General features: G+C 63.3%; 401 protein-coding genes, 11 tRNA genes, 5 rRNA genes, 1 other RNA gene, 4 pseudogenes and 2 riboswitches (1 of these 424 running past the window's edge). Of the genes and pseudogenes, 283 read left to right on the top strand and 139 right to left on the bottom strand.

The window, feature by feature from the left end; genetic code table 11:
- The 52 genes from PSEEN_RS02160 to bfr all read left to right on the top strand — a co-directional run.
- A 23S ribosomal RNA gene (locus tag PSEEN_RS02160) occupies positions 1-2,443 on the top strand (it extends 450 nt beyond the left edge of the window).
- A gap of 133 nt (positions 2,444-2,576) precedes the next feature.
- Positions 2,577-2,692, top strand: a 5S ribosomal RNA gene (gene rrf / locus PSEEN_RS02165).
- A gap of 241 nt (positions 2,693-2,933) precedes the next feature.
- Positions 2,934-3,893 carry a bifunctional biotin--[acetyl-CoA-carboxylase] ligase/biotin operon repressor BirA gene (gene birA, locus PSEEN_RS02170; protein ID WP_011531876.1) on the top strand — a complete coding sequence of 320 codons (960 nt, stop codon included), beginning with the start codon at positions 2,934-2,936 and terminating at the stop codon, positions 3,891-3,893.
- Complete coding sequence (locus PSEEN_RS02175) at positions 3,883-4,632, top strand: pantothenate kinase (protein WP_011531877.1); 750 nt, start codon at positions 3,883-3,885, stop codon at positions 4,630-4,632. The genes birA and PSEEN_RS02175 overlap by 11 nt, the downstream gene beginning before the upstream one ends.
- A gap of 7 nt (positions 4,633-4,639) precedes the next feature.
- Complete coding sequence (locus PSEEN_RS02180; protein WP_011531878.1) at positions 4,640-5,065, top strand: hypothetical protein; 426 nt, start codon at positions 4,640-4,642, stop codon at positions 5,063-5,065.
- 152 nt (positions 5,066-5,217) lie between these two features.
- Positions 5,218-5,301, top strand: a tRNA-Tyr gene (locus PSEEN_RS02185).
- A 24-nt stretch (positions 5,302-5,325) separates the two neighbouring features.
- Positions 5,326-5,399, top strand: a tRNA-Gly gene (locus PSEEN_RS02190).
- 28 nt (positions 5,400-5,427) lie between these two features.
- Positions 5,428-5,503 (top strand) — tRNA-Thr (locus PSEEN_RS02195).
- A gap of 79 nt (positions 5,504-5,582) precedes the next feature.
- Positions 5,583-6,776 carry an elongation factor Tu gene (gene tuf / locus PSEEN_RS02200; RefSeq protein WP_010951775.1) on the top strand — a complete coding sequence of 398 codons (1,194 nt, stop codon included), beginning with the start codon at positions 5,583-5,585 and terminating at the stop codon, positions 6,774-6,776.
- 54 nt (positions 6,777-6,830) lie between these two features.
- Positions 6,831-6,906: transfer RNA gene (locus PSEEN_RS02205), tRNA-Trp, on the top strand.
- 44 nt (positions 6,907-6,950) lie between these two features.
- Complete coding sequence (secE, locus tag PSEEN_RS02210; protein WP_011531879.1) at positions 6,951-7,319, top strand: preprotein translocase subunit SecE; 369 nt, start codon at positions 6,951-6,953, stop codon at positions 7,317-7,319.
- Positions 7,320-7,328: 9 nt separating this feature from the next.
- On the top strand, positions 7,329-7,862 hold the full coding sequence (gene nusG / locus PSEEN_RS02215) for a transcription termination/antitermination protein NusG (RefSeq protein ID WP_011531880.1): 534 nt from the start codon (positions 7,329-7,331) through the stop codon (positions 7,860-7,862).
- A 119-nt stretch (positions 7,863-7,981) separates the two neighbouring features.
- Positions 7,982-8,413 (top strand): 50S ribosomal protein L11, encoded by a 432-nt coding sequence (rplK, locus tag PSEEN_RS02220; protein WP_011531881.1) that lies wholly within the window; start codon positions 7,982-7,984, stop codon positions 8,411-8,413.
- Positions 8,413-9,108, top strand: a complete 696-nt coding sequence (rplA, locus tag PSEEN_RS02225; protein WP_011531882.1) for a 50S ribosomal protein L1 — start codon at positions 8,413-8,415, stop codon at positions 9,106-9,108. The genes rplK and rplA overlap by 1 nt, the downstream gene beginning before the upstream one ends.
- 199 nt (positions 9,109-9,307) lie before the next feature.
- Positions 9,308-9,808, top strand: coding sequence for a 50S ribosomal protein L10 (gene rplJ, locus PSEEN_RS02230; protein ID WP_003257082.1), 501 nt, complete (start codon positions 9,308-9,310; stop codon positions 9,806-9,808).
- Between the two features lie 78 nt (positions 9,809-9,886).
- Complete coding sequence (rplL, locus tag PSEEN_RS02235; protein ID WP_011531883.1) at positions 9,887-10,255, top strand: 50S ribosomal protein L7/L12; 369 nt, start codon at positions 9,887-9,889, stop codon at positions 10,253-10,255.
- A gap of 218 nt (positions 10,256-10,473) precedes the next feature.
- The gene (gene rpoB / locus PSEEN_RS02240) at positions 10,474-14,547 is read left to right on the top strand and encodes a DNA-directed RNA polymerase subunit beta (protein ID WP_011531884.1); all 4,074 of its coding nucleotides are present in this window, start codon (positions 10,474-10,476) and stop codon (positions 14,545-14,547) included.
- Positions 14,548-14,611: 64 nt separating this feature from the next.
- Complete coding sequence (gene rpoC / locus PSEEN_RS02245; RefSeq protein ID WP_011531885.1) at positions 14,612-18,811, top strand: DNA-directed RNA polymerase subunit beta'; 4,200 nt, start codon at positions 14,612-14,614, stop codon at positions 18,809-18,811.
- A gap of 211 nt (positions 18,812-19,022) precedes the next feature.
- Positions 19,023-19,394: a 30S ribosomal protein S12 gene (gene rpsL / locus PSEEN_RS02250; protein WP_003255492.1), complete on the top strand. Its 372-nt coding sequence runs from the start codon at positions 19,023-19,025 to the stop codon at positions 19,392-19,394.
- A gap of 106 nt (positions 19,395-19,500) precedes the next feature.
- On the top strand, positions 19,501-19,971 hold the full coding sequence (gene rpsG, locus PSEEN_RS02255; RefSeq protein WP_003246741.1) for a 30S ribosomal protein S7: 471 nt from the start codon (positions 19,501-19,503) through the stop codon (positions 19,969-19,971).
- 30 nt (positions 19,972-20,001) lie between these two features.
- Complete coding sequence (gene fusA, locus PSEEN_RS02260) at positions 20,002-22,149, top strand: elongation factor G (protein WP_011531886.1); 2,148 nt, start codon at positions 20,002-20,004, stop codon at positions 22,147-22,149.
- 27 nt (positions 22,150-22,176) lie between these two features.
- Positions 22,177-23,370 carry an elongation factor Tu gene (tuf, locus tag PSEEN_RS02265; RefSeq protein WP_010951775.1) on the top strand — a complete coding sequence of 398 codons (1,194 nt, stop codon included), beginning with the start codon at positions 22,177-22,179 and terminating at the stop codon, positions 23,368-23,370.
- A 141-nt stretch (positions 23,371-23,511) separates the two neighbouring features.
- Positions 23,512-23,823 (top strand): 30S ribosomal protein S10, encoded by a 312-nt coding sequence (rpsJ, locus tag PSEEN_RS25910; RefSeq protein WP_003103876.1) that lies wholly within the window; start codon positions 23,512-23,514, stop codon positions 23,821-23,823.
- A gap of 80 nt (positions 23,824-23,903) precedes the next feature.
- Positions 23,904-24,539 carry a 50S ribosomal protein L3 gene (rplC, locus tag PSEEN_RS02275; protein ID WP_011531887.1) on the top strand — a complete coding sequence of 212 codons (636 nt, stop codon included), beginning with the start codon at positions 23,904-23,906 and terminating at the stop codon, positions 24,537-24,539.
- A 12-nt stretch (positions 24,540-24,551) separates the two neighbouring features.
- The gene (gene rplD / locus PSEEN_RS02280; protein WP_008089819.1) at positions 24,552-25,154 is read left to right on the top strand and encodes a 50S ribosomal protein L4; all 603 of its coding nucleotides are present in this window, start codon (positions 24,552-24,554) and stop codon (positions 25,152-25,154) included.
- Positions 25,151-25,450, top strand: a complete 300-nt coding sequence (rplW, locus tag PSEEN_RS02285; RefSeq protein WP_003255484.1) for a 50S ribosomal protein L23 — start codon at positions 25,151-25,153, stop codon at positions 25,448-25,450. The genes rplD and rplW overlap by 4 nt, the downstream gene beginning before the upstream one ends.
- 14 nt (positions 25,451-25,464) lie before the next feature.
- The gene (rplB, locus tag PSEEN_RS02290; protein ID WP_011531888.1) at positions 25,465-26,289 is read left to right on the top strand and encodes a 50S ribosomal protein L2; all 825 of its coding nucleotides are present in this window, start codon (positions 25,465-25,467) and stop codon (positions 26,287-26,289) included.
- Between the two features lie 16 nt (positions 26,290-26,305).
- Positions 26,306-26,581 carry a 30S ribosomal protein S19 gene (gene rpsS, locus PSEEN_RS02295; protein ID WP_003255482.1) on the top strand — a complete coding sequence of 92 codons (276 nt, stop codon included), beginning with the start codon at positions 26,306-26,308 and terminating at the stop codon, positions 26,579-26,581.
- Positions 26,582-26,592: 11 nt separating this feature from the next.
- The gene (gene rplV / locus PSEEN_RS02300; protein WP_003103908.1) at positions 26,593-26,925 is read left to right on the top strand and encodes a 50S ribosomal protein L22; all 333 of its coding nucleotides are present in this window, start codon (positions 26,593-26,595) and stop codon (positions 26,923-26,925) included.
- Positions 26,926-26,938: 13 nt separating this feature from the next.
- On the top strand, positions 26,939-27,625 hold the full coding sequence (gene rpsC, locus PSEEN_RS02305; protein WP_011531889.1) for a 30S ribosomal protein S3: 687 nt from the start codon (positions 26,939-26,941) through the stop codon (positions 27,623-27,625).
- A gap of 12 nt (positions 27,626-27,637) precedes the next feature.
- A complete protein-coding gene (gene rplP, locus PSEEN_RS02310) occupies positions 27,638-28,051 on the top strand; it encodes a 50S ribosomal protein L16 (RefSeq protein ID WP_009397508.1) in 414 nt (137 codons plus the stop codon).
- Positions 28,051-28,242, top strand: a complete 192-nt coding sequence (rpmC, locus tag PSEEN_RS02315; protein ID WP_002555481.1) for a 50S ribosomal protein L29 — start codon at positions 28,051-28,053, stop codon at positions 28,240-28,242. The genes rplP and rpmC overlap by 1 nt, the downstream gene beginning before the upstream one ends.
- Positions 28,243-28,244: 2 nt before the next feature.
- Positions 28,245-28,511: a 30S ribosomal protein S17 gene (gene rpsQ, locus PSEEN_RS02320; protein ID WP_008089812.1), complete on the top strand. Its 267-nt coding sequence runs from the start codon at positions 28,245-28,247 to the stop codon at positions 28,509-28,511.
- Positions 28,512-28,534: 23 nt separating this feature from the next.
- Complete coding sequence (gene rplN / locus PSEEN_RS02325) at positions 28,535-28,903, top strand: 50S ribosomal protein L14 (protein WP_008089810.1); 369 nt, start codon at positions 28,535-28,537, stop codon at positions 28,901-28,903.
- A gap of 11 nt (positions 28,904-28,914) precedes the next feature.
- Entirely contained in the window at positions 28,915-29,229 is a 315-nt protein-coding gene (rplX, locus tag PSEEN_RS02330) for a 50S ribosomal protein L24 (protein WP_003255476.1), read from the top strand.
- 20 nt (positions 29,230-29,249) lie between these two features.
- Positions 29,250-29,789: a 50S ribosomal protein L5 gene (gene rplE, locus PSEEN_RS02335; protein WP_003257095.1), complete on the top strand. Its 540-nt coding sequence runs from the start codon at positions 29,250-29,252 to the stop codon at positions 29,787-29,789.
- A gap of 13 nt (positions 29,790-29,802) precedes the next feature.
- Entirely contained in the window at positions 29,803-30,108 is a 306-nt protein-coding gene (gene rpsN, locus PSEEN_RS02340) for a 30S ribosomal protein S14 (RefSeq protein WP_011531890.1), read from the top strand.
- A 209-nt stretch (positions 30,109-30,317) separates the two neighbouring features.
- A complete protein-coding gene (rpsH, locus tag PSEEN_RS02345) occupies positions 30,318-30,710 on the top strand; it encodes a 30S ribosomal protein S8 (RefSeq protein ID WP_011531891.1) in 393 nt (130 codons plus the stop codon).
- A gap of 12 nt (positions 30,711-30,722) precedes the next feature.
- Entirely contained in the window at positions 30,723-31,256 is a 534-nt protein-coding gene (gene rplF, locus PSEEN_RS02350; RefSeq protein ID WP_011531892.1) for a 50S ribosomal protein L6, read from the top strand.
- 10 nt (positions 31,257-31,266) lie between these two features.
- The gene (gene rplR / locus PSEEN_RS02355) at positions 31,267-31,617 is read left to right on the top strand and encodes a 50S ribosomal protein L18 (protein ID WP_011531893.1); all 351 of its coding nucleotides are present in this window, start codon (positions 31,267-31,269) and stop codon (positions 31,615-31,617) included.
- A 3-nt stretch (positions 31,618-31,620) separates the two neighbouring features.
- A complete protein-coding gene (gene rpsE, locus PSEEN_RS02360) occupies positions 31,621-32,121 on the top strand; it encodes a 30S ribosomal protein S5 (protein WP_011531894.1) in 501 nt (166 codons plus the stop codon).
- Positions 32,122-32,123: 2 nt separating this feature from the next.
- Positions 32,124-32,300, top strand: a complete 177-nt coding sequence (rpmD, locus tag PSEEN_RS02365) for a 50S ribosomal protein L30 (RefSeq protein WP_011531895.1) — start codon at positions 32,124-32,126, stop codon at positions 32,298-32,300.
- A gap of 3 nt (positions 32,301-32,303) precedes the next feature.
- The gene (gene rplO / locus PSEEN_RS02370) at positions 32,304-32,738 is read left to right on the top strand and encodes a 50S ribosomal protein L15 (protein ID WP_011531896.1); all 435 of its coding nucleotides are present in this window, start codon (positions 32,304-32,306) and stop codon (positions 32,736-32,738) included.
- Positions 32,739-34,070 carry a preprotein translocase subunit SecY gene (gene secY, locus PSEEN_RS02375; RefSeq protein WP_003255459.1) on the top strand — a complete coding sequence of 444 codons (1,332 nt, stop codon included), beginning with the start codon at positions 32,739-32,741 and terminating at the stop codon, positions 34,068-34,070.
- Between the two features lie 30 nt (positions 34,071-34,100).
- Positions 34,101-34,217 carry a 50S ribosomal protein L36 gene (rpmJ, locus tag PSEEN_RS02380; RefSeq protein WP_011531897.1) on the top strand — a complete coding sequence of 39 codons (117 nt, stop codon included), beginning with the start codon at positions 34,101-34,103 and terminating at the stop codon, positions 34,215-34,217.
- 131 nt (positions 34,218-34,348) lie between these two features.
- The gene (rpsM, locus tag PSEEN_RS02385; RefSeq protein WP_003255457.1) at positions 34,349-34,705 is read left to right on the top strand and encodes a 30S ribosomal protein S13; all 357 of its coding nucleotides are present in this window, start codon (positions 34,349-34,351) and stop codon (positions 34,703-34,705) included.
- Between the two features lie 18 nt (positions 34,706-34,723).
- A complete protein-coding gene (rpsK, locus tag PSEEN_RS02390; RefSeq protein ID WP_003255454.1) occupies positions 34,724-35,113 on the top strand; it encodes a 30S ribosomal protein S11 in 390 nt (129 codons plus the stop codon).
- A gap of 15 nt (positions 35,114-35,128) precedes the next feature.
- A complete protein-coding gene (gene rpsD, locus PSEEN_RS02395) occupies positions 35,129-35,749 on the top strand; it encodes a 30S ribosomal protein S4 (RefSeq protein ID WP_011531898.1) in 621 nt (206 codons plus the stop codon).
- Between the two features lie 22 nt (positions 35,750-35,771).
- Positions 35,772-36,773: a DNA-directed RNA polymerase subunit alpha gene (locus PSEEN_RS02400; RefSeq protein WP_003255452.1), complete on the top strand. Its 1,002-nt coding sequence runs from the start codon at positions 35,772-35,774 to the stop codon at positions 36,771-36,773.
- Positions 36,774-36,815: 42 nt separating this feature from the next.
- A complete protein-coding gene (rplQ, locus tag PSEEN_RS02405; RefSeq protein ID WP_003255451.1) occupies positions 36,816-37,202 on the top strand; it encodes a 50S ribosomal protein L17 in 387 nt (128 codons plus the stop codon).
- Between the two features lie 172 nt (positions 37,203-37,374).
- The gene (locus tag PSEEN_RS02410) at positions 37,375-38,814 is read left to right on the top strand and encodes a catalase (RefSeq protein WP_011531899.1); all 1,440 of its coding nucleotides are present in this window, start codon (positions 37,375-37,377) and stop codon (positions 38,812-38,814) included.
- A gap of 162 nt (positions 38,815-38,976) precedes the next feature.
- Positions 38,977-39,441: a bacterioferritin gene (gene bfr / locus PSEEN_RS02415; RefSeq protein WP_011531900.1), complete on the top strand. Its 465-nt coding sequence runs from the start codon at positions 38,977-38,979 to the stop codon at positions 39,439-39,441.
- A gap of 153 nt (positions 39,442-39,594) precedes the next feature.
- Here bfr and uvrA read toward each other — a convergent pair whose 3' ends face one another.
- Positions 39,595-42,429, bottom strand: coding sequence for an excinuclease ABC subunit UvrA (gene uvrA / locus PSEEN_RS02420; protein WP_011531901.1), 2,835 nt, complete (start codon positions 42,427-42,429; stop codon positions 39,595-39,597).
- 129 nt (positions 42,430-42,558) lie between these two features.
- Between uvrA and PSEEN_RS02425 the strand changes: the two genes are divergently transcribed.
- The 37 genes from PSEEN_RS02425 to PSEEN_RS02610 all read left to right on the top strand — a co-directional run bounded on the left by PSEEN_RS02425 (position 42,559) and on the right by PSEEN_RS02610 (position 83,628).
- Complete coding sequence (locus tag PSEEN_RS02425) at positions 42,559-43,953, top strand: MFS transporter (protein ID WP_011531902.1); 1,395 nt, start codon at positions 42,559-42,561, stop codon at positions 43,951-43,953.
- Positions 43,954-43,962: 9 nt separating this feature from the next.
- The gene (locus tag PSEEN_RS02430; protein WP_011531903.1) at positions 43,963-44,505 is read left to right on the top strand and encodes a single-stranded DNA-binding protein; all 543 of its coding nucleotides are present in this window, start codon (positions 43,963-43,965) and stop codon (positions 44,503-44,505) included.
- Between the two features lie 539 nt (positions 44,506-45,044).
- A complete protein-coding gene (gene tssA, locus PSEEN_RS02435; protein ID WP_011531904.1) occupies positions 45,045-46,601 on the top strand; it encodes a type VI secretion system protein TssA in 1,557 nt (518 codons plus the stop codon).
- A 33-nt stretch (positions 46,602-46,634) separates the two neighbouring features.
- On the top strand, positions 46,635-47,135 hold the full coding sequence (gene tssB / locus PSEEN_RS02440) for a type VI secretion system contractile sheath small subunit (protein WP_011531905.1): 501 nt from the start codon (positions 46,635-46,637) through the stop codon (positions 47,133-47,135).
- A gap of 27 nt (positions 47,136-47,162) precedes the next feature.
- Positions 47,163-48,635 carry a type VI secretion system contractile sheath large subunit gene (gene tssC / locus PSEEN_RS02445; RefSeq protein WP_011531906.1) on the top strand — a complete coding sequence of 491 codons (1,473 nt, stop codon included), beginning with the start codon at positions 47,163-47,165 and terminating at the stop codon, positions 48,633-48,635.
- A 9-nt stretch (positions 48,636-48,644) separates the two neighbouring features.
- On the top strand, positions 48,645-49,061 hold the full coding sequence (gene tssE / locus PSEEN_RS02450; protein WP_011531907.1) for a type VI secretion system baseplate subunit TssE: 417 nt from the start codon (positions 48,645-48,647) through the stop codon (positions 49,059-49,061).
- 85 nt (positions 49,062-49,146) lie between these two features.
- Positions 49,147-50,934, top strand: coding sequence for a type VI secretion system baseplate subunit TssF (tssF, locus tag PSEEN_RS02455; protein ID WP_011531908.1), 1,788 nt, complete (start codon positions 49,147-49,149; stop codon positions 50,932-50,934).
- Positions 50,898-51,905 carry a type VI secretion system baseplate subunit TssG gene (gene tssG, locus PSEEN_RS02460; protein WP_011531909.1) on the top strand — a complete coding sequence of 336 codons (1,008 nt, stop codon included), beginning with the start codon at positions 50,898-50,900 and terminating at the stop codon, positions 51,903-51,905. Before tssF ends, tssG begins: the two co-directional genes overlap by 37 nt.
- Positions 51,906-51,911: 6 nt before the next feature.
- Positions 51,912-54,536: a type VI secretion system ATPase TssH gene (gene tssH, locus PSEEN_RS02465; RefSeq protein WP_162042907.1), complete on the top strand. Its 2,625-nt coding sequence runs from the start codon at positions 51,912-51,914 to the stop codon at positions 54,534-54,536.
- A gap of 10 nt (positions 54,537-54,546) precedes the next feature.
- On the top strand, positions 54,547-56,067 hold the full coding sequence (locus tag PSEEN_RS02470) for a sigma-54-dependent Fis family transcriptional regulator (protein WP_011531911.1): 1,521 nt from the start codon (positions 54,547-54,549) through the stop codon (positions 56,065-56,067).
- A gap of 83 nt (positions 56,068-56,150) precedes the next feature.
- Positions 56,151-56,291 carry a hypothetical protein gene (locus PSEEN_RS02475; protein WP_011531912.1) on the top strand — a complete coding sequence of 47 codons (141 nt, stop codon included), beginning with the start codon at positions 56,151-56,153 and terminating at the stop codon, positions 56,289-56,291.
- A gap of 18 nt (positions 56,292-56,309) precedes the next feature.
- Complete coding sequence (gene tagH / locus PSEEN_RS02480; RefSeq protein ID WP_011531913.1) at positions 56,310-57,491, top strand: type VI secretion system-associated FHA domain protein TagH; 1,182 nt, start codon at positions 56,310-56,312, stop codon at positions 57,489-57,491.
- A gap of 5 nt (positions 57,492-57,496) precedes the next feature.
- Positions 57,497-58,003 (top strand): type VI secretion system lipoprotein TssJ, encoded by a 507-nt coding sequence (tssJ, locus tag PSEEN_RS02485; protein ID WP_011531914.1) that lies wholly within the window; start codon positions 57,497-57,499, stop codon positions 58,001-58,003.
- Positions 58,000-59,331, top strand: a complete 1,332-nt coding sequence (tssK, locus tag PSEEN_RS02490; RefSeq protein ID WP_011531915.1) for a type VI secretion system baseplate subunit TssK — start codon at positions 58,000-58,002, stop codon at positions 59,329-59,331. Before tssJ ends, tssK begins: the two co-directional genes overlap by 4 nt.
- Before the next feature lie 2 nt (positions 59,332-59,333).
- Positions 59,334-60,203 carry a type IVB secretion system protein IcmH/DotU gene (gene icmH / locus PSEEN_RS02495; protein ID WP_011531916.1) on the top strand — a complete coding sequence of 290 codons (870 nt, stop codon included), beginning with the start codon at positions 59,334-59,336 and terminating at the stop codon, positions 60,201-60,203.
- A 14-nt stretch (positions 60,204-60,217) separates the two neighbouring features.
- Positions 60,218-63,745: a type VI secretion system membrane subunit TssM gene (gene tssM, locus PSEEN_RS02500; protein ID WP_011531917.1), complete on the top strand. Its 3,528-nt coding sequence runs from the start codon at positions 60,218-60,220 to the stop codon at positions 63,743-63,745.
- Positions 63,745-64,473: a PP2C family protein-serine/threonine phosphatase gene (locus PSEEN_RS02505; protein WP_011531918.1), complete on the top strand. Its 729-nt coding sequence runs from the start codon at positions 63,745-63,747 to the stop codon at positions 64,471-64,473. Before tssM ends, PSEEN_RS02505 begins: the two co-directional genes overlap by 1 nt.
- Positions 64,470-65,528 (top strand): serine/threonine-protein kinase, encoded by a 1,059-nt coding sequence (locus PSEEN_RS02510; protein WP_011531919.1) that lies wholly within the window; start codon positions 64,470-64,472, stop codon positions 65,526-65,528. The genes PSEEN_RS02505 and PSEEN_RS02510 overlap by 4 nt, the downstream gene beginning before the upstream one ends.
- Positions 65,529-66,006: 478 nt before the next feature.
- A complete protein-coding gene (locus tag PSEEN_RS02515) occupies positions 66,007-66,525 on the top strand; it encodes an Hcp family type VI secretion system effector (RefSeq protein WP_011531920.1) in 519 nt (172 codons plus the stop codon).
- Positions 66,526-66,632: 107 nt separating this feature from the next.
- Entirely contained in the window at positions 66,633-69,653 is a 3,021-nt protein-coding gene (locus PSEEN_RS02520) for a type VI secretion system Vgr family protein (protein ID WP_011531921.1), read from the top strand.
- Positions 69,650-74,332, top strand: a complete 4,683-nt coding sequence (locus tag PSEEN_RS02525; protein ID WP_011531922.1) for an RHS repeat-associated core domain-containing protein — start codon at positions 69,650-69,652, stop codon at positions 74,330-74,332. Before PSEEN_RS02520 ends, PSEEN_RS02525 begins: the two co-directional genes overlap by 4 nt.
- A gap of 2 nt (positions 74,333-74,334) precedes the next feature.
- On the top strand, positions 74,335-74,718 hold the full coding sequence (locus PSEEN_RS02530; protein ID WP_011531923.1) for an Imm10 family immunity protein: 384 nt from the start codon (positions 74,335-74,337) through the stop codon (positions 74,716-74,718).
- A 152-nt stretch (positions 74,719-74,870) separates the two neighbouring features.
- Positions 74,871-75,452: a hypothetical protein gene (locus PSEEN_RS26900; protein WP_011531924.1), complete on the top strand. Its 582-nt coding sequence runs from the start codon at positions 74,871-74,873 to the stop codon at positions 75,450-75,452.
- Positions 75,453-75,578: 126 nt separating this feature from the next.
- Positions 75,579-76,094 carry a hypothetical protein gene (locus PSEEN_RS02540; RefSeq protein WP_044487594.1) on the top strand — a complete coding sequence of 172 codons (516 nt, stop codon included), beginning with the start codon at positions 75,579-75,581 and terminating at the stop codon, positions 76,092-76,094.
- A 461-nt stretch (positions 76,095-76,555) separates the two neighbouring features.
- Positions 76,556-77,038 carry a DUF4265 domain-containing protein gene (locus PSEEN_RS02545; protein ID WP_011531926.1) on the top strand — a complete coding sequence of 161 codons (483 nt, stop codon included), beginning with the start codon at positions 76,556-76,558 and terminating at the stop codon, positions 77,036-77,038.
- Between the two features lie 118 nt (positions 77,039-77,156).
- Entirely contained in the window at positions 77,157-77,501 is a 345-nt protein-coding gene (locus tag PSEEN_RS02550) for an immunity protein Imm33 domain-containing protein (RefSeq protein ID WP_011531927.1), read from the top strand.
- Positions 77,502-77,804: 303 nt separating this feature from the next.
- Positions 77,805-78,014, top strand: coding sequence for a hypothetical protein (locus PSEEN_RS02555; protein WP_044487596.1), 210 nt, complete (start codon positions 77,805-77,807; stop codon positions 78,012-78,014).
- A 12-nt stretch (positions 78,015-78,026) separates the two neighbouring features.
- On the top strand, positions 78,027-78,455 hold the full coding sequence (locus PSEEN_RS02560; RefSeq protein WP_011531928.1) for an NTF2 fold immunity protein: 429 nt from the start codon (positions 78,027-78,029) through the stop codon (positions 78,453-78,455).
- A 250-nt stretch (positions 78,456-78,705) separates the two neighbouring features.
- A complete protein-coding gene (locus PSEEN_RS02565) occupies positions 78,706-79,080 on the top strand; it encodes a hypothetical protein (protein WP_011531929.1) in 375 nt (124 codons plus the stop codon).
- Positions 79,081-79,473: 393 nt separating this feature from the next.
- Positions 79,474-80,247 (top strand): hypothetical protein, encoded by a 774-nt coding sequence (locus PSEEN_RS25760; RefSeq protein WP_011531931.1) that lies wholly within the window; start codon positions 79,474-79,476, stop codon positions 80,245-80,247.
- A 5-nt stretch (positions 80,248-80,252) separates the two neighbouring features.
- Positions 80,253-80,774: a DUF4265 domain-containing protein gene (locus PSEEN_RS02580; RefSeq protein ID WP_011531932.1), complete on the top strand. Its 522-nt coding sequence runs from the start codon at positions 80,253-80,255 to the stop codon at positions 80,772-80,774.
- Entirely contained in the window at positions 80,771-81,163 is a 393-nt protein-coding gene (locus PSEEN_RS02585; RefSeq protein WP_044487600.1) for a DUF2750 domain-containing protein, read from the top strand. Before PSEEN_RS02580 ends, PSEEN_RS02585 begins: the two co-directional genes overlap by 4 nt.
- A gap of 74 nt (positions 81,164-81,237) precedes the next feature.
- Positions 81,238-81,603: a hypothetical protein gene (locus PSEEN_RS02590; protein ID WP_044487602.1), complete on the top strand. Its 366-nt coding sequence runs from the start codon at positions 81,238-81,240 to the stop codon at positions 81,601-81,603.
- 5 nt (positions 81,604-81,608) lie between these two features.
- A complete protein-coding gene (locus tag PSEEN_RS02595) occupies positions 81,609-82,040 on the top strand; it encodes a DUF4265 domain-containing protein (RefSeq protein WP_011531935.1) in 432 nt (143 codons plus the stop codon).
- A 32-nt stretch (positions 82,041-82,072) separates the two neighbouring features.
- A complete protein-coding gene (locus PSEEN_RS02600) occupies positions 82,073-82,525 on the top strand; it encodes a hypothetical protein (RefSeq protein WP_011531936.1) in 453 nt (150 codons plus the stop codon).
- 73 nt (positions 82,526-82,598) lie between these two features.
- Positions 82,599-83,252, top strand: coding sequence for a DUF2625 family protein (locus tag PSEEN_RS02605; protein ID WP_231845290.1), 654 nt, complete (start codon positions 82,599-82,601; stop codon positions 83,250-83,252).
- Positions 83,253-83,364: 112 nt separating this feature from the next.
- Complete coding sequence (locus PSEEN_RS02610) at positions 83,365-83,628, top strand: PAAR domain-containing protein (protein WP_011531938.1); 264 nt, start codon at positions 83,365-83,367, stop codon at positions 83,626-83,628.
- 119 nt (positions 83,629-83,747) lie between these two features.
- On the opposite strand, the gene PSEEN_RS02615 is transcribed toward PSEEN_RS02610, so the two are convergent.
- Positions 83,748-83,960 carry a hypothetical protein gene (locus tag PSEEN_RS02615; RefSeq protein ID WP_011531939.1) on the bottom strand — a complete coding sequence of 71 codons (213 nt, stop codon included), beginning with the start codon at positions 83,958-83,960 and terminating at the stop codon, positions 83,748-83,750.
- Between the two features lie 287 nt (positions 83,961-84,247).
- Between PSEEN_RS02615 and fdnG the strand changes: the two genes are divergently transcribed.
- The 7 genes from fdnG (at position 84,248) to PSEEN_RS02655 (ending at position 93,444) form a co-directional block, all read left to right on the top strand.
- Positions 84,248-87,316 carry a formate dehydrogenase-N subunit alpha gene (gene fdnG, locus PSEEN_RS02625; RefSeq protein WP_158020226.1) on the top strand — a complete coding sequence of 1,023 codons (3,069 nt, stop codon included), beginning with the start codon at positions 84,248-84,250 and terminating at the stop codon, positions 87,314-87,316.
- Entirely contained in the window at positions 87,316-88,266 is a 951-nt protein-coding gene (gene fdxH, locus PSEEN_RS02630) for a formate dehydrogenase subunit beta (RefSeq protein ID WP_011531942.1), read from the top strand. Before fdnG ends, fdxH begins: the two co-directional genes overlap by 1 nt.
- Positions 88,263-88,919 carry a formate dehydrogenase subunit gamma gene (locus PSEEN_RS02635; RefSeq protein ID WP_011531943.1) on the top strand — a complete coding sequence of 219 codons (657 nt, stop codon included), beginning with the start codon at positions 88,263-88,265 and terminating at the stop codon, positions 88,917-88,919. The genes fdxH and PSEEN_RS02635 overlap by 4 nt, the downstream gene beginning before the upstream one ends.
- A 4-nt stretch (positions 88,920-88,923) precedes the next feature.
- Complete coding sequence (fdhE, locus tag PSEEN_RS02640) at positions 88,924-89,850, top strand: formate dehydrogenase accessory protein FdhE (protein WP_011531944.1); 927 nt, start codon at positions 88,924-88,926, stop codon at positions 89,848-89,850.
- Positions 89,851-89,995: 145 nt separating this feature from the next.
- Complete coding sequence (gene selA, locus PSEEN_RS02645) at positions 89,996-91,423, top strand: L-seryl-tRNA(Sec) selenium transferase (RefSeq protein ID WP_011531945.1); 1,428 nt, start codon at positions 89,996-89,998, stop codon at positions 91,421-91,423.
- Positions 91,420-93,342: a selenocysteine-specific translation elongation factor gene (gene selB / locus PSEEN_RS02650; protein ID WP_011531946.1), complete on the top strand. Its 1,923-nt coding sequence runs from the start codon at positions 91,420-91,422 to the stop codon at positions 93,340-93,342. Before selA ends, selB begins: the two co-directional genes overlap by 4 nt.
- 6 nt (positions 93,343-93,348) lie before the next feature.
- Positions 93,349-93,444: transfer RNA gene (locus PSEEN_RS02655), tRNA-Sec, on the top strand.
- Between the two features lie 118 nt (positions 93,445-93,562).
- On the opposite strand, the gene PSEEN_RS02660 is transcribed toward PSEEN_RS02655, so the two are convergent.
- Together PSEEN_RS02660 and PSEEN_RS02665 are read right to left on the bottom strand one after the other, a co-directional pair.
- Complete coding sequence (locus PSEEN_RS02660; RefSeq protein WP_011531947.1) at positions 93,563-94,552, bottom strand: asparaginase; 990 nt, start codon at positions 94,550-94,552, stop codon at positions 93,563-93,565.
- 160 nt (positions 94,553-94,712) lie between these two features.
- Positions 94,713-96,155 (bottom strand): alanine/glycine:cation symporter family protein, encoded by a 1,443-nt coding sequence (locus tag PSEEN_RS02665; protein WP_011531948.1) that lies wholly within the window; start codon positions 96,153-96,155, stop codon positions 94,713-94,715.
- A 180-nt stretch (positions 96,156-96,335) separates the two neighbouring features.
- Between PSEEN_RS02665 and PSEEN_RS02670 the strand changes: the two genes are divergently transcribed.
- Positions 96,336-97,148 carry a helix-turn-helix domain-containing protein gene (locus tag PSEEN_RS02670; RefSeq protein WP_011531949.1) on the top strand — a complete coding sequence of 271 codons (813 nt, stop codon included), beginning with the start codon at positions 96,336-96,338 and terminating at the stop codon, positions 97,146-97,148.
- A gap of 102 nt (positions 97,149-97,250) precedes the next feature.
- Here PSEEN_RS02670 and PSEEN_RS02675 read toward each other — a convergent pair whose 3' ends face one another.
- Positions 97,251-98,087, bottom strand: a complete 837-nt coding sequence (locus PSEEN_RS02675; RefSeq protein WP_011531950.1) for an alpha/beta hydrolase — start codon at positions 98,085-98,087, stop codon at positions 97,251-97,253.
- A 170-nt stretch (positions 98,088-98,257) separates the two neighbouring features.
- Between PSEEN_RS02675 and PSEEN_RS02680 the strand changes: the two genes are divergently transcribed.
- Both PSEEN_RS02680 and PSEEN_RS02685 read left to right on the top strand, forming a co-directional pair.
- A complete protein-coding gene (locus PSEEN_RS02680) occupies positions 98,258-99,142 on the top strand; it encodes a sugar nucleotide-binding protein (protein WP_011531951.1) in 885 nt (294 codons plus the stop codon).
- On the top strand, positions 99,135-100,067 hold the full coding sequence (locus PSEEN_RS02685; protein ID WP_011531952.1) for an NAD-dependent epimerase/dehydratase family protein: 933 nt from the start codon (positions 99,135-99,137) through the stop codon (positions 100,065-100,067). Before PSEEN_RS02680 ends, PSEEN_RS02685 begins: the two co-directional genes overlap by 8 nt.
- Before the next feature lie 93 nt (positions 100,068-100,160).
- Here the strand turns inward: PSEEN_RS02685 and PSEEN_RS02690 are convergent, their stop codons facing one another.
- A complete protein-coding gene (locus tag PSEEN_RS02690; protein ID WP_011531953.1) occupies positions 100,161-100,601 on the bottom strand; it encodes a winged helix-turn-helix transcriptional regulator in 441 nt (146 codons plus the stop codon).
- A 101-nt stretch (positions 100,602-100,702) separates the two neighbouring features.
- On the opposite strand from PSEEN_RS02690, the gene PSEEN_RS02695 reads away from it, so the two are divergent.
- Positions 100,703-101,911 (top strand): MFS transporter, encoded by a 1,209-nt coding sequence (locus tag PSEEN_RS02695; RefSeq protein WP_011531954.1) that lies wholly within the window; start codon positions 100,703-100,705, stop codon positions 101,909-101,911.
- Positions 101,912-101,960: 49 nt separating this feature from the next.
- Here the strand turns inward: PSEEN_RS02695 and PSEEN_RS02700 are convergent, their stop codons facing one another.
- The 5 genes from PSEEN_RS02700 to PSEEN_RS02720 form a co-directional block, all read right to left on the bottom strand.
- Positions 101,961-102,644 carry an OmpW/AlkL family protein gene (locus PSEEN_RS02700; RefSeq protein WP_011531955.1) on the bottom strand — a complete coding sequence of 228 codons (684 nt, stop codon included), beginning with the start codon at positions 102,642-102,644 and terminating at the stop codon, positions 101,961-101,963.
- A gap of 109 nt (positions 102,645-102,753) precedes the next feature.
- Positions 102,754-103,233: a DUF3299 domain-containing protein gene (locus PSEEN_RS02705; protein WP_044488640.1), complete on the bottom strand. Its 480-nt coding sequence runs from the start codon at positions 103,231-103,233 to the stop codon at positions 102,754-102,756.
- A gap of 107 nt (positions 103,234-103,340) precedes the next feature.
- Positions 103,341-104,606 carry an ABC transporter permease gene (locus tag PSEEN_RS02710; RefSeq protein ID WP_011531957.1) on the bottom strand — a complete coding sequence of 422 codons (1,266 nt, stop codon included), beginning with the start codon at positions 104,604-104,606 and terminating at the stop codon, positions 103,341-103,343.
- Positions 104,606-105,316: an ABC transporter ATP-binding protein gene (locus PSEEN_RS02715; RefSeq protein WP_011531958.1), complete on the bottom strand. Its 711-nt coding sequence runs from the start codon at positions 105,314-105,316 to the stop codon at positions 104,606-104,608. The genes PSEEN_RS02710 and PSEEN_RS02715 overlap by 1 nt, the downstream gene beginning before the upstream one ends.
- Positions 105,317-105,859 carry a DUF2796 domain-containing protein gene (locus PSEEN_RS02720; RefSeq protein ID WP_011531959.1) on the bottom strand — a complete coding sequence of 181 codons (543 nt, stop codon included), beginning with the start codon at positions 105,857-105,859 and terminating at the stop codon, positions 105,317-105,319.
- A 135-nt stretch (positions 105,860-105,994) separates the two neighbouring features.
- On the opposite strand from PSEEN_RS02720, the gene PSEEN_RS02725 reads away from it, so the two are divergent.
- The gene (locus tag PSEEN_RS02725; protein WP_011531960.1) at positions 105,995-106,339 is read left to right on the top strand and encodes a hypothetical protein; all 345 of its coding nucleotides are present in this window, start codon (positions 105,995-105,997) and stop codon (positions 106,337-106,339) included.
- Positions 106,340-106,438: 99 nt separating this feature from the next.
- Here PSEEN_RS02725 and trxA read toward each other — a convergent pair whose 3' ends face one another.
- The 3 genes from trxA to PSEEN_RS02740 are packed head-to-tail and all read right to left on the bottom strand — an operon-like array spanning position 106,439 to position 108,453.
- Positions 106,439-107,311: a thioredoxin gene (gene trxA, locus PSEEN_RS02730; protein WP_011531961.1), complete on the bottom strand. Its 873-nt coding sequence runs from the start codon at positions 107,309-107,311 to the stop codon at positions 106,439-106,441.
- A 28-nt stretch (positions 107,312-107,339) separates the two neighbouring features.
- A complete protein-coding gene (locus PSEEN_RS02735; protein ID WP_011531962.1) occupies positions 107,340-107,999 on the bottom strand; it encodes a class I SAM-dependent methyltransferase in 660 nt (219 codons plus the stop codon).
- 1 nt (position 108,000) lies between these two features.
- Positions 108,001-108,453, bottom strand: coding sequence for a YbaY family lipoprotein (locus PSEEN_RS02740; protein ID WP_011531963.1), 453 nt, complete (start codon positions 108,451-108,453; stop codon positions 108,001-108,003).
- A gap of 105 nt (positions 108,454-108,558) precedes the next feature.
- Between PSEEN_RS02740 and nrdR the strand changes: the two genes are divergently transcribed.
- The 12 genes from nrdR to PSEEN_RS02800 all read left to right on the top strand — a co-directional run bounded on the left by nrdR (position 108,559) and on the right by PSEEN_RS02800 (position 117,384).
- Positions 108,559-109,023, top strand: a complete 465-nt coding sequence (nrdR, locus tag PSEEN_RS02745; protein ID WP_011531964.1) for a transcriptional regulator NrdR — start codon at positions 108,559-108,561, stop codon at positions 109,021-109,023.
- Positions 109,024-109,025: 2 nt separating this feature from the next.
- Complete coding sequence (gene ribD, locus PSEEN_RS02750; RefSeq protein WP_011531965.1) at positions 109,026-110,153, top strand: bifunctional diaminohydroxyphosphoribosylaminopyrimidine deaminase/5-amino-6-(5-phosphoribosylamino)uracil reductase RibD; 1,128 nt, start codon at positions 109,026-109,028, stop codon at positions 110,151-110,153.
- Positions 110,154-110,194: 41 nt separating this feature from the next.
- On the top strand, positions 110,195-110,860 hold the full coding sequence (locus PSEEN_RS02755; RefSeq protein ID WP_011531966.1) for a riboflavin synthase: 666 nt from the start codon (positions 110,195-110,197) through the stop codon (positions 110,858-110,860).
- 18 nt (positions 110,861-110,878) lie between these two features.
- Positions 110,879-111,970 carry a bifunctional 3,4-dihydroxy-2-butanone-4-phosphate synthase/GTP cyclohydrolase II gene (gene ribBA / locus PSEEN_RS02760; protein WP_011531967.1) on the top strand — a complete coding sequence of 364 codons (1,092 nt, stop codon included), beginning with the start codon at positions 110,879-110,881 and terminating at the stop codon, positions 111,968-111,970.
- A gap of 91 nt (positions 111,971-112,061) precedes the next feature.
- Positions 112,062-112,538, top strand: coding sequence for a 6,7-dimethyl-8-ribityllumazine synthase (gene ribH, locus PSEEN_RS02765; RefSeq protein ID WP_003255395.1), 477 nt, complete (start codon positions 112,062-112,064; stop codon positions 112,536-112,538).
- Positions 112,535-113,035, top strand: a complete 501-nt coding sequence (gene nusB / locus PSEEN_RS02770; RefSeq protein WP_011531968.1) for a transcription antitermination factor NusB — start codon at positions 112,535-112,537, stop codon at positions 113,033-113,035. The genes ribH and nusB overlap by 4 nt, the downstream gene beginning before the upstream one ends.
- An 18-nt stretch (positions 113,036-113,053) precedes the next feature.
- Positions 113,054-114,010, top strand: coding sequence for a thiamine-phosphate kinase (thiL, locus tag PSEEN_RS02775; RefSeq protein ID WP_011531969.1), 957 nt, complete (start codon positions 113,054-113,056; stop codon positions 114,008-114,010).
- Entirely contained in the window at positions 114,007-114,510 is a 504-nt protein-coding gene (locus tag PSEEN_RS02780; RefSeq protein WP_011531970.1) for a phosphatidylglycerophosphatase A family protein, read from the top strand. Before thiL ends, PSEEN_RS02780 begins: the two co-directional genes overlap by 4 nt.
- 16 nt (positions 114,511-114,526) lie before the next feature.
- Complete coding sequence (locus PSEEN_RS02785; RefSeq protein ID WP_011531971.1) at positions 114,527-115,270, top strand: substrate-binding periplasmic protein; 744 nt, start codon at positions 114,527-114,529, stop codon at positions 115,268-115,270.
- A 268-nt stretch (positions 115,271-115,538) separates the two neighbouring features.
- Positions 115,539-116,156, top strand: a complete 618-nt coding sequence (gene ribA / locus PSEEN_RS02790; RefSeq protein ID WP_011531972.1) for a GTP cyclohydrolase II — start codon at positions 115,539-115,541, stop codon at positions 116,154-116,156.
- Positions 116,153-116,572: a hypothetical protein gene (locus tag PSEEN_RS02795; protein ID WP_011531973.1), complete on the top strand. Its 420-nt coding sequence runs from the start codon at positions 116,153-116,155 to the stop codon at positions 116,570-116,572. Before ribA ends, PSEEN_RS02795 begins: the two co-directional genes overlap by 4 nt.
- Positions 116,572-117,384 (top strand): cobalamin-binding protein, encoded by an 813-nt coding sequence (locus tag PSEEN_RS02800; RefSeq protein ID WP_011531974.1) that lies wholly within the window; start codon positions 116,572-116,574, stop codon positions 117,382-117,384. Before PSEEN_RS02795 ends, PSEEN_RS02800 begins: the two co-directional genes overlap by 1 nt.
- Here PSEEN_RS02800 and PSEEN_RS02805 read toward each other — a convergent pair.
- The 4 genes from PSEEN_RS02805 to PSEEN_RS02820 all read right to left on the bottom strand — a co-directional run bounded on the left by PSEEN_RS02805 (position 117,362) and on the right by PSEEN_RS02820 (position 122,579).
- Positions 117,362-119,239, bottom strand: a complete 1,878-nt coding sequence (locus PSEEN_RS02805) for a TonB-dependent receptor domain-containing protein (protein WP_011531975.1) — start codon at positions 119,237-119,239, stop codon at positions 117,362-117,364. The genes PSEEN_RS02800 and PSEEN_RS02805 overlap by 23 nt on opposite strands.
- Before the next feature lie 79 nt (positions 119,240-119,318).
- A complete protein-coding gene (dxs, locus tag PSEEN_RS02810) occupies positions 119,319-121,214 on the bottom strand; it encodes a 1-deoxy-D-xylulose-5-phosphate synthase (protein WP_011531976.1) in 1,896 nt (631 codons plus the stop codon).
- A gap of 238 nt (positions 121,215-121,452) precedes the next feature.
- Positions 121,453-122,340 carry a (2E,6E)-farnesyl diphosphate synthase gene (gene ispA, locus PSEEN_RS02815; protein WP_011531977.1) on the bottom strand — a complete coding sequence of 296 codons (888 nt, stop codon included), beginning with the start codon at positions 122,338-122,340 and terminating at the stop codon, positions 121,453-121,455.
- Positions 122,337-122,579: an exodeoxyribonuclease VII small subunit gene (locus PSEEN_RS02820; protein ID WP_011531978.1), complete on the bottom strand. Its 243-nt coding sequence runs from the start codon at positions 122,577-122,579 to the stop codon at positions 122,337-122,339. Before PSEEN_RS02820 ends, ispA begins: the two co-directional genes overlap by 4 nt.
- Before the next feature lie 233 nt (positions 122,580-122,812).
- On the opposite strand from PSEEN_RS02820, the gene PSEEN_RS02825 reads away from it, so the two are divergent.
- From PSEEN_RS02825 to PSEEN_RS02845, 5 genes are all read left to right on the top strand, one after another.
- Positions 122,813-124,216 (top strand): MBOAT family O-acyltransferase, encoded by a 1,404-nt coding sequence (locus PSEEN_RS02825; protein ID WP_011531979.1) that lies wholly within the window; start codon positions 122,813-122,815, stop codon positions 124,214-124,216.
- The gene (locus tag PSEEN_RS02830) at positions 124,203-125,345 is read left to right on the top strand and encodes an SGNH/GDSL hydrolase family protein (RefSeq protein ID WP_044487614.1); all 1,143 of its coding nucleotides are present in this window, start codon (positions 124,203-124,205) and stop codon (positions 125,343-125,345) included. Before PSEEN_RS02825 ends, PSEEN_RS02830 begins: the two co-directional genes overlap by 14 nt.
- Before the next feature lies 1 nt (position 125,346).
- Entirely contained in the window at positions 125,347-126,537 is a 1,191-nt protein-coding gene (locus tag PSEEN_RS02835) for an SGNH/GDSL hydrolase family protein (protein ID WP_011531981.1), read from the top strand.
- A 624-nt stretch (positions 126,538-127,161) separates the two neighbouring features.
- Entirely contained in the window at positions 127,162-127,329 is a 168-nt protein-coding gene (locus PSEEN_RS02840; protein ID WP_158020227.1) for a hypothetical protein, read from the top strand.
- Positions 127,326-127,571, top strand: coding sequence for a DUF3077 domain-containing protein (locus tag PSEEN_RS02845; RefSeq protein WP_011531983.1), 246 nt, complete (start codon positions 127,326-127,328; stop codon positions 127,569-127,571). The genes PSEEN_RS02840 and PSEEN_RS02845 overlap by 4 nt, the downstream gene beginning before the upstream one ends.
- Positions 127,572-127,693: 122 nt before the next feature.
- Here the strand turns inward: PSEEN_RS02845 and ribB are convergent, their stop codons facing one another.
- Complete coding sequence (ribB, locus tag PSEEN_RS02850) at positions 127,694-128,344, bottom strand: 3,4-dihydroxy-2-butanone-4-phosphate synthase (RefSeq protein WP_011531984.1); 651 nt, start codon at positions 128,342-128,344, stop codon at positions 127,694-127,696.
- An 80-nt stretch (positions 128,345-128,424) separates the two neighbouring features.
- Positions 128,425-128,566: riboswitch (FMN riboswitch) on the bottom strand.
- Between the two features lie 273 nt (positions 128,567-128,839).
- Here ribB and PSEEN_RS02855 point away from each other — a divergent pair.
- Together PSEEN_RS02855 and PSEEN_RS02860 are read left to right on the top strand one after the other, a co-directional pair.
- Positions 128,840-130,030, top strand: a complete 1,191-nt coding sequence (locus tag PSEEN_RS02855; protein ID WP_044487616.1) for an AAA family ATPase — start codon at positions 128,840-128,842, stop codon at positions 130,028-130,030.
- On the top strand, positions 130,030-130,743 hold the full coding sequence (locus PSEEN_RS02860; RefSeq protein WP_011531986.1) for a hypothetical protein: 714 nt from the start codon (positions 130,030-130,032) through the stop codon (positions 130,741-130,743). The genes PSEEN_RS02855 and PSEEN_RS02860 overlap by 1 nt, the downstream gene beginning before the upstream one ends.
- Before the next feature lie 23 nt (positions 130,744-130,766).
- Here the strand turns inward: PSEEN_RS02860 and rtcR are convergent, their stop codons facing one another.
- Positions 130,767-132,350: an RNA repair transcriptional activator RtcR gene (gene rtcR, locus PSEEN_RS02865; protein WP_011531987.1), complete on the bottom strand. Its 1,584-nt coding sequence runs from the start codon at positions 132,348-132,350 to the stop codon at positions 130,767-130,769.
- A 603-nt stretch (positions 132,351-132,953) separates the two neighbouring features.
- Between rtcR and PSEEN_RS02870 the strand changes: the two genes are divergently transcribed.
- The 3 genes from PSEEN_RS02870 to PSEEN_RS02880 are packed head-to-tail and all read left to right on the top strand — an operon-like array spanning position 132,954 to position 136,165.
- Complete coding sequence (locus tag PSEEN_RS02870; protein ID WP_011531988.1) at positions 132,954-134,084, top strand: slipin family protein; 1,131 nt, start codon at positions 132,954-132,956, stop codon at positions 134,082-134,084.
- A gap of 39 nt (positions 134,085-134,123) precedes the next feature.
- Positions 134,124-135,329, top strand: coding sequence for an RtcB family protein (locus PSEEN_RS02875; RefSeq protein ID WP_011531989.1), 1,206 nt, complete (start codon positions 134,124-134,126; stop codon positions 135,327-135,329).
- 23 nt (positions 135,330-135,352) lie between these two features.
- Positions 135,353-136,165, top strand: coding sequence for a nucleotidyltransferase domain-containing protein (locus PSEEN_RS02880; protein ID WP_011531990.1), 813 nt, complete (start codon positions 135,353-135,355; stop codon positions 136,163-136,165).
- Positions 136,166-136,259: 94 nt separating this feature from the next.
- On the opposite strand, the gene PSEEN_RS02885 is transcribed toward PSEEN_RS02880, so the two are convergent.
- The 3 genes from PSEEN_RS02885 to PSEEN_RS02895 are packed head-to-tail and all read right to left on the bottom strand — an operon-like array spanning position 136,260 to position 138,647.
- Complete coding sequence (locus tag PSEEN_RS02885; protein ID WP_011531991.1) at positions 136,260-137,138, bottom strand: alpha/beta hydrolase; 879 nt, start codon at positions 137,136-137,138, stop codon at positions 136,260-136,262.
- Positions 137,139-137,182: 44 nt separating this feature from the next.
- On the bottom strand, positions 137,183-138,115 hold the full coding sequence (locus tag PSEEN_RS02890; protein WP_044487617.1) for a FecR domain-containing protein: 933 nt from the start codon (positions 138,113-138,115) through the stop codon (positions 137,183-137,185).
- The gene (locus tag PSEEN_RS02895; RefSeq protein ID WP_011531993.1) at positions 138,108-138,647 is read right to left on the bottom strand and encodes a sigma-70 family RNA polymerase sigma factor; all 540 of its coding nucleotides are present in this window, start codon (positions 138,645-138,647) and stop codon (positions 138,108-138,110) included. The genes PSEEN_RS02890 and PSEEN_RS02895 overlap by 8 nt, the downstream gene beginning before the upstream one ends.
- A gap of 179 nt (positions 138,648-138,826) precedes the next feature.
- Between PSEEN_RS02895 and PSEEN_RS02900 the strand changes: the two genes are divergently transcribed.
- The 5 genes from PSEEN_RS02900 (at position 138,827) to PSEEN_RS02920 (ending at position 147,904) form a co-directional block, all read left to right on the top strand.
- A complete protein-coding gene (locus tag PSEEN_RS02900; protein ID WP_086009435.1) occupies positions 138,827-141,757 on the top strand; it encodes a TonB-dependent receptor in 2,931 nt (976 codons plus the stop codon).
- Between the two features lie 379 nt (positions 141,758-142,136).
- Positions 142,137-143,261, top strand: a complete 1,125-nt coding sequence (locus PSEEN_RS02905) for a LuxE/PaaK family acyltransferase (protein WP_011531995.1) — start codon at positions 142,137-142,139, stop codon at positions 143,259-143,261.
- A 1-nt stretch (position 143,262) separates the two neighbouring features.
- On the top strand, positions 143,263-145,671 hold the full coding sequence (locus PSEEN_RS02910; RefSeq protein WP_011531996.1) for an acyl-CoA reductase: 2,409 nt from the start codon (positions 143,263-143,265) through the stop codon (positions 145,669-145,671).
- Between the two features lie 29 nt (positions 145,672-145,700).
- Entirely contained in the window at positions 145,701-146,993 is a 1,293-nt protein-coding gene (locus PSEEN_RS02915) for a phenylacetate--CoA ligase family protein (RefSeq protein ID WP_011531997.1), read from the top strand.
- Positions 146,990-147,904 (top strand): GNAT family N-acetyltransferase, encoded by a 915-nt coding sequence (locus PSEEN_RS02920; RefSeq protein WP_011531998.1) that lies wholly within the window; start codon positions 146,990-146,992, stop codon positions 147,902-147,904. Before PSEEN_RS02915 ends, PSEEN_RS02920 begins: the two co-directional genes overlap by 4 nt.
- A gap of 247 nt (positions 147,905-148,151) precedes the next feature.
- On the opposite strand, the gene PSEEN_RS02925 is transcribed toward PSEEN_RS02920, so the two are convergent.
- The 9 genes from PSEEN_RS02925 to exaC form a co-directional block, all read right to left on the bottom strand.
- Complete coding sequence (locus PSEEN_RS02925; protein WP_011531999.1) at positions 148,152-148,850, bottom strand: LexA family transcriptional regulator; 699 nt, start codon at positions 148,848-148,850, stop codon at positions 148,152-148,154.
- A 160-nt stretch (positions 148,851-149,010) separates the two neighbouring features.
- The gene (gene ppa / locus PSEEN_RS02930; protein ID WP_003255365.1) at positions 149,011-149,538 is read right to left on the bottom strand and encodes an inorganic diphosphatase; all 528 of its coding nucleotides are present in this window, start codon (positions 149,536-149,538) and stop codon (positions 149,011-149,013) included.
- A gap of 93 nt (positions 149,539-149,631) precedes the next feature.
- Positions 149,632-150,447: a M90 family metallopeptidase gene (locus tag PSEEN_RS02935; RefSeq protein ID WP_011532000.1), complete on the bottom strand. Its 816-nt coding sequence runs from the start codon at positions 150,445-150,447 to the stop codon at positions 149,632-149,634.
- 7 nt (positions 150,448-150,454) lie between these two features.
- The gene (locus PSEEN_RS02940; RefSeq protein ID WP_011532001.1) at positions 150,455-151,102 is read right to left on the bottom strand and encodes a DedA family protein; all 648 of its coding nucleotides are present in this window, start codon (positions 151,100-151,102) and stop codon (positions 150,455-150,457) included.
- Positions 151,103-151,374: 272 nt separating this feature from the next.
- On the bottom strand, positions 151,375-151,833 hold the full coding sequence (locus PSEEN_RS02945) for a GNAT family N-acetyltransferase (protein ID WP_011532002.1): 459 nt from the start codon (positions 151,831-151,833) through the stop codon (positions 151,375-151,377).
- A gap of 108 nt (positions 151,834-151,941) precedes the next feature.
- On the bottom strand, positions 151,942-152,760 hold the full coding sequence (eutC, locus tag PSEEN_RS02950; RefSeq protein WP_011532003.1) for an ethanolamine ammonia-lyase subunit EutC: 819 nt from the start codon (positions 152,758-152,760) through the stop codon (positions 151,942-151,944).
- A gap of 8 nt (positions 152,761-152,768) precedes the next feature.
- Entirely contained in the window at positions 152,769-154,163 is a 1,395-nt protein-coding gene (locus PSEEN_RS02955) for an ethanolamine ammonia-lyase subunit EutB (RefSeq protein ID WP_011532004.1), read from the bottom strand.
- A 49-nt stretch (positions 154,164-154,212) separates the two neighbouring features.
- On the bottom strand, positions 154,213-155,661 hold the full coding sequence (gene eat / locus PSEEN_RS02960) for an ethanolamine permease (RefSeq protein ID WP_011532005.1): 1,449 nt from the start codon (positions 155,659-155,661) through the stop codon (positions 154,213-154,215).
- Between the two features lie 124 nt (positions 155,662-155,785).
- Positions 155,786-157,306 (bottom strand): acetaldehyde dehydrogenase ExaC, encoded by a 1,521-nt coding sequence (gene exaC / locus PSEEN_RS02965; protein ID WP_011532006.1) that lies wholly within the window; start codon positions 157,304-157,306, stop codon positions 155,786-155,788.
- A gap of 266 nt (positions 157,307-157,572) precedes the next feature.
- On the opposite strand from exaC, the gene PSEEN_RS02970 reads away from it, so the two are divergent.
- From PSEEN_RS02970 to PSEEN_RS02990, 5 genes are all read left to right on the top strand, one after another.
- A complete protein-coding gene (locus PSEEN_RS02970; protein WP_011532007.1) occupies positions 157,573-159,549 on the top strand; it encodes a sigma-54-dependent Fis family transcriptional regulator in 1,977 nt (658 codons plus the stop codon).
- A 66-nt stretch (positions 159,550-159,615) separates the two neighbouring features.
- Positions 159,616-160,965 carry a UDP-N-acetylmuramate:L-alanyl-gamma-D-glutamyl-meso-diaminopimelate ligase gene (gene mpl / locus PSEEN_RS02975; RefSeq protein WP_011532008.1) on the top strand — a complete coding sequence of 450 codons (1,350 nt, stop codon included), beginning with the start codon at positions 159,616-159,618 and terminating at the stop codon, positions 160,963-160,965.
- Positions 160,962-161,591: a flavin prenyltransferase UbiX gene (gene ubiX, locus PSEEN_RS02980; protein WP_011532009.1), complete on the top strand. Its 630-nt coding sequence runs from the start codon at positions 160,962-160,964 to the stop codon at positions 161,589-161,591. The genes mpl and ubiX overlap by 4 nt, the downstream gene beginning before the upstream one ends.
- Positions 161,588-161,875: a YceK/YidQ family lipoprotein gene (locus PSEEN_RS02985; RefSeq protein WP_011532010.1), complete on the top strand. Its 288-nt coding sequence runs from the start codon at positions 161,588-161,590 to the stop codon at positions 161,873-161,875. The genes ubiX and PSEEN_RS02985 overlap by 4 nt, the downstream gene beginning before the upstream one ends.
- Before the next feature lie 87 nt (positions 161,876-161,962).
- Positions 161,963-163,627: a ShlB/FhaC/HecB family hemolysin secretion/activation protein gene (locus PSEEN_RS02990; protein ID WP_011532011.1), complete on the top strand. Its 1,665-nt coding sequence runs from the start codon at positions 161,963-161,965 to the stop codon at positions 163,625-163,627.
- A 141-nt stretch (positions 163,628-163,768) separates the two neighbouring features.
- On the opposite strand, the gene PSEEN_RS02995 is transcribed toward PSEEN_RS02990, so the two are convergent.
- Both PSEEN_RS02995 and PSEEN_RS03000 read right to left on the bottom strand, forming a co-directional pair.
- The gene (locus tag PSEEN_RS02995) at positions 163,769-164,176 is read right to left on the bottom strand and encodes a response regulator (RefSeq protein ID WP_011532012.1); all 408 of its coding nucleotides are present in this window, start codon (positions 164,174-164,176) and stop codon (positions 163,769-163,771) included.
- Positions 164,177-164,217: 41 nt separating this feature from the next.
- Complete coding sequence (locus tag PSEEN_RS03000) at positions 164,218-164,400, bottom strand: Flp family type IVb pilin (protein ID WP_011532013.1); 183 nt, start codon at positions 164,398-164,400, stop codon at positions 164,218-164,220.
- Between the two features lie 286 nt (positions 164,401-164,686).
- Between PSEEN_RS03000 and cpaB the strand changes: the two genes are divergently transcribed.
- The 8 genes from cpaB to PSEEN_RS03040 are packed head-to-tail and all read left to right on the top strand — an operon-like array spanning position 164,687 to position 172,130.
- Positions 164,687-165,637: a Flp pilus assembly protein CpaB gene (gene cpaB / locus PSEEN_RS03005; RefSeq protein ID WP_011532014.1), complete on the top strand. Its 951-nt coding sequence runs from the start codon at positions 164,687-164,689 to the stop codon at positions 165,635-165,637.
- Positions 165,638-165,655: 18 nt separating this feature from the next.
- Positions 165,656-166,936: a type II and III secretion system protein family protein gene (locus tag PSEEN_RS03010; protein WP_011532015.1), complete on the top strand. Its 1,281-nt coding sequence runs from the start codon at positions 165,656-165,658 to the stop codon at positions 166,934-166,936.
- Positions 166,933-168,123: a CpaE/TadZ family protein gene (locus tag PSEEN_RS03015; RefSeq protein WP_011532016.1), complete on the top strand. Its 1,191-nt coding sequence runs from the start codon at positions 166,933-166,935 to the stop codon at positions 168,121-168,123. Before PSEEN_RS03010 ends, PSEEN_RS03015 begins: the two co-directional genes overlap by 4 nt.
- On the top strand, positions 168,120-169,376 hold the full coding sequence (locus PSEEN_RS03020; RefSeq protein ID WP_011532017.1) for a TadA family conjugal transfer-associated ATPase: 1,257 nt from the start codon (positions 168,120-168,122) through the stop codon (positions 169,374-169,376). The genes PSEEN_RS03015 and PSEEN_RS03020 overlap by 4 nt, the downstream gene beginning before the upstream one ends.
- On the top strand, positions 169,376-170,254 hold the full coding sequence (locus PSEEN_RS03025) for a type II secretion system F family protein (protein ID WP_011532018.1): 879 nt from the start codon (positions 169,376-169,378) through the stop codon (positions 170,252-170,254). Before PSEEN_RS03020 ends, PSEEN_RS03025 begins: the two co-directional genes overlap by 1 nt.
- A 2-nt stretch (positions 170,255-170,256) precedes the next feature.
- Entirely contained in the window at positions 170,257-171,144 is an 888-nt protein-coding gene (locus PSEEN_RS03030) for a type II secretion system F family protein (protein ID WP_011532019.1), read from the top strand.
- An 11-nt stretch (positions 171,145-171,155) separates the two neighbouring features.
- Complete coding sequence (locus tag PSEEN_RS03035) at positions 171,156-171,857, top strand: tetratricopeptide repeat protein (protein ID WP_011532020.1); 702 nt, start codon at positions 171,156-171,158, stop codon at positions 171,855-171,857.
- Between the two features lie 12 nt (positions 171,858-171,869).
- A complete protein-coding gene (locus PSEEN_RS03040) occupies positions 171,870-172,130 on the top strand; it encodes a DUF3613 domain-containing protein (protein WP_011532021.1) in 261 nt (86 codons plus the stop codon).
- 194 nt (positions 172,131-172,324) lie between these two features.
- Here the strand turns inward: PSEEN_RS03040 and PSEEN_RS03045 are convergent, their stop codons facing one another.
- Both PSEEN_RS03045 and PSEEN_RS03050 read right to left on the bottom strand, forming a co-directional pair.
- A complete protein-coding gene (locus PSEEN_RS03045; RefSeq protein ID WP_011532022.1) occupies positions 172,325-173,074 on the bottom strand; it encodes a response regulator transcription factor in 750 nt (249 codons plus the stop codon).
- 145 nt (positions 173,075-173,219) lie between these two features.
- Entirely contained in the window at positions 173,220-173,690 is a 471-nt protein-coding gene (locus tag PSEEN_RS03050; protein WP_011532023.1) for an A24 family peptidase, read from the bottom strand.
- A gap of 75 nt (positions 173,691-173,765) precedes the next feature.
- On the opposite strand from PSEEN_RS03050, the gene PSEEN_RS03055 reads away from it, so the two are divergent.
- Positions 173,766-174,209, top strand: coding sequence for a TadE/TadG family type IV pilus assembly protein (locus tag PSEEN_RS03055; RefSeq protein ID WP_011532024.1), 444 nt, complete (start codon positions 173,766-173,768; stop codon positions 174,207-174,209).
- Positions 174,206-176,842 (top strand): PAS domain-containing sensor histidine kinase, encoded by a 2,637-nt coding sequence (locus PSEEN_RS03060; RefSeq protein ID WP_044487625.1) that lies wholly within the window; start codon positions 174,206-174,208, stop codon positions 176,840-176,842. The genes PSEEN_RS03055 and PSEEN_RS03060 overlap by 4 nt, the downstream gene beginning before the upstream one ends.
- Here the strand turns inward: PSEEN_RS03060 and PSEEN_RS03065 are convergent.
- The 7 genes from PSEEN_RS03065 to PSEEN_RS03095 all read right to left on the bottom strand — a co-directional run bounded on the left by PSEEN_RS03065 (position 176,827) and on the right by PSEEN_RS03095 (position 183,597).
- A complete protein-coding gene (locus tag PSEEN_RS03065; protein ID WP_231845291.1) occupies positions 176,827-178,779 on the bottom strand; it encodes a pilus assembly protein TadG-related protein in 1,953 nt (650 codons plus the stop codon). The genes PSEEN_RS03060 and PSEEN_RS03065 overlap by 16 nt on opposite strands.
- A gap of 225 nt (positions 178,780-179,004) precedes the next feature.
- Complete coding sequence (locus PSEEN_RS03070; protein ID WP_011532027.1) at positions 179,005-179,565, bottom strand: DUF4136 domain-containing protein; 561 nt, start codon at positions 179,563-179,565, stop codon at positions 179,005-179,007.
- 20 nt (positions 179,566-179,585) lie between these two features.
- Positions 179,586-180,221, bottom strand: coding sequence for a DUF4136 domain-containing protein (locus tag PSEEN_RS03075; protein ID WP_011532028.1), 636 nt, complete (start codon positions 180,219-180,221; stop codon positions 179,586-179,588).
- A gap of 20 nt (positions 180,222-180,241) precedes the next feature.
- Positions 180,242-180,991, bottom strand: coding sequence for a methyltransferase domain-containing protein (locus tag PSEEN_RS03080; protein ID WP_011532029.1), 750 nt, complete (start codon positions 180,989-180,991; stop codon positions 180,242-180,244).
- Positions 180,988-181,293: a MazG-like family protein gene (locus PSEEN_RS03085; protein WP_011532030.1), complete on the bottom strand. Its 306-nt coding sequence runs from the start codon at positions 181,291-181,293 to the stop codon at positions 180,988-180,990. The genes PSEEN_RS03080 and PSEEN_RS03085 overlap by 4 nt, the downstream gene beginning before the upstream one ends.
- 97 nt (positions 181,294-181,390) lie before the next feature.
- Positions 181,391-182,242: a MaoC family dehydratase gene (locus tag PSEEN_RS03090; protein ID WP_011532031.1), complete on the bottom strand. Its 852-nt coding sequence runs from the start codon at positions 182,240-182,242 to the stop codon at positions 181,391-181,393.
- A gap of 2 nt (positions 182,243-182,244) precedes the next feature.
- Entirely contained in the window at positions 182,245-183,597 is a 1,353-nt protein-coding gene (locus PSEEN_RS03095) for a 3-oxoacyl-ACP reductase (protein WP_011532032.1), read from the bottom strand.
- A gap of 114 nt (positions 183,598-183,711) precedes the next feature.
- On the opposite strand from PSEEN_RS03095, the gene PSEEN_RS03100 reads away from it, so the two are divergent.
- Together PSEEN_RS03100 and PSEEN_RS03105 are read left to right on the top strand one after the other, a co-directional pair.
- Positions 183,712-184,989 carry an acetyl-CoA C-acetyltransferase gene (locus PSEEN_RS03100; RefSeq protein WP_011532033.1) on the top strand — a complete coding sequence of 426 codons (1,278 nt, stop codon included), beginning with the start codon at positions 183,712-183,714 and terminating at the stop codon, positions 184,987-184,989.
- A 118-nt stretch (positions 184,990-185,107) separates the two neighbouring features.
- Positions 185,108-185,887 (top strand): AraC family transcriptional regulator, encoded by a 780-nt coding sequence (locus PSEEN_RS03105; protein ID WP_011532034.1) that lies wholly within the window; start codon positions 185,108-185,110, stop codon positions 185,885-185,887.
- Between the two features lie 112 nt (positions 185,888-185,999).
- Here the strand turns inward: PSEEN_RS03105 and PSEEN_RS27190 are convergent, their stop codons facing one another.
- From PSEEN_RS27190 to PSEEN_RS03125, 5 genes and pseudogenes are all read right to left on the bottom strand, one after another.
- Positions 186,000-186,767, bottom strand: coding sequence for a methyl-accepting chemotaxis protein (locus PSEEN_RS27190; RefSeq protein ID WP_420806620.1), 768 nt, complete (start codon positions 186,765-186,767; stop codon positions 186,000-186,002).
- 90 nt (positions 186,768-186,857) lie between these two features.
- Positions 186,858-187,946: pseudogene (locus PSEEN_RS27195) on the bottom strand (HAMP domain-containing protein); the annotation flags it as partial.
- A 245-nt stretch (positions 187,947-188,191) separates the two neighbouring features.
- Entirely contained in the window at positions 188,192-188,596 is a 405-nt protein-coding gene (cueR, locus tag PSEEN_RS03115) for a Cu(I)-responsive transcriptional regulator (RefSeq protein ID WP_011532036.1), read from the bottom strand.
- Positions 188,593-190,992, bottom strand: coding sequence for a heavy metal translocating P-type ATPase (locus tag PSEEN_RS03120; RefSeq protein WP_011532037.1), 2,400 nt, complete (start codon positions 190,990-190,992; stop codon positions 188,593-188,595). The genes cueR and PSEEN_RS03120 overlap by 4 nt, the downstream gene beginning before the upstream one ends.
- A gap of 54 nt (positions 190,993-191,046) precedes the next feature.
- Positions 191,047-191,433, bottom strand: a complete 387-nt coding sequence (locus PSEEN_RS03125; protein WP_011532038.1) for a hypothetical protein — start codon at positions 191,431-191,433, stop codon at positions 191,047-191,049.
- A gap of 146 nt (positions 191,434-191,579) precedes the next feature.
- Here PSEEN_RS03125 and PSEEN_RS03130 point away from each other — a divergent pair, with 146 nt between their 5' ends.
- A complete protein-coding gene (locus tag PSEEN_RS03130; RefSeq protein ID WP_011532039.1) occupies positions 191,580-191,777 on the top strand; it encodes a heavy-metal-associated domain-containing protein in 198 nt (65 codons plus the stop codon).
- A gap of 193 nt (positions 191,778-191,970) precedes the next feature.
- On the top strand, positions 191,971-193,152 hold the full coding sequence (locus PSEEN_RS03135; RefSeq protein WP_011532040.1) for a multidrug effflux MFS transporter: 1,182 nt from the start codon (positions 191,971-191,973) through the stop codon (positions 193,150-193,152).
- On the opposite strand, the gene PSEEN_RS25920 is transcribed toward PSEEN_RS03135, so the two are convergent.
- The gene (locus PSEEN_RS25920) at positions 193,103-193,300 is read right to left on the bottom strand and encodes a hypothetical protein (protein ID WP_083789144.1); all 198 of its coding nucleotides are present in this window, start codon (positions 193,298-193,300) and stop codon (positions 193,103-193,105) included. The genes PSEEN_RS03135 and PSEEN_RS25920 overlap by 50 nt on opposite strands.
- 398 nt (positions 193,301-193,698) lie before the next feature.
- Between PSEEN_RS25920 and PSEEN_RS03140 the strand changes: the two genes are divergently transcribed.
- On the top strand, positions 193,699-194,409 hold the full coding sequence (locus PSEEN_RS03140; RefSeq protein WP_011532041.1) for an ArsR/SmtB family transcription factor: 711 nt from the start codon (positions 193,699-193,701) through the stop codon (positions 194,407-194,409).
- Here the strand turns inward: PSEEN_RS03140 and PSEEN_RS03145 are convergent.
- From PSEEN_RS03145 to PSEEN_RS03170, 6 genes are all read right to left on the bottom strand, one after another.
- Positions 194,406-195,356: an adenosine deaminase gene (locus tag PSEEN_RS03145; protein WP_011532042.1), complete on the bottom strand. Its 951-nt coding sequence runs from the start codon at positions 195,354-195,356 to the stop codon at positions 194,406-194,408. The genes PSEEN_RS03140 and PSEEN_RS03145 overlap by 4 nt on opposite strands.
- 82 nt (positions 195,357-195,438) lie before the next feature.
- Positions 195,439-196,794, bottom strand: a complete 1,356-nt coding sequence (locus PSEEN_RS03150; RefSeq protein ID WP_011532043.1) for an 8-oxoguanine deaminase — start codon at positions 196,792-196,794, stop codon at positions 195,439-195,441.
- Positions 196,795-196,914: 120 nt separating this feature from the next.
- A complete protein-coding gene (locus PSEEN_RS03155) occupies positions 196,915-197,601 on the bottom strand; it encodes an SDR family oxidoreductase (protein WP_011532044.1) in 687 nt (228 codons plus the stop codon).
- 403 nt (positions 197,602-198,004) lie between these two features.
- Positions 198,005-198,589, bottom strand: a complete 585-nt coding sequence (locus PSEEN_RS03160; RefSeq protein WP_011532045.1) for an IMPACT family protein — start codon at positions 198,587-198,589, stop codon at positions 198,005-198,007.
- Between the two features lie 9 nt (positions 198,590-198,598).
- Positions 198,599-199,261 (bottom strand): TetR/AcrR family transcriptional regulator, encoded by a 663-nt coding sequence (locus tag PSEEN_RS03165; protein WP_011532046.1) that lies wholly within the window; start codon positions 199,259-199,261, stop codon positions 198,599-198,601.
- A gap of 89 nt (positions 199,262-199,350) precedes the next feature.
- The gene (locus PSEEN_RS03170) at positions 199,351-200,268 is read right to left on the bottom strand and encodes a LysR family transcriptional regulator (protein ID WP_011532047.1); all 918 of its coding nucleotides are present in this window, start codon (positions 200,266-200,268) and stop codon (positions 199,351-199,353) included.
- A 119-nt stretch (positions 200,269-200,387) separates the two neighbouring features.
- Here PSEEN_RS03170 and aptA point away from each other — a divergent pair, with 119 nt between their 5' ends.
- The 13 genes from aptA to yfiB all read left to right on the top strand — a co-directional run bounded on the left by aptA (position 200,388) and on the right by yfiB (position 220,974).
- The gene (aptA, locus tag PSEEN_RS03175) at positions 200,388-201,734 is read left to right on the top strand and encodes an omega-aminotransferase AptA (RefSeq protein WP_011532048.1); all 1,347 of its coding nucleotides are present in this window, start codon (positions 200,388-200,390) and stop codon (positions 201,732-201,734) included.
- Between the two features lie 71 nt (positions 201,735-201,805).
- Entirely contained in the window at positions 201,806-203,299 is a 1,494-nt protein-coding gene (locus tag PSEEN_RS03180; RefSeq protein ID WP_011532049.1) for a CoA-acylating methylmalonate-semialdehyde dehydrogenase, read from the top strand.
- A gap of 701 nt (positions 203,300-204,000) precedes the next feature.
- Positions 204,001-205,537, top strand: a 16S ribosomal RNA gene (locus tag PSEEN_RS03185).
- A gap of 77 nt (positions 205,538-205,614) precedes the next feature.
- A tRNA-Ile gene (locus PSEEN_RS03190) sits at positions 205,615-205,691 on the top strand.
- Between the two features lie 6 nt (positions 205,692-205,697).
- Positions 205,698-205,773 (top strand) — tRNA-Ala (locus tag PSEEN_RS03195).
- A 245-nt stretch (positions 205,774-206,018) separates the two neighbouring features.
- Positions 206,019-208,912 (top strand): 23S ribosomal RNA (locus tag PSEEN_RS03200).
- Positions 208,913-209,045: 133 nt separating this feature from the next.
- Positions 209,046-209,161 (top strand): 5S ribosomal RNA (gene rrf, locus PSEEN_RS03205).
- The 16S, 23S and 5S rRNA genes sit together here with 2 tRNA genes alongside, the layout of an rRNA operon.
- A 182-nt stretch (positions 209,162-209,343) precedes the next feature.
- Positions 209,344-212,826, top strand: coding sequence for an exodeoxyribonuclease V subunit gamma (recC, locus tag PSEEN_RS03210; protein ID WP_011532050.1), 3,483 nt, complete (start codon positions 209,344-209,346; stop codon positions 212,824-212,826).
- Positions 212,823-216,494, top strand: a complete 3,672-nt coding sequence (recB, locus tag PSEEN_RS03215; protein WP_011532051.1) for an exodeoxyribonuclease V subunit beta — start codon at positions 212,823-212,825, stop codon at positions 216,492-216,494. The genes recC and recB overlap by 4 nt, the downstream gene beginning before the upstream one ends.
- Positions 216,491-218,566 carry an exodeoxyribonuclease V subunit alpha gene (gene recD / locus PSEEN_RS03220; protein ID WP_011532052.1) on the top strand — a complete coding sequence of 692 codons (2,076 nt, stop codon included), beginning with the start codon at positions 216,491-216,493 and terminating at the stop codon, positions 218,564-218,566. Before recB ends, recD begins: the two co-directional genes overlap by 4 nt.
- Before the next feature lie 69 nt (positions 218,567-218,635).
- Positions 218,636-219,211: a regulatory sequestration protein YfiR gene (yfiR, locus tag PSEEN_RS03225; protein ID WP_011532053.1), complete on the top strand. Its 576-nt coding sequence runs from the start codon at positions 218,636-218,638 to the stop codon at positions 219,209-219,211.
- Entirely contained in the window at positions 219,208-220,470 is a 1,263-nt protein-coding gene (gene dgcN / locus PSEEN_RS03230; protein ID WP_011532054.1) for a diguanylate cyclase DgcN/YfiN, read from the top strand. Before yfiR ends, dgcN begins: the two co-directional genes overlap by 4 nt.
- A gap of 15 nt (positions 220,471-220,485) precedes the next feature.
- Positions 220,486-220,974: an outer membrane lipoprotein YfiB gene (gene yfiB / locus PSEEN_RS03235; RefSeq protein WP_044488645.1), complete on the top strand. Its 489-nt coding sequence runs from the start codon at positions 220,486-220,488 to the stop codon at positions 220,972-220,974.
- 107 nt (positions 220,975-221,081) lie between these two features.
- Here the strand turns inward: yfiB and PSEEN_RS03240 are convergent, their stop codons facing one another.
- Positions 221,082-222,032: a LysR family transcriptional regulator gene (locus PSEEN_RS03240; RefSeq protein ID WP_011532056.1), complete on the bottom strand. Its 951-nt coding sequence runs from the start codon at positions 222,030-222,032 to the stop codon at positions 221,082-221,084.
- Between the two features lie 133 nt (positions 222,033-222,165).
- On the opposite strand from PSEEN_RS03240, the gene PSEEN_RS03245 reads away from it, so the two are divergent.
- From PSEEN_RS03245 to PSEEN_RS26540, 5 genes are all read left to right on the top strand, one after another.
- Positions 222,166-223,692, top strand: a complete 1,527-nt coding sequence (locus tag PSEEN_RS03245; RefSeq protein ID WP_011532057.1) for a CoA-acylating methylmalonate-semialdehyde dehydrogenase — start codon at positions 222,166-222,168, stop codon at positions 223,690-223,692.
- Positions 223,693-223,702: 10 nt separating this feature from the next.
- The gene (gene mmsB / locus PSEEN_RS03250) at positions 223,703-224,593 is read left to right on the top strand and encodes a 3-hydroxyisobutyrate dehydrogenase (RefSeq protein ID WP_011532058.1); all 891 of its coding nucleotides are present in this window, start codon (positions 223,703-223,705) and stop codon (positions 224,591-224,593) included.
- Positions 224,594-225,002: 409 nt separating this feature from the next.
- Positions 225,003-229,715: a Tc toxin subunit A gene (locus tag PSEEN_RS03255; protein ID WP_044487629.1), complete on the top strand. Its 4,713-nt coding sequence runs from the start codon at positions 225,003-225,005 to the stop codon at positions 229,713-229,715.
- 41 nt (positions 229,716-229,756) lie between these two features.
- Complete coding sequence (locus PSEEN_RS26535; RefSeq protein WP_011532060.1) at positions 229,757-234,319, top strand: Tc toxin subunit A-related protein; 4,563 nt, start codon at positions 229,757-229,759, stop codon at positions 234,317-234,319.
- A gap of 124 nt (positions 234,320-234,443) precedes the next feature.
- Positions 234,444-234,995, top strand: coding sequence for a hypothetical protein (locus PSEEN_RS26540; protein ID WP_011532061.1), 552 nt, complete (start codon positions 234,444-234,446; stop codon positions 234,993-234,995).
- Positions 234,996-235,225: 230 nt separating this feature from the next.
- Here the strand turns inward: PSEEN_RS26540 and PSEEN_RS03270 are convergent, their stop codons facing one another.
- From PSEEN_RS03270 to PSEEN_RS03300, 7 genes are all read right to left on the bottom strand, one after another.
- A complete protein-coding gene (locus PSEEN_RS03270) occupies positions 235,226-235,570 on the bottom strand; it encodes a cupin domain-containing protein (protein ID WP_011532062.1) in 345 nt (114 codons plus the stop codon).
- A gap of 229 nt (positions 235,571-235,799) precedes the next feature.
- Positions 235,800-236,732 (bottom strand): phosphatidate cytidylyltransferase, encoded by a 933-nt coding sequence (locus PSEEN_RS03275; protein WP_011532063.1) that lies wholly within the window; start codon positions 236,730-236,732, stop codon positions 235,800-235,802.
- A gap of 1 nt (position 236,733) precedes the next feature.
- Positions 236,734-237,357, bottom strand: coding sequence for a lysophospholipid acyltransferase family protein (locus PSEEN_RS03280; protein ID WP_011532064.1), 624 nt, complete (start codon positions 237,355-237,357; stop codon positions 236,734-236,736).
- A gap of 10 nt (positions 237,358-237,367) precedes the next feature.
- Positions 237,368-237,787, bottom strand: a complete 420-nt coding sequence (locus PSEEN_RS03285; RefSeq protein WP_011532065.1) for a hypothetical protein — start codon at positions 237,785-237,787, stop codon at positions 237,368-237,370.
- On the bottom strand, positions 237,784-239,118 hold the full coding sequence (locus tag PSEEN_RS03290) for a phosphatase PAP2/dual specificity phosphatase family protein (protein WP_011532066.1): 1,335 nt from the start codon (positions 239,116-239,118) through the stop codon (positions 237,784-237,786). Before PSEEN_RS03290 ends, PSEEN_RS03285 begins: the two co-directional genes overlap by 4 nt.
- Positions 239,118-240,872 (bottom strand): bifunctional alpha/beta hydrolase/class I SAM-dependent methyltransferase, encoded by a 1,755-nt coding sequence (locus tag PSEEN_RS03295; RefSeq protein ID WP_011532067.1) that lies wholly within the window; start codon positions 240,870-240,872, stop codon positions 239,118-239,120. Before PSEEN_RS03295 ends, PSEEN_RS03290 begins: the two co-directional genes overlap by 1 nt.
- 31 nt (positions 240,873-240,903) lie before the next feature.
- Entirely contained in the window at positions 240,904-241,509 is a 606-nt protein-coding gene (locus PSEEN_RS03300) for a CDP-alcohol phosphatidyltransferase family protein (protein WP_011532068.1), read from the bottom strand.
- Positions 241,510-241,723: 214 nt separating this feature from the next.
- Here PSEEN_RS03300 and PSEEN_RS03305 point away from each other — a divergent pair, with 214 nt between their 5' ends.
- Together PSEEN_RS03305 and PSEEN_RS03310 are read left to right on the top strand one after the other, a co-directional pair.
- The gene (locus tag PSEEN_RS03305) at positions 241,724-241,906 is read left to right on the top strand and encodes a type II toxin-antitoxin system HicA family toxin (protein ID WP_044487636.1); all 183 of its coding nucleotides are present in this window, start codon (positions 241,724-241,726) and stop codon (positions 241,904-241,906) included.
- 56 nt (positions 241,907-241,962) lie between these two features.
- Positions 241,963-242,370, top strand: coding sequence for a type II toxin-antitoxin system HicB family antitoxin (locus PSEEN_RS03310; RefSeq protein ID WP_011532070.1), 408 nt, complete (start codon positions 241,963-241,965; stop codon positions 242,368-242,370).
- A 40-nt stretch (positions 242,371-242,410) separates the two neighbouring features.
- On the opposite strand, the gene PSEEN_RS03315 is transcribed toward PSEEN_RS03310, so the two are convergent.
- A complete protein-coding gene (locus tag PSEEN_RS03315) occupies positions 242,411-242,725 on the bottom strand; it encodes a putative quinol monooxygenase (RefSeq protein ID WP_011532071.1) in 315 nt (104 codons plus the stop codon).
- 201 nt (positions 242,726-242,926) lie between these two features.
- On the opposite strand from PSEEN_RS03315, the gene mdaB reads away from it, so the two are divergent.
- The 3 genes from mdaB (at position 242,927) to ggt (ending at position 246,386) form a co-directional block, all read left to right on the top strand.
- Positions 242,927-243,514 carry an NADPH:quinone oxidoreductase MdaB gene (gene mdaB, locus PSEEN_RS03320; protein ID WP_011532072.1) on the top strand — a complete coding sequence of 196 codons (588 nt, stop codon included), beginning with the start codon at positions 242,927-242,929 and terminating at the stop codon, positions 243,512-243,514.
- Between the two features lie 188 nt (positions 243,515-243,702).
- Positions 243,703-244,599: a LysR family transcriptional regulator gene (locus tag PSEEN_RS03325; protein WP_011532073.1), complete on the top strand. Its 897-nt coding sequence runs from the start codon at positions 243,703-243,705 to the stop codon at positions 244,597-244,599.
- 119 nt (positions 244,600-244,718) lie between these two features.
- Entirely contained in the window at positions 244,719-246,386 is a 1,668-nt protein-coding gene (gene ggt / locus PSEEN_RS03330) for a gamma-glutamyltransferase (RefSeq protein WP_011532074.1), read from the top strand.
- A 90-nt stretch (positions 246,387-246,476) separates the two neighbouring features.
- On the opposite strand, the gene PSEEN_RS27200 is transcribed toward ggt, so the two are convergent.
- Positions 246,477-247,340: a methyl-accepting chemotaxis protein gene (locus PSEEN_RS27200; protein WP_420806621.1), complete on the bottom strand. Its 864-nt coding sequence runs from the start codon at positions 247,338-247,340 to the stop codon at positions 246,477-246,479.
- A gap of 39 nt (positions 247,341-247,379) precedes the next feature.
- Positions 247,380-248,261: pseudogene (locus tag PSEEN_RS27205) on the bottom strand (methyl-accepting chemotaxis protein); the annotation flags it as partial.
- Between the two features lie 417 nt (positions 248,262-248,678).
- On the opposite strand from PSEEN_RS27205, the gene PSEEN_RS03340 reads away from it, so the two are divergent.
- Complete coding sequence (locus tag PSEEN_RS03340) at positions 248,679-250,010, top strand: RNA helicase RhlE1 (protein WP_011532076.1); 1,332 nt, start codon at positions 248,679-248,681, stop codon at positions 250,008-250,010.
- Between the two features lie 69 nt (positions 250,011-250,079).
- Here PSEEN_RS03340 and PSEEN_RS03345 read toward each other — a convergent pair whose 3' ends face one another.
- Together PSEEN_RS03345 and PSEEN_RS03350 are read right to left on the bottom strand one after the other, a co-directional pair.
- A complete protein-coding gene (locus PSEEN_RS03345) occupies positions 250,080-251,321 on the bottom strand; it encodes a TIGR03862 family flavoprotein (RefSeq protein WP_044488647.1) in 1,242 nt (413 codons plus the stop codon).
- Between the two features lie 149 nt (positions 251,322-251,470).
- A complete protein-coding gene (locus PSEEN_RS03350) occupies positions 251,471-252,385 on the bottom strand; it encodes a histone deacetylase family protein (RefSeq protein WP_011532078.1) in 915 nt (304 codons plus the stop codon).
- A 94-nt stretch (positions 252,386-252,479) separates the two neighbouring features.
- Between PSEEN_RS03350 and PSEEN_RS03355 the strand changes: the two genes are divergently transcribed.
- Positions 252,480-252,917 (top strand): EamA family transporter, encoded by a 438-nt coding sequence (locus PSEEN_RS03355; protein WP_011532079.1) that lies wholly within the window; start codon positions 252,480-252,482, stop codon positions 252,915-252,917.
- 6 nt (positions 252,918-252,923) lie between these two features.
- Here PSEEN_RS03355 and pmrG read toward each other — a convergent pair whose 3' ends face one another.
- Positions 252,924-253,610, bottom strand: coding sequence for a lipopolysaccharide core heptose(II)-phosphate phosphatase PmrG (gene pmrG / locus PSEEN_RS03360; protein ID WP_011532080.1), 687 nt, complete (start codon positions 253,608-253,610; stop codon positions 252,924-252,926).
- A gap of 183 nt (positions 253,611-253,793) precedes the next feature.
- Between pmrG and PSEEN_RS03365 the strand changes: the two genes are divergently transcribed.
- Positions 253,794-254,363, top strand: a complete 570-nt coding sequence (locus PSEEN_RS03365) for a GNAT family N-acetyltransferase (protein ID WP_011532081.1) — start codon at positions 253,794-253,796, stop codon at positions 254,361-254,363.
- Between the two features lie 38 nt (positions 254,364-254,401).
- Here the strand turns inward: PSEEN_RS03365 and PSEEN_RS26545 are convergent, their stop codons facing one another.
- Complete coding sequence (locus PSEEN_RS26545; protein ID WP_158020228.1) at positions 254,402-254,635, bottom strand: hypothetical protein; 234 nt, start codon at positions 254,633-254,635, stop codon at positions 254,402-254,404.
- A gap of 35 nt (positions 254,636-254,670) precedes the next feature.
- On the opposite strand from PSEEN_RS26545, the gene tesB reads away from it, so the two are divergent.
- From tesB to PSEEN_RS03380, 3 genes are all read left to right on the top strand, one after another.
- On the top strand, positions 254,671-255,540 hold the full coding sequence (tesB, locus tag PSEEN_RS03370; protein WP_011532082.1) for an acyl-CoA thioesterase II: 870 nt from the start codon (positions 254,671-254,673) through the stop codon (positions 255,538-255,540).
- Positions 255,537-256,127 (top strand): HAD family hydrolase, encoded by a 591-nt coding sequence (locus PSEEN_RS03375; RefSeq protein ID WP_011532083.1) that lies wholly within the window; start codon positions 255,537-255,539, stop codon positions 256,125-256,127. Before tesB ends, PSEEN_RS03375 begins: the two co-directional genes overlap by 4 nt.
- Positions 256,128-256,292: 165 nt before the next feature.
- Positions 256,293-257,303 (top strand): zinc-dependent alcohol dehydrogenase family protein, encoded by a 1,011-nt coding sequence (locus PSEEN_RS03380; RefSeq protein WP_011532084.1) that lies wholly within the window; start codon positions 256,293-256,295, stop codon positions 257,301-257,303.
- A gap of 172 nt (positions 257,304-257,475) precedes the next feature.
- Here the strand turns inward: PSEEN_RS03380 and PSEEN_RS03385 are convergent, their stop codons facing one another.
- Both PSEEN_RS03385 and PSEEN_RS03390 read right to left on the bottom strand, forming a co-directional pair.
- The gene (locus PSEEN_RS03385; protein WP_011532085.1) at positions 257,476-258,369 is read right to left on the bottom strand and encodes a GNAT family N-acetyltransferase; all 894 of its coding nucleotides are present in this window, start codon (positions 258,367-258,369) and stop codon (positions 257,476-257,478) included.
- An 84-nt stretch (positions 258,370-258,453) separates the two neighbouring features.
- A complete protein-coding gene (locus tag PSEEN_RS03390) occupies positions 258,454-259,125 on the bottom strand; it encodes a FadR/GntR family transcriptional regulator (protein ID WP_011532086.1) in 672 nt (223 codons plus the stop codon).
- A 289-nt stretch (positions 259,126-259,414) separates the two neighbouring features.
- On the opposite strand from PSEEN_RS03390, the gene PSEEN_RS03395 reads away from it, so the two are divergent.
- The gene (locus tag PSEEN_RS03395; protein WP_011532087.1) at positions 259,415-260,743 is read left to right on the top strand and encodes an MFS transporter; all 1,329 of its coding nucleotides are present in this window, start codon (positions 259,415-259,417) and stop codon (positions 260,741-260,743) included.
- 14 nt (positions 260,744-260,757) lie between these two features.
- A complete protein-coding gene (gene gudD / locus PSEEN_RS03400) occupies positions 260,758-262,113 on the top strand; it encodes a glucarate dehydratase (RefSeq protein ID WP_011532088.1) in 1,356 nt (451 codons plus the stop codon).
- Positions 262,114-262,292: 179 nt separating this feature from the next.
- Here the strand turns inward: gudD and PSEEN_RS03405 are convergent, their stop codons facing one another.
- Complete coding sequence (locus PSEEN_RS03405; protein WP_011532089.1) at positions 262,293-263,390, bottom strand: peptidase C39 family protein; 1,098 nt, start codon at positions 263,388-263,390, stop codon at positions 262,293-262,295.
- 92 nt (positions 263,391-263,482) lie between these two features.
- Here PSEEN_RS03405 and PSEEN_RS03410 point away from each other — a divergent pair, with 92 nt between their 5' ends.
- The 13 genes from PSEEN_RS03410 (at position 263,483) to PSEEN_RS03470 (ending at position 284,892) form a co-directional block, all read left to right on the top strand.
- Positions 263,483-265,069, top strand: coding sequence for a RimK family alpha-L-glutamate ligase (locus tag PSEEN_RS03410; protein ID WP_011532090.1), 1,587 nt, complete (start codon positions 263,483-263,485; stop codon positions 265,067-265,069).
- Positions 265,070-265,081: 12 nt separating this feature from the next.
- Entirely contained in the window at positions 265,082-266,098 is a 1,017-nt protein-coding gene (locus PSEEN_RS03415) for a magnesium transporter CorA family protein (protein ID WP_011532091.1), read from the top strand.
- A 352-nt stretch (positions 266,099-266,450) separates the two neighbouring features.
- Positions 266,451-267,845 carry an amino acid permease gene (locus PSEEN_RS03420; protein ID WP_011532092.1) on the top strand — a complete coding sequence of 465 codons (1,395 nt, stop codon included), beginning with the start codon at positions 266,451-266,453 and terminating at the stop codon, positions 267,843-267,845.
- Positions 267,846-268,101: 256 nt separating this feature from the next.
- The gene (locus PSEEN_RS03425; protein WP_044487639.1) at positions 268,102-268,884 is read left to right on the top strand and encodes an efflux RND transporter periplasmic adaptor subunit; all 783 of its coding nucleotides are present in this window, start codon (positions 268,102-268,104) and stop codon (positions 268,882-268,884) included.
- Positions 268,881-270,197 carry an efflux RND transporter periplasmic adaptor subunit gene (locus PSEEN_RS03430; protein ID WP_011532094.1) on the top strand — a complete coding sequence of 439 codons (1,317 nt, stop codon included), beginning with the start codon at positions 268,881-268,883 and terminating at the stop codon, positions 270,195-270,197. The genes PSEEN_RS03425 and PSEEN_RS03430 overlap by 4 nt, the downstream gene beginning before the upstream one ends.
- Positions 270,194-272,290: a site-2 protease family protein gene (locus PSEEN_RS03435; protein ID WP_011532095.1), complete on the top strand. Its 2,097-nt coding sequence runs from the start codon at positions 270,194-270,196 to the stop codon at positions 272,288-272,290. The genes PSEEN_RS03430 and PSEEN_RS03435 overlap by 4 nt, the downstream gene beginning before the upstream one ends.
- Positions 272,291-272,380: 90 nt before the next feature.
- Positions 272,381-273,181 carry an aspartyl/asparaginyl beta-hydroxylase domain-containing protein gene (locus tag PSEEN_RS03440; protein ID WP_011532096.1) on the top strand — a complete coding sequence of 267 codons (801 nt, stop codon included), beginning with the start codon at positions 272,381-272,383 and terminating at the stop codon, positions 273,179-273,181.
- The gene (locus tag PSEEN_RS03445; protein ID WP_044487641.1) at positions 273,169-274,218 is read left to right on the top strand and encodes a sulfotransferase family protein; all 1,050 of its coding nucleotides are present in this window, start codon (positions 273,169-273,171) and stop codon (positions 274,216-274,218) included. The genes PSEEN_RS03440 and PSEEN_RS03445 overlap by 13 nt, the downstream gene beginning before the upstream one ends.
- 109 nt (positions 274,219-274,327) lie before the next feature.
- On the top strand, positions 274,328-274,822 hold the full coding sequence (locus PSEEN_RS03450) for a GNAT family N-acetyltransferase (RefSeq protein ID WP_011532098.1): 495 nt from the start codon (positions 274,328-274,330) through the stop codon (positions 274,820-274,822).
- Between the two features lie 12 nt (positions 274,823-274,834).
- A complete protein-coding gene (locus PSEEN_RS03455; RefSeq protein ID WP_044487643.1) occupies positions 274,835-275,143 on the top strand; it encodes a DUF6916 family protein in 309 nt (102 codons plus the stop codon).
- 75 nt (positions 275,144-275,218) lie between these two features.
- Complete coding sequence (locus tag PSEEN_RS03460; protein ID WP_011532100.1) at positions 275,219-275,809, top strand: phage tail protein; 591 nt, start codon at positions 275,219-275,221, stop codon at positions 275,807-275,809.
- Positions 275,810-275,947: 138 nt separating this feature from the next.
- Positions 275,948-283,333 carry an Ig-like domain-containing protein gene (locus tag PSEEN_RS03465; RefSeq protein WP_048815098.1) on the top strand — a complete coding sequence of 2,462 codons (7,386 nt, stop codon included), beginning with the start codon at positions 275,948-275,950 and terminating at the stop codon, positions 283,331-283,333.
- 62 nt (positions 283,334-283,395) lie between these two features.
- The gene (locus PSEEN_RS03470) at positions 283,396-284,892 is read left to right on the top strand and encodes a TolC family protein (protein ID WP_011532102.1); all 1,497 of its coding nucleotides are present in this window, start codon (positions 283,396-283,398) and stop codon (positions 284,890-284,892) included.
- A 148-nt stretch (positions 284,893-285,040) separates the two neighbouring features.
- On the opposite strand, the gene cysC is transcribed toward PSEEN_RS03470, so the two are convergent.
- The 3 genes from cysC to PSEEN_RS03485 are packed head-to-tail and all read right to left on the bottom strand — an operon-like array spanning position 285,041 to position 287,489.
- Positions 285,041-285,583: an adenylyl-sulfate kinase gene (gene cysC, locus PSEEN_RS03475; RefSeq protein ID WP_044488653.1), complete on the bottom strand. Its 543-nt coding sequence runs from the start codon at positions 285,581-285,583 to the stop codon at positions 285,041-285,043.
- A 42-nt stretch (positions 285,584-285,625) separates the two neighbouring features.
- Complete coding sequence (locus PSEEN_RS03480; RefSeq protein ID WP_044487644.1) at positions 285,626-286,627, bottom strand: hypothetical protein; 1,002 nt, start codon at positions 286,625-286,627, stop codon at positions 285,626-285,628.
- A complete protein-coding gene (locus tag PSEEN_RS03485) occupies positions 286,617-287,489 on the bottom strand; it encodes a LysR family transcriptional regulator (RefSeq protein ID WP_011532105.1) in 873 nt (290 codons plus the stop codon). Before PSEEN_RS03485 ends, PSEEN_RS03480 begins: the two co-directional genes overlap by 11 nt.
- Positions 287,490-287,690: 201 nt before the next feature.
- Between PSEEN_RS03485 and PSEEN_RS03490 the strand changes: the two genes are divergently transcribed.
- From PSEEN_RS03490 to PSEEN_RS25930, 5 genes are all read left to right on the top strand, one after another.
- Positions 287,691-289,232 carry an MFS transporter gene (locus PSEEN_RS03490; protein ID WP_011532106.1) on the top strand — a complete coding sequence of 514 codons (1,542 nt, stop codon included), beginning with the start codon at positions 287,691-287,693 and terminating at the stop codon, positions 289,230-289,232.
- A 548-nt stretch (positions 289,233-289,780) separates the two neighbouring features.
- The gene (locus tag PSEEN_RS03495) at positions 289,781-291,298 is read left to right on the top strand and encodes a site-specific DNA-methyltransferase (protein WP_011532107.1); all 1,518 of its coding nucleotides are present in this window, start codon (positions 289,781-289,783) and stop codon (positions 291,296-291,298) included.
- 2 nt (positions 291,299-291,300) lie between these two features.
- On the top strand, positions 291,301-293,940 hold the full coding sequence (locus PSEEN_RS03500; RefSeq protein ID WP_011532108.1) for a DEAD/DEAH box helicase: 2,640 nt from the start codon (positions 291,301-291,303) through the stop codon (positions 293,938-293,940).
- Positions 293,941-294,103: 163 nt separating this feature from the next.
- Positions 294,104-295,105, top strand: a complete 1,002-nt coding sequence (locus PSEEN_RS03505) for a restriction endonuclease (protein WP_011532109.1) — start codon at positions 294,104-294,106, stop codon at positions 295,103-295,105.
- A 528-nt stretch (positions 295,106-295,633) separates the two neighbouring features.
- The gene (locus PSEEN_RS25930) at positions 295,634-296,932 is read left to right on the top strand and encodes a hypothetical protein (RefSeq protein WP_083789146.1); all 1,299 of its coding nucleotides are present in this window, start codon (positions 295,634-295,636) and stop codon (positions 296,930-296,932) included.
- Between the two features lie 140 nt (positions 296,933-297,072).
- Here the strand turns inward: PSEEN_RS25930 and PSEEN_RS03510 are convergent, their stop codons facing one another.
- The 9 genes from PSEEN_RS03510 to PSEEN_RS03545 form a co-directional block, all read right to left on the bottom strand.
- On the bottom strand, positions 297,073-297,831 hold the full coding sequence (locus PSEEN_RS03510; RefSeq protein ID WP_011532111.1) for a hypothetical protein: 759 nt from the start codon (positions 297,829-297,831) through the stop codon (positions 297,073-297,075).
- A 274-nt stretch (positions 297,832-298,105) separates the two neighbouring features.
- On the bottom strand, positions 298,106-298,270 hold the full coding sequence (locus PSEEN_RS03515) for a hypothetical protein (RefSeq protein ID WP_231845292.1): 165 nt from the start codon (positions 298,268-298,270) through the stop codon (positions 298,106-298,108).
- Positions 298,271-298,874: 604 nt separating this feature from the next.
- Positions 298,875-299,266: a transfer-messenger RNA gene (gene ssrA, locus PSEEN_RS25940) on the bottom strand.
- 85 nt (positions 299,267-299,351) lie between these two features.
- Positions 299,352-299,630, bottom strand: coding sequence for a hypothetical protein (locus tag PSEEN_RS03520; RefSeq protein WP_011532112.1), 279 nt, complete (start codon positions 299,628-299,630; stop codon positions 299,352-299,354).
- A 380-nt stretch (positions 299,631-300,010) separates the two neighbouring features.
- On the bottom strand, positions 300,011-300,247 hold the full coding sequence (locus PSEEN_RS03525) for a DUF3077 domain-containing protein (RefSeq protein WP_231845293.1): 237 nt from the start codon (positions 300,245-300,247) through the stop codon (positions 300,011-300,013).
- Positions 300,244-300,483 carry a hypothetical protein gene (locus PSEEN_RS03530; RefSeq protein WP_011532114.1) on the bottom strand — a complete coding sequence of 80 codons (240 nt, stop codon included), beginning with the start codon at positions 300,481-300,483 and terminating at the stop codon, positions 300,244-300,246. The genes PSEEN_RS03525 and PSEEN_RS03530 overlap by 4 nt, the downstream gene beginning before the upstream one ends.
- A gap of 577 nt (positions 300,484-301,060) precedes the next feature.
- Complete coding sequence (locus PSEEN_RS03535; RefSeq protein WP_011532116.1) at positions 301,061-303,871, bottom strand: FAD-binding and (Fe-S)-binding domain-containing protein; 2,811 nt, start codon at positions 303,869-303,871, stop codon at positions 301,061-301,063.
- A 71-nt stretch (positions 303,872-303,942) separates the two neighbouring features.
- Entirely contained in the window at positions 303,943-305,088 is a 1,146-nt protein-coding gene (gene lldD / locus PSEEN_RS03540; protein ID WP_011532117.1) for an FMN-dependent L-lactate dehydrogenase LldD, read from the bottom strand.
- 63 nt (positions 305,089-305,151) lie between these two features.
- The gene (locus PSEEN_RS03545; protein ID WP_011532118.1) at positions 305,152-306,822 is read right to left on the bottom strand and encodes a lactate permease LctP family transporter; all 1,671 of its coding nucleotides are present in this window, start codon (positions 306,820-306,822) and stop codon (positions 305,152-305,154) included.
- A gap of 337 nt (positions 306,823-307,159) precedes the next feature.
- On the opposite strand from PSEEN_RS03545, the gene PSEEN_RS03550 reads away from it, so the two are divergent.
- Positions 307,160-307,927 carry an FCD domain-containing protein gene (locus PSEEN_RS03550; protein WP_011532119.1) on the top strand — a complete coding sequence of 256 codons (768 nt, stop codon included), beginning with the start codon at positions 307,160-307,162 and terminating at the stop codon, positions 307,925-307,927.
- A gap of 164 nt (positions 307,928-308,091) precedes the next feature.
- Here PSEEN_RS03550 and smpB read toward each other — a convergent pair whose 3' ends face one another.
- The gene (smpB, locus tag PSEEN_RS03555) at positions 308,092-308,574 is read right to left on the bottom strand and encodes an SsrA-binding protein SmpB (protein WP_011532120.1); all 483 of its coding nucleotides are present in this window, start codon (positions 308,572-308,574) and stop codon (positions 308,092-308,094) included.
- A 161-nt stretch (positions 308,575-308,735) separates the two neighbouring features.
- Here smpB and PSEEN_RS03560 point away from each other — a divergent pair, with 161 nt between their 5' ends.
- On the top strand, positions 308,736-309,170 hold the full coding sequence (locus PSEEN_RS03560) for a type II toxin-antitoxin system RatA family toxin (protein ID WP_011532121.1): 435 nt from the start codon (positions 308,736-308,738) through the stop codon (positions 309,168-309,170).
- Positions 309,163-309,471: an RnfH family protein gene (locus tag PSEEN_RS03565; protein ID WP_011532122.1), complete on the top strand. Its 309-nt coding sequence runs from the start codon at positions 309,163-309,165 to the stop codon at positions 309,469-309,471. Before PSEEN_RS03560 ends, PSEEN_RS03565 begins: the two co-directional genes overlap by 8 nt.
- 69 nt (positions 309,472-309,540) lie before the next feature.
- Here the strand turns inward: PSEEN_RS03565 and PSEEN_RS03570 are convergent, their stop codons facing one another.
- Positions 309,541-310,065, bottom strand: a complete 525-nt coding sequence (locus PSEEN_RS03570) for an outer membrane protein assembly factor BamE (protein ID WP_011532123.1) — start codon at positions 310,063-310,065, stop codon at positions 309,541-309,543.
- A 97-nt stretch (positions 310,066-310,162) separates the two neighbouring features.
- Between PSEEN_RS03570 and fur the strand changes: the two genes are divergently transcribed.
- Positions 310,163-310,567 (top strand): ferric iron uptake transcriptional regulator, encoded by a 405-nt coding sequence (gene fur, locus PSEEN_RS03575; RefSeq protein WP_008096237.1) that lies wholly within the window; start codon positions 310,163-310,165, stop codon positions 310,565-310,567.
- A 172-nt stretch (positions 310,568-310,739) separates the two neighbouring features.
- Here fur and recN read toward each other — a convergent pair whose 3' ends face one another.
- A complete protein-coding gene (gene recN / locus PSEEN_RS03580) occupies positions 310,740-312,413 on the bottom strand; it encodes a DNA repair protein RecN (RefSeq protein ID WP_011532124.1) in 1,674 nt (557 codons plus the stop codon).
- Positions 312,414-312,594: 181 nt separating this feature from the next.
- On the opposite strand from recN, the gene grpE reads away from it, so the two are divergent.
- The 8 genes from grpE to PSEEN_RS03620 all read left to right on the top strand — a co-directional run bounded on the left by grpE (position 312,595) and on the right by PSEEN_RS03620 (position 323,044).
- Positions 312,595-313,149, top strand: coding sequence for a nucleotide exchange factor GrpE (gene grpE, locus PSEEN_RS03585; RefSeq protein ID WP_011532125.1), 555 nt, complete (start codon positions 312,595-312,597; stop codon positions 313,147-313,149).
- Between the two features lie 101 nt (positions 313,150-313,250).
- Positions 313,251-315,176, top strand: coding sequence for a molecular chaperone DnaK (gene dnaK / locus PSEEN_RS03590; protein ID WP_011532126.1), 1,926 nt, complete (start codon positions 313,251-313,253; stop codon positions 315,174-315,176).
- 212 nt (positions 315,177-315,388) lie between these two features.
- Positions 315,389-316,516: a molecular chaperone DnaJ gene (dnaJ, locus tag PSEEN_RS03595; RefSeq protein ID WP_011532127.1), complete on the top strand. Its 1,128-nt coding sequence runs from the start codon at positions 315,389-315,391 to the stop codon at positions 316,514-316,516.
- 13 nt (positions 316,517-316,529) lie between these two features.
- A complete protein-coding gene (gene dapB, locus PSEEN_RS03600) occupies positions 316,530-317,333 on the top strand; it encodes a 4-hydroxy-tetrahydrodipicolinate reductase (protein WP_011532128.1) in 804 nt (267 codons plus the stop codon).
- 349 nt (positions 317,334-317,682) lie between these two features.
- The gene (gene carA / locus PSEEN_RS03605; protein ID WP_011532129.1) at positions 317,683-318,819 is read left to right on the top strand and encodes a glutamine-hydrolyzing carbamoyl-phosphate synthase small subunit; all 1,137 of its coding nucleotides are present in this window, start codon (positions 317,683-317,685) and stop codon (positions 318,817-318,819) included.
- 106 nt (positions 318,820-318,925) lie between these two features.
- Complete coding sequence (gene carB, locus PSEEN_RS03610) at positions 318,926-322,147, top strand: carbamoyl-phosphate synthase large subunit (RefSeq protein WP_011532130.1); 3,222 nt, start codon at positions 318,926-318,928, stop codon at positions 322,145-322,147.
- On the top strand, positions 322,144-322,626 hold the full coding sequence (gene greA, locus PSEEN_RS03615; RefSeq protein ID WP_011532131.1) for a transcription elongation factor GreA: 483 nt from the start codon (positions 322,144-322,146) through the stop codon (positions 322,624-322,626). The genes carB and greA overlap by 4 nt, the downstream gene beginning before the upstream one ends.
- Positions 322,604-323,044, top strand: coding sequence for a hypothetical protein (locus tag PSEEN_RS03620; RefSeq protein ID WP_011532132.1), 441 nt, complete (start codon positions 322,604-322,606; stop codon positions 323,042-323,044). Before greA ends, PSEEN_RS03620 begins: the two co-directional genes overlap by 23 nt.
- Before the next feature lie 139 nt (positions 323,045-323,183).
- Here PSEEN_RS03620 and yhbY read toward each other — a convergent pair whose 3' ends face one another.
- Positions 323,184-323,492, bottom strand: a complete 309-nt coding sequence (yhbY, locus tag PSEEN_RS03625; RefSeq protein ID WP_003249945.1) for a ribosome assembly RNA-binding protein YhbY — start codon at positions 323,490-323,492, stop codon at positions 323,184-323,186.
- Between the two features lie 102 nt (positions 323,493-323,594).
- Between yhbY and rlmE the strand changes: the two genes are divergently transcribed.
- The 16 genes from rlmE (at position 323,595) to PSEEN_RS03705 (ending at position 339,697) form a co-directional block, all read left to right on the top strand.
- Positions 323,595-324,221, top strand: a complete 627-nt coding sequence (gene rlmE / locus PSEEN_RS03630; protein ID WP_011532133.1) for a 23S rRNA (uridine(2552)-2'-O)-methyltransferase RlmE — start codon at positions 323,595-323,597, stop codon at positions 324,219-324,221.
- Between the two features lie 203 nt (positions 324,222-324,424).
- Positions 324,425-326,332, top strand: a complete 1,908-nt coding sequence (gene ftsH / locus PSEEN_RS03635) for an ATP-dependent zinc metalloprotease FtsH (protein WP_011532134.1) — start codon at positions 324,425-324,427, stop codon at positions 326,330-326,332.
- 8 nt (positions 326,333-326,340) lie between these two features.
- Positions 326,341-327,192 (top strand): dihydropteroate synthase, encoded by an 852-nt coding sequence (gene folP, locus PSEEN_RS03640; protein ID WP_011532135.1) that lies wholly within the window; start codon positions 326,341-326,343, stop codon positions 327,190-327,192.
- Positions 327,193-327,208: 16 nt separating this feature from the next.
- Positions 327,209-328,549, top strand: a complete 1,341-nt coding sequence (gene glmM, locus PSEEN_RS03645; RefSeq protein ID WP_011532136.1) for a phosphoglucosamine mutase — start codon at positions 327,209-327,211, stop codon at positions 328,547-328,549.
- 66 nt (positions 328,550-328,615) lie between these two features.
- A complete protein-coding gene (gene tpiA, locus PSEEN_RS03650; protein WP_011532137.1) occupies positions 328,616-329,371 on the top strand; it encodes a triose-phosphate isomerase in 756 nt (251 codons plus the stop codon).
- Between the two features lie 4 nt (positions 329,372-329,375).
- The gene (secG, locus tag PSEEN_RS03655; RefSeq protein WP_011532138.1) at positions 329,376-329,768 is read left to right on the top strand and encodes a preprotein translocase subunit SecG; all 393 of its coding nucleotides are present in this window, start codon (positions 329,376-329,378) and stop codon (positions 329,766-329,768) included.
- A gap of 21 nt (positions 329,769-329,789) precedes the next feature.
- Positions 329,790-329,875, top strand: a tRNA-Leu gene (locus PSEEN_RS03660).
- A gap of 99 nt (positions 329,876-329,974) precedes the next feature.
- A tRNA-Met gene (locus tag PSEEN_RS03665) sits at positions 329,975-330,051 on the top strand.
- A 130-nt stretch (positions 330,052-330,181) separates the two neighbouring features.
- Positions 330,182-330,640, top strand: a complete 459-nt coding sequence (gene rimP / locus PSEEN_RS03670; protein ID WP_044488659.1) for a ribosome maturation factor RimP — start codon at positions 330,182-330,184, stop codon at positions 330,638-330,640.
- Between the two features lie 60 nt (positions 330,641-330,700).
- Positions 330,701-332,182: a transcription termination factor NusA gene (gene nusA / locus PSEEN_RS03675; protein ID WP_011532140.1), complete on the top strand. Its 1,482-nt coding sequence runs from the start codon at positions 330,701-330,703 to the stop codon at positions 332,180-332,182.
- Between the two features lie 27 nt (positions 332,183-332,209).
- Positions 332,210-334,762, top strand: coding sequence for a translation initiation factor IF-2 (infB, locus tag PSEEN_RS03680; RefSeq protein WP_011532141.1), 2,553 nt, complete (start codon positions 332,210-332,212; stop codon positions 334,760-334,762).
- A gap of 116 nt (positions 334,763-334,878) precedes the next feature.
- Complete coding sequence (gene rbfA, locus PSEEN_RS03685) at positions 334,879-335,277, top strand: 30S ribosome-binding factor RbfA (RefSeq protein WP_011532142.1); 399 nt, start codon at positions 334,879-334,881, stop codon at positions 335,275-335,277.
- A 3-nt stretch (positions 335,278-335,280) separates the two neighbouring features.
- Complete coding sequence (gene truB / locus PSEEN_RS03690) at positions 335,281-336,198, top strand: tRNA pseudouridine(55) synthase TruB (RefSeq protein ID WP_011532143.1); 918 nt, start codon at positions 335,281-335,283, stop codon at positions 336,196-336,198.
- Between the two features lie 148 nt (positions 336,199-336,346).
- On the top strand, positions 336,347-336,616 hold the full coding sequence (gene rpsO / locus PSEEN_RS03695) for a 30S ribosomal protein S15 (RefSeq protein WP_011532144.1): 270 nt from the start codon (positions 336,347-336,349) through the stop codon (positions 336,614-336,616).
- A 248-nt stretch (positions 336,617-336,864) separates the two neighbouring features.
- Complete coding sequence (gene pnp / locus PSEEN_RS03700) at positions 336,865-338,970, top strand: polyribonucleotide nucleotidyltransferase (protein WP_011532145.1); 2,106 nt, start codon at positions 336,865-336,867, stop codon at positions 338,968-338,970.
- 376 nt (positions 338,971-339,346) lie between these two features.
- Complete coding sequence (locus PSEEN_RS03705; protein WP_011532146.1) at positions 339,347-339,697, top strand: BON domain-containing protein; 351 nt, start codon at positions 339,347-339,349, stop codon at positions 339,695-339,697.
- An 84-nt stretch (positions 339,698-339,781) separates the two neighbouring features.
- On the opposite strand, the gene PSEEN_RS03710 is transcribed toward PSEEN_RS03705, so the two are convergent.
- Both PSEEN_RS03710 and PSEEN_RS03715 read right to left on the bottom strand, forming a co-directional pair.
- Positions 339,782-341,299 carry a nucleobase:cation symporter-2 family protein gene (locus PSEEN_RS03710; protein ID WP_011532147.1) on the bottom strand — a complete coding sequence of 506 codons (1,518 nt, stop codon included), beginning with the start codon at positions 341,297-341,299 and terminating at the stop codon, positions 339,782-339,784.
- Between the two features lie 261 nt (positions 341,300-341,560).
- Entirely contained in the window at positions 341,561-341,929 is a 369-nt protein-coding gene (locus tag PSEEN_RS03715) for a PilZ domain-containing protein (protein WP_011532148.1), read from the bottom strand.
- A 168-nt stretch (positions 341,930-342,097) separates the two neighbouring features.
- Between PSEEN_RS03715 and PSEEN_RS03720 the strand changes: the two genes are divergently transcribed.
- The 3 genes from PSEEN_RS03720 to yjiA all read left to right on the top strand — a co-directional run bounded on the left by PSEEN_RS03720 (position 342,098) and on the right by yjiA (position 345,432).
- Positions 342,098-344,164 carry a carbon starvation CstA family protein gene (locus PSEEN_RS03720; protein ID WP_011532149.1) on the top strand — a complete coding sequence of 689 codons (2,067 nt, stop codon included), beginning with the start codon at positions 342,098-342,100 and terminating at the stop codon, positions 344,162-344,164.
- Positions 344,165-344,177: 13 nt separating this feature from the next.
- On the top strand, positions 344,178-344,375 hold the full coding sequence (locus tag PSEEN_RS03725) for a YbdD/YjiX family protein (protein WP_011532150.1): 198 nt from the start codon (positions 344,178-344,180) through the stop codon (positions 344,373-344,375).
- A gap of 79 nt (positions 344,376-344,454) precedes the next feature.
- Positions 344,455-345,432: a GTPase gene (yjiA, locus tag PSEEN_RS03730; protein ID WP_011532151.1), complete on the top strand. Its 978-nt coding sequence runs from the start codon at positions 344,455-344,457 to the stop codon at positions 345,430-345,432.
- 271 nt (positions 345,433-345,703) lie between these two features.
- On the opposite strand, the gene glyA is transcribed toward yjiA, so the two are convergent.
- The gene (gene glyA, locus PSEEN_RS03735) at positions 345,704-346,957 is read right to left on the bottom strand and encodes a serine hydroxymethyltransferase (RefSeq protein WP_011532152.1); all 1,254 of its coding nucleotides are present in this window, start codon (positions 346,955-346,957) and stop codon (positions 345,704-345,706) included.
- A gap of 310 nt (positions 346,958-347,267) precedes the next feature.
- On the bottom strand, positions 347,268-351,098 hold the full coding sequence (locus PSEEN_RS03740) for a sensor domain-containing protein (protein ID WP_011532153.1): 3,831 nt from the start codon (positions 351,096-351,098) through the stop codon (positions 347,268-347,270).
- Positions 351,099-351,351: 253 nt separating this feature from the next.
- Between PSEEN_RS03740 and PSEEN_RS03745 the strand changes: the two genes are divergently transcribed.
- The 3 genes from PSEEN_RS03745 to gdhA all read left to right on the top strand — a co-directional run bounded on the left by PSEEN_RS03745 (position 351,352) and on the right by gdhA (position 355,302).
- Positions 351,352-351,747: a hypothetical protein gene (locus PSEEN_RS03745; protein ID WP_011532154.1), complete on the top strand. Its 396-nt coding sequence runs from the start codon at positions 351,352-351,354 to the stop codon at positions 351,745-351,747.
- A 257-nt stretch (positions 351,748-352,004) separates the two neighbouring features.
- Positions 352,005-353,672, top strand: a complete 1,668-nt coding sequence (gene ettA, locus PSEEN_RS03750) for an energy-dependent translational throttle protein EttA (RefSeq protein ID WP_011532155.1) — start codon at positions 352,005-352,007, stop codon at positions 353,670-353,672.
- A gap of 289 nt (positions 353,673-353,961) precedes the next feature.
- Positions 353,962-355,302 (top strand): NADP-specific glutamate dehydrogenase, encoded by a 1,341-nt coding sequence (gene gdhA, locus PSEEN_RS03755; RefSeq protein WP_044487662.1) that lies wholly within the window; start codon positions 353,962-353,964, stop codon positions 355,300-355,302.
- Positions 355,303-355,437: 135 nt separating this feature from the next.
- On the opposite strand, the gene PSEEN_RS03760 is transcribed toward gdhA, so the two are convergent.
- From PSEEN_RS03760 to PSEEN_RS03775, 4 genes are all read right to left on the bottom strand, one after another.
- A complete protein-coding gene (locus PSEEN_RS03760; protein ID WP_011532157.1) occupies positions 355,438-355,935 on the bottom strand; it encodes a GreA/GreB family elongation factor in 498 nt (165 codons plus the stop codon).
- A 69-nt stretch (positions 355,936-356,004) separates the two neighbouring features.
- Positions 356,005-356,361 carry a hypothetical protein gene (locus tag PSEEN_RS03765; protein WP_011532158.1) on the bottom strand — a complete coding sequence of 119 codons (357 nt, stop codon included), beginning with the start codon at positions 356,359-356,361 and terminating at the stop codon, positions 356,005-356,007.
- Between the two features lie 138 nt (positions 356,362-356,499).
- Entirely contained in the window at positions 356,500-358,353 is a 1,854-nt protein-coding gene (locus tag PSEEN_RS03770) for an Lnb N-terminal periplasmic domain-containing protein (RefSeq protein ID WP_011532159.1), read from the bottom strand.
- A gap of 78 nt (positions 358,354-358,431) precedes the next feature.
- Entirely contained in the window at positions 358,432-358,920 is a 489-nt protein-coding gene (locus PSEEN_RS03775) for a DUF3015 domain-containing protein (protein ID WP_011532160.1), read from the bottom strand.
- A gap of 255 nt (positions 358,921-359,175) precedes the next feature.
- On the opposite strand from PSEEN_RS03775, the gene PSEEN_RS03780 reads away from it, so the two are divergent.
- The 5 genes from PSEEN_RS03780 (at position 359,176) to PSEEN_RS03800 (ending at position 363,944) form a co-directional block, all read left to right on the top strand.
- On the top strand, positions 359,176-361,614 hold the full coding sequence (locus tag PSEEN_RS03780) for a Lon protease family protein (protein WP_011532161.1): 2,439 nt from the start codon (positions 359,176-359,178) through the stop codon (positions 361,612-361,614).
- Positions 361,615-361,776: 162 nt separating this feature from the next.
- Positions 361,777-362,115, top strand: a complete 339-nt coding sequence (locus PSEEN_RS03785; RefSeq protein WP_011532162.1) for a PA4575 family protein — start codon at positions 361,777-361,779, stop codon at positions 362,113-362,115.
- A gap of 172 nt (positions 362,116-362,287) precedes the next feature.
- Positions 362,288-362,776, top strand: coding sequence for a TIGR00645 family protein (locus tag PSEEN_RS03790; protein ID WP_011532163.1), 489 nt, complete (start codon positions 362,288-362,290; stop codon positions 362,774-362,776).
- Positions 362,777-362,934: 158 nt separating this feature from the next.
- A complete protein-coding gene (locus tag PSEEN_RS03795; RefSeq protein ID WP_011532164.1) occupies positions 362,935-363,240 on the top strand; it encodes a DUF6482 family protein in 306 nt (101 codons plus the stop codon).
- Between the two features lie 86 nt (positions 363,241-363,326).
- Positions 363,327-363,944 (top strand): BamJ family beta-barrel-assembly machinery protein, encoded by a 618-nt coding sequence (locus PSEEN_RS03800; RefSeq protein ID WP_011532165.1) that lies wholly within the window; start codon positions 363,327-363,329, stop codon positions 363,942-363,944.
- Between the two features lie 75 nt (positions 363,945-364,019).
- Here the strand turns inward: PSEEN_RS03800 and PSEEN_RS03805 are convergent, their stop codons facing one another.
- The 3 genes from PSEEN_RS03805 to PSEEN_RS03815 form a co-directional block, all read right to left on the bottom strand.
- Positions 364,020-364,265 carry a PA4570 family protein gene (locus PSEEN_RS03805; protein WP_011532166.1) on the bottom strand — a complete coding sequence of 82 codons (246 nt, stop codon included), beginning with the start codon at positions 364,263-364,265 and terminating at the stop codon, positions 364,020-364,022.
- A 148-nt stretch (positions 364,266-364,413) separates the two neighbouring features.
- Entirely contained in the window at positions 364,414-364,755 is a 342-nt protein-coding gene (locus PSEEN_RS03810; RefSeq protein ID WP_011532167.1) for a zinc ribbon domain-containing protein YjdM, read from the bottom strand.
- A gap of 166 nt (positions 364,756-364,921) precedes the next feature.
- Positions 364,922-365,890, bottom strand: coding sequence for a polyprenyl synthetase family protein (locus tag PSEEN_RS03815; protein WP_011532168.1), 969 nt, complete (start codon positions 365,888-365,890; stop codon positions 364,922-364,924).
- 245 nt (positions 365,891-366,135) lie between these two features.
- On the opposite strand from PSEEN_RS03815, the gene rplU reads away from it, so the two are divergent.
- The 5 genes from rplU to PSEEN_RS03840 all read left to right on the top strand — a co-directional run bounded on the left by rplU (position 366,136) and on the right by PSEEN_RS03840 (position 369,829).
- Complete coding sequence (gene rplU, locus PSEEN_RS03820) at positions 366,136-366,450, top strand: 50S ribosomal protein L21 (RefSeq protein ID WP_011532169.1); 315 nt, start codon at positions 366,136-366,138, stop codon at positions 366,448-366,450.
- 37 nt (positions 366,451-366,487) lie between these two features.
- Positions 366,488-366,745 carry a 50S ribosomal protein L27 gene (rpmA, locus tag PSEEN_RS03825; RefSeq protein ID WP_003247464.1) on the top strand — a complete coding sequence of 86 codons (258 nt, stop codon included), beginning with the start codon at positions 366,488-366,490 and terminating at the stop codon, positions 366,743-366,745.
- Between the two features lie 184 nt (positions 366,746-366,929).
- On the top strand, positions 366,930-368,153 hold the full coding sequence (gene cgtA, locus PSEEN_RS03830) for an Obg family GTPase CgtA (RefSeq protein ID WP_011532170.1): 1,224 nt from the start codon (positions 366,930-366,932) through the stop codon (positions 368,151-368,153).
- Positions 368,154-368,240: 87 nt separating this feature from the next.
- Positions 368,241-369,359, top strand: a complete 1,119-nt coding sequence (proB, locus tag PSEEN_RS03835; protein ID WP_011532171.1) for a glutamate 5-kinase — start codon at positions 368,241-368,243, stop codon at positions 369,357-369,359.
- A 23-nt stretch (positions 369,360-369,382) separates the two neighbouring features.
- Positions 369,383-369,829, top strand: a complete 447-nt coding sequence (locus tag PSEEN_RS03840; protein WP_162042940.1) for a CreA family protein — start codon at positions 369,383-369,385, stop codon at positions 369,827-369,829.
- A gap of 114 nt (positions 369,830-369,943) precedes the next feature.
- Here PSEEN_RS03840 and mksF read toward each other — a convergent pair whose 3' ends face one another.
- Genes mksF through mksB form a run of 3 tightly spaced genes read right to left on the bottom strand, consistent with a single transcriptional unit; the run spans position 369,944 to position 374,758 of the window.
- Positions 369,944-372,775: an Mks condensin complex protein MksF gene (gene mksF / locus PSEEN_RS03845; RefSeq protein ID WP_011532173.1), complete on the bottom strand. Its 2,832-nt coding sequence runs from the start codon at positions 372,773-372,775 to the stop codon at positions 369,944-369,946.
- Positions 372,772-373,479, bottom strand: a complete 708-nt coding sequence (gene mksE, locus PSEEN_RS03850) for an Mks condensin complex protein MksE (protein ID WP_011532174.1) — start codon at positions 373,477-373,479, stop codon at positions 372,772-372,774. The genes mksF and mksE overlap by 4 nt, the downstream gene beginning before the upstream one ends.
- Entirely contained in the window at positions 373,469-374,758 is a 1,290-nt protein-coding gene (gene mksB, locus PSEEN_RS03855) for an Mks condensin complex protein MksB (protein WP_011532175.1), read from the bottom strand. The genes mksE and mksB overlap by 11 nt, the downstream gene beginning before the upstream one ends.
- 283 nt (positions 374,759-375,041) lie before the next feature.
- Between mksB and PSEEN_RS03860 the strand changes: the two genes are divergently transcribed.
- Together PSEEN_RS03860 and rimI are read left to right on the top strand one after the other, a co-directional pair.
- The gene (locus tag PSEEN_RS03860) at positions 375,042-375,836 is read left to right on the top strand and encodes a hypothetical protein (RefSeq protein WP_011532176.1); all 795 of its coding nucleotides are present in this window, start codon (positions 375,042-375,044) and stop codon (positions 375,834-375,836) included.
- Positions 375,833-376,288 (top strand): ribosomal protein S18-alanine N-acetyltransferase, encoded by a 456-nt coding sequence (gene rimI, locus PSEEN_RS03865; RefSeq protein ID WP_011532177.1) that lies wholly within the window; start codon positions 375,833-375,835, stop codon positions 376,286-376,288. Before PSEEN_RS03860 ends, rimI begins: the two co-directional genes overlap by 4 nt.
- Before the next feature lie 87 nt (positions 376,289-376,375).
- On the opposite strand, the gene PSEEN_RS03870 is transcribed toward rimI, so the two are convergent.
- Entirely contained in the window at positions 376,376-377,539 is a 1,164-nt protein-coding gene (locus PSEEN_RS03870) for a hypothetical protein (protein WP_011532178.1), read from the bottom strand.
- Between the two features lie 67 nt (positions 377,540-377,606).
- On the opposite strand from PSEEN_RS03870, the gene PSEEN_RS03875 reads away from it, so the two are divergent.
- Complete coding sequence (locus tag PSEEN_RS03875; RefSeq protein WP_193383911.1) at positions 377,607-378,191, top strand: D-Ala-D-Ala carboxypeptidase family metallohydrolase; 585 nt, start codon at positions 377,607-377,609, stop codon at positions 378,189-378,191.
- On the opposite strand, the gene PSEEN_RS03880 is transcribed toward PSEEN_RS03875, so the two are convergent.
- Positions 378,131-379,036, bottom strand: coding sequence for a LysR substrate-binding domain-containing protein (locus PSEEN_RS03880; RefSeq protein WP_011532179.1), 906 nt, complete (start codon positions 379,034-379,036; stop codon positions 378,131-378,133). The genes PSEEN_RS03875 and PSEEN_RS03880 overlap by 61 nt on opposite strands.
- A 182-nt stretch (positions 379,037-379,218) precedes the next feature.
- Between PSEEN_RS03880 and PSEEN_RS03885 the strand changes: the two genes are divergently transcribed.
- Positions 379,219-379,836, top strand: a complete 618-nt coding sequence (locus PSEEN_RS03885) for a LysE family translocator (protein ID WP_011532180.1) — start codon at positions 379,219-379,221, stop codon at positions 379,834-379,836.
- 67 nt (positions 379,837-379,903) lie between these two features.
- Here PSEEN_RS03885 and PSEEN_RS03890 read toward each other — a convergent pair.
- Together PSEEN_RS03890 and PSEEN_RS03895 are read right to left on the bottom strand one after the other, a co-directional pair.
- A tRNA-Met gene (locus tag PSEEN_RS03890) sits at positions 379,904-379,980 on the bottom strand.
- A 95-nt stretch (positions 379,981-380,075) separates the two neighbouring features.
- Positions 380,076-381,008, bottom strand: a complete 933-nt coding sequence (locus tag PSEEN_RS03895) for a FecR family protein (protein WP_011532181.1) — start codon at positions 381,006-381,008, stop codon at positions 380,076-380,078.
- Between the two features lie 191 nt (positions 381,009-381,199).
- On the opposite strand from PSEEN_RS03895, the gene PSEEN_RS03900 reads away from it, so the two are divergent.
- The 5 genes from PSEEN_RS03900 (at position 381,200) to PSEEN_RS03920 (ending at position 388,583) form a co-directional block, all read left to right on the top strand.
- Positions 381,200-382,414, top strand: a complete 1,215-nt coding sequence (locus PSEEN_RS03900; RefSeq protein WP_011532182.1) for an MFS transporter — start codon at positions 381,200-381,202, stop codon at positions 382,412-382,414.
- 481 nt (positions 382,415-382,895) lie between these two features.
- A complete protein-coding gene (locus tag PSEEN_RS03905) occupies positions 382,896-384,056 on the top strand; it encodes an MFS transporter (RefSeq protein ID WP_011532183.1) in 1,161 nt (386 codons plus the stop codon).
- Between the two features lie 137 nt (positions 384,057-384,193).
- Positions 384,194-384,820: a DNA-3-methyladenine glycosylase family protein gene (locus PSEEN_RS03910; protein WP_011532184.1), complete on the top strand. Its 627-nt coding sequence runs from the start codon at positions 384,194-384,196 to the stop codon at positions 384,818-384,820.
- Between the two features lie 247 nt (positions 384,821-385,067).
- Positions 385,068-386,126: a bifunctional DNA-binding transcriptional regulator/O6-methylguanine-DNA methyltransferase Ada gene (gene ada / locus PSEEN_RS03915; protein ID WP_011532185.1), complete on the top strand. Its 1,059-nt coding sequence runs from the start codon at positions 385,068-385,070 to the stop codon at positions 386,124-386,126.
- A 54-nt stretch (positions 386,127-386,180) separates the two neighbouring features.
- A complete protein-coding gene (locus tag PSEEN_RS03920) occupies positions 386,181-388,583 on the top strand; it encodes a DUF3772 domain-containing protein (RefSeq protein WP_011532186.1) in 2,403 nt (800 codons plus the stop codon).
- A gap of 57 nt (positions 388,584-388,640) precedes the next feature.
- Here PSEEN_RS03920 and PSEEN_RS03925 read toward each other — a convergent pair whose 3' ends face one another.
- From PSEEN_RS03925 to PSEEN_RS03940, 4 genes are all read right to left on the bottom strand, one after another.
- On the bottom strand, positions 388,641-389,858 hold the full coding sequence (locus PSEEN_RS03925; RefSeq protein ID WP_011532187.1) for a DUF3422 domain-containing protein: 1,218 nt from the start codon (positions 389,856-389,858) through the stop codon (positions 388,641-388,643).
- 173 nt (positions 389,859-390,031) lie between these two features.
- Positions 390,032-391,462, bottom strand: coding sequence for an aldehyde dehydrogenase family protein (locus PSEEN_RS03930; protein WP_011532188.1), 1,431 nt, complete (start codon positions 391,460-391,462; stop codon positions 390,032-390,034).
- A 13-nt stretch (positions 391,463-391,475) separates the two neighbouring features.
- The gene (locus PSEEN_RS03935; RefSeq protein WP_011532189.1) at positions 391,476-392,975 is read right to left on the bottom strand and encodes a purine-cytosine permease family protein; all 1,500 of its coding nucleotides are present in this window, start codon (positions 392,973-392,975) and stop codon (positions 391,476-391,478) included.
- Between the two features lie 87 nt (positions 392,976-393,062).
- Positions 393,063-393,452 carry a YybH family protein gene (locus PSEEN_RS03940; RefSeq protein WP_011532190.1) on the bottom strand — a complete coding sequence of 130 codons (390 nt, stop codon included), beginning with the start codon at positions 393,450-393,452 and terminating at the stop codon, positions 393,063-393,065.
- 335 nt (positions 393,453-393,787) lie between these two features.
- Here PSEEN_RS03940 and ycaC point away from each other — a divergent pair, with 335 nt between their 5' ends.
- On the top strand, positions 393,788-394,408 hold the full coding sequence (ycaC, locus tag PSEEN_RS03945; protein ID WP_011532191.1) for an isochorismate family cysteine hydrolase YcaC: 621 nt from the start codon (positions 393,788-393,790) through the stop codon (positions 394,406-394,408).
- A gap of 24 nt (positions 394,409-394,432) precedes the next feature.
- Here the strand turns inward: ycaC and PSEEN_RS03950 are convergent, their stop codons facing one another.
- The 10 genes from PSEEN_RS03950 to PSEEN_RS03995 all read right to left on the bottom strand — a co-directional run bounded on the left by PSEEN_RS03950 (position 394,433) and on the right by PSEEN_RS03995 (position 403,058).
- Entirely contained in the window at positions 394,433-395,593 is a 1,161-nt protein-coding gene (locus PSEEN_RS03950; RefSeq protein ID WP_011532192.1) for an MFS transporter, read from the bottom strand.
- Between the two features lie 206 nt (positions 395,594-395,799).
- The gene (locus PSEEN_RS03955) at positions 395,800-396,090 is read right to left on the bottom strand and encodes a cupin domain-containing protein (protein ID WP_011532193.1); all 291 of its coding nucleotides are present in this window, start codon (positions 396,088-396,090) and stop codon (positions 395,800-395,802) included.
- A gap of 168 nt (positions 396,091-396,258) precedes the next feature.
- On the bottom strand, positions 396,259-397,359 hold the full coding sequence (gene ychF, locus PSEEN_RS03960) for a redox-regulated ATPase YchF (RefSeq protein ID WP_011532194.1): 1,101 nt from the start codon (positions 397,357-397,359) through the stop codon (positions 396,259-396,261).
- 22 nt (positions 397,360-397,381) lie between these two features.
- On the bottom strand, positions 397,382-397,966 hold the full coding sequence (gene pth / locus PSEEN_RS03965) for an aminoacyl-tRNA hydrolase (protein WP_011532195.1): 585 nt from the start codon (positions 397,964-397,966) through the stop codon (positions 397,382-397,384).
- A gap of 79 nt (positions 397,967-398,045) precedes the next feature.
- Complete coding sequence (locus PSEEN_RS03970) at positions 398,046-398,642, bottom strand: 50S ribosomal protein L25/general stress protein Ctc (RefSeq protein WP_011532196.1); 597 nt, start codon at positions 398,640-398,642, stop codon at positions 398,046-398,048.
- Positions 398,643-398,765: 123 nt separating this feature from the next.
- Entirely contained in the window at positions 398,766-399,707 is a 942-nt protein-coding gene (locus PSEEN_RS03975) for a ribose-phosphate pyrophosphokinase (RefSeq protein ID WP_016391678.1), read from the bottom strand.
- A gap of 45 nt (positions 399,708-399,752) precedes the next feature.
- A tRNA-Gln gene (locus PSEEN_RS03980) sits at positions 399,753-399,827 on the bottom strand.
- Between the two features lie 20 nt (positions 399,828-399,847).
- The gene (ispE, locus tag PSEEN_RS03985) at positions 399,848-400,708 is read right to left on the bottom strand and encodes a 4-(cytidine 5'-diphospho)-2-C-methyl-D-erythritol kinase (protein ID WP_011532198.1); all 861 of its coding nucleotides are present in this window, start codon (positions 400,706-400,708) and stop codon (positions 399,848-399,850) included.
- A gap of 4 nt (positions 400,709-400,712) precedes the next feature.
- Positions 400,713-401,330 carry a lipoprotein insertase outer membrane protein LolB gene (gene lolB, locus PSEEN_RS03990; protein WP_011532199.1) on the bottom strand — a complete coding sequence of 206 codons (618 nt, stop codon included), beginning with the start codon at positions 401,328-401,330 and terminating at the stop codon, positions 400,713-400,715.
- Positions 401,331-401,333: 3 nt separating this feature from the next.
- Positions 401,334-403,058, bottom strand: a complete 1,725-nt coding sequence (locus tag PSEEN_RS03995) for a tetratricopeptide repeat protein (RefSeq protein WP_011532200.1) — start codon at positions 403,056-403,058, stop codon at positions 401,334-401,336.
- Positions 403,059-403,681: 623 nt separating this feature from the next.
- On the opposite strand from PSEEN_RS03995, the gene PSEEN_RS04000 reads away from it, so the two are divergent.
- From PSEEN_RS04000 to PSEEN_RS04035, 9 genes and pseudogenes are all read left to right on the top strand, one after another.
- Positions 403,682-404,200 carry an Hcp family type VI secretion system effector gene (locus tag PSEEN_RS04000; RefSeq protein WP_011531920.1) on the top strand — a complete coding sequence of 173 codons (519 nt, stop codon included), beginning with the start codon at positions 403,682-403,684 and terminating at the stop codon, positions 404,198-404,200.
- Between the two features lie 211 nt (positions 404,201-404,411).
- Positions 404,412-407,432 carry a type VI secretion system Vgr family protein gene (locus tag PSEEN_RS25850; RefSeq protein WP_011532201.1) on the top strand — a complete coding sequence of 1,007 codons (3,021 nt, stop codon included), beginning with the start codon at positions 404,412-404,414 and terminating at the stop codon, positions 407,430-407,432.
- On the top strand, positions 407,429-412,168 hold the full coding sequence (locus tag PSEEN_RS04010) for an RHS repeat-associated core domain-containing protein (RefSeq protein ID WP_011532202.1): 4,740 nt from the start codon (positions 407,429-407,431) through the stop codon (positions 412,166-412,168). The genes PSEEN_RS25850 and PSEEN_RS04010 overlap by 4 nt, the downstream gene beginning before the upstream one ends.
- A 1-nt stretch (position 412,169) precedes the next feature.
- Positions 412,170-412,652 carry a hypothetical protein gene (locus PSEEN_RS26905; RefSeq protein ID WP_011532203.1) on the top strand — a complete coding sequence of 161 codons (483 nt, stop codon included), beginning with the start codon at positions 412,170-412,172 and terminating at the stop codon, positions 412,650-412,652.
- Positions 412,653-413,044: 392 nt separating this feature from the next.
- The gene (locus PSEEN_RS04020) at positions 413,045-413,266 is read left to right on the top strand and encodes a hypothetical protein (protein WP_197533004.1); all 222 of its coding nucleotides are present in this window, start codon (positions 413,045-413,047) and stop codon (positions 413,264-413,266) included.
- Between the two features lie 179 nt (positions 413,267-413,445).
- Positions 413,446-413,796, top strand: coding sequence for a hypothetical protein (locus tag PSEEN_RS04025; RefSeq protein ID WP_044487680.1), 351 nt, complete (start codon positions 413,446-413,448; stop codon positions 413,794-413,796).
- 98 nt (positions 413,797-413,894) lie between these two features.
- Positions 413,895-414,074 (top strand): annotated as a pseudogene (locus tag PSEEN_RS27210) (hypothetical protein); the annotation flags it as partial.
- 10 nt (positions 414,075-414,084) lie between these two features.
- Complete coding sequence (locus PSEEN_RS04030) at positions 414,085-414,660, top strand: hypothetical protein (RefSeq protein WP_011532206.1); 576 nt, start codon at positions 414,085-414,087, stop codon at positions 414,658-414,660.
- Positions 414,661-415,510: 850 nt separating this feature from the next.
- A complete protein-coding gene (locus PSEEN_RS04035) occupies positions 415,511-416,419 on the top strand; it encodes a DUF2167 domain-containing protein (RefSeq protein ID WP_011532207.1) in 909 nt (302 codons plus the stop codon).
- A 704-nt stretch (positions 416,420-417,123) separates the two neighbouring features.
- Here PSEEN_RS04035 and PSEEN_RS04040 read toward each other — a convergent pair.
- Both PSEEN_RS04040 and PSEEN_RS04045 read right to left on the bottom strand, forming a co-directional pair.
- Positions 417,124-417,393 carry a DUF3077 domain-containing protein gene (locus PSEEN_RS04040; RefSeq protein ID WP_011532208.1) on the bottom strand — a complete coding sequence of 90 codons (270 nt, stop codon included), beginning with the start codon at positions 417,391-417,393 and terminating at the stop codon, positions 417,124-417,126.
- Positions 417,394-417,515: 122 nt separating this feature from the next.
- Positions 417,516-417,758, bottom strand: coding sequence for a hypothetical protein (locus tag PSEEN_RS04045; protein ID WP_011532209.1), 243 nt, complete (start codon positions 417,756-417,758; stop codon positions 417,516-417,518).
- A 542-nt stretch (positions 417,759-418,300) separates the two neighbouring features.
- Here PSEEN_RS04045 and hemA point away from each other — a divergent pair.
- The 5 genes from hemA to murI are packed head-to-tail and all read left to right on the top strand — an operon-like array spanning position 418,301 to position 423,027.
- On the top strand, positions 418,301-419,578 hold the full coding sequence (gene hemA / locus PSEEN_RS04050; RefSeq protein WP_011532210.1) for a glutamyl-tRNA reductase: 1,278 nt from the start codon (positions 418,301-418,303) through the stop codon (positions 419,576-419,578).
- A complete protein-coding gene (prfA, locus tag PSEEN_RS04055; RefSeq protein WP_011532211.1) occupies positions 419,575-420,657 on the top strand; it encodes a peptide chain release factor 1 in 1,083 nt (360 codons plus the stop codon). The genes hemA and prfA overlap by 4 nt, the downstream gene beginning before the upstream one ends.
- On the top strand, positions 420,658-421,488 hold the full coding sequence (prmC, locus tag PSEEN_RS04060; protein WP_011532212.1) for a peptide chain release factor N(5)-glutamine methyltransferase: 831 nt from the start codon (positions 420,658-420,660) through the stop codon (positions 421,486-421,488).
- On the top strand, positions 421,482-422,237 hold the full coding sequence (locus PSEEN_RS04065) for a molybdopterin-synthase adenylyltransferase MoeB (protein ID WP_011532213.1): 756 nt from the start codon (positions 421,482-421,484) through the stop codon (positions 422,235-422,237). The genes prmC and PSEEN_RS04065 overlap by 7 nt, the downstream gene beginning before the upstream one ends.
- A complete protein-coding gene (gene murI / locus PSEEN_RS04070) occupies positions 422,230-423,027 on the top strand; it encodes a glutamate racemase (RefSeq protein WP_011532214.1) in 798 nt (265 codons plus the stop codon). Before PSEEN_RS04065 ends, murI begins: the two co-directional genes overlap by 8 nt.
- 132 nt (positions 423,028-423,159) lie before the next feature.
- On the opposite strand, the gene PSEEN_RS04075 is transcribed toward murI, so the two are convergent.
- The 5 genes from PSEEN_RS04075 to PSEEN_RS04095 all read right to left on the bottom strand — a co-directional run bounded on the left by PSEEN_RS04075 (position 423,160) and on the right by PSEEN_RS04095 (position 428,244).
- On the bottom strand, positions 423,160-423,846 hold the full coding sequence (locus PSEEN_RS04075) for an SDR family oxidoreductase (RefSeq protein WP_044487683.1): 687 nt from the start codon (positions 423,844-423,846) through the stop codon (positions 423,160-423,162).
- Positions 423,843-425,297 (bottom strand): deoxyribodipyrimidine photo-lyase, encoded by a 1,455-nt coding sequence (phrB, locus tag PSEEN_RS04080; protein WP_011532216.1) that lies wholly within the window; start codon positions 425,295-425,297, stop codon positions 423,843-423,845. The genes PSEEN_RS04075 and phrB overlap by 4 nt, the downstream gene beginning before the upstream one ends.
- 24 nt (positions 425,298-425,321) lie before the next feature.
- Positions 425,322-426,191 carry a MerR family transcriptional regulator gene (locus PSEEN_RS04085; RefSeq protein ID WP_011532217.1) on the bottom strand — a complete coding sequence of 290 codons (870 nt, stop codon included), beginning with the start codon at positions 426,189-426,191 and terminating at the stop codon, positions 425,322-425,324.
- Positions 426,181-427,149 (bottom strand): YbgA family protein, encoded by a 969-nt coding sequence (locus PSEEN_RS04090; RefSeq protein WP_011532218.1) that lies wholly within the window; start codon positions 427,147-427,149, stop codon positions 426,181-426,183. The genes PSEEN_RS04085 and PSEEN_RS04090 overlap by 11 nt, the downstream gene beginning before the upstream one ends.
- 108 nt (positions 427,150-427,257) lie before the next feature.
- Positions 427,258-428,244 (bottom strand): NAD(P)/FAD-dependent oxidoreductase, encoded by a 987-nt coding sequence (locus PSEEN_RS04095; protein ID WP_011532219.1) that lies wholly within the window; start codon positions 428,242-428,244, stop codon positions 427,258-427,260.
- A gap of 187 nt (positions 428,245-428,431) precedes the next feature.
- Between PSEEN_RS04095 and PSEEN_RS04100 the strand changes: the two genes are divergently transcribed.
- Together PSEEN_RS04100 and hemH are read left to right on the top strand one after the other, a co-directional pair.
- Positions 428,432-429,337 (top strand): TIGR01777 family oxidoreductase, encoded by a 906-nt coding sequence (locus PSEEN_RS04100; protein WP_011532220.1) that lies wholly within the window; start codon positions 428,432-428,434, stop codon positions 429,335-429,337.
- A 13-nt stretch (positions 429,338-429,350) separates the two neighbouring features.
- Positions 429,351-430,364: a ferrochelatase gene (hemH, locus tag PSEEN_RS04105; protein WP_011532221.1), complete on the top strand. Its 1,014-nt coding sequence runs from the start codon at positions 429,351-429,353 to the stop codon at positions 430,362-430,364.
- 60 nt (positions 430,365-430,424) lie between these two features.
- On the opposite strand, the gene PSEEN_RS04110 is transcribed toward hemH, so the two are convergent.
- Positions 430,425-431,699 (bottom strand): uracil-xanthine permease family protein, encoded by a 1,275-nt coding sequence (locus tag PSEEN_RS04110; RefSeq protein WP_011532222.1) that lies wholly within the window; start codon positions 431,697-431,699, stop codon positions 430,425-430,427.
- Between the two features lie 2 nt (positions 431,700-431,701).
- On the bottom strand, positions 431,702-432,340 hold the full coding sequence (gene upp / locus PSEEN_RS04115; protein WP_011532223.1) for a uracil phosphoribosyltransferase: 639 nt from the start codon (positions 432,338-432,340) through the stop codon (positions 431,702-431,704).
- Positions 432,341-432,505: 165 nt separating this feature from the next.
- On the opposite strand from upp, the gene PSEEN_RS04120 reads away from it, so the two are divergent.
- From PSEEN_RS04120 to PSEEN_RS04135, 4 genes are all read left to right on the top strand, one after another.
- Positions 432,506-433,063, top strand: a complete 558-nt coding sequence (locus PSEEN_RS04120; protein ID WP_011532224.1) for a hypoxanthine-guanine phosphoribosyltransferase — start codon at positions 432,506-432,508, stop codon at positions 433,061-433,063.
- 2 nt (positions 433,064-433,065) lie between these two features.
- Positions 433,066-433,539, top strand: coding sequence for a WbuC family cupin fold metalloprotein (locus tag PSEEN_RS04125; protein ID WP_011532225.1), 474 nt, complete (start codon positions 433,066-433,068; stop codon positions 433,537-433,539).
- Between the two features lie 105 nt (positions 433,540-433,644).
- Positions 433,645-434,115 (top strand): hypothetical protein, encoded by a 471-nt coding sequence (locus PSEEN_RS04130; RefSeq protein ID WP_011532226.1) that lies wholly within the window; start codon positions 433,645-433,647, stop codon positions 434,113-434,115.
- Between the two features lie 68 nt (positions 434,116-434,183).
- Positions 434,184-434,474, top strand: coding sequence for a PA4642 family protein (locus tag PSEEN_RS04135; protein WP_011532227.1), 291 nt, complete (start codon positions 434,184-434,186; stop codon positions 434,472-434,474).
- Positions 434,475-434,681: 207 nt separating this feature from the next.
- Here PSEEN_RS04135 and mqo read toward each other — a convergent pair whose 3' ends face one another.
- Positions 434,682-436,190, bottom strand: a complete 1,509-nt coding sequence (gene mqo, locus PSEEN_RS04140) for a malate dehydrogenase (quinone) (RefSeq protein WP_011532228.1) — start codon at positions 436,188-436,190, stop codon at positions 434,682-434,684.
- Between the two features lie 604 nt (positions 436,191-436,794).
- Complete coding sequence (locus PSEEN_RS04145) at positions 436,795-437,028, bottom strand: hypothetical protein (RefSeq protein ID WP_011532229.1); 234 nt, start codon at positions 437,026-437,028, stop codon at positions 436,795-436,797.
- 144 nt (positions 437,029-437,172) lie between these two features.
- Between PSEEN_RS04145 and PSEEN_RS04150 the strand changes: the two genes are divergently transcribed.
- Positions 437,173-437,757: a YajG family lipoprotein gene (locus tag PSEEN_RS04150; RefSeq protein WP_011532230.1), complete on the top strand. Its 585-nt coding sequence runs from the start codon at positions 437,173-437,175 to the stop codon at positions 437,755-437,757.
- Positions 437,758-437,923: 166 nt separating this feature from the next.
- Here PSEEN_RS04150 and PSEEN_RS04155 read toward each other — a convergent pair whose 3' ends face one another.
- Positions 437,924-438,130: a hypothetical protein gene (locus tag PSEEN_RS04155; protein WP_011532231.1), complete on the bottom strand. Its 207-nt coding sequence runs from the start codon at positions 438,128-438,130 to the stop codon at positions 437,924-437,926.
- A 157-nt stretch (positions 438,131-438,287) separates the two neighbouring features.
- Here PSEEN_RS04155 and PSEEN_RS04160 point away from each other — a divergent pair, with 157 nt between their 5' ends.
- Positions 438,288-438,548: a hypothetical protein gene (locus PSEEN_RS04160; protein WP_011532232.1), complete on the top strand. Its 261-nt coding sequence runs from the start codon at positions 438,288-438,290 to the stop codon at positions 438,546-438,548.
- Between the two features lie 89 nt (positions 438,549-438,637).
- Here the strand turns inward: PSEEN_RS04160 and PSEEN_RS04165 are convergent, their stop codons facing one another.
- Positions 438,638-439,804, bottom strand: coding sequence for a 1-acyl-sn-glycerol-3-phosphate acyltransferase (locus PSEEN_RS04165; RefSeq protein WP_011532233.1), 1,167 nt, complete (start codon positions 439,802-439,804; stop codon positions 438,638-438,640).
- Positions 439,805-439,929: 125 nt separating this feature from the next.
- Between PSEEN_RS04165 and PSEEN_RS04170 the strand changes: the two genes are divergently transcribed.
- From PSEEN_RS04170 to PSEEN_RS04180, 3 genes are read left to right on the top strand one after another with little or no spacing between them, the layout of a single operon-like run.
- Positions 439,930-440,112 carry a CPXCG motif-containing cysteine-rich protein gene (locus PSEEN_RS04170; RefSeq protein WP_010225771.1) on the top strand — a complete coding sequence of 61 codons (183 nt, stop codon included), beginning with the start codon at positions 439,930-439,932 and terminating at the stop codon, positions 440,110-440,112.
- Positions 440,112-440,372: a putative signal transducing protein gene (locus PSEEN_RS04175; RefSeq protein ID WP_011532234.1), complete on the top strand. Its 261-nt coding sequence runs from the start codon at positions 440,112-440,114 to the stop codon at positions 440,370-440,372. The genes PSEEN_RS04170 and PSEEN_RS04175 overlap by 1 nt, the downstream gene beginning before the upstream one ends.
- A 15-nt stretch (positions 440,373-440,387) precedes the next feature.
- The gene (locus tag PSEEN_RS04180; protein WP_011532235.1) at positions 440,388-441,008 is read left to right on the top strand and encodes an SOS response-associated peptidase; all 621 of its coding nucleotides are present in this window, start codon (positions 440,388-440,390) and stop codon (positions 441,006-441,008) included.
- 93 nt (positions 441,009-441,101) lie between these two features.
- Here the strand turns inward: PSEEN_RS04180 and PSEEN_RS27215 are convergent, their stop codons facing one another.
- Both PSEEN_RS27215 and PSEEN_RS27220 read right to left on the bottom strand, forming a co-directional pair.
- On the bottom strand, positions 441,102-441,944 hold the full coding sequence (locus PSEEN_RS27215) for a methyl-accepting chemotaxis protein (RefSeq protein ID WP_420806622.1): 843 nt from the start codon (positions 441,942-441,944) through the stop codon (positions 441,102-441,104).
- A gap of 15 nt (positions 441,945-441,959) precedes the next feature.
- A pseudogene (locus PSEEN_RS27220) lies at positions 441,960-443,243 on the bottom strand (methyl-accepting chemotaxis protein); the annotation flags it as partial.
- Between the two features lie 151 nt (positions 443,244-443,394).
- Here PSEEN_RS27220 and PSEEN_RS04190 point away from each other — a divergent pair.
- Positions 443,395-444,210, top strand: a complete 816-nt coding sequence (locus tag PSEEN_RS04190; protein ID WP_011532237.1) for a M48 family metallopeptidase — start codon at positions 443,395-443,397, stop codon at positions 444,208-444,210.
- A gap of 107 nt (positions 444,211-444,317) precedes the next feature.
- Here PSEEN_RS04190 and PSEEN_RS04195 read toward each other — a convergent pair whose 3' ends face one another.
- From PSEEN_RS04195 to PSEEN_RS04205, 3 genes are all read right to left on the bottom strand, one after another.
- Positions 444,318-444,902, bottom strand: coding sequence for a TMEM165/GDT1 family protein (locus PSEEN_RS04195; RefSeq protein ID WP_193383920.1), 585 nt, complete (start codon positions 444,900-444,902; stop codon positions 444,318-444,320).
- A 90-nt stretch (positions 444,903-444,992) separates the two neighbouring features.
- Positions 444,993-445,113, bottom strand: a riboswitch (yybP-ykoY riboswitch).
- A gap of 38 nt (positions 445,114-445,151) precedes the next feature.
- On the bottom strand, positions 445,152-446,150 hold the full coding sequence (locus tag PSEEN_RS04200) for a class I SAM-dependent methyltransferase (protein ID WP_011532239.1): 999 nt from the start codon (positions 446,148-446,150) through the stop codon (positions 445,152-445,154).
- 51 nt (positions 446,151-446,201) lie between these two features.
- Positions 446,202-447,167 carry a 2-hydroxyacid dehydrogenase gene (locus PSEEN_RS04205; RefSeq protein WP_011532240.1) on the bottom strand — a complete coding sequence of 322 codons (966 nt, stop codon included), beginning with the start codon at positions 447,165-447,167 and terminating at the stop codon, positions 446,202-446,204.
- Positions 447,168-447,485: 318 nt separating this feature from the next.
- Between PSEEN_RS04205 and PSEEN_RS04210 the strand changes: the two genes are divergently transcribed.
- From PSEEN_RS04210 to PSEEN_RS04235, 6 genes are all read left to right on the top strand, one after another.
- Positions 447,486-449,168, top strand: a complete 1,683-nt coding sequence (locus PSEEN_RS04210; RefSeq protein ID WP_011532241.1) for a fatty acid--CoA ligase — start codon at positions 447,486-447,488, stop codon at positions 449,166-449,168.
- Positions 449,169-449,496: 328 nt separating this feature from the next.
- Complete coding sequence (locus PSEEN_RS04215) at positions 449,497-451,383, top strand: DUF1302 domain-containing protein (protein ID WP_011532242.1); 1,887 nt, start codon at positions 449,497-449,499, stop codon at positions 451,381-451,383.
- A 26-nt stretch (positions 451,384-451,409) separates the two neighbouring features.
- Positions 451,410-452,774, top strand: coding sequence for a DUF1329 domain-containing protein (locus PSEEN_RS04220; protein ID WP_011532243.1), 1,365 nt, complete (start codon positions 451,410-451,412; stop codon positions 452,772-452,774).
- Between the two features lie 266 nt (positions 452,775-453,040).
- On the top strand, positions 453,041-455,758 hold the full coding sequence (locus PSEEN_RS04225; RefSeq protein WP_011532244.1) for a winged helix-turn-helix domain-containing protein: 2,718 nt from the start codon (positions 453,041-453,043) through the stop codon (positions 455,756-455,758).
- Between the two features lie 112 nt (positions 455,759-455,870).
- Positions 455,871-457,478 carry a tetratricopeptide repeat-containing response regulator gene (locus PSEEN_RS04230; protein ID WP_011532245.1) on the top strand — a complete coding sequence of 536 codons (1,608 nt, stop codon included), beginning with the start codon at positions 455,871-455,873 and terminating at the stop codon, positions 457,476-457,478.
- Positions 457,475-458,167, top strand: a complete 693-nt coding sequence (locus tag PSEEN_RS04235) for a sensor histidine kinase (RefSeq protein ID WP_011532246.1) — start codon at positions 457,475-457,477, stop codon at positions 458,165-458,167. Before PSEEN_RS04230 ends, PSEEN_RS04235 begins: the two co-directional genes overlap by 4 nt.
- Positions 458,168-458,332: the final 165 nt, after the last annotated feature.

A 458,332-nucleotide genomic window follows, 5' to 3' on the forward strand; every position in this document is an offset into this window, starting at 1 on the left:
ACCGTGAGGGAAAGGCGAAAAGAACCCCGGAGAGGGGAGTGAAATAGAACCTGAAACCGTATGCGTACAAGCAGTGGGAGCCTACTTTGTTAGGTGACTGCGTACCTTTTGTATAATGGGTCAGCGACTTATATTCAGTGGCGAGCTTAACCGAATAGGGGAGGCGTAGCGAAAGCGAGTCTTAATAGGGCGCTTTAGTCGCTGGGTATAGACCCGAAACCGGGCGATCTATCCATGGGCAGGTTGAAGGTTAGGTAACACTGACTGGAGGACCGAACCGACTACCGTTGAAAAGTTAGCGGATGACCTGTGGATCGGAGTGAAAGGCTAATCAAGCTCGGAGATAGCTGGTTCTCCTCGAAAGCTATTTAGGTAGCGCCTCATGTATCACTGTAGGGGGTAGAGCACTGTTTCGGCTAGGGGGTCATCCCGACTTACCAAACCGATGCAAACTCCGAATACCTACAAGTGCCGAGCATGGGAGACACACGGCGGGTGCTAACGTCCGTCGTGAAAAGGGAAACAACCCAGACCGTCAGCTAAGGTCCCAAAGTCATGGTTAAGTGGGAAACGATGTGGGAAGGCTTAGACAGCTAGGAGGTTGGCTTAGAAGCAGCCACCCTTTAAAGAAAGCGTAATAGCTCACTAGTCGAGTCGGCCTGCGCGGAAGATGTAACGGGGCTCAAACCATGCACCGAAGCTACGGGTATCACCTCTGGTGATGCGGTAGAGGAGCGTTCTGTAAGCCTGTGAAGGTGAGTTGAGAAGCTTGCTGGAGGTATCAGAAGTGCGAATGCTGACATGAGTAACGACAATGCGAGTGAAAAACTCGCACGCCGAAAGACCAAGGTTTCCTGCGCAACGTTAATCGACGCAGGGTTAGTCGGTCCCTAAGGCGAGGCTGAAAAGCGTAGTCGATGGAAAACAGGTTAATATTCCTGTACTTCCAGTTATTGCGATGGAGGGACGGAGAAGGCTAGGCCAGCTTGGCGTTGGTTGTCCAAGTTTAAGGTGGTAGGCTGAGATCTTAGGCAAATCCGGGATCTCAAGGCCGAGAGCTGATGACGAGTGCTCATTAGAGCGCGAAGTGGTTGATGCCATGCTTCCAAGAAAAGCTCCTAAGCTTCAGATAACTGGGAACCGTACCCCAAACCGACACAGGTGGTTAGGTAGAGAATACCAAGGCGCTTGAGAGAACTCGGGTGAAGGAACTAGGCAAAATGGCACCGTAACTTCGGGAGAAGGTGCGCCGGTGAGGGTGAAGCACTTGCTGCGTAAGCCCACGCCGGTCGAAGATACCAGGCCGCTGCGACTGTTTATTAAAAACACAGCACTCTGCAAACACGAAAGTGGACGTATAGGGTGTGACGCCTGCCCGGTGCCGGAAGGTTAATTGATGGGGTTAGCGCAAGCGAAGCTCTTGATCGAAGCCCCGGTAAACGGCGGCCGTAACTATAACGGTCCTAAGGTAGCGAAATTCCTTGTCGGGTAAGTTCCGACCTGCACGAATGGCGTAACGATGGCGGCGCTGTCTCCACCCGAGACTCAGTGAAATTGAAATCGCTGTGAAGATGCAGTGTATCCGCGGCTAGACGGAAAGACCCCGTGAACCTTTACTATAGCTTTGCACTGGACTTTGAGCTTGCTTGTGTAGGATAGGTGGGAGGCTTTGAAGTGGGGACGCCAGTTCTCATGGAGCCATCCTTGAAATACCACCCTGGCAACCTTGAGGTTCTAACTCAGGTCCGTTATCCGGATCGAGGACAGTGTATGGTGGGTAGTTTGACTGGGGCGGTCTCCTCCCAAAGAGTAACGGAGGAGTACGAAGGTGCGCTCAGACCGGTCGGAAATCGGTCGTAGAGTATAAAGGCAAAAGCGCGCTTGACTGCGAGACAAACACGTCGAGCAGGTACGAAAGTAGGTCTTAGTGATCCGGTGGTTCTGTATGGAAGGGCCATCGCTCAACGGATAAAAGGTACTCCGGGGATAACAGGCTGATACCGCCCAAGAGTTCATATCGACGGCGGTGTTTGGCACCTCGATGTCGGCTCATCACATCCTGGGGCTGAAGCCGGTCCCAAGGGTATGGCTGTTCGCCATTTAAAGTGGTACGCGAGCTGGGTTTAGAACGTCGTGAGACAGTTCGGTCCCTATCTGCCGTGGACGTTTGAGATTTGAGAGGGGCTGCTCCTAGTACGAGAGGACCGGAGTGGACGAACCTCTGGTGTTCCGGTTGTCACGCCAGTGGCATTGCCGGGTAGCTATGTTCGGAAGAGATAACCGCTGAAAGCATCTAAGCGGGAAACTTGCCTCAAGATGAGATCTCACTGGAGCCTTGAGCTCCCTGAAGGGCCGTCGAAGACTACGACGTTGATAGGTTGGGTGTGTAAGCGCTGTGAGGCGTTGAGCTAACCAATACTAATTGCCCGTGAGGCTTGACCATATAACACCCAAGCAATCTGCACATGAACGCAGATTGTGGTGGTGAAGACGAAAGAACCGAAAGTTCGCAACATCACAAATCACATATCCGAATTCGCTGGAGTATCCATCTGGATCTTCTGGCAACAGAATTTCTTGACGACCATAGAGCATTGGAACCACCTGATCCCATCCCGAACTCAGCAGTGAAACGATGCATCGCCGATGGTAGTGTGGGGTTTCCCCATGTGAGAGTAGGTCATCGTCAAGATTCATTTCGCAAAACCCCTATCTGCGCATGCAGGTAGGGGTTTTGTCTTTGCGCCCAAGAAACACGCTCTCCTCGTAGGAGCCGGCCTTGCCGGCGAACACCGGCACCGCCGGTGCCAGCCACCGTGTCGCGCCCTGCGCGGGCAAACCGGCACCAACGGGGTAGTCCGATAGGCCCCTTTTCCTATGCAAGCCTACTACCCATGGCTATCATGCCAGCCTTATTCAAAATCGAGACTGGCATGCTGAAGTTGTTGAATCTCCTCAAGGATGGCCGGTTCCATTCTGGCGAGGCTCTGGGGGCTGCCCTCGGAGTGAGTCGCAGTGCCGTATGGAAGCAGCTACAGCACCTCGAGAGCGATCTGAACCTGACCGTTCACAAGGTTCGTGGGCGTGGCTATCAACTGGCTTCTCCGTTGAACTTGCTGGAAGAGCAGGCAATCGTCGGCTTTTCGCAAGGGGAGCAGTGGCCACTGTTCATACACCAGGATATCGACTCGACCAATGCAGAAGGGCTGCGGCTTGCCGCTGCCGAGCAAAGCGCACCGTTCGTGGTGCTGGCCGAGCGTCAGTCTGCCGGGCGTGGGCGCCGTGGTCGGCAGTGGGTCAGCCCCTTCGCGGAAAACCTCTATTACAGTGTGGTGCTGCGCGTCGAAGGTGGCATGCGTCAGCTGGAAGGGCTGAGTCTGGTCGTCGGCTTGGCTGTCATGCGTACGCTGCAGGCCTTTGGGCTTCAGGACGTGGGGCTCAAGTGGCCCAATGATGTGCTGGCTGGCGGAAAGAAGATCACTGGGATACTGCTCGAACTGGTCGGCGATCCTGCAGATGTCTGTCACGTGGTGCTGGGAATCGGTATCAATGTGAACATGCAGCACAATGACCAGGTCGATCAGGCCTGGTCATCGATGCGGACGCAGACTGGCAAGGTAATCGATCGTAATCATCTGGTCGCTTTGCTTACTAAGCAGCTGCAACATGAGCTGGCTCGTCATCGTCGGTATGGTTTTGCGGCATTCCAGGAGGAGTGGGAGCAGGCGCACCTTTGGCAGGGGCGGAAAGTCTCGCTCGTGGCGGGAAATACCCGGATCGACGGTGTGGTGCTCGGAGTGGACGGTCAGGGCGGACTGCGCCTTGATGTCGATGGTGTGGAAAAGAGCTACAGCGGTGGTGAGCTCAGTCTGAGGTTGCGTGATGATTCTTGAGCTCGACTGTGGAAACAGCTTTATAAAGTGGCGTGTCATCCATGTCGCAGATGCCGCTATTGCCGGAGGGGGCGTTGTCGACTCCGACCAGGCGCTGCTGGCTGCGGTCGCCTCGTTAACGGCATTGCGTCTCACCGGTTGCCGAATGGTCAGTGTGCGCAGCGAGGAAGAGACATCATCCTTGTGCGCATTGCTCCAGGGCGCTTTCGCGATAGAGGTGTGCGTGGCGCAGCCGGTAAGGGAAATGGCCGGCGTCCGTAACGGCTATGAGGATTACCAGCGCCTGGGCATGGATCGTTGGCTTGGCGCTCTGGGTGCCTATCACCTGGCGAAAGGGGCCTGCCTGGTCATCGATTTTGGCACTGCGGCCAAGGCCGACTTCGTTGCCGCAGATGGTGAGCACCTGGGAGGGTATATCTGCCCTGGCATGCCATTGATGCGCAGCCAGTTGCGTACTCATACCCGCCGTATTCGCTATGACGATGCTTCCGCCGAGCGAGCGCTGAACAGCCTCGAGCCAGGGCGCTCGACGGTCGAGGCGGTAGAGCGTGGTTGTGTATTGATGCTCCAGGGCTTTGCTCGCACTCAGATGGAGCAAGCAGGTTTGCTTCTGGGGGAGGATTTTACAGTTTTCCTTACTGGGGGTGATGCGCCCCTGGTGCGCGAGGCTGTGCCCCAGGCGCGAATTGTCCCGGACCTGGTATTTGTCGGCTTGGCCATCGCCTGCCCGTTGAATTGAGGTGACTATGCGCTGGTTGTTTCTGCTGTTGGTCGTGCTGAACGTCTTTTATTACGTCTGGCATCAGCAGGAAGCTCCTTTGAAGGCCAAGGAGGTCGCCCCGCTGTCGTTGTACAAGGGCTCTCAGCAGGAGATACGCCTGCTGCGTGAGACTGGTGCTGCGGCGCCGGCCCGGCGTCGCGATGAATGTCTAGTTGTGGGTGGTGTGCCTGCCCGTGAGCAACTGGATATGCTGCGCCAGCGCTTGCTGAGCCTGGATATTTCCGCGCAACCGCTTGCGGGCCAGTTGCCTGGAGCCGAAGGTTTCTGGCTCAAGGTCGCGCCGGAAAGCGAGCGTTTGCTGGACCAGGATGTACTGGCGACTCTTTCCAAGGATTTCAAAGACTTAAAACACAAAATTATTTTGTGCGAGGGTATTGCAACTGCTGAATAGCTTGATAGAATGGCGCCCGCTTCACAGGGAACACCACTGAGGTGGTAGAGCTGGAAGCAGTGTCAAAGTAGCTAAGCTTCAGATTTGATTGAAAAAATTTGAAAAAAAGCTTGACACTAGGACGGTAGACAAATAGAATGCCGGCCACATCTGGAGGGATTCCCGAGCGGTCAAAGGGGACGGACTGTAAATCCGTTGCGAGAGCTTCGAAGGTTCGAATCCTTCTCCCTCCACCAGTTTCAGCGAGAGCCGCAAGCTCCGCGGGTATAGTTTAGTGGTAGAACCTCAGCCTTCCAAGCTGATGATGCGGGTTCGATTCCCGCTACCCGCTCCAAGTTTGCAGTTGTTGCGCAAAGTGTTTCGCTCTTGTAGCTCAGTTGGTAGAGCACACCCTTGGTAAGGGTGAGGTCAGCGGTTCAAATCCGCTCAAGAGCTCCATATAAACAAGGCAGATATGAAAATATCTGCCTTTGTTTTATCAGCGGTATACCTATTTCTTCTGCGGAGGATTGTATCGATGGCTAAGGAAAAGTTTGATCGTTCCCTACCTCACGTCAACGTCGGCACCATCGGCCACGTAGACCACGGTAAGACCACTCTGACTGCAGCGCTGACTCGCGTCTGCTCCGAAGTTTTCGGTTCGGCCGTCGTTGAGTTCGACAAGATCGACTCGGCTCCAGAAGAAAAAGCGCGCGGTATCACCATCAACACCGCTCACGTCGAGTACAACTCGAACATTCGTCACTACGCTCACGTTGACTGCCCAGGTCACGCTGACTACGTGAAGAACATGATCACCGGTGCTGCCCAGATGGACGGCGCGATCCTGGTTTGCTCGGCCGCCGATGGTCCGATGCCACAAACCCGTGAGCACATCCTGCTGTCTCGTCAGGTTGGCGTTCCGTACATCGTGGTCTTCCTGAACAAGGCTGACCTGGTAGATGACGCTGAGCTGCTGGAACTGGTCGAGATGGAGGTTCGCGACCTGCTGTCCACCTACGACTTCCCAGGCGACGACACCCCGATCATCATCGGTTCGGCTCGTATGGCGCTGGAAGGCAAAGACGACAACGAAATGGGCACTACCGCTGTCAAGAAGCTGGTAGAAACTCTGGATGCCTACATTCCTGAGCCAGTTCGTGCCATCGACCAGCCGTTCCTGATGCCGATCGAAGACGTATTCTCGATCTCGGGTCGTGGTACCGTTGTTACCGGCCGTATCGAGCGTGGTATCGTCCGCGTTCAAGACCCGCTGGAAATCGTTGGTCTGCGTGACACCACCACCACCACCTGCACCGGCGTTGAGATGTTCCGCAAGCTGCTGGACGAAGGTCGTGCTGGCGAGAACTGCGGCGTCCTGCTGCGTGGTACCAAGCGTGACGACGTTGAGCGTGGCCAGGTTCTGGTCAAGCCAGGTTCGGTCAAGCCGCACACCAAGTTCACCGCAGAAGTCTACGTCCTGTCGAAGGAAGAAGGCGGCCGTCACACTCCGTTCTTCAAAGGCTACCGTCCTCAGTTCTACTTCCGTACCACTGACGTGACCGGTAACTGCGAACTGCCGGAAGGCGTTGAAATGGTAATGCCAGGTGACAACATTCAGATGACTGTCACCCTGATCAAGACCATCGCAATGGAAGACGGTCTGCGCTTCGCCATCCGTGAAGGCGGTCGTACCGTCGGCGCCGGCGTCGTAGCAAAAATTATTGAATAAGTAGTTGATTTAAATGATCGGGCCGGTATAATGGCCGGCCTGATACAGCGTTATAGGTCAGTAGCTCAATTGGCAGAGCGACGGTCTCCAAAACCGTAGGTTGGGGGTTCGATTCCCTCCTGACCTGCCATTCACCTCGGTGTGATTGGCTTTCTTCTCACAGGATCCTCCTCGATGACTCCCAAAACTGAAGCCCAAGAATCGCGTTTTGATCTGTTCAAGTGGCTCGCTGTTGTTGCATTGGTAGTCGTAGGCGTTGTGGGTAATCAGTATTACTCCGCCTCTCCGATCCTGTATCGCGTACTCGTCCTGCTCGCCCTGGCTGCAGTCGCTGGCTTCGTTGCCCTGCAGACCGCCAAAGGCAAGTCGTTCTTTGCGCTGGCGAAGGAAGCTCGCACCGAGATCCGTAAAGTCGTGTGGCCAACTCGCCAAGAGACCACTCAGACCACGCTGATTGTCGTGGCTGTAGTTCTGGTTATGGCGCTGCTGTTGTGGGGGCTCGACTCCCTGCTCGGCTGGTTGGTCTCCTTGATCGTTGGCTAAGGGTGTCTCGTGGCTAAGCGTTGGTATGTTGTTCATGCTTACTCGGGTTACGAGAAGCATGTCATGCGCTCCCTGATCGAGCGTGTCAAGCTGGCTGGCATGGAAGACGAGTTCGGCGAGATTCTGGTCCCGACCGAAGAAGTCGTCGAAATGCGCAACGGCCAGAAGCGCAAGAGCGAGCGTAAATTCTTCCCTGGCTATGTATTGGTCCAGATGGAAATGAACGAAGGGACTTGGCACCTTGTCAAGGATACCCCTCGGGTCATGGGTTTCATTGGTGGTACCGCGGACAAGCCTGCGCCTATCACTGATAAAGAAGCTGAGGCCATCCTGCGTCGCGTAGCCGACGGCAGTGACAAGCCGAAGCCGAAGACGCTGTTCGAGCCGGGTGAAGTGGTTCGCGTCATTGACGGTCCCTTCGCTGACTTCAACGGTAGCGTCGAAGAAGTTAACTACGAGAAGAGCCGCCTGCAGGTCGCAGTGCTCATTTTCGGTCGCTCTACTCCGGTGGAGCTCGAGTTCAGCCAGGTCGAGAAGGTCTAGCGGAACGCAGCATCCCATACCCCGCAGCCCTATGTGCTGCGGGGTTTTGTCGTCACTGGGATAAAACGCAAGTCATCCGGGGAGCCATCTGGCGTTCGTACCCGATTTTGGAGTAGCTCATGGCTAAGAAGATTCAGGCTTACATCAAGCTGCAAGTAAAGGCCGGCCAGGCCAACCCAAGCCCACCCGTTGGTCCAGCACTGGGTCAACACGGTGTGAACATCATGGAATTCTGCAAGGCCTTCAACGCCCGTACTCAGGGTCAAGAGCCAGGTCTGCCGACTCCAGTGATCATCACTGTCTACAGTGACCGTAGCTTCACCTTCGAAACCAAGAGCACCCCTGCCTCGGTTCTGCTGAAGAAAGCTGCTGGTCTGACCAGCGGTTCGGCTCGCCCGAACACCGTCAAGGTCGGTACCGTTACCCGTGCTCAGCTGGAAGATATCGCCAAGGCTAAGCAGGCTGACCTGACCGCCGCTGACCTGGACGCAGCTGTACGCACCATCGCTGGCTCTGCCCGCAGCATGGGCCTGAACGTGGAGGGTGTGTAATGGCTAAGCTGACCAAGCGTCAAAAGGCAATCGCCGAGAAAATCGAAGCAGGCAAGGCCTACAACTTCGAAGAAGCTGCAACCCTGCTGGCTTCGCTGCCAACTGCCAAGTTCGTAGAGTCCTACGACATCGCCGTTAACCTCGGTGTTGACCCGCGTAAATCCGACCAGGTCGTTCGTAGCGCTACCGTGCTGCCACACGGCACTGGCAAGACCGTACGTGTTGCTGTCTTCACCCAGGGTCCAGCTGCTGAAGCCGCTCTGGCTGCCGGCGCTGACCGTGTAGGTATGGACGATCTGGCTGCCGAAATGAAAGGCGGCGACCTGAACTATGACGTCGTCATCGCATCGCCTGATGCCATGCGCGTTGTCGGTCAGCTGGGTCAGGTTCTGGGTCCTCGCGGCCTGATGCCTAACCCGAAAGTCGGTACCGTTACTCCAGACGTAGCCACTGCCGTGAAAAACGCCAAGGCTGGTCAGGTTCGCTACCGTACCGACAAGAACGGTATCATCCACACCTCCGTTGGCAAGGTTGGCTTCGAAGCCGGCAAGCTGAAGGAAAACGTTGAAGCCCTGATCGCTGATCTGAAGCGTATCAAGCCAGCTTCCTCGAAAGGTATCTACGTCAAGCGCGTTACCCTGAGCACCACCATGGGCCCAGGTCTGATCATCGATCAGAGCTCGCTGAACGTGTAATGCTCGGTCGGTGCGACCTGGTCGCACCGGCTGCTGAAAATTGGGGTCCCTGCCTGGCGGGGGCTATCCAAGACCGTAGGCGGCGCAAGCCTTAAACCTCAAGCCTACGCAGATGGTGCTCCCGATTCGTTCGCGAATCAGACACCAAAACGACATCCGGCTCCGGCCAGATGAAACGGTAGAAACCAGGAGTAAACCCGTGGCAATTAAACTCGAAGACAAGAAGGCCATCGTCGCTGAAGTCAACGAGGCTGCCAAAGTCGCTCTGTCCGCTGTCGTGGCTGATGCCCGTGGTGTGACTGTAGGCGCAATGACCGGACTCCGTAAAGAGGCCCGCGAAGCTGGCGTTTACGTACGTGTCGTACGTAACACCCTGCTCAAGCGCGCTGTTGAAGGCACCGAATTCTCGATCCTCAACGACGCGTTCAAAGGCCCGACCCTGATTGCTTTCTCCAACGAACACCCGGGCGCTGCTGCTCGTCTGTTCAAAGAGTTCGCCAAGGGTCAGGACAAGTTCGAGATCAAGGCAGCTGCGTTTGACGGCAAGTTCCTTGCCGCTAACCAGATCGACGTGCTGGCAACCCTGCCAACTCGCGACGAGGCTATCGCACAGCTGATGAGCGTAATCCAAGGTGCAACCAGCAAGCTGGCTCGCACTCTGGCAGCTCTGCGCGACCAGAAAGAAGCTGCTGCTGCCTAAGGCACGCGCAACCCTTTCAAAATCATATGTTTAATTTGATGGCTGCGTAGGCTGTCACCCCAATACAGGATTTAAGTCATGTCTCTGACTAACGAGCAAATCATCGAAGCAATCGGCCAGAAAACCGTTCTGGAAATTGTTGAGCTGATCAAAGCGATGGAAGAAACCTTCGGCGTTACCGCTGCTGCCGCTGTTGCCGCTGGCCCAGCTGTTGCCGCTGCTGCTGCTGAAGAGCAAACCGAGTTCAACGTCGTTCTGACCGAAGCTGGCGACAAGAAGGTCAACGTGATCAAGGCAGTTCGTGAACTGACCGGTCTGGGTCTGAAAGAAGCCAAAGAGAAAGTCGACGGCGCTCCTCAGGTTATCGCTGAAGGCGTTTCGAAAGAAGCCGCTGAAGACGCGAAGAAGAAGCTGGAAGAAGCAGGCGCTAAAGTCGAGCTGAAGTAATTTCGACTTTGCGACTCCAGTCCGAGCGTTAAGCGAAGGGCTGATGGCTGGTGGCTTATGCCACCGGCCTTTTTCCGTTATTGGTGGCCGATCAGGTCGGCCCCGATAACGAGCGGCAACCACCAAGACGGTGGCGCAAACCAAGGGGTTTGCACGATTTTCTGGCTGCTCCCGCCGGGAGATGCCAAACAAGCAGGTGACCAAGCTGGGGAATGCTGATGGCTTACTCATACACTGAGAAAAAACGTATCCGCAAGGACTTTAGCAAGTTGCCGGACGTCATGGATGTGCCTTACCTCCTGGCCATCCAGCTGGATTCGTATCGCGAATTCCTGCAGGCGGGAGCATCCAAGGATCAGTTCCGCGACGTCGGTCTGCATGCGGCCTTCAAATCGGTATTCCCGATCATCAGCTACTCCGGCAATGCTGCCCTGGAGTACGTCGGCTATCGCCTGGGCGAGCCGGCCTTCGATGTGAAGGAATGTGTCCTGCGCGGTGTGACCTTTGCGGTCCCGCTGCGGGTGAAGGTGCGCCTGATCATCTTCGACAAGGAATCGTCGAACAAAGCGATCAAGGACATCAAAGAGCAAGAAGTCTACATGGGTGAAATTCCCCTGATGACTGAAAACGGTACCTTCGTTATCAACGGTACCGAGCGTGTAATCGTATCTCAGCTGCACCGTTCGCCGGGTGTGTTCTTCGACCACGACCGTGGCAAGACCCACAGCTCCGGCAAGCTGCTGTACTCCGCGCGCATCATCCCTTACCGCGGTTCCTGGCTGGACTTCGAGTTCGACCCGAAGGACTGCGTGTTCGTGCGTATCGACCGTCGCCGCAAGCTGCCGGCCTCGGTACTGCTGCGCGCGCTGGGCTACAGCACCGAAGAAGTACTCAACACCTTCTACACCACCAACGTGTTCCACCTGTCCGGCGAGAAACTCAGCCTGGAACTGGTGCCACAGCGCCTGCGTGGTGAAGTCGCGGTCATGGACATCCATGACGGCAGCGGCAAGGTCATCGTCGAGCAGGGCCGCCGTATCACCGCGCGCCACATCAACCAGCTGGAAAAGGCTGGCGTGAAAGAGCTGGACGTTCCGCTGGAGTACGTACTGGGCCGCACCACCGCCAAGGCGATCGTGCACCCGGCTACCGGCGAGATCCTGGCCGAATGCAACACCGAGCTGACCACCGATCTGCTGGTCAAGATCGCCAAGGCCCAGGTCGTTCGCATCGAGACGCTGTACACCAACGACATCGACTGCGGTCCGTTCATTTCGGACACCCTGAAGATCGACACCACCAGCAACCAACTGGAAGCGCTGGTCGAGATCTATCGCATGATGCGTCCTGGCGAGCCGCCAACCAAAGACGCCGCCGAAACCCTGTTCAACAACCTGTTCTTCAGCGCCGAGCGTTACGACCTGTCTGCCGTCGGCCGCATGAAGTTCAACCGTCGTATCGGTCGTACCGAGATCGAAGGTTCGGGCGTGCTGAGCAAGGAAGACATCGTCGAGGTCCTGAAGACCCTGGTCGATATCCGTAACGGCAAAGGCATCGTCGACGACATCGACCACCTGGGTAACCGTCGCGTCCGTTGTGTCGGCGAGATGGCCGAAAACCAGTTCCGCGTTGGCCTGGTGCGTGTAGAGCGCGCGGTCAAAGAGCGTCTGTCGATGGCCGAAAGCGAAGGCCTGATGCCTCAGGACCTGATCAACGCCAAGCCGGTAGCGGCGGCGGTGAAAGAGTTCTTCGGTTCCAGCCAGCTCTCGCAGTTCATGGGCCAGAACAACCCGCTCTCCGAGATCACCCACAAGCGCCGTGTCTCTGCACTCGGCCCTGGCGGTCTGACCCGTGAGCGTGCAGGCTTCGAAGTCCGTGACGTACACCCGACCCACTATGGCCGTGTGTGCCCGATCGAAACGCCGGAAGGTCCGAACATCGGTCTGATCAACTCCCTGGCCGCTTATGCCCGCACCAACCAGTACGGCTTCCTGGAAAGCCCGTACCGCGTGGTGAAAGAGGGTGTGGTCAGCGACGACATCGTGTTCCTGTCGGCGATCGAAGAAGCGGATCACGTCATTGCACAGGCTTCGGCCGCAATGAACGAGAAGAAGCAGCTGATCGATGAGCTGGTGGCCGTTCGTCACCTGAACGAATTCACCGTCAAGGCGCCGGAAGACGTCACCTTGATGGACGTTTCGCCGAAGCAGGTAGTTTCGGTCGCAGCGTCGCTGATTCCGTTCCTCGAGCACGACGACGCCAACCGTGCGTTGATGGGTTCGAACATGCAGCGTCAGGCTGTACCAACCCTGCGCGCCGACAAGCCGCTGGTCGGTACCGGCATGGAGCGCAACGTTGCCCGTGACTCCGGTGTCTGCGTGGTTGCTCGCCGCGGTGGTGTGATCGACTCGGTCGACGCCAGCCGTATCGTTGTTCGCGTGGCTGACGACGAAGTCGAGACTGGTGAAGCCGGTGTGGATATCTACAACCTCACCAAGTACACCCGTTCGAACCAGAACACCTGCATCAACCAGCGTCCGCTGGTGAGCAAGGGTGATGTGGTCGCGCGTGGCGACATCATGGCTGACGGTCCGTCCACCGACATGGGTGAACTGGCACTGGGCCAGAACATGCGCATTGCGTTCATGGCGTGGAACGGCTTCAACTTCGAAGACTCCATCTGCCTGTCCGAGCGTGTGGTCCAGGAAGACCGCTTCACCACGATCCACATCCAGGAACTGACCTGTGTGGCCCGTGACACCAAGCTTGGCCCAGAGGAAATCACCGCGGACATCCCGAACGTGGGTGAAGCTGCGCTGAACAAGCTGGACGAAGCCGGTATCGTCTACGTGGGTGCCGAAGTCGGCGCTGGCGACATCCTGGTCGGCAAGGTCACTCCGAAAGGCGAAACCCAGCTGACTCCGGAAGAAAAACTGCTGCGTGCGATCTTCGGTGAGAAGGCCAGCGACGTCAAAGACACCTCCCTGCGCGTACCGACCGGTACCAAGGGCACCGTCATCGACGTACAGGTCTTCACCCGTGATGGCGTTGAGCGCGACAGCCGCGCCCTGGCCATCGAGAAGATGCAACTGGACGAGATCCGCAAGGACCTCAACGAAGAGTTCCGCATCGTCGAAGGCGCAACCTTCGAGCGTCTGCGTGCAGCCCTGAACGGCCAGGTGGTCGACGGTGGCGCGGGCCTGAAGAAAGGCACCGTGATCACTGACGACGTGCTGAACGGTCTGGAGCACGGCCAGTGGTTCAAACTGCGCATGGCAGAAGATGCACTGAACGAGCAGCTGGAAAAGGCTCAGCAGTACATCGTCGATCGCCGTCGCCTGCTGGACGACAAGTTCGAAGACAAGAAGCGCAAGCTGCAGCAGGGCGATGACCTGGCACCGGGCGTACTGAAGATCGTCAAGGTCTACCTGGCCATCCGCCGTCGCATCCAGCCGGGTGACAAGATGGCCGGTCGTCACGGTAACAAGGGTGTCGTCTCGGTGATCATGCCGGTCGAAGACATGCCGCACGACGCCAACGGTACTCCGGTCGACGTCGTACTGAACCCGCTGGGCGTACCTTCGCGTATGAACGTCGGTCAGATCCTCGAAACCCACCTGGGCCTCGCGGCCAAGGGCCTGGGCGAGAAGATCGACCGCATGATCGAAGAGCAGCGCAAGGCCGCTGAACTGCGTACCTTCCTCACCGAGATCTACAACGAGATCGGTGGTCGTCAGGAGAACCTGGAAGAGTTCACCGACGAAGAGATCATGGCTCTGGCAAACAACCTGAAGAAAGGCGTGCCTATGGCCACTCCAGTCTTCGACGGTGCCAAGGAGCGTGAGATCAAGGCCATGCTGAAGCTGGCAGACCTGCCGGAAAGCGGCCAGATGCAGCTGTTCGACGGCCGCACCGGCAACAAGTTCGAGCGTTCTGTGACCGTTGGTTACATGTACATGCTCAAGCTGAACCACTTGGTGGACGACAAGATGCACGCGCGTTCCACTGGTTCCTACAGCCTGGTTACCCAGCAGCCGCTGGGTGGTAAGGCGCAGTTCGGTGGTCAGCGTTTCGGGGAGATGGAAGTGTGGGCGCTGGAAGCATACGGCGCGGCATACACCCTGCAAGAAATGCTCACAGTGAAGTCGGACGACGTGAACGGCCGTACCAAGATGTACAAGAACATCGTGGATGGCGATCACCGTATGGAGCCGGGCATGCCCGAGTCCTTCAACGTGTTGATCAAAGAGATCCGTTCGCTCGGTATCGATATCGATCTGGAAACCGAATAACACGTGACGCGAAGGGGAGTGGGGCAGGTAATGCCCGCTCCCTGCTCCGCCAGGAGGAAAGGCCTTGAAAGACCTACTGAATTTGCTGAAAAACCAGGGTCAAGTCGAAGAGTTCGACGCCATCCGCATCGGTCTGGCGTCGCCTGAAATGATCCGTTCGTGGTCGTTCGGTGAAGTCAAAAAGCCGGAAACCATCAACTACCGTACGTTCAAGCCTGAGCGTGACGGCCTGTTCTGCGCCAAGATCTTTGGCCCAGTCAAGGACTACGAGTGCCTGTGCGGCAAGTACAAGCGCCTGAAGCACCGTGGCGTGATCTGCGAGAAGTGCGGCGTTGAAGTCGCCCTGGCCAAGGTTCGTCGTGAGCGCATGGCGCACATCGAGCTGGCCTCGCCGGTTGCCCACATCTGGTTCCTGAAGTCGCTGCCGTCCCGTATCGGCCTGCTGATGGACATGACCCTGCGTGACATCGAGCGCGTGCTCTACTTCGAGAGCTACGTCGTTATCGACCCGGGCATGACCACCCTGGAAAAGGGCCAGCTGCTGAACGACGAACAGTACTTCGAAGCGCTGGAAGAGTTCGGTGACGACTTCGACGCCCGCATGGGTGCCGAGGCTGTCCGCGAGCTGCTGCACGCTATCGACCTGGAGCACGAGATCGGCCGGCTGCGCGAAGAGATTCCGCAGACCAACTCGGAAACCAAGATCAAGAAGCTGTCCAAGCGCTTGAAGCTGATGGAAGCGTTCCAGGGCTCGGGCAACCTGCCTGAGTGGATGGTCCTGACCGTCCTGCCAGTACTGCCGCCGGACCTGCGTCCGCTGGTACCGCTGGATGGTGGCCGCTTCGCGACCTCCGACCTGAACGACCTGTATCGTCGGGTGATCAACCGTAACAACCGTCTGAAGCGCCTGCTCGATCTGTCGGCGCCGGACATCATCGTGCGCAACGAAAAGCGCATGCTGCAGGAAGCGGTCGACGCCCTGCTGGACAACGGCCGTCGCGGTCGCGCCATCACTGGCTCGAACAAGCGTCCGCTGAAGTCCCTGGCCGACATGATCAAAGGTAAGCAAGGTCGCTTCCGTCAGAACTTGCTCGGTAAGCGCGTGGACTACTCCGGCCGTTCGGTAATTACCGTAGGCCCGACCCTGCGTCTGCACCAGTGCGGTCTGCCGAAGAAGATGGCCCTCGAGCTGTTCAAGCCGTTCATTTTCGGCAAGCTGGAAATGCGTGGTCTGGCGACCACCATCAAGGCTGCCAAGAAGATGGTCGAGCGCGAGCTGCCAGAGGTGTGGGACGTTCTCGCCGAAGTGATTCGCGAACACCCCGTACTGCTCAACCGTGCACCAACCCTGCACCGTCTGGGTATCCAGGCGTTCGAGCCGGTTCTGATCGAAGGTAAAGCTATCCAGCTGCACCCGCTGGTCTGCGCCGCGTACAACGCCGACTTCGACGGTGACCAGATGGCCGTTCACGTGCCGCTGACGCTGGAAGCCCAGCTGGAAGCGCGCGCGCTGATGATGTCGACCAACAACATCCTGTCGCCAGCCAACGGTGAGCCAATCATCGTTCCGTCGCAGGACGTTGTACTGGGTCTGTACTACATGACCCGTGAAGCCATCAATGCCAAGGGCGAAGGTCGCGTGTTCGCCGACCTGCAGGAAGTCGACCGCGTATTCCGCGCCGGCGAAGCCGCCCTGCACGCGAAAATCAAGGTCCGTATCAACGAGACCGTGAAAGACCGTGACGGCAGCATCACCAAGAACACCCGCATCGTCGACACCACTGTCGGCCGCGCGCTGCTGTTCCAGGTTGTACCGGCAGGCCTGCCGTACGATGTGGTCAACCAGCCGATGAAGAAAAAGGCGATCTCCAAGCTGATCAACCAGTGCTACCGCGTGGTTGGTCTGAAAGAGACCGTGATCTTCGCCGACCAGTTGATGTACACCGGTTTCGCCTACTCGACCATTTCCGGTGTTTCGATCGGTGTTAACGACTTCGTTATCCCGGACGAGAAAGCTCGCATCATCGGTACCGCTACCGACGAAGTGAAGGAAATCGAGAGCCAGTACGCCTCCGGCCTGGTAACCCAGGGCGAGAAGTACAACAAGGTCATCGACTTGTGGTCCAAGGCGAACGATGAAGTTTCCAAGGCGATGATGGCCAACCTCTCGAAAGAGAAGGTCATCGACCGCAATGGCGACGAAGTCGAGCAAGAGTCCTTCAACTCGATGTACATGATGGCCGACTCGGGTGCTCGTGGTTCCGCGGCCCAGATTCGTCAGCTGGCCGGTATGCGTGGCCTGATGGCCAAGCCGGACGGCTCGATCATCGAGACGCCGATCACTGCGAACTTCCGTGAAGGTCTGAGCGTACTGCAGTACTTCATCTCGACCCACGGTGCTCGTAAAGGTCTGGCGGATACCGCGTTGAAGACCGCGAACTCCGGTTACCTGACTCGCCGTCTGGTGGACGTTGCCCAGGATCTGGTCGTGACCGAGATCGACTGCGGCACCGAACAGGGCCTGCTGATGACCCCGCACATCGAAGGTGGCGACGTTGTAGAGCCGCTGGGTGAGCGCGTACTGGGCCGTGTCATTGCCCGTGACGTGTTCAAGCCAGGCACCGAGGACGTCATCGTTCCGGCCGGTACCCTGGTCGACGAGCAGTGGGTCGAGTTCATCGAGCTGAACAGCATCGACGAAGTGATCGTGCGTTCGCCGATCAACTGCGAAACCCGCTACGGCATCTGCGCCAAGTGCTACGGTCGCGACCTGGCTCGCGGTCACCAGGTGAACATCGGTGAAGCTGTCGGCGTTATCGCTGCACAGTCGATCGGTGAGCCGGGTACCCAGCTGACCATGCGTACGTTCCACATCGGTGGTGCTGCAAGCCGTACCTCGGCTGCCGACAGCGTCCAGGTGAAGAACGGCGGTATGGTGCGCCTGCACAACCTGAAGCAGGTCGTGCGCGCCGATGGCAACCTGGTTGCCGTATCGCGTTCCGGCGAGCTGGCCATTGCCGACGAATTCGGCCGTGAGCGTGAGCGCTACAAGCTGCCTTACGGTGCGGTGATTTCGGTCAAGGAAGGTGAGAAGGTCGAAGCTGGCGCCATCGTCGCCAAGTGGGACCCGCACACCCACCCGATCGTTACCGAACTGAAAGGTACCGTGACCTTCGTGGGCATGGAAGAAAACATCACCATCAAGCGCCAGACCGACGAACTGACCGGCCTGACCAACATTGAGGTGATGGACGTCAAGGATCGCCCTGCCGCAGGCAAGGAAATCCGTCCGGCGATCAAGATGGTCGACGCCAATGGCAAGGACCTGTACCTGCCTGGTACCGACGTACCGGCCCAGTACTTCCTGCCGGCCAACGCCCTCGTCGGTGTGGCTGACGGTGCCCAGATCGGCGTCGGTGACGTTATCGCGCGTATCCCGCAAGAAACGTCGAAGACCCGTGACATCACCGGTGGTCTGCCACGCGTTGCCGACCTGTTCGAAGCGCGTCGTCCGAAAGAAGCCTCGATCCTGGCTGAAGTCAGCGGCACCATCGCATTCGGTAAGGAGACCAAGGGCAAGCGTCGTCTGGTCATTACTCCGACCGACGGTAGCGATCCGTACGAAGAGCTGATTCCGAAGTGGCGCCACCTGAACGTCTTCGAAGGCGAACAGGTAAACCGCGGCGAAGTTATCTCCGACGGCCCGAGCGATCCGCACGACATCCTGCGTCTGCTGGGTGTGAGCGCGCTGGCGAAGTACATCGTCAACGAGATCCAGGACGTTTACCGCCTGCAAGGCGTTAAGATCAACGACAAGCACATCGAGACCATCCTGCGTCAGATGCTGCGCAAGGTCGAGATCGCCGAGTCGGGTGACTCCAGCTTCATCAAGGGCGACCAGATGGAACTGACTCAGGTGCTGGTCGAGAACGAGCGTCTCGCCGCCGAAGACAAGTTCATCTCCAAGTACACCCGTGTGCTGCTGGGTATCACCAAGGCCTCGCTGTCCACCGAATCGTTCATCTCGGCGGCTTCCTTCCAGGAAACCACCCGCGTACTGACCGAAGCGGCGGTAACCGGCAAGCGCGATTACCTGCGCGGCCTGAAAGAGAACGTGGTTGTGGGTCGTCTGATCCCGGCCGGTACTGGTCTGGCCTACCACAGCGAGCGCAAGCGTCGCCGTGATGCCGACAAGCCGCTGCGTGTGAGCGCCAGTGAGGTGGAAGCCGCACTGACCGAAGCGCTGAACTCCAGCGGTAACTAAGTGCAGGGCAGGGCCCCGGCACCCCTCGCAAGACCCTCGGCGACATGAATTGTTGCCGATGATCGGGCGGGGAGGGCCGGGGCCTCGTCTTGACTGGGTGCAAGATCCTCTTTAGACTTTTGTACCCTTAAATTTGGTGAGGCTCCGTCTCGCCAATTTTTGGCTTTCTTGCAAGACAATAGAGTCGCAAGACAATCAGTGGAGCTAGTAGATGGCAACTATCAACCAGCTGGTACGTCAGCCGCGTAAGCGTTCGGTCGAGAAGTCCGACGTTCCTGCGCTGCAGAACTGCCCGCAGCGTCGTGGCGTGTGCACCCGCGTGTACACCACCACGCCGAAAAAACCTAACTCGGCACTGCGTAAAGTATGCCGTGTGCGTCTGACCAACGGTTTCGAGGTTTCCTCGTACATCGGTGGTGAAGGCCACAACCTGCAAGAGCACAGCGTCGTCCTGATCCGTGGCGGCCGTGTAAAAGACTTGCCAGGTGTTCGTTACCACACCGTTCGCGGCTCTCTGGATACTTCGGGCGTCAAAGGCCGTAACCAGGGTCGTTCGAAGTACGGTACCAAGCGTCCGAAGTAATCGGTCGTTTGCAGACATCCATTTTTTTGAGTCGATAAGAGTAAGGTCGGGCGTAGGTCGAGAGACCTGGTCCCGGGCTAACCTGAAGACCGTTTGAGGGCTTATCATGCCAAGACGTCGTGTAGCAGCAAAACGTGAGATCCTTGACGATCCGAAGTACGGATCCCAGATCCTCGCCAAGTTCATGAACCACGTGATGGAAAGCGGCAAGAAGGCCGTAGCCGAGCGCATCGTTTACGGTGCCCTGGATACCGTCAAAGCACGCAAGAACAGCGACCCCCTGGAAATCTTCGAGAAAGCTCTCGACGCCATCGCTCCGCTGGTCGAAGTAAAGTCCCGCCGTGTCGGCGGTGCCACTTACCAGGTCCCTGTTGAAGTTCGCCCATCCCGTCGTAACGCTCTGGCAATGCGCTGGCTCGTAGACTACGCCCGCAAGCGCGGCGAGAAGTCGATGGCTCTGCGCCTGGCTGGCGAGCTGCTGGATGCTGCTGAAGGCAAGGGTGCTGCAGTCAAGAAGCGTGAAGACGTTCACCGTATGGCTGAAGCCAACAAAGCGTTCTCGCACTACCGCTTCTAATTCAAGCATCAATCATTTTGCGAGGGCTTTATGGCTCGTACTACAGCAATTAACCGCTACCGTAACATCGGTATCTGCGCGCACGTTGACGCGGGCAAGACTACCACTACCGAGCGGATCCTGTTCTACACAGGTCTGAGCCACAAGATGGGCGAGGTGCACGACGGCGCCGCGACCACCGACTGGATGGTGCAGGAGCAGGAGCGCGGTATCACCATTACCTCCGCTGCCGTTACCACCTTCTGGAAAGGTTCCCGTGGTCAGTACGACAACTACCGCGTAAACGTCATCGATACCCCCGGCCACGTTGACTTCACCATTGAAGTAGAGCGTTCGCTGCGCGTACTCGACGGCGCGGTCGTTGTGTTCTGCGGTACCTCCGGCGTTGAGCCGCAGTCCGAAACCGTATGGCGTCAGGCCAACAAATACGGTGTTCCACGTGTTGTTTACGTGAACAAGATGGACCGTGCCGGTGCCAACTTCCTGCGCGTTATCGGCCAGATCAAGAACCGCCTGGGTCACACCCCGGTTCCGGTCCAGCTGGCTATCGGTGCAGAAGATGACTTCCAGGGTCAGGTTGACCTGATCAAGATGAAAGCCATCTACTGGAACGATGACGACAAGGGCACCACCTACCGCGAGGAAGAGATTCCTGCTGAGCTGGTGGACCTGGCCAACGAATGGCGCAGCAACATGGTCGAAGCTGCTGCCGAGGCCAACGAAGAGCTGATGAACAAGTACCTTGAAGAAGGTGACCTGTCCGTCGAAGACATCAAGGCTGGTCTGCGCGCCCGTACCCTGGCGAGCGAGATCGTTCCTGCTGTCTGCGGTTCCTCGTTCAAGAACAAGGGTGTTCCCCTGGTTCTCGACGCCGTTATCGACTTCCTGCCTGCCCCGACCGAAATCCCGGCGATCAAGGGTATCCACCCTGACCTGATCGACGTGCCGAAGGACGAAGTCACCCCAGAGCAGTACGACGAGCGTCCTGCTGACGACAACGAGCCGTTCTCGGCCCTGGCGTTCAAGATTGCCACCGACCCGTTCGTGGGTACTCTGACCTTCGTTCGCGTCTACTCGGGCTTCCTGACCTCCGGTGACTCTGTCATCAACTCGGTCAAGGGCAAGAAAGAGCGCGTTGGTCGTATGGTGCAGATGCACGCCAACCAGCGTGAAGAGATCAAAGAAGTACGCGCTGGCGACATCGCTGCTCTGATCGGCATGAAGGACGTCACCACCGGTGACACCCTGTGCAACGCCGACAAGCCGATCATCCTCGAGCGTATGGACTTCCCTGAGCCGGTGATTTCGCTCTCCGTAGAGCCGAAGACCAAGGCTGACCAGGAGAAGATGGGTATCGCACTGGGCAAGCTGGCCCAGGAAGACCCGTCGTTCCGCGTCAAGACCGACGAAGAAACCGGCCAGACCATCATCTCCGGTATGGGTGAGCTGCACCTGGACATCCTCGTTGACCGCATGAAGCGCGAGTTCAACGTCGAGTGCAACGTCGGCAAGCCGCAGGTTTCGTACCGCGAGAAGATCACCAAGTCCGGCGTCGAGATCGAAGGCAAATTCGTTCGTCAGTCGGGTGGTCGTGGTCAGTTCGGTCACTGCTGGATCCGCTTCTCGGAACCAGAGCAGGACGACAAAGGCAACATCACCGAAGGTCTGGTGTTCACCAACGAAGTCGTTGGTGGCGTGATTCCTAAGGAGTTCATCGCCCCGATCCAGAAAGGTATCGAAGAGCAGATGAAGAACGGCGTTGTCGCCGGCTATCCGCTGATCGGCCTGAAGGCTACGGTATTCGACGGTTCGTACCACGACGTCGACTCCAACGAAATGGCGTTCAAAATCGCTGCTTCGATGGCAACCAAGCAGCTGGCCACCAAGGGCGGCGGCGTGGTTCTCGAGCCGATCATGAAGGTCGAAGTTGTAACCCCGGAAGACTACCTGGGTGACGTGATGGGTGACCTGAGCCGTCGTCGCGGGATGATCCAGGGTAATGAAGACTCGGTGTCCGGCAAGGTAATCACTGCTGAGGTGCCGCTCGGAGAAATGTTCGGTTACGCAACCGACGTTCGTTCCATGTCTCAGGGTCGCGCAAGCTACTCCATGGAATTCTCCAAATACGCCGAAGCTCCGTCGAACATCGTCGAAGCACTCGTTAAAAAACAAGGCTAATCCCCTTTAGGCAAGAGGTTCACTGTCGTGGCTAAAGAAAAATTTGATCGTTCCCTTCCCCACGTTAACGTCGGCACTATCGGCCACGTTGACCACGGTAAGACCACTCTGACCGCAGCTCTGACTCGCGTCTGCTCCGAAGTTTTCGGTTCGGCCGTCGTTGAGTTCGACAAGATCGACTCGGCTCCAGAAGAAAAAGCGCGCGGTATCACCATCAACACCGCTCACGTCGAGTACAACTCGAACATTCGTCACTACGCTCACGTTGACTGCCCAGGTCACGCTGACTACGTGAAGAACATGATCACCGGTGCTGCCCAGATGGACGGCGCGATCCTGGTTTGCTCGGCCGCCGATGGTCCGATGCCACAAACCCGTGAGCACATCCTGCTGTCCCGTCAGGTTGGCGTTCCGTACATCGTGGTCTTCCTGAACAAGGCTGACCTGGTAGATGACGCTGAGCTGCTGGAACTGGTCGAGATGGAAGTTCGCGACCTGCTGTCCACCTACGACTTCCCAGGCGACGACACCCCGATCATCATCGGTTCGGCTCGTATGGCGCTGGAAGGCAAAGACGACAACGAAATGGGCACTACCGCTGTCAAGAAGCTGGTAGAAACTCTGGATGCCTACATCCCTGAGCCAGTTCGTGCCATCGACCAGCCGTTCCTGATGCCGATCGAAGACGTATTCTCGATCTCGGGTCGTGGTACCGTTGTTACCGGCCGTATCGAGCGTGGTATCGTCCGCGTTCAAGACCCGCTGGAAATCGTTGGTCTGCGTGACACCACCACCACCACCTGCACCGGCGTTGAGATGTTCCGCAAGCTGCTGGACGAAGGTCGTGCTGGCGAGAACTGCGGCGTCCTGCTGCGTGGTACCAAGCGTGACGACGTTGAGCGTGGCCAGGTTCTGGTCAAGCCAGGTTCGGTCAAGCCGCACACCAAGTTCACCGCAGAAGTCTACGTCCTGTCGAAGGAAGAAGGCGGTCGTCACACTCCGTTCTTCAAAGGCTACCGTCCTCAGTTCTACTTCCGTACCACTGACGTGACCGGTAACTGCGAGCTGCCGGAAGGCGTTGAAATGGTAATGCCAGGTGACAACATTCAGATGACTGTCACCCTGATCAAGACCATCGCAATGGAAGACGGTCTGCGCTTCGCCATCCGTGAAGGCGGTCGTACCGTCGGCGCCGGCGTCGTAGCCAAAATCATCGAGTAATCACTCGATCGGTTGAAAAAACCCCCGCTCAGCGGGGGTTTTTTTTATTGGGTTGACACTAAATTGGGGCGTCTATAGAATCACGCCTCCTTTTAACGGGCGTAGTGCGCCCGATGGGAACAGCCTGGAGTCTGAAATCCAATGCAAAATCAGCAAATCCGTATCAGGTTGAAGGCTTTCGACCATCGCCTGATCGACCAATCCACCCAGGAAATCGTGGAAACCGCGAAACGTACTGGTGCACAAGTGCGTGGTCCAATTCCACTGCCAACCCGCAAAGAGCGTTTCACCGTTCTGATCTCCCCGCACGTCAACAAAGACGCGCGTGATCAGTACGAGATTCGCACTCATAAGCGTGTTCTGGACATCGTCCAGCCAACGGATAAAACCGTTGATGCGCTGATGAAGCTTGATCTCGCGGCAGGCGTGGAAGTGCAGATCAGCCTCGGCTAAGACTTCGGTCTGGTCGTGTAACGCTCTGAAATGGGCGGCCATAGCGGGTGAAAGCCCCGTACACTCATGAGGTTTACAACATGACTATTGGTGTAGTCGGTCGAAAAGCGGGCATGACCCGTATTTTCACCGAAGAAGGTGTCTCCATTCCGGTCACGGTCATCGAGATCGAGCCGAATCGCGTCACCCAGTTCAAAACTGAAGAAACCGATGGCTACCGTGCAGTGCAAGTCACTGTCGGCGAGCGTCGTGCTTCGCGTGTGACTGCCGCTCAGGCAGGTCACTTCGCCAAGGCTAACGTTGCCGCTGGTCGCGGTGTCTGGGAGTTCCGTCTTGAAGAAGGCGATTTCCAGGCTGGCGATCTGATCAAAGCTGAACTCTTCACTGCAGGCCAGCTGGTAGACGTAACCGGTCAGTCCAAAGGTAAAGGCTTCGCCGGTACCATCAAGCGTTGGAACTTCCGTGGTCAGGACAACACCCACGGTAACTCCGTATCGCACCGTGTCCCTGGCTCCATCGGCCAGTGCCAGACTCCTGGTCGTGTATTCAAGGGCAAGAAAATGTCCGGTCACATGGGCGCCGAGCGCGTGACTGTTCAGTCCCTGGAAGTAGTACGCGTAGACGCTGAACGCAACCTGCTGCTGATCAAGGGTGCCGTCCCAGGCGCTACTGGCGGCGACGTGGTCGTGCGTCCGGCTGTCAAGGCTCGCGGTTAAGGGGAAACTGACATGCAACTTAATGTAAATGACGCTCAGGCGATCGAAGTTTCCGAACTGACCTTCGGTGGCGAATTCAACGAGACGCTGGTACACCAAGCAGTCGTGGCCTACATGGCCGGCGGCCGTCAGGGCACCAAGCAGCAGAAGACCCGTTCTGACGTGGCCGGTGGCGGTAAGCGCCCATGGCGTCAGAAAGGTACTGGCCGCGCTCGTGCCGGTACTACCCGTGGTCCGATCTGGCGTGGCGGTGGTGTAACCTTCGCAGCTCGCCCTCAAGATCACTCGCAAAAGCTCAACAAGAAGATGTACCGCGCAGCCCTGCGCTCCATCCTCGCCGAGCTGGTGCGTAGCGACCGTCTGGTCGTGGTTCAGGACTTCGCTGTTGAAGCACCGAAAACCAAGGATCTGCTGAACAAGCTGAACGGCATGGGTCTGAACGACGTTCTGATCGTTTCCGACGCTGTTGATCAGAACCTGTACCTGGCTGCTCGCAACCTGCCGCACGTCGACGTACGTGACGTTCAAGGTTCCGACCCGGTCAGTCTGATCGCATACGAGAAAGTGTTGATCACTGTCTCGGCCGTGAAGAAATTCGAGGAGCTGCTGGGATGAACCAGGAACGCGTATTCAAAGTCCTCCTTGGCCCGCACGTTTCCGAGAAGGCTACCGTTCTGGCTGAGAAAAAAGGCCAGTTCGTATTCAAGGTTGCTACCGATGCAACCAAGCTGGAAATCAAGAAAGCTGTCGAAGGCCTGTTCAACGTAAAAGTTGAAAACGTGTCGACTGTTAACGTTCTGGGTAAAACCAAGCGTACCGCACGTGGTCTGGGCAAGCGTAATGACTGGAAGAAGGCGATCGTCTCCCTTCAGCCAGGCCAAGATCTCGATTTCAGCAGCAGTGCTGAGTAAGGAAGGGGTGCATCATGGCAATCGTTAAATGCAAACCGACTTCCCCTGGCCGCCGTTTTGTGGTCAAGGTGGTCAACAAGGAGCTGCACAAAGGCGCTCCTCACGCACCGCTGATCGAGAAAAAATCGAAGTCTGGTGGTCGTAACAACAATGGCCGCATCACCACTCGTCACGTTGGTGGTGGTCATAAGCAGCATTACCGTCTGGTCGACTTCCGTCGCAACGACAAAGATGGCATTCCAGCCACTGTCGAGCGTATCGAATACGACCCGAACCGTACTGCTCACATCGCCCTGCTGTGCTACGCAGACGGTGAGCGTCGCTACATCATCGCCCCTAAAGGCGTGAGCGCTGGCGACCAGCTGATCGCAGGTGCCCTGGCCCCAATCAAGGCCGGTAACTCCCTGCAGCTGCGCAACATCCCAGTAGGTAGCACCGTTCACGGCATCGAACTGAAGCCGGGTAAAGGTGCTCAGATCGCTCGTTCCGCTGGTGCTTCCGCTCAGCTGATCGCGCGTGAAGGCGTCTACGTGACTCTGCGTCTTCGCTCTGGCGAAATGCGTAAAGTACTGGCTGAGTGCCGTGCGACCCTGGGCGAAGTCTCGAACTCCGAGCACAGCCTGCGTTCGCTGGGTAAAGCGGGTGCCAAACGCTGGCGCGGCGTTCGCCCAACCGTTCGTGGCGTTGCCATGAACCCGGTTGACCACCCGCATGGTGGTGGTGAAGGTCGTACCTCCGGTGGTCGTCATCCGGTATCGCCATGGGGCTTCCCAACCAAGGGTGCTAAAACCCGCGGTAATAAGCGTACCGACAACATGATCGTCCGTCGTCGCAAGTAACTAGAGGGATACGACAGTGCCACGTTCTCTGAAAAAAGGTCCTTTTATCGATCTTCACCTGCTGAAGAAGGTCGAAGTGGCGGTGGAGAAGAACGATCGCAAGCCAGTTAAAACCTGGTCGCGCCGTTCGATGATCCTGCCACAAATGGTCGGTCTGACCATCGCGGTACACAACGGTCGCCAACACGTCCCCGTTCTCGTGAACGAAGACATGGTCGGCCACAAACTGGGCGAGTTCGCCGGTACCCGCACCTACCGCGGGCACGTGGCTGACAAGAAAGCCAAGCGTTAAGGGGTAAGGAAATGGAAGTAGCCGCTAAGTTGTCGGGCGCTCGCATCTCCGCCCAGAAAGCCCGCTTGGTCGCCGACCAGATCCGCGGGAAGAAGGTGGGCGAAGCGCTCAACCTGTTGGCCTTCAGCAGCAAAAAAGCCGCTGAAATCATGAAGAAAGTCCTCGAGTCGGCCGTTGCCAACGCCGAACACAACGAAGGCGCTGACGTTGATGACCTGAAGGTCTCCACCGTCTTCGTCAACGAAGGGCGTTCGCTGAAGCGCATCATGCCACGTGCCAAAGGCCGTGCTGATCGCATCGTCAAGCGGTCTTGCCATATCACTGTCAAGGTTGCGGACAAGTAACGGAGTCGATCAGATGGGTCAGAAAGTACATCCCACTGGCATTCGCCTGGGAATCGTCAAGGAGCACACCTCCGTCTGGTACGCAGACGGCGCGACTTACGCAGATTACCTGCTGAAGGATCTGCAAACTCGCGAGTACCTCCAGGACAAACTAAAAAGCGCGTCCGTTAGCCGTATCGATATTCATCGTCCGGCTCAAACTGCACGCATCACCATCCACACCGCTCGTCCCGGTATCGTTATCGGCAAGAAAGGTGAAGATGTTGAGAAGCTGCGTCAGGACCTGACCAAGCAGATGGGTGTGCCTGTGCACATCAACATCGAAGAGATCCGCAAGCCGGAACTCGACGCCATGCTGGTTGCTCAGAGCGTAGCCCAGCAGCTGGAACGCCGCGTAATGTTCCGTCGCGCCATGAAGCGCGCCGTACAGAACGCCATGCGTATTGGTGCCAAGGGCATCAAGATCCAGGTGAGCGGTCGTCTCGGCGGTGCCGAGATCGCACGTACCGAGTGGTATCGCGAAGGTCGTGTGCCTCTGCACACCCTGCGTGCCGATATCGACTACAACACCTACGAAGCTCACACCACCTACGGTGTGATCGGTGTGAAGGTTTGGATCTTCAAAGGCGAAGTGATTGGTGGTCGCCAGGAAGAGCTGAAGCCTCAAGCACCAGCGCCTCGTAAAAAAGCTGCTAAGTAAGGGGTACGCCAAATGTTGCAACCAAAGCGTACAAAATTCCGCAAGCAGATGACTGGCCACAACCGTGGTCTGGCACTGCGCGGTAGCAAGGTCAGCTTCGGCGAATTCGCTCTGAAAGCTGTCGCTCGCGGTCGTCTCACCGCTCGCCAGATCGAGTCGGCACGTCGTGCCCTGACCCGTCACGTAAAACGTGGCGGCAAGATCTGGATCCGTGTGTTCCCGGACAAGCCGGTTACCAAGAAGCCTCTCGAAGTGCGGATGGGTAAAGGTAAGGGTTCCGTGGAATACTGGGTTGCCCAGATCCAGCCAGGCAAAGTCCTGTACGAGATCGAGGGTGTTTCTGAAGAGCTGGCGCGCGAAGCTTTCGCCCTGGCTGCTGCAAAGCTGCCTCTCGCCACCTCCTTTGTTAAGCGGACGGTGATGTGATGAAAGCGAATGAACTTCGTGAAAAATCGGCACAGCAACTGAATGAGCAACTGCTCGGCTTGCTGCGCGACCAGTTCAATCTGCGCATGCAGAAAGCAACTGGCCAGTTGGGGCAGTCGCACCTGCTCTCGCAAGTTAAGCGTGACATCGCTCGCGTGAAAACTGTGCTCAACCAGCAGGCAGGTAAGTGATCATGGCTGAAGCTGAAAAAACCGTCCGTACGCTGACTGGCCGTGTCGTCAGCGACAAAATGGACAAGACCATCACCGTTCTGATCGAGCGTCGCGTCAAGCACCCGATCTACGGTAAATACGTTAAGCGTTCGACTAAGCTGCACGCGCACGACGAATCCAACCAGTGCAAGATCGGCGACAAGGTTTCCATCCGTGAAACCCGTCCGCTGGCCAAGACCAAGTCCTGGGCACTGGTTGAAGTCCTCGAACGCGCTGTTGAAGTCTAAGGGCTAGGGGTCGGAGAAATTTTATGATTCAGACTCAATCCATGCTCGATGTGGCCGATAACAGCGGCGCTCGTCGCGTCATGTGCATCAAGGTGCTCGGCGGTTCCCACCGCCGTTACGCCGGCATCGGTGACATCATCAAGGTTACCGTCAAGGAAGCAATTCCGCGCGGTAAGGTCAAAAAAGGCCAAGTGATGACCGCTGTTGTCGTCCGTACCCGTCACGGTGTACGTCGCGCTGACGGTTCCATCATTCGTTTCGACGGCAACGCTGCTGTTCTGCTGAACACCAAGCAAGAGCCGATCGGCACTCGCATCTTCGGGCCAGTGACCCGTGAACTTCGTACCGAGAAGTTCATGAAGATCGTCTCGCTCGCCCCTGAAGTGCTCTAAGGAGATCCGACATGCAAAAGATTCGTCGTGACGACGAGATCATCGTGATCGCCGGCAAAGACAAAGGTAAGCGCGGTAAGGTGCTGAAGGTTCTGGCTGATGACCGTCTGGTCATCGGTGGTGTGAACCTGGTCAAGCGTCATACCAAGCCTAACCCGATGGCGGGCGTCCAGGGCGGTATCGTCGAGAAAGAAGCGCCTCTGCACGCTTCCAACGTTGCCATCTTCAATGGCGAAACCAACAAGGCTGACCGCGTTGGTTTCAAAGTAGAAGACGGTAAGAAAATTCGTGTCTTCAAGTCGACCCAAAAAGCGGTTGATGCTTGAACACTGCTAGGTAGAAGACCATGGCACGACTGAAAGAGATTTACCGGAACGAAATCGCTCCTAAGCTTAAGGAAGAACTTAAGCTGTCGAACGTGATGGAAGTTCCGCGCGTTACCAAGATCACCCTGAACATGGGTCTGGGCGAAGCGATCGGCGACAAGAAAGTCATCGAGCACGCTGTTGCCGACCTGGAAAAGATCACCGGTCAAAAGCCGGTCGTGACTTTCGCTCGTAAATCCATCGCGGGCTTCAAAGTCCGTGAGGGCTGGCCGATCGGCGTCAAGGTGACCCTGCGTCGCGACAAGATGTACGAATTCCTGGACCGCCTGCTGGCGATCTCCCTGCCTCGGGTTCGCGACTTCCGCGGCCTGAATGCCAAGTCCTTCGATGGTCGTGGCAACTACAGCATGGGCGTGAAAGAGCAGATCATCTTCCCGGAAATCGACTACGACAAGATCGATGCTCTGCGCGGTTTGGACATCACCCTGACCACCACTGCTCGTTCGGACGACGAAGGCCGCGCTCTGCTGCGTGCTTTCAAGTTCCCGTTCCGCAACTGATTGGAGTAGGAAAATGGCCAAGAAGAGCATGAAAAACCGCGAGCTGAAGCGTCAGCTCACGGTAGCCAAGTTCGCTAAAAAGCGTGCTGAGCTGAAAGCGACCATCGTCAACCTGAACGCCTCTCCAGAAGAGCGTTTCGCTGCCGTTGTCGCCCTGCAGAAGCAACCACGTGACGCCAGCGCCTCGCGCCTGCGTAACCGTTGCCGCCTGACCGGTCGTCCGCACGGCGTGTACCGCAAGTTCGGCCTCGGTCGTAACAAGCTGCGCGAAGCCGCCATGCGTGGTGACGTGCCAGGTCTGGTCAAGGCCAGCTGGTAATTCAGCTGGCGTGATCGCCGGCGGGAGGGGAGTGATCTTCCGACCGCCGGTGACCTCGCAACGAAACAAGCCCCTATATGGGGCTTGTTTCGTTTCTGCCTTGTGTCTAGAATGACCGGCTCACCCGAGCCTGGGTTTTTTGCCCTGCGCGCTCGGGTGGTTGTGATAGCCGCAAGGCTAATAATTCTTGTATCAGGAGCATCTAGCCCATGAGTATGCAGGACCCGTTAGCGGACATGCTAACTCGCATCCGTAATGCCCAGATGGCTGAAAAGTCTGTCGTAAGCATGCCTTCCTCCACCCTGAAGGTCGCGGTTGCCAAAGTACTGAAAGACGAAGGTTACATCGCTGGCTACGAAGTCACTGGTGAAGCCAAGCCTTCCCTGTCGATCGAACTGAAGTACTTCGAAGGCCGTCCGGTCATCGAGGAACTGAAGCGTTCCAGCCGTCCTGGCCTGCGCCAGTACAAGGCCGTCTCTGAGCTGCCGAAAGTACGTGGCGGCCTGGGCGTGTCTATCGTCTCCACCAACAAAGGTGTGATGACTGACCGCGCTGCGCGCGCTGCCGGTGTCGGCGGCGAAGTTCTGTGCACAGTGTTCTAAGGGGAGATAGGCATGTCTCGCGTCGCTAAGAACCCCGTTAAGCTGCCAGCAGGCGTCGAAGTCAAATTCGCCGGTCAGCAGCTTTCGGTGAAGGGTGCCAAGGGCACTCTCGAACTGAACGTTCACTCGTCTGTTGAAGTTACCGAAGAAGCTGGTGAGCTGCGTTTCTCCGCTCGCAACGGTGACCAGCAAGCTCGCGCCATGGCCGGTACCACCCGCGCCCTGGTGAACAACATGGTCCAGGGCGTAAGCCAAGGCTTCGAGCGCAAGCTCCAGCTGGTCGGTGTTGGTTACAAGGCACAGGCCAAAGGCACCGTCCTGAACCTGGCTCTGGGCTTCTCGCACCCAGTGGATTACGAACTGCCAGCCGGTATCACCGCTGAAACCCCAAGCCAGACCGACATCCTGATCAAGGGTATCGACAAGCAGCTGGTAGGTCAGGTGGCCGCTGAAGTCCGCGGTTTCCGTCCGCCAGAGCCTTACAAGGGCAAGGGTGTGCGTTACGCGGACGAAGTAGTCCGTCGTAAAGAAGCCAAGAAGAAGTAGGGCCTAGCAAATGACCGACAAAAAAGTTACTCGACTGCGTCGCGCTCGCAAAGCACGCCTGAAAATGCACGAGCTCGAAGCCGTGCGTCTGTGCGTGTTCCGCTCCTCGCAGCACATCTACGCCCAGGTCATTTCGGCCGACGGCAGCAAGGTTCTGGCAAGCGCCTCGACCTTGGACAAAGAACTGCGTGATGGCGCCACCGGCAACATCGACGCGGCCACTAAGGTTGGCAAGCTGGTAGCTGAGCGTGCGAAAGCCGCCGGTGTATCTCAAGTTGCCTTTGACCGTTCCGGCTTCAAGTACCATGGCCGCGTCAAAGCGCTGGCTGATGCTGCTCGTGAAGGCGGGCTGGAGTTCTAAGTTATGGCAAATAACGATCAAAAGCGCGACGAAGGCTACATCGAGAAGCTGGTTCAAGTTAACCGCGTAGCCAAAACCGTAAAAGGCGGCCGTATCTTCACCTTCACCGCGCTGACCGTGGTAGGTGATGGCAAGGGCCGTGTTGGCTTCGGCCGTGGCAAATCGCGCGAAGTACCTGCCGCGATCCAGAAAGCCATGGAAGCTGCCCGTCGCAACATGATTCAGGTTGACCTGAAAGGCACCACCCTGCAGTACGCCACCAAGGCCGCCCACGGCGCCTCGAAGGTCTACATGCAGCCTGCCTCGGAAGGTACCGGTATCATCGCCGGTGGCGCAATGCGTGCCGTCCTGGAAGTTGCTGGTGTTCAGAACGTCCTGGCCAAGTGCTACGGTTCGACCAACCCGGTGAACGTGGTTCATGCCACCTTCAAGGGTCTGAAAGCCATGCAATCCCCTGAGTCCATTGCTGCCAAGCGCGGCAAGACTGTCGAGGAGATCTTCTGATCATGGCAACCGTAAAAGTAACGCTGATCAAGAGCGTCTCGGGCCGTATCCCTAACCACAAGCTGTGCGTTAAGGGTCTGGGTCTGCGTCGCATCGGTCACACTGTAGAAGTCCAGGATACTCCCGAGAACCGCGGGATGATCAACAAGGCCTACTACATGCTGAAGGTCGAGGGCTAATCAATGAAACTCAATGATCTGAGTCCAGCGCCGGGTTCCCGTCGCGAGAAGCACCGTCCGGGCCGTGGTATCGGTAGCGGTCTGGGTAAAACCGGTGGCCGTGGCCACAAAGGTCAGACCTCCCGTTCCGGTGGTTCCATTGCTCCAGGCTTCGAAGGCGGTCAACAGCCGCTGCACCGTCGCCTGCCGAAGTTCGGCTTCGTTTCCCTGAAAGCCATGGACCGCGCTGAAGTGCGTCTGTCCGAGCTGGCCAAGGTGGAAGGCGATCTGATCACCGTTCAGTCCCTCAAGGACGCCAACGTGATCGGCCAGCACGTACAGCGCGTGAAAATCATGCTGTCGGGCGAAGTCACTCGCGCAGTCACCCTCAAGGGTATCGCCGTCACCAAAGGTGCACGTGCGGCTATCGAAGCAGCTGGCGGCAAGTTCGAGGAATAAATGGCTAAGCAAGGTGCTCTCTCTTCGCTCGGTAAGGGCGGGATGTCGGAACTCTGGGCTCGTCTGCGTTTTCTGTTCATGGCGATCATCGTCTATCGAATCGGCGCGCACATCCCGGTACCAGGCATTAACCCGGACCGTCTCGCGGATCTGTTCCGGCAGAATGAGGGGACCATTCTTAGCTTGTTCAACATGTTTTCCGGCGGCGCGCTGGAGCGCATGAGCATTTTTGCACTGGGGATCATGCCGTACATCTCGGCGTCGATCATCATGCAGCTCATGACCGCTGTCAGCCCGCAGCTGGAGCAGTTGAAGAAGGAAGGTGAAGCTGGCCGTCGCAAGATCAGCCAGTACACCCGCTACGGCACCGTTATCCTGGCGCTGGTTCAAGCCATTGGCATGTCCATTGGCCTGGCCAACCAGGGCGTGGCGTTTTCTGCAGGCCTCGGCTTCCATGTCGTCGCCGTCTCCACTTTCGTGGCGGGCGCGATGTTCATGATGTGGCTGGGCGAGCAGATCACCGAGCGCGGTGTGGGCAACGGTATCTCGATGTTGATCTTCGCAGGTATCGTTGCCGGTCTTCCGAGAGCAATCGGGCAGTCTTTCGAGTCTGCGCGTACAGGCGATATCAACATCTTCGCCCTGGTCGCAATCGGTTTGCTGGCAGTAGCGATTATCGGCTTCGTGGTGTTCATCGAGCGTGGTCAGCGTCGTATCGCCGTTCACTACGCCAAGCGTCAGCAGGGCCGCAAGGTCTTCGCTGCGCAGACCAGCCACCTGCCGTTGAAGGTGAACATGGCGGGCGTAATCCCGGCCATTTTCGCGAGCAGCATTCTGCTGTTCCCGGCTTCGCTGGGTGCCTGGTTCGGTCAGTCCGAGGGTATGGGCTGGCTGCAGGACATCTCGCAGTCGATCGCTCCTGGTCAGCCGTTGAACATTCTGCTGTTTAGTGCAGGGATCATTTTCTTCTGCTTCTTCTACACAGCGTTGATGTTCAACCCGAAAGACGTAGCGGAAAACCTGAAGAAGTCCGGTGCCTTTATTCCGGGTATCCGTCCTGGTGAGCAGTCGGCACGCTACATTGATGGCGTCCTGACCCGTTTGACCATGTTCGGTGCTCTTTACATGATGGCCGTCTGCCTTCTGCCCCAGTTCCTGGTGGTGGCAGCAAACGTGCCGTTCTACCTTGGCGGGACCTCGTTGCTGATTGTGGTAGTGGTTGTGATGGACTTCATGTCCCAAGTACAATCGCACCTCGTTTCGCACCAGTACGAATCCCTGATGAAGAAAGCCAACCTGAAAGGCTACGGCGGCAGCGGTCTGCTGCGCTGATTTAGCCCCTTAAGGTTCGAGGAGTCGGTAATGAAAGTTCGTGCATCGGTGAAAAAGCTGTGCCGTAACTGCAAGATCATTCGTCGCGAAGGTATCGTGCGCGTGATCTGCAGCGCGGAACCGCGTCACAAGCAGCGCCAAGGCTGAGTGTGATCTGCGCTTCAAACCCAGCAGCTAGTGTGCTGCTGGGTTGATTATTCGTTTCTACAGCGATATTATCTCGCGCCCTATTTCTTGGCTTCCGGGGCGTAGGTAGCTGTCAATTGGAGTCCCACTGAATGGCCCGTATTGCAGGCGTCAACATTCCAGATAACAAGCATACTGTTATCTCGCTGACCTACATCTATGGTGTCGGTCGCACAACTGCACAGAAGATCTGTGCAGACGCTGGTGTCAACCCAGCCGCTAAGATCAAGGATCTGAGCGACGAGCAAATCGAAACCCTGCGTGGCGAAGTCGCGAAGTTCACCACCGAAGGTGACCTGCGTCGTGACATCAACATGAAGATCAAACGCTTGATGGACCTGGGTTGCTACCGCGGCCTGCGTCATCGTAAAGGTCTGCCGGTTCGCGGTCAGCGCACCAAGACCAACGCACGCACCCGTAAGGGCCCGCGTAAGCCGATCCGCAAGTAATCGCCCAGGAATATAGACATGGCAAAACCTGCTGCTCGTCCTCGTAAGAAAGTCAAAAAGACAGTGGTTGATGGCATCGCCCACATCCATGCGTCTTTCAACAACACCATCGTGACCATCACCGACCGTCAGGGCAACGCACTGTCCTGGGCTACTTCCGGTGGTTCGGGTTTCCGTGGTTCGCGCAAATCCACCCCGTTCGCAGCCCAGATCGCTGCTGAGCGTGCTGGTCAAGCTGCGCTGGAATATGGTCTGAAGAACCTCGACGTCAACGTCAAGGGTCCAGGTCCAGGTCGTGAATCCGCCGTTCGTGCACTGAACAGCTGCGGCTACAAGATCGCCAGCATCACCGACGTGACGCCAATCCCGCATAACGGGTGCCGTCCGCCGAAGAAGCGTCGCGTGTAATCAGGAGACAGATAAATGGCACGTTACATTGGTCCAAAATGCAAACTGTCTCGCCGTGAAGGCACTGACCTGTTCCTGAAGAGCGGCGTTCGCGCTCTGGAATCGAAGTGCAACATCGAAGCAGCCCCAGGTATCCACGGCCAGCGCCGTGGCCGTCAGTCCGACTACGGTACCCAGCTGCGCGAGAAACAAAAAGTTCGTCGTATCTACGGCGTACTGGAGCGTCAATTCCGCGGTTACTACCAAGCGGCTGCCTCGAAGAAAGGCGCCACCGGTGAGAACCTGCTGCAGATGCTCGAGTGCCGTCTGGATAACGTCGTCTACCGTATGGGCTTCGGCTCGACTCGTTCCGAGTCCCGTCAGCTGGTTTCGCACAAAGCGATCAGCGTCAACGGTAAGACTGTAAACATTCCATCCTACCAAGTTCGTCCGGGTGACGTGGTCTCGGTTCGCGAGAAGTCGCTGAACCAGCTGCGCATTGTTCAAGCCCTTGAACTGTGCGCCCAGCGTGGCCGCGTTGAGTGGGTAGACGTGGATGCTGCTAAAAAGTCGGGCGTTTTCAAGAACGTTCCTGCTCGCAGCGACCTGTCCGCCGACATCAACGAAAACCTGATTGTCGAGCTCTACTCCAAGTAAGGGCTAGAAAATAGGTGCATCCATGCAGATTTCGGTAAATGAGTTTCTGACACCCCGCCACATCGATGTGCAGGTTGTCAGTCCAACCCGCGCCAAGATCACGCTCGAGCCTCTCGAGCGTGGCTTCGGCCATACCCTGGGCAACGCGCTGCGCCGCATCCTGTTGTCCTCCATGCCTGGCTGTGCAGTAGTCGAGGCCGAGATCGACGGCGTACTCCATGAGTACTCCGCGATCGAAGGTGTACAGGAAGACGTCATTGAAATCCTGTTGAACCTGAAAGGCCTGGCTATCAAACTGCACGGTCGTGACGAAGTTACGCTGACCTTGTCGAAAAAGGGTTCGGGGGTGGTTACCGCTGCCGATATTCAGCTGGATCACGATGTCGAGATCGTCAACCCCGATCACGTAATCGCGAACCTGGCGTCCAACGGCGCCCTGAACATGAAGCTCACCGTAGCTCGTGGTCGCGGTTACGAGCCGGCCGACTCCCGTCAGACTGACGAAGACGAAAGCCGCAGCATTGGTCGCCTTCAGCTGGACGCTTCGTTCAGCCCGGTGCGTCGTATCGCCTATGTGGTCGAGAACGCCCGTGTTGAACAGCGTACCAACCTGGACAAGCTGGTCATCGATCTGGAAACCAACGGTACCCTGGATCCTGAAGAGGCTATCCGTCGTGCCGCGACCATCCTGCAACAGCAGCTGGCCGCGTTCGTCGACCTCAAAGGTGACAGCGAGCCGGTTGTGGTCGAGCAGGAAGACGAGATCGATCCGATCCTGCTGCGCCCGGTTGACGACCTGGAACTGACCGTACGTTCGGCCAACTGCCTCAAGGCGGAGAACATCTACTACATCGGCGACCTGATTCAGCGTACCGAAGTAGAGCTGTTGAAGACTCCTAACCTGGGCAAGAAGTCCCTGACTGAAATCAAGGACGTCCTGGCCTCCCGTGGTCTGTCTCTCGGCATGCGCCTCGACAACTGGCCGCCTGCAAGTCTTAAGAAGGACGACAAGGCGACTGCCTGATCGTCGTAATCACCGAACGTAGTGTTTGGTAAGGAATGAATCATGCGTCATCGTAAAAGTGGACGTCACCTGAGCCGTACCAGCTCTCACCGCAAGGCTATGTTCCAGAACATGGCAGTGTCGCTGATCGAGCACGAGCTGATCAAAACCACCCTGCCGAAAGCCAAGGAACTGCGCCGCGTTGCCGAGCCGCTGATCACCCTGGCCAAGGAAGACAGCGTAGCCAACCGTCGTCTGGCCTTCGACCGTACCCGTTCGAAGTCCGCCGTTGGCAAACTGTTCAACGATCTGGGCAAGCGCTACGCCACCCGTCAAGGCGGCTACCTGCGCATCCTGAAGTGCGGTTTCCGCGCTGGCGACAACGCGCCTATGGCGTACGTCGAGCTGGTTGATCGTCCAGTCGGTGGTGCTGTAGAAGCTGCCGAGTAAGACGTTCTGTCTGCTACAAGAAACCGGGCCTAGTGCCCGGTTTTTTGTGTCTATATCAATTGAAAATATCTATCGAAACTAGAATTTCAATGAATTAGTTAATGGAATCATGCTCGCGGATACTCCTCTACATACCGCCTAGCCGGCGATTAGAGACCGATAAGGAGAGCCCATGAGCAAGATTCTGACCACCGCCAGCGGTGCACCTGTAGCCGACAACCAGAATTCCCGTTCCGCAGGCCCTCGCGGCCCGTTGCTGCTCGACGATTTCCACCTGATCGAGAAGCTCGCCCACTTCAACCGCGAGAACATTCCCGAGCGGCGCGTGCACGCCAAGGGCTCGGGCGCCTATGGTACCTTCACTGTCACCCGCGATATCACTGACCTGTCCTGCGCCAAGCTGTTCAGCACCGTGGGCAAGCAGACCGAGACATTCCTGCGGTTCTCCACAGTGGGCGGTGAGCGTGGCTCGGCCGACACCGAGCGCGATCCTCGGGGCTTTGCGGTCAAGTTCTACACCGAGGAAGGTAACTGGGATATCGTCGGCAACAACACGCCGGTGTTCTTCATCCGTGACCCGTTGAAGTTCCCTGACTTCATCCACACCCAGAAGCGCCACCCGCAGAGCAACCTGAAGAATGCCCAGATGATGTGGGACTTCTGGTCGCATTCGCCCGAAGCGCTGCACCAGGTCACCATCCTGTTCTCCGACCGTGGAATTCCGGATGGCTACCGCCACATGCACGGCTTTGGCAGCCACACCTACAGCTTGATCAACGACAAGGGCGAGCGTACGTGGGTGAAGTGGCACTTCAAGACCCAGCAAGGCATCAAGAACCTGGCCCCGGCGGATGCTGCGCGCCTGGCGGGTACTGATCCTGACTACGCCCAACGAGACCTGTTCGAGGCCATCGAGCGTGGCGACTTCCCACGTTGGACAGTCTGCATTCAGGTCATGAGCGAGGCCGAGGCCGCGAATCGCCAGGAGAACCCGTTCGACGTGACCAAGACCTGGTCGCAGAAGGACTACCCGCTGATCGAAGTGGGCGTGTTGGAGCTGAATCGCAACCCGCTCAATTACTTCGCCGAGGTGGAGCAGGCGGCCTTCGGTCCGAGCAATATGGTCCCAGGTGTCGGCCTGTCGCCCGACCGCATGCTACAAGGCCGCGTGTTCGCCTACGCCGATGCCCATCGCTACCGCGTGGGTACCAACCACCAGCAGTTGCCGGTCAATGCACCGCGCAGCCCAGTGCACAGCTACCAGCGTGACGGTGCCATGGCCACGGGCAGCTACGGTGGCGCACCGAACTATGAGCCGAACAGCTATGGCGATGCGCCGAAGCAGTCGCCACGTCACGCGGAGCCAGCACTGGCATTGAACGGCGCGGCTGATCGCTACGATCACCGCGAGGACAACGACTATTACAGCCATGCTGGTGCGCTGTTCCGCCTGATGAGCGATGAGCAGCGAGCGCTGTTGATCAGCAACATTGCCGGGACCCTCGCCGGGGTCAGTGAGGATGTGGTGCAGCGTCAGCTGCAACACTTCTTCAAGGCCGACCCAGCGTATGGTGAAGGTATCGCCAAGGCCTTGGGCATGAATCTCGCCTAAGTCGAAGTGATAAGAAGAACCGCCCTCATTTGGGCGGTTTTTCAATGAAAATCACTACCGTTCAACCATTTTTTTGCATCTTATTGCGCATTTCTCAGTGACCGCGAGCAGAAGCTGGTTCAAACTATGTTCATTGACGCATTCACAGGGAGAAGCAGGGCGATGCAAGGTCACCCGGACGTAATCAACTACCTCGTCACGTTGCTCAAAGGCGAGCTGGCCGCGCGCGACCAGTACTTCATTCACTCGCGGATGTACGAAGACTGGGGGCTGGGCAAGCTCTACGAGCGTATCAACCACGAGATGGAAGAAGAGACCCAGCACGCCGATGCGCTAATGCGCCGTATCCTGATGCTCGAAGGTACGCCCGACATGCGCGCCGACGACCTGGAAGTGGGCACCACCGTGCCGGAGATGATCGAGGCCGACTTGAAGCTCGAGTACAAGGTCCGCGCCGCGTTGTGCAAGGGCATCGAGCTGTGCGAACTGCACAAGGACTACATCAGCCGCGACATTCTGCGCGCGCAACTGGCGGATACCGAAGAAGATCACACCTACTGGCTGGAGAAGCAGCAAGGGTTGATCAAGGCCATTGGCCTGGAGAACTACCTGCAATCGCAGATGTGATCGGGCGGCCCTGTTCGCCGGCAAGCCGGCTCCTACGGGGGCCCAGGTGCGCCGCTCTTCTGTAGGAGCCAGCTTGCTGGCGAACAGGTCGGTGCAGGCCACACAAAAAAAGCCCCTGGCATTCAACGATGCCAGGGGCTTTTTCATATCAGGTCAGGCCCGATCTCGCTCAAGCAGTGGCTTGAGGTAATGCCCGGTGTAAGACTGCTTCTGCTCGGCCAGTTCCTCAGGCGTACCACAGGCGATGATCTGGCCACCCTTGGAGCCACCCTCCGGCCCCAGGTCCACCAACCAGTCGGCGGTCTTGATCACATCCAGGTTGTGCTCGATCACCACCACGGTGTTGCCGTGGTCGCGCAGGCGGTGCAGTACGTCGAGCAATTGCTGGATGTCGGCGAAGTGCAGGCCGGTAGTGGGCTCGTCAAGGATGTACAGGGTCTTGCCGGTATCGCGCTTGGACAGCTCGCGCGACAGCTTGACCCGTTGCGCCTCGCCACCGGACAGCGTGGTCGCCGACTGCCCCAGCTTGATGTAGGAAAGCCCCACGTCCATCAGCGTCTGCAGCTTGCGCGCCAGGGCAGGGACCGCGTCGAAGAACTCGCGGGCATCCTCGATGGTCATTTCCAGCACCTCGTGGATGTTCTTGCCCTTGTACTTGATCTCCAGGGTTTCGCGGTTGTAGCGCTTGCTCTTGCACACGTCGCAGGGCACGTAGATGTCCGGCAGGAAGTGCATCTCCACCTTGATCAGGCCATCGCCCTGGCAGGCCTCGCAGCGGCCTCCCTTGACGTTGAACGAGAAGCGCCCAGGCCCGTAGCCGCGTGAGCGGGCCTCCGGCACGCCGGAGAACAGCTCGCGGATTGGCGTGAAGATGCCGGTGTAGGTGGCTGGATTGGAGCGCGGGGTGCGGCCGATTGGGCTCTGGTCGATATCGACCACCTTGTCCAGGTGCTGCAGGCCGTCGACGCTGGCGTGCGGCGCCGCCTCCAGGCTGCTCGCGCCATTGAGGGCAGTGGCGGCGAGAGGGAACAGGGTGTTGTTGATCAGTGTCGACTTGCCCGAGCCGGACACGCCGGTCACGCAGGTCAGCAGGCCGATCGGCACGTCCAGGTCGACGTTCTGCAAGTTGTTGCCGCGCGCGCCCTTGAGCTTGAGCGACAGCTTCTTGTTGCGCGGGGTGCGCTTGGCAGGCACGACGATCTTCTTGCGCCCGGACAGGTATTTGCCGGTCAGCGAATCAGGGTGCGCCATGACCTCTTCCGGCGAGCCCTCGGCGACGATCTGCCCGCCGTGCACGCCAGCACCTGGGCCGATGTCCACTACATAGTCGGCCAGGCGGATGGCGTCCTCGTCGTGCTCCACCACGATCACGGTGTTGCCTAGGTCGCGCAGGTGGTTGAGGGTGGCCAGCAGGCGGTCGTTGTCGCGCTGGTGCAAGCCGATGGACGGCTCGTCGAGGATATACATCACGCCCACCAGGCCGGCGCCGATCTGGCTGGCCAGGCGGATGCGCTGGGCTTCGCCGCCGGACAGGGTGTCGGCGCTGCGATCGAGCGTCAGGTAGTCGAGGCCGACGTTGACCAGGAACTGCAGACGCTCGCAGATCTCCTTGAGGATCTTCGCGGCAATTTCACCGCGGCGGCCGGTCAGGGTCAGGTCGCCGAAATACGTGCTCGCTTCGCCGATTGGCAGGTTGGTGACTGCCGGCAGGGTTTTCTCGCCCACCCACACATGCCGCGCCTCACGGCGCAGGCGCGTGCCACGGCAGTCGGGGCAGGGCTGGGTGCCGAGGAACTTGGCCAGCTCCTCGCGCACGGTGGCCGACTCGGTCTCGCGGTAGCGGCGCTCGAGGTTGGGCACGATACCCTCGAACGGGTGCGAGCGCTTGACGATGTCGCCACGGTCGTTGAGGTACTTGAAGTCGACGCTCTGCTTGCCGCTGCCGTGCAGGATCACTTTCTGATGATCGGCAGAGAGCTCGCCGAAGGGTTCTTCAAGGCTGAAGCCGTAGTGCGCGGCCAGTGAGCCGAGCATCTGGAAGTAATAGACGTTGCGCCGGTCCCAACCGCGTATCGCGCCCTCGGCGAGGGTGAGTTCGGCGTTGACCAGGCGCTTGGTGTCGAAGAACTGCTTCACCCCCAGGCCATCGCAGGTCGGGCAGGCGCCGGCCGGGTTGTTGAAGGAGAACAGCTTGGGTTCCAGCTCGCTGATGGCATGGCCGCAGATCGGACAGGCGAAGCGCGCGGAGAAGATCACTTCCTCGCCTTCCTCGTCATCCATCGGCGCCACGAGGGCGATACCGTCGGCCAGCTTGAGCGCCGTCTCGAACGATTCGGCCAGGCGCTGCTGCAGGTCGGCACGGACCTTGAAACGGTCCACCACCACATCGATGCTGTGCTTCTTCTGCTTATCCAGCTTGGGCAGTTCATCGAGCTCGTAGAGCTTGCCGTTGACCCGCGCGCGCACGAAACCCTGGGCGCGCAGCTCGTCGAACACCGCCAGGTGCTCGCCCTTGCGCTCGCGGATCACCGGGGCCAGCAGCATCAGCTTGCTGCCTTCGGGTTTTTCCAGCACCAGGTCGACCATCTGGCTGATCGTTTGCGCTTCCAGCGGGATGTCGTGGTCCGGGCAGCGTGGCGTGCCGACCCGTGCATAGAGCAGGCGCAGGTAGTCGTAGATCTCGGTGATGGTACCGACAGTCGAGCGCGGGTTGTGCGACGTCGACTTCTGCTCGATGGAGATGGCCGGTGACAGGCCTTCGATGGTATCGACGTCGGGCTTTTCCATCATCGACAGGAACTGCCGGGCATAGGCCGACAGCGATTCCACGTAGCGGCGCTGGCCTTCGGCGTACAGGGTGTCGAATGCCAGGGACGACTTGCCGGAACCGGACAGGCCGGTGATCACGATCAGCTTGTCCCGCGGTAGCGTGAGGTCGATGTTCTTCAGGTTGTGGGTGCGTGCCCCACGGATCAGGATCTTGTCCACTGCGGCCTCGCTCGGCGGGCATAAACACAGGAGTATACGGCGCGCTGCCAGTACGCGGCAAAGCGTCACGTATATGCCGTCAACGCGTCGGACTGATAGAATCGCCGCCGGTTCACACGAGGTTATTCCATGCACGACACCCACAACGAGCGCATGAGTGGCAGCGAAACCCGCGCCGCTAGCGGCCTGGCCCTGGTCTTTGCCTTTCGTATGCTGGGCATGTTCATGGTACTGCCGGTGCTGGCCACCTACGGCATGGACCTGGCCGGCGCCACCCCCGCGCTGATCGGCCTGGCCATCGGCGCCTATGGCCTGACCCAAGCCGTGTTGCAGATTCCGTTCGGGGTGATTTCCGACCGCATCGGCCGTCGCCCGGTGATCTACCTGGGGCTGGTGATCTTCGCTCTGGGCAGCGTGCTGGCGGCTCAGGCCGATTCGATCTGGGGCGTGATCGCCGGGCGTATCCTGCAAGGCGCGGGCGCTATTTCCGCGGCGGTGATGGCGCTGCTTTCCGACCTCACCCGCGAACAGCACCGGACCAAGGCCATGGCGATGATCGGCATGAGCATCGGCTTGTCGTTCGCCGTGGCGATGGTGATCGGGCCGCTGTTGACCCGCGCCTTTGGCTTGTCAGGATTGTTCCTCGCTACCGCAGGACTTGCCCTGGTTGGTATCGCCCTGATCGCCTTCGTTGTGCCCAACACCCACAGCACCTTGCAGCATCGCGAATCCGGCGTGGCCCGCCAGGCCCTCGGCCCGACCCTGCGTCATCCGGACCTCCTGCGCCTGGATGTGGGCATCTTCATCCTCCATGCCATTCTCATGGCCAGCTTCGTGGCGCTGCCGCTGGCGTTCGTCGAGCGCGGCGGGTTGCCGAAAGAGCAGCACTGGTGGGTGTACCTGACCGCGCTGCTCGTCTCATTTTTTGCAATGGTCCCGTTCATCATCTACGGCGAGAAGAAGCGCAAGATGAAACGCGTGCTGCTCGGGGCGGTCAGTGTGTTGCTGCTGGTGGAGGTGTTCTTCTGGCAGTGGGCTGACAACTTGCGCGGACTGGTGATCGGCACCGTGGTATTCTTTACTGCCTTCAACCTGCTGGAGGCATCCTTGCCTTCGCTGGTCAGCAAGGTGTCGCCCGCCGGCGGCAAAGGGACTGCGATGGGGGTGTACTCCACCAGCCAGTTCCTGGGTGCCGCGCTGGGAGGAATCATCGGTGGCTGGTTGTTCCAGCACGGTGGCCTGAGCATGGTGTTCCTCGGTTGCGCGGGCCTGTGTGCGGTGTGGCTGTTCACTGCATTGCGCATGAACGAGCCGCCCTACGTGACCAGCCTGCGCATGCCGCTGACGCCGGAGGCGGTCCGGGAAGCCGGGCTGACCGAGCGCTTGATGGCCGTGCCGGGTGTGACCGACGCCGTGGTGGTGGCAGAAGAAGCCGCCATCTATATCAAACTGGATACGAAAATTTTGGACCGTACGACCCTCGAGCGTCTGGTGAACCCAGCCTCTTCGGCGTGCGAAGCCTAGGAGAACGTTATGGCCCGTGGGGTTAACAAAGTCATTCTGGTCGGTACCTGCGGTCAGGATCCCGAAGTCCGCTACCTGCCCAACGGTAACGCCGTGACCAACCTGAGCCTGGCCACCAGCGAGCAGTGGACCGACAAGCAGTCCGGGCAGAAGGTCGAGCGTACTGAATGGCACCGCGTGTCGCTGTTCGGCAAGGTTGCCGAGATCGCCGGCGAGTACCTGCGCAAAGGTTCGCAGGTGTACATCGAAGGCAAGCTGCAGACCCGCGAGTGGGAAAAAGACGGTATCAAGCGCTACACCACCGAGATCATCGTCGACATGCAGGGCACCATGCAGCTGCTCGGTGGCCGTCCGCAGAACCAGCAGCAGGGCGGCGATCCGTACAACCAGGGTGGCGGCAACTACAACCAGGGTGGCCAGCAGCAGTACAACCAGGCGCCGCGCCAGCAGGCGCCGCGCCCGCAGCAGGCTCCTCAGCGTCCGGCACCGCAGCAGCCTGCCCCACAGCCGGCCGCTGACTTCGACAGCTTCGACGACGATATTCCGTTCTAAGCCTGAAGTGTGACCGCTGGTTGCGAGCCCCCGGGACGAAAGTTTCGGGGGTTTTTTGTTGCCGAGTACACCGGCGTGGTACTCAGTTCGAAACTGCAGCGCATGTGAAAACAACTTGATGGCACTATGCCATAGTTGAGGCATTTCGTCGGTTTAACAGTGCGCCTTCGTTCTGATCGTAACTTTTCCGACAGGTATTCCAGAAAAAAACGCAGCACGAAAACGCTGCGATTTTTTTTAATGGCTGTTAAATTTTTCAAAGAGTTATCCACGATACCTGATTGAGTTTCGTCAATAACTTTTGCAGTTGCCTCAGGGATAATATTAGTCGGCATCAGGGAAACCCTGAGATGGTGTTTTCATTCCGCTTTTGCCTATCCTTTTGAGTGGTTGCAATGTGGCATTGATGGCATTAGGCTATTCATCCGCTTGACCACCTGTTCACTGGATTGTGAACTGAATCGATAGAACTTCCCGACAGCAAAGTTTTGGAACTCCGGTTCCGGAACCAATGTGCGAGTTCTAAATGCGAGAAATGGATGTCTTATTCTTCTAAACTGGCTGCGCGCTATCTCGAACTCGGCAAGAATGCCGTCTCGCCGGGCTCCTTCGGTGGTGACGACGTGCGCTTCTCCACCGAGTTCGAAGCCCTCGAAGGTGAGCTGACCCGGGCCCAGTCGATCCATGCCAGCGGCCAGGTGGACTGGCTGAAGATCCTCGAGAACAGTGAAGCGCTGCTACGCGACCAGTCCAAGGATCTGCGCGTGGCCTCCTGGCTGACCTGGGCCCTGTTCCAGCGCGAATCCTACGCCGGCCTGCTGGCGGGTATCAGCCTGCTGCGCGAGCTGTGCGAGCACCATTGGGACGACGTCCACCCCGCCAAACCCCGTACCCGTTCCGCCGCCATCGGTTGGCTGGTGCCGCGCCTCGAGCAGGCGCTGGGCGCCGACATCGCGATCAAGGAGCAGTTGCCGCTGTTCCAGCAGATGGTCGAGCAACTGGCTGGCCTGGAGGCGGCGTTGTCTGCCCGGCTGGGCGACGATGCGCCGCTGCTGCTGCCCATCTGCCGCGCCCTCAAGGGCCAGGTCCAGCGTTCGGCCGACAACGAGCCGCAGCCCGGCGCGGTCGGCGCCATCGTCGCCCAGGTCAAGCAGGCGGCCACCCAGCTGTTCACCCCGGGCGAGCCGGTAGAGAACGAGAAGGATGCGAATAAAGCCCTGCGCGCCCAGCAAGAGCAGGGCCGGCAGCTGTGCGTGTGGTGGCAGCGACAGAAAGCCACCGACCTGCGCGCCCTGCGCCTGAACCGCACGCTGCTGTGGCTGCCCATCGAGGCGATGCCCGAGCGTAACGCCGAAAACGTCACCGCCTTGCGCGGCCTGCCCGCCGACAAGCTCAAGAGCTACCGCGAGCGTTTCGAACAGGGCAACTACGCCGACCTGCTGGTGGAACTGGAGAACAGCGTGGCCAAGGCGCCGTTCTGGTTCGATGGCCAGCGCCTGGTGTGGGAATGCTGCCAGGCCCTGAACGTCGAGGCCGGCATGCGCGAGGTGGAGATGAACTTCGCCTCGCTGCTGCAGCGCCTGCCCAGCGTGATCGAGCTGAAGTTCCATGACGGCACCCCCTTCGCCGACCCCGAGACCCGCGCCTGGGTCGCCGCCCAGGTCACCCCTCACTTGCAGGCCGAGGTGGCTCAGCCGGTGGCCGAGCCCGGCATGCGCCAGATGCCCTGGGAGGAAGCCCTGGAGGCGGTGCAGCCGATCCTGCGCAAGGATGGCCTCAAGAGCGCGGTGCAACACCTCAAACAGCAGATGCAGGGCGCCCACGGCGGGCGCGAGCGCTTTTTCTGGCAACTCAGCCAGGCGCGCCTCTGCTACACGGCCAAGAAATACGAACTGGCCAAGACCCAGCTGGAAGCCCTCGACGAGCAACTGCGCCAATCCGGCGTGGATGCCTGGGAACCCGACCTGTCGCTGCAGGTGCTGCACCTGCTGCATACCTGTTGCGAGCTGCTGCCGCAGAACCATGTGGTGCGCGAACGCAAGGACGAGATCTACCGCCGACTGTGCCATCTCGATCTCGAAGTCGTACTCGAATAGGCCCAAGGGCCATAACCCTCAAGGAGAAAACCAATGGCCAAAGAAGGCTCGGTAGCCCCCAAGGAACGCATCAACGTCACGTTCAAACCCGCCACCGGTGGGGCTCAGGAAGAGATCGAACTGCCGTTGAAACTACTGGCGATCGGTGACTACACCCTGCGTGCCGACGATCGCAAGATCGAAGACCGCAAGCCGATCAGCATCGACAAGATGAACTTCGACGAGGTGCTGGCCAAGCAGGAACTGAGCATGACCCTGGCCGTGCCCAACCGCCTGCAGGAAGGTGCCGAAGGCGACGAGCTGGCGGTCAGCCTGCGCGTCAACACCATGAAGGACTTCAACCCGGCCAGCCTGGTCGAGCAAGTGCCGGAGCTGAAGAAGCTGATGGAACTGCGTGAAGCCCTGGTTGCCCTGAAAGGCCCGCTGGGCAACGCCCCGGCGTTCCGCAAGGCCATCGAAGGCGTGCTGGCCGACGGCGAGTCCCGCGAGCGCGTGCTCGGTGAGCTGGGCCTGAACGCCGCGCCTGACGCCTGATCCCCCTAGTCAAGGAAGCTAATTGCCATGAGCACCGCCGCACAACAACAGAGCGCCGAGAACAGCGAATTCAGCATTCTCGACAGCATCATCGCCGAAACCCGCCTGACCCCGGACGACGAAGCCTACGACATCGCCAAGCGTGGCGTGTCGGCCTTCATCGAAGAGCTGCTCAAGCCGCAGAACGACGGTGAGCCGGTCAAGAAGGCGCTGGTCGACCGCATGATCGCCGAGATCGATGCCAAGCTCAGCCGCCAGATGGACGAGATCCTCCACCACCCGGACTTCCAGGCCATGGAATCGGCCTGGCGCGGGCTGCAGCTGCTGGTCGATCGCACCAACTTCCGTGAAAACATCAAGATCGAGATCCTCAACGTCTCCAAGCAGGACCTGCTGGACGACTTCGAAGACTCGCCGGAAGTGATGCAGGCTGGCCTGTACAAGCATATCTACACCGCCGAATACGGCCAGTTCGGTGGCCAGCCGGTCGGCGCGGTCATCGCCAACTACTACCTGTCGCCGAGCTCGCCTGACGTCAAGCTGATGCAGTACGTCTCCAGCGTCTCCTGCATGTCCCACGCGCCGTTCATCGCCGCTGCCGGCCCGAAATTCTTCGGCCTGGAAAGCTTCACCGGTCTGCCGGACCTGAAGGACCTGAAGGATCACTTCGAAGGCCCGCAGTTCACCAAGTGGCAGAGCTTCCGCGAGTCCGAGGACGCGCGCTACATCGGCCTGACCGTGCCGCGCTTCCTGCTGCGCAACCCGTACGACCCGGAGGAGAACCCGGTCAAGTCGTTCGTCTACAAGGAAACCGTGGCCAACAGCCACGAGCACTACCTGTGGGGCAACACTGCGTACGCCTTCGGTACCAAGCTCACCGACAGCTTCGCCAAGTTCCGCTGGTGCCCGAACATCATCGGCCCGCAGAGCGGTGGCGCGGTGGAAGACCTGCCGCTGCACCACTTCGAGAGTATGGGCGAGATCGAGACCAAGATCCCGACCGAAGTGCTGGTGTCCGACCGTCGCGAGTACGAGCTGGCCGAAGAGGGCTTCATTGCCCTGACCATGCGCAAGGGCAGCGACAACGCGGCGTTCTTCTCGGCCAACTCGGCGCAGAAACCGAAGTTCTTCGGTATCAGCGCAGAAGGCAAGACCGCCGAGCTGAACTACAAGCTGGGCACCCAGCTGCCGTACATGATGATCGTCAACCGCCTGGCCCACTACATCAAGGTCCTGCAGCGCGAGCAGCTGGGCTCCTGGAAGGAACGCACCGACCTGGAGCTGGAACTGAACAAGTGGATCCGCCAGTACGTGGCCGACCAGGAGAACCCGAGCGCCGAAGTACGTGGCCGTCGTCCGCTGCGCGCCGCCCAGGTGATCGTCAGCGACGTGGAAGGTGAGCCGGGTTGGTACCGCGTCAGCTTGAACGTGCGTCCGCACTTCAAGTACATGGGTGCCGACTTCACCCTGTCGCTGGTCGGCAAGCTGGACAAGGAGTAAGCGTCGATGATGAATGGTTACGGAAGCCTGTTCGAACGCCTGAGCGGCGAGTCCGACCAGCGTGCCAACTGGCGGCGTGAAGACGCCGCCATGGCTTCCGTGGCCGCTCATCTGGCGAAGATGCTCAGCACCCGGGCCGGCAGCGTGCAGACGCTTGCCGACTACGGGTTGCCGGACCTCAACGACATGCGCCTTAGCCTTCACGATGCGCTCAGCCAGGCCCGTCGGGCCATCGAGCATTTCATCGAGGCCTACGAGCCGCGCCTGTCCGATGTCCGGGTGATTTCCCGACCGCGTGATCACGATCAGCTCAAGCTGGCTTTCAGTATCGAAGGCCAGCTTGAGGTGGACGGCATCAAGCGCTCTGTCAGTTTTGCCGCGCGCCTGGATGGCAGCGGGCAAGTCAGTGTCAGTCAAGGAGACTAACGATGTCGCGCCTCCCATAGCCCTGGATTTCACGAACCCTGCGCCACTGGCGGTACTCGAGATCTGAATTCAGGCGGAACGACGGATGTCCTTCAATTACTACTACCAAAGCGAGCTGACGGCACTGCGCCAGCTGGGGCGGCGCTTTGCCGAACGCAGCCCGGCGCTGGCGCCGTTCCTCGGCCAGGCCGGGCGCGACCCGGACGTCGAGCGCCTGCTCGAGGGCTTCGCCTTCCTCACCGGCCGCTTGCGGCAGAAGCTCGACGACGAGCTGCCTGAACTCACCCACTCGCTGATGCACCTGCTGTGGCCGAACTACATGCGCCCGCTGCCGGCGTTCAGCATCCTGCAGTTCGACCCCCTGCGCCAGGCCGGCCCGGCCCTGCGGGTCGAGCGCGACACGCCGGTTGAAGGCAAGCCGATCGACGGTGTCAGCTGCCGCTTTCGCACCTGCTACCCGACCGAGGTGCTGCCGCTGCGCCTGAGCGCGCTGAACTACTCGCTCAATGGCCAGGGCGCGCTGCTGAGCCTGCGCCTGGACATGAACTGCGACGGCAACCTGGGCGATGTGAAGCTCAGCAAGCTGCGCCTGCACCTGGCCGGCGAGCGCTACATCAGCCAGATGCTCTACCTGAGCCTGCTGCGCAGCCTGGCCGGTATCGAGCTGATGCCGCTGGACAGCCACGGCAAGCCGATGCTCAACGCCAAGGGCGAGCCGCTGCTGCTGCGCGCGCCGGCGGCCAAGGTGCACCCGGTGGGCTTCGCCGAGGAAGAGGCGCTGATCCCTTACCCGCTGAACACCTTCCGTGGCTACCGTTTCCTGCAGGAGTACTTCGCCTTCCAGGACAAGTTCCTGTTCGTCGACGTGACCGGCCTGGAGGTGCTGCAGAGCCTGCCGGAGGAAACCCTCAAGCAGGTGCATGGCGTCGAGCTGCGCTTCGACATCCGCCGTGGCGAGGCCCAGCGCCTGCGCCCGACCCTGGACAACGTCAAGCTGTACTGCACGCCCATCGCCAACCTGTTCAAGCACGATGCGCTGCCCATCCGCCTGGATGGCAAGCAGGACGAATACCTGCTGCTGCCGGCCGAGCTCGACCTGGAGCATTGCGGGGTGTTCTCGGTCGATAGCGTGACCGGCTGGAGCCCGGGTGGCCTGGGCTACCAGAACTACGTGCCGTTCGAATCGTTCGAGCACGACGCCAGCTTCGACGTGCCGCAGAACCGCCCGCACTACAGCATCCGCCAGCGCTCCTCGCTGCTGCACGACGGCCTGGACACCTACCTGAGCTTCGGCGTGCACCAGGCCGAGTCCCACGAGACGCTGTCGATCGAGCTGACCTGCACCAACCAGAACCTGCCGCGCCGGCTCAAGCTGGGCGACATCTGCATGCTCAGCGAGGAGACCCCCGAGTTCCTCACCTTCCGCAACATCACGCCGGTCACCGCCAGCTACGCGCCGCCGCTGAACCGCGACTTCCTGTGGAAGCTGATCAGCAACATGTCGCTGAACTACCTGTCGCTGGCCGACGTCGACGCGCTCAAGGTGATCCTCGAGACCTACGACCTGCCGCGCTACTACGACCAGCACGCCGAGAAAGTCAGCCGGCGCCTGCTCGGCGGGCTCAAGTCGATCCGCCACCAGCACGTCGACCGCCTGCACCGTGGCCTGCCGCTGCGCGGCCTGCGCACCGAGCTGACCATCGACCCGGAAGGCTACATCGGCGAGGGCGACCTGTTCGTCTTCGCCTCGGTGCTCAATGAATTCTTCGCGCTCTATGCCAGCCTCAACTCGTACCACGAGTTGCGGGTGAAAAGCACACAAGGGGAGGTGTACCAATGGACACCACGCATGGGCCTGCAACCGCTGCTGTAAGCCGGCTGAGCCGGAGCATCCGCGAGTACTCGCTGTTCCAGGCGGTGCTGCTGGTGATGGAGCAGTTGCGCGAGGCCTACCCGTACCTGGAGGACGAGGAGCTCTACGACCTGGTGGAGTTCCAGGCCAATCCCAGCCTGGGTTTCCCCGGCAGCGACGTCGACCGCATCGAGTTCTTCCACGAGCACGGCCAGCTGCGCGCGCGCATGCGCTTCAACCTGATCGGCCTGGTCGGCTCCAGCTCGCCGCTGCCGGCGTTCTATGGCGAGCAGGCGCTGGGCGACAACGAGGACGGCAACCCGACGCGCACGTTCCTCGACCTGTTCCACCACCGCCTGCAGCGCCTGCTGCTGCCGATCTGGCGCAAATACCGCTACCGCGCCAGCTTCGAGAGCGGCGCCCTGGACGGGTTCTCGTCGCACCTGTTCGCCCTGATCGGCCTGGGCGGTGAAGAGATCCGCCGGGCCAAGGAGCTGAACTGGAAGCGCCTGCTGCCGTACCTTGGTGTGCTCAGCCTGCGCGCCCACTCGGCGGCGCTGATCGAGGCGGTGCTGCGTTACTACTTCAAGCACGCCGACCTGGTGATCGAGCAGTGCCTGGAGCGGCGCGTGGACATCCTCGAAGAGCAGTGCAACCGCCTGGGCCTGGCCAACAGCCTGCTGGGCGAAGACGCCGTGCTGGGCGAGCGCGTGCGCGACCGCAGCGGCAAGTTCCGCATCCACATCACCCAGCTGGATTGGCAGCGCTTTCACGAGTTCCTGCCGATCGGTTTCGGTTACCAGCCGCTGTGCGCGCTGACGCGCTTCACCCTGCGCGACCCGCTGGACTACGACATCCGCCTGGAGCTGCGCCGCGAAGAGATTCGCGAGCTGCGCATCGGCGAACAGAACGTCTGCCACCTGGGCTGGACCAGTTGGCTGGGTCGCGAGCGCGCCGATGGCGTGGTGACCCTGGGAAGCAAAATTCATTAAGGACCAATGGCCATGATCAACGTAGACCTGCAACAACTCGTCCAGGCCCTGGACGCCGACAGCCGCCGCGACCTGGAGCGCTCCGCCGAGCGCTGCGTGGCCCGTGGCGGCAGCAAGATCCTGGTGGAGGACCTGCTGCTGGGGCTGCTCGAACGCAGCGACAGCCTGCTGCAGCGTGCCCTGCAGGACGCGGCAGTCGACGTCGGCGAGTTCAGCGCCGCACTGCAGCCGAATGTCGAGCACAGCGCCACCCGCAACCCGGTGTTCGCGCCGGAGCTGGTGCAGTGGCTGCAGGATGCGTTGTTGGTTTCCAACCTCGAGCTGGGCCAGAGCCAGGTCGACCAGGCCGCGTTGATCCTTGGTCTGCTGCGCAACCCGCTGCGCTATGCCGGCAGCCGCTACCACAAGCTGCTGTCGGGCCTGGATATCGAGCGTCTCAAGGGCTATGCCCTGTCGCAACAGCCTGCCGCACCGAAGGCTGCTGGCGCGCCCCAGGGCGAGTCGATGCTGCAGCGCTTCACCCACAACCTCACCCAGCAGGCCCGTGACGGCAAGCTCGACCCGGTGCTGTGCCGCGATGCGTCGATCCGCCAGATGATCGATATCCTCGCCCGCCGCCGCAAGAACAACCCGATCGTGGTCGGCGAGGCCGGCGTGGGCAAGACCGCCGTGGTCGAGGGCCTGGCCGCGCGGATCGTCGCTGGTGAAGTGCCGCCGGCGCTGCAAGGTGTCGACCTGCTGGCGCTGGACATGGGCCTGCTGCAGGCCGGGGCCAGCGTCAAGGGCGAGTTCGAGCGCCGCCTGAAAGGCGTGATCGATGAGGTCAAGGCCGCGCCGCGCCCGGTGATCCTGTTCATCGACGAAGCCCATACGCTGATCGGCGCGGGCGGCAATGCCGGTGGTTCCGACGCCGCCAACCTGCTCAAGCCGGCGCTGGCGCGTGGCGAGTTGCGCACCATCGCCGCCACCACCTGGGCCGAGTACAAGAAGTACTTCGAGAAGGATCCGGCCCTGGCCCGTCGCTTCCAGCCGGTGCAACTGCACGAGCCGACCGTGGGCGAGGCGGTGACCATCCTGCGCGGCCTGGCCCAGCTGTACGAGAAGAGCCACGGCATCTACCTGCGTGATGACGCCGTGGTCGCCGCGGCCGAGCTGTCGGCGCGCTACCTGACCGGCCGCCAGTTGCCCGACAAGGCCGTCGACGTGCTCGACACTGCCTGTGCCCGTGTACGCATCAGCCTGGCCGCGGCACCGGACAGCCTTGAGCGCCTGCGTGCCGAACTGGCCGAGGGCGAGCGCCAGCGCAACGCCTTGCGCCGCGATGCCGAGGCGGGGCTTGAGATCGACCAAGAGGCCTTCGAGCGCCTGGAGCAGCGCCTGGCCGAAGCCCATGACCAGGAAATCGAGCTGGACGCCCGCTGGGCCCGTCAGCGTGAGCTGGCCGAGCAGGTGCTGGAGCTGCGCCAGCAGGTCGCCAACGCCCCCGTCGAAGCGCCAGCGCCAACTGAAGGCGAGGAGGGCGAGGACGCCATTGTCGGCGAAAGCCGCGAACAGCTCCAGCAGCGCCTGGCCGAGACCCACCAGGCCCTGCTCGACGCCCAGGCCGAGGAACGCCTGGTCAGCGCCGAAGTGTGCCCGCGCCTGGTGGCCGAAGTGATCAGCGCCTGGACCGGCGTGCCCCTGAGCCAGCTGGCCCGCGAGCACAACGCCAAGGTGATCAGCTTCGCCGACGACCTGCGCGCGCGCATCCGTGGCCAGGAGCAGGCCGTGCACGCGCTCAACCGCGCCATGCGCGCCACCGCCGCCGGCCTGAACAAGCCCGATGCGCCGGTGGGTGTGTTCCTGCTGGTCGGCCCCAGCGGCGTCGGCAAGACCGAGACCGCGCTGGCGCTGGCCGACCTGCTGTACGGCGGCGACCGCTTCATCACCACCATCAACATGTCCGAGTTCCAGGAGAAGCACACCGTCTCGCGCCTGATCGGCGCGCCGCCCGGCTACGTCGGTTACGGCGAGGGCGGCATGCTCACCGAGGCGGTGCGCCAGAAGCCGTATTCGGTGGTGCTGCTGGACGAGGTGGAGAAGGCCGACCCGGACGTGCTCAACCTGTTCTACCAGATCTTCGACAAGGGCGTGGCCAACGACGGTGAAGGGCGCCAGATCGATTTCCGCAACACGCTGATCCTGATGACCTCGAACCTGGCCAGCGACCAGATCAGCGCCCTGTGCGAAAACGGTGAGCGCCCGGACGCCGAGCTGCTCGAACAGCATATCCGCCCGGTGCTCAGCCGCCACTTCAAGCCGGCCCTGCTGGCGCGCATGCGCGTGGTGCCGTACTACCCGGTGGGCGGCCCGGTGCTGCGCGAGCTGATCGAGATCAAGCTGGGCCGCCTGGGCGAGCGCCTGCAGCGCAGGCAACTGGCGTTCAGCCACTGCCAGGCGCTGGTCGACCACCTGGCCGAGCGTTGCAGCCAGAGCGAAAGCGGCGCGCGCCTGATCGACCACCTGATCGACACCCACGTGCTGCCCAAGGTGGCCGACCGCCTGCTCGACGCCATGGCCAGCGGCGAGGCGATCAGCCGCGTGCACGCCACCCTCGACGCGGATGCCGGCGTGATCTGCGAGTTTGCCTGAGGTGGGTGTGATGTTCGCGCACGTGCCGCACCCGCTGGCCTATGCCGAGACGCTGCTGGGCACCTTCACCGACCTGGCCCGGGCGGCGGACGACCAGTGCCTGTTGCAGGCGCTGGTGCAGGCCGTGGCCGGGCTCAGCGGTTGCCCGCTGGTGCAGGTGTACCTGCTCGACCCGACCCATACCCGGCTCGGGCTCGAAGCCGCCTGGCTCGACGGCAAGCTGCTGGCGCGCGACTGCTCCAGCCTGCCGGCCGACTACAACGGCGAGCAGCTGTTGCAGTTCGCCCTGTGCCAGAACCGTGTGGTGAACATCGCCGAACTGTCCGCCAGCCTGTTTGACACCAGCTTCCTGCCTTGCCAGAACACGCCCTGGCAGGCGCTGCTGGCGGTGCCATTGGTGACCGCGCAGCAGCGTGTCGCCGGGGTGTTGCTGTGCGTGAACCGCGAGCGCGGCGCGCTGGACGGTTTCGCCGACTCACTCGGCCGCCTGGGTGGTTTCGCCATGGGCCAGTTGCAGCTGTTGCGCCGCCTGCGCCAGCCCGGGCCACAACCCCAGGCAACCAGCCCGGCGCCGATCGCCGCCAGCAGCTATGGCCTGATCGGCCAGAGCCAGGCCATGCGCCAGACCTGCCAGATGATCAGCAAGGTCCTGCACAGCCCCTACACTGTGTTGCTGCGCGGCGAGACTGGCACCGGCAAGGAGCTGGTGGCCCGCGCCATCCACGACTACGGCCCGCGTCGCTCGGGCGCGTTCGTGGTGCAGAACTGTGCGGCGTTTCCCGAGAGCCTGCTGGAGAGCGAACTGTTCGGTTATCGCAAGGGTGCCTTCACCGGTGCCGATCGCGACCGCCCCGGGCTGTTCGATGCCGCCGACGGCGGCACCCTGCTGCTCGACGAGATCGGCGACATGCCCCTGGCCCTGCAGGCCAAGCTGTTGCGCGTGCTGCAGGAAGGCGAGATCCGCCCGCTGGGCTCCAATGTCACCCACAAGATCGACGTGCGCATCATCGCCGCGACTCACCGTGACCTGGCGCAGATGGTCAGCGACGGCCTGTTCCGCGAAGACCTGTACTACCGCCTGGCGCAGTTCCCCATCGAGCTGCCACCGCTGCGCCAACGCAACGGCGATGTCATCACCCTGGCCCGGCACTTCTGCGACAAGGCCTGCGACTTCCTCCAACGCAGCCCGGTGGGCTGGTCCCAGGCTGCCCTGGATCACCTCGACGGCTATGCCTTCCCCGGCAACGTGCGCGAGCTCAAGGGCCTGGTGGAGCGCGCGGTGCTGCTGTGCGAGGGCGATGAGCTGGAAGTCGGTCACTTCGCCTTGAACCTGGCCGAGCCACCGCTGGAGGACAGCGAGCTGAACCTGCGCGAGCGCCTGGAAAAGGTCGAGCGCCGCCTGCTGCTCGACTGCCTGCGCAAGCACGACGGCAACCAGACCCTGGCAGCCCGCGAGCTCGGCCTGCCGCGGCGCACCCTGCTGTACCGGCTGGGGCGCCTGAACATCCAGATCGGCGATTGCGAGGGCTGACCGGCATGACCCCGACACCTACCTATTCCAACCCAGGCGCGCCCGTGGCGGCGCATGCCTCATCCGTACATGGAGTCGTTCCGATGTTTCACCGTCACTGGCGGGTCACGTTGCTGGCCCTGGTTACCGCGTTCGCCCTGGCTGGTTGCGGTGGCAACTACAAGTTCGACGACGACAGCTACCGTCCCCTGGGAGACCCCCAGGCCCTCAACCGTGGCAACTGAGCACAAGGAGCCCTGACCATGGAACTGGTTTTCGAACTGCTCGACAAACGCCAGCACGGCCGCACCGACTCGCCGACCAAGACCTTCGGCCGCGCCGGTGGCGAGATCGGCCGGGCCAAGGATTGCCACTGGAGCATCGAGGATGACAAGCGTCACCTGTCCAGCCATCACGCCCAGGTCACCTACGAGAACGGCGGGTTCTACCTGACCGACATCAGCAGCAACGGCGTGCGCCTGGCCAGCAGCGGTGCCCAGCTGCGCAAGGGCGAGCCGTACCGCATCGAGCAGGGCGCGGTGTACCGCCTGGGCGACATCGAAGTGCGCGCGCGGCTGATCGACAGCGAGCCGGGCATGGATGTCAGCCTGGGCATGCCGGGCGGCAACATCATCCCCGACGACGCCTTCCTCGAACTCGACCCGATCAGCGCCCTGGACCAGGAAGAGTCCCGCCTGCATCCGATGGACGAGCTGGCGGCCATGGCCATGCCCGAGCCACCGGCCCGCCAGCGCGCCGACTACGCGCAGATCGACCGCGAAAGCCTGATCGTGCCGACCCTGGTGCCAGCCGTAGCACCGGAGCCCGCGCCTGCGCCGGCCCCGCGCGAGCGTCGCGACGACGCCTTCTGGAAGCGCTTCGGTGCCGCCCTCGGGGTGGACATGGACAACCTCGACGAGCAGGCCCGCGAAGACCTGGCGGTGCAGGCCGCCGGGCTGCTGCGCCACAGCATCGGCGGTTTGCAGCAGAGCCTGCGTACCCGCAGCGAGCTGAAGAACGAACTGCGCCTGTCGCTGACCACTCCGCAAGGTGCCAGCCGCAACCCGATCAAGGCGCCGCTGGAGGCCGACCAGGTACTCGGCGAGCTGCTCAAGCCACGCCGTGGCGGGCAGATGTCCGCCGAGCAGGCGGTGTCCCAGGCCTTCCGCGACCTGCAGGCGCACCAGGTGGCCATGCTCGGCGCCAGCCGCCACGCGCTGCGCAGCACCCTGGAGCACTTCGCCCCGGAACAGCTGGTATTGCAGTTCGAGCGCCAGGGCCGCCGGGGCCTGTTCGGTAGCCGCTGGAAATCCTACGTGCGCTACCACCAGGCCCTGATGGGCAACGAAGACTGGAGCGAGCGACTGCTGGCCAAGGACTTCGCCCGAACCTACGAAGAGCAGGTGCGCCTGATCGCTTCCCTTCATCACGACCCGCAAGGATGATTTCCATGACTCGCATCACCCGCACGATGCTCAGGGCGACGTGGGCCCTGGCCACCTTGTCCTGGCTGGCCGGCTGCAGCGCCCTGTCGCCGTATTCGCACATGACCAAGCTCGACCTCACGCTGACCGCCACCGACCAGCTCAACCTGGACATCAATGGCCGGCCGTCGCCGGTGGTGGTGCGCCTGTTCGAGCTCAAGCACCCGGTGGCGTTCGAGACCACCGATTTCTTCAGCCTCTACCAGCGCCCGAAAGAAGCCCTGTCGCCGGACATGGTGGCCAGCGAGGAGCATGAGCTGCGTCCGGGCGAGACCCTGACCCTCAAGCTCAGCATCGACCCCGACAGCCGCTTCGTCGGCATCATGGCCGCCTACCGCGACCTCGACCAGGCGCAGTGGCGCCGGGTGCAGGCGATCCGCGCCGGCGAGCGCGTGACCGCCAACTTCTACCTGGACCAGGCCGGTATCCACAATGGCGTGCCGGCAGTGGCACAAGCGGGTGAGCGCCCATGAATGTGCACAAGGTAGTCTGGCAGGAGGGGATGCTGCTGCGTCCCCAGCATTTCCAGCACAACGACCGTTACTACGACAGCCAGATGAAGACCCGCACCCAGTTGCTGGGTACCTACACCTGGGGCTTCATCAACCTGGAAATCGACCTGCAGTTCCTCAACATGGGCAAGCTGGTGATCAGCCGCGCCGCCGGCATCCTGCCCGACGGCAGCCTGTTCGAGCTCGACGGCAGCAGCGAGCCGCTGGCCCTGGACGTGCCGCCGAACACCGGCGCTACGCCGATCTTCATGGCCCTGCCGCTGGTCACCGGCAACCACATCGAGGCACGCCGCCCCGAGCAGTCCGATGTGCTGACCCGCTACACCACCTACGAGGTGGAGGTGTCCGACTCCAACGCCGGCGACGACAACAGCAGCCAGATCAACTGCGCGCGCCCCGACTTCCGCCTGCTGCTGGGCGAGCAGCAGACCGACCAGGCCTACGTGAAGCTCAAGGTCTGCGAGATCCTCGACACCTCGCCCGACGGCGTGATCAGCCTCGACCCGGACTTCGTGCCGACCTTCATCCGCACCCACTCCTCGGTGTACCTGCTGTCGTGCCTGAAGGAAGTCATCAGTATGCTGGCGCTGCGCGGCGACACCCTGGCCGAGCGTATCCGCTCCAACGGCAAGGTCGGTGGCGCCGAGGTCGGCGACTTCATGATGCTGCAGCTGATCAACCGTACCGAACTGCTGCTGCGCCACTACCTGAGCCTGGAGCAGGTGCACCCCGAAGAGCTGTACCGCACCTTCCTGATCATGCTGGGTGACCTGTCGACTTTCTCCAGCGACACCAAGCGCCCGCGCCTGGATGCCCGCTACCAGCACAGCGACCAGGGCGCGAGCTTCCGCAAACTGATGGAGTCGATCCGCCAGGTGCTGTCGATGGTGCTCGAGCAGCACGCCATCGAGCTGGAACTGCAGCAGCGCCAGTACGGCATCCTGGTCTCGCCGCTGCACGACCCGGGCCTGCTCACCACCGCCTCGTTCGTGCTGGCGGCCAGCGCCAACTGCGAGTCCGAGGAGCTGCGCCAGCGCCTGCCGTCGCACCTGAAGGTCGGCCCGGTGGAGCGCATCCGCCAGCTGGTCAACCTGCACCTGCCGGGGCTCAAGGTCAAACCGTTGCCGGTGGCGCCGCGGCAGATCCCGTTCCACGCCAACAAGACCTACTTCATCGTCGAACTCGACGCCGCCGACCGCGCCAAGATGGACGGCTCCGGTGGCTTCGCCTTCCACGTCACCAGTGAGTTCTCCGATCTCGAACTGAAATTCTGGGCCATCAGGAACTGAGCATGAGCATGGACATGGATACCCCCCAGGACGACAAGACCGTCCTGTTCAACCAGGATGGCTCGGCTCCGGAAGGGCAGGCGCTCACCGCCCTGGGCGGTTCGGCGCGGGCCGAGCCGCTGGAGCAGCGCGTGGTCTATTCGGCGCGCCTGCCCTCCAGCGGCAGCTTCAGTGTCGGCCTCAACCCACTGGTGGCCGCCGCCAGCGAGCTGCTCTCGGAAGTGGTGCGGCTCAAGCACAGTGACACCGCCGAAGACCTGAACAACCTCAAGGAGCGCCTGAGCGCTTGCGTGCGCGCCTTCGAGGCGCGCATTCACTACGAGGGCGTGGAGAACGGCCAGGTCACCGTGGCCCGCTACCTGCTGTGCACCGTGGTCGACGAGGCGGTGGTCACCACCCCCTGGGGCAACGAGAGCCAGTGGTCGCAGATGAGCCTGCTCAGCGCCTTCCACAACGAGACCTTCGGCGGCGAAAAGTTCTTCTCGCTGCTCGACCGCATGTCGAAGAACCCGGTCAAGCACCTGGCGATGCTCGAACTGATGTACCTGTGCCTGTCGCTGGGCTTCGAGGGCAAGTACCGGGTCATCGACCGCGGCATGTCCGAGCTGGAAGGCATTCGCGACGCGCTGTTCCGGCAGATCCGCCAGCTGCGTGGCGACGTGCCGCGCGAGCTGTCGCCGCGCTGGGAAGGCCTGGACCAGTTGCGCAACAGCCCGGTGCGCATCGTACCGTGGTGGAGCGTGGCGCTGTTCACCCTGGTGTGCCTGGTGGTGATGTATTCCGGTTTCGCCTGGGTGCTGGGGGAACAGCGCGCGACCGTCCTGCAACCCTTCCAGACGCTTGAGCAGCCTGCGGCCCAAACGCGGCCGTGACACAAGGACCTGTGATGAAGAATTTTTTCAAGAAAGTCGGCGCCTTCCTCGCCAAGACCTGGGTCTGGAGCCTGCTGCTGGTGCTGGCCCTGGCCTTGCTGGTGTGGTTCGCCGGGCCGCTGCTGGCGGTGGCCGACAACAAGTTCTGGGAAGACGCCGCAGCGCGCCTGCTGACCATCAGCGTGCTGTTCCTGCTGTGGGGCTTGTGGATGGTGTTCGCCAGCTGGCGCGCCAACAACCGCAAGCAAGCCGAGCTTGAGAGCGAGGATGGTCGCGAGCGCCTGGAGCGTGAAGAGCGCAAGGAAGAGGAGGGCAAGGAGATCAAGGCCCGCTTCAAGCATGCCTTGTCCACCCTCAAGCATTCGAGCCTCTACGGTGGCCGCAGTGAACGCTGGCGCCGTGACTTGCCCTGGTACCTGGTGCTCGGCCCACAGGGCGCGGGCAAGACCAGCCTGATCGACCATTCGGGCCTGGAGTTCCCGATCAACGCGCTGGAGCGCAAGCTCGCCCGTGATCCGTCCAATGGCGATTTCTGCGACTTCTACTTCGCCGAGCAAGCGGTGCTGGTGGATACCGCCGGGCGTTTCCTCAACCAGTCCGATAGCGAGATCGACGGCAGCGCCTGGCGGGTGATGCTCGACCAATTGCGCCTGCGCCGGCGCAACCGCCCGCTCAATGGCGTGGTGGTCACCGTGCCGCTGGACACGCTGCTCGGCGGCGAGGCCGCGGTCAACGATCTGGCGCAGAAAGTCCGTTCGCGCCTGCAGGAGCTGCGCCAGCGCTTGCACGTCGAGGTGCCGGTGTACCTGGTGCTGAGCAAGACCGACCGCCTGCAAGGCTTCGACGCCTTCTTCGACCAGCAGTCGCGCGAAGAGAACGAACAGGTGTTCGGCATCACCTTCGGCAAGGGCCAGAACGGCGCCGACACCGAGCTGCTGGCCAAGGAATTCCAAGGCCTGCTGCAACGCCTGGGTGACCAGGTCACCCAGCGCATGCACCACGAGCGCAACACCCTGCGCCGTGCGCGGATCCTCGACTTCCCGCACCAGCTGGGGCGCATCGGCGACCAACTGTGCCTGTTCGTCGACGCCGCCTTCACCGGCAACCGTTACCAGCGCGCCAGCCAGCTGCGCGGCTTCTACCTGACCAGCGCGCCGCACCAGGCGCCGCAGGTGGACAGCGACAATGGTTACCATCCCGGCCAGCCCGGGCGAGCGGCGCCACAGGGGCGCTCGCGTTTCATCCTGCAGTTGTTCAGCCGGGTGATCTTCCCCGAGTACGACCTGGCTGGCCTCGACCAGCGCGAACGTCGACGCATCCATTGGGGCCAGCGTGCTGTCTATCTTGGTGCCCTCGCGGCGCTGGCGCTGTTCGGCGTGCTGTGGGCCGGCAGTTTCTCCGGCAACCATGAACGCTTGGAACAGGTGCGCGAACTGGGCCAGCAATGGCACCGCCAGCATGTCGGCCTGGGCGCCCGTGACGACGCCCTGGCCGCGCTCAAGCCGCTGGACACCGCCTGGCAGGCCTCGCGCGTGTTCCCTGAGCGCAGCGACGCTTCGTGGCTGCACCGCGGTGGCCTGTACCAGGGCGTGCCGGCCAACGAAGTGCTGCAGCCGGCCTATCAGCGCGAGCTGGAAACCCTCCTGCTGCCACGGGTGGCGCAGATGGTCGAAGGGCAGATCCGCGGCAACCTGAAAAGCCGTGAGCGCCTGCTCAACAGCCTGCGCGCCTATCTGATGCTCGGCATGCCCGACCGCCGTGACCAGGGCTGGCTCAAGGACTGGGTGGCGGCCGGCTGGTCGCAGCAATACCCTGGCAACACCGCCGTGCAGGAAGGCCTGAACGCTCACTTCGGGCGTCTGCTCGAGCAGCCGTTCGCCTACCCGCTCAACGACGCCTTGGTGGTCCAGGCGCGCCAAGTGCTGCGCGCCGAGTCCCTGGCCAGCGTGGTCTACCGGGTATTGCGCGAACAGGCCCGCAGCCTGCCGGAGTACCGCCTGAGCCAGCAGCTCGGGCCGCAGGCCAGCCAGTTCGTTGGTATCGACTACCCGATCCCCGGCTTCTACACCTCCCAGGGTTACCAGCAGTACTTCTCGGTGCAGGGCGCCAACCTGGTCAACGACATCCTGCGCGACAACTGGGTGCTGGGCGAGGGCAGCGGCATCAGCGACATGGACATGCGCCGGTTGATGGTCGAGTTGGAGCAGCTGTACTTCCGCGACTACGCCAACTACTGGGGCGAGGCGATCAACCAGGTCGGCCTGATCCCGTTCAACGACGCGGGCGAAAGCGCCGACCAGCTGTCGGCGCTGACCGCCGCCAACTCGCCGTTGCTGCTGCTGCTCACCGAGGTGCGCGAGAACACCCGCTTCCCGGTGCTGGCGGAAACCCCGGACGAAGGCAACCAGGCGGCCGAGGCCGCGGCTGGCAAAGCCGCTGCCAAGAAGCTCGGCAAGGGCGGCGCGGCAGTGGCCGGCGCCGTGGCCGACAAGGCCCGCGATGCCCTGGCCAAGAAACCACTGCCGGACACCGCGCGCATGGCCCTGCAACGGCGCTTCGAGCCGCTGCACCGGTTGCTCGACGACAACAACGGCCCGGGCCCCGACCTGGCGCCGACCATGCAGGCGCTGAACGACCTGCAGCAGCAGATGGCCGGCCTGGCTCGTTCCAACCAGGCCGAGGAAGCCTCGTACCAGATGGCCAAGGCGCGCATGTCGGGCCAGCGCGATGCCCTGAGCAGCCTGCGCAACGGCACTGCGCGCCTGCCACGGCCAGTGGCCGGCTGGTTCAACCTGCTGTCCGACGACATCTGGCGCATGGTGCTCAACGACACCTACAGCTACCTCAACCAGCGCTACCAGAGCGAGCTGTACAGCTTCTATGGCCGCGCCATCGAGTCGCGCTACCCGTTCAACGCCCATGGCACCAGCGACGTGGCGATCAGCGACTTCCGCGACTTCTTCAAGGCCCAGGGCGTGGCGGACCGCTTCTTCGACACCTACATGCGCCCGTTCGTCAGCGGTGAAGCCGGCACCTTCCGCCTGCGCAGCCTCGATGGCCAGAGCCTGCCGATGGCCAGGGCGTACCTGGAGCAGATGGGCGCGGCCCAGACCATCCGCCAGAGCTTCTTCGCGCAGAACCCGGAAGAGCCGCAGGTGCAGTTCAAGCTCGAACCGTACACCCTCGACCCGTCGGTGAGCCGCGCCGAGTTCCGCTTCGGCGACACGGTGATCGACTACCGCCATGGCCCGATCGTCTCCACCAGCCTGAAGTGGCCGACCGAGGCCCAGGACGGCAACAGCAGCCTGACCCTGGAGCAGCTCAACGGCCGCCCCATGGCGCTGGAGAAGAACGGCGGCCCGTGGTCGCTGTTCCGCCTGCTCGACCTGATGCAGACCGAGTACCTCAAGGGCCGCGACACCATGGTGCTCAAGGCCAATGTCGGCGGCATGCGCGCCAACTACCTGCTGACCAGCCAGCGCGCGCCGAACCCGTTCGACATGAACGTGCTGCGCGGCTTCCGCCTGCCAGGGGAGCTGTGATGCAGCCTGCCACCCCCTGGCGCAGCGCGGCGCGCACCGACCCGGGCAAGGTCCGTGCGCGCAACGAGGACGCCTTTCTCGACTGCCCGCAGCAGGGGCTGTGGGCAGTCGCCGATGGCATGGGCGGCCACGAGGCTGGCGATGTCGCCAGCCAGATGATCGTCGAGAGCCTGGCCGAACTGCCGGCCAGCAGCACGTTCGACGAGCGCGTGGTCGCCGTGCGCCAGTGCCTGCACTGGATCAACCGCCGGCTTGGTCAGGAGCTCACCGTGAGTGTCGAAGGCCAGGCGCGGATCATCGGCAGCACCGTGGTCACCCTGCTGCTCGAAGGCCGCCGTGGCGCTTGCGTGTGGGCCGGCGACAGCCGCTGCTACCTGTGGCGTGGCCAGCGCCTGTACCAGCTGACCCGTGACCACTCGCTGCAGCAGCAACTGATCGACAAGGAGCGCATGAGCGCCGAGCAGGCCCGTGAGCACCCTTCGGCGCGGGCCTTGACCCGTGCCGTCGGCGCCAGCGCCAGCCTGACCCTGGAAGTGCTGGAGTTCGAGGCGTGCCCAGGTGATGTGTTCCTGCTGTGCAGCGACGGCCTGTACGACGGCGTGGAGAGCGGTGGCCTGGGCCATGCGCTGGACCTGGCCTCGCCCGGCGAAGCCCTGCAACGCCTGTTCGAAACCGCCCTGGGCGGTTCGGCGAAAGACAACCTGACCGCAGTGGTGATCCACCGATGAACCTTGGCAGCGGCGACGCGCTGGATGTGCTCGACGCACTCGAGCAGGACAGCGAGTCGACCTATTTCGCATTCAACCAGGCCACCGCGCCCGAGCCCGCCCGCACCGGCAAGGGCCGGCGCAAACGGCGGGGCAAGGGGCGGGCGCCTGCTACCACGCAGGCACCGGCCGCCACCCCGGTGCGCGCGCTGCCACCGTTGCCCGACGTGCTCGCCGGGCGCTACCGCCTGGAGCGCCTGCTCGGCGCGGGCGGCATGGGCCGGGTGTACCGCGCTCGCGACCTGTTGCAGGAGCGCTTCGGCGACCCGCAGCCGCTGCTGGCGCTGAAGCTGATGAGCGACCAGTTGGCCACCGCTCCGGACGCCAACGCCCTGCTGTTCAACGAGTACGCCCTGACCAGCCGTCTGCGCCACCCCAACCTGGTACGCCTGCAAGGCTTCGCCGTCGACCCGGAGAGCGACCGTGGCTTCATCACCATGGAACTGATGCGCGGCACCTCCCTCGACCGCCTGCTCTGCGACCAGCCGATGGGCCTGGCCTGGGCGCAGGTGCGCGAGATCGCCGTGCCGTTGCTCGATGTGCTCGCCTGCGTGCACGCCCAAGGCGTGGTGCACGGCGACCTCAAGCCCAGCAACGTGATGCTTACCGACGACGGCCTGCGCCTGTTCGACTTCGGCCTGGGCATGGCCCTGGAAGGCCCGCTGGCCGGCCTGCCGCACCTGAGCCATGGCCGCTTCGAGGCCTGGACCCCAGCGTATGCCGCGCCGGAGCTGTTCGAAGGCGGCACCCCAAGCACCGCCAGCGACCTGTATGCGGTGGCCTGCGTGTTGTACGAACTGGTCACTGGTCGCCACCCGTTCGACCGCGTGCTGTCGCTCAAGGCCCGAGAGCAGGGCCTGCAGCATGCGTTGCGGGTGCCGGAGAACATGCCGGCCAAGGCCTGGACGGCGTTGCGCACGGCCCTGGTCTTCGACCCCGGGCAGCGCAGCATCGGCGCCGCGCAGCTACGCGATGCTTTTGCTGCGCGTGGCTTTTGGTCAAGGTTCGGCAAGTGAATAACCCTCGGTGGGCATACGGAGCATGGCACCGGCTTCGCCGGTGTTCGCCGGCAAGCCGGCTCCTACTAGGTACCCAGCACCAGCACCGTACCTGTAGGAGCCAGCTTGCTGGCGAAGAGGCCGGCCCAACCAATACAACGCTATTGCTTCCACCGTTTTTGGTTTCTGACTTACAGGTCAACTGCGCAAGAAGTTGCGCACTCAAATGTGGATAAGTGTGTGGATAGTTTGATGCAGGCCTTGTTACTCGTCATGTACAGCCAACTGCGCAACTTTTTGCCACCACTGCGCAAGAAGTTGCGCAACTTTTGAATGGTTCAACTTGAAAAGAACACCCAAATGGGTGTGCATGCTTTCTAACTATCTGATTTAAATAGATAAATAAAAACTGGCACGCCCTTTGTATTACCTAGTCGCCCCGAGGTGGCAAATTCCTGCCACCCGGCGACTATTTTCCAAGCAAGGAGAGCGACACATGGCAACTCCCGCCTACATGGCCGTCACCGGCGAAAAACAAGGTCTGATCACTGCCGGCGCCTTCACCGCCGACTCGGTGGGCAACACCTACCAGGAAGGCCACGAAGACCAGGTCATGGTCCAGGGCTTCGAACACGAAGTGATCATCCCGCGTGACCCGCAGTCCGGCCAGCCGACCGGCCAGCGCGTGCATAAACCAGTGAAGATCACCAAGGTCTTCGACAAGGCCTCGCCACTGCTGCTGGCCGCCCTGACCTCGGGCGAGCGCATGACCAAGGTCGAGATCAAGTGGTACCGCACCTCGGCCCAGGGCACTCAAGAGCACTACTACACCACCGTCCTGGAAGACGCGATCATCGTCGACATCAAGGACTACATGCACAACTGCCAGGACCCGGCCAACGCCCACTTCACCCACCTGGAAGACGTGTACTTCACCTACCGCAAGATCACCTGGACCCACGAAGTGTCCGGTACTTCCGGTTCCGACGACTGGCGCGCGCCGGTCGCAGGCTAAGCCTGGACCCCGCCATGGCCCGCACCGCGGGCCATGGCCGCTTTACCCCTATTTGCGCCGCCGCGGTGAGCCGGGGCGGCCTGGATTGATGCAGGAGAGGGACAAGGATGTTTGCCGCCGCCGACCAGACCCATTTCAGCTTGCACATCGACGGCCTGGAGCACGACTTCCAGGTACTCGCCTTCGACGGCAGCGAAGCCATCAGCCAGGTGTACGCCATCGACCTGGAACTGGTCAGCGAGCACCCCTCGCGGGACCTGGAGAGCCTGCTGCACAAGCCCGCGTTCCTCCAGCTCGGCGACGACGGCCGCGGCCTGCACGGCCTGATCTACCGCGCCGCGCAAGGCGAGGCGGGCAAGCGCCTGACCCGCTACCAGGTTACGCTACGCCCGCAGCTGGCCTACCTGGCCCACCGCATCAACCAACGCATGTTCCAGCAACTGAGCGTGCCGAAGATCATCGCCCAGGTACTGGAAGAGCACGGCATCCTCGCCAACGCCTACCAGTTCCAGCTGGGCGCCGTGTACCCGGAGCGTGAGTACTGCGTGCAGTACGACGAGTCCAACCTGCAATTCGTCCAGCGCCTGTGCGAAGAAGAGGGCATCCACTACCACTTCCGCCATAGCGCCGAGGGCCACCAGCTGGTGTTCGGCGACGACCAGACCGTGTTCCGCAAGCTGGCCCCGGTGGCCTACCAGCAGGACGCCGGGCTGGTGGCCGACACGCCGATGATCAAGCGCTTCGGCCTGCGCGTGGAAACCCGCACCAGCAGCGTCACCCGCCGCGACTACGACTTCAAGAAACCGCTGATCCAGCTCGAAGGCGAGTCGGTCAGCCACGCCGAGCCCGAGCTCGAAGACTATGACTACCCCGGGCGCTTCCTCGACCGCGCCCGCGGCAAGCACCTGGCCACCCGCGCCCTGGAGCGCCACCGCAGCGACTTCCGCCTGGCCGAAGGGCGCAGCGACCAGCCGTTGCTGGCCAGCGGGCATTTCCTGACCCTGAGCGCGCACCCCAACGCCGCCTGGAACGACCTCTGGCTGCTCACCGACGTGCACCACCAGGGCCGCCAGCCCCAGGTGCTGGAAGAAGCCATCACCAGCGACGTCGACGCCAAGTACGACGGCTTCCAGCAGGGCTACCGCAATTTCTTCAGCGCCACCCCGTGGGACGCCACCTACCGCCCGCCGCTCGAACACCCCAAGCCGCGCATCCTCGGCACCCAGCGCGCCGTGGTCAGCGGCCCGGCCGGTGAAGAGATCTACTGCGACGAGTACGGCCGCATCAAGGTGCAGTTCTTCTGGGACCGCGAAGGCCGCTCCGATGACAAGTCCAGCGTGTGGATGCGCGTGGCCTCCGGCTGGGCCGGGCAGGGCATCGCCAGCCTGCAGCTGCCCCGGGTCGGCATGGAGGTGCTGGTCAGCTTCCTCGAAGGTGACCCCGACCAGCCCCTGGTGACCGGTTGCCTGTACCACGGCGTGAACATGCCGCACTACAAGCTGCCCGACCTGAAGACCCTGGCCACCATCAAGAGCAAGGAATACAAGGGCAGCCGCAACAACGAACTGCGCATCGACGACACCACCAGCGAAATCAGCATCGCCCTGCGTAGCGACCACGGCGCCAGTGCGCTGAACCTGGGCTACCTCACGCACCCCAGACCGTCGGGCGGCGCCCCCCGTGGCGAAGGCTTTGAGCTGCGCACCGACCGCCACGGCGCCGTGCGCGCGGCCGGCGGCCTGCTGATCACCACCGAGCCCCGCGCCAACGAAGCCAAGCACCACAAGGACCTGCCGGAAACCGCCGAACGCCTGGCCACCGCCAGCGAACAGCAGGACAGCCTGGCGGAACTGGCCAAGCAGATGCAGGCCCAGGAACCCGGCGACCAGGATGCCGTGGCCAAGCGCCTGCACGAGCAGCACCAGGGTATCCTCGGCAGCGGCCCGGTCAACCAGAGCGCCAACGAGTTCCCCGAATTCGCCCAGCCGCACCTGGTGCTGTCGAGCCCGGCCGGCATCGCCCTGACCACCCCCGGCCCCAACCACATCACCACCGGCGAGCATCTGGCCCTGAGCAGCACCGGCCACACCAGCATGTCCGTCGGCAAGCGCCTGCTGGCCAGCGCCAGCCAGGGCATGCGCCTGTTCGTGCAGAGCCTGGGCTGGAAACTGGTGTCGGCCTCCGGCGACATCGACATCCGCGCCCTCAAGGACAACATCAACCTGCTGGCCAAGCTGGACATCACCGCCAACGCCGACCGCATCGTGCTCACCGCCAAGACCGAGCTGGTGATCCAGGGCGGCGGCAGCGCCACCACCTACAACGCCGGCGGCATCACCCATGTCACCAGCGCCAACTACACCGCCCACGCCGCGCAGTTCGCCCATATCGGCGCCGCCAGCAAGGCCGGCACCTTCCCCGAACCACCGAAACCCGGCAAGGGCGACCTGGAGCTGCTGTACCAGTACGCCAACAGCAAAGGCGTGAAGACCGGTGACTACGACGTGATCGACGCCCTGGGCAAATCGATCAAGGGCAAGCTCGACGGCAACGGTTTCAACCAGGCCAGCGGCGCCGCCGCCGGCCCGCTGTGGGTCGACTTCGGCCTGGACCCGGCCGACACCTGGGCCGAGGGCAGCCACTTCGGCGCCGGCGACTGGCCACCCAAGCCCAGCTTCGCCGACATCGCCCCCGGCCAGCAGGCCGTGGTTGGCGAGGTACTCAGCGGCGGCAAGGGCGCAGAGGGGTTGCTGGGCAAGGGCCTGGCACTGGCACAGCAAGGCATGGACAAGGGCAAGGGACTGATGCAGAACGCGATGGCACAAGGAAAATCGATGGCCCAGGGCCTGATGGGCCCCGGCGGCAACGGCCTGCTGGAACAGGGCAAGGCCCTGGCCGGCACGGGGATGCAACTGGCGAAAAGCGGCCAGGCCGCGCTGCAGAAGGCGCAACAGGTCAAGGCCGCCGTCGGCGGCGACACCGGCGCCATGGCCCAGCTGGCCAGCAACGTGGTGCCCGGTGCAGCGCCCACGCTCAAGGCCGCCAGCGCCCTCAAGCAACTGCCGAGCCTGCCCAAGCTCAGCGCTCCGGTGAACCCGGCCAAGCTGAACCATGAGGTGCTGGCATGACCGACGCCAAGAAACGCGAAGCCCAGGTTGCCGTCGCCCCGCTCAACACCATCGACGCTAAGGACGTCGGCCGTGGCGCCGCCGCCTTCGACGCCTGGTTGCAGTCGGTCAGCGGCGGCTACGTCACCCTCGAACGGATCAAGACCGTGGCCGGCGCACTGCCGGTAGTGGGCAACATCATGGCCCTGGTCGATGCCCTGGGCGACGTGGTGACCCTGGTCAAGAGCAAGAACCGCCAGTTGCTCGACTGGGTGAGCCTGGGCATCAACCTGATCGGCGTGCTGCCGGCGCCGCCGACCATGGCCGCGGCGCGCATGAGCCTGCGCCCGACCCTGTTCCTGGTGCGCCAGGAGCTGCGCAACAGCGCCAAGATGCTGCTGGGTGATTCGCTGATCCAGGTGCTGATCGGCCACCTCAACGCGACCATCGCCGGGACCATCGACGACTTCGTCAAACAGGCCCAGCCGAAGATCGCCGGCATTCTCGCCGACGCCGGTGCGTTGGGCACCAAGATGACCAGCGAGATCGCCACCGGGCTGGAGAAGGTCGCCCTGAGCCAGCTAGACGCCAAGGGCGACATGTCGAAGGCGGGCAAACAGGCGTCTGCCGCCGCCGACAAGCTGCTCAACGACCCCAAGGCGGCGTTCAGCAACTTCTTAGGTGCCGTGCATAGCGCTTACAAGGCTGCTGGTAAAGGGCTGGCCAACAGCGCCACCAGCAAGCTGCTGCCGGATCAGATCAAGACCAAAGTCTTGGCCAACACCGGCCAGTTGCGCGCACTAGGGCCGGAGATGGCCCGGCAGTTGAACAAGCTGGCGGACCCCGGCACGCAGATGAGCATCGGCTGGATGCTGACGGTGCTGGGCGGGGCGGTGAAGGGCTTTCGCAAGCGCAACAAGAACGGGCAGCCGGGGGTGAGCAAGCCGGGGACCACCACGCAGGTGGAGCGGGAGAAGGGCAAAGGGGAGTTGGCTGTCAGTGGTTCGCAGGCCAAGGCGCAAGGAACAGCCAGCCCCAAGCGTAAGCCTTGCCCTCCCGAACCCAAGGCACGCACAGGCCATAGCATCAGTTTCTCGCTGGGCTCCGAATTCATCCTGCATACCGATTTCAGTCTGCCCGGACCATTCCCCATCGAATGGGAGCGGACCTACCACTCGCGCCTGGCCGAATACGATCAAGGCACCCTCGGTGCGCGCTGGATCACCGAGTTCACCACCCGTATCGACGTGGTGGGCAAGGGCCTGCTGTTCCATGACCACGACGGTCGTAGCCATGCGTTCGAACTGCCTAAAGTAGAGCAGTCACTGTTCAATGCTATCGAGGACCTGCTGCTGGTTCGCAGCCGCGAAAACGAACTGGTGATCTGCCGCGGCTTTGAGCGCAAGGAATACTACCTGCGGGTTGAGGAACGCTATTACCTGCAGAAGATCACTCTCGCCAGTGGCGCCGGCTGCATGCTGCATTACGAGCACCGCCACAATGGCCGGCCGGTGCTCTCGGACGTCATTACCTATCAGGATGACCCGCGCCAGATCCACCGCCACCTTGGCACCTTGATCGATGAGCACGGCTATGTAACCGGCCTGTGGGAAATGCGTGACGGTCAACCACTGCGCCAGCTGTGTGCCTACCACTACGACGATCAGGGTGACCTGGTCGCCGCTCAGGATGAGCACGGCGCGGCCTGGCATTATCAGTACCAGAACCACCTGGTGACCCGTTACACCGACCGCACCGGCAGGGGCATGAACCTGCAGTGGGACGGCAGCGCCTTCGACGCCAAGGCCATTCGCGAATGGGCCGATGACGGGAGTTACGACACCCGCCTGGAGTGGGACGAGAACATTCGTCTCACCTACGTCACCGACGCCCACGGCCAGGAGACCTGGTACTACTACGACATCCAGGGCCACCTCTATCGCGTCCGTTACCCCGACGAACGCTCGGAATGGTTGTTCCGCGATGAGCGCAAGAAGTTGCTGCGCCACGTTCACCCGGATGGCAGCGAAGACCGCTATGACTACGACGAGCAAGGCAGCATCATCCGCCATATCCGCGCGGACCATACCCAGACGCACTTTGCCTACGATGACCGCCGTCACCTGATCAAGATCCGCGACGCCGAAGGCGGCCTGTGGCTGCGGGACTACGACCAGAAGGGCAACCTGGTCGAGACCGTCGACCCACTGGGCAATAAAACCGAGTTCGCTTACACGCCTTCCGGGCTGGTGAAGGCGATCAAGGACGCCAACGGCAACGAGAAAAAGCTGGCGTACAACGCGGCGGATCAGCTGATCGAGTACACCGACTGTTCGGGCAAGACCAGCCAGTGGGAATACGACGACTTCGGCTATCTGACCCAGTTCATCGATGCGGCGGGCAGCAAGACGGTTTATGAATACAAGACTGGCCAGCTCGCAAAAGTCATTCACCCGGACAATACCGAAGAGCGTTTCGAACGCGATGCTGAAGGCCGTCTGCTGGCGCATGCCGACGCACTGGACCGTTGCACCACCTGGACCTACAACGCCGTGGGCCTACTCGCCGAACGCGTGGATGCGGCCGAACACACCTTGCGTTACCGCTGGGACAAGCTCGGTCGCCTGATTGGGCTGGAGAACGAGAACGAGAGCAAGGCCAATTTCCTCTACGATCCAATCGGGCGCTTGCTGCAAGAGCAAGGTTTCGATGGGTTGGTAACCCGTTATCAGTACGATCCTGATACGGGCCGGCTGGCGAGCACCCAAGTCGGCCAGCGCCGTATCGATATCACCTTCGATCCGGTGGGCCGGCTCGCTTCTCGTGTGGCCAGCCTGGGGGACCAGCGCCAGGAAGAAACCTTCGCCTACGACGGCAACGGCAACCTGATCCAGGCGATCAACGCGGCCAGCAAGCTGCAATGGTTCCATGATGAAGCCGGTAATCTGACCCGCGAGCACCAGTACTACCTCGGTACCGAGGTGCCGATGGTTGCGGTGTGGCAGCACGAGTACGACGTGCTCAACAACCGTGTCGCGACCGTTCGCCCGGATGGGCACAAGGTCAGCGTGCTCACCTACGGCAGCGGCCACGTGCTGGGCATGACCCTCGACCAGCATGAATTGCTGGCCTACGAGCGCGATGACCTGCACCGTGAAGTGGTGCGTCATCAGGGCAACCAGTTGATGCAAACCCAGGCGTGGGATCTGGCGGGGCGGCTTCAGGAGCAACTGTTGGGCAGCCACGATGGCCAGTCGACCCTGCTCAAACGCCAGTATCAATACGATGCCGTCGGCCAGCTGACCGATATCCACGACACCCGCCGTGGCCACCTGGCCTATCAGTACGATCCCGTTGGCCGCTTGCTGCAAGCCACCAGCCGCCTTGGCGTGGAGACCTTTGCTTTCGACCCGGCCGGCAACCTGCTGGATGACAAGACCCAGGAACTCAATCGTCCACTGGAAAGCGACCCGCGCCGTAACAAGCTGATGGACAACCTGCTGCGTGAATACGCCGGGACCCACTACCAATACGACGAACGCGGCAACCTGATCCATCGCCTGCACAATGGCGAGCAGGCTCGCCTGAGCTGGGACCTGTTCGACCGCCTGACGCGTTTTGACGATGACAAGCTCACGGTAGTGTACAGCTACGATGCCTTGGGCCGCCGTCTGCACAAGCACTCCACCGCGCACCATCAGGATGATCCGCGGGCCGGCAGTGGCTGGAACCAGATGCAGCGGGCCAAGCGCCAGCGCGAACTGGGCTGTGGCTACACCTTGTACGGTTGGGATGGCGATAACCTGGCTTGGGAAAGCTCGCCACCGCAGGACGAGGGTGAAACCGGGCGCACCGTGCATTACCTGTACGAGCCGGGCAGTTTCGTGCCGGTTGCCCAGGCGCTGCGCAAGCAGCCGATCCGCTTGCTACGCCAACCGGACTGGAGCGACCGGGAATACGATTTCGATCAGGACCCGCTGTGGCAGCACGAGGTCAAACCGCAGCCAGTTGACGCGATTGCCTGGTACCAGTGCGACCACCTTGGTACGCCGATGGAGCTGACCGACCACCATGGTGAAGTGGCGTGGACGGCGCAGTACAAGGCATGGGGTGAGATCAAGGAAACCCGTTCCGAATGGGCCAAGCAGGTCGGCCTGAACAACCCGATCCGCTTCCAGGGTCAGTACCACGATCACGAGACTGCGCTGCATTACAACCGCTATCGGTACTATGATTCGAGGGCAGGGCGGTTCATCAGTCAGGATCCGATCAGCTACGCTGGTGGGACGAACTTGTTTGCCTATGCGCCAAATCCTATCTGGTGGATTGACCCGCTCGGGTTGAACAAATTTGGAAGTGGCAAAGGTGTTCATACTGCGGTTGTGAATGTGCATGATTCGGACGGTGAACACACTGTTGTGTCATGTATTTTGCACAGTGGGAACATGACAGAGGAAGAGCGTGCTTTAGGCTTCCCACGAAGCTCCTTAGCCACTCACACCGAAGCTAGAGCGGTAAAACAGATCCCGCTTCAGCAGGGGGACGTAATGGTTATTGATGGTCAGTACCCTCCCTGCCCTTCTTGCAAAGGCAAAATGAATAGGGCGTCAACTGAAACTGGGGCGAAAATTCAATATACTTGGCCTGAGAATGGCGAAACCAAGACTTGGACCGCTGGGCAGAAGCGGAGACGGAGATAAGTATGAATAAAAGATTTACGGCGACCTATTTTGATGCGTCCAGCGAGGATGACGTTCTAACAGTCGGATTTGCGGATAGTCATGATGAACCTTCGGAGTTCATTATTCTTCAACGAGCCGATGAGGTTGATGAGCAGGACGAAGATCTCGAACAAGATACTTACTATGTCGAGATGGGTGAACCCGGTGTCGCTGGTTATGGTGGTATAGAGAAAGTCGAAGTTTTTTCAGATAAAATTGTTTTGAGTTTCTTGAAGGCCTGTGATTGGGTAAAGCCGCTGAATGCCGTGCAGATAGATATTTCAAACTCTGTAGTAGGGAGGGATGATATTTATGCGGCATTAGATGGAATATTCATGGGGGAGGTGGCTCTCGTTCGACGTTGAAATTAATCGGCAAAAGAGTCAGCTGGTGCTGGCTCTTTGTCAAGCGCTTGTTTAGTCACTTCAAGCCTACCTGCTTCACGGGGTCGGTAGTCAAGGCGGGATGTGGACTATTTTTTGTCCGACTTTCCCGAGGTATAAAATTGAGGTGGTGAATGTTTGATGAGTTGATTTTTGAGGATGGCGGTATTGATCCGAGCAACCCCTATCTTGGGGGCGGTGCATACCTGCCGGAGTCCATTTGTTGGCCGTTGGATCGTCAAGGAAACCCCAAGCTACATTTGGCTTGTTTTCCGCTTTCCTTCATCGAAAAGCATAGCGATGCCAAGGTGGCCGGATCGAATCTGGTTTCTATATTTGTGCCTTATTCGAAGTCAAGTGATGATTATATTGATGAGGTCATGGAGGATGGTGGCGAAGTTTTGATTTATGCCCCAGGGGATCATGCTGTAAGTGGCGGGGGGGAGGAAATATCGCCTGCTAAGCTGATTATGGTGGTCGAGAATGCCGGTGAAGACAGTGATGGAAACGGGGTTGCAAAAATTGGAGGAGTTCCGTGCTGGCTTCAAGATGAAGAGGATACTGAGGGGTTGAGCTTTGCTCTGCAAATCAATAGCTCTCGCTTGAACAAGGCGGCTCCTTCTCATAAGGGAATATTGGTGGGTGGCCTTGGAGTTTTAATGATTGGGGAGCGTGAAGGGAGAGTAGAGGGACGATTTATAGTTCAAACAACTTGATTATTCTTTCGGCTGGTAGTTTTGGTTGGGACCAGATGCACCGAGCCAAATGCCTGCGTGAACTGGCTGCGGTTCCACCTTGTATGGCTGGGATGGCGACACTCGAGCTTGGGAAAGGTTGAGCACATGAATAATGGCGAGCGAGTTGGACTTTATGTTGTTCTGAAGTCGTTTGATCGCCTTGCGGTGCTCCTTGAGGGTAAAGGTGTCGTAGTCCCTGCAGTCTTTATTGGTTTGCTTGATCAGGCATGGCGGTGGCTTGCGGGAGGGGAAAAAGTCACGCTCAAAGGTGTTGAGAAAATAATGAGAAACACGGTTGTGGATGAGCAGGGTGCTACGACCGAGAATATCTTGCTAAATATGTATTTGTACGCCCTGTCAGATCTCGTTGAGTATTTCAAAGAGGGCGATTCTGAAAGCTTGGGTTGTGTGGAGGAGGCAATTATTGATTTTTATGATTTCTACGTAGTCCAAGTTCACTTGGTAAGGCTTGGAGGGATGCAGGCGATTGTGTTGGACTCAGCTCAAGAAAATACGTTGAAGCAAGACCCGGTTTTCGCTGGCGAACTATCAATGTTAAGTGCTGATCGTGCAATGGTCGAGAATCAGCTTGACTGGTCAAATATTGAGTCGAAGCGTTGAGGTGCTAGTCGGTTGTAGGGTGGCTAAACTATGGGGTGTTTTAAGTGATATAGTTCCTATTGTTTAGTTCCGGCTCAGTGTAGTAGTTGAGTGTTCGAACAAATGCTTTCAGTGGATGATTGGTGGCATTGTCTCTGCCAAGACCAGAGAAAATAAATCTGTTCCATTTTTCCTAGAATATGAAAGCGAGCAAGAAGAGTGGTGGCACGCCACAAGGTCAAGCGGCTTAGAAGGCTAAGGCCAACTCGGGTGGGGTCTACACTTGCTGGCGTTGTGGACACATCTCCACCAACCCGGACGATATGCACCTTGGCCATAAGAACGTACCGACCTCCAAAGGGGCAACCTGGCGCCGGTCAACACCGATCTGGAAGGGGCTTCATGTAACTTGAGTGCAGGCAACAGTGGTTACGTTAAAGAAGGAATGTCATGTGTTGAACGAGGAAGCTGTGGAGCACCTTATGGGCGATAGCGAACAGACCGTACTAATCAAGGTGTTCGTGGCGGACGACGATGGTCCTGTCTACGAGGAACTCCCTGCTCTCCAGAAAGGGCCGAGTACCTATGAGCTGTTGTCCTCCCCAGGCCTGGCACTGAACCTGGCCAAGGGAGACCTGGTCTCGATCATCGATCCCAATACGCCTGCCCAGGTGTTGAAGCGGGGTGGTAATTTTTGCATCCAGATCTATGCAGACCACATTCCCGATAAAGACATCACTTCCCTCGAGCGTGAGGTAAATGCTTTGTTGGGGGGGACACTTGATGGTGTTCACGAAGGGAACTTGGCGTTGAGTGTGCCCGCGCGAAACGGTATGGACAGACTTGAGGAAGTCTTCGACGGATTCACCGAAAGGACGGGTATTCAGTGGTATTACGCTAATATCTACAAGAATTTCGAGGACGAAGATGACGAGACGTTGTTGAACTGGTGGTTGGATAGTTAATTTATACTTTTTGGGTGAGCTCACCATTATTGGTTTCACGCTGTGGGCGTGCTGCAGGGCGGTTTGACAGTGACCGCCCTTGCGGTGTTACTCGCAGGTATAGGAAGCCCGCAGCACCATGATATACAACTACCACGAAGCCCCGCCAAGCCGCGAGCAGGCTGAAGTATGCAAACGCTACGAGGTATCGCCGAAGGCACCGGAAGATCGTGTGGCGATTGCTTTGGGCACGCTCAAGGACAACCCTATTTATGGTGTGCGTATCGAGTGTCCGGAAGATGGCACGGTAAGTTGGTTCTTCTATTGCGGTGAGTACTCTGAGGAGGATGACTTCTACCAGGTCATCCACACGCGGCACTTACGCGAAGAACTGCCCGAGGTGGTGAACTATCTGTACCTGCCTGAGGGAAGCAAATTCATCATCGACCGGGAAGGCTACGAAGATGTCTGGTTCGAGGAGTGAGCCCGCAGATAGCTGATGTGCTACCTGTCGTGGGCAGTGAATAGCGGCCCACGATCGATTTCTACCTTGTATGCAAGACTTCAACGCTGAGTGGTCAACCATTGGTTGGCGTTGGATTTGAGCAGAGCAAGCACCGGTTGCAGGAGCGGCCAGTTATGTTCATGAGGACAGGATGTCATGGCACAACGTCTAGCAAGGCGTCATTCACGTCTTTTTTGAGTTTCGTATCTCTTCGTCTGAGCACTCGGCAGGATTGTCGTGTTATCGGGAATGCCATCAACGCTTGAACGTCGAGATGCTGGCATGACCGATGCCAAACAACGCAAGCCCCAGGTTGCCGTCGCCCCGCTCAACACCATCGACGCCAAGGATGTCGGCCGTGGCGCCGCCGTCTTCGACGCCTGGCTGCAATCGCTCAGCGCTGGCTACGTCACCCTCGAACGGATCGAGACCGTGGCCGGCGCGCTGCTGGTGGTGGGCAACATCATGGCTTTGGCCGATTGTCCATGTTAGTGAGGAATTTACATGTCGGCAGTAGACACGTTGAAGGGCTTTCTTGAGGCCATGCTGGCTTGGGAGGTTTCACTGAACTCCAAAAAGCGAAGCTCGGATTACAAGGAAAACTCAGATAGTCGTGATCAGATCAACAAGGGGGCGAGAAAAGAACTGGCCGCGATCTTCGATAAATTTCTTACTGAACGTGCGGTTGCAGGTTTGGGTAAAGCAAAGATGGATGCCCTTGGGACCGGTCGGCCGCCCGAGTATGAGCAAGAAATTCTTGCGGATACATTGACCCCTGAGGGCAAGGGGATGAGTGTTGAAACTCTTCGTGATAAAGGGTTGAAACAACGGTTAAAATATGTGTTTGTTGAATCTCCAGAAGGGCCCAGGTTGAATGAGCTATATATATTCCGCGGTGAACAAGTGGGGTGGGCGCGTAGATCTTCAGTCTAGGTGTACGGTCCCGGAATGAGGGGGAGCGGATTGATAGTGAATCGCTCTGGGTTTTTCGAAAATAATGTGTCCTCCGAAGCTATTGGTCGCGCCGTTGGGATACCGAGGCGGCTCAGTGAACGCCACGCCGTTGTCAGTGCGGGTTGTGTGGATCTTGTATGGAAACACCTGCACTACCTAACGGGTATTTATTGTGATGCCGGTAGTAAGTGAACCCCAGCCAGATCAATGAATGAGGTGTTGGAGTAGAATGAGAGAACTTCAACTTAGATGGGCTTCTGGCCAGCTGATAGGTTTGGATGTTGTCTATTGCGGTGCGGCCGCTGTGAGGTTTATAGATATTGACTCTGTCGAGAACGATAAGCTCACGGGTACTTTTGGCAGAGAGTTTGGAATTCTATTTGAAGGCAAGGCTACGCTTGTCGAGTTGCTTGGCGGTGACGATGTCTGGTCGAACGTGCAGGTGAACAACAAGTTATCGCTGGAGAGCGGGCAGGTCATGCTTTGCGGTGAAGGGGATTTTGTCTATGTTCAGTCTACGCATAATTTTTGCGTTGTCTTGAACGTATTGGATGATGAAGTCTTTATTGTCAATGAAGGGATTTCCACGCTTTGCGCAGTCTGAGTAATTTTCAATGTTTTCGTTGAAGTTGAAGTTGAAGTTGAAGTTGAAGTTGAAGTTGAAGGTGTAAAGGCTTGCATTTGCCGGCCTGGTGAGTAGTGTAGCGGTGAGCGTGGAGACAGTCTGGAGAGCATTCATGGAAGGAGAGTTGGCCAGTGCACTATCGAACCAATTGGAAGCTAGTTTCGAGCTCTGGCGTTTGAGGTTGATACTTGTTGACTTCAAGACGCGAGGCATGACGAAAGACGAAATGCTTTCGTGTCTTGAATCACTCAGGGTGACTTGCGATGAAGATTCAATTTTGGAGTTGATGGATATCGTTGAGGGGTACTGCAACTCTAATTTATTGATTTTTAAGTAAAATAATGAAATTTCTCGTTGTGCAAGGAGTGTCAAGTGAGAAGCGAGAACGAAGCGTTCGTTCTAAGACGGAAGGATGCAGTCAGCCTCTTGCAGGAAGCGGAGTTCATCGTGGTATCGCTCGATAATCTGAGCCAGCACTACATGGCCAGTGGTGAAAAAAGCTATGCCACCTGCAATGAGTACTGTACGGAGCTGACGGGTTTCATCGACGCAGAGAATGTCACCGCGCGTCTGGCCAGTATGCGTTCGCTCATCAGCAGGTTGTTCGACCACACGCTCGACGACGATGACATGAGCGACCTGGAGCGAGCGTTGGAACCCGTGATCGTCTGGGAACGTCCAGGGTTCTGCGAGACGGAGATGCCGTCTTCATTCGAGCGCTGGCAGAGCCGACAATTCGCTCTCGGGTTTGCTGAAATGGCGCCGGCCACTCCGAAGCGCCAACGCAAGACCGGCCTGGTACTTGAGTATCATGAAGCGTTGGCTGTGCATGAAGTGCTGGAATTCTTGCTGATCTCTCTGAGAAACATCGGGTTGTACTACTACGTCCGGGATGAAGTGACCCCAGAAGACGAACACGCCTATCGTGTGGAGACGGCGAAATTCGTCGAGACCAGCCAGATGGTGTGCCGGTTGAGTGAAATCAGGCGGATGCTGTGTGACCGGTTCGCGCTTGTGTTCGGTGGTGGTGAACTTGAGAAGGCCAGGCGCAAACTGGCGGCACAGCGATTCTGGAGCGAGGCGGATATCGGCACCTGGGATGAGCGGATCAAGGCCAAGTTTGCATCGCAACCGTGTGAGGATTGACGGCCATGGCTCCACATTCTCCCAGCGAACTGCGCAAGCTGGTTTTCGAACTGGTCCCTGATGAAGATGACTATCCGCCAGTCGCCAGTGAGGCCATCTGGGGTATTCGGCTGGGGCCGAGCGAGTACCGCTTGGATAACACGCCCTGGTATGTCTATGGCGCCAGCAAGGGTGACGTCGTCACGGCCGTGGCGCGCGACGGCGAACTTATCGCCAAGTGTGTCGTGCGCCAAGGTGGGCACTCGACCCTGCGTGTCTATGCCGAAGGCGATGCCAGAAAGGCCAAGGTGGTGCGGGAGATTACGCGAAGAGGGGGTGTTTGCTCGGTCAGCTCGAAGTGCTCGTTGTTTGCCGTCGATATCCCGCCTGACGTGGCGTTCGCGGCAATCGATGACTATCTCAGCGGCGCTGTGGAGGATGGCGAAGTCGAGTACGAGGATGCCTGCCTGCAACATCCGGGCATAGACCGGGAGCGTGTGCTGGAATGCCTGAGCCTTCCCACGTTGGCGGACATTGTCGCCAAATGAACCTGAAGAGACCCATTGCCTTGCATCCCAACAAACTTCAAAACCTCCAGGCTATGAGCCGTGACGACAGGCTCGACTACTTCCTGCATAAGGTTTCGGACTTTGAAGAAGTCTGGGGGCTGCATGACAACGGTTGGGCAACCTCGGGATTCGCCGATGGCGAGGCTGTTCCCTTCTGGCCGGAAGCGGCACTGGCGATGAGCTGTGCAACGGCGGAGTGGTCCGGTTACGAGGCGCGAAGCATCCCGCTGGGTGATTTCCTGGTGAAGTGGCTCCCCGGGATGCAGGCCGACCGACGCGTGTGCCAGGTCTTTCCAGTGCCACAGTGCCAAGGGTTGGTCATGACGGCGGATGACCTGGCAAGGGCACTCTGGCAGGTGATGGATTGAGACACGACGATTGAAGCGTGGACAGTGCGTGACGACCCGTCACGAAGTCCTGATACGAACAAGGAGTTCTACGTTTGAGCAGCAGGGAACAAGCGGCTTACCCCTACTTGAAGCATTTTGTGCAGTTGCTCTCCAAACGGGATGGTGCTGCGCTTGCCGATGAATTCGGGCTTGGCTTCGCGGTGGTCGAGGAGTTGCTCGAGTGCGTGCAAGCGTATTACGCCCCCTCTCAAGTTCTTTCCATTGCGTCCCTGGAAAACCACCGGCAGTGTTTACCGGGCCGTCGGCCTTTGATCGACTTCTTCGACATGGATGACGGTATGTTGGGCGCCGAATGCGTTTTGCTGGTGAACGATGAGCCGGGGGAAGCGGTTCTGCATCTGGGCTTTTCGTTCCAAGGCGATCACTGCGAACTGCACTTCAAGTACATCGGGGCTTAGGGTCTATGCAGAAAATTCATTTCCCATTGGTCATCGTCGACGACTATCCGCCTGTCTCCAGCGAAGGGGTATGGGCACAGCCGTTGGATGACGGCACGTTCCGGGTCGACAACATTCCCTTCTACAGCCGGGACGCCTGCCTTGAGGATCGGGTCAGTGCAATAAGGGGAATGGATGGCGAATGGCTATTCCAACGAGTAGAACAGGACTCCGGCAACAGCACGCTACGCATCATCTTCTTCGATCAAGGGGTGCCTGCCATCGAGACGGTGCTGAAGGGGTTGGAGAACATGGGCTGTGGCTGGGAGGGGCTGAACAAACGGTTCTTCTCGATCAACGTGCCCGCGACGGTAAGCTTCGATGCTGTGGTCGAGCGGCTTGACCCGTTGGCCGAACGTGAATGGCTGGACTACGAGTACGGACTGATCCGGCAATGAACGGCTGACGGCAATGAGGAGGGAAAGAGCGGTTGGACCAGGCAATCTTCGAGCAATGGAAAATACAACTTGAGTTACTCGACCGTTACGAAAACCAGGCAGACTGCCAGATGTTTCTCGCGATGGTGGAGGCGGTAACGCACTGCCTAAGCGATGACGTCATCGATGTGCTGCTGGGGACCTTTGGCAATGCGCACGACCATGGTGTGCAGGAATCAGTGATGCGCGTGCTCGACCAGGCACCACCCCAGCGATATGCAGCGCGGCTTGCCGCCGGTTTCGAAGCGCTGATGGAGGCTTCCAGCGAGCGCGAATGGCCGCTGATTCTGTTAGGGCGGCTTTTCAACAGCAATGATGATAGCGGCGCGGCTGCACTGCTGGAGCAGGTGGCAAAAGGTGATGTACTGCATGCCTTCCTGCGCAGCGATGGCTTTCTCGAGGAATATCCACAAGCCGAAGTGCTTCTGCCCAGATATGGCTTGTGAGGGGGCATTGTTTAATGAATGACAGGTTTACAAGGATGCAGACGCTGAGGCTGCACAACAAAGGAGCGTTGAATTGACGGATACGCAGATGTCCCGCCTGGAAAAACTGTTGTCGATCTCAGGCGAGCCCCTGGCCTTGCCCGACACGCTCGATGCACGGAGCCGGGACTTGGCGGGCACGAGGGCCGATGAGTTGGAAAGCCTGCTGTTGCGGCGCAATGGTTTCTACGCGTTTGAAAGCGCGTTGCATGTGTTTGCCACAGGAGCGACCGCGCCGGGTAGCGAATCCAGCCTGCAGCAGTGGAATGCCCCGGAACTGTGGCGCTTCGAATTTCCCGAGCTGGAAGAAGCGCCAGTGCTGTTCTTCGCCGAAGACGTGTTCGGCGTGCAGTTCTGCCTGCGCCAGGGCCAGGTGCACACGTTCGAGCCGGAGACCGGTAAGTTCGAATACCTGGCCGATGACCTGGAGGGCTGGGCCGCGGAAATCCTCGCCGACTACAAGTTCCTGACTGGATGGCCCCTGGCGAATGCCTGGCAAGCGCTGCACGGTCCCTTGGCCCAGGGCCAGCGGTTGCTGCCCATCACGGGGTTTGCCTTCGGCGGTGCATTCGCGGTGGAGAACCTGCGCACGGGCGATGCCATCGAGGGTATGCGTTACCGGGGCTACATCGCACAACAGATGAAGGGGATGGCCGCTGGCACCGTGGTGAAACTCACGGTCTCCTGATGGCCCCTCGGGATGCCAAACGGATTGATGGCCTATGGCCTGCGATCCACCGCGCTATGTTAGGCTTTCACCATCGGCAGCGACGCCTCCCCTCTGACACGGAGTTCACCCCATGAAAGACATCATCCGCCTTGGCGATTCCACCACCCATGGTGGCAAGGTGCTTGGCTCCTTCGGCAATACCAACGTCAACGGCAAGCCCATCGCCGGTGTCGGGCACATGGTCAGTTGCCCGCTGTGCAAGGGCGTGTTCCCGATTGTCGAGGGCAGCGCCACCTATAACGTCGACGGCACGCCGGTGGCCCTCGATGGGCACAAGACCGCTTGCGGCGCGGCGTTGATTGCCAGTGGGCCGAAGAGTGGTGTGGCCAGCTGAGGTTGGCCCGTGCCCTGTGGCTGCGGGTTTACCCCAGAGTGCGCCGCAGGACTCACCCTCACATTCGCGTGCAAGCGGCTCCCATGCGGAGCCTCCTGCACCGCTTGATGCTCGTGCGGTTAGTCGACCCATCCTGAAAGAGCAGCAGCGGCGTACGACCAACGGTCGGAGGTATACGCTGCAACAAGGGTGGGTAGCGTGATTGTCAGTTGCATTTCCATGAACTTTGATAGCTGCACTTTGAGTAAGTGCAACGTGCACTTTGTCAAGGTGAAGCCGAGTAGCATCACGCTCAAGATGATGACGACTCTCATTGCCTCGGTGGCATCCATGCTTCGTGCTCATTGATGGATCAAGTGATGGGTACGCCGCTTTCACGGCGCCACGATTCTAAGCGCAATCGGTTGCCGTTCGTTCCTGTGATTTTGTAACCCCGCCACCTGGCAAGCCGCTGTATGGCGCTGGCCAGCACTGAACGTTCTCGTTCCTTGATCCAGGTCATCCCACTTCCCGATTTCTTGACTAGTCTTAACCGTTGGCGGCGTCTGCCTGCCGCCACCGTGAAGTCCCTGAGGCGCCGGCCATGTCCCGCGCGCCCGAACCTGATCAGGAGTGCACGATGGACCTCAACCGTCGGCAATTCTTCAAGGTCGCCGCCGTCGGCCTTGGAGGCTCGAGCCTCGCGGCGTTGGGCATGGCCCCGACACCCGCGTTCGCCGAGCAGGTGCGCCACTTCAAGCTGGCGCACACCAAAGAAACCCGTAACACCTGCCCCTACTGCTCGGTCGGCTGCGGCCTGATCATGTACAGCCAGGGTGACGCGGGTAAAAACGTCAAACAGAACATCATCCATATCGAGGGCGACGCGGACCATCCGGTCAACCGCGGCACCCTGTGCCCGAAAGGCGCCGGCCTGCTGGACTTCATCCACAGCCCCAGCCGCCTCAAGTACCCCGAGGTGCGCAAGCCGGGCAGCAACGAGTGGACCCGCATCGACTGGGACGAAGCCCTCGACCGTGTCGCCGACCTGATGAAACAGGACCGCGACGCCAACTTCATCGAGAAGAACGCCCAGGGCCAGACGGTCAACCGCTGGCTCACCACCGGCTTCCTCGCCGCGTCCGCCGCTTCCAGCGAAGCGGGCTACATGACGCACAAGGTGATCCGCTCGCTGGGCATGCTGGGGTTCGATAACCAGGCGCGTGTCTGACACGGCCCGACGGTGGCAAGTCTTGCCCCGACGTATGGCCGTGGCGCGATGACCAATCACTGGTCTGACATCGCCAACGCAAACCTGGTCCTGGTGATGGGCGGCAACGCCGCTGAAGCGCACCCGTGCGGCTTCAAGTGGGTGACCGAAGCCAAGGCGCACAACAAGGCGCGGCTGATCGTGGTCGACCCGCGGTTCACCCGTACCGCTTCCGTGGCTGATTATTACGCGCCGATTCGCACCGGCAGCGATATCGCCTTCATGGGCGGGCTGATCAACTACCTGCTGAGCAACGACAAGATCCAGCACGAGTACGTGCGCAACTACACCGACGTGTCGTTCATCGTCAAAGCGAACTATGGCTTCGAGGACGGGCTGTTCAGCGGCTACGACGCGGCCAAGCGCACCTACGCCGACAAGTCCGGCTGGGGCTACGAGCTGGGCGAGGACGGCTTCGCCAAGGTCGACCCGACGCTGCAGCACCCGCGGTGCGTCTACCAGCTGATGAAGCAGCACTACAGCCGCTACACGCCTGAGCTGGCGAGCATGACCTGCGGCATGCCGCAGGATCAGATGATGAAGATCTGGGAAGAGATCGCCACTTGCTCGGTGCCGGGCAAGACCATGACGATCCTCTACGCCCTGGGCTGGACCCAGCACTCCATTGGCGCGCAGATCATCCGCAGCGCGGCCATGGTGCAGTTGCTGCTGGGCAACGTCGGCATGCCGGGCGGTGGGGTCAACGCCCTGCGCGGGCACTCCAACATCCAGGGCCTGACCGACCTGGGGCTGCTGTCGAACTCGCTGCCGGGCTACCTCACCCTGGCCGGCGACGCCGAGCAGGACTACGCCGCCTACATCGACAAGCGCGCCTCCAAGCCACTGCGGCCGGGGCAGCTTTCGTACTGGCAGAACTACGGCAAGTTCCACGTCAGCCTGATGAAGGCCTGGTACGGCGCCAATGCCACCGCCGCCAACAACTGGGGCTACGACTGGCTGCCCAAGCTCGACGTGCCGGCCTACGACGTGCTGCGCATGTTCGAGATGATGGGCCAGGGCAAGGTCAACGGCTACATGTGCCAGGGCTTCAACCCGATCGCCGCGCTGCCGGACAAGAACCGCGTCACCGCGGCCCTGGCCAAGCTCAAGTGGCTGGTGATCATGGACCCGCTGGCCACCGAAACGTCCGAGTTCTGGCGCAACGCCGGGGCGTTCAACGACGTCGACACGGCCAACATCCAGACCGAGGTGATCCGCCTGCCCACCACCTGCTTCGCCGAGGAGGATGGCTCGCTGGTCAACAGCAGCCGCTGGCTGCAGTGGCACTGGAAGGGCGCCGACGGCCCGGGTGAAACCCGCACCGACGTGCACATCATGAGCGAGCTGTTCCTGCGCCTGCGCAAGCGCTACCAGGCCGAAGGTGGTGCCTACCCCGACCCGATGCTCAACCTCAGCTGGCCGTACAAGGTCCCGGAAGAGCCGTCGCCCGAGGAGCTGGCCAAGGAGATGAACGGCTGGGCGGTCAGCGACCTCACCGATGCCACCGGTGCCACGCTCAAGGCCGGCCAGCAGTTGGCCGGCTTCGCCCAGATGAAGGACGACGGCAGCACCGCGTCCGGCTGCTGGATCTTCGCCGGCTGCTGGACCGAGCAGGGCAACCAGATGGCCCGGCGCGACAACAGCGACCCTTACGGCATGCACCAGGTGCAGAACTGGGCCTGGGCCTGGCCGGCCAACCGGAGGATTCTCTACAACCGCGCTTCCAGCGACCCGCAAGGCAAGCCGTGGGACCCGGAGAAGAAGCGCCTGGTGTGGTGGAACGGCAAGGCCTGGACCGGCACTGACGTGCCGGACTTCAAGGTCGACTCGCCGCCAGAAGCGGGGATGAACCCGTTCATCATGAACCCCGAGGGCGTGGCGCGGTTCTTCGCCATCGACAAGATGGCCGAAGGGCCGTTCCCCGAGCACTACGAGCCGTTCGAGACCCCCATCGGCATCAACCCGCTGCATCCGCAGAACAAGAAGGCCACCAGCAACCCGGCCGGGCGGATCTTCGATTCGGTGTGGGACACCCTGGGCACGCACGACGAGTTTCCCCATGCAGCGACCACCTACCGGCTGACCGAGCACTTCCACTTCTGGAGCAAGCATTGCCGGCTCAACGCCATTGCCCAGCCCGAGCAGTTCGTCGAGATCGGCGAGGTGCTGGCCAACGAGAAAGGCATCAAGGCCGGCGACCGGGTGCGGGTGTCGAGCAAGCGCGGGCATATCGACGCGGTGGCGGTGGTGACCAAGCGGATCCGTCCGCTACAGGTCAACAACCAGACCGTGCACCAGATCGGCATCCCGTTGCACTGGGGCTTCACCGGCAGCACACGGCACGGCTACCTCACCAACACCCTGGTGCCGTTCCTTGGTGATGGCAACACCCAGACGCCGGAGTCCAAGTCGTTCCTCGTCAAAGTGGAGAAACTCTGATGGCCAGCCAAGACATCATCGCCCGCTCGGCCACCACCACCGTGCCGCCCTCGGTACGCCAGCAGCAGGAAGTCGCCAAGCTGATCGACACCACCAAGTGCATCGGCTGCAAGGCCTGCCAGGTGGCGTGCTCGGAGTGGAACGAACTGCGTGACGAGGTCGGCCACAACCACGGCACCTACGACAACCCCCAGGACCTCAGCGCCGAGACCTGGACCCTGATGCGCTTCACCGAGCACGAGCGTGACGATGGCAACCTGGAGTGGCTGATCCGCAAGGACGGCTGTATGCACTGCGCCGACCCAGGTTGCCTGAAGGCCTGCCCGAGCCCGGGGGCGATCATCAAGCACGCCAACGGCATCGTCGACTTCAACCAGGACCACTGCATCGGTTGCGGCTACTGCATCACCGGCTGCCCGTTCAACATCCCGCGCATCTCGCAGAAGGACCACAAGGCGTACAAGTGCACCCTGTGTTCCGACCGTGTGAGCGTGGGCCTGGAGCCGGCCTGCGTGAAGACCTGCCCGACCGGGGCGATCGTCTTCGGCAGCAAGGAGGAGATGAAGGTGCATGCCGACGAGCGCATCGTCGACCTGAAGTCGCGGGGCTACGACAAGGCCGGGTTGTACGACCCAGACGGCGTTGGCGGCACCCACGTGATGTATGTGCTGCACCACGCCGACACGCCACGGATCTACGCCGGCCTGCCGGACCAACCGGTGATCAGCCCGCTGGTTGGGCTGTGGAAGGGCTTCACCAAGCCATTGGCGCTGCTGGCCATGGGCGCGGCGGTGCTGGCCGGGTTCTTCCACTACGTGCGCGTGGGCCCGCAGCGGGTCGAGGAGGATGAACACCCGGCGCCTGTGGACAGCAGCGTGCATCAGGTCGACCCGGCAGTACATGTCTATGATCCGAACCGCCCGGGCGGGCAGGGGGAGCAGCGGCCATGAACGACAACAAACCCATCCTGCGCTACAACGCCAACGAGCGGAGCAACCACTGGATCGTCGCGATCCTGTTCGTGTTGGCGGGGCTGTCGGGGCTGGCGCTGTTCCACCCGGCGCTGTTCTGGCTCAGCCACCTGTTCGGTGGCGGGCCATGGACGCGGATCCTGCACCCGTTCATCGGCGTCGGCATGTTCGTGTTCTTCCTCGGGCTGGTGCTGCGCTTCTGGCGCGCCAACTTCATCACTGCCAACGATCGCCTGTGGCTGCGCCGCATCGACCGGGTGATGCTCAACAAGGAAGAGGGCGTGCCGCCGATCGGCAAGTACAACGCTGGGCAGAAGCTACTGTTCTGGACCTTGCTGGCGTGCATGCTGGTGCTGCTGGTCAGCGGCGTGGTGATCTGGCGCGCGTATTTCAGCCATTGGTTCGGCATCGAGGTCATTCGCCTGTCCGCGCTGCTGCATGCGCTGGCGGCGTTCGTGCTGATTCTCAGCATCATCGTGCACATCTACGCCGGGATCTGGATCAAGGGCTCGATCGGCGCGATGCTGCATGGTTGGGTGACCCGCGCCTGGGCGCGCAAACACCATGAACTGTGGTACCGCGAAGTGACCGGCGACAAGACGCCACACAACCACGGTGGAAAAGAAGGATGACCGTTTGAGCACGATTCTCGAACCCGGGCAGATCGAAGCGTCGGCGGTGATGCCGCCGTTCCTGCACCTGCCCCCCGCCAACCTCTTCGAGGTGCGCGCCGCGCGGCTGGAGCACCTGGCCGAGGGCAACGCCCTGGGTGACTACCTGCGACTGATGGCCCGACTGTGCCGGGTTCAGCAGCAGCTTGTGGATAACCCGCCTGCTGGCTTGCCAGTGGCCGAAGAGCGCCAGCGTCTGTGTATAAGTCATGGTTTGCCGCCCCTGGCGGCCGATAGCCTGGTGCGTGAAGGGCCTTGGCTGGTTTGGTTGCAGGCGTTGCTCGAGCGCTTCGAGGCCGAGCCTGGCGGGCCACTGGCCGAGGCGCAGGATGCGTTGCGTGGCAGCGACGATGCCCAGCGCAAGGGCTGGGCGATTGCCCTGCTCGGTGGCCAGTACGACGCGGTGCCGGCGGCGCTGGTGCCCTTTATCGGTGCCGCGTTGCAGGCAGCGTGGTCCAGCTGGCTGCTGGCCTTGCCGGCGCCCGAGCTCAAGCCTGCGGGCAGCCTGGCCCAGTGCCCGGCCTGTGGTTCGCCAGCGATGGCCGGGGTGGTGCGCAACCGGGGCAAGCACAATGGCCTGCGTTACCTGGCCTGCTCGCTGTGTGCCTGTGAGTGGCATGTGGTGCGGGTCAAGTGCGTGTATTGCGAGTCGAGCAAGGATTTGCGCTACACCAATCTCGACGATGACCGACATGCACCGGGCAAGGCGCCGTTGCGCGCCGAATGCTGCCCGGGGTGCGAGAGCTACCTGAAGCAGTGCTACCTGGAGAACGACGCCGCGGCCGAACCGCTGGCCGATGACCTGGCGAGCCTGGCGTTGGATATGCGGCTGGACGAGGAGGGCTTCCATCGGCTGGCACCCAACCTGCTGCTGGCGCCTGGGGGAGAGTAACGGGTCTACACTGCAATACCGAGTTGCCCCCGTTCGCCGGCAAAGCCGGCTCCTACAGGTGTACCGGCGACACCTCACCTGTAGGAGCCGGCTTTGCTGGCGAACGGGCCAGAACAGACAACGGATCAGTCATAGGTAGTACCGCATGTCTTCAAGCCTCGCCAGCGACACCCCACGCTTGCCCTCCATTGATACCCTGCTGCGCCACACGGTCTGCGCGCCCCTGCTCGATCGCCATGGCCGCGATGCCGTGCTGGCTACTTTGCGCCAGTTGCTCGACGACCTGCGCGAACCGGCCCGCCTGGGCCAGCTGAGCGCCGCCGAACTGGCCGCCGAAGTGCTCCTGGGCCGCGCCGGCGAACGCCTGGCCATCCAGCAACGCAGCCAGGTACGCCGCGTCTTCAACCTCACCGGTACGGTACTGCACACCAACCTCGGCCGAGCACTGCTGCCCGAAGAGGCGATCGACGCCATGCAGACCGCCGCCCGCTACCCGCTGAACCTGGAGTTCGACCTCGACACCGGCAAGCGCGGCGACCGCGACGACCTGATCGAAGGCCTGATCCGCGAACTGACCGGCGCCGAAGCCGTCACCGTGGTCAACAACAACGCCGCCGCCGTGCTGCTGGCGCTCAACAGCCTGGGCGCGCGCAAGGAGGGGGTCATCTCCCGCGGCGAGCTGATCGAGATCGGCGGCGCCTTCCGCATCCCCGACATCATGGCCCGCGCGGGTGTGAAGCTGCACGAGATCGGCACCACCAACCGCACCCACGCCCGCGACTACGAAGGCGCGATCAATCCGCGCACTGGCCTGCTGATGCGCGTGCACTGCAGCAACTACAGCATCCAGGGCTTCACCACCCAGGTGCCCACCGCCGAGCTGGCGCGTATCGCCCACGAACATGGCCTGCCGCTGCTCGAGGACCTGGGCAGCGGCAGCCTCCTCGACCTGACCCGATGGGGCCTGCCGGCCGAGCCGACCGTGCGCCAGGCGCTGGCCGACGGCGCCGACATCGTCACCTTCAGCGGCGACAAACTGCTCGGCGGGCCACAGGCAGGGATCATCGTCGGGCGCAAGGACCTGATTGCGAAGATCAAGAAGAACCCTCTCAAGCGTGCCTTGCGGGTGGACAAGATCACCCTCGCGGCACTCGAAGCCGTGCTGGCGCTGTACCGCAACCCCGATCGCTTGGCCGAGCGCCTGCCAAGCCTGCGCTTGCTTACCCGGCCCCAGGCTGAAATCGCCGCCCAGGCCGAGCGCCTGGCGCCTGAGCTGGCCGCACGGCTGGGTGCACAGTGGGAGGTTCGCGTCGAATCGGCCCTGGGCATGATCGGCAGCGGCAGCCAGCCCGTGGCGCGCTTGCCAAGCGCGGCCTTGTGCCTGCGTCCGCAGGTGTCGAAGAAGTTGCGCGGGCGCAGCCTGCATGTGCTGGAGCGGGCGTTGCGCGACCTGCCGGTGCCGGTGCTCGGCCGTATTTATGACGACGCCCTGTGGCTCGACCTGCGCCAGCTGGATGACGAGGCGCAATGGTTGGCGCAACTGCCGGCGTTGCAGCTGGGGCCGGTGCAGTGATCGTCGGTACCGCCGGCCATATCGACCATGGCAAGACCGCGCTGCTCCAGGCCCTGACCGGCCAGGCCGGCGATACGCGCCAGGAAGAGCGTGCCCGCGGCATGACCATCGACCTGGGCTACCGCTACGCGGCGCTGGCCGAAGGCGCGCCGCTGACCGGGTTCATCGATGTGCCCGGCCATGAGCGTTTTATCCACAACATGCTTGCCGGCGCCCATGGCATCGACCTGGTGCTGCTGGTGGTGGCCGCCGACGACGGGGTGATGCCGCAAACCCGCGAGCACCTGTCGATCATCGAACTGTTGGGCATTCCCCAGGCGCTGGTGGTCATCAGCAAATGCGACCGGGTCGAGCCGGCGCGGTTGAGCGAAGTCCAGGCACAGGTCACCGAACTGCTTGCGCCAGGGCCCTATGCCGGGGCCAGGCAATTTCCGGTTTCGAGCCTGTCCGGCGAGGGGATCGGCGCCCTGCGCGAGGCCTTGCTGGCGGCCGAGGCGCATGTTCGCCAGCGCAGCGTGCGCGGCGGTTTCCGCCTGGCCGTGGACCGGGCCTTCGCGGTTTCCGGGGCAGGGGTGGTGGTCACCGGCACGGCGCTGGCCGGGCAGGTCAGCGTCGGCGACACCTTGCTGTTGGGCAAGGCTGGCAAACCGGTGCGGGTGCGTGGCCTGCATGCGCAGAACCAGGCGGCATTGGTGGCCGAGGCCGGGCAGCGGGTGGCCTTGAATATCAGCGCGGAAAAGCTCTCGGCCGAGCAGGTGCATCGCGGCGATTGGCTGCTGCCTGAGTGGTTGCATGCACCCAGCGTGCGGGTCGATATCGACCTCACCTTGCTGGCGGGAGAAACCCGCGTGTTCGAGCATTTCAGCGCGGTGCATGTGCACCTGGGGACCCAGGATGTCACTGCCCGGGTCGCGTTGCTCGAAGGAGAACGGCTCGAGGCTGGCCAGCGCATGTTCGCCCAACTGCTGCTCAATGCACCGTTGCAGGCGGTGCATGGGGATCGCCTGGTGCTGCGCGACCAGCGCGCCCAGCGCACGTTGGGAGGTGGCCGCGTGCTCGATCCGTTCGCGCCAAGCCGGCAACGACGCAGCGAGGCGCGCTTGACCCAGTTGCAGGTGCTGCGCAATGCCGACAGCCTCGAACGGGCGTTGCCGGCATTGCTGGAGGCAGCCCCCGGCGGGCTCCAGCCCCAGCGTCTGGAGCGCCAGTTCAATCGCCTGCGTGAGACCTGGCAGTTGCCGGAAACGGTGCTGGTGATTGCCACGCGTCAAGGTCAGCTGCTGTTCGATCGCCTACAGTGGCAGGCGCTCAAGCGACAAGTGCTGGAGCGCCTGGCGCAGTTCCATGAACAGGAGCCTGATCAGCTCGGCCCGGACCGTGATCGACTGCGCCGCTTTACCGCACTGCCGTTGGAGCGCCCCGCATTTGTCAGCCTGCTGGATGAGTTGCTGGGCGAAGGCGCGATCAGCAGCAGTGGCCCATGGCTGCACCTGCCGGATCACCAGGTCCAGTTGAGCGACGCGGATACTGCGTTGTGGGAACGACTGTTGCCGCGCCTGCTGGCAGGTGAGTTCGACCCACCCTGGGTACGGACCCTGGCCGGCGAGGAGGGCTGCGACGAGGCTGACGTGCGCCTGTTGTTGCGCAAGCTGGCCCGGTTGGGCCTGGTGCACCAGGTGGTGCGCGACCTGTTCTACCCGGAGACGACGCTGAGGCGTATGGCAGAGCTGCTGTTGCGCCAGGCCGAGACATCGCCGATAGTGCAGGTCGCGGCGTTTCGCGATGGTTTGGTCATCGGTCGCAAGCGCACTGTGCAGATTCTCGAGTACTTCGACCGCGTTGGCTTGACCCGACGAGTTGGCGACCTGCGTCATATCCGCGTCGACAGCGCCCTGGCCCAGCCGCAACGCGGGCCCTGATTTCAAGGAAGGCAATCGCGCCCGGTGGCGCGGCCGGGCTTCAAACCCGGTTGGGGACGGCAGCCGTTCCCGGGCAGGTTCGACTCCCGCTGCCTTCCGCCAATTTTTTCTGAGGGCGATCAGGTGCTGGGCGACAGCCTTGCAGCGCTTTCAAGATCGAGCGCCGCACGGGCGGCGCTCGGTCAGATAGACGACACAACGCCTTTGGCGAACGCCCTCCCTAAGCCCGCTCGCCGCACAGGTCCAGGGCGAACCAATGCTCCGCCGCCTGCACGTCCAACCCTGCGCCCAGCAGCGCAAACAGCTTGCCCAGCGCCGCCTCGCGGGTCATGCCGCCGCCACTGACCAGCCCGGTATCACGCAGGCGACTACCGGCCGCATAGGTGTCAAACACCACCGACCCTTCCGGGCACTGGCTGATGGCGACGATCATCACGCCACCCTGGCGGGCATCGTGCAACACGTCGAGCAGTGCCTGGTCGTCGGACGGCCCGGTGCCACTGCCGTAGCACTCCAGCACCAGCCCCTGGATACCGCTATCGAACAGGCCACGCAGGTGTTCGGCGGCAAGGCCCGGGAACACCGGCATGACCGCCAGCTTGACCGGCAGGCGTGGCTGGCGGTAGTCCAGGCGGGTCGGCAGCTCAGGCGCGCGTTCGCCCTCACGATGGCGGGGCAGCACGGTGAAGGCGTCGAACGCCTCGCTGCGCAGCTTGGAGGCGCGGCAGCCATGCAGCAGCTGGCCGTGGAAGTAAAGCTGCACGCCGTCTTCCAGGCCGCTTTCGAACAGGTTCAGGGCGCCGACCAGGTTGGCCCAGGCATCGCTGTCCGGCGCACCAGCTGGCAGCATGGAACCGGTCAGCAGCACCGGCACCGGCAGGCCCAGCAGCAGGAACGACAACGCTGCGGCGCTGTAGGCCAGGGTGTCGGTGCCGTGCAGCACCAGCACGCCATCATGGCCGTCGCGCTCGACCGCCTCGACGATGGCGTCGCGCATCGCCAGCCAGTTGGCCTGTTGCATGTTGGCGCTGTCGATCAGCGGGTTCAGTTCACGCAGCGACCATTGCAGCGTCGGCGCATCGCCGCAGGCGGCGAAGTGCTCGCGCATGCGCGCTTCGAAGCCACCGGCCGGTGCGAGGCCTTCGGCGGTCTGCAGCATGCCGATGGTGCCACCGGTGTAAAGGACGAGAAGATTCTTGACTACACGCATGGAAACATTCCGTAGCGATGTCAGGCCTTATCGCCGGCAAGCCGGCTCCTACAGGTGCAAAGCATGCCTGGGGTTAGGCGACCCCTGTAGGGTGATGGGGCCCGAAGACAAAGAAAAGGTCAGCCGCCCACGGACGGGGCGGCTGGGGCAGGGGAGAATATCAGCGCTGAGCCTGTGCCTGTACGGCAGCTTTGTCAGTGGCTGTTTCGGCCTGCGGATTGGCCGGCCAGGCGGCACGGTCCAGGTCCAGGTCGGTGAACTTGCTGGAGTCGAACACCGGCTGCTTGACGCCCGCCTTGCGCTGCTCGTCGTAGTCGCGCATCACGCGCAGGCCGACCTTGAACAGCATGGCCAGGGCGATCAGGTTGACGAACGCCAGGCAGGTCATGGTGATGTCGGCGAAGGCGAACACGGTCGACAGGTCCTGCGTCGAACCCCACACCACCAGCGCCAGCACCAGGCCGCGGAAGATCATCAGCACGACGCGGTTGCGGCTGAGGAACTGCAGGCTGTTCTCGCCCAGGTAGTAGTTGTAGAGGATGCAGGTGAAGACGAACAGCGACAGCGCGACGCTGACGAACAGGCGGCCCCAGTCACCGACCACGGCGGCCAGCGAGTTCTGGGTCAGGACGATGCCGTCACCTTCGAAGCCCGGGGTGTAGAAGCCCGACAGCAGGATCAGCAGCGCGGTGCAGGTGCAGATCACGAAGGTGTCGAGGAACACGCTGAACGCCTGGACCACGCCCTGGGCGCCCGGGTGTTTCACCGCGGCCACGGCGGCGACGTTCGGCGCACTGCCCAGGCCTGCTTCGTTGGCGAACACGCCACGCTTCACGCCCATGACGATGGCGCTGCCGAGCAGGCCGCCGAACGCAGGGTCGAGGCCGAAGGCGCTCTTGAAGATGGTCTCCAGCATGGCAGGCACGTGTTCGATCTGGGTGCCGATCACGTACAGGGTCACGCCGATGTAGGCCAGGGTCTTGACCGGTACCAGCAGGTCGGACACCGCGGCGATGCGCTTGATACCACCGATGAAGGTCAGGGCCAGCAGGGCCGCCAGGACGATACCGGTGTGTTTCGGATCGAAGGCAAAGGCGTTCTGCAGCGAGTGGGTCACGGTGTACGACTGCAGGCCGATGAAGGCGAAGCCGTAGGTGACCAGCAGCAGGATCGAGAACACGATGGCCATGCTTTTCAGCTTCAGGCCGTGCTGGATGTAGTACGCCGGGCCGCCGCGGTACAGGCCGTCGCCATCGGCGCGCTTGTAGACCTGGGCCAGGGTGCACTCGAAGAAGCTGCTGGACATGCCCACCAGCGCGGTGACCCACATCCAGAACACGGCGCCCGGGCCGCCGAGGGTCACGGCGATACCGACACCGGCGATGTTACCGGCGCCGACACGGCCGGCGAGGCTCAGCATCAGGGCCTGGAACGAGCTCAGTTGGCCTGCCTGGCCGCGAAGGGATTCCTTGAAGACACCGAACATGTGGCCGAAATGGCGGAACTGGACGAACCGCGAACGGATGGTGAAATAACCGCCGAGTCCGACGATCAGCACAATGAGCAGTTTCCCCGAGAGGAAATCGTTGAGTGCTTCGAGCATTGAAAAATGACCTCGATTCTTATTCTTCGTGTGGAAAGACCAGCGGACGGCAGGCGCACCGCTATTCGTTGGGGCGCATGGTTGGTCATGACAACAGCGGTTACAATTTCGCGGGTTGCTCCATTTTGGTGCGACTTGATGCTAGAATTGCATCACTCGCATCATCTGGACCCCCGCATCATGGGCGATCACTTCGCTGTCAACCTCAAATTCGCCTGTAGTCACTACCGCTCTATCTCCGAGGTTTGCCGGCAGCTGTCGATCAACCGGGCACAATTCAACAAGTACCTGAGCGGGCAAAGCCGCCCGACGGCGTACAACCTCAAGCGCATCGGTGACTTCTTCGGCGTGGAGGACTACGAGCTGAGTTTGCCCCACGAGCAGTTCGCCCGCCTGATCGGTGCGCGCAACCCGCTGGCGCAGGCTGCCCAGCAGAGCAATCCGATCAGCGAGCTGTTCAAGCCGCTGAACGACCATGTCGGCAACCTGTCGCGCTATTGCGGCTACTACTTCGAATATTCCAACTGCATGTCGGTGCCGGGTTCGATCCTGGTGTCGCTGGTGCACCTGCGCGAAGAGCGCGAGCGCTACCTGTTCGAGCGTCAGGAGCGCCAGGAGCGCAGCAGTGCCAGCGACCCGCACGCCGAAGTGCGTTGCCGGTATCTGGGGGCGGCGTTTCAACTGCAGGACCGCTTGTTCCTGGTCGACTACGAGTCGTTGACCTTGAACGAGATGAGCCAGACCATCCTTATTCCCAGCTTCAAAAGCCGCATTAGCCGCCTCAATGGATTGAAGATCGGTGTTTCCAGCGGCGACCGGCGTAACCCGGCCTGCACGCGGGTGGTCTGGGAGTACCTGGGGGAGGAGATCAACCGGATCAACGCGTTCCGTCAGGTCAGGCTGTACCGCCCGGACGATCCGCGCATCGATGACGACATCCGTGATCGCCTGAGTGCCGGGATGATCAGCAATGGGCTGTTCGAGATCGAATGATCCATCGCTGTCGCAGGCCTTCTGTAGGAGCGGCTTCAGCCGCGATGCGGACACCGCGGTGTCTGGCACCCACTACGCGGGTGATCGCGGCTGAAGCCGCTCCTACAGAATGAATGCACTCACCGCATCGGCCACCTGGTCCGCCACCTCCGGCCGGTCGCGCAGGTGCGCGGCAATGCCATGGTCGCAATCGGTGAGCATCAGGCATTCCACATGCGGCGCCGGTACCGAGCGCAGCAAGGCGTGGGTGACTTCCTCGGGGATCGGGCTGTAGCGCTCGACGCCCGCCAGCCGACGGGTGCCGGCCGACGTGCCCGCGCCTTGGCCGTGGACCTTCGAGTTGAGCCCGTCGTACTCACCAATAACCAGCAGTACCCGGCCCTGGAACTGGCGCAGGAAGGCGTAGCTGTCGCAGTCGAGGAAGGCGAATGGCTTGCGGATCGCTTCAGTGAACGCGGGGCCAAAGGGCGCGTCATGGGCCGCATCGGGGTACACCGCCGGGCAGATCAGCACCAGCTTGCGCACGCTTGGGCGCTGGGCCGCCAGCTTGAGGGCGATGGCGCCACCCAGGCTGTGGCCGATCAAGGTGTCGCTGCGGGCGTCGAGGTGCTGGTGGAAACGCAGGGCCTCCTGCAGGTTGCTGGCCAGCGAGGCGTCCTTCGCCCCGGGCTCGCTGGCCAGGCTGTGGCCGGACAGGTTGCCGGTCAGCGAGCCGATGCCTTGTTGTTGCAGGCGATACAGCAGCGGGTTGAGCCGGGTGAAGTCCGAGCGGGCGCCGCCCACCACGAGTACCGGCGCCGCGCGCTCGCTGTCCGGGACCAGCAGGCGGGCCTGCTGCCGATAGCCGTCGAATGCCTCGTCGATGAAATGCTCCGCACCAGGGGCGGGTTCGTCGAATTGCCAGCGGCTGCGCTGCGGGATGGTCGATGCGGCGTCCATGGAAGTCTCCTTGAGCATGCCTGGCGCAGTATAAGTGGCTGTTCAGCAATGGGGGAACCCGATGGGGGGAGCGGCAAATCGGCGCGTGGCGGGCCTGTGTTGGACTTCCCCTGCCGGAAACCGCAAAATGGCCCCTTTCCTCCTTCGACCTGAGCGGACCTGTTGACTCTATGCGTATGCGCCTGATGCTGTTGGGTGGTGGCAATGCCCTCGGGCAAGCGCTGATTCGCCTCGGGGCCGAGGAAGACATCGCGTTCCTGGCACCGCGCCCGCCGGAAGGCGGCTGGGACCCGGCCAGCCTGACGCTGTTGCTCGACGAGCACCGCCCCGACGCGCTGGTCAACCTGGCGTACTACTTCGACTGGTTCCAGGCAGAATCTGTCAGCGAGCAGCGCCTGGCCCAGCAGGAGCGCGCCGTGGAGCGGCTCGCCGAATTGTGCCAGCACCACGAGATCGTGCTGGTGCAGCCGTCCAGCTACCGCGTGTTCGATGGCTCGCGCGCCACCGCCTACAGCGAGAAGGACGAACCGGTACCGCTCGGCGTGCGTGGCCAGGCCCTTTGGCGCATCGAGCAGAGCGTACGCGCCACCTGCCCGCAGCATGTGCTGGTGCGTTTCGGTTGGCTGCTTGATGAAAGCCTGGATGGCGCGCTCGGGCGTTTCCTGACCCGTGCCGAACAGCCCCAGGAGCTGTTGCTGGCCGACGATCGCCGTGGCAACCCGACCCCGGTGGACGACGCTGCCCGGGTAATCCTCTCGGTGCTCAAGCAGCTCGACTGCAAGGCGCCGCTGTGGGGCACCTACCATTACGCCGGCAACGAAGCCACCACGCCACTGGCGCTGGGCCAGGCGATCCTCGCCGAGGCCGTGCAGTGGCGCCAGCTGGCCGTGCAGCAGCCCACCGCGCAGGCCCATGCCGCGCGCCCGGATGCCAGCGAAGAGCCGCAGCATGCGGTGCTGGCCTGCAAGAAGATCCTTCACACCTTTGGTATCAAGCCACGCGCCTGGCGCTCTGGCTTGCCGCCGCTACTGGACCGTTTCTACCGACATGGCTGATGCCCCCATCCTGATCACCGGCGGTGCCGGCTTCATTGGTTCCCACCTGTGCGATGCGTTGCTGGACAAAGGCTACGCGGTGCGCATCCTCGACGACCTGTCCACCGGCAAGCGTGACAATCTCCAGCTGGGGCATCCACGGCTCGAGCTGCTTGAAGGCGATGTTGCCGACGCGGCCCTGGTGGCTCGCGCCGCCTCCGGTTGCCGGGCGGTGGTGCACCTGGCGGCGGTGGCCTCGGTGCAGGCCTCGGTGGAAGACCCGGTCAAGACCCACCAGAGCAACTTCATCGGTACCCTCAACGTGTGCGAGGCCATGCGCCTGAATGGCGTGCGCCGCGTGCTGTTCGCCTCCAGCGCGGCGGTGTATGGCAACAACGGCGAAGGCCAGTCCATCGTCGAGGACACCCCCAAGGCGCCGCTGACCCCCTATGCGGTGGACAAGCTGGCCAGTGAACAGTACCTGGACTTCTACCGCCGCCAGCATGGGCTGGAGCCGGTGGTGTTCCGCTTCTTCAATATCTTCGGGCCGCGCCAGGACCCGTCCTCGCCGTATTCCGGGGTGATCAGCATCTTCTGCGAGCGGGCCCTGGCCGGTCAGCCGATCACCGTGTTCGGCGATGGCGAGCAGACCCGTGACTTCCTGTATGTCGGGGATCTGGTCCAGGTGATGGTGCAGGCCCTGGAGCAGGACGCGGTCGAAGAGGGCGCGGTGAATATCGGGTTGAACCAGGCGACTTCGCTGAACCAGTTGCTGGCGGCGCTGGAGCAGGTGGTCGGCACGCTGCCTGCGGTCAGCCATGGGCCGGCGCGTTCCGGAGACATCCGCCATTCCCGGGCGGATAACGCGCGGTTGCTGGCGCGCTTCGACTTCCCCGCACCGACGCCGTTCACCGAGGGGCTGGCGAGGTTGCTTGGCAAGGCCTGATATCGGGTATCGCCTCACGTGAGGTTCGCCGGCAAGCCGGCTCCTACAGGATGGATCTTGGCCCTTGTAGGAGCCGGCTTGCCGGCGAACCGCTCATGAATGCCGAATCACCCGCCGATGGCAATCATCCGGCCCTACCGCCCGACCATCCTTGGCCCGAACCTGAAGCGTTTCCAGCGGCTGATCGCGGTCATCCAGCAACTGCGAGCGTGACTCGCCTTCCACGAACAGAAACCGCTCCCCCCACTGGCGCAAGCCGACCACGATCGGAAACACCGAGTGGCCTTTCTCCGTCAGCACATATTCCTTGTAGGCGCTGCCATCGGACGCCGGTTGCTGCGCGAGCAGGCCTGCCTCGACCAGCAGTTTCAGGCGCGCGGCAAGGATGTTCTTCGCCAGCCCCAGGTTGCGCTGCAACTCGCTGAAGCGCCGCAGGCCGTCGAAGGTGTCGCGCAGGATCATCAGTGCCCAACGATCGCCGATGACTTCAAGTGCGCGAGCCACGGGGCATTGTTGGTTGTTCTCGTCGAGCATCAGTTGTTCCTTTGGGTTGTTCTGGTTGCAGATTAAAACCACCTTTGCTAGAAATCCAGCAGGTGGTTTTAATTTAAAACTAGATCAACAAGGGCCGTGCCATGACATCCCAGACCACTGTTCCACCACCTATCACCCGGAGCCTGACCCTGCTGCTCGCCGCCGCCTGCGCGCTGGCGGTGGCGACGGTGTATTGCGCCCAGCCGCTGCTGGAATCGATGGCGGCCAGCCTGGGCGTGCCCGTTGGGCAGGTTGGCCTGGTGGTCGGCGCGACCCAGGCGGGCTATGCCGCGGGCCTATTGCTGCTGGTGCCGCTGGGTGACCTGCTCGACCGCAAACGGCTGATCCTTGGGCAGTTGCTGTGCTCGGCGGTGGCCCTGCTGGGCGTGGCGTTTTCCCAGCATTGGGTGCTGTTGCTGGCGGCCATGGCCATGGTCGGGTTGATGGCCGTGGTGGTGCAGGTGATGGTGGCGCATGCCGCCACCTTGGCCACGCCCGCCCAGCAAGGGCAGGTGGTGGGCTCGGTGACCAGTGGCGTGGTGCTGGGCATTTTGCTGGCTCGGCTGGTGGCCGGGGTCACGGCCGACCTGCTGGGGTGGCGTGGGGTGTATTTCGCGGCGGCTGGGTTGGCGCTGCTGATGGTGCTGCTGCTCGCCTGGCGTTTGCCCGCCGCTCGGCCGTTCGCACCAAGGCAGCGTTACTGGGCGTTGCTGGGTTCGACGCTGCGCTTGTACCGGGATGATTCGCTGCTGCGTCGGCGGGGCATGCTCGCACTGCTGGTCTTCGCCGCCTTCAGTATTTTATGGAGCGCGATGGTGCTGCCCTTGAGCACCGCGCCGCTGGCGCTCGACCACACCCGGATCGGCCTGTTCGGCCTGGCTGGGCTTGCCGGTGCCTTGGCCGCATCACGGGCCGGCCGCCTGGCTGACCGGGGCCTTGGCCAGCGCACCACTGGCCTTGCGCTCGGGCTGCTGACGTTGTCCTGGCTGCCGAGCGCCTTCCTGGAGCAGTCGCTGCTGGCGCTGGTGGTGGGTGTGCTGATGCTGGACTTGGCCGTGCAGGCGGTGCATGTGACCAACCAGAGCTTGTTGTTGAAGGGGCGCGGCGAGATGGCGAGCCGTTTGATCGGCGCGTACATGTGCTGCTATTCAATCGGTAGCGGGGTGGGGGCGGTCGTGGCGACCTGGGTGTATGGGCGGTGGGGATGGGGAGCCGTGTGCGGGCTGGGGGCGGGGGTCAGTGCAATGGCCTGGTGTTGCTGGTTGGTGCAAGTACGCCCTTGTAGGAGCCAGCTTGCTGGCGAATGCTAGAAGCTTCGCCAGCAAGCTGGCTCCTACAAGGGGAGTGGGTGGCGGTGAGTTAGAACTTGTAGCCGATGCCGACCATGTAGACCCACGGGTCGACATCCACGTCGACCTTGGTCTTGCCGACGCCCAGGGCGCTCGGGCCGTCGATGGTGGCCTTGGTGTCGATGTCGACGTACCAGACCGCGGCGTTGAACAGCAGGTTGTCGGTGATCATGTAGTCCATGCCCAGCTGGCCGGCGATACCGATCGAGTCCTGCAGCTTCATGTTGCTGAAACCCTGGGCCTTGCGGTTGCTGCTCAGGTCTTCATCGAAGAACAGGGTGTAGTTGATGCCCACGCCCGCGTAAGGCTGGAACTTCGAAGTGGGTTCCATCGGGTAGTACTGCAGCGACAGGGTCGGTGGCAGTTGCTTGATGTCGGCCAGCTTGCCGTCCAGGCCGGCACCCAGGCCCTTCACGCCGACGGTGTGCTTGAACGGGGTGGCGGCCAGCAGTTCCAGGCCGATGTGGTCGGTGAGCATGTAGGCGAAGGCCAGGCCCAGTTGGGTGTCGCTGTCCAGGGTCGCCTTGGTGCCCGAAACCTTTGCGCCATCAAGCTTGAGGTCGCCGCTGTTTTCGTTCGGCGCGGTGGTGATGGCGCCGGAACGGAGGATGAAATCCCCCGCCTGGTGGGCGTGGGCAACGGGCGCTGCGAGCGCCAGCGCGACGAGCGAGGCACTGAGCAAGGACTTGTTCATGGAAGCTCCCAAAGGACGTGAGTAATCGAGTAGTCCAATGGTACGAAGCTGACTAAACAGAAAGTTTGACCCAGCTCAACGAAGCGGTTTCACGGGGCGGAACCCGTTCTCATTTCAGCTCGTAAGCGTAGATTTTCTCGGCTTCCATCTGATAACCCGCGTCGGCCAGCTCGCTGCTGGAGGCCTTGACCTGCATCGTGCCTTCGATCCAGTAGGGCTGGTAGAGGTCTTCGACGCGCACGCCCATCTCGCTGAAGATATGCACGATCTGGTTCGACGGCGGCGGTGGCACGTGGATGCAGGCGCCGTAGTAGGGCACCAGGAGGAACTCGGTGGTACGGCCCTCGTCGCTGACTTCCAGGGGCACGATGTAGCCGGGGATCTTCACCGGTTGGCCGTCCAGCGCCTTGACCACCGGCGCGTTGGGCGCTTGCTGGCGGGCGGCGGGGGCAGCTTCGGCCGAGAGTGCGTTGCTGATCTGCGACAGGTCATGCAGCGGTGTCAGTTGCGGCGGGATGACCGGTGCGCCCTCGGGAATCAAGGCCGGCCAGTCCAGCTCACGGGGCTCGGCAGCCCAACCGGCAGGCATGACGAACGCCAGCGCAAACAGGAGCACCGCAAGCGCGCCCCATCTGTAGGAGCCGGCTTGCCGGCGAACCCAGGCAACGAAGAAACGATAAAAGTGCATGGGTACTCTCACAGGTGAATCGACAGGCCATCGGCCAGCGACTGCCGGTAGGCGCGCCAGGCCGGCACGCTGCCCATCAGCAGCGCCGCGCCCAGGATGATACCCAGTAGTGTCCACTCATGGGCGCTTGGCCAGGCCAGTGGTAAGTAGAGCCCATAGTTGGCCTGCACATAGCCCTGGGCCAGGGCGATCCCGGCATACAGCAACCCCAGCCCGGCCACGATGCCGGCCAGCACCAGGGCCAGCGCTTCCAGTACCAGCAGCCCGGCGATATGCCACGGGCGCGCGCCCACCGAGCGCAGGATGGCCATCTCCCGACGTCGCTCGTTGAGGCTGGTGAGGATCGCCGTGAGCATGCCGATCAACCCGGTCAGCACCACGAACAGCGACACCACGAACAGCGCCTGCTCGGCGGTGCCCATCAGGCTCCACAGCTCTTGCAGGGCCACGCCGGGGAGGATCGCCAGCAGCGGCTCGCCGCGGTACTCGTTGATCTCGCGCTGCAGGCTGAAGGTGGCGATCTTGTTGTTCAGGCCGAGCATGAAGGCGGTGATGGCCGTGGGCTGCAGGTCCATGGTACGTGCCTGCTCGGCGCTGATGCGCCCGGCACCGCGGGCCGGAACGCCGTTGTGCCAGTCGATGTGGATCGCCTCCATGCCGGCCAGGCTGATGTGCAAGGTGCGGTCCACCGGCGTGCCGGTGCGCTGGAGCACCCCGACCACGGTGAACGGCTTGTCATCGTGCTTGACCAGGCTCACGGCCGCCACGCCATGGGCCAGCACCAGCTTGTCGCCGAGCTTGTAGTGCAGCGCTTCGGCGACTTCGGCCCCCAGTACCACCTCGAACGGGTCGTCGGCGAACGGGCGGCCCTGGCCCAGTGCCAGGTGTTGGCGCCGGCCGTACTGGTAATGGCTGAAGTAGTCGCCGGTGGTGCCCATCACCCGGTAGCCGCGGTGCGAGTCGCCCAGGGAGATGGGGATCGCCCATTTCACCCGGGGATCCTTGGCGTAGTGCTCGTAGCTGTCCCAACGGATGTTGTTGGTGGCGTTGCCGATGCGGAATACCGAATACAGCAGCAGGTTCACCGAGCCCGAGCGGGCGCCGACGATCAGGTCGGTGCCGCTGATGGTGCTGGCGAAGCTGGCGCGGGCCTCGGTGCGCACGCGCTCGACGGCCAGCAGCAGGCACACCGACAGGGCGATGGCGAAGGCGGTGAGCAGGGCGGTGAAGCGGCGGTTGGCCAGGCTGGCCAGGGCAAGGCGGAGCAGGTACATCAGGCCTCCCGGGGCTTGGCGGCGCGATTGAGCTCGGCCAGGGACAGGTGTCGGTCGAACAGCGGCGCCAGGCTCTGGTCATGGCTGACGAACAACAGGCTGGAACCGGCCGCGCGGCATTCGGCGAACAGCAGGCGGATGAAGGCCTCGCGGGTGTCGGCGTCGAGCGCCGAGGTGGGTTCGTCGGCGATCACCAGCTCTGGCTGGCCGATCAGCGCACGGGCCGCGGCTACCCGCTGCTGTTGGCCGATCGACAGGCTGTCGGCGCGGCGGGCGAGCAGGGCCGGATCGTCCAGGCCCAGGTGCGCGAGCAGTTGCGCGGCGGCCTGGTCGACGCTGCCATGGCGCTGCCTGGCGCGTTCGGCGCGACTTTTCGAGAAGCGGCAAGGCAGCTCGACGTTCTCGCGTACAGAGAGAAACGGCAACAGGTTGAACTGCTGGAAGATGTAGCCGGTGTGGTCGACCCGGAAGCGGTCGCGGGCACCCTGGCCCAGCGCCGCGAGGTCCTGGCCGAGCAGCTGGATACTGCCCTGGCCCGGGCGGTTCACGCCGCCCAGCAGGCCGAGCAGGGTGGTCTTGCCGCTGCCGCTGGGGCCCTTGAGGAACAGCGCCTCGCCCGGCTCCAGGCGAAACGAGGGAATATCCAGCAGCGGCGCCTGGCCGGGCCAGGCGAACACCAGGTCATGCAGGTCGATCAACGGCTGGCGCATTCAGAATACGACCACGGCCTTGGCGGGCGTCGCTTCCGCGCCTTTCTGGCCGTTCGGGCCGATCAGTTGCACGTTGACCTTCTGGGTTTGCGGGAAGGTCTTGAACAGCGGCGCGAGGTCGATGCGGGTGAGTTTGTCGGGGTTGGCGCACGTCAGTTGGTAATGGGCCTCGATGTCGGCGTGCTGGTGACCTTGGGCCTGTTTGTCGGTGGCCTCGAACAGCGGGCTCTCCAGCTCTTGGTTCTCTTCCGTGCAGCCGGCGGCCTGGGCCAGGCCGAACAGCTTCAGCGGTTGTTCCAGCTGCTGGCGGGCAACGGCGACCTTGGCCTTGTCGGCATCGGTGCTGGCGACGTGCTCGAAGCCCACCAGGTTCATCGCCGGGCTGTCCAGCCCCAGTTCGAGGGTGTTGCCGTCGAGCACCACGTTGAGCTTGGCCACGCCGTGCTCGTGGGCGCCAAGGGTATCGTGGTCATGGTCGTCGTGGGCATGGGCCACGGCCAGGGGAAGCAGGGCGAAGGGCAGGGCGAGCAGCAGACGACGCATGGACGGCTCCAGGGGCGGCTAGGAAAGATTTGGTAATGTTATAACAACTTCTATTTGCCTCGCCAGCCTGCCTGGCACAGGTTTCATGTTCGTGGGAGCATGGCTGCATTCAAGCCCAGGATCGAGGAAGGCAGCGTGAGAATTCGTGGACAGATCGGTGACTGGCCGGTGGACTTGACCATCGAGCTGGCGCCTGAGGAGTGGGCGCAGCTTGGGCATCGGCTGGAGGCGCCTGCCGTGGTCGAGGCGATTCAGGCCAGCGCCGCCCCGGCGCCGCGCCAGGATGACGGGCAATGGCTCGCCGCGCGCGAGGTGCTGCGCCAGGCGGGGCAGATGAGTGGGCCAGAGTTGCTGGAACGCCTGGAAGGGCTGGCCGGCAGTGTGGCGGCGGGCAAGCGGCTGCTGGTGCGGTTGCGCCACAGCAGTGAGGTGAAGGTGGAAAGTGGCGCGGATGCGCCGGTGTATCACTGGGTGGGGTGACCGCTCAAAAGCGTTCGCCGGCAAGCCGGCTCCTACAGGGTACGCACGGGTGGCGCGATACCTGTAGGAGCCAGCCTTGCTGGCGAACAGCGGTGGGTCTTAGAACATCGCTGCTGAGAGCTTGCGACGGTACACGCCGACCAGCGGATGCTCGTTGCCCAGCAGCTCGAACACCTGCAGCAACGCTTTCTGCGGCAGCCCATTCTCGTAAGCGCGATTGCGCTGGAACAGCTTCAGCAGCCCGTCCAGCGCCGCTTCATACTGCTGGCGCGCCAACTGTTGGATGCACAGCTGGTAGGTCGCCTCGTCGTCCTGCGGGTTCTGCGCCAGGCGGGTCTTGAGCTCGGCGGCCTCCGGCAGGCTGGCGGCCTGGCGCAGGAAAGTCAGCTGGGCCTTGGCGCCGGCCAGGGCGGCCTTGTGCTCGTCGGTCTTGACCGCGTCGAGCACCACTTGCGCCTCGCCCAGTTCGCCACGCTCGGCCAGGCAGCGGGCATAGAGAATCAACGCCTCGGCGTTGCTGTTGTCTTCACCCAGCAGCACCTGCAGCAGGGCTTCGGCCTCGCTGAAACGGCTTTCGGCGAACAGTGCCTTGGCTTGCTCCAGCGGCGCGGCGGTGGGCGGCGCGGGCATCTGTACATGGGGTTCGAGCATGGTGCGGATGGCCGATTCGGGCTGGGCGCCGGCAAAACCGTCGACCGGCTGGCCGTCCTTGAACAGCACCACGGTCGGCAGGCTGCGGATGCCGAACTGGGCCACCACCTGCTGCTCGACGTCGCAGTTGATCTTGGCCAGCAGCAGCTCGCCCTGGTAGCCCTCGGTGATCTTCGCCAGCAGCGGCATCAACGCCTTGCACGGCGCGCACCACTCGGCCCAGAAGTCCACCAGCACAGGCTTGTGGAAGGAGTTCTCGATGACCAGCTGCTGGAAGGTGGCATCGGTGGCATCGAAGATGTACTGCGTTTCCTGGCTCATCGTGACTCTCGCAAACGTTGATGCCCCACTATAAAGGCTCGCGGCTGGCATGGTACAGGCTGACCCGGCGGAATTCGTGCGGCTCGGCCAGGTCCGGCAGGGTCAGCGCCTCGAGCACGCCTATTGGGCGGTAGAGCGGGTGGCTGAAGTCACGAACCCGCGAGTCGGCCACCAACGCCTGGCGGCCGCGGCTGAGGAAGGCGTCCAGCAGCGGCAGGTTGGCACGGTCGTAGAGCACGTCGGCGACCAGAATCAGGTCGAAGCGGTCGGTCTCGGCGAAGAAGTCGCTGCTGTAGCCCAGCTCGACCTGGTTCAGCGCGGCGTTGGCGCGGCAGGCGTCGAGGGCCAGCGGGTCGAGGTCGCAGGCCACCACTTCCAGGGCGCCGGCCCGGGCGGCGGCGATGCCGGCGATGCCGGAGCCCGCGCCGAAGTCCAGCACGCGCTTGCCCCGCACCCACTCCGGGCGTTCGGCCAGGTAGCGGGCCATGGCCAGGCCGCTGGCCCAGCAGAAGCTCCAGTAAGGCGGCTCTTCCAGGATGCGCCGGGTTTCCTCGCTGCTGAAGGCGCGGTCCATGTTCTGGTCGTCGATCAGCCAGAGTTTCAGGGCGCACTCGGGCAGTTCGCTGACCACCAGGCGCGCTTCGCCGATCAGGCCGCTCAGGGCCTGTTGCAGGGCTTGCGGAGCCATCCTACGGAGCCTTTTCGAAACGCAGCGGGCCGGTGGCCTGGGTTTCGGCCTGGGCAATGCGCACGGGCGGCAGGTGCAGGATCAACTGGCCCGATTGGCTGGCGCGGCCGCGCAGTTCGACCCGGCCACCGGCGGGGAACACTTCGGGGTTGAAACGCAAATGATAGGGCAGGGCCTGGCCGGTGCCGGTCAGGGTGCTGCTGGCGAGCAGTTGCTGCGGGCGGCCACGTTCGTCGATGACCAGCAGGGCCAGCTCCACGTCGGCGCCGGCCGGGATTTCCAGCAGGGTGCCGCTCAGTTCGCGCTGGTAGGCCGGCAGCGGGCCCAGCGGCTGGGCTTTCTTGGCCACCTTGGCCGGCACGGGCGCGGGGGCTTGCTCGGACTTGGGCCGGTCACTGCCGCAGGCGGCGAGCAGAACGGCGCAACACAGCACGATGAGTGCGCGAGGGTGCATGGGGGAGTCCTTCACGGGCAGATTTGCATGGATGGTAAACCCTTTGGCTTGTCTTGCCAGTGCAATGCGCTACCATGGCCCTCCCTTTTTTTGTTGCCTGCCACCATGCACTGTCCGTTTTGCGGTGCCAACGACACCAAGGTCATCGACTCGCGTCTTGTCGCCGAGGGCGAGCAAGTGCGCCGCCGCCGCGAGTGCGTCGCCTGCGGCGAGCGCTTCACCACCTTCGAGACCGCCGAACTGGTCCTGCCCCGGCTGATCAAGCAGGACGGCACGCGCCAGCCCTTCGACGAAGACAAGCTGCGCGCCGGCATGCAGCGGGCGCTGGAGAAGCGCCCGGTGAGCATCGAGCGCCTGGAAGCGGCGCTGGCGCATATCAAGAGCCGGTTGCGCGCCACCGGCGAGCGCGAGGTGAAGTCGCTGGTGGTGGGCGAAATGGTGATGGCCGAGCTGCGCAAGCTCGACGAAGTCGCCTACATCCGCTTCGCCTCGGTCTACCGGCGCTTCCAGGACCTCGACGAATTCCGCGAAGAAATCGACCGCCTGGCCCGCGAGCCGGCTAAAGAGTAAGCATGTCCAGCCAAGCCATCCTCGACGCCCACTACATGGCCCGGGCCGTGGAACTGGCCCGCAAGGGCCTCTACACGACCCACCCCAACCCACGCGTCGGTTGCGTGATCGTGCGCGATGGCGAGGTGGTCGGCGAAGGCTGGCATGTGCGCGCCGGCGAGCCCCACGCCGAGGTGCATGCGCTGCGCCAGGCCGGCGAGCTTGCCCGTGGCGCCTGTGCCTATGTCACCTTAGAGCCGTGCAGCCACCATGGCCGCACCCCGCCGTGCGCCGAGGCGCTGGTCAAGGCCGGTGTGGCACGGGTGGTGGCGGCCATGCAGGACCCCAACCCGCAAGTGGCCGGCAATGGCCTGCGGCGCCTGCGCGAGGCCGGCATCGAGGTCGCCAGCGGCGTGCTCGAAGCCGAGGCGCGGGCGCTGAACCCCGGCTTTCTCAAGCGCATGGAGCATGGCCTGCCGTTCGTCCGCGCCAAGTTGGCCATGAGCCTGGACGGCCGCACCGCCATGGCCAGCGGCGAGAGCCAGTGGATCACCGGCCCTGCCGCCCGCGCCGCTGTGCAGCGCCTGCGCGCCCGCTCCAGCGTGGTGCTGACCAGCGCCCAGAGCGTGTTGCAGGACAACGCCCGGATGACCGTGCGTGGCGAAGAACTCGGGCTGGACAGCGCGCTCACTACCCTGGCCCTGTCGCGCCCGCCGCTGCGGGTGCTGGTCGACGGGCGCCTGCGTCTGCCGCTGGACGCGCCGTTCTTCCAGGCCGGCCCGGCGCTGGTGGTCACTGCCGCGGGCGACGACCCGCGCTACGCCGCCGCCGGCCATGAACTGCTCAACCTGCCGGGCGACGATGACCAGGTCGACCTGCCCGCGCTGTTGCGTTGCCTGGCCGAACGCGGCGTCAACGAGATCCTGCTGGAGGCCGGTGCCGGCCTGGTCGGCGCCTTCGCCCGCCAGGGCCTGGTCGACGAGTTCCAGCTGTTCGTCGCCGGCACCTTCCTCGGCTCCGAGGCCCGCCCGCTGCTGGACTGGCCCTTGTCGAAAATGAGCGAGGCGCCACGGCTGAAAATCACCGAAATGCGCGCGGTCGGCGATGACTGGCGAGTCACTGCCATCCTCTTGCCGGCCCCCGGCGTATAATGCCTGGCCTGCCCCGCGCAGCCCGTATCTAGGAGAACACCATGTTCACCGGCATCATCGAATCCATCGGCACCATCCGCAGCATGACCCCCAAGGGCGGTGACGTGCGCGTCTACGTGGAAACCGGCAAGCTCGACTTGGGCGACGTCAAGCTGGGCGACAGCATCGCCGTCAACGGCGTGTGCCTGACCGCCGTCGAACTGCCCGGCGACGGCTTCTGGGCCGACGTCAGCGTCGAAACGCTGAAGCGCACCGCCATGGTCGACCTCAAGAGTGGCAGCCGGGTCAACCTGGAAAAGGCCCTGACGCCCACCACCCGCCTGGGCGGCCACCTGGTCAGCGGCCACGTCGACGGTGTCGGCGAGATCGTCTCGCGTGCCGATAACGCCCGCGCCATCCAGTTCCGCGTGCGCGCCCCGAAAGAGCTGGCCAAGTACATCGCCCACAAGGGCTCGATCACCGTCGACGGCACCAGCCTGACGGTCAACGAAGTCGATGGCGCCGAGTTCGAGCTGACCATCGTCCCGCACACCCTGTCCGAAACCATCATGGCCGACTACCGCGCAGGGCGTCGGGTGAACCTTGAGGTCGACCTGCTGGCCCGTTACCTGGAGCGTCTGCTGCTGGGCGACAAGGCTGCCGAACCGAGCAAGGGCAGTGGCATCACCGAAAGCTTCCTGGCCGCCAACGGCTTCTTGAAATCCTGATTGAGAAGGGGGTGCCGCGTGGCGCTCAACAGCATCGAAGAACTGGTCGAAGACATCCGCCAGGGCAAAATGGTCATCCTCATGGATGACGAAGACCGCGAGAACGAAGGCGACATCATCATGGCGGCCGAGTGCTGCCTGCCCGAGCACATCAACTTCATGGCCAAGCACGCCCGTGGCCTGATCTGCATGCCGATGACCCGCGAGCGCTGCGAAACGCTCAAGCTGCCGCTGATGGCGCCGCGCAACGGTTCCGGCTTCGGCACCAAGTTCACCGTGTCGATCGAGGCCGCCGAAGGCGTCACCACCGGCATCTCCGCCGCCGACCGCGCCCGCACCGTGCAGGCCGCCGCCGCCAAGGACGCCAAGGCCGAGGACATCGTCAGCCCCGGCCACATCTTCCCGCTGATGGCCCAGCCGGGCGGCACCCTGGCCCGCGCCGGCCACACCGAGGCCGCCTGCGACCTGGCGCGCATGGCCGGTTTCGAGCCCAGCGGCGTGATCTGCGAAGTGATGAACGACGACGGCACCATGTCGCGCCGCGCCGAGCTGGAAGTGTTCGCCGCCGAGCACAACCTCAAGATCGGTACCATCGCCGACCTGATCCACTACCGCATGATCCACGAGCGCACCGTGCAGCGCGTCTCCGAGCAGCCGCTGGACAGCGAGCTGGGCCAGTTCAACCTGGTCACCTACCGTGACGCGGTGGAAGGCGACGTGCACATGGCCCTGACGCTGGGCAAGATCTGCGCCGACGAACCGACGCTGGTGCGCGTGCACAACATGGACCCGCTGCGCGACCTGCTGATGGTCAAGCAGCCGGGCCGCTGGAGCCTGCGCGCCGCCATGGCCGCCGTGGCCGAGGCCGGCAGCGGCGTGGTGCTGTTGCTGGGCCACCCGCTGGACGGCGACGTGCTGCTGGCGCACATCCGCGAGAGCGCGGGCGATGCGCAGCCCAAGGCACCGACCACTTACAGCACCGTCGGTGCCGGTTCGCAGATCCTGCGCGATCTCGGTGTGCGCAAGATGCGCCTGATGAGTTCGCCAATGAAGTTCAATGCGATATCCGGATTCGATCTGGAAGTTGTAGAATACGTGCCCTCCGAGTGACTTGAGGCGGCCTGATCGCCCCTAGACTCGAGTCAAAACCCTCCCGAGGCCGCCACTGCGCGGCCTCGCTCTTGAAGATGAGAACTCCGGAATGACCCTGAAGACCATCGAAGGTACCTTCATCGCCCCCAAAGGTCGCTATGCTTTGGTGGTTGGCCGCTTCAACAGCTTCGTCGTCGAAAGCCTGGTTAGCGGCGCAGTCGATGCCCTGGTACGCCATGGCGTCAGCGAAAGCGACATCACCATCATCCGTGCCCCGGGCGCGTTCGAAATCCCGCTGGTGGCACAGAAAGTCGCCCAGCAAGGCGCTTACGACGCGATCATCGCCCTGGGCGCAGTGATCCGTGGCGGTACCCCGCACTTCGAATACGTGGCGGGCGAGTGCACCAAGGGCCTGGCCCAGGTGTCCATGGAGTTCGGTGTTCCGGTGGCCTTCGGCGTACTGACCGTCGACTCCATCGAGCAAGCCATCGAGCGTTCCGGCACCAAGGCTGGCAACAAAGGTGCCGAAGCGGCCCTGTCCGCCCTGGAAATGGTCAGCCTGCTGGCGCAGTTGGAGGCCAAGTGATTAGCGACGAAAGCGATCGTTTCAACCCGCGCGATCCAAAACCTGCGGATGCCGGCAAGCCCTCGAAGAGCGCCAAGCGTCGCGAAGCCCGTAAGCTCGCCACGCAAGCCCTCTACCAGTGGCACATGGCCAAGCACTCGCTGAACGAAGTGGAAGCGCAGTTCCGGGTCGATAACGATTTCTCCGATGTCGACGGCGCCTACTTCCGCGAGATCCTGCACGGGGTCCCGGCGAAGAAGGTCGAGATCGACGAGGCACTGAAGCCCTGCCTGGACACGCCACTGGAAGAACTCGACCCGGTCGAGCTGTCCGTGCTGCGCCTGTCGGCCTGGGAATTCATGATGCGCGCCGACGTGCCATACCGCGTGGTGATCAACGAGGGTGTGGAACTGGCGAAAGTCTTTGGCGCCACCGACGGGCACAAGTTCGTCAACGGCGTGCTGGACAAGCTGGCTCCGCGTCTGCGTGAAGCGGAAGTCCGGGCGAACAAGCGCTGATCGCGGCGCTGACGAGCCATGGGTGAGTTCGAGCTGATCAGCCACTACTTCGCCGCCGCGCCCTGTGCGCAGGGCGGCGAGGGCGTGGCCCTGGGGATCGGCGACGACTGCGCCCTGCTGGACCTTCCCGCCGGCGAGCAGCTGGCGGTTTCCACCGACACGCTGGTGGCCGGTGTGCATTTCCCCGCACTCTGCGACCCCCTGCTGCTCGGCCAGCGCTCGCTTGCCGTGGCGGCCAGCGACCTGGCGGCCATGGGCGCCACGCCCATCGGCTTCACCCTCGCCCTCACGCTGCCCGAAGTCGGCCCCGACTGGCTCGCGGCTTATACCGACGGCCTTGGCCGCATGGCCCAGCGTTGCAGCATGGCGCTGATCGGTGGCGATACCACCCGTGGCCCGTTGAGCATCACCGTGACCGTGTTCGGCCGCGTGCCGGCAGGGCAAGCGCTGCGGCGCAGTGGCGCACGGCCGGGTGAGCTGTTGTGCGTCGGTGGTTTTCTGGGGAACGCGGCGGGTGCCTTGCCGCTGGTGCTGGGCGAGCGCGAGGCGCCAGCCGATGTGGCTGCGCCGCTGCTGGCGCACTACTGGTCGCCGCTACCGCAACTGCAGCTAGGCGAGCGCCTGCGTGGCCTGGCCACGTCGGCACTGGACATCTCCGACGGGCTGCTGGCCGACTGCGGGCACATCGCCAAGGCGTCCGGCGTGGCGCTGCAGGTGAACCTGGCGCAGGTTCCCGTGTCTGCTCCTTTGCAGGCGTTCCTCGGCCGTGAGGCGGCACTGCAGGCGGCGCTCACCGGTGGCGACGACTACGTGCTGGCGTTCACCTTGCCGGAATACGCACTTTCATCCCTGGCCGGCCAGGTGCACGTCATCGGGCGTGTGCTGGAGGGCCAGGGCGTGACCCTGCGCGACCCGCAGGGCCAGGACATCACCCCCGCGCAGCGGGGCTATCAACATTTCAGGGAGACACCGTGACCGACCACCCCAACCAGGTGCCTGCGGAGTTCGTTCCGCCTTCGGTCTGGCGCAACCCGTGGCACTTCATCGCGTTCGGCTTCGGCTCCGGCACTTTGCCAAAGGCCCCCGGTACCTGGGGCTCGCTGGTGGCGCTGCCGTTCATCCCGCTGTGGCAGATGCTGCCCGACTGGGGCTACTGGCTGCTGCTGGGTATCAGCATGCTGTTCGGCGTGTGGCTGTGCGGCAAGGTGGCCAACGACTTGCGCGTCCACGACCACGAAGGCATTGTCTGGGACGAGATCGTCGGTATGTGGATCACCCTGTGGCTGGTGCCGGAGGGCTGGCAGTGGCTGTTGGCGGGGTTCCTGATGTTCCGCTTCTTCGACATCCTCAAGCCGTGGCCGATCCGCTGGATCGACCGCCATGTGCATGGCGGCTTCGGGATCATGCTCGACGACATCCTGGCCGGCGTGTTCGCCTGGCTGGGCATGCAGGTGCTGGTGTGGGCGGTAGCCTGAAACAGGGAGCGTTGTGATGGGGTTCAGGACTGTATTGCTGGCAGTGATGCTGCTTGTCGCGGGTTCCGGCGCCATGGCCCGGGAGGCGCCGACGCAGGTGCGCCTGGTCAGCGAGGAATGGCTCGACTACACCAACAAGGACGGCACCGGGCTGGCCTGGGACGTGATGCGCAAGGTGTTCGAGCCGGCTGGCGTCAAGCTCAAGCCGCAGAGCGCGCCGTACAGCCGTGCGGTGGGCTTGGTCAAGCGTGGCGAGGCGGATGCCTGGGTGGGCTCCTACAAGGAGGAAAACCCCAACAACCTCTACCCGCGCTGGCACTTCGACATGGACCACATCTACGCCCTGGGCCTGGCCAGCAAGCCGGCGCCCACCCTCGACAACATCGGCCAGTTCCGCCTGGCCTGGGTGCGGGGCTACGACTACGGCAGCTATTTGCCCAATGCCAGGAATTTCCGCGAGATCCAACGCCGCGAGGGCATCCTGCCGATGCTCGAGCATGACCGGGTGGATTTCTACATCGATGCCGAGACCGAAGTGAACTACGTGCTCGGCCAGGCGCCCGACCCCAAGCAATTCAAGCTCACTCATGTAGCCGAGTTGCCGTTGTACCTGGCATTCGCCGACAGCGAACAGGGCAAGGCCTTGCGTGACCTGTTCGACCGGCGCATGGAGGTGCTGGTGCGCAGTGGCGAGCTGAAACCGATCTTCGAGCGCTGGAAGCAGCCGTATCCGTTCACCAGCGACAGCCAGCCTCACTGACTTCACAAGATTGGACGCCGACCCTGTAGGAGCCGGCTTGCCGGCGAACACCGGCGTAGCCGGTGCCCTTCACCGCGTTGCCTGGTTCGCCGGCAAAGCCGGCTCCTACAGGTTGCGCTGAGCCCTGAAAGCAGCGGTACGAGGGTTGGTGCCGACCCTATAAGCATCGAACTTTTCGATCTTAAGCCGCGATATTCAGCCTGCGCACCGGCGCCGGGCTGCTGATACAATCGGCCGATCTGAAATTGCCACTTTCCAGGAGCACAACGTGCCCGTCGTCTTTGTCGCCGCCTCCAAACTCCCGACCCCCTTTGCGATCTTCACCATGCATGGCTTCCTCGACGAAGCCACTGGCCGTGAGCACGTGGTGCTCAGCCTGGGTGACATCGCCGATGGTGAGCCGGTGCTGGGGCGCCTGCACTCCGAGTGCCTGACTGGCGATGCCCTGTTCAGCCAGCGTTGCGACTGCGGCTCGCAACTGGAAGCCGCGCTGCAGGCCATCGCCCGTGAAGGCCGTGGCGTGTTGCTGTACTTGCGCCAAGAGGGCCGTGGCATCGGCCTGTTGAACAAGATCCGCGCCTATGAGCTGCAGGACGGCGGTGCCGACACCGTCGAGGCCAACGAGCGCCTGGGCTTTGCCGCCGACCAGCGCGACTACGCCATGTGCCTGCCGATGCTCGAGCACCTGGGCGTGAAATCGCTGCGCCTGATGACCAACAACCCGCGCAAGGTCAAGGCGCTGACCGACATGAGCATCAAGGTCGCCGAGCGCGTGCCGCTGCACACTGGCCACAACCCGCACAACCGCCTGTACCTGGCCACCAAGGCCGACAAGCTTGGCCACATGATGGGCAACAAGCACCAGGGCGAGGTGCCCCAGGCGTGACCCGCAACGAGGTGAAGCGCCGGCTGGCCCTGGCCTGGTGGCAGTACCTGGCCGTGGGCCTGGTGCCGTTGCCGGTGATGGCCTGGGCGTTCGGCGGTGGCGAGCCGCTGATCCCGGTGCTGGCCATGCCGTTGTTCATCGCCGGGGCCGCGACCATGTTTCTCAGCCTGCCGCGTTTCGGCGCCTACAAGCGGGTATTGATCGCCACCGACAAGCAACTGGGCACGCCGGAAGAACCCGGCGCCTGGATCGAGCTGGCCCGGGTGCGGCGCCTGGCCATGCTGTTCGCCTGCTTCCCGGCCTGGGTCGCGGCGTTGTCGGTGCTGGTGGGGCTGGAGGCGGTGCCGCAGATCTTGCTGGCGCTGTCCACCGTGGTGATCCTGTACCTCTACCGCATTCCACGTCAGTTGGGCTGATGCGGGCACTGCTCGCCGGTATTGCGCTGCTGTGCTCCGGCACTTTGGCCGAGGCTGCGCCACGCGTGGTCAGCCTGGCGCCGTCGATGACCGAGATCGTGCTGGAGCTTGAGGCCGGCGACCTGCTGGTCGGCGTGCTCGATGGCGGCGAGCGTCCACAGGCGCTGGCCAGCCTTCCCTCCGTCGGTCGTCATGGCCAGCTGGATATGGAGCGCCTGCTCAGCCTAAAGCCCGACCTGCTGCTGCTCTGGCCCGGGAGCGTGGCACCTGCCCAGCGTGATCAGCTCAGGCGCCTGGGCATCGCCACGTTCAGCGGCGAACCCGGCGACCTCGACCAGTTGATCGAACAGATCGAAACCATTGCCCAGCGCCTCGGGCGTGACGAGCAGGGCCGCGCCTATGCCGCCCGCTTGCGCGAGCGGCTGCATGGGCTGCGGGAGCATTACCGGCGTGAAGTACCCCTGCGGGTGTTCTACCAGGTCTGGGACAAGCCGCTGTACACCCTGGGTGGGCGCCAGGTGGTCAGTGACGCCTTGCGTGTCTGCGGGGCGCGCAATGTGTTCGACGACCTGACCCAGCCTGCGCCGCAAGTCAGCGTGGAGTCGGTGCTGCTGCGTGACCCTGAGGTGATCCTGGCGGGTGATCCGGCGCAGCTGGCCAGTTGGCGCAACTGGCCGCAACTGAGCGCCGTGAAAGGTAAGCGCTTGCTGGTGGTGCCGGACAAGGGGCTTGAGCGGCCCAGCGGGCAGATGATCGAGGCCACCGCCCGCTTGTGCGCATTGCTCGAGGCTAGAGCGCCGGCGTCCAGGTGACGCTCAGCAGCCAGGTGCGGCCTTCTTCGCGATAGCCGTACTGGCTGCCATCGAAGCTGTACAGGGCGCGGCTGTAAGCCTTGTCCAGCAGGTTGTCGAGCTTCAGTTCCAGCCGAACCTCGTCAGTTGCCGCCCAGCCTCCGCGCAAGCCAAGCAGGCCATAGCCGCCCAGCGCATTGCGATTGGCCTCGTCATCGTAACTACCGCTCACCGCCTGCCAACTGCCCCCCACGCTGAAGCGTTCGAACTGTCGATCCAGGTCCAGGCTCAAGGTGCGTCGGGCACGGCGGGCGAGGGTGTGCCCGGTGTCTCGGTCGCGTGGGTCGATCAGGGCCAGGCCCAGTTGGCTGCGCCATTCGCCCCACTGCTGCTCAAGGCCCAGTTCGAAGCCGTTGATCCGGGCCGATGCCACGTTGCGGGGGATGGAGCCTGCGCCGAAGATGATCGCATCACGCAGGTCGGTGCGGTACAGCGAGGCCTCCAGGCGGCTCTCTTTGCTAAGTTGGCTGCGCCATTGCAGCTCGTAGCTCTTCGAGTGCTCGGGGTCGAGGTCCGGGTTGCTGTACTGCGGGTAGTACAGGTCGTTGAACGTCGGTGCACGGAAGCCTTCGCTGTAGGACAGCAGCACATCGTTGTCGGTATCGACCGGTACCGTGAGGCTGCCGCTCCAGGTGGTCTGGCCGCCGAACTGCTGGTTCTGGTCGTGACGCACGCCCAGCTCGGTGGAGAAGTGTTCACCGGCAAATCGATGCTGGATGAACGCGGCGCGGTTGAAGCGGCTGTCCTCGGTGAAGTCGGTGCTGGCATGGACGCGATCCTGGTACCAGTCGGCACCCACCAGCAGGTTGTTGCGCTCATCCACGACAAAATCGTTCTGCCAGGTCACCTGGTCGCGATAGGTGTTGAACACGAAGCGTTCGTCACTGAGTTTGTCGCGTTTGTCGTCGCGGTTCTCGCTGTGGCCCAGCTCCAGGCGCGAGTGCCAGGCGTCGGTGAGCTGGGCATCGAGGTAGGTGCCCAGGCTACTGACCGCGAAATCGGTGTAGGGCTTCTGGCCGACGCTCTGGAAGCTAGCCATGTCGAAGCGGCCGAATGGGTTGTCGTACTCGCTGCGCCCGTGACTGTCGAGCAGGTTCAGGCCTGCCTCGAAACGCTCATTGAAGGTGTGGCTCAGGCTGAGGTTGAAGGCGCGATTGCGATAGGCGTCATGGTCGTTATCGCTGGCGAACGAGGGCCCGGTCGAGTCGATGCCGGCCGTTTCGTCGAGACTGGCGCCGAGGTTGAAGCGCGTTGCGCCATTCCCCCCGGACAGGCCGAGGCTGCGCTGCCAGGTCTGGTTGCTGCCGGCCGCCAGGCGCAGGCGAGGTTGAAGACCCTGGCCATCGCCACGGCGGGTGAAGATCTGGATCACCCCGCCGATGGCATCGCTGCCGTATACCGCCGAACGCGAGCCGCGCAGCACTTCCACCCGCTCGATCTGGTCGATGTCGAGGAATTGCAGGCCGCTGTCGCCGGACGTGGCGTTGGCGATGCGCACACCGTCGACCAGCACCAGGGTCTGGGCGGCCTTGGTGCCGCGCACGAAGATGCCCGGCAGGCTGCCGCGACCACCGGTCGGCGCGACCTGCACGCCGGGCACCCGGGTGAGCAGGTCGGTGACGCTGGACGGTTGCAGGCGGTCGATGTCGCTGCGGGTGAAGACCGTGTTGGCGGCGCTGGTGGCGGTGCGCGACTCGACCTGGCGGCTGGCGCTGATCAGCACGTCGGGAAGCTTGAGGGCTTCGTCACGGGAGGGTTCGGCGGCCAGGGCGGCGGCGGGGAGGCAGAGCAGGGTGGTGAGGGTTGGAATCTTCATGGGCGATGTAAAGTTGTTCGCCGGCAAGCCGGCTCCTACGGGAGATCGCCTGTAGGAGCCGGCTTGCCGGCGAAGGGGCCTAGAGACCGAGCTTGGCCATGCGGGCCTTGACCGAGGCTTCGATCCCAGCCGCATCCAGCCCGCACTCGGCCAGCATCTGCGCAGGCTTGGCATGCTCGACATAGATATCCGGCAGGCCCAGGTGCAGCAGCGGCTTGACCACGCCCTCGCGGGCCAGGAACTCGCCCACGGCAGCGCCTGCGCCGCCCATGATGGCGTTCTCCTCGATGGTCACCAGCAGCTCGTGGCCGGCGGCCATCTCCAGCACCAGCGCCTCGTCCAGCGGCTTGACGAAACGCATGTCGACCACGGTGGCATCGATCTGCTCGGCCACTTGCAGGGCCTCGGTCAGCTGCACGCCGAACACCAGCAAGGCGACCTTGCCGCCCTGGCGACGGACCACGCCCTTGCCGATTTCCAGCGGCTCCAGGTCGCCACTGATCGGCGCATTCGGGCCGGTGCCGCGCGGGTAGCGCACGGCGGCCGGGCCCTTGTAGTGGTGGCCGGTGCTGAGCATCTTGCGCAGCTCGTTCTCGTCGCTTGGGGTCATCACCAGCATGCCGGGGATGCAGCGCAGGTACGACAGGTCGTAGGCGCCGGCATGGGTCGGGCCGTCCTCGCCGACCAGGCCGGCGCGGTCGATGGCGAACAGCACGTCAAGGTCCTGCACCGCCACGTCGTGGATCAGCTGGTCATAGGCGCGTTGCAGGAAGGTGGAGTAGATCGCCACCACCGGCTTGGCGCCCTCGCAGGCCATGCCCGCGGCAAAGGTGACCGCGTGCTGCTCGGCGATGGCGACGTCGAAGTAGCGCTCGGGGTAGCGTTCGCTGAAGTCGACCAGGTCCGAGCCTTCCTTCATCGCCGGGGTGATGCCCACCAGGCGGTTGTCGGCGGCGGCCATGTCACACAGCCATTGGCCGAACACGGCGGAGTATTTCGGCCCGCTCGGTTTTTTCGGCGCGACCGGCTTGTCGGCCGGCTCCAGCTTGGTGATGGCGTGGTAGCCGATCGGGTCGACCTCGGCCGGGGCGAAGCCCTTGCCTTTTTTCGTGACCACATGCAGGAACTGCGGGCCCTTGAGATCACGCATGTTGCGCAGGGTGGCGATCAGCGTGGGCAGGTCGTGGCCGTCGATCGGGCCGATGTAGTTCCAGCCCAGCTCTTCGAACAGGGTGCCGGGCACCAGCATGCCCTTGGCGTACTCTTCGGTGCGGCGGGCGATCTCCCAGGCGCCGGGCAGGCGCGACAGCACTTTCTTGCTGCCTTCGCGCATGCTCGCGTAGGTGCGGCTGGAGAGGATCTTGGCCAGGTAGTTCGACAGGCCGCCGACGTTGCGCGAGATCGACATGTCGTTGTCGTTGAGGATGACCAGCATGTTGGCATCCACTTCCTGCGCATGGTTCAGCGCCTCGAAGGCCATGCCGGCGGTCAGCGCGCCGTCGCCGATCACCGCGATCGACTTGCGCGGGTCGTTCTGCAGACGGGCGGCGATGGCCATCCCCAGGGCGGCGCTGATCGAGGTGCTGGAGTGGCCGACGCCGAAGGTGTCGTACTCGCTCTCGCTGCGCCGCGGGAAGGCGGCGATGCCGTCCTTCTGGCGCAGGCTGAGCATGCGGTCGCGGCGGCCTGTCAGGATTTTATGCGGGTAGGCCTGGTGGCCGACGTCCCACACCAGCCGGTCATCCGGGGTGTCGAAGACGTAGTGCAGGGCGATCGTCAGCTCGATGACGCCCAGGCCCGCACCGAAATGCCCACCGGTCTGCCCCACGGTATAGAGCAGGTCCTGGCGCAGCTCGTCGGCCAGGGTCTCCAGGTCGGCTTCGGCCAGGCGGCGCAGGCCGGCGGGCGTGTCGGCGCGGTCCAGCAACGGCGTGACCGGGCGTTCGCGGGGGATCTCTTGAAACGTCGTGGGCATCAGGCGTGTCGTTATAGGTGTGAAGACGCGGCAGTTTACCCCATTGTGGGAAAAGCTGCCCATTCGGACGGGTGTGGCGAGGGCCGTAGGTGCGACACCAATCCTGTGGGAGCGACCTTGTGTCGCGAAAGGGCTGCGTAGCAGCCCTAGAATCTCAGTGTTGGCGCAAAAACGGCGGGGCCGCTTTGCGGCCCTGTCGCGACACAAGGCCGCTCCCACAGGGGGAGGTTGTCAGGCCTTAATGGCGGCGTTCGACGATGTAGCGGGCCAGGGCCCGCAGCGGCTCGGCATTCTCGCCAAAGCCTTGCAGCGCCGCCAGCGCCTGGTCGCGCAGCTCCAGGGCGTAGGCCTTGGCCGCTTCCAGCCCCAGCAGCGCCGGGTAGGTTGGTTTGTCGCGGGCGATGTCGGCGCCCTGGCGCTTGCCCAGGGTGGCGGTGTCGCTCTCCACGTCGAGGATGTCGTCCTGTACCTGGAAGGCCAGGCCGATGGCCTGGGCATAAACCTGCAGGGCATCGAGCTGGGCCTGCTCGGCGCGGGCGCTGGCCAGGGCGCCAAGGCGCACACTGGCTTCGATCAGCGCGCCGGTCTTGTGCCGGTGCATGTATTCCAGGGCCTGCTGGTCGAGCTTGACGCCCACCGAACCCAGGTCGATGGCCTGGCCGCCGACCATGCCGGCAGGGCCGGCGGCCTTGGCCAGGGCCTGGACCATCTGCAGGCGGATGCCGTCGGCCTGCGGGCTCAGGCGCGGGTCGAGCAGGGCGCTGAAAGCCAGGCTCTGCAGGCCGTCGCCGGCGAGGATGGCGCAGGCTTCGTCGAAGGCTTTGTGGGTGGTGGGTTGGCCGCGGCGCAGGTCATCGTCGTCCATGGCCGGCAGGTCGTCGTGAACCAGCGAGTAGGCGTGGATCAGCTCCACCGCGCAGGCGGCGCCGTTGGCCTGCTCGGCCGGGGCGCCCAGCGCCTCGCAGGCGGCGTAGGCCAGCAGCGGGCGCACGCGCTTGCCACCGTTCATCACGCTGTAGCGCATGGCGGCGTAAAGGCGTTCGAGTTCTTTCGACGGGGCCTGGAACAACGGTTCCAGGGCGGCATCCACCCGCGCCTGGGCGCTTTGCTGGTACTGGGCGATCATGCCTCGGGCTCCGCGTCGAACGGCTGCGCGGCCAGTTCGCCGTCGCGCTCCAGCAGGATCTGCACCTTCTGTTCGGCCTGGGCCAACGCGCCCTGGCAGTCGCGGGTCAGGGCGATGCCTTGCTCGAAGGCGGCCAGCGACTCTTCCAGCGACAGCTCGCCGTTCTCCAGGCGCTCGACCAGGGCTTGCAGGTCGGCGAGGGACTGTTCGAAATCGATGGAGGCTTTTTTGCGGGCCATGGCGACGGTCTCGGTGGTATTCAGAACGGCGCGACACTAGCAGAGCGGGGCAGGGGGAGCAAATTGCCCGGGCCTCTCGTTCGTCGCATTTTGTTGCACTTACCTGCGGCGAACCCTCTTGCATTCTGTGCGATAGCCGCATTGTGAGGGGGCAGGCCCTCTGCCATAATCCGCGCGCTCTGGCCTGCGGGTCAGCGGCCCTCCCTCCTTGATGTCACGTAACGGACTACGTTGTGAGTTTCCTTTCGATCGAATTCGGCCTCTGTTTCACGCTGTTCTTTCTTCTTTACTGGTGCCTGTGCTGGAGCGTGCGGTTGCAGAACCTGCTGCTGCTGGCGGCCAGTTATGGCCTGGTGGCGAGTTTCAGCCTGCAATCGCTGTACATCCTGCTGGGTTACAGCACGCTGGTGTACCTGCTTGGATTGATGGCGGGGCGCCACCCCGGGCGCTGGTTCAACGGCGCCTTGCTGCTGACCCTGGTGCTGGGCTGCTTCTACCTGTTCAAGTATCAAGAGTTCTTCGTCGGCGGTATCCAGGGTGCGCTGGCCAGTGCCGGGCTCGAGGTGTCGCTGCCGCTGCTGGAAGTGCTGGTGCCGATCGGCCTGTCGTTCTACGCCTTCCATTCGGTCAGCTACCTGGTGTCGATCAGCCGGCGTGAGCTGGCGCCCGCCGCGCCGCTGGACCTGGCCCTGTACCTGGCGTTCTTCCCAAGCCTGGTGGCCGGCCCGGTCAACCGCGCCCTGCACATGCTGCCGCAGATCCGCCCGCAGGCCATGCGCCAGGTGCTGGAGCCGCACCGCGCCCTGGGCCTGATCGCCATGGCGGTGGTGAAGCTGTTCTTCCTCAGTGCCTGGCTGGGCAGCGAGTGGGTCGACCCGGTGTTCGACACGCCCGGCAGCGCCGCGCCCGAGCAGGTGCTGCTGAGCGTCTATGGCTACAGCTTCCTGATCTACTTCAACTTCAGCGGCTACACCAACCTGGTGACTGGTATCGCCCTGTTGCTGGGCTTCCGTTTGCCGGACAACTTCGACGCGCCCTATGCCGCGCACAACCTCAAGGAATTCTGGGGGCGCTGGCACATCAGCCTGTCGCGCTTCATCCGCGACTACGTCTACATCCCGCTGGGCGGCAACCGCAAGGGCGTGTGGCGCGGCAACCTGAACATGCTGCTGGCGATGCTGGTGTCCGGCCTGTGGCATGGGGCGAGCGTGAATTTCATCATCTGGGGCGCGCTGCATGGCGTGGGACTGGCCATTTCCAAACTGTTCAGCCAACTGGTGCCGGGCTTCGAGCGGGTGCCAGGTGCCGGTCTGCTGGCGCGCTTGATGACCTTCCATTACGTGGCGTTCGCTTGGATCTTCTTCCGCAGCCCGACGTTGGACGGCGCGGTCGAGATGCTCGGTGACATTACCCAGCTCAGCCTGGCAGGCCTGAACAGCGCCGCCGGCGCGATGCTGTTGGCCTGTGTGCTGTTCGTGGCCATTTACCCGTTGTTGCTGGCGGTGTTGCGCCAGAGTGGCGCGCTGTTCCAGCGCTTGCCATGGCAGCTGTACCCGATCCCGCTCGGGGTCGGCGTGTCGCTGGTGATTTTTGCTTCGCAGTCGGGCGTGCCGGGGTTCATCTATGCAAGCTTCTGATAGCCGTCAGTTGTTCCAGGTGCAGATGGGCGCTGCCCGCGCGTTGTACGCGATTGTGGTCACCACCGCGCTGCTGTTCTGGTTGAACCAGGATTCGATCAAGCTTTATTGCCAGCAGAAGTACCACGAGAGTTGCGAGATCCCGTTGCTGGGGCAGATGCCGGCCTGGCGCTTCGGGGCTCAGCTGACCTTGGCGCTGGAAGAGCAACGTGACCGCCTGCTCGAGCAGTGGCAGCCGGCCGAGCAGGTGGTCGAGGCGCCCGCTGCCGAGGTATTGCCTGAATCGGTGCCGGTGGTGACGGTCAATCTAGAGACCCCGGCGGCCTTGGCCAAGCCGTTGCCGCCTGCGGTCGCCCACTCGCCCGTGCACAACGCCCCCGCGCCTGTGCATGCCCCGGCACCGGTCCCGGTCGCGCAGCCGGTGGTTGCCGCGGTCGCGCCTGTGCCAACCGTACTGCAACCGGGCAAGGTCGCGGCCCTGGCCGCCGGTGACGACGTGTTCCTGGTGGGCGACTCGCTGATGCAAGGCGTGGCGCCGCACCTGGCCAACACCCTGCGCAAGCGCTACCAGATCCGCACCGTCAACCTCAGCAAGCAGAGCACTGGGCTGGCCTATCCGGGCTTCTTCAACTGGCCCAAGACCGTGGCCGAAACCCTCGACCACGAGCCGAACATCCGCCTGATGGTGGTGTTCCTCGGCCCCAACGACCCTTGGGACATGCCCCAGGGCAAGGGCAAGCCGTTCCTGCGCTTCAAGTCGCCGGAGTGGGAGGTCGCCTACCGTGCCCGTATCGACGCGATCCTCGAACAGGCCCGCGCGCACAATGTGCAGGTGCTCTGGGTCGGCCCGCCCAATATGGAGAAGGCGCGGCTGTCCACGGCCATGAATTACCTCAGCGGGCTGTACCAGGAACAGACCGCGCTGTTCGGCCAGCACTATGTCTCGGCCAACCCGATCCTTGGCTATACCGACGAGAGCTTCTCGTACACGGTGCGCACGCCGGAGGGCAAGCGGGTCAAGGTGCGGGTCGACGACGGCATTCATTTCACCATCACAGGCCAGAAGCTGATCGCCGAACAGGTGTTGTCGCTGATCAGCTTCCCGGGCCTGACCGTTACAGGACATTGAGATGCGCCAATGGCATCACCTGCTGGGCCTGGCCCTGCTGATCAGCGCCGTGCCGGGTTGCAGCACCGGCGCCAACAGCGTGGCCGCCCAGCCCGCGGCACGGCCTGCTGCCGCGCCGGTCGCGCGCCAGGAGGGCAATGTCGCCTTGCTCGCCGGCAAGTTGCGCAATGCCGGCCGGGCGCCGGTTTCCATCGTCCAGCTGGGCGACTCGCATACCGCCGCCGACTTGTTCAGCGGTGAGCTGCGTCGCCTGTTGCAGGCGCGTTATGGCGATGGCGGCATCGGCTTGGTGCCGGCTTCGCCGGTGCCGGGGATCCGCAACGACCGGGTGATCATCAAGAGCGAGAAGCGCCAGTGGGCGTTGGTGTCGGCGCGCAACCAGCAGAGCAGCCAGTTCCCGCTTGGTGGGTACCTGTCGCTGCCCCAGGCCAAGCGCGCCAGCGTGGTGATTCAGGCGCGTGACCAGGACAGCCACCGTTACAAGATTTCGGCGCTGTACCAGTCCAGTGGCACGGCGTCGCTGCTGGCCAACGGCGGCCAGCGCCGGGTGCTGCCGGCGAGCAATGGGCAGTGGCGGTTCAGCCCGGCGTTCAGCAATGTCGGGCTGCCGGTGCAGTTGGCGGTGGAGGGCGGCAACGTCGCGCTGGGGGGCTGGTATATCCAGGGGCAGAAGAATGCTGGCGTGACCTATTCGACGCTGGGCATCAACGGCGCGCGCCTTGAGGTGGTGGACAAGTGGCAGACCGGGTGGCGCGACAGCCTCAAGGCGGTGGCGCCGGACCTGGTGATCCTCGCCTATGGCACCAACGAGGCGTTCGACGACACGCTTGACCTGGGGCTTTACCAGGCGCAGTTGGATGCGACGCTGAGCAACCTGCGCAAGGACCTGCCACGGGCGGTGATCCTGCTGGTCGGGCCGCCGGATTCGATCAAGCAGCGCAAGGCGGGCAGTTGCGCGGCGCGCCAGCCGCGGCCGTTGGCGTCGGTGATTCGCATCCAGAAGCAGATGGCGCAGCGGCACAAGGCGCTGTTCTGGGATTGGCAGGGGTTCATGGGTGGGCCGTGCTCGATTGCCGGGTGGCAGACGGGCGGGTTGGCACGGCCGGATCTGGTGCATCTGACGGCGGATGGTTACCGCAAGAGTGCGGCGGGGTTGTATGAGTTTTTGAAGGGGCCGTTGGGCCTGCGTTGACGATCAAATAGATCGGCGTTGGGTTTGAGTCTGTTGGGGCTGCTTTGCAGCCCTTTCGCGACACAAGGCCGCTCCCACAGGAGATCGCAATTCGCTGTGGGAGCAACTGTCTTCTTTGTGGGAGCTGGCCCCTACAGGTTTGCAGTGAAGCTCAGGCTTGGCGCGGTCCATGTGGGAGCGGCCTTGTGTCGCGAAAGGGGTGCGAAGCGCCCCCAGCATTGGTAGCCGTCAGACATTTCCGAATCTGAAACAAAATCCTTCAGCCGGCTAGCGCTTGGGATCTATCCTACGCGCCTGCCGGAAGGCTCTGAATTGGCTGGGAAATGCCCCGGGGGTAACGTCGCTGGGTCGTCAAATTTGGCGACCGGGTGTGAGAAGCCCGTTGTGTTTCGAACAGGCTGGCCAGTCATGGCAGCTGTGCGCGTGCAGGCTTCGGCCTGGCCGTGGTGTTCGGGACACGGTCTTCTCACCTCGCGCACGGCTGCCACCCACATCTGTGAGAAGGATTCGGGCGGTGTTTTCTTGGTTTTGACACAGAGAACACAGATGAAAAAGCATGTACCTGACCCACCTTACCCAATCCCCTTTGTCACCATCATTAGCGACCTCCCTCCCGAGGAAGCCGTGGCCCACGCCAACAAGCTGATGCACACCCTCAGCGACACCATCCACGCCTACACCCACTGCCCACGCGATGAACGCCTGGACGTGCTGATGGACAGCGCCGAAATCCTCGCTCAACTGGTCATCGCGTTGGTCCGCCACGCCCGGGCCAAGGGGGCGCCGGTATGAGCGACGACTTCAAGCCCGGCTCGACCCAGGGCACGACCACCTGCCTCGAGATCTTCCGTATCCAGCCGGGCATTCCTTTCGATCACGCCTTCAGCGACCTGTCGGTGCTGCTCGGGTGCGTGGCGCATTTCACCACCGAGGCCGAGATGGAGGGTGACCTCATGGCCGCCAGCGCCGCGCGGATTCTCAGCGGGCTGGCCAAGGGGCTGATCGATGACATGGAGTTGGGGTTGAATCGGTAGTGGTGACCGGGGGCTGCTTTGCAGCCCTTTCGCGACACAAGGCCGCTCCCACAGGAGAGCGCAATTTCCCGTGGGAGCGGCCTTGTGTCGCGAAAGGGGCGCGCAGCGGCCCCGGCAATGGTTCAGGCGATCTCAGCTTCCAACTCAACCATCGCCTCGCGATACCGCGCCAGCTCTTCAATGGTCAGCACCGGCAGGTTGTACTGCCGCGCATACACCGCCACCTCTTCGCCCCGGGCCATGCTGCCATCGGGGTTCATCAGCTCGCACAGCACCGCCGCCGGGCGCAGGCCGGCCAAACGCGCCAGGTCCACCGAGCCTTCGGTGTGGCCACGGCGGGTCAGCACGCCACCGTCACGGGCGCGCAGCGGGAACACATGGCCCGGGCTGACGATATGGCGCTCCTGCGCGGTGGAGCGCAGTGCGGCTTCGATGGTGGTGATGCGGTCCTGCGCCGACACGCCGGTGCTGACCCCTTCGGCCGCCTCGATGGTGACGGTGAAACCGGTGCCATGGCGGGCCTGGTTGTTCTGCACCATCGGCGCCAGCTGCAGGGCATCGACGGTGGCTTCGTCCAGGCACAGGCAGACGATGCCGCTGCAGTCGCGGATCATCATGGCCATGGTCTGCAACGACAGGTTCTCGGCGGCGGCGACGATATCGGCTTCGTCCTCGCGGTCGTCGTCGTCGAGCAGCAGCACGGGGCGCCCGGCCTGGAAGGCGGCGATGGCGGCGGTGACGTTGGGGAATTGCTGGTTGAGCAAGGTGGACATGAAACGCTCCTCGTGAATGATCGATGAACGTCTCGGGGCGAACAAAATGCGCGCGCAAGGGCGCCTCGGCGGCCCCTGCCAAACGCCTTCTTTCATCCGGACTATGACCGTCGGCCCTGGAATCTCACCAGATCTGCTGACCCCCGGCATGGCCGGGGCGCTCGCGGGCTCATCTTTCGATTTACCGCCGGTGGGGACTTTCACCCCGCCCTGAAGACCCTTGGAGCATACAGTAAAGCGGCCCCCCACAGGCAACTGTTGAAAGCACTCGATCTTGACGGCGCGAGTCCTGGGAGGTGCTTCTGATAACAGGTCAACTCGGTAAAGCATGTGGGATTTCTCCCGCATTTTCCGGTCTGTAGTGATCGGACTTACTTGGGAAATGTCTCCTGCGCGATCAGCCCTTTGGGGGCGCGAGAGTCAACCGGGCGGGACGTGTGGGCTAAAAAGGTTTATCGTTCAGCGTGCAAATTTGCAGGGCTGGGAAGAAAAGACATGAGCGAACGTGACCCGTTGAAATCGACAGATGCAGGGACGGTCCAACTCAATCGCATGGCCATCGATAATTTCAAGTCGCTGGTTGGATTCACCATGAGCTTGACCAAGTTTACCTGCCTGATTGGTTTAAATGGTGCGGGCAAGTCGACCATTCTTCAGGCCATGGATTTCTTGTCTCAGCAGATGCGTGGGGACCTGGCCGGTTGGCTGAAGAGTCGAGAGTGGAAGGCCATTGATCTCAAGTCCAAGCTCAGCAAGAGCAGCAACATTACATTCGAACTGGAATGTGATCTGCAGGGTGAATCGTTGGTGTGGAGAGGCAGTTTCAATCGAACGCTGCTGCGTTGTACTCAGGAAAGCATAGAGATTGACGGCGTCCTAGTGATGAAGGTTGACGATGGTCGATTTCTAGTCGAGCGCGATGAGGAGGGTGACCCGCTGACCGGTGATATCGCCTTCGAATATCAAGGATCAGTGCTTTCCCGGCTCAGAGAAGAAAGTGTCAGTGGACGGTTGCTCGTGTTCAAACACTTTATTGCAACGATCACTTCGCTCGATGCGCTATCGCCTCAACATCTGCGTCGTAAGTCTCGTGAGACGGACGGTGGTTTGGGCTTTGCGGGAGAGAAATTTTCTTCATTTCTCCATGCACTGCCTGATGCCCATAAGCTCAAATTGCGTGAGCTCTTGAGCGGCCCCTATCCCCAGGTGCAAGGGATCGACCTCTCGGCGCTGCGGGCGGGTTGGAAGTCTTTGAGTATTCTTGAACGCTATGCCGATCATCGTTTCAGTACAGAAGCCAGGCATATGAATGACGGCATGTTGAGGCTGATGGCAATCATCGCGGAGACGCTGTCCGATCATCAGTTCATGCTATTTGACGAAGTTGAAAATGGTATCCATCCCGAGGTGATTGAATTTTTATTGGATCATCTGGTGAGTACGCCTCAGCAGGTCATGGTGACTACGCACAGTCCGATGGTGTTGAACTACCTCGAAGATGATATCGCTCGCGGAGGGGTCCAGCTGATCTACAAGACCCATGAGGGGAAAACCCGCGCAGTTTCGTTTTTCAACATTCCCGCAATGGCTGAAAAATTGACGGTGATGGGGCCGGGAGAGGTGTTCGTCGATACAAACCTTGTTGCACTAAACCAAGATCTGGTACGCACTAACGGAGGGGCCTGATGCTATTGCTTGTCAGTGGGGAGGGGGTATCTGATATCGGTGGCCATGAGCACGGCCAGCAGGGCCTGATCTTCACTGCAGGTCCCATGACTCATGTGATCGATCGTCTAGTTGAACATCGATTTGATTACTCATTACTGCAGGCCGATTCGGTGGAGTTCGTTCATAAATCCGAACTTGTTGCGGCAAAGGCCAAGAACACGGGGCGCATGCTTCGTGCTCCAGGTAAGCGCCGAGAACAAGAGACTCGGTACTACTACGAAAACGCTCAGCGCTTGGCATTGAAGGCAGTCGAGCTGGGCGCGCGCTATGGAGGCCCAGTCATTCCGGTGCTGTTCCGGGATGCAGATACTTTGAGTTCGTCGTCTCGCAATGAGTGGCAGGCCAAGTGGCAATCCATGCTGGATGGATTCGAGTCGGGTGGATCTGTTCTTGGTATTCCCATGTTGCCTAAGCCTAAATCCGAGGCTTGGCTCCTCTGTGCTTGTCGACAACCGCCCTATCAGCATTGTGCCGGTCTGGAAGATGAGTCTGGCAACGACGACGCCCCCGAGCCATTGAAGAGGATGCTATCCGATGCCTGTGATGGGCAGAGTAGTGCTGCAGCGCTCGTTGGATTCATTGTGGAGGGTGCGATTGATCCTTTGCGTATTCAGATGCCCAGCTTCGATGCTTTTCGTGAGCGTTTGAGTCAGGTGCTTGATCAGATTTAGTGAGAAGCATCTGATCGCGCCACTCATCCTCTAATCTGCTGCCAGTCCAGCCCGAAGCGCGCCAGATACTTGCGCAGGCGGTCGGCGTCGTTGGGGTTGGCCTTTTCCTGGCGCGACACCGCGAACAGCTGGCGCCCGGCCTCGGACAGGCTCGGGGCGCGGCGGCACACCTCAAGCACCGCCTGCAGCTGCACCTGGTCGAACAGGTCCAGCTCGCGGCCGGCCAGTAGCGGCTCGGCCGCCAGTTCCAGGCCCCAGGCATAGCGCAGCCGACCAATTTCTTCCTCGACCAGCACTTCGTCGATGCGCCCGCTGTCGGCCAAGGTCGCCATGCGCGTGATCGATGCCGACAGCTCGCGGAAGTTGCCGGCCCAGCGCGCTTCGCTGGCATGGGCGAAGGCCAGGTAGCGGCGCTTGGCTTCGAGGTTGAAGCGCACCTGGCGCCCTTGTTCGCGGGCGTGGCGCTGCAACTCGAAATCGAGGTTCGGCTCGATGTCCTCGCGGCGCTCGGCCAGGCCCGGCAGGGCGAAGGTCCACAGGTTGATGCGGGCGAACAGGTCCTCGCGGAACGAGCCGTCGGCGACCTTGGCGCGCAGGTCGCGGTGGGTGCCGGCGATCAGCTGGAAGTCGCTTTCAACCTCGCGGTCGGCGCCCAGCGGGAAAAAGCGCTTTTCTTCGATGGCCTTGAGCAGCATGGCCTGTTCGTCGGCCCCTAGTTCACCGATTTCATCGAGGAACAGCATGCCGCCGTCGGCGGCGCGCAGCAGGCCGTCGCGGGCGTTCTGCGCGCCGGTGAATGCGCCTTTGGCATGGCCGAACAGGGTCGACATGGCGCCGTCGCCGCGCAGGGTGGCGCAGTTCACTTCGATGAAGCGCCCGCCCAGCTGATGGCGACCGCGCTTGAGCTCATGGACGCGGCGGGCCAGGAACGACTTGCCGGCGCCGGTCGGGCCGACCAGCAGCATGGGGGCCTTCGAGCGCAGGGCGACCCGCTCGATCTGTTCGATGGTGCGGTTGAAATCCGGGTTGCGCGTGGCGATGCCGGACTTGAGCAGCGACTGCCCCTCGACCTGCTCGCGGCGAAAGCGCGAGGCGATCGGGTCGTAGCGCGACAGGTCGAGGTCGATCAGGGTGGCGATGCCGGCCGGGTCGCTGTTTTCGTCCTGCTTGCGCGAGGGCGAGGTCTGCACCAGGCGTGCCGGCAGGTAGCGCGCCTCGGTGAGCAGGAACCAGCAGATCTGCGCAACGTGGGTACCGGTGGTGATGTGCACGAGGTAGTCCTCGTGCTCGGTATCGAAGCTGTAGCCGCTGGCGAAGTCGTGCAGGGCGCCGTAGACCTCTTCGAAGTCCCACGGGTTGCGCAGCGCCAGCGGGTGCAGGCGCACCTCGGTGCCGGGCGAGACCTGCTGGATGTCGCCGCGGATGCGGTCGGCCAGGCTCTGGTCGCGGGCGCTGGGGCCGTGGATCAGCTCCAGGCGGTCGATGGGCAGGTCGGGTTGCTGGCACAGGCCGATGGTCGGCCGCCACTTGTTCCAGCGCGCCGCACCCTTGCCGTTGCGGTCGAGGGTGGTGCCGAGAAAGCCGATGGCGACGAGGGGCTTGGTCATCCGTGATTATCCAAAAAGATAAATGTGTATCGCAGGATATACGAAAAATCTAATCGGCATGACCGTTGCAGTGCACTCGACAATTCGTCAGATAAAAATAAATCCTTATAAATCAATTAGTTAAAAAATATTTTAAGACTCGAATGAAAACCTGGCACGCCGCTCGCTATATCCCTCTCGACCGCATCGCCAGGCAGGCCCTCGGGTCAGGGGATTTCAGTCCCCGCCGGTGCACGTACCCACCCTCAGGTGTCGGTGTCGTGCATGCCGCCGCCGCAACGACCGGTCTTTGCGGCGCAAGCCTTTGAACAGGCTTGCGAGGCGCTCGTCGGGCCCTGTCCCGACACTACCCTTCCACGGTAGCTACAAACGCAACACCCGCAGGTGGGGCACAGGCAACGCAACCAGGGCCAGGACGGTCCGCATTTGCGAAGGACGCCTGGGCCACCGCTGGCCCACCCGGCCCGCCGGCCGGGCCTGGCGCAACGATGGAGGCCGCCGGAGCAAACGCTCCCGGCCCCGGACTCCGCCAGGCTTCGCCCACGGCGCTCGGTGAGTCGGCGACCACCCGCACACAAGGACATTGATAAAAGGATGAGCAAGATGAAACTGTTGAAACGCTTTGTGGTGAAGAAGAATGAACGCGGCCTGTTGATGAGCGAAGGCGACTTCGTCTCGATCCTCGAGCCTGGCCAATACCAGCGTTTCGACTGGCAAGACCGGCTGACGGTAACCACCTTCAGCCTCCAATCCCCGCTGTTCGACCACCCGCTGGCGCAGTACCTGCGTGGGCATGAGCCAGCGTTGGTCGAGCAGTATTTCGAAACCATGGACCTGGCGCAGCACGAGGTCGGCCTGCGTTACGAGGACGGCCGCCTGGTCGAGCTGCTGGCCCCCGATAGCCGCCGCCTGTACTGGAAAGGCCAGGTCGAGCATGGCTTGCAGCGCATCGACCTGAATCAGGGCCGGCGCCTGGACGATGAGCTGGTGGTTCGCCTGAACCGCCCCGGCGTGGCTGGCACGGACCTGGTCCTGCTGGCGCTGGTGCCGGCCTTCCATGTCGGTGTGCTGAAGATCGACGGCGTGGTGGCCGGGTTGCTCGAGCCGGGCCGGCATGGTTACTGGCGCTGCGGCAGCCAGGTAGCGGTGGAAATGGTCGACACCCGCCTGCAGGCGCTGGAGGTGAACGGCCAGGAGATCCTCACCCGCGACAAGGTCAGCCTGCGCCTGAGCCTGGTGGCCAACTGGCGCTACACCGATGTGCTCGGTGCCCACGGGCAGATGAGCAAGCCGGTGGAGCACCTGTACCGCGAGCTGCAGTTTGGCTTGCGAGCGGCGGTGGGCACCCGCACCCTCGACGAGCTGCTGGAAGACAAGCAGTCCATCGACGGTAGCGTCACCGAGCACTTGCTGGCGCACCTGCAAGGCAGTGGCTTGGAAGTGAGCAGCCTGGGGGTGCGCGACATCATCCTGCCGGGCGAGATGAAGACCCTGCTGGCGCAGGTGGTGGAGGCGGAGAAGGCCGCCCAGGCCAACGTGATCCGGCGCCGTGAGGAAACCCAGGCGACCCGCTCGCTGCTCAACACCGCCAAGGTGATGGAAGGCAACCCGACGGCCCTGCGCCTGAAGGAGCTGGAAACCCTGGAGCGGGTGGCCGAGCGCATCGACCGGATTTCGGTGTTCGGTGGCCTGGATCAGGTATTGAATGGAATGGTCAGCCTCAAGGCGGGTTGACCCTTTGCGACATGACGTAGCGCAACAAGGAACAAGGCAATGAACATACTCGAAGTGGCGGGCGGCAAGCCGATCAAACTGTGGACCGACGGTGTGCCGGTCGAGGACGACGCCCGCAAGCAACTGATGAACACGGCGAAGATGCCGTTCATCTTCAAGCACCTGGCGGTGATGCCGGACGTGCACCTGGGCAAGGGCTCGACCATCGGCAGCGTGATCCCCACCGTGGGCGCGATCATTCCGGCGGCGGTGGGCGTGGACATCGGTTGCGGCATGATCGCCGCGCGCACCTCGCTGCACGCCCGCGACCTGCCGGACAACCTGCACGGCCTGCGCACCGCCATCGAGAAGGCCGTGCCCCACGGCAAGACCTTCGGCCAGCGCGACCAGGGCGCCTGGGACGACGTACCGAACCAGGCCGACCAGGTGTGGAGCGGACTCGCTGGGCGCTTCAAGGCGATCACCGACAAGTACCCGCGGCTGGAGAAGACCAACAACCGCCAGCACCTGGGAACGTTGGGGGGCGGCAACCATTTCATCGAAGTCTGCCTGGACGAGGCCGACCGCGTCTGGTTCATGTTGCACAGCGGGTCGCGCGGTGTGGGTAATGCCATCGGCAACCTGTTCATCGAACTGGCCCAGGCCGACATGCGCCAGCACATGGCCAACCTGCCGAACCGGGACCTGGCGTACTTCGAGGAAGGCAGCCGCCACTTCGCCGACTATGTCGAGGCGGTGGAATGGGCGCAGGATTTCGCCCGGCATAACCGCGAGCTGATGATGCTGGCGGTGGTCGCCGCGACCCGCAGGGTCTTGGGAAGGCCGTTCGAAGCCAGCCTCGAGGCGGTGAACTGCCACCACAACTACGTGCAGAAGGAGCAGCACTTCGGTCGTGAGGTGCTGGTGACCCGCAAGGGCGCGGTGTCGGCGCAGAAGGGCCAGCTGGGCATCATCCCGGGCTCGATGGGCGCCAAGAGCTTCATCGTTCGCGGCCTGGGCAACGAGGAATCGTTCTGCTCGTGCAGCCACGGCGCGGGCCGGGTGATGAGCCGCACCAAGGCCAAGAGCCGCTTCACCGTCGAGGACCAGCAGCGCGCCACCGCCCATGTGGAGTGCCGCAAGGACAAGGACGTGATCGACGAGATCCCGATGGCCTACAAGGACATCGATGCCGTCATGCATGCCCAGCGCGAGCTGGTCGAAGTTGTGCACACCCTGCGTCAGGTGGTGTGCGTGAAAGGTTGAACCCCTGCACAAGGATCGGGGCCATGTATCAGGAAGAATTGCATCCACTGTCCACCGCCATGCGTGAGCGGGTGCTGGACGAACTGCAACGTATCGAGCGCGAGCACCAGGTGACGGTGCTCTACGCTTGCGAGTCCGGCAGCCGGGCCTGGGGCTTCGCCTCGCCGGACAGCGACTATGATGTGCGTTTCATCTACGTACCGCGTGCCGATTGGTACCTGCGCGTGGACGAGCCGCGCGACGTGATCGAGCGACCCTTGAGCGACGAGCTGGACGTCAGCGGCTGGGAGTTGCGCAAGGCCCTGCGCTTGATGCGCGGTGCCAACCCCAGCCTGCTCGAGTGGCTGGGCTCGCCGCTGGTGTACCGCGCCGACGTCGAGGCTGCGCGAGGATTGCAGGCGCTGGGTGACGAATGCTACTCGCCGCGCGCCGTGCGCCACCATTACCTGTCGATGGCGCGCAAGAACTTGCGTGGCTATCTGCTGGGCGACACGGTGCGCTACAAGAAGTACCTCTATGTGATCCGGCCGTTGCTGGCGGTTCGCTGGATCGACCGGGGGTTGGGCATGCCGCCGACGGCGTTCCCGGCATTGATGGCGCGTACCGTCGACGAGCCGGGGTTGCAGGCGGCGATCGATGCGTTGCTGGCGGTGAAGCGGCGTTCGGGGGAGGCTGAGCAGGGGCCGCGTGATGACGTGCTGCATGCGTTCATCGAGGCAGAGCTCGAACGGGCCGAAGGGGCGCAGGAGGTGCCGGTGGCGCGGGGGGACACTGGCAGGTTGGATGCGTTCCTGCGGGAGACCGTTTGGCGGTTTTCGCAACCCGTACCCCTTTGATTTGGCGCGAGCCCTGTAGGAGCGGCTTCAGCCGCGATCACCCGCAAGGCGGGTGCCAGACGCCGCGTTGCCTGGATCGCGGCTGAAGCCGCTCCTACAAACCCTGGGTCAGCACATATCGCAACGATGCCGGCAGCATCGGGCCGTGCCCCAGGCCTTCGAAGCGCTGGAAGGTCACCTGCAAGCCTTCCACCTTTTTCAGGTCGCTGACCAACCCACGCATCGGCCGTTCGGCGTCGCCCTCCACAGGTTCCCGTGGATTCGCCGGCTCGTCCGTGCCGCGCATCAACAGCAGGCGCGGGTGGCTTTCGCCCAGGCGCTGCTGCAACCCCGATGCCTCGCGCAGGATGGCGCCATCGTTCCACCACAGCGATGGGCTGGCCGCCGCGTAGGCGCTGAACATACCGGGACGGGTGAACAGTGCGTGCAGCACCGCCAAGCCACCATAGGAGTGCCCCCACAGCGTCTGCCGGTGCGGATCGATGGCGGCGATGCCGGCGACCATCGGGCGCATGCGTTGCTCCAGCAGGTCGAGGAACGCATCGACGCCACCACTGGGTTGGCCGGTCAGGGGATCGCGCTGTTCGGCCAGGCCAGGCACGACAGGCGTGTAGTCATAGGTGCGAGCGTTGCGCTCGATGCGCTGGTCGGTCTGGTAGCCGATGGCGACCAGCACCGGAGCCTGCCCGGCGGCGAGTTGCTCCAGCTGCTGCGGCTGGAGGGCGCCGATGGCGGCATTGCCGTCGAGCATCCACAGGACTGGGTGACCGGTTGCAGGCGCGGGGCGCTTGGGTTCGCCGATCCACAGGCGGTAGTGGCGCTGGCCGTCCGGCGAGTCCAGGTCGAGGTGGCTGAAGCGGTAGGCGAGGTCCTGGCGTTGCAGCAGGGTGCTGTCCATCAGTTGCTCGGGCTGCACCTGGGCGAAGGCCATGGTGCTCATCGCCAGGGCCAGGAAAAGGGGAAGAAGCTTCATGTCGGTGTTCCTGATCTTTGCCAAACCCATGCAGGCTGCCTGGTTCAGCGGCTGATGACCACCTGTGTCTTGTTGTCGTTCACCTGTAGCCCGTAGGTTTGGGTGAGCATGGCCAGGGCCAGGGGCAAGTCATCGACGGGGAAGGTACCGGAGACGCGCAATGTCCCCACCCCCGTATCACAAGCCAATGGCCTTGTCGTGTAACGCATCATCTCCTGCGCCCACTGCGCCAGCGGCATGTCGTCCGCCAGCAACAGCCCGTTGCGCCACGCGATCAAGGCTTCGCTGGTCGCCTCGATGGGCTCCTGGCGGTCGTGGCTGAAACGTAGCTGCTGCCCGGCGCGGACGATGGTCTCGTGGGGCGCGACGTGAACGGCGCCCTCAAAGACCGCGAGCAGGGTTTCACCGGGCAACTGGCGCACGCTGAAGCGGGTGCCCAGTGCGTGCAGGGTGCCTTGTTCGGTCTGCACCTTGAAGGGCCGCGCGGGTATCTGCGGGTCGCTGGCGGTGACGATGTACAGCTCGCCGCGTTGCAACTGCAACAGGCGCAGGTCCCTCGTGAAACGCACATCCATGGCCGTGTCGCTGTTGAGCGAGACGCTGCCGCCATCTGCCAGGCGCACTTCCCGGCGCTCGCCCACGGCGGTCTGGTAGTGGCTGTCGGGTGTGCTGCGCCGCCAGGCCCACCAGCCCAGGGGGGCGGCACCGAGCAACACCAGCAGCCCGCGCAACACGGTGCGCCGGTCGTGGCCTGATGGCCGTTGGAGGCTTTGCCTGGCCAACGTCGGCGGCAAGGTGCCGAGGCGATCGAGCAGGCGCTGGGCGCGACTCCACGCCCGTTCGTGTTCCGGATCGGATTGCCGCCACTGCGTCAGCCGGGCCTGCTGTTCGCTGGTCAGCGGCCCTTCCTGCATCAGCAGCAGCCACGAGGCGGCCTGGGCGAGCACGGGCCGGGCAATCGGGGAGGTGTCAGTCATCAGGCATCTGGCTCAGACAGGTCAGGTAGCCTTCGTGGATGTACTTCTTGACCGTCGGCAGGGCGATGTTCAGGGCCTGGGCGATGTCCTTCTGTTTCATGCCATCGAGGGTCGCCATCAGGAATGCCTGGCGCACACGTGGGCGCAGGGTATCGAGCACGGCGTCGATCTCGTGCAGGGTCTCGAGGATCACGCTTTGCTGCTCCGGGGAGGGGTGCTCAGGCTCCGGGACCTGCGCCAATGCTTCGAGCCAGGCCTGTTCGAGGGAATGACGACGGCGCCAGCTGACCAGCACGCAGTTGGCGATGCGGGCCAGGTAGGCGCGGGGTTGGCGCAGGGTGTCCGGCTGCGTGGCGTCGCGGTTGCTGAGCACGCGCAGGAAGATGTCCTGGGCCAGGTCGTCGGCTACGCCATGCCCCCACGAGCGCAGTCGATACGCCAGCCAGCCGCGTAACCAGGCGTGGTTCTCGAGGTACAGCGTCGTGACCGCACAGGGGGTGGTACGCAGGGGAGGGGTTTCGAAGGTGGTCATGGTGGGCTGAATCGGGGTTGTGATTGCGCAAATGAAAACCATTATCACTGGTTTCTTTTTAATCACAAGCCTTCGATGAAAATACGAATCGAGTGCATATACCTTTTTCGATCTCGTGCGACAGAAAGGGTAGAAGCCCGCATCGAGTGCCGGGCGCAAACCCTACGAGCGAGAAAAGCATGCCCGCAGCACGTCGGCTTCCCCCTGTTTCGCGCCCTTTGCAGCGCCCATCCCCGATCAGTTTCGCCGTGCGCTGCGCGATGCTTGGCTGCCTGATGACAGGCGGCGTGTCCCTGGCCCAGGCCGCTGGCGCGGTGACCAGCGTGGCCACACGGCTTGACGACGCCACGCCGCGCGACTACGACATCGGGCAAGGCCCATTGGGGACTTCGCTGGGTGTGTTCGCCAACCAGTCCGGCCTGCTGCTGTCCTATGACCCCGACCTGACCCGGGGCCGCGCGGCACCGGCGCTCAAGGGGCGCTACACGGTGCTGGAAGGTGCGCGGCGCCTGCTGGCGAACACCGGTTTGCAACTGCTGCCGAGCGCATCGGGCACCTACATCCTGGCGCCCCAGGCGCGGACGTCGTCCACCGCCACCGAGTTGAGCGCGACCGTGGTCGACTCCACCGAACTGCTCGATCCGCAGCGGGACACCTACCGCGCGCCTCGTTCAACGGTGCATCTGTCGCGGGAGGACCTCGACCGCTTCGGCACGGTGTCGGTGGGCGACATGCTCAAGGGCGTGGCGGGCGTGCAGGTGGGCGACAGCCGCAATGGTGGCGCGCTGGACGTCAATATCCGGGGTATCCAGGGGCAGAGCCGGGTGGCCGTACGGGTCGATGGCTCGGAGCAGGCGCTGGATGTCTATCGAGGCTACGGCGGCACCCAGCAGCGCAGCTACATCGACCCGGACCTGCTCAGCAGCGTCACCGTGAACAAAGGTCCCAGCACCCGCTCGGGCGCAATCGGCGGCTCGGTGGAAATGAAGACCCTGGGTGTCGACGACATCCTGGTGGACGGCAAGGACGTGGGGTTACGCCTGACCGGCAATCTCTGGAACAACGGTGTCGACCCCGACCATCGCAACAGCCACTCCCGGGACGAGGACCTGAGCGCGGTGCCACGCGACAAGCGCAACGGCCTGTTCGGCTCCAAGGCCGAGTCCGGCAGCGCGGCCTTCGCCTACAGCAACGAGCGCGTAGACCTGGTGGCGGCCTACGCGCACCGCAACCAGGGCAACTATTTTTCGGGCAAGCATGGCCAGGACCGCTACCGCCTCTACGACCGTGATGGCGACGAGCAGTCCAGCGTGGCCAGCACCTACAACGCCGGCGAGGAAGTGCTCAACTCGTCGTCGCAGACCGACTCCTACCTGCTCAAGACCACCTGGCGTTTGGCGGACGACCACACCCTGGAGTTGGGCTACCGCCGCTTCGAAGGGCGCATGGGCGAGATCATGCCGTCGGACATCTTCCGCTTTGGCACGGCCGGCATCTATCAATACCCCCAGTCCGAAATCGATATCGACACCTACACCGCGCGCTACCACTATTTGCCCGAAGGCAACCCATGGGTGGACCTGACCAGCAACCTGTGGATGACCGATTCGAAGACCAGCACCCTGAGCGCGGCCTGGATGGCGCCCAAGTCGCAGCTGTTTCGCACCGACCGCAGCTGGTCGCGCCAGGACGACCGGCGCATCGGTGGCGACTTGAACAACGTGTCGCGCTTCACCACAGGCTACGGCGACTTCAAGCTCGACCTGGGCGGCGCCTTCCAGCTCGAAGACTTGCAACCGCAGAAAAGCGTGGTCGCCACCCAGCACGACATCAACGCCAACCGCATGCTGCGTGATGCATCACGCCAGGAGTTCAGCTTCAACGGCAAGCTGGAGTACCAGCCCATCGAGCAGGTGACGCTGTGGGGCGGGGGCCGCTACGCCCACTACCGGACCAAGGACAACACCGTGCTGGCCGAAGCCCGCCGCGAGGAGCGCGAGGTGCGCTGGATCACCGCGAGCAGCCCGGAACACTGGGGCAGCATGATGTGGTTCCCCGACCAGAACGGCCAGTACACCGACGCCACCGACCCCCGCCTGAACAACGGCATTGTCTTCGAGAACAGCAACGAGCCTTTCAATGGTGTGCCGTTCAACGAGTCCGGCGCGGTTGACGTGACGGTGTATCCGGAAGACATCAGCAGCGTGGTCACTGGCTACAACTACACCCCACAGGGCAAGAGCAGTGGCGGTGGTTTCTCGCCGGCCTTCGGCATCAATGTCGAGTTCCTGCCCGACACGTTCGTCTATGCCTCGTACACCCAGGGCCTACGCCTGCCTTCGTTGTTCGAGACCAGCCAGGGCACCCAGCAGGTCACCCCGGGCAAGCACCTCGAGCCCGAGCGTTCGCGCAGCTGGGAGGTGGGCGTCAGTGCCCTGCGCAGCAGCCTGCTGGCGGCGGGCGACGAGGCGTCGGCGAAGCTGGCGTTCTTCGACAACGACATCAAGAACTACATCACCCGCTACTACGACCCGAGCCCGGGCAAGTGGGGGCAGATGACCTTCAGCAACACCGACCGCTTCCGTACCCGTGGCCTGGAGCTGCAGTCGCACTATGACGCCGGGCGTGTGTTCGCCGACCTGTCGGCCACCTATTACCTGAAGACCGAAACCTGCGACGCGGCCTTCGCCGCCAAGCTGCGCGCCAGTGCCAACCGCTACCAGCCCACCCAGAACACCCCGGACTGCACGCCGGGCAGCTACATGGGGTCGTACACCAACACCCAGAACCCGCCGAAGTTCTCGGCCAACCTCACCACCGGCCTGCGCTTCTTCGATGAGGCGCTGACCGTGGGCGGGCGCATGACCTACACCTCCGGCCCCACCGCGCAGATGGACAAGCCGTGGCAGACCGGCGCCACCACGCCGCAGATCGACTACCGTTCGGTGGCGTTGTTCGACCTGTTCCTCAAGTACAAGGTGTTGGAGCACACCGAACTGAACCTGTCGGTGCAGAACCTGACGGACCGCTACTACCTGGACCCGCTGGCGCAGAGCTTCATGCCCGCACCGGGGCGGACAGTGCGAATGGGGGTGCAAACGCGGTTCTAGGCCAACCCAGTCCCCTCTTTTAGCCGAAAAGCCTCCAGCAGGCCCGATGCTGCGCAAGCACCCGGGCCTGCGACCCCTCCTTTGATATCCCACGTGCCTTGAAGGTCGCGCTGACACCAATCTGCGCATCTGTCCCATATCGCATGTCGAAAACACCCATATTCCGTGAGGACTTTCCCTACTAATTTTCCGTACGCATCCGCATAGAGTTTTCCGCAGCAACGCTCGGATCGCCTGGATGAACCGCTGGCAGTCAACGGAGCTTCAGGCGCATCCCGATGTTTCAACCGTGTCGCAGTCCAGAGGTGCCGGGCATTCCCTGTACCTGCTTGCGGGCTGGCCACGGTTGTTTCTCAGTTCATGGCTCGGAGCTCGATCGATGAATCTTGTACACGTTGAAGCACTCTGCGCGCTTGAGGATCCCTACCAAGTCGGCGAGCACGCAGATCAGTTGTTTGATGCCGCGATGCGTGAAGTCACGGCTTACCACCAGCAACATTCGCCAGGCTATGCCGAATGGTTGTGCCAGCAGCAGTTCGACCCTTCTACTCTGTGTTCCCAGGCATGGGGCCAACTGCCACCGATTTTCGCCAACTATCTGAAGAAGCACCTGCTGCTCAGCGAAAGCGGCCTGGATGCGCTGGAACTGACTTCGTCAGGCACCACCGGCCAGAAAAGCCGGATGCGTTATGACACGCGTAGTCTCGGTGCCGCGCAAGGCATGGTCGACCGGATCTATCGGCGGTACGGCTGGGATACGCCGCAGGTGCCGTGCAACTACCTGATGCTGGGCTACGAGCCCGTCGGCCACAGCGCACTCGGCACGGCTTTTACCGACAACTTCCTCTGCAAGTACGCGCCGGTCAAACAGGCGTTCTACGCCCTGCGTCACAACGGCAGGCAGACAGAGTTCGACCCCTTCGGCGTCATCGAGGCATTGCAACGGTTCGCGCGGGATGAGGCGCCACTGCGCATCCTGGGCTTCCCGGCGTTCATGTGGTTCGTTCTCGAGCGGATGCGGGAAATGAAGGTCCCGCCCCTGGCATTCGCTGCCGATTCGCTGGCCATGTTCGGTGGTGGCTGGAAAACCCATGCCGACCAGCAGATCCCCAAGGCCCAGTTGTATGCGCGGATGAACGAACAGTTGGGCATACCGACCTCGCGCTGCCGTGACGGTTACGGCTCCGTCGAGCACTGCGTGCCCTATGTCGAGTGCGAAAACCACCGCCACCACGTGCCCACCTACTCCCGAGCCTTCACCCGCCACACCGGGACGTTCGCCTTGCAGGGTTACGGGCAGCCGGGGCTGATCCAGTTCGTGTCGCCGTACATCACCTCCAGCCCCGCCCACAGCATCGTGATGAGTGACCTGGCGGTGCTGCATCGCGGTGACGAGTGTGGCTGCGGCATTGCCACCGACTGGTTCGAGATTCTTGGGCGGGCAGGTACCGGCAAGAGCCGCAGCTGCGCATTGGCCGCCTCTGAACTGATAAGGGAGAACTGATATGTACCTCATTCAAGGGCAGTACCATGCGGACCTGACGCTGGACCAGGCATTGGTACGGTTGACGGGCGAACTGGCGCACACGCTGAGCCATCCCTGCGGTATCGAGACCGTGCTGGCCTGCGCCGGTCGGTTTGCCGAGAAACTGCTGGACGGTGAGTTCCTGGCTGAACTCGATGCCGCTCTAAGGGAGCAGCTCCGAGCGTTCTGCCAGCCTGACGTTCTGCGCGCCAAGCTGGAGAACGAACTGGGTGTCAATCCATTCTCCTTGCGTCGTCGCGATTATCGGGTCCCCCGCTTCGAGAGCTGGCGGCCGCTGGGTCTCATCCTGCATATCACCCCAGGCAATGCGCCGCTGCTGCCATTCTTTGCCGTGCTGGAAAGCTTGCTGGTGGGCAATGTCAACTGGCTGCGCCCCAGCGGGCGCGATCAGGGCTTGAACACTCGGTTGCTGCAGGCCTTCCTGCAATGCGATCGATCCGGCGAGCTGGCCAACCATGTGGCGGTATTGCCGGTGGCCAAGGCCGAGCTTTCGAAGTTGATGCCCTATGCCGACGGTGTTTCGGCCTGGGGGGGAAACGAGGCATTGAAGACCATTCGCGACCAGTTGCCTGACGGCTGTCGATGGATTCCCTGGGGGCACAAGGTCAGTTTTGCCTGGCTGGTGCCGGAGGCGGTCGATGAGTGTGCGCTCGATGCGCTGGCCGACGAGGTCTGCCGCCTCGACCAGCAGGCCTGCTCCAGCCCGCAGGTGGTGTTCATCGACAGCGACGATGCGGACACGTTGCGAGCGTTGGGTGGGCAGTTGGCCGCGGCGATGCAGCGCCGCCATGCCCACTGGCCTGCACTGTCGCCCAGTGTGCAGGAGGCCGCGCAGGTCACCACCAAGCTGGCATTGGCCGAGCTGGATCACGCATTCGTCGATGGCAGAGGCCAGGTCTGGAGGGGGCAAGGTTGGCAGATTGTCCTTGAGCATGTGATGGCACTAGAGCCTTCGCCGCTGTTTCGCACGATCCTGCTTCGGCCATTGCCGCGCCGGGCGGTGATGCATGCCCTGCGACCTTGGCGTACCCGGTTGCAGACTTGCGGCTTGGTCAGCTCAGCCCACGAGTTCGCCCACCTCAGCCAGATGCTCCTGGCCGCTGGGGTCGACCGGGTCACGTCGGTGCAGACGATGCACGACGGCTACAGCGGTGAGCCTCACGATGGCGTGTATGCCCTGAGCATGTTCGCGCGCCGGGTCTCCGTGAGCCTGACGGAGGGCAGCCTGCCTGGGCAGGCGACCCTGGATGCCCGTGGCCAGGCACCCGCCGGCATGGAAGGGCAACCGATCATGAGCCGCAGTGCATTTCTGGACGGCTCGATGAGTGCGCACGCGCAGTTGTTCTTCCGCACTGGCGGTACCACGGGAACGCCAAGCCTTGCCGGTTATACCTACCGCGATTATCACCGGCAGATGCAGGCTGCGGCCGACGGACTGTTTGCCGCCGGCCTGGAGCCTGGCAAGGACCGGGTCATCAACCTGCTGTACGGGGGAAATCTATACGGCGGCCTGCTCAGTTTCTTCACGGTCCTGGACAAGCTGGGCGTCAGGCACTATCCGATGGCGGGGCCCCAGGGTGATGATTATCGCGGGATCGCCCAACTGATCGTCTCCGAAGGAATCGACACCGTGATCGGCATGCCAACCACGGTGCACCAGTTGTTTTCCCGCGAGGCTGCAACACTGCGTGCCTATGGCGGGATCCGCAAGGTACTGCTGGGCGGTGAACATCTTGCACCGGCGCAGCGCACGTTCATCCAGGGCTTTGGCGTCGAGACCATCCGCTCCGCGCTCTATGGCTCTGTCGATGCCGGCCCCTTGGGTTACACCTGCGCGTCCAGCCCGGACGGGGTCTTTCACCTGATGGGTGATACCCAGTGGCTGGAGATCGTCGACCCCGAACGCGATGAGCCTGTCGCCCCAGGTGAGGCGGGGCGCTTGCTGTTCACCTCGAAGGCTCGGGAAGGGCATGACGTCACCCGTTACGACATCGGCGACATGGGGCGTTGGGTGAATGGCCAGTGCCCATGCGGCGTGCCGGAGCCACGTTTCGAGCTGCTGGGGCGTCACGGTGCGCGGGTGCGCGTTGGTTCGCTGTTCATCCAGCCACAGCGGCTAGCCGCGCTGGCCGAAGCGCCGGTGCAACTGCACCTTGAAGTCAATCCTGACCATGGCCTGGAGCGTATTCGCCTGCTGGCGGAGGCAGAACCCGGCCTGGTAAGGGCCAGGGTGTGTGCCGACGCGGAGTTGAGCAAGGCATTGTCGCTTGGGTTGCTGGAACTGGAAGTGTGCCAACGGGCACAACAGCACTTCGAAAGTCACCCGCAGACTGGGAAGACACCGCTGGTCATCGACAAACGTCGCTGACCCACCGTGCATGAAGAGGACGCAGAAACATGGATTACTCCAGCAAATGCCCGCTTGCACTGGCATGGCTCGTCGATCATGTCCGAGCCCATTCCCCTTACTATGCCCGGCTGTATCGGGACCTCCCGAAAGCGGGCTGGACACTGGCCGACCTGCCGATGGTCGATGCCCAGCAGTATTGGGCGCGCGGGGCGGTGCTCGAAGACTGGCCCGTGCTGACGGGGCCGGTAACCGACGCGATCGTCTACAAGACCGGTGGCACGACCGGCGCGGCCAAGCACTCGGTCTACACCCAGGCAGAGTGGGATCAATTCATCACGACGTTCGGGCGCAGCCTGTGTGCCTGGCTCGAGCCCGGTGACCGTGTAGCCAACTTGTTCTTCGCGGGCGACCTGTATGCCAGCTTCCTGTTCATTCAAGGGGCGTTGGCCAAGACCCAGCTGCCGATCTGCGTGTTCCCCTTCACCGGCGCGGTCGATCCACAGGCGCTGGCGACGCAGGTCACGCAGCACGGGATCAACGTTCTGGCGGGCGTGCCGGGGAAACTCCTGCACGCCATCGCCAGTCTCGAACAGGACGGTATCCAGCTGCCAGGGGTGAGGACGGTCCTGTATGGCGGGGAAAGCGTGTTTGCCGAGCAACGCGCGTTGTTCAAGGCGGTGCTGCCCAACGCCAAGGTGGTATCGATCGGCTGTGCCAGCGTGGACGCGGGCCTGATTGGCGCCAGCACGGTCGATTGTGCACCGGGTGAGCATCGTGTCTTCGAGCCCGACACCCTCGTCGAAATCGTTGATGAAGCCTCGGGCGAGCCAATTCACGAGGCCAACCGTACCGGCCTGTTGCTGGTGACCAACCTGACGCGTGCCTTGATGCCCGTTATTCGCTACCCCGTCGGTGACCTAGCGCAATGGACCGAAGCACCAGGGAGCGCCAGCCGCAAGTTCAAGCTCGCAGGGCGCAGCAGCCTCGGTCACCGGGTGAGGATCGGTTATGCAACGCTCTTCCCGGACGAACTGGCGGTGGCTATCGAGGAGCGCTTGGGGCAATGCCAGTGGCAACTGGTGATCGACAGGAAGAACGGCACCGACTTCATCGTGCTTCGTATTGCTCATCCTGGTGACGGCGGATGCGCCGAGGCATTGCTGCAGTCTCTGAAAGCAGGCGACGCTGCTGTGGTCGAGCTCATGGAGAAGGGGGCGCTGGTAGTGTCGGTCAGTTGGTGCCAACCCTTGGATCTGGTGACGAATCAGCGAACGGGCAAGTTGTTGCGTGTTGTCGACAGACGAGACTATCAGCCCCTGCTCGAGGAGGCTGCTCGATGATATTTGTCCGTGGATTCGAGGAGCATGATGCGGCGCAGGTCAGTGCGTTGTTCAACAGGGTCTATGGCGAAGACTATTTCTACCCGGAGATCTATCTGCCCTCCGTCATCTGCCAGCACAACCGGACGCGGCGCTGGCAATCCGTGGTCGCGCTGCAGGGAGGCCATATTGTCGGTCATGCCCTGCTGTGGCGCTCATCGGAGGATGAACGCCGTGCCGAGCTGGCCATGATCGTCGTCGATCCCCAGGCGAGGGGACAGGGCATCGCGACCCGCTTGGGCCGGCACTTGTGTGACTTGGCTCGTCGGCAACACATGGCGGTGTTGACGATCAAGATGGTCGCCAGCCACGTGTGGACACAGCGACTGGGGGCTGCACTGGGGTTCCAGGCCACGGGGCTGCTGCTCGATTACGTCGATTCGCCGATCTGCCATCCCGCGCGGGAAACCGCCATCCTGGGTGTGCTGCCCTTGCAGGCGCTACCTCTGCCTCTGATGGACATGCCAGGTGACCAACCGCCGTGGATAGCCCCGTTGATCGAGCAATTCGGAGCGGTTTCGGCCGGTTTTGTCGGGGATCGTGCGGCACTGACGAAAATTGCGGTCCAGGATGATCGCCTGGACCTGATCATCGAGTGCGCAAACCACCTCTCGATCATCGAAGCCTCACGATTGTCGTCTACCCGGATGACCCACGTCTGGGTAAGGATGGATGCCAATCTGCCAATGGCGTTGTCGGTGCTCCATCAGGCAGGTTATGCCGACATGGGGCTTGCCCTGGGGCCTGGGCGGCATTGGTACTGGTTGCTGCAGCGCGGCTTTTCCGGCCGCCCGTTGCAGCTTCACAGCCCGACGGCGCGTGCGTTGCTTGCCAGCGTGAAGCAACAGGCGCTCCACGCCGAAGCGTGCTGAGTATCGGGAATGGCGGGCATTAAAAAGCCGGCTTGTGGCCGGCTTCTCGGGGACGGTCTTGGCTCATTTTTGATAAGCCGCAACCGCCTTAAACGGTTGGCAACATGGCCTGAAAAAGATGGCGGACGGCTGTGTGAGGCGTCGCCAGGCCCTCTGGAATGCGGCTTGCACCATCAGGGGGCGTGATGTGCGGCGTAGCATACTAGGGCTCGGGGCCTGTGCCCAGCAAAAAATGGTGCGAGGTGTTTCAGGCTGGGCGCGTCGGGCGCAGACACGACCACCAGAACACCCAGCCGAGGATCTCCAGGTGTTGGGCCCGGCGCTGGTACGCGGTATAGCGTTCGGTCGGGTGGTTGAGGCGGTCATGGCTGTGCAGGCACAGGGTGCCGTGGCGGCCAAGGGTGAGCTGGTGCACGCGCAGCTTGCCATTGTGCAGCAGTGCGTAGCACTCACCCTCGACGACCCGGGTGAAGCTGCGGTCGACTGCCAACAGTGTGCCTTGTGGCAGGTAGGGCGCCATGTTATTTGCCGGCATGCCAATGCAGAACGCGTGTTGCGTGGCCACGCGGACGCGGTCGAGAGCCTCCCTGGGGATTGGCTGATGAAGGCCCGGCACGGCCTCGAGGCCACTTTCGTGGGGGTGAAAGAGGGGTAGGGGGACGCGTTCCGCGCCCAGGGCCAGCAATGGCGCGGGTGGTTCCTCGCGCGGTCTGGCCGGACGGGGTGGCGTAAAAGGCCCCGGGTGCTTTGGGCCCTCGCCACTGCGCAGCCAGCGCGGGTGCACACAGAACAATCCGGCGATTTCCTCCACGCGCGCCTGGGGCACGCCGCGCTTGAGCCAGTTGTTGACGTGCTGGGGGGTGACCTTGCGTTGGGCGGCAAAGTCCGAAGGGGTCAGGTTGCACTCCTGCAGGAGAGCTTTGAGGCGGTCGCCAGAAGTGTTCATGCGGGCGAGTCTATCGCCCTGATAAACGTGTGGAAATGAACCTGATGTCGAAGGGGGCTGTAGGGTAAATCGCGATTTGCAGGAGATTGCCTAGGATGCTGTAGGGCAATTCCTGCGCCCACAAAAAAGCCCTGCCGAAGCAGGGCTTTCTCTGTCAGCTTCAGCCTTTGTAGGCAGCGACCGACTTGGTGATCGCGGCGCGGGCGGCGTCGGCGCCTTCCCAGCCTTCGATCTTGACCCACTTGCCCTTCTCGAGATCCTTGTAGTTCGCGAAGAAGTGCTCGATCTGCTGGATCAGCAGGGCCGGCAGGTCGGTGTATTCCTTCACGTCGACGTACAGCTGGCTCAGCTTGTCGTGAGGCACGGCGATGACCTTGGCGTCGCCGCCGCCGTCGTCGGTCATGTTCAGCACGCCGACCGGACGGGCGCGGATCACCGAGCCTGGGGCGACTGGGTAAGGGGTCACGACCAGTACGTCCAGCGGATCACCGTCGTCGGCCAGGGTGTTGGGGATGAAGCCGTAGTTGGCCGGGTAGAACATCGGGGTGGCCATGAAACGGTCGACGAACAGGGTGTCGCTGTCCTTGTCGATTTCGTACTTGATCGGCGCGTGGTTGGCCGGGATCTCGATAGCGACGTAGATGTCGTTCGGCAGGTCTTTGCCGGCTGGAATCTTGCTGTAGCTCATTGGGCAATGCCCCCGTGTTTGATCAAAAAAGTGGCGGCGATTATAGGCACATTCCCACAGTGGGTGCCACGCCCGGCCGGATGTGCGGGGCGATCAGCCGTGGTGCTCACGGTAATCCGGGTGTTCGGTTTGCAGCCGGGCCAGGCGCGTCAGTGGGTCCTGGCGGTAGAACAGCGCCAACTGCTGGTAGACCGCCGGAAAAGCCTGGTGCAGCAGGTCGGGGGCGCTGAAGAAGTACTCGCTGGTGACGGCGAAGAACTCCGCCGGGTTTTCCGCGGCGTAGGGGTCGATGGCGGTCTCTGCGTCGGGGTTCTGGTCGAGCTGGCGGTTCATGGCGTCGTAAGCCTGCTGCATGGCCTGGGCCCAGTCTTCCACGCGCATGCCGTTGTGCAGCGGTGGCAGGCCATTGGCGTCGCCATTGAGCATGTCGAGCTTGTGCGCCAGCTCGTGGATGACCAGGTTGTAGGCCTCCCAGCCCCCGCTGGCCAGCACCCCGGGCCAGGCCAGGATCACCGGCCCCTGTTGCCAGGCTTCGCCGCTGTGCTCGGCGTCCCACACGTGTTCCACGCCGCTGGCGTCGCGGTGGCGCTGGGGGCTGAGGAAGTCGTCGGGGTAGAGGATGATCTCGTGGAAACCCTGGTACCAGTTCAGTTCGCCCAGGTGCAACAGGGGCAGTTGCGCCTGGGCGGCGAGGAACAGGCGCTGCTCGTCGTCCAGTTCGACGCCGGGCAGGGCGGTCAGGTGCTTGTCATGCAGGAACAGCACGCAGGCCTCACGCAGCCAGCGGTCTTCCTCGTCGCTGATGCCATCGAGCAGCGGCAGGCGATCGCGGATCACCAGCCACTGCTGATTGTCGACCGGGTAGCGGGCCAGGGTGCGCCGCCGGCGCCAGGCGCTGAACGACCACATGCCGCGGTCAGTGGGCCTTGGCCGCGCGGCTGAAGCGGCCGCGCAGCAGGCCGAGGATCATCGGCACCAGCGACAGGACGATGATGCCGACCACCATCAGCGACAGGTGCTGCTTGATGAATGGCACGTTGCCGAAGAAGTAGCCCAGCGTGACCAGGCCGCCGACCCACAGCAGCGAGCCGGCCACGCTGAAGGCCAGGAAGCGCGGGTAGTGCATGTGGGCGATGCCGGCGACGAACGGCGCGAAGGTGCGCAGGATCGGCAGGAAGCGCGCCAGGGTGACGGTCTTGCCGCCGTGGCGTGCATAGAACTCGTGGGTGCGTTGCAGGTAGTCCTGGCGGAAGATCTTCGACCTGGGGTTGCGGAACAGGCGTTCGCCCGCGGTGCGCCCGATCACGTAGTTGGTGCTGTCGCCCAATATGGCCGCCGCCATCAGCAAGCCGGCCAGCAGCACCGGGTCCATGCCGCCGCCCGCGGCCACGGCGCCGGCGATGAACAGCAGCGAGTCGCCAGGCAGGAAGGGCATCACCACCAGGCCGGTTTCGCAGAAGATCACGGTGAAGAGGATGGCGTAGATCCATGGACCGTAATTGGTGACCAGCAGGTCGAGGTAGGCATCGAGATGCAGGATGAGGTCCAGCGGGTTGAAGTCCATGTACAGCACCTGTGTTCTTGACCCGCTTCTACGGGCGCGCGATGACGGAGAGCGTCGTTGACGTGGGGGATTTACCTGTGGAAGGTAACTTTTCACACATGACAGGAAGGGGATTATACGGCGAAGTCGAGGATATGCCCGGAGAGTTTGTAGCGGGGGGTTACCGTGTAGGAGCGGCTTCAGCCGCGATGCAGGCAGCGCCGTGCCTGGCACCCGCGTTGCGGGTGATCGCGGCTGAAGCCGCTCCTACAGGTCCGAGGTGAGGCAGGCGTTCAGTCCTGGCTGATTGGCAGGATGTAGTTGTCGAACTCGGTGTCCTTGCGAAAGCCCATGGACTCGTAGGTCTTCCTCGCCACCTCGTTGTCGCTGCTGGTGGCCACGCGCATGCGCACGGCGTTGGTCTCTTTGGCCATCTTCTTGGCTTCGCGCATCAGGTGGTCGGCCACCAGCATGCGCCGCGAGTCTTCGGCCACGTAGATGTCGTTGAGGATCCACACGCGCTTGAGTGACAGCGACGAATAGCTTGGGTAGAGCTGGCAGAAGCCCAGCAGACGGTCGTCGGCGTCATCCGGCAGGGCCAGGTAGATGATCGATTCGCTGCGCATGAGGCGTTTTTGCAGGAATTTGCGCGAGCTGTCCGGGTAAGGCAGCTGCCCATAGAACTCACGGTACTTCACGAACAGCGGAGTGAGCAGGTCGAGGTGCTCGAGGGTTGCCTTGATGATGCGCATGTGCGGGCCTCTGAGTCCATGTGGGGGTACGGCGGATTGCCAGCTGCGTCAGTACGCATGCTGCCTAATGCAGGGTAGAAGCGCAATCCGCCTTCCATGACATGTTTCTTACCCTTCTCCGAGTAGGAAATTTCCGCTTTTGGTGCCGGTGTTATTGCTGTCGATGCTATGGACCTCCGCTTCGTCCTTGAGGTTCACCCCCGAAAGCTGTCGCCGGCAGGCTTCACGCATCAAGTACAGCAGGCGATGGGCGGCCATGCCATAGCTCAGGCCTTCCAGGCGCACGTTGGAGATGCAGTTGCGGTAGGCGTCGGTGAGGCCGACCTTGGGCGCGTAGGTGAAGTACAGCCCGAGGCTGTCGGGCGAGCTCAGGCCCGGGCGTTCGCCGATCAGCATCACGGTCATGCGCGCGCCCAGCAGTTCGCCCACTTCGTCGGCCACCGCCACGCGGCCCTGTTCCACCAGCACCACCGGGGCGCTGGTCCAGCCTTCGGCGGCGGCCTGCTCCTCGAAGCGGCTCAGGAAGGGTAGCGTGTGGCGGTGCACGGCCAGGGCGGAGAGCCCGTCGGCAACGACGATGGCCAGGTCCACCCCGCCAGGGTTGGCCTGGGCATGCTCGCGCAAGCGCTGGGCCGAGTCCTCGTGCAGGCGCCGGCCCAGGTCGGGCCGTTGCAGGTATTGGTGGCGGTCGCTGGCGGCGCTGTGCAGCAGCAAGCTGTCGCGGCCCCGGTCACTGAGCTGCTGGCGCAGGCCGGCGTGGTCGAAGGGCAGGTGCACGGCGTCGCGGGCCTGGGCGTGGGCATACTGGAAGTCCAGCTGGGCGCCGGTGGGCAGGCTGATGCCGGTGCGCCCCAGGGCGATGCGCGCGGGGGTAAGGTTGCGCAGCGCCAGCCAGGGGTTGTCCGGGGTGGGGGTATGTCGATCCATGGTCACCTCTAGGCCAGGTGCGCCAGTGCGTGGCGGAAGGCCGGTGGCAGGTTGTCGCCGAAGCGCACGCGGCCATCGGCCTGGGTGAAGATACCCGTGCGCTCCAGCCAGGCCTCGAATTCCGGCCCGGGCTTCAGGCCCAGGGTCTGGCGGGCGTAGAGCGCGTCGTGGAACGAGGTGGTCTGGTAGTTGAGCATGATGTCGTCGGAACCGGGGATGCCCATGATGAAGTTGATCCCGGCCACGCCCAGCAGGGTCAGCAGGGTATCCATGTCGTCCTGGTCGGCTTCGGCGTGGTTGGTGTAGCAGATGTCGCAGCCCATCGGCACGCCCAGCAGTTTGCCGCAGAAGTGGTCCTCGAGGCCGGCGCGGATGATCTGCTTGCCGTTGTACAGGTATTCCGGGCCAATGAAGCCGACCACGGTGTTGACCAGGAATGGCTTGAAGTGGCGGGCCACGGCGTAGGCGCGGGTTTCGCAGGTTTGCTGGTCGACGCCATGGTGGGCGTTGGCCGACAGCGCGCTGCCCTGGCCGGTCTCGAAGTACATCAGGTTCTGCCCGACCGTGCCGCGCTTGAGCGACAGACCGGCCTCGTAGCCTTCCTGCAGCACGTTGAGGTTGATGCCGAAGCTGGCGTTGGCCGCTTCGGTGCCGGCGATGGACTGGAACACCAGGTCCAGCGGCACACCACGGTTGATCGCCTCGATCGAGGTGGTGACGTGGGTGAGCACGCAGGCTTGGGTGGGGATCTGGTAGCGCTGGATGATGGCGTCGAGCATCTCCAGCAGGGCGCAGATCGAGGCAATGCTGTCGGTGGCCGGGTTGATGCCGATCATGGCGTCGCCGTTGCCGTAGAGCAGGCCGTCGAGGATGCTGGCGGCGATGCCGGCCGGCTCGTCGGTGGGGTGGTTGGGCTGCAGGCGGGTCGACAGCCGGCCGCGCAGGCCCATGGTGCCGCGGAACTGGGTGACCACGCGGATCTTTTGCGCCACCAGCACCAGGTCCTGTACACGCATGATCTTCGACACCGCGGCGGCCATTTCCGGCGTCAGGCCCGGCGCCAGGGCGCGCAGGCTGTGTTCGTCGGCCTGCTCGCCCAGCAGCCAGTCGCGCAGGCCGCCGACGGTCAGGTGGCTGACCGGGGCGAAGGCCTGTTTGTCATGGGTGTCGATGATCAGCCGGGTGACTTCGTCCTGCTCGTAGGGGATCAGCGCCTCGTTGAGGAAGTGCGTCAGCGGGATGTCGGCCAGGGCCATCTGCGCCGCGACCCGCTCACCATCGTTGCTGGCGGCGACGCCCGCCAGGTAATCGCCCGAGCGCGCCGGGCTGGCCTTGGCCATCACTTCTTTGAGGCTGTCGAAACGGTAGATCTGGTGACCGACCGTGTGCACGAAACTTGCCATACAGAATCTCCAGGGCGCCGCAGGGCTGGCCTGCGGCGTGGGTCGGCGCTCAGTGCAGGGCCTCTTCGGCCTGCTGGATCGCGGCGAATTCCTCTTCGGGCGTGCCGGCCACCAGGTGATGGCGGCTGTAGAAAGCAAAGTAGGCAATCAATACGGCATAGATCAAGGCGGCGCCGATCACCACCCGCGGATCGACCAGGAAGCCGGCGACCACGGCGATGCAGGCCAGCACCAGGGCCACGCCCGAGGTGAAGATGCCACCTGGGGTGCGGTACGGGCGCTCCATTTTCGGCCGGCGGATGCGCAGGGTGATGTGCGCGGCCATCATCAGCACGTAGGACAGCGTCGCGCCGAACACCGCCACCAGGATCAGCAGGTCGCCCTGGCCGGTCAGCGACAGGGCGAAACCGATGATCCCGGGGATCACCAGGGCCAGCACCGGCGCCTTGCTCTTGTTGGTTTCCGACAGCTTGCGCGGCAGGTAGCCGGCACGGGACAGGGCGAAGATCTGCCGCGAATAGGCGTAGATGATCGAGAAGAAGCTGGCGATCAGGCCGGCCAGGCCGACCAGGTTGACGAAGCCGCCCATCCAGGTGGAGCCGCCATAGGCTTTGGCCAGCGCCTCGACCAGTGGGTTGCCCGAGGCCTTCAGTGCGTCGGCACCGGCGCCGCCAGGGCCGACCACCAGGATCAGCAGGGCGAAGGCGAGCAGTACCAGCATGGCGCCGATCAGACCGCGGGGCAGGTCGCGCTTGGGGTTCTTGGTTTCCTCGGCGGCCAGGGGTACACCCTCGACCGCAAGGAAGAACCAGATCGCGTAGGGGATCGCCGCCCACACGCCGACGTAACCGAACGGCAGGAAGCTGCTTGCACCAACCGCGTCGGTCTTGGCGATGTCGAACAGGTTGGCTGCATCGAAATGGGGCACCATGCCGATCAGGAACACGGCCAGGGCAATGGCGGCGATGGCCGTGATGATGAACATCAGCTTCAGCGCCTCGCCGACCCCGAAGATGTGGATGCCGATGAACACGATGTAGAAGGCGAGATAAATCATCCAGCCGCCGATGCCGAACAGCGACTGGCAGTAGGCGCCGATGAACACGGCGATGGCCGCGGGGGCGATGGCGTACTCGATGAGGATCGCCGTGCCGGTGAGGAAGCCGCCCCAGGGGCCGAAGGCGCTGCGGGCGAAGCCGTAGCCGCCGCCGGCGGTGGGGATCATCGACGACAACTCCGCCAGGGAGAAGCACATGCACAGGTACATGGTGGCCATCAGCAGGGTGGCGAGGAACATGCCGCCCCAGCCGCCCTGGGCCAGGCCGAAGTTCCAGCCGGCGTAGTCGCCGGAGATCACGTAGGCCACGCCCAGGCCCACCAGCAGGACCCAGCCGGCGGCGCCTTTCTTCAGTTCACGTTGCTGGAAATAGTCCGAGCCGACTTTTTCGAAGTCGACGGAGGAGCTCGCCGGCGCGCCGGCGGAGTGATCGCTTGGCATGGTGTTCACCTGTTTTTTTCGTTTTTGAGTGGTGAAGGTGTTGCAGGATGTGGGCCAGGGGACGGTTCGCCAGCAAGCTGGCTCCTACGGGGACAGGTAGGAGCCAGCTTGCTGGCGAAGGGGCTTAGAAGAAGCCCAGCGGGTTGATGTCGTAGCTCACCAGCAGGTTCTTGGTCTGCTGGTAATGGTCGAGCATCATCTTGTGGGTTTCACGGCCGACGCCGGACTTCTTGTAGCCACCGAACGCGGCATGCGCCGGGTACAGGTGGTAGCAGTTGGTCCACACGCGGCCGGCCTTGATACCGCGGCCCATGCGGTAGGCGCGGTTGATGTCGCGGGTCCACACACCGGCGCCGAGGCCGAACTCGGTGTCGTTGGCGATGGCCAGGGCCTCGGCTTCGTCCTTGAAGGTGGTGACGCTGACCACCGGGCCGAAGATTTCTTCCTGGAACACGCGCATCTTGTTGTTGCCCTTGAGCAGGGTCGGCTGGATGTAATAGCCGCTGGCCAGCGAGCCCTCGAGTTGCTCCACCTTGCCGCCGGTGAGCAGCTCGGCGCCTTCTTCCTGGGCAATCTTCAGGTACGACTGGATCTTCTCGAACTGCTGCTGCGAGGCCTGGGCACCAACCATGGTGTCGGTGTCCAGTGGGTCGCCGCGCTTGATCTGCAGCACCTTCTTCATCACCACTTCCATGAACTGCGGGTAGATCGACTCCTGCACCAGCGCCCGCGACGGGCAGGTGCACACCTCGCCCTGGTTGAAGAACGCCAGCACCATGCCTTCGGCGGCCTTGTCGATGAAGGCAGGCTCGGCCTGCATGATGTCCTCGAAGTAGACGTTGGGCGACTTGCCGCCCAGCTCGACGGTGGACGGGATGATGTTCTCGGCGGCGCACTTCATGATGTGCGCGCCGACCGGGGTGGAGCCGGTGAAGGCGATCTTGGCGATGCGCTTGCTGGTGGCCAGGGCTTCGCCGGCCTCGCGACCATAGCCTTGCACCACGTTGAGCACGCCCTTGGGCAGCAGGTCGCCGATCAGCTCCAGCAGCACGGTGATGCCCAGCGGGGTCTGCTCGGCGGGCTTGAGCACCACGCAGTTGCCGGCGGCCAGGGCTGGGGCGAGCTTCCAGGCGGCCATCAGCAGCGGGAAGTTCCACGGGATGATCTGGCCGACCACGCCCAGCGGTTCGTGGATGTGGTAGGCCACGGTGTTTTCGTTGATCTCGGCGGCGCCGCCTTCCTGGGCGCGGATGCAGCCAGCGAAGTAGCGGAAGTGATCGACCGCCAGGGGGATGTCGGCGTTGAGGGTTTCGCGGATCGGCTTGCCGTTGTCCCAGGTTTCGGTGATGGCCAGCACTTCGAGGTTCTGCTCGATGCGGTCGGCGATGCGCAGCAGGACGTTGGAGCGGTCCTGCACCGAGGTGCGGCCCCAGGCATCGGCGGCGGCATGGGCGGCGTCGAGGGCCTTGTCGATGTCTTCTGCGGTGGAGCGGGGGAACTCGGCGATCGGCTGGCCGTTCACCGGCGAGGTGTTGGTGAAGTACTCACCCTTTACCGGAGGAACGAACTCACCACCGATGTAGTTGCCATAGCGGCTCTTGAAGGAAACCTTCGCGCCCTCGGTACCGGGATGTGCGTAACGCATGGTGTGTCTCCTGGTCGTTGTGATTGTTGCGGAGTTACCAAGCGTAGAGCAAAGGTTGGGCCAGTGCCGTGGGGCCCTTGCAAATCAGTGACTTGGGTCAGTGTCCGGGGCGCTGCGGCGATGCCTTGTGCCAGGCGTGGCACGGGGTGGGTGACACTTTGTACCGTTTCCGGCGCGCCCATGACTCGGTGGTCAGCGCGGCATTGCAAAGCGTTCGCGCCTGGAGGATGCTGGCGGGACGATCGATCTGCGGAGAACAACAACACATGCAGAGCAATTCGTTCAGCCGCCATGCCCAGCAGGTGCTCACCATCGCCCGCGGGCAGGCCAGCGGGCCGGGCAGCGACCCGTCCATCGCCCGTTCCTGGCTGCGTTGCCTGGAGGATTACCACCTCGACCCCGCACGCGCCCAAGCGCCCGTCGTGCTGGAGCACGGCCGCCTGCTGGAGAGCCGCGAGCGCCTGCACCAGGTGCTGCAGATCGCCGATAACGAGATGAACAGCCTGCACCAGCAACTGTCCGGCGCCGGCCATGCGGTGCTGCTCACCGATGCCCGGGGCGTCATCCTCAATTGCGTCACCACGCCCAGCGAGCGGCGCATCTTCGAGCGCGCCGGGCTGTGGCTGGGCGCCGACTGGAGCGAAGCCCGCGAAGGTACCAACGGCATCGGCACGTGCCTGGTCGAACGCCAGGCATTGACCATTCACCAGGACGAGCACTTTCGCGGCCGCCACACGGGCCTGACCTGTTCGGCCAGCCCGGTGTTCGACCCCCATGGTGAATTGCTGGCGGTGCTCGACGTCTCGTCGGCGCGGCCGGATGTGTCACGGCAGAGCCAGTTCCACACCATGGCCCTGGTCAACCTCTCGGCGAAGATGATCGAGAGCTGCTATTTCCTACGCCACTTCGAACAGCAATGGCTGCTGCGCTTCCACTTGCAGGCCGAGTCGGTCGGGCTGTTCAGCGAAGGCCTGCTGGCGTTCGATGGCGACGGGCGGATCTGCGCGGCCAACCAGAGCGCGTTGAATCTGCTGGGTACCATTCGCGGCGGTGTGCTGGGCAAGCCGGTGGACAGCTTCTTTGCGTGCAGCCACGACGAACTGTTCAGTCGCGCTACGCCACAAGGCAGTACTGCCTGGCCGTTGCATACTCGTGATGGCCGGCAGGTATTCGCCAGCCTGCGTGGCCAGGCGCGCACGCCGGTCTGGTCGGTGCCGGTGGCGTTGCCCCAGGCCAGCGAGCCGGGCATCTGCCTGCTCGACCCAGCCCTGCAGAACGATTTCCGCCGCGCCGTGCGTGTCTTCGAGCGTGACGTGCCGTTGCTGCTGCGTGGCGAGACCGGTTGCGGCAAGGAGGCCTTCGCCCAGGCCGTGCACCAGGTCAGCGCCCGTCGGCACAAGCCGTTCGTGGCGATCAACTGCGCCTCGATTCCGGAAAGTCTCATAGAGAGCGAGCTGTTCGGCTATCGCGGTGGCAGTTTCACCGGTGCGCGCAAGGAGGGCATGCGCGGCAAACTGTTGCAGGCCGACGGCGGCACCCTGTTGCTTGATGAGATCGGCGATATGCCGCTGGCCTTGCAGACCCGCCTGCTGCGGGTGCTTGAAGAGCGCCAGGTGGTGCCCATCGGCGGCGAGCCGCAGGCGGTGGATGTCCGGATCATCAGCGCCACTCACCGCGATCTGCTGGAACGGGTGGAGCAGGGCGGTTTCCGTGAAGACCTTTATTACCGCCTCAATGGCCTGGAGGTGGCGTTGCCGGCGCTGCGCGAGCGCAGCGACAAGGGGCAGTTGCTGGACTTCCTCCTGGCGCAAGAGGCCGAGGGCCAGGCCATTGGCCTCGAGCCCGCCGCCCGCCAGGCGCTGCTGGACTTCACCTGGCCGGGTAATGTGCGGCAGATGCGCAATGTGCTGCGGACCCTGGTCGCGTTGTGCGAAGGCCCACATATCGATTTTTCGGATCTCCCCCCAATCGTCCAGAAGGGCGCGCCCTCTGTAGGAGCGGCCTTGAGCCGCGAAAGGGCCGCGCAGCGGCCCCAGGATTCCAGCAGCGCTACTGATCCAACCGGGGCTGCGTTGCAGCCCATTCGCGACACAAGGCCGCTCCTGCATGCCGAGCGCGATGCACTGCTCGCGGTACTGGAGGCAAACCGCTGGCACCTGACCCACGTCGCCGAGCACCTGGGCATCAGCCGCAACACCCTCTATCGAAAACTGCGCAAACACGGCATCGCCCGGGCCGGCTGAGCGAAACAGCGGGTGCGATTTCCCTCGCCGTGGGCTACCCTGCCTCGACGTTTTGCGAGGTCGATCATGCACATTCACATTCTCGGTATTTGCGGCACTTTCATGGGTTCGCTGGCCGTGCTGGCCAAGGAACTGGGCCACCGCGTCACCGGCTCCGACGCCAATGTCTATCCCCCGATGAGCACCCAGCTCGAAGCCCAGGGCATCGAGCTCACCCAAGGCTATGACCCGGCCCAGCTGGAGCCGGCACCGGACCTGGTGGTGATCGGCAACGCCATGTCGCGGGGCAACCCGGCGGTGGAGTACGTGCTGAACAAGGGCCTGCCCTACGTTTCCGGCCCGCAGTGGCTGGCCGACCATGTGCTGCAGGGGCGCTGGGTGCTGGCGGTGGCCGGCACCCACGGCAAGACCACCACCAGCAGCATGCTGGCCTGGGTCCTGGAACATGCCGGCATGAGCCCGGGCTTTTTGATCGGCGGCGTACCGCAGAACTTCTCGGTGTCGGCGCGCCTGGGCGGCACGCCGTTCTTCGTGGTCGAGGCCGACGAATACGACAGTGCGTTCTTCGACAAGCGCTCGAAGTTCGTGCACTACCACCCGCGCACCGCGATTCTCAACAACCTCGAGTTCGATCACGCGGACATCTTCCCGGACCTGGCGTCCATCGAGCGGCAGTTCCACCACTTGGTGCGGACCATCCCGAGCGAAGGCCTGGTGATCCACCCGACCACCGAGCAGGCGCTGGAGCGGGTGATCGGCATGGGCTGCTGGACTCCGGTGCAGACCACCGGAGAGGGTGGCCAGTGGCAGGCGCGCCTGCTCAGCCCGGATGGTTCGCGTTTCGAGGTGTTGTTCGAGGGCGAGGCGCAAGGCGTGGTGGATTGGGCCCTGACTGGCCAGCACAACGTCGCCAACGCCCTGGCCACACTGGCTGCCGCCCGCCACGTGGGCGTGGCCCCGGCCATGGGCATCGAGGGCCTGAGCGCGTTCAAGAGCGTCAAGCGGCGCATGGAGAAGGTCGCCGAGGTTCAAGGCGTGACCATCTACGATGACTTCGCCCACCACCCGACCGCCATTGCAACCACCCTCGATGGCCTGCGCAAGCGCGTCGGCGAGGCGCCGGTGATCGCGGTGATCGAGCCGCGCTCCAACTCCATGAAGCTCGGCGCCCACCGCGACGGCCTGCCGGAAAGCGTCAACGATGCCGACCAGGTGATCTGGTACGCGCCGCCCAACCTGGGCTGGGACCTGGCCGGCACCGCTGCCCAGTGCAAGGTCCCAAGTGTGGTCGCCGACAGCCTCGAGGCGATCATCGACCGGGTCAAGGGCCAGGCTCGCCCGGGCACCCACGTGGTGATCATGAGCAACGGCGGCTTCGGCGGCCTGCACGGCAAGCTGGCCGAGGCCCTAAAGTGAGCGGGCCGGAGCGCATCACCCTGGCCATGACCGGGGCATCGGGGGCGCAGTATGGCCTGCGCCTGCTCGACTGCCTGGTGCGCGAGGACCGTGAGGTGCACTTCCTGATCTCCAAGGCCGCGCAACTGGTGATGGCCACCGAGACGGACGTGGTGCTGCCGGCCAAGCCCCAGGCGATGCAGGCCTTCCTCACTGAATACACCGGGGCCGCCGACGGGCAGATCCGTGTGTACGGCAAGGAGGACTGGATGTCGCCGGTGGCCTCGGGTTCCGGCGCGCCAGCGGCGATGGTGGTGGTGCCGTGCTCCACCGGCACCCTGTCGGCGATCGCCACCGGAGCTTGCAACAATTTGATCGAGCGGGCTGCCGACGTGACACTGAAGGAGCGTCGTCAGTTGATCCTGGTGCCGCGTGAAGCGCCGTTTTCAACCATTCACCTGGAAAACATGCTCAAGCTGTCGCAGATGGGCGCAGTGATCCTGCCGGCGGCGCCAGGCTTCTACCACCAGCCGCAAACCATCGACGACCTGGTCGACTTCGTCGTTGCGCGCATCCTCAACCTGCTGAACATTCCCCAGGACATGCTGCCGCGCTGGGGCGAGCACCACCACGGGGTCGACGATTGAGGCGGGCGTTGCTGGGGTTGCTGGTATTGATGCAAGTGGGCGGCTGCGCCACGGTGCGTACCCTGGACGCCAACAAGCCCGGCGCGCCGGTGGTGTACGCCGGCACGCGGCTGGACCTGTACGTGATGAACGGCGGCTGTTGCCCCGAAGACCGCTTCGGGGCAACGGCGCCGGCCTATCCGGGGCTGGACCTGCCGGGCAGCGCGTTGCTGGACACCTTGTTGCTGCCCCTGTCCTTGCTGACGGCGGCGGGGGTGGGCTTCAACGCCACGGGCGGGCTTTGACCCATCGGGGGGCTGCACCTACGCTGATCCTCAAGCGCGCCGCTTGCCTGTACGGGGCGGTGGCCTTCTGGATCACGGAGTGTCCGCATGCGCCTGATGCTGTTGACGATGCTGGCGTTGTCCTGGGGGGCCAGCGTTCGCGCCGAGCCCCTGCCCAGTTACCTCGATGGCAATGAAAGCGAAAGCCGCCTGCCCACGGCGAACTTGCCGGTAGAGGCCTACCGTCCGGGGGAGCCCTTCGTGCAGGTGGCGGCGCCTTACACCCTTCGCCAGCAATCCTTGGCGATGGACACCCGAGTGCAGGTGCGCAAGGTGCGTTTCGAGGGCGGTACCGTCTATGCGTTGAGCGAATTGCGCGATCACTACCAGCCCATCATCGGCCAGACGCTCAGCCTGGCCGAGCTGAGCGAACTCACCCAACGCCTCACTCGGCGTTATCAGCAGGATGGCTACCTGCTTTCCTACGCCTATCTACCCCCGCAGGACTTCAGTGACGGCCGGGTGCAGGTGGCGTTGGTGGAGGGTCATGTCCACGATTATCAGATTGAAGGTGATATCGGGCCAGCACGCGCCTACCTGGTCAGGTTGCTTGAGCGCCTCAAGGCCGAACGCCCGCTGACCCGGCAGACCCTGGACCGCTATGTCAGCCTGATGGGGCGTATCCCTGGCGTGACCTTGCAGGCCAGGGTCGAGGCACCTGTTGCCGACGATGGCGCCGCCCGGCTGGTCGTCCAGGTGTCGCGCAGGCCCTTTGCTGGCAACGTGATCGCGAACGATGGCAGCCGCGCTGATCCGCAGGCCTTGGTTAGTGTCGCCAGCAACGCCCAGACCCGCCGTGCCGAGCAGGTGCTCGCCACTGTGCTGGCACCTCCCGGCGACGACGAGGCGCATTACGCCCGCCTCGATTACAGCCAGTTCATCGATGACCAAGGGTTGCAACTGCAACTCTCGGCTTCGCGTTACCGCAGCGAGCCACGTACCCGCGTGCGACTGGACGATGGCACCGACCTGCGTCAGCACCGTGACAGTGACCGTTATGCGATCGGTCTCGGCCAGCCGTTGATCGCTGCGCCCGACGAGTGGCTGGAGGTGGTGGGGCGTTTCTACGTGGTCAAGGACCGGGTCGACTATCAGGGGGCGGCGCAGCAAGCGGATACCGCGACCGATGTTCGTGCGTTGTCCTTCGAAGGCGACTGGCGCAAGGTCGAGGCCGGGCGCCTGCGGATGCTCAGTGCCGGGGTCTATCAGGGCATGGACTACCTCGGGGCGCGCAGCAATGCTGGCTACGATTTGGACTTCCTGCGCCTGCGGGCATCCGGGCTGCAGAGTGACGATTTCACCGATCACTGGCAGGGCGTGGCATCGGCCGCCATGTACTGGAGCGGCGACAGCCTGCCCGACAGCGAGCGGGTGCTGTTCGGTGGCCAGGGCTTCGGTCGCGGTTATCCCCAAGACCAGGCGAGTGGCGACAAGGGCTGGGGGCTGGCCTACGAGGTCAACTACAGCTTCAGGCGCGGCGGCGAGTGGTTGAAGGTGGTGCAGCCTTACGTCGTGGTCGATGCCGCCAGGACCTGGTTCAACGAGGTGGATGTACGCGAGGCGAAGTTGTCGTCCGCCGCGCTGGGGGTGCGCTTGGGGGATAGGCGTTACTTCAACGTCGCCGTGGAACTGGCCAAGCCGCTGGCGGACGTTGCCCTGGACAACCTCGACCGTCGGCCCAGGTTTACGCTGAGCTTCAGTTGCCAGCTCTGAGAGTGTGCCGACTGTACTGGCCCTTTCGCCGGCAAAGCCGGCTCCTACAGGTGCGGCGTTGGCCTTGAGGCTGGCGCCGTACCTGTAGGAGCCGGCCTTGCCGGCGAATGCTTTGCAGGGTTCACGGGGCTTTGCGCTTTGCTAGTTCACGGCTTGCAACAGCGGCTTGGGAAACAGGTTCTCCAGGGTTTCCAGCAAGCGTGCGTGATAGATGGGCTTGCGGAACAGATCGAGCACCTGCAGGCGCAACAGGTCGCTGACGTCGTCCATGTCGGCGTGCCCGGACATCACGATCACCGGCAGGTGCTGGCGGGCGGTGTGGTCGCGCAGGCGCTGGATCAGGCCGATGCCGCTTTCCTCCGGCATGCGCAGGTCGGTGATGACCAGCGCCACGTCCGGGTGCCGGGTCAACTGTTGCAGGGCTGCCCGCACGGAGCTGGCGGTGTGGCAGGCAAAGCCTTCGTTTTCCAGCAGCTCGGCCAGCTCCAGCAGGGCGTGCTCGTCGTCGTCCACCAAGAGAATCTGCTGACGCAATGCAGAGGTCGGCATGCTCGGCTCCCGGGCTGTCGGTCAGACGTCCTGGCCTGCGATCACTGGGTGATGGCGGTCTTGATGCTGGTCATGATGGCACTGACTTCGGTGCCGATGGGGGTGACGAAGCCCGCCAGTACCACCGCGACCATGGCGGCGATCACCGCGTACTCGATACCGGAGGCGCCATCCTTGCGCTGGAGGAAGTGCTTGCAGTGAAGGAGGATCAGTTGCAGCAGCATGGCATGTCTCCTTGCGCTCATGTGGCGCGGGTCGCGGGGCTTGAAAGTGACACCCCTTTGCCATCACAGGATCGTCAAGCCATGGCCGGCTGCAAATGTAACAAGGCATTAATCCAAAAGTATTGGTCACAATCGGCGAGGCTAAGTTACTGTTTTGCCTGTGCGTCAATTTCATGGCTCGAAAAACGCTAACCAGTTAATGGCGAATCGGCAGGGCTCGGCTACCGTGCAATAGCGAAATAGTTACTTTTTGCCAGCATCGATCACGGGCACAGGGAGGGCGGGAATGAGCAGTCGCTTGACCATGATCCTGGCTGGCCTGTTTCTCCTCGCGGCGTTGCTGGCGGGCTACTGGGGGCTGCGCCTGAGCCGTCCGCCCGAGCCGCCGGCACCGCTGGTGCCTGCCGCCGACGCCTTGCCGGCGCCAACTCCCGTCGCCGTACCCGCGCAACCGCCTGAGCCGCCACGCTCACCCATCGTGGTGCTGCGCAAGGCAGTGCCGGCCAACGTGCCGCTGACCGAGGACGACGTGCTGGTCGAACGCTTGCAGGTCGTGCCTGCAGGCGCGTTCCAGCAGCTCGACCAAGTGCTCGGGCGCAGCAGTTCGCGGCCGTTGGCGGCCGGCAGTTGGCTCGATGATTCGAGCTTCCAGGCCGGTGGCCCGTTGGCGCGGATGATCCGCGCCAACGAACGTGCCGTCGCCGTGGCGGTGGACGATGTGATTGGCGCCGCCGGGCAGTTGCGGCCTGGGGATTTCGTCGATGTGCTGTTGTTCCTGCGCGAGGAGAACAACAACCCGCAGTCTTCGGCCCAGGTGGTGCTGCCGGCCCTGCGCGTGCTCAGTGTCGACCATCAGACGGGCCTGGCCAACGATGGCCGCCCGGCACAGACCGCCGAAGAACAAAAGGCCCGCCGCGACCAGCAGGCCCTGAACAGCAACGCTACCCGCACCGTCGGGCTGGCCGTGCCCGAGGCCCTGGCCAGCCGGTTGATGCTGGCCGCCCAGGCCGGCACCTTGCGCCTGGCCGTGCGCAGCGCCGACGAGCAGTTGCTTGCGCGCTATTGGTCCGGCGAAGACGCCAGCCCGCAACTGGCCGCCGCCAACCGCGACCTCTACCGCTTCAGCCAGCTGTCCCAGGTGCCGCTGGCCAACCCGGCCGCCGCCGCGGGTGGCGCGCCAGGCATGCAGATCATTCGTGGCGCCCAGGCGGCCAACGACCTGAACAAGACCCCCTGACCAGGCAAGGATGCAGCTATGCGTAGTTCCGTGCAGGTTTCCAAATGGCTGTGCCTGGTGGTGCCACTGATGCTGCTGATGCCGCAGGCGCTGGCGACGGGCAAGGGTTGTGCGGCGTTCGACCAGATGCCCACGGTGATCGAGATGGACCAGGGCCTGCAGCAGGAGTTGCGCCTGCCCGTGGCCATCACCCGGGTGGCGGTGGGCGAGCCGAAGGTGGCCGATGTCCAGGCCAGCGGCGAACGCGCGGTGCTGCTGACCGGGGTGGGGCAGGGCAACACCAGCCTGATGCTGTGGACCGACTGCGCGCCGAAGCCGCACCGGGCCATGGTGTTCATCAAGGGCCGGGCCAGCGCCGACATGGCCGAGGTGGCGCTGCAGGCCACCGAGCAGGCGCCGCTGCCGACCCAGGTGCAGGCCGACATCCGCTTTGTCGAGGTGCGTCGGCTCAAGTACAAGGAGGCCGGTGCCAAGCTGTTCTTCAAGGGCTCCAACAACAGCCTATTCGGTTCGCCTGGCACCGTGCCCAACACCGTGGTCCGGCCTGGTTATGTGCCGGGCATCCAGACCGGCACCAACCCGGTGACCTACGCCGACGTGCGCCCCGGCATCCCGCTCGACAACGATGTCTTCAACATCGTCTGGGGCGGCGGCAGCAGCCGCTTCCTGGCGATGATCAACGCCCTGGAGAACAGCGGCTTCGCCTACACCCTGGCACGCCCCAGCCTGACCGTGCTCAGCGGCCTGACCGCCAGCTTCCTGGCCGGCGGCGAGATCCCCATCCCGGTGCCCAGCAGCGGCAGCGACAACGTTTCGATCGAGTACAAGGAGTTCGGCGTGCGCCTGGCCCTGACCCCCACCGTGGTCAGCGGCAACCGCATCAACTTGAAGGTGGCGCCGGAGGTCAGCGAGCTGGACTACAACAATGCGGTGGTGATCGCCGGCACCCGGGTACCTGGCCTGAGCGTGCGCCGCACCGACACCAGCATCACCCTCGCCGATGGCGAGAGTTTCATCATCAGCGGCCTGATCACCAGCAACGTGCGTTCGGGCGTGGACAAGATGCCCGGGCTGGGCAACCTGCCGATCATCGGCGCGTTCTTTCGCCAGACGGCGCTCAACCGTGAAGAGACCGAACTGCTGATGATCGTCACCCCACACCTGGTCCAGCCGCTGGCCGTCAATGCCAAGCTGCCGGAGCTGCCAGGCGAAGGGTTGCGCACCTACGACCCCAGCTGGGGCCACCTGTTCTTCATGGAAAACGGCAGCTTCGATGGCCGTGGCGGGTTGTCGCGATGAACGAGAGCCTGAACCAGACCTACCTGGCGCTGACCCGCAACGAGGACGACCTGCACTGGCTGCAAGGCGCATTGGCGCCCCTGGGGCAGGTGATCGGCGCCAGCAACGGCAGTCTCGACGAGTTGCTGGCGCTGGTCGACATGACCTTCAGCAACCTGGTGTTCATCGGCCTGGACCGCGAGCAACTGGTCAGCCAGTGCGCGTTGATCGAGGGCATGCTCGAGGCCAAGCCGATGCTGGCCATCGTCGCCCTGGGCGATGGCATGGACAACCAGTTGGTGCTGCACGCCATGCGCGCCGGTGCCCGCGACTTCGTCGCCTACGGCTCGCGGGCCAGTGAGGTGGCCGGGTTGGTGCGACGCCTGGGCAAGCGCCTGCCTGCGGTGGCCAGCAACCCCAGCCTGGGCGGCCTGACCGTGCTCTACGGGGCTCAGCGCAGCGCCGATGGCGCGCTGCTGACCACCCACCTGGCGCGGGTGGTGCAGGACAGCGGCCAGCAGACCTTGCTGCTCGACCTCGGGCTGCCCCGCGCGGACAGCCTGGCGCTGTTGGGGCTGGAGGCGTCGTTTCACTTCGGCGATTCGCTGCGCCACCTGCGTCGGCTCGACGCGACCCTGATCGACAGTGCCTTCACCCGTGACAAGGGCGGGCTGCGCATCCTCGCCTACGCCGACAACGACGACGCCCTCGAGCAGACCAGCGCCGCCGAGCTGTACATGCTGCTCAGCGCCTTGCGCCAGCATTTCCAGCACATCGTGGTGAACCTCACCGGGCAGGCCGACAGCGAAGCCTTGCGCACCATTGTCAGCCACTGCGACAAGCTGATTTTCTACACCGACCAGAACATCCTCGACTGCCGGCGCAACCTGGAGGTGCTCGAGCAATGGCGCGACCGCGGCATCAAGCTGGAGCACGCCAGCCTGCTGGTCGACCGCTTTCTGCGGCATGTGGCGCCGGATGCGGAAACCCTGGCCAAGCGCTATGGGTTGCCGTTGCTCAAGGTCATGCCCTACAGCCCGGAGGTACGCCTAAACGCCAAGAACCAGGGGCTGAGCCTGTTCGAACTGGCCCCGCGCGAGGCCTTGACCCAGGCCCTGCGTGGGCTTGGCGAACGCCTGGCGCAACGATCCGAGAGCCTGGCCGCGCCAGCTCATGTCTGGCTGCGGCGCCTGTGGGGTAACCGATGAGCAGCGAAGAACCCTTTGGCGGGCCGCGCCACGCGGCCAGCGACCCCCAGGTGCTCAAGCGTGCGCTTCATCGCCACGTGATCGACGCCATCGAGGACAGCGGCCGCAACCTGCTGGAGGGGGCGCGCCCGGTGCTTTCGCAGTTCGTCCTCGAACAGGTCGGCGACTATGTCGCGCGCCTGCGCCTGGCCCTGTCGCGCTATGAAATGGAACGCCTGGGCGAAGAGATCGTCGACGAGCTGACCGGCTACGGCCCGTTGGAAGTGTTGCTGCGCGACCCGAGCGTCACCGAGATCCTGGTCAACGGGCCGTACCGGGTGTTCGTCGAGCGCGCTGGCCTGTTGCAGCAGACCGACCTGCGCTTCATCGATGCCCACCATGTGGAGCGGGTGATGCAGCGCATCCTTGCGCCGCTGGGCCGGCGCCTGGACGAGTCCTCGCCGATGGTCGACGCACGCATGCCCGACGGCAGCCGGGTCAATGCGATCATCCCGCCGGTGGCGCTGGACGGTCCGTGCCTGTCGATCCGCAAGTTCCGCCAGGACATGCTCAAGAGCGCCGACCTGCTGGCCACCCGGGCCATCGACCAGGCCATCTTCGACTTCCTCGAACGCGCCGTGGGTCGGCGCTGCAACATCCTCGTCAGCGGTGGCACCGGCACCGGCAAGACCACGATGCTCAACATCCTCAGCCAGATGATCGCGCCCCAGGAACGCCTGGTGACCATCGAGGACGTGGCCGAGCTGCAGATGCACCACCCCCATGTGGTGCGCTTGGAGACCCGCCCGCCGAACGCCGAGGGCCACGGCGAGATCAAGGCCAGCGAGCTGATCCGCAACGCTCTGCGCATGCGCCCCGACCGGATCGTGCTCGGCGAGATCCGCGGCGCCGAGGTGGTCGATGTGCTCACCGCGATGAACACCGGCCACGACGGCTCGATGAGCACCGTGCATGCCAACAGCGCGCAGGACGCCCTGCTGCGTCTTGAGACTCTGGTCGGCCTGACCGGCCGCCAGGTGGCCGAGAAGACCTTGCGGCAGATGATCTGCGCGGCGCTGGACGTGGTGATCCAGCTGACCCGCCTGGCCGATGGCCGGCGTTGCGTGAGCGAGGTGCTGGAAGTGGTCGGGGTGCGTGACGATGTCTACGTCACCAGTACGCTGTTCCGCCTCGACCGGCGCAGTGGCGATGGCTTCCTGCGCGACGCGCCGCACCCCTCAGGGGCCAAGTTGCGCCATGAGGGAATACTGTAATGGGCCCGCTGCTGCTGGCCCTCTCGCCGCTGTGCCTGGGCATGGCGCTGCTGATGTTCCGCCTGGGCCTGCACAAGCGGGGCGAGGAGCGCATCCTCCTGCGCCTGGGGCGGGCCTACCGCGCAGTGCGCCTGGGCAATGCCCGGCGCGACTGGCTCGACCCGCTGCTGCAACGGGCGGGCCTGGCCCATGGCGAGGTTTCCCCACGCAACTGGCTGCTGGCCTGGTTGGGGCTGACGTTGCTGGCGGGGCTCGCCGCGGGCTGGGTGGCAGCGCTGATGGCACTGCTTGGCTTGCCCCTGCTGGGCTACTTCTACCTGAGCTGGCGTTGCCGGCGGCAACTGCGCCAGATCATCGAACAACTGCCGGGCCTGCTCGACTACAGCGTGCGTAGCCTCAAGGCCGGGCGCACCCTCAGCGACGCGGTGCTGGGTGGCGTCGAAGCCACCCGCGAGCCGCTGCGCTCGGCGATGCTGCGGGTGCGCCGCAACGTGCAGCTGGGCGTGCCGCTGGACGATGCGGTCAGCGAACTGGCCGAGCTCTACGGCCAGGACGAATTGCGCATGTTCGCCCTGGGCCTGCGTATCAACCAGCGCCATGGCGGTAATGCCAGCGAGCTGATGGAGAACCTGATCAAGCTGATCCGCGAGCACGAGCAGGGCGACCGTCAACTGCGGGCGATGACCGGCGAGACGCGCATCACGGCATGGATCCTCGGCGCCTTGCCCTTGGGCATGGTCGGCTACTTCCTGTTCGCCAACCCCGGTTACCTGATGGCCATGTGGCGCGACAGCCACGGGCAGATGATGCTGCTGTTCGCCTTTGCCCTGCAGGCCGTCGGTTGCCTGGTGCTGTGGCGCATGATGAGGAGTCTCTGACCATGGCCTTGATGCTCAGCGCGCTGTGCCTGTTTGCCGGTTTCGTGCTGCTGGCGCTGCAACTGGCCTGGCAGTGGCGGGCGCGGCAGCGGGTCGCGCGGCGCCTGCAAGGGCGCATGGCCCGTGACGAGCGGCTGGGGGACTGGTTGCAGTGGCTGGGCAGCAGCCCGCTAGGGCGGCGCCTGCAGCGGCTGGATGGCGAAACCCAGGCGCTGCTCGACCGCCTCGGCTGGCGGCGCAGCCGGCAGCGTGCACTGTTCGCGGCCGTGCAGCTGGGATTGCCGTTGCTGGCGATGATTGTGGTGTTGGTCATGGTGCATGGCTTGCCGGGGGAGCGGCGCGGGCATTGGGTCGTGCTGGTGCTGTGCGCGCTGGGCGCCGGCTACCTGCTGCCCAAGCGCCTGCTGGCGGCAGCGGCGGCGCGGCGGCAGCGGCGGATCGCCCGGGAGGTGAGTGTGCTGATCCCGCTGTTGCGCATCCTTTTCGAAACCGGGTTGGCAGTGGAGCAGGCCCTGCGGGTACTGGCCCAGGAAGGGCGCAGCCTGGTACCGAACATCAGCGACGAGTTGCGCCTGGTGCTGCAGCGGGTCGACTCGGGCCTGGCTTTGGGCCCGGAGCTGGAGAAAAGCGCGCGCCTGCTGGCGGTGGATGAGCTGATCGACACCTGCGTGATCCTTCAGCAATTGCTGGTGCAGGGCAGTGGCTCGATGAAGTCGCTGCTGGCGCTCAAGGAACTGCTCGACGACCGGCGCCTGACCGGACTACAGGAGCGGGTATCGAAGATGTCGGCGAAGATGTCGGCGGTGATGATGGTGTTCCTGTTCCCGGCCTTGCTGATTGTCCTGGCCGGGCCGGGTTTTTCCGCCTTGGCGCGGGCATTGGGGTCCTGAGGGGGAAACGGATGAGAGCGATCATGGTGTTCACCGGCCTGTTGCTGCTGACCGGGTGTGCCGGGCAGCAGCCCGACAGCCTGGCCCGGCTGTTCAATGGCGGCGCCTGCGGCAAGCCTGACGCCGACCAGCAACTGAGCCTGGACATGGCCGACCAGATGATCGACGAGGGTCGCCCCCATGCCGGCCTGGCGCATCTGGAACAGTTGCCCGACACGCTGGAAGCGGTGCGCTTGCGCAAGGCCAAGGTGCTGCGCCAGCTCGGGCGCAGCGACGCCGAGCCGCTGTACCGCAGCCTGCTGGGTGGCTGCCTGGCGGCTGAGGGCGAGCATGGCCTGGGCCAGCTGGCCTCGGCCCGCGGCGACGATGTGCAGGCCCTGCGCCACCTGCAGCGCGCGGCGCGCCTGGCGCCCACCGACGAAAAGGTGCGCAACGACCTGGGGGTGGTGCAGATGAACCTGGGGCATCACGAGGAGGCGCGTTTCGAGCTGCTCACCGCCATCGAACTGAAGGATGACAATCCGCTGCCGGCGCTCAACCTGGTGACCTTGGCGCTGGTGCAGGACAACTGGCGCCAGGCCGAGGACCTGGTGAACCGGCTGCGTCTGGGGCCCGCGCAGTTCGCCGAGGCCCAGGCGCGGGCACAGCAGATCAGGTCCACCGGGCGCGGTCCGCTGGCCAGCACGGCGCCGTCCACTTCGTTGCTCAATTGATCGGAGGTGACCATGTGCAAACCCTGGATCGTCCTGGCCTGTCTTGCCCTGTCGCCGGTCAGTTGGGCGCAGGAGCCGCCCCGGCAGCCACGCCCGCAGACCGCCACCGAAGCGCTGTTGCAGGTCCAGGCCAGCAACCGTCAGGGGTCACGGATACCCCAGGTGCAGACCGACAAGGAGCGCGACCAGGCGATGCAGCGCTGGCTGGACAGCTACAAGTACGCGATCCCGGACTTCTACCGCTGGACCAAGGTCAATTCCTCCAACAACTGACGTGTAGGCGCCAGCCTTGCTGGCGAACCGCGGCTCACATCGAACTACCGTGTGGAACCGTTCGCCAGCAAGGCTGGCTCCTACAGGTCTGCAGCGGCTATTCACCCTGTAGGAGCCGGCTTGCCGGCGAACCATTCGCGCCTTGGAATACGCTGGGGTGCCGTTCGCCAGCAAGCTGGCGCCTACGATACGGCTCAGTGGGTGGTGAACCGCTGGTGCACCGGCGACGACCGCGGCGTCAAGGCCAGGGCCAGTTGCGTGCGGTTGTGCATGTGGGTCAGGCGCAGCACCTGCGACACATAGAGCTTCACGGTGTTCTCGGTGATGCCCAGCTCGCAGGCGATCTGGTAGTTGGTCTTGCCCTTGCTCACCAGCTTGGCCACCTCCAGCTGGCGCGGCGACAGCTTCTCGAACGCCGGTGGCAGTTCGGCCTCGCCTTCGTCGGTGTCGGTGGCACGGCGGTGAGCGCCCTGCCCACGGGCCTTCTCCAGGTCCTGATAAAGATCGTCGATGGACTCGGCCAGCTCCTGCAGGCGCTGGTTCAGGCTGCCCAGCTCGCGGAAGTTGCGCCGCCGCTCCAGCAACGCCTGCTCCTGGCGGCGCACGCCCTCGAGCAACTCGTCCAGGTCCATGGGCTTTTGGTAATAATCTGCAAAACCTTCGCGCAGGGCGCGGATCACATCCTGCTTGTCGGCCCGGCCGGTCAGCATGATCGCCTCGAACATGCGCTGCGGCCCGGTCATCTGTTTCAGCGCACGGACCAGCTCGATGCCATCACGGTCAGGCATGTGCAGGTCGCAAAGAATCAGGCCGATGGCTTCGTCGGCCTTGTAGCATTCGATGGCCTCGGCCGTGGAATGGGCCGCTACGCAGCGATATCCCTCGCTTTCGAGGAACTCGCATAACTCTTCGACGATCATCGGCTGGTCATCGACAACCAGCATCTTCACCTCACTGATGGTTTTGCTCACGTTCAACTCCCTGTGAATGCGGCCCTGCTCCCGGGCCAGACGCTCTGGCAGGAAGAAAAGTAGTCGCACTTTGCAATTATGTATATGGACTGTAGACCGGTTCCGACCGCTGGGCCGATTATTGGATCCACACGGCGGTCAGCAGGAAGCCCGCCAGCACATAAGGCGCAAAGGGCTGCTTGTCACCCACTTCTTCGGCGAGTTTTTGCAGGCGTTTCTTCACTTTCGGGTTGAGCAGGGTCCACAGCCGGCGCCTGCCGAACATCCAGGCCAGCACGGTGATCCCGGCGCCGATGAAGGTGCCGAGCACGTATTGCGGGCTGGTGGCCAGGGCCAGGGCGCCCATCAGCTTGACGTCGCCAGCACCGAAGCGGCCGAGCATGTAGCCGGGCAGGGTGAGCAGCATGACGATGGCCAGGGCCCAGCCGGCCTCGCTGGCGTCGGCGCCGATCCAGCTGTGGCCGGTGGCGAACAGCCAGGCCAGGGCGCAGCCCGCGACACCCAGGGTGAGGGTGTTGGAAATCTGCCGTTCACGGACATCTTGTTCAGTACACAAGGCAAGCCACATCAGGAGAACAATGCTTTGCATTGGCAGAATGCCATCCCTATTCGTTGAACGGTTCTATGCTGTCAAACAGGTCTCACAGTCAGGGTAGACGCGATCATGAAAGCAAGCCCGGCGGGACGGCAAAAAGGCGCGGCAGCCATCGAGTTTGTCGCGGTATTCATGGTGTTTTTCGCGGTGTTCTACGGTTTGGTGAGCTACACCCTGCCGATGCTGATGCTGCAGTCGTTCAACCAGGCCAGCAGCGAGGCGGTGCGCCGCTGCGTGGCGGTGGACCCGAGCAGCCAGACCTACGAGCTGGACGTGCAGGGCCTGGCCCGCCAGGTGATCGGCCAGCAGCTGTCGTGGATGCCCAATGCGCTCGGTTTCAACCTGCTCACCGACACCCGGATCAGCGTGGGCACCGACAAGGTGCTGACCGTGGTCATCGACTATCCGCGCACGCGCCTTACCCGTGTGCTGCCCACCTTGGTACTGCCGGTGGTCGGCGAGGTGCCCAAGCTGCCCGACCGGTTGCAGGCCCAGGCGAGCCTCCAGCTATGAGTGGCGGGCTGTTCGACCGTTGGCGCGCAGCGCCTCCATCCGCCGTTGAACCACAAGCCTTGCCCGCCGTGGGCCTGCAACTGCTGCTTGACGATCACGCGCAGGTTCTGCGCCTGTCCGGGCCGTTGCGCACCTTGCTGGCCTTGCCAGGGCGGCCGGGCGCGCGCCTGCATGACTACCTGCAACGACACAGCTGGCTGGTGATCGAAGGCGAGCCCGGCGATTGGCAGGGGCAGCCCCTGGACCTTGATTTCAACACTGTGGTGGGCCATGCATTGCACACCCGCGGTTGGCTGCAGCGTCATGGGCCGGCCTGGTTGCTGCAACTGTTCGATATCGGTGATTTGTTGCGCGAGCAGCGTTGGGACCGCCAGCGGCCGTTGCTTGGCGAGATCGGACACGCCCTGCGTGAATGTGGTTCACAGCGTCTGGCGCAGACCGCCAGCGCTCAATTGCAGGTACTGGCCGAGCACTGGCAGGCGGCGTCGCTGCGCCTGATGCTGCGCGAGCCTGATGGCTGGCGCCATTACGCCAGCAGTGACAGTACGTGGCCTTGGCCGCAGGACAGCCGCCTGCAGACCCGATTGGACCGCTTGCCGGCAGCCACCCCGCTGGATGTGAGGGACGATCCGGAATTCCAGGCGTTGTGTGGTGGCGCTACATTGCTTCTGCTGCCCTACCGCCAAGGGCAGGATGCCGAAGCCTGGTTGCTGTGCGCCGGCGCCACGCAGGTGCCGGAGGCCGATATGGCACTGGCGTTGGTGCGAACCCTGGTCGAGCCGTTGCTGGCCCGCTTGTGGCGCCAGCAGTGGCAGCAGCAGTCCACGCATCTGGACGAGCTGCAGCGGCATTTGGGGGCAGGCTGGTGGGAATGGCCGGCGCAGGGGGATCTGCAACTGGATTCGGCGCTGGCTCAGGCGCTCGGCCTGCCACCCAAGGTCAGCCTTGGTCAATGGCTGGCCGGCCTGCATCCAGCCGACCGCGAGCCCGCGCAACTGGCACTGGCGCAGGCACGCGAAGGGCGCGCGTTGAACCTGAGCCTGCGATTGCTGGACGACGGTGCCCTGGAGGCCCCGCGCTGGTGGCAGTGGGTGGGCCAGCTGCAAGGGCAGCGGCTGCATGGCTTCCTGCTCGATATAAGCGTGCTCAAAGCTCAGGAGCAGCAGGCCGGAATGGCCCGCGCACGCCTGGAAAACCTGATCGCCAGCTCTCCCGCGGTGATCTATGTGCAGCGCTACGCCGACGGCGCGCTGCACAGCGACTTCTTCAGCGCCAGCCTGGCACCGCTTCTGGGCTGGGACGTCGATGGCGAGCTGGCGCGCCAGCCCGGCCTGGCCGTGCACCCGGACGACCGCCCGCTGTGGCTGGCCCGCACCCGCAGCCTGCTGCACGAAGGCCAGGTGCGCTGCCGCTATCGGTTGCGCGACCAGCTCGGTGGCTATCACTGGATGCTCGACGAGGCCCGCCTGCTGCGCAACGAGCTCGGCCAGCCAGTAGAGGTGGTGGGGTTGTGGCTGGATGTCAGCGAGGCGACCGAGGCCGCCGAGCGCATGCGCCAGAGCGAGGAGCGCTACCGTGCGCTGGTGGAGGACTCGCCGGCGATGATCTGCCGCTATCGTCCGGACCTGACCCTGGTGTTCGGCAACCGGCCGCTGGCCGACTACCTGCAATGCGCACCGGAACAGCTGTTGGGCGCCAACCTGGGCCAGTGGTTGTCCGACGCCCAGCGTGAAGCCTTCCTTGAACGCCTGCGGGCATTGACCCCGGAGCAGCCCTTGAGCAGCGCGGAAATTTGCCTGCAACTGCCGGGCCGCGAGCATGCGTGGTGGGTGTGGGCCGACCGTGGCTTGTTCGACGCGCAGGGCCAGTTGTTGGAGATCCAGGCCGTGGGCCGCGACAACACCGAACTGCGCCGTAGCCAGCAACAGCTGTTACAGGGGGCCAAGATGGCCACCCTCGGCGAGTTGGCCACCGGCTTGGTGCACGAGATCAACCAGCCGCTCAATGTGATGCGCATGGCCGTGGCGAACGCCCTCAAGCGCCTGGAGATGGGCACGGCGGAGCCGGCCTACCTGGAAGACAAGCTGCGCCGCGTCGAGGCCCAGGTCGACCGCGCCTCGCGCCTGGTCGAGCACATGCGGGTGTATGGCCGGCGTTCGGCGCTTGAACCTGTGCCGTTCACCGCCTGGAGCGCGGTGGAGGGGGCCCGTGCGCTGCTGGACGAGAGCCTGCGTGGCAAGGGCGTGGACTTGAGCCTCGAGCCGCCGGCACAACAGCCGCTGGTACTCGGGCAGCAGGATCAGCTTGAGCAGGTGCTGATCAACCTGCTGGTCAATGCCCGCGACGCCTTGCTCGAACAGGGGCGTACGGGGGCGTGGATCCGGGTACGCCAGCAGCAGGCGGGCGAGCACCTGTGTCTGCTGGTCGAAGACAACGGCGGTGGCATCGACCCGCAGTTGCACGAACGTATCTTCGAGCCGTTCTTCACCACCAAGCCGGCGGGCGTCGGCACCGGCCTGGGGCTGTCGGTGAGCCATGGCATCGTCAGCCAGATGGGTGGCCGCCTGAGCGTGGCCAACAGTACCGAGGGCGCCTGCTTCCGTATCGAGCTGCCGCTCTACAGCACCAACTGAGCGTGGCCGCTGGAGCAGCTCAGGTTGGCGCCGACCTGCGCGTTGGCCAGGTCGACGCCCAGGGTCTTGAGCAGGCCGTTGACCAGTGGGTCGAGCACCGGGCTGAGCAGGTTGCGGATCAGCGGTTCGAGGATGTTCTTCACACCGTCCAGCAGGCCAGCGGTCAGCACCAGCACCTGGCCCAACCCGCTGTTGGCAGTCGGCCGGTAGGCCTCCAGACGGATGCCAGTGAGGGTGTCGGACAGGCTGGAGACGACCTGGGCCTGGCCGCTGTCCATTGGCTGGTAGGTGGGCGGCTGGCCGATGTCGGTGGGGGCGAAGGCGCCGGCGAACACCAGGGGTTCCTCCGTGGGGTTGTTGCCCAGCACTTTGCTGTCCACCCGCAGGCCGATACCGCCCCCCGCGAAGGGCACCCGGGTGCCGCACGATGGCGGCAGGATCAGCAGGCGGCTGCAGACGTTGGTGCCGATGTCGATCAGCGGCAGTGCCTTGACCACGGTGGTGCCCTGGCTGAGGAAGTCGGCCGGGGTGTCGAACTTGCCCACCGCGATCCTCGCCGCCGAGCGCTGGGTGAGGGTGGTCAGGCTCTTGGGCGAGCAGGTGTAGTTGTCTGGTGGCGCCGGGCGCAGGCGGCTGGTGGCCTCGGCCACCTCCACGCCGATATCGATATGGACCTTGTCTTCCAGCAGCTTGATGTCGCTGACCTTGCACGGCACACCGAGGGCGCAGGTCACCGATTGCAAGGTGCCCAGCAGGTTCAGGCTGAGCAGGTTGTTGAGCACGTTGGTCAGCGGCGCGGCCAGGTCCAGCACGGCGTTGGCCAGGCCGGCTATGCCGCCTAAAAGGGGCAGGTCGACAGACACCAGTGCCCGCACCTGGGCGGTGTGCACCCGCAGCTCGTCGCTGCGGGGGTCGCCGATGGCGGAAAGCTGCTGCGGTTCGATCACCCGTACCTGCACCCGGCCACTGGCCACGCCCAGCAGGTTGATCGGCAGGTCGGCGTTGACCGCGCGCTCCTTGGCCGACAGCTGGATCACCCCCTGCACCAGCTGCAACAGTTGGATACTCGCATCCAGGCCGGCCTGGGCGGTGCCGTTCTGCAGGTCCAGCAAGTCGCCCAGTTGCAGGCCGGTGATCGGCAGATCGAGGGCAAGCTTGCCCAGGTTGGTGACCACGTCGGCGGCGGCGCCCCCCTGTTGCAGCACCTTGACCGCCGCTTGCAGCAAGGTCGTGGCGCTGGTGTCGAGGCTGAGCAATTTCTGGTAGTCGCCCACCTCGACGTTCAGGTCGATGGCCAGCTGGTCGAGGTAATGCAGCAGGTTGAGCTGGGTGTTGGCGATGCCCTGCCAGCCCAGCAGGTCGAGCTGCAATGTGCCGCCCAGGGCCTTGGTCAGTGCGTTGAGCAGCGAGCCCTGGCTGGCATTGACGGTGGCCAGGCTGCTGCGAATGCTCAGCATCGCCAAGGGCGGCATGGGGCTGGCGGCCACCGCGCTGGCATGCAGGGTGGTGGTGCGCGGCACGGTATTGCCCTGGACCATGGCAAACACCCCGGCGGCGACGCTGGTGACCACCACATTGCTGACTTCGACCTTGATCGCCTCGTTGCGAGTGTTGTCGGCGACGAAGCGGCGCAGGTTGTCGTTGCCGGTGCGCAGGTAGCCGCAGCTGGCGATCAGCGGGTCGGTGACGGCTAAACCGTTGCGGGTGGCGGCGTTGCGGGCCAGGGCGAAGGCTTGCGGGCCGCTGCCGTTGCAGCTGGCCGAGTGTTCGGCGGCCTCCAGCGCGGCCATGTCGGCGATGCGCTGGAGCTTGCGTTGTTCGAGGTAGAGGCGGCCACTGTCGACCGACAGCAGCATGAACAGCAGGGCCAGGCCCATGGTCAGCGCGGCCATCAGGCCGATCGCGCCCTGCTGGCGGGCGACGGAACGAGGAACCACGGGCACTCCTTTGCCGGCCTTCGGCCCGGCAGCGCGGCGGCGGTCAAAGGAGTGTAGTCAAGGTGATGGCAAGTTGCCTTGGTCTGGGCGCTCGTGGAACTGCTGCCCTACCTCTGTAGGAGCGGCTTTAGCCGCGATCCAGGCACCGCGGTGTCTGGCACCCGCTCAGCGGGTGATCGCGGCTAAAGCCGCTCCTACACAGGGGGTGTGCAAGGTTTGATGCCCTCAATGCGGCGGATACTGGCTGAGCACCTGCGCCACGGTCTTCTGGATCGCCGCGTTGCGCTCCTGCGGGCTGGGCGGGTAGTTATTCATGATCTGCTCGGCGCTGCCGCGCCACACCAGCTTGCCGTCGCGGCCATCGAACAGGTCGACCTGAATGGTCGCTACCTTGTAGTCGACGCTGCGGGTCTCGTTGTACATCGGCCCGCCCCAATAGCCACCCCAGTAACCGCCCCAGGCACCACCGTAGTTGGTGGTGATCTGCTGCTGGCGGTCCTCCACGATCAGGTAGGCGCGCACCCTCACGTCAGGCTTGGCGTTGGCCAGGGTCGGGCGCAGGCCACGCTGGTCGAGCTGCTCGGCCACCGCCTGGCGGATGCGCTGCTCGGTCAGGTCGCTCTTGATGCGCGGATCGTCCGGGCGATAGTGCAGGCCCGGTTCCTGCCAGGCCCAGCTGCGGTAGGCGGCGAAGTCGCGACTGGCGTCGAAATCCTGCTGGACGTTGTTGCTCGAGCAGGCCGCGAGCAACAGCGCGAAGGCGAGTAGAACGTGGCGGCGCAACATGATGGTTCTCCGGGGCGAAGTTAACTGGGAGGATAGCCGCTCAGCGCCTTGTCCACCGATTCGCGCAGGGCGTTTTCGCGATCACGCGGCGAGTCCTTGCCACTGCCACTCTCGGCGCTGGCACTCCACACCGGCTGGCCGTTGCGGGCATCGAACAGGTCGATGCGCACCACCAGCACCTCGACCTCGTAGGTGCGCACGATCGGCACGCTGCCATAGGCGCCATAGCCGTTGCGGTAGCCACCGTAGCCGATGCTGCCGTAGGGGTACGGGCCGTAGTAGGGGTCGTAGTAGTCGTAGTCGCGCACCTGGCGCAGGCGCCGCTCCAGACGCAGGTCGGCGCTGACCAGCAGGTCGGCGGGGCCATTGCGCGCCGGGCGCAGGCCGTGCTGGTCGAGGGCGCTGCTCACCGCGTCGGCGAGCTGGGCGGGGTCGGCGCTGGCCATGCCGCTGGGTAACTGGTTGTTGCGCCAGCTCCAGCTGCGATAGCGCCCGTAGTCGCGTGGCGCGGCCGGGTAGGCACTGGCGTCGAAGGTGTTGGCCGCTTGGGGCGGCGCCGGTGGCAGGGGATTGCTGCTGGCCACGTAGGGGTTGCTGCCCTGGCAGGCGGCCAGGGCAAGGGGCAGCAGGGCCAGGCAGAGCGAGCGATACAGCATGGTTTCTCCTGGCCTTGGTGTCAGTGGGGGCGGCAGATCCAGTGCAGGTAGCGGCCCAGCCCGGCAAAGCCCGGGTGGCGACGGTGGGCCAGTTCCATTTCCAGCAGGTCGAGCAGCTCGGCCTTTTCCTGGAACTCCTTGGGCATGTAGTCGTGGAACACGCGCACGCCACTCTCGCTTTCGACCTGCCACAGAGGTTCAAGTTGCGCCTTGAGGTCCCGTGGATCAAGTGGTTTTTGTGGGGTCAGGCTCTGTTTCTCGCCGGCCATGCGGTTGCTGCGCAGCTTGCGGAAATGCCCCTTGAGCAGGTTGCGGTAGACCAGCGCATCGCGGTTGTAGAAGGCCAGCGACAGCCACCCCCCCGGTGCGGTCAACTGGTGCAGCACCGGCAGGATGCTCTCGGGCTCGGCCAGCCATTCCAGCACGGCGTGGCACAGCACCACGTCGTAGGGCTCGGTGAGCTGGCCCAGCAGGTCCTGCCAGGGCGCCTGGATGAACTCGGCGGCCTGGCCGGCTTGCTGGAAGCGCTCGCGGGCGCCGTCGAGCATGGGCGTGGCGGGTTCGGCGAGGGTCAGGTGATGGCCGCGCTGGGCCAGCCACAGGGCCATGTGGCCCAGGCCCGCGCCGATGTCGAGAATACGCAGCGGGCGGTCGGGCAGCGTCTCGGCCAGGTCGGCCTGGAGCACCGCCAGGCGGATGGCGCCCTTGGCGCCGCCGTAGATCTTCTCGGCGAAACGGGTGGCCAGTTCATCGAAGTGACGGTCGTTCATTTGGCGAAGCGCCTCTCGCTGTCGGCCAGCTTGGCCCGCACCACCTCGTTCATGTCCAGGCCCAGCTCGCTGCACAGCAGCAACAGGTACAGGACGATGTCGCCGACCTCCTGCCCTGCGTGGGCGAGCTGGTCGGCGGTGAGCTGGCGCGATTCGTCCTCGCTCAGCCACTGGAAGATTTCCACCAGTTCGGCCATCTCGACGCTGGCGGCCATGGCCAGGTTCTTCGGGCTGTGGAAGCCGCGCCAGTCGTTGTTGTCGCGGATGCGGTGCAGGCGCTCGGTCAGTTCTTGCAGGTTCATCGGGGTCTCCTCGTGGCGCATAGCTTCCAGCGAGGGGAAACGCAAAGCAAGCGCCACCTGTAGGCGCCGGCCTTGCCGGCGAAGGCCGTGACACCGCTCAAAGCGGTGCCCATCTCCCGACCATATGCACCAACCCTCCATGGCCATCCAGCCGCAATTCACCCGTCGCCCCAGCCTCGCTGGCACTGAGCACCACCTCCGAAGGCAGGCGCACCGGTTTACGAAAATCCACCGCGAACTCATAACCCGCCGCGGGTAAATGCCCATGCAACGCCGCCAGCGCCATGGCCTTGCTCCACATGCCATGGGCGATGGCGCGGGGAAAACCGAACAGCCGGGCCGTGACGCTGCTCAGGTGAATGGGGTTGTAGTCGCCGCAGACCCGGGCATAGCGCCTGCCGATGTCGCTGTCGGCATACCAGCGGGTGGCCTCGGGGAGGTGGGCGGGCTCGGCTTCGGGCGTTTCAACACCTTGCTGCTCGAGCTTGAGGCCACGTACCAGCATGCGGCTGGTTTCGCGCCAGAGCAGGCCCAGGCCGTCTTCGGCCTCGGTGACCAGGTCGAAGGTGCCGCCTTTCTCGTGGGGTTGCAGGTTGTCCGCGTATACCGCAAAACGCAGGCCGTCGATGCCACCGAGCGGGCGCAGCACCTGGATGGCGTTGTGCAGGTGCACCAAGCCCAGCAGCGGGAAGGGGAAGTCATGGGCGGTCAGCAGCTGCATCTGCAGGGCGAACGCCAGGACATGCGGGTAGGTGCCTGGCAAGCGGCCATCGTCGACGAAGTGGCAGAGCCGACGGTACGCCGCCAGCTGTTGCGGGTCGACCCGCAGGAAGCAGCGCAGGCCCTGCTCGGGCAATGTGCTGCCATGGATCTTGCGTTTGGCCAAGGCCCGCAGGTACAGGCTGGCACTCGAGTCGGAACTGTGCAGTTCTTGCCAGGGTCGGTTCATGTTCAGGCCCCCATCAATGCCTGGCCACAGACTCGCAGCGCCTGGCCATTGACTGCCCCCGAGCCCGGCTGGCTGAGCCAGGCGATGGCTTCGGCGACATCCTGCGGCAAGCCGCCCTGGCCCAGCGAACTCAGGCGCCGCCCGGCCTCGCGCAGGCCCATGGGCATGGCGGCGGTCATATGGGTCTCGATGAAGCCCGGCGCCACGGCATTGATGCTGGCGCCGCGCTCGGCCAGTGGCTTCGCCCAGGCCTGGGCGAGGCCGATCAGCCCGGCCTTGCTGGCGGCGTAATTCGATTGGCCACGATTGCCGGCAATACCGCTGACCGAAGCGAGCAGGGTGATGCGCGCGTTGTCGCGCAGTGTGCCGGCTTCCAGCAGCGCCTGGGTCAGCAGCTGGGGCGCCCTGAGGTTGACCGCCAGCACCGCGTCCCAGTATTCCGGGGTCATGTTCGCCAGGGTCTTGTCACGGGTGATGCCGGCGTTGTGCACCAGGATGTCCAGGCCGTCGGGCAGCGCCTCGACCAGTTGCGCGGCGGCGTTGGCGGCGCAGATGTCCAGGGCCAGGGCGCGGCCACCGAGGCGCGCGGCGAGGGCGTCGAGGTCCTTTTGCGCCTGGGGCACGTCCAGCAGGGTGACCTCGGCGCCATCGCGGGCCAGGGTCTCGGCAATGGCCGCGCCGATGCCGCGGGCAGAGCCTGTGATCAGCGCGCGGCGCCCGGCCAGCGGGCGCGTCCAGTCCTCGACCTGGGCTGTACAGGCACTCAGGCGCAACACCTGGCCTGAAACGAACGCGCTCTTGGGTGACAGGAAGAAGCGCAGGGTGCCGTCCAGCTGGTCTTCGGCACCCGCGCCGACATACAGCAGGTTGGCCGTGGCACCGTTGCGCAGCTCCTTGGCCAGCGAGCGGCTGAAACCCTCGAGGGCGCGCTGGGCGACACTGGCCTGCGGGTAGTCGAGGCCTTCCGGCGTGCGGCCGAGGATCACCACGTGGGCGCAGGGCGCCAGGCTGCGCAGCAAGGGCTGGAAGAATTCGCGCAACTGCTTGAGCTGGTCGCTGTCGGACAGGTGGCTGGCATCGAACACCACGGCCTTGAGTTTCGGCCCGAGGCCGGCGACCCAGGGCGCGGATACCAGGCTGTCGTCATTGAAGCTGTAGCAATCGGCGGTCAGGCGCGGGGCAATCGTCTCGACATGCCTGGCCAGCGGCCCGCCACCGAGCACCAGCGCCCCCTCCACTGGGCGCAGGCGGCCGGCCTGCCAGCGCTCCAGCGGCACCGGGCGCGGCAGGCCGAGGGCATCGACCAGGCGGCGGCCGAGGGCGGAGTTGGCAAAGCCGATGTAGCGATCGCTCATGGGGGTTCTCCCTGAAAGGCAAGCATGCAGTGTGGACCAAGTTTGTCGCAGGGGCGTTCGAATGCTGTAAAAGAACCTAGGCTTACGGATCAATTTGTTTCAGGAGGAACAGGCATGCGTTCAACTCGCCGGGTCGCGATATTGGGTGGAAACCGGATCCCTTTTGCCCGCTCCAATGGCGCCTACGCCAAGGCCAGTAACCAGGCGATGCTCACCGCCACCCTGGAAGGGCTGATCGAACGCTACCGCCTGCATGGCCTGTGCCTGGGCGAAGTAGCCGCGGGCGCGGTGCTCAAGCATTCCCACGACATGAACCTGACCCGCGAATGCGTGCTTGGTTCGCGGCTGGCGCCGCAGACCCCGGCCTACGACATCCAGCAGGCCTGTGGCACGGGGCTGGAGGCGGCGTTGCTGGTGGCCAACAAGATCGCTCTCGGGCAGATCGAAAGCGGCATTGCCGGTGGCGTCGATACCACTTCCGATGCGCCGATCGCGGTCAACGAGGGCCTGCGCCAGATCCTGCTGCAGGCCCATCGCGGACGAAACCTGGGCGAGCGGCTCAAACCGTTCCTCAAGCTGCGCCCAAGGCACCTGATCCCGACGTTGCCGCGCAACGGCGAGCCGCGCACGGGGTTGTCCATGGGCGAGCACTGCGAGCAGATGGCGCAAACCTGGCAGATTGACCGCGTCGAGCAGGACGAACTGACCTTGCGCAGCCATCAGCGCCTGGCAGCGTCCTATGCCGAAGGCTGGCACGACGACCTGCTAACGCCGTACCTGGGCCTGACCCGCGACAACAACCTGCGCCCGGATCTCACGCTCGAACAACTGGCGGCACTCAAGCCGGTGTTCGATCGCAGTGGCCTGGGCACCCTGACACCGGGCAACTCCACGCCGCTCACCGATGGCGCCTCGCTGGTGCTGCTGGGTAGCGAGCAATGGGCCGAAGAGCACGCTCTGGAGGTCATGGCCTACCTGGTCGATGGCGAGAACGCCGCGGTGGACTTCGTCCATGGTCAGGAAGGGCTGCTGATGGCACCGGTGTACGCAGTGCCGCGCCTGCTGGCGCGCAATGGCCTGACCCTGCAGGATTTCGACTACTACGAAATCCACGAAGCCTTCGCCGCCCAGGTGTTGTGCACGCTCAAGGCCTGGGAAGACGCCGACTATTGCCGCACCCGCCTGGGGCTCGAGGCGCCGTTGGGGGCCATCGACCGCAGCAAGCTCAATGTCCATGGCAGCTCGCTGGCGGCAGGGCATCCATTCGCCGCGACGGGTGGGCGGATCCTGGCCAGCATGGCCAAGCTGCTGGCCAGGCGCGGCAAGGGGCGCGGGTTGATTTCGATCTGCGCGGCGGGGGGGCAGGGAGTGACGGCGATCATCGAGCGGTGATCGGCCTGGGATCGAGGCGGCCCCTTCGCGGATAAATCCGCTCCTACAGGTTTAGCGGTACTCCTGTGGGAGCTTGGCCGCTGTTACGCTTGTCTGATCAGCACCATAAGAAGCCCCCATGCCGAGCATCGGACATCCCCGCCCCATTCCCGCCCTGGACCGGCTCCCCCGGCCACTCTATGCCCGCGCCGAAAGCCTGGGCGCCGGCTCCTGGACCACCCGCCACCAGCACGACTGGGTGCAGTTTTCCTATGCCATCAGTGGCGTGCTCGGTGTCTACACCAGTGACGGCAGCTACTTTGCACCACCGCAATGGGGCGTGTGGATTCCGGCCGGCACCGAACATGACGTGGTGACCTCGATGCAGGCCGAGATGCGCAGCTTGTATGTGCGCCGCGATGCGTGCACATGGGCGCCGGCAGAATGCCGGGTGCTGGAGGTCACGCCGTTGGCGCGGGAACTGATCAAACAGTTCTGTACCTTCGCGGTGGAGTATCCGGAGGAGGAGAGTGTCGAGGCGCGGCTGGTCGCGGTGTTGCTGGACCAATTGCGGACCTTGCCCGAGGTGGGGTTTTCCCTCCCGTTGCCCCGTCATCCGGGCTTGCTGGCGCTGTGCAATGGCCTGATCGCCGAGCCTGACCAACCCCAGACCCTGCAGCAGTGGGCAGTGCGGCTGGGCGTTTCGGAGAAGACGTTGATGCGCCTGTTCCAGCGCGAGACGGGCTTGAGTTTTCGCAACTGGCGCCAGCGCATGCGCCTGCTGTCATCGCTGGCGCTGCTGGAAGCAGGAGAAAGCGTGACCCAGGCGGCGCTGGGCTGTGGGTACGATTCGACGTCGGCGTACATCGCGGCGTTCAAGCAGATGTTCGGCGCCACGCCTGGTGAGCTCAAGCTCTGAGCAGGCCTGTCGCGAATGACCTGTAGGAGCCAGCTTGCTGGCGAACCGCACAACGCCATATCCCAAGGCGTGCAGCGGTTCGCCGGCAAGCCGGCTCCTACAGACAAGCGCCTCAGGTCCTGAACCGGCGCACCAACGCATCCAGCTCGTTGGACAACCCCGCCAGGCTCTCGGAATCCTGCCGCGCCGCCTGGGCCAACTCTGCCACCAACTGGGCATCGCCGTGGATCTGGCTGATATGCCGGTTGATATCCTCGGCCACCTGGTGCTGCTCCTCGGCGGCGGTGGCGATCTGGGTGTTCATGTCGCGAATGATGTCCACCGACTCGCGGATCTGCCCGAAACTGTCGCGCGCCATACCAATACGGCTGACCGACTGCTGCGACACCTCGATACTCGCGTGCATCTGTTCGGCCACCTGCGCGGTGCGGCTGGCCAGGTTGCCCAGCAGGCCGTCGATCTCGGCGGTAGAGTCGGCGGTGCGCTTGGCCAGGGCGCGTACTTCGTCGGCCACTACCGCGAAACCACGGCCTTGTTCGCCGGCGCGGGCTGCTTCGATGGCGGCGTTGAGCGCCAGCAGGTTGGTCTGCTCGGCGATCGAACGGATGGTCCCGAGAATCGACTGGATCGCGTTGCTGTCGCGCTCCAGCTGCTGGATCGACTGCGCCGACTGCTCGATCTCCTGGCTCAGGCGATCAACACTCTGTACTGCCGCGTCGATCTGCTGCTGGCCTTCGCGGGCCTGCTGCTGGCCGCTGTCGGCCGACATCGCCGCCTGGCTGCAGGAACGGGCCACTTCGTTGGCGGTGGCGACCATCTCGTGGAAGGCGGTGGAGACCATGTCCACGGCTTCGCGCTGGCGCCCGGCGGCTTCGGCCATGTCGCCGGAAACCCGGGTCGAGCTGCTGGAGGTGCTGAGGATCTTGTTGGCCGCCGCGCCGATATGCTGGATCAGGCTGCGGATGGCGCCCAGGAATTGGTTGAACCAGCTGGCCAATTGGGCGGTTTCATCGCGGCCACGGATCTCCAGGCTGCGGGTCAGGTCGCCTTCGCCCTGGGCGATGCCCTCCAGGCCGCTGCTGACGCTGTTGATCGGGCGCACGATGAGCTTGGCGAAGGCCGCGCCGACGCCGGCGAACACCGCTGCCAGAACCAACGCGACGGCCCCGATCAGCCAGGTCAGGCGGGTGGTGGTCTGCATGACCTCGTCCTGCTGGATCAGGCCGATGAAGGTCCAGCCCAGTTGCTCGTCGGGATAGATGTTGGCCATGTAGCGTTCGCCATTGATCTCGACTTCCGCCAGGCCCTTGCCGGCCTTGGCCAGTTCGGCGTAACCGCCACCCAGGCTGGCGAGCTGCTTGAAGTTGTGGCTGGCATCGCGCGGGTCGACCATCACGTTGCCGTTGTGCTCCATCAGGATCAGGTAGCCGCTTTCGCCCAGCTTGATCTGCTTGACGATCTCGGTCAGGCCCTTGAGCGACACATCGATATTGACCACCCCGCCGGGGTTGCCCAGTTGGTTGGCCACCGCGCGCACGGTGCTGACCAGCACGGCGTCGTCACCAGCCCAGTAGTAGGGCGCGGTGCGCAGGGTCTTGCCGGGGTTGGCCATGGCCGCCTGGTACCAGGGGCGGGTGCGCGGGTCGTAGTTGGCCATCTTCGGGTCGCCGGGCCAGAAGGCGTAGCCGCCGTCTTTCAGGCCGTAGGAGACGTAGGCGTAGTCCGGGTGGCTCTGGGCCAGGCGCGAGAACAGGTCGAACAGCGCTTTGTCCTGTTCGCCGGGGACGATACTGGCGGCGTCGGCGCTGATGTGCTTCTTCACGTTGTCGGCAGTGGCGGCCACCAGCGGTTGCGCAGCCAGGTAGTCGACGTTCTGGGTGATGCCCTGGAAGAAGATGTCCATGGCGTTGCCGACCTGGCGGATTTCCCGGCTGCTGTTGTCGAGGAAATCGTCGCGGGCTTCGCCGCGCAGGTTGAGCACCACCAGGGTGGCGACCAGGACGATGGGCAGGCCGGCGATGACGGCGAAGGCCCAGGTCAGTTTCTGCTTGATGTTCATCCACGCTCCCAGATTTTTTCTTGTCGATGCTTGAGGCCGGTATCAGGGCATCGGCAAGGGCTGGGATTCTTGAAGGGAAAGGCCCGTATTTATTGGGCGAAAGTCACAATTTAGGGGGTATCGGTCGGCACAAGGCTAATATGGCATACCGTAGGAGCCGGCTTGCCGGCGAACATCGGCGAAACAGGTGCCATGGCTGGCGCCTGCGGTTCGCCGGCAAGCCGGCTCCTACGGTATGGCGCGGGTCAATGGCAGCAACCGCTGCCATTGGCCAGGTCCTTGAGGATCGGACAATCCGGCCGGTCATCGCCCTGGCAGTGGGACACCAGCTCACCCAGGGTATCGCGCAGGCTCACCAGCTCCTCGATGCGCCGATTCAATTCATCGATATGCTGTATCGCCAGCGCCTTCACATCGGCGCTGGCACGCTGACGGTCCTGCCAGAGGGTCAGCAACTTGGCCACTTCCTCCAGGGAAAACCCCAGGTCACGGGAGCGCTTGATGAACGCCAGGCTGTGCAGGTCCTCCTGCTGGTACAGGCGGTAGCCGCTGTCGCTGCGCTTGGCCGGGCGCAGCAGGCCGATGGACTCGTAATAGCGGATCATCTTGGCGCTGAGCCCGCTGCGGCGGGCGGCCTGGCCGATGTTCATGGCGCCTCCTGTTCGGTCGCGGTGGGTTTCCAGGTTTTCAGCCACAAGGCATTGCTTACCACGCTGACGCTGGACAGGGCCATGGCCGCCCCGGCCAGTACCGGGTTGAGGTAGCCCAGGGCCGCCAGGGGGATGCCCACCAGGTTGTAGATGAACGCCCAGAACAGGTTCTGGCGGATCTTCGCGTAGGTCTTGCGGCTGATCTCCAGGGCGGCCGGCACCAGGCGCGGATCGCCGCGCATCAGGGTGATGCCGGCGGCCTGCATGGCCACGTCGGTGCCGCCGCCCATGGCGATGCCGATATCGGCGGCGGCCAGGGCCGGGGCATCGTTGATGCCGTCGCCGACCATGGCCACCACGCCGTCCTTTTTGAGCGCGGCAACGGTGGCCGCCTTGTCGGCCGGCAGCACTTCGGCGTGCACGTCGTCGATGCCCAGGGCATCGGCCACCACCTTGGCGCTGCCACGGTTGTCACCGGTCAGCAGGTGGCTGCTGATGCCACGGGCATGCAGCGCCTCGATGGCCTGGCTGGCGCCGGGCTTGAGGCTGTCGCCGAAAGCGAACAGGCCCAGCACCCGGGGTTGGGCGCCACGCTCGATCAGCCAGGACAGGGTGCGGCCTTCTGCTTCCCAGGCGTGGGCGCTGGTCGCCAGCTCGCCGGGTTGAAGCAGGCTTTCATCGAGCAGGCGACGATTGCCCAGCGCCAGCTCCCGACCCTCCACCTGGCCGGCGATGCCTCGGCCGGTGAGGGACTGGCTGTCGCTCACCGTCGGTACATCCAGATGCTGTTCAGCGCAGGCGTCGAGCACGGCCTTGGCCAAAGGGTGTTCGCTGCCGCGTTGCAGGGCACCGGCCAGGCGCAGCAGTTCGCTGTCGTCGCCGCTGGCAGCCTGGCTGTGGACAATGCGCGGGCTACCCGAGGTGAGGGTGCCGGTCTTGTCGAACACCACCCGGTTCACCGCGTGGGCGCGTTCCAGGGCTTCGGCGTCCTTGATCAGGATGCCGTGGCGGGCGGCGACGCCGGTACCGGCCATGATCGCGGCGGGTGTCGCCAGGCCAAGGGCGCAAGGGCAGGCGATCACCAGCACGGCCACGGCATTGATCAGGGCGGTTTCCAGCGGCGCCCCGGCCAGCCACCAGCCGACCAGGGTGATCAATGCCAGCACCAGCACCGCAGGGACGAATACCTGGCTGACCCGGTCGACCAGTTTCTGGATCGGTGCCTTGGCTGCCTGGGCGTCTTCTACCAGTCGGATGATACGCGCGAGCACGGTTTCGGTGCCCAGGGCCAGCGTCTTGACCAGCAGGCGGCCCTCACCGTTGATGGCGCCCCCCGTGACGGTGTCACCCGGTTGCTTGGGGACTGGCAGGCTCTCACCGCTGATCAAGGCCTCGTCGGCGTGGCTGCTGCCTTCGAGCACCTCACCGTCGACCGGGAAGCGCTCGCCGGGCTTGACCAGTACCAGGTCGCCCAGGCGCAGTTGGCTGATCGCGACGTCTTCCTCGCGGCCCTCGACGACACGCAGCGCCCGCTCGGGGCGCAAGGCCTCCAGGGCGCGGATGGCGCTGGCGGTCTGGCGCTTGGCGCGGCTTTCAAGGTACTTGCCCAGCAGCACCAGGGCGATCACCACTGCCGAGGCTTCGAAATACAGGTGCGGCGTCATGCCGGCGTGGGCATTGGCCCACTGGTAGAGGCTCAGGCCGTAACCTGCGCTGGTGCCCAGGGCTACCAGCAGGTCCATGTTGCCGGCGCCGGCGCGTACGGCCTTCCAGGCGGCCACATAGAAGCGCGCACCGAGAATGAACTGCACGGGGGTCGCCAGCAGGAACTGGGCCCAGGCCGGCAGCATCCAGTGCAGGCCGAAGGGTTGCACCAGCATGGGCAGCACCAGGGGCAGGGCCAGCAGCAACGCGGCGCCCACCGCCAGGCGTTCATTGCGCAGCCGTCGTTGTGCTTGCGTGTGGTCGTCGTGGGCCGTGCGCGGCAGGCTGGCGCTGTAGCCCGCTTTTTCCACCGCGTTGATCAAGACGCTGTCATCGACTGCCAGCAGTACTTCAAGATGGGCGCGCTCACTGGCCAGGTTGACGCTGACCTGCTCCACGCCCGGGAGCTTGCCGAGGGCGCGTTCGACGCGGCCGGCGCAACTGGCGCAGGTCATGCCGCCGATCTGCAGTTCGAGGGTGCGGGTGGGAACGCTGTAACCGGCCTCGCGCACCGCGCCGACCAGGGCGGGCAGGCTGTCGGCCGGGGCCTGGACTCGGGCCTGTTCGGTGGCGAGGTTGACGCTGACGTGTTCGGTGCCTGTGACCTTGCGCAAGGCGCGCTCGACACGACCGGCGCAACTGGCGCAGGTCATGCCGGCGATCGGCAGGTCGAAGGTGGTGGATGCGGGCATGGCTCTCTCCTCCGTGGACTGGCCTCCAGCATCAACCTTGCCATGCGGTCAAGGTCAATAGCCCAGGCCGGCTCGCTTCAACACCAGGCCATCATGCCCCATGGCAATGCGGTACTTGTTGATCTGGCCCGCCTGCAGCGTCAGGCGCGTGCTGCGCTGGTCCTCGACGCCCGGGGCGCAACCCGGCACCTGCCCAGGCAGCAGGCGCAGGCGCACATCGACCGGGCCTGGCGGCAGGTTGAACGACGTCGACTGTTCCTGGAACACACGCCCGGACAACTGATCGTTCAGGTAGATGCCGATCTCGCAACTGGTGGCCACTTCCAGACGCTCCCGGGAAATGATCAGCACGCTGTAGTCCGCGTTGCCCTCGGCGCTGGCCGGTGGTACCACGGCCAGCGCACCCAGCAATCCGGCGAGGGTCAATGCTGCCCTGATCATGTTGAATCTCCTGCTTGGCTAAATCGTCAAAGGCGCAGCTTGGCCGAGCCGCGCGCGGATTTCCAGCCCGGCCGTTTCAGCCAGAACTTGACCTTGCCCCGATGGCAAGGTCGAAACTGCGGCAAACCCTGAAGGAGGCAACCTCGATGCAAGTGTTCAACGTACAAGGCATGACCTGCGGCCACTGCGTGAAGGCCGTGACCCGGGCGGTGCAGGAGCAGGACGCGGCGGCGCGGGTGGAGGTGGACCTGGCGGCCCGTCAGGTGCGGGTGCAGAGCGCGCTGGAAGCCGAGCGCATCCTTACCGCGATTCGTGACGAGGGCTACCAGGCCGACGTGGCCTGACCCGTGTAACGCTGCCCCGGGCCCGGCCATGCCGGGCATCGCCAGCAAGGCTGGCGCCTACAGGTATTGCACGGTGCCTGTGGGAGCGGGCTTGCGGCGCTGGAATAACGGCGCAACTGTTACAAAGGTTTTCATTGCAGGGCTCCCATACAGGTAGACTAACGGCACTTGCTTAGCCTGCTATGGATTCCCCATGAACCTGCGAACCTTGCTGATCCTGGGCGCCCTCAGTGCGTTCGGGCCCTTGGCGATCGACTTCTACCTGCCTGCTTTCCCCGCCATGGCCCATGCCTTCGCCACCGACGAGAAGCATGTGCAGACCACGTTGGCCGCCTATTTCCTCGGCCTGTCCCTCGGCCAACTGGCCTACGGCCCGATCGCCGACCGTTTTGGCCGCCGTATCCCGCTGCTGTTCGGCGTCGGCCTGTTCACCCTGGCCTCGCTGGTGTGCGCCTATGCCCCCAACCTCGACAGCCTGATCCTGGCGCGCTTCGTCCAGGCGCTGGGTGGCTGCGCCGGCATGGTGTTATCGCGGGCGATCGTCAGCGACAAATGCGACGCAGTGGCTTCGGCCAAGGTGTTCTCGCAGTTGATGCTGGTCATGGGCCTGGCACCGATTCTTGCGCCGATGCTCGGCGGCGTGCTGGTGAACCTGGCCGGCTGGCAATCGATCTTCCTCGCCCTTAGCCTGTTCAGCGCCGTGTGCCTGCTGGCCGTGGCGCTCGGCTTGCCGGAAAGCCTGCCGGCCTCGGTACCGCGCCAGCCACTGTCCGGCGCCTTGCGCCAGTACCTGCGGCTGCTGGGTGATCGCGTGTTCATCGGCCATGCCTTGACCGGGGGCATCGCGATTGCCGGGATGTTTGCCTACATCGCCGGTTCGCCTTTCGTCTTCATCAAGCTCTACGGTGTGCCGGCCGAGCACTATGGCTGGCTGTTCGGCACCAATGCCGCGGGGTTCATTCTCATGGCCCAGGTCAACGCACGCCTGTTGTCCAAACGTGGCCCGGCGTTCCTGCTGGCGCGCGCGGTGTGGCTGTACCTGGCAGCCGCCATGGCGCTGCTGGGGGTAGCGGCGTGGCACCCGAATGCTTTGTGGCCGCTGTTGCTGCCACTGTTCATCTGCATTGCCAGCCTGGGTTGCATTGCCCCCAATGCCTCGGCGTGCGCCATGAGCGGGCAGGGCGCGCGCGCTGGCAGCGCCTCGGCACTGATGGGCTGCCTGCAGTTCAGTGTCGCCGCCGGTGCGGCGGCGCTGGTCGGGTTGCTGCACGATGGCAGCGCGGTGCCCATGGCCCTGGTGATCAGCCTTTGCGGCGCACTGGTGGTCAGTGTCGCAATGCTGACCCGGCGCTGGCAGTCCAGTCGGCCGGCGTGAGGGGGTGTGGCGCCTTCAGGCGGGTTTCCAGCACGGCGACGAACGCCCGCGCTTCGGCTTCGTTGCGGAAACTCACCACATGTTGATCAAGCTGGACCTGCCAGGGGCAGTTCGGGTTTCGGTTCGACGCACTGACGACAATCTTCATCGCGATCCACCTCCAGTGAGCGAAAGCGGATGAAGTTTAGCGCCACTGTGGGCGCCCGGCATGAGCGAGGCCAGGACTCTGACTGACGGTCATGGTAGGGAGGCAGTGGGAAGCTTTCTGTTTTATCCCAGGTATTTGGTGTAACGGCTTGTCGGTCTTGTCGGGCGGCCTACGTACGGTGGCCGCACACTGTCAGGCGGTAGCCAAGGTATTCCGGGAGTATCGGGCGCAATACGCGGGCTGGCACCCTGAAGTTTCAGGCAAGGCATGCCGCGCGATACCACGGGAGCGGCCTACTTAACGGTTTGGGCGAGCAGCTTATACTGCCGCCGCAATCCAGCGCCCCGGGGAGGCCGGTTGTCGCTATCCGACGAGATCATTCAGGGAGCTCCACAGTCATGAACGCAGTCCGCACCATCAGTCAGGTCGCCGGCCTGATGGCCGACCCCAAGCGCAGCGCCATGCTATGGGCGCTGATCGATGGTTCACCACGGGCGGCGGATGAACTGGCGCTGACCATGGGGCTGAGCCTTGCTTCGGCTTGCGCCCACCTGTCGCTGCTGTCGTCGGCCGGTTTGCTCAAGCTCGAGATCCGCAGGCGCAAACGTTACTTTCGGTTGGCGACACCGCAGGTTGGCGCGGCGGTGGAGGCGCTGGCCAGTGTGCAGGTGAACGGGCATTCGCCCGCGTCCCGAGTAGCGCCGACCCAGGTCCCTCTGTCGATGCGCAGGGCGCGCTTGTGCGGTGAACATCTGGGAGGTGAGATGGCTGCCGACCTGTTCCAGCGCCTGTTGAGCGCGGGTTGGCTGGAGGGCAGCGAACAGCGCCTGTGTGTCAGCCCGCAGGGCAGGGAGCAGTTGGGTGCGTTGGGGCTCTACATCGATGCATTGGCACCGGGGCATCAACGTGGTTGTGTGGTCTGCCACTGCAGCGAATGGAGCGACCAGGGCCCGCACCTGGGCGGCAGCCTCGGGCAGGCGCTGCTCACGCTGTTCCTGCAGTCGGGCTGGATCCGCGAACAGGAAGGAAGCCGGGCGGTGCAGATCACCGCGCTCGGCATCCAGCAGGTCAACGGCATCGCCCGTCTGCCTGTGCTGCAGGTGAGCTAGCGCACCAGGCGGGCGTCCAGGCTGTTCTGCGCCAGGCGCCGAGCCTGGTCCTGGGTCATGCCGAGGTGTTCGTACAAGGCATGGAAGTTCTCGGTGACATAGCCACCGAAATAGGCTGGGTCGTCCGAGTTGACCGTCACTTTCACGCCACGCTCGAGCATGTCGAGGATGTTGTGCTGGCTCATATGCTCGAACACGCACAATTTGGTGTTGGACAGCGGGCAGACGGTCAGCGGGATCTGCTCGTCGATGATGCGCTGCATCAGGCGCTCGTCCTCGATGGCGCGCACGCCATGGTCGATGCGCTGGATCTTCAGCAGGTCGATCGCCTCCCAGATGTACTCGGGTGGGCCTTCCTCACCGGCGTGGGCCACGGTCAGGAAGCCTTCGCTGCGGGCGCGGTCGAAGACACGCTGGAACTTGCTGGGCGGGTGGCCTTTTTCCGAGCTGTCCAGGCCGACGGCGACGAAGGCATCGCGGAAGGGCAGGGCCTGGTCGAGGGTCTTCTGCGCCTCGTCCTCGCTCAGGTGGCGCAGGAAGCTGAGGATCAGGCCGCTGCCGATACCCAGTTGTTCACGACCATCCTTCAAGGCCTGGGTGATGCCGCCCAGTACCACCTCGAAAGGGATGCCCCGGTCGGTGTGGGTCTGCGGGTCGAAGAACGGCTCAGTGTGGATGACGTTCTGCGCCTTGCAACGTTGCAGGTAGGCCCAGGTCAGGTCGTAGAAGTCCTGCTCGGTGCGCAGGACATCGGCACCCTGGTAATAGAGGTCGAGGAATTCCTGCAGGTTGTTGAAGGCATAGGCGCCACGCAGGGTTTCCACATCCGCCCAGGGCAGGGCGATCTTGTTGCGTTCGGCCAGGGCGAACAGCAGTTCGGGCTCCAGCGAGCCCTCCAGGTGCATGTGCAGTTCCGCCTTGGGCAAGGCGTTCAGCCATTCATACATGTGTGCAGTCTCGATCAGGTACGGTTGGCCGACATTCTACAGGGCCTGGCCGGGCATTGCGCTCGGCCAGGCCCTTGATCGGTCAGCCGGCGATCAGCTGGGCCGCGGCCTGGCGGTGGTCGGCGATCAGGCCTTGAACGTCCAGGCCTTCGATCTGGCCGTCGATGACGCGCCACTGGCCACCGACCATCACCCGGTCGGCGCGATCGGCAGCGCACAGCAGCAAGGCCGAGAGCGGATCGTGGCTGCCGGAGAAGCGCAGTTCATCGAGCTTGAACAGCGCCAGGTCCGCCTGCTTGCCCACGGCAAGTTCACCGATGTCGCCGCGGCCCAGCAGTTGCGCCGATCCACGGGTGGCCCAGCCGAGGGCGCGTTCCGGGGTGATCAGCTCGGCGCCGTAGCGCAGGCGTTGCAGGTACAGCGCCTGGCGGGCCTCGAGGATCATGTTCGAGGCGTCGTTGGATGCCGACCCGTCGACGCCCAGGCCTACCGGTGCGCCAGCCGCTTCCAGGTCCACGGTAGGGCAGATGCCCGAAGCCAGGCGCATGTTCGAGCTCGGGCAATGGCAGATGCCGGTGCCGGCCGCGCCCAGGCGGGCGATTTCGTCAGGGTTGAAGTGGATGCCGTGGGCCAGCCAGGTGCGCGGGCCGAGCCAGCCGACGCTGTCCAGGTAGTCCACGGTGCGCAGGCCGAAGCGTTGCAGGCAGAAGTCTTCTTCGTCGAGGGTCTCGGCCAGGTGGGTGTGCAGGCGCACATCCAGCTCTTCGGCCAGTTCGGCGCTGGCGCGCATGATTTCTGGCGTGACCGAAAACGGCGAGCACGGTGCCAGGGCGATCTGGATGCGCGCGCCGTCGCCGCGCTCGTGGTAGCTGTGGATAAGTCGCTGGCTGTCGGCCAGGATCACTTCGCCCTGTTGCACGGTCTGCTGCGGCGGCAGGCCGCCGTCCTTCTCACCCAGGCTCATCGAGCCACGGGTGAGCATGGCGCGCATGCCCAGCTTGCGCACCGCCTCGACCTGCACATCGATGGCGTTGTCCAGGCCTTCGGGGAACAGGTAGTGGTGGTCGGCCGCGGTGGTGCAGCCCGACAGCAGCAGCTCGGCCAGGGCAACCTGGCTGGCCAGTTCCAGCTTGGCTGGCGTGAGGCGCGCCCAGACCGGGTAGAGGGTCTTGAGCCACGGGAACAGGGGCTGGTTGACCACGGGCGCCCAGGCGCGGGTCAGGGTCTGGTAGAAGTGGTGATGGGTGTTGATCAGGCCGGGCAGCACCACGTGCTCACGGGCGTCGAAGACCTGGTCACAGGGCGCGCTGGGCGCTTGCCCGGCGGCGAGCAGTTCAGTGATGCGGCCATCTTCGATCACCAGGCCGCCACGGGCGTCCTGATTGTTGGCGGTGAAGATGGCGAGCGGGGATTTCAACCAGATGCGGGTCGCAGGCATGTTGCCGGCTCCTCTGAAAGTGGGTTCAGGTTAGCCAGCTCAGTGTTGCCCTGTCTGCTGATCCAGGTCCGCCGCGGGGGCGAGGTTTCGAGTCTACTGCCTCGCCACGCGGCTTTCAATTCACCAGGTGAGCGCTTCGCCCTTGTAGTTGATAAAGCGCAGCCCGCCATTGCCGCTGTGCGCCTTGACCTGCTCGAGCATGCCACGGGTGCTGGTGGCCACGTCGATCTCGGCGTTCTCGCCGCCCATGTCGGTCTTCACCCAGCCTGGGTGCATGGCGAGCACGCACAGGTCGGGGCGTTGCAGCTCGACCACGAAGCTGTTGATCATCGAGTTGAGCGCGGCCTTGCTGGCCTTGTACAAGCAGATCTCGCCACCGTCGGGGATGGTCACGCTACCCAGGATCGAGCTCATGAACGCCAGCACGCCGCTGCCTTCGCGAATCTGGCCGGCCAGGCGGCGTGCGACACGGATCGGCGCCACGGCGTTGGTCATGAACAGGTCGCCGATTTCCTGCACCTGGACGCGCTCCAGGTCTTGCGGCAGCGGGCCCATCACCCCGGCGTTGACGAACACCAGGTCGAACACTTCACCGTGCAGGCGCTGTTTGAGGCCGTCGAGTTGAGCGGTGTCATTCATCTCCAGGCGCTCGATGCGCACCCCAGGGATGTCGCCCAGGGCACCCGGTTTCTGTGGGTCGCGCACGGTGGCGATGATGTTCCAGCCATCCTCGTGCAGGCGTTGCACCAGGCCAAGGCCAAGGCCTCGGGAGGCGCCGATGATCAGGGCGGTCTTGTTCAGGGTCATTTCGATGCTCCTTTCAATGATGAGCCTTATGCACAGGCCATGCTGTTCACAGGGTTGCGGCGAGCCAGGGTGACGAGCATAGCCCAGGCGCACCCCTGCTGATCAAAAAATGAGCGGCTGGCTGGGAGGCCGATGCCACCGGCCTTTGCCGGGGTGGTCAACGGGTTATCCACAAGCTGCTCCACAGTTATTGTGTGCAAGCCAAGTCGCGTGGAAACGCCTGTTTTTGAGTGTCCAGGCCGCCTGGGTTGGGGATAACTCACCGGCTTTCAGTCACTTGGATCAATGTCACGCAATTGTGATCAAAATATGCTCAACCTTCTGGAGGCCTTGAAGCACAAGGCCTACATCAGAATGCCCAAAGCTTATCCACAGGCAGGCCCACAGTAGATGTGGGCAACGTTCATTGCCGTTCCAGCAGGATGCGCCCGCGGCTGATGTCCGCGTACTGTTGCTGCAGGGTTTCCAAGTGGCTGTCGCCCAAGGCGATGCGCAGGTCCACGCCGTTGGCAGTGAACTGTTCGTCCAGCACCAGGCCGTCCACTTCCGCCAGGCGCAGCTTCACCAGCGCCAGTTCGCTGAAGGTGCAACTGCAATTGAATTCACTGCGCTGTACCAGCAGCCGTTTGGGCGCCTGCTGCAGGCACTTGTTGGCGCCGCCGCCATAGGCGCGGGCCAGGCCGCCGGTGCCCAGCTGGATACCGCCGTACCAGCGGATCACCAGCACCACCACCTGGTCGCAGTCCTGGGCCTCGATGGCGGCGAGGATCGGCCGCCCGGCGGTGCCGCCAGGTTCGCCATCGTCGCTGCTGCGGTACTGGCCGCCCAGCTTCCAGGCCCAGCAGTTGTGGGTGGCCGCCAGGTCGCTGTGGCGTTCGATGAAGGCCATCGCCTCGGCGGCGCTGCTGATCGGGCCGGCGAGGGTGATGAAGCGGCTCTTGCGGATGTCCTCGCGGAACTCGCAGAGGTCGAGCAGGGTAGAAGGCATAGGTCCGGGTCAGGCGGGCGTGGTGATGCCGCAGCCTTTGAGAATGATGTGGATAAGGTTGTTGCTGGCGTCTTCCATGTCTTGCTTGGTCAGGCGGGTGCGGCCAGTAACCTGGCAGATCTGGGTGGCGAAGTCGGCATAGTGCTGGGTGCTGCCCCAGAGCAGGAAGATCAGGTGCACAGGGTCCACCGGGTCCATCTTGCCGGCGTCGATCCAGGCCTGGAACACCCCGGCGCGACCACGGAACCATTCGCGGTAGTCGGCGCTGAAGTATTCGCTCAGGCACTCGCCGCCGCTGATCACTTCCATGGCGAAGATTCGCGACGCCTGCGGATTGCGTCGGGAGAATTCCATCTTGGTGCGAATGTACTGGCTCAGCGCCTCGGCCGGGTCGTCCTCGACGCTCAGGGCGTTGAAGGTGCTGTCCCACAGCTCGATGATATTGCTCAGCACCGCGATGTACAGGCCCAGCTTGTTGGTGAAGTAGTAATGCAGGTTGGCCTTGGGCAGCCCGGCCTTGAGCGCGATGGTGTTCATGCTCGTGCCCTTGTAGCCGTGGCGGGCGAATTCGTCTTCGGCGGCTTGGATGATGGCCTGCTCGTTCTTCTGGCGGATGCGGCCGGCGGGCTTGCCCGAGGCGGGGGAGCGATGCGCAGGGACTTCTAGGGTCATGGACGATTCCGGACGGGTCGGTGACAACGAATGTTGGACAGATTACCTGCCTGCGCCGAAGTGACAAGCATTAGCGTCAGGCATAGGTATCAGCGTGTCGCAGACAGGCTCTCGAGGAAGCTTTCCAGCACCAGGTTCGGCCTGCGCCCCTTGCGGGTCACCCAGCTCAGGCTCAGGTCGTAGAAGCGTTGCGTGGGCTTCAGTGCGCGCAGGCGGCCTTGCTGCACCCAGAACATGGCGTAGTGGTCAGGCAGGTAGCCGATGTAGCGCCCGGTGAGGATGAGGAAGGCCATACCTTCGCGGTCCGAGGCGCTGGCGGTGCAGTGCAGCGCCTGGTAGTGCGCCTGGATGTCGGCAGGCAGGCGGAAGGTCGGGGCAATGGCGTCCTGGCTGTTGAGGCGCGCGTCATCGATTTGCTGGTCGTCGGCATAGAACAGCGGATGACCGACCGCGCAGTAGAGCAGCGAGCGCTCGCTGTAAAGTGGCTGGTACTCGAGTCCGGACAGTGGGCTGGTCTGCGGTACCACCCCCACATGCAGGCTGCCGTCGAGCACCCCTTGCTCAACCTGGCTGGGTGCGATCATGCGGATCTGGATGTGTACGTCGGGGCCACGGTCCTTCAGTTCGGCCAAGGCGTGGGTGATGCGCATGTGCGGCAGGGTGACCAGGTTGTCGGTCAGGCCGATGTTGAGCTCGCCACGAAGATGCTGGTGCAGGCCATTGACCTCGGTGCGGAACGTTTCCAGGGCGCTGAGCAGTTGCAGTGCCGAATGGTAGACCTCACGGCCTTCCTCGGTCAGCGAGAAACCGGCGCGACCGCGCTGGCACAGGCGCAGGCCCAGGCGTTGCTCGAGGTCGTTCATCTGCTGGCTGATTGCAGAGCGGCCGATGCCCAGCACGTTCTCCGCCGCCGAGAAGCCGCCGCATTCGACGACGCTGCGGTAGATCTTCAACAGGCGGATATCGAAATCGCTGACCTGGGCGAGAGGATCGGGGCGTCGGCTCATTAGTTTAGTTATCCGCTGACTGAAGATTAGAAATGCTGGGTTTTTCGAACTTTATCGCCGTGACAACTTAGCTGCAACAACACCCCATCGTTGCCTAATCGACTTCCGAGGAACCGCCGATGAACATGCCCGAAAACGCCCAGGCCGGCCTGGCCAGCCAGCTCAAGCTGGATGCCCACTGGATGCCTTACACCGCCAACCGCAACTTCCAGCGCGACCCGCGCCTGATCGTGGCGGCCGAAGGCAATTACCTGGTCGATGACAAAGGCCGCAAGATCTTCGACGCCTTGTCGGGGCTGTGGACCTGCGGTGCCGGGCATACCCGCAAGGAAATCAGCGAGGCGGTGGCCCGCCAGGTCGCCACCCTCGACTACTCCCCGGCCTTTCAGTTCGGTCACCCGCTGTCGTTCCAGCTGGCCGAGAAGATCGCCAACCTGGCGCCGGGTGACCTGAACCACGTGTTCTTCACCAACTCCGGTTCCGAATGCGCCGACACCGCGCTGAAGATGGTCCGCGCCTACTGGCGCCTGAAAGGCCAGGCGACCAAGACCAAGATCATTGGCCGCGCCCGTGGCTATCACGGCGTGAACATCGCTGGCACAAGCCTGGGCGGCGTCAACGGCAACCGCAAACTGTTCGGTCAGTTGCTGGATGTCGACCACCTGCCGCACACCGTGCTGCCCGCCAACGTATTCAGCAAAGGCATGCCGGAGGAAGGCGGTATTGCCCTGGCCGACGAAATGCTCAAGCTGATCGAGCTGCATGACGCCTCGAACATCGCTGCAGTGATCGTCGAGCCGCTGGCCGGCTCCGCTGGCGTGCTGCCGCCGCCGAAGGGTTATCTGAAGCGCCTGCGCGAGATCTGCACCCAGCACAACATCCTGCTGATCTTCGACGAAGTCATCACCGGCTTCGGCCGCATGGGCGCCATGACCGGTGCCGAAGCCTTCGGCGTCACCCCGGACCTGATGTGCATCGCCAAGCAGGTCACCAACGGTGCTATCCCCATGGGTGCGGTGGTTGCCACGGGTGAGATCTACCAGACCTTCATGAACCAGCCGACGCCAGAGTACGCGGTGGAATTCCCCCACGGTTACACCTACTCGGCGCACCCGGTGGCCTGCGCCGCGGGCATTGCCGCCCTGGACCTGCTGCAGAAGGAGAACCTGGTGCAGTCCGCCGCCGAGCTGGCGCCGCACTTCGAGAAGTTGCTGCACGGGGTAAAAGGCACCAAGAACGTCGTCGACATCCGCAACTACGGCCTGGCCGGCGCCATCCAGATCGCCGCGCGCGACGGTGACGCTATTGTCCGCCCGTACGAGGCGGCGATGAAGCTGTGGCAAGCCGGCTTCTATGTGCGCTTCGGCGGCGACACCCTGCAGTTCGGGCCAACCTTCAATACCCAGCCGCAGGAACTGGATCGCCTGTTCGACGCGGTGGGCGAAGCCCTGAACAAGGTCGACTGATCTTTCCGAATTCGATGTCAGGCGCGTGAGCATCGCGCGCCTGCTTCCACCTTCTTTATCTGGAGTTCTGCATGAGCATTGTTCAGCACCTGATCCACGGCGAGCTGGTCACCAAGGGCGAACGCACCGCCGACGTCTTCAACCCATCCACCGGCCAGGCCGTGCGCAAGGTCGAACTGGCCAGCCGCGCCACGGTCCAGCAGGCCATCGATTCGGCCAAGGCCGCCTTCCCGGCCTGGCGCAACACGCCACCGGCCAAGCGCGCCCAGGTGATGTTCCGCTTCAAGCAACTGCTTGAGCAGAACGAAGCGAAGATCTCGCAGATGATCAGCGAGGAGCACGGCAAGACCCTGGAAGACGCCGCGGGTGAGCTCAAGCGTGGCATCGAGAACGTCGAGTTTGCCTGCGCTGCCCCTGAAGTGCTGAAAGGCGAGTACAGCCGTAACGTCGGCCCGAACATCGATGCCTGGTCGGACTTCCAGCCACTGGGCGTGGTTGCCGGTATCACCCCGTTCAACTTCCCGGCCATGGTGCCGCTGTGGATGTATCCGCTGGCCATCGCTTGTGGCAACGCCTTCATTCTCAAGCCTTCCGAGCGCGATCCGAGTTCCACGCTGTTCATTGCCCAGTTGCTGCTGGAGGCGGGTCTGCCGAAGGGCATCCTCAATGTCGTGCATGGCGACAAGGAGGCCGTCGACGCGCTGATCGAGGCGCCAGAGGTCAAAGCACTGAGCTTTGTCGGCTCGACCCCGATTGCCGAGTACATCTATGCCGAGGGTACCAAGCGCGGTAAGCGCGTCCAGGCGCTGGGTGGTGCGAAGAACCATGCGGTACTGATGCCGGATGCCGATCTGGATAACGCGGTCAGTGCATTGATGGGGGCGGCCTACGGTTCCTGCGGTGAGCGCTGCATGGCAATTTCGGTGGCTGTGTGTGTGGGCGACCAGGTGGCCGATGCGTTGATTGCCAAGCTGGAGCCGCAGATCAATGCGCTGAAGATTGGTGCTGGCACTTCCTGCGGGCTGGACATGGGGCCGCTGGTGACTGCCGCTGCCCGTGACAAGGTGGTTGGCTATATCGACGACGGCGTTGCGGCTGGCGCCAAGCTGGTGGTCGATGGTCGTGGTTATCGCGTGGCAGGTAACGAGGATGGCTACTTTGTCGGCGGCACGCTGTTCGACAACGTTACGCCTGAGATGCGCATCTATAAGGAAGAGATCTTCGGGCCGGTGCTGTGCGTTGTTCGTGTGAACAGCCTGGAGCAGGCGATGCAGTTGATCAACGAGCATGAATACGGCAACGGTACCTGCATCTTCACCCGTGACGGTGAGGCGGCTCGGTTGTTCTGCGACGAGATCGAAGTGGGCATGGTGGGGGTGAACGTGCCGCTGCCGGTGCCGGTGGCCTATCACAGCTTTGGTGGTTGGAAGCGTTCGCTGTTTGGCGACCTGCATGCCTATGGTCCGGATGGGGTGCGCTTCTATACCCGGCGCAAGGCGATTACCCAGCGCTGGCCGCAGCGTGCCAGCCATGAGGCTTCGCAGTTTGCGTTTCCTAGCCTTTAAGGGTTAGAGGAAAGCGGGGAGGCCGGTAGGTCTCCCCGCTTTGTTTTTGGGGCCTCTTATATAGATAGTGTTGTGGCTGGTGGGTGTCTGTCTTTAGATTGTGTTGGCCTTGAGAGGTGCCTGCCTTGGTTTCTCCAGCGCTCGATCCCAAGGGCGGTGCAGGTGCTGAGCGCACGCCCGGCAGCCGTGATGCGATCATTTCGCTAATTATTTGAAAATATTGAAATTAAGGGTTGACGGGGTTTCAGATCCCCTTATAATGCGCCCCACTTCCAGCGACAACGGAACGCGAAACTCCTTGAGAATCAACGAGTTAAGCGAGTTCGAAGGTGCTGGAAGGGCTTCGGTTTCACATCGAAAGCGGTGAAAAAGGTGGTTGACAGCAAGTTGTAACGCTGTATGATTCGCCTCCCGCTACGAGAGATCGCAGCGAGTTAAGCGGTTGAGGTTGAACGAAAAACTTCGAAAATAACGCTTGACACGAAATGAGGTTAGCGTAGAATGCGCGCCTCGGTTGAGACGAAGCGCTCTTAACCAATCGCTCTTTAACAAATTGAATCAAGCAATTCGTGTGGGTGCTTGTGAGTACGGACTGATAGTCACCAAGATTATCAGCATCACAAGTGGCCATGCGAGAAATCACATAGTCATTTGAGATTGCTGAGCCAAGTTTAGGGTTTCTTAAAAACCCAAGCAGTATTGAACTGAAGAGTTTGATCATGGCTCAGATTGAACGCTGGCGGCAGGCCTAACACATGCAAGTCGAGCGGATGACGGGAGCTTGCTCCTTGATTCAGCGGCGGACGGGTGAGTAATGCCTAGGAATCTGCCTGGTAGTGGGGGACAACGTTTCGAAAGGAACGCTAATACCGCATACGTCCTACGGGAGAAAGCAGGGGACCTTCGGGCCTTGCGCTATCAGATGAGCCTAGGTCGGATTAGCTAGTTGGTGGGGTAATGGCTCACCAAGGCGACGATCCGTAACTGGTCTGAGAGGATGATCAGTCACACTGGAACTGAGACACGGTCCAGACTCCTACGGGAGGCAGCAGTGGGGAATATTGGACAATGGGCGAAAGCCTGATCCAGCCATGCCGCGTGTGTGAAGAAGGTCTTCGGATTGTAAAGCACTTTAAGTTGGGAGGAAGGGCAGTAAGTTAATACCTTGCTGTTTTGACGTTACCGACAGAATAAGCACCGGCTAACTCTGTGCCAGCAGCCGCGGTAATACAGAGGGTGCAAGCGTTAATCGGAATTACTGGGCGTAAAGCGCGCGTAGGTGGTTCGTTAAGTTGGATGTGAAAGCCCCGGGCTCAACCTGGGAACTGCATCCAAAACTGGCGAGCTAGAGTATGGTAGAGGGTGGTGGAATTTCCTGTGTAGCGGTGAAATGCGTAGATATAGGAAGGAACACCAGTGGCGAAGGCGACCACCTGGACTGATACTGACACTGAGGTGCGAAAGCGTGGGGAGCAAACAGGATTAGATACCCTGGTAGTCCACGCCGTAAACGATGTCAACTAGCCGTTGGAATCCTTGAGATTTTAGTGGCGCAGCTAACGCATTAAGTTGACCGCCTGGGGAGTACGGCCGCAAGGTTAAAACTCAAATGAATTGACGGGGGCCCGCACAAGCGGTGGAGCATGTGGTTTAATTCGAAGCAACGCGAAGAACCTTACCAGGCCTTGACATGCAGAGAACTTTCCAGAGATGGATTGGTGCCTTCGGGAACTCTGACACAGGTGCTGCATGGCTGTCGTCAGCTCGTGTCGTGAGATGTTGGGTTAAGTCCCGTAACGAGCGCAACCCTTGTCCTTAGTTACCAGCACGTTATGGTGGGCACTCTAAGGAGACTGCCGGTGACAAACCGGAGGAAGGTGGGGATGACGTCAAGTCATCATGGCCCTTACGGCCTGGGCTACACACGTGCTACAATGGTCGGTACAGAGGGTTGCCAAGCCGCGAGGTGGAGCTAATCTCACAAAACCGATCGTAGTCCGGATCGCAGTCTGCAACTCGACTGCGTGAAGTCGGAATCGCTAGTAATCGCAAATCAGAATGTTGCGGTGAATACGTTCCCGGGCCTTGTACACACCGCCCGTCACACCATGGGAGTGGGTTGCACCAGAAGTAGCTAGTCTAACCTTCGGGGGGACGGTTACCACGGTGTGATTCATGACTGGGGTGAAGTCGTAACAAGGTAGCCGTAGGGGAACCTGCGGCTGGATCACCTCCTTAATCGACGACATCAGCCTACTGATGAGCTCCCACACGAATTGCTTGATTCAGATGTAAAGACGATCAAGACCCTATATAGGTCTGTAGCTCAGTTGGTTAGAGCGCACCCCTGATAAGGGTGAGGTCGGCAGTTCAAATCTGCCCAGACCTACCAATATGCGGGGCCATAGCTCAGCTGGGAGAGCGCCTGCCTTGCACGCAGGAGGTCAGCGGTTCGATCCCGCTTGGCTCCACCACTTTCGCAGTTGTGTCACTTGATCAGAACTTAGAAATGAGCATTCGGTAGTGAATGTTGATTTCTGACTTTTGTCAGATCGTTCTTTAAAAATTCGGATATGTGATAGAAATAGACTGATGGCCACTTTCACTGGTGGTTTATCAGGCTAAGGTAAAATTTGTGAGTTCTGCTCTTGATTGAGCGAAATGCGAATTTTCGGCGAATGTCGTCTTCACAGTATAACCAGATTGCTTGGGGTTATATGGTCAAGTGAAGAAGCGCATACGGTGGATGCCTTGGCAGTCAGAGGCGATGAAAGACGTGGTAGCCTGCGATAAGCTTTGGGGAGTCGGCAAACAGACTGTGATCCAGAGATCTCTGAATGGGGGAACCCAGCCAGCATAAGCTGGTTATCTTGTACTGAATACATAGGTGCAAGAGGCGAACCAGGGGAACTGAAACATCTAAGTACCCTGAGGAAAAGAAATCAACCGAGATTCCCTTAGTAGTGGCGAGCGAACGGGGACCAGCCCTTAAGCTGGTTTGAGATTAGTGGAACGCTCTGGAAAGTGCGGCCATAGTGGGTGATAGCCCCGTACACGAAAATCTCTTGCCAGTGAAATCGAGTAGGACGGAGCACGAGAAACTTTGTCTGAACATGGGGGGACCATCCTCCAAGGCTAAATACTACTGACTGACCGATAGTGAACCAGTACCGTGAGGGAAAGGCGAAAAGAACCCCGGAGAGGGGAGTGAAATAGAACCTGAAACCGTATGCGTACAAGCAGTGGGAGCCTACTTTGTTAGGTGACTGCGTACCTTTTGTATAATGGGTCAGCGACTTATATTCAGTGGCGAGCTTAACCGAATAGGGGAGGCGTAGCGAAAGCGAGTCTTAATAGGGCGCTTTAGTCGCTGGGTATAGACCCGAAACCGGGCGATCTATCCATGGGCAGGTTGAAGGTTAGGTAACACTGACTGGAGGACCGAACCGACTACCGTTGAAAAGTTAGCGGATGACCTGTGGATCGGAGTGAAAGGCTAATCAAGCTCGGAGATAGCTGGTTCTCCTCGAAAGCTATTTAGGTAGCGCCTCATGTATCACTGTAGGGGGTAGAGCACTGTTTCGGCTAGGGGGTCATCCCGACTTACCAAACCGATGCAAACTCCGAATACCTACAAGTGCCGAGCATGGGAGACACACGGCGGGTGCTAACGTCCGTCGTGAAAAGGGAAACAACCCAGACCGTCAGCTAAGGTCCCAAAGTCATGGTTAAGTGGGAAACGATGTGGGAAGGCTTAGACAGCTAGGAGGTTGGCTTAGAAGCAGCCACCCTTTAAAGAAAGCGTAATAGCTCACTAGTCGAGTCGGCCTGCGCGGAAGATGTAACGGGGCTCAAACCATGCACCGAAGCTACGGGTATCACCTTTGGTGATGCGGTAGAGGAGCGTTCTGTAAGCCTGTGAAGGTGAGTTGAGAAGCTTGCTGGAGGTATCAGAAGTGCGAATGCTGACATGAGTAACGACAATGCGAGTGAAAAACTCGCACGCCGAAAGACCAAGGTTTCCTGCGCAACGTTAATCGACGCAGGGTTAGTCGGTCCCTAAGGCGAGGCTGAAAAGCGTAGTCGATGGAAAACAGGTTAATATTCCTGTACTTCCAGTTATTGCGATGGAGGGACGGAGAAGGCTAGGCCAGCTTGGCGTTGGTTGTCCAAGTTTAAGGTGGTAGGCTGAGATCTTAGGCAAATCCGGGATCTCAAGGCCGAGAGCTGATGACGAGTGCTCTTTAGAGCGCGAAGTGGTTGATGCCATGCTTCCAAGAAAAGCTCCTAAGCTTCAGATAACTGGGAACCGTACCCCAAACCGACACAGGTGGTTAGGTAGAGAATACCAAGGCGCTTGAGAGAACTCGGGTGAAGGAACTAGGCAAAATGGCACCGTAACTTCGGGAGAAGGTGCGCCGGTGAGGGTGAAGCACTTGCTGCGTAAGCCCACGCCGGTCGAAGATACCAGGCCGCTGCGACTGTTTATTAAAAACACAGCACTCTGCAAACACGAAAGTGGACGTATAGGGTGTGACGCCTGCCCGGTGCCGGAAGGTTAATTGATGGGGTTAGCGCAAGCGAAGCTCTTGATCGAAGCCCCGGTAAACGGCGGCCGTAACTATAACGGTCCTAAGGTAGCGAAATTCCTTGTCGGGTAAGTTCCGACCTGCACGAATGGCGTAACGATGGCGGCGCTGTCTCCACCCGAGACTCAGTGAAATTGAAATCGCTGTGAAGATGCAGTGTATCCGCGGCTAGACGGAAAGACCCCGTGAACCTTTACTATAGCTTTGCACTGGACTTTGAGCTTGCTTGTGTAGGATAGGTGGGAGGCTTTGAAGTGGGGACGCCAGTTCTCATGGAGCCATCCTTGAAATACCACCCTGGCAACCTTGAGGTTCTAACTCAGGTCCGTTATCCGGATCGAGGACAGTGTATGGTGGGTAGTTTGACTGGGGCGGTCTCCTCCCAAAGAGTAACGGAGGAGTACGAAGGTGCGCTCAGACCGGTCGGAAATCGGTCGTAGAGTATAAAGGCAAAAGCGCGCTTGACTGCGAGACAAACACGTCGAGCAGGTACGAAAGTAGGTCTTAGTGATCCGGTGGTTCTGTATGGAAGGGCCATCGCTCAACGGATAAAAGGTACTCCGGGGATAACAGGCTGATACCGCCCAAGAGTTCATATCGACGGCGGTGTTTGGCACCCTCGATGTCGGCTCATCACATCCTGGGGCTGAAGCCGGTCCCAAGGGTATGGCTGTTCGCCATTTAAAGTGGTACGCGAGCTGGGTTTAGAACGTCGTGAGACAGTTCGGTCCCTATCTGCCGTGGACGTTTGAGATTTGAGAGGGGCTGCTCCTAGTACGAGAGGACCGGAGTGGACGAACCTCTGGTGTTCCGGTTGTCACGCCAGTGGCATTGCCGGGTAGCTATGTTCGGAAGAGATAACCGCTGAAAGCATCTAAGCGGGAAACTTGCCTCAAGATGAGATCTCACTGGAGCCTTGAGCTCCCTGAAGGGCCGTCGAAGACTACGACGTTGATAGGTTGGGTGTGTAAGCGCTGTGAGGCGTTGAGCTAACCAATACTAATTGCCCGTGAGGCTTGACCATATAACACCCAAGCAATCTGCACATGAACGCAGATTGTGGTGGTGAAGACGAAAGAACCGAAAGTTCGCAACATCACAAATCACATATCCGAATTCGCTGGAGTATCCATCTGGATCTTCTGGCAACAGAATTTCTTGACGACCATAGAGCATTGGAACCACCTGATCCCATCCCGAACTCAGCAGTGAAACGATGCATCGCCGATGGTAGTGTGGGGTTTCCCCATGTGAGAGTAGGTCATCGTCAAGATTCATTTCGCAAAACCCCTATCTGCGCATGCAGGTAGGGGTTTTGTCTTTGTGCCTAAGAAACACGCGCCCTCTGTAGGAGCCGGCCTTGCCGGCGAACACCGACACCGCCGGTGCCAGCCACCACAGCGCCCCCCGTGATATGGTTTCCCACCAGTACCACCGCCCTATCAGAGAGCCCCAATGGCCATGACCACCTCACTTCACCCAGGCTTCATGATCGTCCAGGGCAACCGCCTGGATGACTTGCGCAACCTGGTGGTGAGCGTCATGCGTCGTTACCCCCTGGCGCCCCTGGAAAACGAAATCGCCCTGGTGCAGAGCAACGGCATCGCCCAGTGGTTGAAGCTGGCCTTGGCCGAAGACTCACTGGACGACGACCAGGGCGGCTGCGGCATCGCCGCGGCCATCGATGTACAGTTGCCCGGCAGCTTCATGTGGCAGCTGTACCGCCGTGTACTGGGGCGCGACGAAATCCCCGAGGTCTCGCTGCTGGACAAGGCGCCCCTGACCTGGCGCCTGATGCGGCTGCTTCCGGAAGTGATCGAGCGACCGCACTTCGAACCCCTGCGCCGATTCCTCACCGATGACAGTGACCTGCGCAAGCGCTACCAGCTGGCTGAGCGGCTGGCCGACCTGTTCGACCAGTACCAGGTCTACCGTGCCGACTGGCTCAAGGACTGGGCATCCGGCGCCCATGTGCTAAACACTGCACGGGGTGAGCGCAAGCCCTTGGCGGCGGGTAACCGCTGGCAGGCCGAACTGTGGCGCATCCTTCTGGAGGATGTCGGTGAGGAGGGCATGGCCCAGAGTCGTGCCGGGGTGCACCAGCGTTTCATCGAACGCATCAACAGCCTGGAGCAGACGCCCGCTGGTCTGCCGGCTCGGCTGATCGTGTTCGGTATCTCGTCGCTGCCCGCGCAGATTCTCGAGGCGCTGGCGGGCCTTGCCCGTTTCAGTCAGGTGCTTTTGTGCGTACACAACCCTTGCCGTCACCACTGGGGCGATATTGTTGCCGACAAGGATCTGCTGCGTCACCAGTACAAGCGCCAGCAACGCAAGCAAGGTATGCCCATGCAGTTGGACGACGAGCTCCTGCACCAGCACGCCCACCCGCTGCTCGCCGCCTGGGGCAAACAGGGCCGTGATTACATCAACCTGCTCGACAGCTACGACGACCCGGGCAGCTACCAGACCGTCTTCAGTGACGGCCGTATCGACCTGTTCAGTGAAGGTGATCCACAGACACTGCTCAACCAGCTCCAGGATGACATCCTCGAACTGCGCCCACTGGCGGAAACCCGCGAGCAGTGGCCTGCGGTCGATCCGACCAAGGACCGCTCCGTGCGCTTTCATGTAGCCCACAGCCCACAGCGCGAAGTCGAGATCCTGCATGACCAGTTGCTGGCACGCTTCAGTGCCGACCCCACGCTGCGGCCCCGGGACATCATCGTCATGCTGCCGGCGATCGACACCTATGCCCCGCACATTCGCGCGGTGTTCGGCCAACTCGAACGCCATGATCCTCGCTACATCCCGTTCACCCTGACCGACCAGGGCCAACGCGGCCGCGACCCGCTGCTGATCGCCCTGGAACACTTGCTGAAACTGCCCGACAGCCGTTTCGCGGTCAGCGAAGTGCTCGACCTGCTCGATGTTCCTGCGGTGCGGGCCCGCTTCGCCATCCAGGAGAGCGACCTGCCTACCCTGCATCGCTGGATCGAGGGCTCCGGTATCCGCTGGGGCCTGAGTGCCGAGCAACGCGCCAGCCTGGGTTTGCCCGAAGGGCTGGAGCAGAACAGCTGGCGGTTCGGTTTGCGGCGCATGTTGCTGGGCTATGCCGTGGGCGTAGGTGAGGGCTGCGACGGTATCGAGCCGTACGATGAGATCGGCGGGCTCGATGCGGCTCTGATTGGCCCACTGGTGGCCTTGCTCGATGCCCTGGACATCGCCTGTCAGGCGCTTTCGCAACCGGCCACGGCGACACAGTGGGGCGAGCGGCTGCATGCCTTGCTGCAGATCTTCTTCCTGGCCGAGGACGAACACGACGAGTTGCTGCTGGTGCAGCTACAGGACCTGCGCGACACCTGGCTGGAAACCTGTGACGCGGTCGGCCTGCAGGATCTGTTGCCGCTGACCGTGGTCCGCGAAGCCTGGTTGTCGGGTCTGGACCAGGGCAAGCTATCCCAGCGTTTCCTCGCCGGCTCGGTGAATTTCTGCACCCTGATGCCCATGCGCGCCATCCCGTTCCGCGTGGTTTGCTTGCTGGGCATGAACGATGGTGACTATCCGCGTGCCCAGCCGCCACTCGATTTCGACCTCATGGCCAGCGACTACCGCCCAGGCGACCGCTCACGCCGGGAGGACGACCGCTACCTGCTGCTCGAGGCGCTGCTGTCGGCCCGTGACCAGCTCTACGTGAGCTGGGTCGGGCGCAGTATCCGCGACAACAGCGAGCGCCCCGCCTCGGTGCTGGTGGGGCAACTGCGCGATCACCTGGCTGCGGGCTGGCAGCTGGCAGGCGCCCGGTTGGGGCAACGCGAAGACCCTGGCCAACAGTTGTTGCATGCCCTGACCCAGGAGCACCCGCTGCAGCCGTTCAGCCTGCGCTACTTCCAGAAAGGCAGCCCGCTGTTCAGCTTCGCCCATGAGTGGCGGGTACTCCACCAGCAGGATGCGCAGAACGGCGAGCAGCCCCCTGCGCTGCCGGCGTACAGCAGCGAAGAACCATTGAACCTGGTGCAGTTGCAGGACTTCCTGCGCCACCCGGTACGGCACTTCTTCAGCCAGCGCCTCAAGGTCTTCTTCGAGGCGCTGGAAGCACCCACCCCGGATGAAGAACCCTTCGTCCTCGATGCCCTGCAACGCTATGGCTTGAGCGAAAGCCTGCTGGGAGCGGCGCTGGCCGATCCGGACAACGCCGAGCGCGCGCTGCAAGCCCAGGCCCGGCGCTTGCAGGCCTGTGGCATGTTGCCCCTGGCCGGTTTCGGCGAAGCGTTGCAGGCCGAGTTGATCCAGCCCCTGCCGGATTTGCTGCAACGCCACCGCCAGTTGCTGCAACGCTGGCCGATGTCGGTAGAGGGCGCTTTGCCGATTCACTTCGAACAAGGCGCGCATCGCCTGGAAGGTTGGCTGGGGCGCGTGTACCAGGCCGACGACCAGAGCCTGCTGAGCATCGCGACAGTACCCAATACCCTCGGTGCCGGGCGCAACAGCCTGAAATGGCATCGACTGATCCCGGCCTGGGTCATGCACCTGGCTGCGTGCGCTTCGGGCTACCCCTTGCACAGCGCCCTGGTGGCCAGCGACCTGACCTTGCTGCTCGCCCCATTACCACAGGGTGAGGCTGCCGAGCGCCTGGGCGAGCTGCTTTTGGCCCGCCAGGCCGGCATGAACGCCCCGCTGCCGGTGGCGGCCAAGACCGCGTTCGCCTGGCTGGCCCAGGAAGATCCGGACAAGGCCCTGGCCGCCGCCGCCCGCGCCTATGAAGGCGACGGGCAGATCAGCTACGGCGAGCGCAGCGAGAGCCTGGCCCTGGCCCGTCAATATCGGGACTTCGCCGCCCTCGCCCTGGACGAAACCTTCGAGGGTTGGTGCGAAGCGCTGTACCGCCCCCTGTTCGCAGCACCCTGGCAGACCCTGGGTAATCCGGAGAGTGCCCAATGAGCCAAGCCCGCCCCCTGGCGTTGCGTTTCCCGCTGCATGGCAGCCAGCTGATCGAAGCCAGCGCCGGTACCGGCAAGACCTTCACCATCTCGGCGTTGTACCTGCGGCTGATCCTGGGGCACGGCGGCGAGCAGGGTTTTGCCCGCGAACTGCTGCCTCCGCAGATCCTCGTGGTGACCTTCACCGACGCGGCCACCAAGGAGCTGCGCGAACGTATCCGCACACGCCTGGCCGAGGCTGCGCGGTTCTTCCGTGATGAACTGGACGATGCCGACCCACTGCTGCACCAGCTGCGCGACGATTATCCACAGGAGCATTGGCCGCGCTGTGCCAATCGCCTGGAGATTGCCGTGCAGTGGATGGACGAGGCTGCGGTGTCGACCATCCACGGCTGGTGCCAGCGGATGCTGCGCGAGCACGCCTTCGACAGCGGCAGCCTGTTCACCCAGAGCCTGGAAACCGACCACAGCGAACTGCTTGGCCAGGTAATGCGCGATTACTGGCGACGCTTTTGCTATGGCATGCGTGGCGAGGCACTGGCTTGGGTGCGTGGCAACTGGGGTAGCCCCGATGCGTTGCTGCCGCGTATTCGCCCTTTGTTTGGACGGGTACGTGACGCGCAAGACGATGCCGAACCTCAGGCCCTGATCGAAGCCACTTTGCGCCAACGCACCGAGCAGTTGGGCCAGCTCAAGGCACCCTGGGGCGTCTGGGCGGATGAGCTGCAGCAGATCTGCCGCGATGCCGTGGCCGCCAAGCAGGCCGATGGCCGCAAACTCCAGGCACGCTACTTCGAGCCCTGGTTCGACAAGTTGCGCGCCTGGGCGGGCGATGAGCAGGCGATGGAGCTGGACCTGGGCACCGGCTTCACCCGGCTGACAACCGCTGGCATGGCCGAGGCGTGGAAATCCGGCGAGCCGCCAGACCACCCGGCCCTGCGCGCCATGGAAAACCTGCGGGAACAATTGCAGGGGCTGGCCAGCCCTGATGTGCGGCTGCTCGAGCATGCCGCCGCCTGGGTGTCGGCACGCTTCGAAGTGGAGAAGCGCCGCCGTGCGGAGATGGGCTTCGATGACATGCTTCTGCGCTTGCAACATGCCTTGGGCAGTGAGGCCGGCGAGCGTCTGGCCGGGTTGATCCGCGAGCAGTTTCCAGTGGCGCTGATCGACGAGTTCCAGGACACCGACCCGGTGCAGTACGGCATCTTCGAGCGCATCTATCGCATCAGCGAGAACAACCCGGATACCGGGCTGTTCATGATCGGTGACCCGAAGCAGGCCATCTATGCCTTCCGCGGTGCCGATATCTACACCTACCTGGCGGCGCGCCGTGCCACCCGCGGCCGCCTGCACAGCCTGGACACCAACTTCCGTTCAAGCCAGGCCATGGTCGCGGCGGTGAACCGCGTGTTCCTCCAGGCCGAGGCACGCAGTGAAGGGCGCGGCGCCTTCCTGTTCCGCGCCCACGGCGACAACCCGTTGCCGTTCGTCGAAGTCCACGCCAAGGGGCGCGCCGAGCACTTGCTGGTCGACGGTCAGCCCGTCGAAGCCTTGCACTGCTGGCAACTGGAGAGTGACGAACCGGTCTCCAACACGCTCTACCGTCAGCGCCTCGCAGCCAGTTGCGCCAGCCATATCGTGGCATTGCTCAATGGCGGGCAACAGGGTGTCAGCGGTTTTGCCGACAAGGACGGCAAGCTGCGTCCCTGCCAGCCTTCCGATATCGCCATCCTGGTGCGTGACGGCCGCGAGGCGCAGCTGGTCCGTGCCGAACTGGCCGCCCGCGATGTACGCAGCGTGTACCTGTCGGACAAGGACTCGGTGTTCGCCGCCCAGGAAGCCCATGACCTGCTGGCCTGGCTCAAGGCCTGCGCCGAGCCGGATTCCGAGCGCCTGCTCAAGGCTGCCTTGGCCAGCCTCACCCTCGACCTGCCGCTGATCGACCTGGAGCGGCTGAACCAGGACGAGCGGGTCTGGGAGAACTGGGTGATGCGCTTCCGGCGTTACCGCGACACCTGGCAACGCCAGGGCGTGCTGCCGATGCTGCGCCGATTGCTGCACGACTTCCAGTTGCCGCGCAGCCTGATGGCGCGCAGCGATGGCGAGCGGGTGCTGACCAACCTGCTGCACCTGGCCGAGCTGCTGCAGCAGGCGGCCGGTGAGCTCGATGGCGAACAGGCACTGATCCGCCACCTCGCCGAGCACCTGGCCAATGCCGGGCAGGTGGGGGAGGAGCAGATTCTGCGCCTGGAAAGCGACGAGCAACTGGTCAAGGTGGTGACTATCCACAAGTCCAAGGGCCTGGAGTACCCCCTGGTGTACCTGCCGTTCATCTGCACCAGCAAACCGGTGGATGGCCAACGCCTGCCCTTGGCCTGGCATGACGATGACGGCGTGGCGCACCTGACGCTGACCCCCGATGCCGATCAGGTCGAGCGCGCCGACGACGAGCGCCTGGCCGAGGATCTGCGCCTGCTCTATGTCGCCCTGACCCGTGCCCAGCATGCATGCTGGCTGGGTGTCGCCGACCTCAAGCGTGGTACCCAGCGTAGTTCGCAACTGCACCGCTCGGCCCTGGGTTACCTGCTTGGCGGCGGCTCGGCGCTGAAGACGTCGAGCGAACTGGGCGAATGGCTGCGGGTGCTGGCCGCCGCCAACCCGGCCATCGCCAGCGGGCCGGTGCCGGAGGCGGACGCGCAGTGCTATCGCATGCCCGAGAGTCAGCGTGAGCTGCTGCCGCCACGCAAGCCGCGACGGGCGGCGGCCGAACACTGGTGGATCGCTTCCTACAGCGCCTTGCGCGTGGGCGACCAGACCCTGGTCGCCGACAGCTCCCAGGCCCAGCAACTGCTGGACGACGAGGTGCTGGACAGCCTGCAATTGCGCGAAGTACCGGCCGAGGCGGGCGATATCCACCGTTTTCCTCGTGGCCCGAACCCCGGCACCTTCCTCCACGGCCTGCTGGAGTGGGCCGGCAATGAAGGCTTCGCCGAGGTCGCGGCACAGCCCGATCGGCTCGAGGACACCGTTGCCCGCCGCTGCAACCGGCGTGACTGGAAAGGCTGGATCCCCACGCTCACCCAGTGGTTGCAGCAGATGCTGGTGCAACCGATGCCGCTGGTGGATACCAGCCTCACCCTCGCCGAACTGGGCCAGTACCAGATCGAGATGGAGTTCTGGTTTGCCAGCCACAACGTCGATGCCATGCAGCTCGACCAGCTGGTGGTGCGCCATACCCATGGCGGCGTGGCCCGCCCGGGCGCGCAGCCGACCCAGCTCAATGGCATGTTCAAGGGTTTCATCGACCTGGCCTTCGAACTGGACGGGCGCTACTACGTGGCCGACTACAAATCCAACTGGCTCGGCCCGGATGCCCAGGCCTACGGGCCGCTGGCCATGGAACAGGCGATCCTCGAGCACCGCTACGACCTGCAGTACGTGCTCTACCTGCTGGCCCTGCACCGGCAACTGCGCGCCCGTCTGCCCGATTACGATTATGACCGCCATATCGGCGGTGCCCTGTTCATCTTCCTGCGTGGGGTGACGCCCGCGGGCCATGGCCTGTATCACGCCCGGCCACCCCGTGCGCTGATCGAGGCGCTGGACGCGTTGTTCCGGGGCGTCCATGCCCCCGAACAGCAGGACCTGTTTGCCGGAGCCGCGCCATGAGCCGAAGCCTCGATGACCTGCTGCCCACCGCGCTGCAAGCCGAGCACCTGAGTGCGCTGGCGCCCCTGCGCGACAGCCAGGACCTGCTGGCCCTGCTCGACCGTTGGGTGGAGCGCGGCTGGCTGCGCGCCCTCGACCGCGCGTTCGTGAGCTTCCTCGAAGAGCGTGCCCCGGGCAGCGACCCGCTGGTGCTGCTGGCGGCGGCCCTGGCCAGCCATCAGTTGGGCCATGGCCATGTTTGCCTGGATCTGGCGCAGACCCTGGCCGAGCCGGACTTCGCCTTGTCGTTGCCACCAGAAGGGGATGCCCTGGCCGGGCCATTGCTGCTGCCTTCGCAACTGCTGGCCAGCCTTGACCTGAGCACCTGGCTGCAGCGCATCGGCGAAAGCGCTCTGGTGGCCAATGGCGACGCCATCGAGCAACGCTCCCGGCCATTGGTGCTCAGTGCGCAGCGCCTGTACCTGCGCCGCTACTGGACCTACGAGCGGCATATCGACGCCGCCCTGCATGAGCGCCTGGCCCGCCTGCAACCCCAGCAGGACGATCTCTCGTTGCGCCTGGCGCAGCTATTCGAAGGCGGTACGCCGGGTGCCGAGGTGGACTGGCAGAAACTGGCCTGCGCCCTGGCCACCCGCGCCGGGTTCAGTGTCATCACCGGTGGCCCTGGCACCGGCAAGACCACCACCGTGGTGCGCTTGCTCGGCCTGTTGCAGGCGCCTGCGGTGGAGCAGGGCCGCCCCTTGCGCATTCGCCTGGCGGCGCCCACCGGCAAGGCCGCGGCACGCCTGACCGAGTCCATCGGGCAACAAGTCGAGCGGCTGCAGGTGGCCGATGAAGTGCGTGCGCATATCCCCACCGAAGTGAGCACCGTACACCGTCTGCTCGGCAGCCGCCCAGGCTCTCGCCATTTCCGCCACCATGCGGGCAACCCGCTGCCGCTGGATGTGCTGGTGGTCGACGAGGCGTCGATGATCGACCTGGAAATGATGGCCAACCTGCTCGATGCCCTGCCGCCCAATGCACGGCTGGTGCTGCTGGGCGACAAGGACCAGCTGGCCTCGGTGGAAGCCGGGGCGGTGCTGGGCGACCTGTGCCGCGACGCCGAAGACGGTTGCTATTGGCCCCAGACCCTCGCCTGGCTGGAGCAGGTAGGCGGGCAGTCGCTGAGCGGCATTGGCTTGAAGCCGGGCGATGGCCAGCGCAACCCGCTGGCCCAGCAGATTGTCATGCTGCGTCACTCGCGCCGCTTCGGCGAAGGCAGCGGCATTGGCCAACTGGCCCGCCTGGTCAATCGCCAGCAGGCCCGGGAGGCCCGTGAGCTGCTGGCGAGCAAGCCGCAGGATGTCTTCTGCCTGACCCTCGGTGGCGAGCACGACAAGCGCTTCGACCGCCTGCTGCTCGATGGCCTCAACCAAGGGGCCGAGGGCCCGCAAGGCTATCGCGGCTACCTGCGCGCCATCGGCCGCCTGCGCCCGCCGCCCGGTACCCCCGCCGACGATCCACGCTGGGAGCACTGGGCCGGGGAAGTGCTGCGCAGCTTCGAGGACTTCCAGTTGCTTTGCGCAGTGCGCAAGGGTGCCTGGGGCGTCGAGGGCCTGAACGAGCGGGTGGCGCGGGTACTGCACAACGCCGGGCTGATCGACAGCCAGCAAGCCTGGTACGAGGGGCGCCCGGTACTGGTGACTCGCAACGACTATGGCCTGGGGCTGATGAACGGCGACATCGGCATCGCCCTGCGCCTGCCGGACGACCAGGGCCAAAGCCTGCTGCGGGTTGCCTTCCCGCGCAACGACGGCAGCGGCGGCGTGCGTTTCGTCCTGCCCAGCCGCCTCAGCGAAGTGGAGACCGTGTTCGCCATGACCGTGCACAAGTCCCAGGGCTCGGAGTTCAGCCACACCGCGCTGGTGCTGCCCGACGCGCTCAACCCGGTGCTGACCAAGGAGCTGGTGTACACCGGCATCACCCGGGCCAAGCATTGCTTCAGCCTGATCGAGCCACGGGCCGGGGTGTTCGAGGAGTCCGTCGGGCGCAAGGTCAGGCGTGTCTCCGGTCTGATGCTGGAGCAGGTGTGATACGGGCGGAGCGACGCGGTGTGCTATCGTTGCGGCATTATCCGGAAACCTTCTGAGAGATTTCCCTCCATGACAGTGGCTGTCTCGGCCTTGAGACGCGTGATGGGCTGTGTGCTCTCGCTGCTGACGGCCATGCTGTTGTCGAACGGCGCTCCCGCCTGGGCGGGCAGCGCCGCGTCGGATGCGCAGGTCCAGCAGCGGGCCAAGGCCGTGACCCAGGTTGTACTGGGCATTCTGAGCTACGCGCGCTGGCCCGCCGAACCCAACCCCCTGCGCTTGTGCCTGGTCGGCCCCACCGAATACGCCGACGACCTGATCAAGGGCAATGTGCAGAACTCCGGGCACGCCTTGCAGGTGCGCCGCCTGCTGGCCGGTGACGCCGCCGTCAGCAGTGGCTGCGACGCGGTGTATATCGGCAAGCTCGACAGCGCCCAGCGCGAGCAACTGTTCAAGGCCATCAACGGCCACCCGGTGCTGAGCATCAGTGAGGCCGACGATCCGTGTACCGTCGGCAGCCTGTTCTGCCTGCGGGTCGGCGACCAGCAGGTGGCCTTCGACGTCAACCTCGATTCGGTGACGCGCAGCGGTGTGCGTATCCACCCCAGCGTGCTGCAGCTGTCGCGGCGCCGGGCGGGGCAGCCATGAAGCGGCGTTTCCGCCGGCCGACCCTGCGCGCGGTGCTCGGTCGAGGCCACCTGAGCGTGGCGCTGCTCGCCGCAGGCCTGGCCGGTGTGCTGGTGACCCTGCTGGGCGTGGCGGCGCTGCGGGTCTACGCCAACCACAACCTGCACCTGATCGCCCGCTCGATCAACTACACCGTCGAGGCCGCCGTGGTCTTCGACGACAGTGCCGCGGCCAATGAAGCGCTGGCGCTGATCGCCTCCACCGAGGAGGTGGCCGAGGCCAAGGTGTTCGACAACGATGGCGACCTGCTCGCGCACTGGCAGCGCGACGAACAGGGAGTGATGGCGCACTTGCAGACCCAGGTGGCGCGCAGCCTGCTGGAGGAACCGATCAACCTGCCGGTGCAGCACATGGGCCAGAAGGTCGGCCATATCGAGCTGACCGGGCAGGGCGGCAACCTGGTGCGCTTCATGCTCAGTGGCCTGGTGGGGATTTTGGTGTGCACCGTGCTCAGCGCGGTGCTTGCCCTGTACCTGTCGCGCCGCCTGTTCGGCGATATCATCCGCCCGTTGCGCCACCTGGCCAGCGTCGCCCACGCCGCCCGGCGCGAGCGCAGTTTCGACCGGCGCGTGCCGGAAACCCAGATCGCCGAGCTCAACGAGCTGGGCAACGACTTCAACGCGCTGCTCGACGAACTGGAGGTCTGGCAGAGCCACCTGCAGAGCGAGAACGAGAGCCTGGCGCACCAGGCCAGCCACGACAGCCTGACCGGCCTGCCCAACCGCGCCTTCTTCGAAGGCCGGCTGACCCGCAGCCTGCGCAATGCCGCCCGCCAGCAGGAACACCTGGCGTTGCTGTTCCTCGACAGCGACCACTTCAAGCAGATCAACGACAGCCTTGGCCACGCGGTGGGGGACCAGGTGCTGATCAGTGTTGCCAGCCGGGTGCGCGCGCAGTTGCGCGAGCATGACCTGGTGGCGCGCCTGGGCGGTGACGAATTCGCCGTGCTGCTGTCGCCGCTGCAGGCGCGCGAGGACGCCGAGCGCATTGCCGAGAAGATCGTCGCCAGCATGAAATTGCCGATCCAGCTGGAGGACGGCAACAGCATCACCTCCTCGCTGAGCGTCGGTATCGCCTATTACCCGGACGACGGCCAAGACCCGGCCAGTCTGCTCAATGCCGCCGACGCGGCGATGTACCAGGCCAAGCGCAAGCGCCGTGGCCATTGGCAAGTGGCCCAGCCGGAACGCCGGGTCACTGACGTTAAGAACAGGAGCTGAACCGTGATCTACCGCCTGACTTCCCTGCGTTTTCCCGTTCTGGCCGTGCTGTTGGCATTGCTTACACTCACGGGTTGCCAGAGCGTGCCGCCCAAGGGGCTGACCCCCGAGCAGGTGGCCGTGCTCAAGCGCGAGGGCTTTGCCCCGACCGACGAGGGCTGGGCGTTCGACCTGTCCGGCAAGGTGCTGTTCGGCAGTGACCTGGACAGCCTCAACAGCGCCAGCGAATCGATTGTCGAGCGCATCGGCAAGGCGTTGCTGTCGGTGGATATCCAACGCGTGCGCATTGATGGCCATGCCGATGCCTCGGGCAAGGCGGCCTATAACCAGCAACTCTCTGAGCGCCGTGCCCAGAGCGTGGCCAAGGCACTGATCGGCATTGGCATGCAGCCGCAGAATATCCAGACCCGCGGGCTGGGCAGCAGCCAGCCGGTGGCGGACAACCGCACCAGTACCGGGCGCATGGAGAATCGGCGGGTGTCGATCGTGGTGGCGTCGGACTGACGTGCCCTGTTCGCTGTAGGAGCGGCTTTAGCCGCGATCACCCGCAAAGCGGGTGCCAGATCCGCGATGCCTGCATCGCGGCTGAAGCCGCTCCTACAGAGCCCTAATCAACCTTGGGCGAATTTCATCTCGCGGGTTTCCCCCATCAGCAACGGCGCATTGGCCTCGGTCACCTCACGGATGTAATCCCACAGCAAGGTAATCCGCTTCAACTTGCGCAGATCCTCCCGGCAGTACATCCAGAACTGCCGCGTCACTTCGATCTCTTCCGGCAACACCGTCACCAGCCGCGGATCCTGCGCCGCCAGGAAGCACGGCAGGATCGCCAGCCCACGCCCCTGCAAGGCCGCCGTGTACTGGGCGATCACACTGGTGCTGCGCAGGTGCGCGTTGGCGTTGGGGATCAGGTTGGCCAGGTACAGCAGCTCCGAGCTGAACGCCAGGTCGTCCACGTAACTGATGAAGGGATGGCGCATCAGGTCGCCGATCTCGCGGATCGGCTCGTGGCGGTCGAGATAGTCCTGGGTCGCGTACAGCCGCAGGCGGTAGTCGCACAGCTTGCAGCACACGTACGGCCCATGTTCGGGCCGCTCCAGGGCGATGACGATATCGGCCTCGCGCTTGGACAGGCTGATGAAGTGCGGCAGCGGCAGGATATCCACCGAAATGGCCGGCCAGGCATCGACGAAATGGCTCAGCTGCGGGGTGACGAAGAAGCTGCCGAAACCTTCGGTGCAGCCCATGCGCACATGCCCCGACAAGGCCACGCCCGAGCCCGACACCTGCTCGCAGGCCATGTGCAAGGTGCTTTCGATCGACTCGGCATAGCCCAGCAAGCGCTGGCCTTCCGCCGTGAGAACGAAGCCGTTGGTCCGCGATTTCTCGAACAGCAACGTACCCAGCGCCCCTTCCAGCGAACCGATGCGCCGCGACACCGTGGTGTAGTCCACGGCCAGGCGCTTGGCCGCACTGCTGGCCTTGCGGGTGCGCGCTACCTCAAGAAAGAACTTGAGGTCGTCCCAGTTGAGCGCGCTCAGGGAGGTGAGGTCTTTTTGCATGATGATCCGGTTTTTTTGTGCATTCTTGTTGGATGTTTGCACATCTATACTCGATCTCAGCCCCTGTACGCCACCCCGTGTCCATGCCGGCGTAGGCGTCTTCGTTCCGACAATAATTCCAAGGAGAGCGCAGATGAACGCACCCCAGGCACCCGCCCAGACCCAGGTCGAGCAGGTCAAGCTGCTGATCGACGGCCAGTGGGTCGAGTCCAAGACCACCGAATGGCGTGACATCGTCAACCCGGCCACGCAACAAGTGCTGGCGCGGGTACCGTTCGCCACCGTCGAGGAAGTCGACGCCGCCGTGGCCGCCGCCGAACGCGCCTTCAAGACCTGGCGCGACACCCCCATCGGCGCGCGCATGCGCATCATGCTCAAGCTGCAGGCGCTGATCCGCGAACACAGCAAGCGCATCGCCGTCACCCTCAGCGCCGAGCAGGGCAAAACCATTGCCGATGCCGAAGGCGATATCTTCCGTGGCCTGGAAGTGGTGGAGCACGCCGCCTCCATCGGCACGCTGCAGATGGGCGAGTTCGCCGAGAACGTCGCCGGTGGCGTCGACACCTACACCCTGCGCCAGCCGATCGGCGTGTGCGCCGGCATCACCCCGTTCAACTTCCCGGCGATGATCCCGCTGTGGATGTTCCCGATGGCCATCGTCTGCGGCAACACCTTCGTGCTCAAGCCGTCCGAGCAGGACCCGCTGTCGACCATGATGCTGGTCGAGCTGGCGCTGGAGGCCGGCATTCCGGCCGGCGTGCTCAACGTGGTGCACGGCGGCAAGCAGGTGGTCGATGCAATCTGCACCCACAAGGACATCAAGGCGATCTCGTTCGTCGGTTCGACCGAGGTCGGCACCCATGTCTACAACCTGGGCAGCCAGCACGGCAAGCGTGTGCAGTCGATGATGGGCGCCAAGAACCACGCCGTGGTGCTGCCCGACGCCAACCGCACCCAGACCGTCAACGCCCTGGTTGGCGCCGCCTTCGGCGCGGCCGGCCAGCGCTGCATGGCCACCTCGGTGGCGGTGCTGGTGGGCAAGGCCCGCGAATGGCTGCCGGATATCAAGGACGCGGCGAGCAAGCTCAAGGTCAACGCCGGCAACGAGCCGGGCACCGACGTCGGCCCGGTGGTCTCCAAGGGCGCCAAGGAGCGTGTGCTGGGGCTGATCGAGAGCGGCATCAAGGAAGGCGCCAAGCTTGAACTTGATGGTCGTGATGTGAAGGTTCCTGGCTACGAGCAAGGCAACTTCATTGGCCCGACCCTGTTCTCCGGCGTGAAGACCGACATGCAGGTGTACACCCAGGAAATCTTCGGCCCGGTGCTGGTGACGCTGGAAGTGGACACCCTCGACGAGGCCATCGCCCTGGTCAACGCCAACCCGTTCGGCAACGGCACCGGCCTGTTCACCCAGAGCGGCGCGGCGGCGCGCAAGTTCCAGAGCGAGATCGATATCGGCCAGGTCGGCATCAACATTCCGATCCCGGTGCCGGTGCCGTTCTTCAGCTTCACAGGTTCCCGCGGTTCCAAGCTCGGCGACCTCGGCCCGTACGGCAAGCAGGTGGTGCAGTTCTACACTCAGACCAAGACCGTCACCGCCCGCTGGTTCGACGATGACAGCGTCAACGACGGTGTGAACACCACCATCAGCCTGCGCTAAGGAGTTCGTCATGCGTATCGCATTCATTGGCCTGGGCAACATGGGCGCACCCATGGCCCGCAACCTGATCAAGGCCGGGCACCAGCTGAACCTGTTCGACCTGAACCAGACCGTGCTGGCGGAGCTGGCCGGGCTGGGCGGGCAGGTCAGCGCCTCGCCGAAAGCGGCTGCCGCCGACAGCGAGCTGGTGATCACCATGTTGCCGGCCGCCGCCCATGTGCGCAGCGTTTACCTGGACGAAGAAACCGGCGTGCTGGCTGGTATTCGGCCCGGTACCCCGACCGTGGATTGCAGCACCATCGACCCACAGACCGCCCGTGACGTGTCGAAGGCCGCGGCGGCCAAGGGCGTCGACATGGGCGACGCGCCAGTCTCCGGCGGTACCGGCGGCGCGGCGGCCGGCACCCTGACCTTCATGGTCGGCGCCAGTGCCGAGCTGTTTGCCACGCTGCAGCCGGTGCTGGCGCAGATGGGCCGCAATATCGTGCACTGTGGTGAAGTCGGTACCGGTCAGATCGCCAAGATCTGCAACAACCTGCTGCTGGGCATCTCGATGATCGGCGTGTCCGAGGCCATGGCCCTGGGCAACGCACTGGGCATCGACACCAAGGTGCTGGCCGGCATCATCAACAGCTCGACCGGGCGTTGCTGGAGTTCGGACACCTATAACCCTTGGCCGGGGATCATCGAGACGGCGCCAGCTTCACGCGGCTACACCGGTGGCTTTGGCGCCGAGCTGATGCTCAAGGACCTGGGGCTGGCCACTGAGGCCGCCCGCCAAGCGCACCAGCCGGTGATCCTCGGCGCGGTGGCCCAGCAGCTGTACCAGGCCATGAGCCTGCGCGGCGAGGGCGGCAAGGACTTCTCGGCGATCGTCGAGGGTTATCGCAAGAAAGACTGACGGAGCAAGCTGGACTTCATCGCGGGCCGGATGGCCTTCCCCCTGTAACTGCGCACCAGGGGGAGGGGTGTCGGGTTCGCGATTTTTTTTGTGGGTGCGGGATACCGCGTTGCCTGGTTCGCCGGCAAGCCGGCTCCTACAGGATCGTGGACCGCGCCCCGGGTATTGGACAAAAAAATTGCGACGCGGCCCATCGGCGCGGACCCGTAGGAGCCGGCTTGCCGGCGAACCAGGCGACGCGATGGACCTGACTCCTTGCATTCCCCGCTTGTTTTCATGTGCTGCGGACCTGGCATTTTTGCCAGTTTCTCAAATCGCGGTGCCAGCCTAGCATCCAGCGTAAACCACAACAGCGCTACCACGGGTGGGTTGTCGGGTGCGCTCATGTCCAGGATGCCAAGGGGGCAACATGGCCAAACGCAAAAGTAGCAAGCAAGTTGCGTTGTTCGAGAGGATTCTTGATACGGAGCCGGGGATCAAAGCCAAGTTTGCTGATGTGAATGTTGCGCAGGCGTCGATTCTGGACTTGCAGCGCAAGACTCCCAAGGCGTTGATGGAGCTTTACCCCTCGCTTCGTGCGAGCGAGGCGAGGCGGCTCAGGGCTCGTCTTGACGTTGCATCGGCGGCCATGATGCGCGCATTTCGGGAACAGCGCCTGAGCTCGGGCCTGCGTCGCGCCGCGGACGAGATGAAAGGCCCCCTGGCGCTGACCAGCGGCCCGACCTTCGAAAACCAGTTCAGCCCTTCATGGGCCAATCACACCCAGCCCGGCGCCGTGGATGCCACCACGTCACCGGCGGCCTACCTGATCGACATGCTGAGCTTTGTGCGCGATTGGATTGAATCAGCGGGCGATGAAAACAAGATCCTGCGTCTGGAGACTCGTCGCCCCGACTTGTTCAACCTGATGATCGACGAACAGACCATGAACCGTGAGGTGACCCAGGTCGAAGTCGTCAATCATGTCATGGAGCGGGCAATCGAGGAGCACCGCGAGGGAAACCCGGAAGACCGGACTTCCGTCGAGGACAAGCTGCTCGAGGTGCGCTACCCGTTCAGGCATTTCCCCTACGAAACCTACTGGGAACAGATCCGCACTGTATTGGCGTTCAATGCAGTGCACATCAGCGATTTCACGCACCTGTCGGATATCGACAGTCCCTATTTCATTCAGTCGGGTGCTCACTCGACGATGTCGAACATGGCCTTGCAGCAGGACTCCGCGCTTGGGCCGGCATTGCGCTCCATCCTGCTGGAAGCTTCCTATTTCGAGGCCGAAAGAGCCGTGCGCTTCAACCCGCAAACCCGCCGTCTGCTGAGCTTGCCTCTTAGAGACCCAGAGAAACTTCCTGCCGAGGAGAAAGCTGAAGCTCAAGCACAGATCGTGCAACGTCGGTTGGAAACAGCCGCCAACTTCTACAAGACCAACTTCGGTGTTGCAGGCTACCCGACGTTGCAGAATGTGGTGAACTTCTGCCAGGCACTGGAGATGACGCAGGATGAGATGGAGTCGTTGTTCGGGTTGGCTGCACACGCCCCTTATCTGTCGGAGCATGCCGGTGGTACTGGTTCACCTGTCAGCCCAGGCCTGTTCGGTGCGCGCTTCCTGAACAGTGACGCACCCGAAGCCGTTTCGGTCGAAAGTGATACCGACGACCCCCAGCACCACCGTTTCCTGAAACTGTCCGAGGACCGCTGTGATCGGCTCAACCGTCTGGTGCGCCTGGCCTATGCGCTAAAACTCTCCTATGCGGAAACGGACCAGGTGGTGTGTGCGATTGTCGATGCGGAAAGGCTTGCGCAGGCTGAACTCGGGAGGATGAATCCCGAAGAGGTGCCGCTCTGGATGTCGGTGAACACCGTCAGAGGGCTGGGGCTGTTCGAGTACTTGCGCAAGCGCTTCTCGTGCAGTGCCGAAGAATTTGCCGCGCTGATGTCGGACATGGGCCTGTATGGCATCGGTGAACAGCGCAGTCACTTCGACCGTGTGTTCAATACCGATACCGTTACACCGCTGCTGATCGATGGAACGGAATTCAACGCCAGTGGTGTAGACAGCGAAAGCAAACGCACCATCGATCAATTGTGCCGTGGACTCGGCATCAACATGGAAACCTTCCGCTACCTGTCGCGCCTGATCCTGCAGGGGCAGGAAGGCAGCCAACTGACACGTTCGATCACGACGTTCAGTGCGTTCTACCGGATCACCTTGTTGGCCAGGCTGCTTTCGATTACCACGATCGAGCTATTGTCGCTTCTGGAGGTCCTGAATCCGGAGGGCCTCTATGCGTTGCAACTGGCGGGTGCCCCTAGAAACGCCATGTACGAGAACTTCTCGCGCACAGACACCGTCAGCGTCACCTATGCCGTCTGCCAGTGCGTGCTGTGGTGCCAGGAACAGCAACTGCCCATCAGCTGGCTGGTCCAGCAATTGCTGCCGATCGAGACGTCGGACCTGGTACCTCCGGAGTTCAAGACCCTGCTCATCGAGCTCAAGGGGGACCTGGAACCTTTTCGCAACTTCGATGAGGACATGGAGGAAGCGGGTGTCCCCGGGTTGGTGAACAAGCGCTGGAAAGAAGTACTGACGCATCTGGTGGATGAAGACTGCCTGATCAGCGCTGTCGGTAGTAGTGCACGGGACTTCGACTATCTCGACTACGAGAACTTCGCCGAACGGGAAGTCAACGCGGTGATCGACGAGCTGATCGTCGAATCATCAGACGGTGACATTGAGCTGCCAGGCTTGGCAGATGATGAAGTCGAACGCTTGAAAACGCTGGTCACGGGGGTTGTGCTGCGCATTCGCACACAGCAATGGGGGGTGGTGCAGGAGCGCTTGTCACATTTGCTGGCGCTCAACACCGAGAAGGTGATCCCGGTGATCTACTGGGCCGAAGGAACAGTGCACGCGCTAATGTCGAGCGCGGTGGGCTTCAACCCGGACATCATCGAACACGAGCCCTTGAAGGCGATGATGCCGCAGCTGCTGCGCATGATGAGGTGTGCCCAGGTCGCCACACAGTTCGATTTGAGCCCCGCGTTGTTATCCAGTGTGCTGAAGCGCGCGGAAAGGTCGCGTTTCAGTCTCAAGAGCACAGAGCTGACGTTGCATACCCTGTATTTTCTCGAGCGGTACACACACTGCCTGCGTTCGGCCGTACAAACGGAAGCGCAGTTGCTGGGCTATTTTGCCGCGATCGAGGCACAGGGAGCGTTGACCGCGAATGAACAACGGCTGATCAAGGATATCGCCGCGGACAAGATTGCCGCTTGGCTTGGGTGGGGCATTCGTGAAGTGCTCGATGTGGCGGCCGAGGTAGCGCCTGATGGCATCATTCGCAATCTGGCACAACTGCTCACCCTGGTGAATACGCGGCAACTGTGCGAGCGCACCGGGCTGAGCGCGGTGTCGCTGATGAAGCTCAGCCGGCTCACGGCCTACTCCGATACGCAAACGTACCGCATCGCCGCGCAGGAAATGCTCAGCAGCCTGCGTCGCGACCCCGAACAGCGTCGTGACGAGGTGGAGCTGCGCCAGAGCTTTTCGTCACGCTGCGAAGTGAGCGAATCGCGCTTGATTGCCAGGAAGAATGACGGGACCGAAGCAACCACCGTGTCGCTGACGTTGCTGGACATGAATAACCAACCAGTCTCCGATATTCGGGTGGCCTGGTCCACCGACCTTGGCAAGGTGCTCGATTTCTATAGCTACACCGACAGGATGGGGGTTGCTACGGTGGTGCTGCAGGCCGGGGACCAGCAGGGCATCGCCCATGTAAAGGGAACCTACCTGTTGGACAGCCAAGCCATCGCGCCCCCGGTCATGATCGATTGCGACGAAACTGAACTGTATCTGGACATGATCGAAGGCAAGCCGGAGATCGGAGACCTCGATAAATTGGCCGGAGGTGAAGGGGTATACAGGTTCAGGGCTAGCTTGAAGGATAGATGGGGCAACGTGGGTATAGACCGTCTGGTGAACTGGGCCAGCTCGATCGGCTACTTCGACTCCACTGTTGGGGAAACGCTGACGGACAATGAGGGCTGGAGCGCCATCGCCCTGCGCAGCCAGGACGCCGGCAAAGGCAGGGTAGCTGTCTGGTACGCGCCCCTCAACGACGATCCACGGGTGTTCGACATCGGCTTCGAGGACAAGCCTTACGTCAACTCGGTTGTGCTGACGTCCTGGGCTGTCGCGGGTGACGATATTGAGGTCGAGGCCACCATACTTTCCCTGAATGGCGATCCTTTTAGGTTTCAGGCGGTCGATTGGACTTGCTCGGATGCGGATGTCGAGATCATCAATCATGGCGACAGTGATGATTCAGGCAAGGCGAGGGCTACTTTGAAGCTGGCCAAGGAAGGGGTGTTGGTCGTGACTGCCACCCTGACGGATGGCTCTCCTGAACGCAAGCCATACCACTCGGAAGTGTTGTCCATCGACGTGGTGACCGATGCCAGCAAAATCACGTGTGGGGGTGGCGAGCGTTGGCCAATCGCGGATGGCATCAGTGCTGGCGAGTATGAGGTTCGTGTCGCCAGTTCCGATGACAAACCCGTTGCCAATTACCCGGTTACCTGGAGTGTCGAAGGTGGAACGGGTGGGCCTTACTCTGTGCTGACTGGGCCGGAAGGTTTCGCCCGCTTCGCGCTTCGAGGCACAACACCGGGGCCTAGAACCGTTATCGCGACTGTAAACGACCTGGAGCCGCGCCACTTTGCAGAAGTGCAACTCATGGACCCGCTGGAAGTGGAAATCACGCTTAAAGAAGAGCCCAGTGGGCCCGAAACGCCCGTTATCGACAAGATCATTCTCAACCAGCCGAACACAGGTACAAGGCAGTACACCCTGACTTATCGACTGTCAGACGGTCATCCACTGTTATTAAAGCCCATGCAGCTGCTCTATACAGGCCGCGATTCGGACGCTTCGCTGGGCTTGAAGTTCACGCCGTCGCTGGGGTCGGAAAACCAGGTTGTAGGCCGAGAGGTGAGTTGGATTATCGATTGCAAAAACACGCTGTTGCGTGACGAGGTAGAGCTGAAGTTCGGACTCTGGTGCAAAGAGATGATGAGCGCGATAGAGCGTGATGTCGTCGTCAAACCCGCTACGGACTGACCGCTGGTCTTTCACCCTTCTCCCCTTTTGATGAGGTCTTTATGAACAGTGAATTGACCAATGCCCTGGCGGAACAGTGGCGCGACGCGCTGAGTGCCTATGTAATGCACCATGTGTTACCAGACAAGTTGCAGGCCGGTGCCCTGAACATGATTACGGCCGATCACCTGGATCGTTATTTCATGCTGGATACCCAAGTGACCTCGAAGGTGACGACGTCCTACCTGGCTGAGGCACTGGCGTGTACCCAGACTTATATAAATTCGATCTTCAACAACCTTGAACCTGGGTATCCGGAGGAGTTCGACCCTAAGCTGAAGACATTCTGGCAGCAAGCCATGTCGAACTACTCGATTTGGGCGGCGTACCAGATGCTGGAAGATTATCCCGAGAACTATATCCGCGCCGATTTGCGGCTGGACAAGACAGCGCTGTTCCAGACACTGGAGAACGACCTTGGCCAGGGGCGGATTACCGATGCCTCAGTGCAAAATGTACTGCGGACGTATCTCAAGAACTATGAGTACCAGAACAGCATCCAGGTGCAGTCGGGCTATATTGACTACCGCGACGGTCATCAGGATGCCGATCAGTTCTCCGGATACAGCTATGCCAACGCAGACTATTACCTGCTGGGCAAGGACAGTGTCTCACCGCCCCAGTACTACTGGCGCAAGGTAGAAGTGCGCCTGGACGAGACGTCCAACTACATACAGCCTGACGCATGGTCGGAATGGCAGCCGATCACAGTGCCTGCGGGGAGCACGGTGACCCATGCTCAGTTGGTGCTGCTCTGCAATCGCCTGCATCTGGTCTGGGTGCACTATGGCGCCCCGATCTCGGTTGAGGTCGAGAATGTTGAAAAAAGCCAATACACGTTGAAGATGGAAACCAGTCATTTGGGGCTGGACAGACAATGGACTCCGCCGGAGTTACTGGGCAGCAAAGATATATTCACAGAAGCGGGAAAGGGCCTTGATACCACGCTCTACCGCCTGTTGGCGTTCGCAGCCGCGCAGGCAAGGGACAGTGATGACCATCTACATGCAGCGCTGTTTTCTGTACAAATAATCCAAGAGGAGGGGGAGCCGGATAAAGAGCTATTCCTAAACAGGGAGATTTTTGCTCAGCGCGACGTGTTGATGCGTCCGGTAAATGCTGCTCTTGAAATAACTATAAATCTATTGAAGGTGATACATAAGCTGTTCACGAACCAAGGCGGTAAGATATATCTGAATGAGCGATTTAATGTCGCCGAATTGCGGATGACAAATGTCAAGGCAGAAGATGGCAGTAATCCATATGTTGAGCTTGATGTTATGTTGTGGCAGCATGGTACGGGTAACAGCACATTGTATGTGCGTGCCCGTTCTTCAGAGGTTCGCTATGAACTAATTCCCGTGGACGCATATGTTACAAGCCATTTGATGGTGGCCGGGGGGCAGTTGTTGCAAGCCGAGATTCGGTCTACATCGCACGGGGTGCTTGATGTCCGTTGCAAGGTGTCCAGCGAGCCAGCATTCGAGAATGTCGAAGTGCGACATGACTCATTGAATACAGTGACGATACCTAAGGCAGATTTTAAACCGACATCCTATGGCTGGTTTGAAGCGAGCAAGCCGCTGGGTCAGGTTTCAGGTGCAAGTGCGTTGGTCCGCTATGATGCTCAGGAAATTCACGACGGTGCTGGGTTTAAATTCTATATCGATGCTGTAGAGCAGCTTAAGCTCATGGCTAGCAGTGAAAACTTCATAGTCTGGAGGCCAGATATATCTACCGTGGAGGGCGTAGAAATTAGTATCAGCGGTAAGCGCATTTGGATAGGGCCCTTTACTTATAATGGTGCTGCCGTCAGTGATTGGGTAAGCCGTTCGTGGAACAGAGATGAAGGTGATGAGTTGGTTTGTGAAATTAAGGAGCCAGGAGCAGTAGATTCACAGTTCACCTTGAAACGGGAGAAGACTGCTGGTGAACCCCTTGTAAAGCGGCCGTTTATCTCTCTGCAGAATACCGGTGCTAACTTCCTGATTTTCGATTTCATCGACGAAAAGGCGGGCGGGCTGGTGGTGCGCTTGAACTCCCAGCAGGTTCCCGATCTGATAAACCGTGTCAAATTCTCACCCCGGGATGTATTCGCCTGGGATGCGCAGCAACAGCGGGAACCCGCCTATAAAAAAGTGCAATCCAGCAATGCCTATAAAGGCGGGGGGCGTACGGCACAGGATCCATTGATAGATCCATACGATGCCAACGGCCCCTACCTGCGCGAACTGTTCTTCCACGTGCCCCACCTGATTGCCTCGCGGCTACAGGAAGAAGAGCGCTTCGAAGATGCGCGCCGTTGGCTGGAGCTGATCTTCAACCCGGGGAGCAAGCAATCGCCAACGGAAGCGAGCGGCGTCGATTATTGGAACTGTGCCTGGCTGCTGCAGGAAGATACCGAGGCTGCCGGCCTTGAGCACGAACTGATCGACCCTCATGTCATCGCGCTGCATAACCCTTCGCATTACCGCAAGGCCGTCTTTGTGCAGTATGTGAACCTGCTGATCGGCGAAGGCGACTTCCACTACCGCCAGCAAACCCGTGACAGCCTGGCCAATGCCTGGCTGCTGTACCGCATGGCGGCGGACCTGATGGGGGAGGCTCCGGATGCGCGTACGATCAATACCTGGGTTCCACGCACCGTGGCCGAACTGCTGAGCAGGTCGGGCGGCGGTGAGCGGTTGGAGCGCCATGCAGACGCCGTCAAGCCGGAGAACCTGCCCAAGCAACTGTCCACGTTCTTCTGGGCCGGCGTGGCGGTACATGAGGATTTTCGCCCGCCGGCCAACCGAGATTTGCTGGACATCTGGGACTTGCTGGCACAGCGCTTCCACAACCTGCGCCACTTCCTGAGCATCGAGGGTTACCCGATGGAGCTGCCGCTGTATGCGCCGGCGGCGAACCCGTTCGACCTACTGATGGCGCGCATGGGCGGCAATGCCAACCTGGCTCACCTGATGGGCTATCGCACCGTGGTGCCGCCTTTCCGCTTCCGCACCCTGGTGGCCAAGGCCCAGGAAACGGTGACCGCGCTGATCCAGTACGGCGAGCAATTGCGCAACTTCCTGGAGCTGGAGGAGCGCACCGAGCTGGAAGCGATGCAGTACCAGCAGGCTGCGGAAATTGCGGGCTACACCATCGGTATCCAGGAGCAGTTGCTCAGCCAGCAACAGAAGAACGAGGATGTATTGAAGGCGCAGCGTGCCGCCACGGCATTGCGACAGGAGCACTACGCACGTTTGTATGAAGAGAACATGTCGGGCGCGGAAATCGCGGCCATGACCGTCCATACAGTCGGGCGCTACATGTCTACGGGGATCAACGCCCTCTTCGCGGGTGGCAATCTGGCTTCGATGGCGCCCAATATCTTTGGGCTGGCCAACGGTGGCCAGGAGTACAAAGGCGGCTTGATGGCCGCCGGCCTTGTACTGGAAGCTGTCGCGGGTAACATGGTCACCGCGGGCGAGGTGTTGCGTGAGACGGAAGGGTACCGTCGTCGTCGCCAGGAATGGCAGTTGCAAGCCAAACTGGCCAGCAAAGAGCTGGATGTCATCGACAAGCAACTTGAAGCGCAACAGCATTCGACACTGGCCGCCCAGGCCTCCCTGGAGCACAGTCGCAAGGCCTTGGCGCAATCCCAGCAGCTGTATGCGTACTACCAAAACAAGTCCACCAGCGTGTCGCTCTATCGCTGGCTGCGCTCCCAGGCAACCACCTGGCACGCGACCCTGTTCGATGTGGCGGTCAGCCTGTGTAACAGCGCCCAGGCCTGCTGGCAGTACGAGACGGGCAACTACGACCGGCAAATCATCCGCACGCCCATCTGGCAGGCCGACCGCTATGGCCTGAATGCCGGTGGTGAGCTGCGCCTGGACCTGCACCGGCTTGAAACGGAATTCCTGCTGCGCCATCAGCGGCATCTGGAGCTTCGCAAGACGGTGTCGTTGCAGGCACTGGTGGGCCAGAATCTGGTCTCTAAACCGAGCGGTGAAACCCTTGAAACTTGGGAGCAAGTGCTCAAGGCGTTGACAGAGGATGGCGAGTTGGCATTCAGCCTGTCGGAAATGTTGTACGACCAGGATTACCCAGGGCACTACCTGCGCCGTCTGCACAGTGTGGCGTTGACACTGCCTGCCCTGTTAGGACCGTACCAGAACATCCGCGCGACCCTGACTCAGACCCAGAGTCGGTTGGTGACCTCGCCTAAACGCGAGGCAGTGCTGTTCCTTACGCCAGAGTTACATGAAGACGTGGGGACCGGCGATGGACGCTACGTGATGATGAGCTTGCGCCCGCGCCAGCAGGTCTGCCTGTCTTCGGCCAGCCAGGATATGGGCCTGGTTACCGCCTCCGAGACAGATGATCGCTATCTGCCGTTCGAAGGGACGGGTGCGGTATCCGACTGGCACCTGAAGTTCCCTCGTCATGCAGCACAGGCAGAACTGATCAATAGCCTCAGCGACATCATCCTGGAAGTCCGTTACTTGGCCTTGCCAGGTGGAGCGGGCTTCGATGCTGAGGTCGATAAGTTGGTCGAGAAGTACCTGGATCTGGCCCCCTGACGTTTTGCAAAGTGAAAACGGTGGCCTTCGGGCGTAGTTGAAGGTTGTTTGCCTGGCCACCGAGAGCGTGATTGTTCTTTCCGGTTGTTCTATCCGTACATCCAGCATAAACCAGGAGATGCCCATGGACATCAGCCCAAAACCGACCGCTTCAAACGAGAACGAAACAGCCAGCCATCCAGTGCTCAAGGATCATTCTTTCCCCGTCGGTAGCATTGGCCCTGAAGGCCAGGAACTTACATTCTGGAAGTGCAACCAGGCAAACACGTACTATGACTACCTCCCAGATTCTGATGGCACTACTTATGTACGGCTTCGTGATGGCGCTAATATCTGGCAGGATATTGAACTCCCCGTTGCAGCAAATCCACTCATTGAAGGGCGCCCTGAATACAAGCTTGGATGCCGGTACAATCCCGAACGGTTACCCGGGTGCAGACTTACTGTGTTTTTGATCAAGGATGGAGGGGACGACGGAGATAAGATTTTTGACGCGCCCTTGGGGCCTGAAAACAAGAAAGTAACGTGGACCACGTTGGATGCAAAAAGAATAATGGATGTACCTGAACACACACAAAAATTGAGAGTCAAGTTCACGACTCCAACCGGAAAGGGTGGGTACATCCTCCTGACAGAGGCCGTGATGGAGTTACTTTTGCCAGCGTTTGATAGTTGAAAAGATGCAAAGGGCCAGGGCATGCCAGCGGCTAAGGCGAGAACTCGCAAGGTGTCGTTCTGGGATGGCACGCTGGTCCCGCTCGGGGAGCATCCAGCTCCGAGAGTTTGCCCGCAGAAGCGTCGACGCTTCCGCGGGCAAACTCTTCTCACAGGGCAACGGAATCCAGACCGGGGCGGGCTGTTTGACCTTGGCTGCGAAGCCGATGCTGGCAACGCTCGTGCGAGTGGTCAGGCGAACACGAAATACTTGCGCACTGTCTCGACCACTTCCCAGGTTCCTTTCATCCCAGGCTCGATCACGAACACATCCCCCGCCTTCAGGTGCTTGGGCGCTTCACCTTCCGGGGTGATGATGCAGTACCCGTCGAGAAAGTGGCAGTACTCCCACTTCTCGTAGTTGACCTCGAACTTGCCCGGCGTGCAGATCCAGGTGCCCATGATCTTGCTGCCGTCGGCGGACAGGTAGGCGTTGAGGTTGACGGTGTGTGGGTCGCCGCCGATGCGTTTCCACTTGGTGGCGTCGACCACCGGGGTGGGGCAGGTTTCGCGCAGGACGGTGATGAAATCGGACATGGCGTGGCTCCAGGCAGCTGATGAAGTGAGGCATCACCATAGGGCCATTGCCGTGGACGCAGTTGCCTGGGCTCGACGTCCAGCTGTCTGCCTGCGCTATGGCAGGGCAGGGTGTAGGAGCGGCTTCAGCCGCGATGCAGGCAACGCGGTGCCTGGCACCCGCTTTGCGGGTGATCGCGGCTGAAGCCGCTCCTACAGAGGTCGCGTCAAATCAACGGATTTTGGGGCCTCACGCCCACCAGTAGCGCACGAAATGGAAGAACACCGGCGCGGCGAAGCACACCGAATCCATGCGGTCGAGCATGCCGCCGTGGCCTTCGATCATGTGACCCCAGTCCTTCACCCCACGGTCGCGCTTGATTGCCGACATCACCAGCCCGCCGAAGAAGCCCATGGCGTTTACGGTCAGCGCCATCAACGCCGCCTGCCAGAAGGTGAACGGGGTGATCCAGCACAGCAGCGCGCCCACCAGCGTGGCCAGGGCCACGCCACCGGCCAGCCCCTCGACGGTCTTCGACGGCGACAGGTTGGGCGCCACCTTGCGCTTGCCGAACAGCTTGCCGCACACGTACTGCAGCACGTCGCTGATCTGCACCACGAGGATCAGCCAGGCAATCAGCAGCAAGTTGCGGCCCTCGTAGCCGGGGATGTCCAGGGTCATCAGCGCGGGCACCGACGACACGCAGTACACCGCGATCATCAAACCCCACTGAACCTTCGAGGCGCGCTCGAGGAAGCGCGTGGTGTCGCCGCCGAAGCTGGCGAGAATCGGCAGCAGCAGGAACAGGTACACCGGGATGAAGATGCTGAACATGCCGTACCAGTCCATGGCGATCAGCAGGTACTGCACTGGCAGCGCCACATAGAACGCCGCCACCAGTGCGGGGTAGTCGCTGCGCCGGGTCGGGGTGAGGGTCATGAACTCGCGCAGGGCATAGAACGACACACCGTAGAACAGCACGATCACACCGTATTTGCCGAACAGGAAGGCGATGCCGATCACCAGCACCATCACCCACCAGGCGTTGATGCGGGCGTTGAGGTTGTCGATCACTGCGTGGGGGGCGGGGCCGGCACGCCACTTGAGCAGGCGGCCGATCAGGCTTGCGAGCAGCAGCAGGGCGCCGATGCCGGCGAACAGCGACAGGGTGTTGTTATCCATCTCAGGCTTCCTTCGGGGCCAGGTTCAGCAGGGCCTGGCGGGCCCGCTCGAGAAACGCGTGCTTGTCTTCGTCGTCTTGCAGGTGCAGCGGCTCGCCGAAGCTCAAGGTGCACAGCAGCGGCAGCGGCAGGGCACGGCCCTTGGGCATCACCCGGTTGAGGTTGGCGATCCACACCGGCACCAGTTCGACCTGCGGGTTGGCCGAGGCCAGGTGGAACAGGCCGCTCTTGAACGGCAGCAGCGGGTCGTCGGTGAGGTTGCGCGTGCCTTCGGGGAAGAAGATCAGCGAGTCGCCCTGGGCGAAGGCGTCGAGCACCGGTTGCAGCGGGTTGCCCTCGCCGGCCGGGCGCTGGCGGTCGATCAGCACGCCGTTGAACACCTGGCGGATGAGGAAGTCGCGGATGCCCGGCTTGCACCAGTAGTCGGCGCCGGCCACGGGGCGGGTATGGCGGCGCAGTGCCTCGGGCAGCGCCGCCCACAGCAGCACGAAATCGCCGTGGCTGCTGTGGTTGGCGTAGTACAGGCGTTGCACCGGTTGCGGTGTGCAACCCAGCCACAGGGCGCGAGCGCCGGTGATCAGGCGGGCGGCGGAGGTGATGACGAAGGCGGTCAGGCTGGCGAGCATGGCGGCGGTCTTATCCGGTGAAAGGGAGGGCAAGGGCGAGCACGACTTGCACGGCCAGGCACAGGGCCTGGCGGCGCAGCAGGGCCAGTGCGGCCAGGCTGCGGGCCGGCCAGTCGCGGGTGTCGCTGGCGGTGGCTTTCAGGCGCAGGTCGAACAGGGCGCGGTCCAGGGCCTGGGTGTCGGCGGGCAGGTCGGTGCTGGCGCTCAGGTGGGCAAACAGCTCGGCATCCAGGGCGACACGAATGGCCCAGTACTTGTGCGCCAGGCCGATCACCAGCAGCGCCGCGCAGAGCACGCTGGCCAGCGTAGGCAGCGGCAAGTCCAGCAGCGGTGCGAGACTGCAGGCCAGGGCCAGCAGGGTGATGCCGTCCGACAGGCGTTCCAGCTGGCGCCCGCGAACGAGCAGGCTGGCGATGACGAACAGGTTCATGGGTGCGCTTCCAGCTGTTGCAGGGCGAGGCGATGGGCTGGGTGAAGGACCACGCCGGGGCGGGCCTTGCGGATCAGCGCTTCGGCCTGATCAATATTGTTGCAGCGACCACTGAGCACCAGCCAGGCGGCCACCGCGCTGGCGCTGCGCGAATAACCCAGGGCGCAGCAGACCAGCAGAGGGCCTTGCTGGTGCAGGTCTTCGATGGCTTTGGCCGCTTGCTGCAGCAGTTGGCTGCTGGGGGCGACCAAGTCGAGGGTTGGCAGGTTGTGGTAACACCGTGACGACGTGCTCTGTGTAGGAGCCGGCTTGCCGGCGAATGGGCCGGGGAGCTCAGCGCATAAATCGACGATGCCGGTGAATGAGGAAGCATCGCTACGGCCAGGCATGCGCCCGAGGTATACACCCTCACACACCTCATCCGGCTGGGGATGCCGCCATGTCCACAGCCGGGAGTTAATCCATGCAGCCAGCAAGTAGGGCGCCAGCAAGCAGGTCACGGCAATGGACAGCCGCCCATTCGCACCCTTCTGGAAACCACCTGCCCCGAAGACGGCATAGTTCATTCCCACCAGCAGCAACGACACGGCAGGCCACAGCAACCACAACGCCGCCTGCCCGACTTTGAATGCGATCAGCACCAGCAGCAGCGCCCCCAGTGCATAGCGCAGCGCCAGCCGCCAGCGTTTGGCATCTCGCGCAAGCCGCGCCGACTGCCAAGGCAAAGGCCCCTGGCACGGCCACAACCACAGGCAGGCAAAACCGGCCAGCGCCCCGGTCGGCACATCGATGAAGTGATGCTGCCAGGTGGTCAGCACCGACAGCCCGATCAACCCCATCCAGCCATGCACCAGCCAACGCATGAGGCGCTGATGGGTATGCCGGGCGAACATCGCCCAGATGATCACCAGCAGCGCGATATGCAGCGAGGGCGCCTGGTTGTACGGCTTGTCGAAGCCCATCAGCACATCGAACAACCAGCCGAACAGCCCCGACAGTTCGGGGCGTTCGAAGGTGAAGCGCAGCGGCCAGAGCAGGAAGCAAGCGACGCTGATGAACTGCGCCGTGAGCAGCGCCAAGGCATGGCGGTCCATCTCCCGGCGCGTCAGCGGCAGCAGGAACGACAACCCGTAGAGCAGGTCGATCGACCAGTACGGGATGATCGTCCATGGCCACAGCGGCATGTGATGTTCCCAGGCGAACACCAGGCTGCCGATGTCATCGCGGCCTGCGGTGTAGGTGTTGGCCAGGCCGTAGCTGAGGAAAAACAACGGCCCGAGCAGCAACAGCCAGAGCACGCCCCGGCGAATCAGCCCAGCTTCACGTGCCATCAACCCACCCGCTGCGCCAGGCTGACGCTGAAGATGCCCCATTCGTCGATGCGCTGGGCGATCTTGCGGAACCCGGCCGCCTCAACCAACTGGTCCATCTCCGCCTGGCTGCGCCGGCGCATCACCCAGGCCTCACCGCCGCGGTGGCTGGTCAGGGCGCGGGCGATCATCTCCAGTTGCGGGTGCCAGGGCTGGCCGGTGTAGACCAGGTAGCCACCGGCCTCGACGGCATCGGCCAGGCCCGCCAGCGAGTTGCCCACCAGCTCGTTGCTGGGGAACAGTTCATACAAGCCCGAGACCACCGCGAGGGTAGGGCGCGGGTCGAGGCTGGCCAGGCTCTGGCGGTCGAAGGCATCACCCTGGATGAACCGGGCGATGTCGCCCAGGCCCTTTTCGCTGATCAGCGCGCTGCCCTGTTGCACGTTCAGCTCGCTGTAGTCGCGCAGCAGGATCGAATCGGGCAGTTGCTGCAGGCCTTGCAGCGCTTCGAGGATGTAGCGGCCATGGCCGGCGGCAATGTCGACGATGCGCACCGGGCGCTGTTGCCCACGTAATTGTGCGATGGCCAGGCGCAGCAGCTCTTCGACGTTCAGCTTGCGCTGGCGGATGCCGCGCCAGCCGATGGCGTCGAGGTAGTTGCGGTCGATCAGTTCGCCGATCCGCCCTTTGCCGGTCGCTTGGTTGCGGTACACATAGTCGAGGGTGGAGCCGGAGTCGAAGCCGGTGTCGAAGCCCAGCTTCACGCCTTCGGAAAGGCCTTTGCCCAGCCGTAGGCTGGCACGGGTAGCGCGCCAGTAAAGGTCACGTGGCGAGTTGCGCGGCAGTGGCGCGGCCAGGCTCTCGGCCTCGGCGCAGCTGGCGCCGGCCTTGTCGGCGTCCAGCAGCGAAGGGGTGGGCACGGGGGCGTCGAAGCAGTGTTCGACGAAACGCTTGATCCGCGCCAGGGCATGGGCGCGGTCGCGCTCGCCGAGGGTGTCGTGGAAGAAGCCTGGGAGGATGTGCTTCTCCTTGCGCGCGCTGCCCAGGCGTTCGAAGAACTGCTCCTGCGGCTTGCGCTCGACCACGAAGTCGGCGCCGGAGATCAGCAGTTGCGTGGGGACCTGGATCGCCTGGGCGTCGGCCACCACGCGGTCGGCGGCGTCATACAGGCCCAGCAGCATGGTGACCGAGATAGGGCGGCTGATCAGTGGGTCGGCCACGTACGACATGACGCGTTCCGGGTCGTGGGTCAGCAGGCGCGGCTTGACGTAGCTGTTGACGAAGAAGTTGCCGCGCCAGGCCTTGAGCAGTTTCAGCCCCGGCCGGGCGAAGGGCACGTAGAGCTTGACCTTGAACGCCGGCGAGGCCAGCACCAGGCAGCGCACCTTGGGCGCGTAGTCGTGGGCCCAGGTGGCGATCAGCACGGCGCCGACACTTTGCGCCAGCACCACCATGTCCGGTTCGGCGATGCCATGCTGCGCCTGGATATGCTCGATGAAGGTCTGCACGTCGCGCACGCTGGTGGCGAAGCCCGGGCTGTCGCCGCGCGCGCCCGGCGACTGGCCATGGCCACGGGCGTCCCAGGCGAAGAAGTCGTAACCGGGCAGGTCCAGCTCGTCGGCCAGGTGCGCCAGGCGCCCGCCGTGCTCGTGGCCCCGGTGGAACATCACCACGGCGCGGCGTGGCTGGTGTTCGTTGCGGGTGGCGGGCCAATGACGGTAGTGCAGCTCGACCCCGTCATGGGTGGAGAAATGCAGCGATTGCGCTTGGCGCATGGCGAATATCCTTGTTCGACAGCGAGGGGGCTCAGCGGGCTTCGATCAGGCCGTGGCGAACCCGGTTGTACAGGGTATAGAGCGAGAGCAGCAGGATGACCAGCAGCAGGCCGTTGATCCATGCGGCGTTCAACAGCCCGATGGCGACGCCGGTGCCCAGCACGCCGAAGGCGAAAGCGCGATCGCTCTTGCCCATCGGCCCGTCGTAGCGCCGTGAGGCGCCGGCCAGTGGGCCCATCACCCCGGCGTACTCGCTGATCACCGCGCACAGCACCACCAGCACCACCAGGGTGGGCGACACGCCCGCGAGCAAGGCGAAGGGCAGGTACAGCGCGGCATCGGCGATCACGTCGCACAGTTCGTTGAGGTAGGCGCCCAGTTTCGATTGCTGGCCGAATTCGCGGGCCAGCATGCCATCGACCGCGTTGAGCGCCATGCGCAGCAGCATCCAGATCGGAACGAGGATGAACAGCCAGGTCAGGTGGGGCAGCCAGGCCAGCAACAGGCCCAGCAGGACGGAGACGACGGCAGCGGTGACGGTGACCTGGTTGGCGGTGACGCCACGGTCATGCAGGCGCTGGACCGAAGGACGCAGCAGTGCCTGGAAACGGGGTTTGAGTTGATAGATCGATGGCACGTGGAACTCCCTGTCATGGTGCGGCATGGCGCCGATTGTGGGGAATTCGCCTGGCCGCGGGCAAGCTGCAAATCGCCTACTTGTGAACCGGACAAGGCTCGCATGGCCGAAGGAATGCGCCGCTTGTCGGCTTTGGTGTGCATGGTGTGTATTTGGCTTTGTTTTTATCCATGTCGATGTGTACGCTACACATCGCCTGCCAAAGGAATGCCGAATGCGCAGCAGGGACGTGATCCAGCTCATCGAGGCCGATGGCTGGTACGAGGTTGAAGTGAAGGGCAGCCATCATCAGTTCAGGCACCCGTTCAAGCGAGGGCGGGTCACGGTGCCACATCCCAAGAGCGATCTCCCCAGGGGCACCGCCCACAGCATCCTCAAGCAGGCGGGCCTGAAGTGAGGCCGATGATGCTACCCAGGGTGACCTGTCACCCCGAAGATCAATGGAGACACACCATGAAATTTCCAGTTGTGCTGCACAAGGACGAGGGCTCGGACTACGGCGTGATCGTGCCCGATGTGCCAGGCTGCTTCTCCGCAGGTTTCAGCGTTTCCCAGGCGCTGGACAACGTCCAGGAGGCCCTGGCGCTGCATTTCGAAGGGCTGGTGGCCGATGGCGAGGCGCTGCCCCAGGCCCAGGAAGTGGACGTGCATGTGGCTAACCCCGACTACGCCGACGGCGTCTGGGCGGTGGTGGAGTTCGACGTCACCCCGTACCTGGGCAAGGCGGTACGTTTCAACGCGACGCTGCCGGAGAACCTGCTGCAGCGGATCGACGAGAGGGTGAAGCGTGACCATCGCTACGCCTCGCGCTCGGGTTTTCTCGCTTCGGCGGCGCTGCGCGAGCTGGCCGTGGCGCATTGAGCATGAGGGGCCACGAGGTGGCCCCTTCGTCGTGGCCGATTCAGCGTCTGGCCGACGAGGCGCTGAGCATGTCGATCAGCTGGATATCGAAGTCGCGCTCCAGATACTCCATGCGTTGCTCGCCGAACGCGACCATGTGCGGCAGCGCCGAGTGCACGTCCAGGTCGGCCTTGCTGGCCCAGACCTCGAAGAACACGAACAGGCTCGGGTCTTCCTTGTCGCGCAGCATGTGGTACTCGATGCAGCCCGGCTCCTGGCGGCTGGGTTCGACGTAGGCGCGGAACAACTGCTCGAAAGCTTCGGCTTTTTCCGGGCGGGTCTTGGCTTTGAGGATGAAGGCGTAAGGCTCGTTCATGGGGTTTGCCTCTATGGATGACAGGATGAGGCGATCTTAAATCAACAATGTGTTTGGTATTTGTGATTTGTGGGCAAATGTATTTTGCCCCCAGGCCGCTTTTTCCCCCCGCCCGTGACTCCTTAACCTGCCGCCAATCCAAATGACTCGGTCGGCAGGCGCTCTCGCCTCGGATCGACACCGATACCTTCGAGGCTTGCGATGAAAAAGATTCTCCTGCTCAACGGTGGCAAACAGTTCGCCCATTCCGACGGCCGCCTGAACCAGACCTTGCACGACGCCGCCCTGGCCCACCTGGACCGTGCCGGCTTCGATGTGAAGCAGACCTTCATCGACGGCGGCTATGACGTCCAGGAGGAAGTCGAGAAATTCCTCTGGGCCGATGTGGTGATCTACCAGATGCCGGGCTGGTGGATGGGGGCGCCTTGGACGGTGAAGAAGTACGTCGACGAGGTGTTCACCGCCGGGCATGGCAGCCTTTACGCCAACGATGGCCGGACCCGTTCCGACGCCTCGCAGAAGTACGGCAGCGGCGGTCTGGTGCAGGGCAAGCAGTACATGTTGTCGCTGACCTGGAATGCGCCACAGCAGGCGTTCGACGACCCAAGCGATTTCTTCGAGGGCAAGGGCGTGGATGCGGTGTATTTCCCGTTCCACAAGGCCAACCAGTTCCTTGGCATGAACGGGTTGCCGACGTTCCTGGCGGTGGACGTGATGAAGCGCCCGGATGTGCCGGCGGCACTGGCGGCGTATGAGCAGCACCTGGACAAGGTGTTCGGCAAGGCCTGAACAACAGATCCATTGATTTGACATGGCCCCTGTAGGAGCGGCTTCAGCCGCGATCACCCGCGAAGCGGGTGCCAGATACCGCGGTGCATGCATCGCGGCTAAAGCCGCTCCTACAGAGAGGCGAACTGCTTGCATGTACGTTGATCAACGGCTATCAATCACGGCATCTTTCAACCAGGCTCACCCGCGTGAAAACTCGCTCTGAAGAACTCCAGGTCTTCGTCGCCGTCATCGACTGCGGCTCGATCTCCGCCGCCGCCGAACAGATCGGCCAGACGCCCTCGGCCGTCAGCCGCACCCTGTCGCGTCTGGAGGACAAGCTCGGTACCACGCTGGTCAACCGCACTACCCGGCGCATGGACCTGACCGAAGAAGGGCGCTTCTTCCTCGAGCGCGCGCGGCAGATCCTCGAGCAGATCGACGACATGGAAGAGCGCTTGTCGATGCACCACCAGACGCCATCCGGGCGCTTGCGCATCAATGCCGCCGCGCCGTTCATGCTGCACGCGATCCTGCCGTGGATCGGCGAGTTTCGTCAGCAGTACCCCGGTATCGAGCTGGAGCTGAACACCGACGACCTGATCATCGACCTGCTGGAGCAAAGCACCGACGTGGCCATCCGCATCGGCGAGCTGGCCGACTCCAGCCTGCATGCGCGCTCCCTCGGCTGCAGCCCGGTGCAGGTGCTCGCCAGCCCCGAGTACCTGGCGCGAAACGGCACGCCGCAGACGGTCGAAGACCTCGATGACCACTGCCTGCTGGGTTTCAGTACCCTCGAATCACTCAATCAATGGCCGCTGCGCCATGCCCAGGGCGACCGCTGGGCGATCCGCCCGCAACTGCTTGCCTCCAGCGGCGAGACCTTGCGCCAGCTGGCCATTGCTGGCGAAGGCATCGTCAGCCTGTCGCACTTCATGACCCACGAGGACATCCGCTCGGGCCGCCTGCAGGTCGTGCTCGGCGAGCACAACAACGGGTATCGCCAGCCGATCCACGCGGTGTATTACCGTAATACCCAGTTGGCCCTGCGTATCCAGTGCTTCCTCGACTTCATTCAGAAAAAGCTGGCGGCCTACGCCTGCTGAAGTTGCCTGAACACGACACGGGGTATCCCAAGGCGGCGGAAATTTCCTACGGTGTTTGCTTAGTCGAAGGGCTTCGGCCTTAATGACCGATCAACAAAAACAACACCAAGGAAGTGCCCATGCGTATCGTCCTGTTCCCGTCACTGGCCCTCGGGGCCGCCATCCTGAGCTGTTCCTCCGCCTTCGCCGTCACGCTCGAAGGTGGCGCGGTGGCCGCGCCTGATCAATATGGCGCACAGGTGGCCGCCGATATCCTGAAGAAGGGCGGCAACGCGGTGGATGCTGCGGTCGCCACCGCCTTCACCCTTGCCGTCACCTACCCCGAGGCCGGCAACATCGGCGGTGGCGGCTTCATGACCCTGTTCGTCGACGGCAAGCCGTACTTCCTCGACTACCGCGAAGTGGCGCCCAAGGCCGCCACCAAGACCATGTACCTGGATGACAAGGGCGAGGTCATCGAGAACCTGAGCCTGGTCGGCGCCCGCGCCGCTGGTGTGCCGGGCACGGTGATGGGCCTGTGGGAGGCGCACCAGAAGTTCGGCAAGCTCAAGTGGAGCGAACTGCTGACCCCGGCCATCGGCTATGCGCAGAACGGTTTCAAGATCGCCCAGAAGCAATACCAGTACCGCGACGACGCCCAGGGCATGTTCAAGACCGCGACCAACTTCAACGACTACTTCGGCAGCATGAAGGTCGGCGAGCTGTTCAAGCAACCGGAGCTGGCCAAGACCCTGGAGCGCATTGCCGACCAGGGCGTGAACGAGTTCTACCAGGGCAAGACCGCCGACCTGCTGGTGGCGCAGATGCAGGCCGACAAGGGCCTGATCACCAAGGAAGACCTGAAGGACTACAAGGCGGTGTGGCGCGACCCGATCGCCATCGACTGGCGCGGCAACGTGGTCTATACCGCGCCGCCACCCAGCTCCGGTGGCGTGGCGCTGGCCCAGCTGCTGGGCATCAAGGAGGACCGCGCGGCGGACTTCAAGGGCGTCGAGCACAATTCCGCCAAGTACATCCACCTGCTGGCCGAGATCGAAAAGCGCGTGTTCGCCGACCGCGCCGACTACCTGGGCGACCCGGCTTTCACCCAAGTGCCGGTCGACCAGTTGATTGCCAAGGACTACCTGGCCAAGCGCGCGGCGCAGGTCAACCCGACCGCCATTTCCGAGACCGACAAGGTCAAGCCGGGGCTGGAGCCGCACCAGACCACGCACTTCTCCATCGTCGACAAGCAGGGTAACGCGGTGAGCAACACCTACACCCTCAACCTCGACTATGGCAGCGGCGTGGTGGTGAAGGGCGCGGGCTTCCTGCTCAACGACGAGATGGACGACTTCAGCGCCAAGCCGGGGGCGGCCAACGCATTCGGCGTGGTGGGCGGCGATGCCAACGCCATCGCGCCGGGCAAGCGCATGCTGTCGTCGATGAGCCCGAGCCTGGTGACCCGCGATGGCAAGGTGGCGCTGGTACTGGGCACGCCAGGTGGTTCGCGGATCTTCACCTCGATCTTCCAGGTAATGAACAACCTGTACGACTACCAGATGCCGCTGGAGAAGGCGGTGGCGGCGCAGCGGGTGCATCACCAGTTGCTGCCCAAGGACACGATCTACTTCGACAGCTATGCGCCGCTGACCGGAGCGGTGGCCGAGGACCTGAAGAAGATGGGCTACGTGCTGGAGGACCAGGGCTGGGAGATGGGCGACATCCAGGCGATCCGGGTGACCGGGGAGAAGCTGGAGACCGCGTCCGACCCGCGTGGACGCGGGGTGGGGATGATCGTCAAGTGATGCGTGTTGGCTGAGCTGACGCATTCGCCGGCAAGCCGGCTCCTACAGGGGTATCCGTAGGAGCCGGCTTGCCGGCGAACCTTTCGAAGGTCAGACGCGGAACTGGCTGACCAGCGTCTGCAGGTGGCCACCCAGGCGCGCCAGCTCGACGCTGGAGGCGGCGGTCTCGTCGCTGGCCGCGGCGGTCTGCTCGGACACATCGCGCACGTTCAGGATGCTGCGGCTGATCTCCTCGGCCACGGCGCTCTGCTGCTCGGCGGCGGCGGCGATCTGCTGGTTCATCGACTGGATGTTCGACACCGTGCGGGTGATGTTCTCCAGCGAACCGCCGGCCTTGCGCGCCAGCTCGACGCTGCTGTCGGTCAGGTTGCGGCTGCCATTCATCACCTCGGCGACCTGCTGGGTGCCGTTCTGCAGGCTGGCGATCAGGCCTTCGATTTCTTCGGTGGACTGCTGGGTGCGCTGGGCCAGGCCACGCACTTCGTCGGCGACCACGGCGAAACCACGGCCGGCCTCACCGGCACGGGCCGCTTCGATGGCGGCGTTGAGCGCCAGCAGGTTGGTCTGCTCGGCCACCGACTTGATCACGTCCATCACGCTGCCGATCTTCTGGCTTTCCTGCTGCAGCAGGGTCATGGCTTCGGTGGAGCGGTGCACTTCGCGGGCCAGGCGTTCGATCTGGCTGATCGCCTCGCTGACCACCTTGTCGCCGGTACGGGCTTCGTCGTCGGCGTTGGTCGCGGCGTGGGAGGCCTGCTCGGCGTTGCGCGCGACTTCCTGCACGGTGGCGGCCATTTCATGCATGGCGGTGGCCACCTGGTCGGTCTCGACTTTCTGGCTGTTTGCGCCGGCGCTGGTCTGCTCGGTCACCGCCGACAGCTCCTCGGCGGCGCTGGCGATCTGGGTGACGCCGTCGCGGATACCGGTGATCAGGTCGCGCAGGGTGGTGCCCATGCGCGCGATGCCTTCTTGCAGGGCGCCCAACTCGTCGCGCCGGGTGACGCGCAGGTTCTGGGTGAGGTCGCCGCTGGCGATCCGGTTCACCACGTCCATGGTCTCGCGCAGCGGGCGGGTGATCTGGCGGGTGATGATGAAGGCCGCGAGAATGCCGACCAGCAGCGCCAGCAAGGTGGCGGTAGTCTGCAGGCTGCGGGCCTGGACGCTTTCGTCGTCGCGGCGTTCGATCTGGATCTTGTACAGCTCGTCGCTGCGCTTGACGATGTCGGCACCCTGCACGGTCATTTCGGCACGGGCCACGCCAATGGCGGCGGTGGCATCGCGGAACTGACGCACGGCGTCGCGGTAGGCGAGCACGGCGCTCTCGAACTGCTGGATGCGCGAGGCTTCGCCTGGCAGCTGGCGCTTGAGGCTGTCGATCTCGGCCAGGGCGCTTTCCAGCTGGCGCACGGCGGTCTGCTCGGTGTCGCTGGTGAGGTCGGCGATGTAGCTGCGCACGTCCAGGCGCACCTGCACCAGCTGCTGCTTGGCCTTGCTGATCAGCAGGTACTGGGCCAGGCGGCTGGCATCGCTTTCGGAATTGGACAGCACCGCAGCGCTGATCGCCTCGATTGCCTCGTTGGCGCGGCCGGCGGCCTGGTTCATCGCATCGCGGGCGGCGAGGGTGGTCTTGTAGCCCTGGCGCATCTTCTCCAGCGAAACCCGGTATTCGCTGATGCTCTGGCCCTGCTCGCGCAGCAGCTTGAGGTTCTCGGGGCTCTTGAAGGTGTTGACCAGGTGCTGCTGCTGGTTGCCAAAGGCATCGAGCTTGGCCTGGACGTTGGCGGCCGAGGCGTCGTCGCCGTTGGTCAGCATCCATTGCAGGCGTGCAACGCGCAGGTTGGTCAGGTCACTGTTGAGCTGGGTGATGTCGCTCATCCAGTTGCTGCGGTCGATCAGGCTGCCCAGGCTGTTCCAGCCGGTCAGGGCCAGCAGGCCGGTCAGTACGAGGACCAGGCCGAAGCCCAGGCCGAGTTTAAGGTTGACGCTGATGTTGGCGAACCAGCTGTTCATGCACGCTCTCCCAGAAAATGATTTCGCTCACTTGATCTCAATCGCTGGGCGTTGTTCTTGTGGGGAGCCCTGCTGATTCGTGCAGGGGTTATCGGCAAGGCGGGGCGAAGCTGAAACGCTTTTTCAGGCTATTTGTAACTGGTTGAAAACGTTTGCTTTTTGCACGTCGCAAGGGGCCGCCTTGGCGCCGATTCGCGGGCAAGTCAGCACCGGCAGGGCCTTTGGATGGCCGTGGCGCTGGGGTAAACTTGCCGCCTTCGCTGAACCCCTGACGGTATTGCCATGAATTTCGCCAAACTCGGCCTGATCGAACCGCTGGTGCGCACCCTGCAAGCACTGGACTACACCACCCCGACCCCGGTCCAGGCCCAGGCCATTCCCGCCGTGCTCGCCGGCCGCGACCTGATGGCCGCGGCCCAGACCGGCACCGGCAAGACTGCGGGCTTCGCCCTGCCGGTGCTGCAGCGCCTGGCCCTGGAGGGCGAGAAGGTCGCCGCCAACTCAGTGCGTGCGCTGGTGCTGGTGCCCACCCGGGAGCTGGCCGAGCAGGTTCACGCCAATGTACGCGAATACGCCGAGAACCTGCCGCTGTCCACCTACGCGGTATACGGCGGGGTCAGCATCAACCCGCAGATGATGCGCCTGCGCCGGGGCGTCGACCTGCTGGTGGCCACCCCGGGGCGCCTGCTCGACCTGTTCCGCCAGAACGCCATCAAGTTCGGCCAGGTGCAGACCCTGGTGCTCGACGAAGCCGACCGCATGCTCGACCTGGGCTTCGCCGAAGAGCTGCAGGCGGTGTACGCGGCGCTGCCGCGCAAGCGCCAGACGCTGCTGTTCTCTGCTACCTTCTCCGACCAGATCCGCATGCTCGCGGGCCTGGCGCTGAACGACCCGCTGAGCATCGAGGTCAGCCCGCGCAATGCCGCCGCCAGCACGGTCAAGCAGTGGCTGGTGCCGGTGGACAAGAAGCGCAAGGCCGACCTGTTCTGCCATCTGCTGCGCAAGCAGCGCTGGAAGCAGGTGCTGGTGTTCGCCAAGACCCGCAACGGTGTGGACCAACTGGTCGAGCGGCTGCTCGCCGAAGGCGTCAACGCCGACGGCATCCATGGTGATCGCCCCCAGGCGACCCGCCAGCGCGCGCTGGACAGCTTCAAGGCCCGCGAGGTCCAGGTGCTGGTGGCCACCGACGTCGCCGCCCGTGGCCTGGACATCGACGACCTGCCGCTGGTGGTCAACCTCGACCTGCCGATCGTTGCCGAGGACTATGTGCACCGCATCGGCCGCACCGGGCGCGCGGGCAACAAGGGCGAGGCGATTTCGCTGGTGTGCGCTGATGAAGTGCAGCTGCTGGCGTCGATCGAGACGCTGATCCGCCAGGTGTTGCCGCGCCACGAAGAGCCGGACTTCATCCCCGATCACCGGGTGCCGGTGACCGATGCCAGTGGCCAGGTGCTGAAGAAGCCGAAAAAGCCCAAGAAGCCGAAGGAGAACAGCGCCAAGCGTGGCTTGGGCCGCTGGATGGACAGCGCCGAGTCGGGCGCCTCGGCGCCAGCGGTCAAGGCGGTGCGCAAGGTGCCAAGCTTCGGCGGCAAGCCGCGCAAGCCCAAGCCTTGAGATCGGTTCGCCGGCAAGCCGGCTCCTACAGGGTTACCCGTAGGAGCCGGCTTGCCGGCGAACAGCTCTTCAGGCCTGACGCGCCAGCCAATCCGCCGCAGCCCGCCCAGCCCGCAATCCACTGGCAAAACAGGCCGTCAGCAGGTACCCCCCGGTCGGCGCCTCCCAATCCAGCATTTCCCCCGCGCAAAACACACCGGGCAGCTTCGCCACCATCAAGCCCTCATCCAACCCTTCGAAACGCACCCCACCGGCACTGCTGATCGCCTCGTCCAGCGGCCGCGTTCGCACCAGGGTAATCGGCAGCGCCTTGATCGCCGCCGCCAACCGCTCGGGGTCGGCGAAGGTCGCCTGGTCCGTCAGCTCGCGCAGCAACGCCGCCTTCACGCCATCGATCCCCAACTGACCGTGCAGGTGCTTGGCCATCGACCGCGAGCCACGAGGCTTGGCCAGGGCCTGGGCGATCTTGTCCACAGGCCGGTCCGGCAGCAGGTCGAGCAGCAGCGTGCCATGCCCGTCACGGTTGATGGCCTCACGCACCACGGCCGACCAGGCGTACACCAGGCTGCCTTCCACACCTTGCGCAGTGAGGATGAACTCGCCCTTGCGCGGCGCCATGCCGGGCACGCTAAGGGCGATGTTCTTCAGCGGCGCACCAGCGAACTTGTCCTTGAGCAACGCACTCCAGCCTTCGACCTCGAAGCCGCAGTTGCTCGCCTGCAAGGGGGAGATATCCACACCCCGTTCAGCCAATAGTTTCGTCCAAGCGCCGTCGGAGCCCAGTCGCGCCCAGCTGCCGCCCCCCAAGGCGAGTATCACCGCGTCGGCTTGCTGTGCCAGTTCGCCCTGTGGATAAGCGATCCGCAGGCTGCCATCGGCGTTCCACCCGAGCCAGCGGTGGCGGGTGTGGATAACCACCCCGGCATCGCGCAGGCGCTTGAGCCAGGCGCGCAGCAGGGGCGCGGCCTTCATGTCGCGGGGGAACACCCGGCCCGAGGTACCGACGAAGGTTTCGATGCCCAGGCCATGAATCCACTGGCGCAGGGCGTCGGCGTCGAAGTCGCGCAGCAGGGCGTCGATCGCGTCGCGGCGCTCGGCATAGCGGCCGACGAAAGCCGGGTAGGGCTCGGAATGGGTGATGTTCATGCCGCCCACGCCCGCCAGCAGGAACTTGCGCCCCACCGACGGCATGGCGTCGAACACCTGCACCGCCACACCGCGCTGGGCCAGCGCCTCGGCGGCCATCAGGCCGGCGGGGCCGCCACCGATCACGGCGACTGAGGGTGGGGAGGTGGGGCGGGCATCATTCATGGCAGGCGACAGGCTGTGGAAAAGAGCGCGCATTCTACCCCAGCAGGCTCCGCCGAAACACTGCTCAAAAAACGATCAACTTCTTGCAGGTCAGACGTTTAAAGGGCTGGACGGGCTTTCCCGCAGGTTATCCACAGGCGGTTCCACAGTCATTGTGAACAACCGATGATCCGTGCCGCGCTGTGATGGAGGATGCCGTGGCGCCGGGCCAGGGCCACGCGGTCCTTGCTGTAGCCGCCACCGATCACCCCGACCACCGGGATATCACGGCCCAGGCACTGGCGCAGCACCAGTTCGTCGCGGGCAGCCAGGCCTTCGTCGGTCAGGTGCAGGTAGCCCAGGGCATCGTCCTTGTGCACATCGACGCCGGCGTCGTACAGCACCAGGTCCGGTTGGTACAGCGGCAGCAGGTAGTTCAGCGCATCGTCCACCACCTTGAGGTAGGCACCGTCGTGCATGCCCCGTGGCAGGGGAATGTCCCAGTCGCTCTGGGCCTTGCGCGCAGGGAAATTCTGCTCGCAGTGCAACGACACGGTGATCGCCTCGGGGGTGTCCTGGAGGATGCGCGCGGTGCCGTCGCCCTGGTGCACATCGCAGTCGAAGATCAGCACCCGGTGCACGCGGCCGGCCTCCAGCAGGTAGCGGCTGATCACCGCCAGGTCGTTGAAGATGCAGAAGCCGGCCGGGTGATCGTAGTGGGCATGGTGGGTGCCGCCGGCCAGGTGGCAGGCGACGCCGTGTTGCAGCGCCAACTCGGCGGTGAGCAGCGAGCCGCCGACCGCGCGCACGGTGCGCCGGGCCAGGGCCTCGCTCCAGGGCAGGCCAAGCCGGCGTTGGTCTTCCCGCGACAATTCGCCGTTCATGTAGCGCTCGATGTAGTCGCGGTCGTGGGCCAGGGCGAGGATATCGTTGGGGCAGATCTCGGGGCGCAGCAGGGCCTGGTCGGTGGTCAGCCCGCTGTCGACCAAGTGGTCGCGCAACAGGCGGAACTTGTCCATCGGGAAGCGGTGGTCCGGCGGGAACTCGGGGCTGTAGTCGTCGTGGTAGATCAGTGGCAGCGGCATGGGGGTGTCGTGGTCGGGGCCAGTGCTGATCTTGCCAGCAGTGGCGGGCGGGGCGCTATCCTGATGCGCATCGCAATCGACCTTGGGGAAGGGCATGGGTAACGGGCTGCTGTCGTCCTGGACATTCTGGGCCATCCTCTCGGCGCTGTTCGCGGCGCTGACGGCGATCTTCGCCAAGGTCGGGGTGGCCGGCATCAATTCCGACTTCGCCACCTTGCTGCGCACGGTGGTGGTGCTGGTGAGCCTGGCGCTGATCCTCTACGCCACCGGGCAGTACCAGGCGCTGGGTTCGATCTCGCCGCGCAGCTACCTGTTCCTGGTGCTCTCGGGCCTGGCCACCGGGGCGTCGTGGATCTGCTACTTCCGCGCCTTGCAGTTGGGCCAGGCCTCGCAGGTGGCGCCTGTGGACAAGTTGAGCGTGGTCCTGGTGGCGGTACTGGGCGTGACCTTGCTGGGCGAGCGACTCGACCTGCGCCAATGGGCCGGCATCAGCCTGATCACCCTCGGCGTGGTGATGCTGGCCTGGCGCTAGCCGTTGTTACTGGCCTGTGCTGGCCAGCACCCGCTGCCAGTCGGGCTCGTTCATGCGCCCGAGGATCCGCGCCCTGCCTTCGGCATTGACCGAGACGAACAGGGCGCTGGCATAGCCGCTCTCGCGCTCGCCACCGGGCACGTTCTGCTGGCGCTGGAAATGGTCGATGCAGCCGTTGTGGGTGACCAGCACCAGGTTGTGTCCGGTCCGCTTGCGCGCCAGGGCTTCGCTGGCGAACTTGGCGTCGCAGCTTTCCAGCCAGTCGGCGCTGCTCACCGCCTGGCCGAGAATGAAGTGCGCGGTCTGGCGGGTGCGCAGCTTGGGGCTGGTCAGCAGGTCGGCATTGGCCAGCCCGAGTTGTTCCAGGCCCTGGCCGACGCGCCGCGCCGCCTGGCTGCCTTTCACGGTGATACCGGTGGAGTCGTCCAGGCAGGGGCCCGGGGCGCTGTCGCAGCGCTCGGCGTGGCGGATCATCACGATCACCGCACCGTCTTTCCAGTCCTGCAGCAGGCCGCTGTCGCTCAGTTGCTGTTCGTTGCCAAGGTCCACGATGTGCGTCCTCGTCGCCAGCCAAGTGGTTACCCCGGCCAGGGCCATGATCAGGCCAAGGGCGGCGCCCAGCACCTTGCGCGATCGGCGGCGTGCGAGATGGGGCGGGTTGGCCGGGTTGTCCAGGGTGTTGCTGAAAAGCATGCGTCGCTCCATGGGCAGTGCGGCGTCGGTTGTGGCCGCTGTGGTTGCCGGCATTCTGCGAAGCGCGCCGTTGGAGGGCGGTGAAGCGGATGTGAAAAAAACATCCGCTGGCCGGCGCCTGGGTGAACGTGCGCCGACGGCCTACGCTGTACACTGCCAAGCCGCGATTTCGGAGCTGCCCTGATGACCCCCATCCTCGAACTGGAAAGCGCCCGGCTGGTGCTGCGCCAATGGCAGGACGACGATCTGCGCGAGTTCGCCGCCCTGTGCGCCGACCCCCAGGTGATGCGCTATTTCCCCGCGCCCATGACGCGCGTGGAGGCGGCCGCGCTGATCGGCCGGATCCGCGGCCACTTCAACGAATACGGTTTCGGCCTGTGGGCCCTGGAGCGCAAGGACAGTGGTGCCTTCATCGGCATGACCGGGCTGCTCAACGTCAATTTCGACGCGCCGTTCGGCCCGGCGGTGGAGATCGGCTGGCGCCTGGCGCGGCGCCACTGGGGCCTGGGCTTCGCCAGCGAGGCGGCGTGGACCTGCCTGCGCTGCGCGTTCGCCCAACTGCACCTGGACGAAGTGGTGTCGTTCACCACCGAAGGCAACCTGCCGTCGCAGAAAGTCATGCAGGCCATCGGCATGCGCCACGACCCGGCCGGCGCGTTCGAGCACCCGCGCCTGCCCGCCGGCCACCCCCTGCGCCCCCACGTGTTGTACCGCATCGACCGCGCGCAGTGGCAGGAGAACCTGCGCGGCTGAATACGCCAGCATCAACGAGGCGAATGACAAACGCTGTATCATTTGCCGCTATGACAGCCATCATTTTCAAACTCTTTGGGGTTTGTGCTTGATTCGAACTTGCCGGGGCTGCTTTGCAGCCCTTTCGCGACGCAAGGCCGCTCCCACAGGCGTATGCGATTCCTTGTGGGAGCGGCCTTGCGTCGCGAAAGGACCGCAAAGCGGTCCCGGCATTGCCAGCCTTCAAAGCCAAACTTGCGGCTGAGCACGAAGACCTTGAAAGCGGTGGCCATAACAGCGCCGTAATGCCTTGCCAGGAGAACCTTCCATGAGCCACGTACTGGACGACCTCGTCGACCTGCTGAGCCTCGAATCGATCGAGGAAAACCTGTTCCGCGGACGTAGCCAGGACCTGGGCTTCCGTCAGCTCTATGGTGGCCAGGTACTCGGCCAGTCGCTGTCGGCGGCCAGCCAGACAGTCGAGGACGCCCGCCATGTGCACTCGCTGCACGGCTACTTCCTGCGCCCAGGTGATGCCAGCATGCCGGTGGTGTACTCGGTGGACCGTGTGCGCGACGGCGGCAGCTTCAGCACGCGGCGGGTGACGGCGATCCAGAAGGGCCAGCCGATCTTCACCTGCAGCGCTTCGTTCCAGTACGACGAAGAGGGTTTCGAGCACCAGGCACAAATGCCCGATGTGGTCGGCCCGGAGAACCTGCCGTGCGAAGTGGAACTGGCCCGGGCCATGGCCGACCAGTTGCCCGAGCGCATCCGTGACAAAGTGCTGTGCGCCAAGCCCATCGAGATCCGCCCGGTCACCGAGCGCGACCCGTTCAACCCCAAGCCGGGTGACCCGGTCAAGTACGCCTGGTTCCGCGCCGACGGTTCGCTGCCGGACATCCCGGCGCTGCACAAGTACCTGCTGGCCTATGCCTCGGATTTCGGCCTGCTGACCACCGCGCTGCTGCCCCACGGCAAGTCGGTGTGGCAGAAGGACATGCAGATCGCCAGCCTCGACCACTCGCTGTGGTTCCACCGCGACCTGCGCGCCGACGACTGGCTGCTGTACGCCACCGACAGCCCCTGGGCCGGCAATGCCCGTGGCTTTACCCGCGGCAGCATCTTCAACCGCGCCGGGCAACTGGTGGCATCCTCGACCCAGGAAGGCTTGATCCGCCATCGCAAGGACTGGGCATGAGCCTGGGGCAGATCCGTCACTGGGTGTTCGACATGGATGGCACCCTGACCGTGGCCGTGCACGACTTCGCGGCCATCCGCGAAGCCCTGGACATCCCGGCCGCGCACGACATCCTCACCCACCTGGCGGCGTTGCCGGCGGCGGAGGCCGCGGCCAAGCACGCCTGGCTGCTGGAGCACGAGCGCGACCTGGCGATCGCCTCGAAGGCTGCGGACGGCGCGGTGGAACTGGTGCGTGAGTTGCACGCGCGCGGTTGCCGCCTGGCGATCCTCACCCGCAATGCCCGCGAGCTGGCCCATGTCACCCTTGAAGCCATCGGCCTGGATGACTGCTTCCCGGTGGAGCACATTCTTGGCCGTGACGAGGCGGCGCCCAAGCCGAGCCCGGACGGGCTGCTGCGGATCGCCCGGGCCTGGGATGTCGCCCCTGCGCAAATGGTGATGGTCGGCGACTACCGCTTCGACCTCGATTGTGGGCGGGCGGCGGGCACCCGTACCGTGCTGGTAAACCTGCCGGACAACCCCTGGCCGGCGCTGGCCGATTGGCATGCGGCGGATTGTCGGGCGCTGAAAGCGTTGCTTTCTTGACCCATTGACCTGATACCCCCCTGTAGGAGCGGCTTCAGCCGCGATCACCCGCGAAGCGGGTGCCCTGCACCGTGTTGGATTCATCGCGGCTAAAGCCGCTCCTACAGGCGAACAGGCCCGCAAGGGCCTAAGCTGCACTGCACCTTTTTCCCGATGGAGACCCCCATGAGCACCAAGGCTCTCTATGTGCTGCCCGGCGGCGGCTACGACAAGGTCCAGCTCGGCACCTGCGAAACCGCCGCGCCCCAGGCCGGCGAAATCACCGTGCGCCTGCACGCCAGCTCCCTCAACTATCACGACTTCGCCGTGGTCAGCGGCATGTGGGGCCCGAGCGAGCGGCGCATTCCCATGGCCGATGGCGCCGGCGAGGTGGTCGCGGTCGGCGCCGGTGTCAGCGAGTTCAAGGTTGGCGACGCGGTGGTGAGCACCTTCTTCCCCAGTTGGCTCGACGGCCAGGCCCAGGTCGAAGGCTTCGCCAGCGTGCCGGGTGATGGCATCGACGGTTATGCCCGCGAACAGGTGACCGCCCGCGCCACGTCGTTCACCCACGCGCCCAAGGGCTACAGCCACGCCGAGGCCGCGACCCTGACTACCGCCGGCCTCACCGCCTGGCGCGCGCTGATGAGCGACGATCACCTCAAGCCGGGCGACAGCGTGCTGGTGCAGGGCACCGGCGGCGTTTCGATCTTCGCCTTGCAGTTCGCCAAGCTGGCGGGCGCCACGGTGATCGCCACCTCGTCCAGCGATGCCAAGCTGGAGCGCCTCAAGGCCCTCGGCGCCGATCACCTGGTCAACTACAAGAGCACCCCGGCCTGGGGCGAGAAAGTGCGTGAGCTTACCGGCAACCGCGGCGTCGACCATGTGATCGAAGTGGGCGGCCCGGCGACGTTGGAGCAATCGATGATCGCCGCGCGCATCGGTGGGCATGTGTCATTGATCGGCATTCTTACCGGGGTGGCGGGGCAGCTGCCGCTGGTGCAAGCGCTGGTGCGGCAGATCCGCCTGCAGGGGGTGCTGGTGGGCAGCCGCGCGCAGCAGCAGGCGATGGTCCGGGCCATCGACGCCAATGGCCTGCGGCCGGTGGTGGACAAGCATTTCGAGCTGGAGCAGATGGTCGAGGCATTCAAGTACCAGGAAAGCAACAAGCATTTCGGCAAGATCTGCCTGACCTGGTGAACAATTACAGCCCCTTTGGGCTTTTCGGATCGCCGCGAAGCTGGCACCGGCTTTGCCGGTGTTCGCCAGCAAAGCTGGCTCCTACACGGATCGCGCAAGGCTTGAGGTTGGCGCGGTCGGGGGTAGGAGCGGCTTCAGCCGCGATCACCCGCGCAGCGGGTGCCAGGAGCAATCAAGTGTGCGAGAGCATTGGAAAACGCATCGGCGCCTGATCGAGCGGTGTCTCTGACGCACCCCAGACGAACAGCGCATCGTCGTTATCCACAACCCGCGTGGCGAAACCTTCGTCCCGCAAAGGCGTGAACCCCAGCACCACCTCCCGCGTTTCAGGCCGTACCAGTTCCGGCAGCACCTCGTGCAGCTCCACCACCCGGGCGCAGAACACATCCACCAGCACCATCCGCTCGCCTTCGTGCTCCACCACCACATACGCCTCATGCCGAGGCGAATAGAACAACGCCTCCCGGTATGGCCCGTCGCAATAGAACATCATCAGCGCCACATTGGGCATCAGGCTCAACCGGGCCTGTGGACAACTGCCCGCCACCACCGCCATGAAGGGCTGCAGTTGCCCGCCGTCATCCAGGTCTACCGGGTGGAAACTGCTGACGCAACGTTGCCCGAACCACTTCAGGTAGTGCTCCTGCTCGACCACCCGGCGAAAGCCGAACTTCGGATAGAAATCCAGCACGGTGCTATTGGCGAACAGGAACAACAGGTCGCAAGGTGAGGCCCAGCGCTGCACCAGGCACTCCATCAGGTGGCGGCTGTAGCCCCGGCCACGGGCCTCGGGCCGGGTCATCGCCGTGCCGATCTGCGCGCAATGCAGGTACTGCCCTTCGTGGATGAAGGCCAGCGGGCTGACCGAGACATTGGCCAGCATCCGCCCGTGGCGAACCAGTGAGCAGGGCTGGTAGTTGTCCTCCCAGAAGCCCGCCACGTACCAGGCTTCGAAATCGAAGCCGTAGGTCTGTTCGGTCAGGGCGTTCAGCTCGCCACGCAGGTGCGAGTCGTCGCGGTAGTGTTCGACCTGCTCGAGGTCGGGGTCGTCGAGGATGATCGCCATGGTGTCCGTTCCAGGCTGTGAAGAGGGGAGATACATTAACGCCGATGGGAAGGAAAAGCTGTAATCAACTGTGCCCCACCGACCTTATTCCGGCACCAACCGATCGCGGCTGTTGGACAGGTGCAGGCACATCGCCGCGCGGGCCGCATCCGGGTCCTGGCGGCGGATGGCGTTGAGGATCGCTTCATGCTCCAGGTTCGCCAGGTAGGCATGCCCCGCCAGCTTCGCCCCCGCGCGCTCGGCCAGCGCCACGCGGTTGCGCGGGATCAGCGCGCTGCCCAGGTGCGCCATCATCTCGCTGAAGTACAGGTTGCCGGTGGCCTCGGCGATCAGCAGGTGGAAACGCCGGTCGGCCTCGATGCAGCTGTCGCCCGCGGCGGCCAGGTCCTGGTAGTCGTCCAGTGCCAGGCGCATCTGTAGCAGATGCCGGTCGTCGCGGCGCAGGGCGGCGAGGGCGGCGGCCTGGCCTTCCAGGCCGATGCGCAGCTCCAGCAAGTCGCGCACGCTGGCCGCGCTGTCGGCGGCGACCCGCAGCCCGGACTGGGCCTGGCGTTCGATGACGAAGGTGCCGATGCCATGGCGCGTTTCCACCAGCCCCGAAGCCTGCAGCTTCGACAGGGCCTCACGGACCACGGTGCGGCTGATGGCGTGCTCGCGCACCAGGGTGTTTTCCGAAGGCAGCCGGTCACCGGGCGCGTAGGTGCCGTGGAGGATCTGCTGGGTCAGGCGTGAGACCAGGTCGTGGGCGCGGGACATCAGGGGTTCTCGGAAAGTGAGGACATGAACATCGTCAGGTTACTTGTATGACAAGCTGAGGATAGTAATTTTTTTCATCCTGAATTTGGCAACTGGCTGGCGCCTTTGACCCGACTGTTAGTGAGATTTTTGGCGATTTTAATCCGATAAGCCGCTTGTATTTTGCCTGTTAGCTACAAAATTCGTGTTGTCGTACAACTTGCTCGGGAATATGCTCATTTCTGCCTGGAGGTCAGACAACCACCTGTCCACTCCAGCCCCCAATAAAAACAATGAGTGGGAGCCCCCCATGAACAACACCCTCGCTCCGTCCGCGCCTGCGCTCGCCAGCGCGGTGGCCAAGGTCAAGCGCCATGTCCTGCCGCTGTTCGTCATCATGTTCATCGTCAACTACCTGGACCGCGTCAACATCGGCTTCGTCCGCCCCCACCTGGAAAGCGACCTGGGCATCAGCGCGGCGGCCTATGGTTTTGGCGCCGGGCTGTTCTTCATCGGCTACGCGCTGTTCGAGGTGCCGTCGAACATGCTCCTGCAGCGGGTTGGCGCGCGCCTGTGGCTGACCCGCATCATGTTCACCTGGGGCCTGGTGGCCACGGCCATGGCCTTCGTGCAGACCGAGACCCAGTTCTACGTGCTGCGCTTCCTGCTCGGGGTGGCCGAGGCCGGCTTCTTCCCCGGCGTGATCTACTACTTCACCCGCTGGTTGCCGGCCGCCGAGCGCGGCAAGGCCATCGCCATCTTCCTCAGCGGCTCGGCCTTCGCCTCGCTGATCTCCGGCCCGCTGGCCGGGGCGTTGATGCAGATCCAGGGCATGGGCCTGCACGGCTGGCAGTGGATGCTGTTCATCGAGGGCATGGCCTCGGTGACGCTGTGCTTTTTCGTGTTCTTCTGGCTTGACTCCAAGCCCCACGACGCCAAGTGGCTGAGCCGCGAAGAGCAGGACGCGCTGGTGGCCGCCATCGACCAGGAGCAGCGCGAGCGCGAGGCCGGCGGCGTGGCCAAGGTGTCGGCCTGGCGCCTGCTCAAGGATCGCCAGATCGTGCTGTTCTGCCTGATCTACTTCTGCATCCAGCTGACCATCTACGCCGCGACCTTCTGGCTGCCGAGCATCATCAAGCGCATGGGCGAGCTGAGCGACCTGCAGGTGGGCTTCTTCAACTCGATCCCCTGGCTGATCTCGATCATCGCCATGTACGCCTTCGCCGCCTGCGCCAAGCGCTGGAAGTTCCAGCAGGCCTGGGTCGCCGCGGCGCTGCTGGTGGCGGCCTGTGGCATGTTCATGTCCACCACCGGTGGCCCGGTGTTCGCCTTCGTCGCCGTGTGCTTCGCCGCCATCGGCTTCAAGGCCGCCTCGTCGCTGTTCTGGCCGATCCCCCAGGGTTACCTGGATGCGCGCATCGCCGCGGCGGTGATCGCCCTGATCAACTCGGTGGGCAACCTCGGCGGCTTCGTCGCGCCCACCACCTTCGGCTTGCTGGAGCAGCAGACCGGCTCGATCCAGGGCGGCCTGTACGGCCTGGCGGTGACCTCGGTGCTGGCCGCCATCGCCGTGTTCTTCGTGCGCATGCGCCCAAAGGGCGTTGCTTCCCCTGACCTCAAGGCCGCTTCGGCCAACTGATTGAGAGAGACACCATGAACCTGCAGACAACCCCACAGGCCCACCTCGGCACCCCGGTGGTCACCGACCTGCGCGTGGTCCCGGTGGCCGGCCACGACAGCATGCTGCTCAACCTCAGCGGTGCCCATGGCCCGTTCTTCACCCGCAATATCGTGGTACTGCGCGACAGTGCCGGCAACACCGGGCTGGGCGAAGTCCCCGGTGGCGAAAAGATCCGCCAGACCCTGGAGGATGCCCGGGCACTGGTGGTCGGCCAGCCCATCGGCCATTACCAGCGGGTGCTCAACGCCATGCGCCAGACCTTCGCCAACCGTGATGCGGGTGGGCGAGGGCTGCAGACCTTCGACCTGCGTATCACCGTGCATGCGGTCACCGCCATGGAGTCGGCCCTGCTCGATCTGCTCGGCCAGCACCTGGGTGTGCCCATGGCTGCATTGCTGGGCGAGGGGCAGCAGCGCGAGGCGGTGAAAATGCTGGGGTACCTGTTCTACATCGGTGATCGCCAGCGCACCGACCTGGCCTACCGCAACGAGGCCGATGCCGACGACGCCTGGTTCCGCCTGCGCCATGAACAGGCCCTGACCCCTGAAGCGGTGGTACGCCTGGCCGAAGCCGCCAAGGCCCGCTATGGCTTCAACGACTTCAAGCTCAAGGGCGGTGTACTGCGCGGTGAAGAGGAGATGGAGGCGGTCATCGCCCTGGCCGAGCGCTTCCCTGATGCGCGTATCACCCTCGACCCCAATGGCGCCTGGTCGTTGCAGGAAGCCATCGCCCTGTGCCGCGACAAGCACCAGGTGCTGGCCTACGCCGAAGACCCTTGCGGTGCCGAAAACGGTTACTCCGGGCGCGAGGTGATGGCCGAGTTTCGCCGCGCCACCGGCCTGCCCACCGCCACCAACATGATCGCCACCGACTGGCGGCAGATGGGCCATGCGATCCAGTCGCAAGCGGTGGACATCCCCTTGGCCGACCCGCACTTCTGGACCTTGCAGGGCTCGGTGCGGGTGGCGCAGATGTGCCATGACTGGGGGCTGACCTGGGGCTCGCATTCGAACAACCACTTCGATATCTCGCTGGCCATGTTCACCCAGGTGGCGGCTGCCGCGCCGGGCGAGATCACCGCGATCGACACCCACTGGATCTGGCAGGACGGCCAGCGCCTGACCCGCGAGCCGTTGCGCATCGTCGAGGGGCATGTGCGGGTGCCCGAGCGGCCTGGGCTTGGGGTCGAGCTGGACGAAGACCAGTTGGCCAAGGCCCATGCGTGCTATCGCACCATGGGGTTGGGCGCGCGGGACGACAGCGTGGCCATGCAGTACCTGGTGCCGGGGTGGGCCTTCGACAACAAGCGGCCGTGCCTGGTGCGCTGAGGCAGCTTCGCCGGCAAGCCGGCTCCTACGGATTCGGCGCGGTCCCTGTAGGAGCCGGCTTGCCGGCGAAAGGGCCAGTAGGGTCCATGCAAAAAAATTCCTGCTGCCACCGGCATTCCCGGTCGGGCGTAGGCAGACGCCCGTGCAGCACCGCCCCGGTAACCCGGGGCTTTTTTCGTTTACGCCGCCGTTGCGTACACCACCACCGCCGCACGCAGCTTGCGCCCACCGAAAAGGCTCATGCGCTGGAACTCCTGGTGGCTCACCGGCAGGTGCTGGCAATCCAGTGCCTGGCGATGGCGCCCATGGTCGATGTCGGGGTCGTGCAGGTAGACGAAATCGTCGTCACAGGCGGTGACCAGCACCCAGTGCGGCGCCTTGCTGCCGGTCAGCCGGTAGTTGCTGATCAGCACCAGTGCCAGGCCGCCTTCGGCCAGTACCCTGGGCAGGTCGGGCGCCTGCCGGGCGATTGCCACTTCGCTATCGCGCAACTCGGCGCAGAAGTCCTCATGCACCAGGCGCATGACCTCTTTCTTGCCCGCCTGGCGCACCCCCTCGAGAAACAACGGCCCATCGGTATTGAGCAGCAGCCGCACGCGAAAGCCCCGGCGCCATGCGGCCAGGGCCAGGCCGTGGGGGCTGCAGCCGCCGTGGCCGGAGGTCATGAACACGGTGGTCGCCTCACGCCACAGGCGCAGTTCCTCACGGCGGGTGGGCAGGCGTTGCGGTTGCAGGGCCGCCATGGCCATCAGCAGGCAGGCCGGGCCACAGGTGAAGTCGGTGGTCTGGGCGTAGTAGGGCACCGGGCGTGTCTCGCCCGTCGGGTGCTGGAGGATGCGCTTCTCGTAGCGCAGGGCACTGGCGTGGTCTTCGTAGTAGTCGTCCACCTGGGCGAAGCGCCGGTAGCCATGACGTTCGTACAAGGCAATGGCCGTGGGGTTGTCGGTGCGCACCTCCAGCCGCAGGTAGGCGCGCTCGTGGTCCAGGGCGCAACGTTCGGCCTGCTCCAGCAGGCGCGCGCCTAGCCCCTGGCCGCGTGCCTGTTCGGCGATGGCGATGGAGTACAGGCGCGCCAACGACGTACCGCGATGGAACAGCAGCAACGCATAGCCCATCAATTGGCCGTCACGTTGGGCCACCAGCAGGCTGGCGTTGGCATGGGAGAGCATCCAGCGGAAGCTGCGCGGGGTGAGCCGGTCCAGGGCGAAGCACTGGTTCTCCAGTGCCAGCAAGGCCGGCAGGTCTTCGACAGTTGCCAGGCGAAATTCGATGTGCATAGGGCCGCCGTAAAAGTTGCGTAATGAAACGGGACATTCGAAAAACTTCGTGCTTAATAGAAACCGTGTCTACCCAACACAGGGCTTCCAACATGTCTTCGTTTCAGGAACCTTTACCGGCATGGTCCGGGGAAAGTTCAAACTCAAGTGCAACTGGCGTTATTTATCCACTGCAGCTGGACAACAAGTCAAGTCAGTTGGTGATCATCGTGGAGCGGCGTGATGACTGGGCTTCGTACCTGCCGAGCGAAGATGTTGTGACGGCCCAGGAATACCTGGAGCAGTCGCGCGATACCGACAGTGGCAAGCGTGTACAAGTCATAAACTTATGTCGTAACTATAAATATCTAGGCCACGGTTATTATTGTTCGTTGTTGGCCGAGGCGCGCGGCCACAACGTCATTCCGTCGGTCAAAAGTATCAGCGAGTTGACCCGCAAGTCGTTATACGGATTGGCCCTCGACGAAATGGCGCGCAGCCTGGAAAGCGCCTTGGCCAATCACCCCTACGGTGAAACCGAAGGCTTCACCCTGACCCTGTATTTCGGCCGTACCGACCTGGAACCGCTGCAGGACATTGCCCGCCAGCTGTTCGAAAGTTTCCCTTGCCCGATCCTGCTGGTGGAGTTCCGCAAGACCAGCACCTGGCATATCGCCGGGGTCAAGGCCGGCGCGCTGCACAAACTGCGCGAAGACCAGCAGGATCAATTCGCCAATGCCCTCGATGGTTTCAGCCGCAGGATCTGGCGCCAGCCGCGTTCGCGCCGGGTGGCGCGCTACGACCTGGCGATTCTCCACGACCCTGATGAAGCGTTGCCGCCGTCCAACCCCAAGGCGCTGGAGCGCTTCATCCGTGCCGGGCACCAGCTGGGAGTCGATGTCGAACTGATCGGCAAGAAAGACTACGCCCGCCTGGCCGAATACGACGCCCTGCTGATCCGCGAGACCACCAGCGTTGACAACCACACCTACCGCTTCGCCAAGAAGGCCGAGAGCGAAGGGCTGGTGGTGATGGACGACCCGGCGTCGATCCTGCGCTGCACCAACAAGGTCTACCTGACCGACCTGCTGCGCAGCCATCGCCTGGCCATGCCGGCCAGCGAGATCCTCTACCGCGACAACCCCCAGGCACTGGAAGGCATCGGCGAGCGGTTGGGCTTCCCGCTGGTGCTGAAGATCCCCGACGGTTGTTTCTCCCGGGGCGTGATCAAGGTCAAGGACCACGCCGAACTCCTGGCCGCCACCGCCGAACTGTTCGAACACTCGGTACTGCTGCTGGCCCAGGAATACCTCTACACCGAATACGACTGGCGCATCGGCGTGCTCAACCGCAAGCCGATCTTCGCCTGCCAGTACTTCATGTCCAAGGGCCACTGGCAGATCTTCAACCACCAGGCCCAGCGTGACGAGGTCAACGGCGAGTGCCGCACCCTGGCCGTGCACGAGGCGCCGCGGGCGGTGGTGGAGCTGGCGGTGAAGGCCGCCAACCTGATCGGCGACGGCCTGTACGGGGTCGACCTCAAGCAGGTCGGCGAGCGGGTGGTGGTGATCGAAGTGAACGACAACCCCAACCTCGACGCCGGCATCGAGGATGCCTACCTGCACGACGACCTCTATACCCTGGTGCTGGAGGAATTCATCCGCCGCCTGGAGCAGAAGCGCCGGGGGCAAGCCTGGTAACGAGGTGCTGGCATGATCGAAAGCTACAGCCTGGCCCACGGCCAGTTGCGCAAGCGTGAAGGGCTCGATTGCGAGGTGCTGTTGTTCGTCGAACCGGACAGCGCCGAGCGTGAGCTGTTGCAGGCCTGGTTCCACCTGGACGCCCATGCCCTGGCCTCGGCGCTGGACCCGGATGAAGTGTCACGCCTTGAGCTGCACCGTGATGGCCTGTTCCTGATCTGGAAGCGCCCGGAGAGCTACACCGGCGGCGACAGTTTCGCCTTCCAGGTGTCGTCGTTCGGCATGCTGATGGTCGACGGCCACCTGGTGCTGATCGCCCCGGACGCTTCATTGCTCGACGGCCTTGGGCAACGCCACGCGCTGCACGACCCGATGGATGTGCTGCTGGCCATCCTGCTGGACAACCTGCACCACTACCTGGGGCACCTGAAGGTGATCAAGATGGTCGCCCGCGAACTGCAGCAGCGTTTCGAGCAGTCGCTGGAAAACCACCACCTGATGCAGATGTTCAACCTCAGCGAGAGCCTGATCCACTACATCAATGCCATCCACAGTAATGGCGCGGTGCTCTCGCGCTTGCGCGCCCACGGCGAGAAGCGCCATTTCAACCCCGAGGTGCTGGCGCTGATCGACGACCTGGTGATCGAGAACACCCAGTGCCACAAGCAGGCGGAGATCTACTCGACGGTGTTCGCCGGCTTGATGGACGCCCGCGGCAACCTGGCCAACAACGCGATGAACGAGACCCTGCGCAAGCTCACCCTGATCAACGTGGTGTTCCTGCCGCTGAACCTGATCGCCAGCATCGGGGGCATGTCCGAGTTCAGCATGATGACCGCGGGCGTGCCGTGGTGGCTGGCCTACGCCTTGCTGGTGCTGGCGATGATGCTGCTTGGCGTGCTCATGGTGCTGGCGCTCAAGCGCCTGGCCCGAGGGCGTGGCCGCGCCGTGCCAGCCCCCGTCCCCCAACACCCGCGCGTACGGCCCACGCCTTCCTATCCCGGCATCGCCAATTGGAGAACCCCATGAGCAACCTGCAGATCGGCCTGATGATCGTCTCCGCGATCCTGACGTTCGCGGTGGTGAACTTCTATTGGGATTACCGCCGCGACCGAGATTGACGCTCCCAGGCATGCCGAGGGGCTTGACTGACGCGGATAGGCACGTGGTGTCGTGATCGAACCGTTGTCTGACGTTTTCGAGCATTTTGCTCGCGCCGCGCCCGGCTTAAAGTGAAGCCCGCATCCCCACGGTGCGTTGCCCCGGGCGCGTGAGAAGGCCGTAACAGAGCGTGCGCAACGTACTCCACCGTTGATCGAGGAGCCCTTACGCCCGCACCTGCCCGTCCCTTCCATGTGTCAGCAAAAAGAGAACAACACCAATGAACACCGTGGGATCCGATGGCAACCTTGCCCAAGGTTTCAAGCCGCGTCACGTCACCATGCTGTCCATCGCCGGCATCATCGGCGCCGGGCTCTTCGTCGGTTCCGGGCACGCCATCGCGGCGGCTGGGCCTGCGACCATAATTTCCTACTTCGTGGCCGGCACCCTGGTGGTGCTGGTCATGCGCATGCTCGGCGAAATGGCCGTGGCGCACCCCGACACCGGTTCGTTCTCCACCTACGCCGAACAAGCCATCGGCCGCTGGGCCGGCTACACCATCGGCTGGTTGTACTGGTGGTTCTGGGTGCTGGTGATCCCCATCGAGGCGCTGGCCGCGGGGCATGTGCTCAACGCCTGGTTCCCCCAGGTGGACAGCTGGATCTTCGCCCTGGCCTCGGTGCTGCTGCTGGCCTGCACCAACCTGTTCAGCGTGGCCAAGTACGGTGAGTTCGAATTCTGGTTCGCCATCCTCAAGGTCACCGCCATCCTCGGTTTCATCGGTTTGGGCTTCGCCGCGCTGCTGGGCTGGCTGCCCAATCGCGAGGTCAGCGGCCTGAGTACGTTGATGGCCGAGCAGGGCGGCTTCGCCCCCAAGGGCTGGTCGGCGGTGGTGGGGGCGTTCATCACCGTGATGTTCAGCTTCATCGGCACCGAGGCGGTGACCATCGCCGCCTCCGAGTCCAGCGACCCGTCGCGCAACATCGCCAAGGCCACCCGTTCGGTGATCTGGCGCATCAGCACCTTCTACATCCTGTCGATCTTCGTGATCATCTCGGTGGTGCCGTGGAACGACCCGCAGCTGGCGGTGGTGGGTTCGTACCAGCGCGCGCTGGAAATCATGAACATCCCCAACGCCGCGTTGATGGTCGACTTCGTGGTGCTGATCGCGGTGACCAGCTGCATGAACTCGTCGATCTACATCGCCTCGCGGATGATGTACTCGCTGGCCAGGCGCGGCGATGCGCCGGCGCTGCTGAACAAGACCTCGAAAGTCGGCGTGCCGCGCGCGGCGGTGTTCGGCAGCACCCTGATCGGCGCAGGTATCGCCATCCTCAACTACTTCGCGCCCAAGGGGGTGTTCGAGTTCCTGCTGGCCAGCTCCGGGGCCATTGCCCTGCTGGTGTACCTGGTGATCGCCATCTCGCAACTGCGGATGCGCGCAAGGCTGGAGCGGGAGAACGCCAACCTGAAGTTCCGCATGTGGTTGTTCCCCTGGCTGACCTGGGCGGTGATCGCGTTCATCAGCGGCGCCCTGGCGGTGATGATGTTCACCGAGGAGCACCGGGCCGAAGTGAGCGCGACGCTGAGCCTGGCGATCGTCATCTCGTTCCTGGGCATCGTCACCACCCGGGGCCAGGCGCGTCGGGCGGTGGGGGCGCGGTCGTTGGGGTGAGTCCAACGCAGGTCCCTGTGGGAGCGGCCTTGTGTCGCGAAAGGGCTGCGTAGCGGCCCCGGGATCCCGGTGTTGATGCAAAGATCGCTGGGGCCGCTTTGCGGCCCTTTCGCGACACAAGGCCGCTCCCACAGGGAGAGGTGCGGGCATTCGAATGATCTGAGCTGACCGGCCCGGATCTTCATCCGCGTGATATATCCGTGCCATCATTTTTTGTCTTACACTCCCGCCACTAGCTCGCAAGGGAGTGCGCAACATGCTTCGCGGTTTCCGTCTGGCTTTGTCCCTGTGTCTGTTGCACCTGCCGCTGGCGCAGGCCGGCGAAGCACCCGCCGATCCCTTGCTCGACGCCCCCTCAACAACCCCTGCCAACAGCGGACAGAACCCCCGTGGCGTGCTGCGTGCCCGCGACCAGGCCGTGCTGTCCAGCGAGCTGGCCGGGCGTATCGTCGAGATGCCTTACGCCGACGGCCAGGACTTCAAGCAGGGCAGCACCCTGGCGCGCTTCGACTGCAGTGCCTACCAGGCCCAGCTCAACGCCGCCCAGGCCGCCGTGCGCGCCGCCAGTGAAGAGCTCCGGCACAATCGCCAACTGGCCGCACTGAAGTCGGTCGGCCAGTTCGAGGTGTCGCTGGCCGAGGCCAAGCAGGCCCAGGCCCAGGCCGAAGCCCAGGTGTATCAGGTGCAGATCAAGCGCTGCGTGGTCAGCGCACCGTTCGACGGGCGGGTGGTGCAGCGCCGGGCCCAGCCCCATGAAAGCGTGCCCAGCGGCTCGCCGTTGATCGAGGTGGTGGACAACCGCTCGCTGGAAATCCACCTGCTGGTACCGTCGCGTTGGCTGGGGCGGCTCAAGCCCGGCCAGCCCTTTGAATTCGTCCCCGATGAAACTGGCCAGCCCTTGCAGGCCCAGGTCAAGCGCGTGGGCGCGCGGATCGACGAGGGCAGCCAGACCCTGCAACTGATCGGCGAGTTGCCCCGCGATAGCCAGGGCTTGCTCGCCGGCATGAGCGGTACCGCCCACTTCCCGGAACAGCCATGACCGTCGCGGCAGGCGTGGCCGAGCACGCCTTCGCACTGTTCCTCGGCTTGCAGCGCCAGGCGCGCCAGGCCGCCAGCAGCGAACAACTGGCCTACGCCATGGTCAACGATGGCCAGGCGTTGTTCGGCTTTCGCCATGCGGCCCTGCTCATCGCTGGCAAGGTCCAGGCACTGACCGGCATCAGCGTGGTGGAGCCCCATGCGCCGTTCGTCGCGTTCGTCGAGCGCGCCGCCCGCACCTTGCAGGCTGCAGGCATGGCGGGCCAGCCCGCCGCCGTCGACCCCGCTCGGCTGGATGCCCAGGCCGTGGCCGACTGGCAGTCGCTGTCGGCTGCCCATGCCTACTGGCTGCCGCTGCTCGATCGTCGGGGCGAAGTCTTCGGTGGCCTGTGGTTGGCTCGCGACCAAGCATTCAACTCCGCCGAACAGGCTTTGCTGAATCAGTTGGGGGACACCTACGCCCACGCCTGGCTGGCCTTGCGCCCGGCCCGGCCGTGGCGCCTGCGCTGGCCAAGGCGGCGTCTGCTGGCGGTGGTGGGGGCGTTGCTGCTGGTGCTGCTGGTGCCGGTGCGCCAATCGGTGCTGGCGCCGGCCGAGGTCGTGCCGCGCGCGGGGCGTGTCGTCGCCGCGCCGCTGGATGGGGTGATTGCCGAGTTCCTGGTCAAGCCCAACCAGACGGTCGCCATGGGCGATGTGCTGGTGCGCTTCGACGCCACCACCCTCAAGGCCCAGGCCGATGTCGCCGAGCGCGCGCTCGGTGTGGCGCAGGCCGAGCTCAAGGCCAGCACCCAGCGTGCCTTCAGCGACACCGAATCCAATGCCCGGCTCGACTTGCTGGCGGCTCGCGTGGAGCAGAAGCGCGCCGAGCTCGACTACGCCCGCCAGCTGCTGGGGCGCAGCGAGATCCGCGCCGAACGCGCCGGGATCGCCGTGTTCGCCGATGCCGAGCGCTGGATGGGCAAACCGGTACAGACCGGTGAGCGCCTGATGCAGCTGGCCGACCCGCAGATGGCCGAGTTGCGCATGGAGCTGCCGGTGGGCGACGCCATCGCCTTGCAGCCTGGCGCCGAAGTGGCGCTGTTCCTCGACAGCGACCCGCTGCACCGCCATGCCGCACGCCTGGAGCGCGCGGCCTATGAAGCCCAGGCCACCGCTGCCGGGCAACTGGCCTACCGCCTCGATGCGGGTTTCGATGATGCGCCGCCGCGCATCGGCCTGCGTGGCACCGCCAAGCTGTACGGCGAGCGCGCGCCGCTGGTCTATTACCTGCTGCGCCGGCCGTTGGCGGCGTTGCGCCAGGGGCTCGGGCTGTGAGCCTGCCGCCGTTGCGGGCCGACCTGCAACTGTCGGCGGCGGCGCCCGGCCACGACGGTGCGCCGCAGTGGACCCTGGCCGACCCGCTGCGCGGGCGCTATTTCAAACTGGGCGCGGTCGCCGTGCGGCTGCTGCAGCACTGGTATCAGGCAGAGCCGCAACGGGTACTGTCGGCCGCCAATGCCGAGCCTGGCCCGGCAGCTGACGCGCAGGCACTCGAAGAACTGCTGCTGTTTCTCGGCCAGCACGACCTGCTCAGTGCCGAGGACACTCGCCAGCGCGACAGCTATGCGACCAAGGCCGCCGCCACCCGGCAGAGCCTGTGGACACGTGTGCTGCACCAGTACCTGTTCTTTCGCATTCCACTGTGGCGCCCGGATGCCTTCCTCAACCGCGCCTGGCCGCTACTCGAACGCCATGGCGGCTGGCTGCTGCGCATCTTCCTGCCGCTGGTGCTGGCGCTGGGCGTGTTCCTGGTGATCCGCGACTGGTCGCGCTTCATCGCCACCTTCCCGCACCTGTTCAGCTTGGGTGGCATCTTGGCCTTCGGCGTAGCGCTGGGGTTCGCCAAGCTGTGCCACGAGTTCGGCCATGCCTTCATGGCCAAGCGCGCCGGCTGTCGGGTGCAGAGCATGGGCCTGGCGTTCATGGTGCTGCTGCCGATGTTCTACACCGATGTCAGCGATGCCTGGCGGGTGCGTGACCGCCGTTCGCGGCTGCTGATCGACGCCGGCGGGGTGTTCGCCGAACTGGTGCTGGCGGTATTGGCGCTGCTGGCCTGGTCGCTGCTGCCCGATGGCCCGGCGCGCACGGCGGCATTCATGCTGGCCAGTGCTACCTGGATCACGACACTGCTGGTCAATCTCAACCCCTTCATGCGCTTCGACGGCTACTTCCTGGTCAGCGACCTGTGGGGCGTCGAGAATCTGCAGCAGCGCGCTTTCGCCCTGTGCCGCTGGCGTTTGCGCGAAGCGTTGTTCGGCTATGGCGAACCGGCCCCGGAAGCCTGGCCGCCAGTCATGCGCCGCCGCCTGCTGGTGTGGGGCTATGGCGCCTGGCTGTGGCGCGCGGTGCTGTTCTTCGGCATCGCCCTGGCGGTGTATCACTTGTTCTTCAAGGTGCTGGGCATCTTCCTGATGCTGGTGGAGCTGGTGTGGTTCATCGGCTTGCCGGTGTGGAAGGAGTTGCAGCAGTGGTGGCTGCGCCGTGGCCAGGCGGCGCCGGGCAAGACCTTGCGGGTCGCAGCCGGGCTGGCGCTGCTGCTGACCGTGCTGGTGGTGCCCTGGCGCGGCGCGGTGGATGTGCCAGCGATGCTCGAGGCGTCCCGCGTCAGCACCTTGCACGCGCCGGTGGCAGCACGGGTGAAAAGCCTGCTGGTGCGCGAGGGGCAGAAGGTTGGCCAGGGGGCCCTGCTGCTGGAGCTGGAGTCGCCCGACCTGGCGTCGCGCCAGGCCATCGTGCGCCGCGAGATCGACATCCTGCAGTTGCTGTTGCGCCGCCAGGCCGGGCGCAGCGAGACGGCGGGCGATGCCGGCGTGCTCGAACAGCAGCTGGCCGAAGCCGTGGCCGAATACCGTGGCCTGGCGGCCCAGCGTGAGCGCCTGCAACTGCGCGCGCCGCGCAGTGGGGTATTGCGCGACCTGCCGCCTGAGCTGGTGCCCGGCCAGTGGGTCAGCCCGGCCCAGACGCTGGGGCGGATTGTCGAGCCGGGCGTGCGCTTGCGGGGTTACCTGGCCGAAGCCGACCTGTGGCGGGTGGCGGCCGGCAGCGAAGGGCGCTTTATCGCCGATGACCCGGCGCGGCCGGCAGTGCCGGTACGGGTGGAGCAAGTGGACGCCACCGGGGTGACGGTGCTGGAGCTGGAAGCGCTGGCCTCCGACCGCCATGGGCCGGTGGCCGTGCGGCGTGATGGCCAGCAGCGTGCGGAGCCGGTGCAGGCCCAGTACGGTGTGCGCTTGAGCCCGTTGGTCGAGGTGGCGGATGTAGGGCAGCCGGTGCGTGGGGTGGTGGTGCTCGAGGGGGCTCGGGAATCGCTGCTGGGGACCGCCTGGCGGCGGTTGGCGGCGCTGGGGGTGCGTGAAAGTGGTTTTTAGGGGGACCGAGCGCCGCTTGTGCGGCGCATCGCGGATGAATCCGCTCCTACAGGGCTGTTTTCCAGGACGAACCGACCACAAGGAACATCCATGACCGATACCCCGTTACCGCTCTGCTCTCGCCTCCCCCTGGCCATAGACCTGCCAGCGCTGCTGCCAGCCCTGGCCCAGGTCCCCACCGAGGCCTGGCAGACGCATTTCAACCACAGCTACCACGAAGGCGACTGGAGCGGGGTGGCACTGGTCACCGCCGAAGATTCCCCGCTGCCGCTGGCTCCAGGCCTGGGCGCGCCCAAAAACCTGGCCTGGTGGCAGGGCGAAACAGCCTGGAAAACGGTGCTGACGCCGTTCCAGGCCTCGCTGCGCGCCGCCCGCCTGCTGCGCCTTGGAGAATGCGCCAGGATTCACGAACACCGCGACCCCGACCTGGGCCGCCCCGGCGGCTGCCTGCGCCTGCACGTCCCGCTGCTCAGCCCGCCCGGCGTTGAGTTCCTGGTGGACGGCCTGCAGGTCCCCATGCGCCCGGGCGAGTGCTGGTTCATCGACCTGTCGCGGCCCCATCGCGTCAACAACCCTGGCCCCGGCGAACGTATCCACCTGGTGCTCGACTGCGCGGCCGACCCTTGGCTGCTGGCACTGATCAAGCAAGGCCTGGCGCGCACGCCAACGTTGCAGCCGGGCAGGGCGGGGCAGGCATTCGAACGGTTTCGCCGGCAGGTGGCCGAGTCACCGGCATTGGCCGCACGCCTGCAGGCACTGGAGGACCCTCGGGCCTTCGTCGCCGAAACAGTGCGATTGGGCGCCGAACACGGGCTGGCCTTTTCCGACGCAGAGGTCCTGGGCGCCATGCGCCGGGGCAAGCAGGCATGGAGCGATCAATGGCGAGCATGAACACCCCGCTGGACTTCCAGGGCTGGCTGCCCATCCGCCTCTGGCAAGGCGATACCGGCTGGCGGGTGGACTGGTGCTGGTTCGGCGAGCGGCGCTTGGCCCGGCCATTCTTCCGCGACGATGTCGACCTGGCGCTGCGCCTGCCGTTCAACCAGGCCATGCGCCGCGAAACCGATGTCCAGGCGCTGCTCGACTGGCACGCGCGCAGCCCGGGCCTGAGCCCCTCGGCCCTGGTGTTCCACGCCTCGCGCTGCGGTTCGACCCTGGTCGCCCAGTTGCTGGCCAGCCAGGCCCGCAACATCGTGTTGTCCGAACCTCCGCCGCTGGACAACCTGTTGCGCGCCGCACGCCAGGACCCGGCCGCCGCAACCTGGCAAGCCGAGGCCCTGCGCGCCCTGTGCTCGGCCTACGGCCAGCGCCGCCGAGGCGACGAGCAACAACTGCTGATCAAGCTCGACGCCTGGAATATCTTCGACGCACCGTTGCTGACGGCGCTATACCCCGACGTGCCCCGGGTGTTCCTCTACCGCGACCCGCTGGAAATCGTCGTCTCGCAACTGCGCCAGGCGGGCATGCACCGTGTGCCGGGGCTGCTCGGCGCTTCGGGCCTCGACAGCCTGTTGCCTGACCCTCAAACCATGGGCACGGTGGAATACACCTGCCGGCTGATTGGCGAAATCCTCGCGGCTGGCCTAGCGTTGTGCGAACGCCACGGTGGCATCGCGGTGAACTACAGCGAATTGCCCGATGCTGTCTGGGGCCGCCTCGGGCCGCTGTTCGATATCCAGCCGGGCGATGTGGCAGGCCTGCGCTGTGTCGCGGCCTTCGACGCCAAGCAACCGGCCATGAACTTCAGCGCTGACAGCCAGCGCAAGCGCGAAGCGGCCAGCGACGAAATACGCGCTGCAGTCGCCCGTTGGGCCCAGGCGCCCTACAACGCGTTGGAATCCATACGGTTGCGAAACGTCCAGGAAATGGCGTCAAACGACCTCGAACGGGTGTTTGAGAAAAAAGTTGAAGAGACCCTGCGTAGATAGTGGCTATCTGCCTTGTTCTTCGGCTACGCTGCTGCAGATTGTGTAGGACAATTCACTTGGATGTGCGCCCCTCACCATGGGGTAACCTTACGCAGGGAAGCCATACCCGATGTCCATCCCCGAGGTGAACCTCCGTCCCATCACGGACGCCGACCGCCCATTCCTGCGCACACTCTATGGCACCACCCGTGCCGCCGAAATGGCCCTGCTGCCGTGGCCGCAGGCCGCCATCGATGCTTTCCTCGACCAACAGTTCCAGGCCCAACACGACCACTATCAGGAGCAGTTCGCCGGCGCCGACTTCTTCGTCATCGAAGCGGCGGGCGAGCTCATCGGCCGTGCCTACCTGCACTGGGCCGACGACCACGTGCAGTTCATCGACATGGCCCTGCTGCCCGCCTGGTGCGGCCGCGGCATCGGCAGCCGGCTGCTTGGCCAGTGGCTGGCGCGAGCCGATGCCGACGGGCTCAGCGCCGGCCTGCATGTCACCCCTCACAACCCGGCCTTGCAGCTCTACCAGCGCTGCGGGTTCGAGGTGGTCGGCGAAACCGGCCTGTCCCTGAAGATGCGCCGAGCGGCGCTCACCCCTGCCATTCGTGCCTGAAGGATCAGCCCCATGCATGCCATGCCCACGTTTGACGACTTGCAACAGGCCACCGGCAGCCACTTCCAGCTGTGGGTCAGCGACGACCAGGCGCTCGAGGCGCAATTGCTGGCCGTGACCGAAGGCCAGGCCATGTCGCGGCGCCATCAGCGTTATGCGGCGGAATTCGCCTTGCCGGCCGGCACGGTCCTGCCGCAAGCGGTATTCCGCCTGTCGCCGCCAGGCGAGCCGGGCTGGCTGCTATTGATGACCCCGGTAAGCCCCGAAAGCGATGGGCGCCCGGTGCTTGAAGCGATTTTTCACGTTGACCGGCCGCTCTGAGGGCGTCCACCACACGCGTCATTTCCAGTGGGCCATGAGGCCCGTCTTCGAAGTGTTGTCAAAGGAGAGCAGCAAATGAGTGAGCCGTTCCTCGGTCAGATCACCTTGTTCGCAGGCAACTTCGCCCCTCGGGGTTGGGCCTTCTGCCAAGGTCAGCTTCTGAGCATCGCCCAGAACACCGCGTTGTTCTCGATTCTCGGGACGACCTACGGTGGCAATGGCCAGACCACCTTCGCACTGCCGGACCTGCGTGGCCGGGCGCCTATCCAGCAAGGGACGGGGCCGGGGTTGCCGAATGTCGTGCTCGGGGAGGTGGCGGGTGCCCCAACGGCCACCCTGACCTCACTGAACATGGCATCGCAACCCGTGAGCATTCCGGCCAGCACGGTGTCGGTCGCCATCCCGGCGGCAGAGGGCGAGGCCGACCTGCCTGCGCCTTCGACCAGTGGCGTGCTGGCCAAGCCCAAGGACACCACGGGGTCCGGCGCGGCGATCGACATCTATGCCTCGACCGCCAGCGACACGACGCTCAAACCGTTCAGCCTCACCATACCGGCCAGTACCGGTGCGACCACGGGGCAAAGCCAGCCCTTCTCGATCCGTAACCCTTACCTGGGCATCAACTTCATCATCGCAGTAGAAGGGCTGTTCCCGTCCCGCAACTGAGGCCGGGCAGGTAGCAAGCAGGACTGCGGGGCGCACATCGGCGCCCCGTCGTCCGTTCAGGATTTCCCAACAAGAACAGGCCGTCCTCACCCGCAAGGGCGGCACGCACAACCAGCCCCAGGGCTGAGCGAGGGCATCATGGCATTCTGGAAACGCGGCAAGGACACCCACACACCCAACGTTTCCACGAGCCGCCCGAGCCTTATCCAGGCCCTGGAGCCGCGCATGATGTTCGACGCCTCGGTGGGCGTGGTCGCCGACCAGGGCGCCCAGGCGGTCGAAGCCGCCGCGGCCGCCAGCGTGGCCAAGGACACCAGCGCCGCCAGCGATGCGGCCAGCAGCCGCGACAGCGCCACCCATGAACCCGTCCACGAGGCGGCACCGGCCAGCGCGCCGGTCACGGCGGCCTCGGGCAACCACCACGAAGTGGTGTTCATCGACTCCGCCGTCAGCGACTACCAGAAGCTCATTGCCGGCTTGCCCGCCGGCGTCGAGGTGGTGGTGCTGGACAACGGCAAGGACGGTTTCAAGCAGATCGCCGACTACCTCAACGGCCGCAGCGACGTCACCTCGGTCGACATTATCAGCCACGGCGACCAGGGCTATGTGTACCTGGCCGGCAACGCCATCTGGGCCAACCAGCTGGCCAGCCATGGCGCGGACCTCGCCCGCATCGGCGCGAGCCTGGCGCCGGGCGGCGATATCCGTTTCTTCGCCTGCAACACCGGGGCCGGCAGCGACGGCCAGTTGTTCGTCAACGAGGTGGCGCGGCTCAGCGGCGCCGATGTGGGTGCCTCGTCCGATTCCACCGGCAACCGCGCCGGCGAGGACTGGACGCTGGAGACCGTCTCGGGCGTGGTGGCCAGCGGCGTGGGCGTGCAGCGTGGCGACCTGTCGGCGTTCAGCACGTCGCTGGCCACCATCACGGTCACCAGCAAGAACGCCTCGCTCATTTCGGCCGGCGATGGCGGGGTGACCCTGGCCGAAGCCATCCAGGCCGCGAACACCGACACCTCGGTGGACGGTTCCGCCGCCGGCAGCGGCGCCGACATCATCGTGTTCCACCAGAGCCTGAAAGGGGAGACCATCCGCTGGACGACGTCTTCGCCGCTGCTGGTGACCAGCAACATCACCATCAACGGCGATGTCGACGGTGATGGCAAGGGCGACATCATCTTCAGCGGCGACGCCAATGACAACGGCATGCGCGACGCCGCGGACGCGTCGGGCCTGCAAAGCAATGGCGGTGGCGTGCTGACCGTGCGCAACCTGGATTTCCGCTATTTCTCCAGCAACATCGCCGGCGGCGCGATCCGTGCCTTTGGCGGCTCCATCACGGTCGAAGACTCCAACTTCCAGGAGAACTACGGCACGGTGATCAACTCGGCGACCTCGGTGGGGTCCACCGTGGTGGTGCGCAACACCACGATCCACGACAACAACACCAGCATCCTCGGCGGCAGCGGCATGTCGACCCTGGTGCGCCTGGGCGGCGTCAACAACCATGTGCTGGAAAACGTCGCCATCTACAACAACACCGGCACCTACGGCGCTACGGGCAACGTGGCGGCTGGTTCGATCATCGTGCTGGGCAACAGCGGCGGCACGGTGCGCATCACCAACAGCACCGTGGCCAACAACGTGTTCCTCAACACCAGCACCGGCAGCATCACCTCGGGTGGCCTTGGTTGGGCCAGTGGCCAGGCCGGCACGGTGACGGTGCAAAACAGCATCTTCACCGGCAACACGGTCAACGGCGCTGCCCTTGATGCCGCTACCAACGGCGGCGTCGGCGGCGGCTACACCAGCACCACCAACCTGATCGGCGCCTCGGTCAACTTCGTCAACACCGCCACGGGCGACTACCGGTTGGCCAGCACCGCCAGCAACGCCATCGACCAGGGCACCCTCGCCGGCGCGCCGCTCACCGACCTGCGCGGCTTCGACCGGCCCCGTGGCGCTGGTGTCGATATCGGCGCCTACGAGGTGCTGTACTCGGCGCCACCGGTGGTCGACCTGGACACCGGCAACGGCGGCAACGACAGCACGGTCAACTTCACCGGCAGCCCGGTGGCCATCGTGCCGAACATCAGCCTCACCCAGACCGACGGCGACACCCAGGTCAGCGGCGCGACACTCAACCTGAGCGGCGTGCTCGACGGCGGCAACGAAACCCTGTCGCTCAGCGCCGGGCAGATCGCCACGGCGGCCAGCTACGGCATCACCATCAGCGGCTCTGGCACCACGGTGCTGTCGCTCAGCGGCGTGGCCACCCTGGCCCAGTACCGCTCGATCCTCGCCGTGGTGGCCTACGGCAACAGCACCGGGGCCTACACCAGCGGCACCCGCAGCGTGACGGTCAGCGTCAACGACGACATGGGCAGCACTACCCGCACTGCCTCGGTGGTGGTCCAGCCGCCCAATGCCGCGCCGGTGATCGCCAACCTCAACGGCGACAGCCAGACCTACACGCAGGGTGCTGGCGCCGTGCTGCTCGACAGCGGCAGCAATGCCACGGTCACCGACAGCGACTCGGCCGATTTTTCCGGCGGCAACCTGACCGTGGCGGTCAGCGCCAATGGCGTGGCCGGCGAGGACGTGCTGGGCATTCGCAACCAGGGCAACGGCGCCGGGCAGATCGGCGTCAGCGGCAACATCGTCAGCTACGGCGGCGTGGCCATCGGCACCTATACCGGAGGCACCGGCGGCGCCAACCTGGTGCTGACGTTCAATAGCAGCGCCACGGCGGCGGCGGTCCAGGCCGTGGTGCGCAACCTCACCTACGACAACAGCAATGCCGCCAACAGCATCGGCCAGGCCACCCGCACCCTGTCGGTCACGGTCAACGATGGCGATGGCGGCACCTCGAGCGCGGCGTCGGTATCGGTGGCCATCCACGAGACCGTCCCACCCACCGCCACCATCACCCTCAGCGACTCGGCGCTGAAAGTGGGCGAGACCGCGACGGTGACCATCACCTTCAGCGAGGTGGTCAGCGGCTTCACCAACGCCGACCTGACCGTGGCCAACGGCACCCTGAGCGCGGTGTCCAGCAGCGACGGCGGCAAGACCTGGACCGCCACCTTCACCCCGACCAACAACCTCACCAACGCCAGCAACGTCATCACCCTGAACAACGCGGGCGTCACCGACCTGGCCGGCAACGCGGGCGCCGGCACCACCAGCTCGGCCAACTACAGCATCGACACCGTGCGCCCGACGGCGACCATCGTGGTCAGCGACAGCAACCTGGCCGTCGGCGAAACTTCGCTGGTGACCATCACCTTCAGCGAGGCGGTGACCGGCTTCACCAATGCCGACCTGAGCGTGGCCAACGGCACCTTGAGCGCGGTGTCCAGCAGCGACGGCGGTATCACCTGGACGGCCACCTTCACCCCGACCAGCAACATCACCGACGCGACCAACCTCATCACCCTGGACAACACCGGGGTGCTCGACCTGGCCGGCAACGCCGGCACCGGTACCACCAATTCGAACAACTACGCCATCGACACCCAGCGCCCGACCGCCACCCTCGTGGTGGCCGACAACAGCCTGAGCGTGGGTGAGACGTCGCTGGTGACCATCACCTTCAGCGAGGCGGTGACCGGCTTCACCAATGCCGACCTGACCGTGGCCAACGGCACCTTGAGCGCGGTGTCCAGCAGCGACGGTGGCATCACCTGGACGGCGACCTTCACCCCGACCAGCGCCATCACCGATGCGACCAACGTCATCACCCTGGACAACACCGGGGTGACCGATAGCGCTGGCAACGCAGGCACCGGCAGCACCAACTCGAACAACTACGCCATCGACACCGTGCGCCCGACCGCGACCCTCGTGGTGGCCGACAGCAACCTGAAGATCGGTGAGACATCGCTGGTGACCGTCACCTTCAGCGAGGCGGTGAGCGGCTTTACCAACGCCGACCTGACCGTGGCCAACGGCACCTTGAGCGCGGTGTCCAGCAGCGACGGTGGCATCACCTGGACGGCGACCTTCACCCCGACCAGCAACATCACCGACACGACCAATGTCATCACCCTGGACAACACCGGGGTGACCGACACTGCCGGCAATGCCGGCAGCGGCACCACCGACTCGAACAACTACGCCATCGACACCCAGCGCCCGACCGCGACCATCGTGCTGGCCGACGCCAACCTGACCGTGGGCGAGACCACCACGGTGACCATCACCTTCAGCGAAGCGGTGAGTGGCTTCACCCTGGCCGACCTGGCGGCGCCCAACGGTACCCTGAGCGGGCTGTCCAGCAGCGACGGCGGTATTACCTGGACGGCCACTTTCACCCCGACGATCAACGTGCAGGACGCCACCAACGTCATCACCCTGAACAACACCGGGGTGGCCGACCTGGCCGGCAACGTCGGTGCCGGCACCACCAACTCCGCCAACTTCACGGTCAACACCCTGCAACCCACGGCGACGGTGGTGGTGAGCAACCCCGCCCTGCGCGTGGGCGACACCAGCCTGGTGACCATCACCTTCAGCGAGGCGGTGAGCGGCTTCACCAATGCCGACCTGACCGTGGCCAACGGCAGCCTGAGCGCGGTGTCCAGCAGCGATGGCGGCATCACCTGGACCGCCACCTTCACCCCGACCAACAACATCACCGATGCGACCAACCTGATTACCCTCGACAACAGCGGCGTGGTCGGTGCGAGCAGTGGCAACGCCGGCTCCGGTAGCACTGATTCGAACAACTACGCCATCGATACCCAGCGCCCGACCGCCACCCTCGTGGTGGCCGACAGCAACCTGGCCATCGGCCAGACCTCGCTGGTGACCATCACCTTCAGCGAGGCGGTGACCGGCTTCACCAACGCCGACCTGACGATCGCCAATGGCACCTTGAGCGCGGTGAGCAGCAGCGACGGTGGTGTGACCTGGACCGCGACCCTGACTCCGGCCGCCGGCATCACCGACACCAGCAACCTGATCACCCTGGACAACACCGGCGTGACGGATATCGCGGGCAATGCCGGCACCGGCAGTACCGATTCGAACAACTACGCCGTCGACAGCCAGCGCCCGACCGCCACCATCGTGATTGCCGACCCCAACCTGACGGCAGGGGAGACCACCACGGTGACCTTCACCTTCAGCGAGGCGGTGAGCGGTTTCACCAACGCCGACCTGACGGTGGCCAACGGCACCCTGAGCGCCGTGAGTAGCAGCGACGGCGGTATCACCTGGACCGCCACCTTCACCCCGAATGCCGGGGTGCGGGACCTCAGCAACGTGATCACCCTGAACAACACCGGTATCGCCGACCTGGCCGGCAACGCCGGGACCGGCACCACCTCGTCGGCCAACTACACGGTCGACACCCTCGTGCCCACGGCCACCGTCGTGGTTGCCGACACAGCCCTGCGCGCAGGCCAGACCAGCCTGGTGACCATCACCTTCAGCGAAGCGGTGAGCGGCTTCACCCTGGCCGACCTGAGCGTGGCCAACGGCACCCTGAGCGGGCTGAGCAGCAGCGATGGCGGTATCACCTGGACCGCGACCCTCACGCCCACCGGCAACGTCGAGGACGCCAGCAACCTGATCACCTTGGACAACACCGGCGTGGTCGGCGCGGCCTCCGGCAACGCCGGGGTGGGCAGCACCGATTCCAACAACTACGCCATCGACAGCCGCGCCCCCAGCGTGACCAGCGTCGGCGGCCCGGTGGGCGTCGCCTACAACGCCGGCGACACGCTGGTGTTCGTGGTCAACGCCAGCGAGGCGGTGCAGGTGGCCGGTTCGCCACGCCTGGCCCTGGACATCGGCGGGCACACGGTGTTCGCCGACCTGGTGGCCGGGGCGGGCACCACCACCCTGGTGTTCCAGTACACCGTCCAGCCCGGCGACAACGACAGCGACGGCATCACCGTCACCGGGCTCAGCGCCAATGGCGCGACCCTGACCGACGCCGCCGGCAACGCCATGAACCTGACCCTCAACGGCGTGGCCGACACCCACCAGGTGCTGGTCGACACCCAGGCGCCGACGGCGGTCGGCATCGTCACCCTCGACCCCTCGCCAAGCAACGCCCAGAGCGTGCGCTTCACGGTGACCTTCAGCGAACGGGTCAACGGTGTCGACCTGAGCGATTTCAGCCTGGTCGCCAGTGGCTCGGCCAGTGGCACGTTGACCGGCCTGCAAGCGCTGGGCGATGGCGTCTACGTGGTCACCGTCGGCGGTGTCAGCGGTACCGGCACCCTCGGGCTTAACCTGAAGGCTAGCGCCACGGGTATCACCGACGTGGCCGGCAATGCCCTGGTCGGCGGCCTTACCGGCGCCGTGTACAGCATCGACCGCGACGCGCCCACGGTGGGCAGCGTCAGCGTGCCGGTGGGGGTGACCTACAACACCGGCGATGTGCTCACCTTCGTGGTCAACACCAGCGAAGCCGTGGTGGTCGACGGCGTGCCGCGCCTGGCCCTGGATGTCGGCGGGCGCACCGTGTACGCCGACTTCGTGGCCGGCTCCGGCACCCCGACCCTGGTGTTCCAGTACCAGATCCAGGCCGGCGACAACGACAGCGACGGCATCCAGGTGCAGGGCCTGTCGGCCAACGGCGCGACCCTGCGCGATGCGGCCGGCAATGCGCTGACACCGGGCCTGAACAATGTCGGCGACACCCGCGGCGTGACCGTCGACGGCACGCCGCCGACGGTGGCCTCGATCGTGGCCAACCCTTCGCCAACGCCGGGCAGCCAGTCGTTCACCGTGACCTTCAGCGAGAACGTCAACGGGGTCGACCTCAACGACTTCCAACTGGTGAGCAATGGCAACGCCAGCGGCACCTTGCAGTCGCTGACACGCCTCGACGGCCGCACCTGGCAGGTCAACGTCAGCGGCGTTGCCGGCGCCGGCAGCCTGGCCCTGGCGCTCAAGGCCAGCGGCACCGGCATCACCGATAGCGCCGGCAATGCCCTGGTCGGGGGTTTCACCGGGCAAGGCGTGGCCCTGCAATCCAACGACGGCGACCCGGAATTCCGCGCCTATCCGCCGACGCACTCGCTACCGACCAGCCCGGATACGCCGCTGGTGTCGACGCCGCTGCCGGTCACCGCGCCCTACCAGTCGCCGTTGCTGCCACAGCCGCTGTTCGAGGTCCCGAGCGCGGGTGCTGGCCTGCCGGCGCTGGGCAATATCTTCATCAAGGATGGCGCGCTGGCGCCCAGCTACCTGGCCCAGGTGTTCGCCGGCCAGCAGGGCGGCAGTGGCATCGGTAACGGTTCGGGCGCCGGCTTCCTGGGCTTCGGTGGCGGCGACGCCAACGTGTTCGGCGCCAGCAGCCTGGCCAACCTGTTCGACAAGACGCTGCCGGACGACGGCGGCCCGTCCGACCTGGCCGGCAGCAAGCTGCTCTCGGCCGCAGGCAAGGGGTTGAGCGGGGCGCCGACTTTGGGGCAGCAGTTGCAGGCCTTCCGGGAGGGGGAACAGCGCCAGGCCAGGCAACTGGCCCAGGCGCTGGGGCAAGTCGAGGTACCCGCGCCGCAGGCATGAGCCAACGGACGCGAGCAAACCATTAGAAGAAAGGCAGTGCCGTACCAAGGGGGCGGACAGGGATGATCAGAGCATCGAGAATTTTTGCAGTAAGCATGCTGGCGCTGGCGGTAACGGGGTGCGCGGTCAAGACCCAGCCCATCGACCGCAGCGTCAGCGAACAGCGGGCCCGGGCGGACCTGGCCAACATGTTCAAGGGCCAGGAGGCGCTGCACGGCCCGCTGACCCTGCACCAGGCCATGGCCCGGGCGGTGAAGTACAACCTGGAGGCACGCCTGAAGGTCATGGAGGAAGCCCTGGCCCAGCGCCAGGTGGACCTGGCCACCTTCGACATGCTGCCACGCATGGCGCTGTCGGCCGGTTACGCCGGGCGCAGCAACGTCAGCGCCTCGAGCAGCCGCAGCGTGCTGACCAACACGCAGTCCCTGGAACCTTCGACCTCCCAGGACCGCGACCGCGATGTCGCCGACCTGACCATGGTGTGGAACGTGCTCGACTTTGGTGTCAGCTACGTCAGCGCAAAGCAGCAGGGCGACCAGCGCCTGATCGTCCAGGAGCGCCGGCGCAAGGTGGTGCAGACCATCATCCAGGACGTGCGCTCGGCCTACTGGCGCGCAGTGGCCGCCGAACGCCTGCTCAAGCAGATCGACACCCTGATGGCCCGGGTCGAGCAAGCCCGCGACAACAGCCAACGCCTGGGCGACCAGCGCATCGGCGACCCGATCCAGGCGCTGAGCTACCAGCGCGCCCTGATCGAAGCCACCCGCCAGCTGGAAGAACAACGCCGCGCCCTGTCCCTGGCCAAGACCGAGCTGGGCGCGCTGATCAACCTGCCGCCCGGCACCGAGCTGACCCTGGCCGCCACCGACGACTACAGCGTGCCCGAGCTCAAGGTCGGGTTGGAGACGCTGGAGCAGCACGCCCTGGCCACCCGTCCCGAGTTGCGCGAGCAGGACTACCAGGCGCGCATCAGCGCCGCCGAAGTGCGCAAGTCGATGCTGCGCATGCTGCCGGGCCTCGAGTTCTCGGCCGGCGGGCACTACGACAGCAACAGCTTCCTGATCAACCAGCACTGGGCCGACTACGGCGTGAAAGTGACCTGGAACCTGTTCAACGTGCTCTCGGGCCCGGCCTCCATCGACGTGGCCAAGGCTGGCGAGCAAGTGGTCGAGGCGCGCCGCCAGGCCATGTCCATGGCCATCCTGGCCCAGCTGTACGTGGCCAACGCCAACTACAGCGAAGCCCGCCGCCAGTTCGCCACCAGCCAGCAACTGGTGGCGCTGGACCAGCAGATCGTCGAGCAGTTGCGCAACCGCCACCAGGCGCAAGGTATCGGTGAACTGGAACTGATCCAGGGCGAACTGAACGCCCTGCAGGCCGACCTGCGCCGCGACCTGGCCTACGCCGAGCTGCGCAACAGCTACGGCCAGGTATTCGCCAGCGCCGGCCTCGACCCGCTGCCGCAAACCCTGCCCTCCAACGAACTGAGCGACATCGCCCAGGCCCTGGGCAACAACGAAGCGCGCTGGCAACGCGGCGACATCACCCCCGGTTCCTGAGGGCAAACCAACACAAACCTCTGTAGGAGCGGCTTCAGCCGCGATCACCCGCGAAGCGGGTGCCGGACACCGCGTTGTGTGCATCGCGGCTGAAGCCGCTCCTACAGGACCCCGCCAGCCTCAGGCCGGCACACCCACTAAAACCCGATCACCTCACAACACCCAACACATACTCCAGCAACTGCCCCACCGCCACCGGCAACGCCACCCGCCCGGTTTCCACCACCAACTCCGGCCCTTGCGGCGCCTCATACGGCGCATCGATCCCGGTAAACCCCGGCAATTCCCCCGCCCGCGCCCGCCGATACAACCCCTTGGGATCACGCGCCTCGCAAACGGCCAGGTCCGCCTTCACATGCACCTCGTGAAACCCCGCCCCGCAGGCCCGGCGCGCGGCGGCGCGGCCCTCGCGGTACGGCGAGATCAACGCCGCGATACAGATCAGCCCGGCATCGGCGAACAGCGCCGCCACCTCGCCCGTGCGGCGGATGTTTTCGTGACGGTCTTGCGGAGAAAAACCAAGGTCGGCGTTCAGGCCCGTGCGCAATACATCGCCATCGAGCACATAGCAGGCATGCCCCAGCTCGGTGAGCTGCCTGGCCAGGCCCTCGGCCAATGACGATTTACCCGCGCCCGAAAGCCCGGTAAGCCAGATGACTGCGCCACGTCGCTCGCTTCCTGCGTTGTGCACCTTGGAAACCTCCGAAGGGGGGAGCACTTGAGTGTAGTGCGCTCAATGGGCGGGAAACAGCAGGTGGGCAAGCCCCGGATCCGCCAGCATTCGCCCCGCGTCATGGCCGATGCCCGGCAGCACGAACTGCCGATGCTCGACCGGCGCCGCCCACTGCCGCGCCAGGAACGCTTCGTAGCGCAGGTAGGCGAGCTGCCGCTCGACGCGATCGCGCCCTTGGGCCTCGGCGCCGCAGCTGTGATCCATCACCCGGCTTTCGGGATGCCTGTCGCGCTCGCCGACCAGGTAGGTGACATCGCGCCCGGCATAACGCCGCCACACCTGCCGGGCATCCAGCCCTTGGGGGGTGAAGTACGGCGGCGCACCTTCCAGGCCATAGCGATAGCGGTCGTAGCCTGCGCACTGGCCAGCCGGCAAGGGCGCGAAACCCTCGCCTTGCGGGCGGTTGGCGTCCAGGTACAGGTAGCTGGACGGGCTGGCGACGAAGTAGCGCACGCGCAGTGCACCCGGGGCGCCCTTGCCCAGCAACGTATAGCGTTGCAGCAACTGGCCGCCGGCCGAGTGCCCGAACAGCACGACCTCTTTCAGGCGTGGGAAACGCTCGCGGTCCGCAAGGTAGATCAACAGGTCGTCGAGCACGGTGAACGCCGCTATGCCCTCGCGCCCTCCGCTCGACGCCGTGCCGTGCATCCACTTGTCCTTCGGCCACAACGGCTGCAAATCGGTTGCTTGGGGATCGCTGGCGGTCAGGAAGTTAGGTGCCATGAGCAGCGTGTCGCGCTGCCCGAGCCCGGCGTTGCCCAGCAGGGACAGGCCGCCGCGATAGTAGTCACCGGCATCGCGCCGCACGCCATGCAGCACGATCACCGCGCGCTCAACTGAAAGCCGCGAGTCGAGTGCCGCATTGGCGTAGACGGTGAAGTCGTAGGGCTCGCCCTGGCCCAGCTTTACCCGCTGCGGCGCGTCATCGGCCCAGGCGGGCAAGGCCAGCCAGATGAGCAGGGCGAGCAGCCACCGCCAGCCAGGACGGGTTTCATTCGACACCTCGGCGCACTCCCTCGATGTAGCGCATTACAGCCGGCGATTTCTCAAAGCGCCGATGCACCAGGCTCAGCCATGAACTCGCCTGGCTGTCGGCAATGTTCCGGTAGTTGACCTGCGGCAGGCTGATCCGCTGCACCACCGACGCCGGCACCACCGCCACGCCCTGGCCCAGCGACACCAGGGTGAGCACCGCCACCAGGCTGCCCGGCTGCGGCCCCAGGCGCGGCGCGAAGCCGCCCAGCTGGGCGATCGCCAGGGTGCCGGAGATCTGCTCCGGCAGGATGAAGGTTTCCTCAGCCAGGCGCGCGGCGTGAAGCGTCTTCAGCTCGTTGAGCCGTGAACTGGCCGGCAGCGCCAGCACGAAGCCTTCCTCGTGCAGGGCGATGGCCGCCAGGGCGTCCGGCAGCTCCATGGGCGAGCGCAGGTAGGCCAGGTCGAGCTGCCCCTCATCGACCAGGGCCGGCAGCGCAAGCATCGGCACTTCACGAATGTTCAGGCACACCTCGGGGTAGCCCTCGGCGAACTGGCTCACCTGCTGTTGCAGGATGCCCGAGTAGGCCGCGGAGGCCACGTAGCCCAGCTCGATCCGCCCACTCTCACCCCGCCCGGCGCGCCGCGCCCCCAGCTGCGCGGCATCGAACTGCCGCACAGCGTGCTCGGCCTCCACACGCAAAGCCTCCCCGGCTGCGGTCAGTTGCACCTCACGCTGGCTGCGCTGGAACAGCAGCACCCCCAGCTCGGCCTCCATGTCCTGAATCTGCCGCGTCAGCGTCGGCGGGGCGATGCCCAACTGCTCGGCGGCGCGGGTGAAATGACCGTGCTGGGCCACGGCGAGGAAGTAGCGAAAGTGACGGATCTCCATGGGGCCTCGTTAGCCTGCGGCTAATGACGCCGAACGCGCAAGCTAACAAGCCCGGCCCCCGGCAGCGGTAAGGTGAGAACAACACTACAAGGCTGGCACCGTGACCGCAAAGCCGCCCCTACACAAAACCTGTAGGAGCCGGCTTGCCGGCGAAAGGCTTCACCCCGCCCACGCAGACCAGCCATCCAGCGGAGCCTTGCCATGTCCACCACCAGCGCCTCGGCGCGTTTCACCCTGTTCACGGCTTCGGCCGTGTGCGCCCTGATCATCCTCGACACCAACATCGTCGCCGTCAGCCTGCCGAGCATCGCCCGCGACCTGTCCGGCTCGTTCGCCGACATCGAATGGGTGGTCAGTGCCTACCTGCTCGCCTTCGCCGCCTGCCTGCTGCCCGCCGGCAGCCTCGCCGATCGCTTTGGCCGCCGGCGCATGCTGCTGCTCGGGCTGGGGCTGTTTGGTGCTGCCTCGCTGGCATGCGGCGCTGCGCCGGACTTGCTGTTCCTCAACCTCGCCCGTGCGGCAAAAGGCGTCGGTGCGGCGCTGCTGCTCACCGCCGCATTGGCCGCCATCGGGCATCGCTTCCACGAGCCCGAGGAGCGCTTGCGTGCCTGGGCCTTCTGGGGCGCCTGCATGGGCGCGACCATTACCTTTGCGCCGCTGCTCGGTGGCCTGATCGCCAGTACGCTTGGGTGGCGGTGGATCTTCTACATCAACCTGCCGCTGGTGGTCGTGCTGGCGCTGATGGTACTGCGTAGCGTGGAAGAGTCCCGTGACACCGCCGCCGCCCGGCTCGATCCCTTCGGCAGCCTCACCTTCGCCGGCAGCCTGGGTTACCTGATCTGGGCGTTGATCGATGCCAACCGCGTGGGATGGGACAGTGCGCCTACCTTGGGGCGGTTGGTGATTGCGGCATTCCTGTTCGGGGTGTTCGTGATGGTCGAGCGCAGCCAGGCGCGGCCGATGATCGACCTGGCGCTGATGCGCAGCGGACGGTTCATTGGGGCCTTGCTGGGGATGTTTGCCTATGCCGCGTGTGCCCAGGTGATGATGACCTTGTTGCCGCTGTACCTGCAGAACGGGTTGCAGCTGTCGGCGCTGGCGGCGGGGGCGGGGATGTTGCCGTTTGCGCTGGCGATGTTGCTGACACCGCGGGTGGGGATGCGCTTGGCCAAGCGGTTGAGTGCGGCGCAGGTGTTTGCGTTGGGGTTGGTGTTGGTGGGGGTGGGGAACCTGGCTTGCGCCTGGGCGGTGGGGCACGGTGGTTATGGCGCCTTTGCCCTGGCCAGCCTGGTGCTTGGCGCGGGGGCAGGGCTGCTTAATGGGGATACGCAGAAGAACATCATGGCGTGCGTGCCGCGTGAGCGGACGGGTATGGCTTCGGGGTTGAGTACTACCACGCGGTTTACGGCGATTGTGTTGGCGATTGGGGTGCTTGGGGGGATTCTGGCGGGGCGGAGTGCGCAACTGCTGCGTGAGGCGATGGTTGGGGGGGCGCCTGAGGCGCTAGATAAGGTGGGGGAGATGGCTACGCGGGTGGCGGCGGGGGATTTGCAGGCGGCGTTGGGGGGGCTGGAGCCGGGGTTGCGTGGGGTGGTGGCACCGTTGGCGCAGCAGGCTTTTGTTGGTGGGTTTGAGGTGGTGTTGCAGGTTGCGGGGGGGATGGCGTTGGTGTTTGCGGTGGTGGTTGGGGGGCTGCTGGGGAGGCCGTTGCCGCAGACTGAAAGGCAGATCGTTCGGGTATAAAAAAGCAATTGGTTGCCCCAATGCCTTTACACAGTTTGGGAGGGCAATTTGAGAAAAATACCTATCTATTTGAAAACATAGGGAATAGCGCCGCTACAGATTTTTCGTGGAGTATCGCTTGGAATACTGGCTGCCTAGAAATGCCGACGACGGAATTTTTGACGGTCTCTTAACTGGTAAGCTAATCCCTCAAGGCGATTTTCCAATTGCTACGGCCAAAAGAGGTGATAGATTCCGAACTGCTCATCCAGTAGATGAGGAGCATTGTCGCTTTCAGTGGCATGTCGCCGTCTCCTTCCTTACGGGCGAAAAGTCATACCGCGTGAGAAGGAAATTCTCGGTGCTCGCTTTGAAAAGATTGTCAAGGCACCGCTAGATCTCGACGGGCAGTTTCGCCAAGAAATGGAAATGCTCGTTAAAGCGCGCAGGTAGCTACAGAATGCTTCTGGGTGGTAAAGCTGACCCTTTTCCAGGCAACGATGGGATGGATGCTTAGAGGGTTGGAGGGTAAAGTACCCCGTTTGAATGCCGTCCCTTGGAACCCGTCCATGCCGCTTCTTTCTTGGTTCAACCGTGACGCTGACCTCACGCGAGCCGCTCTGGCTCCATATCGCCTGCTGATGCCCAATGCTGACCTTTCGCATGGCGAGGCTGACTCCCCCAACATGCTCATTCAGGGCGACAACCTCGATGCTTTGAAAGCTCTGCTGCCTTACTACGCAGGGCAGGTGAAATGTGTCTTCATCGACCCACCCTACAACACTAAGTCCGCTTTCGAGCAGTATGACGACAACCTTGAGCACTCTCAGTGGCTGTCGATGATGTATCCACGATTGGAGCTGATACGTGAGCTGCTGGCCCCGGATGGCTCCCTCTGGGTCACCTTGGATGACAATGAGGCGCATTACTTCAAGGTGATCTGCGACGAGATTTTTGGAAGGCCCAATTTTATCGCCTCCGTCATCTGGCAGAAAATCTACTCCCCGAAGAATTCGGCTCGTCATTTTTCGGTCGATCACGACTACATTTTTGTTTACGCCAAAAACGCTGAGAAATGGGTTCCCAACCCGATGCCTCGGACTGAAAAACAGGACAAAGCCTATCGGAACCCCGACAACGATCCAAGGGGGCCGTGGAAGGCAGGGGATCTGTCAGCACGCAACTATTACGGTGCTGGTGTATACCCTATTACAACCCCTTCGGGTCGTGTCATTTCCGGCCCACCTAACGGCATGTACTGGCGTGTGTCCGAGGACAAGCTTCGTCAATTGGATGAGGACAATCGAATCTGGTGGGGCAAAGATGGCGGTAATGTGCCGGCTATCAAACGCTTCCTCTCTGAGGTGAAGCAAGGCCGAGTGCCTCAGACCTTCTGGCCTTATGAGGAAGTGGGTCATACGCAGGATGCGAAGAAAGAGGTAGTTGCGATATTTGGTGACGAGAATTTCGCTACTCCCAAGCCGGAAGCGCTGATGAAGCGCATTCTTGAAGTGGCTACTAATCCTGGAGATCTTGTATTAGACAGCTTCCTTGGGTCGGGAACGACCATTGCGGTAGCTCACAAGATGGGGCGGCAGTGGATAGGGATCGAAGTAGGTGCCCACGCCGAGAGCCATTGTCAGCCTCGTCTAGCGAGAGTCGTGGACGGTGAGCAGGGTGGTGTGTCCAAAAGCTTGAATTGGACCGGCGGTGGCGGGTTCAGGTATTACACGCTCGGTGTTCCTGTATTCGATGAATCTGGTCACATCCGTGATGGTATTTCTTTTGAACAGCTCGCCGCTCACGTCTGGTTTGCTGAAACGGGCACGGCCAGATCCGCACACGCTGACAAGTCGTCGCTTTTGGGCATCCACCTCGGTACTGCTTACTATCTGCTTTTTAATGGGATTCTCGGTGATTTGACGAATACTGGTGGGAATGTTTTAACAAAGAGGGTTTACAGGGCACTGCCTGAATTTGACGGGCAGAAGGTGGTTTATGGCGAGGCCTGTGCGCTGGCTCCTGAACTGCTGCAGGAATTAAAAATTACCTTCCGCCAAACACCTTACGACATTAGGGCACGTTGAGAATGGCTCATACACTCAAACTCTATCAAAGCCGTGCGCTGGGCAGCTTAGAAAAATACCTCGATGCTTCTCGGCTGGATGGCCCTGAAAAAGCATTTGAGGACAACGTAGACGTTGGCTTGCTCAGCGAATACAAGAAAATGCCGGGCATGCCTTTGGTTCCCTACGTATGTCTGCGTATTCCAACGGGCGGCGGCAAAACGATCCTCGGCGCACATATTATTCGCATCTGTGGTGCCTCATATCTCGAGCGCCAATTTCCTTTGGTCATGTGGATGGTGCCCACCACTCAGATCAAAATGCAGACCCTCGAAGCCTTCCAGAACCCTCGCCACCCCTATCGACAGGAATTGGATGATGCGTTCAACGGTCAGGTAGCTATTTTTGATGTTGTTGATTTTTCTCAGATTCGCCCAGCGGACTTGATAACGAAGGTCTGTGTGGTGATCTCAACTGTTGCTGCACTGCGTGTGGATAAGGAAGAGGGCAGGAAGGTATACGAGCATCATGAGGATCTTGAGGCTCATTTCAGTAGCGTCTCGAAGGAGCTAAGTTACCTTGAAAGAGGGGGGGGCGGTAAAGCTGTTGCGTCATTTGCCAACCTTCTTAAGCTTCATGGTCCATTGGTGATAATGGATGAAGCGCATAATGCTACAACGCCACTATCCTATGCGGTGTATGAGCGTCTTGGGCCGAAGGCTGTCGTTGAGTTGACTGCTACGCCTGATATTTCCAGTTCGAACGTACTGGTGAGCGTTTCCGCCTTCGAACTGAAGGCGGAGAACATGATTAAATTTCCGGTCGTGCTAAAAGAGCATAATGGGGAGTGGCAGGTCGCTGTCAGCAGTGCCGTGGCAAGACGAAAATCGCTTGCGAAGACTGCATTGGGAGAGGCTGAGTACATTCGGCCAATTCTGCTCATTCAAGCAGAGAACGCGAAGAGTGAGGCCACTGTCGAGGAAGTAAAAAGGCATCTTATAGATACCGATAACGTTGATGAAAAGGCTATCGCAATTGCGACTGGCACGCAGCGGGAAATTGATGGTGTAGATCTTTTTGCTAAGGACTGCCCCATTGAAGTCATTATCACCAAGCAAGCCCTGAAAGAGGGCTGGGACTGCTCTTTCGCATATGTTTTCTGTTCTGTCGCTCAGGTGAAGTCAGACAAAGACATTCAGCAGTTGCTTGGTCGTGTGCTGCGAATGCCTTACGCCGTTCCAAGGCGGCAGGAGGAGATGAGCAAAGCATACGCTCACGTGACCACTGACAGCTTTGGACGAGCTGCTGGGGAGCTTACCCAATCGCTCATCAACATCGGCTTCAACCCGATGGAAGCTGCTGTCGCAATCCGCAAGGAGAAGGCACCTGAGTTAGACCTTCAAGGTGGCTCGATTGGAATGCCGGAGTTGCCGGTAATTAAGCTGATTTTGCCAAAAGTGCCCGACTTTTCCAAAATTCCCGAGCGAGATCAGCAGCGTGTTCAATTCGTACTGAATGCTGATGGTTTAGGCGGGACAGTCGAAGTTATAGATGCGATCGATCAAATCACGATTGATGCGATTGTTTCCACAGTGTCTGGTAAGGTTGCAAAAGAAGCTGTTGCTGCTGAGGTTGAACGTCACCAACAGGCAACCATTGCGGCCAAAGCACCCAGCGAGCGGAATGTGGTTTTCCAAGTCCCACGCCTTTGCGTTATGGAGCAAGGTGAGCTTGAGCTTGTAGATCGAGGCGCTGTGTCGGCCACATTCAGCTGGGATCTACTATCCACGCCACCTGATCTTTCGTCATTTAGATTCGACGAGGCCAGTATGACGTTCGAGGTCTACCTCGATGATAAAACTGTCCAATTCCAGAACATTAAAGACGATGTACATACCTACCTGCCGGGCTTTGCTCAGGACCGGACTGCTGCCGATCTCATTGGTTGGCTCGATCAAGAGATTCGTGAGCCTTCCATCAAGCAGCCTGTGCTGCGTGAGTGGTTGCGCCGTGCTGTTACCAGCTTGCTGGAGGAACGCGGCTTCTCGCTTTCCCAGCTCTTGAAAGGCCAATTCATCCTCCGACGAAAGCTCGGGGAGCAGCTTATGCTCGTGAAGAAACAGGCTTACGACGCTGGGTTTCAACAAGCATTATTCAGTGCGGACGCTGATTTAGTCACGTATGACGGTCCCGGCTGTGCCTTTACTTACCCGCAAGACATGGCTCTTTACCCGGCAACCTCGTATTACCAAGGCTCGTACCGTTTCAAGAAGCATTACTACCCATTCCCCGGTGTTTTGCCCTGGAAAACGCCGAAGGGTGTAATCAGTGAAGAGTTCGAATGTGCTCAGGCCATCGATCTACTTGATCAAGTGGACTTTTGGGTCCGTAATCTCGTTCACTCGACTCAGTTCTGGATGCCCACCTCGACTCAACGGACCTATCCTGACTTTGTGATTAAGCTCAAAGACAGCAGACTGCTCATTGTGGAGTACAAGGGCGGCGACCGTGTGAGCAACGATAACAGCAAGGAAAAACGCTTGATCGGTGAGCTATGGGCTAAGAAGTCTGCGGGGAAGGGATTGTATTTGATGGCTCAAAAGAAGGACGATCAAGGCCGTGGCGTTCGTGAGCAGTTGCTTGCGGTCATTGAAAATTCTTGATCGTCATGCCCGGCTACGTAGCCGGGCTTTTTGAGCTGCCTCTGGTTTGCAACTCCATCATGAGCCTATAGCTATCCAACTTTACTTGCCGTGCTTTCCATTCACACAAACGATCATCGCTGCTACAGTCTTACTTCGATTCTGAGGAAGCAAAGAGTATCACATGCCCGCGATGTGGATGATTCGAGGTGATGGTGGCCGTCTCTATGACGACTTCAGGGATCGCAGTCTTGCTGCCATCGGGTGGGCTCAGCTAGCGCTTGAGGCCAAGCCCGGTGTTTCCAGGAAGGCGTTGATCCAAGCCTATAAAGACCTTCAACCAGGAATAAAGGACGCGAGTGCCGTAGCGGGGGCGTCGCAGGTCTTCCGTTTCGTTAACGAAGTCAACATTGGTGATACGGTCGTTACCTATTCTCCTGCAAACCGGACCTACCTGGTAGGTCGCTTCACTGGAACGTGTCTGCTCCGCCCTGATCTGGCAGATGATGGTATGTCTTTGACCCGACCTGTTGAGTGGTACACGCAGGAGGTTGATCGCGACAAGCTAACAGGTGCCAGCAGAAACAGCCTGGGGTCTACGCTAACCGTATTTAAAGTTTCTGAGGATGCTCAGAAAGAGCTACTTGCCCTCGCTACTGGAAAAAGCGTCTCCAGACCACCGAAAGACTTGATTGAAGATTCCGACGTGCTGGAAGACCCGTTGAAGGGGGTTCAGGAAATTGCGTTTGAGCGGATCAAAGACCAAATCAACAGCTTGGACTGGGCTGAGATGCAGGAGCTGGTGGCCGGAATCTTACGAGCAATGGGCTACAAGACACTGGTGTCTCCGGCCGGCGCTGATCGTGGCAAAGACATCATTGCGTCACCCGATGGTTTCGGATTTGAGCCGCCGCGCATCGTTGTGGAGGTTAAGCACCGGAATGCCCGGATGGGAAGTAACGAGATCCGTAGCTTTCTCGGCGGGAGGCACAAGGATGATCGAGGGTTGTACGTGAGTACTGGCGGATTCACGAAAGAGGCGTTGTATGAGGGTGAGCGAGCCAATGTGCATCTGACAATGTGGACGCTGGATGAGCTGGCTCGGACGCTGATGGCGCATTACCCAGCCACCGATCCAGAGACGAAGCGGTTGGTACCGTTGACTTACTTCTACATGCCTGCGTGAAACGTGCTCTCACCGCATCCCTGGCACAAAAAAAGACGCTCGAGGACGTCTTCTTTAGAGTTTGGTGGAGCCGGGGGGAGGCAAAACCATCAATTAATACAAAATTAAATTCTTATAAATCAATAGGTTATATCATTGGTGGTTGAGGATTCGCCACCCATGCCCTGTGAATTCTGCTGCCCTGACGCTTCGCGAAAAGATAGCAGGATTATCAACTAAATCTAAGGAAAGGAAGGGATTCAGAGCTGGGAATGGATCATATTCGCGAGAGATAGCTCTGATGTACCTCTCAGGCTTCGTGATCGTGTCCCGGGAAGTGGTGTAACTGAAGCAGCCGAAAGCTAACATTCGCTTGCGGTAGCTGCTTTCCAGACGCGGGCGGTCAAATTTACTCGTTCTCATGAGCATGCACTCGCAACTCAAAAAATGAATAGATACGAGCATACGAGCTATGATTTTTCTAACTATTAAGCTAAATTTTGATCAAGAAATAGTGCGAATTTTAGGGCGGCAAAGGAGAAGGTGATTATGGCTGGGAGCGACATCGTAGTGGTCATACCTGAAGGGCAGGCTGATATGACGCCCATAATTCAACGTTGCCTTATGTCTGTTAGAGAGGAGCTAAGAGATAACCCTTATATTGTTGAGGCGATCAAGGTTCTTCAGGTCGGAGGTTATAGAAGCTCAATCGGGTCTTTTTGGAATGCTGTAGTAGACGATTTGCGAAACAAAATTATGTTTCGGAGCGTAAAGCTATTTAACCAGTCTATAGAAACCGGTAGGAAGGTTGAGACGTATGAAGATTTTCAAAACTATGTAAATGATGACCAATTGATAGAAGGTGCGTACAAAATTGGTGTTGTCGGGTGGGAGGCGAGTAAGGTTCTCCGCCATGCTAAGGAAACAAGGCATATATTCTCAGGGCATCCAAAAAGTAGCGATCCTTCTATAATAAAAGTCCTCTCAATGATGGATGATTGTATAAAGTATGTTTTGAATGCGGAGTATCCAGCGCAGATAATTGATGTTAATGACTATGTTGCAAATTTGTCTGAGTCTAATTTTGACCGAAACACAGTTGCGATTGAAAGCGCGCTGGGTGATCTCCCTGAGGTATATAAAAATGAACTGGCGAACAGGCTGTTTACTTCTTATATCCATCCTCAGTCTACAAGTGTTCTTAGATCGAATATCGAGTTCGTAGCCCCTATTTTGTGGAGAGTTCTGCCTAAAGATATACGGTTGCAAGTGGCTCGGAGAGTTGACCAGGAGATACAAAAAGCCCAGGTAGATGTTACTCAGGCTGCCTTTGCTTTCATCGGTCTCGTGAAAAGTCAAAGTTATTTGTCTGTAGTTGCAAGGAGGTATCAAATTACTCCTTTGGTTCAAGCTCTTACAGTGGCGCTTGACGATTTCCCTCGGGAAAACGACGCGGTGAAAAATCTAGTTCCTTACGCTAGCTTGGTTCCGGAAGAACTGCTCGCAGAGTACGTTGCAGGGTTAACGAAGACATATGTTGGGCGAATGGGGTCTAGTGCACGTTATCAGAGAACAGATTTTTTCGCAGATGCTGCTGCAATTTACATTCCTGATATGTTTAAGTTGTTTGATGATCATGCTGCAAACTATTTTGTCGAGATAGTAAAGCAAAGTGAATTGTTAAAGAGACGAATTGAGGCTCCTGCCAAGCTTAGGAGGCTTAGAGTTCTGGCGAACATAGTCGCCGAGAAAATATCAAGCACTTTTCAGGAGCGACCTTTCATTGAGGCGTTATGCTCGGAAAGTAGAGAGGGAGAGTTTTTTGCGATGTTGCGCCAAAAAAATTAACTTCAATGTTGCATGCGATTGCTATGGGCCCAGTACTATCGTTCGCGAACGTTAGTGCTGGGTCCATAGCGGCCGATCATAACCGACTACTTTCGACTCTTGAAGCGCAAGCAAGAGTTCGCTCACCAAAAAGTTTTGGGCTAATTTTGTAAGTCTTCTGAGAGAAACATGCCTTCCATTTCTAACAAGAGCATCTTGTCGAGGTAGTAGGCTATATTTTCAGCAGGAATGAAGTTAAGCAGACCTTCCGTGTCGCTTGCGAGTGTAACCATTCCTGCAAATTTCCACTCGTCATTTGTCTCCGCCATCACAAACGCCCCGCTCATTCCGCGAAACTTTCGAGGTCGTTTACCAAAGACTTTCACTCTTATAAGTCCGGGATATGAAGGCTCCGTCAGAACGCCATTCACGCACCAGATGACCGCTGAAAGAATGTTTTTGCCGTAGTCATACTCTCTGTCTTGGTCTGGATAGCCGATAATCCGGAAAATTTCGACTTCGCTCATCCGATCGGACTCGATGTAGTCTGTTGCGCGCACACATGCCAAGCCCGCAGCGAACAAGGCATCATGCTGTGATTCAGCGATACGCATGATGACAATATCGGAGCTAGGGTCTGGATCTAACTCGTCTTGAAAGACTGCGCGGCGGTCGAACTGGATTGAGATGGGGGCATTGCGAAGCAGAATGCGTAAGTCGTGATGCTGTGCCTGCTGACTATTCAGCACATGCTGCGCTGAGATGAGGAACAACTCGCCAGCATGCTCAAGCACAAATGCGGTGCCTACACCCTGCGGTTCAGAAAAAAATTCAGTTTCAGTCGCCAAGATGACAGGGTGCACCTGCCCCTCAAGCAGATCTCCAAACACTTTTAGCGTGATGAATTCCTGTTGCTGCATCCGAAACCTCTTGCATTGAGCAGCGATAATCGCCGCTACAGGTCTTTTGCGGGAGTCGTGGAGCACAATGCCGTTAGCTACTAGTCCCGCCATCGTACTGAGTTGGGCGGAAGCTTACGTTCTTCTTCCACCAGATAGCAAAACGCCCAAGGTTTCGGCACGTCCGGGATGGATCGGGCAGCTTAAAACCTTGGGCAGGATGTGCGAAGAATAGATTAAGCGGTAAGCCCGTAAACCATCACCGTAGCGGCAACTCTCCCGGGCCAACTTAAGCTCAATCCTCCTCCTTCATCGCCTCCAGCTTCCCAACCTGCTCACTGGCCAACCGGCTGATGATGCGGATCGCCTGGTGAATCCCCGCCGTGTTACGAAAGCTCAACTGCGGGTTGTGCTCGCACTCCAGCACCTCGTCATGCTGGACCAGCGCCTCACCGAGCAATTCGAGAGTCTAGACGTAGCTCTGGAGGGTAGACAGGCGTTCATGGTCAGTCATGGGGCACCTCCCGGTTGGCGCGGGTGGCGAAGGACTGGCTGTCGATCGGGTAAAAGGTTGGGGATAGGGTCGCCACGGGGGATGGCCGGCGGAGAGCGGATGCGAGGATCCTGTACAGATTTGCGAAATGCATGCATGAGGTCCTTTTCGGTTGAAGCACCACACCATCGTCGCCAAACGAATAGGGTGGCAGCTGTACGCAGGTTGGCGAACCGAGGAAAAGGAACCCGGCAGACCCGAAGGTCTCCCACGCACAGCCGCCATTACACGAAACTGCGGACACAAAAAAAGCGCCTGCAATCGTGGTCGGGGCGCCGTTGCGCCTTTTTCGGTCGGGTCGCCAAACCCGGTTGCGGAAATGGCCGCGACGGAGGGAATTTATTCCTTAGGGCCTGCTTATGCAAGCTGGGGATGGCTGGGAAAAGGCAACGGACGTTGCGGGAAATTGCCTACGCCGCTGGAAAGGAAAAAATGACCGTCTTGGAGGCTGTGTATTTACCAGATTCCAGGCACAAAAAAAGACGCCCGAGGGCGTCTTCTTCTTTGGATTTGGTGGAGCCGGGGGGATTTGAACCCCCGTCCGCCAGTACTCCGCTGTCGGTACTACATGCTTAGCCGTGTCTACTGATTTAATCCGCAGCCGCCCGACGGGCAGGGTGCTTTGGATGAGTTGGGTAAGTTTTAGTCGCTTCGCCCCCAACGTGCTGCACGACGATCCTGTTCTGTATGACAATCATTTCGGGTTTACAGGCATCCCCTGATGATTGCTGGAGCCGAAGCTACCAGGAGAGCGGGCTCAGCTGCTTACGCAGCGAGAGCGTAGCCCTCGTAGTTTTCGTCATTGGCAACTATAGAAAGTTGCAACAGTGGATTTACGAGTTCTGTTACCAACTCGGCATGCACCTAGAGTTTCGCTACCGGCGTCGAATCCTAATCGGCCCCACACTCAGCTCTAGCTGACCGCACCTTACGGCGCGTGAGGCGGAGTATACGCCTTTGCGCGCGCCGCGTCGACAGGCGGGCGGTTTCAGGTGCCGCTGCCGCCTTTCTCGGTTTTCTCCAGGCGCTCGAGCACCTTGCTGGTGATGGCGATGCATTCCTTGGTGTCGCCGGAGGCCTGGGCGGCCTTGGCTTTGTCCACGTGCTCGGTGAGGGCCTTGTCCAGGCCTTCGGAGGTGGCGCCGGCGGTGGCCATGGCGTCGTCGATCTTTTGCAGGTTCAGGGCGCACAGGTCGTCGGCGGCGAAGACGGGCGAGGCCAGCAGGGTTGCGGCCGCGAACAGGGCGGATAGCGCAGTGCCTTTCATGGGTGTCTCCTCGTTAGGCCTCTGGAGGGTGGGCCTGAAGGGTGGACTGTGCGGGGTTGGCGGGGGTTCCATCGGAGTTGTGAAGCATGCTGGCCTGTGGGAGCGGCCTTACCGAGGCGTCGGACCGATCGGAAAGGGCGCGCAGCGGCCCCCGGGTTTCAGTGTTGAGCAAAGATCGCCGGGGCCGCTTTGCGGCCCTTTCGCGACACAAGGCCGCTCCCACATGGGCCGCGCTATGCCTGAGCCTCACTGCAAACCTGTAGGAGCCAGCCTTGCTGGCGATGCCCGGCAAGGCCGGGCCAGGGGCACTCTGTGGTCTATCCCAGCAGGGCCAGCTCCCACAAAGAAGACAGTTGTTCCCACAGGGGAGAGGTGGTGGCTTAGTTGGCGGATTTCTCCAAGGCTAGCTCCATATCGTCGATCAGGGCCTTGGCCATGGCGCTGAGGATGCGCGCCGAACTGCCGGGGAGCAGGTCGCCTTCCATCTCGGCTTCACAGGTCAGGTGGCGGATGCAGCCGAGCAGTACCGACAACTCGCTGAAGGCATCTGCGAACGGGATGTCGGGCTGCACGCTGAACATGTCCATGCAGCGGGTCTTTCCTGGGGTAACGGTCATGGCTGCGCTCCTGGCTTGTGTTCGAGCAGCGCGCAGGCGAGCTGGCCGAGGTAGTCGCTGGCGGTGAACAGGCGGTCGCGGTAGGCGCCGGGTTCGGTCTTGAAGTAGACATCGAGTACATCGGAAATGGCGGTGGCTACCTCGACGGCAGAGGCCATGGCTTCTTCGCGGGTGAGGGTGGGGGAGATGGTGAGGTAGGACGCTATGTGGGGTGGGTCTGGGACGAGCTTTTTCATTGTTGGAACTCTTGTGCTGTCTCAAGGAAGCACCACCCCAAGGCAATTCTCACAAGACAAAGGGTGGCAGCCGTGAACAGGGTGAGAATCCGGGGCACAAGAAACCCGGTCAGACCGAAGCCTGCCCGCACACGGCTGCCATGGAAGGAAGGCCGAATTTCTTGAGCTTCGGGGTTCTCACACCCCGGTCACCACATGTGGCGACGGAGTGACGTTATCCCTGGGGTATTTCCCCGGCTACGTGACGGCTTCCGACAGGTGCGTAGGATAGGTCCCAAGCTGGTTTGGCTTGAAGCATTTGGTTGCAGGTTCGGAAATGTCGTACGGCTTGAGGGTGGTTCGCCGGCAAGGCCGGCTCCTACGAGGGGGTAGTGCACAAGGCTTTGGTGGCGGGTTTAGACGTGAAGCCGGCACTGCGGGGGATGGCACCGGCTTTGCCGGTGATCGCGGATAAATCCGCTCCTACAGGGGGCGTGCCGGCCTTGGCGTCGGCGCCTTACCTGTAGGAGCGGATTTATCCGCGAATTGGCCGGCAAAGCCGGCACAAGGCTGATTTGCGTCCGTGGCCCGGGCGATTTCAGATCGCGCGGGCCCGCGTTACGCGGTCCACCAGGTACACGAGGCCGTGATAGTCGATGCCGCTATGGCTCGACAAGCCGATCTCGCAGGTGCGGCTGGTGGAGATCCCTTCGCTGCAATACTGCACCGCGTCCTTGAGCGTGCGCAGCGAGTGGGCGTTAAGCTCCGGGGTGGTGAAGCCTTTGTCCCCGGCAAAGCCACAGCAGTGAATGCCCTCGGGGATCACCACCTGCTTGCTGCAGCGCCGCGCCAGGTCGATCAGCGCCTGGCTCTCGCCCAGGTGCTGGGTGCTGCAGGTCACGTGCACCGCCACCGGCTCGTCCTGGGGGGTGAACTCCAGTTTGTCGACCAGGTGGGTGCGGATGAAGCGCACCGGGTCGTACAGGTCCAGCCGGGTTTCGCCCAGGTCCTGCACCAGGCGCAGGGTGCAGGGGCTGGTGTCGCAGTAGATCGGGTCGAGGCCGCCGCGGCTGGCGTGCAGCAGCGCGGTGATCAGCTCCTGGCGCTTGTGCTCGGCCTGCTCGGGGTAGCCCTTGGAGGCGAACGGCTGGCCGCAGCACAGGCTGTCGGCGTTGTCCGGGAACACCACCTGGTAACCGGCTTTCTCGAGCAGGGCGCGGGTCTTGTCCAGCAGCGAGCTTTGCTCGCGGTCGGCGTAGGCGGGGCCCATCACCCGTGAAACACAGGCGGCCAGGTAGACCACGCGGGGGCGGGCGTCGTGGCTCGGTGCGCTGAATTCGATGGCGCGCAGCGGCTGTGGCATGGCGGGGGTCCACTGCGGCAGGCGGCCTTTGCTGGCCTTGCTCAGGCTGGCACTCAGGCGGCTCATGCGTGGGGCGCCGAGCAGCTTGCGCGCGCCGTTGGCGGCGGCCAGGGTGAAGCGGGCGCCGCGCAGGGTGGTGTGGAAATGCTCGGCCAGCCAGTCGGCGGCCTTGCCATGCTCGGCGGCCTGGCCGCGCAGCTTCTTCACCAGCTCGCCGGTGTTGATGCCCACCGGGCAGCGCTGGGCGCACAGGCCGGTGGCGGCGCAGGTGTCGAGGCCTTGGTACTGGTAGGTGCGCAGCAGTTCGCGGGTGTCCGCGCCGGCGCGTTTCTTGGCCTGGATGTCGCGCCACATGACGATGCGCTGGCGGGGGCTGAGGGTCAGCCCTTTGGACGGGCACACCGGTTCGCAGAAGCCGCACTCGATGCACTTGTCGACGATCTCGTCGGCAGCGGGCAGCGGCTTGAGGTTTTTCAGGTGGATGTCCGGGTCGCTGCTCAACACCACGTCGGGGTTGAGGATGCCGTTGGGGTCGAGCAGGCGCTTGAGCTGCCACATCAGCTGGTAGGCGTCCTTGCCCCATTCCAGCTCGACGAAGGGCGCCATGTTGCGCCCGGTGCCGTGCTCGGCCTTGAGCGAGCCACCGAACTCCACCGCCACCAGTTGCGCCACGTCGTCCATGAAGGCTTGGTAGCGGGCGACTTCTTCAGCGCTGTTGAAGCCCTGGGTGAAGACGAAGTGCAGGTTGCCTTCCAGGGCGTGGCCGAAAATGATCGCCTCGTCGTAGCGGTGCTTGTCGAACAGCTGGATCAGGCGGTTGACGCCCTCGGCCAGTTGCTCGACGGGGAAGGTCACGTCCTCGATGATCACCGTGGTGCCGGTCTGGCGCACGGCGCCGACGGCGGGGAAGGTGTCCTTGCGGATTTTCCACAGCTGGTTGTACACCGTCGGGTCTTCGCTGAAGGCGACTTTCTGCTCCAGCGGGAACTCGGCGATGGACGCCATCACCTGGTCGAGCTGTTCGTGCAGCAGGCTCTGGCTGGCGGCGCGGGACTCGATCAGCAGGGCGCAGGCGTTGGCCGAGAGGCCTTTCACCCAGGCCGGCATGCCGGGCATGTCCTGCACCGAGCGCAGGCTGCGGCGGTCGAGCAGCTCCACGGCGGACACCGGCTGCGGTTTGAGCAGGGTCACCGCCCGGCAGCAGCTTTCCACGCTGGGGAATACCAGCAGCGCGCTGGCCTTGTGCGGGTGGTCGGGCACGGTGTCGTAGGTGACGGCGCTGATGAAGCCGAGGGTGCCTTCGGAGCCGACCAGCAGATGCTGCAGGATGTCGAGTGGCTGGTCGTAGTCCACCAGTGCGTTGAGTGACAGACCGGTGGTGTTCTTCAGTCGGTACTTGTGTCGGATACGGTCGGCCAGCTCAAGGTTGGCGCGGGTCTCGCGGCCAAGGCGGGCCAGTTCGTGCAGCAGGCCGGCGTGGCTTTGCTCGAACGCGGCGACGCTGGCTGGGTCTTCGCTGTCCAGGCGGGTGCCGTCGGCTAGCACCAGGCGCAGGCCGGCGAGGGTGTGGTAGGTGTTTTGCGCGGTGCCGCAGCACATGCCGCTGGCGTTGTTGGCGACGATGCCGCCGATCTTGCAGGCGTTGATCGAGGCAGGGTCCGGGCCGATCTTGCGCCCGAAGGGGGCGAGCCAGGCGTTGGCCTGGGCGCCGATCACGCCGGGTTGCAGGCGGATCTGCGTGCCCTGGCCGCGGATCTCGCGGCCATTCCAGTTGTCACCGAGCACGATCAGCACCGAGTCGCTGATGGCCTGGCCCGACAGGCTGGTGCCGGCGGCGCGGAAGGTCACTGGCACGCGTTCGCGCTGGGCCAGCTGCAGCAGGGCGACCACTTCGTCCTCGGACTCCACCCGCACCACCAGCTTGGGGATCAGCCGGTAGAAACTGGCGTCGGTGCCAAAGGCCAGGGTCGAGGTCGGGTCGTCGAAGCGGCGTTCGGCGGGGATCAGGCGCTCGGCATCACGCAGGAACGCGGCGGGCAGGCTCATGCAGTCTCCTCGCGGGGCCGCGGCGTCTTGTGCGCGGCGTGCCCCGGGCAATCAGGCGTTGGCGGGCGCGTTCAGGCGCCCAGTTCGCGGACCAGCGAGTCGCGGGTGATCTCGCTGATGGACTTGGCGCCGGTCAGCACCATGGCCACGCGCATTTCTTTCTCGAACAGCGCCAGCAGGTTCTTCACCCCGGCCTCGCCGTGGGTGGCCAGGGCATAGAGGAAGGCGCGGCCGATCAGCACGGTGTCGGCGCCCAGGGCGATCATGCGCACCACGTCGAGGCCGCTGCGGATGCCGGAGTCGGCGAGGATCTTGATGTCGCCCTTCACCGCATCGGCGATCGCCGGCAAGGCGCGGGCGCTGGACAGCACGCCGTCGAGCTGGCGGCCGCCGTGGTTGGAAACGACGATGCCGTCGGCACCGAACTTGACCGCGTCGCGGGCGTCGTCGGCGTCGAGGATGCCCTTGATGATCATCGGGCCGTCCCAGAATTCGCGGATCCACTCCAGGTCTTTCCAGGAGATGGACGGGTCGAAGTTGTTGCCCAACCAGCCGATGTAGTCGGCCAGGCCCGTGGGGTTGCCCCGGTATTTGGAGATGTTGCCCAGGTCATGCGGGCGGCCGAGCAGGCCGACATCCAGCGCCCACTGCGGGTGGGTCATGGCCTGCCACACGCGGCGCAGCGGCGCGTTCGGGCCGCTCATGCCGGAGTGGGCGTCGCGGTAGCGGGCGCCGGGCACGGGCATGTCGACGGTGAACACCAGGGTTTTCACGCCGGCCGCTTTCGCCCGCTCCAGGGCGTTGCGCATGAAGCCGCGGTCTTTCAGTACATACAGCTGGAACCACATCGGCCGGTCGATGGCCGGGGCCACTTCCTCGATCGGGCACACCGACACCGTCGACATCGTGAACGGGATGCCATGGGCCGCCGCCGCACGCGCCGCCTGCACTTCGCCGCGGCGGGCGTACATGCCGGTGAGGCCGACCGGGGCCAGGGCCACGGGCATGCTCAGGGTTTCGTCGAACAGCCGGGTCTCGAGGCTCAGGTCCGACATGTTCTTCAGCACGCGCTGACGCAGGGCGATGCTAGCCAGGTCGGAAACGTTGTGGCGCAGGGTGTGCTCGGCGTAGGCACCGCCGTCGGCGTAGTGGAAGAGGAAGGGGGGCAGCTTGCGTTGGGCCGCGGCGCGATAGTCGGTGGAGGCGGAAATGATCATGGATTCTCGCAGCGTGGGTTGAAGGTGATGCCGGGCGCTCGCTGGCGCCCGGGCCCTTTCACTTTAGTGATGAACCAGCATGCCGGTCAGCCAATAGGCCTGGATCAGGGTGATCAGGCCGACGATGGTGGCGAAGAACAGGCTGTGCTTGACGGTGAAGCGGAACAGGTCGGACTCCTTGCCCACCAGGCCGGTGGCGGCGCAGGCCACGGCGATCGACTGTGGCGAGATCATCTTGCCGGTCACGCCGCCGCTGGTGTTGGCCGCCACCAGCAGGGTGTCGTTGACCCCGATCTGGTGCGCGGTGGTGGCCTGCAGCGAGCTGAACAGGGCGTTGGACGAGGTGTCGGAACCGGTCAGGAACACGCCCAGCCAACCCAGGAACGGCGAGAAGAACGGGAACGCGGCGCCGGTGCCGGCCAGTACCAGGGCCATGGTCGAGGACATGCCCGAGTAGTTGGTGACGAAGGCGAAGGCCAGCACCATGCCGATCGACAGGATCGGCCAGCGCAGTTCCCAGAAGGTCTCTTTGAAAGTGGTCAGACCAGTTTTGAGGTTGATCTTCAGCACCCACATCGAGATCAGTGCCGAGAGGAAGATCGCGGTGCCGGTGGCGGAGATCGGGTCGAGCTTGAACACCGCCGGCATGGCGGTCGGCGCGGTGACGATCGGCGCGGTCTTGATCACCAACTGGTCGAGGTGCGGGATGGCGAAGTTGAACACGAAGTTGTACATCGCGCCGCCCGGGGCGAAGGCCGCCTTGAACGGCTTCAAGGTCCAGATCGTGACCAGCACGGTCAGGATCAGGAACGGCGACCAGGCCTTGAAGATCTCGCCAAAGCTGTACGGCGTTGGCTGGCTGCCGCTCGATTGCACGGCGGCGGCGCCGACGCTGCCCTTGGCCTCGGCGAACGAGCGCTTGGGCTGCCAGACCTTCAGGAACAGGGTCAGGGCGATCAGGCTGGCCAGGGCCGAGGTGATATCCGGCAGCTCCGGGCCGATGAAGTTGGAGGTGAAGTACTGGGTGACGGCGAAGCTTGCGCCGGCGACCAAGGCGGCGGGCCAGGTCTCTTTCACGCCGCGCAGGCCGTCCATCATGAACACCAGCCAGAACGGCACGAACAGCGACAGCAGCGGCAGTTGGCGGCCGGTCATGGCGCCGATGTGGAAGGCGTCGATGCCGGTCACTTGCCCGGCGACGATGATCGGGATGCCCAGGGCACCGAAGGCCACCGGCGCGGTGTTGGCGATCAGGCACAGGCCGGCGGCGTACAGCGGGTTGAAGCCCAGGCCCACCAGCAGCGCGGCGGTGATGGCCACCGGCGCGCCGAAGCCGGCCGCGCCTTCGAGGAAGGCACCGAAGCAGAAGCCGATCAGCAGCACCTGCAGGCGCTGGTCGTCGGTGATCGACAGCACCGAGCTGCGGATCACTTCGAACTGGCCGCTCTTGACCGTGAGTTTGTAGAGGAACACCGCGGCGACGATGATCCAGGCAATCGGCCACAGGCCGTAGAGGAAGCCATACCCAGCAGCGGCCAGGGCCATGTCGACAGGCATCTGGAAGGCGAAGATCGCCACCAGGATCGACAGCGCGAGGGTGATGCTGCCGGCGACGTGGCCTTTGAGGCGGAACACGGCGAGGGCGAGGAAGAAGAACACGATGGGGATGACCGCCGCCAGCGCGGACAGGCCAAGGCTACCAAGCGGGGTATAGAGTTGTTGCCAGGTTTGCATATGGGGTGGCCCCTAATTGTTGTTGGTCAAGGCACTGGCATTGGATAATTGGTAAGACCAATTTACAATGGCTGGGCGCTAGGTTAAGAGCCCGGTCATGGCTGTGTCAATTTGTCCTACACAAAACTTTGGTCGAGCTCCGATGAATGGCCGTTTGGATGAATGGGGTCGCAGTAGCGACGCATTCGGGTTTTTTGGCCTGTTGTGTAGGAGCGGCCTTGTGCCGCGAACGGGCCGCAAGGCGGCCCCTGCCTGGCGGAACATCTGTCACCCTGCTGCGGATAAGCGCAGAATAAGCGCCCCCGAAATCGGTGCCGGGGCACGTGGAGAGCAAGCAATGGTTTTTGATCAGGTCCGCCAACGGCGCCTGTCCGACGACATCGTCGATCGGTTGGAAGGGATGATTCTCGAAGGTACGTTGACGTCGGGGCAGCGCCTGCCCGCCGAGCGCGTGCTGGCCGAGCAGTTCGGCGTGTCCCGCCCGTCACTGCGCGAGGCGATCCAGAAGCTGGTGGCCAAGGGGCTGCTGGTCAGCCGCCAGGGTGGTGGCAACTACGTGGCCGAAGCCTTGGGCTCCACGTTCAGCGACCCGTTGCTGCAACTACTCGAACGCAACCCGGAGGCCCAGCGCGACCTGCTGGAGTTCCGCCACACGCTGGAGGCGTCATGCGCCTACTATGCGGCCCAGCGCGCCACCGAGCCTGACCGCGAGCGGTTGAAGGTCGCGTTCGACGCGCTACAGGACTGCTACAACCGTGTCGGCGAGGTCGACCGGGCGGAGGAGGGCGCGGCCGATGCGCGCTTCCACCTGGCCATTGCCGAGGCCAGCCACAATGCCGTGCTGCTGCACACCATCCGCGGGCTGTTCGACCTGCTCAAGCGCAACGTGGTGACCAATATCGGCGGTATGTACCAACAGCGCAGCGAGACGCGCGACATGCTGATCAGCCAGCATCGCGAGTTGTACCAGGCGATTGTCGAAGGGCGCGCGGAGGATGCGCGGGAGGTGTCCAGCCGGCACATTTTGTATGTGCAGGAAGTGCTGGAAGAAGTGCAGCAGCAAGCGCAGCGGGTGGCGCGGGCGGAGCGGCGCAGCGGGCGCTGATTCTCGCCGCCTGCGGCATGCACGGTTGTTGTGGGAGCGGCCTTGTGTCGCGAAAAGGGCGCGCAGCGGCCTCAGGATCTTTGCATCACTCAAGATCGCTGGGGCTGCTTCGCAGCCCTATCGCGACGCAAGGCCGCTCCCACGGGCACCGCGTAGGGCAGGTGTTACTCTTCCTTGCCCTTGTTGCGCATGGTGCGCTGCAGCTCGCGGTTGGAGTCGCGCTCGCGCACGGTGTCGCGCTTGTCGAACTCCTTCTTGCCCTTGCCCAGCGCGATCTCGCACTTGATCAGGTGCTTGCTCCAGTACAGCGACATCGCCACGCAGGTGTAGCCCTTCTGCGCCACGGCCGCTTCCAGGCGCTCCAGCTCGCGCTTGTTCAGCAGCAGCTTGCGGGTGCGGATGGGGTCGGCGATGACGTGGGTGCTGGCGGTGGTCAGCGGGGTGATGTGGCTGCCGAACAGCCAGGCTTCGCCATCCTTGAGCAGCACGTAGCTGTCGGTCAGGTGCGCCTTGCCGGCCCGCAGGCTCTTTACTTCCCAGCCGGACAGGACCAGCCCGGCCTCGAACTTGTGTTCGATGAAGTAATCGTGTCGCGCCTTCTTGTTCTGCGCGATGGTCCCGGTCGGATGTTTCTTTTGCTTAGCCATAGGGGCGGCATTATAGGGAGAGTCCGCGTCCTCGGCTACGGGGTTTAGGTGCGCTTGAGCCAGTTGTGTGAATCCCGGACAATACAGGCCTCGTTCTGCCGCGCAGAACCGTATTCGAGGCGCTGCAACGCGCCGCCGCCCAGATTGGAAGTGACGCCTGGATGACTACCCATATTCAACGCTCCGCCCTGCTGCCATACCCTGCCCAGGCGCTCTACGACCTGGTCAACGATGTGGCCAGCTACCCGGAGTTCCTGCCCTGGTGCTCGGCCTCGACGGTGATCGAAGCCAGCGACACGCACATGCGCGCCAGGCTCGAAGTGGCCAAGGGTGGGATGAGCCAGCAATTTGTCACCAGCAATGTGCTGGTGCCGGGGCAGTCGATCGAGATGAACCTGGAGGAAGGGCCGTTCAGCCAGTTGCATGGGGTGTGGGTCTTCAAGCCGCTGGGTGAGAAGGCCTGCAAGATCAGCCTCGACCTGTCGTTCGATTACGCCGGGGCGCTGGTGCGCGCCACCCTGGGGCCGCTGTTCAACCAGGCGGCCAATACCATGGTCGACGCGTTTTGCCAGCGTGCCAAGCAGCTCCATGGCTGAAACGTCGCTGCGCATCGAGGTGGTCTACGCCACCCCGGAGCGGCAATGGCTGCTGGCGTGCGAGGTGCCGGCCGGCACCTCGGTGAGTGAAGCGCTGCGATTGTCCGGGTTGGCCGAGCAGGTGCCGGGGCTGGATTTGCCTGGCAGCCCTGTAGGCATCTTCGGCAAAGTGGTGAGTGAGCCGGCTGTGCGCCTGGTAGAGGAGGGCGACCGGCTCGAGGTCTACCGGCCGTTGCTGGCCGACCCCAAGGAAACTCGCAGGCAACGAGCGGCCAAAGCCAAGGCGGCACGCGAACGTTGACTGCTCCTTGCCTGCCGAACAGGCAATAAAAAGCCCGGATCCAGTCCGGGCTTTTTATTGCCACCGCGATTATTGCGGCGAGGTTTCCAGCGGCGCTGGCGTCGGGACCGGGGTGGTCTCGATGGTGTCGATCTCTTTCTGCAGCGTGTCTTCCAACGAACCTGGCTTGGCCGGTTTTTCCTGCGGCTGGCTTGGCTGCTTGGCTGGGCTTACCGTGGTATCGCCGCTGCCGCCGAGGATTTCCTGGTCGCGGCTCACGCCTGGCATGAAGTCGCCGGACAGGCTGACCAGTTGGTCGCTTTCGTTGAAGAAGATGCTCATGCGTTCTTGCTGACGCTGGCCGCCACCGGGCTGCAGGCTATACAGATAGTCCCAGCGGTTGGTGTGGAAGGTGTCCTGGATCAGCGGGTTGCCCATGATAAACCTTACTTGCCGACGGGTCATTCCGGGGCGCAATTGGTCTATCATGTCCTGCGTGACGACATTGCCCTGCTGGATGTCGATTTTGTAAACCCCGGGAAACGAGCAACCGGCGAGTGCGAGCAGTCCCACGAGAGTGAAACTGGTTAGCAAGAGCTTGGTGTTGTTTTGCATCGGTGGGCGACTTCCACTATCTTGGCTGGACAACGTAAACCCCGATCATACCCGTATTAAGAGAAGCTGCGAAGCAGCATCGGCGAGAAAGCTGACCATGGTTGAAAATAGCGAATTGCGCAAAGCGGGCCTCAAGGTAACCCTGCCTCGAGTCAAGATCCTTCAGATGCTCGACTCCACCGAGCAGCGTCACATGAGTGCCGAGGATGTCTACAAGGCGCTGATGGAAGCTGGCGAGGATGTCGGTCTGGCGACCGTGTATCGCGTACTGACCCAGTTCGAAGCGGCGGGTCTGGTGGTTCGCCACAACTTCGACGGCGGCCACGCGGTGTTCGAGCTGGCCGACGGCGGCCACCACGACCACATGGTCAACGTGGAGACCAGTGAGGTCATCGAATTCATGGATGCTGAAATCGAACGCCGTCAGAAAGAAATCGTGGCCGAGCACGGCTACGAGCTGGTGGACCACAATCTGGTCCTCTATGTGCGTAAGAAGAAGTAACGATTCCGATCGTTATCGACAGCAAAGGCGACCCTAGGGTCGCCTTTGTGCTTTTCGGGGGGCTGATGCGGCCCCTGTAGGAGCGGCTTCAGCCGCGATCACCCGCAAAGCGGGTGCCAGGCACCGCGATGCCTGCATCGCGGCTAAAGCCGCTCCTACAAGCGCGCAGGTCTCAAGCCTTGCCGCTCACCACCATCTTGCGCGCATGGGCCAACGATTCCTTGGTCAGGTCGATCCCGCCAAGCATCCGCGCCACTTCTTCGACCCGCTCACGCTTGCCCAGGCTGGCGACAGCGGTGTGGGTGGTGTCACTGTTGCGCACCTTGTGCACGAACAGGTGGTGGTGCCCCTGCGCCGCCACCTGGGGCAGGTGGGTCACGGTCAGCACCTGGCCGCGTTCACCTAGCCGGCGCAGCAACTGGCCGACGATTTCCGCGGTGGGGCCACCGATGCCCACGTCCACTTCGTCGAACACCAGCGTCGGGATGCGCGAGGTCTGCGCGGTGATCACCTGGATCGCCAGGCTGATGCGCGACAGCTCGCCGCCCGACGCGACCTTGGCCAGCCCCTTGAGTGGTTGGCCGGGGTTGGCGCTGACCAGCAGCTCGATCTGCTCCAGGCCATGGGGTGAAAGCTCGCTGTTGTCGAAAGGCGTGAGCGCGATGCAGAAACGCCCGCCCGGCATCCCCAGGCGCTGGATCTCCTGCTCGACGGCCGTAGCCAGCTGCTTCGCTGCCTGCTGGCGCAGGGCGCTGAGTTCGCAAGCCTTCTCTTTATAGTGATGGGCGTAGGCGGCCAGCTCTTCGCCCAGGCGTTCGATCGACTCGTCGCTGGCGTTCAAGCCTTCCAGCTCTTCCATCAAGCGCTGTTGCAGGTGCGGCAGCTCGGTGGGGTGCACGCGATGTTTGCGGGCGAGGGTGTAGATGGTGTCGAGCCGCTCTTCCAGCGCTTGCAGGCGCATGGGGTCGGCGTCGAAATGGTCGAGGAAACGATTGAGTTCGCCGACCGCTTCCTCCACCTGGATCTGCGCGCTGGCGATCAGATTGACTGCCTCGCCCAGCGCCTTGGGGCCGTTATTTACGGCGGTGAGCCGGTTGAGGCTGACGGTCAGGGCGTTGAGCACATTGCCCGAATCGCTTTCGCTGCACTGGTCGATGACCTGGCGGCAGATGCCAAACAGCGCCTCGGCATTGGTCAGGTTCTTGTGCTCTTGCTCAAGCTGCTCCAGTTCGTGCTCACCGAGCCCCAGGTTGTCCAGCTCTTCGAGTTGGTAGCTGAGCAACTGGTGGCGCGCGCGCTGCTCGTCACCCGAATTGCTCAGCCGCTCCAGCTCCAGGCGGGTCTGGTTCCAGCGCTTGGCGGCCAGTTGCACCTGGCGTGCGAGATCAGTGGCGCCGGCGTACTCGTCCACCAGGCGGCGGTGGGTGTCGGTTTTCAGCAGCGACTGGTGTTCATGCTGGCTGTGGATGTCGATCAGCAGCTCGCCCAGCGCCTTCAAGTCGCCCAGCGGGCAGGGCGTGCCGTTGATGTAGCCGCGGCTGCGGCCTTCGGCGGTGATCACCCGGCGCAGGATGCACGGGCCGTCGCTCTCCAGGTCACGCTCCGCGAGCCAGTCGTGGGCTTCGGGGATGTCGACCAGGTCGAAGGTGGCGAGGATGTCGGCCTTGTCCGCGCCCGGGCGCACCACGCCGCTGTCGGCGCGGTCGCCCAGGGCCAGGCCGAGGGCGTCGAGCATGATCGACTTGCCGGCCCCGGTTTCGCCGGTGATCACGGACATGCCGCGGGCGAGTTCGAGGTCGAGGTGTTCGACGATGGCGTAGTTGTGGATGGACAGGTGCACCAGCATGGGGCGGCTCCCGAAGGGTCGTGTCTGGATATTTATACAGTGCTTTTCGCGACTCTGCCAATAGCCGCCGATGAATGTGGAAAAGCACCTCGCCCCTTGAACCTGGTTTTTCCGGCCCCATATAGCCGGCAAGACATGGCGAGCCTGGCTCGTACAACAGAAATTGCGGAGGAGAAACCTAATGGCTGACGAACAGCTGGATGAGAAGAACCTGAATTCCGAAGAAGCCGGCGCTGTGAATGGCGATGCCCGCGTCCAGGAGCTCGAGGAGCAGCTGGCCGCCGCCAAGGACCAGTCCCTGCGCGCCGCCGCCGACCTGCAGAACATTCGCCGCCGTGCCGAGCAGGACGTCGAGAAGGCCCACAAGTTCGCCCTGGAGAAGTTCGCCGGCGACCTGCTGCCGATCATCGACAGCCTGGAGCGTGGCCTGGAACTGTCCAACGCCGACGACGACACCATCAAGCCGATGCGCGAAGGCATCGAGCTGACCCTGAAGATGTTCCACGACACCCTCAAGCGCTACAACCTGGAAGCCCTCGAGCCGCACGGCGAGCCGTTCAACGCCGAGCACCACCAGGCCATGGCCATGCAGGAAAGTGCCGACGTAGAGCCCAACAGCGTGCTCAAGGTGTTCCAGAAGGGCTACCTGCTCAACGGCCGCCTGCTGCGCCCCGCCATGGTGGTGGTCAGCAAGTCGCCGGCACCGGCGCAACCTTCTATCGATGAGAAGGCTTGAAATCCGTCGGGGCATCCCCATCTAGGTGTCAAGCATTCAAGTATTACCGCAGTTGGCCAATGTAGCCGCTGCCACCTAATTCAAGTTTCGGGAGAGTAAACATGGGTAAAATCATCGGTATCGACCTGGGGACCACCAACTCCTGCGTCTCCGTGCTGGAAAACGGCACCGCCAAGGTTATCGAGAACGCCGAAGGCGCGCGTACCACCCCTTCGATCATCGCCTACGCCAACGACGGCGAGATCCTGGTTGGCCAGTCGGCCAAGCGCCAGGCGGTCACCAACCCGCACAACACCCTGTTCGCGGTAAAGCGCCTGATCGGCCGCCGCTTCGACGAAGAAGTCGTGCAGAAAGACATCAAGCTGGTGCCTTACAAGATCGTCAAGGCCAGCAATGGTGACGCTTGGGTACAAGCCAGCGGCAAGGACATGGCGCCGCCGCAGATCAGCGCCGAAGTGCTGAAAAAGATGAAGAAGACCGCCGAAGACTACCTCGGCGAGCCCGTTACCGAAGCGGTCATCACCGTGCCGGCCTACTTCAACGACAGCCAGCGCCAGGCGACCAAGGACGCCGGCCGTATCGCTGGCCTGGACGTAAAACGCATCATCAACGAGCCGACCGCCGCCGCGCTGGCCTACGGCATGGACAAGGCCAAGGGCGACCACACTGTCATCGTCTATGACCTGGGTGGTGGTACCTTCGACGTGTCGGTCATCGAAATCGCCGAAGTCGACGGTGAGCACCAGTTCGAAGTACTGGCCACCAACGGCGACACCTTCCTGGGTGGCGAAGACTTCGACATGCGCCTGATCGACTACCTCGTCGACGAGTTCAAGAAAGAGTCCGGCATGGACCTGAAGAACGATCCTCTGGCCCTGCAGCGCCTGAAAGAAGCCGCTGAAAAAGCCAAGATCGAACTGTCCTCGGCTCAGTCGACCGACGTCAACCTGCCGTACATCACTGCAGACGCGACCGGCCCCAAGCACCTGAACGTGAAGATCTCCCGCGCCAAGCTGGAAGCGTTGGTCGAAGACCTGGTCACCCGTACCATCGAGCCTTGCCGCATCGCCCTGAAAGACGCCGGCATCGACGCCAGCAAGATCGACGACGTGATCCTGGTCGGTGGCCAGACCCGTATGCCGATGGTGCAAAAAGCCGTTGCCGACTTCTTCGGTAAAGAAGCGCGTAAAGACGTCAACCCGGACGAAGCCGTCGCCATGGGTGCCGCCATCCAGGGCGCCGTTCTGGCCGGTGACGTGAAGGACGTGCTGCTGCTGGACGTCAGCCCGCTCACTCTCGGTATCGAAACCATGGGTGGCGTGATGACCGCGCTGATCGAGAAGAACACCACCATCCCGACCAAGAAGTCGCAGGTGTTCTCGACCGCGGACGACAACCAGGGCGCCGTGACCATCCACGTGCTGCAGGGCGAGCGCAAGCAAGCTTCGCAGAACAAGTCGCTGGGCAAGTTCGACCTGGCTGATATTCCGCCAGCACCGCGCGGCGTACCGCAAATCGAAGTGACCTTCGACATTGACGCCAACGGCATCCTGCACGTCGGCGCCAAAGACAAGGCCACCGGCAAGGCTCAGTCGATCGTGATCAAGGCCAACTCCGGCCTGTCCGACGAAGAAGTCGAGCGCATGGTGCGTGACGCCGAGGCCAACGCCGAGGAAGACCGCAAGTTCGAAGAGCTGGCCGCTGCCCGTAACCAGGGTGACGCGCTGGTCCACTCGACCCGCAAGATGGTCGCTGACGCCGGTGACAAGGTCACCGCCGAAGAGAAGACTGCCATCGAAGCGGCCGTGGTTGCCCTGGAAGCCGCCGTCAAGGGCGACGACAAGGCCGCCATCGACGCCAAGGTCGAGGAGCTGTCCAAGGTCTCGGCTCCTGTCGCTCAGAAGATGTACGCCGAGCAGCAGGCCGAACAGCCACAGGGCGGCGCCCAGCAGGCCGAGCCGGAAGCCAAGCACGATGACGTGGTTGACGCCGAGTTCGAAGAAGTAAAAGACAACAACAAGCAGTAATTTCTGCATGTTGTCGGCCGGTTCACCGCCGTTTGGCGGTGAGCTGGTAGGATGTCGCCGCGCGGGGGCTTGCTCCCGCGTTGGCGTGTCTGGAACACGAGAATTATTTACAGCATCTGTCTGGGCGCATTCGCGTATGGCGGCAGGTGCTGGCGGCATGGCGCACAGATGCGCAGAGGTATGCCGAACGCCCCCAAGAGTGCATATGACCTATGGCAAAGCGTGATTTTTATGAGGTCCTGGGTGTCGAGCGCGGCGCCAGCGAAGGCGATCTCAAGAAGGCCTACCGCCGTCTGGCGATGAAATACCACCCGGACCGCAACCCGGGTGACAAGGAGTCGGAAGACAAGTTCAAGGAGGCCAACGAGGCCTACGAAGTGCTGTCCGACACCAGCAAGCGCGCGGCCTACGACCAGTACGGCCATGCCGGCGTCGACCCGAGCATGGGTGGCGGCGGTGCCGGTTTCGGCGGCGCCAATTTCTCCGACATCTTCGGTGATGTCTTCAGCGACTTCTTCGGCGGCGGCCGTGGCGGTTCGCGCAGCGGCGGCGCCCAGCGTGGCAGCGACCTGCGCTACACCCTGGAGCTGAACCTCGAAGAGGCGGTGCGTGGCACCACGGTCAGCATCCGCGTCCCCACGCTGGTCAACTGCAAGCCGTGCGACGGCTCCGGTGCGAAGAAGGGCTCGACCCCGTCGACCTGCCCGACCTGCGGCGGTATCGGCCAGGTACGCATGCAGCAAGGCTTCTTCGCCGTGCAACAGACCTGCCCACGCTGCCATGGCCAAGGCAAGATCATCACCGACCCGTGCAATTCGTGCCATGGCGAAGGCCGTGTCGAAGAGTACAAGACCCTGTCGGTCAAGGTGCCGGCCGGTGTCGACACCGGTGATCGCATCCGCCTGTCCGGCGAGGGCGAGGCGGGCACCCACGGTGGCCCGACCGGCGACCTTTACGTGGTCATCAACGTGCGCGAGCACGACATCTTCCAGCGCGACGGCAAGCACCTGTATTGCGAAGTGCCGATCAGCTACACCGACGCTGCCCTGGGTGGCGAGCTGGAAGTACCGACTCTCGATGGCCGCGTGAAGCTGAAAATCCCCGAAGGCACCCAGACCGGCAAGCAGTTCCGTCTGCGTGGCAAGGGCGTGGCGCCGGTGCGCGGTGGCGCGGCGGGCGACCTGCTGTGCCGCGTGGCGGTGGAAACCCCGGTCAACCTCAGTCGTCGCCAGCGTGAGCTGCTCGAAGAGCTGCGCGACTCGCTCGAGGGCGACAGCTCCCATTCGCCCAAGGCCAGTGGCTGGTTCGAGGGTGTGAAGCGCTTCTTCGGCGATCTCTGAGAAGGAACAGGCTATGCGACGTATTGCGGTAATGGGCGCGGCTGGGCGGATGGGCAAGACCCTGATCGAAGCCGTGCAGCAAACCCCGGGCGCCGGGCTGACCGCGGCGATCGATCGCCCGGACAGCTCCCTGGTCGGGGCGGATGCCGGTGAGCTGGCGGCGCTGGGGCGGATCGGCGTGCTGCTGTGCGACGACCTGGCCAAAGTGGTCGACGAGTTCGATGTGCTGATCGACTTCACCCACCCATCGGTGACGCTGAAGAACCTGGCGTTCTGCCGCAAGGCCGGCAAGGCGATGATCATCGGCACCACCGGTTTCAGCGTCGAGGAGAAGCAGTTGCTGGCCGAGGCGGGCAAGGAGATCCCGATCGTCTTCGCCGCCAACTTCAGCGTTGGCGTCAACCTCAGCCTCAAGCTGCTGGACATGGCGGCTCGCGTGCTGGGTGACGACGTGGACATCGAGATCATCGAGGCCCACCACCGGCACAAGGTCGATGCGCCGTCGGGTACCGCGTTGCGCATGGGCGAAGTGGTCGCCAATGCGCTGGGGCGTGACCTGCAGGAAGTGGCGGTGTACGGCCGTGAGGGCCAGACTGGCGCCCGTGATCGCAAGACCATCGGCTTCGCCACCGTGCGTGCGGGCGATGTGGTCGGTGATCACACCGTGCTGTTCGCCGCCGAAGGCGAGCGTCTGGAAATCACCCATAAAGCGTCGAGCCGCATGACCTTCGCCAAGGGCGCGGTGCGTGCCGCGCTGTGGCTGGATGGGCGCGAGCCTGGCCTGTACGACATGCAGGACGTGCTCGAACTGCGCTGACACCGTCCCTGTGGGAGCGGCCTTGTGTCGCGAAAGGGGCGCGCAGCGGCCTCAGGATCTCTGCATTTTTCAGAATTGCCGGGGCTGCTGCGCAGCCCTTTCGCGACACAAGGCCGCTCCCACAGGGGTGGCTCCTGCAATGCCGCGCCCACTCCTGTCGCAATCCTGTGTTTTAGAGACACATTCCAGGTAGACCCAAAACGCATTTTTCTGTAAGCTACAGCTTTAGTGTGTCCACTAAAAGCGCGCAGACTAATTCAGCATAAAAGCGGGGTGACGTGTCCATACGTCATTCCGCTTTTTTGCAACCTGCGATCGCCCTTTCAGGCTTGATTTACGGGAGGTCTTCTTGACTAAGCCAGCCATACTCGCCCTTGCCGATGGCAGCATTTTTCGCGGTGAAGCCATTGGAGCCGACGGTCAGACCGTTGGTGAGGTCGTGTTCAATACTGCAATGACCGGCTACCAGGAAATCCTCACAGACCCTTCCTACGCCCAGCAAATCGTTACCCTGACCTACCCGCACATCGGCAACACCGGCACCACCCCGGAAGACGCCGAATCCAACCGCGTCTGGTCCGCCGGCCTGGTCATTCGCGACCTGCCGCTGCTGGCAAGCAACTGGCGTAACACCCAGTCCCTGCCCGACTACCTGAAAGAACACAATGTTGTCGCCATCGCTGGCATCGACACCCGTCGCCTGACCCGCATCCTGCGTGAGAAGGGCGCCCAGAACGGCTGCATCCTGGCCGGCGACAACATCAGCGAAGAAGCCGCCATCGCCGCCGCCCGCGCCTTCCCGGGCCTGAAAGGCATGGACCTGGCCAAGGTCGTCTCCACCAAGGAGCGCTACGAGTGGCGCTCCAGCGTGTGGGAGCTGAAGACCGACAGCCACCCGACCATTGAAGCCGCCGACCTGCCGTACCACGTCGTGGCCTTCGACTACGGCGTCAAGCTGAACATCCTGCGCATGCTGGTCGCCCGTGGCTGCCGCGTCACCGTGGTGCCGGCGCAAACCCCGGCCAGCGAAGTCCTCGCGCTCAACCCCGATGGCGTGTTCCTGTCCAACGGCCCTGGCGATCCCGAGCCGTGCGACTACGCGATCCAGGCGATCAAAGAGATCCTCGACACCGAAATCCCGGTGTTCGGCATCTGCCTCGGCCACCAGCTGCTGGCCCTGGCCTCCGGCGCCAAGACCGTGAAGATGGGCCACGGCCACCACGGTGCCAACCACCCGGTCCAGGACCTGGACACCGGCGTGGTCATGATCACCAGCCAGAACCACGGTTTCGCCGTCGACGAAGCCACCCTGCCGGGCAATGTCCGCGCCATCCACAAGTCGCTGTTCGACGGCACCCTGCAGGGCATCGAGCGCACCGACAAGAGCGCGTTCAGCTTCCAGGGCCACCCTGAAGCGAGCCCAGGCCCGACCGACGTCGCGCCACTGTTCGATCGTTTCATCGATGCCATGGCCAAGCGCCGCTGAGCATCCTGCAGCAAGGCCCCGGGCCGGCAAATGCCGCGCCCGGAAGCGCCTGACCCAGATTGTTCAAGACGGCTTGCCGACTGACCCGCGGATTTGAGTGACAACCATGCCAAAACGTACAGACATCAAAAGCATCCTGATTCTCGGCGCTGGCCCGATCGTGATCGGCCAGGCCTGCGAATTCGACTATTCCGGCGCCCAGGCCTGTAAAGCCCTGCGCGAGGAAGGTTTCCGCGTCATCCTGGTGAACTCCAACCCAGCCACCATCATGACCGACCCGGCCATGGCCGACGCCACCTACATCGAGCCGATCAAGTGGCAGTCAGTGGCCAAGATCATCGAGAAAGAGCGCCCGGACGCCGTCCTGCCGACCATGGGTGGCCAGACTGCACTGAACTGCGCCCTGGACCTGGAGCGCCACGGCGTTCTGGAGAAGTTCGGCGTGGAGATGATCGGTGCCAACGCCGACACCATCGACAAGGCAGAAGACCGTTCGCGCTTCGACAAGGCGATGAAAGACATCGGCCTGGAGTGCCCGCGCTCCGGTATCGCCCACAGCATGGAAGAGGCCAACGCGGTCCTCGAGAAGCTTGGCTTCCCATGCATCATCCGCCCATCGTTCACCATGGGCGGCACCGGTGGCGGTATCGCCTACAACCGTGAAGAATTCGAAGAGATCTGCACCCGTGGCCTGGACCTGTCGCCGACCAAAGAGCTGCTGATCGACGAATCGCTGATCGGCTGGAAGGAGTACGAGATGGAGGTGGTCCGCGACAAGAAGGACAACTGCATCATCGTCTGCTCGATCGAGAACTTTGACCCGATGGGCGTGCACACCGGCGACTCGATCACCGTTGCCCCGGCACAGACCCTGACCGACAAGGAATACCAGATCATGCGCAACGCCTCGCTGGCGGTGCTGCGTGAAATCGGTGTCGAGACCGGCGGCTCCAACGTGCAGTTCGGTATTTGCCCGAACACCGGCCGCATGGTCGTGATCGAGATGAACCCGCGCGTTTCGCGTTCGTCCGCCCTGGCCTCGAAGGCCACCGGCTTCCCGATCGCCAAGATCGCCGCCAAGCTGGCCATCGGCTACACCCTCGACGAGCTGCAGAACGACATCACCGGCGGTCGCACCCCGGCGTCCTTCGAGCCGTCGATCGACTACGTCGTCACCAAGCTGCCACGCTTCGCCTTCGAGAAATTCCCGAAAGCCGACGCCCGCCTGACCACCCAGATGAAATCCGTGGGTGAAGTCATGGCCATCGGCCGTACCTTCCAGGAGTCCCTGCAGAAAGCCCTGCGCGGCCTGGAAGTCGGCGCCTGCGGCCTCGACCCGAAAGTCGACCTGGCCAGCCCTGAAGCCGCCAGCATCCTCAAGCGCGAATTGACCGTGCCGGGCGCCGAGCGCATCTGGTACGTCGCCGACGCCATGCGTTCCGGCATGACCTGCGAAGAAATCTTCGCCCTGACCGGCATCGACATGTGGTTCCTGGTTCAGATGGAAGATCTGATCAAGGAAGAAGAGAAGGTCAAGACCCTGGCCCTGTCGGCGATCGACAAGGACTACATGCTGCGCCTCAAGCGCAAGGGCTTCTCGGACCAGCGCCTGGCCAAGCTGCTGGGCATCACCGACAAGAACCTGCGCCGTCACCGCCACAAGCTGGAAGTGTTCCCGGTGTACAAGCGCGTCGACACCTGCGCCGCCGAGTTCGCCACCGACACCGCCTACCTGTACTCCACCTACGAGGAAGAGTGCGAGGCCAACCCGTCGACCCGCGACAAGATCATGATCCTGGGTGGCGGCCCGAACCGTATCGGCCAAGGCATCGAGTTCGACTACTGCTGCGTGCACGCAGCCCTGGCGCTGCGTGAAGACGGTTACGAGACCATCATGGTCAACTGCAACCCGGAAACCGTTTCCACTGACTACGACACCTCCGACCGCCTGTACTTCGAGCCGCTGACCCTGGAAGACGTGCTGGAAGTCTGCCGCGTCGAGAAGCCGAAAGGCGTCATCGTCCACTACGGCGGCCAGACCCCGCTGAAACTGGCCCGCGCCCTGGAAGAAGCCGGCGTGCCGATCATCGGTACCAGCCCGGACGCCATCGACCGCGCCGAAGACCGCGAGCGTTTCCAGCAGATGGTTCAGCGCCTGAACCTGCTGCAGCCGCCAAATGCCACCGTGCGCAGCGAAGAAGAAGCCATCAGCGCCGCTGGCGGCATCGGCTACCCGCTGGTGGTTCGCCCGTCCTACGTGCTGGGTGGCCGCGCCATGGAGATCGTCTACGAGCTGGACGAGCTCAAGCGCTACCTGCGTGAAGCCGTACAGGTTTCCAACGACAGCCCGGTGCTGCTCGACCACTTCCTCAACTGCGCCATCGAGATGGACGTGGATGCGGTCTGCGACGGCACCGACGTGGTGATCGGCGCGATCATGCAGCACATCGAGCAGGCCGGTGTTCACTCCGGTGACTCCGCGTGCTCGCTGCCACCTTACTCGCTGAGCCAGGAAGTGCAGGACGAAGTCCGCGTCCAGGTCAAGAAGATGGCCCTGGAGCTGGGCGTGGTTGGCCTGATGAACGTGCAGCTGGCCCTGCAGGGCGACAAGATCTACGTGATCGAAGTCAACCCGCGCGCTTCGCGTACCGTGCCGTTCGTCTCCAAGTGCATCGGCACTTCGCTGGCGATGATCGCGGCCCGCGTCATGGCGGGTAAAACGCTGAAAGAACTGGGCTTCACCCAGGAAATCATCCCGAACTTCTACAGCGTCAAGGAAGCCGTCTTCCCGTTCGCCAAGTTCCCAGGGGTTGACCCGATCCTCGGCCCTGAGATGAAATCCACCGGTGAAGTCATGGGTGTCGGCGACAGCTTCGGTGAAGCCTTCGCCAAGGCCCAGATGGGTGCCAGCGAAGTGCTGCCGACCGGCGGTACCGCGTTCATCAGCGTGCGCGACGACGACAAGCCACAAGTGGCTGGCGTTGCCCGCGACCTGATCGCCCTGGGCTTCGAAGTGGTCGCCACTGCCGGTACCGCCAAGGTCATCGAAGCGGCTGGCCTGAAAGTGCGCCGTGTGAACAAGGTGACCGAAGGTCGTCCGCACGTGGTCGACATGATCAAGAACGACGAAGTGTCGCTGATCATCAACACCACCGAAGGCCGCCAGTCGATCGCCGACTCCTACTCGATTCGTCGCAATGCGCTGCAGCACAAGATCTACTGCACGACCACCATTGCGGCTGGTGAAGCCATCTGCGAGGCGCTGAAATTCGGTCCGGAAAAGACCGTTCGTCGCCTGCAGGATCTGCATGCAGGACTCAAAGCATGAGCATTACCAAGTACCCGATGACCGTCCAGGGCGCTCGCGCCCTGGAAGAAGAGCATCTGTTCCTGAGCAAGACCGAGCGCCCGCGCCTGAGCCAGGCGATCGGTGAGGCCCGCGAGCTGGGTGACCTCAAGGAGAACGCCGAGTACCACGCCGCCCGTGAGGAGCAGGGCATGGTCGAAGCGCGTATCCGCGACATCGAAGGCCGTCTGCAGAACTCGGTGGTGATTGACGTCACCACCATCGCCCACACCGGCAAGGTGATTTTCGGCACCACCGTGGTGCTGGCCAACACTGAAACCGATGAAGAGGTGACCTACCAGATCGTCGGTGAAGATGAAGCCGACGTGAAGCAGGGCAAGCTCTCGAGCGGTGCGCCGATTGCCCGTGCCATCATCGGCAAGGAAGAAGGTGATACTGTCGTCGTCAAGACGCCAAGCGGCACGGTCGAGTACGAGATTGTCGAAGTCAAGCACATCTGACCGGCGCCTGCGGGCGCCATCCCTCGAGGGTATCCTCTGGCAGCTGGCCCAGGTGTTCTGGGTCGGCGGCCTGTGGGTGTTCCACGTGGGGCTGGTGCCGGCGCTCAAGGTGAGCGGCCTGGCGCCGTTGCTGGTGCACGACGTGGCTGCGCAGATCGACCGCTGGTTGATTGGCGTGGCCATGCTCGGGCTGTTGACCCAGCTGGCGGTGCTGGCGAGGGTGGACGGCCTGGCGGCCTGGTGGCGGCAGTTCCGCGGCCAGATGCTGCTGCTCGGCTTTGGTGCCTGCGTCAGCTACTACACGTTGCGCTACGGGATCTCCGTGGGCGAGCGTTGGCAGATGTTCTGTTTCCTGGTGCTGGGCTTTTCCGGCATCGTGCTGGTGGCCCAGCCGGTCCCGGTCAGGGCGCGCCGGTAAACGGCTCAAGATCGCTGGGGCCGCTTTGCGGCCCTTTCGCGACACAAGGCCGCTCCCACAGGGATTGCGCCGTAGGTCGGAGCAATCCCTGTGGGAGCGGCCTTGTGTCGCGATGGGCTGCGCAGCAGCCCTGCTACCGTTACTTGTAACGGTGGATGTTGGACAGCTGCTTGTTCGGCTGCGGGTTCTTGCGGTAGATCAGCGCTTTCTTGCCGATGGTCTGCACCAGCTCGGCGCGGCCGGCCTTGCACAGTTCGGCGATGGTCTCGGCGCGTTCTTCGCGATCTTCCGAACGAATCTCGACCTTGATCAGCTCGTGGTCGACCAGGGCGCGTTCCAGTTCGGCGATCACGCCTTCATTCAAACCGTTGCCAGCAACGATCAGGACCGGCTTCAGGTCATGACCAATGGACTTGTATTGCTTCTTCTGCTCGTTATTGAGCGGCATAATCTGACCCTTTCCGTCTGATTCTGTAAAATTGACCGGCATTTTACCCGAGGGCCACCGGCTCCGCCCAGTCAATCACGACGCATATCATCGAGGTGCCCCGTGGTACAACGTTCCAAAAGCAGCGCAAACTGGCTGCGAGAACATTTCAACGATCCTTTCGTCAAGCAGGCGCAGAAGGATGGCTACCGCTCGCGCGCGAGCTACAAGCTGCTGGAGATTCAGGAAAAAGACCGCCTGATCCGCCCCGGCATGAGCGTGATCGACCTCGGCGCCGCGCCGGGAGGCTGGTCGCAGGTGACCAGTCGTCTGATCGGCGGCCAGGGCCGGCTGATCGCCTCGGACATCCTCGAGATGGACTCGATTCCCGATGTGACCTTCATCCAGGGCGACTTCACCCAGGACGAAGTGCTCCAGCAGATCCTGCAGGCGGTCGGTGATTCGCATGTAGACCTTGTGATTTCCGACATGGCCCCCAATATGAGTGGTACGCCCGCGGTGGACATGCCGCGCGCCATGTTCCTCTGTGAGCTGGCCCTGGATCTGGCAACCCGCGTGCTCAAGCCTGGCGGGGATTTCCTGATCAAGATTTTCCAGGGCGAAGGCTTCGACATGTACCTGAAGGACGTGCGCAGCAAGTTCGACAAGGTGCAGATGCGCAAGCCGTCGTCCTCGCGGGACCGTTCCCGTGAGCAGTATCTGTTGGGCAAGGGTTTCAAAGGCGCGTGAGCGGCGTTATGCGGGGGCTCCGATAGTTAAAACCAATCGGTCACCCCGTCTGGATCGTCCGAACTTCGTGTAGTCTAGCTTTCACAAAGGGTTACAGACGGTGCCTGCGGATGCGTGGGTAATGTAGTAAGTTAGGGCGATGAATATCATGCGAGGCACGGCTGCGTCGTGCGCCGGCCTCAGAGGGTAGCGAATTGAACGACATGGCAAAGAATCTGATCCTCTGGTTGATCATCGCCGCCGTCCTGGTGACGGTGATGAACAACTTCTCCAGCCCTAACGAGCCGCAGACCCTCAACTATTCCGACTTCATCCAGCAGGTCAAGGATGGCAAGGTCGAGCGCGTGACCGTCGACGGCTACATCATTACCGGCAAGCGCACCGACGGCGACAACTTCAAGACCGTCCGCCCGGCCATCACCGACAATGGCCTGATCGGCGACCTGGTCGACAACCACGTTACCGTCGAGGGCAAGCAGCCTGAGCAGCAGAGCATCTGGACTCAACTGCTGGTGGCCAGCTTCCCGATCCTCGTGATCATCGCCGTGTTCATGTTCTTCATGCGCCAGATGCAAGGCGGTGCCGGCGGCAAGGGCGGCCCGATGAGCTTCGGCAAGAGCAAGGCGCGCCTGCTGTCCGAAGACCAGGTCAAGACTACCCTGGCCGACGTCGCTGGTTGCGACGAAGCCAAGGAAGAAGTCGGCGAGCTGGTCGAGTTCCTGCGCGACCCAGGCAAGTTCCAGCGCCTGGGTGGCCGCATCCCACGCGGCGTGCTGATGGTCGGCCCGCCCGGTACCGGTAAAACCTTGTTGGCCAAAGCCATTGCCGGTGAAGCCAAGGTGCCGTTCTTCACCATTTCCGGTTCCGACTTTGTCGAAATGTTCGTGGGTGTCGGCGCCAGCCGTGTCCGTGACATGTTCGAGCAGGCCAAGAAACACGCCCCTTGCATCATCTTCATCGACGAGATCGATGCCGTCGGTCGTCACCGTGGCGCCGGCATGGGTGGCGGTCACGACGAGCGCGAGCAGACCCTGAACCAGTTGCTGGTCGAGATGGATGGCTTCGAGATGAACGATGGCATCATCGTCATCGCCGCCACCAACCGTCCCGACGTGCTCGACCCGGCGCTGCTGCGTCCTGGTCGCTTCGACCGCCAGGTGGTGGTCGGCCTGCCGGACATTCGCGGTCGCGAGCAGATTCTCAAGGTGCACATGCGCAAGGTGCCGGTTGGCGAGAACGTCAATGCGGCGGTCATTGCCCGTGGTACGCCTGGCTTCTCTGGTGCCGACCTGGCCAACCTGGTCAACGAGGCGTCGCTGTTCGCCGCCCGTGCCAGCAAGCGCCTGGTGGAAATGAAGGAGTTCGAGCTGGCCAAGGACAAGATCATGATGGGCGCCGAGCGCAAGACCATGGTCATGTCCGAGAAAGAGAAGCAGAACACCGCCTACCACGAAGCAGGTCACGCCATCGTTGGTCGTGTGGTGCCCGAGCATGACCCGGTGTACAAGGTCTCGATCATCCCGCGTGGCCGTGCCCTGGGTGTGACCATGTTCCTGCCCGAAGAAGATCGCTACAGCCTCTCCAAGCGTGCGCTGATCAGCCAGATTTGCTCGCTGTATGGTGGTCGTATTGCCGAAGAGATGACCCTGGGCTTCGACGGTGTGACCACCGGTGCCTCCAACGACATCATGCGTGCCAGCCAGATCGCCCGGAACATGGTCACCAAGTGGGGCCTGTCCGAGAAGCTTGGCCCGCTGATGTACGCTGAAGAAGAGGGCGAGGTATTCCTTGGTCGCAGCGCGGGCAGCCAGCATGCCAGTGTCTCGGGAGAGACCGCCAAGCTGATCGACTCGGAAGTGCGCAGCATCATCGACCAGTGCTATGCGACGGCCAAGCAGATCCTGACGGAAAACCGCGACAAGCTCGATGCAATGGCCGAGGCCTTGATGAAGTACGAAACCATCGATGCCGACCAGATCGACGACATCATGGCCGGTCGCACGCCACGTGAGCCACGTGACTGGGACAATGATGCCGGCACTTCTGGCAATCAAGCCTCCCAAGGTGATCGTCCGGAGTCGCCAATCGGCGGTCCAGCGGCTCAACACTAAGGGCATCTATGACCTCTAAGCAGTACCCGACCCGGTTGCCTTGCGGCAACCGGGTTCTTGATTTGGCCCGTACCCATGTCATGGGTATCCTCAACATCACCCCTGATTCCTTCTCCGACGGCGGGCGCTTCAGTCAGCGCGACGAAGCGTTGCGCCATGCCGAGGCGATGGTGGCAGCGGGTGCGACACTGATCGATGTTGGTGGTGAGTCCACGCGCCCTGGTGCGCGGGCGGTGTCACCCGTTGAAGAACTGGAGCGTGTCGCGCCCATTGTCGAGGCCATCAGCAACCGGCTGGACGTGATCATTTCCGTCGACACCTCGACTCCTTCGGTCATGCGCGAATCGGCCCGCCTCGGCGCCGGCTTGATCAATGATGTGCGTGCGCTGGAGCGTGACGGTGCCCTTGACGCCGCGGCTGACACCGGCCTGCCCGTTTGCCTGATGCATATGCGCGGGGAGCCGGGTAACATGCAGGACAACCCGCATTACGAAAACGTGACCGCCGATGTGGGGCGCTACCTCGAGCAGCGCATGGCCGCCTGCGCGGCGGCTGGCATCGGCGCTGAACGCATCATCCTCGACCCGGGTTTCGGGTTTGCCAAGACGCTTGAGCACAACCTCAGTCTGTTCAAGCACATGGAGGCGCTTTACCGCCTCGGGCGCCCGCTATTGGTGGGGGTGTCGCGCAAGAGCATGATCGGCCTCACGCTGGATCGGCCAGTGGGCGAGCGGCTTTACGGCAGCCTTGCGCTGGCGGCCTTGGCGATGACCAAGGGCGCGAGCATCCTGCGTGTGCATGATGTGGCTGAAACCGTCGATGTGGTGCGTATGATCGCCGCCGTGCAGGGCGCCGAATAAGAACATTGGAGTTCCCATGAGCAGAAAATACTTTGGTACCGATGGTATCCGTGGCCGTGTTGGCCAGTTCCCGATCACCCCGGACTTCATGCTGAAACTGGGTTGGGCGGCGGGCATGGCCTTCCGCAAGCAAGGCCACTGCCGTGTGCTGGTGGGCAAGGACACCCGAATTTCCGGTTACATGTTCGAGTCCGCGCTCGAGGCCGGGCTGTCCGCGGCCGGTGCCGATGTCATGCTGCTCGGGCCGATGCCAACGCCGGCTATCGCCTACCTGACCCGCACCTTCCATGCCGAAGCCGGTATCGTCATCAGTGCCTCGCACAACCCTCACGACGACAACGGCATCAAGTTCTTCTCCGGTAGTGGCACCAAGCTGCCCGATGAAGTCGAACTGATGATCGAGGAGCTGCTTGATCAGCCGATGACGGTCGTCGAGTCCGGCAAGCTGGGCAAGGTGTCGCGGATCAATGACGCCGCAGGTCGCTACATCGAGTTCTGCAAGAGCAGCGTACCTAGCAGCACCAACTTCGAAGGGCTCAAGATCGTCGTGGATTGCGCCCATGGCGCCACCTACAAGGTCGCGCCGAGTGTGTTCCGTGAGCTGGGTGCCGAGGTGACGGTGCTGCACGCATCGCCTGATGGCCTGAACATCAATGAGAACTGCGGTTCGACCCACATCGAGTCGTTGCAGGCTGCGGTGCTGGTGGGGCATGCCGACCTGGGTATCGCCTTCGACGGCGACGGTGACCGGGTGCTGATGGTCGACCATACTGGCGCCATCGTCGACGGTGACGAGTTGCTGTACATCATTGGCCGCGACCTGCATGACCGCAACAAGCTGCAGGGCGGCGTGGTCGGCACGCTCATGAGCAACCTCGGCCTGGAGTTGGCCTTCAAGGAGCTGGACATCCCGTTCGTGCGGGCCAAGGTCGGCGACCGTTATGTCATGGCCGAGCTGCTTGAGCGCGAATGGCTGCTGGGGGGCGAGAACTCCGGGCATGTCGTGTGCTGCAACCACACCACGACCGGCGATGCGATCATTGCCGCGCTGCAGGTGCTGATGGCCCTCAAGCGCAAAGGCGAGACCCTTGCCCAGGCGCGTCAGGGCGTGCGCAAGTGCCCGCAGGTATTGATCAACGTGCGCTTCGAAGCGGGCAAGAGCGACCCATTGCAAAACCCGTTGGTGAAAGAGGCGAGCGACAAGGCGACCGAGGCCATGGCTGGGCGTGGGCGTGTGCTGCTGCGCAAGTCCGGCACCGAGCCGCTGGTGCGTGTGATGGTCGAAGGCGACGACGAAAACCAGGTGCGTGGCCATGCCGAAGCCCTGGCAAAACTCGTTGCTGAAGTTTGTGCCTGAAATAGGCTTGCCAGCGCAGATCGGGTTGGGTAAGATCTGCGCCCACTTTGACCGACGAGGTAAAGCATGCGTCGCCCCATGGTAGCTGGTAACTGGAAGATGCACGGTACCCGCGCCAGCGTCGTAGAGCTGACTCAGGGCTTGGGCAATATGTCCTTGCCCAGCGGTGTGGAAGTCGCGGTGTTTCCGCCTTCGCTGTTTGTCACTCAGGTGATTGATGGCCTGGAAGGCAAGGGAATCAACGTAGGCGCACAGAATTCTGCTGTACAGCCTGAACAAGGCGCGCTGACCGGTGAAGTTGCTCCGAGTCAGTTGGCTGAAGTCGGTTGCAAGTATGTTCTGGTCGGGCACTCCGAGCGTCGCCAGATTATTGGTGAAAGCGACGAAGTGCTGAATCAGAAGTTTGCAGCGGCTCAGAAAAGTGGTTTGACGCCGGTGCTCTGTATAGGGGAAACTCTCGCAGAGCGCGAGGCAGGCGAGACGCTCAAAGTTGTAGGGCGTCAACTAAGCAGTGTTATCGACGCGTTCGGTATCAAAGCTTTTGCCAATGCAGTAATTGCCTATGAGCCTGTTTGGGCCATCGGTACTGGTTTGACGGCCTCGCCACAGCAAGCCCAGGATGTGCATGCAGCCATCCGCAAGCAGTTGGCGGCGATGGACGCCGAAGTTGCAGCTAATGTGCAACTTCTCTACGGCGGCAGCGTGAAGGCGGCCAATGCGGCTGAACTGTTCGGCATGCCGGATATCGATGGGGGGCTCATTGGTGGAGCGTCCCTGAACGCAGACGAATTCGGTGCAATTTGTCGCGCCGCAGGAAACTGAACAAATGCTGGAAACAGTCGTAGTTGTTTTTCATCTGTTGGCAGCGTTGGCACTGGTTGTAATGGTGTTGCTGCAACAGGGTAAAGGTGCGGAAGCAGGTGCATCTTTCGGCGCAGGTGCTTCAAATACTGTGTTCGGAAGCCAAGGTTCCGCTACCTTTTTGAGTAAAGTTACTGCTATACTTGCTGCCACTTTCTTTTTGACTGCTCTTGGGTTAGGATACTTCGCCAAGCAGCAAGCTCACCAGCTGACTCAAGCTGGTCTGCCAGATCCAGCAGTGCTGGAAGTCAAAGAGCAAAAGCCGGCAGTCAATGATGATGTACCGGTGCTCCAGCAGCAGAAGAGCGAAACCACCAACTCTGGTGACGTACCTCCTCCAGCGAAAGAGCAGCAGTAACGGGTTTCAAGAAGTAGTATTGCCGAGGTGGTGGAATTGGTAGACACGCAACCTTGAGGTGGTTGTGCCCATAGGGTGTAGGGGTTCGAGTCCCCTTCTCGGTACCAATTGAAGCATGAAAGCCCGCTTTGAGCGGGCTTTCTTGCAGGTGGAGGTCGGATTGACCCAGCAAAGGGTTCAGTCTTATACTTTCGCCCCAGCTTTGTCGCGGGGTGGAGCAGCTTGGTAGCTCGTCGGGCTCATAACCCGAAGGTCGTTGGTTCAAATCCAGCCCCCGCAACCAGCTTCAGCAGAGCCCCTTTTCAGGGGCTTTTTGCTAGCCGAACAGTTTTCGGCGCCGTTGTCCGACGGCGCTTTCAGGGATGGGCGCTTCGCCCATTTTTTATTTGCACAGCATGCACGAGGGGGTTCAGGTGTCGAGCAAGCTAGAACAGTTGCAGGCCTTGTTGGCCCCGGTTGTCGAGGGTCTGGGCTACCAATGCTGGGGGATCGAATACGTCTCCCAGGGCAAACATTCGGTACTGCGTATCTACATCGACAAGGAAGGCGGCATCCTGGTGGACGACTGCGAAGCTGTCAGCCGTCAGGCCAGCGCCATCCTCGATGTGGAAGATCCGATCAGCTCTGAATATACCCTCGAGGTGTCCTCTCCAGGCATGGACCGCCCGCTGTTCACCCTTGAACAGTTTGCTTCGCATGCCGGCGAGCAGGTGAAGATCAAGCTGCGTACGCCCTTCGAAGGTCGTCGTAACTTCCAGGGCCTTCTCCGTGGTGTGGAGGAGCAGGATGTGGTGGTCCAGGTGGACAATCACGAGTTCCTGTTGCCGATCGACTCGATCGACAAGGCCAATATTATTCCCAGTTTTGACTGAGACGTGCCGGGCCCGGAAGGACTTTCCGGGGCCAATGGCTTGCGCAAGGCGAGGCGTACGATGAGCAAAGAAGTACTGCTGGTTGTTGAATCGGTATCCAACGAAAAGGGTGTACCACCCGGCGTCATTTTCGAAGCGCTGGAAGTGGCCCTGGCCACTGCAACCAAAAAACGTTTTGAGGACGAAGTCGACCTGCGTGTGGAAATCAACCGCCACACCGGTAGCTACGAGACGTTCCGTCGCTGGACCGTGGTCGACGAGAACGACCTGGACGATCCGGCCATCGAGACCTGGCTGAGCAAGATCCAGGACACGCACCCGGACGCCAAGATCGGTGACGTGATCGAAGAGAAGATCGAGTCGATCGAGTTCGGTCGTATCGCCGCTCAGACCGCCAAGCAGGTCATCGTGCAGAAGGTCCGCGAGGCCGAGCGCGCCCAAGTGGTCGACGCCTACCGCGAGCGCGTGGGCGAGATCATCTCCGGTACCGTGAAGAAGGTCACCCGCGACAACGTCATCGTCGACCTGGGCAACAACGCCGAGGCGCTGCTGGCGCGCGAAGACATCATTCCCCGTGAGACCTTCCGGGTCGGCGTGCGCCTGCGCGCGCTGCTCAAGGAAATCCGCACCGAGAACCGCGGCCCGCAGCTGGTCCTGTCGCGCACCGCGCCGCAGATGCTGATCGAGCTGTTCCGTATCGAAGTGCCGGAAATCGCCGAAGGCCTCATCGAAGTCATGGCCGCCTCCCGTGATCCGGGATCGCGTGCCAAGATCGCCGTCCGCTCCAAGGACAAGCGCATCGACCCGCAAGGCGCCTGCATCGGCATGCGTGGTTCGCGCGTCCAGGCCGTATCCGGCGAGCTGGGTGGCGAGCGTGTGGATATCGTCCTGTGGGACGAGAACCCGGCGCAGTTCGTCATCAACGCCATGTCGCCAGCAGAGGTTGCTGCGATCATCGTTGATGAGGACGCCCATGCGATGGATATCGCGGTAGCCGAGGATAACCTGGCCCAGGCCATCGGACGTGGCGGCCAGAACGTCCGTCTGGCCAGCCAGCTGACTGCCTGGACCCTGAACGTGATGACCGAGAAGGACATCCAGGCCAAGCAACAAGCGGAAACCGGCGACATCCTGCGTAATTTCATCGATGAACTGGAAGTCGACGAAGAGCTGGCACAAGTGCTGGTCGACGAAGGCTTCACCAGCCTCGAAGAAATTGCCTACGTACCGTTGGAAGAAATGCTCAACATCGATGGCTTTGACGAGGACATCGTCAACGAGCTGCGTGCTCGTGCCAAGGACCGTTTGTTGACCAAGGCCATCGCTACCGAAGAAAAACTGGCAGACGCCCATCCGGCCGACGACCTGCTCTCCCTCGAGGGCATGGACAAGGACCTGGCGGCCGAACTGGCGGTGCGCGGCGTGGTTAACCGCGAAGACCTGGCCGAGCAGTCGATTGACGATCTGCTCGACATCGACGGCATCGACGAAGAGCGTGCCGGCAAGTTGATCATGGCCGCCCGAGCCCACTGGTTCGAGTAATTAGGCGCGGCCTGAGGAGAGAAGTGCATGACGCAAGTCACGGTGAAAGAACTGGCCCAAGAGGTCGAGGCACCGGTAGAGCGCCTGCTGCAGCAGATGCGTGAGGCAGGTCTGCCGCACACCGACGCCGGTCAGGTAGTGACCGACAATGAGAAGCAGACCCTGCTGACTCATTTGAAGAGCAGCCACAAGAGCAAGGCGGAAGAGCCGCGCAAGATCACCTTGCAGCGCAAGACCACCAGCACTCTGCGTGTCGCCGGTAGCAAAAGCATCAGCGTAGAAGTACGCAAGAAGAAAGTGTTCGTGCAGCGCAGCCCGGAAGAGATCCAGGCCGAGCAGAAGCGCGAGCAGGAAGAGCGCCGCGCCGCTGAGAACGCCGCGCGCGAGAAGGCTGACGCCGACGCTCGCCAGCGTAACGAAGAACAGGCTCGTCGCCAGGCAGCGCAAGCGCCTGCCGCCGCCCCTGTGGCCAAGGCTGAGCCAGCTCCGGCTGCCGCCGCGCCTGCTGCTCCGGCAGTGCCTGACGCGCCGGTGTCCGAAGATGCCGCCGCCCGTGCCGCCGAGCGCAAGAAGGACGAAGCTCGCCGCAATGAAAGCCGTACCCGTGACGATGATCGTCGTGGCGGTGGTGTTGCCGGTGAACGCCGTGGCGAAGCGCCACGCGTGTCCATCAAGGTCAAGGTCAAGGAGAAGGAAAAGGCTCCGACTCCACGCGCCGCGCCACGCACCACCGACGAAGAGAGCGATGGTTTCCGTCGCGGTCGCGGTGGCAAGGGCAAGCCGAAGAAACGCAACCAGCACGGCTTCCAGAACCCGACCGGTCCGGTCATCCGTGACGTGACCATCGGCGAGACCATCACCGTTTCGGACCTGGCACAGCAGATGTCGGTCAAGGGCGCTGAAGTCGTCAAGTTCATGTTCAAGCTGGGTACTCCGGTCACCATCAACCAGGTGCTCGACCAGGAAACCGCTCAGCTGGTCGCCGAAGAGCTGGGCCACAAGGTCACCCTGGTCAGCGACACCGCCCTGGAAGACTCCCTGGCCGAATCGCTGAAGTTCGAAGGTGAGAGCGAGTCCCGCGCACCGGTCGTGACCGTCATGGGTCACGTCGACCACGGTAAGACCTCGCTGCTCGACTACATCCGTCGTGCCAAGGTTGCCGCTGGCGAGGCCGGTGGTATCACCCAGCACATCGGCGCCTACCACGTGGAAACCGACCGCGGCATGGTCACCTTCCTCGATACCCCTGGCCACGCAGCGTTCACTCAGATGCGTGCCCGTGGTGCCAAGGCGACCGACATCGTCATCCTGGTGGTGGCGGCGGACGACGGCGTGATGCCGCAGACCCGCGAAGCCGTCCAGCATGCGAAAGCCGCTGGCGTTCCGCTGGTTGTCGCGGTGAACAAGATCGACAAGCCGGGTGCCGACCTCGATCGCATCCGCAACGAGCTGGCCGTCGAGGGCGTGACCTCCGAGGACTGGGGTGGTGACACGCCGTTCGTCAAGGTCTCGGCGAAGATGGGTACCGGTGTCGACGAGCTGCTCGAAGCCGTCCTGCTGCAGGCCGAGATCCTCGAGCTCAAGGCCACCCCGACCGCACCTGGTCGTGGTGTCGTGGTCGAGTCGCGCCTGGACAAGGGCCGCGGCCCGGTGGCTACCATCCTGGTTCAGGACGGTACCCTGCGTCAGGGCGACATGGTCCTGGTCGGCTCCAACTATGGCCGCGTGCGTGCCATGCTCGACGAGAACGGCAAGCCTGTGAAGGAAGCCGGCCCGTCGATCCCGGTCGAGATCCTCGGCCTGGACGGCACCCCGGATGCGGGTGACGAGATGTCCGTGGTCGCCGACGAGAAGAAGGCCCGCGAAGTTGCCCTGTTCCGTCAAGGCAAGTACCGCGAGGTCAAGCTGGCCCGTGCTCACGCCGGCAAGCTGGAAAACATCTTCGAGACCATGGGTCAGGAAGAGAAGAAGACCCTCAACATCGTCCTCAAGACCGATGTGCGTGGTTCGCTCGAAGCGCTGCAGGGTTCGCTCAGCAGCCTGGGCAACGACGAAGTTCAGGTGCGCGTGATCGGTGGCGGTGTCGGTGGTATCACCGAAAGCGACGCCAACCTGGCACTGGCTTCGAACGCTGTCCTGTTCGGCTTCAACGTGCGTGCCGATGCCGGCGCGCGCAAGATCGTCGAGCAGGAAGGTCTGGACATGCGTTACTACAACGTGATCTACGACATCATCGAAGACGTCAAGAAAGCGTTGACCGGCATGCTCGGCAGCGATGTTCGCGAGAACATCCTGGGTGTCGCCGAAGTGCGTGACGTGTTCCGTTCGCCGAAGTTCGGCGCCATCGCCGGCTGTATGGTCATCGAGGGTACCGTGTACCGCAACCGTCCGATCCGCGTACTGCGCGAGGACGTGGTGATCTTCGAAGGCGAGTTGGAATCGCTGCGTCGCTTCAAGGACGACGCCTCCGAAGTGCGTAACGGCATGGAGTGCGGTATTGGCGTCAAGAGCTACAACGACGTCAAGGTCGGCGACAAGATCGAAGTCTTCGAGAAAGTCCAGGTGGCTCGTACCCTGTAAGGGGCGAGCATGGCGCAGGCCCCGTCGCAAGGCGGTTGGCGGCGCCTCACAAGGTAGCGCCCGGTCAGGCTTCAGCCTGACCGGGCGTTTGCCGCTTTACGTTACAGGTAGCAAGAATGGCAAAAGAATATAGCCGTACCCAACGCATCGGTGATCAGATGCAGCGCGAGCTGGCCGAACTGATCCGCCGTGAAGTCAAAGATCCGCGCGTCGGCCTGGTGACCATCACCGCCGTCGACGTCAGCCGTGACCTGGGCCACGCCAAGGTGTTCATCACCGTGATGGGCCAGGATGGCACCGACGCCGTGCCGCAGACGCTCAAGGCCCTGACCAGTGCCGCGAGCTTCCTGCGCCTGCACCTGGGTCGCGTCATGCAACTGCGCAGCGTGCCGCAACTGCACTTCCACTTCGATGAAAGCGTCAGCCGTGGTGTCCATCTGTCGGCGCTGATCGAACGTGCGGTGGCCGAAGACCGCCTGCACCAGGATGCCGGCGAGCCGGACACCAAGGAGTAAGCGGTGGCCCAGGTCAAACGTATCCGCCGCAACGTCAGCGGCATCATCCTGCTCGACAAGCCGTTGGGGTTCACCTCCAACGCTGCCTTGCAGAAAGTTCGCTGGTTGCTCAATGCGGAAAAGGCCGGCCACACCGGCAGCCTCGATCCGCTGGCCACCGGCGTGCTGCCGCTGTGCTTTGGCGAGGCGACCAAGTTCTCCCAGTACCTGCTCGATTCCGACAAGGGCTACGAGACGGTCATGCAGATGGGGCAGACCACCAGCACCGCGGACGCCGAAGGCGAAGTCCTGCAGACCCGCGAGGTGACCGTTGGTCGCGCCGATATCGAGGCTGTGATCCCGCGTTTCCGGGGCGACATCCTGCAGGTACCGCCGATGTACTCGGCCCTCAAGCGTGATGGCCAGCCGTTGTACAAGCTGGCGCGTGCAGGAGAGGTAGTGGAGCGCGAGGCGCGTTCTGTTACTATTGGCCGCTTGGAGTTGCTCGAGTGCGAAGGCACCCGTGCGCGGCTGTCGGTTGGATGCAGCAAAGGCACCTATATCCGCACGCTGGTCGAGGATATCGGTGAGGCGCTGGGCTGCGGAGCCTACGTCGCCGAACTGCGTCGTACCCAGGCCGGCCCCTTCGCGCTGGCACAGACCGTGACGCTCGAGGAACTCGAACAGGCCCACGCAGAGGGTGGCAACGAAGCGCTCGACCGCTTCCTGATGCCGTCCGACAGCGGGCTGCAGGACTGGCCGCTGGTGCTGTTGTCCGAGCACAGTGCGTTCTACTGGCTGCATGGCCAGGCGGTACGCGCGCCGGACGCGCCGCAGTTTGGCATGGTCCGCGTACAGGATCACAATGGTCGCTTCATCGGTATCGGTGAAGTGAGCGAAGACGGGCGCATTGCGCCACGTCGGCTGATTCGGTCGGAATGACCGAAACCGTGGGGCGAGGCTTCGGCCGGAGCCCGCGGCATCAAGGGTGGCTGTTAGTAGGCGCGGTCACACCTTCTTTATTAATACAGGGATTTGTCCCTGGCCTATTGGACCCCGCTTGCGGGATCCGTTTATCAGGAGAAGCCTCATGGCCCTCAGCGTTGAAGAAAAAGCTCAGATCGTTGCCGAATACCAGCAAGCCGCCGGCGATACCGGTAGCCCGGAAGTGCAGGTTGCTCTGCTGACCGCCAACATCAACAAGCTGCAAGGCCACTTCAAGGCCAACGAAAAAGACCACCACTCCCGTCGTGGTCTGATCCGTATGGTCAACCAGCGTCGTAAGCTGCTGGACTACCTGAAGGGCAAGGACACCACTCGTTACAGCGCCCTGATCGGTCGCCTGGGCCTGCGTCGCTAATAGCGGCCTGGCCAGTGGTGTTGCATGGTGTGTCGCATTCTTCGGCAACGCTGCCTGTCAGCGTTGCCGTTGGGCACACTACGCGATCTGCGAGGTTGGCAGCCTGGTTCGCCGTGCGGTTTTTCCGCCCGGCGCCAGGCTCCCAGCCTCGTGTTGTATCTGGACGGTCAATGGGGCCGACTCCCCGTTCTGCCCAAGAATTCGCAAGAACCAGTTCCCCCAAGAGCCACTGAAAAAGGTAGGAAACCGTGAACCCGGTAATCAAGACATTCCAGTTCGGTCAATCGACCGTTACGCTCGAAACGGGCCGCATTGCCCGTCAGGCCACCGGCGCTGTGCTGGTCACCGTCGACAACGACGTCACCGTGCTGGTGACCGTGGTCGGTGCCAAGCAAGCCGACCCGGGCAAGGGCTTCTTCCCGCTGTCCGTGCACTACCAGGAAAAGACCTACGCCGCCGGCAAGATCCCAGGTGGTTTCTTCAAGCGTGAAGGCCGTCCTTCGGAAAAAGAAACCCTGACCTCGCGCCTGATCGACCGTCCGATCCGCCCGCTGTTCCCAGAAGGCTTCATGAATGAAGTCCAGGTCGTCTGCACCGTGGTTTCGACCAGCAAGAAGACCGACCCGGACATCGCCGCGATGATCGGTACCTCGGCTGCCCTGGCCATCTCGGGCATCCCGTTCGAAGGCCCGATCGGCGCCGCCCGCGTTGCCTTCCACGAAAGCACCGGCTACCTGCTGAACCCGACCTACGAGCAACTGGCAGCCTCGAGCCTGGACATGGTCGTTGCCGGTACCTCGGACGCTGTACTGATGGTTGAGTCGGAAGCCCAAGAGCTGACCGAAGACCAGATGCTGGGCGCCGTGCTGTTCGCCCACGACGAATTCCAGGCCGTGATCAAAGCGGTCAAAGAGCTGGCTGCCGAAGCCGCCAAGCCGACCTGGGACTGGAAACCTGCCGATAAGAACTCCGCACTGTTCGACGCCATCCGCGCCGAATTCGGCGAGGCGGTCTCCCAGGGTTACACCATCACCGTCAAGGCCGACCGCTATGCGCGCCTGGGCGAGCTGCGCGACCAGGCCGTTGCCAAGTTCTCCGGTGAAGAAGGCCAGCCATCGGCCGGTGAAGTCAAAGACATCTTCGGCGAGATCGAATACCGCACCGTTCGCGAAAACATCGTCAACGGCAAGCCACGTATCGACGGCCGCGACACCAAGACCGTGCGCCCGCTGAACATCGAAGTCGGCGTTCTGCCAAAGACCCACGGCTCGGCCCTGTTCACCCGTGGCGAAACTCAGGCCCTGGTCGTCGCGACCCTGGGTACCGCCCGTGACGCCCAGCTGCTGGACACCCTCGAAGGCGAGAAGAAAGACCCCTTCATGCTGCACTACAACTTCCCGCCGTTCTCGGTGGGCGAGTGTGGCCGCATGGGCGGTGCCGGCCGTCGCGAAATCGGCCACGGCCGTCTGGCCCGTCGTTCGGTCCAGGCCATGCTGCCGGCCGCCGACGTGTTCCCGTACACCATCCGTGTGGTATCGGAAATCACCGAGTCCAACGGCTCCAGCTCCATGGCTTCGGTCTGCGGTGCTTCGCTGGCCCTGATGGACGCCGGTGTACCGATGAAAGCACCGGTTGCCGGTATCGCCATGGGCCTGGTCAAGGAAGGCGAGAAGTTTGCCGTCCTGACCGACATCCTGGGTGACGAAGACCACCTGGGCGACATGGACTTCAAGGTAGCCGGTACCGCCAAGGGCGTCACCGCGCTGCAGATGGACATCAAGATCAACGGCATCACCGAAGAGATCATGGAAATCGCCCTGGGCCAGGCCCTGGAAGCGCGCCTGAACATCCTCGGCCAGATGAACCAGATCATTGGTGAGTCGCGTACCGAGCTGTCGGCCAACGCCCCGACCATGATCGCGATGAAGATCGACACCGACAAGATCCGTGACGTCATCGGTAAAGGCGGCGCCACCATCCGCGCCATCTGCGAAGAGACCAAGGCCTCGATCGACATCGAAGACGACGGTTCGATCAAGATCTTCGGCGAGACCAAGGAAGCCGCGGACGCTGCCAAGCAGCGCATCCTGGGCATCACCGCCGAGGCCGAGATCGGCAAGATCTACGTCGGCAAGGTCGAGCGTATCGTCGACTTCGGCGCCTTCGTCAACATCCTGCCTGGCAAGGACGGCCTGGTGCACATCTCCATGCTGAGCGATGCTCGCGTCGAGAAAGTCACCGACGTGCTGAAGGAAGGTCAGGAAGTCGAAGTACTGGTACTGGACGTGGACAACCGCGGCCGTATCAAGCTGTCGATCAAGGACGTTGCCGCTGCCAAGGCATCGGGCGTCTGAGCGTCTGACGCGTAACAGGAAAGGGCCCTTCGGGGCCCTTTTTTGTTGCCTGGATGATTGATCTGATCCGACCTGTGTAGGAGCGGCTTCAGCCGCGATCACCCGCGAAGCGGGTGCCAGGCACCGTGGTGCTTGCATCGCGGCTAAAGCCGCTCCTACAGAAGGTTCCGAAACCTGTCAGCGAACATGCATCTTGCACATCATTTTTTCAGCCGCATTGCAGATTGCACGATCCTGCAGGCAGGATTGATTTCATAAATTATTGATTTTTAATGTATTTTATAAAAATCCGAAGCTGGCACAGCACATGCACCTACCTTCATACCTGTCGCCAGGATCCACGGCGCAGACCTTTCAAAAAACAGGAGTGACCCACATGAAGAAGTTCGCCATTGCTGCCGCTACTGCTACCGCTCTGACCCTGACCCTGGCTAATGCGGCGTTCGCCCAACAGTCCACCCAGGCCCCGATGACGCTGGCGGCCGGTGAGGTGACCAAAGCCAAGGAGGCTACCTCCGATACCTGGATCACCACCAAGGTGAAAGCTGACCTGATGACCGAGAAAGGCGTGCCAGGCAGTGACATCAAGGTCGAAACCAACAAAGGCGTCGTGTCGCTGTCCTCGGACGTGGCCATCACCGATGCCCAGAAAGACATGGCGGTTGCCATCGCCAAGAAGATCAAAGGCGTGCAGGCCGTGTCGGCTGATGGCCTGAAAGCCGAGTAAGGGATGTCCCGTCGGCCAAAGGGACTTGGCCACCTTTAAAGTAAAAGCCCCGGCATATGCCGGGGCTTTTCGTTGGTCGCCTGTTCAGTGTTCGGCAGCCGTTTCCCGGCGCCGGACCGGCTCCCCTTCGCTGTTTATTTCCATCACCGGGACTTCGTTGCCATCGGCGTCGAACAGCTTGCCATCCTTGAAATAGTCGCCATCACGCAGCGCGGAAATGTCCGCGTAGTTGATGGTGCGCTCGTAGGCGGCGGCGAACACCGACTGCTGGTCCGAGTTGCCGGTGGTGAAGTGGTTGAAGATCAGGTTCAGCAGGATGGCCATGATCGCTGCGGAGCTGATGCCCGAGTGGAAGATGGTTTCGAACCAGTTGGGGAAGTTGTGGTAGAAGGTCGGCGCCGCGATCGGGATCATGCCGAAGCCCAGCGAGGCGGCGACGATGATCAGGTTGACGTTGTTCTTGTAGCTGACCTTGGACAGGGTGCGGATGCCACTGGCGGCCACGGTGCCGAACAGCACGATGCCGGCGCCGCCCAGCACCGGGGTCGGTACCGCGGCGATGACCCGGCCCATCACCGGCAGCAGGCCCAGCACCACCAGGATCACGCCACCGGTGGCCACCACATAGCGGCTCTTCACGCCGGTCACGGCCACCAGGCCGACGTTCTGGGCGAAGGCGCTCTGGGTGAAGGAGCCGAAGATCGGTGCCAGGATGCTCGACGCCATGTCGGCGCGCAGGCCGTTGCCCAGGCGTTTTGAGTCGACCTTGGTGTCGATGATCTCACCGACCGCGAGGATGTCCGCCGAGGTTTCCACCAAGGTCACCATGATCACGATGCACATCGACAGGATCGCGGCGATGTGGAAGGTCGGCATACCGAAATGGAACGGGCTGGGGAAGGCAAACATCGGGCCTTCGCTGACCTTGCTGAAGTCGGTCATGCCCAATGCCCACGCGATCAGGGTACCGACCACCATCGCCAGCAGGATCGACAGGCGCGAGATGGTCGCGTTGCCCAGCTTGCTCAGCAGCAGGACGATGGCGAAGGTCAGTGCGGCCAGGCCGATGTTGGCCACGCTGCCGAACTCGGGCGAAGCGCTGTTGCCGCCCATCACCCAGCGCGCGGCCACGGGCATGAGGGTCAGGCCGATGGTGGTGATGACGATGCCGGTCACCAGGGGCGGGAAGAACTTGGTGATGCGCGAGAACACCGGGGTGATCAGGAAGCCGATCAGCGACGCGGCCATGACCGCGCCCAGCACACCCTGCAGGCCGCCACCGCCTTCACTGCTGATGATGGCGCCCATGGTCGCCACGCCAGCAAACGACACCCCTTGCACCAGCGGCAGCTGGCAGCCGAAGAACGGCAGGCCAAGGGTTTGCAGCAGTGTCGCCAGGCCGCCCGCGAACAGCGAGGCGGCGATCAGCAGGCCGATCTCCGCGGGGCCCAGGCCGGCAGCCTGGCCCAGGATCAACGGCACGGCGACGATCCCGCCATACATGGTCAGGACATGTTGCAGCCCGTAGGCCAGGTTGGCGCCTAGGCCGAGGTTTTCATCCTCGGGGCGCGGGGCGGGAGACGTGCTGGGGGACGTGGTCATTGGAGCAGGCTCTCTGTTTATTGTTGTGCCGCTACTGTAGACAAGTCTTACAAAACATTGCCACATAAATTGTATACAAAGTTTTGATCGTAGCCTCGGCAAATGTGCTTCCAGGGTGCGCATAGCCTGGATGCACGTTGCGTTCCAACATGCACTGAGCTGTTCTAGAGGGGTGTGTACAAACGTGTGCGGCGGGGGATAGAAGCTGTCTGGCTGGACAGGAAAGCTGTCACAGCCAGATTGTTAGCAGGCTAAGAGATATCAATCTTCGATGAGTTCGCGCAGCTCACGCATCATTTCGGTGCTGTCACCCACGTTCAGCTCCACCAGACGGTGCAGATGGGTCATCGAATCGATATCGATGTACAGGCAGACGAAACCCAGGCGGGTCGGTTCTTCGTGGCGCAGTTCGACCTGCATCTGAACCTGGGTCTGCTTGTCGTTGAGCTGGATGATTGCTTCGAAATCCTGGGTCAGGTCGGCATCCCAGGGCTTGGGGCATTTGATCAGCAAGCCTTTGAGCGACAGGTCGAGCAGTTGCACTGGCCAGCGGCGTTCACCCTGGCGCAATTCGGCGGGGGCATCGAAGGCGATGCGTTGGAAGCGGCGGCGTTCGTCGTGATCGCTCATGGGGAAAGGCCCTCGGGAGTTCAACCTGACTATAGTTAATTCTGATGCTGTATCAGGTACCGCAATCTGGCCGCAAAGGCTCTAGACCAAAGCAAGTGTGGCAATGCGCATTGACTCGCCCTAGACTCGATGGGCGGTCTTTTCCAATCCACCAGCTGGAAGTAAACCATGAACAACAATAATAGCCTGCTACGCCACATTCCGTGGCTGGCGCTGGCAGTCATAGGGGCCTGCGCGCTGGGTGTGGTTGCCCTGCGTCGCGGTGAGGCGATCAATGCCTTGTGGATCGTGGTCGCGGCAGTGGCCATCTACCTGGTCGCCTACCGTTACTACAGCCTGTTCATCGCCACCAAGGTGATGCAGCTCGATCCCCGCCGGGCCACGCCCGCAGTACTCAACAACGATGGCCTGGACTACGTCCCGACCAACAAGCACATCCTCTTCGGCCATCATTTCGCCGCCATCGCCGGCGCCGGCCCGCTCGTGGGCCCGGTGCTCGCGGCGCAAATGGGCTACCTGCCCGGCACGTTGTGGCTGATCGCCGGCGTGGTGCTGGCCGGCGCGGTGCAGGACTTCATGGTCCTGTTCCTGTCCACCCGCCGCAACGGCCGCTCGCTGGGCGACATGGTCCGTGAGGAGATGGGCCGCATCCCCGGCACCATCGCCCTGTTCGGCTGCTTCCTGATCATGATCATCATCCTCGCGGTGCTGGCGCTGATCGTGGTCAAGGCCCTGGCCGAGAGCCCATGGGGTATGTTCACGGTGATGGCGACCATCCCGATCGCGATGTTCATGGGCATCTACATGCGCTACATCCGCCCGGGCCGAATCGGCGAGATCTCGGTGGTCGGTGTTGTCCTGCTGCTGCTGTCGATCTGGCTGGGGGGCCAGATCGCCGCGGATCCGGTGTGGGGCCCGGCGTTCACCTTCACTGGCGTGCAGATCACCTGGATGCTCGTGGGCTACGGTTTCGTCGCTGCCGTGCTGCCGGTGTGGCTGGTACTGGCACCGCGCGACTACCTGTCGACCTTCCTCAAGATCGGCACCATCGTGGGCCTGGCCATCGGTATCCTGATCATCGCGCCCGAGCTGAAGATGCCGGCGCTGACGCAGTTCACCGACGGCACCGGGCCGGTGTGGAAGGGCACCCTGTTCCCGTTCCTGTTCATCACCATCGCCTGTGGCGCGGTATCCGGCTTCCATGCGCTGATCTCCTCGGGCACCACGCCCAAGCTGCTGGACAACGAAACCAACGCCCGCTACATCGGCTACGGCGGCATGCTGATGGAGTCGTTCGTCGCCATCATGGCCATGGTCGCCGCCTCGGTGATCGAGCCGGGCGTGTACTTCGCCATGAACAGCCCGGCCGCCGTGGTTGGTGCCGACGTCGCCTCGGTGGCGCAAACGGTCAGCAGCTGGGGCTTCATGATTACCCCCGAGCAGCTCGAGGCGACCGCCCGTGACATCGGTGAACACACCATCCTGGCCCGTGCCGGTGGTGCTCCGACCCTGGCGGTGGGTATCGCGCAGATCCTGCACCAGGTATTGCCGGGTGAGAACACCATGGCGTTCTGGTACCACTTCGCCATTCTGTTCGAGGCGCTGTTCATCCTCACCGCAGTGGATGCCGGTACCCGTGCCGGCCGCTTCATGCTGCAGGACCTGCTGGGCAGCTTCGTGCCGGCCCTGAAGCGCACCGAGTCGTGGACCGCCAACCTGATCGGTACTGCGGGTTGCGTGGCGTTGTGGGGCTACCTGCTGTACCAGGGCGTGATCGACCCGCTGGGTGGTATCAACACCCTCTGGCCGCTGTTCGGCATCTCCAACCAGATGCTCGCCGGTATCGCCCTGATGCTGGGTACCGTGGTGCTGATCAAGATGAAGCGCCAACGCTACGTCTGGGTCACCCTGCTGCCGGCTGTTTGGCTGTTGATCTGCACCACTACCGCAGGCCTGATCAAGCTGTTCGACCCGAACCCGGCGGTGGGCTTCCTGGCCCTGGCCAAGAAGTACAGCACCGCGCTGGACGCCGGCCAGGTACTGGCCCCGGCCAAGGATATCGGGCAGATGCAGCACGTGATCTTCAACGCCTACACCAACGCCGGCCTGACCGTGCTGTTCCTGGTGGTGGTGTTCAGCGTGCTGTTCTTCGCCGTCAAGGTCGGCCTGGCCGCCTTGGGCCGCAAGGAGCGCACCGACAAGGAAACCCCGTTCCAGGCCCTGCCTGACGCTTGAGAGGACCGCAGTGATGTTCAACGACCTGGGTCGACTGGGTAAATACCTGGGGCAGGCAGCCCGCCTGATGGTCGGCATGCCCGACTACGACAACTATGTCGAACACATGCGCAGCAAGCACCCGGACAAGCCGGTGATGAGCTACGAGGCATTCTTCCGCGAACGCCAGGAAGCGCGTTATGGTGGCAAGTCCGGGCCCAAGTGCTGTTGAACCCGCGACACGCGTGAACCAGTGGGAGCCCGGGCAACCGGGCTCCCACTGTCATTTTCAGCCCCAAGGAGATTTCTGCGTGCAAACGCCTATTCCCGTTACCGTGCTGACCGGCTTCCTTGGTGCCGGCAAAACCACATTGCTCAAGCACATGCTCAAGGCCGAGCACGGCCTGAAGATCGCCGTGATCGAGAACGAGTTCAGCGAGGCCGGCATCGACAGCCAGTTGCTCGGTGACGAACCGGTGCAGGTGATGACCCTGGCCAATGGCTGCGTATGCTGCAGCATCCATGGCGACCTGACTCGCGCCCTGTACTTGCTGCTCGAACGACTAGACGCCGGCGAGATCGCCTTCGATCGCCTGGTGATCGAATGCACCGGTCTTGCCGACCCAGCGCCGGTGGCGCAGACCTTCTTTATCGAGGAAGAACTGCGTGATCGTTACCTTCTCGACGGTATCGTCACCCTGGTCGACGCGGCCCACGCCGAACTGCACCTGACCCAGGCCATCGCCCAGGCCCAGGTGGGCTTTGCCGACCGCCTGCTGTTGAGCAAGACCGACCTGGTCGAGCCGCAGGCGGTCGATGCCCTGCGCGAGCGTCTGGCACGCATCAATGGCCGCGCGGCGATCCGTGTGGTCGAACATGGCCGTATCGACCTGGCCGAGCTGCTCGATGTGCGAGGGTTCAACCTCAACCCGGACCTGGGCATCAGCCTCAAGCCGGCCTTGCGCCCTGTGCTCAAGCCGACCACCCCGGACCGCATATCGACGCTGGTATTGCGCACCGAGACGCCATTGGACATCGACCGCCTCAGCGACTTCATGAACGAATTGCTGGAGGCGCATGGCAAGCAGCTGCTGCGTTACAAGGGCGTGCTGAACATTGCCGGCGAGGACCGCCGCCTGGTGTTCCAGGGCGTGCTCAAGCTCTATGGCTTTGATTGGGACGCTGAGTGGAAGGATGGCGAAGCGCGGGAAAGCGTGATGGTGTTCATTGCCGATGAGCTGCCGGAGGAGAAGATCCGGGCGGGGTTTGAGGCGCTGAGCCACGGGTGAGTCAGAAGCCACCCGAGCGCCGTATCGCGGATAAATCCGCTCCTACACAACGTACCGAACCCTGTCAGCCCAGGACTTGAGGTCGGGTGGGGCGTACAACTATGGCCTTTCAGGCATGGCCACGTTGCAAGAAATGTAGGAGCGGATTTATCCGCGATGCGCCGCGTGGGCGGCGCTCGATCTGGAGAGCGCAACAAGACAATCGCCCAGCATCGGATGCACAAAAAAGCCCGGCACATGGCCGGGCTTTTTTACATCAGGCTTCTGCCAATCAGTTGCCGTACACCGGCAGCTTCTTGCAGATGGCCTTGACCTTCTCACGCACGGCGTCGATCACCGCTTCGTTGTTCAGGTCGGCCAGGATGTCGCAGATCCAGCCGGCCAGCTCGCGGCATTCTGTCTCTTTGAAACCACGGGTGGTGACGGCTGGGGTGCCGAAACGCAGGCCCGAGGTGACGAACGGCGAACGTGGGTCGTTCGGGACCGAGTTCTTGTTGACGGTGATGAAAGCCTTGCCCAGGGCGGCGTCGGCGTCCTTACCGGAGATTTCCTGCTTGATCAGCGACAGCAGGAACAGGTGGTTCTGGGTACCGCCGGAAACGACGTCGAAACCACGCTCGATGAACACTTCGGCCATGGCCTGGGCGTTCTTCACGACTTGCTGCTGGTAAGCCTTGAACTCAGGCTGCAGGGCTTCCTTGAAGCAGATCGCCTTGGCGGCGATGACGTGCTCCAGCGGGCCGCCCTGGGCGCCCGGGAAGACGGCGGAGTTCAGCTTCTTCTCGATGTCGGCGTTGGCACGGGCCAGGATCAGGCCACCACGTGGACCGCGCAGGGTCTTGTGGGTGGTGGTGGTGACCACGTCGGCGAACGGAACCGGGTTCGGGTACACGCCAGCGGCAACCAGGCCGGCCACGTGGGCCATGTCGACGAACAGGTAGGCACCGACCTTGTCGGCGATTTCGCGGAAGCGTGGGAAGTCCAGAACCTGCGAGTAGGCGGAGAAGCCGGCGACGATCATCTTCGGCTTGTGCTCCAGGGCCAGCGCTTCAACTTCGTCGTAGTCGATCAGGCCGTTGGCGTCGATGCCGTACTGGATGGCGTTGTACAGCTTGCCCGAGGAGGAAACGCTGGCGCCGTGGGTCAGGTGACCGCCGTGGGCCAGGCTCATGCCCAGGATGGTGTCGCCGGCCGACAGCAGCGCCAGGTAGACAGCGGCGTTGGCTTGGGAGCCGGCGTGCGGCTGGACGTTGGCGTAGTCGGCGCCGAACAGTTCTTTGGCGCGGTCGATGGCCAGTTGCTCGACCACGTCGACGTACTCGCAACCACCGTAGTAGCGCTTGCCTGGGTAGCCTTCGGCGTACTTGTTGGTCAGAACCGAACCCTGGGCCTCCATGACCGCCGGGCTGGTGTAGTTTTCCGAAGCGATCAGCTCGATATGCTCTTCCTGGCGCAGGGCTTCTTGCTGCATGGCTTCGAAGAGCTCGGCGTCGTACTTGGCAATGGTCAAATCACGGCTGAACATGGCGGTCCTCAAGGATCGGTCAGAATTGGGGGTGCATTCTAACCGATTGATTCGCCGCTGGCATATGAAGTGGCATCAAGTCGCGGACCAATGGCCCTCATGTTGCAACCCGCGCCGTGTCTGGGCTCGAGTTGACTTTCGGGTCCGTTTTTTGCGGTTCGGCACCGCACCCTGTAGGAGCGGCCTTGAGCCGCGAAAGGGCCGCAAAGCGGCCCCGGCGATCTTCGCGTCAACACTGAACCCTGGGGCTGCTGCGCAGCCCTTTCGCGGCTCAAGGCCGCTCCTACAGGGTACGTGCGATACCGGGCGGTCACTGGAACATGAACAGCGTTTCGTTGCTGAACTGCGCTTCGAACTGGTTGGCCGGCATCGGTCGGCCGAACAGGTAGCCCTGCACTTCGTCGCAACCGTGCTCGCGGAGGAACTCGAGCTGTTCATGGGTTTCCACGCCCTCGGCGATCACCGCCAGGTTCAGGCTGTGGGCCATGGCGATGATCGCCCGGGCGATCTGCGCGTCCTGCTCGCCCTCGGGCAGGCCGTCGACGAAGGTGCGGTCGATCTTCAGCACGTCGATGGGGAACTGCTTGAGGTAGTTGAGCGACGAGTAGCCGGTACCAAAGTCGTCGACCGCAATGCTCAGGCCGAGGTTCTTCAGGCTGTCGAGGATCTGCATGGCTTCGTTGACCTCGCGCATCAGGATGCTTTCGGTCAGCTCCAGCTCCAGGCACGCCGGGGGCAGGCCGGTCTCTTCCAGGATGGTGGCGATGCGCGTGCCCAGTTGGCCGTCGGAGAACTGCCGAGCCGAAATGTTCACCGACACCTTCGGTACCCGCACCTTGTCCTTGTGCCAGGCCTTGAGCTGGCGGCAGGCCTCGCGCAGCACCCAGTCGCCGACATCCACCACCAGGCCCAGCTCCTCGATCACCGGGATGAAGTCCCCTGGCGGCACCAGGCCGCGGGTCGGGTGCCGCCAGCGCAGCAGGGCCTCGGCCCCGGTCAGGCGCTTGCCGTCGCCGCTGAACTGCGGCTGGTAGTAGAGGATGAACTCGTTCTGCTCCAGGGCATGGCGCAGGTCGCTCTCCAGCTCCAGGCGCTCCAGGGCGCTGGCGTTCATGTCGGCCTGGTAGAACTGGAAGTTGTTCTTGCCGCGTTCCTTGGCGTGGTACATGGCGGTGTCGGCGTTCTTCATCAGCTGGCTCAGCTCGCCGCCGTCCTGCGGGCTGAGGGCGATGCCGATGCTGGCGGTGACGAAGAACTCGCGGTTCTCCAGCACGAACGGGGTCACCAGGCTGTCGAGAATGTGCTCGGCCACATGGATGGCGCGGTTGAGCGCCAGCTCGCGGGTGGCTTTCGGTTGCAGCAGCAGGGTGAATTCGTCGCCGCCCATGCGCGCCACGGTGTCGTCGTTGTCGACACAGGCCAGCAGGCGCTCGGCCATGTCCTTGAGCATGCGATCGCCCGCGGCGTGGCCGAGGGAGTCGTTGATCGGCTTGAAGCGGTCGAGGTCGAGGAACATCAATACCACCCAAGCCTTCTGCCGCTCGGCCTGCTGCAGGGCGGTGTACAGGCGGTCCTGGAACAGCGTGCGGTTGGGCAGGTGGGTCAGGGCGTCGTAGTAGGCCAGGCGGTGGATGCGCTGCTCGCTGGCCTTGCGTTCGCTGATGTCGGTGAAGAAGCACACGTAGCTGGCCAGGTCGCCTTCATCGTCGAGCACCGCGGTGATGCCCACCCATGCCGGATAGTGCTCACCGTTGCGGCGCTTGAGGAACACCTCGCCCTCCCAACTGCCGCGCTGGTTGAGCTGCTTGAGCACATAGCCCAGGTGCGCGTCCTGCTGGTGCTCGACGGTGAGCATGCCCGGCAGTTGGTCGAGCACTTCGGCGACGGCGTAGCCGCTGACGCGGCTGAACGCTTCGTTGGCCTGGACGATGTAGCCGGCCGGGTCGGTGATCAGGATGGCCGAGGTCGAGTGTTCGAATACCGTGGCGGCCATGCGCAGGTCTTTCTCGGCCCGGCGTTGCTGGCTGATGTCGCGACCCACGCCCAGCACGCCCTCGAAGCGTTCGTGCTCGTCCCACACCAGCACCAGGCGCAGTTCGATGGGGATCTTGCGGCCATCGGCGCGCAGGCAGTCGAACAGGAACAGCTGCGTGGGCAGGGTGGCGCGCAATTGCGCCAGTTGCTCGGTATCACCCTGGGCCTTGCTGACCCGCTCGATCAGGCCATAGACGCCGGTGAGCTGAGCCGGGTTGGCGATGATCGATTGCCAGCCGTTGGCGAAGATCCAGTCGGCCTGGTAGCCCAGCACGGCCTGTACCGACGGGCTGACATAGTCGAGCCGCAACTGGTTGTCGGTGGAAAAGATCACGTCGCTGATGCTCTCGGCGAGCATGCGGTAGCGCTGTTCGCTGTCGCGCAGCGATTCGCTGGCCTCGATCTGCACCGTGACATCCTTGCCCACACCGATGATGCGGGTGACTTGGCCATCGCTGGCGCGGGTCAGTACCTGCTCGCGGATGTCGTAGCAACGCCAGCCGCCATCGCGGTGACGGAAGCGCAACTGGCAGTGCAGCGACTGGCCATGGCAGGTGTCCTGTTGTTGCTGGCGCAGGGCACGGTAGTGCGCGGCGTCCTCGGGGTGCAGCAACAACTCCCAGAAACGTTCGCCCATCTGGGCCAGTTCGGCGCGGTCATAGCCGAGGGTCTGGCCGAGGTGGCGGTTGCTGAAGATCATCCGCTGGCTTTGCACGTCTTGCACGTACAGTTGGTCGGGCACGGTGCGCACCACGTCCGACCAGAAACTTTCGCGCTCGAGCAGGGACAGTTCTACCTGCTTGCGGCTGGTGATGTCGCTGATGCTCAGGATCACCGCCTGGAAGTCGCGGCGCTGCTGGGGCATGCGCACCATCAGCCACAGGTGCAGCTCGCCACCCAGCGGCGCGGGAAGGCGGACCTCCAGTTCCAACTGCTCGCGGCCTTCTATCAGGGCATCGATCAGTTGCATGCCGACGCTGTCACGGCCATCGCCGCTGCCTTCGATCAGGCGCTGCCAGGCGCCTTGGTGGCAGTCGACGTTGAGCAACTGGCGGGCGACCTGGTTGATCTCGGTGATCTTCAGCTCCGCCAGCAGCGAACGCCGCAGGTTGGCGTCCAAAGCCAGGCTGTGGCGCAGGGCCGCGTGGTTGCGCAAGTGGTAGCGGTCGAGCTGGCCGGGCAGGCTGGACAGGTCGAGTACGCACAAAGCCACGCCTGTACCCTCGAAGATCTCCTGGTAGCGGCGCCGGTCTTCCTGCAGGGCGCGCTGGCGGCGACGCATGTTGATCAGGGCGAGCACCGGCAGCAGGGCACAGAACAGCACCAGCACGCACTTGCCGATCAGCGCCGGGAGCAACTTGTCGCGGGCCAGGCCCGCGTCGAACAGGCCGCGCAGTTGCCAGGTACTGTTGTCGATGAAGGCCAGCATCACGCTCTGCAACGGCTCGTTGCTGGCCGCTTGCGTGCCGTGGTGTTCGATGACTTCGCCGTTGCGGCTGTTTTCCAGCAGCCACGAAGGGTGGCCCGAGGCGTCCAGGTGCTGGGTCAGCTCCTTGTAATAGGCAGGGCTCAACCGCAGCAGCCAGTAGCCGCGATCCTGCTCGGCGCTTTGGCGCAACAACAGGTAGACCAATTGGTTGTCCGGCGCGTTGCTGTAGAAGTAGACGCGCCCCTGGTTCAGTTGCAGGATCTCGTCAATCATCTGGCGGTCGGGACTGCCGTCCAGGGTGTCGCTGCGCACCTGCCCGGAGCTGTCCAGCCAGGCCATGTGGCGCAGCGCGGGGAGGCGTGCGCGCAGTGTCGCGAAGAGGCTGGGCAGGGCGGCGGGCGCCGGAGGTTTGACGTAGGGCTGGACCAGATTCAGCGCCTGCTGGGCCTTGAGCGCCATGTTCAGGCCCAGATGGTCGGCGAGTTCCGCGCTGGTCGCCAGGCTCTGCTGGCGCAGGTCGGCCTGGGTGTGACGGAACTGGGTGAACAGTTGCCACAGCAGCAACCCCAGCAAAACCAGCGCCAACAGGGCCAGTGCCCCCTTGAGTGAGCCACGCAGGTGTGTGCCGGCCGAGGAATTGGCAGGGCGCAGGGGTGATGAGTGCGTGAGATTGGTCAAGCGTTGGGTCCTGCGATTTGGCTGGCGATGGCAGGGGGCTGTTTCACGGTGCATGCATGGCGCGTGCCGCGCGCGTCGGGCGCACTATAAGCCGCACAGGTGAAGCCGCCTAGCATGCCTTCAAATATGGCAAAGTGCCAGTCCGTGTGTCTCCTGCCAGGAGCGCAGCCGGTCACACCGGTTCGGCAAGACCCTGCGACCTGTGCGAGAATGCTGCCCGCTTCAATAGTCAACGCATCGGAGAAGTACGGTTTTGGTTACCCACTATTCCACCAATGGCCTCGATTCCGCCTGTGGGCGTAGCAGTGAGACACTCGTCAGCACTGCCGTGGCCGAGGACGTGTCCTGCAAGACCTGCCAGCGTTCGCTGGCCAAGCCGGAGGCGCCCGCCTCGAAGAACAAGACGCCATCGCTGGCCGAACTGCGCAAGACCGCCAAGGCGGCTGCAGAGCCGGCTGCAACCGTGGCGGCAGCGGCCAAACCGGCGGCCAAGGTGACCCGCGCACCTGCCGCCAAGCCGGCCAAGGCCGTTGCACAGCCTGCCCGCAGCGGCGGCTTCAGCGTCAAGGCCGCCTGGGCCGCGCGCCTGGCCGAGCAATCGGACCGTTGCCGCCTGCCGCGTGGCAAGGCCAAGCAAGCGCACGTCTGAGCCAGCCTCGGCGAGGACTTCGTCCTCGATCGCGACACAAGGCCGCTCCCACAGATATACATCGTCCGTGTGGGAGCGGCCTTGTGCCGCGAGAGGGCCGCAACGCGGCCCCATCCTGCCATCTGCCCATCTGTGCAACGCCGTCACTTGGCGTAGAATGGCCCACTTTGTTCAATGACACCCCGTAAACACATCCCCCTGGTCACGTGGCCGGGGCGATCGTCGATGTCTTTACCTATCTGATAGAGGGCTTGGTTTTGGCTCAATACGTCTACACCATGCATCGGCTGAGCAAGGTCGTGCCGCCGAAGCGGGAAATTCTCAAGAACATTTCCCTGTCGTTCTTCCCAGGCGCCAAGATCGGCGTGCTGGGCCTGAACGGCGCGGGTAAATCGACCCTGCTGCGCATCATGGCGGGCGTCGACAAGGAATTCGACGGTGAAGCCCGTCCGATGCCCGACATCAACGTCGGCTACCTGCCCCAGGAGCCGCAGCTCGATGCCAGCAAGACCGTGCGTGAAGTGGTCGAGGAAGCGGTCAGCGTGATCAAGGACGCCCAGGCCCGCCTGGACGAGGTCTACGCCGCCTACGCCGAGCCGGATGCCGACTTCGACAAGCTGGCCGCCGAGCAGGCCAAGCTCGAGGCCATCCTGCAAGCCGCCGACGGCCACAACCTGGAGCGCCAACTGGACGTCGCCGCCGACGCCCTGCGCCTGCCGGCTTGGGACGCCAAGATCGAACACCTGTCCGGTGGTGAGAAGCGCCGCGTGGCCCTGTGCCGCCTGCTGCTGTCGGCCCCCGACATGCTGCTGCTGGACGAACCGACCAACCACCTGGACGCCGACTCGGTGGCCTGGCTGGAGCGCTTCCTCCACGACTTCCCGGGCACCGTGGTGGCGATCACCCACGACCGTTACTTCCTCGACAACGTCGCCGGCTGGATCCTCGAACTGGACCGCGGTGCGGGCATCCCGTACGAAGGCAACTACTCGGGCTGGCTGGAAGCCAAGTCGGAGCGTCTGGCGCAGGAATCCAAGCAGCAAAGCGCCCACGAGAAGGCCATGAAAGAGGAACTGGAGTGGGTGCGCAAAGGCGCCAAGGCCCGCCAGTCCAAATCCAAGGCTCGTCTGCAGCGCTTCGAAGAGATGCAGTCGCAGGAGTTCCAGAAGCGCAGTGAGACCAACGAGATCTACATCCCGGCAGGCCCACGCCTGGGTGACAAGGTCATCGAGTTCAAGAATGTCTCCAAAGGCTATGGCGACCGCGTGCTGATCGACAACCTGTCGTTCGCCATGCCTAAAGGCGCGATCGTTGGTGTGATCGGTGGTAACGGTGCCGGTAAGTCGACCTTGTTCCGCATGCTGATGGGTAAGGAGCAGCCGGACTCGGGCAGCATCGAGATCGGCGAGACCGTGCAGCTGGCCTGCGTCGACCAGAGCCGCGAGGACCTGGACGGCAGCAAGACCGTGTTCCAGCAGATCTCCGACGGTTCCGACCAGATCCGCATCGGCAACTACGAGATTCCGTCGCGCACCTACGTTGGCCGCTTCAACTTCAAGGGCGGCGACCAGCAGAAGTTCGTCAAGGACCTCTCCGGTGGTGAGCGTGGCCGCCTGCACCTGGCGTTGACGCTGAAAGAGGGCGGCAACGTCCTGCTGCTCGACGAACCGTCCAACGACCTTGACGTCGAAACCCTGCGTTCGCTGGAAGAAGCCCTGCTGGACTTCCCGGGCGCCGCCATCGTGATCTCCCACGACCGTTGGTTCCTGGACCGCGTGGCGACCCACATCCTGGCGTACGAAGACGATTCGAACGTGGTGTTCTTCGAAGGCAACTACACCGAGTACGAAGCCGATCGCAAGAAGCGCCTGGGCGACGCCGCTGCCCAGCCGCACCGTGTGCGTCACAAGAAGCTGGCCCAGTAAGCTGGTTTTCGCTGCACAGGAATGGGGCCCTTCGGGGCCCCATTTTTGTGCCTGGCTTTTGCGCGGTTCGCTGGCAAGCCGGCTCCTACACGTGCCGTATTACCGGCCTTTCCTGTAGGAGCGGATTTATCCGCGAAGCAAACGACGCGATTCTGATTTTGTATACACTTATAGAAATTGCACCAAATAATTTCATAAAAACGACATTTCGCCCTGTTCCAGTGCGATTGGTTCTTGGTACAGTCCCGAAAAAACCAAAAACAATCCCTCTCTTGGTGAGATGTCTACCATGATCGAATCCGTCGACCATTTCCTGGCGCGCCTGCAACAGCGCGACCCAGCCCAGCCCGAATTCCACCAGGCCGTGGAGGAGGTGCTGCGCAGCCTGTGGCCCTTCCTCGAACAGAATCCCCACTACCTCGAAGCCGGCATTCTCGAACGCATGGTCGAGCCCGAGCGCGCCGTATTGTTCCGCGTGTCGTGGGTCGATGACCAGGGCAAGGTCCAGGTCAACCGCGGCTACCGCATCCAGATGAGCAGCGCCATCGGCCCATACAAAGGCGGCCTGCGTTTCCACCCATCGGTGAACCTGGGCGTGCTCAAGTTCCTGGCCTTCGAACAGGTGTTCAAGAACTCGCTGACCTCGCTGCCCATGGGCGGCGGCAAGGGTGGGTCGGACTTCGACCCCAAGGGCAAGAGTGACGCAGAAGTCATGCGCTTCTGCCAGGCGTTCATGAGCGAACTGTACCGCCACATCGGTGCCGACCTGGACGTGCCAGCCGGTGATATCGGCGTCGGTGCCCGCGAGATCGGCTTCCTGTTCGGCCAGTACAAGCGCCTGGCCAACCAGTTCACCTCGGTGCTGACCGGCAAGGGCATGACCTACGGCGGCAGCCTGATCCGCCCGGAAGCCACCGGCTACGGTTGCGTGTACTTCGCTGAAGAGATGCTCAAGCGCCAGGAACAGCGCATCGATGGTCGCCGCGTGGCGATCTCTGGTTCGGGCAACGTCGCCCAATATGCGGCGCGCAAGGTGATGGACCTGGGCGGCAAGGTGATCTCGCTGTCCGACTCCGAAGGCACCTTGTTCTGCGAAGCCGGGCTGACCGACGAGCAGTGGGATGCGCTGATGGAGCTGAAGAACGTCAAGCGTGGCCGTATCAGCGAGCTGGCCGGGCGCTTCGGCCTGGAGTTCCGCAAGGGCCAGACACCGTGGAGCCTGGCGTGTGATATCGCGCTGCCATGCGCCACCCAGAACGAGCTGAACGCCGACGACGCCCGCACCCTGCTGCGCAATGGCTGCATCTGCGTGGCTGAAGGCGCCAACATGCCGACCACCCTCGACGCTGTGGATATCTTTATCGAGGCCGGCATTCTCTACGCGCCGGGCAAGGCTTCCAACGCCGGTGGCGTGGCAGTGTCGGGCCTGGAGATGTCGCAGAATGCCATGCGCCTGCTGTGGACCGCCGGTGAAGTGGACAGCAAGCTGCACCACATCATGCAGTCGATCCACCATGTCTGCGTGCATTACGGCGAAGAGGCCGATGGCCGCATCAACTACGTGAAAGGCGCCAACATCGCGGGCTTTGTGAAGGTCGCCGATGCCATGCTGGCGCAGGGCGTGGTCTGATCTCGGATCGCAGGGGGCCGCTCTGCGGCCCTTTCGCGACACAAGGCCGCTCCCACAGGTATTGCGCAAAGATTGGACCATGCGTTGTACCTGTGGGAGCGGCCTTGTGTCGCGAAAGGGCTGCAAAGCAGCCCCTCAACCCTCAACCTCTACCCCAATAATCTCGATCATTTGGTCACCCGCAGGCCTTCGCCAAAGCACTTCATCCCCTGGCCCAGCCCCCAGCAGTGCACGTCCCAACGGCGAGCCCCAATTGACCAGGCCATGCACGGCATCGGCCTGATCTTCACCGACCAGCTGCACCTGATGCGCCTGGCCGTTCTCATCGACAAACCGCACCCTGCTGCCAATCTGCACCTTCTGCGTGGACGTGGCGGCAGGCACCACCTGTGCGCTATGCAAGCGCGAAGTGAAGTAACGCAGGTCACGCTCGGTATCGGCCAGGCGCTGTTTGTCGGCGCGATCGCCTTCGGCCAGCAGTTCGCCGTGCAGCGCCTTCAGCGTCGCCACCCGTTGCTGCAACTGGGCCAGTCCACTGGCGGTCACATAGTTGGGCTGGTCGCTGACGCGCCGCTCCACCGGCTGGCTGGCCTGGGCGGCGGCCTGGTCCTCGTTGACGAATGCTCGGCTCATGCGGGGCCTCCTTGTGCTGGAGACCATGGTGGCAGGTCACGGGTTGCAACGGTTGTCCGTTTGCGACCTCTAGTTGCGACGATAGGCGCGGGCGGCGTCGCGGTCTTTTTCCTGCTGCCACTCGCGGTCGCGCTCGTCCCAGTAGCGCTCGCGGTATTCGCGCAGGTCTTCGTTGGACTGCATCGCGTGGCACTGGCGAAAACCGTCGTCCCAGCCGCTTTCGTACTGGCGGTTGTGCAAGTAGCGCGGGACGTCCTTGCGAAAATCGCCGGCCATCAGCCCGGCGGCCTGGCGACCGCTGCTGCAGCCATCCTGGAAACCGTCGGCATAGGCGGGGGGGTAGCCTTGATTGACCATCTGTTCGTGGGTGGTTTCACAACCGGCCAGCAGCAATGCGACAAACAGGCCCAACCAGTACCGCGACATATCCACAAGCCCTTTGACGTGATGGTGGAAAGTCTAGGGGGTGAATTGTTGGCGGGATGTCAAAACGCTGTCGAAGGATCGCGGCGGGGCTGTTCGCCGGCAAGCCGGCTCCTACGGGGAGCGCTTGCCGGCCAATCTTCAATACTGGTACCACTTCAATTCCAGCATCACCTCGTTCTGCGCCGTGGCCAACTGGCTGAACTGCCGCGAAGCGCTCAACCGCAGCCCCAGGTCCCGGCTGATTTCCCACTGTTGGTTCAGGCTGACGCTACGCCTTACCTCACCATTGGTGAAGTAGTCGCCCTTGGCCTCCAGGGTCAGGTTGCCCAGCCCGTTGCGCCACAGCAACCCGCCATTGAACCCGGCTGCCGGCGAGATGAACTCGGTGAAGTCGTTGTGGTGCTCCACCCGTGCCGTCCCCAAGGCGAAGCCGAGCAAGTCGTCGGTCAGCTGCCAGGTACCACCGGCACCGCCATTGACGTGGCTCACCAGCACCTCGTCGCCATGCTTGCCCGGCACCCGCTCCAGCCCCCCGGCGACCTGCCACGACCACGGCTTGAGCAGCGCGTTGCGCGGCGTCAGCGAGCGGATGGTGGCCAGGTCCAGGCGCTGCACCTGCCAGTCGTTGCCCTCGTACTGGCGCAGCTTGAGCTGGAGGATCTCGATCTGTGCGCCGAGCGGGAAGCCATACAGGTTGTCGTTGAGGTCGTGATAGGCCATGCGCAGGCCATATTCGGCAAAGGCGCGGTCCTCGCGGGTGCCCACGCCCAGTTGCCAGGTGCGCGACTGGTGGCCGTCTTCCGGCAGCCCCGGGCGTTCTATCTGCAGAGGCGGCGGCGGGTTGCGGTTGATCGCCTTGAGCAGTTCGAAACTGCGCGCGGCCTGGCCGGCGTCGCGCTCCTGGCCATTGGCCCGGTAGCGCTCCAGGCGGTAGGCGGCATCCTGCACCAGCGCCTGACGGTCGCGGGGCAGGGCGGTGAAGTCGGAGCTTTGCAGATGGCCGGTGTCGGCGCTGATGGCCAGCACTTGCTGTTGTTCGGCGTGGTCGAGCGGTTCGGCGCGGGCCAGCAGCTCGCGCTCACGCGATGGGCGGTAGCGCACGTCCGTGACCAGCCCGGACTGCTTGACCGCCTTGACGGTGTCGGTGGGGATGGCGGTCAGCGGGAACTGCGAGGTCAGGTCCAGGCTTGGGCGCGCCACCTGCAGCAGCTCCAGCAGGCGGTAGGAGCAGTTCTCGTCGAAGAAGAAATAGTCGAACTTGATCTGTTTGAGTTCCCACACATGCTCGACCATGCGCCCGGTCTCTTCCGGGGTGAGGTCCAGCTGGTACTCCCACAGGTCGCGGTTTTCCAGGCTGCGGTACTCGGAGAGTTTTTCCTGGTAGGGCATCATCGCGAACAGGCCCGGGTAGCCACCCATCAGGCCTTTCCAGGCGTAGAGGATGCTGTTGTCGCTGCCTTCGATATAGGCACCGAAGTTGATCGCGTAGCTCAGCAGCGTCGTGTCGTCGCGGCGGGTGTTCGACTGGTCGATGCGCAGCAGCGTGTGGCCGAACATCGACGACGGGCTGTTGAGGTAGGCGGCCGGGAAGATCAGCGCCGCGCTGTGCGGGTCGATGGACTTGTACCAGGCATTGAATTCCTGACAGTCCGGGCGCGGCAGGTCATTGAGCGCCAGTTGCTCGCGCAGCCAGCGGGTGCGGGCCGGGAACACGCACTGGGCATGCTTGTCGCCGAGGCTCGCCGGGGCGTACAGCGCGGCCACCGTGGCGGCGAGCTCCAGGTCGGGGTGGTGGGCGCCGTCTTCGGCGAGGAAGAAGCGCCGGTCATCCACATAGCTGCGCCAGCCACCGAGCTTGGCGGTCTCGTAGTGGCCCAAAGCGATCCAGTAAGGCGTGGCCGCCAGCTGCTGCGCGCGAGCCGGGTCGATCTGTGGGGCGGCGTGAAGCGGGGCGCTGACCAGTAGCGCCAGGGATGCGAGGCGTTTGAGCATGTCGGGCAACTACTTCCTGATGATGCCGAAAGATGAATCGCCAAACCCGCCCCGGTGCCGGGGCGGGAGGCGCGGGACTCAAGCCTCGGTGGCGTACTTGGCCAGTTGTGGGTCGCGCTTGAGCACGGCCAGGGTGTTGCTGTGGACAGCTTCCGCCGTCACGTTGGCGCTGCTGAAGATCTGCTGGAAGTGCTCGTGGGTGACGGCGGCGAAGTGCGCGCGGTCTTCAGGTGCCACGCCCAGGACCACGGCGTAGGTGGTCAGGGCTTCGCCCTGGCCCTTGGCCATGTCCTCGGACAGTTCGTTCATCATGCCGTTCATGGCGAACCAGGACTTGCCGCCGTAGGTGAGGGAGGCCTTGGTCGAGCAGCCGTTGGTGCCCGAGGTCATGCCGAAGGTTGCGTTGCCGGAAGTGCCGTTGGTGGTGGAGGCGAGGAAGTGGGCCGGTGTACCGCGCTGGCCCTCGAACAGCATGTTGCCCCAGCCGCAGTTCGGGCCGCCCGGCGCTTCGGCCATGGCGTTGATCGAGACTGCGGCGAACAGGGTACCCAGAAGAATCCGTTTCATAGCGTTGTTCTCATTCTCAAGTGGCATACCAATGGTCAGGGTTCTGGCAACGCGGTTGCCAGGTCGCAAAGGCCATACCGGCCCCCCGCGCAGTTTGGAGTTTAGGCACGATCCAAAGGTTGCGTTGTTTATTGCGAAAAATTGCTTGCGTGATTGGCATTGTTGGACTGCGACATAAAGTCTCGCGCAGCCTTGCCGCTGCGCGCTGGCAGCGCCAGAATGCGGTCATCCGCCCCGCCGAAGTAAGGAAACCCAATGCCCGATCCTGTCGCCTCGCGCCTGCGTCTCGCGCCCGAAGCCCTGACCCGGCGTTTCTCCGCTGAACAGTTTGCCTTCTCCAACACTGACGATCTGGAGCCGTTTCGTGGTGTCCTGGGCCAGGAGCGTGCCGTAGAGGCCCTGCAGTTCGGCGTGGCGATGCCGCGCCCAGGTTACAACGTGTATGTGATGGGCGAGCCCGGCACTGGCCGGTTCTCGTTCGTGAAGCGTTATCTCAAGGCCGAAGGCAAGCGCCAGCACACGCCCGCCGACTGGCTTTACGTGAACAATTTCGAGGATTCCCGCGAGCCTCGCGCGCTGGAGTTGCCGGCCGGCAGCGCCAACGAGTTCATCAGCGACATGAACGGGCTGATCGACAACCTGCTGGCGACCTTCCCGGCGGTGTTCGAACACCCCTCCTACCAGCAGAAGAAGAGCGCCATCGACCGCGCCTTCAACCAGCGCTACGACCGTGCCCTGGATGTCATCGAGCGCGCCTCGCTGGAAAAGGACGTGGCCCTGTATCGCGACAGCAGCAACGTCGCCTTTACACCGATGGGCGACGGCAAGGCGCTGGACGAAGCCGAGTTCGCCCAATTGCCGGAGGAGGTGCGCGAGCGCTTCCATGAGGACATCGCCGAGCTCGAGGAGCGCTTGAACGAAGAGCTGTCGAGCCTGCCGCAATGGAAGCGTGAGTCTAACAATCAGCTGCGCCAGCTCAACGAAGAGACCATCACCCTGGCCTTGCAGCCCCTGCTGGCGCCGCTGTCGCAGAAGTACGCGGAAAACGCCGCAGTCTGCGCCTACTTGCAATCCGTGCAGTTGAACCTGCTGCGCACCGTGGTCGAGCAGTTGGTCGACGACAGCAAGACCGATGCCGTGGCGCGCAAGATGCTCGAGGAGCAATACGCCCCCAACCTGGTCGTCGGGCACCCTCTCAAGGGCGGCGCGCCGGTGGTGTTCGAACCGCACCCGACCTACGACAACCTGTTCGGCCGGATCGAATACAGCACCGACCAAGGCGCGCTGTACACCTCCTACCGCCAGCTGCGCGCGGGGGCGTTGCATCGTGCCAACGGCGGCTTCCTGATTCTCGAGGCCGAGAAGATGCTCGGCGAGCCGTTCGTCTGGGACGCCCTCAAGCGCGCCTTGCAGTCGCGCAAGCTGAAGATGGAGTCGCCGTTGGGCGAACTGGGCCGTGTCGCCACGGTCAGCCTCACGCCGCAGATGATTCCGCTCAACGTCAAGCTGGTGATTATCGGTTCGCGCCAGCTGTACTACGCGCTGCAGGACCACGATTCGGACTTCCAGGAGATGTTCCGGGTGCTGGTCGACTTCGACGAAGACATGCCCATGGTCGACGAGAACCTGGAGCAGTTCGCCCAACTGTTGCGCACCCGCACCAATGAAGAGGGCATGGCGCCGCTGACCAGCGACGCGGTGGCACGCCTGGCTACCTACAGCGCACGCCTGGCGGAGAACCAGTCGCGGCTTTCGGCGCGCATCGGCGACCTGTTCCAGCTGGTCAGCGAGGCGGACTTCATCCGCCAGCTGGCCAATGAAACCATGACCGACGCCGGGCACATCGAACGGGCGCTCAAGGCCAAGGCCACGCGCACCGGGCGCGTGTCGCAGCGGGTGCTCGACGACATGCTCGCCGGCATCATCCTGATCGATACCGAAGGCGCGGCCATCGGCAAGTGCAACGGCCTGACCGTGCTCGAAGTCGGTGACTCGGCGTTCGGCATGCCGGCGAGGATCTCCGCCACCGTCTACCCGGGCGGCAGCGGCATCGTCGACATCGAACGGGAGGTCAACCTCGGGCAGCCAATCCACTCCAAGGGCGTGATGATCCTGACGGGTTACCTGGGCAGCCGCTACGCCCAGGAATTCCCACTGGCGATTTCGGCGAGCATCGCCTTGGAGCAATCGTACGGCTACGTCGACGGCGACAGCGCCTCGCTGGGTGAAGCCTGCACCTTGATCTCTGCCTTGTCGCGCACACCGCTCAAGCAGTGCTTCGCCATCACCGGCTCGATCAACCAGTTCGGTGAAGTGCAGGCAGTGGGCGGGGTGAATGAGAAGATCGAAGGCTTCTTCCGCCTCTGCGAGGCCCGTGGCCTGACCGGCGAGCAAGGGGTGATCATCCCGCGCGCCAACGTCGCCACGCTGATGCTCGACGAGCGCGTGTTGCAGGCGGTCGAGGCCGGGCAGTTCCATGTCTACGCCGTGAGCCAGGCCGACGAGGCCCTGAGCCTGCTGGTGGGCGAGGAGGCCGGCGCCCTGGACGACAAGGGTGAATTCGCCGAAGGCAGTGTCAATGCGCGGGTGGTGGAGCGCCTGCGGGTGATCGCCGAGATGATCAGCGAGGAAGAGATCAAGGAAGCCGAGAAGGAGCGGCTGGAGGAGGTCATCGCCCAGGCCAAGCCTGCCTGAGTCAAAAATTCGGCGCTGGCGGCCAAGTGCTACCGTTCAGCGCCGGTTTTCTAACTTTTCTGCAGGTCGGCTAAAGTGGAACTTAGGGACGGTATCAGGGTTCAGGATGGAAACAGCCCGACGATTTCGGGCTGAACAGGGCTTCACAGAGGGGACGCCGCCATGCGCAACCTCAGCCTCACCCGCCAGTGCCTGGGCCTGGTGACCCGCATCGAATGCTGCATTCGTCCATTGGCTGGCGACAACGGCATGTGGACCTTGCTCTTCGCCGCCGGCATGGCCGGCGAACAACCCTCGGCGATCAAGGCCCAGGGGCCGTTCCATGGGCCGCTGGTGGCCGAGTCGGTGATGAACGCCATCGTCGACAGCCTCACCCTTCATGGTTATCAGGTCGCGCAAGACCCGCAAATCTGGTGCCTGCACCTGCAGGCGCAGTTGCGCAAGATCAATGGCGAGCGCTGCCGGAATCTGGGGGACTACCAGTTCCACCCGGAAACCTGATCACAACGCTTTTCCTGTAGGAGCCAGCTTGCTGGCGAACCCTGCTGCACCGGTTCGCCAGCAAGCTGGCTCCTACAGATGATCGCGAAACGACCATAGGCTTTTGCTGTCACAGGTGGCTGGCTATACTCGCGCCCGCTTTTCCAGTCACCTCAAGAGTCCCTAACTGTCCATGGAACGTATCCTCGAAAATGCGATGTATGCCTCGCGCTGGCTGCTCGCCCCCATCTACTTCGGCCTCTCGCTGGGCCTGCTGGCACTGGCGCTGAAGTTCTTCCAGGAAATCATCCATGTCCTGCCCAACGTCTTCACCCTGGCCGAGGCGGACCTGGTCCTGGTGATCCTGTCGTTGATCGACATGTCGCTGGTCGGCGGCCTGCTGGTGATGGTGATGATCTCGGGCTACGAGAACTTCGTTTCGCAGCTGGACATCGACGACAGCAAAGAGAAGCTGAGCTGGCTCGGCAAGATGGACTCCTCGTCGCTGAAGATGAAGGTCGCAGCGTCCATCGTCGCCATCTCCTCGATCCACCTGCTGCGGGTGTTCATGGATGCGCAGAACATCTCCACCGACTACCTGATGTGGTACGTGATCATCCACATGACCTTCGTTGTCTCGGCGTTCGTCATGGGTTACCTGGACCGCATCACCAAGCACTGAACGAATCGGTAGGAGCCAGCCTTGCTGGCGAACCGGGCGTCCCGTTCGCCAGCAAGGCTGGCTCCTACCGAAATATGCGATGGGCGGTGGCTTGCGCTTTTGCCGATGCTGTACAAAAAATGAGCACTCATGCGTGGTTCCCGCAGCGAGGTACGCCCATGAACCTGCATCAGCTCAATACCGAGGCCAGGGCCGGCCATGTCGACGAACTCAATCTGATCGCCATCGAAGGCGGTGACTACCTGCTCGAAGCCCGGGTCAAGGGCCGTGCTCACCCCCTGGACGATGCCCGTGGCAAGCGCCTACGCGTGCACTCGGTCGAAGATGCGCGGCAACTCCTGCAATCGCTTCCCCTGCTGTCGATGAACCTGGTGCACTGGTCCGTGCAGGACGAAATGTGCGGCCTGGGCACGCACCCGGAAGAAGACCTCAAGGTACCGATTTCCCAGCGTTCGGCCTGGTAGCTGCTTCACGCCGCGCCAGTGTGCTAGGCTGCTCGCCCTTTTCATCAAGGGCGCGGATGCAGTGCGCCCTTAAGTGGAGCAAGCCCATGTCCGAACTCAACCTGTCCACCGACGAAACCCGCGTCAGCTACGGCATCGGCCGCCAGCTGGGCGGCCAGCTGCGTGACAACCCGCCACCGGGCGTCAACCTGGAGGCCATCGTGGCCGGCCTGACCGACGCCTTCAACGGCGCCGACAGCCGTGTCAGCGAAGCCGACCTGTCGGCTGCCTTCAAAGTCATCCGCGAAGTGATGCAAGCCGAAGCCGCAGCCAAGGCTGAAGCCGCCGCTGCCGTTGGCAAGGAATTCCTGGCCGACAACGCCAAGCGTGAAGGCATCGTCACCCTGGCCTCGGGCCTGCAGTACGAAGTGCTGACCGCAGGCGAGGGCGCCAAGCCTTCGCGCGAAGACAACGTGCGCACCCACTACCACGGCACCCTGATCGACGGCACCGTGTTCGACAGCTCGTACGAGCGCGGCCAACCGGCTGAGTTCCCTGTCGGCGGCGTGATCGCTGGCTGGACCGAGGCCCTGCAGCTGATGAACGCCGGCAGCAAATGGCGCCTGTACGTGCCAAGCGAGCTGGCTTACGGCGCCCAAGGCGTTGGTAGCATCCCGCCGCACAGCGTACTGGTGTTCGACGTCGAGCTGCTCGACGTTCTGTAATGCCCGTTCGCCGGCAAGCCGGCTCCTACAGATTGCGAATGCGTCCTGTAGGAGCCGGCTTACCGGCGAAGCTTTTCAGTTCCAATCCGTTCCCCCTGGGCGCAATGCCCGCGCATAGCAGAACAGGAACAGGTTGCGCACCACCTCCTTGAGCACTCCCGGTTCACTCGAGTTCAACCCGGTAAGATCCAGGTCGCCCTGGTCGCGCAGTTCGTCGAGCGCGTCTTCTTCAAGCACGGCACAGACTTCGCCAGTCTCGCGATGCAGGATGCGCAGGTAGGGGTGGGGGCGGTCGAGCCAGGCGTCGATCAGATAGGTCATGGCTATTCTCCATTGGATAGCGGTTCCAATGAGAATAATTCTTATTATCAAAATAGCAAGAGACTATTGGAAGATTTCTTCCGAAGGGTGCGCACGATCCCGTTGCAGGATCTGTCAGGGCCGCCCGGAGGGCAGCCCCGAGGGGGAGTCAGACCTTGCGTACGAACTCGGACTTCAGCTTCATCGCGCCGATGCCGTCGATCTTGCAGTCGATGTCGTGGTCGCCATCGCACAGGCGGATGTTCTTGACCTTGGTACCGACCTTGACCACCAGGGATGAGCCCTTGACCTTGAGGTCCTTGATCACGGTGACGGTGTCGCCGTCCTGCAGGACGTTGCCGACCGAATCCTTCTTCACCACGTCATCGCTGGCGGCGTCGGCTTCGCCATTGGCCGACCACTCGTGGGCGCATTCGGGGCAGATCAGCTGGGTGCCATCCTCGTAGGTGTATTCGGAGTTGCATTGGGGGCAGGGTGGCAGAGTGCTCACGGCTTTTCCTTTCAAGTACAGACGGACAAAGGCGCACATTGTATAAGGTTTTGCCTGGGAAATGTGTTTTGCCTGTGCAAAAGCATTCGCGGGTAAACCCGCTCCTACAGGTAAGTGGTGGACCTGTAGGAGCGGGTTTACCCGCGAAAAAGGCGACGCGATGTGTTTAGTGCGTACGTGCTACCGCGAATTCGCTCAGCTCGACCAGCGCATCCCGGTACTCGCTGGCCGGCAGCACTTCCAGGCAGGCGATGGCGCGGGCGACGTAGTCACGGGCCATCTGCGCGGTGTAGGCCAGGGCGCCGGAAGCCTCGACGGCGATGCGGATCTGCTCCAGGTCCTCAAGGCCACCCTTCTGGATCGCCTGGCGCACCAGCGCCGCTTGCTCGGCGGTGCCTTCGCGCATGGCGTAGATCAGTGGCAGGGTCGGCTTGCCTTCGGCCAGGTCGTCGCCGACGTTCTTGCCCAGGGTTTCCGAGTCGCCCTTGTAGTCCAGCAGGTCGTCGACCAGCTGGAAGGCCACGCCCAGGTGGTCACCGAAGGTGCGCAGGGCCTCGCGCTGCTCGTCGCTGGCGCCGGCCAGCGCGGCGGCGCTGTGGGTCGAGGCTTCGAACAGCATCGCGGTCTTGCCGCGGATGACGTCCATGTAGATTTCCTCGGTGGTGCTGGCGTCGCGCACACGCGACAGCTGCAGCACTTCACCCTCGGCGATGACGCGGGTGGCCTTGGAGAGGATCTGCATGACCGGCATCGAGCCCAGCTCGACCATCATCTCGAACGAGCGCGAATAGAGGAAGTCGCCCACCAGCACGCTCGGGGCGTTGCCCCACAGGGCGTTGGCGGTGGAGCGGCCGCGGCGCATGCCGGACATGTCGACCACGTCGTCGTGCAGCAAGGTTGCGGTGTGCAGGAACTCGATGGTCGCCGCCAGCAGGCGCAGGTCGTCGCCTTCGCGGCCCAGGGCCTTGCCGCACAGCAGCACCAGCAGCGGGCGCAGGCGCTTGCCGCCGGCGGACGTGATATAGTCGCCGATCTTCGATACCAGCGGCACGCGCGAGGTCAGCTGCTTCTTGATGATCTCGTCGACGGCGCTGAAATCATCAGCTACCGCGCGGTAGAAGGTTTGGGGTTGCATCGGCTGCTCCATTGAGGTTGCGCGGCATGCTAGGTCGCGGGTACCGGTGTGTCAAGGCGCGGTGGCCGTGGCCCCGGGCCGGCACTTGCAAGCATTTATAGGGTTGCGTACAATCGCGCACCCTAACTTTCCTGGGCAGCACCTGCCTTACGCAATTGCGCCGGGCCTTTCCAGCCTTGTGCAGCCATGCCAGCCAATACTCATCATATAAAGCGCTGGGTGAGCAGGATTATCGGAGAAATACCATGTCTTACGCAGTAATCGTTACCGGCGGCAAGCAGTACAAAGTCGCTGAAGGTGAATTCCTCAAGATCGAGAAGCTGGAAGTCGCCACTGGCGAATCCGTGACTTTCGATCGCGTCCTGCTGGTCGCCAACGGTGACGACGTCACCATCGGTGCTCCAGTTGTTGCTGGCGCTAAAGTAGTGGCCGAAGTCGTTTCCCAAGGCCGCCACGACAAGGTTCGCATCATCAAGTTCCGTCGTCGTAAGCACCACATGAAGCGCATGGGCCACCGCCAGTGGTTCACCGAGATCAAAATCACCGGTATCCAGGCTTAATCGCCCCGATCCCCTGAATTTATTGGAGAATTGAACCATGGCTCACAAGAAGGCTGGTGGTAGTACTCGTAACGGTCGCGACTCAGAATCTAAACGCCTTGGCGTGAAGATGTATGGCGGCCAGGTTATCAAGCCGGGCAACATCATCGTCCGTCAGCGCGGTACCGAATTCCACGCTGGCTACGGCGTTGGCATGGGCAAGGACCACACCTTGTTCGCCAAGATCGAAGGCGTGATCAAGTTCGAGAAAAAAGGCGAGTTCATGCGCCGTTACGTGAGCATCGTCGCCGCTTAATCGCGACGTCGCTCCAGAAGCCCCGTCATGCGACGGGGCTTTTTCGTTTGTGGTGAGCCTCTTGCAAAGCTGTTTGTATGGGCTGCCGGCGTTGGTTTCTGGTCGTACGGGGCCGCCGCGCTCATTTTTGCAAGAGCCTCAGGTTTTTGGTTTTCAGCTCGCCGACTGGCGAGAGGCGGTTTAAATGAAGTTTGTAGACGAAGTATCGATCCGGGTAAAAGCCGGTGATGGCGGCAACGGTTGCATGAGCTTCCGCCGCGAGAAATTCATCGAGAACGGTGGCCCCAACGGCGGTGACGGTGGCGACGGCGGCTCGGTGTACATGGTGGCCGACGAGAACCTCAACACCCTCGTCGACTATCGCTATACCCGCCACCATGAAGCCCAGCGCGGCTCCAACGGCGGCAGCACCGACTGCACCGGCAAGAAGGGCGATGACCTGTTCCTGCGCGTGCCGGTCGGCACCACCGTGATCGACGCCTCCACCCAGGAAGTCATCGGTGACCTGATCACCCCTGGCCAGAAGCTGATGGTCGCCCAAGGCGGCTGGCACGGCCTGGGCAACACCCGCTTCAAGTCCAGCACCAACCGTGCGCCGCGCCAGACCACGCCAGGCAAGCCGGGCGACCAGCGCGACCTGAAGATGGAAATGAAAGTGCTGGCCGACGTCGGCCTGCTGGGCTTGCCGAACGCCGGCAAGAGCACCTTCATCCGTTCGGTGTCGGCCGCCAAGCCGAAAGTCGCCGACTACCCGTTCACCACCCTGGTGCCCAACCTGGGCGTGGTCAGCGTCGACCGCTGGAAGAGCTTCGTCATCGCCGACATCCCCGGCCTGATCGAAGGCGCCTCCGAAGGTGCCGGCCTGGGTATCCGCTTCCTCAAGCACCTGGCCCGTACCCGCGTGCTGCTGCACCTGGTCGACCTGGCGCCGCTGGACGGCAGCAGCCCGGCCGATGCCGCCGAGATCATCATCAACGAGCTGGCGCAGTTCAGCCCGGCGCTGGTCGATCGTGAGCGCTGGCTGGTGTTGAACAAGGCCGACATGATCATGGACGACGAGAAGGATGAGCGCGTCAAGGAAGTGGTCGAGCGCCTGAACTGGGAAGGCCCGGTCTACGTGATCTCGGCCATCGCCAAGCAGGGCACCGAGAAGCTCAGCCACGACCTGATGCGTTACCTGGAAGACCGCGCCGACCGCCTGGCCAACGACCCGGCCTACGCCGAAGAGCTGGCCGAGCTCGACCAGCGCATCGAAGACGAGGCCCGTGCCCAGCTGCAGGCCCTGGACGACGCCCGCACCCTGCGCCGCACCGGCGTCAAGAGCGTGCACGACATCGGCGACGATGACGACTGGGATGATTTCGAGGACGACGAAGACGGCCCGGAAATCATTTACGTGCGCGACTGATCGGTTGCAGTACACTAAACGCCGCTCTCTGGAGCGGCGTTTTTGTATCCACGGTATCTACAGATTCGACATAGGTTGGAAGAGAAGATGCGAAGCAAGGTGACTGGCGCCCAGCGCTGGGTCGTGAAGATCGGCAGCGCGCTGCTGACCGCCGATGGCAAGGGGCTGGACCGCGGCGCCATGGCGGTGTGGGTCGAGCAGATGGTGGCCCTGCGCGAAGCGGGCGTGGAGCTGGTGCTGGTGTCCTCCGGGGCCGTGGCGGCTGGTATGAGCCAGCTGGGCTGGACCTCGCGACCGAGTGCGATGAACGAGTTGCAGGCCGCCGCTTCGATCGGCCAGATGCGCCTGGTCCAGGCCTGGGAGTCGAGCTTCGGCGAGCACGGCAAGCACACCGCGCAGATCCTGCTGACCCATGATGACCTCTCCGACCGCAAGCGCTACCTCAACGCGCGCAGCACCCTGCGCACGCTGGTCGACCTGGGCGTGGTGCCGGTGATCAACGAGAACGACACCGTGGTTACCGACGAGATCCGCTTCGGCGACAACGACACCCTGGCGGCCTTGGTGGCCAACCTGGTCGAGGCCGACCTGCTGGTGATTCTCACCGACCGCGATGGCATGTTCGACGCCGATCCGCGTAACAATCCCGAAGCCCAACTCATCTATGAAGCCCGTGCCGATGACCCGGCGCTGGATGCCGTGGCCGGTGGTACCGGTGGCGCCCTTGGGCGTGGCGGCATGCAGACCAAGCTGCGCGCGGCGCGCCTGGCTGCCCGTTCCGGTGCCCACACCATCATCATCGGTGGCCGTATCGAACGCGTGCTGGACCGCCTGAAGGCCGGCGAGCGCCTGGGCACCCTGCTGTCGCCCGAGCGCGGCATGCTCGCCGCGCGCAAGCAATGGCTGGCTGGCCACCTGCAGACCCGTGGCACCCTGGTGCTCGACGATGGTGCCGTGAAGGCGCTGCGCGAGTCGAACAAGAGCCTGCTGCCGGTGGGCGTGAAGACTGTCCAGGGCAGCTTCCGCCGTGGCGAGATGGTGGTCTGTGTCGGTCAGGACGGTCATGAGATCGCCCGTGGCCTGGCCAACTACAGCGCCCTGGAGGCGCAGAAGATCATCGGCCAGCCGTCTGATGCCATCGAGAGCCTGCTGGGCTACAGCGCCGAGCCTGAGCTGGTGCACCGCGACAACCTGGTCCTGGTCTGAAGGAGATCACCGTGTTGAAAAGGATGTTTGCCGTGGCGGCCTTGATGCTGCCGATGCTGGCCGGGGCCGAGGAGATCGGCCAGGTGTCCACCGTGTTCAAGTTCGTCGGGCCGAACGACCGGATCGTGGTCGAGGCGTTCGATGACCCGAAGGTCGATGGCGTGACCTGCTACCTGTCGCGGGCCAAGACCGGCGGCCTCAAAGGTGGGTTGGGGTTGGCGGAGGACCGTGCCGAGGCGTCGATTGCCTGCCGTCAGGTGGGGCCAATCCACTTCAAGGGTGAGTTGAAAGATGGCGAGGAGGTGTTCAAGGAGCGCACCTCGCTGGTGTTCAAGACCATGCAGGTGGTGCGGTTCCTCGACAAGAAGCGCAATACGCTGGTGTACCTGGTGTATAGCGACCGGGTGATCGAAGGTAGCCCGCAGAATGCGGTGACGGCGATTCCGATCTTGCCGTGGGCGCAGCAATAACCGATTGATCGCCGGGAGGCCTTCGGCCTCCATTCGCGGATAAATCCGCTCCCACAGGGGCTGTAGGAGCGGATTTATCCGCGATGGGCCGCAAAGCGGCCCCAACACCCCGAATCAGGCCAATTCCTCGGCCTCATCCTCGCGCACGATGGCCTTCACCTCGTCGCGACGGCTGATGTACTTCCAGTCCGCCTCGTCGATGTAGATGCCGTTCGGCCCGCTGCCGCCTTCCAGGTCGATCGCCACCCGCGCCGACACCTGCGGCTTCACGCTCGCCAGGATCGGCACGAAGCCCAGCTGCTGGCTGGTCTCCAGCAATGCCGCCTGGTTGCGCTCGTCGATGTCTGCCGCCTCGTCGAGGTAGTACGGCAGGCGAATGCGCCCGGCCAGGTCACGGTCCATCAGGTGCAGCAACAGGTACATGTTGGTCAGCGCCTTGATGGTCATGGTGGTGCCGTTGGAGGCGGCGCCGTCGATGTCGGCGTGGATCACCGGCTGGCTGTTGATCTTGGTGATCTCGAAGGCCAGTTCGAACAGGTCCTTCAAGCCCAGCTGGTTGTGGTTGGCCGCCACCAGCCGCGCCAGGTACTCCTTGGCCTCTTCGTTCTTGTGGTCCTGGTCGGCGTTTTGCGTCAGGTCGAACACCGACAGCGTCTCGCCTTCCTCGTACTGGCCGGCGCTGTGGATGATCTGGTCGATGTGCTTGAGCGCTTCCTTGTTCGGTGCCAGCACCACGCGGAAGCTCTCCAGGTTCGACACCTGGCGTTTGTTGATCTCGCGATTGAACAGCGCCAGTTGGTGCTCGAGGCTGTCGTAGTCGCTGCGGATGTTGCGCAGGGTCCGGGCGATGTCGGTGACCGCGGCGCGACGGGCCTTGGCCAGGGTCAGCGCTTCCTCGGTGCGGTGCGAGTAGGCGTTGATCAGCAGCTGCAGGCGGCGCTCCATGTCGTCTTCGCTGTCGAACTTGGCCACGCCTTTCAGGCGCACCTGGGCGTACAGCGCCTCGATCTGGTTGTCCACGCGCTGCAGGGCTTGCCAGCTGTCCTGGTAGTCGTTGAGCAGGGGCAGCAGGTTGTCCATGGAGTCGTCGATCGCTTCCATGAACGGCGTGCCGAACGGCAGGTCGGCCGGCAGCAGCTGGCGGCGGCGCAGGGCGTCTTCCAGGGTGCGCTGCTTGGCTTCCAGGTCGGCGATCTGCCGGCCTACCAGCTGCAGCTTGGCCGACAGTTGCTGGACGCGTTCGGTGAAGGCGTCGCTGGAGCGCTTGAGCTCGTCCTGGGCGGCTTCCAGCTGGCCCAGCTGCTCCATTTTTTCCGGCTCTTCGGCGGCCAGGGTCTCGGTGCGGCGGAAGTCTTCCAGCGCTTTCTGCGCATCCAGCACCTGCTGGTACAGGGCTTCGGTCTGCGCCTTGCTGGCGGCACGGTCGAGGGCCACGGCCTGCTGGGTCTTGAGCTGCTTGAGCTCTTTCTCCAGGCGTTCTTTCTGGTCGCGCAGGGCGGCGCGGTCGGCCAGGGCCTGCAGCGCGGGTGGGTCGATGTGCGAGATGTCGATGGACAGGCCCGGCACTTCGAAACGCTCACCCTTGAAGCGGTCGAGCACGCCTTCGAGGGTTTTCACCCATACGTCGCTTTCGTCCAGCTCGATGCCACGGTCGCCCAGCGGCAGGCTGAACAGTGCGCCGTTGAACAGGCGCATCAGGCGGTCGACGTCCTGCTGCGAGAACTCTTCGCGCAGGCGGGCGTAGCTGTTGTTGTCGGCATGGTCGAGCTGCTGCTTGACGGCCTTCACGCGTTTTTCCAGGTCGCGCACACGCTCGTCGAGGTCTTCGGCGGAGAACTGCCGCGACTGGGCCAGGGCGCCGGCCAGTTCGTCGTGGGCGTCCTTGGCGGCCAGCAGTTGCTGTTCCAGCACCTTGACGTCGGTGACCAGGGCGAAGCGGTGCTTGAGCACCGACAGCTCGCCCAGCCAGCGCTGGATGCCGGTGATCTCGCGCTCCAGGCGCATCAGCTCCTGGGTGCCGCCGCGCTGGTCGTTCTGCAGGCGGTCCTGCTCGCCGCGGTAGTGCTCGGACTGAATGACCAATTCTTCCTTGCGCGCCATGGCGTAGTCCTGCCAGGTGCCCAGCAGGTTGTCGAGCAAGGGCGAGATGCGGTGCAGCTTGCCGCGCAGGATGTCACGCTGGGCCACGCCGCCGGCCAGGGCCTCGACCAGCGGGCCTGCGGCCACCAGGGCGTTGTAGTCGCCTTCCATGCGACGCACGTCGCGGAAGGCCTCTTCGCAGGCGGCGATGTAGTCGACGCTGCCCGAACGCAGGCTGTGCTCGAAGGCGTCGAGGAACAGCTGCTTGAGCTTGGCGGCGGTGATCTCGCGCATGTGCAGCAGGTTGATGAACAGGGCGCGGAAGGTCTTCAGGCTCTGCTCGCTGGTCGAACGCAGCGGGATCAGGGTGAGGTCCAGTGGCACCGAGGTGTGGCCGCCGACCAGCAGCCGGCGCAGTTCGTCCGGCTTGAGCTCGTAGGCCTTCAGGCCGTTGCGCTCGAGGTTGGTGAACAGCTCTTTCTGGCGCAGGCAGGTGTCGTCTTTCTGGTAGTGGGCCAGGTCCAGCTCGCCCTGGTAGGCGAAGAACTGGTGGCCGAAGCCGCCACCCGGGCCGCGGCCGACCACGCCGATCACGTGCGGGCCGTGGGGCAGGTTCAGTTCGCAGAGGATGTAGCTGGTGTCGGTGGCGAAGTAGAAACGGCGCGACTGCTCCAGGCTGTACTTGCCGAAGCTCATGTCGGACATGCGCGCCAGGATCGGGAACTGCAGCGCGTTGATCGACGCCGATTTACCCAGGTTGTTGGCGCCATAGACCGACAGCGGGTGTTCCAGGGGGAACAGGCCGAGGCTGTAGCCGGCGGTGTTGAGCAGTGCGAAGCGGCGGATGCCGTAGCGTTCCTGGCTCATGCGTCAATCTCCTGTTGCTCTTCGCGGATGGCCCGGGCCAGGGCGTCCTCCTCGCTCTCCTCGCCATCGAACGGCGTGAGGTCGAGCGGGTCGTCGGTGCGGTTGAGTTCCTCGGGGGTTTCTTCCACCACCAGCACGGGCACCGGCAGCGGCAGGTCGCTGTGCAGGGTGGCGGCCAGGTCGCGGTCCTGCTGGACCGACAGGCACACGTCGAGGAAGCGGTGCATCGGTGGCATGAAGCGGTAGATGCCGCCTTCTTCGAAGGCGAAGCCCAGCTGGGTCATGCGGCGCATGATCTTTTCTTCGAGCTCGTCGACCGTCTGCACTTCAGCTTGCAGGAACAGGTCGCGGTACTTGTCCAGCAGCGATGGCAGTTCGTCGCGGCCGATGCTGCCGCCGTCGAGCACGGCCATCGGGTCGCGGCCCTGGTCGGCCAGGTGCTCGACCAGGATGAAGGTGAACAGCGACAGGCGCTGGGCGGTCTTGTTGACCTGCGCGGCGGCCTGTTCCGGGACGAAGTAGTAGAAGCCGCGGGTGTCGCAGACCAGCTCGAAACCGAGGGCCTTGAACAGGGTGCGGTACTGGTCCTGGAAGTTCGACAGCTGGGCGTACAGCTCCGGGTCGCGGCGGCTGATGTGGAAGCCCTTGAACAGCTCGCGGAAGATCGGCGCGAGCTGGGACAGTTCGGAAAGATCAAGATGCATGGGTGGGGCTCGCGGTGGATTCGGTCGTGGTCGCCGGCTTGTTGTCGCGGCTGGAAGTCAGGGCGAAGGAGCGCAGGCTGACCAGGTGTTCGCGGGTGAGGTATTGCTGGCGATCGAGGCGCTCGCGGCTGAAGCGCTTCTCGCGCGACAGGCGCGAGAACCAGTACAGCAGCTCGTCGGTGGCGCCTTCGGGCTCCTGCTCCAGCAGCCAGACCATCAGGTCCGGCAGCGGCAGGGCGTCTTCGCAACGTTCGAGCATTTCCTTGACCGTGCGCGGGGCGCGGGGCAGCGGGCCCTTTTGCGTCTTGTGCGCCTTGGGGAAGCGCGCAGGCTTGGGCTCGAAGCGGGCCAGGGCATAGACGTAGGCTTCGACCTGGCTGGCGCTGCCGAGGAAGGTGCTCTGCGGGCGGGTGAACAGCGGCATGGCCGCCTGCGGCACGGCGTCGATGCCTTTCTTGCGGATCACCGACAAGGCCAGCGCCGCGCCACGGGTCACGGCGTTGTGTCGGCGTGCTTCTTCACGCAGCGGCAGCAGCAGTTCGCGGGCGTGGCGCAGGGTGAGCTGGGCGCTGGTCTGCATCTCGAGGATGCGCGCGTGGGTGCGCAGCAGCATGTCGTCGTCGACCAGGTGGCCCAGGCGCGCCTGCTCGCCCAACAGGCGCAGCAGCACGGTCTCGACCTTGCGCACGCCCTGCTCGAAGGCGCCGTCGGCGTTGACCAGCTGGATCATCGGCTCGACGTATTCGTCCCAGGTCGCCAGGACTTCGGCGTAACGCTGGCGCAGGGGGATCTGGCGGTTGCTGGTCTTGGCCCGTTCGGCCACGGCCACCAGCGCCTGTTCGTCGTTGTCGAGCTTCTTCAGTACATCGCGCACGCGCATGTCGAGCAGGCGCAGCTGGCGTGCCAGGTCGTCGCTGTCGCGGTTGTCGAAGGCGTCCTGGATATGCCCGGCCAGGCGTTCCAGGTGGCGCAGGTACGCCTCGATCTCCAGGCACAGGCCCAGCCGGTGCTCGCGGCGCAGGTAGGCGAGGAAGTCGTGGATCTGGGCGTTGAGCTCGAAGCGGTTCGGGCTCTTGGCCACCGGGACCAGGATGTCCAGGCGGATCCACACGTCGAGCAGCTGGGTGATGTCCTGCGGGGTGCTTTCCACCTGCTGGCGGGCCAGCTGCTGGCGCAGCTCGACCAGGCTCAGGGTGCCCTGGTCGAAGCGCTCGCACAGCGGCTCGATCAGGGCCCAGTGTTCGGCTAGGGCGCGCAGGACGCGCTTGGGTTCGATCATTGGCGGGTCGACTCGTTGCCAAATAAAAGGGGCGATTGTACTGCATCCGGGGGGGAGGAATTCACCCCTTGGTCTGCAATAGGGGATCACCTCAGGTTTCCTAGGGTTTTCACTGGCCCTGTTCGCTGGCAAGCCAGCTCCTACAAGGGCTGCGCGGGGCCTGTAGGCGCTGGCTTGCCAGCGAACAGGGCCGGTAGAGCCGATAAATTCCGTCGGTCTGATGCGGCACGACGCTGTCAACGGCGTTAGAATGGCCGACTGATTTTTCCCGGATACCCGCGCCTTGCTCATCGAGTCCCGCCGCCGCGCCTACCTTTCCGCCATGCAAGTGGTGCACTGGCTGCCGCGCGCCGAACTGCCGTTCGCCGCGCCGTCGCGGCCTGAACTGCTGCTGCCGGTGGCACCGGTCGAGGACATCGATTTCGACACGCGCCCGGCGGCCCCGGCGCCGGCTACAAGCGAGGCGCCCGCAGTCCCCCAGGCCCGTGCGGAGCGGCCGAAGATCGAGATCCCGCGCCCAGGCAGCGCCCCGAAACCGGCCGCCAAGCCGGTCGAAACCACCGAGGAGGCGGCCCCGGCGCCGCGTCCAGCCCCCGTTCCACCGCCACGCTTTGCCCTGCAATTGCTGCGTGCCGGCAGTTGCCTGCTGCTGGTGGAACTGGCCACCGGCCAGCCATTCCAGAGCCGCGACCCATCCTACCTGCTGCTCAAGGACATGCTGCGCGCAGCCGGCCTGCCGGACGCCCCGCAGATCATCGGCGAGCCGGTGCGCTGGCCGTTCCTGGTGCGCGGCAACATGGACCAGGGCCCTGACGCTGCCCGGGACTTCGTCCAGGGCTTCATCGCCGCGCGTCTGGAAGAGGCGCCCTGCAGCTGCCTGTGGCTGGTCGGCCTGCCGGCCGTGCGCTTTGCCGGGCAGGCGGATGCCGAGGCCTATTACCAAGAACTCAAGGTCGACCTGCTCGGCGACGCCTGGGCCTTGCCCGGCCTTGAACTGTTGATGGACGAGCCGCAGCGCAAGGCGGACGTCTGGAAAGCCATGCGCCAGCTGATGGCGCGCTGGAAGAGCGTTGAATGAGTGAATCGATCAGTTTCCGCCCGGCGACCGAGGCGGATCTGGATGCCCTGCTTAAGATCGAGTATGCCGCGTTCAGCCACCCCTGGACCCGCGGCATCTTCCAGGATGCGCTGAAGTCGTACGAAGTGTGGCTGATGTTCGATGGCCAGCAGCAGGTGGGGCATGGGGTGATCAATGTGATCATCGACGAGGCGCACCTGCTCAATATCACCGTGAAACCGGAGAACCAGGGTTGCGGGTTGGGCCTGCGGCTGCTCGAGCACCTGATGGCGCGGGCCTATCAGCTCAACGGGCGTGAATGCTTCCTCGAAGTGCGTGCCAGCAACCAGTCGGCCTATCGCTTGTACGAACGGTATGGGTTCAACGAGGTTGGGCGGCGCCGGGACTACTACCCGGTGGCGGGTGGGCGTGAGGATGCGCTGGTGATGGCCTGCACGCTGCTGGAAGACTGATTTCGCGGTGCGGCCTGTTCGCCGGCAAGCCGGCTCCTACAGGTAAGGTAGGAGCCGGCTTGCCGGCGAACAGGCCGCACGGGCGCCTCAAATCTCTGGATGTTCTACTTCGATCGGCTTGCGCAAATCACGCAGGCTACGCGTCACCGTCCCGGTATTGCATTTGGCCGCCGCCTGCTCTGGCGTCATCTCGCGAATGGTGCGGTAGAACAGCTCGCAGGTCTGCTTCTTCTGGGTGACCTGCCACTTGGTGGTGCAGGCATCCAGCGTCAGCTTGGCATCAGCCTGCGGATTGCGACCCATGCCGGCCTGCCAGCAGGCGACGGAAAGATCCTGGCCCATCATCTTCAGGCCGGCCGCGTCGGCTTTGTCCTGGTCGCCGTCGTAACCTTTCGGGTCGGCGGCGTACCAGATCGCGCTGGGGTGGTTGGCGCCGAGCACCGGCACCTTGGTGCTGCCAGCCTCGGGGCTGATGCTGACCAGCCCCAGCACGTTCACCTTCGGCCCATACTGCTGCTGGATCCAGCTGCGCACGGGGGAGCCGAAGGCGACCATCGGCAAGGCCCCCTTGCCCGCATGGGTGAGGGCGATTTCCTTGACCATGCGTACCTGGTAGTCGTTGAAGTAGCTGTAGACCCCTTCCAGGTCCTTGCCGGCGCTGGCTGGCGCGGCAATCGGGGCGATGTCGACGATGGTCTGGTAGGCCGGGGTCTGGGTGGCGTCGACGCCGTTGAAGGTCAGCAGCTCGGCCCAGCGGTCGGTGGTGTTGGACTTCAGGTAGTCCTGGTAGTGAGTCAGCGAGTAATCCGGCGGGAAGTGCAGCAGTTCGACGCTGCGGCGGTTCTCCAGGGCCATTCCCAAGGGCAGGAACAGGTACCAGCTGAAGTCCCAGCCGCCTTTCTGGTTGAGCTGGGTGGCGCCCTGGTAGGCCAGCTCGCCGCTGTCGAGCAGCTTGCGCAGGGGCTCGGTGTAGCCTGCGGGCACGTCCGTGATTTGAGCATGCAGCTTGTCGTTGTCGCGGTTCACGGTGACCTTGGCGTTGGCATAGCCATCGCGGCGCACGCTTTGCGTGAGGTAGTGCTCGACGGTCTGCTCCAGCGTCCAGTCGCGGTAGCAGATCACGTTGCAGTTGTTGGGGTAGGCGAACAGGCGGGTGACGCGCTTGGCGTCGCCCAGGTCGATCTGCGCGTCGGCCAGCGCCATGCCGCTGAAGGCGAGGGCGGCCAGACCCGATAGGGCAATCTTGTGCATGCTTAACTCCTTGTCAGTGGCCGCCAGGGTCGGCGGGCGCGCCCATGGTGGAGGAAGAGGAGGGGGGATGAAAAGCAGCAGATTGTGGCTAGTGGCTATTAGCCTGTTGGGCATGGGTACCGTTCAGGCCGATGAGCGTGATGTGTGGATGTTCGCCCAATGGGCGGGGGACCATGAAAACCGCGCCTTTCGCAATATGCTGGTGGATGCGCGGCTGTATGGCGTGGTGCCGATCCACCAGTTGCTGCGCTCGGCCTCGGATTGGCGCCAGTGCCGTGCCTCGCCGTTTGCAGTGCCACCAGCGAGCCACTGGCCGGCGGTGCGCTCGACGCTTTCACTGATCAAGATGCTGGATGAGCAGGGCATGCTGCGCCAGTTCGAGGTGGTTTCGGCCTATCGCGACCCGCAGCTCAATGCTTGCGCGGGCGGCGCGCCTAGCAGCGCGCACATGCGTGCCTTCGCCGTCGATTTGCTGCTGCCGTCCTGGGCCGATCCCAACCCGCTGTGCCGATTCTGGCAGCAGCATGGCGAGGCCTGGAACATGGGCCTGGGCCGCTATCCATCGGGGCGCATCCACATCGATACGGCGGGTTACCGCACGTGGGGCGGCGATGGCGGCGCCGGCTCGTCGTTCTGTGCCAAGCCCAGGTGAGCCAGGCAGGCCTGGCATTCACCGCTCACCCACTGCGCGAAACGCTGGCGTTTGCCGCCGTCATCCAGTGGCTGTGGGCTGAGCAGGTGGTAGCTGGAGCCGTCGCGCAGGAAGCCGAAGGGCGCCTCAAGCTGGCCATTGTCGAGTTCGTCGCGGACCATCAGCACCGAGGCGATGGCCAACCCCACGCCCGCGCTGGCGGCCTGGAGCGACAAGTAGAAATGCTCGAAGTCGCTGCGTTCTCCTTGCTGGAGGTTCTGGCCACTCAGGCGCAGCCAAGTCGCCCAGGCGTCGGGGCGGGTGGCACTGTGGAGCAGGCGTCGGCCCTTGAAGCCTGCCTTGGCGACCGGGCCGATCCATTCATCGCAGATCTTCAGGCTGTGCAGTTGGTGGTCCCAGTGGAAGTCGTCGCGGCGCAGGGCCAGGTCCACGCCGGCGCGAGCGAAATCCACCGGCCCTCCGGCCGCCACCAGGTGCAGTTGCAGGTCGGGGTGCGCGGCGTGGAAGCGCGGCAGGCGAGGGATCAGCCAGCGCATGGCGATGGTCGGCTCGCACGAGACCACCAGGACGTTGTCGTGTGCGGGTGGATGCAGGCGCTGCACCGTCTGTTCGAGCTGTTCGAAGATGGTTCGGGTGGTGGCCTGCAGTTCGCGACCGGCGCGGGTCAGGAACAGGGCGCGGTTGCGTCGATCAAACAGTTCCACGCCGAGACTTTCCTCGAGCAGGCGCACCTGGCGGCTGACGGCGCCGTGGGTGACGTGCAGGTGTTCGGCGGCGCGCACGAAGCTTTCGGTTTCGGCGGCGATGTCGAAGTAGCGCAGGGCGTTGAGTGGGGGCAGTTTCATGGGAGGGTGTTGTCCTTTCTGGCCTCTTCGCCGGCAAGGCCGGCTCCTACAGGTTGGAGTGAGGTCCATATCTGTGAGGAAAACTAGCGTATTCGCTTCACTATAAATCGATTTTTACTGCTTTGAAGCATCTCGATAATTACGGCTCAAGTGAATTTTCATCGCCTATCGAGGACGCTTTCGTGAATGAACTCATCGCCGTCGCCCTGTTTACCGTGCTGGCTGTCATCAGCCCGGGCGCCGACTTCGCCTTGGTCACCCGCAGCAGTTACGCCCAGGGGCGCAAGGCCGGGCTGGCCGCCGCCTTGGGGGTCGCCCTGGGCGTACAGGTGCATGTGCTGTACACCGTGCTCGGCATCGCCGTGGTCATCAGCCAGAGCCCGGCGCTGTTCCTGGTGATGAAGGTGGTGGGGGCGGGCTACCTGGTCTACCTGGGCTACAAGTCGCTGACCAACACCACGCGCATTAGCCTCGACGGGCAGGCGCCCGGCGGTCAGGCCAATAGGTTGGCCGCGTTGCGCACCGGTTTCATGACCAATGCCCTGAACCCCAAGACCATGCTCTTCGTGGTCAGCGCTTACACCCAGGTGGTGCAACCGGGCAGCCCGCTGGCCGTGGATTTCGCCTATGGCGCGTTCATGTCGTTCGCCCACTGGGTGTGGTTCAGCCTGGTGGCCGTGTTTTTCTCCAGCGCAGGGTTGCGCAAGGCGATGATCGAGCGGCAGGTGATCGTGGACCGCTTGATCGGGGTAGCGTTGATCGGCCTGGGATTGGCGGTGGCAGTGGCGGGGGTGAAGTAGCCGGAAGTGGCTGCTTTTTCGCAGGCAAAGAAAAAGGGCTTATCTTTCGATAAGCCCTTTTAGAAGGTGGTGGCTACACAGGGACTTGAACCCCGGACCCCAGCATTATGAATGCTATGCTCTAACCAACTGAGCTATGTAGCCAACTTGGCGCGCATTATTAGCTCGAAACGCCAACCTGTCAACACTGTTTTCAAAAAATTTTCCAACCTTTCAAATGCTTAGCCGGAAAGTCCAGTTCAGCGCACGATCAGCCAGTGGCCCAGCACGTTGTATAGCCGCAGTTGCTGGCCGGCCGCCAGCGTGTCCAGGCTCTGGCCCGCGTGATCCAGGTCGAACTCACCGCTCACGCGGCGGTATGCGGCTTGTTCGTCCTGCCACCAGACGCGCAACCCTTGATAGCCGGCCAGGCGCTCCACCACTTCCCCCAGTGGCATGTTGGTGGCCAACAGTCGACCGTCGCGCCAGGCATCGGCGGACTTGAGGCTGATCTTTTCGACCGGATCGATCCGTTGCTCGCTGAAGGTGACCCGCTCACCGGCGCTGACCATGCGTTGGTCGCTGCCTTGCACGACAGTGGCCCTGCCGCTGATCACTTCCAGTTCATCGTGGTTACCGTGGCGGGCGATCTGCAGACGGGTGCCGAACACCTGGATCCGCGTATCGCCGACCTGCACCTCCATGGCCCGGCCATCGAGCATCACTTCCAGGTACACCTGGCCCTGCACCAGCTGCAGCAGGCGGGTGCGCCCGCGCAGGTCGACATTCATCGCGCTGGCGCTGTCCAGGTGCAAGGTCGAGCCGTCGGCCAGGCGCACGCTGCGGCGCTCGCCGACGTCGGTACTCAGTTCGCTGGCCAGGCGTTGCATCATCGGCCAGTAGAGCACCGCCAACACACTCAGCAGCGCCAGGAACACGCCCGCCAGCCACAGGCCAGCACGGCTGCGGCGAACCTCGACGATCCGCGGGCGTGGTGGCGGCGCCGGGGCCTGTAGCTGCTGCCAGTAGGCTTCCAGTTGCGCATAGGCGCGCGCATTGAGCGGGTCCTGGCACCATTGGCCGAACGCCTGGCGCAGCGCCTCGTCGCAGCCGGGTTGGCGCAGGCGGGAGAACCAGTCCAGTGCTTCCTGCTCGGGATCGGGCGTGGGGTGCAAGGCGGGCATCGGGGTCATGGGATCGGGCTGCTCGCAAGGGCGGGGCGGTTTGGCCCAGCGTTTACGGGAGGGAGTCAAAGGATGCTAATTATATTGAGAATTATTTACAAGCACGCGCGAGATGGACGGCAGGGGTAAATAAAAAGGTAGCTTCGTATCTATTTGTTTCACGATAATCGGATCCCAACCTGCGGACGGAAATCCAGCCCATGGCCATCAGCAACACCCAAAGTTCCAGCGCGAGCAGCCCGGCAAGCCAGGCAAGCCCGTTGGTGATGCGCATCATTGGTTTCTGCGCCCTGGCGCACCTGATCAACGACCTGATCCAGTCGGTGCTGCCGGCGATCTACCCGATGCTCAAGGCCAACTATGGTTTGAGCTTCGCCCAGATCGGCCTGATCACCCTGACTTTCCAGGTTACGGCTTCGTTGTTGCAGCCGTGGGTCGGTTTCTACACCGACAAGCGGCCAACCCCCAACCTGCTGCCCCTGGGTACCCTGTGCACCCTGGTGGGTATCGTGATGCTGGCCTTCGTGGGGAGCTTCCCGATGATCCTGCTGGCCTCGGCGCTGGTGGGGATCGGGTCGTCGACCTTCCACCCGGAGACCTCGCGCATCGCCCGCCTGGCCTCGGGCGGGCGTTTCGGCCTGGCCCAGTCGAGCTTCCAGGTCGGCGGCAACGCCGGTTCCGCGTTCGGCCCGCTGCTGGCGGCGGCCATCGTCATTCCGTTCGGGCAGACTCACGTGGCCTGGTTCGGCGTGGCCGGGCTGTTCTTCTTCGCCGTCACCCTGATGCTGCGCCGCTGGTACAAGGACCACCTCAACCAGTTCAAGGCGCGCAAGGCGGCGCAGGCCACCCATGGCATCTCGCGCCAGCGGGTGATGCTGGCGCTGGTGGTGCTGGGGTTGCTGGTGTTCTCCAAGTACTTCTATATGGCCAGCTTCACCAGCTACTTCACCTTCTACCTGATCGAGAAGTTCCAGCTGTCGGTGGCCAGTTCGCAGTTGCACCTGTTCCTGTTCCTCGGCGCGGTGGCGGCCGGCACCTTCTTCGGTGGGCCGATCGGTGACCGTATCGGGCGCAAGGCGGTGATCTGGTTCTCGATCCTGGGCGTGGCGCCGTTCACCTTGGCGCTGCCCTATGCCGACCTGTTCTGGACCACCGTGCTCAGCGTGGTGATCGGCTTCATCCTCGCCTCGGCGTTTTCGGCCATCGTGGTGTATGCCCAGGAGCTGGTGCCGGGCAACGTGGGGATGATCGCCGGGATCTTCTTCGGGCTGATGTTCGGCTTCGGCGGGATCGGCGCGGCATTGCTGGGCTACCTGGCCGACCTGCGCGGGATCGAATACGTGTATGGCGTGTGTTCGTTCCTGCCGTTGTTCGGGTTGCTGGCGGTGTTCCTGCCGTCCACCGGCAAGCGTTGATGAGTGGTTCACCCCCGTCGCTCTGATATGAACACTGTAGGAGCGGCTTCAGCCGCGATCACCCGCAAAGCGGGTGCCAGGTACCGCGCTACCCGCATCGCGGCTGAAGCCGCTCCTACTCCGGTCTCGGTAGGAGCCGGCTTGCCGGCGAACGATTGACGTGCCGTTCATCGATGGCCTAGAGTGCCGCCTCCTCTTTACCTGCGTAGTCGATGCAATGAACCGTAGTACTCATCCACACCGCCAGCCTGTCGCCCCGACAGCGCGCCGCGCGTGGCCGAGCGACACGGTGCTCAAGCGTCGGCGCAGCGTGCTGTTCGCCTTCACTTTCTCGCCACACCTTGCCCTGAACTGACTTCGCGATCCTGCGTCCCGCGCCTGCCCGGCGTGACCGCGGGCGTCTGCGTTCGAACATCTTTCAGCGGTTTTTCCAGCCGGCCAGGGCCAGAGCCCCTGCGCGTCGGCTTGCAAGGAGTGGTACATGAACATGCGTTTGCTGGCGGGCCTGTTGTTCGCCGTGTCGGTGGTCGGTTTCAGCCTCGGGGCGAGCCTGCCGCTGGTGTCGTTGCGCCTGCACGAGGCGGGGGCGGGGACACTGGAAATCGGCATCATCTCGGCGATCCCGGCGGCGGGCATGATGCTCTCGGCCTTCATGGTCGATACCTGCTGCAAGCACCTGACCCGGCGCGTGATCTACCTGCTGAGCTTCAGCCTGTGCACCCTGAGCATCGCCTTGCTGGAGTGGGCGTTCGACTCGATGCTGTGGCTGGCGCTGCTGCGCCTGGGGCTGGGTATCGGCATGGGCATCGCGATCATCCTGGGTGAGTCGTGGGTCAACGAGCTGTGCCCGGACCATAATCGCGGCAAGATCATGGCCCTGTACGCCACCAGCTTCACCGGTTTCCAGGTGCTTGGCCCTGCACTGCTGGCGCTGCTCGGCGCCGACAGCCCGTGGCTGACCACCGTGGTCACCGCCTGCTACGGGCTGGCCCTGTTGTGCATCTTGTTCACCGTGCCCAACGACCACGTCGAACACGGCGATGAGGGCGAGAAGAGCTTCGGCCTGGCCGGCTTCTTCCGTGTCGCGCCGGCGCTGTGCGTGGCGGTGCTGTTCTTTTCGTTCTTCGATGCCGTGGTGCTGTCGTTGCTGCCGGTGTATGCCACCAGCCATGGCTTTGCCGTGGGCGTGGCGGCCTTGATGGTGACCGTGGTGTTTGCCGGTGACATGGTCTTCCAGCTGCCGCTGGGCTGGCTGGCCGACCGGGTCGAGCGTACCGGGCTGCACCTGGTCTGTGGTCTTGTCGCGATGAGCATCGGTATCGCCCTGCCGTGGCTGCTGCAGATGACCTGGCTGTTGTGGCCGCTGCTGGTGGTGCTCGGGGCGGTCGCAGGCGGCATCTACACCCTGGCGCTGGTGTTGATCGGGCAACGCTTCAAGGGGCAGGACCTGGTCACGGCCAATGCCAGTGTCGGATTGCTCTGGGGCGTGGGCAGCCTGGTCGGGCCGCTGGTCAGCGGTGCGGCGATGGATGTGGCGCCCCATGGGTTGCCCATGGCGCTGGCGCTAATGGCGGGGTTGTTCGTGTGTTTTGCGCGGCAGGCGTATCGGCGGGCGGGCAAGTTGCAGGCGGTGGTGGACTGAGCGCCTTGTGTTGACTGAGCTGGCCCATTCGCCGGCAAAGCCGGCTCCTACAGGTACGGTGTTGGGCGCAAGAAGGGTCGTTTCATCGTGGAGCGGTTGGTCTAGGATGGAGGTTCCACCGTTGTCGAGCCGTGCCGATGATCCTTGCCGACCTTTCGCCCCAGGCCTTTGACGCAGCCACCGAGTACCTGGCTGGCCAGGACCCGGATTGGGCGCGTCACATCGCTGCCACCGGCCCTTGCCTGCACCAGGCCACGCCCGGTCGCGAGCCCTATGAGACGCTGGTGAGGGCGATCGCCTACCAGCAATTGCATGCACGGGCGGCGGAGGCGATCCTCGGGCGATTGCTGGCGTTGTTTCCCGAAACCGCATTCCCGACGCCGGAACAGTTGCTGGCGGTCAGCCCGGAGATGATGCGGGCCTGCGGGTTTTCAGCGAGCAAGACCGCGACGCTCCATGGCATCGCCCAGGCGTATCTGGAGGGTGTTGTACCCAGTCGGGCAGAAGCCTTGCTGCTGCCGGACGATGCCTTGGTCGAGCGTCTGGTGAGCCTGCGTGGGGTCGGGCGCTGGACGGTGGAGATGCTGCTGATCTACAGCCTGGAGCGTTCGGACATCCTGCCGGTGGATGACTTTGGCGTGCGCGAGGGCTATCGCCGGATGAAAGGGTTGGAAAAGGCACCGACGCCAGCGCGGATGCGCGAAATGGGGCAAGCGTGGAGCCCTTATCGTACGGTAGCAGCCTGGTACCTGTGGCGTGCCTGATCGACCTGCGCATTCCCTGTAGGAGCCGGCTTTGCCGGCGAATGGGCCTGTGCAGGCAGCGCAAGGCCGTTGCTTTCGTACCGGCTGTCGCGGCCTATTCGCCGGCAAAGCCGGCTCCTACAGGTAGCGTGCGGGTGTTTGACGATGAGGGAGTCTGGATGGCACCTGATGAATTACCTGCAAGAATCGGAGTGATCGTGCCAGCCGCAGCTGTCAGGCTGAGCCCATCGATGCCTGGAGAGACGCCATGACCCCCGTCCCGACCTACACCACCGAAGCCGCGCGTTGGCAGGCCGTGCAGTCCCGCGACACTGCCGCCACCGGCCATTTCGTCTATGCCGTGCGCACCACCGGGGTGTATTGCCAGCCAGCGTGCAAGTCGCGCCTGGCCAAGCGCGAGAATGTCGAGTTCTTCACCGACGCCGCCCAGGCCGAAGCCGCCGGCTACCGGGCCTGCAAGCGTTGCGCGGGCGGTATTCAAGCCGTGCGCCGCAGTGATCTGGTGGCCCGCGCCTGCCGCCTGATCGAAGCCAGCGACCCCGCGCCCAGCCTCGACCAGCTGGGCGCGGCGCTGAGTCTCAGCCCCTTCCACCTGCACCGTCTGTTCAAGGCCGAAACCGGCCTGACGCCCAAGGCCTACGCCTCGGCATTCCGCGCCCGGCGCCTGCGCGAGCGTCTGGACAATGCACCCAGTGTCACCGAAGCCATCTACGACGCCGGCTACAACTCCAACAGCCGCTTTTACGAAAGTGCCGGTGAACGCCTGGGCATGCGCCCGCGCGAGTACCGTGCGGGCGGAGAGGGTGCGACCATTCACTTTGCCCTGGGCCAGTGTTCGCTGGGGGCGATCCTGGTTGCCCAGAGCCAGCGAGGCATCTGCGCGATCCTGCTGGGCGATGAGCCCGAGCCATTGCTCGACGAGCTGCAGGACCAGTTCCCCAAGGCGCGATTGATCGGTGGCGACGAAGGCTTCGAGCGGCTGGTCGCCGAAGTGGTGGGTTTCGTCGAAGCCCCGGCGCTGGGCCTGGCCCTGCCGCTGGACGTGCAGGGCACGGCTTTTCAGGAGCGGGTCTGGCAGGCGTTGCGCGAGATACCGGCGGGCACCCGGGTGAGCTACACCGACATCGCCGAGCGCATCGGCGCGCCCAAGGCGTTCAGGGCGGTGGCCCAGGCCTGCGCGGCCAACCACATCGCGGTGGCCATCCCCTGCCACCGGGTGGTGCGCCGCGACGGTGACCTCAGCGGCTACCGTTGGGGCATTGAACGCAAACGCCAGTTGCTGGACCGAGAGACGGCACTCTCCTGAGCCTCTGGAACGCGTAGAATTCACGCCCTGTCGAGTTGTATAGAGGAACATTCGATGAGGCGTGTCAGCCTTGACCGATTTTATGCGGGGCTTCTGGCCCTGCTGTTGTGCGTGGCCGTGCCCGCCTGGGCTCAGCCGGCCACGCCGGTGTCGCGCCTGGCCGTGGCCGAACAGCAGGTGCTGGATGAGAACGCCGGCCTGGAGGAACTGAGCGAGCGGCTCGACCAGATCCGCCAGGGCGTCACCAGCAACGCCAACGACGACCTGCTCGCGCAGTTGCGCCAGTCGGCCCTGCAGGTGCAGCGCCAGGCCGATGTGCTGGTCACCCAGCGCACTGCCGATGTGCAGCGCCTGGACGACCAGCTCAACGTGCTCGGCCCACAGATGCCGGAAGAGGCCCAGAGCCTGACCCGCCAGCGCAAGCAGCTCACCGATGAGAAAAATGATGTACTCGCCGAGCAGAAGGACGCCACCACGCTGGCTCAGTCGGCCCGTGACCTGTCCACCCAGATCGTCAACCTGCGCCGCAGCCTGTTCAACTCGCAGATCACCAGCCGCGCCGCCAGCCCGCTGAGCCCGGCGTTCTGGTCGAGCCTGATCCGCCCCACCGACGACGACGTGGCGCGCTTGCGCGACCTGCGCGGCGAAGCGTCGGATGCCATGGCCAGCGCCTTCAGCGCCGAGCACCGCTGGTGGTTCATCACCGCCCTGGTCGCCGCCGTGCTGGTCTGGACCCTGGTGCGCCGGGTGCTCGAACGGTTGCTGGCCGACGCGATGATCCGCTGGCTGCCCGAAGGCCGCCTGCGCCGCAGCGCCTTGGCGCTGAGTGTCAGCCTGGCGACCCTGGGCACCATCTCCGGCTCGGTGTCGCTGCTGCGCTGGGGCCTGGAAAGCAGCGCCGACCTCGGCCCCGACCTCGCCAGCCTGACCAACCACATCCTCGCGTTGGTGGTGTTCAGTGCCTTCATCTCGGGCCTTGGCCGCGCCATGCTGATGCTGCAACGCCCGTCCTGGCGCCTGCCGCCGATCGCCGACGAAGTGGCCAGCGCCCTGGGCTGGTTCCCCAAGGTACTGGCCCTGGCGCTGATGGTGCTGCTCACCCAGGAACGCATCAACAGCGTGATCGGCACCAGCCTGGCCCTGACCCTGGCCACCAACGGCGTGACCGCGCTGGTGGTGTCACTGTTGTTCGTCGTGGCCCTGCTGCGCTATCGCCGCGCCCATCGCCTGCATGACCTGGAGCGTCCGAAAGGGCTGGCCGGGCTGATCCCGTTCGTGATCGTGGTGTGGGTGGTGGCGATCCTGCTGACCCTGCTGGCCGGTTACCTGACGCTGGCGTACTTCCTCACCGCCAAGTTGCTGTGGATCAGCGTGGTGGTGACCTGCGCCTACCTGCTGGTCACGGTGTTCGGCGACCTGTGCGAAACGTTGCTGTCGCCTCGCCAGCCGGGTGGCCTGGCACTGGCCTCGGCCCTGGGCCTGCAACAACGCCACCAGGCCCAGGCCAGCACCGTGCTGGCGGGCATCGGCCGCACGCTGCTGCTGTTCGCCGCCGCATTGCTGGTGTTCATGCCTTCGGGCACCAGCCCGGGCGAGCTGCTGCTGAGCCTGGCGGACTGGGATGGCACCGGCGGCAAGGTACTCGGCAACCTGAACATCGTGCCCCAGGATATCTTCCTGGCCGTGGCGATCTTCCTCGGTGGCTGGTTCGCCATCCGCGTGGTCAAACGCTGGCTGAGCGAGCGCCTGCTGCCGGAAACCGACATGGACGCCGGCATGCGCGCCTCGCTGGTGACCCTGGTGGGCTACCTCGGCTTCCTGTTCCTGGCCATGCTGGTGATGTCGACCCTGCACATCAACCTGACCAGCCTGACCTGGGTGGTCAGTGCGCTGTCGGTGGGTATCGGTTTCGGCCTGCAGCAGATCGTGCAGAACTTCATTTCCGGCCTGATCCTGCTCACCGAGCGCCCGGTGAAGGTGGGCGACTGGGTGAGCCTGGCCGGTGTCGAGGGTGACATTCGCCGGATCAACGTGCGCGCCACCGAGATCCAGATGTCCGACCGCTCGACGGTGATCGTGCCCAACTCGCAGTTCATCTCGCAGAACGTGCGCAACGTGACCATGGCCAATGCCCTCGGGGTGGTCAGCATCACCCTGACGCTGCCGCTGGAGACTGACCCTGCAAAAGTACGCGAGGTGCTGCTGGCGGCGTACAAGGAGCATGAGTCGATCCTCGATGCGCCGGCCACGTCGGTGACCTTCAAGGACCTGACCAGCAGTGGCATGGTGATCGGGGTGAGCGGCTATGTGGCCTCGCCACGGCAGGTATCGAGCACGCGCAGCGACCTGCTGTTCACTATCCTCGGGCGCTTGCGCGACGAGGGCATTGCCCTGTCCTCGCCGCAGAGCATGGTGCTGGTGCAGGAGAACGGGCGACCGGTCGACGAGCCAGCATGACGCCATTCGCCGGCAAGCCGTGCCTCCTGTAGGAGCCGGCTTGCCGGCGAACCGCCCTCAATGCTGCTTGGCGCGCCTGATCCGCATCAATATCAGCAACAGCACCAACCCCGCCACTGGCGCCATCCCCAGCATCGCCTCCCGTGCCGTCAGCCCCGCCCCCAGCACATTCAACCCGCCATACAGCAGCTTGAACAGGTTCAGCAGGTAATAGGTGATCGCAATGATCGACAAACCTTCCACCGCCCGTTGGATCTTCACCTGGGCATCGGCCCGGGCATTGAGGCTGCGCAGGATCTCGGCGTTCTGTTCCTCCATCTCCACCTGCACCCGCGCTTGCAGCAGGTCGCCCAGGTTGGCGACGTTCTTCGCCAGCTGTTCCAGGCGCTGCTCGGTGGCCACGCAGTAACGCAGCGTCGGTTTGAAGCGTCGCTCGATGAACACCCCCAGACGCTGGCAGTCGGCGACATGGCTTTCGCGCAGTTCACCGAGGCGTTCGAACACCAACTGCGCATAGGCCTGGCTGGCGCCGAAGCGGTGTCGGGTCTGTACCGTGCGGTCGACTACCTGGCGCGACAGGTGGGCGATGGCTTCGAGCAGGGGCTTGGAATCGTTGGGCGCGACGTTGGTGCTGCGTTCGGAGAGGCTGACCAGGGTCTTGTCGAAACCGTCCAGTTCCTGGCCCAGGGCCTTGGCCGTGTCCAGGGTCAGCGAGGCCATCATGCGGTAGGTCTCGATCTCCAGCAGGCGGCGGATCATGCGGCCCTGGCGGTAGGCGTTGAGCCGGCGGTTGATGAACAGCAGGCGGTTGGTGCCATCCTCGGTCAGGCGGAAATCGCTCCACACCACCGCGTCGCCACCGCCGACGCTGGAGCCGCAGGGGTCCTTGAAGCCATAGCGGGCGAGGTCCAGATCCTGTTCGTCGCGTACCAGCACCTGCACGGCGTTGATCACTTGCGCCGCCTGCGGGGCGATGGCCTCGGCGAGCGCGGCGGGTAAAGGCTGCCAGTCGCTGTCGTGGCTGGCGCAGGGCACCACCAGGGTGAGGGTGAAAAATTCGGCGTGCCGCTCCCACTTGAACGGGTGGCCGTCGAGCCGGGTGATGCCCTGGGCAGCCTGCGTGTCGTGGGCCTCGGGGCAGCAGCGTTGCAGCAGGGCCCGGCAGTCGGCCTCGCCGCCGAGCAGGGCGAGATGGTGGACGTGAGCCGGGTCGTCGAAGTACAGCGATGGACGGGCGTGCAGTTCGTTGTGCAGGGCGGTGCGAAGAGGGTGCATGGGGCTGGCCTGGTGTTGTGATTGTGGGGCTACCAGGAGGTGGGACTTCGCGGCGGGGAGGAAAAGTCACGGCCCCTTCGCTGGCAAGGCCGGCTCCTGCAATCGACGTGGCGACTGTAGGAGCCGGCCTTGCCGGCGAATAGGGCGGAGCAGGCGAAGGCGGGATTACGTCCTCAGCCCAGGCACCGCGTCACATGCTTCACCGACTGATACCCCGAAAGCCCCCAAGGCCCAAGCTCTCGGCCAATGCCGCTGCCCTTGGTCCCGCCCCACGAGGTCTCGACGAACACCGCCTGCACCGAGTTGATCCACACATGCCCGACCTCCAGCGCATCGGCCACGCGCTCGGCGCGTTCCAGGTCGGCGGAGCAGACGGTGGCCACCAGGCCGAAGCGGCTGTCGTTGGCCTGGGTGATGGCTTCGGCTTCAGTGCTGAAGCGCCGTGCGCACAGCACCGGCCCGAAGATCTCCTCGCCCCACAGGCGGCTGCTCTCGGGCACCTCCACATACAGTGTCGGGCTGACGAACCAGCCGTCACGGTCCAGCGCCTTGCCGCCGGCCAGGCACTTCAGGCCTTCCTCGCGGGCGGTGGCGAAATAGCCGGCCACCTTGAGCCACTGCGCCTGGCTGGTCAGCGGCCCCATGTCCACTTCTTCAGTGAGCGGGTTGCCTACGCGCAACGTCTCCAGTGCCGCCTGCAAGCGCGGCAGAAGCGCGTCGGCGATGCCGTCCTGCACCAGCAGGCGCGAGGTGGCCGAGCACATCTGCCCGGCGTTCCAGGTGATACCGGCGACGATCCATTCCACGGCTTGGTCGACATCGCAATCGTCGAACACCACGATGGCCGACTTGCCGCCCAGCTCCAGTGTCACGGGCCGGCACTGGGCCGCTGCGGCGCGCATCACCTGGCTGCCGACGCCGTTGCTGCCGGTGAACGACAGCTTGTCCAGGCCGTTGTGGCCGCTCAGGGCGGCGCCGGTCTCGGCCTTGCCGTTGACGATGTTCAGCACGCCGGCCGGCAGGCCCAGCTGCTCGGCGATCTGGCCGTAGGCCTGTTCGATCAGCGGGGTGACTTCGGAGGGCTTGAGCACCACGGTGCAGCCCGCCGCGAGCGCCGGGGCGAGCTTCCAGGCACTGGTCACCAGCGGGAAGTTCCACGGCACGATCAGGCCGACCACGCCCACCGGCTCCAGGCGGGTGCGGGCGGTGAAGCCCGGCGCGGCCAGGGGCACGTCGCGGTTTTTTGCCGGTAGTTGCTCGGCCAGCTCGGCGTAGTAGGCGAAGGTGGCGATGGCGTCGTCCAGGTCGATCTCCGCCTCGTGGCGCGGCTTGCCGTTGTTGCGCATCTGCAGGGCGATCAGCTCGTCGCGGCGTTGGCCCAGTTGCTCGGCGAAGCCGCGCAGGTAGGTGGCACGCTCGGCGGCGCTGACTGTCTTCCAGGAGGCCAGGGCGCGGCGCGCGGCGGCCACGGCCTGGTCGACCTGGCCGGCGCTGGCGGCCATCAGTTCGGCGAACGGCTGGCCTTCGGACGGGTTGTGGACAACGAGGCAGTCGCTGCCCTGGCCTTCGACCCAGCGGCCGTCGATGTAGTGAGGTGTGGTCATGGTCGGATTCCAGTCAGGCCATTTCGGCGGTGGTCACGGGCTTTACGGGCGTGCTTTTGCAGCGCACCCAGCGCGGGCCCCGGGGGCCATACACGCCAGCGGGTTCGGGGAACAGGTTGAGCAGGACCAGGTACAGCACGGCGGCGATACCCAGGGTCACCGGCAGGCTCAGGTCGATACCGCCGGCCAGTTCACCCAGCGGGCCGACGAACTGCCCCGGCAGGTTGACGAAGCACAGGCCGACCGCCGCGCTGGGGATCCACGCGCCCATGCCGCGCCAGTTCCAGCCGTGGTCGAACCAGTAGTGGCCGCCTTGCTGGCCACGGGTGAACACCTGCAGGTCGTCGGCATGGTAGAAGCCGCGGCGGGTGATCAGCCCGAGGATCATGATCACCATCCAGGGGCTGGTGCAGGTGATGATCAGCACGGCGAAGGTCGACACGCTCTGCACCAGGTTGAAGGTGAAGCGGCCGACGAAGATGAAACCGATGGCCAGCACGCCGATCAGCAGGGTGGCGGCGGCGCGGCTGAGCAGGCGCGGGAACACGCTGGACATGTCCAGGCCGGTGCCGTACAGCGCCGTGGTGCCGGTGGACATGCCGCCGATCACCGCGATCAGGCACACCGGCAGGAAGAACCAGCCCGGCGAGATCGCCAGCAGGCCGCCGACGTAGTTGTTGGCGGCGATGTAGTCCGGCGCCTGGCTGGCGACCAGGGTGGCGGTGCACAGGCCGAACAGGAACGGGATCAGCGTGGCGGCCTGGGCGAGGATCACCGCCAGCATGATGCGCGACTTGGGCGTTTCGCGCGGGATGTAGCGCGACCAGTCACCCAGGAAGGCGCCGAACGACACCGGGTTGCTCATGGCCAGGATCGCCGCGCCGACGAACGCTGCCCAGAAGCCGGCTTGGCCGAGGTTGACGCTGCCGGCGTAGCCTGCGTCGAAGGGCCCGGCGAAGGCGAAGATGCCCAGCAGGAACAGCAGGCTCGAAGCCCACACCGCGATCTTGTTGACCCACAGCATGAAGCGGAAGCCGAAGATGCACACCACCAGCACCAGCACTGCGAACAGGCCGTAGGCCAGGCCCAGGGTGAGGTCGGTTTCCGGCAGGCCGACCAGGCGCTTGGCGCCGCCGACCAGGGCATCGCCCGAGCTCCATACCGACAGCGAGAAGAACGCCACGGCGGTGAGCAGCGACAGGAACGAACCGACGATACGCCCGTGCACGCCGAAGTGCGCACCGGACGAAACCGCGTTGTTGGTGCCGTTGAGCGCGCCGAACAGGCCCATGGGCGCGAGGATCACCGCGCCGATGCCGACGCCAAGCAGGATCGCCCAGACCCCGGCCTGGAACGACAGCCCGAACAGTACCGGGAAGCTGCCCAGCACGGCGGTGGCGAAGGTGTTGGCGCCGCCGAAGATCAGGCGGAACAGGTCAAGCGGGGCGGCGTCGCGTTGATCGTCGGGGATCTGTTCGACGCCATTGGTCTCGATACCGGTCGAGTGGCTCATGGTGATGCTCCAGCGCGAATGTTGTCGGCCGTCGGGCGGCCTTGTTGTGGGTGCGATGGCAGTGCGGCAGGGCCGCTTGAAAGGTGATCAGCTCGGCGAGACGACCGACAGGTGCTCGTGGCAGGCCAGCCAGCGTTCGCCGTGCAGGCGAAAGACGATGGTCTCGCGTTCGCTCAGGTCGAGCACTTCACCGGCGACGCGCAAGCGCGTGGCCACGTCGTGCATGAAGATCGCCACGTCGCCTTGCTGGCTTACCTGTGCATTGCTGGATTCACAGCCGAGCACGGCGAAGCCATCGGCCTGCCAGCTGGCCCAGAGGTCTTCATAGGCGCGGCGCGACAGCAGCGGTTGCGGCACGGTGTGGAAGAGGAAGGTGGCGTCTTCGCTGAAGCAGGCGAAGTAACGGGCGGTGTCGTTGCTGGCGAAGGCGGCGACGAGGTCGGCGGCGGCCTGCCGTACCTGGAGTGTCTGGTCCACGGGAGTGGCCTCACGGTTTATTGTGATTGTTGGTGAAGCGATTCTGGTGGGGGCGGGCGAGGGGAAAAATCGCTGCGGGCAAATAATCAGTTCAGGAAATCCTGAACCAATGGCTGGCAAGCATCCTCTGTAGGAGCGGCTTCAGCCGCGATGCGGCCACCAAGGTGCCTGGCATCCGCTTCGCGGATGATCGCGGCTAAAGCCGCTCCTACAGCGGTCGTGGCAGATCCATGGGGCAAGTTTTGCTCCATGGAGGCCGACCGACTGACGGTCGGTCCTGCACGTCATGTTTGCCTACGCTGTAACTCCCAACCTTTGAAGCAAGGAGTTCAGCCATGGCTTTCCACTACAACCGCCTGGACAAGAACAACGCCGCGGTCCTGCTGGTCGACCACCAGGCCGGCCTGCTGTCGCTGGTACGCGATATCGACCCCGACCGCTTCAAGAACAACGTGCTGGCGCTTTCCGACCTGGCCAAGTACTTCAAGCTGCCCACCATCCTCACCACCAGCTTCGAAACCGGCCCCAACGGCCCGCTGGTGCCCGAGCTCAAGGAACAATTCCCCGATGCGCCGTACATCGCCCGCCCCGGCAACATCAATGCCTGGGACAACGAAGACTTCGTCAAGGCGGTGAAGGCCACCGGCAAGAAGCAGCTGATCATCGCCGGGGTGGTCACCGAGGTGTGCGTGGCCTTCCCGGCGCTGTCGGCGCTGGAGGAGGGCTTCGACGTGTTCGTCGTCACCGACGCCTCCGGCACCTTCAACGAGCTGACCCGCGACTCGGCCTGGCGGCGCATGGAGGCCGCCGGCGCGCAACTGATGACCTGGTTCGGCGTGGCCTGCGAGCTGCACCGTGACTGGCGCAACGACATCGAGGGGCTGGGCACGCTGTTCTCCAACCATATCCCCGACTATCGCAACCTGATGACCAGCTACAGCAAGCTGGCCAAGTAGTGGTTTCACTGGTGCGGTGAGCGATCACCGCGCCAGTTTCAATGCACCATTCGCGGGTGTCGCGGACCAGATCGCCAGCCCCGCAGCCACTGTAGTCAACAATGCTCCGGCCCAGGGCGTGGCCTCCAGCGCGGAGCCGGTGATCACCACGCCACCGATGGCCGAACCCAGCCCGACGCCCAGGTGCATGGCCGACATATTCAGGCTCATGCCTGCCGGGAAGGTACCTTCCCCACGCTTGGCCAGGTAGCTCTGTACCACTGGCGAGGTGGTCCAGCTCAACCCGCCCCAAAGCATCATCGCCGGCAGGAACAGCCATGGCGTGCCCGCGCTCAGCGGCAGCATCAGCAGGCTGGCGAGGTACAACAGAGGCGCCAGCAGGATGGCCTTGGCCACGCCCAAGCGATCGGCCATCCAGCCACCGACATAGCCGCCCGAGACACCGGCGATGCCGAATGCCGCGAACACCGCTGCCAGCCATTGCGGCGGTACATGGGCAACCTGCTGGGCGTAAGGCGCGAGGTAGGCGAACACAGTGAAGTGCCCGGCGATCATCAGCAGGGATACCCCCTGCGCGGCTGTGAGGCGGCTGTCGCGCAGATGGCGCACGTAGCTGGCCAGGGCGATGCGTTCGTTGCTCTGCAGCGTCGGCAGCCCGCGCCAGGCCATCAACAACACTGCCACCGCCAGGCCGCTCAGGCCGACGAACACGCCGCGCCAGCCTAGGGCGTCGCACAGCAGCATGCCGGCCGGCACACCGAGTATCAGCGAGCTGCAGATGCCCATGAAGATCACCCCGATGGCGCGCCCGCGCAGGGCTTCGGGCGCCATGCGCGTGGCCATCAAGGTGCAGGTCAGGCAGGTCAGCGCGCTGGTCGCGGCCATGCCGATGCGGGCGATCAGCAGTGCGGTGTAACCGGGCGCCCATGCCGCCAGCAGGTTGCACAGGGCGAACAGCGCAAGCGTGGCGCACAGCAGGCCACGCAGCGGCAGGCGTGTGGTGAGCAGGGGAGAGAAGGGCGCGGCGAGGGCGAAGCTCAGGGAGAAGACCGTGGTCAGTTGCCCGGCCACGCCGAGCGGAACGTCCAGGCCGTCGGCCAGGGCCGGGAGGATGCCGACCGTGATGTTTTCCGCCATGCCCGTGACGAACGTCGCCAGGGCCAGCAGCCAGATACGCGGGCTCATGTGTTGCCTCCGATAAACGGGCCGGCCAAGGTCCGGACCCATTTGTCCCGACGGTTGACCGGCAGTGGTCAGGTCCATCGGGTTTCGAGGCAGTGCTTCGGTTATCCCGGTTCAAGCAGGGGCAATTGTAGACGTTTGCGAGAAGTGGGTGAAGCTGCGGCGCGGCCCCTGTAGGAGCCGGCTTGCCGGCGAACCGGCCCGCACAGCTACTTCAACTCAGTCTCGATGAACACGATCTCGTGGTCACTGGCATTGATCACATTGTGCTCGACCCCCGCCTTGCGGAAGTAGCTCTGCCCCGCCACCAGGGGTGCCCGTTTCTCACCTTCGGGGGTTTCCAGCAGCAAGATGCCATCGGTCATCGGCACCACCACATAGTCATGGCCATGCAGATGACGCCCGGTCTCGGCACCCGGGGCGAAGCGCCATTCGGTGACGATCACCTCGTCGGTGTCCACCTGCACGGTGGGGATAGCCTGGGGGCGAGTGTGTTTCATGAGCGAGTCCTGCCTGCGCAAAAGTGTCTAGCCTGGACCGGGCCATGGAGGGCGATAAATGCAAATCTGCTGGCAGTCAGTCAGCGAAACGCTCACCTAAGCCGCAGAAAAAAGAAAACCCCTTGAGCGCGAACGCTCAAGGGGTTTCTCTCATCGAAGCCTGAAGACTTAGACGTTGAAGCGGAAGTGCATCACGTCACCGTCCTTGACGATGTAGTCCTTGCCTTCCAGGCGCCACTTGCCGGCTTCCTTGGCACCGCCTTCACCCTTGAACTGGATGAAGTCGTCATAGGCCACCACTTCGGCGCGGATGAAGCCTTTCTCGAAGTCGGTGTGGATCACGCCAGCGGCTTGCGGCGCGGTGGCGCCGACACGGACGGTCCAGGCACGTACTTCCTGAACGCCGGCGGTGAAGTACGTCTGCAGGTTCAGCAGTTCGTAGCCGGCACGGATCACGCGGTTCAGGCCAGGCTCTTCCAGGCCCAGGGCCTCGAGGAACATGTCCTTCTCTTCGCCTTCGTCCAGCTCGGCGATCTCGGCTTCGATCTTGTTGCACACCGGCACCACGACCGCGCCTTCTTCCTTGGCGATGGCCTTGACCACGTCCAGGTGCGGGTTGTTGTCGAAGCCGTCTTCGGCAACGTTAGCGATGTACATCACCGGCTTGCTGGTCAGCAGGTGGAAACCACGGATCACGGCCTTCTCGTCGTCAGCCATGTTTTTCATCAGGCTGCGCGCCGGCTTGCCTTCGGTGAAGTGCGGGATCAGTTTTTCCAGGATGGCCTTCTGCGCCAGGGCATCCTTGTCGCCGCCCTTGGCGTTGCGGGCCACCTTCTGCAGTTGCTTCTCGCAGCTGTCGAGGTCGGCGAAGATCAGCTCGAGGTCGATGATCTCGATGTCGCGCTTGGGGTCGACGCTGTTGGAGACGTGGATCACGTTCTCGTCTTCGAAGCAGCGCACCACGTGGGCGATGGCGTCGGTCTCGCGGATGTTGGCGAGGAACTTGTTGCCCAGGCCTTCACCCTTCGAGGCACCGGCGACCAGGCCGGCGATGTCGACGAATTCCATGGTGGTCGGCAGGATGCGGTTCGGCTTGACGATCTCGGCCAGCGCGTTCAGGCGCGCGTCGGGCATCGGCACGATGCCGCTGTTCGGCTCGATGGTGCAGAAGGGGAAGTTCTCCGCCGCGATGCCAGACTTGGTCAGGGCGTTGAACAGGGTGGACTTGCCGACGTTGGGCAGGCCGACGATGCCGCAATTGAAACCCATGGGTATTCCCCTTTCTAAAGTGTCAGGCCTTCTGGCAGTGCAGTTCGCGCATCGCCTTGGCGAAGTCGCCGGCAAGCACGTCGGGCATCACGCCGAGGGCAAAATCGATGCTGGCGTCGAGCTTCTCCTGCTCGGCGCGCGGCGCGCGACCCAGGACGAAGTTGGAGACCAGTTTGGCGTCGCCCGGGTGGCCGATGCCAAGCCGCAGGCGGTGGAAGTCGTTCTGGTTGCCGAGCTGCGCGATGATGTCGCGCAGGCCGTTGTGCCCGCCATGGCCACCGCCTCTCTTGAGCTTGGCGACGCCGGGGGGCAGGTCGAGTTCGTCGTGGGCCACCAGGATCGCTTCCGGCTTGATGCGGAAGAAATTGGCCAGAGCCGCCACGGACTGGCCGCTACGGTTCATGTAGGTGGTGGGGATCAGCAAACGAACATCGTTGCCTTGATGGCTGAACTTAGCCGTCAGGCCAAAATACTTCTTGTCAGCGGTCAGCGACACGCGCTGGGCACTGGCAAGGCGTTCAACGAAAAGAGCCCCTGCGTTATGCCGGGTCTGTTCGTATTCGGGGCCGGGGTTACCCAGGCCGACGATCAACTGGATGGCGGTCACGTCAGGGGCTCTTCCTTGGAGTTGGTGGGTTACGGTGCGCGCGGCACTGTAACCCGATCAACGCCGGCGTGCGAGTGGATTACTCGGCAGCGCCTTCAGCAGCTTCAGCGGCAACGCGCGGGGCGTGGACGTTGGCAACAGCTTTGTCATCACCGTGGGCCAGAGCGACGAACTCTACGCCTTTCGGAGCTTTCAGGTCCGACAGGTGGATGATGGTGCCGACTTCGGCCTTCGAGAGGTCGACTTCGATGAACTCAGGCAGGTCCTTGGCTTCGCAGGACACTTCGATCTCGGAAACGACGTGCGAGATCTCGCCGCCTTTCTTGATCGGGGCTTCTTCGCCGACGAAGTGAACTGGAACCTTGGCGGTCAGCTTCTGGCCAGCAACGACGCGAACGAAGTCGGCGTGCATGATGAAGCCTTTGGCCGGGTGACGCTGCATGGCCTTGACCACGACGTTTTGCTTGGCGCCATCGACGTTCAGTTCGATAACGTGGCTGAAGGCAGCTTCGTTTTCGAACAGTTTGGCGATTTCCTTGGCCACGATGGTCAGGGATTGGGCTTCTTTATCGCCACCGTAGACAACGGCAGGGATGTTGGCGGAGTGACGCAGGCGGCGGCTCGCACCTTTCCCCAGGTCAGTACGCGCTTGGGCGTTCAGGATGAAGTCAGTCATTTTGTTTCTCCAAAATAGCCTCCCGAAAGGCGTTTGCGACCAGCGCCAGACGGGGATGGCAAAAAAGCCCCGCCCCAACAACCAGTGTTGGGGCGGGGCGCTTTTCGTCAGCGAGTGTTCCGCTTAGCGGAACATCGCGCTGATCGATTCTTCGTTGCTGATGCGGCGTACCGCTTCAGCGACAACCGGTGCGATATCCAGCTGGCGGATACGGTCACAGGCTTGAGCAGCGGCGGACAGCGGCACGGTGTTCGTTACCACCAGCTCGTCCAGTACCGACTTCTCGATGTTCTCGATCGCGCGGCCCGACAGGACAGGGTGCGTGCAGTAGGCGTAGACCTTGGCGGCACCGTGTTCTTTCAGGGCCTTGGCCGCGTGGCACAGGGTGCCGGCGGTGTCGACCATGTCGTCTACCAGGATGCAGGTGCGTCCTTCGACGTCGCCGATGATGTGCATCACCTCGGAGTGGTTAGCCTTCTCGCGGCGCTTGTCGATGATCCCGAGATCGACACCCAGGGACTTGGCCACGGCGCGAGCACGCACCACGCCACCGATGTCCGGGGAAACGATCATCAGGTTCTCGAAACGCTGGTCTTCGATGTCGTCGACCAGTACGGGCGAGCCGTAGATGTTGTCGACGGGGATATCGAAGAAACCCTGGATCTGGTCAGCGTGCAGGTCGACGGTGAGTACACGGTCGATACCCACGACAGTGAGCATGTCAGCGACGACTTTGGCGCTGATGGCTACACGTGCCGAACGCGGACGGCGGTCCTGGCGGGCGTATCCGAAGTAAGGAATCACGGCGGTGATTCGCGACGCTGAGGAGCGGCGGAAGGCATCGGCCATCACTACCAGTTCCATCAGGTTGTCGTTGGTTGGGGCACAGGTGGGCTGAATGATGAAGACGTCTTTACCGCGGACATTTTCGTTGATTTCAGCACTGATTTCGCCGTCGGAGAATTTACCGACAGAAACGTCACCCAGTGGAATATGCAGCTGACGTACGACACGCCGAGCCAGATCGGGGTTTGCATTCCCCGTGAAGACCATCATCTTGGACACGCGCAGTACCTGAAGGCTGAGGGTAACCTGGATGAGTATAAGAAATGGCAGGGGCGGCTGGATTCGAACCAACGCATGGCAGGATCAAAACCTGCTGCCTTACCGCTTGGCGACGCCCCTGTATCTGTTGCTGCGAATTCTTATGAACTCGACTTCTTGATCAGACTTTGCAGCTTGCGATGCAACATCGAAACATTGCTTCCTTTCGCCACAAACCCTGTTTGGGTCTCTGAAAGAAGGGCCAGAACTCTATCAGCTTCGGCTTTGCTTGGGAAGGCCCCAAACACACAACTTCCAGTGCCGGTCATTCGAGCTTCCGTGAATTTACCCAGTGAAATCAGCGCATTGCGAACTTCGGGGTAACGTTGCTCTACTGCCGGTTGGCAGTCATTTCGACTGTTTCCCTCGGGAACGGGGCGCATCTTAAGGGGGAGGGAATCACGTGTCAACTCCGGATGCGAAAAAATTTCCGCTGTGCTGACAGACACTTGCGGTACCAGCACGACATACCAGGGTTCGGCGGGGTCGACCGGGGTCAGTTGCTCGCCGACACCCTGGGCGAACGCGGCGTGACCACGCACGAACACCGGCACGTCGGCACCGAGCGCGAGGCCCAGCGCGGCCAGGCGATCCTCGTTCCAGTCGAGTTGCCACAGGTGGGCGAGTGCCAGCAGCGTGGTCGCCGCGTCGGAGCTGCCGCCACCGATGCCGCCGCCCATGGGCAGCACCTTGTGCAGCCAGATGTCGGCGCCGAGTCTGGTGCCGGACTGCTCCTGGAGCTTGCGCGCGGCGCGCACGATCAGGTTGCTGTCGTGAGGTACGTCGGCGATCTCGCTGTGCAAGCGGATCACGCCGTCTTCGCGAAGCGAGAAGCTCAGCTCATCGCCGTGGTCGAGGAACTGGAACACGGTTTCCAGCTCGTGGTAGCCATCGGCGCGGCGGCCGGTGATGTGCAGCCACAGGTTGAGCTTGGCCGGGGCCGGCAGGGTGAGCTTTTCCATCAACTTAGTGCCCCAGCTGGCGCGGCTGCCAGTCCTTGACCACCAGGGTGACGTCGATGTTCTCGCCATGCAGCTTCAGGCGCTCGGGCAGCCAGTAGCCGTTCTGCTCTATATAGCTGAGGTACTCGACCTGCCAGCCATCCTGGGTGAGGCGGGCCAGGCGGCTGTCGCCGTCGAGGGTGAGCTGGCTCTTGCTGTCCGGAGCGGGTAGGCCGCGCACCCACCAGACCAGGTGCGAGACCGGCAGGCGCCAGCCGAGCTGTTCTTCCAGCAGGGCCTCGGGGCTGTCGGCCTCGAAGCGGCCCTGGTTGGCCACCTCCAGCATCACCCCGCCGGGGCGGCCGGTCAGGCGCGCGGCGCCACGGCCGAGCGGGCCGGCCAGGCGGATGTCGTAGTAGTCCTGGCGCTGCAGCCAGAACAGCGTGCCGCTGCCCGAGTCGCGGGGGGCGCGGATGCCGACCTTGCCGTTGATCTGCCAGCCGTCGAGGCCGCTCAGCTGTTGCTTGTGCTGGCGCCACAGTTGCGGGTTGCCCTGGCCTTGCACGGCTTCCTTGCTGCCGAAGCCGGCGCAGCCGGCGAGCAGGGCGATGAGGGTGAAGGTGATGCAATGACGCAGGAACATGGTTTACAGGCTCTCGGATCCGGTCAGGCGCAGGAGGGTCTTGCGCAGGATGGGGCTGTCGGGTTGGGCCTCGAAGCCCTTGCCCCAGACCTGGCGGGCTTCGCGGCGCTTGCCGTTGGCCCACAGCACTTCGCCCAGGTGGGCGGCGACTTCATGGTCGGGGAAGCGTTCGAAGGCCTGGCGCAGTTGGCGTTCGGCTTCGTCGAGGTTGCCCATGCGGTAGGCGACCCAGCCCAGGCTGTCGAGCACCGCCGGGTCGTCCGGGGTCAGCTGGTGGGCCTTGTCGATCAGGGCTTTGGCCTCGGTGTAGCGGGTGGTGCGGTCGGCCAGGGTGTAGCCCAGGGCGTTGAGGGCCATGGCGTTTTCCGGCTCGCGGGCGATGATGGCGCGCAGGTCCTTTTCCATCTGCCCCAGGTCATTGCGCTTCTCGGCGAGCATAGCGCGGGTGTAGAGCAGGTTGAGGTCGTCCGGGTAGCGCTTGATCGCCTGCTCCAGCACCTGCGCGGCCTGGGCCTCCTTGCCGTTGTTGCCCAGGCTTTCGGCCTCGATCAGGTACAGCTGGATGGCGTAGTCGGGCTGCGCCTCGCGGGCTTCGGCGAGCAGGCGCGAAGCCTCCGCGCTGCGGCCATTGGCGATGAGGATGTCGGCCTGGCGCAGTTGCGCCGGCAGGTAGTCCGGGCCCGCGCCGACCAGGGCATATTCGCGCAGGGCGGCAGCCGGCTGGTGACGTTCCTCGCGGATACGGCCGAGGTTCAGGTGGGCGGCGTCGGCGTTGGCGTCGCGCTCGACCATTTCCTGCAGGTAGCCTTCGGCTTCATCCCATTGCTTGGTTTCCAGGCACACCAGAGCCAGGGAGTAACGGATCTCGTCGTCTTCCGGGTACTGCTGCAGCAGGCTTTCGAATTCGGCCTTGGCATCGTTGATGCGGTCCTGCTCGACCAGGGTGCGCGCATAAGTGAGGTGCAGGCGCTTGTCGTCAGGGTTGTCGCGGATCGCCCCGCGCAGCAGCGGCAGTGCTTCCGGGCCACGGTCCAGCCCTTGCAGCAGGCGGGCGCGCAGCAGTATCGGAGCGATCTCGCCGTTCTGTGCTGGGTGGCTTTCCAGCAGTTCAAGAGCTTGTTCGGGCTTATCGTCCTGGTTCAGCAGCAGCGCCTTGCCGAACACCAGCTGGCCGTTGTCGGGGTACTTCACCAGCAGGCGGTCGAAGCTCTGCATCAGGCCGTCACGGGTGGCTTGGTCGGTTTCGGCGGCGGACAGCGCGAGGAAGTCGAAGTGGGTGTCGCCCTTGCCCTGCAGCACTTTCTCCATGTACGCCATGGAGTCGTCGTAGCGCCCGGCGCGGGCCAGCTGGATGGCCGCGGCGCGTTGGGCGTCGAGGTTCTGCGGGTCGTTGCGGGCCCAGATCAATGCGCTGTCCAGGGCCGGCTCGTCGGCGCCGAGGTATTCGGCGATGCGGTAGGCGCGCTCGGAGACGCCGGGGTCCTGGGTTTTTTGCGCCTGGTCGGCGTAGTTGGCCAGGGCGATGTCGAAGCGGTTGCGCTGGCCGGCCAGCTCGGCCACCAGCAGGCTGTAGAGCGTGTCTTGCGTGAACGAACCATACACCACGGGCTTTTCCGCGCTCTTGCCGGCGTTGGCGGCGGGCGGTTGGTCGTCCGTCTTCTGCGGGGCCAGGCTTTGGCAGCCCTGGAGCAGGGCGAAGGCAAGCAGCAATGCGTAGGGTCTGTTCATAGAAGGCTTTAGGAGGGCTAACCGGCGGTCGGAGCATGATGACACAAGCGCGATGGCAAACCCACCTGCGAAGGTCGTGGTGTGAAGCGTGGCTTCGGTCATAGGGACAATGCCTGGCGTGGGAGGTTCGCGCACAGGCATGGCATCAAGCGAGTCAACGGTTGCTGCTTATGGCGGTCGGTGTCGTCTGGGTTCGCCAGCAAGCTGGCTCCTACAGGTACCCAGCACCAGCACCGTACCTGTAGGAGCCAGCTTGCTGGCGAAGAGGCCGGCCCAATCAACACAACTCTATTGTGTTCACTTTTTTAGGTTTTTGACTTCTCAGTCAACTGCGCAAGAAGTTGCGCACTCAAGTGTGGATAAGTGTGTGGATAGTTCGATGCAGGCCTTGGTACTCGTCATGTACAGCCAACTGCGCAACTTTTTGCCACCACTGCGCAAGAAGTTGCGCAACTTTTGAAGGGTTCAAGTTGAAAAGAACATCCAAATGGATGTGCATGATTTCTAACTATCTGATTTGAATAGATAAATAAAAACTGGCACGCCCTTTGTATTACCTAGTCGCCCCAAGGTGGCAAATTCCTGCCACCCGGCGACTATTTTCCAAGCAAGGAGAGCGACACATGGCAACTCCCGCCTACATGGCCGTCACCGGCGAAAAACAAGGTCTGATCACCGCTGGCGCCTTCACCGCCGACTCGGTGGGCAACACCTACCAGGAAGGCCACGAAGACCAGGTCATGGTCCAGGGCTTCGAACACGAAGTGATCATCCCGCGTGACCCGCAGTCCGGCCAGCCGACCGGCCAGCGCGTGCACAAGCCGGTGAAGATCACCAAGGTCTTCGACAAGGCCTCGCCACTGCTGCTGGCCGCCCTGACCTCGGGCGAGCGCATGACCAAGGTCGAGATCAAGTGGTACCGCACCTCGGCCCAGGGCACCCAGGAGCACTACTACACCACCGTCCTGGAAGACGCGATCATCGTCGACATCAAGGACTACATGCACAACTGCCAGGACCCGGCCAACGCCCACTTCACCCACCTGGAAGACGTGTACTTCACCTACCGCAAGATCACCTGGACCCACGAAGTGTCCGGTACTTCCGGTTCCGACGACTGGCGCGCGCCGGTCGCGGGCTAAGGCTCTGCGGGGTCTCTGGGTGATCGACGTTAGCGTTGCATCGCCCATGAGACCGAGCGCCGCCCGCGCGGCGCATCGCGGATGAATCCGCTCCTACAGCGGTTGGTGGCACTGCCGACTTGCCCGTGTAGGAGCGGATTCATCCGCGATACGCCGCGTGAGCGGCGTGCCATTCCGAGGACGTTCCACCCCCCAGGAAAGAGGAACAAGGATGTTTGCCGCCGCCGACCAGACCCATTTCAGCTTGCACATCGACGGCCTGGAGCACGACTTCCAGGTACTCGCCTTCGACGGCAGCGAAGCCATCAGCCAGGTGTACGCCATCGACCTGGAACTGGTCAGCGAGCACCCCTCGCGGGACCTGGAAAGCCTGCTGCACAAGCCCGCGTTCCTCCAGCTGGGCGACGACGGCCGCGGCCTGCACGGCCTGATCTACCGCGCCGCGCAAGGCGAGGCGGGCAAGCGCCTGACCCGCTACCAGGTTACGCTACGCCCGCAGCTGGCCTACCTGGCCCACCGCATCAACCAACGCATGTTCCAGCAACTGAGCGTGCCGAAGATCATCGCCCAGGTACTGGAAGAGCACGGCATCCTCGCCAACGCCTACCAGTTCCAGCTGGGCGCCGTGTACCCGGAGCGTGAGTACTGCGTGCAGTACGACGAGTCCAACCTGCAGTTCGTCCAGCGCCTGTGCGAAGAAGAGGGCATCCACTACCACTTCCGCCACAGCGCCGAGGGCCACCAGCTGGTGTTCGGCGACGACCAGACCGTGTTCCGCAAGCTGGCCCCGGTGGCCTACCAGCAGGACGCCGGGCTGGTGGCCGACACGCCGATGATCAAGCGCTTCGGCCTGCGCGTGGAAACCCGCACCAGCAGCGTCACCCGCCGCGACTACGACTTCAAGAAACCGCTGATCCAGCTCGAAGGCGAGTCGGTCAGCCACGCCGAGCCCGAGCTCGAAGACTACGACTACCCCGGGCGCTTCCTCGACCGCGCCCGCGGCAAGCACCTGGCCACCCGCGCCCTGGAGCGCCACCGCAGCGACTACCGCCTGGCCGAAGGGCGCAGCGACCAGCCGTTGCTGGCCAGCGGGCATTTCCTGACCCTGAGCGCGCACCCCAACGCCGCCTGGAACGACCTCTGGCTGCTCACCGACGTGCACCACCAGGGCCGCCAGCCCCAGGTGCTGGAAGAAGCCATCACCAGCGACGTCGACGCCAAGTACGACGGCTTCCAGCAGGGCTACCGCAATTTCTTCAGCGCCACCCCGTGGGACGCCACCTACCGCCCGCCGCTCGAACACCCCAAGCCGCGCATCCTCGGCACCCAGCGCGCCGTGGTCAGCGGCCCGGCCGGTGAAGAGATCTACTGCGACGAGTACGGCCGCATCAAGGTGCAGTTCTTCTGGGACCGCGAAGGTCGCTCGGATGACAAGTCCAGCGTGTGGATGCGCGTGGCCTCCGGCTGGGCCGGGCAGGGCATCGCCAGCCTGCAGCTGCCCCGCGTCGGCATGGAGGTGCTGGTCAGCTTCCTCGAAGGCGACCCCGACCAGCCGTTGGTGACCGGCTGCCTGTACCACGGCGTGAATATGCCGCACTACAAGCTGCCCGACCTGAAGACCCTGGCCACCATCAAGAGCAAGGAATACAAGGGCAGCCGCAACAACGAACTGCGCATCGACGACACCACCAGCGAAATCAGCATCGCCCTGCGCAGCGACCACGGCGCCAGTGCGCTGAACCTCGGCTACCTCACGCACCCCAGACCGTCGGGCGGCGCCCCTCGTGGTGAAGGCTTCGAGCTGCGCACCGACCGCCACGGTGCAGTGCGCGCCGCCGGTGGCCTGCTGATCACCACCGAACCCCGCGCCAACGAAGCCAAGCACCACAAGGACCTGCCCGAAACCGCCGAACGTCTGGCCACCGCCAGCGAGCAGCAGGACAGCCTGGCGGAACTGGCCAAGCAGATGCAGGCCCAGGAGCCCGGCGACCAGGACGCCGTGGCCAAGCGCCTGCACGAGCAGCACCAGGGCATCCTCGGCAGCGGCCCGGTCAACCAGAGCGCCAACGAATTCCCCGAATTCGCCCAGCCGCACCTGGTGCTGTCGAGCCCGGCCGGCATCGCCCTGACCACCCCCGGCCCCAACCACATCACCACCGGCGAGCATCTGGCCCTGAGCAGCACCGGCCACACCAGCCTGTCCGTCGGCAAGCGCCTGCTGGCCAGCGCCAGCCAGGGCATGCGCCTGTTCGTGCAGAGCCTGGGCTGGAAGCTGGTGTCGGCCTCCGGCGACATCGACATCCGTGCCCTCAAGGACAACATCAACCTGCTGGCCAAGCTCGACATCACCGCCAACGCCGACCGCATCGTGCTCACCGCCAAGACCGAGCTGGTGATCCAGGGCGGCGGCAGCGCCACTACCTACAACGCCGGTGGCATCACCCATGTCACCAGCGCCAACTACACCGCCCACGCCGCGCAGTTCGCCCACATCGGCGCCGCCAGCAAGGCCGGCACCTTCCCCGAGCCACCGAAACCCGGCAAGGGCGACCTGGAGCTGCTGTACCAGTACGCCAACAGCAAAGGCGTGAAGACCGGCGACTACGACGTGACCGACGCCCTGGGCAAGTCAATCAAGGGCAGTTTGGATAGCAAAGGTTTCAACCAGGCAGCAGGGGCCGCCGTAGGGCCACTGTGGGTCGACTTTGGCCTCGACCCTGCTGATACCTGGGCCGATGGCAGCCACTTTGGTGCCTCTGCCTGGCCTGCACAGGCGGGACTGGGAGAGCCGTCTGCCGCGCAGATGGCGGAAGTTGGCGAGGTGCTTAGCAGTGCAAAAGGTGAAGGCGGATTGCTAGCTAAGGGGATGTCGGCAATGCAACAAGGCATGGACAAGGGCAAGGGACTGATGCAGAACGCGATGGCACAAGGAAAATCGATGGCCCAGGGCCTGATGGGCCCCGGCGGCAACGGCCTGCTGGAACAGGGCAAGGCCCTGGCCGGCACGGGCATGCAACTGGCGAAAAGCGGACAAGCCGCCTTGCAGAAGGCGCAGCAGGTCAAGGCCGCCGTCGGCGGCGACACCGGCGCCATGGCCCAACTGGCCAGCAACGTGGTGCCCGGCGCGGCGCCCACGCTCAAGGCCGCCAGCGCGCTCAAGCAACTGCCGAGCCTGCCCAAGCTCAGCGCCCCGGTGAACCCGGCCAAGCTGAACCATGAGGTGCTGGCATGACCGACGCCAAGAAACGCGAAGCCCAGGTCGCCGTCGCCCCGCTCAACACCATCGACGCCAAGGACGTCGGCCGTGGCGCCGCCGCCTTCGACGCTTGGCTGCAGTCGGTCAGCGGCGGCTACGTCACCCTCGAACGCATCAAGACCGTAGCCGGTGCGCTGCCGGTGGTGGGCAACATCATGGCCCTGGTCGATGCCCTGGGCGACGTGGTGACCCTGGTCAAGAGCAAGAACCGCCAGCTGCTCGACTGGGTGAGCCTGGGCATCAACTTGATCGGTGTGCTGCCGGCGCCACCGACCATGGCCGCGGCGCGCATGAGCCTGCGCCCGACCCTGTTCCTGGTGCGCCAGGAGCTGCGCAACAGCGCCAAGATGCTGTTGGGGGATTCGCTGATCCAGGTGTTGATCGGTCACCTCAATGCGACCATCGCCGGGACCATTGACGATTTCGTGGCCAAGGCTCAGCCGAAGATCGCCAGCATTCTGGCCGACGCCGGTGCGCTGGGCACCAAGATGACCAACGAAATCGCCACCGGCCTTGAGAAAGTGGTCAAGGGCCAGTTGGATGCCAAGGGCGATCGCGACAAGGCGGGCAAGCAGATGTCGGCTGCCGCCGACAAACTGCTCAACGACCCCAAGGCAGCGTTCAGCAACTTCTTCGGTGCGGTGCACAGCGCCTACAAGGCTGCCGGTAAAGGGCTGGCCAACAGTGCAACCAGCAAGCTGCTGCCGGATCAGATCAAAGCCAAGGTCTTGGCCAATACCAGTCAACTACGCGCGCTGGGACCGGAGATGGCCCGACAGTTTGCCAAGCTGGCGGACCCGGCGACGCAGATGAGCATCGGCTGGATGCTGACAGTGCTGGGCGGGGCGGTGAAGGGCTTTCGCAAGCGCAACAAGAACGGGCAGCCGGGGGTGAGCAAACCGGGGACGACCACGCAGGTGGAGCGGGAGAAGGGCAAGGGCGAGTTGGCGGTCAGTAGTGCTCAGGCTAAGGCCAAGCAGACACCAAGCCCTGTAGAGCCTAGTTGCCCGATCCCTCGGCCGATCCCCAAATCCACTACCGGGCGCAGCATCAGCTTTGCTCTGGGGTCGGAATTCATCATCCACACCGATTTCAGCCTACCGGGCGCATTCCCTATCGAGTGGCAGCGCATTTACCACTCAAGGCTGACCGAGTACGACCAGGGTTGTCTGGGCGCTCGCTGGGTTACCGAATTCACCACTTGCATCGACGTGGTGGGCAAGGGTTTGCTGTTCCATGATTTTGATGGCCGTAGCCATGACTTCGAGCTACCCAAAGTCGGTAAGTCGCTATTCAATGCCATCGAGGACTTGCTGCTGGTGCGTAGCAGTGACGATGAACTGGTGATCTGCCGTGGCTTCGTGCGCAAGGAGTACTACCTGCGGGTAGGTGATCGTTACTACCTGCGCAAGCTCTTGTTGCAGAACGACGCGGGCTGCATGTTGCACTACGAACATCACCACGAGGGGCGTCCGGTATTGTCAGACATCATCACCTTCCAAGGTGATGTGAAGGATGTACAGCGCCATCTCGGTACGCTGATCGACGAGCAGGGGCATATCACTGGCCTGTGGGAAATGCAGGACGGTCAGCCGCTGCGTCAGCTGTGCGGCTACCACTACGATGATCAGGGCGACCTCGTTGCCGCCCAGGATGAGCATGGCGCGGCATGGCACTACCAGTACCAGAACCATCTGGTGACCCGCTACACCGACCGTACAGGCCGGGGCATGAACCTGCAATGGGATGGCAGCGCCTTTGACGCCAAAGCGATCCGTGAATGGGCCGACGACGGCAGTTATGACACGCGTTTGGAGTGGGACGAGAACATCCGCCTCACCTACGTCACCGACGCCCATGGCCAGGAGACCTGGTACTACTACGATATCCTTGGCCTCCTGTATCGCGTGCGCTACCCAGATGAGCGCTCGGAGTGGATCTTCCGTGATGAGCGCAAGAAAGTAGTACGCCATGTACATACCGATGGCAGCGAAGACCGCTACGACTATGACGAACAAGGCAGTGTCGTTCGCCATATTCGTGCCGATCACAGCCAGATGCACTTCGCCTACGACGGCCGTCGCAATCTGATCAAAATCCGCGACGCTGAAGGTGGCCTGTGGTTGCGCGACTATGACCAGAAGGGCAATCTGGTCGAGACCACCGACCCGTTGGGTAATAAAACCGAGTTCGCCTATACGCCTTCGGGGTTGGTCAAGGCGATCAAGGACGCCAACGGCAACGAGAAGAAACTGGCGTACAACGCGGCGGATCAGATAGTCGAATATACCGACTGCTCGGGTAAAACTAGCCAGTGGGCGTACGACGCCTTTGGTCAGTTAGTACTGTTCACCGACGCGGCAGGTCACAAGACGGCTTATGAATACAAGGCCGGCCAGCTGGCAAAAGTCATTCATTCGGACAATACCGAAGAGCGCTTCGAACGTGACGCTGAAGGCCGTCTGCTGGCCCACGTCGATGCGCTGGACCGTTGCACTACCTGGACCTACAACGCTACTGGTCTCCTGACGTCGCGTACCAATGCCGCCGAGCACACCCTGCGTTATCGCTGGGACAAGCTGGGTCGATTGATCAATCTGGAAAACGAAAACGAGAGCAAGGCCAACTTCCTCTACGATCCGGTTGGTCGTTTGTTGGAAGAGCAAGGTTTCGACGGTCTGGTAACGCGTTACCAATACGACCCGGACAGCGGCCGACTGGCCAGCACTCAGGTTGGAAGTCGCCGCATTGATCTTGCCTTCGATTCAATGGGTCGCCTACTTTCACGTGTGGCCAGACAAAGTGATCAGCGTCAGGAAGAGACCTTTGCGTACGACGGCAACGGTAATCTGATCCAGGCCATCAACACCGCCAGCAAGCTGCAATGGTTCCATGACGAGGCGGGCAACCTGACTCGCGAGCACCAGTACTACTTGGGTACCGAGGTGCCGATGGTTGCGGTGTGGCAGCACGAATACGACGCGCTGAACCTGCGCACGGCGACGATTCGCCCGGATGGCCATAAGATCAACGTGCTCACCTATGGCAGTGGGCACGTGCTTGGGATGACCCTTGACCAGCATGAGCTGCTGGCCTACGAGCGCGATGATCTGCACCGTGAAGTGGTGCGTCATCAGGGCAACCGGCTCATGCAGACACAAGCTTGGGATTCGGGAGGCCGGCTACAGGAGCAAGTGCTGGGCAATTCCGATGGCAAATCCACCCTACTCAAACGCCAGTATCAGTACGATGCGGTTAGCCAGCTGACGGATATCCATGATATGCGTCGTGGTCATCTGGCCTATCAGTACGATCCGGTCGGGCGCCTGCTGCAAGCCACCAGCCGTCTCGGCGTCGAGACCTTTGCCTTCGATCCGGTTGGCAACCTGTTGGACGACAAGTCCCAGGAACTGAATCGCCCGCTGGAAAGCGACACGCGCCGCAACAAGCTGATGGACAACCTGCTGCGTGAATATGCCGGGACCCATTACCAGTACGACGAACGCGGCAACTTGATCCATCGCCTGCACAACGGTGAACAGGCCCGCCTGAGCTGGGACCTATTCGACCGCCTAACGCGTTTTGACGATGACAAGCTCACGGTGGTGTACAGCTACGATGCCTTGGGCCGCCGTCTGCACAAACACTCCACCGCGCACCACCAGGACGACCCGCGGGCCGGCAGCGGCTGGAACCAGATGCAGCGGGCCAAGCGCCAGCGCGAACTGGGTTGCGGCTATACCTTGTACGGTTGGGATGGCGATAACCTGGCCTGGGAAAGCTCGCCACCGCAGGATGAGGGCGAGACGGGACGTACGGTGCATTACTTATATGAGCCGGGCAGTTTTGTTCCCGTCGCCCAAGCGTTGCGCAAGAGCCCGATTCGCTTGCTACGGCAACCAGACTGGAACGACCGTGATTACGATGTCGACCAGGATCCGCTGTGGCAGCATGAGATCAAGCCGCAGCCGATTGACGCGATTGCCTGGTACCAGTGTGACCATCTCGGCACACCAATGGAACTGACTGACCACAACGGAGAGGTAGTGTGGACGGCGCAGTACAAGGCTTGGGGTGAGATTAAGGAAACACGCTCGGAGTGGAGCAGACAGATCGGGTTGACCAACCCGATACGCTTCCAAGGGCAGTATCACGATCAAGAGACCGGGCTGCACTACAACCGATTCAGGTACTATGATTCAGAGACTGGTCGTTTTGTCGGGCAGGACCCGATCCGTTATGCCGGCGGGCTGAATCTCTATGCTTATGCGCCAAACCCAGTTAGCTGGATAGACCCATGGGGGTTAACTGAGGAGTGGGTTCATCCTTCATCTCTTAATTTCTCTCAGGCGTACATATCTGACAATGCCTCTGGGTACGTGGACGATATGTCAAAAGGGAAGTGGGACTGGAAGCGGAGTGGGCCATTGAATGTCGCCGAGGTTAACGGGCAGCTGGTGTCTTTAGATAACCGAAGGCTATATGCTGCGCAGGTGGCGAACTTGCAGTCCGTTCCTATAAATCGCGTGAATCTAAACGATCCGTTGCCTGCGCCTGCAACGGGAGGGACCTATGGTAGTAACCTTAGTAAGAAATTGAACTCGAAACCTAAGGGGTCTGATGTGCCCAGGGTTAAACTACCTGAGACTGGAACGCCAGACAGACCTCAAATAGTAAGTAAGAGCAAGAAGCCGGGGAGTCCATGTGGATAGCATGAAAGAGCTACAAGATAGATGGGCGGCTGGCCAGTTAATAGGGCTGGATATTGTGTATTGCGGGGGGGCTGCTGTTAAGAATATAGATATTGCTTCTATTGAAAATGATAGGCTTACGCATGCTTTTGGTAGGGAGTATAGGATTTCATATGAGGGTGAGGCCGAGCTTAATGAGTTGCTTGGCGATGACGATGTCTGGTCGGAAGTGCAGGTGTATAATAAGTTATCGCTGGAAGGAGGGCGGGTAATCCTTTGCGGCGAGGGCGAGATGGGCAATGAGGGGTTTATTGCAAGAACGGATAAAGACAACAATATCGAGTGGTTCTTGTTCTCGACGACATCTAATCCGTTTGTGGATATCAGGCGGCAGGGCGACTTTGTTTACATTCAGTCTACGCACAGATTTTGTATTGCTCTGAACTTGCTAAGTGATGAGGTGTTTATTGTCAATGAGGACTTTTCCACGCTTGGTGCGGTTTGAATAACATCTAGGGTGGCTGGGGTCGGGGTTTTAGGGGTTGATATCCTGCCCCTGCCCGAGGCCTCATCCCAAGAGTTTGAGGTAATCGAGGCACAGTCTATAAGGGATATTTTAGTTTTGGCGGATTTGTGCCTAATCGCGGCCGCGCTGGCGGGGTCAGTCCAGGCCAAGTGCCTGCTAATCCGGCAGCTGCCGCAGCCAACCTGCTAGTCTAGGACCGCCAGGCCAGCATAGACAACTACATGGCCGGCGCCTACAGCACCAACCTCAGCTCCGCCCTCAATGCGACGGCCAAGGCCGAACTGCTCGCATGCTTAACCTGAAAGAAAATAAATACGTCCTTTTTTCTAGTCTGCGCTGGAGGCAACAAAGGATAAATGGAAGTTGTGTCCATGAAAAAAGAATTTATTAATGGAGTGCTTGCTGGTGTAGTGGCCCGCTCAGATCTCATGAGTTTGAGGGCGGTGCTCGTTGATTTCAAGGTGCGAGGTATGCCCAAGGATGAAATGCTTGAATGCCTTGAAAATCTGAGGGCCGCGGCCGATGAGAATATAATTCTAGAGTTGATGGATTTTGTCGAGGGTTATTGCATTAAAGATCTGTCAATTTATTGAGTGGATTGATCATGGCTTGACCAAAAAAAGTGGCGAATTTATTTTTGCTACTCTGAGGTAAAAAAATAAATCCGTCCACTTTTTCTTTTTTCTATCCATCCTGATGGGGTTGTTGGATTTAATTATGAAAGCCTAAAGGGACTTTCTCAAACGCTTGGCGAAACTAAGAGGTGCCCTCGATGATAGAGTTTAAATTGGTGTCTGCTAATGGGCTGTCTCTTGGGGGATTATTGGTTTCTTCCATAAATGGTATGCGAGTGATCGGTTCTTTTTTGCCAGATAGAGATTTTGACCTATATGGAAAGTTGTTCAAGGAACATGAGCGAGCGGTGAATGAGCAGCTTTTTATAGAGGAGGAGCGTTTGATGAAGGAAATAGACTCGCTTGGGCTTTATGTCGTCGGCCCTTCACCAGGAACTGATTCTCATAGTATTGAAAATTTGCAGATTATGGAGGGCGGGGCGAGTTTTAGGCTGATGATCGATCTTGGTGCTATTGAGAGTGTGATGCTTGGTGAGGGTAAGTTGTAATATATTAAATGTTGAAATTGTGCGAAAGTTATTGAGGCGAAGATTAGGCAAGGCTAAAGCAGCCGAGGACGCGGAGTGCATTGGGGGCATGAGTATGCTTCGCTTTCGACCTGGGCGGCAACCTGCTGGGTGAAAAGACCCAGGAACTCAGCCGTACGCTGTAAAGCGACCCACGGCGCAACAAGCTGATGGATAACCTGCTGCGTAAATACGCTGGGACCCATTTCCAGTACGCCGAATGCGGCAACCTGATCTATCGCCTGCACAACGGGGAATATGGAGTAAGGTATGAGTGAATTGATGACGGCGTTTAGTGCGATCGAGGATTCTTTTAATGAGAAGGTTCGCGGTTTTGTTGAGTCGGTTCAGCGTTCTGGGCTTTCGTGGTCTAGTTATGAACTGCACGAACGCGTCATAAATCAGTATGGCTATGATGTTCGGGCGCTGTATTTACAGTATGAGCCTGATTTGATGGCGATGCTGCGTTCTGGCAGTAGTGAAGATCGGCGAGTATCTTTAAAAGTTGCAAGGGATGGTTTGCTTGATTTTTCTTGCTCTGACTCGTTTGTCGAGGAACTCATAAATATATCGATAGATGGGAATGAGGAAGAGATGCTGCTGGCAAGAGGTATTTTAGCTTCCCGTGGCTGGACATCTGGTCGGGATGAGCTGGTCGGGAAAATTGTATCTGGTTTCTGCAGTGATGGTATGGATTATTATACATATAAAAATGTTGGTGAATTTTTATGTGTTATTGGGGGTGAGAGCTTGCTAGAAGCGCATATAAAACTGGGCGAGGGTAGCCAGGATGAAGATATCGTTGAGCTGGCTAATGATCTAAGTTTGCACTTTTTTCGTGGGTAATTTGTTTTTGTATACGTGTTTGAGAGCTCTAGCTGGTAGTGGCTGGGGTAGGGCTTACATCACGACATACTCATCGCGGAGATTTGGTTGGTCATTCTATGTGCGCGCGGGGGCGATTGATTGTGAGGCCGGCTGCAAGTGAACCCAACCAAGGCCAATGGGCGAGGCGTGGATCAAAAAGGGGACGGATTTGAATGGTGCTTACTTAGTAATTAACCCTCTGATCTGTAAGAAGAAATGAAGAAGGGCTGGCCTTGGCCCCTGGTTTTGCCGAACTTTGCGAAGCTTCGAGGTGTACGACGGGAGAGGTGCAGCGCCTATCAGATCGAGCGCCGCCCGCGCGGCGCATCGCGGATGAATGCGCTCCTACATCGGTAGCAACGCGGCCATGACAGATAGGGCATGGTTGTTCGCTTTGTTGGCTCGACGCAATTTATCGGCTGGCGCCGCCGCCCCACCTGTCTCAAGCCTTGCGTCAGGGCTGGCAACCATGGCCTCACAGGTGCGGCACGTTGCAACAAATGTAGGAGCGGATTCATCCGCGATGCGCCGCGCGGGCGGCGCTCGATCTTGAGCGCGCTGCAAGGCGGACGGCGAGCACCTAGGCTCTGTCCGAAAAGAGATGTCGCTAACACCGCATGGAACAGTCGCGTTGGCTCGACGCAATGCTGACTGCGTCCAGGCAGAGGCTGGGCACAGAGGATGTCACTGGCTTGACCGCCAGAAAGGAGGACGCGCAAGCGTGTCCCGTTGGCATCGAAAGGTAGACAAGGACACGAGATTCTGGCGATTGGCCAGCTTTTTCAGTTATCCTGCGCGCCCAAATTATTTCAAATTGTAAGGGACTACGATGAAACACCTGCGCCAGTTGTTGGCGGCAGTGTTGCTCTGCGCGACTACTTTGCCCGCCATTGCCGCCAGCACTCCCGCGTCTGCGCCAACCGCCAGCGAACAACCGCACCAGACCGCCGAACAGTGGCTGGCCACGCTCAAGCAACAGCACGGCAACATCACCCTGCCCGGCGGTATCGCCAGCCTCCAACTCAACAACGAGTTCTACTACCTGTCGCCGGGCGACACCGAGCGCCTGCTGACCGAAGGCTGGGGCAACCCACCGGGCTTCAAGACCCTCGGCATGATCATCCCGACCGCCGTCAATCCACTGGCGGACAACGGCTGGGGCGTGATCATCAGCTACAAGAACGACGGCCACATTTCCGACGATGACGCAGCCAAGATCGACTACGCCGACCTGCTCGAGCAGATGAAGGCCGATGACGAGGAAGACAACAAGGAGCGTCGCAAGCAAGGCTATGCCGGCCTGACACTGTTGGGCTGGGCCGAACCACCGAGCTACGATCAGGCTACCCACAAGATGTACTGGGCGCGAGAGTTGAAGGCCGAAGACGCCGACCAGACCACCCTGAACTACAGCATCCGCGTGCTGGGCCGCGAAGGCGTGCTGGAGCTCAATGCCGTGGCGGCGATGGCCGACCTGCAGACCATCAAGCAGGAAACGCCAAAGATTCTCGCCTTCACCAACTTCACCGACGGTAACCGCTACGCCGATTACGACGCCAAGACCGACAAGCTGGCGCCATACGGACTGGCCGCCCTGGTCGCCGGTGGCATCGCCGCCAAGGCGGGCCTGTTCGCCAAGATCGGTGTTGCCTTGCTGGCGTTCAAGAAGTTCATCATCCTGGGCTTGGTGGCCATCGCCGGCTTCTTCGGCAAGCTGTTCAAGCGCAAGCGATCCTGATTCAGACCTGGCTCACCCTTGCTGGGTGGGCCACCTCCTTAAAGCGAACGTGCCTGCTGAATGCTTCCAGGCATTAATGCCGTTCAGGGCGCAATGTGGTGGGGCTATCATCCATGACCGTCCGCCATCGACCCAATGCAGCCCTCGGACCTTTCGATTTAGAGTCAGCTTTGCTGCTTTCAGGGCGAACCCTAGAGAAAATAACCTGGTTCTGCCGAACTTTGCGAAGCTTCGAGGTGTACGACGGGAGAGGTGCAGCGCCTATCAGATCGAGCGCCGCCCGCGCGGCGCATCGCGGATGAATCCGCTCCTACATTGGTTGCAACGTGGCCATGATAGATAGGCCATGGTTGTTCGCCTTGTTGGCACGACGCAATTTATCGGCTGGCGCCGCCGCCCCACCTGGCTCAAGCCTTGCGTCAGGGCTGGCAACCATGGCCTCACAGGTGCGGCACGTTGCAATAGATGTAGGAGCGGATTCATCCGCGATGCGCCGCGCGGGCGGCGCTCGATCTTGAGCGCGCTGCAAGGCGGACGGCGAGCACCTAGTCGCCAACACGCGGTCAAAAGCCCTGCGCCCAAACACCTCGAGTGGGGGAAAAGGGGACGAATTTGAATGGCACTTATTTAGGTGCATGTTCGGCTTTCGTTGCGCTCAATGCGATTGCCTGGGAGCCGGCGCACCGCCCCCAGGCACCGCATGCTCAGTGCCTCATTCCCAACTCGGCATCATCCATCAACGCCTTGGCCAGCGCGCTCAGGTAGTACGACGCCCAGAGCAGTTGCGGCTTTTCTTCCATGATCCCGGTGATGGTCAGGTCGCGCACGCAGCCCATCAGCTCCGAGGCTTGGTCGCGGGCGTGCTGGCAGGGGATGCCGGGTTCGATGCAGAACAGCGGGTCGGTTTGGCCTTCGCCCTGGTAGAACTTGGTTTTGCCTGCTGTGGTGTTGGAGGTGGTGTCGTCTGTGGTCATTGTTTTTCTCCCTGAAGTGGTGGGGGCCTGGGCGGGCCCTTTCGCCAGCAAGGCTGGCTCCTACAGGTGAAACGCAGCCCCCGGTAGGAGCCGGCTTGCCGGCGAACAGGGCCGGGCGCGGCCTAATGCAGCGTCTGCGGAGCCTTGGGCATCTGCACCTGGATCAACGCCGACTCAAGCAGCACGCGCAGCGATTCGACTTCGTGGATCGACGCCATCATCAGGATCGTGGCCGGTGATCTGGGCTGGGCGTGCACGGCCTGATGGGCCACGGTCAGCGCGCACAGGGCGTACTCGGTGGCCTGGATGAGGGTGTCTTCAAGGGAGTGAGGGTTGTGGGGTGGATCGGGGACAATCTTAAGCATCGGTATTTTTCCTGAAGAAAGGGCCGACACCATCTGCTGTCAAACAAGAGGGTGGCAGCTGTGCATGGGTTGACAGACCGGCAGGAAAAAGCCAAAAAACCCGGCGCACACGAGGTGCCCCACACACAGCCGCCATAGAGCGCAAGCCATGAGGTTTTTTTCTGAGCGGCCTGTCAAAGCCGATCGCTGATTGTGCAGCGACCGCCCGAGACTAGAGGCCAACCCAGACCACCGCAATGGCTTAAAGGGCCTGGGAGTATGTTTGGGAAATGGACTACAGGAAAGGCGCTTAATCTGATTCTTTTCGCTCGCGTTAAAGCTCACAACGCGCTCAACAGCCCCCAGCATGGGATCAAACTTGTCGATACCCCCATCGCCAGGAGCCGTGCGGACGCTCACTTCGTCGGCGTATAGCCACCCCTGCCACCCTGCGCCAGACACCGTGATAGCGCTTGACCATCACCACAATAGCGAACGGTGGTTGTTCAAAAACCTGCGAAGTAGGACAATTATCGGCTTCACGTCCCAACCAGCGACCTTGCATGGCCTTTCTTGCACTTGGTATTAACCATAAGACTGCCTCGGTAGACGTACGCGAGCGCGTGGCGTTTACCCCGGAGCAGCTGGTGGACGCCCTGCAGCAGCTGTGCCGACTGACCGCCAGCCGCGAGGCGGCGATCCTGTCGACCTGCAACCGCAGCGAGCTCTACATCGAGCAGGACCACATCGCCGCCGACGCCGTGCTGCAGTGGCTGGCCGACTACCACCAGTTGAGCCTCGACGAGCTGCGCGCCAGCGCCTACATCCACGAAGAGCACGACGCGGTCCGGCACATGATGCGCGTGGCCTCGGGCCTCGATTCGCTGGTGCTCGGTGAGCCGCAGATCCTCGGCCAGATGAAGTCGGCCTACGCCGTGGCCCGCGAGGCCGGCACCGTCGGCCCGCTGCTGGGGCGCCTGTTCCAGGCCACCTTCAGCGCCGCCAAGCAGGTGCGCACCGACACCGCCATCGGCGAGAACCCGGTGTCGGTGGCGTTCGCCGCAGTGAGCCTGGCCAAGCAGATCTTCTCCGACCTGGGCCGCAGCCAGGCGCTGCTGATCGGCGCTGGCGAGACCATCACTCTGGTCGCCCGCCACCTGCACGAGCAGGGCGTGCGTCGTATCGTCGTCGCCAACCGCACCTTGGAGCGCGCCAGCATCCTGGCCGAGCAGTTCGGCGCCCATGCGGTGCTGCTGGCAGACATTCCGCAAGAGCTGGCCAACAGCGACATCGTCATCAGTTCCACCGCCAGCCAGCTGCCAATCCTCGGCAAGGGCGCGGTGGAAAGCGCGCTGAAGCAGCGCCGGCACAAGCCGATCTTCATGGTCGACATCGCCGTACCGCGTGATATCGAGCCGCAGGTCGGCGAGCTGGACGACGTCTACCTCTATACCGTCGACGACCTCCACGAAGTGGTGGCGGAAAACCTCAAGAGCCGCCAGGGCGCGGCCCAGGCCGCCGAAGAGCTGGTCTCGGCCGGCGCCGACGACTTCATGGTGCGCCTGCGCGAGCTGGCGGCGGTGGATGTGCTCAAGGCCTATCGCCAGCAAAGCGAGCGCCTGCGCGACGAAGAACTGCAAAAGGCCCTGCGCCTGCTGGGCAACGGCGGCAACCCCGAGGACGTGCTGATGCAACTGGCCCGGGGCCTGACCAACAAACTCCTGCACGCCCCCAGCGTGCAACTGAAAAAGCTCTCTGCCGAAGGCCGCCTCGATGCGCTGGCCATGGCCCAGGAACTCTTCGCCCTTCACGAGGGCTCGACGGACAAAACCCCGCAATGAAAGCGTCGCTGCTGAACAAACTGGACACGCTCCAGGACCGCTTCGAGGAACTCACCGCGCTGCTGGGTGATGCCGAAGTCATTTCCGACCAGACGCGCTTTCGCGCCTACTCCCGCGAGTACGCCGAAGTCGAGCCGGTGATTGCCTGCTATGTAGGCTGGCGCAAGGTCCAGGACGACCTCGAGGGCGCCCAGGCGCTGCTCAAGGACGCCGACCCCGACCTGCGCGAGATGGCCGTGGAGGAAGTGCGCGAAGCCAAGGAGCAGCTGGTTGGCCTGGAGTCGCAGCTGCAGCGCATGCTGCTGCCCAAGGACCCCAACGACGGGCGCAACGTGTTCCTGGAAATCCGCGCCGGCACCGGTGGCGACGAGGCGGCGATCTTCTCCGGCGACCTGTTCCGCATGTACTCGCGCTATGCCGAGAAACGCGGCTGGCGCCTGGAGATCCTGTCTGAAAACGAAGGTGAGCACGGCGGCTACAAGGAGATCATCGCCCGGGTCGAAGGCGACAGCGTCTACGGCAAGTTGAAGTTCGAGTCCGGCGCCCACCGCGTGCAGCGCGTGCCCGAGACCGAATCCCAGGGCCGTATCCACACTTCGGCGTGCACCGTGGCGGTACTGCCCGAGCCCGACGAGCAGGTGGCCATCGAGATCAACCCCGCCGACCTGCGGGTGGACACCTACCGCGCCTCCGGCGCCGGTGGCCAGCACGTCAACAAGACCGACTCGGCCATCCGCATCACTCACTTGCCCACCGGCATCGTGGTCGAGTGCCAGGAAGAGCGTTCGCAGCACAAGAACCGCGCCCGGGCCATGTCCTGGCTGTCGGCCAAGCTCAACGACATGCAGACCAGCGCCGCGCAGAACGCCATCGCCAGCGAGCGCAAGCTGCTGGTGGGTTCGGGTGACCGCTCCGAGCGCATCCGCACCTACAACTATCCACAGGGCCGGGTCACCGACCACCGCATCAACCTGACGCTCTACTCGCTCGACGATATCCTCGCCGGTGGCGTGGACGCCGTGATCGAGCCGTTGCTGGCCGAATACCAGGCCGATCAACTGGCCGCCCTGGGGGACTGAATGACCATCATCGCCAGCCTGCTGCGCAATGCGCAGCTGCCGGATTCGCCGACCGAGCGGCTGGACGCCGAGCTGCTCCTGGCTGCTGCCCTGGGCAAGTCGCGCAGCTACCTGCACACCTGGCCCGAGCGCATCGTCAGCAGCGAGGCGGCCGAGCTGTTCGCCGGCTATCTCGAGCGCCGTCGCGCCGGTGAGCCGGTGGCCTACATCCTGGGCCAGCAGGGCTTCTGGAAGCTCGACCTGGAAGTGGCGCCGCATACGCTGATCCCGCGTCCGGACACCGAGCTGCTGGTGGAAACCGCGCTTGAACTGGTGCCGGCCAAGCCGGCCCGCGTGCTGGACCTGGGCACCGGCACCGGGGCCATCGCCCTGGCGCTGGCCAGCGAATGCCCGGCCTGGCAGGTGACCGCAGTGGACCGCATCGAAGAGGCCGTGGCCCTGGCTGAGCGCAACCGCCAGCGCCTGGGCCTGGGCAACGTCCAGGTGCGTGCCAGCCACTGGTATGACGCCCTCGAAGGCGAGCACTTCGACCTGATCCTCAGCAACCCCCCCTATATCCGCGCCGCCGACCCACACCTGGTGGCCGGTGACGTGCGCTTCGAACCCAGCAGTGCCCTGGTGGCCGGTGAAGACGGGCTGGACGACCTGCGCGTGATCGTCGCCCAGGCCCCGCAACACCTGCTGCCTGGCGGCTGGCTGCTGCTTGAACATGGTTACGATCAGGCTCCCGCAGTGCGCGAGCTGCTGAGCGCCGGCGGCTTCGTCGACGTGGCCAGCCGCGTCGACCTGGGCGGCCATGAACGTATCAGCCTGGGGCGCCTGCCATGTTAAGCGACCAGGAGCTGCTGCGTTATAGCCGCCAGATCCTGCTGTCGCAGGTGGATATCGACGGCCAGCTGCGCCTGAAGCACGGCAAGGCCCTGGTGATCGGCCTGGGCGGCCTGGGCTCGCCAGTGGCGCTGTACCTGGCCGCGGCCGGCGTCGGCGAATTGCACCTGGCCGACTTCGACACGGTCGACCTGACCAACCTGCAGCGCCAGGTCATCCACGACAGCGACAGCGTCGGCATGAGCAAGGTCGACTCGGCGATCAAGCGCCTGCAAGCGATCAACCCCGAAATTGCGCTAGTCGCCCATCGCCAGGCGCTGGACGAGGATTCGCTGGCTGCAGCGGTGGCCGCCGTCGACGTGGTGCTGGACTGCTCCGACAACTTCACTACCCGCGAAGCGGTAAACGCCGCCTGTGTGGTGGCTGGCAAGCCCCTGGTCAGCGGCGCGGCGATTCGCCTCGAAGGCCAGCTGTCGGTGTTCGACACCCGTCGCGACACCAGCCCTTGCTACCACTGCCTGTACGGCCATGGCAGCGAGGCCGAGTTGACCTGCAGCGAAGCCGGCGTGCTTGGCCCGTTGGTCGGTCTGGTCGGCAGCCTGCAGGCGCTCGAGGCGCTGAAGCTGCTGGCGGGCTTCGGTGAGCCGCTGGTAGGGCGGCTGTTGCTGATCGACGCGCTGGGCACGCGCATGCGCGAGCTGCGGGTCAAGCGCGATCCGGCCTGCGCCGTGTGTGGCAACCGTCATGAATGAGCGTTCGGCGCCGATTGGCGTGATGGACTCGGGCGTCGGCGGCCTTTCCGTGCTGGCCGAGATCCAGCGCCTGCTGCCCAACGAAACGCTGCTGTATGTGGCCGATAGCGGGCATGTGCCGTATGGCGAGAAGTCGCCCGACTATATTCGCCAGCGCTTGCGGCATATCGCCGGCTTCCTGCGCGAGCAGGGCGCCAAGGCCATGGTGCTGGCCTGCAACACGGCCACCGTGGCCACCGTCGCCGATCTGCGGGCGCTGTATCCGGACTGGCCGTTGGTCGGGATGGAACCTGCGGTCAAGCCGGCGGCGGCGGCGACCCGTTCCGGGGTGGTCGGCGTACTGGCTACCACCGGCACCTTGCAGAGTGCCAAGTTCGCCGCCTTGCTCGACCGTTTTGCCAGCGACGTGCGGGTGATCACCCAACCGTGCCCTGGGTTGGTCGAGTGCATCGAGGCCGGCGATCTCACCAGTCCGGCGCTGCGTCAACTGCTGGCGGGCTATGTGCAGCCGTTATTGGCGCAGGGGTGCGACACCTTGATCCTCGGCTGCACCCACTATCCCTTCCTGCGCCCGATGCTCGCGGACATGGTCCCGGCGGACGTGGCGATCATCGACACCGGCGCCGCCGTGGCGCGGCAGCTGCAACGCCTGCTGGGCGAGCGCGACCTGCTGGCCGACGGGCCAGCGCGGGAAACCGCATTCTGGACCAGCGCCGATCCGGACAGCCTGAAGAAAATCCTGCCCATGCTGTGGATGCAATCTGATCGTGTGCAAAGCTTCCCGCTCTGAACGCTTGCGTCGATGCCTTGGCCCCGTGCGGCCTCTGTAGGAGCGGCTTTAGCCGCGATCACACCAGACACCGCGTCGCCTGCATCGCGGCTGAAGCCGCTCCTACAGAGGACCCTGCGTAGCCAGTCCAGGTTAGCGTGGAAGCGGCCATAGATGGCTCAGGCACATGGGCTCGAGTACCAGTTCCGGTTGGCGTTGGTCCAGGCGCGACACCAGTTCGAGCGCCGCAGTCTGTGCTGTCCATTCCTCCGGGACTACCTGGGCGAGGGTTGCGGATTGTGGTGCCACCACGGTCAGGTCGATACCCTCGGCCTTCAACGGGGTGCGTTGTTCACGCAACCATTGCGGCAGGCTATTGCGAGCGTCTGGAGGTTGCCGGGGGTCGAACAGCTGCTGGGCGGAGTAACGGCTGAGGATTGCCATCACTTGGGGCTTCTCACCATTGGCCAGCAACGGCCGGGCGCCAGCGAGGGCATGCTCGGTGGCGCGCAGGTTGCTGCTGACGATCATCTCGAACAGGTCGGTGTCTGGTGTGTCGTCGGCGAGGTAGTCACAAACCCCGGCGTTGACGATCAAACCGTCGAGCCTACCCCATTGGCGATGTAGCTGCCGGCTGGCGGCTTCAGCCTGAGTCAGGTCTTGAATCTGATCAGGCAGGCGCAGCAGGCGATCGCCATGGCGTTCTGCAATTGCGTTGAGTTCCTGGCTTTCCCTGCCACTGGTTGCGACCCGGTGCCCCTGTTCGAGCAAACGTTCCACCAGGGCCAGCCCAAGTCCTTGGCTGGCCCCTGTCACCCAGAAACTGCGCGTAATGCTCAAGATGTTCCCCTCTGGTTCTGCCAGGTGGACAGCCCCTTGAAGGCGTCCAGTGCACGCTGGCGACTGCTGTCGAGATCGACGATCGGACTCGTGTAGTTGCTTGAGTAATTATTAGTAACAAATAGATCAGCAGATTTCACCGGTCGATGAATCGTTTTTTCGTCCATTGCCTGCAGTTCAGGCAGCCATTGGCGAATGAAGGTTCCCTTCGGGTCGAAGCGTTGTGACTGGGTCGTCGGATTGAAGATCCGGAAGTAGGGCACCGCGTCCGTTCCGGTCGAGGCACTCCACTGCCAGCCGCCGTTGTTGGCGGCCAGGTCGCCGTCGATCAGGTGGCGCATGAAATGACGCTCGCCTTCGCGCCAGTCGATCAGCAGGTTCTTGCTGAGGAACATGGCGACGATCATGCGCAGGCGGTTGTGCATCCACCCGGTTTCCAATAGCTGGCGCATGGCGGCATCGATGATCGGAAAGCCGGTACGGCCCTGCTTCCAGGCTTCCAGGTCGTCAGGCGCGTTGCGCCAGGGCAGGGCCTCGGTGTGCACACGGAACGCGCGATGCCGCGAGACCTGTGGATAACCCACCAGGATGTGTTTGTAGAACTCCCGCCACAGCAGTTCGTTCACCCAGGTCTGCACACCGGCGTTACCGCTGTCGAATTCGCCGTGGTTGCTGGCCAGTGCCGCGTGCAGGCATTGGCGTGGCGAGATGACGCCGGCCGCCAGGTAGGGCGAGAGCTGGCTGGTGCCGGCCTTGGCGGGCAGGTCGCGCAGTTGCGGGTAGTCTTCGACGGTTTCGTCGATGAAGCGCGACAGCCGCCGCTGGGCCTCTTCTTCCCCGGCCGGCCAATGGTCGCGCAGGGATTGTGGGGGGATGGCGAAGCCATCGATCTGTTCCGGGATGGGATCGCTGGCGATGTCGAGAGGGGCTTGGCGCTTCGGTCGTTGTGCTCGCGCGGGCAGGCTGCGGTGCAGGTGTTCGAGGCAGACGCGCTTGAACTGGCTGAATACCTGGAAGTACTGGCCGCCACGGGTCAGCACGCTGCCCGGCTTGAACAGCAACTGGTCGAGATGCGTGTGGGTGGCGACACCGGACTGTTCCAGCAGGGCGCGAGCCGCGCTGTCGCGCAGGGTTTCATTGACACCGTACTCTTCGTTCCAGTGCACGGTGCCGATTTGGTGCTCACGGCAGGCTTCGAGCAGCACCTGGGGCACTTCGCGCCAGGTGTCGGTGGTGCGCACCAGCAGAGGTATGTTCAAGGCCTCCAGCGCCTGGCTCAGCAGGCGCAGGTTACGTAGCCAGAAGTCCACCTTGCAGGCGGCGTCGTCATGGCGTTGCCACTGGCCGGGGCTGGCAATCCAGAGTGCCACGGCCGGGCCACCCTGGCAGGCGGCTGAGAGCGCGGTGTTGTCGTCGATGCGCAGGTCGCTGCGCAGCCAGATCAGTTGCATGGGCATCAGGCCTGTGGTGGTCGGTCAGGGTTGTTGCAGCAGGCGCAAGGCCGCCTGGGGGCTGTCGAACAGATGCAGATTGGGCAGTGCCAGTGCCTGCAACTCTGCCTCGAACAGGCCGATGGCGCTGCCGCCTGCCAGTGTGTTCACACTGATCTCCCGCAATGCGCGCGACAAGGCGGGCAGTTCCGGGCGGCGCCCAAGGTGCAGCAGCAATGCACGGGGTTTCAGCAGCTCCACGGCCTGACGCAGTTGCCGAGGTTCAACCGGCCATTCGAGAATCTCCAACGGCTGGCCACTGCTGCTCAGCAGCCAGGCGCACAGCCAGAATTCGGCGTCGAAGGGCGTGTCGTCGGTGCGGGCGAGCAGCACGCAGGGGCCCGCCAGTGAATGGCTGTCGTGGTACACCCGTGCGCCCAGCTTGCTGCGCAGCCAGGTGTGGAAGAACACCTGCTCCAGGCGTGCGTCGAAGTGGGACTGCCAGCGCTGGGCAAGCGCGTCCAGCAGGGGCAGGAGCAGGCGTTCGCAGACGGTCACGGCGGGGTACAGCGCCATTGCCTGGTTCAGCAACTGGTCCAGCTGGCGCTGGGCGAGGCGGGCGATGGCGGCGATCATCTGTTCGATGCGCTCGCCCCATTCGCCCTGCACGGTGGTGGCGGGGTCGGCGGCCTTGTCCAGCAGCTCGCGCACCTGGCTCACCGCGGCGCCGCGTTCGAGCCAGCGCAGCACGGCTTGCACCCGCTGCACCTGATCTTGTGGATAAAGTCGATGCCCCTTGGGCGTGCGCTGGGGCTTGATCAGGCCGTAGCGGCGCTCCCAGGCGCGCAGGGTGACCGGGTTGACGCCGGTCAGCCGTGCCACTTCGCCGATGGGCAGCAGGTCTTCAGATAGCATTGCGTAGTCCGAGGGTTTCCGGGTGGGGCTGCAGGTAGGCCTGCTGCATCAAGTAGGGGGCGGGGTGGTTGCGCAGGTGGTGCTTCAACAGGGTCAGGGGCACCACCAGTGGTACCACGCCTTTCTGGTACTGGCCGATGACCTCTTGCAACTCGAGCTTGTCCGCTTGCTTGAGGTCTTTACGCAGGTAGCCGCTCAGATGCTGAAGCACGTTGCCGTGGGTACCGCGGCTGGCGCAGCGACGCAGGGCCTGCATCAGCTGGCTGAAGTAGCGTGGGCCGATCTGCTCGGGAGCATCGTCGCGGGTCATGCTACCCAGCAGGCGGCCCAGGTTGCGATAGGCCTGGGGGTTGTGGGCCATCAGCAGGTACTTGTAGCGCGCATGGAAGCGAACCAACGTGCCACGGCTCAGGCCTTCGCGTAGCAGGCCTTGCCAGTCGGCATAGGCGTAGACGCGGGTGATGAAGTTTTCCCGCAGCACCGGGTCGTGCAGGCGCCCTTCTTCTTCGACGGGCAGGTCGGGGCGTCGGGCACAGAACGCCGACGCGAAGGCGCCGCGTCCACCCAGGTGGGGAGGACGGCCGTTGTCCTGATATACCTTGACCCGCTCCAGGCCGCACGAGGGTGACTTCTGCATGAATACGTAGCCGCAGATATCGTCGAGTTCGCCCGCCATCTGTTCGCCGTAGGCCCGCAGCGGGCCTGCCAGGTCGGTGGTGGTGTCGCGGCTGGCGGTGACGGCGGGATGATCCGGGTCACCCACCAGGCGGATGGGTTCGCGGGGTACACCGAGGCCAATGGCGACTTCCGGGCACACGGGCACCCAGTCGAAATGTTCGTCGAGCAGGTCGCGGCAGAGGTCGGAGCGCTTGTGGCCAGCGTTGTAGCGTACGTTCTGTCCGGTCAGGCAGGCGCTGATGGCCAGGCGTGGTTTGCCGCTGGGGGCGGAAAGGTTCATTGCAGACTCCGGAATTACTTGTACAGAAGGCTTGGTTTGTACAGGTTTATTCCAGCACATCTGCAGACTTATACAAGTGTTACTTTCTGTATAAGTCCGCGTTCTGCGCTAATCCAGATGCTCGAGCAGGCGTCTGGCGGCTTCCTGGCCGCTGAGCCAGGCCCCTTCGACACGGCCGGAAAGGCACCAGTCGCCGCAGGCATAAAGGCCTTGATCGGCATCGGCCAGCGCGCCCCATTCATGGTTGCCGGCAGGGCGGGCATACAGCCAGCGGTGGGCGACGGCGAACGAGGGAGGAGGTACCGCGCAGCCGACCAGTTCGGCGAACTCTCCGTGCAACTGCTCGATCACCTCTTCCTTGGAGAGGTCGATATGGTGTTTGCTCCAGTTCGACGTGGCGTGCAGGACCCAGGTATCGAGCTGTTCCTCGCGGCCAGGCTTGCTGCGATTGCGCGCCAGCCAGTCGAGCGGGTTGTCCTGTACGAAGCACCCCTGCATCGGGGTTTCCAGAGGGGTCTCGAAGCCCAGGGCAATGGCCCAGGTCGGCTCCATCTGCACGCCGGCTGCCACCGCCGCGAGTTTGGGCGTGGCGGCCAGCAGGGGCGTGGCCTGAGGCGCCGGCACGGCAATCACCACCCGGCTGAACGGACCATGGCTGCAACCCTCGGTGTCCTGCAGGTGCCAGTATTGTTTGCCGCGGAACACTTCGGCGATGCGGCAGCCGAAGTTCACCGTGACATCCTTGAGCAGGCCGCGTGTGATGGCGCTCATGCGGGGCACACCAACCCAGCGGATCTGCTCGTCGGGGGAGGGGGTGAGTTCGCCATCGCGGTAGTTGTAGAGCTGGGGCTTCCATTGCGCGGCCCAGCCAGCGGCAACCCATTGCTGCACCTGCTCGACGAAGCGCCGGTCGCGGGCGGTGAAGTACTGGGCGCCCAGGTCGAGCGCGCCGACCTCGCTGCGCTTGCTGGCCATGCGCCCGCCGCTGCCGTGGCCCTTGTCGAACAGGTGGACGGTCTGCCCGGCCTTCTGCAGGGCCTGGGCGGCAGACAGGCCGGCGATACCGGCACCAATGATGGCAATTGGAACAGTCATGATGGCCTCTTCGAACCGTGCTGTGTGCAGCCTACGCTGCTCGGCAAACCTGTACAATGCACAATGTTTGTATAAGGTTATTCCGCTCGATAGGACAGGTTCGCCTATGTTTATCCGAGAGCGTATGGTCAAAAAAGTGCCTTGATCTTAAAAATAGACCACGGCCGCCAACTGTGAGGACACAGCCATGCATATATTGCTGACCGGCGGTACTGGCCTGATCGGCCAGCACCTGTGCCAGCTCTGGCGCGGCCAGGGCCATCGCCTGACCGTGTGGAGCCGAACCCCCGAATTGGTGCCGAAACACTGTGGCACGGGTGTGCGAGGTGTCGCCCGCCTGGACGATATCGCGCAGGACGACCCGGTGGACGCCGTGATCAACCTGGCGGGGGCGCCGATCGCCGACCGCCCGTGGACGGCGGCACGTCGAACCTTGCTGTGGTCCAGTCGCGTGACCCTGACCGAACAACTGCTGGCGTGGCTGGAAACCCGCGAGCAGCGCCCTGGCGTGCTGATCTCGGGCTCCGCCGTGGGCTGGTACGGCGATGGCGGTGAGCGTGAGCTGACCGAAGCTTCGCCCCCCGTGAAGGAAGACTTCGCCAGCCAACTGTGCATCGCCTGGGAAGAGACCGCCTCGCGCGCACAGGCGCTCGGGATTCGCGTGGTGCTGGTGCGCACGGGGCTGGTGCTGGCCAGTGATGGCGGCTTTTTGTCGCGCCTGCGCCTGCCGTTCAAGCTGGGGCTGGGCGGGCCGTTGGGCGATGGTCGGCAATGGATGCCCTGGGTCCATATAGAAGACCAGATCGGCCTGATTGATTTTCTCTTGCGGCACAACGAGGCAAGCGGTCCTTATAATGCCTGCGCGCCAGAGCCTGTGCGCAATCGCGAGTTCGCCAGGCGCCTGGGCCGTGCGCTGCACCGCCCGGCGTTCCTGCCGATGCCGGCCTTGTTGCTCAAGGCCGGGCTGGGCGAGCTGTCGACGCTGCTGCTCGGCGGCCAGCGCGCGCGCCCCGTGCGCCTTCTGGCGGCAGGCTTCACGTTCCGCTTCAACGATCTGCAATCGGCCCTGGACGACCTGTCCAGGCGCCTCTGACATAGGACGCTGCATGACCGATCACGCCCTGCTGCTGGTCAACCTGGGTTCGCCGGCCTCCACCTCGGTGGCTGACGTGCGCCGTTACCTCAACCAGTTCCTCATGGACCCGTACGTGATCGACCTGCCCTGGCCGGTGCGGCGGTTGCTGGTGTCGCTGATCCTGATCAAGCGCCCGGAACAGTCGGCCCACGCCTACGCTTCGATCTGGTGGGACGAAGGTTCGCCGCTGGTGGTGCTGACCCGCCGTCTGCAAGCCGCGATGGTCGAGCACTGGCCCCACGGGCCGGTGGAAATCGCCATGCGCTACGGTGAGCCAGCCTTACCGGACGTGCTTGAGCGCCTGGCGGCCCAGGGTGTACGCAAGGTGACGCTGGCGCCGCTGTATCCACAGTTCGCCGACAGCACGGTGACCACGGTGGTGGAACTGGCCAAGCAGACCATCGCCGAGCGCAAGCTGCCACTGCAGACCCGCATCCTGCAACCGTTCTATGACCACCCCGACTATATCCAGGCGCTGGCCGCCAGCGCCCGGCCGTACCTGGAGCAGCAATACGATCATCTGTTGCTGAGTTTCCACGGCTTGCCCGAGCGCCACCTGAAGAAGCTCGACCCTTCCGGCAACCACGACTTCCAGGCCGCCGACTGCTGCAAGGACGCCAGCGCCGAGATGCGTGCGGTGTGCTATCGCGGCCAGTGCCTGGCCACGGCCAAGGCGTTCGCGCAGAAGATGGGCATTCCCGACGGCAAGTGGTCGGTGTCATTCCAGTCGCGGCTGGGGCGCGCCAAATGGATCGAGCCCTACACCGAGACGCGCCTGGACGAGCTGGGCAAGGCAGGGGTGAAGAAGTTGCTGGTGATGTGCCCGGCGTTCGTCGCCGATTGCATCGAGACGCTGGAGGAGATCGGCGATCGGGGCAAGGAGCAGTTCATCGAGGCGGGCGGGAAAGAGCTGGTGCTGGTGCCGTGCCTGAATGATCACCCGGAATGGGTGAGGGTGCTGGCGGGGATGTGCGAGAACGCCTGAGAAACTCGCCCGGCTTTGAATCGAGGGGCCGCAAGGCGGCCCCAGGATTTCAATGAAGGATCAGTGCAACTGATCGTCCAGCTTCTTGTTCTTCCAGCCATCGTTGCCCGGCAGGATCAGGTTCAGGGCGATGGCCACGATGGCGCACAGGGCGATGCCCTTCAGGCCCCAGTCGTCCGGGCCGTCGCCGCTGCCGATCAGCACGCCGCCGATACCGAACACCAGGGTCACCGAGACGATCACCAGGTTGCGCGCTTCGGCCAGGTCGATCTTGTGGCGGATCATGGTGTTCATGCCCACCGCCGCGATCGAGCCGAACAGCAGGCAGAGAATGCCGCCCATCACCGGTACCGGAATGCTCTGCAGCAGCGCGCCGAACTTGCCGATGAAGGCCAGGGTGATGGCGAATACCGCCGCCCAGGTCATGATCTTCGGGTTGTAGTTCTTGGTCAGCATCACCGCGCCGGTCACTTCGGCGTAGGTGGTGTTGGGCGGGCCACCGAACAGGCCGGCCGCGGTGGTCGCCAAGCCATCGCCCAGCAGGGTGCGGTGCAGGCCGGGCTTCTTCAGGTAGTCGCGGCCGGTCACGCTGCCCACCGCAATCACGCCGCCGATATGTTCGATCGCCGGAGCCAGGGCCACCGGAACGATGAACAGGATCGCCTGCCAGTTGAATTCCGGCGCGGTGAACTTGGGCAGTTCCAGCCAAGGGGCGGCGGCGATCTTGGCGGTATCGACCACGCCAAAGGCGAACGACAGGGCAAAGCCCACCAGTACGCCGGAGATGATCGGCACCAGACGGAAGATGCCCTTGCCGAACACGGCCACGATCAAGGTGGTCAGCAATGCCGGCATGGAGATCATCATCGCGGTCTGGTACGGCATCAACACGCTGCCGTCACCCGCCTTGCCCATGGCCATGTTGGCGGCGATCGGTGCCATGGCCAGGCCGATGGAGATGATCACTGGGCCAATGACAACGGGCGGCAGCATGCGGTCGATGAAGCCGGTGCCTTTGATCTTCACCATCAAACCCATGAAGGTGTAGACGAAGCCGGCGGCCATCACCCCGCCCATGGTCGCGGCCAGGCCGAACTGGCCCTTGGCGAGAATGATCGGGGTGATGAAGGCGAAGCTCGAAGCGAGGAACACCGGCACCTGGCGGCCGGTCACCAGCTGGAACAACAAGGTGCCGAGGCCGGCGGTGAACAGCGCCACGTTGGGGTCGAGGCCGGTGATCAGTGGCATCAGTACCAGCGCGCCGAATGCCACGAAGAGCATCTGCGCGCCCGAGACGACCTGGCGCCAGAGCGGGTCGTTGAAGCCGTCCTGCATGATCAGGCGTCCTTCTGCTTGGTGCCGAAGATCTTGTCGCCGGCATCGCCCAGGCCGGGGACGATGTAGCCGTGCTCATTGAGGCGCTGGTCGATCGACGCGGTGTAGATCTGCACGTCCGGGTGGGCTTTTTCCACCACTTCGATACCTTCGGGGGCAGCTACCAGCACCATGGCGCGGATTTCCTTGCAGCCGGCCTTTTTCAGCAGGTCGATGGTGGCGACCATCGAGCCACCGGTGGCCAGCATCGGGTCGATGATCAGGGCCAGGCGCTGGTTGATGTCCGGCGCGAGCTTTTCCAGGTAGGTGTGGGCTTCTAGGGTTTCTTCATTGCGGGCTACACCCACGGCGCTGACCTTGGCGCCCGGGATCAGGCTGAGTACACCGTCGAGCATGCCGATGCCGGCACGCAGGATCGGTACCACGGTGATCTTCTTGCCGGCGATTTTCTCGACCTGCACCTTGCCGCACCAGCCGTCGATCTCGTAGGTCTCGAGTGGCAGGTCCTGGGTGGCTTCGTAGGTCAGGAGGGCGCCGACTTCCTGGGCGAGTTCGCGAAAATTCTTGGTGCTGATATCGGCACGGCGCATCAGGCCGAGCTTATGGCGGATCAGCGGATGGCGGATCTCACGAGTAGGCATGGGGGGAGGGCTCCGGGAGGCGGGCAAAAAAACCGCGCTAGGTTAATCTATTCAGTCCCTGATGTCGTGCAGTCATTGTGCACGTTAGTCCATAAAGGCTTGATCTGGGACGAGCGGATGCGTACCTTTGCCCGCTTTTCCAAAACGCACCCCCTGGAGAGCGCCATGTCCGCCGATCTCGAGCATATCCGTCAAGTGATGCGCGAGGCTGATTGCCTGTACAACGAAGCCGAGGTCGAGGCCGCCATCGCCGAGGTCGGCAAACAGATCTGCCAGGACCTGCACGACAAGAACCCGGTGGTCTTCTGCGTGATGAACGGCGGCCTGATCTTCTCCGGCAAGCTGCTCACCCACTTGCAGTTCCCGCTGGAAGCTTCTTACCTGCACGCTACCCGCTACCGCAACACCACCAGTGGTGGCGAGCTGTTCTGGAAAGCCAAGCCGGAAGTATCGTTCATCGACCGCGACGTGCTGATCGTCGATGACATCCTTGACGAGGGCCACACCCTCAGCGCCATCATCGAGTTCTGCAAGCATGCCGGCGCCCGTGCGGTGCACACTGCCGTGCTGATCGACAAGGACCACGACCGCAAGGCCAGCCCCGACCTGAAGGCCACCTACACCGGCCTGCCGTGCGTGGACCGCTACATCTTCGGTTATGGCATGGACTACAAGGGCTACTGGCGTAACGCCAATGGCATTTTCGCCGTCAAGGGGTTGTGATCATGCGCCAGCCTGCGTTCCTCGATCAGTCGTTGTTCACTGCGCTGGCGCTCAAGGCCGCCGACAGCCCGCGTGGTCGCCAGCACCACAACTTCCATGAAATGGAAGATCCCTGCCACCGCATGGCTGTCGGGCTGCAGCCCAACACCTATATTCCGCCGCACCGTCACTTGGGCGAGGACAAGGCCGAGGCGCTGATCGTGCTTAAAGGACGGTTAGGGCTGCTGATCTTCGACGAGCAAGGGGCGGTGACCGACAAGCGCGTCCTGCAAGCTGGCGGAGACTGCCTGGGGGTCGACCTGGCGCCAGGTACCTATCATGGCCTGGTGGTGCTGGAAGCGGACAGCGTCATGTTCGAATGCAAGGCTGGCCCGTATCGGCCGGTGGGAGAGGGCGAGCATGCCCACTGGGCGCCGCGTGAAGGCGATGCGGGTGTTGCCGACTATCACGCCTGGATGCGCGCGCAGTTCGACTGAGCCTGCGTCCCATCGTGGAACAAGCCTGCTCTCTCATCGTGGGAGCGGGCTTGCCCCGCGACAGGGGCCGTGCGTAGAGTGCCTGCTCATACCAAGGAGCCTCACATGCGTGCAATCGTCCCCCTCCTGCTGGCGGTGAGCCTCCCGCTCGCGGCCGCCCCGCTGCACAGCCAGTTCCTCCCTCCCGACGACCTTTCGCTGCGCCAGGAAGCACCGACCAGCCAGCAGTTGCTGCAGGTTACCGACTACAGCGTGGTGGTCGGCACCCAGCGCCAGTCCGACCAGCAACCCATCCCGATCACGTCCTCGTTGCAGATGCGCCTGAAGGGCAAACCCTTGAGCAAGGGCTCGACCATTGGCCAGGTGCTGATCAACTTCGACGGGGAAGGCGGCAAGAGCCTGAAAAAGCCGGTCTTTGACGATAACAGCCGCACCTTGACCCTCAACTACCCGATGGCGGACTACCGGGTGATCATGGATCTGCTGCGCAACGAAACCCTGTATGTGCAGTTCCTCACCTACGGCAATGGCCATGTCTGGGCCGACTTGCACACCGGTACCGTACGTACGCGTTGAGGCTCGCAGGTTTCGGGGGGTAAACTGCCCGCCTTCGAATTACCGTGATGGTCCAGTTGGAGTCGGCGATGCGCAAAGACAAGAAACAAGTGATTGGTGACGAGATCAGCAACGAGTACATCAAGTCGTTCCTGCAGTTCGAGCCGGCCGATGGCCTGACCTCGCCATCGCATCACAAGCTGATCAAGGGCTATCGCGGCCTGCGTGTCGATGACTTCGAACGCTATGTGGGGTTCTTCGTCGCGGCCGGTTACGACCTGGATGGCAAGGACGAGCACGGCAAGACCTTCGTCGAGGTGATCGCAGACCAGCGCAATGCGCCGGAGTACATCGAGATCATCGACAACGCCCGCGGTTGATTCTGCGGGTTCGCCTTAACCTGTAGGAGCGGCCTTGCGTCGCGAAAGGGCCGCAAGGCGGCCCCGGCGATATTGAGGTATGGCATAAATCTGGGGCTGCTTCGCAGCCCTTTCGCGACACAAGGCCGCTCTTACAAGAGGGGAGGTCAGTGTGGTGAGACAGGCATAAAAAAACGCCCCGAGGGGCGTTTTTTCGTTTCAGCCGGTTCAGGCGTAATGCTGCTTGGCCGGGCTGCTGTCTACCAGCTCCAGCGCCACGTCGTTGTCGGCGCTGATCTTGTGGTACAGGGCGGCGTCGGTGGCCAGGACTTTCTCGCGAGCCGGGAAGATCTCCTTGAGCTTGGCGGCCCAAGCGCCCTTGGCCTGCTCGGGGAAGCAGCGCTCGATCAGCTCGAGCATGATCGACACGGTCACCGAGGCGCCCGGCGAGGCGCCGAGCAATGCAGCCAGGCTGCCGTCTTCGGCTGCCACCAGCTCGGTGCCGAACTGCAGGATGCCACCTTTCTTCGGGTCCTTCTTGATGATCTGCACGCGCTGGCCGGCCACTTCCAGGCGCCAGTCCTCGGCTTTCGCCTCCGGGTAGAAGCGGCGCAGCGACTCCAGGCGTTGCTCCATCGACTGCATCACTTCGCTGACCAGGTACTTGGTCAAGTCCATGTTGTCGCGGGCCACGGCCAGCATCGGGCCGATGTTGCCCATGCGCACCGACAGCGGCAGGTCCATGAGCGAGCCGTGCTTGAGGAACTTGGTGGTGAAGCCGGCATACGGGCCGAACAGCAGCGACGTGTTGCCATCGACCACGCGGGTGTCCAGGTGCGGCACCGACATGGGGGGCGCGCCGACCGCGGCCTGGCTGTAGACCTTGGCCTGGTGCTGCTTGACGATTTCCGGGTTGTCACAACGCAGCCATTGGCCGCTGACCGGGAAGCCACCGAAGCCTTTGCTCTCCGGAATGCCGGACAGTTGCAGCAGCGGCAGGGCGGCGCCGCCGGCACCGAGGAAGACGAAGCGGGCGTCGACTTCACGGCTGCCGCCGCTGTTGACGTCCTTGATGCTCACGGTCCAGCCGCTGCCTTTGCGGCGCAGGCCGACGACTTTCTTGCTGTACTTGACCTGAGCGTCAGGGCTGTTGCCCAGTTGCTTGAGCAGCTTGTTGGTCAGGGCGCCGAAGTTGACGTCGGTGCCTTTCATCACGCGGGTGGCGGCGATGCGCTGGTCGGCTGGGCGGCCCGGCATCATCAGCGGCATCCATTCGTTCATCACGGCCTTGTCTTCGGTGTATTCCATGTCCGCGAAGGCGTGGTGCTGCTTGAGCAGCTCGAAGCGCTTCTTGAGGAAGGAAATACCCTTGTCACCCTCGACGTAGCTCAGGTGCGGCACCGGGTTGATGAAGGCGCGGGGCGAGCCAAAGCCGCCTTTTTTGCTGAGATACGCCCAGAACTGGCGCGACACCTCGAACTGGGTGTTGATGTGCACGGCCTTCTTGATGTCGATGCTGCCATCGGCGGCCTGCGGGGTATAGTTCAGCTCGCACAGGCCGGCATGGCCGGTACCGGCGTTGTTCCAGGGGTTGGAACTCTCCGCGGCCCCGGAGTCCATCGCCTCGACGACCTCCAGCTTGATCGACGGGTCGAGCTCCTTGAGCAGTACGGCCAGGGTGGCACTCATGATGCCCGCGCCTACCAGTACTACATCAACCGATTCGTTCTGCGCCATTTAACGCGTCTCCACAATCTACAGCACCTAATTGACAGCATAGGACCCGGGGTCGCCAGGGTCGCCATGTCCGACTCTTCGCAGTTCTTGCAACTTCCGCGGACACCGCCAATCAGTCTTGGGTGTTCAGGTATTGAACGCCGTTTGCCACGGGTGCGGCAATTCGACTTATGGTCAAGGGGCCCGTCGTGCGTTATGGATCGGCCTCAGGCTCCCATTCTGCAGGAGCGCTGATACCGTCTGCTCAGGGCTGTTGTTGAGACATCTGCCGCTTTTACACATGCCAGACTGTTCATTTGCTCGCCACACTCTCGTGAAGTTGTGAAAAACCGTTTTTTCACGCTCTTTTGGAGTCGTGAACCTCAAAAGTGGACTGCGCGATGGCAACCCGCAGGTTCATGCGAAGCAGAAGGCCGGAAACAGCAGGCACGACAGCCAATGCAAGACCTGAGTGGAAGGCTCTCTGTGGGCGAAGCGTCGAGGGTGCCGGGGTCAATCGGCGAATGCGGGGCCCGATCAGGAGACGTCCTTATAATCGGGGGGAGATTATAACGAGGTCGCGGGCAGAAAGGTCATGCTTCTTGGGTTTTTATTGCAGCGTTTGTCAGGCAGACAGGGTGCGTTGCTGCCAACGACGCCTTGCAGGGGTGCAATGGCGGGCGCTGGCCGGCAGCGGTTGGCCCAGCCAGCCTAGGTGCGCCTCGTTGACCTGGACCCAGCCGCTGCCCGTGGGGGGTAGGCTGCACTGCTTGAAACCCAGGCAGATGCCATCACTGTCGAGACGGGCGTAGGTAGCGTGGCGCGGGCGTTGCAGGAGCAGGTTCCAGAACGAGTTCATGGCGAATGGTCCTGTGTGTTCGGGCTGACGCCAGCATAGCGCGCGGGCCATGAAACCATTGTGACAGGCGGGAAAGGCCGATGGCTGGGCTGTGGCGTGCTGGGTATACTGTGGGCCTTTGCCGCTTTTTCTGGAGAAACGCGCATGTTGCAACGTCTGTTGGTCGGTTTGTTCGCGGTAGCCAGCCTGAGCCTGGCCGGTTGTGCCCACAGCCCGCAACAACTCAGCCCGCAACCCAAGCTAACGCAACAGTTGGCCCCGGTCGGCCACGGCCAGCCGGTGGTGGTCAAGGTGGTTGACGGGCGTGCCTCGCAATCGCTGGGCACCCGGGGTGGCATGTACCCTGAGACCAGCACCATTACCGTCAATGGCAACGATGTCGTGCCCAAGCTGCAGGCTCAGGCCGAGGCAGCGGTGCGCCTGCTCGGCTTCACCCCGACGCCCAACGCCTACAACGCGCCGCAGCTGACCGTGACCCTGGCTGAGCTGAAGTACCAGTCGCCCAAGGACAAGATGTACGTGACCGAGGCGACCATCGGCGCCACCTTCCGTGCCGACGTGTCGAACGCCAACCGTCGCTACAGCGGTCGTTACGGTGCCTCGCTGGACCAGCGCTTCGGCATGGCGCCGAACCAGGAAACCAACACCAAGCTGGTCAGCGATGTGCTCAGCGATGCCCTGACCCGCCTGTTCAAGGACCCGACCGTCGGTCAGGTGCTGGGCGAGTAAGGCTGTTGCAATAAAGAAAACCCGCCGCCTGTGATCAGGCGGCGGGTTTTTTGTTGCCTGTACTGGCCTATTCGCCGGCAAGCCGGCTCCTACAGGTGTGGCGCTGCTCTTGAGGCGGGCGCCGCACCTGTAGGAGCCGGCTTGCCGGCGAAGAATGCAACACGGATCAGGCGGCCAGTACGTTGAAGTCCAGCAGGCTGATGCCGGTCTGCGCATCGACCTCCGGCAGGTCATGGTGGGCATGGCCGCCCAGTGCGCAGTAGACCAGCCACTGGTGGTCCTGGACATTGATGGCGAAGCCGTCGATCAGCGCCTGCTGTTCGTCGCTCTGGGGCACGAGGTAGAGGCGGTCCTGGTTTTCGGCGTGCAGCATGACAAGCTCCGGTTCGGTTGAAGGCCGACAGGGTGGCCTGTCCTGATGACGAGCGTGTGACAGATGAAATTTATCGCAGCTGGTCGCAAAGTCGCGGCGGTGTCTGTGGGCTTGGGTAGAATGCCGGGCTTTGCCGTCGTGATACCGAGGTTGCGCAATGTCGTTGCAAGTGCTCTGGGGCTTCCTGGCCGCTCATCCCGCCAAGCTGATCAACCTGCTGGCCCTGCTGATCACCTGCCCGGGTGGCCTGCTGCTGCACAGCGCCCGGCGCCGGGCGAGCATGACCCGCGAAAGCCTGGCGGTGGATGAAGGCCTGGTGGATGCCTTCGACCTGCGCGTGCCGCGCTACTACTACATTCTTGGTTTCTCGTGCTTGGCGATGGCGTTGCTATTGTCCTGGTTCAGCACCTGGATCTGAACGCCGCCTGCTTCGTAGGAGCCAGCTTGCTGGCGAACCGCCGCTCAATCGGCATTCGCCAGCAAGCTGGCTCCTACAGGAGCAAGTGATCAGGCCACGGTGGCCTGCTGCTTGACCTGGTACTGATTGCGCACCGGCGTCGCGTACTGCTGCACCAGATACGGTTGATGCTCCACCGGGCAGGCGTCCAGCCGGCGCTGCCACTCTTCCTTCGCCTTGGCCAGCTCATCACCCGGGAACAGCGTCTCGGCGCTGGGCACCTCGAGCGCCGCGTCCTTCTCCGCCCACATCGCATAGGCCAGATAATGCACCGGGAACAACCGGTAGCCGCCGAGAATCTGCCGGTCGATGGCCTGTGCCAGCTGCTTGGTGTCCTCGTGGTACTCGGTCACCGGCGGCGCGAAGTTGATGTGCACCCGGCCTTTGTAACCGGTGATGCCCTGGGCGATGCTGTTGTCATCCTCGCCCGGCGCCTTCTTGTAGGTGCCGGTGGTGGCGCGGATGTACAGCTCGCGGGCCTTGGCCTGGTCGCAGGGGTCGTATTCGTAGCTGATCGACACCGGAGTCAGGTTAAGGCTCTGGATCACCGCGCCGAACGGTTCGTCCTTGCGGCTCATGTGGAACATTTTGAGAATGGCCGAATCGGTACGGTCGTCACCGTCCTTGGCGCGGCCTTCGGCCTGGGCGATCCAGATCGACACGCAGTCGTTGCGGATCGAGTGGTTGATGTAGGCCGACAGCAGCTGGTAGGCCGCCAGCTTCTCGCGACGGCCGCTGATCGAGCGGTGCACGATGAAGCTCTTGTTCAGGCGCATCATGTCGCTGACGAACGGCTTCTGCAGCAGGTTGTCGCCGATGGCGATGCGCGGCGTCGGCAGGCCGGCGTGGTACACCGCGTAGTTGACGAAGGCCGGGTCCATGACGATGTCGCGGTGGTTGGCCAGGAACAGGTAGGCGGTGCCGGACTTGAGCTGTTCGACACCGGTGTAGGTGACACCGTCGGTGGCGCGGTCGATGGTCCGGTCGACGTAGTACTCGACTTTATCCTGCAGCGTGGCGACGCACTGCACGCCCGCGAATTCCTGGCGCAGGCGCCGGGCGATCAGCGGTTTGAGCAGCCAGCCGAAGGCGCCCGCAGCGCGCGGGAAGCGGAAGTGGGTGAGGATATCGAGGAATGCCGGGTCGCTGAGCAGGCGCGCCAGAACGGCAGGCACTTCAGCGTCGTCGTACGGTCGGATGGCATCGAATTCGCCCATCATGCTCTCTTGTTGGAAACGGCTAGGGTAATAAGGTAGGGGTGGGGCCCGAAAAACGGCTCGGACACACGCAGGCCCTGTAAACAGACCGGCAATTATACGCACAAGTCACTCGGGAGGCCGCGATGCTGGAAACTGCGATCTACGATTGTCCCTATTGCGGTGAAGAAGTCGAGACGACCGTGGACTTGTCCGGCGGCGATCAGGAGTACATCGAGGACTGCCAGGTCTGCTGCAAGCCCATCCGTTTCGTGCTGCAGGTGCATGGCGAGGAATGGATGCTGGACGTTTATGGCGAGAACGACTGATGCAGCGAATCTATGATCCGGAAAACCTGCTGGAGGCGCAAATGCTGGTCGGCATGCTGGCCAGCGAGGGCATCGAGGTGCACCTGGTGGGGCGCGACCTGATGGGCGCCATGGGCGAGCTGCCGATGCAGGGGCTGCTGGGCCTGGCGGTAGCCGATGAGCAAGCCGGTTACGCGCGACAGTTGATCGACGCGTACAATGCTGCCCAGCCGCTTGTCGGCGAAGCGCCGGAGAGTTATCCCGGTACCCTGATCTGCTAGGTTCTGAAATCGCCCATGTGTGGACGCTACGCCCTGTTTCGCTGGACCCAGGCCTTCGCCGGCCTGCCCGGTTTCCCTTCGAGCCAGCAGGCCCAATGGAACATCTCGCCCGGCGCCACGGTGCTGATCCAGCGCCAGCTCGATGGCCAGATGCAACTCGCCAGCGCCCGCTGGGGGCTTACCCCGGCCTGGTTGACCGACCTGTCGCGCACGCCGGCCCAGGCCCGGGCCGAAACCCTCGCCGAGCAACCCATGTTCCGCGAAGCGCTGCGCCAGCGGCGCTGCCTGATGCCGGCCAACGGTTTCTACGAATGGCGCGGCACGGCGCGCAAACGCCCGTACTGGGTGACGCCGGGGGAGGGGGCTTCGCTGTTTTTCGCGGCGGTGTGGGAAGTCTATCCGGTACAGGAACAGGCGTGGCTGAGCTGCGCGGTGGTCACCCAGGCGGCGGTGAACCAGCGTCGGCCGTTGATCCTGGATGAGGCCGAGCAGGCGATCTGGCTGGACCCGGAGACGCCCCTGGCGCGGCTGCACGAGTTGTTGGCCAAGCCGCCGACTGCCCTGCGCGAAAGGGCATTGGCGTATTTCGTCAACGATCCGAAGCTCAATGGGCCGGAGTGCCTGACGCCGGTGTAGGAGCGGCTTTAGCCGCGATGCGAGCGACGCGGTGCCTGGCACCGGCATGGCCGGTGTTCGCGGCTGAAGCCGCTCCTACAGGTCTGCTGCATTTCAAACCCTGAACTGATTGATCAAGCGCCGTTGCTGCTCTGCCAGCTTGGTCAGCTCGGCGCTGGCCTGGCTCGACTCGTCGGCACCACCGGCCACTTCGCCGGCCACCTGGCCGATGTTGATCACGTTACGGTTGATGTCCTCGGCCACCGCGCTCTGCTCCTCGGCGGCGCTGGCGATCTGTGTGTTCATGTCGTTGATCACCGACACTGCCTGGGTGATGCTTTCCAGCGATTCGGCGGCGCGGCTGGCCTGCTGTACGCTGACATCGGTCTTGCCCTGGCTCTCCTCCATCACCCGCACCACTTCCCGCGTACCCTGCTGCAACTGCTGGATCATGTGCTGGATTTCTTCGGTGGCCTGCTGGGTTTTCTGCGCCAGGTTGCGCACCTCGTCGGCGACCACGGCGAAGCCACGGCCTTGCTCGCCGGCCCGGGCGGCCTCGATGGCTGCGTTCAGTGCCAGCAGGTTGGTCTGCTCGGCGATGGCGCGGATGGCCACCAGGATGGCGTTGATATTCTCGCTGTCGCGGGCCAGGTCCTGGACCACGGTCACCGCGCGGCCGATTTCGGTGGCCAAGGCGCTGATCGAGTGCGAGGTGCCGCGTACGATATCCAGGCCCTCGTTGGCGGCGCGGTCGGCGTCGCTGGCGGCCTGGGCCGCCTGGGTGGCGTTGCGCGCCACATCCTGGGCCGTGGCGGTCATTTCGTGCACGGCGGTGGCCACCTGGTCGATCTCGGCCATCTGCTTATGCACGCCCTGGTTGGTGCGGATGGCGATGTCGGCAGTGTGCTCCGACGAGTCGCTGACCTTCTGCACCGAACTGACCACCTGGCTGATCATCGTCTGCAACTTGGCCAGGAAGGTGTTGAAGCCTTTGGCGATGGCGCCCAGCTCGTCGGCGCGGTCGCTTTGCAGGCGGCGGGTCAGGTCACCCTCGCCCTGGGCGATGTCGTCGAGCATGGCGACCATCTGCTTGAGCGGTCGGGCGATGCCGTGGGCCAGCAGCCAGATCACCAGCAGGCCCAGGGCAGCGATGCCCAGGCCGACCACGGTCATGCCGGCGATATCGGTGCGGCGTTGTTCGGCCAGGTCCTTTTGCAGCTGGTTGACGTCGGCCATTACGGTGCTGAGCGGCAGCTCCAGCAGCAGGGTCCAGCGGGCGTCGGTGCTGGCTACCTTGAACGGCAGGTACAGCTCGATGCGGTCCTTGGCCGTCTCGACCTTGTAGTGCAGGCCTTCGCCAGCGAGGTTCTTGAGGGTGCTTGCTTCATCGGCATCCAGCACGTCGCTGGCCTTTTCGCCGAACTTGGCCGGGTCGCGGGTGTAGGCCACCAGACGGCCGTTGCTCGACACCAGGGCCAGTTCACCGGCGCCATTGTACAGCTGGCGATCAGCGGCATTGAGCAGGTCCTGGATGAAGTTCACCGACAGGTCGGCACCGGCCATGCCCTTGAACTGGCCGTCGACCATGATCGGCTCGACGAAGGAGGCGAGCATGACCATCTTGTCGCCCACTTTATAAGGGGCCGGGTCGATCACGCAGGCTTTCTTCGACTCTTTCGGGCACAGGTAGTACTCGCTGGCGCGCACGCCGGTGGCCAGCACAGTGCGGTCGTCGACGTCGGCCAGTTTGTCCTGGCCGAGGCTGCCATCGCCGTTGCGGAACCACCAGGGCAGGAAGCGGCCACTGGCGCTGTCGATGCCGACCATGTTGCTGCCGACATAGCGGGCGTCGTCGTGGTCGAGGGCATTCGGCTCCCAGCCCAGGTAGGCGCCGAGCACGCTCGGGTTGGCCTCGACGGTGCGCTTGAGCTGGTTGATCAGGTGTTCGCGGTCGACCCGCATCAGTGGCCGGCCGTCGGCGCCTTGCATGCCGATCATCGCATTGCCGGTGGCCAGGCCGCGGGCGATCGACAGCGGTGCCTCCAGGCCGCGCTGGATCTCGCTGACCTGGGTGCGGGCCAGCGCCGACAGGCGCTGTTCGATCACGCTTTCGAACTGTTGCTGGGTGCGCTGCTGTACCAGCGCCTGGGTGCGTTCGCCGGAATACACGGCATAGAGCACCAGGGCGGCGACAATGCTCAGTACGATGGCACCGGCCAGGGCGGCCACGGAAAACTGGATCGACTTGAACTTCATGGAAGGCTCCGCGCGCAAGGAGGTCGTGTCCCCGGGTTATCGGCGGGCTAATACGAAAGCATGAGGGGCGAGAAGAAATCTTCCCTGCGGCTCTGGCGGGGCCAGGCGACTGGGCCTAGGATACGCGGCACGTAAAAAGGGAGTGTTTTAAATGCGTAAGTCATTCGTTGTCAGCATGTTGAGCGCCAGCGTCCTGCTGGGCGGCTGCCAGGCGGTCAATACCACCAGCGGTGGCGCCGTCGGCGTCGAGCGTAAGCAGTACATGTTCAGCATGCTCTCGACCGATGAGGTCAACCAGATGTACGCCCAGTCCTATCAGCAGACCCTCGGTGAGGCGTCTAGCAAGGGCGTCCTGGATAAAAGCAGCGCCGACGCCAAGCGCGTGCAGGCCATCGCCGATCGTCTGATCGCCCAGGCACCACAGTTCCGGCCGGATGCCGCGCAATGGAAATGGGAAGTCAACGTCATCAAGAGCGACGAGCTGAACGCCAACTGCGGCCCGGGCGGCAAGATCATCGTCTATACCGGCCTGATCGATCAGCTCAAGCTGACTGACGCCGAGATCGCCGCAGTCATGGGCCACGAAATTGCCCACGCCCTGCGCGAGCACGGCCGTGAAGCGATGTCCAAGGCCTATGGCGTGGAAATGGCCCGCCAGGGCGCCGGTGCGATCTTCGGCCTGGGCCAGGACAGCATGGCGCTGGCCGATACCGTGGTGAACTACGCCATGACCCTGCCCAACAGCCGCGCCAACGAGAACGAAGCCGACCTGATCGGCCTGGAACTCTCGGCCCGCGCCGGCTACGACCCGAACGCCGCGATCACCTTGTGGAACAAGATGAGCAAGGCGTCCGAAGGCGCGCCGCCTGAGTTCATGAGTACTCACCCGGCGTCGAGCAGCCGGATCGCCTCGTTGCAAGCGGCGATTCCGAAGGTGATGCCGCTGTATCAGGCTGCCAAGAAGTAATTCACCGGGGCCCTCTGTAGGAGCCGGCTTGCCGGCGAACACCGGCAAAGCCGGTGCCATGCACCGCGGTGTGGGGTTCGCCAGCAAGGCTGGCTCCTACAGGGTCTTCAGCCTATCCAGCCACTGGTCTTCATCGCCGAATACACCGCGACGACGGCCAGCACGATGAACGCCGCCGCCGCCAGGCGACGGATCAGCGTCAACGGCAGTTTCTCCGCGGCGAAGTTGCCCGCCAGTACCACCGGCACGTTGGCAATCAGCATGCCCAGGGTGGTACCGATGATCACCATGATCAGGTGCGGGTACTGGGCGGCCAGCATCACCGTGGCGACCTGGGTCTTGTCGCCGATCTCAGCCAGGAAGAACGCGATCAGTGTGGTCAGGAACGGCCCGAAACGGCGTGCGTTGCTGGCTTCGTCATCGTCCATCTTGTCCGGCACCAGGGTCCACAGCGCGGTGGCGGTGAAGCTCGCGGCGAGGATCCAGTGCAGCACGGATTCGCTGAAGAAGCTGCTGACCCAGGCACCCACGGCGCCCGCGGCGGCGTGGTTGGCCAGGGTGGCGGCGATGATGCCGGCGATGATCGGCCAGGGCTTGCGAAAACGCGCGGCCAGGATGAGCGCGAGCAGTTGCGTCTTGTCGCCGATTTCGGCGAGGGCAACGATGGCGGTGGGGACGAGCAGAGATTCCAGCATCAGGATTCCTACGGGGGCGGGTCGACACGGCTATGACACGTACGACCTCCCCGCCCCGGGTAAGGTGTGCGTGTCATAGGTCTTGTCAAACCCTGGACCTGTCTGCGCAGATCGTGGGTCGCACGCGCCATGGCCTGTGGGCCAAGTGTGTTGACGCGTACCGGGCGAGCGGGGGCTCGCGGGAGACTACTCCCCTAGGACGGAGCGGATTCTGCCTACGCTGGGCGGTTTCGGCAAGCCTTGTTTTTACCCGCGTGTCGCCCGGTAGATGCGAAAGCCCTGCGCCTCGGCGCGGATCTCGCAGTTGCCAAGGGCGCCCTCGATGAGCGGTTGGTAGCGTAGGAAGCTGTTGGCTACCAGGCGAATTTCGCCACCCTTTCGCAGATGTTCGCCGGATTTTTTCAGCAGATTTTCCGAGGCTTGGTAATCGGTGTGCACGCCGGTGTGGAAGGGCGGATTGCTCAGGATCAGGTCCAGCTCTCCCGGTGCGGCGTCGATACCATCACCGCTGATCACTTGCCCCTCCAGACCATTGGCCGCCAGGGTCAGGCGGCTGGCGGCGACGGCAAAGGCGTCGACATCCAGCAGGGTGACCTGGCTCTGTGGGTAGCGGCGCTTGATCGTCGCGCCCAGCACACCAGCACCACAACCGAAGTCCAGAACATGCCCACTGGGCAAGCCGTCAAGGTGTTCCAGCAGCAGGGCGGTGCCCTTGTCCAGTCGACCGTGGCTGAATACCCCCGGCAGGCTGACCACTTGCAACGGGCCGTCCTCGAGCGGCAGCTCGAAGCGCTCGGCCAGGCTTTCCAGCGGCTTGGCCTCGGGGGCGTGGTCGACGGTCACCTGCCACAGCTGGCAGTGGCGCGCGCTGTCGAGCTTGCGGGGCTTGCCGAATGCTTGCAGCTGTTTCGCCGCGCCCTCGATGCCGCCGCGTTTCTCACCCACCAGGTACAGCTCGCGCCCTGCCAGGCGCGCGGCCAGGGCGTTGAGCAGGTAGGCGGCCAGTTCGCGGGATTTGGGCAGGAACAGGATGGCGGCGTCGAAGGCCACTTCAGGCACACCCACGCCGTGGTGGCAGCGATTGCCGAAGCGGCTTTCAAGCAGCGCCTGGTCGCCTGCGTGCCAAGTCCAGCCGTGGGCCTTGGGCAGTTGGCCGAGCAGGCCATCGGCGGGGGCGCCGGCGATCAGCAGCGGCCCCTGGAACAGCTCCGCCTGGCGGAGCATTACTTCACTGCGCGGGTCCATAAACGGCGCCTCCTGGAAAAAGTCGCGCAGTGTACCAGAGCCTTCGCCGGCTCAGCCGACCACTCGCCGCGGCTGCCCGGTAAAGAACGCCTGGGCGTTTTCGGCGAGCTGGCCAACGATGCGCTGGCGCGACTCCACCGCGCCCCAGGCGCTGTGCGGGGTCACGATCAGGCGGGGAATATCCGCCGCCAGCAAAGGGTTGCCATTGACCGGGGGCTCGACACTGAGCACATCGGTGGCCGCGCCGCCCAAGTGACCGCTGCGCAGGGCATCGGCCAGGGCCTGTTCGTCGATCAGCCCACCGCGGGCGGTGTTGACCACCAGTGCACCGGGCTTGAGCAAGGCCAGCTCGCGGGCACCGATCATGTGTCGGGTGCGATCGTTGAGCGGGCAGTGCAAGGTCAGGGCGTCGACCTGAGGCAACAGTTCATCGAGTGGCAGCCGATCATCGCGTGTCGGGCGCCCGGGGATCTGCCCGCTGAGCACGCGCATGCCGAACGCCTCGGCCAGCCGCGCCACCGCGCCACCCAGCTCGCCATGACCGAGCAGGCCAAGGGTCTTGCCTTCGAGTTCGACGATGGGGAAGTCCAGCAGGCAGAACTGGCTGGCCTTGGCCCATTCGCCCTTGGCCACGGCCTGGTGGTAGTCGCACAGGCGCGTGGCCAAGGCCAGCAGCAGGGCCAGGGTGTGCTGGGCCACCGATGGCGTGCCGTAGCCCTGGCAGTTGCACACCGTGATGCCTTGGGCGCGGGCGGCGGCCAGGTCGACATTGTTGGTGCCGGTGGCGGCGACCAGGATCAGCTTGAGCTGAGGGTTGGCGGCCAGGCTGGTGGCGTCGAGCATCACCTTGTTGCTGATCACCGCCACGGCGCCCTGCAGGCGCTCGGCCACCTGGTCGGGGCGGGTGGTGGAGAACAGTTGCAGATCGTCGAACTGGTCCCGCAGGGGGGAAAGGTCGAGGTCACCGAGGTCCAGGGACGGGTGGTCGAGAAACACGGCACGACGTGGGCTGGGCATGGGGGCTCCGATGTGGGAGTGGTTCGGTCGCCGCGGTGGGTTTGGCCGGCGGGACTCTGTAGGAGCGGGTTTACCCGCGAACACGGGCGAAGCCCGTGCCATGCATCGCGTTGCCTGATTCGCGGGTAAACCCGCTCCTACAAGGGGGCGCGATCCAATCTGGGCAGTGTCTGGCCCGCCGGTGCCGTTCGTCAACGCCGGCGTCGCCGCTCATACCTTTGCGCGGCAAATCATTCCTTCGGCTGATTTGACCGGCGCGTCACCGATCTAGAGTGGATCCCAGAGCTGTCCGGCCCGCATCACAGAAAAGGGATACCCATGTTGCAGACGCGCATCATCAAGCCCGCAGAAGGCGCCTACGAATTTCCACTGCTGATCAAGCGCCTGCTGATGTCCGGCAGCCGCTATGAAAAGACCCGCGAGATCGTCTACCGCGACCAGATCCGCCTCACCTATCCGCAACTGGGCGAGCGCATCGCCCGGCTTGCCAACGTGCTGACCGCAGCCGGCGTCAAGGCGGGTGACACGGTGGCGGTGATGGACTGGGACAGCCACCGCTATCTCGAATGCATGTTCGCCATCCCGATGATCGGCGCGGTGGTGCACACCATCAACGTGCGCCTGTCGCCGGAACAGATCCTCTACACCATGAACCACGCCGAAGACCGCTTCGTGCTGGTCAACAGTGATTTCATTGGCCTCTACCAGGCCATTGCCGGGCAACTGACCACGGTACAGGGGACCGTGCTGCTGACCGACGGGCCGGACAAGACCGCCGACCTGCCGGGCCTGCGCGGTGAGTACGAGCAACTGTTGGCCGCGGCCAGCCCGCACTACGACTTCCCCGACTTCGACGAGAACTCGGTGGCCACCACGTTCTACACCACCGGCACCACCGGCAACCCCAAGGGGGTGTATTTCACCCACCGCCAACTGGTGCTGCACACCCTGGCCGAAACCTCCGTGCTCGGCAGCCTGGACAGCGTGCGGTTGCTGAGCAGCAACGACGTCTACATGCCGATCACGCCCATGTTCCATGTCCACGCCTGGGGCATCCCCTACGCGGCGACCATGATGGGGATCAAGCAGGTCTACCCGGGGCGCTACGAGCCAGACATGCTGATCAAGCTGTGGCGTGAAGAGAAGGTGACGTTCTCCCACTGCGTGCCGACCATCCTGCAGATGCTGCTCAACTGCCCGTCGGCCGCCGGCCAGGACTTCGGTGGCTGGAAGATCATCATCGGTGGCAGTGCGCTCAACCGTGCGTTGTATGAAGCTGCGCTGGCCCGGGGTATCCAGCTCACCGCCGCCTACGGCATGTCCGAGACCTGCCCGCTGATCAGCGCCGCGCACCTGAACGACGAGCTGCAGGCCGGCAGCGAGGATGAGCGCACCAGCTACCGGATCAAGGCCGGGGTACCGGTGCCGCTGGTCGAGGCCGCCATCGTCGATGGCAATGGCAACTTCCTGCCTGCGGATGGCGAAACCCAGGGCGAACTGGTGCTGCGCGCGCCCTGGCTGACCATGGGCTACTTCCGCGAGCCGCAGAAGAGCGAAGAGCTCTGGCAGAGCGGCTGGTTGCACACCGGTGACGTCGCCACCCTCGATGGCATGGGCTTTATCGATATCCGCGACCGCATCAAGGATGTGATCAAGACCGGGGGCGAGTGGATCTCGTCGCTCGACCTCGAGGACTTGGTCAGCCGTCACCCGGCGGTGCGCGAAGTCGCGGTGGTCGGCGTGCCTGATCCGCAGTGGGGCGAGCGCCCGTTCGCGCTGCTGGTGGTGCGCGAGGGGCAGGATATCGACGCGCGCAGCCTGAAGGAACACCTCAAGCCTTTCGTCGAGCAGGGGCATATCAACAAGTGGGCGATTCCCAGCCAGATCGCCATTGTTACTGAAATTCCCAAGACCAGTGTCGGCAAGCTCGACAAGAAGCGCATCCGCGTGGACATCAGCCAATGGCAGGCCAGTAACAGCGCATTCCTCTCCACGCTGTAGCCGCCCTCGCGGGTCGCGGTCGCCAGATCGCGACCCGCACGCTAGAGAGGGTGGTGTCTTGTCAAACGGAAAAATTGAGCCATGCTTCACCACTGCCAGCGCACAGGCCGGTCTTTTGGGGCGGGCCAGCAGCAGGGAGCGCAAATCACACTTTAGAGGGATCTAGCACCTGTGGTCGCTGGCTATAGTCGGGCCAGGGGATTTTCAGGAATGGGGGAGGGCGCCGCGCACCGTCGTGGCACCTCGGGCAGGAGCCGGTTTCACCAGGCGCTCGGCCGTTTCTGAAAGGACTCACTGCCATAACAAAAAAGTACATGGAGTAGCGTCGATGACATCTGCAAACCCGTTCTGGCGCCGGGCACGTCTGCCCTTGGCCGTCAGCCTCGCTTCCACGCTTGCAAGTCCTGCTTTCGCGGTCAGCTTCAACATCGGTGAAATCGAAGGCCAGTTCGACTCGTCGCTCTCCATCGGCGCCAGCTGGTCGACAGCCAATCCGAACAAGAACCTCATCGGGGTCAACAACGGCGGCAAGGGGTTGTCGCAGACCTCCGACGACGGCCACCTCAACTTCAAGAAGGGCGAGACCTTCTCGAAAATCTTCAAGGGCATCCACGACCTCGAGCTCAAGTACGGTGACACCGGCGTATTCGTCCGTGGCAAGTACTGGTACGACTTCGAACTGAAGGACGAGCACCGCGAGTTCAAGGACATCAGCGACTCCAACCGCAAGGAGGGCGCCAAGTCCTCAGGTGCGGAGCTGCTCGACGCCTTCGTCTACCACAACTACTCCATCGCCGACCTGCCAGGCTCGGTGCGCCTGGGCAAGCAGGTGGTGAGCTGGGGTGAGAGCACCTTCATCGGTGGCGGCATCAACTCGATCAACCCGATCGACGTGTCCGCCTTCCGCCGACCGGGCGCCGAGGTGAAGGAAGGCCTGATCCCGGTCAACATGTTCTACATCTCCCAGAGCCTCACCGACAACCTGTCGGCAGAGGCCTTCTACCAGCTCGAATGGGACCAGACCGTCGTCGACAACTGCGGTACCTTCTTCTCGCAGCCCGACATCATTGCTGATGGTTGCAACAACAACCTGCGGGTGCTCAACAGCAGCCGCACGGTGCCGGTGGCGGCCCAGCAGTTCCTCGCCACCCGTGGCGTGAACATCAACGAGGAAGGCGTGATGGTCGGCCGCGGCCCGGACCGTGACGCCCGCGACAGCGGCCAGTTCGGCGTCGCCATGCGCTACATGTTCGAACCGCTGGACACCGAGTTCGGTGCCTACTTCATGAACTACCACAGCCGCGCGCCGATCTTCAGCGCCACCGGTGCCGCACCGTCGGTTTACGCCGGCCTGGCCGGCCTGCCGGCCCAGCTGAGGTCGCTGGCACCGCTGATCGTCGCGGGCAACTCGAAGTACTTCGTCGAGTACCCTGAGGACATCCGTCTCTACGGCCTGAGCTTCTCCACGACGCTACCCACCGGCACGGCCTGGAGCGGCGAGCTGAGCTACCGCCCCAACGCCCCAGTGCAGTTGAACACCACCGATATCCTGTTCGCCGGTGTGCGTCCGATCGGTGGCGCGCTGGCCAACGCCTCGCTGCTCAATGGCGTCCCTGGCCAGGACCTGCATGGTTATCGCCGCAAGGAGATCACCCAGTTCCAGACCACCCTGACGCACTTCTTCGACCAGGTGATGGGCGCCAGCCGCATGACCGTCGTCGGAGAGGTGGGCGTTACCCACGTCGGTGGCTTGGAAAGCGCCCACGAAGTCCGCTACGGCCGTGACCCGGTCTACGGCCCTGGCCCGCTGCCCGCCACGGGCGGTGCCGACACCTGCCAGGCACTCAATGCCAGCACCATCGCCGGTGCCGGTGCTGGCGCCTCCACCGCCAACCTCAACCGCAAGTGCGAGAACGACGGTTACACCACCAGCACCTCCTGGGGCTACCGCGCCCGGGTGATCTGGGACTACAACGACGTCTTCGCCGGGGTCAACCTCAAGCCGAACGTGGCCTGGTCCCACGATGTCTCCGGCTACTCGCCGGGCCCTGGCGGCAACTTCGAGGAAGGTCGCAAGGCGATCAGCCTGGGCCTGGACGCCGAATACCAGAACACTTACACGGCCAGCCTGTCGTACACCAACTTCTTCGACGGCAAGTACACCACCGTGGATGACCGCGACTTCGTCGCCCTCAGCTTCGGCGTGAACTTCTAAGAACACTGATCCAGGACGACAACAGAATGAAAATGACCACACGTCTGCTGCAAGCCGGTGTACTGGGCCTGTCCCTGCTGGCGACCAGCGTCATGGCTGCGGTTTCCGCCAGCGAGGCGGCCAAGCTGGGCTCGACCCTCACCCCAATGGGCGCGGAAAAGGCCGGCAATGCCGATGGTTCGATCGGCCCCTGGGAGCCGCTGTCGAAGTCCGCCGGCACGGTCGACAGCAAGGGCTTCCTCTCCGACCCGTTCGGCAGCGAGAAACCGCTGTTCACCATCACCGCGCAGAACGCCGACCAGTACAAGGACAAACTTTCGCCGGGCCAGCTGGCGATGCTCAAGCGTTACCCGGACACCTACAAGATTCCGGTGTACAAGACCCACCGTGGCTCAACCGTGCCGGACGATGTGTTCGCCGCGATCAAGGAAAATGCCACCAAGACCACCCTGGTCGGGGGCGGCAACGGCCTCGAGAACTTCCGCACCGCCATCCCGTTCCCGATTCCGAAGGATGGCGTGGAAGTGATCTGGAACCACATCACCCGCTACCGCGGTGGCAGCGTGACCCGTCTGGTAACGCAGGCCACCCCGCAGCAGAACGGCTCCTACAGCCTGGTCTACTTCAAGGACCAGTTCGTCTTCCGCGACAAGATGAAGGATTACGACCCGAACAACCCGGGCAACATCCTGTTCTACTTCATGCAGGAAGTGACCGCGCCAGCACGCCTGGCCGGTACCGTGCTGCTGGTCCACGAAACCCTCGACCAGGTCAAGGAGCCGCGCAAGGCCTGGATCTACAACGCCGGCCAGCGCCGTGTGCGCCAGGCACCTCAGGTTTCGTACGACGGCCCGGGTACCGCGGCCGACGGCCTGCGCACTTCCGACAACCTGGACATGTACAACGGCGCGCCGGATCGCTACGACTGGAAGCTCGAAGGCAAGAAGGAGATGTACATCGCCTCCAACGCCTACAAGCTCGATGACCCCAAGCTCAAGTATTCGGACATCATCAAGCCCGGCCACATCAACCAGGACCTGGCGCGTTACGAGCTGCGCCGTGTCTGGCACGTGGTCGCCACCCTCAAGCCTGGCCAGCGGCACATCTATGCCAAGCGTGACTTCTACATCGACGAGGACACCTGGCAAGCTGCGGTGATCGACCAGTACGACGGTCGCAACCAGCTGTGGCGCGTCTCCGAGGCCCATGCCCAGCCGTACTACAATGTGCAGGTGCCGTGGTACACCCTCGAGGCTATCTACGACCTGCAATCGGGCCGCTACCTGGCCCTGGGCATGAAGAACGAAGAGAAGAGCGCCTACGACTTCGGCTTCAGTGCCAGCAAGGCCGACTTCCAGCCAGCGGCCCTGCGGCAGTCGGGCGTACGTTGAGCTGATTGTCACCCACTCCGTGTGATCCCCCAGAACGCCCCGGCTTGCCGGGGCGTTTCTGTTGTGGCGTGGGTTGAATCCGGCAGGGATGTTCTACCCTGCATTGATGACGAGGTATCGACCCCGCTGATGTCGATCAGTCTTGTTTCGTTTTGTCGTAGTCTTTTTTGCTCGAAGCGCCCCCATCATCTTCAATTGCGTGGCGTTTGCCGCTAGTCTCGCAAAGATCCGTACCGCCGAAGCCTTACAATCAGAACGAGCCGGCCATGACAGACCTGTCCCGTACGCATGGAGTTGCCAGTCAGGCCTTGGGCCTGCTGGACGGGCGTTTCTTCCGGCCGCCGCTGCCGGAGGCGCATGTACCGAGGGCGCGGCTGTGCCAGCGTTTGCAGGCAGGGCTCATGGGGCGCTTGTTGTTGGTCAACGCACCGGCGGGCTTCGGCAAGAGTTCCCTCGCCATCGAGTTCTGCCAGGATCTGTCTTCTCACTGGCGCAGCCTTTGGCTCGGCCTGAGCCAACGCGACGCTGACCCCGGGCGTTTCCTTGAACGCTTGCTCGAAGGTCTCCAGCAATTCTGTCCAGCATTGGGCGGACAGGCCCTCGGGTTGCTCAAGATGCGTCAGCGCCACCAGCCTTTCGCCTTCGAAGAGTGGCTCGATGGCCTGCTCGACGAGCTGGCGCTCTATCTGCAACCCGACACGCCCTTGCTGCTGGTACTCGACGACTACCATCTCGCCCAGGGGCCGGTGCTCGATCGCTGCCTGCAATTCTTCCTCAATCACCTGCCGCCTGGCCTGGTGCTGCTGGTCACCAGCCGCCAGCGCCCCGATTGGCACCTGGCTCGCCTGCGGCTTTCACGGCAACTGGTCGAGCTCAACGAGCAGGACTTGCGCCTCACGCCGGACGAAGCGCTGGCTGTGATCGGTCGCCAGCCCACCGGTTTGCGTGGCCAGGCCCTCGACAACCTGATCCAGCGCAGCGATGGCTGGGTCGCCGGCCTGCGTTTCTGGCAGTTGGCGGCCAGCGAGTCCGGTGACGATAACGCCTTGCCCCAGGCCCTGCATGGCGGCGAGGGGCTGATCCGTGACTACCTGCTGGAGGAAGTCATCGATATGCTGCCTGCGCCAGTGCAGGCATTCCTCTATGACACCGCTTGCCAGGAACGCTTCTGTTCCGAGCTGTGCGATGCCCTGCGCGAGCGCAATGACAGTTCAGAGGTCTTGCGCTACTTGCAGGCCCACCAGGTGTTCCTGGTGCCGCTCGACGAGCACGGGCGCTGGTTCCGCTATCACCATTTGTTCTCCGATCTGTTGCGTAGCCGTCAGGCGAGCGAGCCGTTGGTGGCGCTGCACCTGCGTGCGTGTCGTTGGTTCGAAGGGCAGGGGCTGCTCGATGAGGCCGTGGAGCAGGCCTTGCGCGCGGGCCATCTGGATGTGGCCGCCGACCTGGTGCAAAGCCTGTCCGAGGAGCAACTGCTTGCTGAACAGAACGTCGGCATGCTGCTGCGCTGGAAAATGGACCTGCCCGACAGCCTGCTCATCAGCACGCCACGGCTGATCGTGCTGTACAGCTGGGCCTTGGGGCTTGCCTGCCAGTTGGACGCCGCCGAAGAGCTTGCGGGCTACCTCAGCCGTTTCCTGCCAGCACCATCGGCCACGGCCCAGAAGTCGATGCTGGCCCAATGGCTGGCGCTCAGTGGCGTCATCGCCCGTGGCCGGGGTGACCGTGAACGTACCCAGGCGTACTGCGGCGAGGCTTTGCAAAGCCTGCCCTGCAAGCGCTACGGCCAGCGCCTGGTTTGCCTGTCCACACTGTCCAACCTGGCTATCGCCGATGGTGACTTCTGGCGTGCGCGGGGGTGGAACCGTGAGGCGCTGGAACTGGCCCAGCGGGTCGGCAACCCCTTGTTCGAAGCCTTGGCCCACTACGATCGGGCTCGGGTGCTGCATGCCCGCGGCGAAGCGCTGAGGGCTCAGGATGAAGTGCGTCAAGGGCTGCTACGGCTACAGGGGTTGTCGGGGCAGCGCCTGTACGCCGTGCGCGCTCGCCTGACACTGTACGAAGGCTACCTGTTGGCCGCGCGCCTCCAGCCTGTCCAGGGGCGCGCTCGCTTGCGTGCGGGCCTCAGCGAGGCACGTAGCTGCCGCGATATCAGCGTGTTGATCGGCCATTGCGTGATCGCCTCGCTCGATGGTCGTGAAGGGCGCTTCGCCGAGGCATTCGCGGAGTTGGCCGAAGCTGAGCGGCTGATGCATATCTGGGACGTGCCACCGATCTTCTACCTGGCCATGATCACCCTGGTGAAATGCGAGCTGTGGCTGGCCCAGGGGCGGACGGACCTGGCCGAATCCTGGTTGCTGCGTCTGGGGCAGACCTATGGCGGCGAGCAACCTGCGGCCGCCCCCGAGTTTCACCCGCTGCTGCCCCTGCACATCGAACTGCAGCAGGCATTGCTGGAGCGCGTGCTGGATCGCCCACGCGAGGCCGAGGCACGTTTGCGCATGCTGGTCGAGCGAGGGCAGGCCAGCGGCGGCATGACACTGGTGGTCAGTGCGTTGTGCCAGTTGATCGGCCTGTTGCTCGCTGAAGGCCGGGAGCCCGAGGCGGGCAGGTTGTTGCCCCAGGCACTCGAGGCGGCTCAAGGTGGCGCGTTGCAGGCATTCCAGCGGTTGCTCGAGGATCACCCCACCTGGTTGCGTGAGCAACTGGCGGGCCAGGCCGTCAGCCCTGCCCAGGCTGAACTGCTGGCGCGTCTCCCTGAGGCGCCGGCGAATGACCTCGGCGCTACCGAGGCGCTCAGTGGTCGTGAGCTGGCTGTGCTGGAACTCATTGCCCAGGGCTGCTCCAACCAGCAAATCAGTGAGCGCCTGTTCATCTCGCTGCACACGGTCAAGACCCACGCCAGCCATATCAACGGCAAGCTGGGTGTCGAGCGCCGCACCCAGGCCGTGGCCAGGGCCAAGTCCCTGGGGCTGCTGGCGTAACCCGCCAGCGTCATTCCAGGGCTCATCTTTCCCGACCCGCTGCCGATACAGGATTCGGCGCCATGCATCGTCGCGCGCCTTCTCCCCATTTCTTCGCATACAGGTCGTGTTGATGCTGCAGTACGGGCAAAAAAGCTTTCTGATCGTCGACGATTTCACCGACTTTCGCACCTCGACCCGCTCCATGCTGCGGGAGCTGGGCGTGCGCGACGTGGATACCGCAGACAGCGGCGAGCAGGCGCTGCGCATGTGCGGGCAAAAGCGCTACGACTTCATCCTCCAGGACTTCCATCTGGGCGATGGCAAGAAGAATGGCCAGCAGGTGCTCGAGGACCTGATCCTCGACAAGCTCATCAGCCATGAGTGCGTGTTCATCATGGTCACGGCCGAGAGCAGCCAGTCCATTGTGCTCAGTGCCATCGAGCACGAACCCGACGCCTACCTGACCAAGCCTTTCAATCGGGTCGGCCTGGCCCAGCGGCTGGAGAAACTCACCCAGCGCAAGACACTGCTCAAACCGATCCTCCAGGCGCTCGACCGTTCTCGCCCGGCCGAAGTGCTCGCGGCTTGTGCGGAGCTGTGCAAGAAGGATCCACGCTTTGCCCCGCTGTGCCTGCGCTATCGCGCCGACGCACTGCGTGACCTGAACCGTTTCGAGGAACTCGAGAAGTTCCTCAAGAGCATCCTCGCCAGCCGCCCACAGCCGTGGGTCTACGCCGCACTGGGCAACCTGCTGCACAAGCGTGGCCAGCATGCACAGGCCCAAGGCGTCTACGAACAGGCGCTCAAAGCCTTCCCGATCATGCCCAACCTGTATGACGGCATGGCGGAGGTGCTGGTCGCCCAGGGTGAAACCCGACGTGCCCAGCACATGCTTGAAGAAGCGGTGCGTCTGTCGCCGCTCGCCGTGCGCCGCCAGGCCGCCTTGGGCAAGCTGGCCCTGGACAACGCCGATTTCGAAAGTGCTTCGAAGGCCTTCCGCCACGCCGTGAACCAAGGGCAGAGCTCGCGCTACAAGGATGCCGAAAGCAACCTGGGCCTGGTCCAGGCCCTCATGAACAAGAACGCCGGTAATGGTCTCGATGCCCGTACCCGCGTCGAAATCAACACCGTGCTCAGCGAAGTGGCCAAGGAGAACGTCGAGGACCAGGGCCTGCAGGTGCGCGCACGCTTGATGAAGGCCGCCAGCCTGCAACAGGCCGGTGACGCGGAAACCGCGGCCAAACTCACCGAGCAGGCCATGCAGCGTCTGGACAAGATGGAGCAGTTCTTCTCGGTCGAAGCGGCGCTGACCGTGGCCAAGCAGTTGCAGCAGCTTGGCCAGGACGCGGCGGGCACCTCGATTCTCAAGGGGTGCGTGGAGACCTACGGTGATGATCCCAAGGTCATGCAGAGCGTGGCCAAGCTCACCGACGACCCCACGGTGCTCGGTGCCGTGACCGAGGCGGTGGATCTGAACCGTCAAGGCGTGCGCAGCTATCAGGGTGGGCAGCTCAACGAGGCGCTGGGCATGTTCCGCAAGGCGCTGTCGTTGCAGCCGAAGAACATCAGTATCGCCTTGAACACCGCCCAGGCGCTGCTGCGCATCGGTGGCGAGACGCCGCCACCCGCCGTCATGCAGGAATGCCGCAACTGCCTGACCAGCGTGGCCGGCATTCCTGCCAGCGACAGCCGCTACGACCGTTACCGAAAATTGCATATCCGGGTGTTCGGCGCATGAACCAGGACAACCAGGGGCTGGATTTCTCCACGGTGATCGCCTCCACCGTGCATGACCTGAAGAACTCCCTCTCGGCACTGACCCATGCCCACAGCCAATGGCTGGCGCGCTTGCCCGAAGAATTGCGCGGCGGCACCGAGCAAGGCGTGGTGGAGCACGAGCTCAGCCACCTGAACGGGATGCTGGTGCAGTTGCTGGGGCTGTACAAGCTGGGCGTCAATCAGCTCCCCATCTGCCCGGATTACCACGAGCTCGACGACTTCATCGAGGCCCAGTTGGCGGCCCAGGAAGAGGTGATCAAGCACCGCGACATCCTCGCCACCTGGCGTATCGAGACCGAAAGCCCGCTGGGGTTCTTCGATCGCGAGCTGGTTGCTTCGGTCGTTGCCAACGTGCTCACCAATGCCATCCGCTATGCCGGTCATGCTTTGTTGATCAGCATCGAGGAGGAGGGCGAGCAACTGGTGATCAGCGTCAACGACGACGGCACCGGTTATCCACAGCGCATGCTCGAGCGCCAGCATGACTATGTGCAGGGTATCGATTCGCAGAGTGGCAGTACCGGGCTGGGGTTGTACTTTGCCGCGCGGATTGCCGCGTTGCATGAGCGCAACGGCGTGCGCGGGCGAATTGAAATCGCCAATGGCGGGACGTTGGGCGGCGGGTTGTTCCGGTTGTACCTGCCTTGAAAGCCTGAGGAGCACGTCGGCCCTGCGTTTTGGCTGCCAGGTGCTTGGCGATGGCCTTGCAGTGCTCTGGAGATCAAGCGCCGCCCGCGCGGCGCATCGCGGATGAATCCGCTCCTACATTCGTTGCAACGTGCCGCACCTGTCAGGCCATGGTTGCCAGCCTTG

The sequence above is a fragment of the Pseudomonas entomophila L48 genome (genome assembly GCF_000026105.1).
In the GTDB taxonomy this organism is placed as follows: Bacteria; Pseudomonadota; Gammaproteobacteria; order Pseudomonadales; family Pseudomonadaceae; genus Aquipseudomonas; species Aquipseudomonas entomophila.

Excerpts from the sequence above, each read along its gene's own strand:
- PSEEN_RS03910 (WP_011532184.1), top strand. The coding sequence starts at position 384,194 with ATGATCCTTGCCGACCTTTCGCCCCAGGCCTTTGACGCAGCCACCGAG.
- PSEEN_RS02925 (WP_011531999.1), bottom strand. The coding sequence starts at position 148,850 with ATGAACACTTCTGGCGACCGCCTCAAAGCTCTCCTGCAGGAGTGCAAC.
- ribD (WP_011531965.1), top strand. The coding sequence starts at position 109,026 with ATGTCCAGCCAAGCCATCCTCGACGCCCACTACATGGCCCGGGCCGTG.
- PSEEN_RS03255 (WP_044487629.1), top strand. The coding sequence starts at position 225,003 with ATGGCCAAACGCAAAAGTAGCAAGCAAGTTGCGTTGTTCGAGAGGATT.
- PSEEN_RS03530 (WP_011532114.1), bottom strand. The coding sequence starts at position 300,483 with ATGAAAAAGCTCGTCCCAGACCCACCCCACATAGCGTCCTACCTCACC.
- PSEEN_RS03160 (WP_011532045.1), bottom strand. The coding sequence starts at position 198,589 with ATGCCTTCTACCCTGCTCGACCTCTGCGAGTTCCGCGAGGACATCCGC.
- PSEEN_RS03170 (WP_011532047.1), bottom strand. The coding sequence starts at position 200,268 with ATGAGCCGACGCCCCGATCCTCTCGCCCAGGTCAGCGATTTCGATATC.
- PSEEN_RS03120 (WP_011532037.1), bottom strand. The coding sequence starts at position 190,992 with ATGCCCGCATCCACCACCTTCGACCTGCCGATCGCCGGCATGACCTGC.
- eat (WP_011532005.1), bottom strand. The coding sequence starts at position 155,661 with ATGCCAAGCGATCACTCCGCCGGCGCGCCGGCGAGCTCCTCCGTCGAC.
- PSEEN_RS03275 (WP_011532063.1), bottom strand. The coding sequence starts at position 236,732 with ATGGATAACAACACCCTGTCGCTGTTCGCCGGCATCGGCGCCCTGCTG.
- PSEEN_RS03075 (WP_011532028.1), bottom strand. The coding sequence starts at position 180,221 with ATGCTGTATCGCTCGCTCTGCCTGGCCCTGCTGCCCCTTGCCCTGGCC.
- PSEEN_RS02580 (WP_011531932.1), top strand. The coding sequence starts at position 80,253 with ATGGCTCCACATTCTCCCAGCGAACTGCGCAAGCTGGTTTTCGAACTG.
- PSEEN_RS03045 (WP_011532022.1), bottom strand. The coding sequence starts at position 173,074 with ATGCTGGTTGTCGATGACCAGCCGATGATCGTCGAAGAGTTATGCGAG.
- yfiR (WP_011532053.1), top strand. The coding sequence starts at position 218,636 with ATGACAGTGGCTGTCTCGGCCTTGAGACGCGTGATGGGCTGTGTGCTC.
- hemA (WP_011532210.1), top strand. The coding sequence starts at position 418,301 with ATGGCCTTTCTTGCACTTGGTATTAACCATAAGACTGCCTCGGTAGAC.
- PSEEN_RS02705 (WP_044488640.1), bottom strand. The coding sequence starts at position 103,233 with ATGCCTGCCGGTTGGGCTGCCGAGCCCCGTGAGCTGGACTGGCCGGCC.
- PSEEN_RS03905 (WP_011532183.1), top strand. The coding sequence starts at position 382,896 with ATGAACATGCGTTTGCTGGCGGGCCTGTTGTTCGCCGTGTCGGTGGTC.
- PSEEN_RS02755 (WP_011531966.1), top strand. The coding sequence starts at position 110,195 with ATGTTCACCGGCATCATCGAATCCATCGGCACCATCCGCAGCATGACC.
- PSEEN_RS02505 (WP_011531918.1), top strand. The coding sequence starts at position 63,745 with ATGCAGCCTGCCACCCCCTGGCGCAGCGCGGCGCGCACCGACCCGGGC.
- PSEEN_RS03315 (WP_011532071.1), bottom strand. The coding sequence starts at position 242,725 with ATGAACGAGCCTTACGCCTTCATCCTCAAAGCCAAGACCCGCCCGGAA.
- ftsH (WP_011532134.1), top strand. The coding sequence starts at position 324,425 with ATGGCAAAGAATCTGATCCTCTGGTTGATCATCGCCGCCGTCCTGGTG.
- bfr (WP_011531900.1), top strand. The coding sequence starts at position 38,977 with ATGCAAGGTCACCCGGACGTAATCAACTACCTCGTCACGTTGCTCAAA.
- icmH (WP_011531916.1), top strand. The coding sequence starts at position 59,334 with ATGAGCATGGACATGGATACCCCCCAGGACGACAAGACCGTCCTGTTC.
- PSEEN_RS02425 (WP_011531902.1), top strand. The coding sequence starts at position 42,559 with ATGCACGACACCCACAACGAGCGCATGAGTGGCAGCGAAACCCGCGCC.
- rplP (WP_009397508.1), top strand. The coding sequence starts at position 27,638 with ATGTTGCAACCAAAGCGTACAAAATTCCGCAAGCAGATGACTGGCCAC.
- PSEEN_RS03345 (WP_044488647.1), bottom strand. The coding sequence starts at position 251,321 with ATGAATGATGCCCGCCCCACCTCCCCACCCTCAGTCGCCGTGATCGGT.
- folP (WP_011532135.1), top strand. The coding sequence starts at position 326,341 with ATGACCTCTAAGCAGTACCCGACCCGGTTGCCTTGCGGCAACCGGGTT.
- rplW (WP_003255484.1), top strand. The coding sequence starts at position 25,151 with ATGAACCAGGAACGCGTATTCAAAGTCCTCCTTGGCCCGCACGTTTCC.
- PSEEN_RS26535 (WP_011532060.1), top strand. The coding sequence starts at position 229,757 with ATGAACAGTGAATTGACCAATGCCCTGGCGGAACAGTGGCGCGACGCG.
- mdaB (WP_011532072.1), top strand. The coding sequence starts at position 242,927 with ATGAAAAAGATTCTCCTGCTCAACGGTGGCAAACAGTTCGCCCATTCC.
- rimI (WP_011532177.1), top strand. The coding sequence starts at position 375,833 with ATGAGTGAATCGATCAGTTTCCGCCCGGCGACCGAGGCGGATCTGGAT.
- rplQ (WP_003255451.1), top strand. The coding sequence starts at position 36,816 with ATGCGTCATCGTAAAAGTGGACGTCACCTGAGCCGTACCAGCTCTCAC.
- PSEEN_RS03545 (WP_011532118.1), bottom strand. The coding sequence starts at position 306,822 with ATGCAAACCTGGCAACAACTCTATACCCCGCTTGGTAGCCTTGGCCTG.
- PSEEN_RS02685 (WP_011531952.1), top strand. The coding sequence starts at position 99,135 with ATGGCTGATGCCCCCATCCTGATCACCGGCGGTGCCGGCTTCATTGGT.
- PSEEN_RS02895 (WP_011531993.1), bottom strand. The coding sequence starts at position 138,647 with ATGACCACCTTCGAAACCCCTCCCCTGCGTACCACCCCCTGTGCGGTC.
- PSEEN_RS02180 (WP_011531878.1), top strand. The coding sequence starts at position 4,640 with ATGCGCTGGTTGTTTCTGCTGTTGGTCGTGCTGAACGTCTTTTATTAC.
- fdxH (WP_011531942.1), top strand. The coding sequence starts at position 87,316 with ATGGCCAGCCAAGACATCATCGCCCGCTCGGCCACCACCACCGTGCCG.
- PSEEN_RS03355 (WP_011532079.1), top strand. The coding sequence starts at position 252,480 with ATGGGTAACGGGCTGCTGTCGTCCTGGACATTCTGGGCCATCCTCTCG.
- PSEEN_RS03340 (WP_011532076.1), top strand. The coding sequence starts at position 248,679 with ATGAATTTCGCCAAACTCGGCCTGATCGAACCGCTGGTGCGCACCCTG.
- PSEEN_RS03705 (WP_011532146.1), top strand. The coding sequence starts at position 339,347 with ATGAAGAAGTTCGCCATTGCTGCCGCTACTGCTACCGCTCTGACCCTG.
- PSEEN_RS02740 (WP_011531963.1), bottom strand. The coding sequence starts at position 108,453 with ATGCACCCTCGCGCACTCATCGTGCTGTGTTGCGCCGTTCTGCTCGCC.
- PSEEN_RS03085 (WP_011532030.1), bottom strand. The coding sequence starts at position 181,293 with ATGAACCTGCAAGAACTGACCGAGCGCCTGCACCGCATCCGCGACAAC.
- PSEEN_RS04190 (WP_011532237.1), top strand. The coding sequence starts at position 443,395 with ATGCGTAAGTCATTCGTTGTCAGCATGTTGAGCGCCAGCGTCCTGCTG.
- PSEEN_RS03150 (WP_011532043.1), bottom strand. The coding sequence starts at position 196,794 with ATGCCTGCGACCCGCATCTGGTTGAAATCCCCGCTCGCCATCTTCACC.
- PSEEN_RS04170 (WP_010225771.1), top strand. The coding sequence starts at position 439,930 with ATGCTGGAAACTGCGATCTACGATTGTCCCTATTGCGGTGAAGAAGTC.
- rplR (WP_011531893.1), top strand. The coding sequence starts at position 31,267 with ATGACCGACAAAAAAGTTACTCGACTGCGTCGCGCTCGCAAAGCACGC.
- PSEEN_RS03095 (WP_011532032.1), bottom strand. The coding sequence starts at position 183,597 with ATGAGCGATCGCTACATCGGCTTTGCCAACTCCGCCCTCGGCCGCCGC.
- PSEEN_RS03410 (WP_011532090.1), top strand. The coding sequence starts at position 263,483 with ATGTCTTCGTTTCAGGAACCTTTACCGGCATGGTCCGGGGAAAGTTCA.
- PSEEN_RS02665 (WP_011531948.1), bottom strand. The coding sequence starts at position 96,155 with ATGCTCGAAGCACTCAACGATTTCCTCTCGGGGAAACTGCTCATTGTG.
- PSEEN_RS04010 (WP_011532202.1), top strand. The coding sequence starts at position 407,429 with ATGACCGACGCCAAGAAACGCGAAGCCCAGGTCGCCGTCGCCCCGCTC.
- rpsG (WP_003246741.1), top strand. The coding sequence starts at position 19,501 with ATGCCAAGACGTCGTGTAGCAGCAAAACGTGAGATCCTTGACGATCCG.
- cueR (WP_011532036.1), bottom strand. The coding sequence starts at position 188,596 with ATGAACATCGGCCAGGCCGCCCGCCGCAGCGGGCTCAGCGCCAAGATG.
- PSEEN_RS03080 (WP_011532029.1), bottom strand. The coding sequence starts at position 180,991 with ATGAACGACCGTCACTTCGATGAACTGGCCACCCGTTTCGCCGAGAAG.
- ggt (WP_011532074.1), top strand. The coding sequence starts at position 244,719 with ATGCGTATCGTCCTGTTCCCGTCACTGGCCCTCGGGGCCGCCATCCTG.
- PSEEN_RS03880 (WP_011532179.1), bottom strand. The coding sequence starts at position 379,036 with ATGAAACTGCCCCCACTCAACGCCCTGCGCTACTTCGACATCGCCGCC.
- rpsK (WP_003255454.1), top strand. The coding sequence starts at position 34,724 with ATGGCAAAACCTGCTGCTCGTCCTCGTAAGAAAGTCAAAAAGACAGTG.
- glyA (WP_011532152.1), bottom strand. The coding sequence starts at position 346,957 with ATGTTCAGCCGTGATTTGACCATTGCCAAGTACGACGCCGAGCTCTTC.
- trxA (WP_011531961.1), bottom strand. The coding sequence starts at position 107,311 with ATGAGCCAGGAAACGCAGTACATCTTCGATGCCACCGATGCCACCTTC.
- rplL (WP_011531883.1), top strand. The coding sequence starts at position 9,887 with ATGTCTCTGACTAACGAGCAAATCATCGAAGCAATCGGCCAGAAAACC.
- PSEEN_RS04125 (WP_011532225.1), top strand. The coding sequence starts at position 433,066 with ATGCGCCAGCCTGCGTTCCTCGATCAGTCGTTGTTCACTGCGCTGGCG.
- PSEEN_RS04215 (WP_011532242.1), top strand. The coding sequence starts at position 449,497 with ATGACATCTGCAAACCCGTTCTGGCGCCGGGCACGTCTGCCCTTGGCC.
- PSEEN_RS03030 (WP_011532019.1), top strand. The coding sequence starts at position 170,257 with ATGGCCTTGATGCTCAGCGCGCTGTGCCTGTTTGCCGGTTTCGTGCTG.
- mmsB (WP_011532058.1), top strand. The coding sequence starts at position 223,703 with ATGCGTATCGCATTCATTGGCCTGGGCAACATGGGCGCACCCATGGCC.
- PSEEN_RS03500 (WP_011532108.1), top strand. The coding sequence starts at position 291,301 with ATGGCTCATACACTCAAACTCTATCAAAGCCGTGCGCTGGGCAGCTTA.
- exaC (WP_011532006.1), bottom strand. The coding sequence starts at position 157,306 with ATGCGTTACGCACATCCCGGTACCGAGGGCGCGAAGGTTTCCTTCAAG.
- PSEEN_RS02680 (WP_011531951.1), top strand. The coding sequence starts at position 98,258 with ATGCGTATGCGCCTGATGCTGTTGGGTGGTGGCAATGCCCTCGGGCAA.
- PSEEN_RS03090 (WP_011532031.1), bottom strand. The coding sequence starts at position 182,242 with ATGAACCGACCCTGGCAAGAACTGCACAGTTCCGACTCGAGTGCCAGC.
- PSEEN_RS03440 (WP_011532096.1), top strand. The coding sequence starts at position 272,381 with ATGACCGATACCCCGTTACCGCTCTGCTCTCGCCTCCCCCTGGCCATA.
- rpsD (WP_011531898.1), top strand. The coding sequence starts at position 35,129 with ATGGCACGTTACATTGGTCCAAAATGCAAACTGTCTCGCCGTGAAGGC.
- PSEEN_RS02525 (WP_011531922.1), top strand. The coding sequence starts at position 69,650 with ATGACCGACGCCAAGAAACGCGAAGCCCAGGTTGCCGTCGCCCCGCTC.
- nusA (WP_011532140.1), top strand. The coding sequence starts at position 330,701 with ATGAGCAAAGAAGTACTGCTGGTTGTTGAATCGGTATCCAACGAAAAG.
- greA (WP_011532131.1), top strand. The coding sequence starts at position 322,144 with ATGAGCATTACCAAGTACCCGATGACCGTCCAGGGCGCTCGCGCCCTG.
- PSEEN_RS02670 (WP_011531949.1), top strand. The coding sequence starts at position 96,336 with ATGGGCGATCACTTCGCTGTCAACCTCAAATTCGCCTGTAGTCACTAC.
- PSEEN_RS03510 (WP_011532111.1), bottom strand. The coding sequence starts at position 297,831 with ATGCAGCAACAGGAATTCATCACGCTAAAAGTGTTTGGAGATCTGCTT.
- PSEEN_RS03290 (WP_011532066.1), bottom strand. The coding sequence starts at position 239,118 with ATGGCACGTGAAGCTGGGCTGATTCGCCGGGGCGTGCTCTGGCTGTTG.
- hemH (WP_011532221.1), top strand. The coding sequence starts at position 429,351 with ATGACCGATCACGCCCTGCTGCTGGTCAACCTGGGTTCGCCGGCCTCC.
- PSEEN_RS03895 (WP_011532181.1), bottom strand. The coding sequence starts at position 381,008 with ATGACCCCGATGCCCGCCTTGCACCCCACGCCCGATCCCGAGCAGGAA.
- rplC (WP_011531887.1), top strand. The coding sequence starts at position 23,904 with ATGACTATTGGTGTAGTCGGTCGAAAAGCGGGCATGACCCGTATTTTC.
- rpmC (WP_002555481.1), top strand. The coding sequence starts at position 28,051 with ATGAAAGCGAATGAACTTCGTGAAAAATCGGCACAGCAACTGAATGAG.
- PSEEN_RS03010 (WP_011532015.1), top strand. The coding sequence starts at position 165,656 with ATGCGTAGTTCCGTGCAGGTTTCCAAATGGCTGTGCCTGGTGGTGCCA.
- PSEEN_RS03875 (WP_193383911.1), top strand. The coding sequence starts at position 377,607 with ATGAAAAGCAGCAGATTGTGGCTAGTGGCTATTAGCCTGTTGGGCATG.
- grpE (WP_011532125.1), top strand. The coding sequence starts at position 312,595 with ATGGCTGACGAACAGCTGGATGAGAAGAACCTGAATTCCGAAGAAGCC.
- rpmD (WP_011531895.1), top strand. The coding sequence starts at position 32,124 with ATGGCAACCGTAAAAGTAACGCTGATCAAGAGCGTCTCGGGCCGTATC.
- PSEEN_RS04210 (WP_011532241.1), top strand. The coding sequence starts at position 447,486 with ATGTTGCAGACGCGCATCATCAAGCCCGCAGAAGGCGCCTACGAATTT.
- PSEEN_RS04145 (WP_011532229.1), bottom strand. The coding sequence starts at position 437,028 with ATGAACTCGTTCTGGAACCTGCTCCTGCAACGCCCGCGCCACGCTACC.
- PSEEN_RS03505 (WP_011532109.1), top strand. The coding sequence starts at position 294,104 with ATGCCCGCGATGTGGATGATTCGAGGTGATGGTGGCCGTCTCTATGAC.
- PSEEN_RS26540 (WP_011532061.1), top strand. The coding sequence starts at position 234,444 with ATGGACATCAGCCCAAAACCGACCGCTTCAAACGAGAACGAAACAGCC.
- PSEEN_RS02565 (WP_011531929.1), top strand. The coding sequence starts at position 78,706 with ATGAGAGAACTTCAACTTAGATGGGCTTCTGGCCAGCTGATAGGTTTG.
- thiL (WP_011531969.1), top strand. The coding sequence starts at position 113,054 with ATGGGTGAGTTCGAGCTGATCAGCCACTACTTCGCCGCCGCGCCCTGT.
- PSEEN_RS04035 (WP_011532207.1), top strand. The coding sequence starts at position 415,511 with ATGAAACACCTGCGCCAGTTGTTGGCGGCAGTGTTGCTCTGCGCGACT.
- rpsL (WP_003255492.1), top strand. The coding sequence starts at position 19,023 with ATGGCAACTATCAACCAGCTGGTACGTCAGCCGCGTAAGCGTTCGGTC.
- dgcN (WP_011532054.1), top strand. The coding sequence starts at position 219,208 with ATGAAGCGGCGTTTCCGCCGGCCGACCCTGCGCGCGGTGCTCGGTCGA.
- PSEEN_RS03765 (WP_011532158.1), bottom strand. The coding sequence starts at position 356,361 with ATGTCGCGGTACTGGTTGGGCCTGTTTGTCGCATTGCTGCTGGCCGGT.
- PSEEN_RS03930 (WP_011532188.1), bottom strand. The coding sequence starts at position 391,462 with ATGACCACACCTCACTACATCGACGGCCGCTGGGTCGAAGGCCAGGGC.
- rpmJ (WP_011531897.1), top strand. The coding sequence starts at position 34,101 with ATGAAAGTTCGTGCATCGGTGAAAAAGCTGTGCCGTAACTGCAAGATC.
- PSEEN_RS03525 (WP_231845293.1), bottom strand. The coding sequence starts at position 300,247 with ATGACCGTTACCCCAGGAAAGACCCGCTGCATGGACATGTTCAGCGTG.
- PSEEN_RS04205 (WP_011532240.1), bottom strand. The coding sequence starts at position 447,167 with ATGCCCAGCCCACGTCGTGCCGTGTTTCTCGACCACCCGTCCCTGGAC.
- PSEEN_RS03950 (WP_011532192.1), bottom strand. The coding sequence starts at position 395,593 with ATGAGCCCGCGTATCTGGCTGCTGGCCCTGGCGACGTTCGTCACGGGC.
- tssE (WP_011531907.1), top strand. The coding sequence starts at position 48,645 with ATGAATGGTTACGGAAGCCTGTTCGAACGCCTGAGCGGCGAGTCCGAC.
- selA (WP_011531945.1), top strand. The coding sequence starts at position 89,996 with ATGTCTTCAAGCCTCGCCAGCGACACCCCACGCTTGCCCTCCATTGAT.
- PSEEN_RS03270 (WP_011532062.1), bottom strand. The coding sequence starts at position 235,570 with ATGTCCGATTTCATCACCGTCCTGCGCGAAACCTGCCCCACCCCGGTG.
- tssJ (WP_011531914.1), top strand. The coding sequence starts at position 57,497 with ATGACTCGCATCACCCGCACGATGCTCAGGGCGACGTGGGCCCTGGCC.
- PSEEN_RS25850 (WP_011532201.1), top strand. The coding sequence starts at position 404,412 with ATGTTTGCCGCCGCCGACCAGACCCATTTCAGCTTGCACATCGACGGC.
- rpoB (WP_011531884.1), top strand. The coding sequence starts at position 10,474 with ATGGCTTACTCATACACTGAGAAAAAACGTATCCGCAAGGACTTTAGC.
- PSEEN_RS04020 (WP_197533004.1), top strand. The coding sequence starts at position 413,045 with ATGAAAAAAGAATTTATTAATGGAGTGCTTGCTGGTGTAGTGGCCCGC.
- PSEEN_RS25920 (WP_083789144.1), bottom strand. The coding sequence starts at position 193,300 with ATGAAGATTGTCGTCAGTGCGTCGAACCGAAACCCGAACTGCCCCTGG.
- rpsJ (WP_003103876.1), top strand. The coding sequence starts at position 23,512 with ATGCAAAATCAGCAAATCCGTATCAGGTTGAAGGCTTTCGACCATCGC.
- murI (WP_011532214.1), top strand. The coding sequence starts at position 422,230 with ATGAATGAGCGTTCGGCGCCGATTGGCGTGATGGACTCGGGCGTCGGC.
- rpsN (WP_011531890.1), top strand. The coding sequence starts at position 29,803 with ATGGCCAAGAAGAGCATGAAAAACCGCGAGCTGAAGCGTCAGCTCACG.
- PSEEN_RS03815 (WP_011532168.1), bottom strand. The coding sequence starts at position 365,890 with ATGCAACCCCAAACCTTCTACCGCGCGGTAGCTGATGATTTCAGCGCC.
- nrdR (WP_011531964.1), top strand. The coding sequence starts at position 108,559 with ATGCACTGTCCGTTTTGCGGTGCCAACGACACCAAGGTCATCGACTCG.
- PSEEN_RS02470 (WP_011531911.1), top strand. The coding sequence starts at position 54,547 with ATGTTCGCGCACGTGCCGCACCCGCTGGCCTATGCCGAGACGCTGCTG.
- PSEEN_RS03460 (WP_011532100.1), top strand. The coding sequence starts at position 275,219 with ATGAGTGAGCCGTTCCTCGGTCAGATCACCTTGTTCGCAGGCAACTTC.
- PSEEN_RS03560 (WP_011532121.1), top strand. The coding sequence starts at position 308,736 with ATGACTACCCATATTCAACGCTCCGCCCTGCTGCCATACCCTGCCCAG.
- rpsQ (WP_008089812.1), top strand. The coding sequence starts at position 28,245 with ATGGCTGAAGCTGAAAAAACCGTCCGTACGCTGACTGGCCGTGTCGTC.
- PSEEN_RS02870 (WP_011531988.1), top strand. The coding sequence starts at position 132,954 with ATGAAACTGTTGAAACGCTTTGTGGTGAAGAAGAATGAACGCGGCCTG.
- prmC (WP_011532212.1), top strand. The coding sequence starts at position 420,658 with ATGACCATCATCGCCAGCCTGCTGCGCAATGCGCAGCTGCCGGATTCG.
- PSEEN_RS03385 (WP_011532085.1), bottom strand. The coding sequence starts at position 258,369 with ATGGCGATCATCCTCGACGACCCCGACCTCGAGCAGGTCGAACACTAC.
- PSEEN_RS04135 (WP_011532227.1), top strand. The coding sequence starts at position 434,184 with ATGCGCAAAGACAAGAAACAAGTGATTGGTGACGAGATCAGCAACGAG.
- tesB (WP_011532082.1), top strand. The coding sequence starts at position 254,671 with ATGAGCCACGTACTGGACGACCTCGTCGACCTGCTGAGCCTCGAATCG.
- tssG (WP_011531909.1), top strand. The coding sequence starts at position 50,898 with ATGGACACCACGCATGGGCCTGCAACCGCTGCTGTAAGCCGGCTGAGC.
- ribH (WP_003255395.1), top strand. The coding sequence starts at position 112,062 with ATGACCCTGAAGACCATCGAAGGTACCTTCATCGCCCCCAAAGGTCGC.
- PSEEN_RS02970 (WP_011532007.1), top strand. The coding sequence starts at position 157,573 with ATGCAGAGCAATTCGTTCAGCCGCCATGCCCAGCAGGTGCTCACCATC.
- PSEEN_RS04130 (WP_011532226.1), top strand. The coding sequence starts at position 433,645 with ATGCGTGCAATCGTCCCCCTCCTGCTGGCGGTGAGCCTCCCGCTCGCG.
- PSEEN_RS02915 (WP_011531997.1), top strand. The coding sequence starts at position 145,701 with ATGGATTACTCCAGCAAATGCCCGCTTGCACTGGCATGGCTCGTCGAT.
- PSEEN_RS03840 (WP_162042940.1), top strand. The coding sequence starts at position 369,383 with ATGTTTGCCGTGGCGGCCTTGATGCTGCCGATGCTGGCCGGGGCCGAG.
- ada (WP_011532185.1), top strand. The coding sequence starts at position 385,068 with ATGACCCCCGTCCCGACCTACACCACCGAAGCCGCGCGTTGGCAGGCC.
- fur (WP_008096237.1), top strand. The coding sequence starts at position 310,163 with ATGGTTGAAAATAGCGAATTGCGCAAAGCGGGCCTCAAGGTAACCCTG.
- rplF (WP_011531892.1), top strand. The coding sequence starts at position 30,723 with ATGTCTCGCGTCGCTAAGAACCCCGTTAAGCTGCCAGCAGGCGTCGAA.
- PSEEN_RS03715 (WP_011532148.1), bottom strand. The coding sequence starts at position 341,929 with ATGAGCGATCACGACGAACGCCGCCGCTTCCAACGCATCGCCTTCGAT.
- rplU (WP_011532169.1), top strand. The coding sequence starts at position 366,136 with ATGTCTTACGCAGTAATCGTTACCGGCGGCAAGCAGTACAAAGTCGCT.
- PSEEN_RS02990 (WP_011532011.1), top strand. The coding sequence starts at position 161,963 with ATGCGCCTGATGCTGTTGACGATGCTGGCGTTGTCCTGGGGGGCCAGC.
- rplV (WP_003103908.1), top strand. The coding sequence starts at position 26,593 with ATGGAAGTAGCCGCTAAGTTGTCGGGCGCTCGCATCTCCGCCCAGAAA.
- PSEEN_RS03450 (WP_011532098.1), top strand. The coding sequence starts at position 274,328 with ATGTCCATCCCCGAGGTGAACCTCCGTCCCATCACGGACGCCGACCGC.
- PSEEN_RS02955 (WP_011532004.1), bottom strand. The coding sequence starts at position 154,163 with ATGGCAAGTTTCGTGCACACGGTCGGTCACCAGATCTACCGTTTCGAC.
- PSEEN_RS03465 (WP_048815098.1), top strand. The coding sequence starts at position 275,948 with ATGGCATTCTGGAAACGCGGCAAGGACACCCACACACCCAACGTTTCC.
- PSEEN_RS03040 (WP_011532021.1), top strand. The coding sequence starts at position 171,870 with ATGTGCAAACCCTGGATCGTCCTGGCCTGTCTTGCCCTGTCGCCGGTC.
- dapB (WP_011532128.1), top strand. The coding sequence starts at position 316,530 with ATGCGACGTATTGCGGTAATGGGCGCGGCTGGGCGGATGGGCAAGACC.
- PSEEN_RS03375 (WP_011532083.1), top strand. The coding sequence starts at position 255,537 with ATGAGCCTGGGGCAGATCCGTCACTGGGTGTTCGACATGGATGGCACC.
- PSEEN_RS03000 (WP_011532013.1), bottom strand. The coding sequence starts at position 164,400 with ATGCTGCTGCAACTGATCCTCCTTCACTGCAAGCACTTCCTCCAGCGC.
- PSEEN_RS02400 (WP_003255452.1), top strand. The coding sequence starts at position 35,772 with ATGCAGATTTCGGTAAATGAGTTTCTGACACCCCGCCACATCGATGTG.
- rpsO (WP_011532144.1), top strand. The coding sequence starts at position 336,347 with ATGGCCCTCAGCGTTGAAGAAAAAGCTCAGATCGTTGCCGAATACCAG.
- ppa (WP_003255365.1), bottom strand. The coding sequence starts at position 149,538 with ATGAGCTACAGCAAGATTCCAGCCGGCAAAGACCTGCCGAACGACATC.
- mksE (WP_011532174.1), bottom strand. The coding sequence starts at position 373,479 with ATGCATCTTGATCTTTCCGAACTGTCCCAGCTCGCGCCGATCTTCCGC.
- PSEEN_RS04100 (WP_011532220.1), top strand. The coding sequence starts at position 428,432 with ATGCATATATTGCTGACCGGCGGTACTGGCCTGATCGGCCAGCACCTG.
- PSEEN_RS04150 (WP_011532230.1), top strand. The coding sequence starts at position 437,173 with ATGTTGCAACGTCTGTTGGTCGGTTTGTTCGCGGTAGCCAGCCTGAGC.
- rpsE (WP_011531894.1), top strand. The coding sequence starts at position 31,621 with ATGGCAAATAACGATCAAAAGCGCGACGAAGGCTACATCGAGAAGCTG.
- PSEEN_RS03285 (WP_011532065.1), bottom strand. The coding sequence starts at position 237,787 with ATGAACCTGTTCGTCATCGCCAGCCTGCTCGTTCGCGGGCGCCAGCTG.
- rtcR (WP_011531987.1), bottom strand. The coding sequence starts at position 132,350 with ATGACCAAGCCCCTCGTCGCCATCGGCTTTCTCGGCACCACCCTCGAC.
- PSEEN_RS03780 (WP_011532161.1), top strand. The coding sequence starts at position 359,176 with ATGCCCGATCCTGTCGCCTCGCGCCTGCGTCTCGCGCCCGAAGCCCTG.
- PSEEN_RS04200 (WP_011532239.1), bottom strand. The coding sequence starts at position 446,150 with ATGGACCCGCGCAGTGAAGTAATGCTCCGCCAGGCGGAGCTGTTCCAG.
- rplK (WP_011531881.1), top strand. The coding sequence starts at position 7,982 with ATGGCTAAGAAGATTCAGGCTTACATCAAGCTGCAAGTAAAGGCCGGC.
- secE (WP_011531879.1), top strand. The coding sequence starts at position 6,951 with ATGACTCCCAAAACTGAAGCCCAAGAATCGCGTTTTGATCTGTTCAAG.
- dnaJ (WP_011532127.1), top strand. The coding sequence starts at position 315,389 with ATGGCAAAGCGTGATTTTTATGAGGTCCTGGGTGTCGAGCGCGGCGCC.
- PSEEN_RS03995 (WP_011532200.1), bottom strand. The coding sequence starts at position 403,058 with ATGAACAGACCCTACGCATTGCTGCTTGCCTTCGCCCTGCTCCAGGGC.
- PSEEN_RS03570 (WP_011532123.1), bottom strand. The coding sequence starts at position 310,065 with ATGCAAAACAACACCAAGCTCTTGCTAACCAGTTTCACTCTCGTGGGA.
- PSEEN_RS03495 (WP_011532107.1), top strand. The coding sequence starts at position 289,781 with ATGCCGCTTCTTTCTTGGTTCAACCGTGACGCTGACCTCACGCGAGCC.
- PSEEN_RS26545 (WP_158020228.1), bottom strand. The coding sequence starts at position 254,635 with ATGGCCACCGCTTTCAAGGTCTTCGTGCTCAGCCGCAAGTTTGGCTTT.
- PSEEN_RS02585 (WP_044487600.1), top strand. The coding sequence starts at position 80,771 with ATGAACCTGAAGAGACCCATTGCCTTGCATCCCAACAAACTTCAAAAC.
- dnaK (WP_011532126.1), top strand. The coding sequence starts at position 313,251 with ATGGGTAAAATCATCGGTATCGACCTGGGGACCACCAACTCCTGCGTC.
- tssA (WP_011531904.1), top strand. The coding sequence starts at position 45,045 with ATGTCTTATTCTTCTAAACTGGCTGCGCGCTATCTCGAACTCGGCAAG.
- cpaB (WP_011532014.1), top strand. The coding sequence starts at position 164,687 with ATGAGCAGTCGCTTGACCATGATCCTGGCTGGCCTGTTTCTCCTCGCG.
- PSEEN_RS02900 (WP_086009435.1), top strand. The coding sequence starts at position 138,827 with ATGCCCGCAGCACGTCGGCTTCCCCCTGTTTCGCGCCCTTTGCAGCGC.
- proB (WP_011532171.1), top strand. The coding sequence starts at position 368,241 with ATGCGAAGCAAGGTGACTGGCGCCCAGCGCTGGGTCGTGAAGATCGGC.
- PSEEN_RS03390 (WP_011532086.1), bottom strand. The coding sequence starts at position 259,125 with ATGTCCCGCGCCCACGACCTGGTCTCACGCCTGACCCAGCAGATCCTC.
- tssH (WP_162042907.1), top strand. The coding sequence starts at position 51,912 with ATGGCCATGATCAACGTAGACCTGCAACAACTCGTCCAGGCCCTGGAC.
- birA (WP_011531876.1), top strand. The coding sequence starts at position 2,934 with ATGCTGAAGTTGTTGAATCTCCTCAAGGATGGCCGGTTCCATTCTGGC.
- PSEEN_RS03380 (WP_011532084.1), top strand. The coding sequence starts at position 256,293 with ATGAGCACCAAGGCTCTCTATGTGCTGCCCGGCGGCGGCTACGACAAG.
- PSEEN_RS03145 (WP_011532042.1), bottom strand. The coding sequence starts at position 195,356 with ATGTATGAATGGCTGAACGCCTTGCCCAAGGCGGAACTGCACATGCAC.
- secG (WP_011532138.1), top strand. The coding sequence starts at position 329,376 with ATGCTGGAAACAGTCGTAGTTGTTTTTCATCTGTTGGCAGCGTTGGCA.
- PSEEN_RS03165 (WP_011532046.1), bottom strand. The coding sequence starts at position 199,261 with ATGACCCTAGAAGTCCCTGCGCATCGCTCCCCCGCCTCGGGCAAGCCC.
- ycaC (WP_011532191.1), top strand. The coding sequence starts at position 393,788 with ATGGCTTTCCACTACAACCGCCTGGACAAGAACAACGCCGCGGTCCTG.
- PSEEN_RS04155 (WP_011532231.1), bottom strand. The coding sequence starts at position 438,130 with ATGCTGCACGCCGAAAACCAGGACCGCCTCTACCTCGTGCCCCAGAGC.
- PSEEN_RS02715 (WP_011531958.1), bottom strand. The coding sequence starts at position 105,316 with ATGCGCCAGCCGTTGATCGACCTGCATGACCTGGTGTTCGCCTGGCCC.
- PSEEN_RS27200 (WP_420806621.1), bottom strand. The coding sequence starts at position 247,340 with ATGGGCACCACCCTGCGCGACCTGATCACCGGTATCCGCGACGGCGTC.
- PSEEN_RS02945 (WP_011532002.1), bottom strand. The coding sequence starts at position 151,833 with ATGCGCATCATCAAGGCAACCCTCGAGCACCTCGACCTGCTCACTCCG.
- PSEEN_RS02695 (WP_011531954.1), top strand. The coding sequence starts at position 100,703 with ATGACATCCCAGACCACTGTTCCACCACCTATCACCCGGAGCCTGACC.
- yhbY (WP_003249945.1), bottom strand. The coding sequence starts at position 323,492 with ATGCCGCTCAATAACGAGCAGAAGAAGCAATACAAGTCCATTGGTCAT.
- PSEEN_RS02735 (WP_011531962.1), bottom strand. The coding sequence starts at position 107,999 with ATGGCTCCGCAAGCCCTGCAACAGGCCCTGAGCGGCCTGATCGGCGAA.
- PSEEN_RS04045 (WP_011532209.1), bottom strand. The coding sequence starts at position 417,758 with ATGCTTAAGATTGTCCCCGATCCACCCCACAACCCTCACTCCCTTGAA.
- PSEEN_RS02175 (WP_011531877.1), top strand. The coding sequence starts at position 3,883 with ATGATTCTTGAGCTCGACTGTGGAAACAGCTTTATAAAGTGGCGTGTC.
- PSEEN_RS02545 (WP_011531926.1), top strand. The coding sequence starts at position 76,556 with ATGGGCGATAGCGAACAGACCGTACTAATCAAGGTGTTCGTGGCGGAC.
- PSEEN_RS03245 (WP_011532057.1), top strand. The coding sequence starts at position 222,166 with ATGAACGCACCCCAGGCACCCGCCCAGACCCAGGTCGAGCAGGTCAAG.
- PSEEN_RS02555 (WP_044487596.1), top strand. The coding sequence starts at position 77,805 with ATGACCGATGCCAAACAACGCAAGCCCCAGGTTGCCGTCGCCCCGCTC.
- carB (WP_011532130.1), top strand. The coding sequence starts at position 318,926 with ATGCCAAAACGTACAGACATCAAAAGCATCCTGATTCTCGGCGCTGGC.
- PSEEN_RS02635 (WP_011531943.1), top strand. The coding sequence starts at position 88,263 with ATGAACGACAACAAACCCATCCTGCGCTACAACGCCAACGAGCGGAGC.
- PSEEN_RS02995 (WP_011532012.1), bottom strand. The coding sequence starts at position 164,176 with ATGCCGACCTCTGCATTGCGTCAGCAGATTCTCTTGGTGGACGACGAC.
- PSEEN_RS03240 (WP_011532056.1), bottom strand. The coding sequence starts at position 222,032 with ATGCAAAAAGACCTCACCTCCCTGAGCGCGCTCAACTGGGACGACCTC.
- ribB (WP_011531984.1), bottom strand. The coding sequence starts at position 128,344 with ATGTCCACCTTGCTCAACCAGCAATTCCCCAACGTCACCGCCGCCATC.
- PSEEN_RS03135 (WP_011532040.1), top strand. The coding sequence starts at position 191,971 with ATGAACCTGCGAACCTTGCTGATCCTGGGCGCCCTCAGTGCGTTCGGG.
- PSEEN_RS03565 (WP_011532122.1), top strand. The coding sequence starts at position 309,163 with ATGGCTGAAACGTCGCTGCGCATCGAGGTGGTCTACGCCACCCCGGAG.
- PSEEN_RS03140 (WP_011532041.1), top strand. The coding sequence starts at position 193,699 with ATGAACGCAGTCCGCACCATCAGTCAGGTCGCCGGCCTGATGGCCGAC.
- PSEEN_RS04030 (WP_011532206.1), top strand. The coding sequence starts at position 414,085 with ATGAGTGAATTGATGACGGCGTTTAGTGCGATCGAGGATTCTTTTAAT.
- glmM (WP_011532136.1), top strand. The coding sequence starts at position 327,209 with ATGAGCAGAAAATACTTTGGTACCGATGGTATCCGTGGCCGTGTTGGC.
- PSEEN_RS03490 (WP_011532106.1), top strand. The coding sequence starts at position 287,691 with ATGTCCACCACCAGCGCCTCGGCGCGTTTCACCCTGTTCACGGCTTCG.
- PSEEN_RS04120 (WP_011532224.1), top strand. The coding sequence starts at position 432,506 with ATGTCCGCCGATCTCGAGCATATCCGTCAAGTGATGCGCGAGGCTGAT.
- PSEEN_RS03710 (WP_011532147.1), bottom strand. The coding sequence starts at position 341,299 with ATGACCACGTCCCCCAGCACGTCTCCCGCCCCGCGCCCCGAGGATGAA.
- aptA (WP_011532048.1), top strand. The coding sequence starts at position 200,388 with ATGAACATGCCCGAAAACGCCCAGGCCGGCCTGGCCAGCCAGCTCAAG.
- PSEEN_RS03445 (WP_044487641.1), top strand. The coding sequence starts at position 273,169 with ATGGCGAGCATGAACACCCCGCTGGACTTCCAGGGCTGGCTGCCCATC.
- dxs (WP_011531976.1), bottom strand. The coding sequence starts at position 121,214 with ATGCCCACGACGTTTCAAGAGATCCCCCGCGAACGCCCGGTCACGCCG.
- PSEEN_RS25930 (WP_083789146.1), top strand. The coding sequence starts at position 295,634 with ATGGCTGGGAGCGACATCGTAGTGGTCATACCTGAAGGGCAGGCTGAT.
- PSEEN_RS04085 (WP_011532217.1), bottom strand. The coding sequence starts at position 426,191 with ATGCTATCTGAAGACCTGCTGCCCATCGGCGAAGTGGCACGGCTGACC.
- mksB (WP_011532175.1), bottom strand. The coding sequence starts at position 374,758 with ATGATCGAACCCAAGCGCGTCCTGCGCGCCCTAGCCGAACACTGGGCC.
- PSEEN_RS02905 (WP_011531995.1), top strand. The coding sequence starts at position 142,137 with ATGAATCTTGTACACGTTGAAGCACTCTGCGCGCTTGAGGATCCCTAC.
- rpsM (WP_003255457.1), top strand. The coding sequence starts at position 34,349 with ATGGCCCGTATTGCAGGCGTCAACATTCCAGATAACAAGCATACTGTT.
- PSEEN_RS02805 (WP_011531975.1), bottom strand. The coding sequence starts at position 119,239 with ATGAAGATTCCAACCCTCACCACCCTGCTCTGCCTCCCCGCCGCCGCC.
- mqo (WP_011532228.1), bottom strand. The coding sequence starts at position 436,190 with ATGGCGCAGAACGAATCGGTTGATGTAGTACTGGTAGGCGCGGGCATC.
- PSEEN_RS02835 (WP_011531981.1), top strand. The coding sequence starts at position 125,347 with ATGCGCCAATGGCATCACCTGCTGGGCCTGGCCCTGCTGATCAGCGCC.
- PSEEN_RS03280 (WP_011532064.1), bottom strand. The coding sequence starts at position 237,357 with ATGCTCGCCAGCCTGACCGCCTTCGTCATCACCTCCGCCGCCCGCCTG.
- PSEEN_RS02710 (WP_011531957.1), bottom strand. The coding sequence starts at position 104,606 with ATGTACCTGCTCCGCCTTGCCCTGGCCAGCCTGGCCAACCGCCGCTTC.
- PSEEN_RS04225 (WP_011532244.1), top strand. The coding sequence starts at position 453,041 with ATGACAGACCTGTCCCGTACGCATGGAGTTGCCAGTCAGGCCTTGGGC.
- rpmA (WP_003247464.1), top strand. The coding sequence starts at position 366,488 with ATGGCTCACAAGAAGGCTGGTGGTAGTACTCGTAACGGTCGCGACTCA.
- PSEEN_RS03100 (WP_011532033.1), top strand. The coding sequence starts at position 183,712 with ATGCGTTCAACTCGCCGGGTCGCGATATTGGGTGGAAACCGGATCCCT.
- PSEEN_RS04065 (WP_011532213.1), top strand. The coding sequence starts at position 421,482 with ATGTTAAGCGACCAGGAGCTGCTGCGTTATAGCCGCCAGATCCTGCTG.
- PSEEN_RS02540 (WP_044487594.1), top strand. The coding sequence starts at position 75,579 with ATGAATAATGGCGAGCGAGTTGGACTTTATGTTGTTCTGAAGTCGTTT.
- PSEEN_RS02430 (WP_011531903.1), top strand. The coding sequence starts at position 43,963 with ATGGCCCGTGGGGTTAACAAAGTCATTCTGGTCGGTACCTGCGGTCAG.
- mpl (WP_011532008.1), top strand. The coding sequence starts at position 159,616 with ATGCACATTCACATTCTCGGTATTTGCGGCACTTTCATGGGTTCGCTG.
- rplX (WP_003255476.1), top strand. The coding sequence starts at position 28,915 with ATGCAAAAGATTCGTCGTGACGACGAGATCATCGTGATCGCCGGCAAA.
- PSEEN_RS02595 (WP_011531935.1), top strand. The coding sequence starts at position 81,609 with ATGCAGAAAATTCATTTCCCATTGGTCATCGTCGACGACTATCCGCCT.
- pmrG (WP_011532080.1), bottom strand. The coding sequence starts at position 253,610 with ATGCTTTTCAGCAACACCCTGGACAACCCGGCCAACCCGCCCCATCTC.
- PSEEN_RS02700 (WP_011531955.1), bottom strand. The coding sequence starts at position 102,644 with ATGAACAAGTCCTTGCTCAGTGCCTCGCTCGTCGCGCTGGCGCTCGCA.
- rbfA (WP_011532142.1), top strand. The coding sequence starts at position 334,879 with ATGGCAAAAGAATATAGCCGTACCCAACGCATCGGTGATCAGATGCAG.
- PSEEN_RS03935 (WP_011532189.1), bottom strand. The coding sequence starts at position 392,975 with ATGAGCCACTCGACCGGTATCGAGACCAATGGCGTCGAACAGATCCCC.
- rpsC (WP_011531889.1), top strand. The coding sequence starts at position 26,939 with ATGGGTCAGAAAGTACATCCCACTGGCATTCGCCTGGGAATCGTCAAG.
- recC (WP_011532050.1), top strand. The coding sequence starts at position 209,344 with ATGGCCATGACCACCTCACTTCACCCAGGCTTCATGATCGTCCAGGGC.
- PSEEN_RS02860 (WP_011531986.1), top strand. The coding sequence starts at position 130,030 with ATGCTATTGCTTGTCAGTGGGGAGGGGGTATCTGATATCGGTGGCCAT.
- PSEEN_RS03020 (WP_011532017.1), top strand. The coding sequence starts at position 168,120 with ATGAGCAGCGAAGAACCCTTTGGCGGGCCGCGCCACGCGGCCAGCGAC.
- PSEEN_RS02910 (WP_011531996.1), top strand. The coding sequence starts at position 143,263 with ATGTACCTCATTCAAGGGCAGTACCATGCGGACCTGACGCTGGACCAG.
- PSEEN_RS03295 (WP_011532067.1), bottom strand. The coding sequence starts at position 240,872 with ATGCGCCAAGCGCAATCGCTGCATTTCTCCACCCATGACGGGGTCGAG.
- PSEEN_RS02675 (WP_011531950.1), bottom strand. The coding sequence starts at position 98,087 with ATGGACGCCGCATCGACCATCCCGCAGCGCAGCCGCTGGCAATTCGAC.
- smpB (WP_011532120.1), bottom strand. The coding sequence starts at position 308,574 with ATGGCTAAGCAAAAGAAACATCCGACCGGGACCATCGCGCAGAACAAG.
- tssC (WP_011531906.1), top strand. The coding sequence starts at position 47,163 with ATGAGCACCGCCGCACAACAACAGAGCGCCGAGAACAGCGAATTCAGC.
- PSEEN_RS02515 (WP_011531920.1), top strand. The coding sequence starts at position 66,007 with ATGGCAACTCCCGCCTACATGGCCGTCACCGGCGAAAAACAAGGTCTG.
- fusA (WP_011531886.1), top strand. The coding sequence starts at position 20,002 with ATGGCTCGTACTACAGCAATTAACCGCTACCGTAACATCGGTATCTGC.
- PSEEN_RS03970 (WP_011532196.1), bottom strand. The coding sequence starts at position 398,642 with ATGACTGACTTCATCCTGAACGCCCAAGCGCGTACTGACCTGGGGAAA.
- PSEEN_RS04110 (WP_011532222.1), bottom strand. The coding sequence starts at position 431,699 with ATGCAGGACGGCTTCAACGACCCGCTCTGGCGCCAGGTCGTCTCGGGC.
- PSEEN_RS04095 (WP_011532219.1), bottom strand. The coding sequence starts at position 428,244 with ATGACTGTTCCAATTGCCATCATTGGTGCCGGTATCGCCGGCCTGTCT.
- PSEEN_RS03365 (WP_011532081.1), top strand. The coding sequence starts at position 253,794 with ATGACCCCCATCCTCGAACTGGAAAGCGCCCGGCTGGTGCTGCGCCAA.
- mksF (WP_011532173.1), bottom strand. The coding sequence starts at position 372,775 with ATGAGCCAGGAACGCTACGGCATCCGCCGCTTCGCACTGCTCAACACC.
- PSEEN_RS02785 (WP_011531971.1), top strand. The coding sequence starts at position 114,527 with ATGGGGTTCAGGACTGTATTGCTGGCAGTGATGCTGCTTGTCGCGGGT.
- PSEEN_RS03035 (WP_011532020.1), top strand. The coding sequence starts at position 171,156 with ATGAGAGCGATCATGGTGTTCACCGGCCTGTTGCTGCTGACCGGGTGT.
- PSEEN_RS02875 (WP_011531989.1), top strand. The coding sequence starts at position 134,124 with ATGAACATACTCGAAGTGGCGGGCGGCAAGCCGATCAAACTGTGGACC.
- gudD (WP_011532088.1), top strand. The coding sequence starts at position 260,758 with ATGAACCTGCAGACAACCCCACAGGCCCACCTCGGCACCCCGGTGGTC.
- rplD (WP_008089819.1), top strand. The coding sequence starts at position 24,552 with ATGCAACTTAATGTAAATGACGCTCAGGCGATCGAAGTTTCCGAACTG.
- gdhA (WP_044487662.1), top strand. The coding sequence starts at position 353,962 with ATGATCGAATCCGTCGACCATTTCCTGGCGCGCCTGCAACAGCGCGAC.
- PSEEN_RS03455 (WP_044487643.1), top strand. The coding sequence starts at position 274,835 with ATGCATGCCATGCCCACGTTTGACGACTTGCAACAGGCCACCGGCAGC.
- PSEEN_RS03405 (WP_011532089.1), bottom strand. The coding sequence starts at position 263,390 with ATGCACATCGAATTTCGCCTGGCAACTGTCGAAGACCTGCCGGCCTTG.
- PSEEN_RS03920 (WP_011532186.1), top strand. The coding sequence starts at position 386,181 with ATGAGGCGTGTCAGCCTTGACCGATTTTATGCGGGGCTTCTGGCCCTG.
- ispA (WP_011531977.1), bottom strand. The coding sequence starts at position 122,340 with ATGATCGCCCAGTACCAGCAAAGCGCCCAGGCGCGGGTGGATGCCGCC.
- rplB (WP_011531888.1), top strand. The coding sequence starts at position 25,465 with ATGGCAATCGTTAAATGCAAACCGACTTCCCCTGGCCGCCGTTTTGTG.
- PSEEN_RS04175 (WP_011532234.1), top strand. The coding sequence starts at position 440,112 with ATGCAGCGAATCTATGATCCGGAAAACCTGCTGGAGGCGCAAATGCTG.
- PSEEN_RS03720 (WP_011532149.1), top strand. The coding sequence starts at position 342,098 with ATGAACAACAATAATAGCCTGCTACGCCACATTCCGTGGCTGGCGCTG.
- rplE (WP_003257095.1), top strand. The coding sequence starts at position 29,250 with ATGGCACGACTGAAAGAGATTTACCGGAACGAAATCGCTCCTAAGCTT.
- recD (WP_011532052.1), top strand. The coding sequence starts at position 216,491 with ATGAGCCGAAGCCTCGATGACCTGCTGCCCACCGCGCTGCAAGCCGAG.
- PSEEN_RS02720 (WP_011531959.1), bottom strand. The coding sequence starts at position 105,859 with ATGCGTCGTCTGCTGCTCGCCCTGCCCTTCGCCCTGCTTCCCCTGGCC.
- PSEEN_RS03520 (WP_011532112.1), bottom strand. The coding sequence starts at position 299,630 with ATGAAAGGCACTGCGCTATCCGCCCTGTTCGCGGCCGCAACCCTGCTG.
- PSEEN_RS03155 (WP_011532044.1), bottom strand. The coding sequence starts at position 197,601 with ATGACCCTGAACAAGACCGCCCTGATCATCGGCGCCTCCCGAGGCCTT.
- PSEEN_RS03395 (WP_011532087.1), top strand. The coding sequence starts at position 259,415 with ATGAACAACACCCTCGCTCCGTCCGCGCCTGCGCTCGCCAGCGCGGTG.
- PSEEN_RS04025 (WP_044487680.1), top strand. The coding sequence starts at position 413,446 with ATGATAGAGTTTAAATTGGTGTCTGCTAATGGGCTGTCTCTTGGGGGA.
- PSEEN_RS03425 (WP_044487639.1), top strand. The coding sequence starts at position 268,102 with ATGCTTCGCGGTTTCCGTCTGGCTTTGTCCCTGTGTCTGTTGCACCTG.
- PSEEN_RS27190 (WP_420806620.1), bottom strand. The coding sequence starts at position 186,767 with ATGGCCGAAGCCGCCGGGCGCCAGCGCGAAGCCGTGGACATGGTCTCC.
- PSEEN_RS03785 (WP_011532162.1), top strand. The coding sequence starts at position 361,777 with ATGCGCAACCTCAGCCTCACCCGCCAGTGCCTGGGCCTGGTGACCCGC.
- secY (WP_003255459.1), top strand. The coding sequence starts at position 32,739 with ATGGCTAAGCAAGGTGCTCTCTCTTCGCTCGGTAAGGGCGGGATGTCG.
- PSEEN_RS02530 (WP_011531923.1), top strand. The coding sequence starts at position 74,335 with ATGAATAAAAGATTTACGGCGACCTATTTTGATGCGTCCAGCGAGGAT.
- PSEEN_RS03180 (WP_011532049.1), top strand. The coding sequence starts at position 201,806 with ATGAGCATTGTTCAGCACCTGATCCACGGCGAGCTGGTCACCAAGGGC.
- PSEEN_RS02550 (WP_011531927.1), top strand. The coding sequence starts at position 77,157 with ATGATATACAACTACCACGAAGCCCCGCCAAGCCGCGAGCAGGCTGAA.
- PSEEN_RS03015 (WP_011532016.1), top strand. The coding sequence starts at position 166,933 with ATGAACGAGAGCCTGAACCAGACCTACCTGGCGCTGACCCGCAACGAG.
- PSEEN_RS02800 (WP_011531974.1), top strand. The coding sequence starts at position 116,572 with ATGCGGGCACTGCTCGCCGGTATTGCGCTGCTGTGCTCCGGCACTTTG.
- ispE (WP_011532198.1), bottom strand. The coding sequence starts at position 400,708 with ATGGAAAAGCTCACCCTGCCGGCCCCGGCCAAGCTCAACCTGTGGCTG.
- PSEEN_RS03050 (WP_011532023.1), bottom strand. The coding sequence starts at position 173,690 with ATGCAAAGCATTGTTCTCCTGATGTGGCTTGCCTTGTGTACTGAACAA.
- PSEEN_RS02560 (WP_011531928.1), top strand. The coding sequence starts at position 78,027 with ATGTCGGCAGTAGACACGTTGAAGGGCTTTCTTGAGGCCATGCTGGCT.
- tpiA (WP_011532137.1), top strand. The coding sequence starts at position 328,616 with ATGCGTCGCCCCATGGTAGCTGGTAACTGGAAGATGCACGGTACCCGC.
- PSEEN_RS03310 (WP_011532070.1), top strand. The coding sequence starts at position 241,963 with ATGAAATTTCCAGTTGTGCTGCACAAGGACGAGGGCTCGGACTACGGC.
- PSEEN_RS03130 (WP_011532039.1), top strand. The coding sequence starts at position 191,580 with ATGCAAGTGTTCAACGTACAAGGCATGACCTGCGGCCACTGCGTGAAG.
- PSEEN_RS04180 (WP_011532235.1), top strand. The coding sequence starts at position 440,388 with ATGTGTGGACGCTACGCCCTGTTTCGCTGGACCCAGGCCTTCGCCGGC.
- tssM (WP_011531917.1), top strand. The coding sequence starts at position 60,218 with ATGAAGAATTTTTTCAAGAAAGTCGGCGCCTTCCTCGCCAAGACCTGG.
- PSEEN_RS03470 (WP_011532102.1), top strand. The coding sequence starts at position 283,396 with ATGATCAGAGCATCGAGAATTTTTGCAGTAAGCATGCTGGCGCTGGCG.
- PSEEN_RS26905 (WP_011532203.1), top strand. The coding sequence starts at position 412,170 with ATGAAAGAGCTACAAGATAGATGGGCGGCTGGCCAGTTAATAGGGCTG.
- PSEEN_RS02690 (WP_011531953.1), bottom strand. The coding sequence starts at position 100,601 with ATGCTCGACGAGAACAACCAACAATGCCCCGTGGCTCGCGCACTTGAA.
- PSEEN_RS03055 (WP_011532024.1), top strand. The coding sequence starts at position 173,766 with ATGAAAGCAAGCCCGGCGGGACGGCAAAAAGGCGCGGCAGCCATCGAG.
- rplN (WP_008089810.1), top strand. The coding sequence starts at position 28,535 with ATGATTCAGACTCAATCCATGCTCGATGTGGCCGATAACAGCGGCGCT.
- PSEEN_RS02890 (WP_044487617.1), bottom strand. The coding sequence starts at position 138,115 with ATGACTGACACCTCCCCGATTGCCCGGCCCGTGCTCGCCCAGGCCGCC.
- lldD (WP_011532117.1), bottom strand. The coding sequence starts at position 305,088 with ATGATCATTTCCGCCTCCACCGACTATCGCGCCGCGGCCCAACGCAAG.
- PSEEN_RS04220 (WP_011532243.1), top strand. The coding sequence starts at position 451,410 with ATGAAAATGACCACACGTCTGCTGCAAGCCGGTGTACTGGGCCTGTCC.
- tssK (WP_011531915.1), top strand. The coding sequence starts at position 58,000 with ATGAATGTGCACAAGGTAGTCTGGCAGGAGGGGATGCTGCTGCGTCCC.
- lolB (WP_011532199.1), bottom strand. The coding sequence starts at position 401,330 with ATGTTCCTGCGTCATTGCATCACCTTCACCCTCATCGCCCTGCTCGCC.
- PSEEN_RS02940 (WP_011532001.1), bottom strand. The coding sequence starts at position 151,102 with ATGGACTTCAACCCGCTGGACCTCATCCTGCATCTCGATGCCTACCTC.
- PSEEN_RS02845 (WP_011531983.1), top strand. The coding sequence starts at position 127,326 with ATGAGCGACGACTTCAAGCCCGGCTCGACCCAGGGCACGACCACCTGC.
- PSEEN_RS03760 (WP_011532157.1), bottom strand. The coding sequence starts at position 355,935 with ATGAGCCGAGCATTCGTCAACGAGGACCAGGCCGCCGCCCAGGCCAGC.
- PSEEN_RS02475 (WP_011531912.1), top strand. The coding sequence starts at position 56,151 with ATGTTTCACCGTCACTGGCGGGTCACGTTGCTGGCCCTGGTTACCGCG.
- PSEEN_RS03350 (WP_011532078.1), bottom strand. The coding sequence starts at position 252,385 with ATGCCGCTGCCACTGATCTACCACGACGACTACAGCCCCGAGTTCCCG.
- recB (WP_011532051.1), top strand. The coding sequence starts at position 212,823 with ATGAGCCAAGCCCGCCCCCTGGCGTTGCGTTTCCCGCTGCATGGCAGC.
- PSEEN_RS04165 (WP_011532233.1), bottom strand. The coding sequence starts at position 439,804 with ATGGGCGAATTCGATGCCATCCGACCGTACGACGACGCTGAAGTGCCT.
- prfA (WP_011532211.1), top strand. The coding sequence starts at position 419,575 with ATGAAAGCGTCGCTGCTGAACAAACTGGACACGCTCCAGGACCGCTTC.
- PSEEN_RS03795 (WP_011532164.1), top strand. The coding sequence starts at position 362,935 with ATGAACCTGCATCAGCTCAATACCGAGGCCAGGGCCGGCCATGTCGAC.
- rpsH (WP_011531891.1), top strand. The coding sequence starts at position 30,318 with ATGAGTATGCAGGACCCGTTAGCGGACATGCTAACTCGCATCCGTAAT.
- infB (WP_011532141.1), top strand. The coding sequence starts at position 332,210 with ATGACGCAAGTCACGGTGAAAGAACTGGCCCAAGAGGTCGAGGCACCG.
- PSEEN_RS26900 (WP_011531924.1), top strand. The coding sequence starts at position 74,871 with ATGTTTGATGAGTTGATTTTTGAGGATGGCGGTATTGATCCGAGCAAC.
- tagH (WP_011531913.1), top strand. The coding sequence starts at position 56,310 with ATGGAACTGGTTTTCGAACTGCTCGACAAACGCCAGCACGGCCGCACC.
- PSEEN_RS03870 (WP_011532178.1), bottom strand. The coding sequence starts at position 377,539 with ATGCACAAGATTGCCCTATCGGGTCTGGCCGCCCTCGCCTTCAGCGGC.
- PSEEN_RS03725 (WP_011532150.1), top strand. The coding sequence starts at position 344,178 with ATGTTCAACGACCTGGGTCGACTGGGTAAATACCTGGGGCAGGCAGCC.
- PSEEN_RS03070 (WP_011532027.1), bottom strand. The coding sequence starts at position 179,565 with ATGTTGCGCCGCCACGTTCTACTCGCCTTCGCGCTGTTGCTCGCGGCC.
- PSEEN_RS03025 (WP_011532018.1), top strand. The coding sequence starts at position 169,376 with ATGGGCCCGCTGCTGCTGGCCCTCTCGCCGCTGTGCCTGGGCATGGCG.
- PSEEN_RS03800 (WP_011532165.1), top strand. The coding sequence starts at position 363,327 with ATGTCCGAACTCAACCTGTCCACCGACGAAACCCGCGTCAGCTACGGC.
- PSEEN_RS02510 (WP_011531919.1), top strand. The coding sequence starts at position 64,470 with ATGAACCTTGGCAGCGGCGACGCGCTGGATGTGCTCGACGCACTCGAG.
- PSEEN_RS03805 (WP_011532166.1), bottom strand. The coding sequence starts at position 364,265 with ATGACCTATCTGATCGACGCCTGGCTCGACCGCCCCCACCCCTACCTG.
- upp (WP_011532223.1), bottom strand. The coding sequence starts at position 432,340 with ATGCCTACTCGTGAGATCCGCCATCCGCTGATCCGCCATAAGCTCGGC.
- PSEEN_RS02610 (WP_011531938.1), top strand. The coding sequence starts at position 83,365 with ATGAAAGACATCATCCGCCTTGGCGATTCCACCACCCATGGTGGCAAG.
- PSEEN_RS04040 (WP_011532208.1), bottom strand. The coding sequence starts at position 417,393 with ATGACCACAGACGACACCACCTCCAACACCACAGCAGGCAAAACCAAG.
- PSEEN_RS02885 (WP_011531991.1), bottom strand. The coding sequence starts at position 137,138 with ATGAAGCTTCTTCCCCTTTTCCTGGCCCTGGCGATGAGCACCATGGCC.
- PSEEN_RS02880 (WP_011531990.1), top strand. The coding sequence starts at position 135,353 with ATGTATCAGGAAGAATTGCATCCACTGTCCACCGCCATGCGTGAGCGG.
- recN (WP_011532124.1), bottom strand. The coding sequence starts at position 312,413 with ATGCTGGTGCACCTGTCCATCCACAACTACGCCATCGTCGAACACCTC.
- PSEEN_RS03790 (WP_011532163.1), top strand. The coding sequence starts at position 362,288 with ATGGAACGTATCCTCGAAAATGCGATGTATGCCTCGCGCTGGCTGCTC.
- PSEEN_RS03415 (WP_011532091.1), top strand. The coding sequence starts at position 265,082 with ATGATCGAAAGCTACAGCCTGGCCCACGGCCAGTTGCGCAAGCGTGAA.
- PSEEN_RS02920 (WP_011531998.1), top strand. The coding sequence starts at position 146,990 with ATGATATTTGTCCGTGGATTCGAGGAGCATGATGCGGCGCAGGTCAGT.
- PSEEN_RS02410 (WP_011531899.1), top strand. The coding sequence starts at position 37,375 with ATGAGCAAGATTCTGACCACCGCCAGCGGTGCACCTGTAGCCGACAAC.
- PSEEN_RS02855 (WP_044487616.1), top strand. The coding sequence starts at position 128,840 with ATGAGCGAACGTGACCCGTTGAAATCGACAGATGCAGGGACGGTCCAA.
- PSEEN_RS03305 (WP_044487636.1), top strand. The coding sequence starts at position 241,724 with ATGCGCAGCAGGGACGTGATCCAGCTCATCGAGGCCGATGGCTGGTAC.
- phrB (WP_011532216.1), bottom strand. The coding sequence starts at position 425,297 with ATGCAACTGATCTGGCTGCGCAGCGACCTGCGCATCGACGACAACACC.
- PSEEN_RS02830 (WP_044487614.1), top strand. The coding sequence starts at position 124,203 with ATGCAAGCTTCTGATAGCCGTCAGTTGTTCCAGGTGCAGATGGGCGCT.
- PSEEN_RS03550 (WP_011532119.1), top strand. The coding sequence starts at position 307,160 with ATGGTTTTTGATCAGGTCCGCCAACGGCGCCTGTCCGACGACATCGTC.
- tssF (WP_011531908.1), top strand. The coding sequence starts at position 49,147 with ATGTCCTTCAATTACTACTACCAAAGCGAGCTGACGGCACTGCGCCAG.
- PSEEN_RS03775 (WP_011532160.1), bottom strand. The coding sequence starts at position 358,920 with ATGAAACGGATTCTTCTGGGTACCCTGTTCGCCGCAGTCTCGATCAAC.
- tssB (WP_011531905.1), top strand. The coding sequence starts at position 46,635 with ATGGCCAAAGAAGGCTCGGTAGCCCCCAAGGAACGCATCAACGTCACG.
- PSEEN_RS03125 (WP_011532038.1), bottom strand. The coding sequence starts at position 191,433 with ATGATCAGGGCAGCATTGACCCTCGCCGGATTGCTGGGTGCGCTGGCC.
- PSEEN_RS02615 (WP_011531939.1), bottom strand. The coding sequence starts at position 83,960 with ATGGATGCCACCGAGGCAATGAGAGTCGTCATCATCTTGAGCGTGATG.
- PSEEN_RS03955 (WP_011532193.1), bottom strand. The coding sequence starts at position 396,090 with ATGAAACACACTCGCCCCCAGGCTATCCCCACCGTGCAGGTGGACACC.
- PSEEN_RS02820 (WP_011531978.1), bottom strand. The coding sequence starts at position 122,579 with ATGGCCCGCAAAAAAGCCTCCATCGATTTCGAACAGTCCCTCGCCGAC.
- PSEEN_RS03420 (WP_011532092.1), top strand. The coding sequence starts at position 266,451 with ATGAACACCGTGGGATCCGATGGCAACCTTGCCCAAGGTTTCAAGCCG.
- PSEEN_RS03900 (WP_011532182.1), top strand. The coding sequence starts at position 381,200 with ATGGCCATCAGCAACACCCAAAGTTCCAGCGCGAGCAGCCCGGCAAGC.
- PSEEN_RS27215 (WP_420806622.1), bottom strand. The coding sequence starts at position 441,944 with ATGATCAGCCAGGTGGTCAGTTCGGTGCAGAAGGTCAGCGACTCGTCG.
- PSEEN_RS03925 (WP_011532187.1), bottom strand. The coding sequence starts at position 389,858 with ATGCACCCTCTTCGCACCGCCCTGCACAACGAACTGCACGCCCGTCCA.
- cgtA (WP_011532170.1), top strand. The coding sequence starts at position 366,930 with ATGAAGTTTGTAGACGAAGTATCGATCCGGGTAAAAGCCGGTGATGGC.
- ychF (WP_011532194.1), bottom strand. The coding sequence starts at position 397,359 with ATGGGTTTCAATTGCGGCATCGTCGGCCTGCCCAACGTCGGCAAGTCC.
- PSEEN_RS04090 (WP_011532218.1), bottom strand. The coding sequence starts at position 427,149 with ATGAACCTTTCCGCCCCCAGCGGCAAACCACGCCTGGCCATCAGCGCC.
- PSEEN_RS04230 (WP_011532245.1), top strand. The coding sequence starts at position 455,871 with ATGCTGCAGTACGGGCAAAAAAGCTTTCTGATCGTCGACGATTTCACC.
- PSEEN_RS02520 (WP_011531921.1), top strand. The coding sequence starts at position 66,633 with ATGTTTGCCGCCGCCGACCAGACCCATTTCAGCTTGCACATCGACGGC.
- PSEEN_RS04235 (WP_011532246.1), top strand. The coding sequence starts at position 457,475 with ATGAACCAGGACAACCAGGGGCTGGATTTCTCCACGGTGATCGCCTCC.
- eutC (WP_011532003.1), bottom strand. The coding sequence starts at position 152,760 with ATGGATCGACATACCCCCACCCCGGACAACCCCTGGCTGGCGCTGCGC.
- PSEEN_RS03770 (WP_011532159.1), bottom strand. The coding sequence starts at position 358,353 with ATGCTCAAACGCCTCGCATCCCTGGCGCTACTGGTCAGCGCCCCGCTT.
- PSEEN_RS02660 (WP_011531947.1), bottom strand. The coding sequence starts at position 94,552 with ATGCGTGTAGTCAAGAATCTTCTCGTCCTTTACACCGGTGGCACCATC.
- PSEEN_RS02935 (WP_011532000.1), bottom strand. The coding sequence starts at position 150,447 with ATGTGGTCGTTCAGCGCCTGGCGCCGGCGGCGCACCCTGGCCCGCTAC.
- PSEEN_RS03535 (WP_011532116.1), bottom strand. The coding sequence starts at position 303,871 with ATGAGCCTGCCCGCCGCGTTCCTGCGTGATGCCGAGCGCCTGATCCCC.
- PSEEN_RS04000 (WP_011531920.1), top strand. The coding sequence starts at position 403,682 with ATGGCAACTCCCGCCTACATGGCCGTCACCGGCGAAAAACAAGGTCTG.
- tuf (WP_010951775.1), top strand. The coding sequence starts at position 5,583 with ATGGCTAAGGAAAAGTTTGATCGTTCCCTACCTCACGTCAACGTCGGC.
- PSEEN_RS03430 (WP_011532094.1), top strand. The coding sequence starts at position 268,881 with ATGACCGTCGCGGCAGGCGTGGCCGAGCACGCCTTCGCACTGTTCCTC.
- PSEEN_RS03060 (WP_044487625.1), top strand. The coding sequence starts at position 174,206 with ATGAGTGGCGGGCTGTTCGACCGTTGGCGCGCAGCGCCTCCATCCGCC.
- rplO (WP_011531896.1), top strand. The coding sequence starts at position 32,304 with ATGAAACTCAATGATCTGAGTCCAGCGCCGGGTTCCCGTCGCGAGAAG.
- rplA (WP_011531882.1), top strand. The coding sequence starts at position 8,413 with ATGGCTAAGCTGACCAAGCGTCAAAAGGCAATCGCCGAGAAAATCGAA.
- PSEEN_RS04160 (WP_011532232.1), top strand. The coding sequence starts at position 438,288 with ATGTCGTTGCAAGTGCTCTGGGGCTTCCTGGCCGCTCATCCCGCCAAG.
- PSEEN_RS03485 (WP_011532105.1), bottom strand. The coding sequence starts at position 287,489 with ATGGAGATCCGTCACTTTCGCTACTTCCTCGCCGTGGCCCAGCACGGT.
- PSEEN_RS03105 (WP_011532034.1), top strand. The coding sequence starts at position 185,108 with ATGCCGAGCATCGGACATCCCCGCCCCATTCCCGCCCTGGACCGGCTC.